This window comes from Sphingobacterium detergens, from assembly GCF_003610355.1.
Lineage (GTDB): Bacteria > Bacteroidota > Bacteroidia > Sphingobacteriales > Sphingobacteriaceae > Sphingobacterium > Sphingobacterium detergens.
Genome location: NZ_RAPY01000003.1, coordinates 1 through 461,373, shown reverse-complemented (window position 1 = coordinate 461,373; position 461,373 = coordinate 1). Strand labels below are relative to the sequence as shown.

Below are 461,373 nucleotides of genomic sequence, written 5' to 3'. Positions count from 1 at the left end.
GTTAATTCTGTCGCATTTTTAGCGAGCTCATCTGTTGTTCAAGATGTAAATGTGTTGACATTGAGCCATATAATGATTCAAAAATACATTGCTTTATCCTATTCGCCTGAAATGTTCAATGATGTACGACGTTTGGATTATTGTACGGATGCATCCGGTGCCTATAACGAAACTCAAGGTATTTATAAAGGCTTTATTCGTCCTGGTTTTGCGTATACAGTTGCGTTTCCTACTCAAGATTTATGGCCAAGACGATTTAATGTGCCCACATATGGGATTCAATATAATTACGCTCAAGTGATTGCTGCAGATCCAGATGTGCAGAATGTAACCTATACGGCTAAACCAGTGTTTTGGGATAAGAAATAATATTGAATTTGTCTTTTTAAAGGCTTGAAGTTTTCCTTCAAGCCTTTTTACTGCTGTCGTGTTTATTGGTCTAAATGTTAAAATTGTTAGATTTGTATGATGAGATCTTTTTTGTTATTTGTTCACTGTCTGTTTGTGACAGTTTTATTTGCTCAATCACCCAAGATTGTTCAAAAGCCTATCACCTGGAATCAAGAGCGCATACAGCTGTCTCTGGATTATCTGAAAAATAGACATGGGCTAAGTCAAGCTACACCAACGATACAGCCTAAGATGGTTGTTGTGCATTGGACGGCTAACAACAGTGTAAAAGCAACATTCAACACCTTCAATCCTGTGAAACTGCCGGGCAGACCTGAACTGACAAAGGCGAGTCCCTTGAATGTATCTTCTCAATTTGTAATCGACCGTGATGGAACAATCTATCAATTTCTGCCCGATACTATCTTTGCCCGACATACTATTGGTCTCAATTATTGTGCAATTGGTATCGAAAATATAGGCAGCCGCCAGAATCCTTTGACGGATGCGCAGTTGAAAGCAAATGAAGAACTGATCCGCTACCTTCGTAAAAAATACCCTATTGAATATGTGATCGGGCACCATGAATATCAACGCTTTAAAAAAACTTCCTGGTGGAAGGAAACTGATCCTAAATATATCACTGGTAAAGATGATCCAGGAGATAAATTTATGCATGCGCTGAGGGGACGTTTAGTTGATCTGCAATTAAATAAAATGCCGTAGGTTATTTTTTTACGTTATTAAGCCGAATAAATCCTGTTTATTCGGCTTTTTTCGTTATTGCGCGTTTTAAAACTATTTTTTGTTTTAATATATGCGTTTTTATGCTATATTTGATTAAAGAAATATATAAACCAATATTTTGCCTGAGATTCATTTTGTAAATAATTGAGGATTTGAGAAATTTCCCAATCTAAGCTACTTGCTGAGAAGGGGAGTTTTAAAGTTATAAAACCTAGTTAACGAATTAAATTGTTTAAGTATGAAAAGAAGTCTGCTCTTGCTAATGAGCTTACTATGTATGTACTGTACTGCTTTTTCCCAAAAAGTCATTACAGGTAAAGTGACTGATACAAAAGGTGAAGCGTTAAAAGGCGTTACTGTTCAAGAAAAAGGAAAGAACACGCAAACTGCTACCAGTTCTATCGGTGCTTACAAAATTACAGTAAGTGACGGTGCGACATTGATTTTTCGATCTGTAGGCTATACGTCTACCGAAGAGAATATTCAGGGTCGATCGGTAATTAATGTTGTTCTCTCTGATAACAGTGCTGCAATAGACGAGGTCATCGTGACTGCCTATGGTATCAAGAGGGATAGAAAGTCCTTAGGGTATTCAACGCCAATTGTTTCTGGTGAGGATGTCTCAGATACCCAACGGGAATCCTTTTTTCAAGGCCTCCAAGGTCGTGTCCCGGGTTTATCTATTAATAGTACAAGCGGTTTGCCCGGTGCTTCCGCGCAAATTGTACTTAGAGGGTTTGCATCCATATCAGGAGATAATAATGCGCTTATTGTTGTAGATGGGATACCGATCAATAATTCTACCATCAATGAGAATGATCTTGCAAGTAATGGGGCTAACCAGAGTTTGGATTATTCCAATAGAGCTATGGATATCAATCCAGATGATATCGAGACCTATACCGTTTTGAAGGGGCCTGAAGCTACAGCTCAGTTTGGTAGTCAAGGTGCTGGTGGCGCAATTTTAATTACCACAAAAAAAGGAAAAGCTGGCAAGTTTACTGCGAATTATACCTTCTCGGGACGTGTTGAAAGCGTTAATAAATTTCCTGAAAGACAGTATGTGTATGCGCAAGGGTTGAATGGCTCCTATGATGGAACAGCGTCGACTGCACTTGGTCCGCGCTATCCCGAAGGTGTTCATATCTATGAAGATAATGTGAAAAATTTCTTCACCACAGGCTATAACCAAAAACATAGTTTGGCTTTTGAAGGAGGAACCGAAAAAGTAACTTATCGCTGGTCAAATGAATATAATAACAATACTGGTGTAGTACCCAATACCTTGTACAAACGTTTTTCAACGCGGTTAAACAGCACGGCTAAGTTTGGTGATAAATTAGAGTTCAATACCTCATTGAATTATATTTATTCAAAAAATGATAAGGTTAGACGGGGGGCTTCTGGCTATCTGATGACATTAATGAGTTTCAATCCGATTTTTGATGTACGTGATTGGATAGATGATAAAGGCAATCGGGTGCTTCATAATTCCGATATTTTTAATGAAAGAGATAATCCTTTTTGGGATGTTTATCGGAATACAGCGTATGACGTCGTTAATCGTGTGCTTGCGACTTCCAATATCTCCTATCGTGCAAACAGCTGGTTGAGCTTGAATGGGATTATCGGTATCGATTTTTCAAATACACTAGGGCAGAGTGTGTACCATCCACAATCTTTTTCGGGTTCTGGTTCCAGTACGGCTATGAGGAATGGTTCTATTAATGAATACACTGTAAACGGACGTATTCTTTCGGGCTCGTTCATGGCAAATGTAAAAAAGAATTTATCAAAGGATTTTTCTTTTCGTGCAAATCTAGGTGCTGAATTTAAAGACTATGACTTTTTGACAAATTCACAATATGGTGAGGATTTCTATGATCCGGATTTTTATAGTATTAATAATACATTTCCAAGTTCAAGACTCGTAAGGAGTGCTGCAGCAAATTTTCGAACAGTAGGATTTATGGCGCAGACCGGATTTGGATATTTAGACGATATGGTTTACCTGAATTTGACGGGGCGTTTGGATGCGGCCTCGCGTATGATGCCTAATAATCCATATTTTGCCTATCCTTCTGCTTCATTAGCTTTTAATTTTACTGATCTGGATTTTTTCAAGGATAAGGTTTCTTGGATGACCAATGGAAAGTATCGGATTTCAGTAGGTACTACAGGAAAAGCGCCTTATAAGAGTTACTATACACTCTCAAATTTCGAACCAAAGAATACGACAGGGGGCGGGTTTGCTTATGGCGTCAATGGCGGGAATCCTAATCTGAAGGCGGAAAAAACGAGGGATTTTGAAACAGGTTTAGAGCTGGCGTTGTTGGATCGTAGGTTGACCTTTGATTTTAGTTATTTTAATCGGTTAAGTACCGGCCAGATTATTATGCCTAGATTGAGTTATGGTTCCGGATTTGTACTGCGCATGATGAATGGAGGCGAGGTGAAAACTTATGGTACGGAATTGCAGACAACGATTAACCCGATCCGTAGGGATAATCTAAAATGGGATCTAACGTTCAACTTTACACAGTATAAAGGTAAGGTGCTGTCGCTGGCGGAGGACCTTCCGGAGCTTTATGAATCGGATACGCAGGTATTGGGTGGTGTTCGCTCTGGCGTGGTTCCTGGATATAGTATCGGTACTTTGACGGGCACTCGATTCAAAAGAAATGATCGTGGAGATGTTTTGATCAATGCGCAAACAGGCTTGCCAATAGCGGGTACGGATCGTTATTATCCTATTGGAGATCGAATCCCTGATTTTACGCTTGGAATAGTCAATAAATTAACCTATAAAGATTTTTACCTTACATTTTTGTGGGACTGGCGGAAAGGTGGAGATGTATTGAATGGTTTGGATTATAGGTTGTATATCAATGGTATGTCCTCTAAAACGCTGAATAGAGAGGAGCCAAGGGTGATTGCAGGGGTGTTGGAGGATGGTTTGCAGAATAGCGAAAATCCAACAATCAATCGGATTGCTGTGACTCCTTATTCTTCTTCTGGGTATTATACGGTCAATACAGAGCCGCAGATGTTTATAGAAAAGGATATCTATACGGTGCGTTTACGTGATGTTACGTTGAGGTATAACCTGCCGAAGCATCTGACACGAAAAATTGGAGCACAAGCTGGTCTGAGCGTGTTTTTTACAGCTACTGATGTTTTTTTGTTTACAAATTATACAGGATTAGATCCTGAAAGTAATATGAATACCCCTGGCTTAGGTGGTATTGGTGGTTATGGTATCGACTTTGGAAACATGGCGAAACCTAGGGGTTTTAACTTTGGTCTTACTTTAAAATTATAGGAGGAAAAAGAGATGCGTAAACATTTCTATATAATCGTTGTTGCCGTACTCATGCTGATGAGTGGTTGCAGAAAATACCTGGATATAAATGAAAATCCGTCTAATCCTCAGTTGGTGAAAGCTGAGTTGTTATTAGCGCCTATTATAGCGCAAATGGCAAGTGGATATTCGCAGGATCAGCGTCAGATGAATAAATTTAATCAGACAATTCTTGGTGGGAGTAGTGATGTTTCTTCCAAAATTTGGGAAAAACACGGTTTCCCGGAAAGAAGTGATGTTGGGGGTGTCATGTGGCGTATGGTATATTTTGATCTGGGATTGAATCTGGAGCGTATGATAAAAGATGCGCTGGAGAATGAAAAATATGAGTATGCGGCGATTGGTTATGCAATAAAAGCTTGGGGGTACCAATCTCTGACGGACTATCATGGGCCGGTTATCCTAGATGAGGCATTTCGCTCAAACCAACTTTCGTTCAAATACAATGACCAGCCGGAGGTCTATGCAAAAGTAAGGCAATGGTGTGATTCGGCATTGTTATACCTCGATAAAAAGAGTCCGATAGATTATAGTGCTTCATTGAATTCTATAAAAGGAGATAATTTATATCGGGGTAATATGGAGCAGTGGCGGCGTTTTGTGTATGGTTTGAAAGCGATACAATATATTCATTTGGTCAATAAGCAGGATTTTAAAACTAAATATGCCGATTCTGTGGCAAAATTTGTTGACCTGTCCTTTCAATCTATCGCAGACGATGCAGGAGTCAAGTTTACTGGAGATAAGTCTGCGAATGCGAATGTGGTAAGTGCTTTGTTTGGGATCTATACAACTTCCTATTATAACCGTGCAGGGAAGCCTATTGTCAGTTACCTTACGGGAGGACTTCGTGGTACGCCAATTGAGAATCCAAAATCATCTACTGATCCTCGTTTGTCCCGCATGCTGATGATAAATAATGTGAGGGATAGTATTTATATCGGCGGGGAGCCAAATGTTACAAATAGTACCGTGCCAAATATTCTTGGAGAATTTGTCAACAATACCTATCAGGGGAAATTTATCTTTAGAAATACGGTCGATTTTCCCTTAATGACACATGCGCAATTGCAATTGGTGAAAGCCGAAGCGCTGTTTGTTAAAGGAGACAAATCTGGAGCTTATGATGCTTATCAAAAAGGAATTGTGGCACATATGAACTTTGTGAATAAATATATAGATAACAAAGAAGTTGCGATTTCGCTGAATGATATGAAGGCTTATCTGGAAGGAGGGGAAGTTGCAAAATCTGCTGCGGACTTGACTTTGGCTGATATTATGGGACAGAAATATATTGTGCAATGGGGATGGGGAGGCTTAGAGCAATGGTGTGATCTTAGGAAATATCGTTACAGTCCAGATGTCTTTAGACAGTATATTCCATTAAGTGGCAGTCAGCTTACTTATAATGATTATTGTTACAGGGTGCGACCGCGTTATAATTCAGAATATGTCTGGAATGAAAAAGAATTGGATCGTTGGGGTGCATTGGAACCTGAATATATCACTAAACCAACCTGGTTTGTTACTGCTGAGAATTGATGAAAATAGATTGAATATTATGAGATTTTTATATAAAACTATATTTTTTGGGCTAGCGGCATTCGGAATGGTCGCTTGTAAAAAATCTATTCAAGACTTCGGTCAAGTGGAGTTCTTGGGTAGTAGTGATGTTATCGTTAAAATAAATATGGCTTCAATTTATCCTGATGATCGCTATATGTATGTTAAATTTGATGGACAACGGGTTACTTCGCTAATCAGGGGTCGAGAGCCATTTCCGGGTGGTGGTTATAATACAAGAGGGGATTCTCGGCCTGATTTTTTGAAATATAAGGCTGGTAATATTAAGGTTCAGGTGGGGCTTCCTTATCGTATAGATGATGGTCGGGACTCAATAGTTTTGTATGAAACGCAGGTGAATTTCGAAGCAGGGAAAAGGTATACATTACATGTGACCGATACAGCTAATAATACCAAGATGATTTTGAATGAAGAAGATTTGTCCCGGCCAGACTCTACGCAGGCTCGTTATCGATTCACGAATCTGATGCCTAATGTTCCTGCGATAGACTTGTACTATGGAGCGGCGGCAACTACCGCAGAGCCGACCCAAGATTCTTTGGTCGCAAAAAATATCCAATACCTTGAGAGTAGCCCTTATTTTGAATTGAATCGTATTGCGACGAGGACCTGGAAGATCCGGCCTGCCGGTGCTCCAGTTACAAATGCTTCGGTTATTGCATTCTATTCGAATGCGGGTGCTGTTCTTGATAGAAGGTCCTATACTGTGTATGCGTTGGGGTATAATGGATTTACGACGGCGATTATGAAGCCTTATCTTTCATTTTTCTTAGTCCGATAGTTATGAAAAAGAATATATTATATTGCCCAATTAAGATCAGCTTGATGTTTGTCTTGTTTTTGATCTCTTTTGTTTCCTGTAAGAAAAGGGATGATTATCCTAAATTTGATGACAAAAAAGAAGGGCTTGTGCCAGAAGATGTTATTCCTCCAGACGATAAAATCGAAAAAATTACCCAGAAAATTATGGATCAGGCTGATGTGGTTGGGGTTTTTCAGATGGATTCTACAGTTAGTCTGGCTGATGGATTAGAAAGGACTCATATTCGGTTTCTCAATAAATTAAATCAACCGACGAGCATTCAAATCTTAGAAATAGATCTCAAGAAGAAGATTGTTCCTTATGTGATGAGTTCGTTCGATGATCATCTTTATGTCGCGCAGCCGGTTTCGGATATGGCTAAATATAATGAGGTTTCATCTGGCGGCGAGATCCTGGCTGCGATTAATGGGGCTACTACTGCTACTTATTCCTATATAAAAAATGGGCGTAAGATCAATATTTCTACCACTTCAGGAAAGGAAAAGACCAGGCCGTTCTTTGCTGTTCAATCTGACGGGGCTGCGTATATTGGAAATTGTTTTGATACTTTGCAGTTTAATTTTGAGCCTTATGATATAAATAAATTTAAGGGTTTGATTTCTGGGACAGGCTGGCTGCAGTATAGAGGAGGAGTTATTGTGTCTACTTCGGCAGTGGTGCAGGCAAATACAGCTCTTGGCTTATCTTCTGATAGATCTACCTTATATGCTGTTGTTGTAGATGGGGCAAATAGTAGTTTTTCAGTGGGTGTCACTTTTAATGATTTGGCTCGGATAATGAAGGCAATCGGCTCTTATGATGCTTTTGTGGTTAATAGCGGTGCTGCTAGTGTGATGGCTCAGCGGCAGCTTTCTGCAGGTTCGGTCGGGCTGGCGTCGTGGAACGTTGTGAATAAGCCACCTGTGAGTATGATTGGTAGTTTAAATGGAGTTGGTTTTGTGAAAATGAAGTAATATCAATTAAAATAGATTGTGTAAAAAAGTCGGAAGAAAACCTTCCGACTTTTTTATTGGGGTGAGGTTAGGATAAAGGAGTGCGTTATTATGCTTTATTGTGAGTGTTTTTTTATGGCCTGTTTAATGCGTGTGTTTTTTTTAAAAATATATTTGAGGTGTTTTTTGTTTGTGAAAATGTCTTTTTTCTTATTTTTTAGCCTAATATAAGGCTTTTTGATCTTGGAGGCTTGGGTAGAATACTTAGTGAACACTTACTTTATTTTGCGTTTTTTAATTTGTTTCGTTTATAAAACGAAAAAATCTACTTACTTTTATCCTGATTTTCAATTATTCATGCATAAAACTGCATTTTATGCATGGTCTAATGGTCTATTTATGATGAAACATACCTTACTAAGATTAACCTTCGTGGTCTCTCTTCTCTCCCTGGCTTCTTGTGGTTATGCGCGAAGAACCGTTGTCCTGAACGAAACGAATGCTATGGATGATGTGAAAGGGAGTGTCGGTGCTACTATTATTCCTGGGGCGGATCAATTGTCGCTGTATTTGCCGCAACTAAAAGGCAAAAAAGTTGGTATTATGGGGAATCAAACTTCCATTGTAGGGGACGATAAAAAGCATTTAGTGGATGTTTTGCTTGAAAATAAAGTAGATCTGAAGTTTGCTTTCGCTCCGGAACATGGTTTTCGTGGGAATGTTGAGCGTGGAGAGAAATTTGGAAACGATATTGATCAAAAAACTGGATTACCTTTATTTACTCTTTACGGCGGTAATAAAAAACAAGATTCGATTGTCAATTCCATCGATGTGATGATTTTTGACTTACAGGATGTGGGAGCACGCTTCTATACGTACATTACTTCTTTACACCGTGTCATGGAATTATGTGCGAAGCATAATAAAAAACTTATTGTTTTGGATCGCCCTAATCCAAACGGAGATCAGGTAGATGGGCCCGTGCGCCATGATGATAAATTTAAGTCAGATGTTTCCTGGCATAAAATTGCCATGATTCATGGATTGACCATTGGTGAACTCGCGCAGATGATTAATGGCGAGAGATGGCTGGAGAATGGTCGTCAGGCTGATGTGCAGGTTGTAAAAGTGCAGAACTGGGATCATACTAAGATGTATGATCTACCTGTTATTCCATCGCCAAGCTTACCCAATCAGCTTTCGGTACGCTTATATCTCTCCCTCTGTTTGTTTGAGGGTACAGATATTTCGGTAGGTCGCGGTACAGACTGGCCTTTTCAGGTGTTGGGATATACAAATCCTGTTTATGGATCTTTTACGTTTACTCCGGGTGAACGTCATGGTATGTCAAAGCATGTAGAGGGAAAGGGGGCTATGAATTATGGTGTCGACCTACGTAATCTGGATCCTGATAAACAGAAATTTACACTAAAATATTTGCTGGATTTTTATAATAAGACACCGGATAAGACTACTTTTTTTGCTCGACCGGAATTTTTTGATAAGCTAGCCGGGACAGATCAATTGCGCAAACAAATTATAGCAGGAGAGTCCGAGGGGCAGATTCGCGCTTCTTGGGCTGCAGATTTGAAGGTTTACAAGCAAATGCGCAAAAAGTACCTGTTGTATAGCGATTTTGAATAACCTATTGCGAACAATACTAACGAATAAACAATACTAACTAGAATCATTTATTTTTAAAACTCTATAATCAATGAGAAAATTTGTACTATTTTCTGTTGCTCTTGGATTGAGTTTTCCTTCTGAATCCTATTCTTTCGTAAAGAAAGAGGGCGCTTTGAGCAATGCTAACTTGACAAGTGCTCTTCTTCGCTCTTCATCGAAGACTTCGGTTCAAAATACGGTGCAAGGTACTGTAACGGATGGAAAAGGCCCAGTCTCAGAAGTAAGCGTTTCTGTCATTGGCGGGACCGCGTCTACTAAAACCGATGCACAGGGGCATTTCAAGATTACGGCTGCTGTTGGGAGTAAGCTGCGTTTTTCATCCATTGGGTATGTTGCGCAAGATGTTACCGTTACGTCAAATACAGTTAATGTGACGTTGGTGGATGATAATCAATCCTTGGAAGAGGTTGTTGTTGTCGGTTATGGTACACAAAAGAAAGGTAATTTGACAGGTGCGGTTTCGACAATTAATGTCAAAGATAATTTACAGGGGCGTGCGATTGCGGATATCGGTCGTGGTATACAGGGTACTACACCGGGTTTGACTGTCGTGGTACCGAGTGGAGAGGTCGGTTCTGATCCTGTGATGAAAATTAGAGGTCAGATAGGCTCGATCGCTGGACAGTCTAATCCCTTGATTTTATTAGATAACGTGGAGATTCCAAGTATTCAATTGGTTAATCCGGCCGACGTGGAATCCATTACTGTGTTAAAAGATGCGGCAGCAGCCTCTATCTATGGTGCGAAAGCTGCATTTGGTGTGGTACTGATCACATCAAAGAAGGGTGCTAAAGGGGGAGATACCTTCAATATTAGCTACAATAATAACTTTTCTTTTCAAAACTCGGCGGTTGATTATAATATGGGGGACGTGAATGCGCTTAAGTATTCACTTGAGGCGGTGGAAAGAATTGGTGAAACTGAAGCCGGAGCTTTCTATAAAGTCAATAGACAGAGTTATGATTTAGCCGTCAAATGGAAGGAGAAATACGGTGGTACAATAGGCGTTAACGATCCGACTGTTTATGGTCGTGACTGGTATGTTAATCCCGCTGAACCGACAAAAAAATATGGTGTCCGTACGTATAACGTACAGGATTATATGATTCGCAAGGCAGCGCCTACTTCACAGCATGATCTAAGTATCTCTGGTACTTCGGGAAAAACGGATTATAATCTAAGCATGGGTCTGTTGAATCAATCCGGAATGATGAAGCCTACGGATCACGATCAATTCAGACGGACAAATGCTGCTTTACGTTTGTCTACGGAATTGAATAAATACCTGACTGTGCGTGGTGGGGCAATTGTGTCACGCCGCAAAAAGGAGTATCCGTATACGACAAATTCAACAACTGCCGATCCTTGGTTGTACTTATACCGCTGGAGCTCGCTATATCCGATGGGTTACGATGAAAATGGTAAGATGATCCGGAGTCCATGGAGTGAAGTTTCTTCAGCGAATACGGCTAGTTTCCAAAATAATTATCTGAATTTGAATTTGGGGGCTACTGTAAATATCATGAAAAACTGGAAGGTGGATTTTGATTATACTTTCTCCAATCAAGAAGAAATCACAACACAACCAGGTACACGTTTTACCGCTGCAGATTCTTGGATCGCAGGTGTGGCTCGTAAGGATGCGGCCGGAGCTCCGGTTTATGTTAATTCAGATGGTCAGGTCGTGCCTGCTGGTACGCTGGGTGCTTCGGCAGCTTATGATCTGAATTACTATATGTATACAGCGAATGGCGCGAATCCAGATCATTTTCTGCGTGCAGCGGGCAACCGTCGTAACAATACGATCAATGCTGTCACAACGTATAATCTGAATCTTAATGATGATCATGAATTCAAGTTTTTGGCAGGTATCAACCGCGTAACCTTGGATTATGATATGAATTCTTCACAAACTTTCAATTTGCTTGATATTAAAAATCCGCAGTTGGGATTTGGTGTGAATACATCGTCGCAGCAAGCCAAGGGGGATGCTTTGTGGGAAGCCCAGCTGGGTTATTTTGGTCGTGTAAACTATGCGTACAAAAATAAGTACCTATTTGAGGCTAATATCCGTTATGATGGCTCGTCGAAATTTCCAAAAAACCTAAAATGGCAATGGTTTCCGTCCTTCTCTGCAGGCTGGGTAGCATCCGAGGAAAGTTTTATGGAATGGGCAAAACCGACATTGAATCAATTGAAGCTTAGGGGGTCTTGGGGTTCTATCGGTGATCAGACGGTGCTGCCAAGTTTATATACTTCGACGATGATTCCGGGTGATATCAGCTGGTTGGGTGCAGATGGAAGCCGTTATTATAATATTGGGACGCCATCAGCAGTACTAAGTAGTTTGGGCTGGCAGCGAATCGAAACCACAGATATTGGTTTGGATATGCGGATGTTCAAAAATAAATTCGGCGTGGTGTTCGACTGGTACCGTCGTGATACAAAAAATATGATTGTTCCTAGTGGTAATGTCAGTGCGACTTTTGGTGCTCCGCCGCCACAAGGGAACTTTGGTGCATTGCGTACGCAGGGTTGGGAGTTGGCGATGGATTTCAATCACCGTTTTGAGAATGGGCTTGGATTCAATGTTCGTGGAACATTGTCGGATGCCAAATCAACTATCTTGAAGTATACGGATACTAAAGTGATTTCCGATTATTACGTTGGTAAAGATGTTGGTGAAATTTGGGGTTATCGTACAGATAGATTGTATCAGGCGTCTGATTTTGAGTATGATTCCAAAGGTAATTATGTGCCAATTAAAGTGAACGGAAAAGATATGAATAAGCTATCTGACCCAAATGGAGCGTACAATACATTCTCAACGGATAGTAAGTTTAACTTTGGGGCCGGTGATGTGAAATTTGTGGATCTAAATGGTGACGGTAAGATAGACAAAGGTGCTGAGACATTAAGTGACCATGGTGATTTGGAAATTATCGGTAATGAAACTCCACGTTATGAATATGGTTTTCGTCTCGGGCTTGATTATAAAGGTTTTGATTTCTCGGCATTTCTACAAGGTGTGGGTAAACGCCAGCTTTGGGGGAATGGGTTCTTGACTATCCCTGGTTATAACTCTTCGGACGGTGCGATGCCTGCTGCTATTGCGGATAACTTCTGGACAAAAGATCATACAGATGCCTTCTATCCAGCGGCATATAACAATGCTGCGAGCAATGACGCGAATAATATGGTAAAACAATCGCGCTATTTGTTGGATATGTCTTATATGCGTATTAAGAATATTACGCTGGGGTATACTTTGCCTTCGTCTCTGACAAATAAAGCGTATATAAAAACGGCGAGAATATATACTTCTTTGGAGAATTTCTTTACGTTTGATAAACTGAAAGGCTTACCTGTGGATCCTGAAGCAATCAATGGCTTCTCTATATTCAATGACAAGAATTATAACTCGGGTAGAACAGGGGTTGGTACACCAATGTTCAAATCGGTTTCGTTTGGTGTCCAAGTTAACTTCTAAAATTTACAAAAATGAAACTTACAAAGAAAATAGCTTTTTTGGCGCTGGGGGCAACAGTTTTATTGTCTTCCTGTAATAAAGATGTTTTGGATCGTGATCAGTTAACGAGTATCGAAGATCAAAATAGCTGGGGAAACGAGCTGGCTTTGCGTCTTTATGCGAATGGATTCTATCCCAATTTTTTTACAGGGAATAATTCGGGTTATGCAACTGCCTATGCTCCCGTAACAGGTTATAATTTTTCTGACGATTTGACGAAGAGAAATATTCAGGATAATTTTGAAAATACTGTTCCTTCTACCCGCAAGAATGAATATGCAAGTACAATTGCTTTGATGGAGACCCCGCAAATGTTGCGGGAATATTCAGGTCCGACATGGAATTTTGTTTATGTTAGAAAGGCAAATATTTTTGTTGACCGCATTGAGCGTGTGACCAAACCCAATATTAATGATGAGACCTATCGTCATTGGATGGCTGTGGCCCGTTTTTTCAGAGGTTCGGAGTATAGTCGTTTGGTAGAGGTATTTGGTGATGTTCCTTATTATGATAAAGAACTGAAAGATACTGAAACAGATCTTTTGTATAAAGACCGGGATAATCGTAGTGTGGTTATGGATCGTGTGTACGAGGATTTTCAATATGTATTGGATAACATGCGTACAAATGACGGGAAACAATACCTGAATAAATATGTTGCGGCATCTTTTATTTCCCGTTACATGTTGTTCGAAGGATCTTATTTATATTATCATAATATAGATAAAGAAAGAGCGAAGAAATATTTGGAATTGGCACAGAAGGCGGCTGAAGTCGTCATGAATTCTGGAGCTTATAAGTTTACAAGTGATTTTAAGAGCCTTTTTGCATCAGAGGATTTAAGCGCCAATCAGGAAGTGATCATGTATCGTGCTTATGACGCGACTAAAAATGTAACGCACAGTGTTGGTTCATATAGCAATGGTACAGAGCGTCAGGATAATGCATCCAACCTTGTTCTAGTCAAGTCGTTTCTGTGTAATGATGGAAAACCTTGGCAAAACTCATCTGTAGCAAATGCGAGCAGTTTCTCTATTAAAGATTTGGCCGTTACAAGAGATCCTCGTTTTGAGGCTTCATTTTATGAGAAGCCATTAACTTCCTCGTCGACATTGTTCTATGCATTTAAGTTTGCATCAAGGGAGGCTATGACTTATATCGGTGGCAAATATCCGGCAGCCTGGGGTGGTATGACGAATACATCAGACGCGCCGGTTATCCGTTTAGCGGAGGTTGTGCTGAATTTCGTCGAAGCGAAGCAGATTTTGGCTGAAGGATTTGGAGGGGCGGCTGTAACGCAAGGCGATATTGATAAATCTATCAATGCAATACGTAATCGTCCTATAGATGCTGTAGCTGCATCGAAAGGTGTGCAGAAAACAGCGCCATTGCAAATAGGAGCTATCGCAAATGACCCTGCAAGAGATGCTGATGTGTCTCCGTTAACTTGGGAAATCCGCCGCGAACGCCGCATGGAATTTGTTTATGAAGGACTTCGCCTGTTGGATATTAAACGCTGGAAAAAACTGGATTATATGAATTTTGACAAAAATCAGGATTATTACCGTGGTCCTTGGATTGATGTTCAGAAAGATATTCCGGCTTTGCTGGATCCTTCGAAGGTGGGAATTCTTAAAGTGGTGGATGCTACGAATAAAGTCATCACTTATGATGGTAAGAACTCTAGTCAGATGGTTGGCTTCTATCTTGTCGAAACCGTACGAAACCGTGAGTCTTTCTCAGATCGCTCCTATATGGCTCCCGTTGGTCTTGAGCAGATAAATGAATATGCTTCGAAAGGTTATAAACTGACCCAAACAAAGGGCTGGTAATTCGATTCTTAATACTATTAAGCCTTGTCTAGGAATTAGACAAGGCTTTTTTGTAAATCTATTGGAAAAGAAATAGGTAATATGTTTGTTGTATCAAAAATATCATGCATAAAAACGCATTTATATTTTATGTTTACGCATAAAAACGCTATTTTTAAGAAAACTTTATCCATGAAACCGAAGCTTATAGCCTTTATTAGTGCATTATTGTGCATTATCAATATTTCCTTTGCGCAGTCATTTAAGTTTGCCCATGTCACGGATACACACGTTGGTGGTGCAACAGGGGAGGAAGATCTGCGACGTACAGTAAAGGATCTTAATACATTGAAAGACATCGATTTTGTTATTCTCTCAGGAGATATCACTGAATTTGGGGCTGATCAGGAACTGAAATTGGCAAAGCGGATTTTGGATAGCCTGCAGCTGCCCTGGTATGTCATTCCTGGTAACCACGATGGGAATTGGTCTGAAAATGGAGCCAATACCTTTCGTACTGTTTTTGGTGGGGAGACTTTTTTCTTTAAACATAAGGGTTATGAATTTATCGGAACAAACTCTGGGCCGAATATGCGCATGAGTCCCGGACAGATACCACGTGAAAATCTGGTGTGGATGGATTCCATCTTTGCTGCGAATCCTGACAGGCAAACACCGCTAATTTATATTAACCATTATCCACAAGACTCCTCCCTGAACAATTGGTTTGATGCATTGAAGCGCGTTAAAACACGTAATGTGCAATTGGCCTTCTGCGGACATGGACATGCGAACAAGGCCTACGACTGGGAGGGAATTCCGGGTGTGATGGGCCGATCCAATCTACGTGCAAATAAACCTGTCGGTGGCTATAATATTGTAACCATCGCCGATGGAAAAGCGACTTATCAAGAGCGTAATCCAGGAATTGGTACACAAGAAAAACCTTGGTTAGAAGTGCCTTTGTTTGATCATCACTATGACCGCGAAACTGCGACTTATCCACGGCCGAGTTATGCGGTCAATGAAAAGTATGCAAGTGCTGTTCATGTGAATTGGACTTTTGAAGATGCTAGCGATATTGGTGCAGGACTGACAATCTATAAAAACAAGGTTGTTACCTCCAATACTGCGGGGGATATCTTTGCGCTGGATCTTAAATCCGGTAAAAAACTTTGGGCTTATAGGACGGGAGGGAAAGTGTACTCCACGCCAGCGGTTTGGAAGGGTATCGTTGTAGCCGGTTCTTCGGATCACTTTATATATGCTGTCAATGCGGAAAATGGAAAACTTCTCTGGAAGGTGCAGACAGATAAGGCAGTATTGGGTTCGCCACTGCTGCATGATGGTGTCGCTTTTATTGGTGGTTCGGATGGTAAATTTAGGGCCTTGGATATAAAGACTGGTAAATTAAGATGGAGTTTTGATCAGGTCAAAGGGTTTGTGTCTACTTTGCCAACGTATTATTTGGGTAATATCATCTTCGGTTCTTGGGGAAATGGATTTTATGCATTGGATGCCAAAACTGGAAAACTATCCTGGCAATGGAACAATGGTCATGCCAACCGGATGTTTTCGGCTGCTGCCTGCAATCCCGTTGGGATAAATAATCGCGTATTTGTTGTTGCGCCGGATCGATTTATGACGGCATTGGATGCAAAGAATGGGGCTGTGGTCTGGCGAGAAAAGAAAGACAGCATACGTGTGCGGGAGTCTATGGGACTGGCTGTAAATAAAAAACAGGTTTACGTGAAGACAATGGATGGCGATTTGCTGGGGATTTCTTCTTCAGGTGAGAAAATGGATGTAATTTGGAAAGCAAAACTAAAATTGCCTTATGAATTGACTCCATCAGCGATAAAAACAAATCGCAAATTGGTGTTTGTGCCGAGTCATTCGGGTTTGCTTTCGGCTGTTGATGCAAAAACAGGCGATATAATGTGGCAATATAAAATTTCCAATGGAATGCTCAATCCTGTTGCTGTAAACGGTAGTAATGAGGTTGTTGCAAGCACGATGGACGGTAAAATAGTTTCTTTGAGGTTTTAAACAACCGTTTGAGTTGATTTTATTAAAAATAAATGCCTTATTATGATAAAAGAATGTCTAAACTTCTTAAATTTACGTCAAGCTTTTTTGCTTGTTTTTGCATGTTTTGTTTGTAACTTTGCGGAAGCACAGCAAAATGCTTGGATTCGAATAAACCAATTAGGCTATACTCCGGCAGGTAAAAAGGTCGCGGTATGGGGCGGGAAATCAATCAGGCAGCTTCGTTCTTTTGAGATTAAAGATGCAAAGACAGGTAAGACAGTGTATGCTCATCCCGTAGGGAAGGATTATGGTGATTACGGCCCTTTTGTGCAGAGTTTTCGATTCGATTTCTCGGCTTTACAGGATACGGGAAGGTTTTTTATCCAGGTGGGAGAAATCAAATCTCCTCATTTTAGGATAGCCCGCGATGTCTATAAGGGTGCCGCGGACTTTGTATTGCGGTATATGCGTCAACAACGGACATTGTTCAATCCTTTTTTAAAGGACAGTTGTCATACACATGATGGCTTTACATTGTATGCAGGTAAAGTGGGTGTAGCGGATAGCTCGCATATTGATGCTGGCGGAGGTTGGCATGATGCTTCTGATTATTTGCAATACGCGACGACTTCGGCAAATGCAACATTTCATCTGCTGGCGGCTTATCGGGACTTTCCCAAGGTGTTTGCAGATCAAAAGCAGGCAAATGGTCTGGATGGGAAGAACGGCCGTGCTGATATATTGGATGAAGCTAAATGGGGACTGGACTGGTTGTTGAAGATGCATCCCAAAGCAAATCAGATGTATAATCAGATTGCGGACGACCGAGATCATGCAAGTATGCGCATGCCCAAGGAGGATCCTTATTATGGTCGTGGATTTGAACGCCCAGTGTATTTCATAGATGGCGAGCCGCAACAAAGGGGAAAGTTTATGAATAACACCACCGGAACAAGTTCTACAGCGGGGAAATTTAGCAGTGCTTTCCGTTTGGGATCTGTGCTTTTTGGAAAAGAGGATAAAAAATATGCAAAATTGCTGTCACAGAAAGCGGAGACAGCCTATGCGTATGCAAATATAAAGCCCGGGGTGACACAGACGGTTTCGGTCAAATCGCCTTATATCTATGCCGAAGACAATTGGGTGGATGATATGCAGCTGGCAGCGGCAATGGGACTTTCGGTAACAAAGAAAAACAAGTTTGCCGAAGAAGCTATGCAGTATGCCAGACAAGAAAAAGTAACACCCTGGATGATAACAGATACTGCTGCACATTATCAGTGGTATCCTTTTATCAACTTGGGACATTATGAATTGGCAAAAAAATTGAAAGGACAGGATCGCGAGGAGATTGTTTCATATTATAGACAAGGTATTGAAGAGGTCAATAAACGTGCGGAGCAAAATGCATTTTTAAGAGGAGTTCCTTTTATCTGGTGCAGTAACAATCTAACGGCTTCTTTCGCAATGCAATGCCTTTGGTATAAAGAGCTGACAGGGGATAATCGGTTTGACGAACTGGAGCAAGCAAATTTCGATTGGCTCTTTGGTGCCAATCCATGGGGAACAAGTATGGTCTATGGTCTCCCATCTTGGGGCGATACACCAGTTGATCCACATTCTGCTTTTACCTATTTGGGTAAACATCCGATTGATGGTGGCTTGGTAGATGGTCCAATAATGGCCTCTACCTACCGTAATTTGATCGGTATTAAACTAAACAACCCTGATAGCTATGCGGACTTTCAGAGTGATCTGGCTGTCTACCATGATGATTATGGCGACTACAGTACCAATGAACCCACCATGGATGGAACAGCTTCATTGATCTACTTGCTAGCGGCTAAAGAAGGAAAGGCATTGGAGGAGCCTGTTGGAAAAAAGTAATCAGGGATGTCTTTGGTGCTGTTGTCCGTGGCGATTCGACAACAAAAAAAATGGCCTTGCTTTTTACAGGGCATGATTTGTCAGAAGGAACAGCGGTGGTTTTGAAAAGTTTGACGCATCATCATGTGAAGGGGAATTTTTTCTTAACAGGAGATTATCTGCGGAATGCAAGTTTCAAGCCTTATATCCGGCAGATGTTGAAAGACGGACATTTGGTATCAGGACATTCAGATAAGCATCTCCTGATCAGTGACTGGGGGAGCCGGGATAATTTGCTGATCAGCCGGGATTCGTTCCTGCGGGATTTGAAGGCTAATCGGATTGAATTGGCGCTTTCGGGGGTGGATACAAGCAAGCTACACTATTATATTCCTTCTTATGAATGGTATAATAGCCAGACGGTAGCGTGGGCAGAAGAAGTAGGGTTGTCTTCAATCAATTATACACCCGGAATACGGACCGCTGCAGATTACACGTATCCCGAAATGGGGAAACGTTATCTGTCTTCTGCCGCAATTTTGGAAGGCCTTTGGTCTTATGAAGCGAAATCTGGCCTGAATGGTTTTATGGTACTAATCCATATGGGGACGGATGACAGACGGAAAGATAAATTATATCGTTATTTGGACGATATAATTAAGATATTAAAAAAGAAGGGTTATCAAATCGTGGATATCCCTAGTTTATTGAATTAAGAAATACAATATATATTAAGAATGGTTAATACAACGGAGAAAGATTCGAATTATCAGGATTTGGACAAGATGTCTGTACATGAGTTATTGACTAATATCAATAACGAGGATAAATCTGTGCCACTAGCTGTTGAAAGGTCTATTCCTCAGATCGAAGCATTGGTTAAGGTTACGGTAGAGAAAATGAAGGCTGGTGGTCGGACATTTTATATCGGAGCTGGTACAAGTGGTCGACTGGGGGTTTTAGATGCATCTGAATTGCCTCCGACTTATGGTGTGCCATTTGAGTGGATCATTGGGTTAATTGCTGGTGGGGATACCGCGATCCGTAAGGCTGTGGAATTTGCTGAGGATGATCTGGAGCAGGCCTGGAAGGATATGGAAGCTTATGATATTGATGAGAATGATGTCGTGATCGGTATTGCCGCTTCGGGTACTACGCCTTACGTCATTGGTGGCTTGAAGACTGCAAATGAAAAAGGGCTGATAACAGGTTGTATCGTTTGTAATGGCGGTTCTCCGATTGCTGAAATTGCACAATATCCTGTTGAGGTCATTGTAGGGCCAGAATTTGTGACCGGGTCTACTCGTATGAAGTCTGGTACAGCACAAAAGCTTGTATTAAATATGTTCAGTACCGCAGTAATGATTCAGCTGGGCCGAGTTAAGGGGAATAAAATGGTTGACATGCAATTGTCAAATCATAAATTGGTCGGCCGGGGTGTGCGCATTATTATGGATCAGACTGGGGCAACTGAAGAGGATGCAGCAGCTTTGTTGGAACAATTTGGCAATGTAAGGCAAGCGATCGAAGCCTACCAGGCGACACATTAAAACTATCAGCATCACAATCACCTATTAAAAACAAACTATGTCACCAGTTATATTATTATCCTTTATTGTGATCTATTTTGCGGTCTTACTCGCAGTAGCGCACTTCACTTCAAAAGGATCTTCCGACAACTCTACCTTCTTTGTCGCTAACCGAAATTCGAAATGGTATATGGTCGCTTTCGGGATGATCGGTACAGCGCTTTCCGGTGTAACTTTTATTTCTGTTCCCGGTGCTGTTGGCGCTTCGGAATTTAGCTATTTTCAATTTGTGCTAGGGAATGCTGTTGGCTTCATTATCATCGCTTATGTATTGCTTCCGCTTTACTACCGGATGAACCTGACCTCCATCTACACCTATCTGGAAGAACGTTTTGGGCACACAACCTATAAAACCGGTGCCGCTATTTTTCTGATTTCCCGTACCATTGGTTCAGCCTTTCGTTTATACCTGGTTGCAATTGTCCTGCAGCATTTTATTTTTGATGCCTGGAATGTGCCTTTCGCGATCACGGTAGTGATCTGTCTGGTGCTTATCTGGCTATATACGAATAAAGGAGGATTAAAAACCATCATTGTAACAGATACCCTACAGACTACCTTTTTAGTAACAGCCGTTATCCTTTCGATCTATTTTATGGCTAAGGGCTTGGATTTTGGAATAGTAGATACCTTTGAGGCAGTCAAAGAAAGCAGCTATTCCAAAATCTTCTTTTGGGATGACTTTGTTGGCAGTAAAGCAAATTTTTGGAAACAATTCTTGGGTGGAATTTTTGTGACTATTGCCATGACGGGACTTGATCAGGACCTGATGCAAAAGAACCTGTCAATGGGAACGATCAAAGAAGCGCAAAAAAATATGATTACATTCACAAGTGTATTTGTGGTGATCAATATTTTCTTTTTGGCAGTGGGCGCCCTGTTATATATCTATGCAGCCAAAAACGGTATTGACGTGTCACAACTGGCGACACGCGACTACCTCTACCCAGAGATTGCATTGAATCACCTGGCTATCGTTCCGGCAATCATCTTTATGATGGGGCTGACAGCGGCTACATTTGCAACAACCGATAGTGCACTTACAGCATTGACAACTTCGTTCTGTGTGGATTTCCTGAACTTCAATAAAAAGGAAAATCCAAATGATCCCGCTCTTGTCAAAAAACGTAATTATGTACACTTCGGTTTTTCGATTGTGATGCTATTGGTGATACTCGTATTTAAGTTGATCAATGATGACTCGGTAGTGAATGCGATATTTACGGCAGCGAGTTACACCTATGGTCCATTGCTGGGATTGTTTGTTTTTGGAATCTTCACAAAATCTGCTGTTCGGGACAAAGCGGTGCCTTATATCTGTGTGCTTTCACCAACTATATTGTATTTACTGAAAACTTATGTGATTGAGGTTTATACGCCATATGTGATCGGGCTGGACCTGATTATCATCAATGGTTTTATCACTTTCTTGATGCTTTTGGTCAGTTCTCCTGGCAAGGCGAGTGAAAAGGCGCTTTCGCATAACTAAGCTGCGATATTTGATTTGTACGTACAAAAAAATTAAGTTAAGTTTGAGATACTTAGTTTTTTTGTACGTATGTATCATAGCATAAATGAGACTACGGAATTTATCCGTAGAAAAATTGGAGATTTTACTCCAGAATTCGGTATCATCCTAGGTACTGGCTTAGGTAAATTGGTTGATGAGATAGAGATCGAATATCAGCTGATGTATTCCAATATTCCTAATTTCCCCATCTCTACTGTAGAATTCCATTCCGGTAAATTGATTTTTGGAAAGTTAAATGGTAAGAATGTGGTTGCCATGCAGGGACGGCTTCATTATTATGAGGGTTATGATATGCAGCAGATTACTTTTCCTATTCGGATCATGAAAGTACTGGGCGTCAAAAAGCTCTTTGTATCAAATGCAGCGGGATCGCTGAATCCTGAGGTCAGGAATGGAGATCTAGGTATTATTGAAGATCATATCAATCTCTTGCCTGACAATCCCTTGCGTGGGCAAAACCTGACTGAATTTGGGCCTCGTTTTCCAGATATGAGTGAACCGTATAATCGGGTAATGATTGAACAAGCTCTTGAAATTGCCACAAAGCATGGAATTACAGCACGAAAAGTTGTATATGTCTCCTCGCAGGGACCAAACCTGGAAACAAAAGCTGAATACCGCTTTATGCGAATTATTGGTGGGGATGTAGTCGGCATGAGTACAGTACCAGAGGTGATTGTTGCCAATCATATGGCTCTTCCCGTGTTCGCGATCTCTGTTGTTACGGATGAGGGCTTTCACGATGTGTTAAAACCTGTGTCTTTGCAGGAAATCGTCGCTGTCGCTGAGAAAGCGGAACCTAAGATGACATTAATTTTGAAAGAATTGATAGCTTTGCAGTAAATTTAGACTATATACAATTTTAGATGAAGTTGATCGTACGCGTATTAGCCGCACTGTGTGTCTTACTTGTTTGTTCCATGGATGTTATTGCGCAAAGCAAAGAAGAGTGGAGCAGCGCATTGGATTCGGCGAGAGCCAAAGAAGATGGGAAAAAAGATTCGGTTATCCTTTCTGCGAAGTATATCCGTTATGCGACATTGGATATGCTTAAAAAGGGAACTTACACAAGGCAAATAGATACATCACATCGTAATTATCAATATTACAATCCCCAAAATCTACCCTGGAATCCCAGTGTGAATCTAGGGTCATATGGTCTTGCTACACGTGACTTGTTATTCCAACCCAAAAAGACAATTGGATTTCAGTCTGGATTCACTGCCTTAGAACGTTATTTGTTAAATCCTGACTCTGTTCAATATTTTAGGGCTCGGGCGCGTTATTCCGAACTGTCAGCGGTGGGGTTCTTTTTCAATGATCAAGTTTTTAGGGCCCGGGTAGCGCAGAACATCAATTCGCAATGGAACATGAATGTTGACTTCCATTCGACGAAAACAGATGGATTTTATCTTAATCAGAATTATTCGGATCTGAAGGCATCCATTGCATCGTGGTACGAGTCTAAAAATAATCGTTATAATTTATTGATCAACGCCGTTTTTAACCGCTTAGATGCAATGGAAAATGGCTCTACTATTGAAGATCGTCCATTTGCTCCCGAAAACAAACAGTCTCCGGATCGGTTTCCTGTCAAATTTCAGGATGCTAGTAATGCTACTGTGCCAAGATCAAAATGGTGGGACAACTCGCTGTTTCTGCGTCAGTCACTCTATGTAGGTCGGATTGATACCGTAGATAAGGGTAAGCCGACCATGCAGATCTATCCGACAAACAGTATGGCTCATAACACCCGGGTAAGAAGGCAGACTTATAACTTCTTCAAGAACATGAACGACCGGGCTGCTGCAATGCCTTACAATAATAAAGCACTTGCGCTGAATAATGATAAAACAGCGATCACTAATGTTTCCAATGAGTTTGAGTATAATTTCTTTCTGCGCGGTAAATCAATCTTTAAAAATGAAGCTAAGCTGAACCTCGCTTTTCAACATGATATGAACTGGGTGGAGCAGAGTCAGGTAGACTCAATGCGTTACTATAGTAATCAGACCGCGTATCCTGAACCGCTTAAGAAATTGCCAGATAGTACAACTTTTGATCGTTTCTATCAAAATGGAATTGTCAAGGGAGAGTTGGGTTACAAATTTTCAGATCGGTTAGATTTTAGCTTAAAAGCCAATCAGATTGTTTTTGGTCATAATATAGGGGATTTCCTCTATGAAGCAAAGGCGGATATCTCCATGGGGGATAAAATCGGAAAGGTGACTCTTTCGGCCTATTCGCAGAACAAATCTCCTGAAATGATTTTTGAGAACCTGAACTATACTTATGGCAACTGGAATGATCTGGGCTTGAAAAAGACCAAAATTCAAAATGTCGCTTTTCAATACCGTAACCCTACATTGGGTTTCAACGGAAAAGTTGAGTATTTTCTGATGAATAACTATACTTATTTTGAAGAGCTGCCGAATCCGCAAAACGACCGTAGGAAGGATAAATGGATTAATCCAGCGCAACTGGATAATGCCAATTTATTGAAAGTGAGTGTGGGCCAGAAATTTAAACTCAATCATTTTACACTTGATAACTTGGTGGTTTATCAAAAAACTGATCAACAGAGCGTTTTGGCTATTCCTGAGGTTTATACTTGGCATAGTCTCTATTATAGCAATCTCTTTTATAAAGTCATTGATTATAGTATAGGTATTGATGCTAAATTTAATACACCTTATGCCAATCCAAATTATTCGATAGGAACAGGACAGTTTTATAACGCTTATCAGCAGATAGAATTTTCTACTTATCCGATTATGGATTTATGGATCACCGCCAATATACAGCGGGTCAATATGTTTTTAAGTTATAATTTCCTAAATCAGAATTTCTACCCGAATGGTTATTATACTGTGCGACGTTATCCAATGAATACGGCCAACTTTAGATTTGGTATTTCATGGAAGTTCTACGATTAATAGCTATGAAAATTATGTGGGTGTTTTTTAGCTTGTTGCGGTTTTAAATGTAGAAAATCTTTGAAAATAATTTTGAGAATAGAATTTTTAAGCTATATTTGCACACGCAATTAGGGAACGGCGTTCTTTAAAAAAGTATGGAGGCTTAGCTCAGCTGGTTCAGAGCATCTGCCTTACAAGCAGAGGGTCACAGGTTCGAATCCTGTAGCCTCCACCATACAAAGTCGGAGAATTAGCTCAGCTGGTTCAGAGCATCTGCCTTACAAGCAGAGGGTCACTGGTTCGAATCCAGTATTCTCCACCAATCCAAAACGGAGGCTTAGCTCAGCTGGTTCAGAGCATCTGCCTTACAAGCAGAGGGTCACAGGTTCGAATCCTGTAGCCTCCACAAAAGCATCAATAAATGGTGCTTTTTTTTCGTTAGGGGGTTTAGCTCAGCTGGTTTAGAGCACTACCTCGACAAGGTAGGGGTCACTGGTTCGAACCCAGTAATCCCCACAATAAAAAAGCGTTCTTATGAACGCTTTTTTTATGCTGTTAAAATGGCTTTCTATAGTACCAATGTATTTGTCTCTGTTATCGGATCCGTAGAGCACATGTATTAATTGCTGGTTGGAGTCCCCCGTTTTTTACCTAACTTAAAGCCATAGCCTGTTGTCCATTCGATAAAGTCTGCTTTACCACCATGTGCTTTAATAGAAACTCCAGCAAAGAAATCTTTATACACTTTATAGCGTACACCTGCTCTTAGGTATACGGGTGTACTTTCTCCATTGAATTTATTACGGTGTAAGTATACGCCAACATTTCCATTGATATACAGCCTGGAATTTAACACATGGTCAATATAGAAAGCGGGGCCATAAGAAAATAATGCGGAGAATTTACCGGCTTTATCCCCAGCGACTTTTTCGTCGTTACCACTTGCTGAATAGAATGCATCCATTCCAGCGCCAAGACGCCATTTGTACCCAAAATGCTTGCTATAATAGGCCCCCAGGGTTGATTTGAAATATTGACCATCATGCTCGCGATCGATCTGTTTAAATCCAAAAGCATAATTAAAATGTAGTTCTTCCGTTTCTTCCATTTTTGGAACCGTGCGTTTTCTGAAATCAAACGGTTTGCTTGATGGTGTGTAAGAAACGGATAAGCTCAATGGTAGCAGATTTATTCCTGTGTTTGGCAAAGCTAATGCTCCGTTGCTAAAGTGGTGGAACGCCACACCGGCACCAATCTGGAATTTCTGGCTTAACCGGTAATTGGCCTGAAGCCCAAAGTCGATAAATACATTGTTTTTACTTCCGATGAGGAGGTTGAAGGGGTTTTCTTGCTCATTGTAAGGGTTGAACCTGCCGGAAAGTCCCAATGCAATCCGGTAGTTGAAGTTCCATCGGCTGTTGACTTTCGGTTTTATAGGAATCGCAACAAAGCCATAGAAAGCAAAAGGTTGGCCCAGGTGTTCCTGGCCAAAAGTGCTGCTATAGATGCCGACACCATAAATGGGATAGTTGTATATTTCGTTGTAAATGCTTTTTAATGAATCCTGAAATTGTGTTTGGAAACCAACGCGAAAATTAAGGCCACTGTAATAGGAGTCTTCCAGGGTTTGCTTCGAACGTTCGTTAAATTTGAGCTCGCCTCCACTTTCATGCTCAAGTTGAAATATTAACCTTGTTTTTGCTGGAGTACGGTTGTTTGATGTGTCTTTCTGATTTTCTATTCTGGGAGTGACCTGCGCATGTGTATGAAAGGAAAGAAGCGCGAAGATCACAAAAACAAGTATGCTTGATCTCATGAAATAAAACGTTTGCGTTTTTTAAAATTTTTGCAAAAATAAGAATGATAAACCATTGTAACAATATTCATTAAGCATATGGGAAATACAGATGACAAATTGCCGTACTTCAGCTACAAAGAAGAAAGTGCAACAGCGACCGGCCGCAATAAATTGTTTTTATATCTACGTAATTATATTGCATATCCACAGCAATTTATCTAAGTTTGAGCTGAAAAGAAAAAGGAAATATGATTAAAAATCTATTTAAAATTACTGCTGTTACGTTTGCTCTAACAACAGCGGGGGGTACTTTGTTTGCCCAGAACGCCAAATTTGACTGGAAAGAATCTTCTGAAGGCGGGTATACCTACAAGTATGTGACTAATGACCCTACCCATTCGAGGTTTTACAAACTCAAAAATGGTCTAACCGTTATCCTAAGTCCAACCAAAAAAGAACCGCGTATCCAAACTTACATCGCGACAAAAGCCGGAAGTAAAACCGATCCAAAAGATCATACAGGTTTGGCACACTATCTGGAACATATGCTCTTCAAGGGGACAGATAAATTTGGATCCAAAGATTGGGCCAAGGAAAAGCCTTTGCTGGATCAGATTGATGCACTTTATGAAAAGTACAACGGCACGACCGATGAAGTACAACGGAAAGCGATATACAAGGAAATTGACCGTGTTTCTGGCGAAGCCGCTAAGTATGCTATCGCCAATGAATACGATAAACTGATGGCATCCATGGGTGCTGAGGGTACAAATGCATTTACGTCGTTTGAACAAACGGTTTACCAAGAGCAGATTCCGAGCAATGTAATGGATAAGTATCTTGCTGTACAAGCGGAGCGTTTTAGAAATCCGATACTCCGTCTGTTCCATACAGAACTGGAAGCCGTCTATGAGGAGAAAAATATCGGATTGGATAAAGATAGCCGCAGGGCTATTGAAGCCATGTTTGAAGCGGCTTTCCCAAATAATAACTATGGCAAGCAGACCACTATCGGTACAGTAGAACATCTAAAAAATCCATCGTTAAAAGCGATCCGAGAATATTTTAATACCTATTATGTGCCTAACAATATGGGTGTGATCATGTCCGGTGATTTTGATCCTACAGAAGTTGTGAAGAAGGTGGATAAGAGTTTTGCTTTTATGCAGCCCAAAGAGATACCGCCATATACTTTTGATCCAGAGAAGCCTATTTTAAGTCCAATTGTTCGGGAGGTAAAAGGGCCGGATGCGGAATTTATGTTTATGGGGTTCCGTTTTCCGGGTGCTGCAACCAAGGATGCGCAGCTGTTAAATCTGATGAGTCAGATTTTGACGAACGGTTCCGCAGGTCTGATTGATCTTGATTTGGTGAAGAACCAGAAGCTATTGGGTGCCGGAGCCTTCCCGTATGTGTTGAAAGATTATTCGCTATTGATTCTACAAGGAAATCCGGGACAGGGACAGAGCTTGGAGGAGGTACAACAGTTGCTGTTAAAAGAACTGGATAAACTGCGCAAAGGTGAATTTTCTGATGATTTGATCGGTGCAATTGTCAATAACGCGAAAAAAGATGAGATCAAACAGAATGAAAGTTATGGCGACCGTGCAGAAGCATTAATGGATGCTTTTACATCGGGGCAGGACTGGTCGTCGGTGGTCAGTTATTCGGATGGTTTGAATAAGATTACAAAACAGGATATTGTCAATTTTGCCAATAAATATCTGAACGATAATAACTACGTCGTGGTTTATAAGCGAAAAGGGGTAGACAATAATGTTGTCAAGGTAGTGAAACCGGAAATTACACCTGTCACTGTAAACCGTGACGATCAATCTGATTTCTTGAAAAAAGTAGAGGCAATGCCAGAGGATAAGATCCTGCCGGTGTGGGTAGACTACAATAAAGATGTTCAGAAAGCTACCGCAAATGGTTTGCCAGTGCTTGCTGTGAAGAATAGTGATAATGAGTTATTCTCCCTGTCTTATCGTTTTGATGTGGGGAAATGGAGCAATAAATTGTTATCGTTGGCGGCTGGTTATCTGGAGTTTTTGGGCACAAAAGATAAATCCAGTGAGCAATTCAGCAAAGACTTTTATCAATTGGCATCTGATTTTTCGGTCTCGGCAGGAAATGAAGAAACATTGGTTTCAATTTCAGGTTTGAATTCGAATTTTATCTCCACGCAATCTTTAATTCAGGATCTATTGCGCAATTGCGTGACTGACCAAGAGGCATTCAAAATGTATATTGCACGCCTTAAGAAGTCCAGAGCGAATGCAAAGGAAAACAAAGGTGCAATTATGGAGGGATTGAAATCTTATGCAAAATACGGTGCTAAGAACCCATTCAATAATGTTTTTACAGATGCAGAACTGGATGCACTGAAAGCGGAAGATCTTGTAAGAGCATTACATGATCTGGCCAATATGAAACATACGTTGCTTTATTTTGGACCATTGAGCGCGAGTGAATTTGTTGCGAAGGCAAAACCATTAAAACAAGGTTCGGGGGACTATGTACAAGGTACAAAAAGCTTGGTATTTGCGGAGCAGCCAACTAATAAAAATCAAGTGTTGTTTGCTAATTTTGATATGAAACAAGCGGAAGTATTCTGGTACAGAACATCAGACGCTTACTCCAATCCACTTACACCAACAGTGTCATTGTTCAATAATTATTTTGGTGGTGGTATGGGAAGTATTGTGTTCCAGACTATTCGTGAGTCGAAAGCACTGGCTTATTCTACTTATGCATTCTACGGTCAGCCTTATAAAAAAGAAAATCATTATACAGTGGGTGCTTATGTCGGTACACAAGCTGATAAATTCAATGAGGCTATCAAAGGTATGAATGAGTTGTTGGATGTGCTACCTGAAAGTTCGAAAGGTTTGGATATTGCAAAAGTGAGTTTGCAGAAATCTATTGCGAGTGAACGTGTACTAAATGCTTCTATTTTAGGCAGCTATTTAAGTGCACAACGTTTGGGGAATACAACTGATATTCGTAAAGTTGTTTATGAGCAGGCTCCTAAGCTGACTTATGCTGACTTGAATATGTTCCATAAGAAAGAGATGAGCCAGAAGCCTTATGTATACTGTATCGTAGCGAAGGAAGATAGTCTCAAACCAGAAGATCTTGCCAAATTGGGCGAGGTGAAAAAACTGGACTTAAAAGAGATATTTGGCTATTAGATTTTTAGATATTAGATCTAGATATGGTATTTGAGACAATAGTTTTTTAGGCCTTTGGCTGATAAATTATTGTTCTCGTTTCTGATCTTACTTTAACATAAAACGGGACTGTCTAATATGACAGCCCCGTTTTTATTTTCTACCCCTGATAATCTTTTTTTAGCTATGTAATGCTTCGCGGGTGTTTTATTTTTGGGGAGGGTTTTCCCGTTGTTTGTCTAATTGTTGTCTGTATTCTTATCCTATCGATAAGCTAGCCTTGTGCTTATCAAAAGTATGTGATAAACTTTTGCAAAATGGAAGGGGTGATCTACTGAATTATGGTTGATCTTCGTCATGAGGGCTTAAAATCGGATGATCTCCTCAATCTGTTCGTTGATAAACTGTAACGTATCCTCTTTAAATAATTCACCATTTTCGTTCAATTCCTGTTGTACATTGGGAAGAAATATCTTGAGGGGGAGGACATGCATTCTGAGGTAGTGGCATATTCCGGTGAGATGATCTATCCCGCGAAGGTTGCCATATCTTCCGGAAGACAATCCGACCAATGCAACTTTTTTGTGGTAAAAACTAATCGGAAAGGTGCAGCAGTCAATAAAAAGTTTGAGCGCGCCAGGGATGCTTCCATTGTATTCGGGCGCTACGAAAATAAACATATCGGCCTGACTAACCTTTTGCTGAATCGGTTCAAAAGCGGAGCTTCTTTTTCCGTAAAGATCTGTTTCTAAAATATTTGGAGGGAGATCTGATAACGAAAAGATCTCACTCTCAATGGATTTACGATTAAGAAGCTGTTGGTAGCATTTTGCTATTTTTAACGTCTTACTATTGGGACGGTTTGTTCCGGATATTATTAAAATCATTGTGTTGTTGATACTTATAAAAAGCACTATTTCAAAGTGGATACATATCTTGATTTTTTGTATCTTAGCATCCTGAGGATATGTGCCTTTGATCAATCAAAAGTACGAAATATGCTGAATTTGTTAGGCTAATTTAAATTTAGCGTAAATATTTGGACAAATTGATCTTCGGGAAAGTGAAATGTAGTGTAAAATGACATTTTAATTAAGAAAGGTTTTCATTCAAGATGGGAAAAATAATCGCAATCGCAAACCAAAAGGGTGGGGTAGGAAAAACCACAACGTCAATTAACTTGGCGGCTAGTTTGGCGGTTTTAGAATATAAAACATTGTTGGTGGATGCAGATCCACAAGCAAACTCTACTTCTGGGATTGGTTTTGACCCTCGTACGATCAATGAAAGTATATACGAATGTTTGGTCAATGATTTAAACCCGAGAGACGCGATTCAGTCAACTGAAACGCCAAATCTTGATCTTTTACCTGCTCATATCGACCTGGTGGGTGCGGAGATTGAGATGATCAATATGCACGAAAGGGAGTACAAGATGAAAAAGATCTTGGATCAGGTCAAAGATGATTATGATTTTATTATCATTGACTGTTCTCCTTCCTTGGGTTTGATCACCATTAATGCCCTGTCTGCATCTGATTCGGTTATCATACCCGTTCAGTGTGAATATTTTGCATTGGAAGGACTTGGTAAATTACTGAACACAATTAAAATCGTTCAAAACCGTTTAAATACTAGCTTGGAGATTGAGGGTATTTTATTGACGATGTATGATGTTCGTTTAAGACTCTCCAATCAGGTTGTAGAAGAGGTGAAAACGCATTTTACGGATTTAGTTTTTGACACCATCATTCAACGTAATACCCGTTTAAGTGAAGCTCCTAGCTTTGGTATTTCTGTTATCATGCACGACGCTTCCTGTAAGGGAGCGATCAACTATTTGAATTTGGCGCGTGAGATATTGCAGAAAAACGGGCATCTTAATGAAATGAATACAACAGTAACCGCATAATATGGCAGCACATCAGCGTAAAACAGGATTGGGAAGAGGTTTAGGTGCGCTATTAAACGATAGTGTAGAAGCTCCTGCTAAAAGTAATCAGCAAGTTGAAGAGGCACCGCTTGTGACTTCTTCTACAGTACATACAAACAAAGAAAATGGTAGCATCAGCCATGTTCGGGTAGAAGAAATAGCAGTGAATCCATTTCAACCCCGTACAGAATTTGATCCGGTTGCCTTACAGGAATTGTCTGAATCCATTATTTTACAGGGTTTAATCCAGCCGATTACGGTACGTAAGATTTCGGATGGCAACTATCAATTGATTTCAGGGGAGCGACGTCTCCGTGCTTCAAGATTGGCAGGGATCACTGAAATTCCAGCCTATATCCGTACTGCCAATGATCAGCAAATGCTGGAAATGGCATTGATCGAAAATATACAACGTGAAAACTTAAATGCCATTGAGGTTGCTTTGAGTTTTCAGCGCATGATCGAAGAATGTAATTTAAAGCAAGAGGAGCTGGGTGAACGTGTTAGTAAAAACCGTTCTACAGTGACAAACTATCTCCGCCTACTAAAACTTCCTCCTGTGATTCAGGCGGCGATACGTGATGGCGCATTGACCATGGGGCACGCTCGTGCACTGATCAATATTCCAGAAGTTGATAAGCAGTTGTATATTTTTAAATTGATCATCGATCAAGGTTTGTCTGTTAGAAAAGCCGAGGAGCTTGTTCGCGAACTTCAAAAAGGCGGAAAGAAAAAAGCTGGCAAGGATAAAACTGCGATGTCATTTCAGCTGCAAAAAATTGAGGATGATCTTGCTTCGAAGTTTTCATCAAGAGTCAAATTGAATTTGAAGAGTACCAAAGGTAAGGGGGCAATTGAGATTCCTTTTGAATCTGAGGATGATCTGAGCCGTATTCTTGAACTTTTAGATTGGTAATATGACCAAATTAATAAGTCTGCTTTTTGCCGTATTTGCTGTACTGATGGTACACGCCCAGACTGTCGATACAATTCCCAAAAAACAGGTTCAAACTGTTAAAGCAGAAAGTTTGAAACCTAAATCAGCACAGGACACTGTTAAAAAGGAATCCCGAAAGGAGCGTAAAAAGCGCGAAAAGGAGGAGGCCAAAGCGAAGGAGAAAGTTGTTTTTAAGGATTCAACACGCTTGGCTATTGAAGCAAAGAATAAACAGGCCTGGAAGCGTTCTTTGGTACTCCCAGGCTGGGGTCAGTATACCAACGGTGGTGTATGGTGGATTAAAGTGCCTGTGATCTATGGTGGATTGGCAACCACAGTACTCGTTTTTGATTTCAATAATAAATATTATAAGGAACTTTTGGGTGTATTACAAGATCGAGCTGAAGGTCGACCAGTAGATCCTTTTTATGAAAGAATCCCCGATCAGTCAATTATACGGGCAAAGGACAATGCAAGGCGAAACCGGGATCTGATGGTACTGCTAACGCTCGGGGTCTATGGATTGAACGTTGCCGAAGCATATATTGATTCTATGCTAAAATATCGCTGGAGTATCGGTGATGACAAACCCAAAAAGACAGCTTTTTCTATCGGACCTACATTAATGGATGCAAGTCTCGCATCTGGATCGTTTACTTTTAAACCTACAGTCGGATTAAAGTTGTCCATGAAATTCAATTAAAAACCTCACGCTGAAGCCTACAGCAAGCGCAAAGGCCGACGAGGTAAGGTTCTTATTGATCTTTGAATACGGACGCTTGTAATAAAAAATCGTTGTTAATCACGGTTTTGTGTCTGTTTTTCAATGGAATTTTTTAATTTTAAAAATAAACTATACTTTATTTTCTAGATATATGAACATCATTCTCTTGGGATATGGCAAAATGGGGCAGATTATCGAAAGGTATGCACTGAAAAGAGGCCATCAGATTTTTTTAATTGTGGATGAAAATAATCGTCCCGGTCTGACAGTTGATGATATCAAGGGAGCTGATGTAGCTATTGATTTTAGTGTACCATCTGCTGCTTTGGATAATATGAACCTTTGTTTGGAAGCAGGTGTGCCAATTGTAGTGGGGACAACGGGCTGGTATGATCAATTGGAAAGTGTCAGAGAAAAATGTCTGGACTCAGATGGAACTATTTTATATGGTTCAAATTATTCGATCGGAGTGAACGTGTTTTTCCATATCAACCGTATGTTGGCGCAAGCCTTACAACCTTATAAACAATATGATGTTCAGGTGGAAGAAATCCACCATATCCACAAATTGGATGCGCCTAGCGGTACAGCGATTACCATTGCAGAGGGTATCTTGGATCACAGCGATGTGAAAACAAACTGGGTCAATACTGTTGTGGGTGAGCAAGACGAAATTATTCCTAAGCCACAAGAACTTCTCATTGAGAGCCATCGGATTGAGGAAGTTCCGGGTACACATACCGTGTTGTACAGTTCTGAAGTGGATCAGATAGAATTTAAACATACTGCGCATAGTCGTGATGGCTTTGCGTTGGGCGCTGTCGTAGCCGCCGAATGGTTGAATGGTAAGAAAGGATTCTATCAAGTAACTGAAATTTTCGATTTTAATAAATAGTACTAATAAATAGATTATGTGGTTAATTATCTTTGCGGTTTTAACAGCAATAGCGGGATATGGATTGTGGCAATTGTTTGTTAAAGCTGGCAGAAAAGGCTGGGAAGCAATCGTACCTTTTTATAGTCAATATATACAGGCTAAATTAACAGGAAGACCAACATGGTGGGTGATCTTATTGTTGATTCCTATTGTCAATATTTTTGTTTTCTATAACCTTTACCTCGACTTTATCCATTGTTTTGGCAAGCGCCGTTTTTGGGAAAATGCTGCGGCTGTTTTGGTGCCATTTATTGTGTTACCCATGTGGGCAAAAGATTCCAATGTGCGTTTCTTGAATGGTTTGTATGCTAAAAACCTGAAGACTGCTGCACAGGAAGGTGTGGAATTGACCGAAGAGAAGCTTGCGGAAATTGAACAAGCTTCCTACAAAGAGTATAAAATCAAATATCCGTACAAGAAATCTATGGTGCGTGAATGGGCTGATGCAATCGTATTTGCAACTGTTGCGGCCTCGCTTATTCGCGGATTTTTAATTGAAGCGTATATGATTCCGACAGGATCAATGGAACGTACCTTATTGATTGGGGATTTCTTATTTGTGAGTAAATTGAATTATGGCCCTCGTGTGCCTAATACGCCGATTGCGTTTCCTTTTGCACATCATACGATGCCAATAACAGGTGGAAAAGCTTACTCTGAGTTGATTGAGTTGCCTTACAAACGATTGCCAGGATTTCAAAAGATAGAGCGCAATGATGTTGTTGTCTTTAACTTCCCTGCAGGTGATACAGTAGCCTTGGAAAACCAGAATGCGAGTTATTATGACCTTGTCAGAGCCTACGGCTGGCAGACCGTTAATTCACAGTTTACCATTCAGGCCCGACCAATAGACAAACGTGAAAATTATATCAAGCGTTGTGTAGGATTACCGGGGGATAAGATTTCAATGAAGGATGCCAAGCTTTTTATCAATGATCAACCGGGATTTGATCCGCCTGAAAGTCAGTTGAATTATTATGTGTTGACAGATGGTACACCATTGGATATGGAACGTCTACGTGAACTACGTATTGAAGGTGGTGGATCTGATCAGCAACCTGGTGTATATGAATTGTATATGACCGATGATGAGGTCGCGCTTGTGAAATCGTGGTCAAATGTAAAGGAAATCAGAAGAAGTCCGGCTGGTGAAGGTGCTTATCCGTACGATCCTCAGTATAAATGGGATTTTGATAACTTTGGACCAATCTTGATTCCTAAAAAGGGCTGGACTGTTGCTTTGAATGCACAGACCTTACCAATCTATGAGCGTGCTATTCGTGTTTATGAAAATAACAAATTGGAGAAACGTGCTGATGGTATCTACATCAATGATGTTAAAGCGGATAACTATACCTTTAAAATGGACTATTTCTGGATGATGGGAGATAACCGCCACAATTCCTTGGATTCAAGAGGGTGGGGATTTGTGCCTGAAGACCATATCGTGGGTAAGGCATTATTTACCTGGATGAGTTGGGACGAAATCGGTACAGGTCTTTCTAAAATCCGTTGGAACCGTATATTTAAGGGAATTCATTAATAGTAGCTATTAGGAAGAATCCATTTTCTTTTGATAGTGGACTTGAATCAAAATAGAAAAGGCTTTCCTACAGGAAAGCCTTTTCTATTTGTAGTAACTATTGTTTAAGGCATCCAGCCTTCATCGTATCATTTATTTTAGACAGGTCAGGTAACGTTTGATTGTTTCCTCCAGTCCAAGGTATAAGGCATCTGAAATCAAGGCATGTCCAATGCTTACTTCCAGTAATTCGGGTATATGTTGATTGAAATACTGGAGATTGTTTAAATCTAGGTCATGGCCTGCATTTAAACCTAAGCCAACCTCGCGCGCTTTTAATGCGGCTTTGAAGTAGGGTTTGATAGCAGCTTCTTTATCAAAACCATATTCACTGGCAAAACCTTCGGTATATAACTCTATGCGGTCTGTGCCTGTCTCTGCTGCCGCTTCGACCATCTCTTCTACAGGATCTACAAAGATTGATACACGGATGCCTGCGTCTTTGAACAATTGGCACATATCCTTTAGATAGGCTTTGTTTTTGATCGTATCCCAGCCGTGATTGGAAGTCAGCTGGCCTTCGGCATCAGGAACCAAGGTTACCTGAGCGGGTTTGTTGGCGAGGACAAGATCGATAAATTTCTGTTCCTGGCAATTACCCTCGATATTGAGTTCGGTCTGAATTTCGGCTTTTAAGTCAAATACATCCTGATAGCGGATATGCCTTTCGTCCGGTCTTGGGTGGACAGTGATGCCTTGTGCACCAAAACGTTCACAGGCTAATGCAGCAGCTACGAGATTAGGATTATTACCTCCTCTGGAATTTCTGAGCGTTGCAATTTTATTGATATTTACTGAAAGTCTAGTCATTTTCCTGTATGTTATACGGTAAAAATACAAATAATATCTATTTTTTTTTAACTTGCATATATGGATGGAATCGATTATAGCTTGTTTAGTGGCTTTCGCCTATTGGATGTTATCGATATTATATTGGTGGCGATTATTATCTACTATATCTATAGTCTGATCCGGGGTACCATTGCCGTGAATATCTTGATCGGGGTTGCCCTGTTTTATGGGGTCTATATTGTTGTCAAACAGATGCACATGCGTCTATTGACCGAAATATTTGGTGGATTTATATCTGTGGGCTCCATTGCGCTTATTGTGGTATTCCAGCAGGAAATCAGACGCTTTTTGCTTCATGTGGGCAAGAATATATCGATGAAGCGAAAAAAGGTTTTCTGGTCCTTTTTAGGAAATAAGAAAGCGATACAGAAGGACCTGACGGAGGATTTAAGGCCGATTGTGGAAGCTTGCAGAAGTATGTCGCGTACACGAACCGGAGCACTCCTGGTTTTTTCAAAATATTTTGATGAGGAATATTATCAGAGCAGTGGTGAGTATATCGATGCACATATTTCAAAACGTCTAATTGAGAGTATATTTCATAAAAATAGCCCATTGCATGATGGGGCACTCGTGATTGTCGATTTTAAGATTATGACGGCCTCTTGTGTACTGCCATTGTCAGATAGTGAGGATTTACCGCTACAATTTGGTTTGCGGCATCGAGCGGCAATTGGGGTGACGGAGATCTCCGATGCCATAGCGGTCATTGTCTCTGAGGAAACTGGGGAAATCTCTTTCGCAAAGGACGGTAATGTGAATATGAATGTTTCGCCCGAAGAACTGGAACAATTGCTGAAAGATGAGTTATAAAATGAAGTCGGTCAAAAGTATCAGGAGCCGCTGTGCATTGAATATTCAATAGGAGCGGGGAGAGGCATACGAAAGAACTGAACAAAAAATGGGGGTACCGACTTTCTCGGATACCCCCATTTTCGCTATACAGTTTCCAATGCGTTATTTTTTTGCCGCATTGATTATTTGTGTATTCAACTTGATGTATTCGCTATTCTTACCTTCAGTAGCGACTTCAACTCCTTTGGTAGCGGTTTCTATAGCGCCTTTTTTATCGCCGGCTTTTAATTGTGCTTTTGCTTTCCAGTATAGTACGTGGGCAGCTTTAGGCTGTGCTTTGGCGGCTTCGTCAAACCAGGCTAGCGCTTTTTTCTCGTCCAGATTGTTGTTGAAATAATACTGGGCAGCAGCGAAATAAGGTTTTTTCTCACCTTTCATGGCTTCATCAATGGAAGCGATAATTTTTGCCTGTTGATTGACTTTAAGGTCAACTTTTATTGCTGTTTTCTCCCAAGCAAGAGTTAGTACTGCATCCGTCGGTGTAACATTGTCAAAAGAGATCGTAAATGTTTCGACCGGAGCGCTCAAGTTTTGTGGTTTTACATTGAAGCGAAATGCATCTTCAGATTGATTGTAAGTGTAGGCACCCCATTGCTTGGTATTCTTGCTAATAATAACAGTCCATTCGTTCTTATTAGGAATGGTAAATAATGCATAAGTTCCCGCAGTGAGTTTGTGTCCATTTAGGCTAACATCACCTTCAAATGTTAAGGTTGTGTTGGTATTGGCACCGGTACGCCATACTTCATTGTAAGGCACGAGTTCACCAAAAATCTTACGGCCGTTCATGCTTGGACGACTATAGTTTAGCGTTACATTTTCAATCCCTAATCCCTGTGTGATTGTTTGAGCACTACTTGCTGCAGGGAGTTTTAACTGAGCAAAGGATTCATTTGCAGTAAACATCAGGGCTGCTGCAAAAGCAATGGCAAAGAATTTCTTTTTCATTTGTTCGATAATTACATTGTGAGCTTGTTTGCTCGATTATTTATGAATATAGAATTTTGCGAATTAATGGTTGAGGCTCATTTATTTCGGATGAGGCACTCTACATCATGGCATGTGGAATGATCTCTGTTGCAATCGAACGAAGATTCATCACTTAAAAATAGGAAGAATTTCACAAAAAAGGGCATCTATTTTTAGATGCCCTTTCGTTATACCAATATTTTGTTTTGATATTAATTTTCTTTTCCGATTTTGTGCCCTTTTGTAGCAAAAAACAAGATATATAAGTATGCTGGAACCATTGCAAAGAGAAATGCATGTTGAAAATCAACATGTAAAGTGTCTTTCAGATAACCATAAATCAAAGGCCAGATTGCTCCTCCGGCAATACCCATAATCATAATGCCAGATCCTGTTTTTGTAAATCGTCCCAGTCCTTTGATCCCAAGTGGGAAAATAGCTGGCCACATCAATGCATTTGCGATACCTAATAGGGCAACAAAGATATAGGACGTCAGACCTGTAGAAAATGCAGAAATTGCAGTGAAGGTAATTCCGACAATTGTACAGATACGTAAAGCTGTCTGTTGCGATACAAATTTTGGAATGGAAATAATACCAATAAAATAACCAACAAGCATGCAGACTAGCGTGAAAGTTGTACCATATTTAACAAAAAACGGGGGTAGAGACAATAATCTTCCATAAGTTCCGATGATATCGCCTGCCATCACTTCCACTGCTACACAGAAGAAAATAGCGAGAAATCCTAAAAATAGATGTGGAAATTGGAATATACTTGTCTTTTTTGTGCTTGTTACAGCAGCTTCATCTGTTGTTTCTTCTTCTTTATTAACATCAACTTCTGGCATTTTTACGGCGAATACAACAATAGCTAGAATCGCAACACCAATGGCTACGCCAATATAAGGACCGTGAAGTCTTTCCGATAATTCAGCTAGTAAAGCATCATGCTCTGCACCAGCTTTCAGTTCTTTGATTTTGCTGGAAATACTGTCGTAATCTTTTAATAAAATGCTTCCTAAAACCACGGGTACGATCATACCGGCTGTTTTATTGAAAATCCCTACAATAGAGATCCGTTGGGCAGCACTTTCTATTGGCCCGATGATACTGAGGTATGGATTGATAGCGGTCTGCAATAGCGCCATACCTGAAGCTTGGACAAAGATCGCAACAAGGAAGAGCTGATAGCTTAGGTTTGATGCGGCTGGAATAATGATAAGTGCACCAATAATAATTAAGACCAAACTAGCAACAAGGCCATTTTTAAAACCTATTTTACCTAAAATCCATGAACTCGGCAATGCCAGGAAAAAATAGGCGATATACGATGCAAAAAGGATTAAAAACGCTTGCGTATCTGTCTCCAAATTAAATGCCAATCGTACAAATGGGATCAAGGCCCCATTGGCCCAGGTGATATACCCCAGAATAAAAAATAATGCACAGCAAATAAGCATAGGAACTATCGCTGTTTTACCCGAATTAGGATTAGTGGTCATTTTTTTAATTATATTTAGTTAAGTTATCGTTCACGGATTGGAAATCAGTCAAAAAAACAGCTTTAGACAAACGATTGCATGCTATTTTTGTTGATTTTTAAAATATCCATCTTACAAGACTACTTAATTTTCTTGAATATCGGAAATAAATAAAGGGGTATTTTGATAATTATTTGGCAAAAAAAAGAAGAATAAATTGTGAAAATTATCCTTCTTTAGTTGCAAATATTGTTGATTTCGAATTACATGGGATTGATAAATCGAGTTAGCAGACTTCAGCTTACTTTGGTACAATAGCTACTGTAAGTCTTGAGATACAATTCAATTTATCGAATCGATCGTACATTTTTATCTCCCAGATATGGGTTGACCGACCAATATGTATTGGGCTACATTTTGCTGTGATAATTCCACTACTTACTGGACGGATATGATTTGCGTTCACTTCGAGTCCTACCCCCCGGTATTTTTCGGGGTCAACCACCAAATTAGAAGCAATACTCCCTAAAGATTCTGCAAGCACTACTGAGGCGCCACCATGCAGAATGCCATGGGGTTGTTTCACCTTATCTGTGACCGGCATGGTTGCTGTAATACTGTTATCATCTATTTCGGTTGCCTTGATTTCCAATAGTCCCGAGAGGTATTTATTGAAAAAGACATTTATTTCCTCAATGTTGTAAGGCTGAAACCAAATTTTTGACATCGTCTGAATTTAAATAACGTTCTTGAATGATAATACGGTGATGATTGAGGTGTCCAGCAATCACATACAATAATGCTTTGACACTCGTGAGGCGCTCTGAGGCCATGCCCTTGCGTTCTAATTCAGCATCGTTAAAGCTGTTGAACAACATGAGGTTAGCTTTGCGTAGGTAAGTGAATTCCTTACTTAGACTTTCCAACGTACGGTCATTGTAACGGGAATATTGAATAAGGTAGTCCTGGTCATACCCTGCGAGTTCTTTCAGATCGTTGCGCGAAAAACGTAATGCACGGTAGGCCATGATACGCTCATTGTCGATGACATGTCCGACGACCTCTTTGATTGTCCATTTATCTTCGGCATATTTGAAATTGCCTCTTTCTTCTGGAATAGCATCCAGAAATGCAGGAAAGGAGAGCGTCTGTTCTTCCAATGCATCTAATACGTTATCGACTACAGTCTCAATATAGGGAGCGTAGACTGCCGGATATTCGTCAGATTTGAGTGGCTTCATATTTTAAGTTGCTTTTTAAGATTATTCGAAATGTTGTTCCTTTACCTATTTCAGATTCTTTAACAAAGATTTGTCCTTGATGATATCGTACCATTCGTTTGGTTAAGCTAAGGCCAAGTCCCCAACCTCTTTTGCGTGTTGTAAAACCTGGCTGGAAGACAGATTCAAAATTTAACCTTGGAATTCCTTTGCCCGTATCACTAATGTCTATAAAAATTTCTTCTTTCGCAATATTTTCTGAAATATTAACAGTTATCTTTCCCTCTGTACCAATAGCATTTACCCCGTTTTTCAATAAATTTTCAATGATCCAATCGAAGAGAGGAATATTGAGTTTGGCCTCCACATGTGTGTCTCCATGTAATTCGAATGTAATCTTGTTACTGGTCCGTATTCGGAAATAATCCATGTAATTTTTGATGACCTTATAGAGGTTGTGATTGGTCAGCACAGGTGTTGAGCCTATTTTTGAAAAACGATCGGCCACGATTTCTAATCTTTTAATATCGTTTTCCATTTCATTGAGCGTATCGTCTTCTTCGGCGTCAAATTTGATCCGGATAAGCTCCAGCCAGCCCATTAATGAAGATATTGGAGTACCCAGCTGATGGGCGGCTTCTTTTGTCAGTCCCACCCAGACTAGATTCTGCTCAGATTTTCGAATGGAATTGAAAACAGTATAGGCAATAATAAGGAAGAGAGCAATCAGCGATAGTTGAACATAAGGGAATACCCGCAATTGTTGCAAAAACCAGGAATCTTTGTAGTAAACATGCCATTTTTGACCATTTTCCAATTCTAAGGTAATGGGGGGATGGCTCTTCTTCATAAAGGCAAGCTGTTTCTGGAAATAAACGGGATCATAATCCAGGTCATTTGTAACACTGTCGCCATGGATCGGCTTGATATTAGTCTTGGTGGAATCGAGATTGCGCCAGAAAATAATATCATTTTTATCGTCTGTGATAATTGCCGGCAAATTTAGGCTATCCCTGACAGCGTAGATGAATGTAATGAATTCATCATCGACATCGGGCATGGTCATAATATTTTTGGTGCTCATGGCCCATACTTCGGCTTTTGAACGTTCGGCGTGGGCAAGATTCCGGACAAGGTAATTGGTGTAAACCAATGATGCTATGGCAATGATTGCTGCAAAGATGAGCAAAATAAATTTCCAGCGTTGTTGGCTTATCTGAGAGGGTTTCATGATTCCTTATTAGTGTACTTCTATTGCAAATTAATGAATAAATGTCTGTTTTCTGCACTTTTATTTCACCTTAGAAGTCATCCTGTTATCCAAATCAAAAATTTTGTGGTAATTTTGCGGCATGAGTTCAGAAAGAAGAGTAAGAGTGCGATTTGCACCGAGTCCTACTGGTGGTCTGCACCTTGGAGGTGTACGTACAGCTTTGTTTAATTTTCTCTATGCACGTCAGCATCAGGGAGATTTTATTTTACGTGTCGAAGATACGGATCAAACTCGTTTTGTCCCAGGAGCCGAGGAGTACATCAATGAATGTTTAGCTTGGTGTGGCCTGACTCCGGATGAAAGTCCGTTGAAAGGTGGTCAATATGGTCCTTACCGTCAAAGTGAACGAAAACCATCTTACCGCAAATATGCTGAACAGCTAATTGAGAATGGATATGCTTATTACGCATTCGATACAGCTGAGGAGTTGGAAGAGCAGCGTAAGCTACAATCTAACTTCCGCTATAGCCATGAAAATAGGTTGCAATTGCGTAATTCTTTGAGCCTGAGTGAGACCGAAACTCAACAATTATTAGCGGCGGGAACACCGCATACAATCCGAATAAAGATTCCAACGGATGAAACGTTGTCTTTCACAGATATGATCCGTGGGAAAGTTGCTTTTGATACCAACCTTGTCGATGATAAGGTTTTGCTTAAAGCAGATGGAATGCCAACATATCACTTAGCCGTGGTCGTGGATGATAAGGCGATGGAGATCTCACATGTTTTCCGTGGTGAAGAATGGTTGCCTTCTGCGCCGATTCATATCCTATTGTGGGAATACCTAGGATGGAGGGACAGCATGCCACAATGGGCACATCTTCCGTTAATCCTTAAGCCTGATGGTAATGGAAAATTAAGCAAACGTGATGGAGACCGTTTAGGATTTCCTGTGTATGCTATGAACTGGACAGATGCCAAATCGGGTGATACAACCAAAGGATTCCGTGAAATGGGATTCTTGCCAGAAGCTTTTGTCAATATGCTTGGTGTATTGGGCTGGAATGATGGTACAGAACAAGAACTATTCTCTTTGGAGGAGTTAATCCAAAAATTCAGTGTTGATCGCATCAGCAAAGCCGGAGCAAAATTTGATTTTGAGAAGGCGAAATGGTTCAATCACGAATGGATTAAACGTTCCTCAAGCGATTCTTTATTGCCGCAGATCAAGGAAGTATTGGCTCACCATCAGGTAGCTGCTGAAGAAGGTTATGTAAACCGTGTACTTGCAGCCGTCAAAGAGCGTTTAACCTTTGTTGAGGATTTCTGGACCCAAGCTTCTTTCTTTTTTGTACGACCCGTTGAATATGATCTAAATGCGGTAAAACCAAAATGGTCTGCTGAGAAGACAGTATTCTTTGAAAATATGATGACATCATTTGAAGGATTTACGGAATGGAAAGCGACGGAGCTCGAGTCTTTCTTTAAAGAAGCAATTCAAAACTCGGGAATGAAGATGGGGGAATTGATGATGCCATTCCGGATTATGCTGGTAGGCGGTAAATTTGGCCCTGATGTTTTCCAAATCGTTGAGTTACTTGGCCAAGGCGAAGTCATTAAACGTATCAAGAAAGCACTTCAAGAATTTGACGCTTAGACATTAAAATATATATGTAGAAAAAAAAGCTGTTGCGACTTATTGCAACAGCTTTTTTTATAGGTATGGAATCCGCAACCGCATGAACATTGCTTTAGCTGGGGTAAATAGAAAAATGATCAGCGTGATAAATGCTCCCAATATCCCGAGATAAGTAAATATCTCCATATTACTGATCAGAGATGCCTGTTGACTTAGTGTTGCCTGTAGACTTTTGCTGGCGAGATTAGTTGCCAATTGATCGCTGTATGTTCCCAGGTATTTTTCGACCAAAGCGCTCCAATAGGTGACCGTGATCGGGTTGCTCATATTTAAGTGTTGTTCGATCTGGATGAAATGTTTTTGATTTAAGGTGTAACTGATGTTCTGAATCAGCGCAAAACCAATATTGGTACTCCAAAATCTAACGGTCGTACCCATTAAACCTGCATTGCCTGCATGATGTGGAGCAACCCCTGTTATAATATAGATCACAAGTGGTGTAAAGAGCCAGCCCTGTCCGATTCCCTGAATAAATAGTGGCAATCCTATAACCCAAACTGTAGTATCGGGGTAGAACGTGGGAACAAACAAAAAGCAGGATGTGGTCAACAGCAGAAACCCCAGACCGAAAATGTATTTCGGTGATACATCACGCAGTAAGAGTATGCCTGAGCTACCTACTCCCACTATGGTCCCCAGTACATTAATGTATTGGATATCGACGATGTAATGCCAGGGCCATTTCCATACATTGGCCATGACGGTGTAGACATTGTTGAGACTGCTTCGGATTAAATAAAATAAGAAAAATAAGATAACACCAAAAATAATGTTCTTATAGCTCAAAATTTCAAAATGAAATAGGGGTCGTTTTACGAGATGTTGTTTGATGATAAAAAGTGCACCAAAAATAAGGAAAAGTGCGAGGTTAATCGAGATTGTCTCATTTTCGAACCAATAATATTTTCGGCCATAAATTAATACATATGCACCACAACTTAACGAAAGTAACAGAAAGAGACAGCTGACCAGATCCAATTGATGAAGTGGGAATTTTCGGCTTAATCTGTTGTTATTCAAGAGTAGTAAAGCAATGGCGATGACCATCAAATGCCAATAGAGTACAACATGGATCATATCTTCCCAGCCATAATCCATAATACTTTCTTTTAGAAGGGAGGTTGTTATGGTGCCACCTGTCAGCATAAAAGTGTACAAGAAGAAATAGGCAATGGTTCGACTTTTGGAATGCCTGATTTGCATCATCAGCAAGGGAAGAAAACAGGCCCCTTCAAGTACACAGAAAATGCCTTCAAGCACTCTGAGCACAGCAATGACAAATGGATCTCTGGTCAGGGAGATGGCTAATAGTATGAGGATGGATACCGTGCAGGTCAAAAGTATATATGTCCTTACCCGAAAGAATGCAAATAGTCGGTGAAATATCAATAGTGCTACAACAATAGCACCATACATCAATGAAAGAAAATACTGTATATCCTCCATTTCGATCGCTAATGTGGAAGCTGTAAAAGCTGTATTGGAATGAAAAAGGGACATTAACATGAGATGTGGAAACATGGCCAAAATCATCATGGGAAGTTTAATCCATTCGGGTACCCACTTATAATATAAAGATGTATTTGAACTCATGAATGATTAAGATTGGTGAGCGGAATGAACTACGACGTTCATTCCAGCACGTAGTTTTGTCAGGTCCTGTTTTGGTGAAAAGATAATTTTGATCGGTATGCGCTGTTCAATTTTAACGAAGTTTCCGGTTGCGTTATCCTGAGGTATGACCGAAAATCTAGACCCCGAGGCTGGAGAAAAAGAGTGAATGATTCCTTTGAGATGTAAATTTGGAAAGGCATCTACTTGTATATTCACCTCGGTACCCTCGGTGAGATTCGCTAGTTGGGTCTCTCTAAAGTTCGCATTTATCCATTTTTCTTCACTGACAACATTGACTAAAGTTTGTCCTTCTTTAACAAATTGTCCGGGTTGGATTGTTCTTCTCCCAACAAAACCATTGTAAGGTGCAGTCACTATGGTATAGGAAAGGAAGACCTCCGCATTGTTTTTTGCAGCTTTTTTAATATCGATATTTGCTCTGGCAGGTAGCTCGTTGGCTTTTTCTTTGCTTGTATTTAATTGTGCAGCGTTGTATTCTTCCTGTATGGCATTGAGTTGCGCCAAAGAAATTTCATATGCTGCCTTGGCATTATCGTATTGTTGTTTGGCCACAGCATCTGCTTCAAACAAATTTTTAAATCGTCTATAATCTTGTTCCGTTTGCCATACACTCACTTTGGCAGCCTCTAATTTTGCTTTTTGGACAGAAATGCTATTGGCGGTAACATTTGTGCTTTTGACAATCACTTCGGCATTCCGCTGACTACTTCGAAGTTCGGCATTCGCCATATCTACTTTGGTCTGATACTCGCTGGCATCGATGAGTAATAAGGTGTCGCCACGATGTACATATTGATTTTCTTCAAATCTGACTTCTTTCACAAAGCCCGCTATTCGACTTGCAACTGGTGTAACGTACTGATCTATCTGAGCATCGTTTGTCGTTACGTGCTGACTAGTAAATAGCAGATGTCTACCCAAAATGCCGATCCCTACGAGCAGTAAGGTCACGGCAAATACAACTAAAACTTTATTAAATCCCTTTGTCTTATCTTTATTCTCTTCTTTACCCATTATTGTTTTTATGAATATTTAAATGCTTTTTCATCCACTCTCCTGGTAAGGTATGGGTGATTTGTATCCCATGTTTCAACCAGCAATTTCCAAAATAGGATGACAAATTGTTCATGAATCGAGATTGCTTGGATGCGCTGTATAGGATACAACTGTAAGCAAGGAGTGAAACTGTGTACAAAGATACTGCTGTCGATTGGAGTTTAGTTTTGTATAGTCGGACGGATATTTGTTCATTTGCGCCACATGACAAAAAAATGTAATTTTAAATCATGGAACAGGAACAATTAGGGGTTATTGATGACAATGAATACGACTTTTATGTGTGTCATACACATGTAGATCGGATTGATTCCCGTGAATATATACATCAGAAAGCACGATTACTTTATGCGGACGGTGGTATTATACATGTTTTTACTGCCACGAAACATTGGTATTTGCCGGGGCGGTTTTACATGTGGATTCCCGCCAATACTGCTTATCATCTGGAAAGTTCCAGTTCTCATATTCACTTGTATAGCTTTTACTTTAAAGAACAGGAGGGAGTTCATCCGGTTCTTTTAGATCCCAATATATTTTTAAGCAACGACCTGATGCGAGAGATGTTCTTGTTTGCGAGAGATTGGGAAGGGGGAATCAGTAGAAAGACCAGCTATTCAAGGTATTGTTTACTACGGGCGATGATGGCTATTATTCCTGAGATGAGTCCGCCGATAGATGCATTTCCTATGCAACATCCTTATCCTAAAAGCGAAAAGCTTCGGCGTATTGCCCGATATTTAAACATGTATATTGATCAAGCCTTTACTATCGAACAAGTGGCGGCGCAGTTTGGAATGAGTAGTAGATCCCTTTCCCGACTTTTTAAGGAAGACATGGGCATCAGCTATATCAGGTTTTTAAGGGCTATACGCATTGCAAAAGCCTTGGAGCTGATGGCTGAAAATACCTATTCTATTCTGGAAATCGCTATGCGGATTGGCTACAGCGAATTATCATCTTTCAGTAACATCTTTACGCGTGTAACGGGTATTCGTCCTTCGGTTTATATGTCGAAAATTAATGAATACAAGAATTGATCGCTTTAGATTATGCCAAAAGCTCGTGTAAATCTTCCTGAGAAAGTGATTTTATAAAACTCTCTTCTGTCGTAATGAGGCTTTGTGCAATGGATTTCTTACGGTTCTGTAGCGCTAATATTTTCTCTTCTACGGTATCCTTACTGATAAATTTATAGATGAATACATTTCGTGTCTGTCCAATACGATGTGAACGGTCTACGGCTTGTTGTTCTACCGCAGGATTCCACCATGGATCTAGTATAAAAACATAATCCGCTTCAATCAGGTTGAGTCCTACACCACCAGCTTTGATCGATATTAAGAACAATTTGGTGTTGTTATTTTTGCGGAACTGGCTCACCGCTTCATCGCGGTTTTTGGTACCTCCATCCAGATAGGCATAATTTGTCCCTTTCTTATCAAAATATTGCCTAAAGATATTGAGCTGTTTGACGAATTGGGAGAAAATAAGGACCTTATTCCCGCGTTGCATCACCATTTCGAGAGTTTCGATGACGGCGTCAAATTTTCCCGAATCACCCAAGAAGTCCTCGTCGACCATTCTAGGGTGATTGGCGAGCTGACGAAGTTTGGTCAGTCCCTGTAATAGTGCAATCTGTGTTGATTTTGGTTTGTTGTCCAATTGTCCATCAAGAATGGCATTGCGATACTCAGATTTGACCTTCTCATAAAGTTCCGATTGTTTATCGGTCATTTCACAATAGAGCACTTGTTCTGTTTTGGGCGGTAGTTCCTTTGCGACCTGATCTTTTGTACGTCTTAGAATGAAAGGTTTGACAATCGCCTGAAGGCGTTGTGCTTTTTCTTCATCCTTTTTCTTTTCAATTGGCTGCACAAACTCCTTTTGAAAATAGGTGTAACTTCCCAATAAACCGGGATTGGTAAAGTGCATCTGTGCCCAAAGATCAGAAACAGAGTTTTCAACAGGTGTTCCACTTAAAGCCAGTTTATTTTTGCTCTTCAGACTTTTTATGGCCTTAAAAGATTTTGATGTCGGATTTTTAATATTCTGGCTTTCATCCAAGATGATATAATTAAAATAGAAGCTACTCAATATATCTTCATCAATACGTGCAATGCCGTAGGTTGTGATAATTAGATCGTATTTGGAGAACAATGAGGCATCTTTAATGCGATTGTTTCCTGTATGCAAATGGATTTTGAGCTGGGGAGCAAATTGATGAGCTTCTTTCTGCCAGTTGTAAACAAGTGAGGTCGGTAGTACCAGGAGTGATGTATGTATTTCCTGCTGATCGACAATCTGTTCTTTCTGTTGTTGCAATAAGGCTAAGGTTTGTATGGTTTTACCCAATCCCATGTCATCTGCGAGACAGCCCCCAAATTTATATTGTTTCAGAAAGTTGAACCAGTTATATCCTGCTTTCTGATAAGGCCGGAGATTACCTTTGAAGTGTTTTGGCTCGGGAATATCCACAATTTCTTCGAAAGTAGCGAGATTTTGCAATTTACGATTGAAAACCAATTTGGTATGTTCGCTGATTTCAAAGAGCAGTCCGATATGGACTTTGTTTAATTTAAGCTCATGTCTGTCGGCAGAAAACTGAAAGAGATGGTTGTATTGTGCAAACCATTCTTCGGGAATCATAGCGATTTCACCATTTGGCAGAGTGAATTCTTTAATATTGTTTAGAATATGATTTCTTAACTGAATAAAGGGGATTTCGTAGGGGCCGAATTTAGCGATAGCACTGATATCAAACCAGTCATTATCCTCATCAATAGCGATGTCCAATGAGGTATGTCCTATGAAAAAGCGTTTTTGTTCACTGTTTTGTATAATTTGAAATCCCAGGGCCTTTATTTGTTCCTGATGATTATTTATCCAATCAAATATTGAAATGCGTTTTCCGGATTGGATAGATGGTGCAAGCAATCCAAGTTGGCGGTCAAGGTCCTCTAAGCCCAAGGATTTAAGATTCTCCTGCTGTTGTTCCTCCCATTGTAAAGATCGTTTGACCCGATGAAAGATATACTGGTCTTTCTCCTCGTTATACTCCATTCGGACGGTCACCTTATTTTCAGCTCCTGCGGTAAAGGTATGGGGGCCATATTTGAATTGCAATTGTAATTGTGAAGCACCTTCCTCCACATAGATTAAATGCAGTAGAGGGATAGCCTGATGCTGATGTGTCTGTATTTCAAAACCCTCTGCATAAACATGGTAACGCTCGATCAATCCACAGACAAAAGTTTCAAAATATTTTTTTTCGGTACTTCTTCCGACAGAAATGTATCGTTTATTGAGAAAGGGACTCAATTTTTTTCCTTCCAGGGCCTGATCAAAATAGTATAATGTATTGTTTAAAATTAGCCATGCCTGTGCATTGGTTAATACAATAGCATTTTTAAACATAAACTCCAAACGCTGGTTTTCGTACTTTATGGTTGGGAAGTAACGTGTTTCTTCTTCGGTTCGGCGAAAGTGAAATAAGATAGAGGCCGCGGATGTTGCGCGTTTAATTTCCTGATCTGCTGGATAACCATCTTTACTCATCATGAAAAGAGGCTTATCTCCGATAGACTCAAAGAATTGAATCATCTTTTCATCAATCTTTGGGCGCAACAGGTCATAGAGTTTTTTATCAAAAACTTTAGAGAAGAAGTCTACGGGTCTGATTGCTTTTTTATAGTACTTTTTGATGAGGTTTGTCTGTTCGATATCGTCGAGCAGTCGGATGAGCTTGTAGTCTACCTCATCCAATTCTGCAGCATAGGCATCTACAGTATTGCTAAATATACGTTGATATCGTAGTGAGTAAGTCCCATTGGGATTTAGTTTGACCATGTGTGGCTCAATGAGATAGCCAAGATAGGGATGCTCACAGATAGAATAAACGATTTTATATACTGGAAATGACTTTGACTGTTGCATTAAAAATAGCGGACCTTGTAAATAAAGGTATCTAATATACAATAAAATATACCATTAATCACAATTTGCCGAACGAAAATTAAAAAATATAGCTAGCGGAAGATGTGGATAAAAGCTCAAGCAAATATATAGATAGCCTATTCATATGCTTGAATGTATCAATGGGTAATATTTCTATCTAACGACTAAAAAATACCTTCAAAAACAAATTGGGCTGGGCCTTTGAGGAAAACCTCTGTAAAATGGTGTCCGTCTTTATGGAAGGAGACATACAGTTGGCCGCCCAATACACGAATTGGGATATTGATATCACCCTGAAGATCTGCTTGTAGCGCTACCGCCATTGCTGCTGCAGTAGCACCGGTGCCACAGGCATAAGTTTCGTCTTCTACACCGCGCTCAAATGTACGGAGGAAATAACCATCTTCTTCTTTTTCTATAAAGTTGACGTTAATACCTTCTTTGGCATAGGTCGTGTTGTTGCGGATCGAAAAACCGTCTTGAAAAACATTTTTCTCTTTCAGGTTTGTAACGAAGGAAACATAGTGGGGTGAGCCGGTCTGCAAGATGTAGGCATCGCCGTCGCGACCAAATTCGCTAACATCAATCATTTGTAGGTTGACAAGATCGGATGATAAGGAAGCATGATGTATGCCGTCTACTGCCAAAAAGGCAGTATTGTCAGTAATAATGCCTAGGTCATGTGCAAACGCTACAATACAACGCCCACCATTACCGCACATGCTGCCTTCACGTCCATCTGCATTATAATAGATCATCTCAAAGTCGTAATTTTCTTTGTTTTGGAGCAGCATAAGACCATCTGCACCAATGCCAAATCTGCGGTCACAAAGGTTTTTGACCAGTGCTTCATCTGCACGGTTAAAGGAATTGTTGCGATTGTCCACTAAAATGAAATCATTTCCCGCTCCTTGATATTTTGAAAATCTTACTTTCGATGCCATTATGTTGATTTGTAGTAACAAAAATACGTTTTTTTGTTACAAAAAATCGGTGGAAAGTTAAGATTTGTTAAAATTATTGCATTTGTCTAGCAATTAACATTTTTTAACGTGTCGGATTTTCCGAAGGCCTTGAAATGGTATTACATTTGAACATATCCGAATAAAATCGGTAATTTTAAGAGCAAAAATTATCAGCTTATATTAAGACAATTTAAAATATAGATAAGTTTATGAATAAGGTCGGTTTAACGCTATTAACAGCTGTTTTCGGTGGAGCAGTAGCATTAGGTGGTTACAAGCTTATTGAGAATAAAAAACTCGATGGTATGTCTTTCGAAGACAAACAGAAAGTTTATTTTGCCAATAACCCTACAGGTACAGGTGTGATGTCTTCTACAGGTAATCCTGATTTTACACAAGCTTCGGCTGCAGTAGCTCCAGGTGTGGTACATATTAAGACAACATATAGTAGAAAAGGTTCCCAACAATCACAGGGCTCTCCTTTTGATATGTTTGAAGAATTTTTTGGTATGCCACAGGGCGGTGGACGCCGCCAGATGCAGGCACAGCCAGTACAGGCCTCGGGGTCAGGTGTTATTATTTCGGATGACGGTTATATCGTTACCAATAATCACGTGGTAGAGGATGCGGATAAGATCGAGGTGGTACTGACAGACAAACGTACATTTGAAGCAAAATTGATCGGACGTGATCCCAATACTGATATTGCACTATTGAAAGTTGCAGGCAAAGGTCTTCCTGTTGTAAAAATGGGTAATTCGGATAATGTGAATGTGGGTGAATGGGTATTGGCTTTTGGTTATCCGCTTGGTTTACAGTCTACGGTGACTGCGGGTATCGTCAGTGCTACAGGCCGCGATATCGGTATATTAAGAGAGGGACAACAGCAACGCGGTAACCCTTTTGGGGGTGGTTCAGAGCAGCCACTTGCAAGCTCGGCTATTGAATCTTTTATACAGACAGATGCCGTTATCAACAAAGGGAATAGTGGTGGTGCATTAACGAATGCATCTGGTGAATTAATAGGTATTAACTCAGCGATTGCGTCACCAACAGGAGTATATGCTGGTTACGGATTTGCGATTCCGGTTAATTTGGTGAAAAAAATTGCGGATGATTTTGTTGAATTTGGTAATGTAAAACGTGGTTATATTGGTGTTAGTTATGTGCCTATAACCTCGGAATTGGCCAAAGAAAAAGGTATTACAGAGATTAATGGATTATATGTGGATGAGGCAGTCGCTGGTGGAGCTGCTGAAGCTGCTGGTATTAAAAAGGGAGACATCTTAACGAAGGTCAATGGTAAGTTGATTACAGGTTCCCCTGTATTAAGTGAAACTATCGGCCGCTTACGTCCGGGTGATAAAGTGAATATTACCTACAAACGTGAGGGTAAGGAAAAACAGGTTTCTTTGACATTGAAAGGTGAGGAGTCGCTGAAATCAGCTTCTGGCGCGAGCGGAAAAGCTTCGAAAAGCGCAACTGAAATCTACAACAAATTAGGTGCAAGCTTTATTCCTGCTTCTGCAGCGAAGAAGAAAGAATTGGGTGTAAACTCCGGTGTTGTGGTGACACAAGTAAACCGTGGTGGTATATTTGATTACTTCGGTGTCGAAAGAGGCTTGGTCATTACTGAGATCAATGGAAAAGCTGTCAATAGTGTTGATGATGTAGAATCTGCATTGGGTGCCACTCAGCGTAATATTGTACGCTTAAAAGGTGTATCTCCGCAAGGTGGAGCAGTTCAACTCAGCTTCCCAGTGGAATATTAAAAAATGAATTAAGAATTGGTTGATTAATATAGTTTAGGTGGTTCTAACCGTAAGGTTAGGCCACCTTTTTTATTCAAGGGTGTCGTTTTTGTCCTTGGAGCCAGCAAAATCTTTACGGATTTTGGCGCATTTATTACGGAAAAAATACCCCTTACTAGCATCTGGTGATGAAGATTGTGGTACATAATATCATCCCCTATTGTGCGCACTGTCATAAACTTTTGTGTGAATGGTTGAATGCATGAAAATTTAATTGAAAATGTGTGGATATTAGGGGCATCCGGATGTTCCAATTGTAACCGGAAAGTACGATTTCATCAGGCTTGTTTCTTTAATAGTTTAAGTTTAGTTATTTTGTGCAATAATGTTGAGAGAAACTGGTCCCGTTTGGAAAAATGAGCTGGAACAAGTTTAGGGGTTATTGTTGTATAATTATATCCATGGAAGTTTAGAGGGCTATTAGGAAGTCAATAACAAACGATCTGTCCGAATGTTGATAGCAATGGAGATAGTCGACTTATCGTATTGCTCTTTAGGTTGCATGGTTTAAAAAAAGTATTTCGATGAAAATTTTAATGGTCTGTTTGGGAAATATCTGTCGTTCGCCATTGGCACATGGGATATTGAAGCAAAAAGTAAAAGATAAACAATTAAACTGGATTGTGGAATCTGCAGGTACAGGTGACTGGCATATTGGTGAGGCGCCCGACCGAAGGGCAATTGCAATTGCAAAAAAATATGGGGTCGATATCTCTGGACAACGAGCAAGACATTTCCAACCTGCATTTTTTAATGAATATGATCTTATTTTTGTCATGGATCGTCAGAATTTTGCGGATGTCTGTGCACAGGCGGAAAACAAAGATGATTTGGAGAAGGTGCAATTGTTTTTAGATGATGATATCGTTCCTGATCCGTATTTTGATGATAATTTGTTTGACCCCGTTTTTCAAATGATTGACAAGCGTTGTACGGAGGTGATCGCGGAGGTATCCCCTTCCTCGTAAATGACATTGATATTATCTGAATATCGTGAATTAATTCCTAATTTTCGATGGTCAAAAATTCCAAGGAGCGGAAAACTTTTGGAGAGGGCAGCGAATAATGTTTTATAAAGGGTAATATGACAAGCCTATACAAGTGAATTTGTCTTTTTTGTTTAAAGAAAAAAATGAAAGCAGCAGAAGTAAACAAGAAGTGGAGCACCTTGCAGGGTGAAATCGCTTCTTTATTTGATATGGAAAAGCCTGACATCAAGGTATGCTTATTCCTTATTGGTGTGCAGGAATTGGGAAAAGGTCCACAGACTTTCTCAAAGCGACAAAAAGAGGAGTTGATGCATATCGCAACCTGTCGTTTGTTCAGCGCAATGGGGTTCTATACCCTAAAGGGACTGGATGAAGAAGGATGGCCACACTGGGAGCTGGTGAAACCTATTCCTAACTACACCTTATTGGAGCAGGAACTTATTATGAAGTCCCTGATTATTGATTATTTTGAAGAGTTAAACGTCATCTAGGGTATGAGATTTTTGAAAGTTTGTTTAGTAACAGTATTTTGTTTTTTGCAAATCATGGCATTTGCAGCTAAACCGGAGTATAAATATGTGCAGATCGTTACGGATAAAGGAACCTGTGTCTTGCGTTTGTATAACGCAACACCAAAACATCGGGACAACTTTGTGAAATTAGCAAAAAGCAAATATTATGATGGTACTTTGTTCCATCGGGTTATTCAGAATTTTATGATACAGGGTGGTGACCCAGATTCAAGAAATGCGGTCGGTGGAGCTCAGCTAGGCAATGGAGGTCCCGGTTATACCATTCCGTCGGAAATCCAGGATGGACTATTCCACAAGAAAGGAACAATAGGTGCCGCCCGAGACAATAATCCCGCGAAAGCATCTTCTGGTTCTCAATTCTACCTTGTTCAGGGCAAAGTATTCACCCCTGAAGATCTCAACCGCTTAGAGCAGACCCGGATGAACGGAAAGAAATTTTCTGAAGCACAACGTCAAGCGTATACAACCGTAGGTGGAGCTCCACATCTGGACTGGAACTATACGGTATTTGGTGAATTGGTTAAAGGGATAGAAATGATCGACCAGATTGCAGCTGTGAAGACCGACAAACATGATCGACCGGAGGTAGACCAGAAAATGAGCATGCATGTGTTGACCAGACGTGAAGCGCTTAATCTGGAACGCGAACTGAAAGGTCTGAAGCCTCAAACAGGTTTCTTTACCAAGATAGGTGATCTATTCTCATCTAAAGATTATTAAAAAGTATAAAGTTTCAAATCTAATATCTCAATACTCATATCTAAACAAATGAAAATAGTAACCTACAATGTGAACGGTTTGCGGGCCGCTTTAAAGAAAGATTGGTTAGGCTGGTTGAAAAATGTGGATGCAGATGTCATATGTCTTCAAGAGATTAAAGCCACTCCTGATCAAATTCCGGAAGTTGCTTTGCTGGAAGAAATGGGTTATGAGCATTACTGGTATCCGGCGCAGAAAAAGGGGTATAGTGGCGTGGCCATCTTCAGCAAAATTACTCCTACACATGTCGAATATGGTTGTGGTCATGAAGACTATGATTTTGAAGGGCGTATCATTCGTGCTGATTTTGATAAAGTGTCAGTGATGAGTACTTATTTTCCTTCTGGAACAACAGGAGATGTTCGACAGGATTTTAAATATCGTTTTTTGGATGATTTCCAGTTATATAGCAATAAGTTGTTGGTTGAAAAGCCTAATTTGGTTGTATGTGGAGACTATAATATCTGTCATCGTGCTATTGATATCCATAATCCTAAATCGAATGCAAACTCTTCGGGTTTTTTGCCTGAAGAACGTGAATGGATGGAAAACTTTATCAATTCGGGATATATTGACTCGTTCCGTCATTTGAATCCAGAACCGCATAACTACACTTGGTGGAGTTATCGTGCAGGTGCACGTGCACGAAATCTGGGCTGGCGCATCGATTATAATATGGTGTCAAAGCCGCTAGGGGCACAGATCAAATCTTCGCAGATTTTAGCAAACGCAGTTCATTCCGATCACTGTCCGGTTTTGCTGGAACTGGATGTGTAGATAAGAGTGATCCTAATAAAAAATATGCGGTCTAAAAAGTAACAGAGAAACTCCTAAGCATTGAATATTTGGAAAGTTGCTGTGGAGATACAAATAAAATTAAAGAAAAACAGGGTTATCCGAACTTTTTTGGATAACCCTGTTTTTTATAAAAGTGGCATGTTGATCAATCCATTAGATGGAGTTCGACTGCTTTGTTAAGCCTATGCCTCAATAGCTGTTATATTTAAACCTGACTATGGATGATGGAGAGTTGTTGAGCAACCTTCTCCGCAATCGTCAGGAATGATTTTGTTACAGGATCTTCTTGATCTATTGCGACAGGGAAACCGTTGTCTCCGGCATCAGAAATTCCTTTAAGCAAAGGTATTTCACCAAGGAATGGTACTTTATATTCTTCGGCTAAACGTTTTCCACCGTCTTTACCAAAGATATAGTATTTGTTATCTGGCAGTTCTGCCGGTGTAAAATAAGCCATATTTTCAACAACTCCCAAGAGTGGGATATTGATACTGTCCATTAAAAACATGCCGATTCCTTTGACAGCATCGGCTAGCGCTACCTGCTGCGGTGTGGTGACAATAACTGCTCCAGCGATTGGGAAAGTCTGTGATACCGTGATATGGATGTCACCGGTTCCCGGTGGCATATCGACAACTAGATAATCCAGTTCACCCCAATTGGCATCGTTGAAAAGTTGTTTGATCGCCGAAGTGGTCATGGGACCACGCCATGGAATAGGTTGATTGGGATCCGTAAAGAAACCGATTGAAAGTAGTTTTATACCAAATTTTTCAAGTGGTTCAATTTTAACCTGGCCGCCAGGCATCTCCACAGATCCGGGTTTGGCTCCTTCCAATCCGAACATCATCGGTAGTGATGGACCATAGATATCGGCATCCAATAGACCTGTTTTTGCACCCTTTGCATGAAGTGCAAGGGCCAAATTGGCAGCGACCGTTGATTTTCCAACACCGCCCTTACCTGATGAAACCAGAATGATGTTTTTAATCCCTGAAACCTGAGCTCCCTGTTTACCGACCACATTGGAAGTCATGTTGATCTGGACTTCAAGATTTTTATCAATAAAATGTGCTATGGCGTTGCGGCAAGCATGCTCTATATGATCTTTTAATGGGCAGGCGGGAGTAGTCAATATAACATCGAAGGCAATTTTTTGGTCTTCGATCTGAATATTTTGAATCATATTCAATGTTACAAGATCCTTTTTTAGATCAGGCTCTTCAACATAGGATAATGCATTTAATATTTGTTCTTTGGTAACCATCTATTATTCATTTGAAATCATGGAATACAAAACTACTCATTGCCGACCAATTTCATGTCATTTGTTTGTTTTTAATGGAATTAAGATCCATATATCTATGCATTATTGATGACTTAAGGTTTTTCTACAACCGCAGAGAAAATTAATAGGGAGCCTACTTCGCTGTATTGCGTGTTTCTAATTCGGTCATGGGAGGAGTGGTATTTTTTGCGGATTCGGGAATTAGATAGGCCATATTATATACCTTTTAAATGCTGTTGTGAAAGAGTTGTACTTTGTCTGGTTTCCGTGTAATTATAATTGTATATGAAGGCAAATTTATCTAAGTTTGACTATTGATATGCATGGATTTGCATGAAATTGTAATTATGTCCAATCGATTTATAACATCTCTGAAGTCCCGCAAGTGGCGATGGCTTTACATTACTTTGGCTGTTTTCTTGATTTTAGTAATCGCGGTAGGCACTTATGCTTACCAAAAGAGAGACGGGATGCTCATGGGGGCCATCACTAAAGCAAAAGCTAAGCTGCTGGAAAAGTATGATATGGATTTGAAAATTCAATATTATGCTTTTAAGGGAATTAATGCGGTGCAGTTTAAAAATATACAGTTGTTACCTAAAAATAGGGAGCCGCTGGCACAGATTAATGATCTGACGGTATCCGTTAAACTATGGCCCCTTTTATTTGGTGATGTAAAGCTAGGGGAAGTTATTCTGGACAATGCAACGGTGTCTTTGGTCAAGAAAGATACCATTAGCAACTATGATTTCCTGTTTAAGAAACAAAAAAAGGACACAGCCGAGAATGATAATCCAAAACAGAATTTGGCAGCATTGGCGGACCGTCTACTAAAGAACGTATTCTTTAAAATCCCGAATGATCTAGATCTTAAAAATCTTGAGCTTTCTTATAAGGATGACAGTACTTCACAACGTATTGTTATACCTTCTGCTGTCATTGATGGCGGTGATATGGAATCTAAGTTTTTGCTAAATGATCATGAGGCTGCCTGGAACCTAACAGGAACAATAGATTCGGATAATCAGGAATGTGATCTACGGCTTTTTTCAGATAAGAAGGAGGTGAATCTTCCACTATTGCAGCGCAAGTTTGGTCTGGCCGTTAGTTTTGATGAGATATCCTTTCGATTGGACAAGGCCAATCGACGTAATAAGGAGTTGCTGGAATTACATGGGCAATGGGGCTTTAAAAACCTGAAGGTAAATCATTGGCGGATCTCCAGCAAAGACGTTATTTTTCCTGAAGCGACCATGCAGGGGGCGCTCAATATTGGCGCTTCTTCTATTGAAGTCAGCAAGGAGAGTACGGTACAAGTCAAAGATTTTGTTTTTTCTCCTTATTTAAAATATGTACATAAGCCAGAGAGGGAAGTTTTTTTGGCTATTCACACAGATAAAATCAAGGCACAGGACTTTTTTGATGCAATGCCGGTTGGGTTGTTTCCGGGGTTGGATGGAATACAGGTTGAGGGGCATATTCAATACGATTTAAATTTTGCTTTGGAATTAAAAAGACCTGACAAACTTCTGTTTTCGTCCAAAATGGATGATAAAGATCTGCAAGTCGTGAAATGGGGCGAGGCTAATATTGGGATGCTAAATACGCCTTTTACCTATACGGCCTATGAGGATGGTAAACCGATGCGTGAGATTGTGGTCGGACCGCAAAATCCGAATTTTACACCTTTGGATCAGATCTCCCGTTATATGCAGATTAGTCTGATCAATACCGAAGATCCCTTTTTCTTTAAGCATAAGGGCTTTGAAGAAAAGGCTTTTAAACTCTCTATTGTCACAAATATCAAAGAAAAAGGCTTTAAGCGAGGGGCAAGTACGATATCAATGCAATTGGTGAAGAATGTATTTCTGAACCGTAACAAGACCGTCGTTCGGAAACTCGAGGAGATCCTATTGGTTTGGCTGATGGAGCGTTCGCAGCAGGTCAGTAAAAAACGGATGTATGAGGTTTATCTCAATGTTATCGAGTGGGGTAATAATGTCTATGGAATCACCGAAGCGGCCCGCTATTATTTTGGAAAAACTCCAGCGCAACTCGGACTTGGAGAAAGTATCTTTTTGTCTAGTATTGTACCACGTCCGAAGAAAGGACTTAACTTTTTTGATTGGACGGGGCATCTTAAGGGAAATATGCTGCGCTATTTTAATATCTATGGCCATATCATGACTAAAACGGGACAGATAGGTGTTGATTCGACCACATCAGCCTATGGTTTCTATGAGGTCCTATTGCAACCGCATCTGCGTGCTGCCAGACCTGCAGTTGTAGATTCTATAGACACATTGGATATGGGGGATGATCCATTGTTATTCGATGATCTGGGGAACGGAGGTGCCGCTGATAATCTGGAAGGTGTTTCTCTTCCTAAAACCATAAAAAAGATGTCTCATCCTGAAAAACAAGACGAGGAAACGGCCGAACCGGAAAAACATAAGCGATCTATTTTCGATAAGATCCTAGGTCGGAACAAGGAAGATAAGGGAAAAACGGAGGACGAGACAACTAAGAACCCGAAAAAGGAACAGAAATAATCTGATAAAATAGGTTCATGGTTGATTGCTTTCATATTGAGAAAGCTTTTGATTTGTTATCATCGGATGTAGAATCAAAAAAATAGCTTGTTCAATACCTTGGAAAATCTGTCTGGAGAAAAGAAATGATACCGATAAAAATAATATAGTGGAATGAAAAAAATAGAAATTGACGGATTGCTTTTTGAACCCCTTTTTGAAGAAGAGCAGATTCAGAAAAGAGTTCGTTTGATGGGGATAGACATTAGTCTGCGATATGAGCATAAGCAACCTGTTTTTATAGGAGTTTTGAATGGTTGTTTTATGTTTATGGCGGATTTGCTTAAACAAATAGAAGTTCCATGTGAGATGTCTTTTATTAAATTGGCCTCCTATATCGGTACCGGTCAATCTGAATTGAATGAGCTTTTGGGTTTAGGTATTGATCTAGAGGGACGTGATGTGATTATCGTGGAAGATATTGTAGATTCCGGACATTCGCTGAAACATACATTGGATGCCGTGAAACGATTAAATCCAGCCAGCGTCATTGCATGTGCACTTTTGGTTAAGCCTGAAGCACTGCAATATCATTTTGAAGAGTTGACCTATGTTGGTTTTGAGATTAGCAAGGAGTTTGTCGTGGGTTACGGGATGGATTTTAACGGCCTGTGCCGCAACTTGCCAGATATTTATAAGAATGTTCCTATTTAGATTTTAATATTGAAATTTTGGTCTCGTAAGATCTGTTTTGCTATTAGAAATAGATCAAGGAACAAGGGGTAAAACATCCTTTAGCGAGGTGCCCGTTTTTTATCTTTGTTCCTTGATCCTATAACAATGGAGCTTAGTATTTAAAAGAACAAGTTTCAATATGATCATTGACCATACCCACTGCTTGCATGTAAGCATAACAAATCGTGGAACCAAAAAACTTGAAACCTCTTTTCTTCATGTCTTTTGCTATTTTATCGGAAATTTCGGTCGTTGCAGGTACATGTTGCAAACTCGGCCAATGGTTGGTCAACGGTTGCTGTTCTGGTAAAAATGAATACAGGTAATTGTAAAAGCTGCCATATTCCAGTTGGATTTTTTTAAATAGCCGTGCATTTGTAATGGTCGATTCGATCTTATTTCGATGTTTGATAATACCGGAATCTTTCAGGAGTGCTTCGACATGATCTGCTGTATAAATGGCGACTTTACTGACATCAAAATTGGCAAATGCTTCCTGATAAGCCGATCTTCGGCGGAGGATCGTAATCCAGCTCAAACCAGCCTGAGCTGACTCCAACACTAAAAATTCAAATAAGGTTTTATCATCCTTGACTTGTCGTCCCCATTCTTTATCGTGATAGTTGACATACTGTTCATCAGATCCGCACCATTGGCAGCGTATAATTTCTTTTGGCATGTTCTATAAAGATTTTTTGAATGCAATATAACTTTTTATCCTAACTTTACGACCATAAAAAAGTTTCGAATTTAAACGGTCTGTGATTTCTTCATCGCCGATAAGGAGCAGTTTATTTCAATGAGAGTTAACATCTTTAAATATTTTATTGTCTTTGTAATCCTCTTTGTGTTTTCGGCTGTACAGTTGAGTGCACAACGACGGACATTGCGACATGTTGCCCAAGATAGCGTATCCATACCCGATAGTACACGTATTTTAAGAGATTCTATTCTATCGCCTAATCAGGAGGTGCTGGCATCCTTAAATCCGGCCCTGCAAAAGCAATATCGGATTGTCACTGTAGAAGCGGAGGGGCTGGTTGTTCACAATATCTATGACTATGATGTGAAAAAGTATTTTAAAGGTGAACCGCGTAATAATGCTTTGGCACGACAATATGGAACTCCTAAGCCACATCGGGAGAACTGGATATTATTTACTGTGCTCTTTTTGATATTTGGAGTTGGGTTAATTCGCATATTTTTTCCTTCCGATATAAAATTGGTCTTTCAGGGTTATTTCGATGACCGGGTGTTGTTGTCGGTTAGTAAAGAAGATACGATCCTCACCTCTTGGCCGTTCATTTTCCTGTTTGTATTATTTTCGGGGGCAATGGCGCTATTTGTTAGTTTGTTTTATGCTTATGAATTGAACCGCTTTGATTTTATTACCTTTCCCAATTATATTAAAACAGTAGGTATGGTCGGAGGGCTATTTGCCTTAAAAATTGGCTTTATCCGATTTTTATCCTTTGTTTTTGAAATAAGGAAGCTAGTAAAAGAATATGTGACAGTGTTGTATCTGATTTATTTTAACACGCTCTTTTTGATGCTTCCTGTGTTATTAATATTGAGTCTTGTCCCTTTAAGCGCTGTTGGTGTCGTTTTACATTTGGCTATTATTGGAGCAATCCTGTTATTCTTATATAGATTTCTTAAGACAGCGGCGCATATTATGTCGATGTATAAATTTTCAATTTCCTATTTAATTTTGTACCTTTGTTGCCTAGAAATAGCACCAATATTAATACTGTTAAGATTATTGAGCTAAAACTGGTTAATATGCAAACTTCAGACGTAGAAAGAGCAAAGAAGGTAAAAAGTGTACTGGTGACTTTACCAAAACCTGAAAACGATAAGTCCCCTTATTATGATTTAGCAAAGAAATACGGGTTAAAATTAGACTTTAGAGGTTTTATACACGTAGAAGGGGTTCCTGCCAAAGATGTGCGTAGGGATAAAGTTAATTTAGCAGATCACACTGCGGTAATATTTACAAGTAGAAATGCTGTAGATCATTATTTTAGGATATGTGAAGAGATGCGGTTTGAAGTTTCGGCAGAAATGAAATATTTCTGCATTTCAGAGACGATCGCCCTTTATCTTCAAAAATATATTCAATATAGAAAGCGCAAAATTTTCTTTGGTAAACAAACGGCTAAAGATCTGGAAGAGGTTTTGAAAAAACATAAGGCTGAAAACTTCCTGTTTCCTTGCTCGGATGTTGCTAATGAAGAAACAAGCAATTGGTTACAACAAAATGGCTATAAGTTTACCCCGGCAGTTCTTTTTAGAACTGTGGTAAGTGACCTAAGCGATCTTAAAGATGTATTTTATGATGTAATTGTATTCTTTAGTCCTTCTAGTGTTCAGTCGCTATATGACAACTTCCCGGACTTTAAGCAAAACAATACCCGTATCGCTGCATTTGGAGCTTCGACGCAACAGGCTCTTTTAGAACATGGATTGATATTGGATATTCCTGCTCCTACACCAAAAGCACCTAGTATGACGATGGCTGTAGAAGAATACATTAAAAAAGTAAATAAATAATAACCTATCTTAGGTTGATGATATAAAGGGTTTTTTTAAACCCTTTTTTTGTTGGATTTGGTTATTCTTTGAGATTCAAAGTATTATGATTGCATTGAGTTTGCCTATGTAATACAATCACAATAAAAATAGTCGCTTAGTTTTCATGCGGTTGATAAAGAAACCTGCTATGAACTTGATCGAGGCATACAGTTTGTAGATAATTGAGTTGCTATAACAGGTGATTCATTTGGTTTGTTAAAATAAGGTTCTATAAAGTAGATCCGGATTGTTGTAGGATGAAATGTAATAAAAGTGACAGATGTCATTGAGATTTTAATTATATTTCTATTAAATTGTAATGGGGTTATTTATTCCAATTAAAAATAAGGTGTAGACGTTATTTTTAAAATTTGGTAGAGATATTTTTTTTATGTTTGTAATTAAGCAAAATTAGTCAGTCGTGAAGTTAAAGCAAGTTGATAAAATTTCGGGCATTCGATCAGAAGACTTTTTAAAAAACTATCTGAAACCAGGGTTTCCGGTGGTCATCACAGATTTTATTAGTGCTGATAGTCCAGCATTGAAGAAATGGAGTTATGATTACTTTAAGGAAATAGCCGGGGATATTAAGATTGATGTCTATGGAAAAGAAGAAGATTCAATGGACCGTGCTGCCAGTGCTCCTGTGGGGCAAATGACATTTGCGGAATATTTGGATCTGATTACCAAGGAACCTACCGAGTTGCGATTATTTCTGTTCAATCTACTCAAAATACGTCCTGAATTAAAGCAGGATGTTATTTATAATGATGTGACCGGAGGAAAAGTGTTGCAGTGGCTACCATTTATGTTTTTCGGAGGAGAGGGGTCTAGCACCCGAAATCACTTTGATATTGATATGTCCCATGTGTTCATTTCACAATTTCAGGGACTAAAACGGATCTGGCTTTTTCCGAATGATCAATCGGATCTGATGTATAAGTTACCGTACAACTTTCATAGTATTGCTAATCCGAAGTATAGTAATGTGGAGGAATTTCCGGGAATAGAATATCTGGACGGATATGAAGCTGTGATCCATCCGGGAGAAACATTGTACATGCCTGCAGGATGGTGGCACTATATACAATATGAGACCGAAGGGTATTCGATTTCAGTAAGGGCGCTGGCTAATTCGATCAGCGAGAAATTGCAAGGGGCACGAAATCTTTTTATAACAAGACATTTTGATAATACGATGCGGAAGATCTTTAAGGATCATTGGTTTCATTACAAAATAAATACAGCCAAGCGCCGTGCAAATAATGCCATTAAGAGAAATAAACGATAAAAATAAAGAGGGTATCAATTGATATCCCCTTTATTTTTATCATCTACAGCTGTTTGATCTACAGGATAACGATCTTTCCTAGACCGATTCTTCATTTTCTACCCATTTACTCGCTTCTCTATAGAAAAGTGTATAAGGATCGCTGGGGTAGATGGTCACATCCGGATTATGTCTAAATGGAATTTCAGGATTAAAAATCTCACTGAGTATATTGCTTAGAAATCCGACAAAGTTCTCTTTCTGAAAGGCGAGAAAGTCGGCGGTTAATACACCTTCTTTGCCATTAAACAGAGTTCCTTCCTCACGCATTTTTCGGGCAACATATAGATGTGGCTCCAGTTGCTTCCGACCTGTCTTTTGCTCAAATACATAGGCATAGAAAAGTGTTTGTATCAGCGCTTTATTTTCGGTATTAGGTGCAAACACTTGATCGATCTCTCTAAATATAACTGAATCACCTCCTGTTTTGTAATCGACAATCCGACTGATGATCCGATCATCATGGGTGACGACTTCATCGACACGGTCGATGATACCGTATAAAGTAACCTGTTCTTCTTTACCATTTACAGAAATAGGGAATGGAAGTGTGTAATCTGTGTCGTTCTCGAGTTCTATAATGCGGAAGGCCTTATAATTGGCGATATCATATTCGAGATACATTTTGATATATTCACAAGCGATCTTTAACATGATGCGTTGTAGGCTATTTAAATCGCTTGTGGAATTTAATTCAACCTGATATTGAAAGCCTATTTCCCGAACAACAAAAGATTCGATCTGATTAAAGTGCTGTTGCAGGATATTCGTAGGTGTAAAGTCTTTTTCATCTTTGAACGGCAGAAATATTTTCTCCATGACATTGTGGATAACAGTTCCCAACTTGTTCATCTCAAATTCCTGTGAAATGGAAGGCGGCTCTTTGATATTCGCGATATGTTTGAGGAAAAATTGCAATGGCGATTGTAGATAGGTTGTGAGTGCCGTTGCTGATATTCTCTTCTGGTCGACAATAAAGTCTTGATACATCTTTCCCCATACTTCGCCCTGTTTTTCGATGATAATCTCTGTTGTTTTGTCGGCGAACTGGATCGTTTGTTGTTGAATTTTTCGTTCAAAATTAAACTTGCTCTCGAACTCAAGCTGTTTAATAAACCTACTTTCCTCTCCTGTTGAACTTTCGTCTACAAGTCCATTGTAAAAAATATGGATCCCCTCGCTATATTGAAAGTGTCTATAAAACAAATAGGCTGACAGTGCATCTTGATTTTCCAATATTGGTAACCCATAGGCTCTTCGCAGGCTGTTGGGGATAAAGGTTGGGGAATTGGATGTTTTGGGTAGGATACCCTCATTTGCACCTAAAATATATACATTGTCAAAATTTAAACAACGGCTTTCCAGAAGTCCCATAATCTGGATACCCTCCAGTGGATTTCCTTCTATCGCAGAATTTATAGGCGATATGGCTTTCTTGATTAGGCCAATCTGGAAGCTGATACTTAAAGGTGCCACTGTCTCAAATCCCAAAAGTAATTGGTTGAGTGTCTTTTTGGTTTCTATCAGCAGGTTGTTGTCAATCTGACGGATGCGTTCATGTGCGGAAATACTATACAGCAGATCGTCAACAATTGTAATGAGCGAAGGAATCAATTGCGCCGCATGTACAATCGGAACGAAAAACTGAGGTAATGCGCTTTTGAAATGGAGTTCTTCCAATGCGATTTCAAATAATTGCTTATCGGCGATTTCTTTCTGAATTTGCAGCTTATCTTCCAAAGAAACCTGTGTCAAGGGATGATTGATGAATGTCTCAATGGTTTGATAAGAGATCTTGTTCTTCTTTAACTGCGAAATTTCTAAATGCACTTCCATCCATAAATCCAAAATACCATAAATAGGTGATTGGGTTAAGGGATAACCGGTAGTAATATTGGGATTAACATCAGGAAGACTTTGCAATAAAGGAACCAATAGGTTTTCATCGGCTAATAGAATGGCCGAGGTTTGCTCTTTGTTATTTTGTTTTTCAAGAATGTCATAGAGTAGTTTTGTCTGACTTATTTTTCCTGTGCTTGCATACAAGTTTACCGTTGAGGTTCTGTTGCCTATTATATTGGGGCTACTGCCAAGCGCGTTGACAAGTCCGGTCTGAAAGATATTTCGACGAATGAACAAACCTGCTTCTTGCATATTGTCGTCCAGGTAATAGGAGTCTGCATCGAAGTAAAATAGTGCCTTTCCTTCTTCTTGCCATTGACGGAATAATTTAGCTTCGGCCCTATTCAGTGCATTGAATCCAACGAAAAGAATCTGTTTAAAGGATGATGTAAAGTCCTGAAGGGTAGCTTTGCTCTCGACTAGATCACGATAAATCGTCGGATAATTAGTTTGACCGGCTGCTTTAAGCGTTTCTTTAAACCTTGTGTATAATATTGGCAGTCTTTTCCATAATTGTAGAAACCGCTCTTGTACACCGCTATGACCAGCAATGGAAAAGGATTGCCAAAACTGACGGATAAACCCTTGCTGTTCTTGTGTAAGGTGTTGAAAGGCAATATCAATTTTGGTGTTATCATAAAGCTCCATATAGATCTGATCGATGGGAACCAGATCATAATCCAGTTGTCCAAAGTCACTCAATATAATCTCTGCAATAGGATAAAATTCTTCTAATGTTTCCGGTTCTTTACCCTCAGCGGCCAAAAGTTCGTTATGGATTTTAAACAGCTGAAAGAACTGTCCCAAGGGGCTAGCCTCGGCATCATTGGTCGATAATTTGAAGAATTCCTGTATAGTAAAAAACTGTGGAGACCAGATGGCCTGTCCATAGACATCGGCAAGATGTTTTTTGAGATATGTAATCGGACGTTTATTGTTAAACACGATGGCAATCTCACTCAAATCGTTTCCAAAACGTTGTTGAATATCCGCTGCTACTAATTTTAAAAAGGCTGTTTGCATCGAGATCGTTTATTTTACTTCAATTAATTGATTTGATTTAGCATAGTAGAGGTAGGCTTTGACATTGTTGTAGCCTAGGTTCTCCAAGTTTTTCTTATAGTTGTCAACCTGATATTTATGTCCGATGTAATCCGTTTGTGTAAATTTAAAGTCGAGGACAATTGTCTCTTCCTCTGATGTGAAGACTTTATCAGGGCGGATGGTTTCTCCTTTAGCGGTAATGATACTGGCTTCATTCCAGATTTTATATTTTCCGGTAAGCCACTGATTGATGATGGGATGGTTCCAGATCCGGTTGATTTCTTGCATCAGGTAGGACTCTTCCTCTTTTGAGAGTATACCTTCCTGAATCAGCTGACGGACTAATCTGGAAATATCTTTTTCTTTAGCAATCTGAGACATGATTTCATGGGCCAGTATCCCATATTGTGCTGCTTTTTCCAGCATCATAATATCGTTGATTGTACGTGTGCTGGATTTCTCTAGGGCCATCTCCAGTTCTTTGGAAATAGGGTAGCGGCTGAGTGCAATGATATTGTCTTCTTGACTTTTAGGGGCGACTCGTTCGATGGTCTGATCGACCTTTATATGGGCATCTTCTAAAGTAAATGGAGCAATAGAGGAATCCAATACTTGATAGAGGATATCGCTGATATATTCATCTTTGATATCATATCCTGTAATTTCGCCGGTCTTTTTGTCCACGGACTCTTTAAATGATGGAGCAGTAATATAGAGGTGTTCAACGGCACGTGTTGTAGCTACATAGAACGTATTTAGCGCATCCATATAATTGAATAGCATTTCCTCAAAATATTGTTTGAAGAACACAGACTTTCCAACTGTCGTGGTGTATTTTATGGGAATTTTTCCTAACTGGGCAAATGGCGTATCGTAAGTGTCGATCCAGAAATCTCCATTGATCATCCCGTCCAGATCCCAGGAACAGAAAGGGAGCATGACAACATCATAGGCAAGTCCTTTTGATTTATGGATTGTTGTTACTTCAATAGCGTTTATATCACCATTAGAAGGTAGTACTGCACGATTGCCATCTTCTTCCCAGAATTCTAGAAACTGAATAATTCCACGCTCACCATTGGTCGAGAAAGCTGAAATCATATCCTTGAATGCCAATAGGTAGGGAAGGTGAATGTTCTGTTCTGTCGTGAAGCCATAGATTTCGATGAGTTTTTCTATTAAATGAACCAAAGGCTGTTTTTGCCAAATTTCCCAGGAGTCAATCAATGCGTGGGGAAGAAAATCTTTCAGCGCACGGATGTCGTTTGAAGCGAAGGTTAGCCAAGCGGTTTGATTGACCGTATTTTTCTGGATGGTCTGATAGAGATAGACGATTTTTGCTTTATGTATACTATGTTTGTCCGAATTGTATACGAGCGCTTTTAATGTTTCAATCAGGAGGAGTACAGCGTCGTTGCTGGCCAAGGATAGCGCATCTCCGGAGATGACCTCAAAGCTAAGATTCTCCTCTTTTTTGAAATCCATCAATTTCTGGATAACTAATTTCGCTTGTGCATTACTACGTACAAGGATCCCTATTTGTTTGGCTTGATATCGGCCAGTATGAAACCATTCACCTATTTTCTTACATAAAAGATGAAGAGACTCCTCGATGACCTGATTTCTCCTGTAGCGACCGTCAGACACAGGGATATACGAAATCTCGATGGACCCCAACTTGTCGAGATTCCCTTTTTTGTGTGCGGGGATTTCCTGTTGACTATTTTCATAAGCTTTAACCAGCATATTATCATTGCCTGAGGCTGCCCACCAATGTTTCCCCTCTTCGTCTAAGTTTTCGTCTACCTTTTCATTGAGAACACGCTGCAGATGCTGAGGGATACTGTTAAAAAGATAGTTGTTTAGCTGGATGATATTTGGGAGACTTCTAAAATTGGTGTCAAGACTACCATTTTCAATAAAGCTGGTTTTGGCGCTCTCATCCAAGTGGAATGCATGACCAATTTGCTGTTCGACCTGTTGAAGCAATATGCGCCAATCTCCGTTCCGCCAACGGTATATACTCTGTTTGACGTCGCCAACAATGAGATGCTCGCTTAGTGTGCCATTGGCATCTGCAAGTGCATTGATCAATAGGGGACTGTAGTTTTTCCATTGAATACGTGAGGTGTCCTGAAATTCGTCGAATAAAAAATAATTGAAGCGATTGCCGATCTTTTCCCAGATGAATGTTGGATCGCTGTTCTCATCGATCCCAAGTTTATTTAACAGGATCTGTGAGTCGGAGATTAATTGAGCGCCGTTTTCCTTACGCCATTGGGTCAATAAGTCGCTCATTTCTTTGAGCAAACGTAGGTAATACAGATTGTTTTGTACGGCCTGATAAGCAATGTAAGCTGCTAGATTCTCCTGTAGTGCCTGAAAAGACTGTAAGATGGGAGCAAGCGCTGATTGGAGGTCGTAGCGTATATTTTTGTCGCTATCTGTAAATGCGTCCTCATTACCTATCAATTGTACATATTTGTCCAATATTTTGGCAATTTCGGAAGAACTTAACTTGTCTGTCTTTTTACTGGTCTTGCTAGCTGAGATAATCTTATTGCGTGATTTTCCCTTGAGTTCATTTTCACTGATGTTGAATCTTTTGAACGTATCACTGAAAGTTTCGATGGTCAGCGAAAGTGCTTCGGTAAAGGCATTTATTTTTTGTTCGATTTCTTGATTCAGGAGGTTGAAAACTTCTCTTGGGTTTGCTGAATTAATATAGCGGTCAAATTCCTGGAAATTTTCAGAGAAAATAAGGTTGGCTAGGCCCATCAATTGTTGTCGATAGTTCCAGTTTTCATTTTTGGCTATTTTTTTCTCCGCATAGGCGATGATCCAATCGAGGAGATCGGGGCGTTCATCCAACAACTGATTGAGCATGACTGTCAATTCATTTTTGACTTTATTGACATTCATTTCTATCTTGTAGGCCGCATCGAGGTTGAGTTCGTATGTGAAAGCACGGATAACTTTTTGAGAAAAACCATCAATTGTACTGATGGTAAAATGACTGTAGTCGTGTAAGATCCGACGGTAGACACGGTAGGATTTCTCCTGGATCAAATAGCGTGTCCAATCGGGTTGTTGCTGCAGCAATAATTTTCTGAAATCTTCGATTTTGGGACTGAGATCGCCAATAGCTAGACCGTGGAGCACAGAGAGTATGCGCTCCTTCATTTCTGCGGTGGCCTTGTTGGTAAACGTTACCGCCAATATCTCCTTATAGCTGTTTTCATTGGACAGCAATAATGTTAGATAATGTAGTGTCAGACTAAAGGTTTTTCCGGAACCGGCCGAAGCTTTAAGTATTTTTAATGGCGCAACAGATTTCATGGAATGAAGGTAGAAAGTAAAATGTGAATTGGCAAAAATGCCGAAGATTATTTTAACTGAGAAAAATATACTTAATTTGCTTCTACTTTATTGACCAAATTATTGTTTTATGAAATATACGGTGGGTATCCTTGTATTATTATGTATTGCCTTTAATTATTCGTGTAAAAAAGATGGATCTGAAAAGGATAATAGTAGGCTTATCGAATTTAAAAATACAACCTTATCAGCTTCAAATGCCGCCGAAACTAGTTATCTACTTGAATATGATGCCCAAGGGCGAGTAACAAAAGTAAATGAACAGCAGTTCCATTATGGGGCAAATGGGCGAGTGGATTATTCGCGTATTGCGCTTCAGGATAAAACGGGCGGAATTGAACGGAAGAAGATCGTGCGTTTAAGCTATCATTGGGACGAACGGAATCGTCTGAAGAGTGTATTTGTTGATAGTTTATATAATAAGAGCGCACCGATTAAAGATGGAATAAACACTGTAGGCGCTGAATCGCTCATTAAAGATAAATTATTAACAAGCTATTCTTATACTTCGAACATGTCTGTACCCTCCAAAATTGTCTATCGGAAACTGGAGAAATTCTATGAACAAATTGGAGATGAGCAGGAGTTGACTTTTGCCTATAATGGCGATAATATCCAAAAACTGAAAAACTTTCTATATTTCTCACCGCTTTTCAATAATCCCGGAGACCCTAAACTTGAATTCACGTTATTCTCTTTTTTTCAATATTCTACGACGATAAACCCTCTTTATCCTATTTATAAGCAAATGGGGTTTAATCCGATTAATATTAATCAGGTGGTGTCCAAAAATTTAGAAAACGCTTTTTTCTCTGCCCTAATTCAGGGAAGGACCAATCAGGAAATGCAGCCGGATTGGACAAAGAAAACCGCTGTAAAAATTACCTTGGACGCTAGTGGCAAACCTACGGCAGTGAATTATGTTGTTAAAGGGGATTTTGAAGGAGTTAAAGATGTCATTTTCAGCGAAGTTTTATTAAATTATGTCTATGAATGAAAAAAAATAACTATCTTTGCATCCCCTCTAGTATGAAGCTCGGGGGATATGTTGAATACATAAAATAAAATTAAGAAATGGCAACTAAAATCAGATTGCAAAGACATGGTAAAAAAGGACGTCCTTTTTACCACGTAGTCGTAGCGGATTCTCGCGCTCCACGTGATGGTAAATTCATCGAACGTATCGGTTCTTACAACCCAAACACAAATCCTGCAACTATCGTTTTGGATTTTGAAAAAGCTTTGGATTGGATGAATAAAGGTGCTCAACCTACTGACACAGCTCGTGCTATCCTTTCTTACAAAGGTGTTCTTTACAAAAAACACTTACAAGGTGGTGTGAAAAAAGGTGCTTTTGATGAAACTGCTGCTGAAGCTAAATTCACTGCTTGGACTGAAGCTAACGAAGCTAGAATCTCTGGTAAAAAAGATGGTTTAGCTCAATCTAAAGCTGATGCTAAGAAAGCTGCTTTAGCTGCTGAAGCGAAGAAAAAAGAAGAAAAAGCTGCTGCTGTAGCTGCTAAAAATGCTCCTGTAGCAGAAGAACCTGCTGCTGAAGAGACTGAAGCTCCTGCATCAGAAGAAACTGAAGGTTAATTCTTTCATAAAGTATTCGAGAAAGCCGACTCAATCTTGAGCCGGCTTTTTTAATAAAATAGTTTATGTGTTAAAATGTGATGCTGATTGCTCTAATTTAGAATAGAAGGCAGAGCATATTAGCATATCGCTATACAAAAAAGTGAAAATAAAACAGATGCTGAATATATAGTGGAAGCCGAAAGGAAAAGCATCTCAATACTAATATCCTAATACGCAATATTACAAAATGACTATCGATCAAAGTTTTTATATAGGCTATATCAGCAAAACGCGAGGTCTAAAAGGCGAGATGCAACTGTTTTTCGAATTTGAAGACTATGAGAGTTTGGATATAGATGTCGTTTTTTTGGAGGTCAACAAAAAACTTGTACCTTATTTTATCGATGCTATAAAACTGCAGAAAAATAGTACCGCCTACGTGACATTTGAAGATGTTGATCATATCGACAAGGCACAGGTGCTTGTTCACAAAAAGGTTTATCTACCCAATGATAAAATGCCAGAACGGGATCCCGATGATTTTAGATATACGGATTTAATCGGATTTTTGGTGATCGATGAAACCCATGGGGAACTGGGGGAAATTACGGATGTACAGGAATTTCCACAGCAATTCGTCGCGACAGTTGATATGAATGGTAAAGAATTGATGTTCCCCCTATCCGATGATTTAATTGTTGGCATAGATGGTGAGGAGGAGATTATTGAAGTAGAATTGCCTGAAGGGCTAGTCGATCTTTATAAAGAATAAAAGTGGACGGGCCTCTCGTAAATTACCCTTGATTACAAATCGGAATTTACTTTAGAGCATCGTTCTTAATTCCCATAAATTTGAATGAAAAAGGTCTAAGTTCGTAGAGGAATTTAGACCTTTTTCGATTCAATAAGTTGAGGTTTTAAATCATATTTCGCTTCATCTGACAAAATTTTTGTTTTGGGACAGTCAGGGATCTCTTACTCTGATGGATTTTGTTTAAATTGGTACTGAATAATCAATATATTGACCACTATAAACGATCTGTCTTGAAACTATTACTGCTAATTATTTCAACGATATTCTTATCCTCTTGTGCTTTCTTTGGGAAGAACAAAGAATTTCCGATCGGAAATTATCAAGTTATTTGCGGTTATACCAATGACGGCTACCTAGAGGCTAAAGCTAAGGATCCGCTAAATATTGAACCTGATGCATATTGTGATCACCCGCTTCATTATCGTTCCTTTTTCTCCCTTCAGGATAAGGGACAATTTGTCCTTGCGATAGGTGATATCTTGCTCTATGGCAAATATAGATTTGAAGGGAATAAAATTGAATTGGTGGATGATAAAAAGGGAACCATCTCTTTGGATATAATTCAAGTAAAAAAGAATTTCATACAATTGAAAGGTGATTTCTCCCAATTCAATTCAGCCCATTTGCCAAATACGGAACGGTTGTTTCTCAATTTCGAATTAGACAAAACACCACTTCGCGAGCAGCCTAGTAAATTTGATAGTGTAGTCAATCTTTGGCGTAATATTCCGACAAGTGCTGAAAATGATCAAGAGGTAAAGGCCCGGGCATTAAACTTTTTAGATTATTCTATAGCATACTTTCAGCACATCTCAAATTCAGGCGTCCATAGTGATTATAAGATAGATGGGATTGAATCTCCAATTACTTATGCGCAAAATGGCATTGTATTAAAACAATGGAAAGATGTTCCTGTCTCATGGAAAGAGCTGTTTTACAATGAGGAGAATGCATTGGTTGCCTATAAATATTTAATGGATGGGTTTAAATACGGACAGAAGGAGAAGTATAGTGTCTCTGGGCTGCTGCTAATCACATTCTATTTAAAGAATCTACGTAATTCTCTTTCAACTTTGAAATAATTTGTATGGGAAGATCTGGAAAAAAGACAGCTTTGTTACTATAATTTATAGCTTTTCGAAAAAATGTTTTTGTTGTTTGATTTTTTAAGACGATATTAGCAACGCTTATAGAGAAAGGCCGAGGGACTAGACCCAGTGAAGCCTTAGCAACCTGTATTGTTCAAGGTGCTAAATTCTACCCTGCTCCATGTGGGAAAGATAAGTTACATGCAGATAGACATATCCTCGACTTGTGCGTTTCGATGTAAGCCAACCCAAACTTAAAACAGTTTTTTAATGAAGATTATCGACCATATCCAGAATGCTAAAGGAAAAACATTGTTTTCTTTTGAGCTATTGCCTCCTGCAAAGGGACAGGGCATCCAAAGTATTTTTAAAACAATGGATGAACTGATGGAATTTAAACCGCCTTTTATTGATGTAACCTATCATCGGGAAGATTATATCTATAAGGAACATGCAAGCGGGCTGTTGGAACGTGTATCTTATCGTAAGCGACCAGGAACAGTGGCGATCTGTGCTGCTATCATGAATAAGTATAAAGTGGACGCAGTGCCCCATCTGATATGTGGTGGCTTTACCAAAGAGGAAACTGAAAATGCCTTGATCGACTTAAATTTCTTGGGTATCGATAACGTATTGGTATTACGAGGTGATGCACGCAAAGGAGATGCTGATTTTATTCCAAGTGAAGGCGGACATGCTTTTGCAACGGATCTATTGGAACAGGTAACGGATATGAATAAAGGAAAGTATCTCCACGAAGATATTATCACATCTGAAAAAACCGATTTTTGTATCGGTGTCGCAGGATATCCGGAGAAGCATTTTGAATCTCCTAATTTCAATACTGATTTTAAATATCTGAAGCAAAAAGTGGATATGGGTGCTGAGTTTATTGTAACTCAGATGTTCTTTAACGTGGAGAAATATAAGGAATTTGTGACCAAATGCCGGGACAATGGAATTCATGTGCCTATCATTCCGGGCCTCAAACCATTGACGACCAAAAAGCAACTGGTTACTTTGCCAAGAATTTTCCACCTGGATATTCCTGAGGAATTGAGTGATGCTGTCGCAGCATGTAAAACCAATGCTGATGTAAGACAAGTAGGTGAAGAATGGCTTGTGCAACAATGTCAGGAGCTGATTAAATTTGGTGCTCCAGTATTGCACTTTTATACCATGAGTAATCCTGGGCCAACGAAAAAGATTGTCGAGAAGTTAGCCTAAAAAATACAAGAGGAGCGAGGGAAAACCCCTCGCTTTTTTATTACTTCTATAGACGGTATACTGTTTTGTACTTGTGAGATGAATCTCCATTTACCCCATGGCCATATGCAGCTTTTGGGATGAAGTTTGCCATTACCCCTGCTTTCAAAACCAGCATTTCTCTTTTCACTATAGAAGTGCTCTCTTTCAAAAAATATTTTTTGTTAAACAGTAGTGTTAAATAGTGTTAATTAACATTTTTAAATCGAGATAACTATTTAATTTGAGGTACTAAAAGGAACTAAGATATAGACCAATTGTCCTTATGACGTATAATAAATTAAACTCGCTATTTGGTTTGGCCTGTGGCCTCATTGCTACTGTTGTCTACATTGCTACTGTTGAAAAGACCGTGAGCTGGTGGGATTGTGGTGAATTTATCGCCTGTGCGTACAAACTTGAGGTGGCACATCAACCTGGCGCCCCACTATTTCTACTTATTCAGAATGTTTTTTCCAATCTGGCTTTCGGTAATACAGGGCAAGTCGCTTACTGGATGAATATTGGTTCGGCAGTCTGTAGCGGTCTGACGGTGACATTTTTATTTTGGACAATTACAGCGATTGCCCGGAAGATTTTAAAGAAGCCACAGCAATCTGCTTTTTCTTACTATTTACAGATCTTTGGAGCGGGTGCAGTGGGGGCTATGGCCTTTAGTTTCAGTGATACCTTCTGGTATTCGGCCGTAGAATCCGAAGTGTATGCGATGTCCTCACTTTGTACTGCGGTGGTTTTCTGGGCGATTTTTAAATGGGAGGCGCGTGCGGATCAGGACGGAAGTGACCGCTGGCTGATTTTTATCGCTTTCGTCATGGGGCTTTCGATCGGAGTCCACTTATTAAATCTTTTGGCTATTCCGGCTATAGCCATGGTGGTGTATTTTAAAAGGACTTCAGAAATTAATTATAAAGGCATTATAAAGGCATTTCTATTAGGGATATTAGTTCTTGCAGCAATCCTTTGGGGTGTTATTCAGTGGCTGATCAGTTTTGCTTCCAAAATAGATCTATTGTTTGTGAATTCTTTTGGACTGGGATTTGGTACAGGAATTCTTTTCCTATGCCTGCTTTTTGGTGTCACAATTGTATATGGTCTTTTTTATTCCCATAGAAAACGCAAGTATACATTAAATACAGCTTTATTGGTGTTTTGCTTTATTCTGTTTGGTTATAGTTCCTATACCATGGTGCTGATCCGTGGAAAGGCAAATCCATCCTTAAATAACAATGCACCAGATAATGTCTTTTCGTTTTTAGGTTACTTAGGGCGAGAACAGTATACGCGGGAACCTCTGGTTAAGGGACCATACTATGATTCAAAGGCTGTGGATGTCCAAAGCAAAACCAGTTATCGGAAAGATGAATCCAATTATACAGCATTTACACAGGTTGATAAGTATGCATTTGATCGTGAAACATTTTTTCCACGTATCTATAGCCAGGATGAAAATCATCAAGCCTACTATAGAAGTTATCTCAAGTTAAAAGAGGGTGAAAGACCACAGTTCTCCGATAACTTTAAGTTTTTCTTTAATTTTCAATTGGGGGAAATGTATGCACGTTACTTCTTATGGAATTTTGTTGGCAGGCAGAATGACAAGCAAGGCTATGGATCCTATACGGAGGGGAATTGGCTCTCTGGAGTGAAAACGCTGGATAATTGGCGTCTTGGCGGGCAACATCATCTTTCGGCGTCACAGCAACATGATCCAAGCCGAAACACGTATTTTTTCTTGCCTTTGTTATTGGGGATAGCTGGAGCGATCTGGTTGTACAAAAACAATAAACCCTATACTTTGGTATTGACCTTGCTGTTTGTTTTTACGGGTATAGCGATTGTTGTATATCTCAATCAGACACCACTGCAACCCCGTGAACGTGATTATGCTTATGCCGGATCTTTTTATGCTTTTGCGATCTGGATCGGACTGGGTACAATTGCACTCATGCGCTTTTTTAAACGGTTTCTCAGTAATCGCTATGCGATGGCTACTGGATTATCTTTTGCGCTGTTGGGTGGACCAATTATTCTGGCGCATCAGAATTGGGATGATCATAATCGTTCTGAGAAATCCTTGGCTCGGGATGTGGCCCGTAATTACCTAGAAACCTGTGCACCAAATGCAATCTTGTTTACCTATGGTGATCACGATACTTTTCCATTATGGTATCTGCAGGAAGTAGAAGGAGTTCGTCCAGATGTACGGATTGTTGTGCTAAGTTATTTAACGGGAGATTGGTATATGCAGCAGGCCAAGAAAGCAACTTATAGAGCTGCAGGACTTCCGATTGCGATTCCCGCGGAAAAAACAAAAAAGGGTATTCGCGATTATATCCCTTTTGTGGATAGACAGTTGAATGAAGCCGTGGATATCCAGCAGTTATTGCAGTTTGTTACTTCTGATGATCCTGATTATAAAGTACAGTTGAATTCGGGAAATCTGGAGAATTATTTTCCGACTAAGAGGGTCAAATTGGCCATTAACAAAGCCGAGATTTTGAAAAAAAATGCCGTGCCCGCTTATTTCCAGGATGCGGTCGTTTCAACAATGGAATGGGAAATCCCCGCTGACCACTTATCCCGATCGGATCTGACTTTGTTGTCCCTCCTTGAAAATAATCATTGGGATCGACCGATCTATTTTTCGAATATGCTCCCTAGTGATATTAAGTTGGGCTTGGACAAATACCTTGTCAACGAGGGCTTCGCTTCAAGGTTGATGCCCGTTGCTGCGACCAGTGAACAGCAGGCGTCTGCTGGCGAGATGGCAGCTTTGGTCAATGTGGAAGCCTTATATGATAATATCATGCATAAATACAATTGGGGGAATACCAAGAATGCAAAATATTTAGATACCGACTCCTTTCGCTTCTCAAGTATGTATGCACGAGATATTTTTGGAAAGACAGCACGGTTGCTATTGGAAAAAGGACAGGTTAAACAAGCTGGAGAAGTGGCCAAGAAAGCATACGACCAATTGCCTGATCGTGTATATGCGATGTCGGATGCGATTAATTATGTAGATATCATTGATAGCCTATATCGTTCCGGACAGGGACAGCTGGCTGGAAATGTAGTCGATCGAAATTTGGACTATGTTTCACAAAATATGGAATATCTACATCAGCTGGTATTGGATAAGAAAAATTTAGGTTTTGAATGGAACGATATGCAGCTAGCACTTGACTCGGTCGATCGTTATCGAGATATCCTATTGGAGGCAAATGATACTAAGCGGTTGGCACGTGTCGAGGGACTTAGAAAACAGTATCAACAATGGTATGGTATAGAATAAAAAACAAAAGGTCGGAATTGTTTCCGACCTTTTGTTTTTTATGTAATCGTTTACTTATCCATTTTTCTTCACTTCTTTTCCCCAAGAATCTTTCAACGTAACTGTACGGTTAAAGACCAGGTGTTCTGGAGTAGAATGTGTGTCTAATGTAAAATAGCCTAAACGGATGAATTGATACCCTTTTCCAGGAGTAGCAGTAGCCAGATCGGGCTCGATATAGGCACGTTCAATCACATGCAAACTTTCAGGATTGATAGAATCTTTAAAGTTTTCAGCTGCGGCAGGGTTTTCATCATTGAACAACCTGTCGTATAATCTTACTTCAGCTTCCTTAGCATGAGGAACAGAAATCCAATGGATTGTTCCTTTTACTTTTAATCCGGAAGTATCTTCACCTGATTTGGAATTAGGCACGTAGGTACAATGTACTTCTGTTACCTTTCCATTTTCATCTTTGACGAAATCGTTGCAGGTAACGATATAAGCGTGTTTTAGACGAACGGAAAGTCCTGGGCCGAGACGGAAGAATTTTTTGGGAGCATCTTCCATAAAATCTTCACGTTCTATCCAAAGTTCTTTGGAAAAAGGTATGATCCGAGCACCTTCACCACCTTCAACTTCAGGGTTATTCTCACCGACTAAATCTTCCACTTGACCATCCGGATAGTTTGTGATCACTAATTTGATCGGATCAAGGACAGCCATTCTACGCCAGGCAGTTTTGTTGAGATCCTCCCGGATGCAAAACTCCAGTAGACTGACGTCGATCATATTTTCGCGTTTTTGAACTCCGATTTTTTCACAGAAGTTGCGAATACTTGCCGGTGTATATCCTCTTCTTCTCAAGCCGGAGATCGTTGGCATACGAGGGTCATCCCAGCTTTCAACAAATTTATCATTGACCAATTGCAATAATTTACGCTTGCTCATGACCGTATATGTCATGTTTAAGCGTGCAAATTCATATTGCTTGGATGGGAAAATTTCCAGCTTATCGATACACCAGTCATAAAGAGGACGGTGTGGGATAAATTCAAGGGTACAGATCGAATGGGTGATTTTCTCAATTGAATCCGATTGCCCATGTGCAAAATCATACATTGGGTAGATGCACCATTGATTGCCTGTCCGGTGATGGTGGGCATGCTTGATGCGGTATAACAAAGGATCACGCAGGTGCATATTTGGACTAGCCAAATCTATTTTTGCACGGAGCACTTTCTCGCCATCCTTATATTTCCCAGCTCGCATATCTGCGAATAGGGTCAGATTTTCGTCTATAGATCGGGCGCGGTAAGGTGTCGGAACACCTGGTTCTGTAGGCGTACCTTTTGCTGCTGCAATTTCTTCCGCTGTACTATCGTCCACGTATGCTAAACCCTTTTTTATGAGCTCAACAGCGTAGCTGTAAAGTGTTTCAAAATAATCCGAAGTATATAGTTCTTCCGCCCACTGGAATCCTAGCCATTGAATATCTTTCTTGATACTTTCAACATACTCGGTATCCTCAGTGACAGGGTTAGTGTCATCAAAACGTAGATTAGTCTTGCCGTTATACTGCTGTGCTAATCCAAAATTTAAGCAGATGGATTTGGCGTGACCAATGTGGAGGTAACCATTTGGTTCAGGAGGAAAACGTGTCAATACACGTCCGCCATGTTTTCCTGTACGAAGATCTTCTTCGACAATTTCCTCGATAAAATTTAATGATTTTTCTTCACTCATAATACAAAGTTAATTATTAGAAGCGAGATATTAGCTAGGAGATGATAGATATTCAGCTTAGTTTGAGCAGGTAATCAACCGAAAAACACCTACTATAGTTGAGACTGTTGGCACAGCGATTACTTGAAATAAAAAAGGGACGAAGATCCGTCCCTTTTTACCGATTTGTTACTATTTGAAAGCGAACACCTTTCCAAGGGATTCATTGCTTGTAAATGTACAGCTTTGATCAATCAATTGACCTGTTCCGATATTGATTACCATACCATGCACAGCCAGTGCCTGGCCATTTTTCCATGCATTTTGAATGATGGAAGTAGAACAAAGATTAAAAACCTGTTCTTTGACATTGAGTTCAACTAAGCGGTCTACTTTCTTTTCGTTATCTTCTATGCCATCAATCTCTTCGCTATGCAAACGGTATACATCTTTGATGTGACCCAGCCAGTTATCAATAATACCATATTGATTGCGACTTAAAGATGCAGCAACCCCACCGCAACCATAGTGTCCAGCAACGATGACCTGTTGCACTTTTAATACATTGACGGCATAATCTAGAACACTTAATAAACTCATGTCTGAGTGGATAACCATGTTGGCGATATTACGGTGTACGAAAACCTCACCTGGCTTTGTACCGGTCAACTCGTTGGCTGGTACACGACTGTCTGCACAGCCGATCCAAAGAATTTCAGGATTTTGACCTTTTGCAAGTTGTTGGAAACGTCCTGTGGTATCATTTTTTACAAAATCCATCCATTCTTGATTTCCCTTAATAATATTGTCAAATCCTGTTTTTAAATCTTTATTTTCCATATTCCTTTTTTAATATCACTTTGCTCTAGAGCTCTTTTTCGATAAAATAATACAAATTTCTTAGTTTATTGTTTACTTGAAACAACTTTATTTTTTATAAACGACCTGTAAAAGTTCGATCTCCTTGCCTTTACTTTTTGCGTTCTGTTCAAAGTCTTTAATGACTTCGATAACATCCTTGTCGATAAATTTACTGAATGTCCCATCGATACGGATCTTACTGACTGATTTTGGTAAACTATATAGTTTCTGCTGGATAGGAACTTTGTTCAAAAATGAAACTTCCTCTGCTAATGTGATGACAGCCTTATCCTCTTCGTTATCCTTTTCGATATTATATTTAAAAGCATTTTTCATATTTGCTCTTAGAATATAGAATGTTGCCACAACGATTCCAATTCCAACACCCATTAATAGGTCGGTAAATACGATAGCAACAATAGTTACGAAAAATGGAATGAATTGATCTAGACCTTTTCGATACATTGAGGTAAATAAGCTTGGTTTAGCCAATTTATACCCTGTATGTAATAGTATTGCGGCAAGACATGCTAGCGGAATCATATTTAACATCGTCGGAATAGCCAACATGGCAACGAGCAGCCAGATACCGTGCAGGATTGCAGACTGTCTAGTCTTTCCACCAGCATTGACATTGGCTGATGATCGTACAATAACAGAGGTTAATGGCAGCCCGCCCAAGAGTCCACTTGTCATATTACCGATCCCTTGAGCGACTAATTCGCGGTTGGTCGGTGTATTGCGTTTATAAGGATCAATCTTGTCTACTGCTTCAATACTCAATAGGGTTTCCAAGCTAGCAATAATGGCAATGGTAAATGCCGCTATCCAAACATCTTTATTGACGATTTGGGTGAAGTCAGGTAATGTGAATAAACCTGTAAACTCTGCAAATGACCCTACAATTGGCACGAGTACAAATTGTTTATCGTGTAATTGAAAAAAGGAACCATTAAAAAGGTAAGCCAGAGCGACACCGACAATAACGACTACCAACGGAGCGGGCACTTTATTCAATTTAGGGATTGCTGGCCAAAAGATCAGAATGGCTAATGATAGAGCACAGATAATCAATGCACCAAAATTGATGGCTGAGGCAACGGTGTCAAAATATGCACCTATACCGTGCCCATTGTCCAGTTCAAAAGCGTGTGTTTCGATCAATCCCAAAGCCAAAGGGATTTGTTTCATGATAATGGTAATACCGATCGCAGCCAACATGCCGACGATAACTGCGGATGGGAAATAATTCCCGATCATACCCGCTTTTAGAATCCCGAGAACCACTTGTACAACACCTGCGATGACAACCGCAAGGAGAAAGGTTTCATAAGCGCCTAGACTCTGGATAGCCCCTAGAACAATAACTGTGAGGCCAGCAGCTGGCCCACTGACACTGAGTGGTGATTTACTGATTGAAGCAACAACGATTCCACCAATTACACCAGTCAATAATCCTGCAAACAATGGCGCACCTGAGGCCATTGCAATTCCCAAACATAATGGAAGTGCCACCAAAAACACCACAACACTAGCAGGGAAATCATATTTTAAGTCTCTTTTCGAAAGTTTCAGAAAAGCCGACGTACGAGTTCCAAACATAAAATTTGTGTTTATCTGTATAATAAATCTTCCTGATGCGACCTGCCACCATAGCAATAGATACCAATTGAAAGGTCTTTGATGCCAATGGGCGCTGTGCTTTCAGAAAAAATCAATAAGAAGCCTCATACTGGGATTCAGCATGGGACAATTTGAAAACATCCCATAGGGATGCCTTTATTAACAGTTAGGAGGCGGCGTTGGAACCGTAGGATGGAAAGCTAAAATGCTTTTCTCGTTTTTAAGGTAATTCTTTTGTTTTCCTTGGTTCTCAACAATGATGGTCTCGAATACAATGGGTTCGTCTGTTTTTGTATTGAAAAATTTTGAGGCAGTTTCAAGCGTATCAGTGCTTGCGCCATTATTGTTCTCGATTTCTATTTGTAAAACAATTTGTAAAATGGTATTCTGGTCTAAGCTATTGGAAAAAATAGGCGATATAGAGATGGCCATCTTTGTGAAAAAGATGATCGCACATAAGAATGCTGCCACAAATCTAAATCTCTTATTTAACATTTTTTAGTACCTTTAATGGTGTTGTTTTACATGGTAAAAATAGCAATTCTATGTTAATTTCAAATTAAAAGTGCATGAAAAATGAATTTTGGCACGAAATTGTGACGAAAAGATTATTTTTTGTAGAGTTTTCAATAGCATTTATGAACTATAAATATTAAGCCTTTTCTATGGCAAATAAAGAACAATTTATCGAGAAGGTTCAAGCTTCTTATAACCCCAAGGGGGCTTTTATATATTTGGGAGCAGGTATTTTGAATGGTGAGATTTTAGCGGATGCAAAGGTCAATCTGGCACTGAAAATGATGAATCGCCACGGGCTGATTGCCGGTGCGACAGGGACAGGTAAAACTAGGACGCTACAATTGATAGCTGAGCAATTATCAGATGCATCTGTACCGGTATTTATGCTGGATGTAAAAGGAGATCTATCTGGTCTTGCTGTACCGGGGGTGACCAATCAAGCGCTGTTAGATCGTGGAAATGCGGTAGGAGTGCCCTTCGAACCAGCCAGCTTTCCTGTAGAGCTCTATTCCCTGTCAGGAAACAAAGGAATTCCGATGCGCATTACGATCGATGATTTTGGGCCTGTCTTGTTGGGGAGGATACTGGAATTGAATGAAACACAGACCGGGGTTTTGGCAGCAATGTTTAAATATGCGCAGGATCATCAGATGCCATTAATAGACTTTACAGATACCAAAAAGCTGTTAACTTATCTTTCTGACGGCCCAGGGAGCGAGGAAATCAAAAATGACTATGGTAAGATCAGTTCCGCAAGTTCAGGAACGATTTTGCGTAAGATCGTCGCCTTAGAGCAACAGGGGCTAGCACATATCTTTGGAGAGAAGGAATTTGACATCAATGACTTATTTCAGAAAGTTGACGGGAAGGGTATAATCAGTTTACTGAACATTTCCGATGTACAGGATCAGCCGGTACTCTATTCTACATTTTTGTTGAGCCTGCTCGCTCAACTGTTTAAGAATATGCCTGAAGTAGGGGATTTGGATCAGCCAAAATTGGTATTTTTCTTTGACGAGGCACATCTTCTTTTTAACGGAGCTTCCAAAGCCTTTTTAACTCAGGTGGATCAGATTATCCGTCTTATCCGCTCCAAAGGAATCGGTGTGTTTTTCTGTACACAATCTCCGACAGATGTTCCGGAATCGGTATTGGCCCAATTGGGAAATAGGGTGCAACACGCTTTGCGGGCCTTTACACCTAACGATGCCGAAAACCTAAAAAAAACAGTGAAAACCTACCCCAAATCGGATTTCTATGAGATTGATCAGATTTTGACCTCCTTGGGTACAGGTCAGGCCTTAATTACAGTGTTGAATGATAAAGGTATTCCTACGGAAGTCGTGGCAACTCATCTAGTACCAGCCCGTGCTGTAATGGGTCCTGCAGACGATGCGACAATCAATCAGATTATTAATCAGTCGGACTTAAAGACAAAATATCAGGAAAGACAGGAAAATCGTTCTGCGGCTGAGATGATCGATGAGAAAATGCAGGTGGTACAGCAGGAAGAACAGCGTGCAGCTGCAGAAAAAGAGGCAGCCAAAGCTGATCGACCGACATCAAGAAGGCAGACGCCATTAGAAGCTGCGCAGCGTACTGCGACAACGACACTCGCAAGAGAAGGAGTCAAGCTTTTAGGGAAATTAGCAACCGGTCTATTGAATGCATTCTTAAAAAAGAAATAACACAAATTTATTGATAATTTTCGTCCCGATACACTATTTTTAGACAGTGATCAGCACTTAGCTAAATTTGCTTTTAAGGGCAAATTTAGCTAAGTTTGCGGACGAAACGAAAGTTCTATTAACGCAATTTAAATATGAGTAAACCAACCCTTTTGATTTTGGCAGCAGGAATGGCTAGCCGGTATGGTTCTTTAAAACAAGTAGATGGTTTTGGCCCACACGGCGAGACAATTATTGACTATTCAATCTATGATGCCATTCGTGCAGGATTTGGAAAAGTTGTATTCATTATTCGGGAAGAATTCCTGGAGAAAATGAAAGAAGTTTTTGATAAAAAATTGGAAGGTAAAATAGAAGTTGATTACGCTTTTCAAGATTTTGATTTAACGAAATTTGGCGTGAATCACGTCATTGAAAGAACGAAACCTTGGGGTACAGCACATGCTGTCATGAGCGCTAAGGATAAAGTAAATGAACCATTTTGTGTAATCAATGCAGACGATTTCTATGGTTCAGATTCTTTTGACAAAATGGCGAAGTTTTTAACCACCGAAGTCTCAGATCAACAAATGTCGTTGATGGGCTTTCAGGTCGGTAATACAATGTCTGATTACGGCTATGTATCACGTGGTGTCTGTGAAGTTAGTCCAACAGGACAAATGGACAGCGTCACAGAGCGTACAAACATCTATTACAAAGGTGAGGGTGACGATCGTAAAATCGTTTATGAGGAAAACGGCGTTGAAAACGATTTAGATCCGGAAACACGTGTATCGATGAATTTTTGGGGCTTTACGCCAAAAATCTTTGAAGTAGCACAAGCGATGTTTCCAGCTTTTGTTGAAGAAAACAAAGAGAACTTGAAAGCGGAATTCTTTATCCCTTCAGTTCCAGATTATATGGTGAAACATAAACTGGCGGATTTCAAAGTAATCCCGACATCATCGAAATGGTTTGGTGTAACCTATAAAGAAGATAAACCTATCGTTCAAGAATCAATTTCAAAATTGGTTGCCGATGGTGTATATCCTGAAAAGTTATTTTAAGAGCTAAGAGAAATAGCTTATATTGAACCTGTATTGTCAAACAATACAGGTTTTTTTGTGCTTAACAGTGCAGGTGCTGTGGATGAAGGCGCGTTGTTTCAGGAGACGGAGGTATTGGGGGCAGCTAAGATTAAACCGATACATTAGATTATGATAGAAAAGCGAATTATTTTAAATGAAAAAAATACTTAAGGTGTTAGGGTATATTATTTTAGGAATTATTGGGTTTTGTGTTTTATATATTGTTGCTGAGTACTGTCTGTCACGACTCTCGGCATCATCCAAAGAGGCCTCGAAGGATCAGACGATTCAGGTATTTGTCAAATCCAACGGTGTTCATACTGATATTGTTTTGCCAGTCATCGTGAAAGAGATGGATTGGTCTAACGTATTTCCTTATGCCAACACGGTGGGAAAAAAAGCCGGTTATCAATATATGGGTATAGGCTGGGGGGACAAAGGATTTTATTTGGATACACCGGAATGGAAAGATCTCAAGGCATCAACGGCTTTTGTGGCGGCCTTTGGATTGGGGCAGTCTGCAATACATGTGACCTACTATAATTCCATTCGGGAGAATGAGCTATGTTTTGGGTATAAAATAAATGCGGAACAGTATCGCGCACTGGTAAAGTATATCTATGATTCTTTGGATTTGCATGAAGGTAAACCTATATTGGTCGAGACGGATGCACAATACGATGATGCAGATGCATTTTATGAAGCCAAAGGAGCATATAGCATGTTCTATTCCTGTAATACCTGGACAAACAATGCTTTGAAGAAGGCAGATATGCCAGCCGGAGTTTGGGCGACATTGGATAAAGGAATATTGAGCCATTATCGGAAATAGCTGGGCTTATTAGATTCCTCTGGGCAATTGCCATAGCTAAGCAGCTCTTTTGCGTTCCTAGAGGGGATGTTTCTTATAAACAAAAAAGCTCCGGTTAGATAACCCGGAGCTTTTTATTTATCAGCAGGAGTGATTATTTCACTTCTTCGTAATCTACGTCAGTTACGTCATCACCACCTTGGTTTCCACCTTGTGCTTGACCGGCATCTCCTTGAGGTTGTTGTGCACCACCTTGAGAAGCAGCGTACATTTCTTCAGAAGCAGCATTCCACGCATTTTGTAATTCTTCAGAAGCAGAATCAATATCTGCGAAGTTTTTCGCTTCGTATGCAGCTTTTAATTTCGTTAAGCCAGCTTCAATAGGAGCTTTCTTATCTGCGGAAATTTTGTCGCCATATTCTTTCAATTGTTTTTCAGTTGAGAAGATTAAGGCATCAGCTGCATTAACTTTGTCAGCTTCTTCTTTCATTTTTTTATCAGCATCAGCATTTGCTTCAGCTTCTTCTTTCATACGTTTGATTTCGTCATCAGATAAACCTGAAGATGCTTCAATACGGATGTTTTGCTCTTTACCAGTTGCTTTATCTTTTGCAGATACTTTGATAATACCATTGGCATCAATATCAAAAGTAACTTCAATTTGAGGCACACCACGAGGTGCTGGTGGAATATCGTTCAAATGGAAGCGGCCGATTGTACGGTTTTGGCTTGCCATTGGACGCTCTCCTTGTAAGATGTGGATTTCCACAGATGGCTGATTGTCCGAAGCTGTTGAGAATGTTTCCGATTTTTTAGTCGGGATAGTTGTATTTGCTTCAATCAATTTAGTCATTACACCACCCATTGTTTCGATACCCAATGAAAGTGGAGTTACATCCAATAATAAAACGTCTTTTACTTCACCAGTTAATACACCACCTTGGATTGCAGCACCTAAAGCAACAACTTCGTCAGGGTTTACACCTTTAGAAGGCTCTTTTCCGAAGAAAGCTTTTACGGCATCAACGATTGCAGGGATACGTGTAGAACCACCTACTAAGATAATTTCGTCGATATCTGATTTGCTGAAACCAGCGTTTTTCAATGCAGATTCACAAGGAGCAATTGTTCTTTTGATCAAGTCAGCTGCCAAAGCTTCAAATTTAGCACGTGATAATGAACGAACTAAGTGTTTTGGACCAGTAGCATCTGCTGTGATATATGGTAAGTTGATTTCAGTAGAAGTCGCACTTGATAATTCAATTTTAGCTTTTTCAGCAGCTTCTTTCAAACGTTGCAATGCCATTGGATCTTTTTTCAGATCAAAACCATTGTTTTCATTTTTAAATTCTTCATTCAACCAGTTGATGATTACGTTATCGAAGTCATCACCACCTAAGTGAGTATCACCATCAGTAGATTTTACTTCAAATACACCATCACCTAATTCCAATACGGAAACGTCATGTGTACCACCACCACAGTCAAACACAACGATTTTCATATCTTTGTGCGCTTTGTCCAAACCGTAAGCTAAAGCAGCAGCAGTAGGTTCGTTGATGATACGTTTAACAGATAAACCAGCGATTTCACCAGCTTCTTTTGTTGCTTGACGTTGTGCGTCGTTGAAGTATGCAGGTACTGTAATAACAGCTTCAGTTACTTCTTGACCTAAGAAGTCTTCAGCAGTTTTCTTCATTTTTTGAAGAATCATTGCAGAGATTTCTTGTGGAGTATATTTACGGTCGTCGATTTCTACGCGTGGTGTATTGTTATCACCTTTAACGATGTTATAAGGTACGTGTTCAGCTTCTTTTATTGCCTCATCATATGAAAGTCCCATAAAACGTTTAATAGAATAAATAGTTTTATGTGGATTAGTAATTGCTTGACGTTTAGCTGGGTCACCCACTTTACGCTCACCACCTTCTACGAAAGCTACAATGGAAGGAGTAGTACGTTTACCTTCGTTGTTCGTAATTACTACAGGCTCGTTACCTTCCATTACGGCAACACATGAGTTTGTAGTACCTAAGTCAATTCCTATAATTTTAGACATATCTTGTATTTTAATTTTTTTACTTAAATAAATTCTATCACTCTATTATCAACCCTTATGCCAATCCGAAAGTTTTGTAAAAAAATCACTATTTGTCATCAATTTGTCGTTAGGTACTGCCAAACTGACATTTTCAATAGACAAGTTGCTCCAAGATTCGTTTTTTTGCTGACTCATTTTGACGATTGCGTGGCATATATCTGCCAAAGAGCGCAGTAAATTCTTCCAATTTCATCTGTTTTGATTTTTTGTCCCGCCAATCTGTGGGGACGAGATTATTGGTATAGGCGATATTTGTTGCCCAGTATTGGATATGCATCTCGGGTATGACCAGCCCCAATATCATGCCCGGCAGACCATGGCTCAGAGCCGGTCCTGCTGACACGGGTATTTCTTCGGCATAATAAGCAATCAGATAGAGAGAGTCCTTGGTCGCTCCATTCACCCTTCGACAGTTGATACCGGCGATATTGCGAAATTCCTCCGTAAAGCGCCAAGTGATACTATCCAAGGTTTCAGAAAGCAAATATTTCTCATCGATATCGAGCTGGATATCGGCCTTTCCTGCTTTTAAATCCTGGTAGAGCACTTTTCCATTTTTGCTGGCTCCACCTCTGAGCATCACACGCTGGTTTCCTCCACCTCGCGAACCACCCTGATTTCTACTACCGCGCCCACTTGCAGTGATACTTGGCGCACGCATTTTGCCTTCTCCATTCGGCTTTTCGGTACTTGTGCTTTCTTCAGGCATAAGAACGGTTGCGTTCTCATCAAAGTAGAAGTTCAGTCGATCGGTATGCGAGTCCGGCATTTTATCTAGGTGCTCCATGAAGTCTATTCCCCGACCCATCATTTTTGAGTTCATGTCATTGGACATTTGTCGCATGCGGGCTTTTGTATACGTCACCTTGTCAAAACTAATGGTACCCCTATTGCCAAAATAGGCGTATTGTGCCTGCAGAGATAATCCGCTTAGACAAAATATAATAATGGTTAAATATGTTCTAATCATTGCTTTTTCCTAAATATTTATTGAAATCCCATTTGACCCCAACTAAAAAATACTGCGTCAATACCTGTTGGGTGGATTCTGAATAATTGGTATCACTGCCATTCCGACGTGTATTATTAAATGTGTTAAAGAGGTCAAAAGCCTTAAGGCTGACTGTCAGACTTTCATCTTTCAATACCTTTTTTTCCAGCTCCAAATTGGTGTAAAATTGATTAATTGATTTCTTGTAGAGCTTGGTAGGTCCGGTGTAACTGTAGTAAACATTGGTCATGATGTTGAATTTCTTCGGTAGAAAATATTTGATATATCCCGAAGCCCCACCTTCAAAGTTTGTTGCGTTATATTGTGTGTTGATCGAATTTTGCTGTGCATTAAGGCCGGCATTCAAAGATATGTCAAAATCAAATCCTTCTGAATCTTGTTCATTTAAACTTGAGCCTAAGCCGAAGGAGGTGTTTTTTGAATTGTTCAAGAGAAACTCACCTTGAGATTGACCACTTTCAAACTTTGTGTAGCTGTAACTGTTGTTGTACCGGATATTTGCACTTTTATTGAAGTTAATGCGACGATTGGCCAGGGGTTGCATATGATTGATGTTTAGTCCACCATTCCAGTTTGATTTACCCGATAAATTTTCATAGCTACTAATCTGGGCCGAATTCTCCATGACTGTTGTCTTATTGACAATTGGGTTATTGACAAAAGAGAAATTTCCGTTAATATTAATATTGGTTCCCTTCAGCAAACTGAACGCATTATAATTTGCCGAAATGTTGTTGTTGACAGCTCGTTTGAGGTCTGGATTACCGATCTGTTGAAACAATGGATTCGTTTGAGGTTGTAGTGGCTGTAACTGATCAAAGGAAGGAATGATATTCGAGCTTTGGTAGGCCAATCGGATATTTTTACTGTTTGAAATCCGGTAATTGGCATCAAAGTTTAGATTGTTGTCCCAAAAATTCCTTGAAAGGTTTATATCCCGGTCACTATCGCTTAACTTTTGATTTTTGTAGAATGTTCGGTTGGAGAGATTGACCTCAAATTTATCCTTCCGATAAGATAAATGGACATTGACTCCCTGGTTGGTATTATTGTCGATCTGATTTTTGGAGTATAATGGATCTTTCACATTCGTGAGGCTGTCAGTTGATATCTGTTTATTCCTGTTGTTTGACTGATTGAAACTGTAGCCTAATGCTAAATTCATAGCATCATTGAGCCTATTATTGAAATTCAATGAAGTAGAAAAGTTATTGCCTTTGTTCTTGCCCCATCTATTTTGGTTAATACGCGTGGTGTCATTGCTCTGATGGATAATTGTTTCTGAATTAACCTTACTGTCCGAAGTTGATTCATTATAGTTGTTGCCAACCATTAAATTTAATGAACTGCCGGCTTTGAGTCTTTTTCTATAATTCAGGCGAAAATTATTGCTTTGGCTCGAAGTATTTGATTCATTTTTCTCATTAAAGGAGCTAACAGCAGCACCGGCGCCATCATTGGTGGCACTTTCCGACTGACTTAAACTGAAATTATTGGACCAATTTCCGTTGGTCTGTAGTTCTATATTTTGGGTTGAATCCAGTCGCATGGAGAGATTGGATCTGACACCATTGCTTCTTGTACTATTTTCGTTGTAATTTTTGCTATTTCGTTCTAAGATCGAGTTATCGGGGAGGATGTTTTTGTTGTAATTTTCCGACTGATTTTTGTTGCTGCTGTTATTGTAATTATAATTGGCATTTACCTTTAATGCCTTTTTGAGAAACTGGTTTTCGTAGTTAGCGCCGAGAGATGTGTTTAGTGGTTGTCCCGTAATCTGGTTGTTCATCCGCAAAGAGCCTTCACGACTATTAGAGCTCCCCATATTATTGTGATTGGCGGTGATGCCAATTCGTTCCGTCTGATTGAATTTGGCTGCAAACAAATTTCCAGCGTAGAGCTCCTTGGTACCGCCTAATAGTTCTGCGTTTCCGAAGACACCCTTTCTGGCCTTTTCTTTTAACACCACATTGACGGTCTGAATGCGTACACCGTCATCTATACCCGAAAGTTCGGCCTCTTCTGATTTTTTCTCATACAATTGTACTTTGTCTACTGCATCAGCCCGTACATTGCGTATGGCAATTTTAGGGTCATAACCAAAAAATTCTTCGCCATCAATAAAGACTTTCTGTACTGCTTTACCCTGAGCGGTGATATTTCCATCTCCAGACACTGTAAAACCTGGCAATCGTCGAAAAAGATCTTCAAGCTTTGCGTTTTTCTCGGTTGCGAAACTTGCCGCATCATATTCTATCGTGTCTCCCTTGAGTGTGATGGGCAGTCTACGTGTAATGATAACTTCTTCAAGGACATTTTTTTGCGAATTGATCTTAATGTCGCTGAGGTCAATTTCCTTATCCTTGATGTCGATGGTATCGCTATAAAGTTCAAACTTTGGGTAGGTGGCTAAAAGTATATAGCTTCCGGGTTTGATATTTTTGATCAGAAATTTCCCTTCTTCATTGGCTCTGTTAAAATAACGCAGTACAGAGTCCTTGTTCAAGAGGATGATTGATGCATTGGTCAATGGCTTATTGTCAGCCTTATCTAAAATTTTCCCCTTTATGCTTGTCTGGGAATAAGCTGTGCTGATAACAAAAAATAATAGGAATAATTGAATTAATCTTTTCATTTACTGGTTGTATGTGCCAAAGATAATTTAGTTAATTGTTAATAAATGTGAAATTATTGTCAAGGAGTGTAAAATCTTTGGTATAGAGATTTTTGACAAAGTAGGATCTAAAAATTACCTTTGCACAAAATTGATGTTATGACGTTTGAAAATTATTTGCAACAATTCGAAGATATATTGAATCATCCTGAAAATCACCCCACCTACCAGGATGACGAATACTATCAATACACTAAAATGAACTGGACAAGGATGGGCCGTTGGTTAAAACGTTTTGAACCAAATGAGGCTTTTCAACAGTTTATTGGCACGATTTCGGAACCACAACAATGGATCATTATTACGGAGCCTTGGTGTGGCGATGCGGCACACGCTGTCCCAATGCTTGCTAAGATGGCGGCCCAAAACCCCAATATTACTGTCGATATCCAATTGCGTGATAGCGCTCCCTTTTTAATAGATTCGTATTTAACAAATGGCGGGAAATCAATCCCGATTCTAGTAATCCGAAATCAGGATGGTGCAGATTTAGCTGTCTGGGGGCCACGACCAAAGGGCTGTCAAGACCTATTCTTAAGCTTGAAAGAACAAGGGAAAGATTTCTCTGATATTAAAGAAGAGATTCAAAAATGGTATAACACGGATAAGGGAACGGAGATCCAAAAAGAGATTCAGGCACTTTTGCATAAATAGAAGAAAGGTAATAAAAAGGAAGAACTAGATTCACTCGATTTGGTTCTTCCTTTTTGCTACCTTTTCTATGGAGGTTTATTTTCGAAAATCCAGCTATTGCTTTATACTGCTCTTTGCCTCTAGTAGTGTTACAATTTTATTAAACCCTTTTTTTCTCGCGTGCTGAAGCGGTGTTACACCTTCGTTGTCGGCGATATTTTTATCGCTGTTGGCGTCCAGTAGTATCTGGACAATATCCACATATTTTTGAGTGCCATCTCCAAGTATAATTGCCTCTAATAGCGCGGTCCAGCCCAGTCTATTGATATGGTCAATAGGGAACCCTTTTGTATTAGCCAATAGTCTTACAGTCTCCACATGACCACGTTCGCAGGCCGGAATAAGAGCTGTCCCATTGTACCGATTGAAAATCTTGAAATCCGCACCGTGATCGAGGTAAAGTTTAACCAGTTCAGTATAGCCCAAAGCACCAGCATATAAAAAGGGGCTATCTAAGATATTGTCCTGCTGATTCACATTCGCACCATATTGAATAAGTAATTTCGCCATAGCGAGGTCTTTCTTTTCTGTAGCGATCAACAACAGCGGTTTTGAATCTTTACCTTTTTGGTTTGCATTCGCTCCTTTGTCCAATAGTGTTTTTACGGTGCTGATCTGGCCCTTGGAAACGGCTTCAATGATGTCGTCCGGGGCGATATTGTCTTGATTTGTTGTGTCCATACTTTTGCACTGTACTGAAAGTGTTGATATGATAACAAGCAACACTATCTTAATGTATAAATTTTTCATTTTGAGGAATGAGTTAATAATCTTTATTATTCATTTTAGTTTCTTTGTATTCGCTTTTTGATATACTACAAATTTAGGCACAAACTACGCTGTTGTTTTGTTAGATTTATATTGAATATTGTCAAATTTATATATAAATCTAATTGTTAGTGGTTGAAAATGAGTGAACTTAAATTAAGAAGATATGAATATTGAAGATCTAAGGGATTATTGTTTGTCCATTGGGCCAGTTACAGAAGAGACACCTTTCGGGCCAGATACGCTGGTGTTTAAGGTTGGGGGTAAGATATTTTTATTGGTCGGGTTAGATCAGGTCGATATGCTGCGATTTAATGTAAAATGCGATCCCGAGAAAGCGGTGGAACTCAGGGAAAGATATGATCAGACTGTATTTCCGGGGTATCATATGAACAAAAAGCACTGGAATACCGTCGTTGCGAATCGGGAACTGAACGATCGGGCACTGGAAGAACTTGTTTTGCACAGCTATAGTCTGATTGTTGATAGTTTGCCAACTAAGGTTAAACAGGAAATTCAGGCGGGTTAGTAGCCTTCTGGAGTGTAAAGAATTAGTTGCTTTGAAGGAAAAGGTGATAGAAATGACTTTTCTTGGGGGCTATAATAGTAGCTTTGCGGTCATTTCAATGCGTAATCGAACGCATTGGGAATATATTTATACTAATACTATTTTTTATGAAACAAAGACGAATTTACCTTTGGGTAATTTGTTTTATGCTACTTTTTAGTCTGGGGAGTTGCATAAAAGAAGAAGCATTAAATATGGAGGCTGATATAGTCGGGATTCAAGCAGAGGAAGATATTTTTCTTCTGAACCCAGTGATTACGAATAATCAGGTCACCGTTTATCTTCAACCGAGTATCCATGATTTGAAAAAGTTGAATATGAAGTTTGATTTAACTCCAGGTGCTTCTATTGAACTGTTACAAGATTCTTTGAAAATGCCGGCTGGTGAACAGGATGTTAATAAAGTCATAATAGATCAATTATTGAAGAACGGAGTATATTACAAAGTTGTTTCACAAGATAAGCAGTTTGCAAAGAATTACCTCATTAAGTTAGTTAAAACAGATGGCGGTTTTGTCCCTACAGAATATGGATTTGAAGATATTTCAATTGATAAAGATGAGAAATATACTATTTTCTTTAACAAAATAGATGGCGAGGATTTTTACAACTGGGGCTCGGGAAACCCAAGTTTTTCACTTACTTTGAGTTTCGGTGGAGGCGTAAAGGAGCCAGAATCCTATCCAACGAAAACCACAACAGATGCTCATTCTGGAACTAAGGCAGCTTTGTTGGAGACAAAACTCACGGGATCTTTTGGGGCAATGTTTAAAAAACCTATTGCAGCAGGTAATCTATTTATAGGATCATTTGATACCGGTCCCGTATTGACGGATCCTTTGTCTGCAACGCAATTTGGTCTTCCCTTTAATCAGATTCCTTTGGCTTTAGAGGGGTATTATAAGTATACTGCAGGAGCAAATGTAACGGATGAAAATTTAAAGCCTGTTAATATGAAGGATTCATGTGATATATATGCTGTATTCTACAATCGGAAAAAGTTGATGGCTTCGGAGCCTAAACCTGAAAATAGGGTGTCATATTTAACAGGGCATAATATTTTGACAGATCCGAGTATTGTTGCTATTGCCCGGCTAGAAAATGGCGGAGCCACAGCTGGTAATAACTTTGTAAAGTTTGTTTTACCATTTAAATATTCGGCGAAGGTGACGGAATCTGATGTCACTAATTTAGATTACAGCATCGCTATTGTCATGTCTTCAAGTAAATACGGTGATAATTTTATCGGAGCTGTTGGTAGTAAGTTGATCGTAGATGATCTCAAAATTGTAACCCAGAAATAATGAAAATTAGTATATATATAGTTTTATTAGCCGTAATGGCTTCTATTTCAACGCTTGTAAACGCCCAGGAAATAGATAGTAAGGATGATAGATTAGATGTTCAGGTCATGTTGGGGACCAAGATAGGGGGAGCGGCTCCATTGTCTTTGCCGAGAGAAATTCGGAAGATTAAAAGTTACAGCCCGAATGTGCCTTTTTTTGTGGGCGCAAAAGCGAATTATCACATTGATTCCAAATGGGGGCTGTCTTTGGGGCTTACCTTTGAAGGTAAGGGGATGGATACCAAAGCAACAGTAAAAGGATATAAAACAACGTTTAACGCTGTCAATGATTCAAAAGATGAGCTAAGAGGATACTATACAGGAGATATTACTACAAAAGTACATAATCTTTATCTTTCTGTGCCCATTCAGGCGACCTACCAACTCTCCAACCATTGGAATGTTCAAGCTGGTCCATATATTTCTTTTGCAGTAAAAAAAGAGTTTTATGGAGAAGCTTATAACGGATATCTACGGCATGAGCAGCCTACCGGTGACAAGATTATTGTAGATAATGCAGATTATGATTTTAAAGAAAGTGTACGGAATATTGATGTTGGACTAAGTCTGGGTACTCAATATGCGGTCAATCGTAAATTTTTTGCATTGGCTCAACTTGACTATGGTTTCAATAATATTATGAAGAATGGTTTTGAAAGTATCAGTTTCGGGCTGCATAATATCTTTATGAATGTTGGAGTTGGTTACAAACTGAAATAATTTAGAATGTTATCATAAAAAAAGCCGATCATCCGATCGGCTTTTTTTATGATAACATTCAGTAAAGATGAATTTTGTTTTACATTTTTAAACCGATCTCTCTCAATCTTTCATCCAGATATTCACCTGCGGTATAGTCTTCATAGGCCTTTGGATGAGCTGCGTCAATGCAAGAGTCCAACGAAGCTAAGCTCATAGAAGATTTTGGATGTAAAAAGAAAGGAATCGAAAAGCGGGAAGTACCCATTTTTTCACGCGGAGGATTGACTACACGGTGAGTTGTTGACTTCAGTTTGTTGTTGGTCAAACGCTGCAACATATCTCCCACGTTGATGACAATATCTTCGCCCTTCGCTTTGATCGGGAACCATTCACCATCTTTTGTTAAGACTTCTAGTCCATCGGCGCTAGCACCAATTAATAGTGTAATCAAATTGATGTCTTCATGAGCACCTGCACGTACTGCATCAGGAGCTAATGCGTCTGGATCTGCAATTGGAAAATAATGGATTGCACGCAAAATTGAGTTACCATTGATCACAAATTTCTCAAAATAACTTTCTTCAAGATCTAAGTAAGTGGCAATAGCTTTTAGCAGTTCGCGACCTGTGTCTTCTAGTTTTTTATAAACTTCAGCCGTTACGCCATTAAAGCGCGGTATTTCTTCCACTTGAGGATTGTCTGGAAAGTCAGCTTTTGAATATTCTTCACCAACGATAGTTTGACCACGTTGCCAAAATTCTTTTAGATCTGGTGTTTTAGCATCTTTCGCTTTTTCTCTTCCCTTAGCAGTATATCCACGTTGACCCGCAAGTTCAGGAAATTCATACTTTTCTTTTGTTTCAGTAGGCAAACCAAAGAATTCTGGAACGACCTGATATAATTCCTCAATTAATTCTTTTGATAAACCATGGTTTGCAATCGTTACAAAGCCTGTCTCATTAAAAGCCTTGCCAATATCCTGAATGAATTGATTTCGTTGTTCTTGGGTTCCTTGTGTGTAATGCAACAAGTCCAAGCGAGGTATGTTTACTAAAGCCATACGAAGTTGATGTTTGTTTAGGACAAATTTAACGCAATTAATTTTGAATATTACACATCGATTGTTAATAAAAGTTTTATGTTTTACTTTATTTATCTGTGTTTCAGTTGTTAAAAGTTTTCCACAATGGGGTTTTGGTCATAAAAATGCAAGAAATACACTTCTTGGAAGGTACTGGACTATAATTCATAAAAATTACATTTTCTAGCTTGTTATTCTAATTCTTAACTATTATATTTGTTATGCAAGCATAATAATAAATCGCTTGTGATTACGCTATGGACCAAAATCAGACAATCGACTATTTTTTAAAAACAGGTTGGCAAACGATTGCCAATAAATATAATCAAATTGCTTCGCAATATGGCTTTACCCAGGCTGCTGGTTATATTTTAATCAATATCCATAAAGAGGGTACTCCTGTTTCTCAGATTGCGAATTTGACGGGGGTCAAAACAACGAGTCTGTCCCGGGTGTTAAATAACTTAGAATCCTTAGGGTTCATTTACAGGGAGACCAGCGAAACGGATAAACGCTCTGTAAAGGTGTATCTGACAGATTTGGGTCGGGAGAAAAGAAGGATAGCCAAGGATGTCGTACGCAACTTTAATCAGTACCTCGCTGATAATTTTTCGGAAAATGAACGTGATCAATTGATTGCTTCTTTGGCTAAGCTCAATGAGCTGGCGACCAGTTATAAGGAAGAAGTAATCGTATAGAAGTTAAACCAAATGTACAGATGTGCATGATAAATATGTTATGATGAACAGAAATATTAGAAAAGTGGCAGTTCTCGGTTCGGGTGTTATGGGCTCGCGAATTGCTTGTCATTTTGCTAACATTGGTGTCGAGGTTTTGCTGTTGGATATTGTTCCCCGCGAACTGTTGCCAGCAGAACAAGCTAAGGGTCTAACGTTAGAGAGTAAGGCCGTTCGGGATCGGATTGTCAACAGTTCGTTAGAGACTGCCTTAAAGACAAATCCTTCACCAATTTACAGCAAATCATTTGTAAAACGTATCAAAACAGGAAATTTTGATGATAACCTCCAAGATATCGCACAAGTGGACTGGATCATTGAAGTGGTTGTGGAGCGCTTGGATATTAAAAAATCTGTTTTTGACCGAGTAGAACAGTTCCGTAAACCAGGTACATTGATTACTTCCAATACTTCTGGTATTCCTATTCATCTCATGACAGAGGGACGTAGTGAAGATTTTAAAGATCATTTTTGTGGAACACACTTCTTCAACCCGCCGCGTTATCTGCCTTTATTGGAGGTAATTCCGACGCCGCATACCAAGCGAGAGGTTGTCGATTTCGTTCTTCATTTTGGCGATAAGATGTTAGGGAAGACAGTAGTTCTATGTAAAGATACCCCAGCATTTATCGGTAACCGGATTGGCGTTTATTCGATGTTGGCAGTGACTCATCTGGTCGAACCTTTGGGTTTGACAGTGGAGGAAGTGGATAAATATACAGGCCCCGCGATGGGACATCCTAAATCAGCAACTTTCCGTACTGCGGATGTTGTAGGTCTTGATACCTTGGTGAATGTAGCCAATGGGCTGGCACAGAATGCGCCTGAAGACGAAGCCAAAGGTGTCTTCCAGCTTCCTGCCTTTATCAGTAAGATGGTTGAAAATAAGTGGTTGGGTGAAAAAACAAAAAAAGGATTTTACGAAAAGGTAAAAGCCGCTGATGGTAATTCTGAAATTCTTTCCCTAAATCTTAAAACATTAACATTTGGCTCACAACAAAAAGTTAAGTCAACAACTTTAGAGGCTACTAAGCCAGTTGAAGATATTCGTAAGCGGATGAAAGTCTATGAACAAGGGACAGACAAGGCTGCGGAACTTTTCCGTGCCATGCACTATCCATTGTTTGAATACGTTTCACGCCGTGTTCCTGAGATTACAGATGATTTCTTCCGTATTGACGATGCAATGCGTGCTGGCTTTGGCTGGGAACTCGGGCCATTTGAAGTATGGGATGCTTTAGGTGTGCGTGAGACCTTGGCTAAGATTAAGGCTGAAGAGAAACGGTTGCCGGGCCAGGATGGTGAGGTAGCATCCTGGGTGCATGAAATGTTGGATGCGGGACATGAATCTTTCTATAAGATAGAAAATGGCGTTCGCCATTATTATGATATTGCATCCAAATCCTATAAAGCTATTCCTGGAACAGAGGATTTGATTGTATTAGATCATATACGTGAAAGCAAAACAATCTGGAAAAATACTGGTGTTTCAATTATTGATCTCGGTGATGGAATTATCAATTGTGAGTTCCATACCAAAATGAACACGATCGGTGGCGATGTGATTCAGGGATTGAATAAGGCAATAGATCTTGCGGAAAAGGAATATCGTGGACTTGTGGTTTCCAATGACGGGAAAAATTTCTCTGCTGGAGCCAATATCGGAATGATTTTCATGATGGCTGTGGAGCAGGATTTTGATGAGTTAAATATGGCTGTTCGAGCCTTTCAAAATACTTCAATGCGCTTGCGTTATTCATCCATTCCGGTTGTCGTAGCACCATTTCAGATGACCTTGGGTGGTGGATGTGAATTTTCGATGCATGCCGATTTTGTGCAGGCTCACGCCGAAACCTATATGGGCTTAGTGGAACTGGGGGTAGGTGTTATCCCTGGTGGCGGCGGAACTAAGGAATTTGCATTGCGTGCTTCCGAAGAATTTAAAGATGACCAAATCGTTCAAAATACCTTAAAGGACAAATTCCTGACCATTGGCCAGGCGAAAGTTTCGACTTCTGCTTACGAGGCCTACGAACTGGGGTATCTACAAAAAGATAAGTTTGCGATCACGATGAACCGTGCGCGCCTACTTGCCGATGCAAAGGCAAAGGCATTGGAGTTGGCGGATGACGGTTACGTTCAGCCTGCACCACGAAACGATATCAAAGTGTTGGGTAATCAAGGTTTAGGGATTGTATATGTAGGTGCATCATCCATGCGTGAAGGAAATTATATCTCTGACTATGATCGCAAAATATCGGAAAAACTAGGTTGGGTGATGTGTGGTGGCAATCTGTCATCGCCAACAGAAGTCTCCGAGCAGTACTTGTTGGATCTTGAACGCAAAACCTTCCTCGAACTTTGTGCTGAGCGTAAAACACTTGAAAGGATCCAGTACATGTTGACGAAAGGAAAGCCTTTACGTAATTAGATTGTAGATGTGAGCTATTAGATTTGAGATAAGAGATTATGCATGCATTGAAAGAATTGAAAGTTTGGCAAAGAGCAATAGAATTATCCACAGCGGTATATAAAGCTGTGATAGATTTTCCAATGGATGAAAAATATGGGCTTACATCTCAAATTAAGCGTTCGGTTGTGTCTATTGCATCTAATATTGCTGAAGGAGCAGGAAGAAATTCGAAAAATGAATTTGTTCATTTTCTCGGTATTGCAAATGGATCTTCTTTCGAGTTGCAGACTCAGCTAATTATAGCTCATAACCTGGGTTTAATAAGTAAGGAGAAAGTAGAACAATTGTGTTCTCATATAGATGAGATTCAAAAGATGATTTTTGGATTTCTTAAAAATTTAAAAACTAATATGTGACATTGGAATATCTCAAATCTCATATCTCCAATCTCACATCTTAATACTCAAATAATGGAAGCATACATAGTAGCAGGATTTCGTACAGCAGTAGGTAAAGCGCCTCGAGGAGGATTTCGCTTTATGCGGGCTGATGATTTAGCATCAGATGTGATTAAACATCTTGTGTCCACTGTGCCGAATTTAAATAAAGAAGATATAGATGATGTCATTGTGGGCAATGCAATGCCTGAGGCAGAACAGGGGTTGAACATGGCACGTTTTATTTCCCTGATGGGGTTAGATACAGATAAGGTGCCTGGCGTCACTGTCAATCGGTATTGTGCCTCTGGATTGGAGACCATCGCTACCGCGGTTGCAAAGATTAAAACGGGGATGGCTGATGTCATTATCGCAGGAGGTGTTGAAGTGATGTCCGGAATGCCTTTCGGAGGTTGGAAGATTGTTCCCAATCCTGAGGTGGCCAAAGAGCATCCCGATTGGTATTGGGGTATGGGGCTGACTGCGGAGGCTGTAGCGAAAGACTACAATGTTTCCCGTGAAGATCAAGATGCCTTTGCACTTAAATCCAATCAAAAAGCAATAGCAGCTATTCAAAATGGTCATCTTAAAGATGGTATTGTGCCGATCACAGTCAAAGAGAACTATCTGAAAGACGGGAAGATCACGACACGAGAATATGTTGTAGATACCGATGAAGGGCCTCGTGCAGACACATCCTTGGAAGCTCTGGGTAAGTTGAGACCTGTCTTCGCAGCCAATGGTTCAGTGACAGCAGGAAACTCCTCCCAGACCTCGGATGGTGCGGCATTTGTATTGGTCATGTCAGAGGCAAAAGTGAAAGAGTTGGGGGTTAAACCCATTGCCAAGTTGGTCAGTTTTGCTGTTGCAGGGGTGCCGCCACGGATCATGGGAATTGGACCAATCTATGCGATACCAAAAGCTTTGGAGCGGGCTGGGCTTAAAAAAGAAGATATTGATTTATTTGAATTAAATGAAGCTTTCGCTTCTCAGTCTTTGGCTGTTATTCGTGAGTTGGGACTTGATGAGGAAAAAGTCAATGTCAATGGCGGGGCGATAGCCTTGGGGCATCCCCTAGGCTGTACAGGAGCGAAGTTGACCGTGCAGGTTTTGCATGAATTGAAACGTCGTGGCAAAAAATATGGTATGGTGACCATGTGTGTGGGAACTGGTCAAGGAGCGGCCGGTATCTTTGAACTATTGGACTAAGTTCGAACACTAAAAATAACAGTATAAACCATTTTATTTGCTAGTCTCATAGCGAGTAAAAATATTCAAAATATTGTGTAAACCTGGGTGGCCAAAAGCCAACTCAGGGCTTGCACCTCAAATCTAAAAAACAATGAGCGAAAATAAAGCAATCAAAGGCGGTGAGTTCGTTATTAGAGAGACTCCCTATACAGCTATTTTTATCCCAGAGGAGTTTGATGAAGAAGCTAAAATGATTCGTCAGACCTGTTTGGATTTCTTAGATACAGAAGTGCTAAATAAGCTTGATCGTATTGACGCACAGGAAGAGGGCTTGATGCCTAGCTTGATGGATAAAGCGGGTGAACTGGGAATGCTTGGGGTGTCGATTCCAGAAGAGTATGGTGGGTTTGGCAAGAACTTCAACACCTCGATGCTCGTAGCGGAGGCCGTGGGTGGAGGTTTTTCTTTTGCCGTCGCCTTGTCTGCACATACGGGTATTGGTACTTTGCCTATCCTTTATTATGGTAATGCGGAGCAGAAAGCGAAATATATTCCCAAGCTCGCGACAGGCGAATGGAAGGCTTCCTATTGTCTGACAGAACCAAATGCGGGATCGGATGCCAATTCTGGCCGCACTTCCGCAAAACTAAATGCTGAAGGAACCCATTATCTGATCAACGGCCAAAAAATGTGGATTACCAATGGTGGATTTGCAGATATCTTTATTGTATTTGCAAAAATCGATGATGACAAGAACTTGACAGCATTTATTGTCGAAAAAGATTTTGGTGGGATCACGATGAACCCCGAAGAACATAAATTGGGCATCAAGGGATCCTCTACACGCCAAATTTTCTTTAATGATTGCGCTGTTCCGGTTGAAAACATGCTATCCGAGCGGGAAAATGGATTTAAGATTGCCGTAAATATCTTGAATATTGGACGGATCAAGTTGGGGGCTGCGACAAATGGTTCAGCTCGTATGGTGATCAATCATGCGGTTCAATATGCCAATGAACGTGTGCAGTTTAACCTGCCGATTTCTAAGTTTGGTGCTATTCGATACAAACTGGCTGAAATGGCGACACGTTTATTTGCTGTGGAATCAGCATCCTATCGTGCGGGTCAAAATATTGATGATGCCTATGATGCATTGATTGCGGGTGGTATGGATGAAGCAAAAGCCAAATTGAAATCCGTTGAACAATTTGCGATCGAGTGCGCCATTATCAAAGTATGGTGTTCAGAGATGTTAGATTATGTGGTGGATGAAGGTGTGCAGATCTATGGTGGAATGGGTTATTCAGCCGATGCACCGATGGAGCGTGCTTATCGCGATTCACGTATCAACCGGATCTTCGAGGGTACCAATGAGGTGAATAGACTGCTTGTTGTAGATATGTTGTTAAAACGTGCAATGAAAGGTGAGCTGGATCTGATGGGGCCAGCGCAGGCAGTAGCAAGTGAACTGTTGGCTATTCCTGACTTCGGAGAAGAAGATGATGCGCCATTCGCAGCAGAGAAGAAAATTGTCGCTAACCTCAAAAAAGCAGGCTTACTCATTGCTGGAGCCGCCGTTCAAAAGCTGATGATGTCGCTTTCAAAAGAAGAAGAGATCCTGATGAATATCGCAGATATTATCGGTTACGTATACATCGCGGAATCTGTACTGTTACGTGCGGAAAAGCTTGTCCATACTGGTTCTGGAAAGGCCGAGTACGCGACAGATATGGCGAAGATCTATCTCTATGGTGCGATCGATAAAATAAACGCTGCGGGTAAAGAAGCCCTGTATTCCTTTGGTGAAGGCGATGAATTGAATATGATGCTCGTTGGATTACGTAGGTTCACCAAAGCGCAGCCATTTAATATCAAAGATGCACGTCAGCGGATTGCCAAAAAATTAATAGAAGAAAATAAATATTGTTTTTGATTGATAATGATTATTGGTTTTGGTTGTGTGGCCGGAGAGAAATCTTCGGCCATTTTTGTGTTACAATAACGAAAAGTAGCAGCAATTATATTAAATTTAGCTTTTTAATACTAACCGTTATATGGCATCGTCAAGATCATTTGCACTTACAGAAGACTGGGTAGTCGTCGTTTTGGGACTCGCTACCATTTTTTTAGCACTTTCGGGTATTTTTGCACCTGTACCTAATTTTTCCTGGAGTAACTCTTCCGAATTGACCTCCACAATTTTTGATTCGGCCAACCTCAACAAGATTTTCCAGCAGTTTATCTTTGTCTTTGTGACAGGTATTTTGGGGGCATTTTTGCTCGGTAAATCTGTTAAATATCTACTGGTCGTATTTCCTGTAGTGTTTATTTTGACTGTATTCGCGCTCATATTAGCGGGTAATTCGACAGTGAAAGAATATAATCTCGAGGCTGTTATTTTTAGTTTGATTATAGGTTTGGTCATTAGCAATTGTTTTAAGCTGCCTGCTTGGTTTAAAGAAGCCTTGAGTACTGAATTGTATGTCAAGATCGGATTAATCCTATTGGGTACCACCGTTATCTTTGGGGATATCCTTAAGGCGGGCTCTTTAGGGCTTATCCAAGCTTTGGCAGTTGTGTTGTCAGTATGGTATTTCGCTTTTTGGCTCTGTAAAAAATTGAAAATAGACAAGGAGATGTCCCTGATGTTGTCCAGTGCAGTTTCTATTTGTGGTGTTTCAGCGGCTATCGCTACTTCCGGAGCCATTAAAGGTGATAGTAAAAAACTCTCTTATGTGATTTCTTTGGTGTTGATCACTGCAATTCCAATGATGATTTTTATGCCCTATATGGCTGAATGGATGGGCTTGTCGCAAGAAGTGACCGGCGCATGGCTAGGAGGTAGTATCGATACAACAGGAGCTGTTGTTGCTTCAGGGTCCCTTGTTGGAGAGGAAGCTTTAAAGATCAGTACAATTGTCAAATTCTCGCAAAACGTATTGTTGGGACTAGCAGCATTTGCGATCAGTATTTATTGGACCTATGCAAAATCTGTGGATGACGAAACAAAGCGGGATAAACCGACGTTAAAGATTATCTGGGAACGCTTTCCTAAATTTGTGCTTGGGTTTGTATTTGCATCGCTATTATTTTCCTTTGTAATTTCTCCTGAAAAAATAGATGTCGTCAAAGGTAGTCTGAAAAACCTGCAGGGACTCTGGTTTACCTTGGCATTTACTTCGATCGGTCTGGAAACAAATTTCAAAGACCTTTTTGTACAAGATAATAAGAAACCCCTTTATGCATTTTTGATTGCGCAGACCTTTAACGTCGTAGTGACTTTGTTGATCGCATTGGTGCTGTTCCGATAGCTTATAGATAAATATATGGGCCGAATACTTTCGGAGCTAAATAACATTTAAAAAAAAGTCTGCCATCCTTGGCGGACTTTTTTGTTCTACCCTTTTTCATTTTCTGAATCTAGGAATAGCCCAGCCAAATGACCTCCAAGAAAATAGAAGATGTAATTTTTTCTTACTAAAGTGTTTAGGTTATCGGGTAAGACAATGTTGGTCGCACATGAAAAAGCAAAGCTAAACCTAAGGGGAAATCTCATGAATGGGAATAGATCTGAATGGTTTATACAAAAAATATAATGTATAAAATCTCCTTTTTATGATGTAAGTATCTGTTAGTTAGTGTTTAATTGTGTTTTTAGAAAAAATATTTATAAAATCTATCAAATTAGTAGTCTTTTAAAAAATATTTCTATATTTGTACTGTCGTCCTGATTTACAGTGAGTCATGAGGACTGGCAAAAAATGAGCATACTTAATTATGGAAAGAATGAAAAAAGATTACTTTTTGAAAACAAGCTTACAGATTACTTCATTAGAAGTGGTTTTTACTACCCTAAGAAATAGTGAAAAACGAATGTGTTGTTAAAATTTCTCTCTTACACTCTCTTATATTAGAAAAGGGAAGCCGAGGCTTCCCTTTTTAAACAAAGTTTTAACAATGAAACAAGTTCTATTGGCGTTGGCACTTGTTTATTTTCACTATTAAACTGAATAAATTTATGAAAAAAAATGCTATTTTTCGAATTAGCGTCATTTTTAGCTTGCTTTTGGCTGGTTCTTATCAGACTTATGCGCAGGTAGAAAATCCTAAACCCATTATAAATGCTTCATTAACAGGTACTGTGGTTGATGCGGTTACAAAAGAGCCTCTGCAAGGTGTAACTGTTCAAATTGAAGCCGTTACTCACCAGGTGAAGACCGATAGTAAAGGCGTATTTCAATTTGTTACCGGACAAAAACTACCTTTTTCACTTATTGTATCCATTGTAGGGTATCAAACACGACGGATTGTCGTGGACCAATCGCCTACTGTGATCGAACTGACACCCCGATTGGAAGCCTTAGACCAAGTAGTTGTGACTGCCCGTAGACGAAAGGAGCAATTGCAGGATGTACCGATTCCCGTTTCTATTATCCGTGGAGCGGCATTGGAAGATGCTGGGGCCTTTAACGTCAACCGGCTGAAAGAACTTGTCCCGACGGTACAACTGTATTCTTCAAATGCACGTAACACGACATTGAATATCCGTGGACTTGGTTCAACTTACGGCCTTACCAATGACGGTATCGACCCAGGTGTCGGATTCTATCTGGACGGTGTTTACATCGCGAGGCCAGCAGCAACTTGGTTGGATTTTATTGATATTGATCAGATCGAAGTATTACGGGGGCCACAGGGTACACTCTTTGGTAAAAACACCACCGCTGGCGCCTTTAATATTACTTCACGGCTGCCCCAATTTACACCTGAGGCTAATGTTGAAGTTAGTTATGGCAATCAGGGATTTATTCAGGCAAAGACATCCATTTCCGGACCGCTGGCTAAGAATCTAGCTGCTCGGGCTTCCTTTTCGGGTACACAACGGGATGGTAATCTGTTTAACGTCCATACCAATCGAAAAATCAATGATATCAATAACCTCGGATTTAGAGGACAATTGCTGTTTACACCAACTGAGAATATCAAATTGGTACTCTCAGGAGATGTCTCTTCCCAAAAGCCCGATGGATATGGTTGGGCAGTCGCAGGTGTGGTCAAAACCCAACGTGCGGATTACCGACAATTTGATGCTATTATCAAAGATCTAGGTTATGAGTTACCTTATAAAAGTGCATTTGAACGTAAGATTGATCTCGATACACAATCCAAAGCTGATAATAAATTGGGCGGTGTAGCGCTGAATGCGGACATCAAAATTGGAGAAGGAACATTGACGTCTACTTCCGCTTGGCGAAAATGGACTTGGGTGCCACTCAATGACCGGGATTATCTAGGCCTTCCTGTCTATACGGTTTCCGCAGGCAATTCAGTGCATAATCAATGGTCGCAAGAATTTAGGTATTCGGGCAAAATCAGTGAGAAAGTAAGTGGTGTAGTAGGCTTATTTGGCCTTTGGCAGGATCTTGGTACCGATCCTGTGCATACAGAGGAGACGGGATCCGCATTCTGGCGTTTTCAGAAAAGTTCAACGAGCGCCTTATGGGAGACTCCGGGGTTATTTGACAACTTCGGGATTAAGACTGTCTATGGAATCAAAAGCACAAGTTTAGCCGCTTATACACAGATTGATTGGGAGGTGACCTCCAAACTTCATATCTTACCAGGGCTGCGCTATAACTACGACAAAAAGAAAGCAAACTATGATAGACAGACCTATGGTGGGCTACAGACATCCGATCCGGCGCTGTTGGCACTCAAAAATGGGGTCTATACCAACCAAACTTTTGATATAAATGCGGATGCGGATAATTTCTCGGGACAACTTTCTGCGAAATATCGTTTCAATCCGAAGATCAATGCTTATGCTACTTATTCCATCAGCTATAAGCCAATTGGAATCAATGTTGGCGGATTGCCAACAGCAAATGGTGCTGTGCTGCTAGATCTAGCTGAAGTAAAGCCAGAAGCGGTTCGCCACAAAGAGTTGGGTGTGAAAACAAATCCAACACGCAACTCGATCCTTAACTTATCCGTTTACCAGACTGATATCAAAGATTATCAAACCCAGGTACAAACGCCTGAACCCGGAGTAAATCGGGGTTACTTGGCCAATGCTGAGAAAGTACGTGTCAAAGGGGTGGAGCTCGACGGTAATATTAATATTGGTCACTTTCTGCGGCTGAATGGTGCCCTGGCCTATACAGATGCAAAATACGTGAAATTTACAAATGCACCAGTTCCGCTGGAAGAAGTTGGTGGGCCGCAGGCTTTCAAAGATATTTCGGGTGGAGTGCTTCCAGGTGTATCCAAATGGTCTTGGTCTTTGGGTGGAGAAGTTAATCAGAGCGGCAAACTGATCGGTATCAATGGCTCCTACTTCTTGGGAGCAGATCTTTTCCATCGCTCCAAATTTTCTTCAAGCTCATCTCCATCACAGTATTTGAATATAGATGCTTATACTTTGCTGAATGCACGTTTGGGCTTTAGGGGGTCGAATGGCGTTTCAGTTTTTGTATGGAGCAGAAATTTGACAAATAAAGATTACTATGAGCAATTGCTCGCAGCTCCGGGCAGTTATGGCCAATACGCTGGAGTCGTAGCTGATCCGAGAACCTACGGCGTAACGCTCCGGTACAATTGGAAACAGGGAAATTAGGACCGTAATTCATAACATATTTTCATTAGCTGTCTCTGATTTATTTAGAGACGGTTTTTTTGTGTCCGAAAAGAGAGATTGTGTTGATAGAAATTTTATCGATGATAATTTGCAAGCTCTACTTGCTTTATTTATGGAAAACCGTATCTTAATTCATCATTAAGGTGAAAGATTTGCGCATGAACGAAAAAGAGCTATTACAACATTATAAAACAACAGGAGACCTGTCTGCGCTGGGGAAATTATATTCGCCTTATATGTCCTTGCTTTATGGTGTGTGCTTCAAGTATTTGCAAGATCCCGATCGTAGCCAGGATGCCGTTATGCAGATCTTTGAAGAACTGATTCCGAAACTGCGTCATTACGAGGTTGATAATTTTAAAAGCTGGTTGCACGTATATAGTAAGAACTATTGTTTAATGCAATTACGCAAAGATAAACGGACGACACAGGTGGATATTGAAGATAATTTGTTTGAAAGCGAACAAAAACTCAATACCAGTGAAGAGGCAAAATGGGAAGAGCGGGATTTTGAAAAATTAGAAGGTTGTATGCAGGCTTTAAATGAAGAGCAAAAAGAATGTGTACGTTTGTTTTATTTGGAACAAAAGTGCTATAAAGATATCGCAGATTTAACAGGGTATGATTTGAATAAAGTCAAGAGTGCCATCCAGAATGGAAAACGCAATCTGAAAATCTGTATGGAAAGGAAAGAAAATGGAAAATAATTATCAATTATCGCGAATTCATAATTACATCCATGGCCTAATGAGCAGGGAGGAAATGTTTCAACTGGAAAAAGAAGCATTGGAAGATCCCTTTTTACAGGATGCCATAGATGGATATCGATTGCAGAATGGCGTTGATGCAAAGCAATTAAGTTTGCTGCAGCAGCGACTTAGCCGTCGGATTGAAAATACCATAGCGACAAGACATGCACAATATTTTACTTGGCAACGTTTAGCCATTGGCGCAGCGGCTGGGGTTTTGTTTGTCGTTTTATTAGCGCTTCTATATTTTAAACATTTCAATGGTAAGGCCGAGCGGACGACAGATGTCACGCTGAGTGAACCAGAGAACCTTGTGGCGATCGAGCCTCTGTTGGATGGTGGTGATGCTGCTCCGGTCGGTGGATGGAAAGCCTTTGAACAATATTTAAACAATCAGGTGAGGGATGGTGGAAAAGGAGGGGAGATTATTGTTAATTTCACAATCGGAAAGGATGGATTGCCTGACCAGATCCACGCGGAAGGAACACCCGAGCAAGCGCTTGTCGACGAAGCTATACGGCTTCTTCAGTCGGGGGGGAAATGGCAGGGAACGAAAGGCCGCTTGAAAATCACTTTTCCGCTGAAAGAGATGAAGAATTCTGCCCAGTCGAATATCATCAAACCACCACATTGTTTTGGGATAGAAAAGAAATAACTAGTAAGGGCCCGAATTATTCGAGCCCTTGTTAGTTTTATCGTATGTTGCAGTACCTTATTCTTCCCAGCGAATTTTTTCTTCGATAGGTGTGCGTACAGGCTCGCGCGCATCTGATTCATGATGTCCTAGGTAAAATAGGCCGATACATTTTTGGTTCTCTTCTAGATTAAGGAAACCGCCCAAATGATTGATTAAACCCGGTGTTGCCCAGTAACCACCAATATTCAACGAATGTGCAGCGAGCCACATATTTTCTACAGCAGCAGCAGTACAGGCTAATTCTTCCCATTCAGGAACTTCACCCGTATAATTGACGATAAGTGCAATGGCAACATTTGATTGTGTTGCTTTCTTGCCCATAGTGATCTCTGTCGCTTCCGTATATTTCTCTGCCGGTGTAACCGATTTATAGATACGCGATAATTCAGTACCCAAGCGTTGAAGTCCTTCTTTACGGAAGATCACAAAACGCCAAGGCTGTGTCCGTTTATGTGTTGGAGCAGCATTAGCTGCTTCTAAGATGCTAAGGATATCCTCTTTGCTTACTTCTTCTTCGGTAAAAGAAGCTTGAAATACCGATCTTCTGTAGTGTATTGCTTTTAAAACGTCGTTTTTCATTAAAAATATGTTGATTTTAGAATGTACTTATGCTTTTTCTTCCCATAAAGATACAACATGCAAAATTGTTTTGACCGCTTTTTCCATATCTTGTGCTGACACCCATTCCTGCTTTCCATGAAATGCATGTCCACCCGCAAAAATATTAGGACATGGAAGCCCCATAAATGATAGGCGTGATCCATCGGTACCACCACGGATACTTCTTCTTTCTGCGACCATACCTGCTCTTGTAATAGCTTCCATTCCAATTTCCATAATTTCTGGATACTGATCAAGGACCTCTTTCATGTTGCGGTATTGCTCTTTTACAGTGAATGTATAGGTACAATTTGGATAGCGCTCAACAACAGATTTTGCTATTGCTTCCAGTTCATCTTCGTGTTTTTTTAGATTAGCTGTTGCATGATCACGGATGATAAATTGAATCTCAGCTTTTTCAACCGACCCACTGATATTCACGGGGTGCACAAAACCGTCTTTTTTATTAGTGCTTTCTGGGGAAAGTCTGTCTTTCGGTAATGCATCAATGACGGCACTTGCGATTTTAATTGCACTTTGCATTTTTCCTTTTGCAAAACCAGGGTGTACAGAGACGCCATGGATTGTTAAAGTTGCTCCATCTGCCGAGAATGTCTCATCCTCGATTGTGCCGGCTTTTTCACCATCCATGGTGTAGGCAAAGTCTGCTGCCAGACGCTTTAAGTCTGCTTTATCAACCCCTCGACCGATTTCTTCGTCTGGTGTGAATAAAATCTTAATATCCCCATGTTTAATCTCTGGGTGCTTCATCAATAGGCGTGCAGCATCCATTATTTCAGCGATACCAGCCTTATCGTCTGCTCCTAAGAGTGTTGTTCCGCTGGCCGTGATTACATCGTTGCCGATTTGATTGGCTAAATCGGGATGTTCTGCATATTTGATCACAATGCTATTATCATCCGGAAGTACCAAATCTTGTCCTTGGTAATTACGGTGTACCAATGGCTTTACATCTTTGCCCGAAGAATCCGGAGAAGTGTCCATATGCGAGCAGAAACAGATAACTGGAACATTCTTGGACGTATTGGAAGGGATGGTCGCATAGATGTAACCATTTTCATCCATAGCGGCATCCGAAATACCCAATGATAAGAGTTCTTCTACCAATAATTTACCCAGATTTTTCTGTTTTTCGGTAGACGGACATGTCGGTGAATTTACATCAGATTGTGTGTCAATCTGTACGTAGCGTTGAAATCTTTCCGAAACTGAAAAGTCACTTATGTTATTAATCTCAAATGTACTCATTTTAATAGCCTTAATGTGATAAGGGTGACCAAATTTACAAATTCTAACGGGCTTCGGCCAAAAACAAACAAGACTTGTCAATAAACTGACAAGTCTTGTTTACTAGAGGTAATATTTCGCTAACCTCTTTTATCTTTTTTTGGGGCTAACCCTAGGTTTAGCTTATTTTTTGTCGTCGGCGTAGCCAAATACTTTCTGCAAGATATTTGTATTTCTGCTTCCGCCGATATTGTTTCTGATTTTCGATTCCTGATCAGCTACTTTGATAAACAAGCCATCTATGGCCTTTTGCGTAACATAGGCAGTCAGATTTGTTTCCACCTTATTGCCTAGTGGCAGGTTATTATAGGCGCTGGTCAGCTGTGTCCAATATTGGTCAACATTATTTACACCCATAGCAGATTGAATGACCGGACTAAACTTGTTCGTTAATTCGGCTGATGTATTTGTTTTGAAAAATGTTGTTGCGGCATCTTGCTTGCTACCCAACAGAATATTGGTCGCATCAGTGATGGTCATTTTAGACAATGCATTTACGAATACCGGAGCGGCTTCTTTTACTGCACCCTCAGCGGCTCTGTTCATGCTTTGAATAAATTGATCACAAAGCTTGCCCATGCCGACTGCACGAAGTGTTTTTTCTACTTTTTGGGCCTCCGCAGGCATTAAAATCTTTACCGCTGCATCACCTAAGAAGCCATCTTTCTTTGCTAAAGACTCAATACTCAGGTTAAGACCATTGCTTAGAGCTTGTTTGATGCCCAATGAAGCATCTTTATTTGATAATGAAGTCAAGGGGTTCGACGACTTGTTCGAACCAGTTGTTGAAGAGCTCGCAGTTGACGAATTCGTCTTTTTGGTGCTGTCAGTTTGACTCTGATTTGCTTTATTCAACGCATCGTTGATCTTTTTAAAGATTTGCGCTTCACTGTTGTTGGAGAACAAAAGCCCCGAAACAAATAGGGTACAATATAGTAATGGAAATTTCATCATGATATGTTTTGCTGTCAAAATTAAGGATATCGACCGTTAATTTTTGTAAAAGTTTAAATTGTCGGCTATTCTTTCCATTAGATTGTCCGTATCCGTAGCAGATAAGCCACAACCTTAATGTAGCGAAAGTTGCGCATTGTCACAGCAGTCTTTGTCGGAAGGGAAAAGGTCTAACAATAAAACGCCCCAAAAAGGGGCGGTTTATCTGTTATATAATAAAATTGCTTTTTTTATCTTATACGAGCTATTTCCACGAAAGTGTTGTTACAACAGGGAAGTGGTCAGAAGGAAACTTACTCAGGTAAGTGTCTGTCAAAATACCATATTTCTTCACCTGAAAAGGTTTGGTGATAAAGATATGGTCGATACGGCCAGAAGCTCTTAGGCTTTTTCCCCAACCATTGAAAGAAGAGTTGGGTTCATATTTAAGCGGAGATACTTCATGTACATCTGTGACTACATTGCTTTTGGCAAGTGTAAAATAGGCTTCATCTTTTTCGTCTACATTGAAATCACCCGTTAAGATCAGCGGAAGATCCTTCGCAAATTCTTTTGCTTTGGCCAGGATCAATTTTGCACTTTCCGTGCGGGCTGTACGTCCGATATGGTCAAAATGGGTATTCATAAAGATAAAACGCTTTTTATTGGCTTTGTCTTCAAAAATTCCCCAGGTACAGATACGTGGTAAGGCCGCGTCCCAACCTTTGTTCGGATGTTCGGTATCTGTTGCAGAAAGCCAAAATGTGCCGCTTTTTATGGCTTTGAACCGATTGGTGTTGTAATAAATTGCCGAGTGCTCACCTTCCTGTGCACCGTCATCACGTCCCACACCGACATAATCGAATCCCGGAAGTAGCGTTTTTAGATCCTGAACCTGATCATGAAAAGCTTCCTGAACACCGAATATATCAAAACCATGATATTTAATCAGGTTGGTCAAAGGCACTTTGCGGTCAACCCACATATTACCGGTGTCTACCGTATTTCTTTGTCTAATATTGTATGTAGCTGCAATAAAGTCTTGTGCATAGGAGATATACGATAAGCATAATGCTGCTGCAAGAATAAAGTATTTTTTCATCTGTATTAATTTGTTCTTCAGTTGTAGTATTTTGTTGATCTTCAGTTTGTTTTGTTGATGTTGATTTCGGGGATAACCTTTATTTTTTCAATACCTGAAGCAACAATTCTGGTTCATCTGTTGTGATGAAGTCGATCTTTTGTCCAATTAGATTGCTCATTTCTTCTTCCGTATTGACTGTCCAGGCATTCACTTTCATACCCAATTGATGGGCTTCCTGCAGCCAGTTTGCATTCTTTTTGAAGACCGAAAAATGGTAGTCTAGGCCATTAATTCCTGCGGCATTCACATCAGCAGGCGATTTATCCCCATTTAGGTATTGGATATTCGCTTTTGGAGCAAGCTCATGAATCTTTTGACAAGCCTCAAAACTGAATGCAATATAATCTGTTATTTTCTCTGCTTTCAGATTTTTTACCATTTCAACAGACTTTGTTGCTGCCTCTAGCGTCCGTTCTACACCCAATTTGCTGGTTTTTAACTCCAGGATCAGACGTAAGCCCTTTAACTTTTTCCCTGCTTTGATATACTCTTCCAATGTTGGGATAGATTCCCCATTCGGATGTTTTTTTGCTAAGAGTTCTGTGTATGTTGCTGTTGCGATATCAATCCCATAGAAATCATTGTCGTGGTTGACGACAAGAATGTTGTCTTTGGTGAGGTGTACATCAAACTCAGATCCAAAGAGTTTAAGGTCATGTGCGGCTTTTAAAGAGGCAATGGAATTTTGAGGGAGGTGACTGTTTTTCCATACGCCACGATGTGCAATTGCTTTGGTCTGTGCAAATAGTGTTGCCGATGAAATGACCATAGCCAACGTCAGACAGCTAAAAATGTGTTTTTTCATATGTGTTAGTTTGAAAGCTGATTTTTACAGCATAAAAAAAGTGGTACTTTTTATCCTGATTCACAAGATCTAAAGTACCACTTTTATATGTAGTTATTGTTAACTGTAATTTATTTTTTACCATTCCATTCTGCCATGAACTCATCCAAGAATCCAAGCATATATTGGTGACGGTGTGCCGCAATTCTTTTTGCGGCCTGTGTATTCATTTTATCTTTCAACAAAAGCAGCTTCTCATAGAAGTGATTGATTGTCGGAGCTTCAGAATGTTTGTAAGCTTCTTTGTCTTTATACTCCTGTACCGGAATGTTGGGGTTGTACATTTCCCGGCCTTTATTCCCCCCGAAACTAAATGCACGCGCAATACCTATTGCACCGATGGCGTCCAAACGATCGGCATCCTGTACAATTTCCATCTCTTTGGAATGAAAAGAAACTTCACCCAAACTTGCTTTGAAAGACATGTTAAAGATGATTTTTTTGACATGGTCAATGATTTCAGGAGAAATTTCTAGACTTGCCAAAAACTCTCCAGCAACGCGAGGGCCAATTGTTTCGTCACCGTCATGGAATTTGCTGTCCGCAATGTCATGCAGGAGCGCTGCTAATTCGCAGACCATGACATCAGCTTCTTCATCTTCTAAAATTAACTTCGTATTGTTCCATACGCGTTGAATATGCGACCAATCATGGCCTGCTTCTGCAAATTTCAAACGATCTTGCACAAATGCGACTGTGCGTTCAATAATGTTATTCATACAATACTTTTGTTTTTTCGCGAGTACCCTCGTATAATTCGTATTCTAATAATCTACAATCTAATTTACCGTTATAAAATTCTATACGTCTGGACGCACGGAGTCCAATTTTCTTTGCGAGATCCGGATTACCGGTAAATATATAGCCTCTATAACCTTTGCACTCCTGTTTCATAAAATCACCCATACGTTTGTAGGTAATCTCCAACTTGGTATGCGTACCTAAACGTTCACCATATTCTGGATTGAATAAGATGACACCTCCTTCTTTAGGAACGTGCGTTTCCGCAAAATCGCATACTTCAAATGAAATTAATTGTTCTACCCCTGCGGTGCGGGCGTTCATCTTGGAAACGTTGATCGCTTCTTCGGAGATATCCGTAGCAATAATTTGAGGAGCTGCTTTTTTATTAATCTGATCTTTTAACAGCCGGCGTTCCTGAAAGAAAACTGTTTCATCATAACCGATGAAATGCATGAATGAATAATTCATACGCAGTAGTCCCGGTTTTCTATTGGTTGCAATCAATGCCGCTTCGATGGCCAATGTTCCCGATCCGCACATCGGATTGACAAAAGCGGATTCGCCATCCCATTTTGAAGCAATAATTGTTGAGGCTGCTAAGGCTTCCAGCATGGGTGCCTTGCCCGGAATCTTACGGTAACCATGCTTGGCCAGCGTTTCTCCAGAGGTATCAATGAAAATTTCAGCACGGTCATCCTTCCAGTAGAGGTGAACGACAGCTTTGTTGTTTTCCGGACCAGAATTCGGACGCATACCTTTTTTATCTTTAATACGATCTACAATCGCATCTTTCACTTTGACATTCGCAAATAAAGGCGTACTAATTGTTTCATTGTCCACATTGGAACTCACAGAGAAATAACCATCGAATTGAATAAGCTCTTCCCAAGCAATCGTGCTCAGCTCTTCGTAGAGCTCAGTAGGATTGTTCGCTGAAAATTCCTTTAACGAATATAGAATCTGCGAGGCAGTACGCAAGTTCAGATTGAGCTTGATCGTATCATTTACGCTGACTTTCAATTCGACTCCAGTAGGAAATGCTCTGACGATGTCAAAACCTAACTCTTTAACTTCCTGTTGCAAATACGGCGATAAGCGTTTATTGCACGTAATGATAACTTTATTGGGGGTGTTGAAAACTTCCATCATATTTTGTACAAAGTTAATTAAACTCTTCCTCAAAAATTGCTTAATTTTACGCTTTAATATTTATTTTTTTGATTATGGAAATTAGAGGAAAAGTACACGAGATAGGAGCGACACAACAAGTGACAGAATCATTCAAAAAACGTGATATGATTGTAGCTTATGCCGAAAACCCACAATTTGTTGAATATATCCGTTTTGAATCAACACAAGACAGAACTTCAATTTTTGATAACCTAGCTATTGGCGAAGAGGTAGAGGTATCTTTTAATCTTCGTGGTCGTCCTTGGACAAATAAAGATGGCGTAACGACATATTTCAATTCATTGGTTGCATGGCGTGTAACAAAACTTGGAAATGCTGCTCCAGCACCATCTACTCCAGGTTATGCGGATATGCCTGCTCCTGTAGATTTGTCTGGTTCATCAGATGATGATGATTTACCATTCTAGTCTGAAATAAGACATTCAAATCCTGTCAGCATTGCCGATACATGCATTGTATGTATCGTATTTTGCCTTGCAGTATATCATATAGATTGGACTGCCCAGTTTGGACAGTCCTTTTTATTTTGTACACATTCCACCTTGGTTCCTAACCCTTATTCGAAACTCAGCTGCTTCGCTGTACGCTTTTGTTACCACTCGTTATTTTATGGCGTGCAATTTTTTGAATCACATAAATTATTTTCTTGGCGCCGAAATTGCTTGATATGGGGTATATTTAAATCAAAACAGCACATTATGAAATCATCAGTATTATTTATTTGCCTGGCAGCACTTTCTTTAAGTGCATGTAATCAAACAAAAAAGGAAAATCAACAAGTGGTAGCAGCAGATTCGTCCGATCATACAACGATGACAGCAGATACCGTCCATACATCTCAAAATTCGTTGGACTGGCCCGGTAAATATGAAGCAACCATTCCCTGTGCGGATTGTGAAGGTATCAAAACAAATATTACCTTAAAAAATGACAATACTTTTTCTATTGTAAGTGAATATATCAATAAGAACACCAAAGTTGAAGATTCAGGTAAAGTCATGTGGCATGACAATGGTTCCGTCGTGCATCTGACGGGCAAAGAAACCAATATGAAATTAAAGGTCGGTGAAAATAGACTGATCGGGCTGGATCAGGAAGGTAAAGAGATCGGTGGACCTAATGCGGATCGCTATATTTACAATAAGGTCGAAGGTGAAAAATAATAGCTGGATCAAATCGAATTAACCACTCACATATTTCCCAAATGGGATCTTTCGCAGGCAATACGTCAGCAAAGCACTGGCGAGTAAAGTGAGAATCGCTGCTGTCGGTATTTTCCACAGTGTCGTTAATGGTAGCAGTGGATGAATATAGTTCAAAAACAAGATATGGCTTAAATAGATGCCAAAACTATGGATGTCGATGAATTCCCAGAATGCACTCAACCGTTCTGGGAGTTTTAGACATTGAATAAATACAAACAATAAGCCGGCACTTAATGCAATATTGGGTGAAAGATAATTATACAATGTAGGGTCAAATTCGCCTTTTTCCACACTGAGATAATAAGTTCCCCAACCCGTAATCAGACAACAACCTATAAAGAAGGGGAGGCTAGACCATCTTAACTGGGGGAGTGGATGATTGTAGAGATAGTAACCCAAGACGAGATAACCCATGTAGCCCGTAAAGAAAGTTAGGTCAAAGTTCGGAAGATATGCATTAAACCATTTGTTGCTGAAAAACAGTGAAGCAAACCATAGGCATAAGAAAATCTCAATTTCTCTTTTTGAACAGTTCCGGATCATTTTTCGCAAAAAAGGGATTGCTAGATAGAGTCCGATAAGCATGTAGAGGTACCATAAGTGTGCGTTGCTTCCTGACTTTAAGCGAATTAACACAATGTTAATAACTTGTGGAAAACCAACATACTCAAAATCAATATAACGGATAAAATAATAGATCAGGTAAACAATGGTCCAGAAGACAAATGGCGGAATAATTTTAAACAGCCGTTTTTTGTAGAATGTGCCTGTATCTTCATCTCTTTGCAAAAGCAATGCACCGGAGATGATGACAAAAAGGGGGACTGCAAAGCGAGAAAAGCTGTTGATCCAATTGGCATAATCCCAATCAAAAGAATCAAAGTCGTTACTATTTAAATAGCCCGAAGAAGAGTGGATTAGAATAATCAAAAAGATTGCTATAATACGCAATACACTGATATAACTACTTCGGGCCATTAGGATCGTTTTTTTATGTGTTAACTTCTACTTCTATTGTCATAAACCTTGAGATACAACAAGGTCAACAAAGCGCCGATGCTTGCCATACCTACACCTACTAAGGAGGGAGTATTGTATGCTAATCCCATGGTGATGGGAATGCCACCTAGAAATGCACCGAGTGTATTGCCAAGATTAAATGCTGCCTGTCCGCCTGCTGCGGCTAATGTTGCGGAATCTTTCGAAGCCCGAATTAACATAAGTTGTGTTGGCGAGCCGATGGTAAAAGAAACCAAGCCAGTAATAAAAGCCAAGGGATACGCTGTCCAGCCCAGAGGCGAAACAAAATAGACCATGACCAAACAGAGCGCCATAGCCGAAAAACTCGCGATAGCTGCTTTTGTGGGTGAAATGCTGTCTGCCAATTTCCCGCCGATTAGATTTCCGAAAAACATACCAACACCTATCAAGATCATAATCAGTGGTACCCGGTCAGCTGGAACGCCAGAAACTTTAGTTGCCAAGGGAGCAATATAACTGATCCAGGCAAATAACCCACCTGTGCCGATAGCAATAATCGCCATTAATAACCAAGCAATCTTTTTGTTGAAAAAACTAAGCTGATTGAATATATTATTTCCTTTAGAAGCCTCAATTTTCGGCATCCAGGCATATATTGCAGCAAAGGTAACCAGTCCCAGTATACTGATAATACCATAAGTCAGACGCCAGGAATAATGATGACCGAGATAGGTTCCTAACGGAACTCCGGCAAGGTTGGCTATAGTCATGCCCGTAAACATGATGGAGATGGCCTGAGCCTCTTTCCCTTTCGGTGCAAGCTTAGCTGCAACAACAGATCCTACGCCAAAGAATGCTCCGTGTGGAAGTCCAGCCATAAAACGCGAAAGACTGATCAGAAACTGTCCCGGCGCAATACTGAATAAACCGTTGAAAATAAAAAATAGTAACATCAAAAAGAGCAAAACCTTTTTTGGAGGATATTTACCCGTGAATAAGACTAATGTAGGAGCACCTACAACTACACCGAGCGCATACAGGGCAATAAGGTGAGCCGCAGTAGGGATTTCGATATGCAGATCCTTCGCAATATCAGGTAGAATACCCATCATCGTAAATTCAGTCATCCCGATGGCAAGTCCCCCAAAAGCTAAGGCAATAATTCCTTTGTTCATATGGATGGTTGGAAGTTGATAGTCAAAAGTAAAAATAAAAAACGGGTTATTACATGTTGATTTATGCATCGATGTAATAATCCCTTTGGACGAGCCAATCGATCAAGATCAGGTTGAAGTAGACCACCAAAGGCTTGCATAGAGAACAAAGATTAAGGACCAAGGATTAAAGACAGTGCTCGTAAGCCGCTGGCTTGGACAAGTAAAGTCTAAATACTAATATCTTAATACTAATATCTCTTCTGCGGTACGCAGGTAATATCTTTGGTCTTTCTAAGGACAATAGGGCGCTGATCAAATCGACTTTCCAGTACGACGGAGTCCGCAGAATGATAGACAACTTTAAAGCGTGGAATATATTGCCCCGAAAGATAACAACCTGAGATCTTCTGCTTGCCATTCTCTTTGGTGTATATTCCGTCTACGATAACCGAATCACCACGTAGCACATAAATACCTTTGGCATGTTCTGTCCAGGAACCGTTTTTATAACAACTATCGGGGATAGTCTGTACTTTGTTGTTCACATGCATTGTTGCATAAACCGAATCACAGGTAAACTTAAATTTAGCCAAGGTATACTGCATCATCTGCTGCTGTCCCGGAATACTGTCCTGTACCCACTCGCCCTGTAAAAACGAAGCTCCTTCACCCTGCATATCTGAATTAAATTTGCAGGCGGTAAAAAAGAAAAACATACCTATGGCAAGAGCCAGTAGGTATGTTTTTGATGATATATTTTTTATTGAAATTATTGCCACAGCTTATTTTAAACTTCCAACCATTTCTTCAGGTTTTACCCAAGCATCAAAATCTTCCGGAGTCACATAACCCAAACGTACTGCTTCTTCTTTAAGTGTAGTACCGTTTTTATGTGCCGTTTGAGCAATTTCAGCAGCTTTGTAATAACCAATTTTCGTGTTTAGCGCAGTGACCAACATCAATGAGTTGTCAACCAATTCTTTGATGCGTTTGTAGTTAGGCTCGATACCGGCAGCACAGTGCTCTTCAAAAGAAATACAAGCGTCACCCAATAAACGTGCAGACTGCAAGAAGTTCGCTGCCATCAATGGTTTGAATACATTCAACTCATAATGTCCTTGTGTACCACCAATGGTGATCGCAACATCGTTCCCCATAACTTGGGCAGCGACCATTGTCAATGCTTCACATTGTGTAGGATTCACTTTACCTGGCATAATAGATGATCCCGGTTCGTTTTCTGGAATAAGGATTTCACCGATACCTGAACGAGGACCAGAAGCCAACATACGGATGTCGTTGGCAATTTTATTCAATGCTACAGCCAATTGTTTCAAAGCGCCATGCGTCTCTACGATGGCATCGTGTGCTGCCAAAGCTTCAAATTTATTCTCCGCAGTAACAAATGGAAGACCTGTAAATTCAGCGATGTATTTTGCAACAACAACATCATAACCAGTAGGTGTATTTAAACCAGTTCCTACAGCCGTACCGCCTAATGCTACCTCAGATAGATGTGAAAGTGTATTTCTTAGCGCTTTTAGGCCATGGTTTAATTGTGCCACATAGCCAGAAATCTCTTGACCTAATGTCAAAGGTGTCGCATCCATTAAGTGTGTACGACCGATTTTAACAACATTCTTGAACTCTTCAGCTTTTTTAGCCAACGTATCACGTAGTTTTTCAACACCAGGGATAGTTACTTCGGCAACAGCTTTATAAGCCGCAATATGCATTCCAGTAGGGAAAGTATCATTTGATGACTGTGATTTGTTTACATCATCATTCGCTTTTAATACAGGTTCTCCTTCGCCAATCTTATGTCCAGCCAATACTTGGGCACGGTTTGCCACAACTTCATTCACATTCATGTTGGATTGTGTTCCCGAACCAGTTTGCCAGATCACCAATGGAAACTGATCGTCTAGTTTACCTGCTAGGATCTCATCACATACAGCTGCAATGGCATCACGTTTTTCAACAGGTAAAACACCCAATTCGTGGTTTGCATAGGCTGCTGCTTTTTTCAAGTAAGCAAAACCTGCAACGATCTCATGTGGCATAGAAGCTGCCGGTCCGATTTTGAAGTTGTTGCGTGAACGTTCTGTTTGTGCACCCCAGTATTTATCTGCAGGTACTTGAACTTCACCCATCGTATCTTTTTCAATTCTGAATGACATATTGTTTTGTATAAATAAAACGTAAAAATTATCTGTATTCGTGCAAAGGACAGAACACATCGATCACAAAGTTAACGGATAATACAGTAAAAAGTAAAAATTAAAAGGTAAAAATCAAAAATTGAAACAATTAGTAAGCCATCGACTTGTAGAACCAAGTTTTTGCTTCTCACAGCTGAGAAATAAAAATTAAAAGCTAATCATCAAAAACTGGAAACAGTTAGTAAGCCATAAGCTTGTATAACCAAAATCTATATACCCATTACTCAATACTCATTACTCAATACTCACAAACCAAGACGCTTGGTCAGGAATTCATTCACATGATGAAATACCTGCTTTGGTTTTAAGGCACGCCAAGATAGTTCATTGAGTGCACCGCCAAAATTGATGTAATAATCAATATTTTGTTGTTGAAACTCTTCGATTACATGGTCACGGAAGCCTACGCCTGCAATCCAGCCATCGTCGATATCCTGAAACCATTCCTCATAATAGGAGTCATCCGAAGCATGGAAATTCAATACATTCTCACCAATGAGGATGAAATATTTTATACCCTGACTGATCATGACATCTATAAGCTCTCTTTTCAGTAACATGATATCATTGTATATGGCATCATTCCATTCGCCGATCAACTCGATAATACAGTATTGTTTTTCATAGTCGACAAATAATACCTTTAGATACAGCGTGAGCGAACCGAATTCATCCCATTGTGGATGCAGCAAAAAGTTATAGATCTGTTTGTCGAAATCGAATTCGCTGTAGACCGTACCATAAAATGGTGATTGTTCGTCTTCGGCAGCGATATAATAGTCGCGCCAATTGTAATAAGGTTCGATTTCGTGCATATATTAAATTCCTTTCCAAGTTCAAACTAAGATAAATTTGCGCTTATTTGCAAGTTTCATTGCTGCTATTTCGTGTTTTCTGTCAAAGTGAGTGTGCGGAGCTTCTAGACGTAAACAGTCAGCGACAATTTTTTGTTTTTAATGTAAAATTATACGGCTGTTTACAGATTAAACCGAATAAACTTGTTACTTTTGAGACGTAATTTCATGAGCGCACAGGCTCGATTTATCTTTTTATAAACACTGGGTTTTTCCAATGCAAAAGAGTATTAAGCGAAATATTTTTGTAGCCGCTACATATGCTGCAGTATTGCTTCTTGGCTTGCTGTTGGGACAGAATTATGCTGAAGAACAGGGGAGTAACCAGAAAACAACCTTTTCCAGTTTAGGCTCCAATGGAAATTCGGACAAATTGCAATACCTGGTCCAGCTGATCTCTGAAAATTACGTTGACAATATTAGTGTCGACACTGTGCAAGATGAAGCCATTGAACACGTTGTTTCTCGCCTTGATCCTTTCTCCACATTTTTACGACCTAATCAGGTGCTCGCGAAGCAGGAAACGCTGGAAGGTTCCTTCGATGGAATAGGGGTAGAATATTTTCGTTTGAAGGATACACTGCTTGTTGTAGGAATGGTATCCGCTGGTCCAGCGGAGAAAAGTGGTATGCGGATCGGTGATCGTATTCTAAAAATCGGAAACAAAGATCTTGCGGGGAAAAAGGTGCCCGAGGCAGAAATTGAAAAATTGATCCGTGGAAAGAAAGGAACAGCGGTACTTATTTCGATCCAACGGAATGGACAAACGCTCGTTAATCCGTTGAAAGTCATTCGTGACCAGGTAAACGTAACCAGCTTGGATGCCTCCTATATGATCGCTCCCAAGACGGCTTACGTCAAGATACGCCGCTTTGGACATAAGACTGCGGATGAATTTAAACAGTCACTGATTGATCTGCGGAAAAGTGGTGCACAGGATCTTATCTTGGATCTACGTAATAATGGTGGTGGATTTGTGCATACCGCGATAGATCTGGCAGGACAGTTTTTTAAAGAAAAGAGACTGTTGATGTATACCGAAGGAGCTAATGAACAACGTCAGGATTATTATTCGGAGAAACCGGGCGAGTTTGGGGATGGTCGTGTGGTCATATTGATCAACGAAAGTACGGCATCAGCGAGTGAGATTCTGAGTGGTGCCTTACAGGATTTAGATCGGGCTACTGTCGTAGGAAGACGCTCGTATGGAAAAGGACTGGTTCAGGAGCAATTTGACTTCTCGGATGGATCTGCCGTGAATTTGACTGTTGCACGTTATTATACTCCACTTGGAAGATGTATTCAACGCAAATATAGCCGAGCAAATTTTGATGCTGCAAAATATATGACAGGTTTTGATCTCTGGACGCTCGATACCGAATTCCGTCAAAAAGAGATGTTTACAACAAGCAAGGGAAAATTGGTGTTTGGTGGTGGTGGAATTTTGCCGGATGTGAATATCCCAATTGATACCAACGAAACAAGCGCGAAGTATCGGGAGATCTACCATTCCAATTCAATCGAAGAATTTGTGTACGACCGGTTCACCAAACATCTACCAGCATATTCCATTGAAAACTTTATCAGTGGTTATCATTTACCCGCAGCAGAGTTTGATCTTTTTATTTCATTTTTGAATACACAAAAGCGGATTCCTGTGAATGTAAATGAAGCAAAAAATCTGCATGATCTAATTCAGTCAGATATTGAAGCTTTGGTCGGAAGATACTATTTTGGCCGTGAAGCTTATTACAAAATAAAAAATAGAAGGGATAAATTTATCGAAATAGGTCTCAAATCTTTAGGCTATCAGATGCCTAAGGTTTAAGTCGTAGATCTGACCACACTGGATAGTGGTCGGACAGCTTTTGTTTGACAACCTGATAATTCAAAACCTGAAATTTTGGACTGGCAAAGATATAGTCAATCTGAAAAATTGGCAAAAGTGCATGGTGGGTCACACCCCATCCATTTCCTTTTTCCTTAAAGGCATTATACATGCCATCTCCAATGAGATTCACCGAGTAACTCATGGGTGTATCGTTAAAATCACCAACGGCAATATAAGGGTATTGACAGTCATTCATGTGTTTTTTTAGCGAATGCGCCTGTTCACTGCGGAGTTCAAATGCATTTTTTAGCTTTCGGCTCAACCGGCGAGTAGCCGTATTGTCAGTTTCAGTCTTGTTGGACAGATTCTGAATAAACTCCTTGTCTTCATTCTGTAGGGCGAAGGATCGCAGGTGGATATTATAGATGCGCACCAAGGTGTCCTGCTTTTTGATGTCCACATAACATATTCTGTTGATGCCGTAGTCGTTGTCACGAATAGTGCCCGAATCGTAGATAGGGAAACGGGATAAAACAGCCATGCCATAGGCTTCATAGTCATTTTTGGAGCTCGGTTCAAAGAAGAAATAATCGTAACCCAATTTATCCTTAAACTCTTCGGAGAAGACATGTTTCCCTTTGATTTTACTGATATATTCCTGAAAGCAGATGACATCAGGTGAGATACTATCAATGATACGGACAACGTCAGCTTTAAAGTTCTTTTTTTCTTCATTAACCTTTTTGAACAAATGGGCATTGAAAGTCATGATACGTAATGTACGTGTTTCAGATGGTACAGGCGGGTTTTCTTTGCGGATATTCCAATGTTTGGTTAAAAAGGGCCAACCCAATAAGATTGCTGCCAGGGAGTAGAGGGCAACCTTTCGTTTACGCAATAACCAGTAACAGATAAAACCAATATTGACGATCAGAATAGGGAGATAGCCCAGTCCCATAAATGCAATGGGCCAAAAAGATTTGGGGTTGATGAATGTTGCAGCGTAACTCATGAGCAATGCAATGATCGCAAGCATATTTGCCAGGAACATTGTTTTGCTTATAAATCCCAGTTTTCTTCTTAAAAATGTCCTTCTATCCATCAACCTTGTCGCCACTATTGCTTGCCCTAAAGAGCGTTTCTTTTTCATGGTGTGTCAGACTTTCATAACCAGATACTGAAATCTTGTCTAGGATAGTATCAATTTCATCCTGATTAGGTAAGTCATAACGATGTTTCCGATTTGTCGGTATATGATTGCCTACTACAACTTTCATTTTTGCAGGCTTTTTTTGTTTTTTCTGAAAAAGTGTTGACCAGTCCATGCCAGATCTTAGGGCATAAGTAAAAGCCATTCCAAAGAGAACGACAGCAAAATAAGAGACTGCGGCAGGTCTGTTGCCAATAGCGAAAAATAGAAATTCCAATGCAAAATAGACGATGGCTACTATTTTTAATTTAACAGTACCAAAAAGTAATAGTCGCAATTCATAGTTCGGAATTAAAGTGACAATTGCTGCGAGTACCGCTGCCAATGGATGAGCTCCCCCCATTAAATGCAGATCTGTCGGTGGAGGAATAAGTGTGCCAAAACCCACATAGAGCGTACTACTTAGGAGCCATGAGGCAATGTAGACAAAGAAAAACTGCCTCTTGTTTAGGAATGTGAAGAATATCTGGCCTACCCAATACAGCCATAGGCTGTCAAAAATTAAATTTAAAAGCTGAACATAGACAAAATTGGACGAAATCAGTGACCAAGGTTGTGCTAAGAAAACCGAAAAATTGCTTGGTAAGCTCAAATGCTTAACGATAGGCTGTAGGAAACTTTGAGAGATGAATTTCAGCTCAAAGAGCAGGTCCAAAAAATAAATGAGAACAAATAAACATACCTGAATACTGATCACAACCGGAATCGGCGAACCTGTTTTATATGTTTGTCTCCAAAAGTCTTTTAAACCAATGCTATTCATGACGCGCGCTATTAATAAATTCCCTTTCTAATCCTCCAAAATTTGAGCAGCAAGTAGCCAAACAGTGCGCCACCAACGTGCGCTAGATGGGCTACAGAATCTCCTGGCCTAGATAAGCTCATATAGATCTCGATCAAAATAAAGCCTCCGATCATATATTTGGCTTTGACTGGTACAGGAATAAACAAAAATTGAAGCGGTATGTTTGGGAAAAGGTAAGCAAAAGCCAATAGAACACCATAAATTGCCCCCGAAGCACCTAACATACGTGAAGTATAGATCTCTTGTACCAAACCTGGATTAGCTGTGTTTAGCGTAGATATGTCCAAACCTTGGTGCAATGGGAAGAAGCTCCCGGTTGCATTAAATATTTCAAAACCCTGAACACCCATTTGTAATAGCCATGCGCCGATACCCGAAATCAGGTAGAAATTTAAAAAACGTTTCGAACCAAGCACCTGTTCAATCATTGGGCCAAACATGACAAGCGAAAACATATTAAAAAATATATGTGAGATGCTCAAGCTGTCATGCATAAACATATGCGTGATTACCTGCCAGATTTTAAAATGAGGCGAATCCGGATAGAAAACCGGAAGATAATTATAGGCAATGGGCACGAATTGTGATCCAAGGTAAAATACAATATTTACGATCAGCAAATTCTTGATAACGGGTGTCAATTGTTGAAACATATAGTTTTATCTTCTAGTTTTTACCAAATTTTTCTGCTAATTCCTGCAATGTAAATGTTACGATAACAGGGTTGCCATAGATGGAGATATTCGGTGATTGACAGGCAAAAAGCTTGTCGACCAATTCTGCCATAGCGGTGTTGTCAAGCTGTGTGCCTGGTTTGATCGCAGCATTACGAGCAAGGCTTTTTGCGAGATTCTCGCGTTTAGCTAGCTTGTATTCGGATTGATTATTTTTATAATCTTCCAATATTTTTTCAATCATTTTGATCTCATCAAAGCCTGTTCCCAAGTCTGCCGGAATTCCGTCAATAATATAGGAATTTTTTCCAAATTCACGAATCTGAAAACCTAGACCGTTGATGTCATCCAATAAGTCTTTCATCAACTCATTATCCGCAGGGTTGAGATCTATGGTCTGCGGGAATAAGCTTTGTTGGCTTAAGCCTTTATGCTGATCGAGCTGCTCTAGAAACTGTTCAAATAAAATACGTTCGTGGGCAGCTTGTTGGTCAATAAGAATAAAGCCAGAATGAATCTGTGAAACAATATACTTGTTGTGCAGCTGAAAAAATAACTTAGAGGAAGTTTTATCTTCCACTTGGATGGATTGTGGGCGATCCGTCTCCAATTCTGAACCTGTATGCAAAGGAAGCTGTACAGACTCCTCCTTTTCGACGATTTCGTACAATGAATCCCAATTGCTTGGTATTCCCCCTGTTTTTTTGGCAAAGCCTTCCGCATAACTATCCGATCTGGAATAGGATGATTTGGACTTGTCTGTGTCAAAAGGGTTAAAGTCTGGATTGAAGGTGACTGTCGGTGCAATAATTTCATCCAATGATTTCTTTGTGATCAGATTGGTGAAGCTTGTCTCCTGTTCAAAATCCAAAGAAGGCATGATATTATAGCGTCCCAATGACCTTTTCACCGCTGAACGGATGATAGCATAAATTGCCTTGTCATCCTCATATTTGATTTCGGTCTTTGTTGGGTGTACATTGATATCGATACGAGCAGGATCTATGTCGATAAATAGGACATAAAACGGAAAAGTTTCCGCTTGCATAATATCCTCGTACGCATTCATAACAGCATGGTGCAGATAAGGGTCACGGACAAATCGCCTGTTGACAAAGAAAAACTGTTCGCCACGTGTTTTCTTTGCAAATTCAGGCTTTCCGACAAAACCTTCCACTTTAATAATGGATGTGTCCTCTTCCACAGGGACCAGTCGTTGGTTGTAGTTGTTTCCGAAGATATGGACAATCCGTTGTTTCAGTGTCTCAGCAGGGAGATGGTATATTTCATTTCCATCACTATGTAGTGAAAGGAAAATCTGTGGATTGGACAAGGCAATACGCTGAAATTCGTCAATGATATGGCGCATTTCAACAGAATTGCTCTTTAAGAAGTTCCTGCGGGCAGGGATATTGTAAAAAAGATTTTTGACTAAAATATTTGTTCCAGCAGCTACAGCTTCTGGATATTGATTGACAACTTTTGATCCTTCTATTTCGACCACAGTACCAAGTTCATCTTCGATACGGCGTGTTTTTAGTTCTACTTGTGCTATCGCAGCGATGGACGCCATCGCTTCTCCACGGAAACCCATGGTGCGAATAGCAAATAAATCTTCAGCTTTCCGGATCTTTGACGTCGCATGACGTTCAAAGCAAAGGCGAGCATCTGTTACGCTCATGCCACAGCCATTGTCAATGACTTGGATCAACGATTTGCCCGCGTCTTTAACAATAAGTTTTATTTTGTCAGCTCCAGCATCAATGGCATTCTCAATCAATTCTTTAATGGCAGACGCTGGTCGCTGCACCACTTCTCCCGCCGCAATCTGATTAGCAACATTATCTGGAAGTAATTGAATAATATCCGACATATAATACAAAGTTACGAAATATCCATATTTAGAAAGCACAAACACAAATGAAAATCAACTGGATATTCCAGATGGCCTCTAAAACCGTCTATGACGATAGACATGCTTTTAAACATAATGTGATGAACAAACAAATAGTAAGTATAAGCCAATGTTTCCAACCGGAACCGGTCAAACATCAGGCATACCCCATAATAGTCTGATCTGGTTACATCTCCAGTTTTAGGAAACGTGCGGTTTCGCTTTTCTTGTTTTTAATTAAATTTTCTGGGGTTCCTTCAAATAATACTTGACCACCCTCTTTCCCGCCTTCAGGACCGATATCAACCACCCAGTCCGCGGATTTGACAACATCAAGGTTGTGTTCGATAATCAAGACCGTATTTCCACGGTCTACAAGTCGGTTGATTACACCCATGAGCACATTGACGTCTTCAAAATGAAGTCCTGTTGTCGGTTCGTCGAGGATGTAAAATGTGTTTCCGGTATCTTTCTTGGAAAGTTCTGTGGCAAGTTTCACCCGCTGCGCCTCTCCTCCAGATAAGGTCGTAGACGATTGACCCAAGGTAATATAACCTAAACCTACATCCTGTAAGGTCTTGATTTTTCTGTAAATGCTTGGTACATTTTCAAAGAAATCGACAGCATCATTGATGCTCATGTCAAGTACATCTGAAATAGATTTACCCTTGTAGCGGACTTCCAAAGTTTCTCGGTTATAACGCTTTCCGTGACATGTTTCACAGGGAACCTGTACATCAGGAAGGAAATTCATTTCAATCACTTTCAAGCCTGCACCCTGACAAGTTTCACAGCGCCCGCCTTTGACATTGAATGAAAAACGACCGGGTTTATACCCTCTGATTTTTGCTTCGGGAAGCTGAACAAAGAGCGTGCGTATATCGGAGAATACGCCTGTATAGGTTGAAGGATTGGAGCGTGGCGTACGGCCAATAGGACTTTGATCGATTTCAATGACTTTATCAATATGCTCCAAGCCCTCAATCTTTTTGAATGGAAGTGGAGTCGCTTTTGCCCGGAAGAAATGTTTATTTAAGATCGGGTACAATGTACCAGTAATTAAACTCGATTTACCAGAGCCCGAAACACCCGATACGACGATCAATTTACCGAGCGGAAAGGTTACGGTCAGGTTTTTGAGATTATGCCCTGTAGCGCCATGAATGGTCAGCGTTTTGCTATTGCCTTCACGACGTTTTTCTGGGATCTTAACCGCTTTTTTCCCATTAAGATAAGCCGCGGTCAAGGAATCAGATTTTAAGATCTCATCGGGTTGTCCTTCAGCAACGACTGTACCACCATGGACACCCGCCGCCGGGCCCATATCAATCACATAATCAGCGTGTAAGATCATGTCCTTGTCATGTTCAACAACCAAGACCGAATTGCCAATATCACGTAAGTTTTTGAGCGCCTTAATGAGACGTTCGTTGTCGCGTTGATGTAATCCAATGCTTGGTTCATCCAGAATATAAAGGACGTTGACCAATTGTGAACCAATCTGGGTGGCTAAACGGATCCGTTGCGCTTCCCCTCCAGATAAGGTTTTTGCCGTACGATCCAATGTCAGGTAATTCAAGCCTACATCCAGTAGAAAGCCCAAACGGGCCCTTATTTCTTTAAGTATTTCTGTAGCAATGACCAATTGGCGTTCATCCAGTTTGCCCTCTACCTGATCGAACCATTCTTTTAACGCAGAAATATCTAATGTCGATAGTTCATGGATATTCTTGTCTGCGATCATAAAGTGCAGCGATTCTTTCTTCAACCGTGCTCCTTCGCAAGTAGGACAGGTAACTTTGGTTCTGAAATCATCCAGTGAAGGTGCTTCATCAGAAGATTTTCCGGAAAATTCCTCAAGCATTTTGAAGATCCCTTCAAATTCCACACGATATTCACGGGTGCCATAACTTCCATAGGATACGGTGACGACGATAGGTTCTTCTTTATTGCCAAACAAAAGCTGATCAATCTGCTCATCGCTCAATTTTTCCAATGGTGTTGTTACCGCAAAATCCAATTTTTTGGCGACGGCTTTAAGCACCTCAAAAGTCCAGTTCTCCCGGGTTGGCCCCAATGGTGCCAGCCCTCCTTTTTGAATACTGAGTTTCTTGTCAGGAATGACGGCATTTTTATCAATCTCAAAGATATAACCTAATCCATCACATGTCGGACAGGCACCATAAGGTGAGTTGAATGAGAAGGTATTGGGTTGGGGTTCATCATAAGAGATGCCGGATTCAGCATCCATCAGATAGCGGCTATAAAATTGTTCCTGATTATCCTTGGTAGACACTTTAATAATGCCTTTTGCCGTTTTCATGGCTTGCATAACCGAAGTCTGTAGCCGCTTTTTGTCATCACGTTCTATTTTCAAACGGTCAACGACAATCTCAATATCGTGAATCTTATAGCGGTCTACTTGCATTTTTGGAACAAGGTCCAGTATTTCACCGTCTACACGCACTTTGACATAACCCTGTTTACGAATTTGTTCAAAAAGCTCCCGATAATGTCCTTTACGTCCTTTTACAACAGGAGCGAGGATATTTAACGCTTGCCCTTCAAACTCATCCAAAATACGGTCGATCACCTGATCGTCAGACATGCGTTCCATTTTTTTGCCAGTGACATAGGAGAATGCTTCACCTGCGCGGGCAAACAAAAGACGCATAAAATCATATACTTCAGTGATGGTTCCTACGGTTGACCTTGGATTTTTGCTCGTTGTTTTCTGTTCAATGGAAATCACAGGGCTCAAACCCGATATCTTGTCCACATCCGGACGCTCCATACCCCCCAAAAACTGACGGCTATAGGCACTAAAAGTTTCCATGTACCGGCGCTGTCCCTCTGCATAAATGGTATCAAAAGCCAAGGAAGACTTTCCACTGCCACTTAAACCGGTGATGACGACCAATTCATTTCTCGGAAAAGATACATCTATATTTTTTAGATTGTGCGCACGCGCACCAAATACTTGAACTTCACTCTGTTCGCCCAAATCTGGGCTTCTTTTTACTGCCATGAAAACTCCTTAAAACCCTTGAAAAGGGATAAAATGCAAAACATGCAAAATTACAGATTTTAAAGGAATTATGCGAGCCTATCTGACTTTTGGAATAAAATGTGATATACAGGTGATGCGGAGCTCTTGTGATGCTGTAATGATTTAGGAAAGTTACGAAGGTTATTGTTATCTTGTGATCGATTTAGATCGTTATGACAACCTTGTAAGCTGTAAGTTTATATAGGAAGTGTCTCGAAAATAAAACGTTAAAATTAAAAAACCAATTCAATGAGTTTGTAAACCAAAGGTATGTTTCAACTAAGGTCTCCATGCTCTATACTCAATACAACAATAATGCGAAAATACGACGTCAGCAAACAGGAGAAACAATCCATCGAAGATATTGTCCAATTTTGGAAAAAGGAGAATCTATTGGATGAACAAAAGGCCAGTGAACTGATGGATAGCCTCGATGTTAAAAGTTTTGACTGGGGACAACTGGCACGTTATGCTTTCTGGATCGCCTTGGCCTCTTTGGTATTCGCTGTTTTTTCACTATTTACAGACGCTTCTTTCCTAGCTTTTGTGGATACCCTATATGAAGCACCCAATATTTTATTCTGCTTCTTTTTTGCTGCGGTCGCTGTGCTGTTCTATACCTTGGGTTTTCGTTATAAAAAGCGTTATCCCTATAAGAATCTTTCCACAGAGACGATGATGTTGATCGGAGTTTTCGGAACGGCAGCCTGCATTGGATTTATGGGCAAGGTATTGGATAAGGATACCATGCATTATTCACTTTTATTTTTATTGTCCGTTGCGATCTATGGTATTCTAGCAGTAAAGCTCGATAGCAAGCTGATCTGGACTTTTATGCTTTTGGCCCTTGGGGTTTGGTTCGCTACCGAAACAGCTTATCATAGCAATTGGGGATTTAAATTCTGGGGAATGAATTATCCGTTGCGCTTTACTATTTTCGGTGCAATCATCACGGCAGCAGCGGTTTGGTTGCAACCGCGTTTCGAACGCTTGCAGATCTTTCAGCCGATCAGTTATATCATCGGATTGATTTACCTCATGGTCTCTTTATGGACACTATCCATTTTTGGTAACTATTCGGATTTTTACGAATGGACCACTGTCCGTCAATACCATATGTTTTATTGGGGTATTTTATCTACCGCCGTGTCCGCTTTTCTCGTTATTTATGGGCTAAAAGCAAAAGATAATGTCACCCGTGAGGTGGGGTTTGTATTTTTGGTACTGAATATCTATACACGCTACGTCGAGTACCTATGGGATAATATCAATAGAGCTGTATTTTTCTTGATCCTGGCAGTTTCCTTTTGGTTTGTCGGACGCTGGGCAGAGAAATTATGGAATAGACGAAAAGAGGAGCTTGGAAGCTAATAATGATTCAACCCTAAAATTTAAATCTATATAGCAACCCGAATGCAGGATAAACAACCTCTGGTGTAAGTTTCAGAAATGAACGGTAAACCCTACACCACGATTTGAACTAATGCTAAGAGTGGGGTCATGGCTCAGGTATTTTCGAATACGTGTGATAAAGACGTCCATGCTTCTACCCGTAAAAAAATCAGCAGTTCCCCATACTTTTTCGAGGATATCTTCCCGCGTTACGAGTTGACCATTGTGTTGACACAGAAATAACAGCAACTGTGCTTCGCGTTCTGTGAGTTTATATTGTTCGTGGGCATGGCTTAACAGCAGCTGGTCCGGTGAAAATAGATATGAACCAATTGGAATGGACCCTGATGAAACATGTTTTTGATTACGCTTTAATATATTCTGTATACGAAGTAACAACTCTTCGGGATCACAGGGTTTGGTGATGTAATCATCAGCACCGATTTTCAAGCCCGTTAGTTTATCGATCTTTTGCTCCTTGGCCGTTAAAAAAATAAATGGAAGTAAAGGAAAAAGTGTATTGATCTCTTTTGCTAAAGTGAAACCGCTCACTTGTGGAAGCATAACATCCAAAATAACTAAATCATAATCGGTCAGCCTTTGAAAATCGGCCGTAAGATCCTTCGGTTGTGCAATCCAATCCACCTTAAAATCCGAAAGCTCCAGGTATTGCTTCAACATAAATCCAAAATCCGGATCGTCCTCTACCAGTAATAGTTGATTCTTCATTTCTTTGTTTTGTCTAACGGATGTTTGGGCTCTTTGTTTCTCATCCTTATTATGATCTCCTTGTCTCTGCCCCATCCAAATTTAATACCCTTTATCCCCAATGTTTAGGATGAACTTCATAACCCGATAAATTAGCGTGGCAAGAGCACTGTAAAAGTTGTTCCTTGTTGCAATTTACTGATGACCTTGATCTCTCCACCATATTTCTTGATGATATTCTTAACAAGGAATAGTCCAAGTCCCAATCCTTTTGTGTCATGGATATTGTCTTTTTGGATACGATAAAACTTTTCAAAAATATAGGGCAATTCGCTTTCAGCCATACCTTGGCCATTGTCCCTGAACTGAATGGATAGATAGTTTTTCTGTTCTTCAAAACGAATGCCCAACGCTGTGGCACCGTATTTAACCGCATTATTCATCAAGTTGTAAAATAATGTCGTAGCATCAGTGGGGTTAAGGCAAATTTGCAGGTTAGAGCCTAGTTCCACAATAAGCTTGACCGTTGGATTGCATAACTGAAAATCGCTAAAAATGGCCTGTAGCTCATCCGCTGTTATTGGGGATAGGCTTGTTGCACTTTGATGCTCGCTTAATGGATCTAACGTCTGCTCTAAACGGCTTACCTGGCGTTCGATAACCGTGATGATGTTGTCATCGGGAGATTTTCTGAGTGTTTTAGCTGCAATTTTTAGGGTCGCAACCGGTGTCTTTAGCTCATGCGAAATATTGTCTACGACATCATGTAATACCGTAATCTGTTTGTCTTGTTTTCGGAGATTCGTGATGGTTCGGTAAAACAGCCAGATAAACGCTGCCAAAATCAATAAAGTGCTCAACAGGAGGGAAGTCAGCTCCTTAAATAAAATCCAGCCCAAATTGACCACTTCAAAGGAAGTCTTTCGCGGAACTGAAAAAACATATAATATTTCTTTGCTCTCGATACGATCCTCTATCTTATTTGTTTCTGTTTTTTCCGTAACCCATTTGCTTGTGGATAATTCCGTTGGATTGTGAAAGGTACCACTTGTTGTATAGACGGTGATCGGTCCGTTGACCAATGGTTTTACAGCATCTTTATAATAAATACCTAGTATTTCTTGTTTAAGGATGACATGCATACCCAAGGGCTGGAATATACTGTCGACATATTTGGTCAGCTCCTTGGAAGTTTTCTGCGCGTAGGTTTGATACAGTTTTTTTAGGCCTTCTTCCGTGATTTCCTTCTTGACCAGTTTGATGTAGTAATCTCTGGCGATATCCTTACTTAATATGTTGTGGTCAAAAATAAGATTTGATTCATCTAAGTTGTCAAGATTCTTTTTGACCATCGCGAGCATCTCACGTTGTTTGAGTTGGTAGGTGTTGTACAATTGATAACCTTGGATGCCGATAAGGACGGCAAAAAATAGGATGAAAAGGATAATATAATTTTTAGGTTTCAATTCCATATACAAATATAATTGCTTGCAAGCAACATCAGACACCTTAACACAGCATTAACTCTTCATTAACCATATTTAGCCGAGGTAATGGACAATTTTGGAGCATTAAATACCGAAATATGAAAGGATTATTATTTTTGCTCTTAGCTCCTTTGCTTTCTACAGCACAGACTAGGCAAGTAGGGGGACAGATTCAAAATGGAAATAGCGAAGGACTGGCTGATGCATCTATTGTGTTGTTGGATAGTACGTATCAACAGATTCGCGAAATGAAGACTGATCTTTCCGGGAAGTTTGAATTAGCATTGACCCAGCATACGAAATACTATCTCAAAGCGTCACATTTGAATTTTGGTGCCAAGGAATTGTTTTTTTACAGCGATACCATAAAAAGCCCGTTGATCGTGACACTTCTTCCTAAGGTGAATGAGCTTGAGGAAGTGAATGTTGTAGGCCGGCAACCCCGATTGATCCGCAAGTTGGATCGCCTGGAATTTAACGTGCAAAATAGTAACCTCTCTGCGCTCAATACCTGGGACATCCTTAAACGTACACCTTTGGTGATGGCGAGTGGCTCGGACTTAATGGTCCGCGGAAGTAAAAAGATTATGGTGCTGATCAATGACCGCAAGATTCTGCTCAGTGGTGAGGAACTGAAAACCTATCTGGAGAATACCGCGGGCAACGATGTCCAGTCCATCGAGGTGATTACCAATCCCCCTGCAAAATATGAAGCGGAGGGAAGTACGATCATCAATATTAAGCTTTCTAAATCTACCTTATATGGCTATCGGGGTACGTTGGTAGGGCTGGCGGAGAAAAGCACGACCTGGAAACAGTTGTTTGGACTGACACAGTATTACAAGAATGAAAAATTCAATCTACGGGCGACATACAATTTTGGGCGCGGTACCTATGCCCGTTATGAAACAAACTACGTGTATTACCCGAAGGAACAGACTTCATGGGAAGGCACGATGGATCGTTTCGATACCAATAATAGCCAAAATAGTTATGTGCTTTCGATGGAATATACACCAGACACAACATGGTCAATCAATATGGGCTTAACAGGTTATTATGGGCCGAGGTCCTACGGCATCTATGAGGTACCTACAGTAATCTATAACAAAGACCATGTGCAGGAATCCAGCTATTTTACAACAAATGATCATGAACGGTCCAATAAAAACAACAATCTTTACCTTCAGGTAAGCAAGAAACTCAGCTCCAAATGGAGTATCAATTGGTCTTCTTATTTCACGTCCAGCAATGCGACCAACGATCAAGATGTTTTGACAGCATTGAATTTTAAGGGGGAAAAACCATCAAGTACGCGTTTTATCAGTAATAACGATAGTGAAAACCGACTTTTTTCCACGCAGATGGATATTACGGGAAAGATTAAAGGGCTAGAGGTTGAGTTCGGTGGAAAGTTTAGCGCTGTAAAAACAACAAGTGACTTAATATTTTCGGACGATGAATCAGGTACCCTTCAATACCGGCCCGACAAGAGCAGCCTGTTTGATTATAAGGAGCGCAATGCCGCCTTATACGCATCATTTAATTATAGCTGGAAGAAATGGAGCTGGAAAGCGGGGGTAAGAGGGGAGTATACCGATCTAGAAGGGTTGGTTTCAGAACCTGAGGACATGAATAAAAAGGATTATTTTGTGTTATTCCCCACTTTCTATATGCAATATGCGCTCTCGGACCAACAGCAACTCGGATTTTCCTATGGTAAACGTATCAGCCGTCCCGCTTATTCATGGCTTAATCCAGCGAAATCCTATTATAACCTGTTTTCATATTTCCAGGGAGATCCCCGCTTGAGGGCTACGATTGTGCATAATCTCAACCTGACCTGGACAAAGGATAATTGGAATGTGGATCTATTTTATCGTTTTGAAAAATGGCCTAATATGGAAATTGCTTTGCAGGATAATGTCAACCACCAGCTGATCTTTCAATATACCAATATTAAGAAAGGGCAAGGGGCAGGGATAGATTTGGGGAAGAGCTTTCAATTGACCTCCCGTTGGGGATTAAATCTGCAGCTGGAAGGAATGTACAATGAGAATTATTTTATGGGGGCCGATGCGGTGTTGCATAAGAACGATGTTTATATCGGTAATGGTAACATAAGTTCAAACTATGTCCTGGACAAAAATGCGGGTTGGAATCTGGAACTCGGCAATACGTTTACCTCACCTACTATTCAGGGACCATTTCGGATTACAGGCTACTCCAGTACCTATGTGATGACCAATCGAAAGTTTTTTAATAAACGATTAGAGGTCAACCTTGCGTTTATGGATATTTTTAGGACAGAGAAAATGAGAATATCGTCAAAATACGCTGATCAAAACAATTATTTTGATGATTATCGGGATACAAGAAAGGTAAATGTGACATTGCGGTATCACTTTGGGAACCAAAAGGTCAAGAGCGGCAACCAACCGAATAAGACCGAAGAGCAAACAAGACTTTAGCCCAGCATTATTATTTATATAGCTGTCTATCGTTCATATTTCATATTGCAAACAAATCTGAACAATAGACAGCCTAAAATCTTAGTTTATTTTTAGCGAATACGTGATGTTGATACCACCCGCCGCAAGCATATCATGTACTGAACAATATTTTTTCACAGCTAGCTCGGCTGCTTTCGCCGCCTTCACTTCATCAATTTCCCCTTTGAGGAAAAAGTTGATATGAATATCCGTAAACACTTGGGGCACTTCTTCACGGCGCTTTCCTTCTACTTCCACTTGGACATCATCAATTTGCTGACGCTGTTTTACCAGGATACTATGTAGGTCAAAAACACTGCAAGAACCCAATGCCATCAATACCAACTCCATGGGGCGAACACCTTTTCCTTCACCACCAATGGCTTCGGAACCATCGATGTTGACTTTGACGGAAGATAATTCACTGCTGGCTTCGAAATGCACAGCTTGGTTGACACGGTTTAATTTGATTTTCATAAGAATAATTATTTACTACGCGTATTGTATTTATCTGTTAACACATCCACGCGGTCACTATGATGACTTCCACTGTACCATTCTTATCCTATGCAGATTTGTTAGGTGTAGCTTTTGAAGCGGATGAATGTTAAACAAAAATAAGCATTGTTTAACAAAAAAAGGTCATCTGAATGTTCAATTCAAATGACCTTTTTTTGTTATCCTTTTGGCTAATTTATAGCACTAAGGTAAGGCAACTCCACCATACTGGCTGACATTTACTTTCCCTAATTTGGTGCTATATTTTGCATTGATCGCATCAACAAAAACATTGGCCATAATGGCATAGCCCATAGGTGTTAAGTGAACTCCATCCAATGAAAAGATGTTTCCAGTGATATATTTATTACTGATGGCGATACCGTTAATCTGATAGCCCGATTTTACTTTGTTCAAGAAGCTGTAGATATCCGCTACTGCAAGTTTTTTGCTGTCCGCAATCTGTTTGATCGTTGTGTTTAGTGCGACGATACGATCTTGGACCATTTTTGCCTCAGCCTCATCCAATACAAAATTGTCACCAACAGGGTTTGCCGGATGTAGACCGTAAGGAGCCGGATTGACAATGCCAGTTACAGGATCTTTGAGATCTCGTCTGCCCAATAAGCCAGCCGAAGAAAATGGCAGAATAAACATGTCTTTATCCGTTGCTGGACGAAAAGGGACTGTCTTTGTTTTAATGTAGATATCCGTGAGTGGTGCGGCATTGGGATCTTGCGCTTTTAATGCCGCATTCGCTGCAGCCAATAATGCCTGACGTGTTACTGTTGTGAAATAAGGAACGGCCGTCACATCAGGAATGGTCGCAACAACTCCTTTTTGTTCTTTGCTGGTCAATTTGGTGATAAAGCCGGTATAAAACCTCGCAAAGTCCTGTTCAGAAATCAAGGTGTTTGTGGCATCAGTAGTCACGGCACCATTTGTTGCATAGCCCAATACATCATTATTTCCTAATGAGAAGGAAAAGAAGGTATGGTCTTTGGTCGTTGCATAATCTACATAAGTTGTGGTAACTGGCGCATTGTCTGGTAGCAATCGCTCAAAATAAGGATTCCCTTTTGTGGTACCTATTCCTGGCGCAAATGCCATATCCAAACGCATTCCCGGTACGCCCAGATTATTGATGGGACCAGTGTACTTGATGTAAAGCGGCTTTTTGTCTTCCGTTTGTCCACGGATGGCCAGGTGGTCAGTAACTGTACCCAATTGTGGTTGACCGTTCACCAGTGCTTTTAAATATAAGAACCCGCTACCATTATAGTTTTCCGCAGGAAAATATGGTTGCAAAAACTCTCCTCCGCCTACTTTTTTCATTTCTTGAGCAAGCATATTCGGGAAAGATTGTTCCTGACCCTTGAGACTGAGCCCACTATTGGCGTAGCCAGAAGTTAGTGAGTTACCAACAGCTATATATTTGCTGAAATCTACATTTTCGGGATTTCCACCTTTGGTGTCAAGGTCGATAGACGGTTTACAGGACGCAGCCAATGCTATCGCCGCAAAACCAATATAAAGCTTAATATTTTTTTGAAATCTTTTCATAATCTATTACCATTTATAGGTGAATGAAATTGAAGGAGCATGAATGTTAGTTTTGTAAGCACCCTCAATTTGTGTAGCTGGGCTTACGACAGTACGCTCTTTCAATTTTTGTAAAACATAAGCTGCGTGCAGGCTGAATTTGTCGTTAATTGCATAAGACAATCCTAGTGCACCCATGATACGGTCGTTGTCCGGAGTCTCCGCATAAACATGGTCTTTGTCAACCGGTGTTTTTACATAACCTACTCCGGCACGTACAGCCAAATGCTCGCTGGCTTTATAATTCACCCCAATTTTCCCTGAAAATGCATTCTTATAATTTTTTATCTGCTCAGTATCTTGTAGCAGCGGTGTATTGTCTGCATAATCAAATACTAACTTTTTATAAATATTATATTGGATAAAAGTTCCATCGGCAACAACATCCACTTTGTCACTAACCGGGACCGAAATGCCTAGGTTGAGTGATGCCGGTAAAGGAAGCTCTGCACTGAATTTGGTATCAGGAAACGAGGCTGCAACAGCATCAGGTACCGTAAAATCAGCATCCCCTTTTTTCAGTTTGGTAACGACTTTCGATCGGTAAGATAGGGAGATCGCGACGTTGTTGTCAAAATTGTAATGTGCACCAACGTTATAACCTATACCAGTACCCGTGCCGGTTAATTTAGCGCTTGCAGAAGATCCGTCAGGTAAAAACAAAGGTAATGACCGCGCTAGATCGACCATACCGATGTTGTACACAAATCCGGCACCTACACTTAAGTTATCGGTAAGTTTATAACTAATGGTTGGCTGTATGTAAATCGCGCGCAACTTGAGGTGGTTGAGCTCGTATTTTCCAGGCCAACTGTCTCCCCAATCCACTGCTCCACCGTAAGGTGTGTAAACACCTAGACCAGCTTTCCAACGTGCATTGTCAGGGCCAAATGTAGCAAAGACAGAAAATGGTGGGGTAACTTGCGAACGTGTGTTGTAGACTTGATTGCTTCCTGATTCTTTGAAGGCTGATCGATACATTACCGTAGATATCCCTGCAGATACCGCATTGTGGTCCATTTTTGCTAAACCTCCCGGATTGTAGAATATACTTGTTTCGTCTGTGAATAGTGCAGATCCAGCACCAGCCATACCTAATGCTCGTACGCCCTGCGTGTTCACTTGAGACCCTTGTGCAAAGAGCAGTGATGGTGATGCACAAAGTATTGAGAATAATAATTTCTTCATACTAGTGTTTATTGTTGGTTAACATTCCTCTTTAAAATACAATGCTAACATAATAAATGTTTGGCTAATATTAATAAATGTTGTGTAATATTTTTTTTGCTCGTACCTTTAAGAGCAAGGAAACTAAAAATTAAACGATCATATTTTATGGCTACAATCACTTTTAAGGGCAATCCAGTGAACACAAAAGGCAATTTACCACAAGTTGGTGAGCAAGCGCCTGATTTTAAATTAACTGCAGGCGATCTTTCAGATAAGTCACTCGCAGACTTCAAAGGGAAAAAAATTGTGTTAAATATTTTTCCTAGTGTGGATACTGGAACTTGTGCGGCATCTGTACGTGCGTTTAACAAAGAAGCATCTCAATTGGACAATACGGTTGTATTATGTATATCAAAAGATTTGCCATTTGCACAAGGTCGTTTTTGCGCAGCCGAAGGCTTGAGCAATGTGGTGACATTATCAGAATATAAAGATGCGAATTTCTCTGATGCTTATCAATTGGCAATCGCCGATGGACCATTAGCAGGTCTATTGAGCCGTGTCGTGATTACCTTGGATGAGAATGGTAAAGTCTTGTACGAAGAGCAAGTTGCCGAAATCGCTGACGAACCAAACTATGCAGCAGCGATTGCTTCGTTGAACTAGGAAATCATGCGTAGTAAGAGGATAAAGAAGGCAGAACTATTAGCCGAAAGGCTTATTCAACCAGCATCTCATATCTCAATAATAAATACTAAAAAAAGCGTGCTTAGCACGCTTTTTTAGTATTTATTTCGTCTTCTCTAGGGCTTGTAAGATATCGTTGATAATATCTTCCTGATCTTCTAATCCAACCGACAATCGAATGCTGCCCGGTTGTATACCTAAGTTCAGTCGTTCGTCTTCAGACAGCTTGGAGTGTGTAGTGGATGCCGGATGCGTAGCAATTGATCTGGAGTCACCTAAGTTGGAGGTATATAAAATCATTTCCAATTGGTCAACAAAAGCTTTTGCACGTTCAAAACCACCCTTGACAACCAGTGTAACAATACCACCGCCCGCTTTCATCTGCTTCTTAGCAAGTTCATATTGTGGATGGCTTGGTAGAAAAGGATATTTTACGTCTTCAATCTCCGGATGATTTTCTAATGCTTGTGCCAGTGCGAGTGCATTGGAACAATGGCGATCCATACGGATACCTAGGGTGTCTAGACTTTTGGAAATAATCCAAGCATTGAATGGTGACAATGCGGGGCCTGTGTGACGAATGAAGAACATCAATTTGTCTATCAATTCCTGTTTTCCAACAACAATACCACCCAAAACACGTCCCTGTCCATCCATGTATTTAGTCGCCGAATGGATGACCAAGTCAAATCCATATTGAATTGGTTTCTGAAGATATGGTGTCGCAAAACAGTTGTCGATCGAAAGAATAATATTTGGATATTTTTCTTTGAATTTGCCCAACCACTCTAAATCAACCAATTCCAATCCGGGATTGGACGGAGATTCCAAGAATATAATTTTCGTATTTGGCTGTATAGCCTTTTCCCATTCCTCGGGATTAGCAGCGTCTACATAAGTTGTGGTAACACCCCAACGCGGAAAAAGTTCTGTAAATAACTGATGGGTAGAACCAAATATCGCGCGTGAAGAAACAATATGGTCTCCACTTTCGATAATTGCAGCAAAGGATGCAAATACTGCAGCCATACCCGATGCAAAAGATAAGCCCGATTCAGCACCTTCCATAATACAGACCTTGTTGATAAACTCGGAAGTATTCGGGTTTGCATAGCGAGAATAAATCATTGCATCCTCTTCTCCAGCAAAGACCGCCCGACCCTGTTCAGCGCTGTCGAAGATAAAACTTGATGTGAGGTATAAAGGAGTCGAATGTTCGCGAAGTGCTGAACGATCGACCTGTTCACGTATGATTTTAGATTGATCTTTTTTCATGATGTGTAAAGTTACGAGATGAAATTTTTATATTCGTATAATTACCAATGAAATGACCCATTTTATGAAAAAAATCTGGCTATTTTTTTTCCATGGAATTTTATTCCTTTGTTTTTCCTGTTCAAAAGATAAAGAATTACTCTCTGATCAGGGCCTCAAAGAAATACCTGTGTTCTTGTTGAGCCCCGATTTTCTATCTAACTATAATTTTTATCCGTTTGATAATAAGCTAAAACTGGCGTACAAAGACCGCCAACTTTCTCGAATTACTGGAGGCTTTTTGCCGATTCCCACAGCAACCGGATTGAGCTATCATTTTACCGATATTATCTATTGGGATATCAACGTTATTGGGGATCGGGTTAAATTGGAAAAAAAGAGCTCCGATAAGGGAGTCTCATTTGATGAAAGGCATGAGTTACGCTATCACAATAAACTGATCACCGAAAGAAGAATAAACCGAGGAGATCAATCCATTAGCATATATAAATATGAATATGAGAACAACCTCTTGAAAAAAGAATATTGCTATTTAGGTGATCGATTGCCCCTTGAGAAGACGTTCTATTTTAATGCGAGCAAAAATTTAGATAGTATTGTGTATGAATACCCATATAGTGCTTCTAAAATAATTGAGATATTTACTAATTATGATCAGAAACCAAATAAATTAAGAGGCCTTTTGGTGTTAGAAGAGTTTCTGCCAAGAGCGCTCTCGGTAAACAATTATATGGAAATGAATAGATTGTATGTTGATGAGGCAGGGAATCGAAGCCCATCTGGGGAAAGAAGATGGGATGCTAAGCTTTTCAATTAATGACGAACTTAAATAAAAGAGGCCGATAAATATATCGGCCCCTTTTATTTAAATTGAGTATTTCCTTATTTTTTTACAAATTGCATCACGACGATATCGCCAGAAATAAATGTTAACTCGTTATCTCTAACATCGAAGTTTGTTGTAGATTTTAAGCCATTCATAAATTCATTGTAAGCTGCATTTTCACAGTGCATCATCGTAGATACCAGTTTATCACCGATTTTAATGGAATTGCCTTTTTCACTTTCGTAAGTGCCGCCAATACCATTACAACCGTTGTTACCCTCTACTTTGTGGTCCTTGCTTGTGAAAGTTAATGTTGGGATTTTGTCCTTATACAATTCCTTCAGTGCTTTTCCTGCTGTCTCTGGTGTGGTAATAGACTTAAGCTCCCATGTTCCTTCCAAAGACGCGTTATCCACTACACTTGGTTTTTGGACTGTAGTTGCGGTATCGCCAGCTCCTGTTGCTTCAGATTTTTTCCCTGTTGTGTTGCATGCGACAGTTGAAAATGCCAATGCAACTGCTAAAATCATTAAATTTACTTTCATAATAATTTCTAATAATATATAAACATTCCTTTTTCTGCACTACAACTTATAATTATCATGCCAATCTTGTCCCAATAGCATCCAATCACCTGTTATAGTACAGCTAACTTCTTTATCCTCTATTAATAACAAATCTGTGTTTTTTGTTTGCACTCCAATAGGTAAATAAGTTCATTTTGGTCGAATCATACTAAAAAAAGAACAGCGGCAAAGCTCCAAGAAACTATTTTACTTTTTCAGCGAGATGTTTTAGATCAATCGATTGATTTGATTGAATAAGGCTAATTATCGACGACTAGATTACCTTTTTAGATTTTTCCACCCTATTTCCGTACGCAAATGTTACATAGATAATTTTATAAAACTTCTTATATTAGGGCTTTACAACCTAATTTTCTAGTACTTATAATAAAGAATATGTTCACAATCTTGTTATCTTCCATCTTACTTTCCAGCGGTACGGTAGCCAAACCGGATACGTTAAAACCTTATGGAGCCTTGCCAACCGAACGCCAATTAAAATGGCAGGAGATGGAAACCTACTGCTTGATCCATTATACGCCCACAACTTTTCAGAATAAAGAATGGGGTTATGGTGATGCACAGCCTGCTTTGTTTAATCCTTCGGCATTTAATGCAAATCAGATTGCCAAAGCAGCAGCGGATGGAGGTTTCAGAGGCCTGATCAGTGTTGCCAAACATCATGATGGATTTTGTTTATGGCCAACCAAAACAACCTCTTACAGTATTGCCTCCTCTCCATGGAAAAATGGAAAAGGCGATATGGTGAAGGAATTTATGGAAGCGACACACCGTAATGGAATGAAGTTCGGTGTATATCTATCAGCATGGGACCGTCACGATGAACATTATGGTACACCAGCTTATGCCAATGCCTACAGACAGCAACTGACCGAATTGATGAGCAATTATGGTCCCTTGTTTACTTCTTGGCATGACGGTGCAAACGGTGGTGATGGTTACTACGGTGGACACGAGGGGAAACGGATTATTGACCGGACAACCTATTATGAGTGGCATGAGAAAACTTGGCCAATTGTGCGTAAACTTCAACCTAATGCGGTGATTTTCTCGGATATTGGACCAGATATGCGCTGGGTAGGTAATGAACATGGTTTTGCTGCCGAAACCTCTTGGGCGACATTTACACCAATAGGGCTCAATGGAAAAGTAGCCGTACCCGGAGCGACCGAATCGCATAATGCCGAATCAGGTGACCGGAATGGAAAATATTGGATTCCTGCAGAATGTGATGTTCCCCAACGTCCAGGATGGTTTTATCATGAGGAGCAGAATAGCCGGGTGAAAACACCCAATCAACTGTTTGAAATCTATCTTAAATCGGTTGGTCGAGGTGCCAGTATGAATCTTGGTCTAGCACCAATGCCTTCAGGTACACTCCATGAAAATGACGTGAAATCCCTAAAAGCTTTTGGTAAAAAGATCAAAGAGACTTTCCGTACCAATCTGGCAAAAGGTGCAACCATAACGGCCTCAAATACACGTAATGCTGATACCAAAACTTATGCGACATCGCTGATTACGGATAATGACCGTTATAGCTATTGGGCGACCGATGATACAAAAACTTCGGCTACACTTGAAATTAAGCTAAAGTCAGCAGCGACATTCGATCTTATTCAATTGCGCGAAAACATCAAATTGGGACAACGGATTGACAGCGTTGTTGTGGAACAATGGGCTGACAACACCTGGAAGCCATTGGCCAGAGCAACCAGTATTGGTGCGAATCGCTTGATAAAGCTTGAACAACCAACGACAACGACACGCTTACGGTTACATATTTATGCGCCGGTAGCAATTACTTTAAGTGATTTTGGTCTATTCAAGGAGTATAATGAATCTTTTGCCTTCGATACAAAAGAGCTTAAAAAACAAACGGGCTTTAAATTACAGACAACTGGTACGACCGACAAGGCTTATATAACAGATGGTAATCCAAATACCTTTGCAACTGTGGACGATCAGGGAGTCTTGGTCATTGAAACAAATGGCGCAACCTCAGGGATTGGTTTCTTACCACGTCAGGATAAAAAGACAAGCGGTATCCCGACGAAATACAGGATCTCAACCAGTGTAGACGGTAAAAAATGGACAAGCGTCAAAGAAGGAGAATTCTCCAATATCAAAGCAAATCCAATTTTGCAGCAAGTATTTTTTGAAACAAGCAATAATACCAAGTTTATCAAATTTGAACCAACGCAATTTATTGAAGGGAATGAGCTGACAATTGCCGAGCTTGAACTTTATGGGAAATAGAATTTTAATACTTTTCGTGGTCTGCATCTGTCAGACCACGCTTTTGTTTGCACAACAAAATCCACTTCGTCTTTGGTATAATAAGCCTGCCAAAATCTGGGAAGAAACCCTGCCGTTGGGTAATGGGCTAATTGGTATGATGCCTGATGGAAATCCAACGCAGGAAAAAATTGTACTGAATGAGATCAGTATGTGGTCCGGAAGCCCTGAGGATCCCAATAACTATGACGCGCACAAAAATGTCAACGCCATACAGGCTTTGTTGAAGGCGGGTAAAAATGACGAAGCCGAGAAATTGGTCAATGAAACTTTTGTCACCAGTGGCAAAGGTTCCGGCTTTGGAAATGGCGCTAATGTTCCTTTTGGCTGTTATCAGTTGCTCGGAGATCTACTTTTGCACTATCAACTGCCATCTTCGCCTATTGAAGACTATACAAGATCACTGGATCTGGCCACAGCGACAGCACAGACTTCTTTTCGTGCCGGAAGCACAAAAATTCAGCGTACCTACTATACCTCCTTTGACAAGAATATCGGTGTTATTCAATTGAATCAAAATAACAATGCCAGACAGACGGTTGGTATTTCTTTCGAACGGAAGGAGAATATAGACCGTTACTCCCTGTTGGACGATGGTATTTTAGTCGAAGGGTCGTTACCGGACGGTAAAGGCGGCAAAAACCTAAAATTTGTTGCTTTATTAAAAGTTCAAGGTAAAAATATTCAGGTCAGCAAAAAGGATCAGGTGCTGGAAGTTTCAGCGGCAGGAAACCTCTCAATCTATCTCACGGCAAGTACATCTTATTATGGACAAGATCCATTGGCTACCGCAAAGGCGACTATTGCTGCGGTACAGCCGTCCAATGCAGCTAAAATATACCGTAGCCATCTGGAAGCCTATCAGCGGACTTTTAATCGGGTCGAACTAAACCTATTTGGGAATAAAGTAAATACGAATATTCCGACCAATGAACGGATTGCTAATTTTTATAAAGATCCCACACAGGATCCAGATTTGGCGACCATTTATTATCAGTATGGTCGTTATTTGAATATTTCAAGTTCAGCTCCGAAAAATACAAATGCACTTCCGCCAAACTTACAGGGTTTATGGGCCAATCAGATCCAGACACCTTGGAATGGTGATTACCATCTAAATATCAATGCGCAGATGAATCATTGGGGGGTAGAGGTAAACAACCTAAGTGAATATCATAAACCTTTTATCGAGCTGATAAAACGGATCGCAAAGACAGGTGAACAAACAGCAAAAGCTTATTATAACGCACCTGGGTGGGTTGTTTATATGATGACTAATATCTGGGGCTATTCAGCGCCAGGTGAACAGGCTTCTTGGGGAGCAAGTACAGCCTCCGGTTGGCTATGTAACCACCTGTGGGAGCATTATCTTTTTACGGGAGACCAAGGGTATCTGAAAGAAATCTATCCGATACTAAAAGGTGCCGCGGAATTTTACGATCATACATTGGTGCAAGATCCCAAAACGGGCTGGTGGGTAACTTCACCATCGGTATCACCGGAAAATGCGTTTCGGATGGCCAATGGAAAGGTCGCAGCAGTGGTGATGGGTCCCACAATCGACAATCAGATTGTACGCGAGCTGTATCAGGCCGTTATTCAGGCAGATTCTATTTTGGCTGTCAAGGATAGTTTTGTAGCTAGCCTGAAAGGGAAATTAAAAGAGATTCCACCCGCGGTAGTGGTTAGTAAATCTGGACGTGTGATGGAATGGCTCGAAGATTATCAGGAGGTTGAACCCAAACACCGTCATGTATCCCATCTTTATGGTCTGTATCCTGCCGCATTTATTTCTCCCCAAACGACTCCGACTTGGGCCGAAGCTGCCCGAAAAACGCTTGCTGTCAGGGGAGATGAAGGGACAGGCTGGTCAAGAGCCTGGAAAATATTGTTTTGGGCAAGATTGCAGGATGGCGATCATGCCTTGGAAATCCTTCGTCAGTTGCTGAAACCTGCTTTTGCCAGTGAAACAACCTATCAGGGTGTGGGCGCCGGCACCTATCCCAACTTATTCTGTGCCCATCCACCGTTTCAGATTGATGGCAACTTTGGCGGCGCTGCAGGTATCGCAGAGATGTTGATTCAAAGCCACAATGGATATATCCATCTGTTACCAGCGCTGCCTAAAGCCTGGTCTAAGGGGCAGATCAAAGGGCTAAAAGCCAGAGGAAATTACACCGTGGATATGAGCTGGGAAAATGGGAAAATTGTCAAGCTTAACATAAAGGGAAAAAAAGGAAATGTTCGCATATTTGAAAATGGAACCTATAAGGACTATAAAGTCCTTTAGCTATTTTTGCTTTCTATTTATTTTTCTGGGAACAACTGCTTGTTCCCAGAAAACAGACAAAGCTAAAAAAGAAGAGCTTTTGAAAACGTTCGCTTATAAAATTACCGGGCAGACAAGTGCTAAGGAGGGGAGCTCAGTGACCCTCATCGATCCGGAAAACAAAATGCAACAGTTTACAAAAACAAGTGTAACGAACGGGCAATTTGTCTTGGAAGGTGAATTGGCAATGGCTGGTTTTTATGCAATTCAGATTAGTGGCGGAGAGCCTTACATCCTGTTTTTGGAAGGGGGAAGTGACTATGAACTGAAAGAAAATAAAGGTGGCTTTACCCTGACTACAACCTCCAGTAATGCAACGGATTTTGTTCAGTTTACGGAACGATATCAACAGCGAGAAAAAGAGGAAAAATTGAAGGAAGAAAATAAGATCGCCAGAATCGGTGGATTAAATGGGCAGCTCTCAGCGATGGCCCTACGCAACGATGGATCTTACGAGAAAACTATTGACGAAATACAACGATTGTCGGCTGGTAAACCTTATAATCTTCGCAATTTATATGCTGATTTTATTCTTGATAGCACACATCAATCGTCTTTAGTTCTCCCTTATTTTTTCAAATATGTCTCCATCGATGCGGATAACTTCAAAAAATTTGATACCGCACTACAGCGGTTCGATGCAACCCTGCAAAAACATCCTTATTATAAATTTGCGCGTGAGAAAGTAGACCGGGTGAAAGATTTTTATGAAAATATGCCTGTCTTTCCACCCATCACGCCAATGAATGTCCAACGGGACTCGCTAAAAATCGGTGAATTTTCAAATGCCAAAATGTTGATCGCGGCGTTCTGGAAAGCCGCCAGTAAATACAGTGTTTCTGATGTTACTGAACTACGCAAAAAAGAGGCGCAGTTAAAGGCAATGGGAGTGCGGGTTATTTACTTTTCTTTAGATGCTGACCAAGATGCCTGGATTAAAACCAGCAAGTCCCTCGCTCTGGGGCCTCATAGCTATTATTTGAATACAAATGATCGGGCAACAATGGAAAATGACTTTGGTATAGACCGTTCGCCAAGTTATTTATGGATCAATCCACAGACCTTCAAAATCTTGTCACTCACTGGTGAAGATCCGACTTTACCGAAGTTCATTGGTAAGGTTAAGGAGTTTTTGGTTAAAAATTAACGATTATTGTCTTAAATAATGGTATATTTGAATTAACGGTTTAATATTTGTTATTTCAATAGACGATGAAAGTTGTTCAATTTACGGTTCCGGTGGTTTATCAAGGATCTATTTGCGTGCAAGAGGATATCTTGCCCTCCTTCTATAGTAATTACCATCGGCATAAAGAGATCCAATTGACCTATATCTTAAAAGGACGGGGGACCTTTATGATTGGCAACTTTACCCATAGTTTTGAAGAGGATGAAATCTATATCGTTGATGCAGATGAACCACATATGTTTAAAACAGGAGAGGACATCAAGGACGGCATTCATGCGATTCATATTTTCTTCGACTACGAGCATTTTAAATCTTTTCTGGATTTCCCTGAATTTGACGATGTCAAATATTTTTTGGAACACATCAATGTCAGTAAGAAACTGGATGCCGAACATGCTATTGCCCTCAAAGATAAATTTGTACAGATCAATACAAGCGCCGGAATAGATCGCTTATTATCCTTTGTAAAACTGATCAATTTTTTGAGTAAAAAGGTCGATCAATGGACCTCCCTATATACGGGAATTCCCCAGAAGAAATTTTCGGACGCGGAAGGCTTGCGTATCAACGAAATATTTCAATATACCTTTCAGCATTTTGGTGATAAAATCTCGCTTGAAGATATAGCAGCAGTAGCTCACATGACTCCGCACGCATTTTGTAAGTATTTTAAAAAGCACACCCGCAAGACTTATGTGACCTTCCTGAATGAAATCAGAATTGAACGGGCCTGCAAGATGTTGATTGACGAGTCCTCAGAAAGCGTTTCCAATATTGCATTTAAAACAGGGTTTAACAATGTGGTCAATTTTAATAGGGTATTTAAGAAGATCACAAAGCATTCCCCAAGTGAATATGTGCAGGAACATCGGATGCGGGATTAAGCCATCGTTGGTACACCGAAAATATTATTCGAAAAGAGGTGCGTAGTATGAACTTACAGATCCCGTCAGTGGACAATATCGGAGAAGCACTCGGCAATAAAATGTAACGATTAGGGATGCGAAAACCTTAAATTTGGAGTCTAACGATTGTTACTCCGATGAATAAAAATTTAATTTTTGTCCTGTTTGCGTTATTGGGCTATCTGATGCCTGCAACAGCGCAATCTCAAAATTTTAAGATTGACACCTTGCAATACCAAGGGACAGCCAACAATATAGTGAACCTGGTCATTTTGGGCGATGGTTATACAAAAGATCAACTAGATGATTACGCAGAAGATTCCAAGCAGTTCACAAATTATTTTTTTTCAATAGAACCTTTTAAACAATACAGCAGTTTCTTTAATGTATTTGCGATTCGGACGATATCTGAAGAATCCGGTGCTACGCATGATTGCAAAGCAAGCGATTGTGTACACGGTGACACCGATCTCAGCAAATATCCAAGCCGTTACAATAAATTCACTAGAGATCATGCTGTGCCAGTCACGCATCCCAATACTATTTTTGGAAGCAGCTTTGACAATGGTGGACTACACCGCCTTGTAGTGCCTCAAAAAAATGAGCGTATTGAAGAAGTGTTAAAAACACATATCCCCAACTATACACAAGTGGTGGTATTGGTCAATTCTCCATTTTATGGTGGATCAGGTGGAAAGTGGGCCACCTCGACGGTCAACTTTAAAAGCAATGACATCGCTGTCCATGAGATCGGGCATTCCTTTGCTCAGCTGGCGGATGAATATTGGGCAGGAAATCAATATGCTATTGAATCTGTCAACCGCTCTCAAACGGCTGATGCAAATACTGTTCCCTGGAAACATTGGATTGGAAAAGATGGCGTAGGGATCTATTCTTATGGCGGAAAGGGATCTCCTTCGAATTGGTTCCGGCCACATGAGTATTGTAAAATGCAATATCTTGTTGCTCCTTTTTGCCCCGTCTGCCAAGAGCAATTTGTGGCTTCAATCAAGCAAAAATCTAGCCCTTTTATTGCGGTAAAACCGGTATTGAATAATGTATTGACCTTAGATAGCGTTCAGAAATTTACATTAAAGCTAGCAAAACCGTCGCCGAATACATTTAAGCTGGTATGGTCCTTAAATAATGAAGCTATCGCCCATGATATCGATTCGATCTATTTGGATCCGGGAATGCTGCGCATTGGTGCGAACGAATTGAAAGTGATTATTCAAGATACAACAGATCTGCTCCGCGATCCGAAGTATGTAAACCATAGGGATTCCATTGTATGGAAATTTAACCAGCTTAAATCCTATGAGCTTGCGAAACCTATCAATACCTGGGGAGATACACTCGAAACCTGTTTTGGTGGAGATCAGGTGATTACGGTTAAAAAGCCTATCGCTGGACTTGTCTACCGTTGGTTTGAGACCCTAACTGCTGTACCTGTCGGAGCAGGAAACAATGTGGTGATCCAAAAGGTCTCCGCCTCCAAAAAATATCATGTCGTTGCACATTGGAAAGACAAGTATTCAGTGCAATCGGAAGTCTTATTGAAAACACTGCCCAAAGTGGAGAAACCCAAAGATATCCGTGTCAAGATTAACAAAAAGAAAAATAAGGTACAGTTGATCATACAAGATAAAGCGGATGCACGTTACAATTACATCTGGTCAGATGCCGCTGGTAAACCAATCTATGAATGGGACGAATTCAATGGAGAATATGTACGTCCGACGGGTGCAAATAATATACTCGTCTTGGAACGTACTGCTACTGGCCGAAAAGTTTACGTCCAAAAAGTAGACAAAGAAACAACCTGTAAAAGTGATCGCACGGAGGTAATTTTTTAGTTACACTATTGATGCCTAGTGATTTATAAGTTAATTTTAATCTGCCGGTTAGTTAACTTATAAATCATTCATAATTATGAAAACGAAAACCCAGTCTACTTGGGGAATTTTTTCGTGCCTATTCATCGTGATTTTAGCCGTAACACCATCCTGTAAGAAAAATGCAAAACTTCCTGATGAAAGCAATGAAAAAACACATGCAGTAACCTTCAAAATCAAGGATTTTGAAACGATTGTCACACCCTTGAGAGCACAATCGTCCAGGTTTAAAAGTGCTTCGACCACCGGAAGTACCACCGAAAATCAACTCCTCTACCATTGGAATTTTGATAATGGTAACGCGGACCCGACCCTGGCGCTTGAGGATGCGGCTATCATTGACTACAACAATGGTAAGACCGACTATAGCTATGTGGGCGGTTGGCCAACGTCCGGAAAAGGTATTAGTTTCAAAGGGGCCAAAGAGGTTCTGATCAAGATACCTGGTTCGGGTATCGCTACGTTAGCAAGTCTTTCTTTTGATGCCAATAGCTCCGGAACTGGACCTCGTGCTTTACTGTTGAGTTATTCAATAGATCAAGGGGCGACATTCAAAAACCTCACGGATACGCTACATTATCCGCCAAATCTCACTACCTCCGCCAAATTTGCCGTGGAACAGTCGCTTCGGTCGATTAATCTGGTCGCAGCTCAGGCGTGTTGGTTAAAAATCGCCTTATTCTCGGGCAATAGGGAAGGCGGAAGTAACTACAACGAGAGTACAGGAACGTTTAAAATGGACAATGTCAAGATTATGGGGACGACAGATCAATCGGTTCTGCCCGATAAATTGTATTACCATATCTTCGATGCCAATAGCAAGCTGCTGGTGAAGGCGGGTACACTCAATGCAAAAGAAAAGTTTAATATCGCTTTGCCGATGGGAACCTACTACCTGAGCCTACTATCCAAAAATTCGGCTCTGCCCTTATTGATTCCAGCATCGGTGACGGATCTTAGGAGTCTATCAGTATCTAATGCCTTCAGTGAGCAGTCTGCGGCGATATTTGCGGTACGCGATACTTTTGATGTGAAAGAATCCACGGAAAGAGTGTTGACGATGAGCCGTATCTATAGCGAAGTTAAATTTGAATGTACGGATGTCGAGGGGCTGGATCTTGTCGACAGCATTCAGATCAAACAGCTGCATAAAGCCTTCCAATATTATCCTTTTGCAACGGGGGCCGATGAACAAGTGGACAAGACTATCTTACGTATTATTCCCAATTTCAGCAGCAGCTCGAAAAGTTTTGTTTTTAATCAGTTTATGGGTGATCTCCCAGAAAATAAGATAGTCAAATACGAGTTGCACATTTTCAGAAAGGGGGAACTGATGCGCACATTTGATCTGGGCAGTGAAATTCGAAATAATGTACAGCTTCTATTTAAGGGAAAACTGCTCGATGGAGCAAATGGAAGTCAAGGTTTTCAGGTGATGAAAAATGAAAAATGGCGCGATAATGTAGTCATAGAATACTGATTAAAAAAGTCAATCCAACGCGCCAATTTGAATTAAATAAAATAGGGTTATCCAGTTCGGACAACCCTATTTTATTTAATTTTATTCGTATCCCCTTAGCGTCTTTTTGATAGGCTATTCGCAGCAGGGGTGTTTTTGCTTTTATATTATAGCAATTTTTTTAGCAAAGTATTCCAACCCGCTAAATCATTTAAGATTCGTTCAAGATCAGCGATCGCTACGCGCTCTTGTTCCATGGTATCACGGTGACGGATTGTTACGGTATTATCTTCCAAAGAATCGTAGTCAACAGTAATACAGATTGGCGTACCGATTGCATCCTGACGACGGTAACGTTTTCCGATTGCATCTTTTTCATCATATTGGACATTGTAATCCAATTTTAACGTATTCAGGATCTCACGCGCTTTTTCTGGTAAACCGTCTTTCTTAGTCAAAGGCAAAATAGCAGCTTTCACTGGTGCCAATGCTGCTGGGAATTTCAATACAACACGTGAATCTTGTTTTTCTGCTGTAGAAAGATCTTCTGTTACCAATGAATTACATAGAACAGTTAAGAACAAACGATCCAATCCGATGGAAGTCTCGATGACATAAGGAATGTAATTTTGATTGATCTCCGGATCAAAATATTGCATTTTCTTTTTCGAAAATTCCTGATGCTGTTTCAAGTCAAAATCCGTACGGGAGTGGATACCTTCCACTTCTTTAAATCCGAATGGGAAGTTAAACTCGATATCCACAGCTGCATTGGCATAATGCGCCAATTTATCGTGGTCGTGGTAACGGTAGTTAGCCGGATCAAATCCTAGCGCTAAATGCCATTTTAAACGTGTTTCTTTCCATTTGTTGTACCACTCCAGTTCAGTGCCCGGACGGCAGAAGAATTGCATTTCCATTTGTTCAAACTCACGCATACGCATGATAAACTGGCGTGCAATGACTTCGTTACGGAAAGCTTTTCCGATCTGAGCAATACCAAAAGGAATTTTCATACGACCTGTCTTCTGAACGTTCAGGAAGTTAACAAAAATACCTTGGGCAGTTTCCGGACGAAGATAAACCTGATCTGCCCCATCTGCCATGGCGCCCATCTGTGTGGCAAACATCAAATTGAATTGACGTACTTCAGTCCAATTTTTGGTGCCTGAAACCGGACAAACGATATTATGCTCTTCAATGATTGATTTTAAACCAGCCAGATCGTCCGCGTTCAATGCCGTGTTTAACGCTTCTAAAAGCGCTGCTGCTTCTGTCGCCTTTCCGTCTGCTTCATAACGTGCAATTTTGTCTTCGATCAATTGGTCGGCACGGTAACGCTTTTTGGAATCTTTATTATCAATCATTGGATCATTGAACCCATCCACGTGACCAGATGCTTTCCATGTGGTTGGATGCATGAAAATTGCCGCGTCGATACCGACAATATTTTCGTGCAATTGCACCATGGATTTCCACCAATAAGTCTTTAGGTTGTTTTTAAGTTCAGAACCTAATTGACCGTAATCGTAAACGGCACTTAATCCGTCATATATTTCGCTCGATTGGAATACAAAACCGTATTCCTTCGCGTGTGATACTACACTTTTGAAAAAATCGTCTGTCTGTTTGCTCATAAGTGGCAAATATAGATATTAGTATTTAGATTTTAGTATTGCGTATTGAGTATTTAGATTTTCTCCCTATTCTTTATTCAAGCCTGAGACTTATTTAGTTATCCCTAAATCACGTATCTGTTGGGATGCATTCTTGTTGTCCACTTTTTTGATGATGTGCTGAATGATGCCCTGCTCATCGATCACAAAGGTAGTGCGTGCTGTACCCATATATTTTTTTCCGTACATGTTCTTCTCAACCCATACACCATAGGCCTCTACAAGGCTTTTGTCTTCATCCACAAGAAGTTGAAAAGGTAGCTCGTGTTTGTTGATAAACTTTTGATGTGAAGCCTCGTTGTCGACGCTAACACCGATAATTTCAAAGCCATCTTTTTTCAGTGATTGATAGTTGTCTCTAAAATTGCAGGCTTCGGTCGTGCAGCCCGGAGTATTGTCTTTCGGATAAAAGTAGAGAATCACTTTTTTTCCTTTGAAATCTGAAAGATGGACCGTTTCACCATTTTGATTTTTTGCACTGAAATCCGGTGCCTGTTGTCCTATTTCTAGTGTTGCCATATGTAGTTCTATTTAGTCTATTAAGATACAATATTATTCGATGAAAATCCAGCATGTGCATTAGACTTGTTTCTAAAAATGATCCAAGAATAAAAGCACATGAAGGATGTACCACGCACAGCAGATAAACTATCTGCTGAAAGAGGCTTCGTATGTTTTTAAATTTCCTTTATTGTCTTTAACCTCTAATTTGAAACTGTGGGTGCCGCTGCTCAGATTGGATTCAAAGTCGTGCCACAGGTGTCTTGTTTTGGGATCATATTTCATCAAGGCCCATTTGCCATCTATATAGGCATCGAAGGTATCTATTCCTGAAAGATTATCACTGATGGTAAAATCTATGGAGTGTTGATTGGATACATTCTTGCCATCGGTCAGGTTACGTGCACTGATGGTTGGGGCAATGGTATCAACAGCCACATAAAAGCCGCCAAATTCGCGCACATTGGCAACAACCCAGCCATTTTCGTATTTCCCACCCTGCGCTCCACCATCCGTGGAGACGATCAGCGCCTTGCTATACAAGCTCTCTGGTAAGCTATAGTCTGGTTTGATCATCAGTTTGTAATAGCCGAATACAGGTGTATAGGAGTTGTGGATGTAATGCGCCGCTGAGTAGCCTTTCGCTGGTTTAGCGCCTTGGGAATAATTGAAATAAAGGTCGTTATAGAGGATGTTTTTACCCATATAAACGCGAGCGTTTTCAGCCTCGTATTTGTTTTCATCAGCATAATGAAACATTTTGAGCCCTTCGGCTGATTTACGGCTGATCGCTAGAGAAGGATTGTTCTGTACCTTAAAATTAAGTTCGCTTTTATTGCCCTGCACATCCTTGACGACATATTTTACATCATGAACCTCATTGTCCTTTAATTCGATCATACCCAGGTTGTCCAGTTGTTTGTAGATATTGATCGGATTATTAGGGTCTTTAAAACTCTTTTGTACACGGACGCCAGATTTCTTTAGATAAGGGTAGTCTATATACGATTGAATCGCACGGGTCTGGTCAAAGGGGATGGATTCAAAGAGTACGGTGCTGATATTTTTATTGTCAAGGAATAGTTCGATCGAATAAACACCATAGGTAAAGGAAATACCACCACGTCTGTCTACAGTATTGATACCAAGACCAAAGTTGCCATTGACCGGAATAGGGGCACCTGATGCCAAACTATAATTGCCATCGCCGATGGATCTGATTGTCTGATGCCTGCGTGGCGTGTTCTCATCAAAGGTTTCACGGCCAAGGTCATAAACCGTTATACCTCTGATCAATGGTTTTACACCATCCGGAAATAAAAGCCCAAATAATTGGGGATTTAATGGCAGTTGTGCTTTGGTATCGCGGATCTCGAAATGCAGGTGTGGTCCCGCTGAACCACCTGTATTTCCTGAGTTGGCAATAAACTCACCTTTTTTGACGGGTACCTGATTTGGTTTGAGAAAGACATCAACATCAAAACGTTTTTGTTTGTACTGTTCGTCTTTTATAATTTTTGCCAGATCAGCATTGAAGCTCTCCAAGTGCATATACACCGAAGTATATCCATTCGGATGGTCTATATACACGTAATTCCCGCCGCCACCGATCTGGACACGTACGCGGGATACAAAGCCTTCCGCCGCCGCGTGTACAGGAATATTAATGCGCTGTTGGGTGCGATAATCGTCGCCACCATGGAAATGTGTTGCCCGCAACTCACCAAATGAGCCCGATGCCTGGGGAGCGATATCCATTGGCCGTACAAAATAATTCTGCGGATAATTGCGACTTTTGATAATATCCTGTGCTTGGGCGAGGCTAAAGGCCAAGGTCAGTACACCAAGTAAAATTGCTGTTTTTTTTATCATCTCCCCTCCCTATTTGATTTTACAGCTAAACATCTTTTGTTCCCCAATAAATCCTTCCAAGAGATCACCGATTGCTACGGATCCAACACCAACCGGGGTGCCTGTATAGATCAGGTCACCTTTGCGTAAGGTAATAAATTTGGACGTATAGACAATTAGGTCTTCAAAGGAGAAAATCATATCCTTAGTACTGCCCTGTTGGACAGTTTGTCCATTTTGTTGCAGAGAGAAATCAATGGCATCGACAGCACCGATTTCTTCTTTCGGGATTAAATTGCTGATCACAGCGGAATGGTCGAAGGCTTTTGCCAGTTCCCAGGGAAGACTTTTCGCTTTAAGTTCCTGCTGTAGATCTCTTGCAGTGAAGTCGATACCCAGTCCGATCGCATCATAATAGGTCGAGGCGAACTTGGGTGTTACATGTTTTCCTTCCTTACAAACCCGTAGCACAACCTCGGTCTCAAACTGAATGTTTTTGGAAAATTCTGGATAATAGAAATCTTTATTGTCCTTTAAAACCGCGGTATCGGGTTTTAAAAATATGATGGGATTTTCGGGTACTGGATTATTGAGCTCTTTCGCGTGGTCGATGTAATTGCGACCTATAGCAATTATTTTCATGGATATAAATATATAATGACTGTGTCGAATCTCAAGGGCTGAACGGCGAAGTAGCATGTTTCGGATACCATTCTGTTTACCCTTTGAATCAACAAACTTAGCAAATGTACCATGTTTATCCAAAAAGTAAGGCAATGTCCTTCTGTTTTCTTAACTTCTGGTTAATATCATCATTGGAAATAATAAGGGAATAACAGGGGGTTAACAGGGGTGTAATAAGGGTATAACAGGGGTAAATCACTGTTAACCCTAAGTAAATACCCTGTAAAAATGTAGTTACAACAGTTTTAGCTAAAACCTTGTTGCGATGGAGGTGTTTCTGTGTTAGAACGAATTGTTGAATACAATAAATGTAATTATATGGCAATCTTACATCATGGGCCAAATGGTCCAATCACAGGTAAATTTGGATCAGTCAATGCATATATGCTAAATGGCCAAAATGTTGCGCGGGGACCGCGTAAGAGACGTACTTCTCCACCGACAGAAAAAGAATTGTTGAACCGCAGGAAACAAAAAGTCGCTGGCGAATTTGCTAAATATAATCGTCCTATATTGGATTTTGGCTATCAATACCAAGTCAAAAAAGGTGATCGGATTGGAGCTTTCCAGCTTGCACAACGGCATGTTTTTACCGAAACACTGGAACTCGACGTGGAGAATAAGCCTTTTGTCAACCCGGAAAAACTCCTTGTGTTTGCAGGTAACTTGCCACCGTTAGCCGATTGTCAGATTGAGAAAGAGGACGATATGCTTCATCTGAAATGGACAGTTGACCCGATCTATGACGATCATCTATTTAAGGTCAATCTGGCGCTGATCAATCTCGATGCACCCGGTGATATGAAAACTGCCATAGCCGAGGTAAATAAGGGGTCTAGTTCACTCAGGATCCCTGGCTTGAGCCTGAAAAAATTTGATTATCACGTGTATGTTTGTGTATGGGATACCTTATTAGGCGAGTTTTCAAATTCTACCTATTGTGGCCTTGTGTAATAGGATTTTTCAGGGGACTTGTGTATCTTTAACACTATGAATAAACTACAAGCCGTATTGTTTGATTTGGATGGTACCTTAATTGATTCAGAATATTTCTATTTTAAAAATTGGGCACCTATCTTAAAACAAGAATTTGATCTAGAAATAAATTATGAAGATTGGATTCGGGATTTTGCCGGGCATACTTTAGCTCATAATGTAAAACGTTTGGTTGAAGATTATGGGTACGATACGACCGAAGAGCAGATGTGGAAAAGGACGCGTGCAGCCTATGCTGATTCTAATATGAGCGATATCGAATTGATGCCTTTTGCCAACGATATCTTAGTCTACCTCAAGGAAAATAACATCCGGATTGGACTGGTGACCTCGAGTTACCGCAGTACAGTGGATACAGTTTTGGGAAAACATGGATTGTTGGATTACTTTGAATTTTTTGTGACAAGGGAATGTGTGGAGCTTCCGAAGCCTAATCCGGAGCCTTATCGTTTGGCACTGTCGAAATTGGATTTACCGGGAGCGTCCTGTGTCGCAATTGAAGATACGATAACAGGAAGTAAATCTGCTTTGGACGCTGGTTTGCAGTTGATTGCTGTCACAAAACAGGAGGTGGAGCGTGCTAGACTAACAGCTGTGGATAACATTGTGGAAAACTTGCAGCAGGCAAAACAGCTATTATCCGACTGGATTTAAGGGTAACCGTATAATTTAATCGTTTTAGCATTTGTAATTTTATTCGGATATATGTAATATTACCGAATTGTAAAGGGAACTCTGATTATGAACCGTAGAACCGCAATAAAGCAATTTTTCATTATCGCAGGCGGACTGACTATTTTGTCATCCTGCCTGAATGATGGTGGTGCATCTATTGTATTAAATAAGCTGAAATTATCAGCAGAAGATGAGCAGTTTTTAGCTGATCTTGTGGATGTCCTTATCCCGAAAACGGATACTCCGGGAGGGAAGGATCTAAACCTGCACCTGTTTGTGATCAAGATGGTGGATGATTGTGAGTCGCCGGAAAACCAGGAGAAATTTGTCTCTGGTTTTAACAAACTCAGAAAACAGCTGAATTTGGCCAATGGCAAAGAGACAGAGAATAAATTAGCCAACCTGAGCGATAAAACGGATGAAAAGACTTTTTTTGAAATCTTTAAATCACGTGCGATCCAGGGCTATATGAATTCAGAATATGTGATGAAGAATAAGGTGATCTATAAGCTTATTCCGGGACCGTACAATGGTGCGGTGAAAATTAATGGATAAATCCAATATGGCAAATCTAAATATTGACAGTGAAAAAAATAGGACCTATGATGCTATCGTGATAGGTTCGGGAATTAGTGGTGGCTGGTCTGCAAAGGAATTATGTGAGAAAGGACTAAAGACCCTGGTATTGGAACGTGGCCGTGATGTGCAGCATATTAAGGATTATCCAACCACGAATATGATGCCTTGGGAGTTTGAACATCGAAATGAGATGCCTTATAAGGTGAAAGAGGAGAATCCGATTGTCAGCAAATGTTATGCTTTTCATGAAGATGCCGCACATTTCTTTGTGAAAGATAAGGAGCACCCCTATATACAGGAAAAACCTTTTGATTGGATCAGAGGATATCAGGTTGGCGGAAAATCTTTGCTATGGGCGAGACAGACGCAACGTTGGTCAGACTTTGACTTTGAAGGTCCCGCGCGTGATGGTTTTGCCGTAGATTGGCCTATACGTTATGCTGATTTAGCGCCTTGGTATGCCTATGCAGAGAAGTTTGCCGGTATCGCTGGGGATCATGATGGACTGCCAGAGCTGCCAGATGGTGAATTTTTGCCCGGTTATCCGTTAAATATTGTAGAGAAGTATTTTAAAGAGAAAGTTCAGAAAAAATTCCCGGAACGTAAGGTGATCTCCGCGCGTTGTGCACACCTTTCTAAGCCCAACCAGATTCACATCGATCAAGGCCGTGTACAATGCCAAAATCGTGTACTCTGTCAGAGAGGATGTCCTTTTGGAGGGTATTTCAGTTCCAATGCAACGACAATTCCTTGGGCTGCTAAAACCGGAAATATGACTCTTCGTCCACATTCGGTGGTTCATTCTATCCTATACGATGAACAGAAAGGAAAAGCTGTAGGTGTTCGGGTCATTGATACAGATTCCAAAGAGGAGATTGATTTCTATGCAAAATTGATTTTTGTCAATGCAGCTGCCATCAATACCAATCTGATCTTGTTGAATTCCAAATCTAACCGCTTTCCAAATGGTTTAGGAAATGACAGTGGAGTATTGGGTAAATATGTCGCTTTCCACAACTATAGTGCACGTATTTATGCCGAATACGAAGGACTATTGGATTACACCGCAGAGGGGAGAAATCCTGCCGGTGGTGGATATATCCCTCGCTTCCGCAACTTACATAAACAGGAAACAGATTTCTTACGCGGCTATGCGGCAGGTTTTGGCGCATCGCGTAGTAAAGAATCAGACCGCTCTGGCCTAGGATTAGGACTTAAAGAGAATTTGTTAAACCCGAAATTGGGGATTTGGCAGGTTGGTTCACATATGATGGGTGAGACCATACCAAAAGAATCAGGCATGGTGTCTCTAGATGCTAGTAAAACAGATGATTGGGGAATTCCATTGTTGAAGATTGCTGTCGATTATGATGACAATGACGAAAAAATGAAAAAAGATTATATTTCGGTCATGACCGAAATGTTTACCGATGCCGGTTTCACGAATATTCGACCGGATACACATTGGCAAGCTCCGGGGCTGGACATCCATGAGATGGGCGGCGCACGCATGGGGCGCGATCCGAAAACATCTGTATTGAACAAATGGAACCAGATGCATGCGGTAAAAAATGTTTTCGTTACGGATGGTGCCTGTATGACTTCAACATCAACGCAAAATCCTTCATTGACCTACATGGCGTTCTCAGCACGTTCCGTGGATTATGCCATCAGCGAAATGAAGAAGGGAAATATATAGCTTCAACTGGGAAAGATTTTAGAAATAAATCTTTCCCAGTTGAAATTAAAACACTAAATTACAGCCTTAATTAAGATATTAACACCAGAAAAACATAACCAAATAAGAAAAGAAAAACAGAAACTAAACAGTATAAACCAAACGAACAAACCAAATTTTTTTACAAAAAAAGCAAAAGCGATTTAGCATTTTTTCTGTACTTATAGCGATCAATTAAACTGAGATAAAATTGATGCTTTGAGGGAAGGGATATTAAATCGAAAAAATTATAATGGAAGGGATTATGAGCTAAAACCTTTTATTATAATCGATTATAAGGGAAAACTAAATTAAACTAAACGTTTCTAGTATTATTTTGCTAAAACGTTTTTATAAACCAAATCACTATTAATATGAGCACAGTTGACGTAAAATCATTTGTGCAGCTTGGGAAAAAATCAAAGTTATTTTTCTCATTAGCTGTCATTGCTGGTACATTTCAACAAGTCAATGCCGCTGTAGCAACTTCAGCAAATTACGAAGGTAAATCCTTCGTAAAAGAAGTTCGTAATCTGCAGCAACAATTGAAGGGAAAAGTACTGGATGCTACCGGAAAACCTCTTGTAGGAGCCACTGTAGCAGTTAAGGGAACCTCTAATGGTACCCAATCAGACGCACAGGGGAATTTCTCTGTGGAAGCAAAATCTGGTGATGTGCTGGTTGTTACTTCCGTCGGTTATAAATCGAAAGAGGTGACAGTGGCCGGTACTACCATCACCGTACAATTGGAAGAGGATCAGGGCCAATTGGATGAAGTCGTTGTTGTTGGTTACGGTACAATGCGCAAATCGGATGTAACCGGTTCCATTGCGATGGTCAAAGGTGCTGACATGATTAAAGATCAAAGTTTTAGCCCTTTAGATGCCTTGAGAGGTAAAGCATCAGGGGTAAACATTTTTTCCAATTCGAGCCAGCCTGGCGCTTATGCGAATAGGGTTGTGATTCGTGGTGTTGCGACAATCAACTCCTCTTCAAACCCACTATATGTAGTGGATGGTGTTGTGATGGAAGATTTCCATTTGCTGAATCCGAATGATATTGAAAACATCGAAGTCTTAAAAGATGCCTCTTCAGCAGCCATCTACGGTGCGCGTGGAGCGAACGGTGTTATCTTAGTAACAACAAAACGTGGGAGTAAAGACGGAACACGTACAATCAGTTATCAAGGATCGGCTGGTGTAAGTTCTGTACAGCGCTATATGGATGTATTGAATGCACAGGAATGGGTTGATGCCTTCATGATCGGTCTGGAAAATGAAAATAAATATGCTGCACAATTTTTAAAAGATAGAGATAAAAACTGGACGCCTTGGTCATTAAATAAAAAAGACTGGTTCAATGATCCGAACTACTTTGATGGCAATGGAAATCCATTATATGATACAGATTGGCAGCGGGAAGCAACAAGAACGGCCATTTCACATAATCACCAGTTAAATGTACAGCAAGGTGATGAGAAGTCATCGGTAGGCGCTTTCTTAAACTATACGGATCAACAAGGTGTAGTAAACAATACCTGGAACAAACGTGTGAATGGAAAGCTATCTTATGATGCCAAGCCTACCTCTTGGTTGTCTACGGCTATTAATATGACGGTTAATCATACTTGGGGACGTTATACCCCTGAAGATGGAGGTGGTCAGGAAGCGCGTCGGACGATGATCGAAATGTTGCCATGGTATCCTGTATTTGATAAGAATGGTCAATATACCAATTCATCTTCCTCTACAGTCTCTGAGAAATTAGGGTTTGAAGGAATGGCAAATCCGGTGTCAATCTTGGATCTGCAAAAGAGAATGCGTTACAATACCCAGATTTTTGGAAATGCCGCGTTGACCTTTCACCTGGCGGACGGTTTGGACTTAAAGACCCAATTGGGTATTGATAGCCACCGAAAAATCTATAAGGGCTACTCTTCCATATCCTTAAACAATATCTCCAGACCGAATGGTTGGGCTGAGATCAATAATACCAATACGCTTTATTGGCAAGAAGAAACTTATTTGACGTATAATAAACAGTTCGACAAACATCGGATCAATGCAATGGCTGGTTTGTCTTGGCAAGCGAGAACTTATGATAACGACCGTTCGCGGACAACAGGTTTCTTTGATGATTTTTACGAATATAATAACTTAGGCATTGGTATTACACCTGATCCACCAACATCAGCCTGGAACAGATGGGCGATGAACTCCTATTTCCTGCGTGCGGCCTATTCATACGATGACCGTTATTCAGCAACCGTTACAGGCCGTTACGATGGTTCGTCTAAATTTGGTAAAAACAACAAATATGCCTTTTTCCCATCCGTAGGTTTAGCATGGAATGTCTCCAATGAAGACTTCTTGAAAGGAAGCGAATCTGTCAGCAATATGAAATTGCATACCAGTTTTGGTATGACAGGTAACTCTGAGATCGATCCGTACAAATCACTGGCTATTGTGGATGCTGGAACCATCTTGTTAGATAATAATCGGGCACCATACTCTTTTGTCAATACCATTGCCAATCCTGATCTAAAATGGGAGAAAACCGCGCAATTTGATGTTGGTGTGGAATTGGGGTTATGGCAGAACCGGTTGAATTTTGATGTTTCTTATTATCGTAAAAAAACCACAGATCTATTGTTGGATGCACCATTACCAACGGCTTCTGGATTTAGTACTGTCATGAAAAATATCGGTTCTGTCCAAAACCAGGGTCTGGATATTATGGTTAACGGAACGATTATAGACAACGAAGACTTCAATTGGAAAGCGTCCGTGAATGCCAACTACAATAAAAATAAAGTATTGACATTGGGTGAGAATAATGCGGACATCCTGATGAATAGCTGGGTAGGCGGTGCGAATAGTATTATTCGCGTTGGTGAAAACTTAAATAGCTTTTATGGTTATAGAAGGTTAGGTGTTTATACACAGGCTGACGTGGATGCCGGAGAAGCGAAACTGGAAGATATTGGCCGAGCGAAACGCACCAAAGAGAAGGAAATTATTGGTAAAGGATTACCAGATTGGACGGGAAGCTTCGTGAATAATTTAAGATACAAGAATTTTGACTTTACACTCGATCTTCAATTTGTGAAAGGTGTAGAGATTATGCAGCAATTCTTCCACTCCACTTATGACCGTTTTGGTATTACCAACGGCTTGAAAGAGATCTTGACAGACGCTTATAATGGTTCAAATCCGAATACAAAGGAGCAAGCGATTTATCTAACCAATGGCGGACACCGTGGACAGGACTCTAATGTGGACGATGCTTGGATTGCAGATGGATCTTACCTGCGTGTCAATTTAATTCAGCTTGGGTACACCTTTAAACCTGATGCGCTGAAACGTATTGGTCTACAGCGATTAAGAATCTATGCAAATGCGAACAATCCGTTCTTATTTACTTCGAACGATTTCAAAGGTTATGATCCAGAGAGTACTTCGCAAGGGGAAGGTAAATTTGGACAAAATATGACCTTTTTCGCATATCCAAGAGCGAAAACTTTCTCGTTGGGGGTAAATGTTACATTTTAATCTAGAACTTATCAAAAATGAAAAATAAATTATTTCTGTTGTTGCTAGCCGGCATGGCTTTGACAACATCTTGCAATAAATTTTTGGAAGAGGAGCCAAGGTCCAATTTATCCTTGGAACAGTATTATGCAAATGACGGCCAAGCAATGGCAACGGTGAATTCGCTTTACCGCCGTGGGGCTCCATCTCGCTACTCTGTTGCCGCAAGTGCTTATGTGGGACCTACAGCTTCAATTAACACGATGCTCACCGGTTACTTTATCAATACCTATGAAGGTCAGGAGCAAATCTGTTTGTTTGCGAGACAGCTGACAAGACAACAAAATACCAGTGTGGTATCGAGCACGATGAATACGATTTGGGATGAAAGCTATAAAGCGATCAATATCGCCAATGCGGGTGTCAAATATATACCTGGGATCAATATGGATGAATCCCGGAAAAAGACCTTATTGGCCGAAACAAAGTTCTTCAGAGCGTACAATTATTTTTATCTGGTTAAAACATTTGGTGCAATTCCGCTATCAGTGAAACCAAATGAGACGCTGGCAGACGAGCTTTATTTAGATAGAACAGATGTTGCTAAAGTTTATGAGCTGATTGAAACGGATCTGAAAGATGCTGTCGCTGATTTGCCTGCGGCTACCTTTGCTGCAAGGGGACACCGTATTGGGAAGTATGTCGCGGCAATGACCCTGGCGAGTGTTTATTTGCAACAAGGTAAATATGCTGATGCGGCAGCTGCGGCTAAGATCGTCATCAATTCACCACATAAGATGACAGCCAATGTGGATCTGCAATTCAATAGCGCGTACAATAAGTTGCGGACTACCGATGATCTTGAAGAAGTAATTTACGCACAAGAGTATGATGCGACAATCAACAATAGTGGTTGGTGGACAACTTATGCTTTTAGCTCTTCGGCTACTTCTGTTTTTGACAAATATTCAATTTTTGAACGAATTTATGGCCCGACTAATCAGTTCTTGAATGCCTATAATACGAAAGATTTACGTATTCAACCGAATCAGTTTTTCCATTATAAATACACCAATCCGGTAAATGGTAAAACTTGGACTTCGGATGTACCGGGCATTTGGTATTACTTTGACGAGCAAGCGGCAACCGTAACGGGTCGCGGAACCAAAGACTGGAATTTCTACCGTTTTCCTGAAGCCTTGTTGATCGCAGCAGAAGGTATTGCCAAATCAACTGGCGTTAGTGCAGAAGCAGCTGGTTATCTAGCTCAGGTAAAGGCTCGTGCAAATACCGAAGGAAAAACAGTTGCCACATGGACAACAGAATTACAGGCCTTATCCGCAGATGATTTTGTCAAAGAATGTTGGAGAGAACGGTTGCGGGAGTTCCCATTGGAATTCAAGATGTGGGATGATATCCTACGGACGAAGATGTTCCCTGTAATTTCTACGACAGAAGCTGGTAAAATAGATTTCGTTCCTTTAGTGGGCGCGAAAAACGCCTCTGGAGCAACTTTTAAAGAATCTGATTTATTGTGGCCTATCTCGCCTGATGAGATCCAACGTAACAATAAATTGACCCAGAATCCAGGGTATCAATAGAAAAAAGTAAGCGTTAGCTTTCTTAGCGAATAGAATTGGGTTCATTGATTAGAGGTTTACCTCTTCTCGATGAATCCATTTTTATTTAGCTCAACTATGAAGTATTTTCCTTTGGATCAATTCGAAATAGGTATAATATTTATTTTAAAATGCCTTTTTGATTTAAGTTTAAAAATACCTACCTTAACATCATAATCAGACACTTAAACTAAAAAATAAACCAAAGGAGAAAAATCAACAAGACACCTAATGAACTTTTCGTTTTTTTTATTTAGGTAGCAAAACCGTTTTTGCTACACTTAAAACGGTGGTGTATCGGTTGTCTATATTCAAGGTAAATTTTTATGATTTTTTGAAAAATAATTGCCGCTCGAAATGTAAGCTATGCCGCAAGGTGTGTAATTAGCAACATTCGATCCAATAATTATGAATGAAACACTAATTGATAAAACGTTTTATTACTAAAGCTAAATCGTTTTATAAACCCAAATCACTAATTTATATGAGCAAAATTGAATTAAAAACAGTTGCGCGACTAGGAAAACAGACAAAATTATTTTTCTCTTTAGTCGTTATCGCAGGAACAATTCATCAGGCTGCTGCTGTTACTTATTCGGACAGTAGAATTTCGATGAAAAGAACTTCCAAGACGCTGAACAAACTTCAGCAAGAAATCAAAGGCCGAATAGTAGACGAATCAACAGGAAAACCTGTTTCAGGTGTCTCCATCCGTGTCAAAGGGACAACGCTGGCGACTCAAACTAACGCGCAGGGAGATTTCAACATTGATGCTAAAGTTGGCGCGATACTTAACATTTCTTCGATTGGATATAAGCCGATGGAAGTACCAATAACCACTGTGTCGGGTTTGGTTGTGAAAATTTCAGCTGAATCAGATCAACTGGAAGAAGTTGTTGTGGTGGGTTATGGAACATTAAAATCCAAAGAAGTCACCTCAGCAGTCGCGCATGTTGACTCTACGCAATTTAATCAAGGTGGAGCTAGAAATCCTTTGGATTTAATTGCAGGAAAAGTCGCCGGTCTGCAGGTTACCAGGACGGGTGGGGCTAATCCTAATTCAAGTCCGGCGGTTCAACTGCGGGGAGTAGTATCAGTAACAGGATCGCAATCTCCACTGTATGTTATAGATGGAATTCCGGGCGGTAATATGGATCTGCTCCAACAAGATGATATTGAATCCATCGACGTCCTTAAAGATGGTTCAGGGGCGGCAATTTACGGATCTAGTGCCAATGCGGGTGTGATTTTAATTACTACAAAAAAAGGAAAACGTGGTGTCTCGCAATTCTCTTACAATAGTTATGTTCGGAAGGAATTTTTGGCAAGAAAACCTGATGTAATGACTCCGCAGGAATTTAGAGATAAAATTAACGGTGGTGAAATTAACCAAACTGATTTTGGATCGAGTACTGATTTTTTTGGAGATTTAATTAACGATGATAATATTTCGAACTACCAAAATTTTTCGATGATGGGAGGTGGTGAAAATAGTAGCTATCGAGCGAGTGCATTTTATCGTAATCTTCAGGGGATTGCTTTGGAGAATGGGCGAAAAGAATATGGTGGACGGATAAACGTTAATCAAAGGGGACTCAATAACCGGCTAAACATACAATTGAATTTGGCGACCAATATCAATAATGCAAATTTACTCGGTGGAGGTGGTTGGGAAAGCGAAGCCTACAAAAACCCGACTTTATCAAATTTCAATCCGGATGGAACATATCGTTTCGATTTAACAAGTACGAACGAATATGCTCGATTACAACAGGAAACCTCTAAAAGGAAACAGCAAACTTCTTCAGGAGATATAAAAGCTGATATTGATATTATTTCGGGCTTACGGGGAAGTATTTTCGGCTCTTTCCAGCGAAATTCATATAATGATAGCCAATATGCAAGCCAATTGAGTGAGAATTCGGTGGAAAATACAGATTTTCCTGAAGGAGGCTGGGCGGCTAAGAGTGATTTTTTATCTCAATCCTATGCTTTCGAACCGACTTTACAATATAATAAACTGATCAATACCAATCATAATATCACAGCAATCGCTGGTTACAGTTACCGTTATTATATCGAAGAGGGAATGGGAGGTGAAAATAGAGGATTCATCAACGATATCTTCCATGAGGATAATCTGGGGGAAGGAACTGCCTTGATAACAGGTAAATCGGGATTGTCAAGTTTTAAGAATGATAATAAAACCATTGCCTTTTTTGGCCGGTTAAATTATAGTTTTGCAAATAAATACTTGTTGCAGTTTATTTTACGAAGAGAAGGGTCTTCCAGGTTTGGAGATAATAATAAATGGGGTAGTTTCCCCGCGGTATCCGCAGGTTGGAATATTTCCAACGAAGATTTTATGAAAGATCTGACTTTTATTAATTTCTTAAAGCTCAGGGTAGGTTATGGTGTGACAGGAAATTCAGGTTTTGCAAACAATGCTTCGCGGGTGACGCTTGGCGGCGGAGGAAGGTATTTATATCCGGATGGCCAGTATCGGGAAACCTATGGACCAACGCGAAATCCAAATCCAAACTTGAGATGGGAAACAAAGCGTGAAACAAATATTGGATTGGATTTTACTTTATTCAACAATAAATTGACGGGTGCGTTGGATTTGTACAACCGGACTACAAAAGATTTGTTGGATACCTATACCACGCCACAGCCACCTTATATCCAAAGCACAATCTATGCGAATGTTGGCCAGATAACATCCAAAGGTATCGAGCTGGCATTTAATTACAAGGCAATAACTGGACCTGATTTTAGATGGAACTTTGATATTGCCGCTAGTACCAATAAAAATACACTGGATTCCTACTCCAATGATATTTATAAGGTAAAATATAAGACATTTGGTGGCATTGGTGGTGCCGGTGACCTCGGTGATGCTTATACGACCTATGAAGGACATAAAATAGGTGAGTTTTTTGGAAAGAAATTCGCCGGATTTAATGATGATGGTAAATGGCTGTTTTATGATCGGGATGGTAACAAGGTCTTAAATGCCGATATCAATGTGTCGCGAAATGATTTGTCGCAGTCAGATTATCAAGTATTGGGTAATGCCGTTCCAAAGTATTATTTAAGTTTCACCAATAATTTCCAGTATAAAGCCTTTGATCTACGTGTTTTTATGAGGGGTAAATTTGATTATAAGATTTTAAATACTGCGGCATTGACTTATGGAAATAAAACCTGGAGCGGTAACCTTTTAAAAGACACCTTTACAAAATATGCAGGTATTAATGATACATATATGTATTCAGATTATTATTTGGAAAATGGCAGTCATTGGAAAATTGATGAAATTACTTTGGGGTATAATTTCCGATTTGCAAACAAAGCAATCAGAAATCTACGTGTTTATTTTACGGGCCAAAATCTGATTACCATTACGAAGTATTCAGGCAGTGATCCTGATTTTATATCTGATACAGGTATGGGGAATACCGATGCAAATGGCAGAGCCTTGGGAATTGACAATAGGGGAGCTTATCCGAGTACAAGATCATTCTTATTGGGCTTAAACTTAAATTTTTAAACATTAAGGAATAAAAAAATGAAAATAAAATTTCTAAAATATACTAAGCTGATATTCGCTTTAGGGGCTATTTCTTTGTATGGTTGTACTGATCTCAAAGAGAAAGCATATGATGAAATGTTGACAGATGATTTTTATAATAATAAAAATGAAGTACTTTCCGCTGTATTAAGACCTTATACGCATGCGAATGCTTGGGTTACGCCTTCTGGCCAAGATGGTTGGTGGCGGGCCGCCGAGCTCTCAGGTGATCAATTGGCTTGGCCAACAAAAGGCCGTCATGGCGAAGACGGCGGGAAGTGGAAACGATTCCATTATCATACCTGGACTGTTGATGAAGGGGGACTGAACAACGCATGGTCTCTGATGTATTGGGGAATGGGACTGTGCACCGATCCAATCGAGAATATTGAAAAGCGGGAAGCCTCGAAAATGGGAATTTCAGAAACGGAGAAAGCATCGTTTATCGCGGAATTGAGACTTCTAAGAGCATTTCATTATCTTAAATTGATGGACTTGTTTGGCAATATACCTGTGGTGACAAAGGTTGGTGAGCCTTTACAGCCCGAAACATTGTCCAGAACTGAAGTGTTCAATTTTATTGAGAAAGAAATTTTGGATAATATCAATAACGCACCCAAGCTATCGAAGGCGATGATGGGACGGATGTCGCAGGCCGGAGCGTATGCAATGCTCGTGGAATTGTATTTAAATTCCGAAGTATGGACAGGAAAAGCGCGTTGGGATGACTGTATTAATGCAGCAAACAAACTTATCAATGGTGAGGGGGGCGCACAAAATGGAACAATGGCATTAGATAAAAATATTAGCGATCAATTTATAACAACAAATGATCTCTCTAAAGAAGTTATCTTTTCAATAGCCTATGATTACACAACAGCTAAATTTGAACCCTCTTGGACAGGTGAATTTTATCATTTCAAGCAGCGTGAAATTTATGGCGGTGGACGTAATGGTAATGACGGAATCGTATTGATTCCGGGGGTATTCAGCAAATATGAGGGCGCTGATTTGCGTAAAAAACAATGGTTTTGGGAAGGTCCAATGGTTAATTTCGAAACAAATGCGCCAGTTACCGGATCCGAAGAATACGCAGGAAAACAATTGGTCTTTGTCGACAATATTCAGCGTAATTCTAAAGGCTCTACTGTTTCAAATATGAGCGAGGGCGAAGAAAATAGTGGCGTGCGATTCAATAAATATAAACTTGGAAACCAAGTAAAAGGATTTGATGGCACAGCGGTAGATCCCAATTACAATAATACAGATTGGAATATCTATCGGTTAACCTGGATTTATTTTGCCAAGGCAGAAGCGCTGATCCGTAAGAATGGCGGGACAGCTCCACAGGAAGCCGTTGATTTAATTAACAGCTGTAAAAAGAGAGCCTTTTCTGAAGCCGATTGGCCTTTATTCAGCTATACAACAGGGACACTGACCCTAACGGAGCTTTTGGCTGAAAGGGGAAGGGAATTTATATTTGAAGGGTTTAGAAGAGATGATCTGATTCGGTTTGGCAAGTTCTATTCGGAATCATGGTGGGATCATAAGCCTTCAAATGAAAGTAAAGTGTTGTATCCGATCCCGCAAAGGCAATTGGATTTAAACCCCAACTTAAAGCAAAATCCGGGTTATTAGTATTCAAATAGAATAATAAACTGCGGAAAGCAGCCTATTATGGTTACAATGTATTTGAGAAAGCCGCTAGGATTTTTTTCTAGCGGTTTTTTTATGCCCGGGAATCCTCTGTAACATGTTGGTTAGGTATATTAAATAATGTTTACTTAACATAATAGATAGAATAAAGTTTTTATTTTTGAATTATTAAGTCTTTGAAAGCTCAACAATTATGAAAATTAGAAATTTATTATTGCCATTCCTTTTGATAGGTCTATCTACCTCTGGTGTGATGGCACAAAGTAAAAAAATCAAACATGTCGTTTTAGTGGGATTCGATGGATTCGGTGCTTATGCGTTGCCTAAAGCTGAAATGCCAAATCTTAAAAAGATGATGCAAGACGGAACCTATAGTACACATGTGCGTACCGTTTTACCTTCGTCAAGTGCGGTGAATTGGGCTTCCATGTTGATGGGGGCTGGGCCGACAACACATGGTTATACCGAATGGGATAGTAAGACGCCTGAAATCCCTTCAACTGTGAAAACTGAAAATGGAATGTTTCCTTCTTTGTTTAATGCTGTAGCCCAGAAAAATTCTAAAGCTCAATTTGCTGTGGTACATAGCTGGCCTGGGATAGGATATTTGATTGACAATAAAGTCGTTCAAAAAATCATTAATACCAAGGATGATGATGAAGCAGCATTGAATACCACTGTCGATATCATCAAAAAAGAGAAACCGACGATTACTTTTGTACATTTCGACCAACCCGATGGCGTTGGTCATAATATAGGGCATGATACGCCAGAATATTACGCTGAACTAAAAAATGTTGATCGACGGATCGGAACTTTACAACAAGCCGTCAAGGATGCAGGTATTGCTGATGAAACCATCTTTGTTGTCGCTGCAGACCATGGTGGAACGGGTAAGGGCCATGGCGGTAAATCATTGGCAGAAGTTGAGATTCCTTGGGTTATGACTGGGCCGGGAGTACCCAAAGGTAAAGAAATCAAAGGGACAGTCATGATTTATGATATCGCGCCTACATTGACCTGGTTGCTTGGCGCACCGCTTGATGCTGCTTGGCGTGGTCAGGCAATTAAAGCTTTTCAGCAATAGCATACATTTGCCCAATAAAAAAACCTTCAGTTTTCACAAGCCTCAACAGCTATAAAAGTCAACTGAAGGTTCTTTCTCCGAATAAACTGAACGTAGCAAGCTCATTGATACCTTGGTAAAAAAATACGTATCAATAAAAAGCAGACAATGCAGAAATAAAAATCCCCAGAAGTTTTCGCTCCTGGGGATTTTTTATTGGATCTATTGACAATCGTTATATATCAACAACTACATCCATTTTGAAGTCATCATCTTTTAGGTGGACGATTTCTGTCGCTTTTTCGTAGTTTGTCGATTTCTTAGAGAAGAAATCGTGTTGTGTCGTTTCTGTATTCAAACCATTCAATACAATTGGGTTGACTTGTTTTACTTCAAAGATCGGATCAAAACCTAAGTTCATCAATGCTTTGTTTGCATTGTAACGAACATATTCTTTCACCTCAGCAGTCAAGCCTACCTCAGTGTAGATCTCTTCTGTGTACTTCAATTCGTTTTCATACAAGTTATAAAGTAAAGCCAAGAAACGTGCTTTTACCTGATCTTGATTCTTTAATTTTTTGAATTGATCTTGTGCCATCAATCCTACGAATACACCGTGAATAGATTCATCAGCGATGATTTTCTTGATGATATCTGCAGAAGCAACCATTTCACCTTGACCACATAACCACAAGGGTAGGAAAAATCCAGAATAGAACAAGAAAGATTCCAACAATACGGAAGCAGCCATAGCCATGTAGATCTCCTCATCGGAAGCATCTTCTTTATCGATAGCACGGTAATAACCGTCGATCATCTGTGCTTTGTATTGCAGGTATTTATTTTGTTGAACCCACTCGAAGATATCATTGATTTCAGCTGTCGTTGAAACCGTTGTGAAAATAGTTGAATATGATTTCGCGTGAATGGCCTCCATCATACACATATAGGACAATACAGCTTTATTCTGTAAAGTATCTATGTGGTCGATGATTTTTGGCATACCTGTATGACTCTGCAAGGTATCTAACAGGGTCAAACCACCTAATGCTTTTTTATAGGCATCTTTCATTTCTGGGCTGATACGTTTCCAACTATCGATATCTTTTGATGGAATGTATTCGGTGTCAATCCAGAATTGACGAATGTTTTGTTCCCAGAACATCAATACATAATCGTTCTCGGGAGTATTCCAATTGACAGCTTTATATGTTTTACTCATTTTTATTTTAAAGTATTAGGCATTTATTATCATGTATTTGAATTTCTGATCTGTTGATTAAGCCAAAAGTTGCCGATAATTTGGCAACTTTTGACCTATTCACATTATATATCCAAATACTAAAATCTCAAGATTAGGCTGAACAAGAGACACATTCGTCGATGGTCGATTTTCTTGTCCGTGTGTAATAAAGGGATTTTAATCCCAATTTATGTGCATAGATATAATATCTAGACAAATCTCTTGTGGAGTCTTTCGAATTGGTATGCAAAATTGTAGATACCCCTTGGTCGATATGACGTTGGATGACCGAAATCAATTTCAATACTTTGAACTGATCCATATCATAAGCCGATTTGAAGTAGAAATAGTTATCGTTTGTCAAATATGGCATTGGGTAGTAAGTTGTACTATCACCATATTCACGTACTTCAATAATATCCACAATTGGCATTACCGACGCTGTCGCATTCATGATATAGGAAGTTGATTGATTTGGAGCAATCGCCAAACGGTATGCATGGTAGATACCATGTTCTTTGATTTTTGCTTTTAATTCTAACCAATCTTCAACAGTTGGAATGTGTATACCCTCAAACAATTCAGTTACCTTAGCTGTTTTTGGAATATAATCACGGTTCACGTAATTATTGAAATAAGTGCCATCTGCATAGGCTGATTTCTCAAATCCAACAAATGTTTTACCACGTTCTTTGGCAATTTCCATAGATGCTTCCAATGAATAGTAGTTCATCATCATGAAGAACGTATTGGCAAAATCCAAGGCTTCATTAGATTCGTACATGATAAAGCTTTTCGCAAGATAACCGTGTAGGTTCATCGCACCAAGTCCTACAGAGTGCAATTCACGGTTTGCTTTTGCAATCGAAGGTACCATATCGATGTTGGTTACATCAGTGACCACTGTTAGCGCACGCATCGCTGTTTTCACTGTTTCTTTGATGCGTTTGTTGTCCATCACCGTAGCGATATTCAACGAACCAAGGTTACAGGAGATACCATAACGGATCGTATCTTGTTTACCATAGATCTCGATATCGGATACTTGTGATACCTGCATGATCTCGGTACATAGATTGGAGAATTTCACCTGACCAATTTCATTTAAAGCATGTACACGGTTGGTGTTTTCTTTGAAGAAGATATAAGGGTAACCTGACTCTTTTTGTGTCTGTGCGATTTTAACCAACAGATGACGTGCGTTGATTTTTTTCTTTTTGACATTTGGATTGGTGATCAACTCATCGTACATCTTGTCCATATCCATTTCATCCAAGAATTGTCCATACTCTTGTACGACTGTATGTGGGTAGATCAAATAACAAGGTTCATCTTTCTCCGCTAGTTCCATGAACTTGTCCGGAACGATAATACCGATTGAAAGTGATTTGATACGTACTTTTTCGTCCACATTGATTTTTTTACAATCAAGGAACTCTTCAATATCAGAGTGGAAGATATTTAAGTATACTGCTCCAGCACCAGGACGTTGTCCTAATTGATTTGCATAAGAGAAGGTATCTTCCATGATTTTCATGATCGGAAGTACACCACCTGCACGGCCTTCAACACCTTTGATCGCTTCGCCACGTGCACGGATTTTGGAGATATTGAATGAAACCCCACCACCGATAGAGGATAATTTCATTGCTGAATCAACCGCATAACCGATACCGTTCAGGTTGTCACCAATTTCATCCAAGAAGCAGGATACCAATTCCCCAGAGCGTTTTTTACCTGCATTCAAGAATGTTGGTGTAGCAGGCTGATACTCTTGGTTGATCATAATTTCGGCGTATTCTATCGCTTTTTTTACACCTTCTTCTCGTGCTAAGAATAGGGATACAGCAACAACGCGGTCTTCATAGCGTTCCAAGAATTTTTCACCAGAGTCGTCGCGTAGCGCATAGCTCTGGAAAAATTTAAAGGCTGCCATAAAGGATTCGAAACGGAATTTTTTAGCATACACATAATTGAATACCTCTTCCATTTCTTCAAATGTAAACCATTGGTAAAAATCAATATAGTAGTTGTTTTCTATCAAATAGTCTATTTTTTCTTTCAATGTATAAAAGAACACAGTGTTCTTATTTACATATTCCAGGAAATATGCGCGAACAGCTTCCTTATCTTTATGTAAGCTGAACTCGTCATCATGCTTAATCATGATTTCATTATTAAGCAATATCCAGTTTTTTGCTACTTCGTTTGCTACCATCGCAAAAGTTCTTTAAGATGTCAATAAATTGGTTTATGTCTTCCATTGTTCCGGACAGTTCAAATTTGAACGCCAGTGGAATGTCAAAATCCTGTGAAATACGATCAGCTGCCAAACCGAAATTTGGTCCCCAGTTGCGGTTGCCACTGGAAGTTACGGAATAGATATTTTTAGCTTCTCGTTTCATGAATTCTTTTGTGTTTTCGGGCACCTGTCCAAAATTCGTGGTAAATGTGACCAAATGGCCCGGCTGATTTACCTCAAGGTCAGCGCTGATTTTATGGATCTGCCAGCCAGTGATCTGTGCGACTTTGTCCATAAAACGCTGTACGTTACCCGTTCTGGAATCGTAATAAATGTGTATCATACTGCTGTCTTTAATTTAATGATACCCTCGATTTATTAAAGTGCAATGGCAGCCAATTCTTCTGGTTTAAAGCCAATGATACGGTGTTGAATTTCTTCATCTTCCAATACGATAACTGTTGGTACTGTACGGATTTTGAATTTTGCGGCCAAGTCAGGTTCATCAAAAGGATTAACCGTTTCATATTGGATACCTTTTTGATCCAAATAAGCCGATACTTGTGCACAAGGAGCACAATCGTTTTTCTCAAATTTGATAATTCTTGCCATGTTTGTATGTTTATTTTTTTTATCCAATCTTCGTAGAAAAAGAAAGGTTGTTACTTCGTTGAATTGCCAATTCTTTCATTAGCTTAACAAATATCATATATTTTCTTGCGAAGCGGTAGTTTGACTTTTCCACATTTTGGGTAAAAGTTTGTCATAGGATGCGTTTACTGCTTGCTGGATGTGTTAAGTGTCTGTTATAGTGATGAATATGAATGTGGATAACTTTAAATCAAGAAATTTTACCTGTTTTTTACGAAACAATCTAAGTTTAATTTTACTGTCATAAAACGGCTACAATACTTGTTTTTTTTTCATAAATTTATTACATTTTATTGCCCTAATTTGCAAAATAAATTTATGAAGAAGCTATGCTATGCTCTCTTGTTGTTACTGTCGTTGAAGACGCAGGCACAGGAGAATATCACGTTCCAAAAACCGACTTCCGAAATTTTGGCTTTGGCCGATTTTATTCGACCGCCCCAAATAAAAATGTCAAGTGACAACAAGTGGATGTTATTCACGTACCGTTCGACCTATAAGAGCTTGGAGGAACTGGGACAGGAAGAAATGAAATTGGCCGGATTGCGCATCAATCCGCGTACAAATATGGAAAGTTCAACGATCTTTTACAATAAGATTGGTTTGAAGAAAATTGGACAACAGTCGGAAGAAACGGCCTTTGTTGGAATGCCAGAGAAACCCTCTTTGTCAAATTTTGCATTCTCCCCAGACAATAACCGTTTGGCATTTACAAATACAAATGAATCAGGAACCGCACTGTTTGTATTGGATTTAGCAGCACGGACAGTGAAACAATTGACAGCTTATAATCTGAATGCAACATTGGATGCGCCCTTTCAGTGGTTGGGCAATTCAACACGATTAATTATTACAGCCTTACCAAAGGAAAAAAACGCCTTATTGGATCCTGCCAAGGATCTGCCGACAGGACCTGTCGTATCAACAAGCGAGGGTAAAGTATCTCAACTCAGAACATATCAAGATTTATTGAAGAATCCACAGGACGAACAGAATTTTGAAACATTGGTACAATCTAATCTACAGTTCGTGGATTTGGAAGGTACAATTTCCAAATTTAAAGATAAAGATATTTATACCGGGGTTGCCTTTTCGCCGAATGGTGCTTATGTCATGGTAACAACAATCACAAAGCCTTATTCTTATGTGGTACCAGCCTCACGTTTTCCGCAGCAGACGCGGATCTATGATCTATCTGGAAAAGAGATTGCACTGGTTAACGAAGTGCCGCTAACGGAGGTCATCCCTAAAGGATTCTCCTCTACACGTCCAGGCAGGCGTTCTTTGCAGTGGCGGGACGATCAGCCGGCAACCTTAGCTTATGTTGAAGCGCTAGATGGTGGTGATGCTAACAAACCGTCAGAATTTCGCGATGCACTTTATACATTGGACTTCCCTTATACAGGTGCGGGAAAGCTGATTTTCAAAACTAAAGATCGCTATGCGGGGGTTGTTTGGGGCAACGATAAATATGCATTGATTCATTCACAATGGTATGATACACGTAATGCGAAAACCTTTGTTGTCAATCCTTCTACTGGGGAATCCAAATTGTTGTATGATCGCAACAGCCAAGATGTCTATAATGATCCAGGTACAGTATATCAGCAAAAAAATGCCCTTGGAACATACAGCATGTATCTGGACAAGGACAAAGTCTTATTTGTAGGCAAGGGCTTTACCAAAGAAGGTGAATTTCCTTTTGTGGAAGAGTTGGATTTGCAAACGTTAAAGAAAAAACGCTTATATACGGCAGCGGCCTCGGAGCTACAGGAACGGATCGGAGAGATTGTCAATCCAAAAACGGGTGACTTGTTGATCTCGCTTCAGTCGGCATCGGTCTACCCAAATTATTACCTGAAAAACATGAAATCAGGCAAACAGGTTGCATTGACAACATTGGAAAATCCATTTAAATCACTTGAAAAAGTTCATAAAGAAATCTTAAACTATAAACGTAAGGATGGGGTAGCGCTTTCGGGTACATTATATCTGCCGGCTGGCTATGATCTGAATAAAAAGGAGAAATTACCCTTATTGATGTGGGCTTATCCAAGGGAATATAAAGACAAAAATACAGCTGGTCAAAGCACGGCGAACCCAAAGGAATTTACTTTTCCAAGCTATGGATCATTTATTTATTGGGTATCAAAAGGCTATGCGGTCTTGGATAATGCCGCATTTCCGATTGTAGGAGAAGGAAAAAAAGAACCGAATGATAGCTTTATTGAGCAATTGGTTGCTAATGCAGAAGCGGCAATCAATGCTGTGGATAAACTGGGTTATATTGATCGAAAAAAGGTTGCTGTGGGTGGGCATTCGTATGGAGCCTTTATGACTGCACACTTATTGTCTAATTCAAAATTATTTGCAGCTGGGATAGCGCGTTCGGGAGCTTATAATCGGACATTAACACCATTTGGTTTCCAAAGTGAGCAACGTAACTTTTGGGATGACCCAGCGCTGTACATGACGATGTCTCCATTTGTCAGTGCTGATCGGATGAAGACGCCATTGCTGCTCATTCATGGTGGAGCGGACAATAATCCAGGAACATTTACCCTACAAACAGAACGTTATTTTCAGGCTTTAAAGAATTTGGGTGCTCCTGTACGCATGGTGATTTTGCCGCGTGAGGCCCATGGTTATGTAGCGAAGGAGAATATCTTTCATCTCTTATGGGAGCAGGATCAATTCCTTGAAAAATACCTAAAGAACTAGTCGTTGTATTTGAATGATAAAACCTGCATGCTTTGGCGAGTACCAGCCATTATGAAAATTGACTGAAGGTTCTTTCTGGTCAATAAACCGGCTATAGGGAGCTCGTTGATGCCTTAATGGAAAAATAGAATCAATAAAAAAAACGACAATTCAAAAAAAATAGGCTGCCTTGAGACAGCCTATTTTTTTTGACTATCCTATAAGGAGAATAAAGTCTCATCAGGTACTTTCTGACTGTATAAAATGTAGGCTAGTGCGTTTGTGCTGTGTTGTAAGTTGATGGTCAATACCTGAATTCCTGGGAGACAATAGCGGAAATCGGCGTATTGTTGCTGAGTTGAAATGTTTCTTGACAGGAAGAAAGCATTGATTATGCATATAATTTTAGTTAAGTTTGGGTAATTTACCAAAGGGAAAAAGAACTAATTATGAGACCTGATATATTTCGAGAAAAATCGCCATTGTCCTCTGATGATTGCTTTGTGGTCTTTGACAGACGAAAATCTTCTTTCACTTTTCCGGTACATATCCATCCTGAATATGAGCTCAACTATGTGGAAGGGGCTTCGGGTGCACAGCGTATCATTGGTAATTCTGTAGAAACGATCGGTGAGCAAGATCTGGTATTGATTGCGAGTCCAGAGCTTGAACATGCCTGGAAAGATGGTGAATGTCAGTCGAATGATATCCACGAAATTACGATACAGTTTCACCCCTCACTTATTGATCAATATCTAGACAAAAAGCAATTTGCAAGTATACAGCAGCTTTTGTCAAAAGCCTCGCGCGGTGTTGTATTCGGTAAAGATACGGTTGACCGGGTGCTTCCTTTGCTTCGCATATTGACCTTGGAGCGTGATGGGTTTTATTCAGTCATGAAGTTGCTTGTCCTGCTTTATGAATTATCAAAAGGTGAGGACATCCGTGTATTATCGACAGCGACAAATTCTGTCTTGAGCAATAGTGAGTTGCTTATGGGACGCTTACAGGAATATGTTGTTGCGAATATCAACAAGGAATTGAGTCTGCCTATGGTGGCCGCGATTATGAACATGAGCAAATCGACCTTCTCTCGCTTCCTGAAATCAGCTACAACATTGAATTTTACAGACTACTTACTTGACTTCCGGATCAATATGGCCGTTCGGCTGTTAAAAGAGGAGACTCCAATTGCTGATATTGTCGAGCAATGTGGTTTTAATAGTGTTTCTTATTTCTACCGTGTATTCAAGAAGAAGAAAGGAATAACGCCCATTGAATACAGAAATAGCCTGCGGAAGCAGCAGATGATTATCTAGCGATCTGGCCGCAACCTACTCCTATACTCAGATTATGAGTACATTTTTTTAAACATAATGATGGTAATGGGCAAGCAAAGGCAATTTGTCTGACAATGACCATATTGCCTGATAAACGATTGCATAGTGTTGTTCAATACTGTGGAATAATTCAATAGAAATGACTTCAGAGTTCAATGAATTATTGTTGTATTGTTTTTAACATGTTGTTTTTCAGTGTGTTGTATTTTTTGCTGAGCCAGTGCATATTTTCCTAAATCGCCTTTCCTTTTAGGAGCGCGCAATCGTTTGCGTTCGTTTTTGTTAAAGTCCATTTACCTGAAATATGAAGTAAAAGTGCAATACAAATGACCTGATCTTGCTATTCCTGACTTTTCCTTTTCTCTAATTTCGTTCTATAGACCAATAATAGTATACCCAATTAAGTATAGACATATTATATACAATCTATCTATTTATTGTAAACCTTAAATACACAAATATGAGAAAAACAGCTCTACTGCTTTTACTTTCGGCTTATGGCACATTGGCTTGGGCACAACAATCCCAAAAAGTAAGGGGGAAAGTCCTTGATGCAGATAATAAGCCCGTGGCGGGGGCCACGGTAAACATCAAAGGTAGCACCGGGGGGACAAAAACTGATGCTGATGGTTCGTTTGCGCTTGATGTTCAGAAAGGGAAAACCTTAAAAATTACCTATGTGGGGATGAAGGAACAGGAGATTCTTGTCAATGATGCATCAACTTATAGTATTGTGCTTCAATCAGGAACCGATTTGGATGAAGTTGTTGTTATTGGATATGGTACAGTGAAAAAAAGTGATCTGACGGGCGCTGTGGCATCTGTTACAGGTAAAGATCTACAGGCAAACTTAGCCAAAAGCGCGGCAGGTGCTTTGCAGGGAAGAGTTGCAGGGGTGACGGTATCTAGCGCTAGCGGAACGCCAGGTGCAGGTATGAGTATTAATGTCCGTGGCCTAAGTTCTATGGGGAATAATGCACCTCTTTACGTCATTGATGGGGTATTTGGCGATATCAATATGGTGGATCCCAATGATATTTCTTCACTGGAAGTGTTGAAAGATGCTTCAGCTGCGGCGATCTATGGATCTCGGGCGGCCAATGGTGTTGTTATCATTACGACAAAAGGCGGTAGAAAAGCAACTCCAGCGACTTTAAGCGTAAATGCATACACGGGTATTCAAAGCCTTCCTAAAAAAATGGATTTGATGGATGGCCCACAATGGAAACAGTTTCAACAGGATAACGGATACCTACCAACGGAAGCGCAAAATCTGAATACGAATACAAATTGGCAAGACGAGGTATTTCATACAGCCCCAGTTAATAAGGTCAACCTAGATATTTCGGGTGGAGGAGAACAGTCTACTTATAGTGTGTCCGGAGGTTATTTAAATCAACAAGGTATTTTGAAAACTACTGGTTATAAAGCATTCAATCTACGTACAAAAAATACCTTCAGTTTTTTTAACAACCACTTACGGGTAGGAAATACCTTTTTGATAAAATCAGGTGACCGAAAATTTTCAGACCTGACCATTACAGATATCTTACGACAAAACGCGCTGGTACCTATTTATGATGCCAATTTAGTTGGAGGATATGCTACTTATGCTCCGTGGATGAAGAACTTGGACAATCCAGTAGGGGTTTTGAACTTATTTAACCGACATGTCTATCAGACAGATCTTATGCTCAATGGATATGCTGAAGTAGATTTGTTTGTTAAAGGACTGAAATATAAATTAAATGTTGGGGTCAACAAGACAACTGGCCGGAATTATAATAAAGGGGATGCCTATACGTATGGTACCGATGTGCGTAAATCTTTTCTCAATGAAAGCGCATTTTTTAACAATCAATGGTTAGTAGAAAATACATTACATTACGATAACACGTTTGACAAACACACCATTTCAGCTTTAGCGGGTTATTCCGCACAGGAAAATACGAATCGAGGTTTTGGTGTGGGAAGAAATAATCTCCCATTGGGGACTGATGCTATTGATGCCGCTTCTCCAACAGAACAAACGACTTCTGGAAGCCTAAATGAGGCTGCATTGATCTCTCAGTTTGGACGGGTAATGTATAGTTATGATAGCCGTTACCTACTTACAGCTACAATACGTCGCGATGGTTCTTCCAAATTCGCGGATGGAGCACGATATGGGGTATTCCCGTCTATCGCTTTGGGCTGGAATGTGATGAATGAGAAATTCTTCGAAACAGCAAAAGGTACAGTTAATGAATTTAAACTACGTGCTAGTTATGGTCGACTAGGTAATCAGGAAATTGCAAATTACACCACACAACGGATAACTACTTACGGTATCAATTACTTACAAGGTGGTACCTGGTGGCAGGGAGCAAGTACAGGTATCAACTGGGTTTCGCCCCGAAATCTGACTTGGGAAGAAACTGCGACAAGCAATATTGGATTGGATTTAGCATTTATGCAGAAGAAATTGAACATCAGTGCTGATTATTACGTACGTGAGACCAAGAATATTCTTTTAGGCATCAATCAACCTCCTTCCGCTGGACTTAAAGGAACACCAGTAATGAATGCGGGAACAATTAGCAATAAAGGTTTTGAGTTATTAGCGACATACAAGAATTCTGTTGGAGAATTGAACTATAACATTGGCGTGAATGCTTCTACGGTGAAAAATAAAGTGAAAGCAGTTACAGTAGGTAATGTTCAGGAATTTGGTGGCTATAATCCACAAGGTGAGGGAACAATTACTTGGGCAAAAGTTGGTTATCCAATTGGCGGTTTCTGGGTGATTCAAACCGATGGACTTTTCCAGTCAGATGCAGAAGCACAAGCCTATAAATCAGCAGATGGCAAAGTAATTCAACCAAATGCTGCTGCCGGGGATATCAAATTTGTAGATTATAACAAAGATGGTCGTATCGACAATAATGACCGTCAGTATGTTGGTAGCCCTTTTCCAAGTCTTGCCTATGGTATTCGAGGAGGTCTAGATTATAAAGGATTCGATATGGCTGTCTTTTTTGATGGTATGTACGGTAATAAGATTTATAATTATACCCGAGCTCGCATGGAACAAACCAACGAAGTGAACAATCATTCCGCTCGTTTATTAGAGTCTTGGACCCCCAGCAATACGAATACCGACATTCCTCGTTACACTAGACAGGATCCAAATGACAATAAGCGCCGGGTCAGTGACCGTTGGATTGAGAGCGGGGCTTTCTTCCGTTTAAAAACTATTGAAGTAGGATATACATTGCCAGCACAATGGCTAAGTAAGGCTACTTTGAAAAATGCACGCGTATTTCTGGCTGGGGACAATTTGTTTACAGTGACAAAATATAAAGGCTATACACCAGATTTAGGTCAAAGTAATGGTGATAATGGAACACCATCGGGTGTATTAACAGCTGGTACGGATCATGGCCGTTTTCCATTGGCTCGAACCATTATGTTTGGTGTCCAAGCTAATTTTTAACGGATAATCGATCTGTTATATAAATAAATTTTATGTTTTAAATACGATATAGATGAACTTTTCAATAAAAAAATATACGGTTATAGCAGCGTCCTTGTTGTTCTTAGGAGGTTGTAAGTCAGATTTTTTGGATCGAACCAATCCTAATTTACCTATTGAGGAAACCTATTGGAGAATTGAATCCGATGCTCAATCTGCCATGGCTACTATTTATTCGCCAATTCGCTCACAAATGTCAGGCTATTACGGAGCATATGGTGGTTATCAAACGATGAATAGGGCGGATGATATGTGGTTTCTCAGCGGTGAAGAAGCATTTACCTGGGAATATATCAATTTTCTCAATTCGGCAGGTACACCAGAGAGCGATTTCGGTAGCTTATATAATGGGATAAACAGAGCGAATGTATTTTTGAAAAATATTCCACGTGTTTCGATGGATGAAAACAGGAAGAAGGAATTGATCGGGGAAGCGAGCTTTTTAAGAGGAATGTATTATTTCCTGCTGGCTGCAAATTATGGTGATGTGCCTTTGAGATTGTTGCCAACAGATGATGATCCAGATGGTGCGAGCAAGCCTTCCGCTGCAGAAGCCGAAGTATGGAAACAGGTAGTTGCAGATTTTAAAATAGCGAAGAACAATCTACCGCTAACACGATCTGCCGCCGAAGCTGGGCGAATTACAAAGGGGGCAGCGGTTGCCTATCTAGGTAAGGCACTTGTATACAGTAAGCAGTATGCTGAGGCCGAAGCAGAACTGAAAACCTTATTGACAGCACCCTATACTTACGATTTGACGGCTAATTTTGAAGATAATTTCAAGGAAACAACCAAGCTTAATAAAGAGTCAGTTTGGGAAATAGTCTACGATAGCAAATTTGGAGGAGATGGAAATTGGGGTGTAGATTGTGCTTCTTGCGCAATGGGGTTTGTTCTACCTAATTTTGCTGGACCAGATGGTACAGGTGCTTGGTTTAAATTAATGCCGGGGGCAGCTGTCGTTCGTGACTTTATTTCCGAAGAGCGTCCTGTGGGCTCTGATACGCGCTTTGATAAAAGGATGTATACAAGTTTCTTTTGGAAATACTCTGATTATGAAACAGGGCTTACTGATGGTGCCTGGTTTGGTAATCAATCTTTCGACCTTATGTGGAGCAATGCTGGACCTAAACGTCAACGCGGCGAGCCTACTTTTCCCGCAATTGATGGTAAAACTGGTCGTTTCCTGATTAAGAAATATACTAACTTTTATAGAAATATCTCCGGAGCGAATAGCATGTATGACGCCGCTAACCGGAATAATAACCTTCGCGTATTCCGTTTTGCTGAGGTTTTGTTATTGCATGCCGAAGCCTGTGCAAAAAATGGAAATACAGCGGGAGCTGCATCTAGTTTGAAGCGTGTTCGTGATCGTGCGGGTTTAGCAAATAAAACCTGGGCCAATGCCGATGAGCTGATGAAGGAGGTGATCAAACAAAATGAGCTGGAATTTTTCTTTGAAGGACATCGCTTTTTCGATCTAAAACGCTGGTATACACCAGTACAAATGAAACAGATCTTTGTCGATAATAAAAAGCAGGGCGCTAATAATTTCCAGCCTAAGCATTACTATTTACCGATTCCAGAAGCTGAAATTAATACAAATTCAAAAATTCAGCAGCATCCATTGTGGCGATAGGTGTGAGATAGCCTATGGCTTCGGTCGACACTGAACATGGTAAGTTATCTAATTAAAAATGTCCCCCAAAAAGCAGTAATTGATAGTACAATACTGCATACATAAACCTAAATTTTTCTCCAGCAGCAGTATTCCTGCTGCTGGAATATTAGAAAAGCTCGAATTTAACGACATAAACGTATGATAGCAATGAGAAAAATAGGTAGTACTTTTGCAGATTTGTTCTTATATGGAGCAACCTTACTGTTGCTGTTTGTTTCTTGTAAGAAAGATCGGGAGACAGCAGTAGAATCAACAGCTAAGCTTTCCCTAGATCTAAAGGTTAAGGATGGCGAATTGCTACTGGACATCACGAAGAAAGTGGATGAGTATATCTTCAATTTTGAAAAAGGAAGTATAAACATTCCATTGACGGATATTTCAAGAATAGAACCTGAACTGACCCGCTGGCGGACTGATCTGACGTTTAGTGACGGTTCCAAATTGGTCGTCCCGACGAAAGGCACATCACTCGATTATATTATTGAAAAGATCAAGCTCAATCCCTCCGGGTATAATCCGTTGGCGGCGATGGTCGATGTGTGGTTACCTACTTATGGTCGTGTGAAAGTGACCGTGAAAGGAAAAAATGGAGCTGCGGGTGCAATTACACATTTGTGCCATACCGATATTCCGCGACAAAGTGTGCCTGTACTGGGCTTATATCCTGATCACGATAATGTTGTCGATCTGATTTTTACCGATCGGGAAGGCAATGAAAGAGGGAAAACGACGATACATATCCAGACTGCGGCATTAAGTCTGCAGGACTTCCCAAGGTGGAAGATTGTAAAAGCTCAAGCCGGTAAAATGGAGCCAGGCGTCAATCTGGTTCATTATCCAGGTCAGAGCGAAGCTGATGTTTCACTTCCTTATATGATCGATCAGGAAGGGGAATTGCGCTGGCTTCTGCAGCTCAAATCATCTCCCGAACTAAATCGACTCTCTTATTCCATTGGCCTCAAACGTACTAAAAGTGGAACTTTTATTGCGGGTGACCAGGCGCAGCAAAGGGTAGTGGAAATTGATATGTTCGGTAATCTGAAGCGAGAATGGGATCTTGCTAAACTAGGATTTGGATTTCATCATGAAATTACAGAGGCTGCCAACGGAAATTTTTTAATAACTGTCACAAAAACAGCCGCACGTTTGGTTAATGGTGAACCCCGTATCAATGACTTTATCGTTGAATTGAATCCCCAAACAGGGAGTTTAGTCAATGAATGGGATCTGGCCAAGCAGCTGGATACTACCCGTTATATAAAACCCGATGGTATTACTCCACCGGCATTTTCACAGACGGCAAATAACTGGGCACACAACAACTCCATTGCCGAAATAGGAAATGACTTGCTGGCGACCTTACGTTATCAAGGTATTGTGCGTTTTAACCACGCAGGACAGACTCAATGGATGATTTCACCACATAAATTTTGGGGTGCCAATTATCAATCGTTGTTGCTGAAACCTATTGCCGAAGATGGTACAGTTATTACCGATCCTGCTGTCATCAATGGTGATGCAAGCATTGTGGGATTTGACTGGCCCTGGGGCCCTCATACACCAGTGGCACTTTCCGAAGATCGTATTTTAGTCTTTGATAATGGCTATAACCGAAGCTGGATCCCCAATTTTGGAACCGGTGTAAACAATTATAGCCGAGTGGTCGAATATAAAATTGATGCGGCTAAGAAAACAGTGCAACAACTTTGGTCCTATGGTAAAGAAAGAGGTGCAAATGCATTTTCTCAAGCTTTATCGGGGGTACAATACCTGCCGCAGACCGGTAATATCTTGTTTTTCCCAGGTATGGGGGTAAAAACAAGCATAGGAACCGGAGGCCGTGTGATGGAAATCGATCCGAAGACAAAGGAAGTTTTGTTTGAACTTGAAATAGCTACCGGCAGCGGAACAGCATTTCACCGGGTAACACGTATACCACTCTATCCAACGAATTTATAAATAATTATTTTTTTTGAACTTACGTAGTTTTATGTCCGAATCCTTTGAGCGTCAGCAAGCTTATATTATCGAAACACAACGTTTATTATTAGAAAAAGCAAACGTTGGATTATCCAGTCCTGGAAAAATTGTCACGCGTTATTTTAATCCTGTTGTCACCAAAGAACATATTCCGCTTACCTGGCGTTACGATTTCAATCCATTGACAAATCCTCATTTTTTGGAACGAATTGCCTTCAACTCAACCATGAATGCTGGAGCAATCTATTGGAAAGGAAAGTACCTGCTATTCGTTCGTGTGGAGGGAGTAGACCGAAAGTCTTTCTTTGCAATTGCCGAAAGTGACAATGGAATAGATCAATTTCGCTTCTGGGATCATCCAGTCTCACTTCCGGATTTGGAATCTGATGAAACCAATGTCTATGATCTTCGGCTTACGGCACATGACGACGGCTGGGTCTATGGAATTTTCTGCAGTGAACGCCGTGCGTCTGATGCTGCTCCAGGCGATCTTTCTAGTGCCGTCGCTTCTGCAGGGATTATTCGGTCAAAAGATCTGATACATTGGGAACGTCTCCCTAATTTAAAGGCGGACAGTCAGCAACGCAATGTGGTGCTGCACCCTGAGTTTGTACAAGGAAAATACGCGTTTTATACACGCCCCCAGGATGATTTTATTCTGGCAAAAAGTGGTGGTGGCATTGGATGGGCCTTGGTGGAGGATATCACCAAAGCTGTTATCCAGAAGGAAAAGATTATTAATAAACGTTTTTATCATACGATCAAGGAACTTAAAAATGGGGAAGGACCGACACCGCTAAAGACGGAGAAAGGCTGGTTGCATCTCGCACACGGAGTCAGGGGTACTGCAGCGGGCTTACGTTATGTATTATACCTCTATCTCACGAGCCTAGAGGATCCAAGTGAATTAATTGCGGAACCTGCGGGCTATCTCATGGCTCCCGAAGGTGAGGAAAGGGTGGGGGATGTTTCCAATGTGCTTTTTTCTAACGGTTGGATTATGGATGCAGATGGTACCGTGTATATTTATTACGCCTCCAGCGATACGCGGACACATGTTGCAGTTTCTTCTGTGACGAAATTGCTGGATTATTGCCTGAATACACCAGCAGACGGGCTCCGCTCAGCGGAATCATTGCGTAAGGTGATTAATCTGATTGATCATAATATGCACTATATAAACAATAAGAGTCGGGGAGAGGTTGGTCATCTTTCACAATAGTACTCGATCTAGAAGAAATACAACGTGTACCCGAGTTACAGTAAATGATCGTAAATTGTATACCTAAAATAATGTGCTTAACACACGTTATGCAAAGGCGCGATGAAAGATATGATAACAAAATGTGCAATGAAAAAAAACAATACTATGTTAAAGAATGTTTGTGTTAAAATTCTCGCTTTGATCAGTCTTTTCAGTTTGGCGTTTTCTGTGCGGGCTCAAGAATCGGGTACCTTAAAAATTATCTCCTATAATATTTGGAATGGTTTTGAGAAGCAGCAAGATCGAAAGGATAAATTTAGTGATTGGATGCGAAAAGAGCAGCCTGATATTGTGGCATTGCAGGAGCTGGTCGATTTTAAGCAAGCAGATCTCGCACAATTGGCTAAAACATATGGACATACTTACACAGTTTTGTTAAAAGAGCAAGGTTACCCTGTCGGTATTTCCTCACGTTATCCGATCAGACTTGTAAAAGCACAAGTAGATCAGTTTTGGCATGGGATGTTGCATGTGAAGATCAAAAATTTAGATCTTATCGTAACACATCTAAGCCCTTTTTCCTGGAAATATCGGCTTGGAGAGGCAAGACAAATTGTGGAATACGTAAAGAATAATCGCTTGGACAGCTGTATTATTATGGGAGATCTAAATGCCTACTCCCCACTAGATGCCATTTGGTTGGAAACGCAGTCTGTATTGAAGACAAATTTGGCGAAATGGGATCAGGAACATCCACAGTATGGCAATATGAACGGAAGTAGATTTGATTATCGTGTATTATCAACTTTCCTGGCCGCCGGTTTTGACGATTGTATCGGGCGGTATGTATTTCCTGAAATCAAACGTGCCAGCTACCCCGCAGCGACGCTTTACAATTGGAAATGGGGAGACTCCCGGTTGGCTGGTGTTTCTGAACGTCTTGATTATATTTTGTTGTCTGACCCTTTAGCATCTCATGTGAAGCAGGTGGAAGTGCATAATGGTCCTGCACTGGAGGGCATATCCGATCACTACCCAGTTTCGGTCGTGATTGATCAATTGGAGAAATAGAAATATAATTGTAGATTGCGGATGACCACGAAAAGAATATTCATGGAAATTTCCGTAATAGATATAGTTATCATCGTCAGTTATTTGCTTGCGATGATTGTAATCGGTTTGATCCTTAAAAAGCGAGCCGCCAAGAATCTTGATTCCTATTTTTTAGGCGGAAAAACGCTTCCCTATTACATGCTCGGTATTTCTGATGCATCGGGCATGTTTGACATTTCAGGAACCATGTGGATGGTTTACCTTGCTTTTGTATATGGCTTAAAAAGCATGTGGATCCCTTGGTTATGGCCTGTTTTTAATCAGATTTTTTTGATGGTCTATTTGTCGGTCTGGTTGCGGCGATCCAATGTCCTCACCGGAGCAGAATGGATCCGTACACGTTTTGGTCATGGTCGGGGAGCTGATGGCGCCTATACCATCGTCATTCTATATGCCATTGTTGCGGTAATGGGTTTTTTGTGTTACGGCTTTATCGGTATAGGGAAATTCATGGAAGTTTTTTTTCCATGGGAACAAGTATCTCGCTTTATTCCATTGACGATTGATCCAGCGATGGCTCCTCAACTGTATGGTATTTTCTTTACAGCGATTACGACTTTTTACGTCATGCTTGGTGGGATGCACAGTATTGTGTGGGCGGATATGGTCAAGTTTGCTATTATGATTATTTCGGGGATTGCTATTGCTGTCATTGCTATGCAGCAGGTTAGCCCTGAACTATTGGCGGCAAACACACCGGAAGGCTGGGACTCTCCTTTCTTCGGTTGGCACCTGGATTTGGACTGGAGTACTTTACTTCCCTCCATCATGGATCGGATCGCCGATGATCAATATAATCTTTTTACGGTATTTGTCATGATGATGCTATTTAAAGGGTTATTTATGAGCATGGCAGGACCGGCTGCCAACTATGACATGCAGAAGATATTGGCCTGTAGATCCCCTAAGGAAGCGGCCTTAATGAGCGGTTCGGTGTCGGTCATTCTACTTATCCCACGGTATCTGATGATTATGGGGTTCACAGTATTAGCGCTAGTATTTTTTCGGGATGAATTTGCACATATGGGCAATCAGATGGATTTTGAAATTATTCTGCCTAAAGCTATCAGCCGCTTCGGCAAGGTTGGGTTGACTGGGCTATTGCTAGCTGGGCTATTGGCGGCATTCATGTCTTCATTTGCTTCAACGGTAAATGCTGCTCAGGCTTATCTTGTAAATGACGTGTTGTTGAAGTTTATGTACCGGTCTGCTTCACCCAAAAAGCAGATCCGTCTGAGTTATGCTGTATCAATCGCTGTGGTCGTCTGTAGCACTATTATTGGCTTATATGTGCAGAATATAAATTCCGTTTTACAATGGATTGTTTCCGCGTTATATGGCGGTTATATTGCCGCAAACGTATTGAAATGGCATTGGTGGCGTTTTAATGGTGCCGGATTTTTTTGGGGAATGCTAGCGGGCATATTCGGAGCGATTATTTTACCGCAGGTTTTTCCGGATACACTGCCATTGTATTTCTTTCCTTTTTTGTTTGTCCTATCTTTATTGGGTTGTTTTGTAGGAACATGGTTATCCCGACCCACCGAAGAGGAAGTGTTGGTAGACTTTTATGTGCGTGTGCGTCCTTGGGGATTTTGGGCCCCGATTCATCAAAAAGCCCTAGCGAAATATCCGGATCTCAAGAAGAATGATCATTTTAAACGGGATATGGTCAATGTGGTCGTTGGCATTGTATGGCAATGTTGTCTGACCTTGGTGCCCATGTATATTGTGATCAAACAGGGACAAGGGTTACTCGCAACAATCTTGATATTGGGTATTACTACACTTATACTGAAAAAGAACTGGTATGATAAGATGAATCGTGATGAGGAGGAGTATAATGCCTTTATGGTAAAGTACGGGTTGAATAAAACAGACAAGACGGTCACTGAAAAGACGATTATTGACTAAGCATACGAACTGCTTTTTGACCATATTAAAGCTGTTCGATCCTATAAAAATAGGCTACCCGTCGTACTTTGACCGGTAGCCTATTTTTATAAAACGGACTTATGGGATCAGCTAGTTACTTGCTTTGACCTTAAAAGGAATGACGTATTCTCCCCATTCCAGTGAAATATTACCTTCGGGAGTCGCATTTATTTTGAACTGTTCCTGACTGTTATCTGACTTACCATTACTGACTGAAACGCGTAGCGCATCATCTTTAGCGTCATATTTTGTACCCCATTGATTCCACACTTTGCTGAACATAAGGGTTGTTTCGTGTTCTCCAGGGATACTATAAAGACCATATTTCCCTGCGGCTAGTTTTTTTCCTTCAACCAATACATCTTTATTGAATTCGATCGTAGTGGCTTCATTGGCGCCTGTACGCCAGACTACACCGGCAGGAACAATATCAACTCCGAGCTTGCGACCTTTGAGTGAAGGACGGCTGTAATTGATGTCGATGGTAACACCATCGGTTGTGGTTACCTTGGTGTTGTCTGGAGGACTTGGACGTTTGCTTTTGTCTGTCTGGGCGAAGCTAAGTTGACCGATTAGGGTCAAAATCGTTAAAATTAGTACTCTCATCTGTGCTTATTTTTGATTAAACACTTAAATATAAGATTTTTATGTGATGAAAATAGCATTAATTTTAACAGATATAAACGACTTGGCAAATTGTTCAAACCGGTTTTTAATCTTGTCGGAAATATAAATACAGTTCCCGTTTCCTATTATTACTCAAGCTAGTCCATTGAAAAAAGGACGAGTTTATCTTCAAATGTCTGTTCGCTCATAATAATACAGCCCAAAAGTTTTTTTGTCTAACTTTTGGGCTGTGGTCCATTCTCTAATTTTGAATGTGTTTATTTTTTTACTGCATTTAAATCGCAGCTTTTTATTTTTTACACCAGATATTCGAATAATGTTTGATCTTTATTGATTTCAATGACATCGAATTTGTATTCTTTCATTCGTTCGATCAATGTTTCGTAATCTTCAGGCTTGTTGAGCTCAATGCCGACTAGGGCTGGACCCCTTTCGCGTTCTGTTTTTTTGATAAACTCAAACCGGGTGATATCGTCTTTAGGACCGAGAACCTCGGAAACGAAAAGTTTTAATGCACCTGGGCGCTGTGGAAAGCGAACGATAAAATAGTGCTTGTATCCTTCATAAAGTAGAGACAGTTCTTTGATCTCACTCATGCGGTCAATATCATTGTTGCCACCTGAAATAATACAGACTACTTTCTTCCCTTTAATTTCATCTTTGTGGAACTCCAATGCGGCAACAGAAAGTGCTCCTGCAGGTTCAACGACGATTGCATCTTTATTGTATAACTCCAAAATACAGGTACAGATTTTACCTTCAGGAATAGAGCGTGTATCATCAAGCAGTTGCTTAGCAATGGCGAAGGTTGTAGCCCCTATTTTTTTTACAGCAGCTCCATCCACAAACTTGTTGATGTGCTCTAATTCAAAGGGTGCGTCGTTTTCAAGTGCAGCTTGCATCGATGGTGCACCTTCAGGCTCTACACCGTAACACTTGATCGCTTTGTTTTTGCTTTTCAGGTAATAGCTTGCTCCGGCAGCTAGTCCACCACCACCGATCGGAATAAATATGGCGTCCATATCCGGAAGATCCTGCAATGCTTCAACGGCTACAGTACCTTGTCCTTCCACCACTTTGAGATCATCAAATGGCGGAATGAAAGTCATACCATGTTCTTCCGTGTATGCCAGAGCAGCTTTTTGACAGTCATCAAATGTATCGCCAGTCAATACAATTTCAACATTGCCATTACCCCACATTTCGGTCTGTGAGATTTTTTGACGAGGGGTCGGTCCAGGCATAAATATAACACCTTTAATGTCTAATTTGTTACATGAAAAGGCCACACCCTGGGCATGATTACCTGCACTTGCACAGACTACGCCACGTTGCCTTTCTTCATCTGTCAACGAAATAATCTTATTGTAGGCACCACGTAATTTATAAGAACGTACGACTTGCAAATCTTCTCTTTTGAGATAGACTTCTGCGTCATATTTTTCGGATAAATGCCGATTATATTGTAGGGGGGTACGATTGACCACAGATTTGATGCGCTCAAGTGTAGCTTCGGAATCGATGTTTAGGGTTGATAGATCCATAGTTAGATGATATGTCTAATGAAGGTAGTAAAGAAAGCGGGGATATCCACCGCTATGCTGGAGATGCTACCTATACTGTGTTTAAAAGTTGATTTAAATTTAGTTGATTTTTATGAGAAAGACCACGAGCGAATAGAACAAAAAAGTTTATACATGTGATTGTGAAATCCTCTTAAAAAATATGTTCTTGATAAAAAAAGGCTGCATCAGCAGCCTTCCCTTTTTTATATCTTTTCTTGGATGAGGCTTTTTAGGTCATCATCACAAATATTTTTCTTTTCGTCGGCCAAAACCAAAAAGCGTTGATAGCAATCTGCAAGATCATCTTTTTCAAGATGGAAACCTAAGCGCTCTAAATGGTGTTTAAGTGCATGTCTTCCTGAACGGGCAGTTAAGATGATATCTGCTTCATCAAGACCCACATCTTCGGGTCTGATAATTTCATAATTTTCGCGGTGTTTCAAGAAGCCATCTTGGTGTATACCTGAACTATGGGCAAAGGCATTCCGGCCAACAATCGCTTTATTGGGTTGCACAGGCATGTTCATCATTTCACTCACTTTACGTGATAGATAGGTAAACATACGGCTATCAATATTTGAAGTTAAGCTACCGAAAGCTTGGTTGTGTACTTTAAGGATCATCGCAACTTCTTCCAAGGAGGTATTACCCGCACGTTCACCGATACCATTGATGGTACATTCTACCTGACGGGCACCGTTTTGTATTGCAGCAATGGAATTGGCTGTAGCTAGTCCTAAATCATTATGACAATGTGCAGAGATGATTGCTTGATCAATATTCCGTACATTCTCCTTGAGATACTTGATTTTAGCACCATATTGGTCTGGTAAGCAATAGCCGTTGGTGTCTGGAATATTCACCACTGTCGCGCCAGCAGCAATCACTGATTCAATCATTTTAGCTAAAAATTCCAGATCGGCACGTCCCGCATCCTCCGCATAAAACTCGACATCTTCCACATAGGATTTCGCATGTTTTACAGCCGCTACCGCACGCTCTAAAATTTCTTCACGCGTACTATTGAATTTATATTTGATATGCATATCTGAAGAACCAATGCCGGTATGGATACGTGGGCGCTTGGCATATTTCAATGCCTCGGCAGCGACGTCAATATCGTTTTGATTAGCACGGGTTAATGCACATATAATAACATCATTCACCGCCTTGGATAACGCTACGACAGATTGAAAATCTCCGGGGCTGGAAACAGGAAAACCGGCTTCGATAATATCGACACCTAGTTTTTCTAAATCCTTCGCGATCTCAATTTTCTCTGGAGTAGTTAATTGGCATCCTGGTACCTGTTCGCCATCACGTAATGTGGTGTCGAAGATGTAAAGATGATTAGGATCGTGTAACATAATTTCTTAATTCAAAAGATTTATAAAAAAACGTAAGAAGTAAAACTCCCTACCCATATCTCATTACTATTTAATAAACGCTAATACTTTTTCACCCATTTCTTGCGTACCTAGGACTTTAGATGCCTCAGTATGGGCATTGGCGATATCTCCCGTTCTCCAACCTGCTTTTAGTGTTTCAGCAACAGCATTGGTCACTGCTTTTGCTTCTTCCTGAAGACCAAAGCTAATGTCAAGCATTAATGCCGCCGATAGAATTGAGGCAAGTGGATTCGCTTTATTTTGGCCCGCGATATCATGTGCCGAACCATGGATAGGCTCGAAGAAACCTGTTCCATCACCGACTGAAGCTGAGGCCAACATCCCCATTGATCCCGCGATCTGCGATGCTTCATCTGTCAAGATATCACCAAAAAGATTCGCTGTTAATACGACATCAAATTTCTTCGGATTCTTAACCAATTGCATTGCTGCATTGTCGATAAACATGTGTTCTGTTTCAACATCAGGGTATTCTTTTGCAATTTCTTGGACAACTTCTCTCCATAACCGGGAAGTTTCCAATACATTGGCTTTATCAACTGAGCATAATCTCTTGTTACGGGTACGGGCAGCATCATAAGCTTTACGTGCGATACGCTCTACTTCATAACGGTGGTAGTTCATCAAATCTGAAGCAAAGGTATTGTCCTCATTGCGGTTTTTCTCCCCAAAATAAACGTCACCCGTCAACTCACGGAAGAAAAGAATATCTGTTCCTTGTAGGATTTCAGGCTTTAAACTCGACGCATCCAATAATTCATCAAATAAAAGGATAGGACGAAGATTGGCATATAAACCCAATTCTTTACGGATCTTCAATAAGCCTTGCTCGGGTCTTACTTTAGCAGATGGATCGTTGTCGTATTTGATATGTCCGATCGCGCCGAAAAGGATCGCATCTGACGCTTTTGCTTTCGCTAGCGTTTCATCCGGAAGCGGATTTCCTGTAGCCTCAATCGCAGTGTGTCCCATGATCGCTTCATCGAAACTGAATTCATGACCATAATTTTCACCAATCTTTTCTAAAACTTTTTTACCCCATGTTGTTACTTCTTGGCCAATGCCATCTCCGGGGATGATTAATATGTTTTTTTTCATTGCTTTCTTAGTATTGCGTATTGAGATATGAGTATTGAGATGCTATTTTTATAAATTTTGAATATCCATCCACTCATGTCTATTGTCTAATATCTATTGTTAATTATCGTTTTCCACAATTTCTATGTTGATAAAGCTTCTTTTTTGTGGATAACTCGTTCTACGGATTTAATTTCACCCTTTTCCAGTACCATCTTGTTATCTATACAGGTCGGTAATTGGCTTTGGAAATGACCAACATAAATAAGGGTTTGGCCATTCTTGCTCAGGTCATCGATCACATCATTGAAATATTGTGATTGTTCCTTGTCTAATCCCTGACAAGGTTCATCTAATATAAGCAATTCGGGATGCTTTACAATGGTGCGGGCTAGTAAGGCTAACCGCTGTTGACCTAAGGGTAAAGATCCTAATGTTTTATGCTTCACTTCTTTGAGATCGAAAAAATGAAGTACCTGTTCCAGTTTCTGCTGTTGCTCGTACCCTAATTTCTGATAGAGACTCATTGAGTCGAAGAACCCCGAAGCGATTGTTTGTCCCACATTGGCATTCATATCGTAGTACCAATGTAATTCGGGAGAAATGATACCAAGGTGTTCTTTAATTTCCCAGATACTTTCTCCTGATCCTCTTTTTTTACCGAAAAGGTGGATATCATTAGCATAGGCCTGCGGATGATCTCCATTGATCAGACTTAATAAGGTCGATTTTCCGGAGCCATTATGTCCTTGCAACAACCATTTTTCACCTGCTTTAACTTCCCAATCAATATTTTTTAAGACCTGCTTCTCGCCATAGGAAATATGAATCTGCTTCATCTTTACCATGATGGGAGCGGAGACTTTAGGCGATTGTTGCAAGAAATAAGGTAATTCCTTTCGCTTTCGTGGTATTCCTTTTGAAATTTCACCACTGTTTTGACGAATGACTATTTTCCCATCTTGGATTTCAGCAAAACGATTGATGCAATCAGGCTGCTCGTCATCGTTACTGATCAGCAGCAGTGATACACCTTTTTCTGCAAGCTGATCAAAGACCTGATTCAGATCTTTTCTGGATTGTACATCCAGTCCGGTATAAGGCTGGTCGATAATCAATAGCTGAGGTTGAAGCCACAGTGCTTTGACCAACTGTAGCCTTTTATGTTCGCCACTGGAAAGTTCGATCAACTGTTGATCTTTGAAGTTTTCAAATCCAAAGATAGCGAGGTAAGGTGCTACATCTTCAAAGGCAAGCTGTTGTTGCTTTGCAAAATGTTTTAATTCAGCAAAAACCGTTAGTGTATCGTTTTTTGCAAATTTATTGTAGCGTTGTTGGTAATAGAAATTGCGATCACCCTCCAGATTGGTAAATTGAAACCAATTGGAGACGTAATGCACAAGAGCTGGTAAGGGACTGTCCATATCCAAATGAAAGGATAGGCTGCCCTGATATTTTAGTTGTCCCGCAATTGCTTTTGCTAGCGTTGTTTTTCCTGTGCCACTCGGACCTCCTAAGATCCATTGTTCCCCAGGAAAAATTTGCCAATTTAAATCTTGCAGCACGGTATCCTTACCATGCTGAATAGTTAAATTGGCAATATGGACGACTGGGTCTACCATTTTCTTGTTGTTTCAAATGATTCAATTAAATCTTTTTGATTAAGGATGAAATCGATATCATCGTATCCATTAATCAAGCATGATTTTTTGTATGGATTGATTTCAAATTCAAATTGATCGCCAGTCTCTGTCAACATAACCGTTTGTTTTTCGAGATCAACGATAATTTCTGTGTTTGGGTTTTGGTGTACCAATTCGAAGATTTTAGCTAAAAATTCTTCCGAAACCTGTATCGGCAATACGCCATTATTAAGGGCGTTACCTTTAAAGATATCTGCAAAAAACGAACTGATGACCACATCAAAACCATAGTCTTGAATCGCCCATGCAGCATGCTCACGGCTAGAGCCGCAACCAAAGTTTTTGCCAGCAACCAATATCTTTCCCGAATAGGTTGGGTTATTCAATACGAAATCTGCTTTAGGCTGATTCTCGCTATCAAAACGCCAGTCACGGAACAGATTGTTTCCAAAGCCCTCACGTGTGGTCGCTTTTAAGAAACGTGCCGGTATGATCTGATCGGTATCAATATTTTCAATTGGTAGTGGAACTACCGGTGAAGTTAAAGTTTCAAATTTTTTCATTTTTTTCAAAGTCAAAATAAAAAACCAAAAGCTTTAAATACTAGCTTTCTGTTTTTTTATCCGTTTTATTTTCAGTCGAACTGTAGTTGTTCAAAACCTTTTCCCGTTGTTGTTCGTACTCCTCTTTGGTTATGAGCTTGTCATCGTACATCTTTTTTAGCTCCTGTAATTTTGTTGCTATTGATGTATCTGTTGTCGCTTCTTTTTTAGCTCCTGCACCTAAAGGTATTAGTTCATATGTATGTTGGTCTTTATACTTCATTGTCCATAGAAATGGAACCAAAACAAAAATGCCACCTATAATAGCGCCAACATCAGCTTTTTCATTTCGTGAGAAACTTGTCGAAAAAGGTTCATACCCCTCTTTCTCAATTTTCAGGTCAGTGGTACTACCGACGATTTTAGTGTCTTTATAAGAATATGGTGTTGTACCAGCATATTCTCCTTGAATATAAACTTTTGCACCAATTGGGTTTGACTGAATTAATGTTGTGCTTGCACAACTGGTAAAAAGTGTCGCCCCGGCTAAGATGATAGATGTGATCTTAATATTACTATTACTTTTCATTTTTAGATTAATATACGATATGCTTTATTTTCTTAGATCAACTCTCTAACATCTGTTACTTTTCCTGTTACTGCTGCCGCTGCTGCTGTCAGTGGTGATACCAACATGGTGCGCGCGTTAGGCCCTTGACGCCCCTCGAAGTTTCTGTTGGAGGTCGAAACACAATATTTACCCGCAGGAATTTTGTCTTCGTTCATACCTAAACATGCCGAACATCCAGGTTCACGTAACTGGAATCCAGCCGCTTCAAATATTTTATCCAAGCCCTCTTCTTTGGCTTGTTTTTCTACCTGCTTGGAGCCTGGCACAATCCATACTTCGACATCCTGTGCTTTTTGTTTTCCTTTAACGAATGAAGCTACTTCGCGTAAATCTTCGATACGGGAGTTGGTACAGCTTCCAATGAATACATAATCAACACGGTTACCCAAGACCGTAGAGTCGTCTTTAAAGCCCATGTAGTCTAAGGCTTTTTGATACGATGGTCTTTCTGATTCGGGTTGTGCACTTGTTGCTGGGATATGTTCGGCAATCCCCATACCCATGCCTGGATTTGTACCATAGGTAATCATTGGGGCGATATCTGCTGCATCAAAGGTCAATACTTTATCAAAGATGGCATCTTCGTCTGAATACAATGTTTTCCAGTAGGCTAAGGCGCTGTCCCATTCTTCTCCTTTTGGTGCGAATTCACGACCTTCCACATAATCAAATGTGATTTGATCTGGTGCAATAAGTCCACCGCGTGCACCCATTTCGATACTCATGTTACAGATGGTCATACGTGCTTCCATGCTCAAAGAGCGGATTGCTGAACCGGCATATTCGATAAAATAGCCTGTACCACCTGCTGCAGAAATCTTGGCGATAATATAGAGGATAATATCTTTTGCGCCAACTCCTTTTTGTAGGGTACCATTGACTTCAATTTTCATTGTTTTAGGCTTGGACTGCAATAAACATTGCGTCGCAAAGACCTGCTCAACCTGAGAAGTTCCAATACCAAAAGCGATAGCTCCAAAGGCACCATGTGTTGAGGTATGGCTATCTCCACAGACCATGGTTTTACCGGGGAGTGTGATACCCAACTCTGGACCGATCACGTGTACAATCCCTTGATAAGGATGTCCCAAACCATATAATTCAATACCAAATTCAGCACAATTTTTGGTCAGCATATCAACTTGATAGCGCGATAGCTCTTCTTTGATCGGTAGATGTTGGTTGAGGGTCGGTACGTTATGGTCAGCAGTAGCTACCGTTTGCTTTGGACGAAAGACTGGAATTCCTCTTTTGCGTAAGCCATCAAAAGCTTGAGGTGAAGTAACCTCGTGAATCAAGTGGGTATCGATATATATAATATCAGGAAACCCCTCTTCACGCTTGACGACGTGAGCATCCCAAATCTTTTCTACTAATGTTTTTGACATTTTTATTCTCTCTTATGTTATTTTTATATTAACCAAGGTGATATTGTAAATGTCTCAATATCACCTTGGTTTTAATATACTAAATTACGAAATTTTCATGATTTCAGCGCACATATGTCTATTGAATTCACTTGGATATTCCATACGGCCGTTAAAAAATAGATAATTCGTATGGATTTTTAAACAGTTTTGATCGCTTTCATTGCGGTCATTGCTTTACGCAATTTACGGCCAACGATTTCTACTGGATGATCACGTAAAATTTCGTTGATAACAACTAATTGTGCATTATCAACTGCTGCATCTTTGTTTTCGTTAAAGTTTTTACCTACTAAATCTGTATCAACAGTTTTCATGAAATCAGCCAATAAAGGTTTACAAGCTTGATCAAATAGGTAACAACCGTATTCTGCTGTGTCAGAAATAACACGGTTCATTTCAAACAATTTCTTACGTGCGATCGTATTTGCGATCAATGGTGTTTCGTGCAATGATTCGTAATAAGCAGACTCTGGTTTGATACCAGCTTCAACCATTGTTTCAAATGCCAATTCTACCCCAGCACGAATGAAAGCAACCATCAAGGTATAATTGTCGAAGTATTCTTGCTCGTTGATTTTAACATCACCAGCCGCTGTTTTTTCGAATGCAGTTTCACCTGTTTCAGCTCTCCATTTCAATAAGTTGGCATCGCCATTTGCCCAATCTTCCATCATCGTCTTGCTGAAGTGACCTGACATGATATCGTCTTGGTGTTTTTGGAACAATGGACGCATGATATCTTTCAATTCTTCAGAGATCTCGAAAGCTTTCACTTTTGCAGGGTTGCTCAAACGGTCCATCATACCGCTTACACCACCATGTTTCAAGGCTTCAGTAATCACCTCAACACCATATTGTACCAATTTGGATGCGTATCCAGCTTCAATTCCTTTTTCGATCATTTTGTCGAAAGATAAAATAGAGCCTGTTTGCAACAAACCACAAAGAATAGTTTGCTCACCCATTAGATCTGATTTTACTTCCGCTACGAATGAAGATTTCAATACACCGGCTTTGTGGCCACCTGTTCCTACGCAGTATGCTTTAGCTTCAGCCCAGCCTTTTCCTTGAGGATCATTCTCCGGGTGAACAGCGATCAAAGTAGGGACACCAAATCCACGAAGGTATTCAGCACGTACTTCAGATCCTGGACATTTTGGAGCAACCATGATGACCGTGATGTCTTTACGGATTTGCATGCCTTCCTCAACAATGTTGAAACCGTGTGAATAAGATAGGGTTGCGCCTTCTTTCATCAACGGCATAACTGCAGTGATAACCGAAGTATGTTGTTTATCTGGAGTCAAGTTAATGACCAAATCTGCTGTTGGAATCAACTCTTCATAAGTTCCTACATTGAAGTTGTTGTCCGTCGCGTTTTTCCAAGAATCTCTTTTTTGTTCAATAGCTTCTTTACGTAAAGCATAAGATACGTCCAATCCGCTATCTCTTAAGTTTAAACCTTGGTTCAAGCCTTGAGCACCACATCCTACGATTACGATTTTTTTACCTTTTAAAGCATTTACACCATCGGTGAATTCAGTATTATCCATGAATTCAGCGTGACTTAATTGTTCTAACTGCTCTCTAAGCGGTAAAGTGTTGAAATAATTTGCCATTGTTTTGATTTAGTATTGAGTAATGAGATATGAGAATTGAGATTTTGGTTTTTCTAGCTTATGGCTTACCAGCTTTCTTTCTTCTCTTTTTATTTTTTAATTTCTATTTTTTTAATTTATAAACATCTGCGTTGTGCCAAAGCATAGCCATAATGAACATTATCATGTCCAGAGGTCAAAGCGATAACATCTTCAACTGTATTCATTGGATAACCATAGGTCGCGGTTGAAAAAGAGGTAATCTCTCCGAAAATACCATTTTCGTAGTCTTTGGCGATCTGTTCGATACTTTGGATAGCGATTGCTTTTAATTCATCAATTTCAGCCTGCTCCACAAAACGTGTGGGTTTAGTATCTTTTCTGTAATCTTCGTTGTATTTCACCCAAGAAGTGTCTGCTTTGACACCTGTACGAACATAGACTAAAGTCTGTGTACTCACGACGATATGTCCGAAATTCCAGATAATATTATTATTAAATCCAGTAGGGATTTTGTTGAGTTGCTCTATGGAAAGGCTATCCACCAATTCAATGAATTTTTGGCGTGCCTGTAAGATAAATTTAAATGTTTCTTGCATATTACTATTAAAGCTTACATCGTAAATACATCATCCCGTTTGTCGAGATATTCATTTTCAACAATTTCTATCGAGGGTTCCTTTGCTTCAAACTGGACCAATTTGGAGTGGAAACCGGCGCTATCTTTAATGATAGCGATACGTGCTCCCCGTACAAATTCGATCAAACCATACTTGGTTAATTCTTCTGTCAACTTATCGATTTCCTCGCGGTGACCTGCAGTTTCGAAAACGATATAATCGTTACGGATCACAACCACATTAGCACCATATTGACGTAGTAAACGTTCAACATATACCTTCTCATTGACAACGTCTGCAGGGACTTTATATAAAGCTTGTTCTTGCCAGATCACCTCGTCATTGGTGTTATAGTAGGCTTTAAGAATATCAATCTGTTTTTCCAACTGGCGACAAAGCTTGCGCAGAACATCTTCAGCCTCTGTAATGACAATGGTAAACCGATGTATGCCTTCTACTTCAGAAGGGGAGGTATTCAAGCTTTCGATATTGATTTTTCTTCTTGAAAAAATCGTTGAGATCCTGCCGATAAGACCGATAGAATTCTCTGTATATAGGGTAATGGTATATTCTTGTTTTTCCATTTTAAACTTTACTTTAAGCGGATCTCTGATACGGATGTTCCTTGTGCAACCATCGGAAATACATTGTTTTCCTTTCCTACCATAACTTCCAATAGGTAAGCACCATCGTGTTCAAGCATGGTCTGAAGGGCATTGCGAAGATCTTTGCGTTCTGAAATTTTCTGTCCATCGATATAATATCCTTTGGCAACTGCAACAAAGTCAGGACTGGTGATATTCACGAATGAATAGCGCTTGTCATGAAACAGTTGTTGCCATTGACGTACCATACCTAAGAACTCGTTGTTCAAGATCATGATTTTCACCTTCGCGCCAAACTGCATGATAGTTCCCAATTCCTGAATGGTCATTTGGATACCACCGTCACCGATGATAGCAACAACAGTTTTCTCTGGTGCACCGTACCAGGCGCCGATCGCAGCCGGAAGACCAAAGCCCATGGTTCCCAATCCACCTGATGTTACATTGGATTTGCTGTTGTTAAACTTAGCATAACGACAGGACACCATCTGATGCTGACCTACATCTGTTGTGATAATGGCATCACCACCAGTCAATTCATTCAATACATTAATTACCTCACCCATGGTCATGATATCCGTTTGCGGATGAAGTTCATTTTGGATGACTTCTTTGATTTCTTCCTGTTCAAGCTGACGGAATTGTGCTAACCATGCAGAATGATCCACAGCATTTACCAATTCGGTAAGCATTGGAAGTGATTCTTTACAATCACCCCATACCGGTACTGTAGTTTGTACGTTTTTGTCGATCTCAGCAGGGTCAATATCCAAATGGATCACTTTCGCCTGTTTGGCATATTTGTCCAATCGGCCTGTGACACGGTCATCGAAGCGCATACCGATTGCGATTAAAACATCACACTCATTGGTCATGACATTTGGTGCATAATTGCCATGCATACCCAGCATACCAACATGAAGTTTGTGGTCCGTTGGAAGGGCGCTCAATCCCATGACAGTTGCTGCGGAAGGAATGCCCGTCTTTTCGATAAAAGCTTTGAATTCCGCCTCGGCTTTACCTAAAATAATTCCCTGACCGAAAAGTATAAATGGTTTTTTTGCATTGTTGATTAATTCAGCAGCTTGCTCCACATACTCTTTGCGGACCTGCGGTGCAGGTCTATAACTGCGTACGTGATTGCATTTTTCGTAACCGAAGTAATCGAACAATTGTATTTGCGCATTTTTGGTGATATCGATCAGTACCGGGCCTGGACGACCGGTGCTGGCGATATAAAATGCTTTTGCGAGTGCAGCTGGAATTTCAGTAGCGTCGGTGACTTGGTAGTTCCATTTCGTGACCGGTGCGGTAATATTGATGACATCTGTTTCCTGAAAAGCATCTGTCCCCAATAGTGAAGCAAAGACCTGGCCTGTAATACAGACGATCGGGTTACTGTCGATCATGGCATCAGCCAGTCCTGTAACTAGGTTTGTTGCTCCAGGACCACTTGTCGCGAAGACGACACCTGTACGACCTGAAGTTCTTGCATAACCTTGCGCCGCGTGGATTCCACCTTGTTCATGGCGCACTAAAATATGCTTCAGACGATCCGTATAATCATAAAGGGCATCATAGATTGGCATAATTGCGCCTCCAGGATAACCAAATACGGTATCAACTCCTTCGCTCAATAAGGCTTCCAAAACAGCTTTTGATCCCGAAATCTGTGTCGGAGTTTGCTGCTCTTTAGCGGCCTTATTTTCTGTTATTTCCAGTGTACTCATATTGATTAGTATTGAAATATTAGTATTGAGTATTAAGATTCTTCTTGTGCAAGCCAAATGCTTGACAGTCTTTCCATTTTTTAATTTGAACTGTTTACTTTTCTATAAGTCTGTCACACATCCTTCTGAAGCGTCAGCCACGGTTTTAGCATATTTGTATAACACACCTTTGCTCACTTTTAATGCAGGTTGTACCCAAGCCGCACGACGTTGTGCAATCTCCTCATCAGAAAGTTTCACATTGATTGTATTATTAACAGCGTCAATCTCGATGATATCGTCATCATGCACCAAGCCGATTAATCCACCCTTGTAGGATTCAGGTGTAATGTGACCTACGACGAAACCATGCGTTCCACCAGAGAAACGACCATCTGTGATCAATGCCACGGATTTACCTAAACCAGCACCGATAATTAATGAAGTTGGTTTAAGCATCTCAGGCATACCTGGAGCGCCTATTGGGCCTTCGTTTTTAATAACGACCACATCTCCCTGTTTAATTCTACCCGAGGCAATACCAGCGACTAAGTCATGTTCGCCATCGAATACACGTGCAGGGCCGGTGAATTTTTCTCCTTCTTTACCCGATATTTTTGCTACCGAACCTTTTTCAGCTAGGTTTCCGTAAAGAATCTGTAAATGTCCTGTTGCTTTGATTGGGTCGCTCAACGGTTTGATAATAGGCTGATCATACGCCATAATGGATTTTACATCAGCTAAATTTTCAGCAACCGTTTTGCCAGTTACAGTGATACAATCGCCATGCAGTAAACCTTCATCCAGAAGATATCTCATTACGGCAGGAGTTCCACCATATTGTTGAAGATCCTGCATTAGGTATTTACCGGAAGGTTTAAAATCTGCCAGTACCGGTGTTTCATCACTCATACGTTGGAAATCATCCTGAGAAATGTCAACGCCTACCGCTTTGCCGATTGCAATAAAGTGAAGTACCGCATTGGTGCTTCCACCTAAGATAACGATCGCACGTAATGCATTCTCGAATGCTTTACGCGTCATGATATCGGAAGGTTTAATATCTTTTTCCAGTAAGGTACGGATGTATTTACCCGCATCTAAACATTCATTTTTCTTTGCTTCAGAGATTGCCGGATTAGAAGAAGAGTAAGGCAAGCTCATTCCCAATGCCTCAATTGCGGAAGCCATTGTATTTGCAGTATACATACCACCACAAGCACCGGCACCGGGACAAGTATGTTTGATAATACCCTCGTAATCTTCATCGGAGAGATTACCGCAGATGCGTTGTCCTAAGGCTTCAAAGGCAGAGACAATGTTTAATTCCTCACCTTTATAATGTCCAGGTGCAATTGTACCACCATAGACCATTAAAGACGGGCGGTCCAAACGGGCCATTGCGATAATAGCACCGGGCATGTTTTTATCACATCCAGGAATAGAGATCAGACCATCGTAATATTGACCGCCACAGATCGTTTCGATACTATCAGCGATTACATCACGACTGACCAATGAGTAACGCATACCATCTGTACCATTGCTCATACCGTCACTGACACCGATAGTGCCAAAGGTCAAACCCACTAAGTCATTGTTCCAAACACCTTTTTTGACGATTTGTGCCAAATCATTGAGGTGCATATTACACGTATTACCATCATATCCCATGCTGGCAATACCGACCTGCGCCTTGTCCATATCGGCATCTGTCAAACCGATACCATAAAGCATCGCTTTAGCAGCAGGTTGCGTTTCGTCTTGTGTAAATGTACGGCTGTATTTGTTCATTGCATTTTCGCCGTTAGATAATGACTTCATAATTTTCGTTCTCTAATACTAAATTTTTATATCTTCTTTGTATCGACGCACCTATACTGTGTTCCCACTCTTCTTGATAGATCACATCGTCGACTTGTTTGATTCCGATAATTTCTGCTGCAGTACCACAGAGGAATGCGCTATCTGCAGTATAGATATCTTCTACTGTCAATTGTTTTTCAATGACTTCGAAATTCAGCTTTTTACAGATGTTTTTAACGGTCTGCCTTGTGATGCCGGGGAATATATTCTTTGCCGGTGGAGTATAGATTTTGAAATCTTTCTCAATAAAAATATTCTCACTGGAAGCTTGCGCGACGAAACCTTCATGGTCAAGCATAAGTGCTTCGTCGAAACCTCTGTTAATAGCTTCTGTTGTTGCCAAAATAGAGTTTACGTACTGCCCTGATATCTTCGAGTCAGTTTTAAAAGATTTTGGATTAGGTCTTTTGATATCAGAGATGCATACACGGAGCAGGTTCTGACCAAGATAAGGTCCCCATTCCCAGGCGGCAATCATTAGATTAGCTTCTGTAGAGGAGGTCAGGTGCATATTGGATCCTGTGAGCACTAGTGGGCGGATATAAGCCTCCCGTAAATTGTTTACGGCCAAAAGCTCATAGCATTTGTCAATTAGCTCACGGTTGCTCCATTGATAAGGAATTCCAACCGCTTCACAAGATTTCTTTAATCGGTCAAAATGCTTGTCCGCCTTAAAGATACGCGGGCCATTGTGGGTATTGTACGCGCGTAGACCATCGAATACAGCATAGCCATAATGAAGCGATTGTGCAAAAGGATTCAATGCAGCCTCAGAAGCTTTTACAAAAGCTCCGTCTAAATAAATCAATGTGTTCTTGTCGTAATATTTCATAACCCAAAATTTACCTTATTTAAATAATTCCCTCTTTGGTTTTTTTGCTGGTAAATCATGCTATCTCAGGCCTTGGTAAAAACCTTCGATTTTCATTTCCTCAAGGTAGCAGGAATTACAATAATTGGCAATAGCTAAAGTGCTAATTTTCTATTTAGAATAAAATTTTAAATTTTTATGTTTTAAAAAATTTTAAACTGTTATTCTTTGGTTTGTTCGGTTTTAAATTTTGTTAGTCGTATACCGTATTTAAAATTGGTCTACATGGTCAAAAAATTATTTTTTGTTACAAAGGGCAAATTTCTTCCTAAAATGAAGAAATTGTCAAAAAAACTTTAAAAAAAAAGCTTCCGATATTTCTACCGGAAGCTTTTCAATATTTTAAAATCAATTGATTTAATCTCCGATAATTCCTTCAGCAAGCACGGTAATGACATTGTCTTTTGCTTCCACGACGCCACCTTTAATGAACACTTCTTGTCCACCTTTACCTTGTTGAATAATTACTTTTCCATCTTCCAAAGTAGAAACAATTGCCGCGTGGTCTTTCAAAATTTGAAAAGAACCAGCAGAACCAGGGACGGTAACAGATGTTACTTCGCCTTCGTATACCAATTTGTCGGGAGTGATAATTGTTAATTTCATTATTCTTAGATATAAGATTTGAGATATGAGATTTGAGAACTTTAGGTTTTCAAATAGATATGAGATAATCGAAAGTCTATTATCTCATATCTATGGTCTAATATCTAAATTAAACTGCTTCTGCTAATAATTTCTTACCTTTTTCGATAGCATCATCAATGTTACCTACTAAGTTGAAGGCAGCCTCTGGATATTCATCGACTTCACCTTCAATAATCATATTGAAGCCTTTGATGGTATCTTTAATGTCTACCAATACACCTTTTAAGCCTGTAAATTGCTCTGCTACGTGGAAAGGTTGTGATAAGAAACGTTGTACACGACGAGCGCGGTGAACAGTTAATTTATCTTCTTCAGATAACTCGTCCATACCTAAGATGGCGATGATATCTTGTAGTTCTTTATAACGTTGAAGAATTTCTTTTACACGTTGTGCAGTATCATAATGTTCAGCACCTAAAACAGCAGGAGAAAGGATACGAGATGTAGAATCCAAAGGATCCACAGCAGGGTAGATACCTAACTCAGCAATTTTACGAGACAATACTGTTGTTGCATCCAAGTGAGCAAATGTTGTCGCTGGAGCAGGGTCAGTTAAGTCATCGGCAGGTACATATACCGCTTGTACTGAAGTGATCGATCCGTTTTTAGTTGAAGTGATACGCTCTTGCATCAAACCCATCTCTGTTGCTAAGGTTGGTTGGTAACCTACTGCTGAAGGCATACGGCCTAAAAGTGCGGATACTTCAGAACCTGCTTGAGTAAAACGGAAGATGTTATCGATAAAGAATAGAACGTCACGACCTTGACCTTCGCCATCACCATCACGGAAATACTCCGCAACAGTCAAACCTGACAAAGCAACACGTGCACGTGCACCTGGAGGCTCATTCATTTGACCGAATACGAAAGTACATTTAGAGTCTTTCATTAATTCGTGGTCAACAGTGTCCAAAGGCCATTCGCCTTTTTCCATGCCTTCCATAAAATGCTCACCATATTTGATGATACCTGATTCCAACATCTCACGCAATAAGTCATTACCCTCACGTGTACGTTCACCTACACCAGCAAATACAGAAAGACCACCGTGACCTTTAGCGATGTTGTTGATTAACTCTTGGATTAATACAGTTTTACCTACACCGGCACCACCGAATAAACCAATTTTACCACCTTTAGCATATGGTTCTAAAAGGTCAATAACTTTGATACCAGTAAAAAGTACTTCTGATTCAGTAGATAGATCTTCGAATTTAGGAGGGACGTTGTGGATAGGACGACCATTCTCTTTACTCAAATTTTGGATACCATCTATGGCATCACCAACTACATTGAATACACGACCTTTGATTTCTTCACCAACAGGCATTTTGATAGGAGCACCAGTATCAACAACTTCCATTCCGCGAACCAAACCTTCAGTTGCGTCCATGGCAATTGTACGTACACGATCCTGACCTAAGTGTTGTTGAACTTCCAATACAACACGTTGTCCATTTTCTTTTTGAATGTACAATGCATCGTAAATTTTAGGTAGATTTTCACTGTCGGCGAAGTTGACGTCAACAACTGGGCCGATAATCTGCGCTATTTTACCAATCTTGGGCATATTATAGGGACTAAATATTTATTAATCAATTTTATATAAGAGACATAAAAGGCCTCTTTTTTGGTCAGCAAAAATAAGGTTATTCGTTTTTAAAAACAAATAGAATTTGCAATTAAATTACAATTTTATTAATGGAGGTCAAAATGTTATCTCTTGTAATTCTGTTAGTTTCGATTCTTGAAGCCACAAATATACTTTTTCCGACATATTGGTCATCTATTTTTTAACATCAGCCCTTCCTTTTTCGAATGGACATACAATTAGATTCGCATGGTATCTAAATGTGATCGACCTGAAGCGAGGTTACGATTAAGCGCCGCTTCAGGTCGATAAGAATAGCCGAGTATAGTCTTTTGGAGACTATATTATATCTTTTTATTTAATTCATCTTGCAATTGACGTTTCAGCAATTGCTCTTTTTCCATCGCCTTTTTACGGAATGTCGCAAATTCTTCTTGCGATTGTTCCGCTGTTTTTTGAAATTCTACGGTGTCAACCTTGGCTTTCCGATAAGAGAATAGGAAGATAAAGGTAGCGACAGCTAAGACTCCAATGATGGTCCAGACCACTGTACTATAAAAACCTTTGGATGTATTGATGCCCAAGAACGAAAAACTATCTGTTTTTTGCTGTTCCTGCGCAAGCTGATCTTTTAGTATCTGAATAGAATCCTGTAAGTTTTTGGTATTGGAGGTATAGTTGCTGGATGAAGATTTTAAGGTATTGATTTCCTTGCGTAACTTGGCTACAGTATCAACAACGTTCTTTTTTACAATATCAAGGTTGGTTTTGCGGACCATCTTGAAATCATAATTGTTTTTTGATATATAATTTAAGTGATCAAACTGATTTGCCAAACTCCCTTTTCTTAATCCATCTGGGCTGTATTTGTAAGCGTCGTTGGCCTGCTGAGTGGCAGTAACTGGCGCTGCTGCAGGAGTTTGAGCCTGTAATAAAGTGTACGATGAAATAAATAAAATCGTAAAGAATACAAATGCTAATCTCAATTTGCTCATGTTGTTTATCGTTATTATAATAAGTTTAATCCGGATATTCCAGCTACAAAGCTAGCATATGCCTGTGATAAATATAAGGAATTATTGAAAAAACGAAAATTGAAAGTGAAATATATTTCATTAAACCATTAAAGGACAATAAAACTAAAATAGATTCAATGTGCGACTTGCCCCCTGATTGTTCTGCTATTATCCGAAAATATTATTTGTAAACTTCAACTTGATGCCCAATTGGAAATTGCCTATTGTTTTAAATATTTCCTTTAATGTAGCTTTCTCAATTTTTGTTAGGTTTTCTATCGCAATATAGTTATCTGGATTCAACTTCGCAATCCGAATCTGATTCGTTTGGTTTTTCAGCCGAATGGACATCAGGTAATAATAGGATTGATGAAGCTCATCATATTGTTCTTGAGTAAATATTCCAAGATTTAACAATGCTTTCAACCTACCGCCGGTGTTCTCTTCATAAATTTGATTTTTCAGCGCATAGACACGCACGAGGTCGACGATGGGTGTCATTGCTTTCTTAATATTAAATACTTCTGTTGACCCTATGGTTTGCGTTTTTATTGTTTTGAAAAAAGTCAGCGGTGGTTCGTATTGCAACGCATTTTTCGCGATGAACGCAAAGAATCGTTCGTTGGGTTTCCGCAATTCGACTGTCAGAAAGTCTTTCAGTTGGTCAATGATGTGCTGATCACCATATAACCTCCGACAATCGAAAAAGGTGGAGAACTTAATCGCATTCTCCGGAATGCTTTCTTCAATCCACATCTTATAATTGTTTTTCCAATGGGAAAGGGAATGTGTCCACTCGGGATTGCTAGCCATATACCCACCTGTACAATAGCTGAAACCAATGGTATTCAGCTGGTCAGAAACCTCACGCGCAAATTTTAGAAAATAATCTCTTACATATTCTCGCTGTTCGTTGGCCCTGTCTTCATATATGATAGCGTTGTCCTGGTCAGTCATTAGTGTCTGCTCTTTGCGTCCTTCACTTCCTGTGACCATAAATACAAACTTGGCCGGTGGTTCGCCCATTGCTTTGATAACTTTCTCGATCACCTTTAAGGCGATGCTGTCTGCAACGGTGGTGATGACTTGATTGGCAATTTCGGCATTAACCCCTCTAGCCAATAATTGATGGATGATTTCGGGGACATTGTTCCATTTATCACGTAGCTCTTCGCCTGTTTCAGCAAGCTTTACCGATTGGATAAAAACCAGCGGAGATTGTCCCTGTTCGCTTAGGAGCCGATTGCGACTTAGAAAGCCGACGTATTTACCTTCTTTTTCAACGAGCAGATACCTGGACTTAGTATGAAACATTTTGAGTACAGCTTCATACAGGTAGGCCTGATTGGAAATGCTGACTATGGGGTTGTCCATGACCGAAACGATAGCTACTGTGGCAGTTACCTGTTGTGCTATAACACGGTCTCTCAAGGTCATGTCGGTGACATAGCCAATGATATGGTCCTCATCTTTGATGAACGCACAGCTTACTTTATGCTGAGCCATGGTTCGTGCAACCTCATGAATTGGGGTATCGGAAGTACAAGCAACAATATCCTTATATACAATATGTTCGATTTTGCGGGAATAGAGCTGATCGGCTGCAAAATAGCTTTCCTCGAAGCTGGCTGGTGATTTAACAAAATGGGCGAACTCTTCATCTAACATCCGTTTTCCAAAGGAATTGGTAAAGAATTGAAAGAATTCTTCATTGGCATTGCAGAGTTCAATAAAATTCTTCCGTGGCAACCGATAAATGACCGTTCCTTTTTTCGCAATAACAGATTTGAGTGCTTTTGTTCTATTCAATAATACGGAGATTCCACCAAAACAGTAGGGGGTATGATGGATTTCAATCAGCCTTTTGTTGTCCGAACTATCTAAGAAAAAAGTTTTATATTCACCTTTCTGTATAAGGTCGACGCCTTCCATGTCGGTAATATTCTGCCGATAGACCAAAGTGTCTTTTGTGAAACGGTAGGGATACATCAGTTCAATCAGACTGATCTGAACAGTTTCGGGTAGCACTTGAAAGGGGTGGGTTGACTTTAGCAAGGCGAGGATGTCTTCCGCATTTTTCATAGTAGATATCATGATAAGATGTTATTGAATTCTCCTTGCTGCTTGCTGATATCCTCTTCACTGAGCTCCGCCCGCTGCACCATTTCAAAATAGCATTTTGCTGTAATCGCAGCATCTTTTTCGGCATTGTGTATTGCTGTAGGGGCTTCGGAGAACAGTGCTCCGTGTAGTAAGGCCAATGGAAGGTGTACCATGTTGGGGTTGCGCACATATTTTTTGCTGTGTAACAAGGTGCAAAAGTAATTCAACCCATAAAACGGAATCGGTAAGTTCACCCGATGGTATTCCGCACAGAGCACCTGGAGGTCGAAAGAAAGAAAATGGCCAATCAGCTGAGGCTGGTATTTTTTGATATCGTGAGCGAGCTTGCGGAGTACATCCTTCTTCTTTTCACCATGTTTCATCAAAAAAGAGGGTGTAAGACCATGGATCTGTTCAGAAGCCGGACTGATCGGAATCAATGGCTCATAGATATATTTATTGCTACGTTTGACCTCTTGCTGTTCTTCATCAAAAATAATCCAGGCCAATTGGAGTACATGCGGCCAGTTTTCACTATCCGTATATTTTCGATCCCATTTTTTTGGCAAGCCAGAGGTTTCGGTATCCAGGAATAAAAGATATTTCTTCAAAAATTTCAGTGTATTAATTCTAGCTAAACTTAGTTAAAATCCTTTTTATATGCAATGACAAGAAAGGTATTCTCAAAAGCCCATAACAGTTCATAACAGTTGAGCCGATGGAATGGTATATTTTAGTTTTCGTAATACCTAAACGATTATTATGAATGCTGTTTTTGGAGTTTTATTTCATTTTATAGGCGGTTTTGCCTCAGGAAGTTTTTATGTACCCTATAAGAAGGTTAAAGGGTGGTCCTGGGAAACCATGTGGATTCTTGGCGGTCTTTTTTCTTGGATCATCATTCCTCCTGTAGCGGCGATGCTGACCATACCCAATTTTATGGACATTATAAAGGGAAGCAGTAACAGCATTCTTGGCTATACATTTCTTTTTGGTCTCCTCTGGGGGATAGGAGGGTTGACCTATGGACTGGGTGTACGCTATCTAGGTGTCTCATTGGGAAGCAGCATTATTTTGGGTCTAAGCATGGTTTTCGGCTCATTAATGCCAAGCATTTATTATTTCATTTATCCAACAACGGGTAAGCACGGAATAGACTACTTTTTCACCAGTAATGCTGGGTTATGTATTCTCTTTGGGCTCGCCTTATGTGTGCTGGGTGTTTATCTCTGCGGAAAGGCAGGGGTATCGAAAGAAAGACATCTTGCTTCGTTTTCGAAAACAGGGAGCTCCGATTACAATTTCGGCTTGGGTATTACCGTGGCGATTATATCGGGCATTCTGAGCGCCTGTTTTAATTTTGGCATTGAGGCGGGAAAGCCGATGGCTGACGTGGCCAATGTGCTATGGAAAGCTAACCATCCGGAACAAGGAGAATTTTTATATCAAAATAACGTAACCTATATCGTCATCCTTTGGGGCGGTTTTACAACCAACTTTCTCTGGTGCCTTTACCTCTTACTTAAAAATAAAACCTTTTCGGAGTATACAAAAGAGGAAGTTCCCAAAATGCGGAATCTCCTGCTTTGCGCCTTGGCTGGTACAACCTGGTATCTGCAGTTCTTTTTCTATGGAATGGGGGAAAGCCGCCTTGGAAATGGCGCAAGCTCGTGGATTTTACATATGGCCTTTATTATTCTCATTTCAAATGCCTGGGGTATTTTATTGAAAGAGTGGAAAGGGGTCGACCGGGTTACCCACCGATCTATTATAGCTGGTATAATCACCATCATCCTGTCCATCTGTGTCGTGGGCTTTGCAAAAACATTGGAAAATTAGTGTAAAAATATAAATATGGAAGAAGTGAAAACATACAAATACGTAAACAATTTATGGGATGAACAAAAAGCAAAATCGCTTGGCGAGGATGAGATCGCATTGCTGTTGTATCGTTCCAATATTTTGGGCGCAGACCTTCGCATCACCAACTATGGTGGTGGAAATACTTCCTGTAAAGTCAATATGGTGGATCCACTGACTGGTGAAGATGTCGAGGTGATGTGGATAAAAGGTTCCGGCGGTGATATTGGGACCCTGAAAAAATCGGGACTTGCTGCTTTGTATCTGGAGCGCCTGCATAATCTTGAAAGAGTATATAAGGGGATACAGCAGGAAGATGAAATGGTCGAGCTGTTCAATCATTGTATTTTCGACCTCGCTTCCAAGGCGCCTTCAATAGATACGCCTTTACACGCTTTTTTGCCGTTCAAACATATTGATCATTTGCATCCGGACGCTGCGATTGCGATTGCCGCAGCCAAAGATGGGAAGGAAATCACCCAGCAGTTATTTGAAGGGACCATCGGCTGGGTCGACTGGCAACGGCCCGGCTTCGATCTAGGGCTGCAATTACGGGCCTGTCTCGAAGAAAACCCAGGGATACGGGGCATCATGCTTGGATCGCACGGTTTGTTCACCTGGGGTGATACAGCCTATGCCTGTTATGTGAATTCGTTGGATGTGATCGAACGTTGCGCCGCTTACCTCGAACAAAATTATGGAAAGAAAGGTCCCGTGTTTGGTGGTCAAAAGAATGACAGTCTGGATCAGGCCGGACGGGAATCTCAAGCGGTGAAATTGATGCCAGTATTGCGTGGATTCTGTTCTAGCGAACGTCATATGATCGGTCATTTTACAGATGATGTACGCGTTTTGGAGTTTATCAATTCAAATGATTTGGAACGATTGGCACCTTTGGGGACAAGCTGTCCGGACCATTTCTTACGAACCAAAATTCAACCGCTGGTATTAAATCTGGATAGATCCGAGAATCTGGACGATAGCGCAGCACTCACCGCGAAACTTGAACCACTGTTTACCGCTTATCGCGCCATGTATACGGCCTATTATGAGCAGTGTAAACACGCCGATAGTCCTGCCATCAGAGATCAAAATCCGGTGATTGTACTGTATCCCGGTGTTGGTTTGTTTTCCTTTGCCAAAGACAAGCAGACAGCCAGGGTCGCTGCCGAATTCTATATGAATGCCATAAACGTGATGAAAGGAGCCGAGGCCATAAGCGCGTATACGGCCTTGCCGAGACAGGAAGCGTTTGACATCGAGTATTGGCTATTGGAAGAAGCAAAACTACAGCGCATGCCTAAACCCAAGGCGCTTTCGGGTAAAATTGCCTTCGTGACCGGTAGCGGCGGCGGGATAGGTAAAGCCATCGCGCGAAAAATGGTGCAAGAAGGGGCAGTCATTGTCCTGACAGATGTCAATACGGAGCGGCTTGCAGGCTGTGAGCTGGAGTTTGTAAGCGAATTTGGAAGAGATTCGGTTATCTCGGTAGCGATGGACGTGAAAGATGAACAGCAGATTCTGCAGGCACTACAACGTACATTACTGGCTTTTGGCGGAATTGATATTGTCGTCAATAATGCCGGGCTGTCCATTTCAAAATCTATAGAAGAGCATAGTCAGGCGGATTGGGATCTCCTATTTGATGTATTGGTTAAAGGGCAGTTTTTGGTGACACAGGCCACGGTTCCTATTCTGAAACAACAGGGTGTCGGTGGTGATATTATTAATATTGTTAGTAAAAATGCATTGGTCAGTGGGCCCAACAATGCCGGCTACGGGAGTGCTAAGGGAGCACAATTGCACTTGAGCAGGCTCTGTGCAGCAGAGTTAGGACCTTTTAAGATTCGTGTGAATGTCGTGAATCCAGATGCGGTCATCTCGGATAGTAATATTTGGGCCGGGGGATGGGCAGAAGGTCGAGCCAAAGCCTATGGGATTCGTGTAGAGGAACTACCGGCCTATTATGCCAAGCGGACATTGTTGAATGAAGTTATTTTACCGGAGGATATAGCAAATGCTTGCTTCTCTTTTGTAGGCGGTCTACTATCAAAATCCACGGGGAATGTTCTCAATGTGGATGGTGGTGTTGCCATGGCATTTGTCCGCTAATTTAGCTATCTTCGGTACTGAGTTTCTGTACTAAAGGAAACTCAGTACCCTATTTTAAATAAACCGAAAACGCAATTATTATGATTTTAGACCCATGTGCTATTGAAGTACATAATGACCGGCTCCGGGGGAAACATCGGCGTGCCTTTGACTTTGTTTCTCATGAAATTTCACACATTGAAGACATCTTAGAAAAGCTACAAAAATTTCAGATCGCGATTCCCAGTTGGGCACTAGGTACTGGAGGTACACGTTTTGGACGTTTCTCTGGCGCTGGTGAGCCCGCCACATTAGAACAAAAAATTGAAGACGTGGGCTTGCTCCATGCATTGAATAGGTCGAGTGATGCAATTTCTTTGCACATCCCCTGGGATATCCCCAAGGATGCAAATAGATTAAAACAATTCGCGAGTGGTTTGGGTATCCACTTTGACGCGATGAATTCAAATACTTTTCAAGATCAACAGGGGCAGCAACACAGCTATAAGTTTGGATCATTGCACCATGTTGACCCAGCTGTTCGCCAGCAGGCTATTGACCATAATATCGAAGTGATACGTTATGGTGAAGAGCTTGGATCCAAATGTTTATCGGTATGGCTAGCTGATGGTTCATCATTTCCCGGACAGTTGAATTTTCGTCAGGCATTTCAGCATACACTTTCCAGCCTGCAGGAAATATATCGTCATCTGCCAGCGGATTGGAAGTTATTTGTTGAATACAAGGCTTTCGAACCTTACTTTTATTCGACAACCATCGGCGACTGGGGACAATCCCTCTTGTTGGCAAATAAGCTCGGCCCCAAAGCATTCACCTTGGTTGATCTGGGACACCATCTTCCCAATGCAAATATTGAACAGATTGTCTCCCTCTTGTTGATGGAAGGTAAATTGGGTGGTTTTCATTTCAATGATAGCAAGTATGGCGATGATGACCTCACGGCAGGATGTATGAAACCTTACCAGCTGTTTTTGATTTTCAGCGAACTGATTGATGGCATGGATGAAAAAGGAATAGCCCACGATTCGGGATTAGGATGGATGATTGATGCCTCGCATAACCTGAAGGATCCTTTGGTGGATTTATTACAATCTGTGGAAGCCATTAAAATCGCCTATGCACAGGCCTTATTGATCGATCGGAAGTCCCTTCGGGAGGCTCAAAACCAAAATGATGTTGTTGCCGCCCAGGAGATTTTACAACAGGCTTTTCGTACAGATGTGAGGCCGCTGCTAGCCGAAGCCCGCTTGCGCACTGGTGCTGCACTCGATCCGATAAGTTTATTTAGAACGTTGGGTATACGGGAAAAACTGGTAGAAGAAAGAGGACGTAATAGTGTAGCGACAGGCCTTTAAATGACAACCGACATGGAAAATAAACCTATACCTGTCGTTGCCGTATTTGATGTTGGAAAAACAAATAAAAAACTGCTCTTATTTGATCAAAATTATCAAGTAGTCTGGGAGCGTTCTGCTCGATTTATGGAAACTGTAGACGAAGATGGGGATCCCTGCGAAAATTTGGAGAGCCTGCGTCTATCTATATTTGATGCCCTACATGAGGTGCTGCGTAAGCATGAATTTGATATCCGTGCAATTAATTTTGCGTCGTATGGCGCCAGCCTGGTGTATGTTGATGTCGATGGGAAACCTTTAACTCCACTGTATAATTACCTTAAGGAATTTCCATTTGCTATTCAACAACAACTCTACAATACCTATGGCGGAGAGACCGTTTTTGCCTTAGAGACTGCGTCCCCGCCATTAGGAAGTCTTAATTCCGGTTTACAGCTTTTGCGCCTTAAGCACGAGCGACCTGATTTGTTTCGGCATATTGCCCATGCGATGCACCTGCCTCAGTATTTAAGCTTCTTGGTTTCGGGCCAACTTTGTGCGGACTTGACCAGCATAGGTTGTCATACTGCACTTTGGGATTTCAATAAAAATAGCTACCACCAATGGGTGGTGGATGAAGGACTGGTCAATGTCTTTCCGAAGATATTTCCTGGCGATACGGCATTTGAAAGTACGTTCTTAGGGAAATCTTATCTGGTAGGTGTGGGCTTACATGACAGCTCTGCAGCATTGATCCCTTATCTTCTGTTCTTTCAGGAACCATTTGTCTTAATCTCTACTGGGACCTGGTGTATTTCTCTGAATCCCTTTAATGAAACCAGATTGACGATGAGCGAACTTCAACAGGACTGCTTATTCTATTTGTCTTATTTGGGTAAGCCGGTAAAGGCATCGCGCTTATTTGCCGGATATGAACATGAAATACAATCAAAACGTATTGCGGATTTCTATCAGGTAACAACAGCCAAATTCAGATTAATGGAAATTGACTGGGGCATTATTGCCTGTTTGGAAGCTGAAGATCATACCACTGAATTAAAGTCTTTTGAAAAAATAGACTTACAGCGTTATGACAATTATGAAATAGCCTATCATAGCCTGTTATTTCATTTGGTGAAAGCACAAGTTGCAGCGACCAGATTAGTATTGCAGGGCACAGCTGTATCACGGATATTCGTTGATGGTGGATTTAGTAAAAACCCCATATACATGAGCCTAATGGCCCGCGAGTTTCTGGATATTGAGGTGTTTGCGGCAGCGATGCCCCAAGCGACAGCCTTGGGTGCCGCACTACTTATGCATCAACATTGGAATACATCTACCATACCAGCCAATTTATTGGAATTGAAATTATTTACGTCGCACAATATTTCGTAAATCATTTTAGAACAGGATAGTACGGTACGGCTATTCAGTTTGTTTTCTATTACTTCGATATAGAATTACGAACAAATTAAACCAAAATTAATTAAACCTCTAATCAGAATGGAAAGTAAATTAAAACATTACTCATTAGTTCTTTGCGTGACAATGCTGATGGGGATGCCGTTCACGTTAGTTGCCCAGATCGCGAAAACTATTCAAGGTCATGTGGTCAATAGCAAGAATGGCCAGCCCATTGCCGGTGTCTCGGTTAAAGAAGTCGGCGGTAAAAATGCCAGTTCAACCAATGAAAATGGTGATTTTACCCTGTCCGTAAGTAACAACAAGGTTGTTCTTTCAGTCCAATATGTGGGGTACATGACCAAAAGTGTTGAAGGTATTGTCGGTACCCCGCTTCGTGTCGAACTACAGGAGGATAATACGATACTGGATGAAGTTGTGGTGGTAGCTTATGGGGAAGCTAAAAAGAAAGACCTGACGGGATCTGTATCGACGATCGATAATAGGGCATTAAACATGCAATCCAATTCTACCGTCAGCCGGGCGCTGGAAGGGGCCGCTCCGGGTATACAGGTTTCAGCGGTAGATGGTCAACCGGGGATAGACATGGGGATTCGGGTGCGTGGTATCGGTTCTGCTAGTCAGAATACGTCAAATGCACTCGTTGTGATCGATGGTGTGCCCGCGCAAAATGATAATCCACTAGCAACACTAAATCCAAAGGATATCCAAAGTATATCTGTCTTGAAAGATGCTGCATCCACAGCACTATATGGTGCACGGGGAGCAAACGGTGTGGTTTTGGTGACAACAAAGAAAGGGATGTCCGGCAAAACACGGATTTCATTTGAAGGCAAATTAGGCGTCAATCAGGTAGGTCCCTACCAGTTTGACAAAATCTCTGATCCAAAAGATATTTATGAATTTGCCTGGCTTTCGATTTATAATTCAGCACGCTACGGAGTGGATGGAACGGGAATCTCAAAAAGATATACCACCAATGTGCAGAATCCCAATATGTCACATGAACAGGCCGCCGAATTTGCGAGTGCCCACTTGTTTGATTATATCGGTTCAACTACTAAATTTCAGCGGAACAGCTTAGGAAACTGGATGTTATATGATGTTCCCGGTGCCGTTTATACGCCATCTGGTACGGGTGCCGATGCGAGTTCAACCATGAGTGGTTCTTATCTCGTGAATACGGATGGTAAATTAAATCCCAATGCGCGTCTGCTTTTTAGCGATCGTTATGACGATTACTTGCTGGAGAATAGACTGCGGCAGGATTATGATCTGTCGGCTTCTGGTGGTAATGAGAAAGTAAGTTACTTTCTTTCTGGCGGATACCTTGAGGATCCTTCCTACATCCGCGGCTCTTCTTTTAAGCGCTATAACGGTCGTGCCAATTTTGATGCGCAGGTTAATACCTGGTTGAAACTGGGCGCTAACATTGGTTATTCCAATCGGACCACCCAATCGCCAGCGACACGCTTTGGACGGAATCCAGGTAGCTCAACAGCAAATGTATTTCGTTTTATAAACGGGCAAAACCCCTTGGTTCAGCTGTATGCACGTGATCAGAATGGGGCATTGATTAATGAAAATGGAGAAAATAAAGTGCATGTGCTTGCGGGAGATACCTATTCTCCACTTGGTCTGACCTCAGCAGCGCTTTCATCGACGAATGTGTTGACAGTATTAGACAATGATCTGGATCGACGCGTATCTGATGACTGGACAACACGGGTTTATGGGCAGGCTAAATTTCTCAATGATTTTACATTTACAGCGAATGTTTCGATGGACAAGTTCAACGAAATGCGCACCCGTTATTGGAATAGCGAATCAGGGCAGGCTGCCGGTATAGGTGCTTTTGGTAAAACAGCATCCAATACAACGATCCTAAATCTTCAACAATTGCTTAACTATTCGAAAACAATTGGCTTGCATAATTTTGAGGGACTGTTGGGACATGAGTATGATTCGTTCAAAAACGAGCAACTCAATTATCGCTCATCTTATTCCTTGATCGATGAATTTCCATCGTATATCAATTTTGTAGGACGTTATGATGGTGGTACCTTCCCTAATCCCGGAGGCGGCGAGGAAAAACGGACGATGGAAAGTTATTTTTCTAGAATCAACTATAACTACAATGACAGGTACTTTTTCCAGGGATCTGTACGTCGGGATGGATCGTCGAAGTTCAAACTGAAAGACAAACGTTGGGGCACTTTCTGGTCCGTTGGTGGAGGTTGGCGTATCGATAGCGAGTCATTTATGCAAAATGCCAAAAACTGGATTGATCTCCTGAAAATACGGGGGAGCTATGGGGTGATCGGAAACCAAAATGGTATCTCCAATTATTCGGGGTATCAAACCTGGAGTTATTCAGCCACCTACACCCAGACCACAAATGGAACTGGCATACCTGCTAATATTACACTAAATCAAAATGCCTATGTTAATGATCAATTGACTTGGGAAAATATCCATACGATGGATGCGGGTATTGATTTTAGTTTCCTTGGACGGGTACGTGGATCGCTTGATTATTATAACCGTGTTACGGTGAATGCCATCTGGAACCAGCCAATAGCCATTTCAAAAGGACAGTCTTCGATCGCAACGAATTCAGCAAAAATAGGTAACAAGGGATTTGAAATTGATCTCTCTGTTGATATCATTAAGAAGCCGGATTTCAATTGGACAGTATCCACCAACGGAACACATTATACAACAAAATTAAAAGCAGTACCCAATGGTGTAGGGTCAGATGCGTTGGGTGGGAATTGGACTGCAGGTACAGATGCCTGGGCAGCTGCGGGAACCAGTGCTGTGACCAATATTACTTACTTACGTGGGGTAAATAAAGATTTCTTTAACCTCTATATGTTAAAATACGGTGGCGTAGATCAGGCTACAGGCTTACCGCTATTTTACCATCAGGTCACCAAAGCCGATGTCGATGCGGGTACTTATCCCGGATATAAAGAGGGGGAGAGTCTGACGACTACAGACTATTCAAAAGCAAGCCGATATGAAATGGGAAGTGCGCTTCCTAAATGGATTGGCGGATTTAGCACTTCTTTACGTTATAAGAACTTTGACCTATATCTTGCTTTGGCTTATCAGCTGGGAGGAAAGTTTTTTAGCACAGAATATGGAAACAACCTGTATGTCAGTGAGGATCCCGGTAAAGCGCTCTCTTCAGAACTTATTGGTAACACATGGACACCAAATAATACAGGTGCAAAATTTCCGATGGTGATGTATGGTAATACTTATGGTAATGGTGCTACCACGGGGAGCTGGTTGTACAGTGATCTAGGGCTGTTTAGTGCTTCGTACCTTAATTTTAAGAATATCACTATTGGGTACACCTTGCCGGAAAATGTACTGGCAAAAATGAAGATCAAGAAACTCAGAATATTCGCTTCAGGGGATAATCTTTTTATGAAAACGGCCCATTCGGGAATCGATCCACGTCAATCACTGGTGGGGGGATTTGAAGTGGCGGCCTATTCCTATCCTACTATGCGGACATTCTCGGGTGGTGTCAGTCTGGAATTTTAATGTTAAAATGAAATCGATTATGAAACCGCAGAAGGCAGCATAAATGCCTTAAGGGGAAAATTGACTACTGAATAAAAAATTATACAGATGAAAAAGATATTTTTATGTGCATTGGCAGTGACATTATTGTTTTCTTGTAGCAAGGATCTGGATATTGCTCCGCCAAATAGTATTACGGATGAACAGATCCGGAAGCTGCTGGAAAGTGGCGACGAAAAGAAAATCCAGGCGGTGCTTGGTGGTATGGCCAACAATATGCCTAAATTGATCAATTTTGGGGCACTGTCCTCCGAATCACGTTATGGCAGTAACCAGGGATTTGATGTGATGCGTAATCTGGAAGGGAATGATATTGTCCTAGGGAATAGGTTGTTAAATATTTTTGGTTCGGATGAATACAATCTGCTGGATTTTATTTCTGATGCCTCCGACAAAAATACACCCTATTGGAACTATGCCTGGAACATGGTTAATACAGCCAACAAAATGCTGAATTATCTTAATCCGACAACAGTTGGTACCAATAAAAAACTGCAGGAATACAAAGGTCGTGGTTTGATCTTACGTGCCTATGCCTATAACTATCTGATGGAAAACTATCAGAATGCCTATCAACAGGGCGGAAAGGGCAAGTTGGGCATGCCGCTCTATGATACTTATTCTCCCGTTCAGGAAAGTAAGGCCCGATCCACAGCGGACGAAACGTACGCCTTCATTAAAAATGACATCAATGAGGCTATTCGGCTGTTTAAAGAGGCGGGGATTGGTTTTACAGCAGATCCCTCTGACTTTGATCTTGGTGTAGCCAATTTTATGTTGGCTAAGGTATCGCTATGGACTGGCGATTGGAATACTACCATCAGTGCCAGCAATGAAATTCTGAGCAAGTACCCAACCTTGATGAGCCAACCCATGTACGGTGCGACCAATAAGGGAACACAGGCTGCTCCAGAAATGAGGCCGGAGCAAAATGGTTTCCTCAACATCAGCATCAATCCCGAAGTGCTTTTTGGTTTTGCTCTGGGCGAGGCAGTAACAGTGCATAATTGGTGGATGAACTGTTTTGCTGAAGGCAATGGTGGGATTGGTCAAGGGTTCCAACGTATAGACAACCGTTTATATGCCCAAATAGATAATCGTGACTACCGTGTAAATTGTTTTATGGCTTCAGACTGGGGGGACTATACTTATCCAACAAATGGCGATAAAAGGACAATACCCTTGTATACGAATCTCAAATTTGCCGCTACCCACGGTCTGGGCAGTGATGACAAAAAGAATGTCGGCCGTGTGAGTTGTTACTATATGCGCAGTTCGGAAATCCTGCTGATGAAAGCGGAGGCCCAAGCGCAGAATAAGGATGATCAGGGTGCGAAACAAACACTCAATACATTGTTGGCTGCACGTACAAAATCTGGGACAACGCCATTGACCTGCGACAACTATACTTCCATGCAAGGTCTTTCGGCCTTGGAGATGGTACAGTTTCAAACAAGGTTAGAACTCTGGGGCGAAGGGGGACGCGAATTTTATAACAACAAACGCTGGAATATCGCTATCAACCGTGCTGCATCACCTACGCACGTGGATAAATCTAGCTATCCTGTTAATAAAATGACCTTACAGATTCCATTGGATGAAATGTTGTATAACAATAAAATGGTGCAAAACTAACTAAATCAAAATGGGACAATGATGCTTACATAATCAGACACTTGCATGATCTTATCATTTGGGGCATGCAAGCTGTGCTGATTATTTGCAGGATAGTTCAGGATACAATTTCGTTCGATCTTGCGTATTTTCAAGTAGCTGAATATAACTCCATAAAACCTAAAATTTAATGATATGAAGAACCAATTGACCGAAGAACAGATTGCATTTTACCAAGAGAATGGTTACATCGTTATAGCAGATTTTCTGGACGCGGAAGAGTTAGCAACATGGCAAAGAATTGTTTTCGATGCGGTGGAGCAACGTGCCGGAAAGAAGATGCCCGGAAAGGAGGCAAAAGTAGGGGAAGATGATGGTATTAATAAAGATGCCGACTATTTCGGAAAAGTATTTGACCAGTTATTGAATCTCTGGCAGACGAGCGATCAGGTAAAGGAACTGATGGTGGATAAGCGTATCGGTGAGATGGCGGCGAAACTTGCTGGCGTTGATGGTATCCGCATCTGGCACGATCAAGCGCTCTTTAAGCGCCCCTTTGCGAATCCCACGGCTTGGCACCTCGATACACCTTTTTGGTCCTTTTCCGACCGTAAAGCGCTCTCGATATGGATTGCTCTGGACGATTCCACACTAGAAAATGGATGTATGTATTTCGTTCCCCAGTCGTATAAACATACGGGATTTGAAAATCTGGGTATCGGAAAAAATATGGGGACAATTTTTGAACATTACCCGCAAATGGCAAAGGTAAATCCTGTGGCAACACCGCTTAAAGCGGGCAGTTGTACCTTTCACAATGGATTGACAATCCATGGTGCTGGCCCTAATATGACCAATGGATTTAGACGGGCAATGACCTGTGCATATATGCCTGATGGCAATGTCTACAATGGACAGGCAAACATCTTACCGGATGATTATCGGGGGACATTACAGGTGGGTGACTTATTGAACAATGATGAACAAAATCCGCTAATCTACCATACAGCATGGTAAAACTGGATTTCTTTTATCCAAGATGGGGAAGTGAACATATTCCTTGGGCAGATTTCCTCGAACGTGTTCAGGCGGCGGGGTATGCTGGTATAGAGTGGTTTCCTTTTGGAGAAAACATAGACCCAATATCGGTGCTGCAGTTGCTAAGCAAGTATAAATTAAAATATAGCATCGTCACTTGTGTGCTGCAAGGCTTTGACACAACGGAGGCTTATTTTAAACTATTGGAGGAACAACTTGCCTATTATGGGAAGTTGGCGAAAGCATATGCTGCACCTGAATTTATTTCGGTACAGATGGGACGGGAATACTTTTCTCCTGTCGATGTCCTACAAGGTTTGCGCCTATGTGAAAGAATCGAAAAGCAGTATGGAATCGAAATCTTTCAGGAAACCCACCGTAATAAGTGGAGTTATGGCTTGCATACCGTGATACCAATGTTGGAAAGCTATCCGGATCTGAAGCTTACCTTGGATATTTCCCATTGGTTTTGTGTTTCGGAAAGTTTGCTGGAAGATCGGCAGGAGGAACTAGCCCGCATCTTGCCGCAGGTGAGACATATACATGCACGGGTCGGTTATACACAGGGACCACAGGTCCCCGATGTCAGAAAGAAGATGTACCGCGATATTGTTGCTGTCCACCTGACCCTTTGGCAACAATGGATAAACCTGAATAAAAGCAAATCCTGCTTGACCATAACGACCGAATTCGGTCCGCCGCCTTATCTTATTTCGTCTGGAAACCGCGAAAGGGACAATGAACGGCAATGGCAGCAAAACCTTTGGATGAAGAGATACTTATCGAGGCATCTCATCACCTAAATTCTATATTATGAAGCGAAGACTATTTTTACAGCAGAGCAGTCTACTTGGAGCCTCCTTTTTTCTTGCCAAGAATTTAAAGGCCTTCGGTAGCAATAGCCATGCGGATACAGACCCTTATTTTAATTTGTTTCAGGCTCCCACAGCGGGTAATAGGCCTTTTGTACGCTGGTGGTGGAATGGAAATAAGGTCAACAAGAATGAACTGCGTCGTGAACTGATGTTACTCAAAGAGGCGGGGATAGGTGGGGTGGAGATCAATCCCATTTCTTTTCCCAAGCGAACAGATGATCTAGGGATTCCCTCGCTGAAATGGCTGAGTCCAGAATGGATTGATATGGTGCAGTATGCAGCTACGGAGAGCAAGAAAATCGGACTGACTGCCGACCTTATTGTCGGATCCGGTTGGCCTTTTGGTTCCGAAGACCTGAAAGAAGAAGAGACCGCCCAAGTTGTACTGGTTCATTGTGAATCCATTGAAGGGCCCACACGTTATGGGGTCAGACCCTACCATATTTTCAATATGATCGATCCCGCGGTCACGGATAAGAATCCCTTGCGAAACCCAGAGATCCTGTCGGTCAAACTGGTCAAAGATCCCATGGAGTCGATGGCCGAAGTGATCGATTATACGGACAGGATCAGTGCGGATAAAATTGAGATTGATGTTCCTCCAGGTAATTACGTGCTGTATGTACTGGTGAAATTTAAAGCATTTGCATCAGTTATCAATGGCGCACCTGGGGCAGCCGGATCCATCCTAAACCATATGGATAAGCAGACTGTAACCCGTTATTTGGATCGAATGTCTACCCGTATGCAGGAGCAGATCGGCCCACTAAAAGATTATGTGCGGGCGCTGTTTACTGACAGTATGGAGCTGGAGGGATGTAATTGGTGTGATGATTTTGCTGTCGAATTTGAACGCCGGCGAGGGTATGATCTGATGCCTTATTTACCCTTTATCTTATTTAAAGTAGGAAGGTTGGGTGCTGTTGTGGATGAAAATTATGGTGCCAAGAAAAGTAAGGAGCTCAGCGAGCTCTTGAGTCGTGTACGCTTTGATTATGAATTTACCAAAGCATGCTTATTAAAAGAACGTTTTACCGATACCTATGTCAATTGGTGTCGTTCACTTGGGGTTAAGTCAAGGGCGCAAGCCTATGGGCGGGGATTTTTTCCACTGGAGAGCAGCCTGGAGTATGATATTCCAGAAGGAGAATCATGGACGACAAACTACTTGCGGCACAAGCTGGGGGAGGAGATGTCTGACGAGGATTACCGTCGGGGGCGTGGCTATACCATGATCGATAAGTATGTTTCTTCGGCAGCACATCTCAAAGGAAAGCGGCTTGTCAGCTGTGAGGAAATGACCAATACCTACCTTGTTTTTAATACACAACTAGAGCTACTCAAGTTGGGCTCCGATCAGAGTGCTTTGTCGGGTATTACACATTCCGTCTGGCATGGATTTAATTATTCGCCACTGGAAGCGCCTTTTCCAGGCTGGATTCAATATGGCTCCTTTTACAACGAACGCAATAATTGGTGGCCTTATTTTAAATATTTGAATGATTATAAAGCCCGTCTTTCTTCGCAGCTTCAGCAGGGAGATTATTATGCCGACATGGCGATTTTACCAGCAAACTATGACCTGTGGACGGAAAACGGTGTACAGACCGATCCTTTCCCTGAGAAACTGAACGTTCCTTATACCTCCTTGCTTTGGGAGGCCATCAGTAAAAATGGGGGGAATGCGGACTATATCACCGAAATCATTTTACAAGACTGCACAGTAGAAAAAGGAAAACTTTGTTATGGTAAAAGACGATACAGCGTGCTGTTTCTACCGGGGATCAAGCGGATGTCACCTGCTGCGATGTCGCGGTTGGTCGAGTTTGTAATAGCTGGTGGACGTGTTATCACGATAGAAACGCTCCCGCAGCAGAGTTTAGGCCTACAAGATCACATAAAAAAGGATGAAGAAGTACGCCAACTATTAAAGCGGTTACAATCTTATCCGGATCGTTTTATAGCGGTCAAAAAGCCGCAGGAAAATAATTTTATGGACTGGTACCGTCTCCTCATGCGGAAGTATCAGCTTCCGCATTATTTAAGGATGGATCAGCCAGACCGTTACGTCATGCAGATGCGTTATATGCGCGATGATGGAAGTGAATGTTATTTTATCCAGAATGCGCATCGACTGAACAGTACCACTATAAATATTTCGTTTGCGGCACCGGAAATTCGAAAGCAGAATTGCTGGTTATGGGATTTAGATAGTGGTAAACGCTTTCGCGTAGAACTAGACAAGGACAATAGCTTGTTGTTAGATCTCGGCCCAACAGATGCCTATCTTTTTGTATTTGATCAGCACCGTGGGGGCGATACTTGGCAACCGCTGTCCACTACGGGAAACAATACCCTGGATTTGAGTAGCCAGTGGAATGTTGAGCTGCTGCATAAACAGGAGGGCGGTTCAAAACAAATTCTCCTATCTCGTCTAGTTGATTTTAAAGACGATGAGCGTTTGATGTGGTTTTCGGGAACGGCCAATTATCGGCGTTCGTTTTCCTGGTCAGCGGGGGACAATGTTCTGTTGAATTTAGGTCGTGTAGCGGGTGTCTCTGAAGTTTTTGTCAATGGAAAATCACTTGGGGTAAAATGGTATGGAAGACGGATCTATAATCTCATAGGGAGCCTCAAGCAGGGCGATAATCAAATCGAAATCCGCATTACCACAACCATGGGGAATTATATGAAAACACTCAAGGACAATGAAAATGCCCAGTATTGGGTCAACCGCAAGGGGAGAGAACAAGAAATGCAATCGATGGGCTTGATCGGTCCAGTTACTTTATATACAAGCTAACTTATGAAGATATTACCTATTTTTTTGATTATCATCCAGGCGCTGACGTTTCGATTGGCGGTTGCCCAGGATTATAAAGCCATGGATTTTGGTATCAATGGCGACGGCCAGGCGCTTAATACACGTTCTATTCAGGCGGCTATTGACTATATTACGAACAAAGGAGGGGGAACATTGCGCTTTACCCCCGGCAATTATGTTACAGGATCGTTTTATTTAAAATCCAATGTGACTTTGCATCTCGAGCAGGGCGCAAACCTACTGGGGTCAAACAATCCCTTCGATTATCATAAAGATACAGTGGTCAACTGGCAATCGATGATCTATGCCATCCGGCAACACAATATTGGCATCGTAGGGAAGGGGACGATCAATGGTCGTGGATTTCAAACGGCAATGAATGCGCTTCAGAACGTGCATAAAGGAATTGTACAGGATGAACTGAAACTCGATCGCCTGCGCGAGTGGAACCGCCCGGAAAATATTTACTTCCGCGAGTGTAAGCATGTTGTGATAAAGGATATTACGCTACGGGATCCAGGAAGCTGGAACCAGACTTATGATCAATGTGAAGATCTTCATGTCGAAGGCATTTACGTAGATAGTAAGTCGTATTGGAACAATGATGGTATCGATGTGGTGGACTGTAAGAACGTGGTCATCAGGAACTGCTTTTTTGATGCGGCAGATGACGCCATCTGTTTTAAATCCCATGATGCGAATGCCGTCTGTGAAAATGTACTTGTCGAAAACTGCACCGCTCGCTCAAGTGCCAGTGCTTTAAAATTTGGGACAGTGTCCCGTGGGGGCTTTCGAAATTTTGTTGTCAAAAATCTGGTGGTTTATGATACCTATCGATCCGCCATTACCTTTGCTGCGGTGGATGGCGGTTTTGTTGAAAACATTCTGGTGGATGGCGTACGCAGCATCAATACTGGAAATGTTATTTTCCTGCGTATCGGTGACCGCTGGAGCAAAGGCAAGAAGCCTTTTATGAAGAATATCACCATCCGGAATGTATATGCTGAGGTTCCAGCAAATAAACCTGACCTGGGCTATAGCTATGAAGGTCCTGTCGAAGATATGCCACGGAACATTTCGCCGGCAAGCATTATAGGGCTGCCCGATCATAAGATTGAAAACGTTACCCTTGAAAATATTGAAATGGTCTATCCCGGAGGTGGAAATGCCCTTTACGCTTATCGTGGTACGGATGCGAAATCCTTGGATGGGATCCCGGAAATGGCAAATGCCTATCCTGAGTTTTCACAATTCAAGGAACTGCCGGCCTGGGGACTATATATACGCCATGCAAAACAGATCAATCTGAAAAACGTTTCCTTTCGCATAAAGAATACCGACTATCGTCCGACCATTGTCGCCGATGATCTGGAGGGGGGAGTTTGGGATTTTAAATCCTATCTAAATGGACAAGTATTGAAGGATAGTTTCCATTTACATCAGTCAAAAGAAATCAAAACCAATTAGATCGCGCATCATGAAAAAGTATCTATTTTTAATTTTTTTATGGGCGAGCTGTTTTAGGTTATTCGCCCAGGATTACAATGCATCTCTTTTTGGATGTAAGTCCGATGGAATAACCAATAACACGGGCTCCATTCAATATGCCATAGACTATATCGCCAAAAAAGGCGGCGGAACATTACATTTTTATGTAGGGCGTTACCTAACTGGCTCTTTTAGCTTAAAATCCAACGTTTCCATTGAATTGCATGAAGGCGCTGTATTGTTGGGGAGCAGCAATGTTTTCGACTACAGTAGCCTGAATGGAAAAAGAGCGCTGATCACCGCTATTGGCCAATCCAATATTCAGATCAAAGGAAAAGGCGTTATTGACGGGCAGCAACAATTGTTGCAAACCCACTTAACAGCATTGCGTCAAAAAGGATACATCACATTATCAGATCAACCTGAAGATATCAGTCTGATTTATTTGCAGGACTCCAAACAGATTCAGGTAAAAGGTATCATGGAGCTGAATCTGCCGGGGGCAGCGCAGTTTGTCGATCGATGTGAAGATGTGACATTCCAGGGTCTGGATATTAATTGTCCGGGCGGTATTGGCGTATACGTTAGAAATTCCAATAAAGTAATCCTGTCCAATATCTTTTTTAGGGCCATCGAGAGAGCGTTGGTCGAAAGCGAAGGAAACCAGGGGCTGACGAAAGAAAACAGTCGCCTAGCTAATGGAAAATCTATCTAAAATGGGAAAGAATATGAAAATCAATATCATCATGGTCATGATCTTCCTATGTGGGGGGATGGTGACCTTAAATGCCAAAGAATATAATGCCTCTCTGTTTGGTATCAAATCGAATGGAACAACACTCAATACAACGTCCATTCAACGGGCGATCGATTTTATTCACGAGCAAGGTGGTGGAACCTTACGGTTTTATGTGGGACGCTATCTTACCGGTACACTTGTCATGAAAGAAAATGTACATATCCAATTGGAAGAAGGGGCTATATTGGTGGGCTCAACCAATATTTACGATTATAATATTGATGTGCCTAATTGTGCATTGATCTATGCCAATGGAGCGAATAATGTGACGATAAAAGGTAAGGGTGTCATCGATGGGCAAGGTAGGGAGGTCGCCTATAATCTGTTGGCACAGATTCAGAGTGGTGTGCTGAAAGACCCGCTGGATTATGATCGTCCACGGAATAGAAGACCAAAAGCAATTTATATGCGGTCTTGTGAAAATGTGCGTATTCATGGTATCACGATTCGAAATTCAGCCGATTGGGTGCAGGTTTATGATCAATGTGTCAATACGGTTGTTGACAGCATTACAGTTGATAGCAAGGCCTTTTGGAATAATGACGGTATCGATATCGTAGACTGCCGTAATTTTAAGTTGTTGAATTCATTTATCGATGCATCGGATGATGCCATCTGCCTAAAATCCCACGATGCTGCCAAGATCTGTGAAGACGTAGAAATCCGAAACTGCACAGCACGCTCTAGTGCTAATGGAATCAAATTTGGAACTGTATCCGCTGGGGGTTATAAGAATATCAGGATCATTAATAACAAGGTATATGACACCTTTCGTTCGGCATTGACAATTGCCACGCCCGATGGAGGACTTGTGGAAGATATTGTTGTCGACAGCTTATCTGCATTTAATACCGGAAATCCCTTTTATCTGCGTATTGGCGCTCGTTGGAATAAGGGAAGAACAGGGTCTATCAATAATATTCTGATTCAGAATGTAAAGGTGGAAGTCGCAAAAGATAAACCGGATAGCGGTTACTCTTATGAGGGGCCTATTGAGGATAATCCGAGAAATACCTCCCCATCAAGTATTGTCGGGCTAAAAGATGCACCCATTCGCAATGTGACATTCCGTAATATAGAAATCACTTATCCCGGGGGAGCAAATCCAAATTATGCCTATCGGGGGACGAGTAAAGCTGAACTGGACAGTATTCCTGAGATGGAGGCGGCTTATCCTGAGTTTTCGCAATTTAAAGAACTTCCAGCATGGGGATTCTATATACGGCATGCGGAAAATATACATTTTGACCGGGTCGTGTTGAAATTAAAAGAGAAGGAGTATAGACCTATGCTGGTCTTTGATGATGTAAATGGTTATTCACTGTCACAGGTGAAGCAGTCAGGGGCAAAGGGTAAGAAGGAGCTCGTTGCGGTGGATTCCAAAAAGATAAAACCCCGAGCTGATTCTATAATCCGCTAAAAAGAAATATGATGCGATGCTATTGGGTACTGATTTTTTTATTGTCAATGACAAGAGTCTCCGCGCAGAATACGGCGCAAGATTCAGTATATGTCTATGCACATTATACCAAAAAGGAGGTCTACATCCCAATGCGGGACGGGGTCAAGCTCTATGCGGCCATTTATATGCCAAAGGATACCTCGATAAGCTATCCGATTTTGATGACACGTACGCCGTATAGCATCGCGCCCTATGGTGAGCAGTCCTTTCGCATTCCAATTGGTCCCAGTATGGAGTTTGCAAAAGAAAAATTCATCTTTGTATACCAAGATGTGCGGGGTAAATATAAATCTGAGGGAGATTTTGTTGCCAATAGGCCCTATACCGTCAAAGGTAGTCCAGCACAGACCAATGAATCCACGGATACGTACGATAGCATCGACTGGCTCGTCAGACAGTTGAAATCCAATGGGAAAGTGGGTGTTTGGGGCATTTCTTCTCCAGGAATGTATGCTTCCATGTCATTGATTGATTCGCATCCCGCGTTGGCGGCCGTTTCTCCGCAAGCGCCCGTGACAGATTGGTTTCTTGGAGATGATCGGCATCACAATGGTGCTTTTATGTTGATGGGGAGTTTTTCCTTCCTTTCCTCTTTTGGAAAAAAACGAGATTCCATTGGGATCAGAGGACCAGCAGGTTTTTCGGACTATGGAACAGACAATGCCTATTCGTTTTTTCTCAAAGCTGGAGCGCTCAAAAATCTGAATACGCGTTTTTTGAAGGGGGAGAGCATACTGTGGAACGACATGATGACCAATGCCGATTACAACGACTATTGGCAAGACCGGGCTTATTTGTCCCATATCCGTGAAATAAAACCACAGGTACTTGTGGTCGGAGGTTGGTTTGATCAAGAGGATTTATACGGTCCGCTGAAAACATATGCGGCTTTGCGGAAAATAGCACCTGATCGTGTCAAACTGGTGATGGGCCCCTGGTATCACGGCTCCTGGACCAAGGGTACGGGTCGGAATTTGGATAGCCTGGACTTTGGCCAAAATACGGCTGTTTATTACCGCAGGGAAATCGAACTACCCTTTTTTGTCAACCATCTTAAAGCAAAAGGGAAAGATACGCTCGCTGCAGCTACCATATTTGTAACTGGTGAGAACAAATGGTCCATGCACGAGACTTGGCCTACTGTCAGTACCAAGTTACAACCGCTATTTTTTACATCGGAGATGAAATTGAGTTTTCAGCAAGCTGCGAAGACACCCTCGTCTTATGTATCCTATTATTCAGATCCCAATAAACCTGTTCCCTACACACGGGAGAAAACGGTTTTAAGAGGGTATAAGTATATGTATGAAGATCAATATTTCGCTGGACAGCGACCGGATGTACTGGTTTTCGAAACCGATGTTTTGGCCGAAGATCTCAAATTAATGGGTAATATACAGGCAAACTTGTTTGTCAGTAGCAGCGGTACGGATGCTGATTTTGTTGTTAAATTAATTGATGTGCATCCGCATGCAAAAGGCGATAAGCTTTCCGATTGTCAATGTCTGATTCGTGCCGAGGTGATGCGAGCCAAGTATAGAAAAAGTTTTTCCCATCCGGAGCCGATGAAACCCAACCGGATTCACGAAATTCGCTTTGATATGCAGGATGCAGCACATGTGTTCAAAAAAGGGCACAAGATTATGGTGCAGGTGCAGAGCTCCTGGTTTCCGTTGGTGGATCGAAATCCACAGCAGTTTATGAATATTTATGAGGCGTCGGATGCCGACTTCAAAAAGCAGGAACAACGGATTTATTGTCAGGGTAAATATGCATCCTTTATTTTATTACCGATTGTTAATTCTCATGAAAACTAAGATTTTTTATTTGTTTATTCTTTTGCTCAGTGGCATCCTCTCGCTCCGGGCACAGGTCGACTATGCGCGGTCCGTGGTAAAGGTTTTAGCCTCCAAGGCTTATGCAGGAAGGGGTTATGTATTTGACGGTGACCGAAAGGCAGCAGCTTTTATTGCTGCTGAGTATGAAAAAAATGGACTTTTACCTTTGGGTACTAGCTATTATCAGCCTTTTTCCATGCCCGCAAATGTTTTTCCCAAAGACGTAAAAATAGTGGTGGATGGCCGAAAACTCAAGTTGGGCGAGCAGGCACTGATTGAGGCCGCAAGTCCTTCCGTCAATGGTAAATTTATGCTGACCGAAATTACGGTTCCTACAGATCCTGTCGCTTTGGATCAGTTGATTCAAAACCCGCTATTCAAGGATAAATTTCTGGTCGTAGATGAGCGTGCCGCCTTAGCGACGATGAAGGCCGATCAGTTTCGAATGACCTTGCTGCGCCTTGCATCCGGGGGGTACTATAAAGGAATTTTGGTGCAGACCGATCAAAAATTGCTGTGGCGCGGAGCGACAAACCAACTTAATCGACCAATTGTCTATGTGAAAAATAATAGTGTTATTCCACTGGAGGGAAAGGTTATGCAGCTCAAGGTGCACGCGGTTTTTCAGGAAAATTATCTAACCAATAATGTCTGTGGGATGATAAAGGGCACGAGCGAATCTGATTCTCTGATTGTGATCACAGCACATTATGATCATGTTGGTGCCATCGGTAAACGAGTGGTATTTACAGGTGCAAATGATAATGCCAGTGGTACCGCCCTACTTTTATATCTGACGACCTACTATCGACAGCATCCACCAAAATATAATACCGTATTCTTGGCTTTTTCAGGGGAAGAAAGTGGTTTGCTTGGTTCCACTTTTTTTGCGGATAATCCGCTCATCGATCTGCGGAAAATTAAGTTTTTACTCAATTTTGATATGGCCGGAACAGGGGATGATGGGATTCAGGTCGTCAATGGTACGATCTTTAAAGACCAATTTGAACGATTGGTGGCCATTAATAAGGAGAAAAAATATCTACCTGAAGTCAAAGTGCGTGGCCCGATGAACCGAAGTGACCATTATCCTTTTTATGCGAAAGGAGTTCCGTCATTTTTTATCTATACGCTAGGGGGCATCGCTGCCTATCACGATATTTATGATCGCTATGAAACATTACCTTTTACGCGATTTGATGAGTATGTGCGGTTGATGATTGACTTTCTCAAAACCATATAGTCGCTTATGGACCACAATGATCCTTTTGCCCGGTAACTAAATGACCTGTTATGACACAATACCCTAATTATTTGAGATTCATCCGTATCGCATTTGTCTATTGTTTGCTGAGTTTGATTACCGTGGCTGCCTATGCGCAACTGGAAGTGTTTGTCGCCGTAAACGGTGATGATCAATCCACAGGCAGTATGGATCGTCCGGTAGCAAGCTTGGAGCGCGCAATTGCGTTGCTTCGGGAGCGGAGAACTACGGATCATGAGGGGATGGCAATTATACAGGTACGGGAAGGAACGTACGCTTTTGTACAGGGAATTTCACTGGACAGCAAGGATAATAACACCCTGATTCAGGCCTATGGTAAAGAGTCTGTCACTTTTAAAGGTTCAGTGGATTTGGCTCCGACAGCTTTGAATAAGCTACGTGAAAGCGGCGGTATCAGTTATTACGAGATAAATCTGCTACAACATGGAGTAAGGGATCTGGGTAAATTGCGTAACGTTGGTTTCTCCCGTGCAAGTGGCAATGCCGCAGGTGAGTTGTTTGTCGATGAAACAGCCTTCCATCTTGCGCGTTGGCCCAATCATGGGATGGTTGCCATGGGTAAGGTTATCGATGCAGGTTCTATTCCACGAAATAAAGATCTGAGTCATCGGGGTGGAGTTTTTCGGTATAAGGACTCGCGCATTGATCGGTGGGCACAAGAGGATGATCCTTGGGTTGCCGGTTATTTCAAATGGGGATATGCTGACGATATGGTTCGTGTGAAGAGCATCGACCAGGAGAAACGGACCATTACAACGCTTGAACCGACCTTATATGGCTTTGATTACAAGAAAAAATATAGACAATGGTATGGTGTCAACCTATTGGTTGAACTGGATACTGTGGGTGAGTTTTATGTAGATAGAAAGCTAGGGACACTCTCATTCGCGCAGAATAAGCCAATTACAAAATTGAGCTATTCGGTGTTGGAAGAACCTTTTTTTAGCCTGATCGGAACTGAATTTGTAAAAATCAAAGGTATTCAATTTGAAGAATCCAGGGGAATGGGGATTTATATGCGCGATACGAAACAGGTGCTCATCGAAGACTGTACATTCCGTAATTTAGGCAGTTTGGGTATTGCCGTCGGATTTGGAATCAAGCCCTTTGAGCAGATGCAACATGAAGGTTCAGGTGAACCACAAGATAACAGTATTGGAGACCTTCATCAACATATCTATAGTCATCCCACATTTGATCATCAGGGTGGAGAGTCCAACGTGATCCGTCGGTGTCATTTTTATCGCTTGGGCGCCGGTGGTGTTTCCTTATCAGGGGGAAATCGTTTGGAACTCAGCAAAGGTAATAATTGCATTGAACATTGCGTTTTCTCGGATTTGAATCGTCTGGAAAAATCCTACCGCCCAGCAATTGCACTCTATGGGGTAGGGAATGTGGTCAAAAATTGTGAGATCGCCGATCTGCCAAGTATGGCCATTCTTATCCACGGCAATGCACACACAATTGAATACAATTACATCCATCATGTGGCACAGGAAGTTGACGATCAAGGCGCGATTTATATTGGACGGGATCCTTCGGAGCGAAATAATCTCATCCAGTATAATTTGCTGGCAAACATCCCGAAAAAACTAAGAACTTCAGGGATATACCACGACGATGCTTCCAGTGGAACGACAGTCGTTGGGAATATTTTTGTGAATGCGGGCGAACGATCCGCATTTATCGGGGGCGGATCAGATAACAGGTATGTCAATAACTTATTTGTTGCTGCGGGAAGGTGGGCTGTCCGTGTGGACAATCGTTTGGAAAACTGGTTGAAGAAGCTCAATGTATATGGATCGGGCAATCTGTTTTATGATCGCCTGGTCGGTGTACGTTATCTGATGGATCCCTATCGTAGTGCCTATCCAGAACTGGCATTACAATTCGATCGTGGCGGGAGACCAAGTGGAAATGTTTTTCAGGATAACCGCTTTTATAATTGCAAACGGACCTTAAAGGGAAAAAGGAAATGGTTGGCCTGGGATCAAAGTAATGCGGCGAAATATCTGCCTAGTCTCGTGCAAGATTACCAGAGGATGAATTTAAAAGATTTAAGGAAAACCTTACAAAGCCAAGCGACACAGCAGCATATTCCCATTGAGCATATTGGGCCACAATAGCGATAGCGTGCTAACTGTTTGTGAAATAAACGAATTCCTTATCAGGACAGTTGGGATTGCACTTGGCCGTCAAGAGGAATAGATCTTGCCGGAGAGGCTTAAGAATTGCGCAAGATGAGTGTATTTCTAGCGGTAAAAACGGATGTGTTAAAGGACAAATGGGATTGAAACCAATGTATTGATACTTAGAAAAAAATAAAAAAGAATTATCGATATCTGCTGGGGGGTACTTTAAGGAAAAACGGAATCTAATGATACTAGATTCCGTTTTTTGTTATTATTTCATTTTTTCGGTTTGCTTTCTTATCCAGTCGAACCATTCATTTTTTTGATCGGGATGCGTCCAATGTCCGGTTTCCTTATAGATACGTAATACTTTTGGTGCACTGATCCCATTGTAGCTGGCATACATGGAAGTTGGCGGACATACGACATCATTGAATCCCCAGGAATAGAAGCCCGGTACACGGATGCCTTTGGCGAAGTTGACCACATCGTAATAGGAGAGTGTATTTTCAAGACCATTGATCTTCTTCAAAACGCTGTAGTTGTTGGGAGCAAAATAATGGGGCCATCCACCCGCACGATGATGCAGATAACCTGTGACATCTGATAGTGCAGGATAAAGTGCAGCTACCGCTGTAACACGTTTATCCAATGCGGTGGTTACGATGCTTAGGGCACCGCCTTGGCTTCCCCCCATGACGATCAGGTTTTTTCCATCCCATTCTGGCAGGGAGGATAGATAGTCATTGGCCCGTATACAACCTAAATAAACCCGTTTATAGTAAAATTGATCTTTATCCTGGAGGTTATTGTTATAATATGCACGCAGGGCCCCGGCAGCGAGATCTTTGTAAACTACGGAATCTAAATCTACGGGAATGCCATGTATTCCGATGCTCAATACAATCATCCCTTTGGAGGCCAGTTCAATCTCCGGACCATAGGGACGGACCCCAGCTCCAGGTACACGTAAGACGGCGGGATATTTGCCCGGATCGGAAGGGACACTAAGTATTCCATAGATTTTACTGTTTCCGATGTTGTTGAAAGAAACTCGGAAGACATCAACTTCCACTGTGCTTTTGTCTGGCAATAAGGTCTTCGTTGCCAGCATGGGAACAGATTTGAGTTCCGAAATAGCCTTATCCCAAAAAGAATCAAAGTCATTAGGTGTATGCTGTGTTGCCACAATCTTTTCGGGTGAGAAACCGATGGTGCAGAGTTTTTTTGTCTGCTTTCCATTTTGGGTTACGACGACTGTACAGCGTAAAAATCCCGGCTTTTTTAAGGTAAAAGCGTCACTTTTAAAATGTCCTGAAAAATCTGGAATCTGTTCTTTGACAAAGGGATTTACCATTTCGGGGCCAATCTCATAGGAAACACTATCACCTTTGAAGGGTTGCCCGTTAGCTAGGATACTGATATCAAAAATGACTTTATCTCCTGGTTTCGCAAGCCAGTCAGCATAGGTAGTCTTAATTTCAATAGCTAGTTTTTCGGACTGGCCTCTGCTACTGAAGACACAAAGCAAGAATAGTATTGAGAGGAAAAATTTGTTGATCTGTTGCATGATAAGCGATTCTAAAGAGATTATTTACCCGCTTCAATAAGAAGCAGAAGTCCGATAATAAATAAGATAAACATGAGCGTTAGTAATAAAACGACCTGCCTGGAGGCACCTTTAAATTCCCGCCAGATAAATACACCCCAGAGTGCAGCGACCAATGTTGCACCCTGTCCCAGTCCATAGGAAATGGCTGGCCCAGCTTTACCAGCCGCAATAAGGTTGAGCGAGTTGCCAATCCCCCAGATGATACCCCCTAGGAGACCAACAGTATGTACGCTAAAATTTCCGTTGAAATATTCTTTATAGCTCAAAGGAGGACCATTTAATGGTTTTTTCATCAGCAAAGTGTTAAAAATAAAATTGCTCAATAAAATACCCGCCGAAAAGATAAATACGGCGGTATATGGGGTCATCTTTCCGCTTGCGGGTGCCTCAAAATTATCAAGGTCCATGGCAGAAGCAATAAAGCGATAAAAAAGCGACATCAGAAGACCAGCCAGGAGGCTTAATAATAGCCCTTTGGAAGAGCGGTTGTTCTGTGTTTTTGTTACTTTTTTGTATGCAATGGCATTGATGATAATGGCAATAGCGATACAGATGACCCCTATGAATAGGAGAGTAGGGTTTCCTTTGGTTGCAGCAATATAGTTGATCAGTACACCTAAAATCAATGCAGTCCCTATACCGACGGGGAATGCCACAGCCATCCCCGCTAGCGCGATGGCCGAAGAAAGAAGGATATTGGCGGCATTAAAAATAATTCCCCCCAATAGGGCATTGAAAATATGCTGGGATTCCGCCTGTTTCAAATCCGCGACAAAAGGCCTACCGAGCTCACCATGGCTACCCAATGTAAAGGCAAAGATCAGCGAAAGCAGAAAAATACCTAGTACGTAATCCCAATAGAAAAGTTCGTAGCGCCAGTTTTTGTTCGCTAATTTTTGAGTATTTGCCCAGGAACCCCAGCAAAGCATTGTGATGATGCAGAAAAAAATGGCCTGTGCATAGCTGCTTACAATAAACATAGGGTGATATTTGATCCGTTAATTTATTAAGTTATCGCTTATTATCGTCCTGTTGTTGGTATCCATACCTTAGAAAAACCACCGGTTTGACTTGCGTCCGCATAGGGTACCAGGAGAATAGATTGTTTCTTATTGTCACTCGTACTGATGTCGGTTGAATAAGCCAAAGTGCCCACCCAATTTTTAGGCAATTTATCCTGCGCTTCGGTGAGCTTGATCGCCGCCTTTTCGGGGTAAACCAATTTGGCGGTTTCGAAATCTACTTGTGGGTTTAATGACTGATCTAGGGCAAAGATCTGTGGTCCTCTTTTTAAGGTAAAGCTTCCGGGATAGGTCTTTCCACCGTTGACGATTTCTGTTCGAATATCAAAAGATATGCTGATTTTATCATTGTTCTTCCATTGACGTACTATTTTTAGCAGCTGGTTGGGTTCAGATTTGTAGGTTTTTCCATTTACTGTTGCGGTATAGTTTGTCGCCCATTCCGGAACCCGTAATTGTAGTGGGAACTGTGCTGATTGTGGGAGGTTTACCTGCAAAGTTGCGGTGCCTTTTCTCGGAAACTCAGTCGTCAGGGTCAACTCCAACGGAATTGTTTGTTGTGATGAAGTTTTAATCTTTTCCTTGATCTGTGCCGGCTCGTAGAGCAATATGGTTGGAATATGGTTTAATTGACCAAAATTCAGGTAAGGAATAAGTGCGATCCCCCGAGGGACACTGCTCAGACAACAGGTGATATTACAGCGGTAAGGTTTTTCGCCAATCAGTGGCGTATAATAGCTCACACAACCTGTTTGCGGGTTTTCGGCACCCAGTAGATGGTTGTAAATTGTCTTCTCGATTTCATTGTAATATTTTAAATCGCCTGTAATGGAGAATAGTTGTGTATTGAACTGTAACCAGGTTGTGGTGACGCAGCCTTCACCCATGTGTGCTGAAGTATCTGCCAGTAAATAATGATCATCCTGAAAACGTTCGTGGTCGCTTGACGTACCGGTTACAAACAAACGGTTGGCACTGATATCATCGAAAGTGTAATTGATTACATTCAAAAGATCTTTATCGCCGGTTAAACGATACATTTTTACCAATCCCACGATATTGGAAAGCATCTCGTAGGCTTTGGCATTGGCGACTTTGTCCACGCGTTTATGTTTTAAAATGGAGGTGACGATGGCTGGGCCACCTTCGAAGTCGTAAGCACGGATGATATAGCGACAAAAATCAAGGTATTTTTTGTCTCCAGTCCATCGGTATAAATCCAACATGGGATCAATGACAGAGGTGGCTGCCATACCCACGTGTGATCCAGATTTGAGGATATTTTTTTTGCCGGGGGTATCGCCGAAGGTGTTGTAGAGCAAATCTCCGATTTGTGTTGCGGCTTTTAGTGCTTTTGGATCACCTACAGCACCATAGTAAGCAAGCAACCCGAAGAGGTCGTATTTGTGCACCCAAACATCCCATGACGTCCAGCGGTTTTCGGGTAGATAGGTGCCGAGATAGCCATCTTCACCTTGTGTTTCAAGCAAGCGATGAAACATCCGGTCCATCTGTTGTTTCAGCCGGCTATCTTTGGTGACAAGCCAGGTATTGGCCGCTGCTTCGAGGTATTTGCCAATATGTTCACCGATCCAGCGTTGCTTTCCTGGTCGGCTGTGAAAACCTTCCAATAAGCCCTCTTCATCGACTTGGAGGAGCCTCTTTTCCAGGTTGAGCTGGTAACGATTACCTAGGTAACCGCTCAGTATATCCGTTTGAGGAATCGCGAGATCATATTGAGAAGGCACAACGTAATCTACTTTCGGTATCGCCGCTGTTGTGATCAGCTGTGCTAGACTCAGTTGGATGGTCGTCAGAAGCAAGACGGTTGTTGATAAAAAAATACGAATAGACATGTTGATTTAAATAGGATGAATAATTGATTATAAAAGGTTTTAATTGGATGCTGTACTGTATTCCCGCCAGTAGGGAATAGAGGTCTGTGCTCCTAGGCGTGTAACGGAGATTGCAGCAGCATTTGAAGCCAGTCTAACGGCATCTAGGACAGGCATATTCCTAGCGATGGCACTGGCCAAAACGCCACAGAAGGTATCGCCGGCGGCTGTACTGTCAACTGCATTGACTTTTTCGGCGGGGACTTGGAAATAGTTGTTTTCTTCCTTGATGAGTGACCCTTTTGCGCCCATAGTAATGATAATAGTGCCCGGACATTTCTGACTGATCGCATCGGCAGCCAGACGAGCTGTCTCCCAATTTTCAACCATGACTTCGGTGTAATATTGGGCTTCCGACGTGTTTAATATCAGTATATCAATTCGGTTTAAAATGCTGTCTGGAAGTGGTTGTGCAGGAGCGGTATTTAAGATAATTTTGGTATCGTGCTGCGTTGCAATCGTACTGGCTTCTTCTATTGTAGCTATAGGGATTTCCAGCTGTATGAGTAGTACTGCAGCTTCGCAGATGACGTTCTGAACAGCCAACACTTCTTGTGGTAGCAGCGCCGCATTTGATCCGGGTGCAACGAGAATACAGTTTTCGCCTTGGGCATCTACAGATATAAGTGCGATACCGGAGGGATTTGTCGGATCCTGAAAGATTGTATCTACCTGAATGCCTTCCTGGTGGTAGTGGGTGATGGCTTGTTGACCAAAGATGTCGTTCCCAACTTTGGCAATAAAAGATACCTGTGCACCAGCTCTGGCTGCGGCGACAGCCTGATTGGCTCCTTTTCCACCAGGGACCATGAAAAACTGCCCACCTAGCACTGTTTCCCCTGGTACAGGAAGATGAGAGGCTTTGATAACCATATCCGTATTGGAACTGCCTAGCACGACAATATTTGTTCTGCTCATAAAATATCAGGTTTACTCGTTATTACTTGATTACTAGTCAAAAGTACAGAATTCATGTCTTGGTTAATTATTATTACCATTTTTTTCGTTCAGGTAAGGGCAGGATAGTTGAGGGAAGATATTTCCTATTTTTTTGATGTATATAAGGTATCTTAGTGTATTCTTCTGACTGAGGAGACGAGAGGCTCCTTTGTGTGTAATTTCAATCGGAGGATATACCAATTGAAACCTAAAAGTTTCTTATCGTGCTTATAATGTAGATATCCAAGCCATGAATATGACCAATGCAATAGCTCAGTTTTTAAAAACACTGGAAATTAGTGATTTTTCGGCCACCCCCAAATACTTACAATTAGCGAATACGATTGTCGATGCTGTTAAAAATGAAATCTTGTCGAAAGATGATATGTTGCCATCGATCAATGAACTTAGCACCTATCTGGACATATCCCGGGATACGGTGGAGAAAGCCTATCGCTATCTTAAACATCAGGAGATTATTGCCTCCAATCCTGGAAAGGGATATTACATCAATAAAATTGATGTGCAGTCTAAACTCAAAATTGCCCTTTTTTTAAATAAGCTCAGCACACATAAAAAGATTGTTTATGACTCCTTTGCACGCGAGCTGGGGGATTATGCCAATTTGGATCTCTTTGTCTACAACTCCGACCTGTCCTATTTGAATACCTTGTTGGGAAGTCTGACCAAAACATATGATCATTATGTGTTATTCCCACATTTTAAAGAAGGACGGGATAAAGCGCCAGATGTTATCCGTAAGATCCCGACGGAGAAATTGATGTTGTTGGGTAAGTTTATTGAAGATGTTCCGGGGGAGTTTCCTGCGGTCTATGAAAATTATGAACAGGATATCTATAATGCGTTAGAGGAAGCAAATGAATCCTTGAGTAAATACCAAATGCTTAAGCTTGTCTTCCCAGATCATAGTGATTTTCCAAAAGCCATTATCAAGGGCTTTTATAAGTTTTGTCAGCAATACGCCTTTGAGCATGAATTGGTTGCCGATCTGCATCGGGAGAAGGTGATCAAAGAGACCTGCTACATTAATATCATTGAAGACGATCTTGTCAAGTTATTGAACAAGATTATCCAAAAGAAATTAGTCATAGGTACTGATGTCGGCGTGATCTCTTATAATGAAACGCCATTAAAGAAGTTTATCCTTAACGGTATTACCACAATATCGACCGATTTTGAGATGATGGGGCGATTGGCTGCGGAATTGATCAAAAATAAATCAAAGGACCGTGTCGAAGTTCCATTTTATTTGAAACTTCGACCATCGATCTAGTGAATAAAAGCAAAAGCCTGGTTTCATCAGAAACCAGGCTTTTGCTTTTATTGCCAGCTAACATCCATTTTGCTGGCGTGCTGTTTTATTTTTTTAATGTTTTTACGGGGAACAAATCAATCACACCTTTCGCTACTTTACTGATGTTGTTGATGGCCTTTTCAGGATTATCCACATCACCTGAACCGCGTGCTTGCCAGATCACCGCATTTGTTTTGCGGTCGATAGCCTCGATGATCAAGTGACCATAACGATAACGTTCTTTTGCAACAGGGTAATATCCACCACCATAAAAGTAAGGTGAGAACCATGGTCTGTACCAGCCCCAAGGACCACCCCAGCCATAATATCCGCCACCGCCATAGACCAAACGGCTTTTGTTGTTGACGATGGTAATATAACGGAATAATAAATCTGGATTATCTTTTGAATATTGGAGTCCCTTTGCCTCTAAAGCCGTATTTGCAGCATCCAAAATATTAGTTTTGGCAATATCATTGTCAAAATAAGATTTCGAAAGTGAGTCTACCGGCGGTAGCCAGGCATACGTTTTGAAAGGAGTGAAATCCATCTTTTCTACCCGAGTGGTATTATATTGATAAGACGAACATGATGCAAGCGCGATGCAGAGCACCAAAAATAATAGAATCTTTTTCATCGTAGTAATTTGTTTATTAACTGTGATGAATCTACCATGAATATACTGTTTTGCTTTTAAGCATTATACTCATGATGGTTTCATGGCCTATATGGAACTTTTATATTTATTTAACTTGTTTTAATTTCTAATCTATCTGCTTTTACTGCCTTTCTATGACTCAAAGCATTATGGCAATTTGTTGTCTGTGCTGTATGCACTGGAATTATTCTCTAATGTTAGACAAAAAACTATAAATATGGTTTAATCCTAATTGTAAAATTAATATGGATATTTTGCCACCAATGGAATCTGTCTTCCTGAGCCAAAAGCTTTTGGGCTGATCCGGAGGATTGGCGGTGCCTGAAAGCGTTTAAATTCAGCATTATTAACCAATTTACTTACTCTCTCTACTAACGCTTTTTCGAATCCCATTGCTACAACTTCGGAACCGCTCTTTTCATTTTCAATCAACTCAAATAAGATCTTGTCCAGCAGGTCGTACTCTGGTAGTGAATCCGAGTCTTTCTGATCAGGCCGTAATTCAGCAGAAGGCGCTTTTTCGATGGTATTGATGGGGATAATCTCACGCTCGCGGTTGATATAACGTGCCAGGTCGTACGCTTTGGATTTATAGACATCACCAATAACCGAAATGGAACCGGCCATGTCGCCATATAAGGTGCCATAGCCAACGGCAGCTTCGCTTTTATTTGAAGTATTTAATAGGATATGACCAAACTTGTTGGATATGGACATCAAGATAACCGCACGCGCACGAGCTTGTATGTTTTCCTCTGTGGTATCAGGCTTTAAGCCCTCAAAAATAGGGGCAAGTGTGTTCTCGTAAGCCGAAGCGATATCTTTTATGGGGACAATATGGTGTTTGCAACCCGTATTGTTCACCAGATCTAGGGCATCTTTGATCGAATGGTCTGAGGAGTACACGGAAGGCATTAAAATGGAGAGCACATTGTCAGCGCCGAGGGCTTCACAGGCCAGAGCCGCTACTAAGGCAGAGTCCAATCCACCAGATAAACCGAGGATCGCTCTTTTGAAACCTGATTTTCGGAAATAATCACGCAAGCCTAGGATCAACGCATCATGGATCAATGCAATTTCAGCTACCGGATCTTTGATGGATGCCGTGGTTGAGGTAATATTTTTTTGATGATAGGTGACATATTGCAGATCACTATCAAATCGTTTTAATTCGGCAACCTTTGTTCCCTCACGACTAAGTGCTAGTGATCTGCCATCAAAGATAATATCCATATGTGCCCCCACCTGGTTCACATAGATTAGTGGACGGTTGGATTTTTTGACCTGCCGGGAGAGTACTTTGACACGTTCATCAAAGTGCGTGTAGGAAAATGGTGAGGCGGCAATATTGATCAAAAGATCCGGGTCCTCTTTTCGGAGTTCGTCCATGGGATCACCCACGTAGGAGTTGCCACCCTCATCGTCGTCCCAGAGATCCTCGCAAACTGTCAGGGCAATTTTTACACCATTCAATATGATGCAGTCGAAACGCTTGTTGGGTTCAAAGTAGCGGTATTCATCAAATACATCATAATCGGGGAGCAGGCCTTTTTTTACGATATTTCGAACAGCACCCTGTTCGATAAATACTGCGGTATTGTAAAGTTCCTTTCCTTTGGGATCACTGTTTGTGACCGGAGCTCCAATAATACAGGCGATTTCCTTACAATGAGCGGCAATCTGGTGAATAGCCTCGTTGCACTGTTGCTTAAATACATTACTTCGCAATAAGTCTTTGGCGGGATAGCCGCCAATAGCAAGCTCCGAAAAGATGATAAGGTCCGCCGATGCTTCTTTGGCTTGGTTGATTGCTTGAATTATTTCCGCTGTATTTGCTTCAAAATTACCGATATGGTAATTCAATTGTGCTAAAGCTATTTTCATCCGTATTTATTTTTTCTTTTTATTAGATCCGCAAGGTTGTTTGAAAAAACAGGATGGTTTCCGGTTCTCATTATCGGGATAGTAGATCCTAATACATTGCAGTGTCTATCTACAAATTTATTCCTTTTTATTGAAAGTGTTTCTTTTATTGATCACTGTTTTTTAAAGAATCCATGCATGCCATTAGTGTGTTTATTTATCTCTTTTGCACCTGATCGGTACGGATAATGTTGATCTATCAATTCCCTTGCATAATGATTAAAAATATTGCAGATGAAAAAGGATCTGTTTGTTTGTAATAAAGTGCTAAATTGTTTTAACATAATTTTAACAACGTTAAATGCTGTTAAATTTCTTGACATGAACGGAAATGTGTCTTACCTTTGATATATCAAAACAGAAAGATATATACAAAATAATATATAAAGAACTTTTCATAATTTAGGTTAATAATTGGTTAGGTAAAGCTCGGAGTTCCCCACTTCGAGCTTTTGTTATTTAAAAACCTTTCTCATTCGCTCATTTCAATCGTCATTTAGGTTTATCACGGGTTAGAACTAGTGTTATAGGATTGCCGTCCTATCATCACATAGATACCATAGTGATACTTTATGAATACTTAATCCATACTGTACGTATACTGAAACCTGCTTTTACTTGTACATTGTGGTTAGTGCTGCTTCTTTTCTGAAAATGTTTTATAATGTGTTGACTGTTTGATTGTTAGGTGTTTTTCTTATGTTACATTTCAAGTGGACATTTAGGGACATTTAGGGACATTTGACCCCATTTAGGGACATTTGGGACATTGCTTATGGGATCTTGTCTGATATTTATGCTATGGCAAGACAAATTGGAATAATTAAAATAAAAGGAAGTTTCGGAGATCTTAGCTTTTATGAAAGTGCAGGAGTACAGTTGGTACGTAAAAAGACTGGCGCAACAAAAAAACAGATTGAGACGGATTCCCGTTTTCAGCGGACGAAAGAAAATGCGCAAGAATTTGGACGAACGATGAAGAGTTGCAAACTGTTAAAGCAGCGATTACAGGATATTCTGTTTCAATGTACAGATAAAAGTTTTTTTAATAGGCTTGTGAGCCGTATGTCTATGGTTTTGAAATCAGATCCAGTACATCGGAGAGGAGAGCGTATTGTCACTGGGCGGGGGCTAGAATTATTGGGCGGATTGGAAACCAATCGGAATTTCAAGTTTAAGGACCAGGTTTTGACCGATATTCATGTATCATTTGATGTCACAAAAGGAGCAGGTATCGTTGCGGTACCGGCATTTATTCCCGCTCAACGAATTCGACGTTATGAAACGAGTACACATGCACAAATGGTTTTTGCTGTGATAGAGTTTGGTGCGACCATTCCAGCGCAGATAGAGCCAATTGTCTGGCGATCCGATCATCATGCCTTATCCAATGTTCGGCCTATTCCGGGTATAAAGTTTTCGTTCGGCTGGATTCCTAAGTTGGGGAATGCACTTATTGTTTTAGTTGGAGTGTGTTATTTTGAGCAGATTGCAGGCTCCTATTTTCCAGTAGTGAAGGGGAAGTATAATGCAGTGGTATTCGATAAGATATATTGTTAAATAACAGAAATAAATAGAAAACGCCTAAAGTTAGTATTTGCTTTAGGCGTTTTTTTGCTTGTATTTTATAAATATTGCTGGCTCCTTGTATTGGATGACACTATTTAATGTCTACAACTTCGATAACAAAATCTAAAGGAGAATTAGCTGGAATTTTTCCCATTGCACGGTTTGCATACCCCCATTTCGAAGGAACCATAATATGAATCTTGGAACCCTTTTGAAGTCCTTTTTCGGTCAGTCCCCCTAGTTTCAAGTCGCCAATTTTCTTTGGTGCAAAGGCAAATGTCCAAGCAGGTATAATCGTGCTCTCAAAAGGATAATAATAACCGGTATTGGTGAGGATCTCAAAGCTCGCTGTTTTATCGGTTTCGGTTTGGTCGAAAATACTACCATTTAATAGTCTACCAGTATATTTTACAGTTGGCTGAACTTTAAAGAGTTTAGCATTTAAGGTGTCCACGATTTTATATTGGTAATTTCCTGTGCCTTCGGCTAAAATTTCATACCAAATTCCCTTTTCTGAATCGTATTGTGCATTAGGATATTTGCTGTCAACATAATTTTTAAGCAATGTAGAATCCGTCTTAAATTGCCCCTCTGCGTCATAAACAGGAGCATCTTCGCTTTTACTACAACTAACAGTAAATAAAGCAAGAGCTGCAATTCCCAAGAATAATGGCGATAATAATTTTTTCATAGTGTTATTGATGGTTTTAAAAAAAACATTTTGATTTTAAAAATGGTCTCTAGCAAATGTATATTATTTTTTGTTTTCGTGTACTGTTACTTCAATAATTAACATTTTGATACAGTAATTAACGTTCGTTAGCAGATCGAAATATTAGACAAAATTGTGCTGTGATGATTATCCAGTACTTAAACTAAATTTTTGATAGCAACAGCATTTGTACTATAGCATCGAGGTGTTCAAAAAAAAACCATTCTCATATTGAGAATGGTTTTCATAAATTATCTATTTTATTAATTAGAAGTTGCAGCCCCAATTGCAGTAATTTCTATTGTATACGCAACAGGTGTATCTTTTGAAACTGTAACTTTTTCACTACCATCTTTATATTCAGTCTGGTCAAAACCTAAATAAGACGGTGCCACAAAGCGAATTTTAGATCCCTTAACTAGTCCTGTTGTCGTTAAACCATTGAATTTTAATTCACGACCATCTTGACTAATTACTTTTGGAATAAAAGCATAATACCATGAACCACCATACTTTTTAATTGCAGGACTTAAATTACTATAATTAGTAGGAGTGCCTTCTTTGCTTTGATCGAATACAGTTCCATTCAACAATTGTCCTTTGAAGTTGATAGTTACTGATGGAGATGTGATTACATAGGTTCCATTTCCAACCTGAGCTTTATAAGTGTAAGATGTTTTATCGCCAGGGTTTAAAATCTGATAGACAATCTTAGTTGAGTCATCTACAACATAATTAGGCTGCCCAGCATCGTTCTTGAAATTCTGTTTCGCATATTCTAATAACAACGGACCTTGAATTTTATATAAAGAATCTTGTCTCGCCTTCTCTCTTTTGATAGCTTCTTCTTGTTGTCTGTAGTATGCATCCCAGTCAAAATTATCTTTGTTACAAGATGTGAAGATCATTCCCAGGCACAAAAATGCCATTAAAAATTTCGTGATATTTTTCATAATTTCTTAAAGTGTGTATTAATTATAAAACTCAAAACGCACTATCGCTTGGTTTCGCTACACAAATATGTTAAATTATTCTAAAAAATCATTTAACTCTTTTGAGTTCAGGTATTTTTGTTGTATATTTTTTAAGTGGAATTCGTTGTCAAATCGAAGAATACTCGGGAAAATCATTCGTTTTCCACTTAATAACTGCAAGGCTAGCGCATGATACTGTCCAGTTCTTTTTTTGCCGGATTTTGCTTTCCAGATGCTCTGATCAAAGGTAATTTCCTGCACAGATTCTGCATCCAGTTGGACCGCATAGTAACTTTTATTGATCACTGTAACAAGATCCGGCTTTGTAAATATTTCCCGTTCCATTTTTCGGCAATAGCTGCACCAATCGGTATGGATAAAAATTAGGGTCTCCCGTGGTGCTACAGCCAGCAGGGAGTCGAGCTGTTCAAAGCTGACCCAATTTATCCGCTCTTGCCCAAAATGGAAGAGCGGATAAAGTAAGCTGATCATCAGGATGCTTATTTTCCTAAAATATTTCATTGTTCTCCTTTTGTTTATGGGAAATTTATCCCAGTACGCATGTCCTAATGAAAATGTCCTACCCGAAGACCGAAGGTATATGTTCGTGGACGTGTAGGACCATAGATATAGTCTGAATCCCGTAATGCACCTTTGTCAAAATCCTTTTGAAAGGCGTTGAACATATTCTGTACGCCACCAAAAAATTCGATACTAAAATCCTTGTGCACAGGTACTGTATAGCCCAGACGAAGATTCAATTCAACAAAATCACGGGCGTTTTTGAGCGTCATGATATCTTGCTGGATATGTGGTACAATCATTTTGCCTGTATATACTCCTGTGAGGTCGACAGCGAACCGCTTCGTCGCTTTCAGATTTGTATTCATATAGCCGTAAACATTGGGAGTACGCACATATTGCTTTGTCCAGATATCGTGCGAATCGTCTTTACCCTCATAGATCAGCTGGTCTTTTTTATAACGCGAGCGCTGGATTGTTCCACCAGCTTGAAACGATAACCACGATGAAGGGGCGACATTGATTTCAATGTTGGAACCATATACACGAGCACCTTCGCCATTTTGCATCTCCTGAATGATAAGGCCATCTTTTTCTGAGGCCATGACATTGACAAACTGATTATTGAGGTCGGTGTAGAAACCTTCAACTAGAAAACTCGTTTGTACATTTCCAAAGTTCTTATTGTAACTAAACGACCCGGTATAGGCATTGGAATATTCTGTTTTCAAGTTTTCACCGATCAGAACAAATACCTGGTTGCCACCAATGGAAGTCACGTGCATGTCTTCGTTAAATGCCTGTGGGGCCCTGAAACCACGTGCGTAACCACCTCTAAACTGTAGATCTTTTGTCAGATCATATAGGATCGTTAACCGTGGGCTGAATGTTCCGAAACGTTGATCCGAACTACGGTTTATCCCAGCCAAGCTGTATTTGCCATCGACATAGGTATAATCGTATCGGGCACCGATCAGAGTTTTAAATGTCTCAAAGGGCTTCCATTCGTATTGAGCATAGGTTCCCAATCCTTTATTCTGCTGATCAATTGTCCGCTTATAGCCGGGGATTTCATCCTGGGTATCATTGTAGGAGAACTCCACACCTGCAGTAAACACATCTTTTTCAAAATTGTAGGTATACTGACTTCCTACAACCAGTGCAATATCGTTTGTCTTTCCATACGAATTGGATGCTAGCGTACTGTCTGCTAGTGTTGTCCCGCCACCAAGTCCGCCATAATAACTATCACGAACGGTTTTCTGGACGGAACCATAAACCGAAATCTTGTGTTTAAAGTCTTCGGAATAACGGTCATAAGTAATTCCACCAACGATAGAACTGGTTTGCAGTTGTTCGGTAATCTGGGTCAGATGCGGGGCCTTATCGAGTTGGTCTCCGCCACGACGAAATTCATTGACTGTGCTAAAATCTACCGTAATTTTGTCGAGGTCGCTTGGTTTGTAAAATAATTTGGTGCCAAAGGTGGTGTTTCGAAGCTTGGTGATCTCCGAAAACCCATCCCCATTAGCATCATAGGATTCTCTATTGCGGTGCATACCATAAAATGTTGCACCGGTATTTAGGTCCTCAGCAACAAGGGATGTATTGAAATCTACGGTATTATCCCAGCTTTTGCCACCAATCAGTGAATTGGTGGACTTTACCTGCCAATCACTTTCGACGGGATCTTTTGTAATGATATTGATGGTTCCGGCAATGGCATTGGCGCCAAATAGTGCTGAGCCGCCACTACGTACGACCTCGATCCTGTCGATCATACTGGTGGGGATCTGATCCAATCCGTAGACACTGTTTAACGCCGAAAATACGGCTCTGCTGTTAATCAATATCTGTGAATATGGGCCTTCCAGACCATTGAGCCTAACTTGTGAAAAACCACAGTTTTGACAATTGTTTTCCACACGGACGCCGGGCTGGTAATTCAGTGTTTCAGACATCGCTACAGACTGTGTAGCATTAAATAGTTTGGGGCCGATGACATTGACTACAACAGGTGCATCCTTGCGTTTTACACCATAACGGGTTGCGGAGACCACTACCTCATCGAGATTAAGGTTGTCTTCTTCGAGCTGGATCTGTAATGGTGATTTTAAGGTATCCAAAGCGACTACCTTCGTCAGCGAACGATAGCCCACGGCGGAGATATTTAACGTTACTTTTGGGGTAACAACGGTATTGAATTTAAAGTGTCCATCAGCATCCGATGTGGTGGCTGATTTGCTGTTTTTTATCGTCAATGTCCCCGAAGCAATGGCTTCCCGGTTTTTATTGAATAAATATCCTTCTAGTGGTGACTGTGCATATATTGAGGATGTTCCGGCCAATAGTGTAGCCAGTAACGTGTATTGCTTTAGCATTTTTATCGTATTGAGTATTTCGTATTGAGATCTTGGCTACACAAGCTTATAGCTCCCATAGGGTATACTTTTTTGCCTTAGGTTTGATACTCGTCTTTCGTATCTCGTCCATTGGGTTTATTGTATAGCTAGGGCATACCTTCGTCTTGAAACGTGCTAAGATGCTATGATATAAGTATATGAGCGGAATTTGTCCACTTTCTTTTTTAAAATGAAGACATCGGTTTTTGTACTTATGGTCTATTGAAACCAAAGACTTTAATTCTGTTCCAGCGAGCCTGAAAATAAATACAACGACAAGTGCTAAAAGCGTTGTCTTAACCTATTTTACTGGATGTACGTCAGAATAAAAAAGAATTGTGTTATGCTAAGCTAGGGGGCCCCCGGAGGTAATAGGGACTGCTTGTGGTGTTGGTAACTTCTGGGCAGATCGAACAATAATTCGTTAGCTGAATTTCCTTTGGTACAGGAAGCTCGAGAATAATGAAATCGGTCTGTACGTAATTGTTTTGATAAATGACATTCAGATAATCGATCTGATCGTCGGTCTCTTGAGGTTTTTCTTTCTTTGTAAAATCATAAGGGTGCGTGTGCATCACGATTTCCCCATCCGATTTTACCTCTTTGTGCATAAAAATAACACCCGAAAGAATAATCAGCGACATCAAAGCCAATTGGAATGATGCGATAAGCTGACGCAGATTTCTTGTTATTTTCGATTGCATAAAAAAGCGCTACTTGTTAGAGTAACGCTTCAAAAATACGATTTTTATTTAGCAGTATATAAGTATTCCTGATAAAATTATTATTAAGTATTGCGCATGTGGCTCAATACTATCTGATCAAATGATTGTTGTCATCCGGGAATACTAAAGACGGTTTAAACTGCTTCGCTTCCTCAAAATCCATTGTAGCATATGAAATAATAATAACAATATCGCCAACCTGCACTAGACGAGCCGCAGCTCCGTTTAGACAGATCGTACCCGATCCGCGTTGTCCTGGAATGACATAGGTTTCCAGACGGGCCCCATTGTTATTATTTACGATTTGAACTTTCTCATTAGCGATGATATTTGCAGCGTCCATCAAATCTTCATCTATCGTGATACTACCCACGTAATTCAATTCCGCCTGTGTGACTTTCACGCGGTGAATCTTGGATTTCATTACTTCTATTACCATGGCGCAAAGGTAGAGTTTTTTTTATTAAGCTAATATCATATTATCAATAAGACGGACACCTTCTACCCATGCTGTGACAAGCGCAACATGTTGCTTGCTTGGATCAATCTGTTGGACTTCTTGTAAGGAGCTGCTTTCGCAGATTGCAAAATATTCGACAGTTACTCCTGCTGTATCTGTTAAAATCGCTAACGCATTATTCTTAATTTCTTGTAATCCGGCATTGTCCGAAATATGATCTTTTACATATTGTAATGAACGGGAAAGTGCTAGGGCTTTTGTTTTTCCATCTTCGCTCAAGCGCATATTCCTTGAACTTAGCGCTAAGCCATGTTGATCCCTGATGATGGGACAGATTGCCAATTGGATTGGAAGATCTTTGATCTCGATCATGCGTTTGATGACCATCACTTGCTGAAAGTCTTTCTGTCCAAAACAGGCGATATCGGGCTGTACTAAGGTGAACAATTTATAGACCACCTGTGTTACACCCTGAAAATGACCCGGACGTTTTTCACCTTCCCAGATTTGATCCAATTCACCAAGATCAATATGCCAACTTTCATCTTGGTCGGGATACATTTCTTCTACACTTGGCATAAATAAAATGTCACAATCGACGGATTCCAATAGCTTGATGTCATTTTCAATTGGACGCGGATATTTTTCTAGGTCTTTGGGGTCATTAAACTGTGTAGGGTTAACAAAAATGCTACAAACACGAATATCACTAATGGGTTTCGCATAATCTAATAACGATAAATGTCCTTCATGAAGTGCTCCCATGGTGGGGATTAAGGCTATCTTTTTACCTGCCGAGCGTGCTTTTTGGAGATGTGCTTGGAGGGATGCTTTCGTTTTGAAAATTTCCACTTTGCTGAATAGTTTTTTGTTCGCAAAGTTGCATATTATTTTGGGAATATAAAACGATGATTGATAGTAAATTGCATGGTAAGTATTTTTTTTGTACCTTTGTAGACCGATTTTACTGTTCGAAAATAATAAATAAAAATAACTGGAGATGGCAAAAACGAAGATATTGTTTATTACTCACGAGATGTCGCCTTTCCTCGAATTAACCAAAATTTCTGAAATTACACGTCAACTGCCTCAAGCGATGCAAGAGAAGGGTTTTGAAATCCGTATCTTGATGCCTCGTTTTGGGAATATCAATGAGCGTAGAAATAGATTGCATGAGGTGATTCGTCTTTCAGGCTTGAACATTGTTGTGGATAATAATGATAATCCGCTAATTATTAAAGTAGCTTCACTGCCTGCAGCTCGGATGCAGGTGTATTTCTTGGATAACGAGGACTACTTTCAGCGTAAAAAAGTTTTTAGTGATGAGCATGGCGAATTCTTTGCAGACAATAATGAGCGTTCGGTGTTCTTCTGTAAAGGAGCGTTGGAAACTGTTAAGAAATTAGGCTGGTCGCCCGATGTAGTACACTGTCATGGCTGGTTCTCTGCTTTGGTACCTGCTTACGTGAAAACAACGTATAAAGATGATCCTACATTTAAGGATGCAAAAGTGATGTATTCTTTGTTTAACGAAGAATTTAAAGGCACATTGGGTTCAAAGTATGCTGAAATGGCGCCAGAAGGTGCTTTTAAAGCTGCAGATGCGCAAGTGTATGGCGATGGTAGTTATGAAGCAATCTATAAAGGTGCATTGCACTTTACGGATATGGTTGTCGTAGCTGATGAAAATGTCAATACGGAGATTGTTGATTTCGCGAGATCCAAAGATATTCAGGTTTTTGAGCCTAACGGTGATCAGGACTATGATGCTTTCGGAGAGGTGTATGATCAGTTCGCGCCTGAAGAAGTGGAAGCATAGACCCTTTTCTTGAGGATCTGCGTAAAACAAACAGACAATAAATTATTAAAAGGGCTATTTCATCGGAAATAGCCCTTTTGCTTTTTCTGAATTTTTTGTTTTTATTGATTCTTCCATAAGCTTACTTCGATCGGTTTATTGGCCAAAAAGAACCATTAATCGATTTTCATGACTGTTAGCGTTTGTGAAAGCATGAAGATTTTGTTTGTCGATACATTTATTACTACATCGTATTTTTACATGGACACAATGCCTGATAAAAAAACTCCATTTCAAAATATCGGCACTAAAATGGTATCTTCGTAGCAATGAACCGTCATGAGCGTAAAATAGTCCTGAGGTAATAATAGCTTATAATAAGGTGTATGGTTGTTACAGGAAAAACGGCTTAGAACGAGCTTATTTATTACGTTGAAAAGCGTATTCTCATAATAAAATTATAATAATGAAGATTAAGGTAGGATTTGGGTTTGATGTTCATCAGATAAAAGAAGGATACCCATTTATTGTTGGTGGTGTGCAGTTGGAACATCATGCTGGAGCTTTTGGTCATTCAGATGCCGATGTTTTGGTGCATGCAGTCTGTGACGCTATTTTGGGCGCAGCAAACTTAGAGGATATCGGGTACCATTTTCCCAATACAGATATGCGTTGGAAAGGGATTAGTAGCTTGCTGTTGTTGAAAGAGTGTATGGGGTTGATTCAGGCCAAAGGATATCAACTCGGTAATATTGATGCCATGCTTTGCCTTGAAGCACCCAAGATCAAACCTTATATTCCTCAAATGAAGATCAAATTAGCGGAAGTGACCGGTCTAGATATAGATGATATCTCCATTAAGGCAACGACCAACGAGACAATGGGTTTCATTGGTCGGCAAGAGGGGGTTGTCGCCTACGCTGTCTGTTTAATTGAACGGGTTTAATATCGGATAGGCAAACATTTTCATGGTTTAATGCACACTTTTGAATGAATTAGTAATACCTTTGCCATGAAGCATTCTTTGGCACACTATCTGATAGAGTGGACATTAAAATCATATTGAGGTCTATGTAAGAGGGAATAGCGAAATATCCAATTAAAAAAGGTACATACGGATCAAAAGATTGGATATTCCATGTAGCCTTTAAAAACAAAATGCAGCACATTCATAAATGCCAATGAAAACAAGCATAGGTGAATAATATTTGCACATGAAATTTAGTAAATAGATGAAACGAGTATCAAAAAAAAATCAACTTACTGAAGGCGATATTAAACGATATACGTTCAATTTTTGGAAGATCATCATTGGCATTGTAGCCCTTGGATTCCTATTTATATTGAGTATACGTCTTGGGTTATTCGGAAAATTACCTTCGTTTAGCGATTTGGAAAATCCAAAAAGCAATTTAGCGTCTGAAGTCATTACGGATGATCATAAAGTATTAGGGACTTATTATGTACAGAACCGGTCGAATGTTAAATACAGTGAATTATCGCCGTATCTGGTTAAAGCACTCGTATCTACAGAGGATAAACGGTTTTATGATCATTCAGGGATAGATTATTCCCGTACGTTTACGGTTATCTTCCATACGCTGACAGGCAATAAGCAAGGAGGAAGTACGATAACACAACAGTTGGCACTTAATCTTTTTTCTGATGGCCGTCAGAAAAACTTTCTAAAACGTATCATTCAGAAATTTCAAGAGTGGGTGACAGCGGTTCGCCTGGAAAGAAATTATACCAAGGACGAAATCGTTACGATGTACTTTAATACAGTGGATTTTGGTGCATACAATACGTTTGGGATAAAATCTGCTGCGCGGACCTATTTCAATACCACGCCAGATAAGCTGACCGCTGACCAGGCTGCACTCTTGGTCGGAATGCTGAAAGGTCCTGGTGCCTATTCGCCGGTGAGATTCCCTGAGAAATCCAAAATACGTCGTAATACGGTATTAAATAATATGGTGGCCGCCAATTTTATTTCGGCGGAAGAAGCATCTAATGCGAAGGAGAAACCACTCGGACTAGAACTCAAGATCGCAAACTATGGTGAGGGATTAGGCCCTTATTTCAGGGCGGTATTAAAAGACCAGATTAAGAAAGAATTTGCTAATCTTAAGATCGTCAGAGCTGACGGTACACCTTATGACTTAGATCGTGATGGATTAAAGATTTATACGACCATCAATATGTCGATGCAACAGTATGCTGAGGATGCCCAAAAGGAATGGATGAAGCAGCTACAGTCGAAGTTTTCGGCGCAGTGGAAAAATAGAGATCCGTTCAAAGGTGATAAAGCGAAGTTGTTGATCAGTGGAATGAAACGTTCTGATCGTTACCGCATTTTGCGCGAGGAGGGATTGAACGATGATGAGATCAAAAAAGCCTTTAATGTGAAGGTTCCGATGAATATCTTTACCTGGAAAGGCAGTAAGGATACCATGATGACCCCAATGGATTCCATTAAATACAACAAGTTGATGTTAAGGAATGCAATGATGTCCATGGAACCAAAAACAGGACATATTAAAGCTTGGGTTGGTGGTATTGATTTTGACCATTTCAAATATGATCAGGTTAAAATGGGAACACGACAAGTCGGATCTACAGCGAAGCCGTTTACTTATGCGGTCGCTATCGATAACGGCTATTCACCTTGTTATAGTATTCCGAATTACCAACAAACATACAATGGTTGGACACCAAGAGGAAATGCACAAGGAGGAAATCCAATTACTTTAGCGAAGGCATTAGCTTATTCACAAAATTTTGCAACAGCTTACCTGGTACATGAAGTAGGAGCGGCAGAGGTTGCTGCATTGACTAAACGTATGGGTATAACGAGTGACGTGCCGAATTATCCTTCCATCTCTTTGGGGGCGTACGAAGCGTCTGTTTTTGATATGGTTGGTGCTTATTCTGCTTTCGTTAACCAGGGAACCTGGATCGAACCAACAGCGATTTTACGTATTGAAGATAAAAATGGCACACCTATCTATGATAAGGCGCCGAAAGTAGTGAAAGCCTTGAATAGCGAATCTGCTTATATTATTGTGGATATGCTGAAAAAAGTGGTGTCTCAGGGTACGGCTCGACGTATTCAATGGAAATATAACCTCACTAATCCGATCGGTGGTAAAACGGGTACAACCAATGATAACTCCGATGCCTGGTTTATTGGTATCACACCAGAACTGGTCACCGGTGTCTGGACAGGGGCAGAAGACCGAGGAATCAGTTTTGACCGGATGGAATATGGGCAGGGGGCGGCCGCAGCGATGCCGGTGTTTGCTTTCTTTATGCAAAAAGTCTATAAAGATTCAAATTTAAAATATACAAAAGGTGATTTCGAACAACCTCAGGGTGGACTGACCCGTGTCATTGACTGTAACCAGTATTGGGGCGGTGGTGGCTCTGATGTCGAAGATGGATCTACAGACTCAAGTAGCAAGGAGGAGCCGAAACTCAAGGATGATCGTTTGGGATTTTAATTTTAGTATTGAGATATTAGAATTGAGTATTGAGATTTTGGTCGGACAATCTGAGGCTTACAAGCTGTCTTCACTTTCTTGTTTTGACTTTTCAGATCTGAGTATGGAGACTTTGGTTATACAAGCTTGTTTTTCAAAGATTAAAGCATAAGGGCTCTAGTTCGATAAGCCTATGGCTTATAGGCTGTGTTCGTTTTTTACTTTTAATTTTAAAGTTTTGACATTTGACTATAGAGAAGAATTAAAGAAGATACCTCATCGACCGGGAGTCTATCAATATTTTGATAAACATGATGAATTGATCTATATCGGTAAGGCGAAAGACCTTCGTAACCGAGTAGGGTCATATTTTGTCAATGAAAATCAGTTGAATGGTAAGACCCGTGTTTTGGTTCGTAAGATCAATCGTATTTCTTTTACTATAGTAGATACCGAAATTGATGCTTGGTTGCTTGAGAATTCACTAATCAAGAAACATAAGCCAAAATATAATGTTATGCTCAAAGATGACAAGACCTATCCATGGATTGTCATCAAGAACGAACCCTTTCCTCGTGTTTTTTGGACCAGGCAATACATTAAGGACGGCTCCCGTTATTATGGGCCGTATCCTTCTGTAAGTATGATGCATATCGTACTGGATCTGATCCGTGAGTTATTTCCACTTCGGACATGTAACCTTGCGCTTACGCAGGAGAATATCCGAAAAGGAAAATTTAAGATTTGTCTTGAATATCAGATTGGGAATTGTAAAGGGCCTTGTGAAGGCTATCAGTCGGAGGAAGATTATGATCAAAATTTGAGCGATATTAAGGATATTTTAAATGGTAAGATTTCTGTCGTCACCAATAGGTTAAAGGAAGGTATCGCAGCAGCAGCAGCTTCACTGGATTTTGAACGAGCACAATTGATTAAAGCGAAACTCGATAAACTGGATAATTATCAGAGTAAATCGACCGTAGTTAATTCTTCGATTACCAATGTGGATGTATTTAGTATCGCCTCGGATGAGGGATATGCCTTTGTGAATTATCTGAAGGTAATGAATGGTGTTATTATTCAGACACAGACGCTGGAAATGAAGCGCCGTTTGGACGAGAGCGAGCAGGAATTGCTGTCACTGGCGATACCTGAAATACGGGAACGGTTCAAAAGTCTGTCGCGGGAGATTATTGTTCCGTTTGAACTGGATATTGAGGAAAACGAGCGGATACGTTTTACGATTCCCAAACTGGGCGAGAAGAAAAAGTTGTTGGAACTGTCTCAGAAAAATGTGGCTTTTTTCAGAAAAGAGCGCCTGTTGCAATATGAAAAGCTGAATCCGGATATTCGTACGGAACGTATTTTAAAACAAATGCAGAAAGATCTCCGTATGAATGTGTTGCCACAACATATCGAGTGTTTTGATAACTCTAATATCCAGGGAAATTATCCCGTCTCGGCGATTGTGGTGTTTAAAGATGCAAAACCTTCCAAAAAAGATTATAGACATTTTAATGTGAAAACTGTGGAGGGGCCAAATGATTTTGCGACCATGGAGGAGGCTGTTTTTAGACGTTACAGGAGATTATTGGACGAAGATCAGCCGTTACCACAATTGATTATTATCGACGGTGGTAAGGGGCAATTAGGCGCAGCATTGAAGAGTTTGCGTTTATTGGGGATAGAACGTAAGGTAACTGTGATCGGTATCGCCAAGCGACTGGAAGAACTTTTCTATCCCGGAGATCAATATCCGCTGTATTTAGATAAGAAATCGGAAACCTTAAAAATAATCCAGCATCTGCGTGACGAGGCTCACCGCTTTGGCATCACTTTTCACCGTAATCAGCGTAGCAGGAAGACCTTTGTCTCTGAGTTGGAAAATATTCCGGGAATTGGAAAGACAACCGTGGAAAAAGTATTGACCGAATTTAAATCGGTAAAAAGGGTGAAAGAAGCTTCAGATGAGGACCTAAAAAAAGTGCTTAATCTGAAACAGATTAAAGCACTTCGTGTATATTTTAGTGAAACGAGCTTATCGAGCTAAGACTTGCACAACCAGAATCTCAATACTCAATACGATCTACTCAGTACTAATTAATCGTCGTAGCCAAAACGTTTAAGGTAGTTCTTTTTGCTTCTCCAATCAGGGATTACCTTAACGAAGAGTTCCAAGAAAACCTTTCCGTTGATAAATTCTTCGATATCCTGGCGGGCATAGGTGCCTACTTTCTTAATCATAGCACCAGCTTTGCCTATAATAATGTTTTTTTGTGAATCACGTTCGACAATAATTTCTGCAGCAATGCGGGTGATATTTGCTTCCTCTTTGTAGGATGTAACAATGACTTCGGTACTGTAAGGAATTTCTTTATCATATAATTTGAATACTTTCTCGCGGATCATCTCAGAAACAAAGAAGCGCATGGACTTGTCTGTCAGTTCATCTTTTTCGTAGTAAGCTTCATGGATCGGCAACTTATCTTTGATGTACTGCATGACAGCGGCTACATTATGATCCAATTTGGCTGAAATAGCAAAGATTGTATCTGGATTTAGTTTCTCTTGCCAGAATTCGATTTTGGCTTTTACTTCTTCTTCAGAAGATTTATCTATTTTGTTGATCAGAACAGCTACTGGAGAGTTCGTCTTACGCAGTTTTTCCAATACGTCATTCTCATCGTATTTCTCGTGGATATCAGTCACAAATAAAATAATGTCCGCATCAATAAGCGATCCCTGGACAAAATTCATCATTGATTCCTGTAGAGAATAGTTTGGTTTGATGACGCCCGGTGTGTCGGAAAACACAATTTGATGGTCTTCATCGTTTACAATACCGATAATGCGGTGTCTTGTCGTTTGCGCTTTAGGTGTGATGATAGACATCTTTTCACCTACTAAAGCGTTCATTAGGGTGGACTTACCAGCATTTGGCTTTCCGATGATACTTACGAATCCTGCTTTATGTGACATTTTTCTAAATTTTATTAGGATTACAAAGAAACAAAATATATCTTTGTACTCCAATTCGGAAGGATCATAATCTTGTTTTTTCAAAAGAAAAAAGCAATTTTGTTCAAAAATATATTGCGGGGTGGAGCAGTTGGTAGCTCGTCGGGCTCATAACCCGAAGGTCACTAGTTCGAGTCTGGTCCCCGCTACTAAAGGAGAGAGCCGGTTTGCAATGACCGGTTCTTTTTAAAGAAATTAAAAATACATTGCGGGGTGGAGCAGTTGGTAGCTCGTCGGGCTCATAACCCGAAGGTCACTAGTTCGAGTCTGGTCCCCGCTACTAAAGGAGAGAGCCGGTTGCAATGACCGGTTCTTTTTAAAGAAATCAAAAATACATTGCGGGGTGGAGCAGTTGGTAGCTCGTCGGGCTCATAACCCGAAGGTCACTAGTTCGAGTCTGGTCCCCGCTACTAAAAGAAAAAGCCGAGGTGAAAACCTTGGCTTTTCTCATTTTATTCCTCGCTCACATGCTGATGCAGCTATTATTTTCTTTATCTCATCCCGTTGAATAAGCCATGGCTCGCATTGTCCTATTTTTGAAGATGATCTCAAATAAGGATATTAGATCAATTTGTTGCAATTGGATGCTTATGCAATCGTTTGTCCAATTAGCGCAATCGATTTCGTTTCCTAAGAATTATGAGATCTTCCTATCTTCTTTATAGCTTTAGCATTCATGTACCTAAATCTGATTAGAAAACTAATCAATTTAAAAACTAACTATTAGATATTATGATCTCAAAGATTCTTGGTAATCAAAAGCTAAGTCTGTTATCTTTAACGCTCTTATTTGCAGGTGTGAATGCCTCGAATGCGGGAGAGTTAAGCTACTCCCACAGTCTAGTTTTGAATAATACCATCTACCAACAAAAAGTAACCGGGAAAGTGCAAGGAACTGAAGGTCCGTTAGCAGGGGTTACCATTACAGTGAAAGGGAGCTCACGTTCCACATCAACGGATTCGAACGGTCAGTTTAGCATTGAAGCTAAAACGGGTGATGTATTACTTGTAAAGAGCATCGGTTATAAACCGCAGGAAATTACTGTTTCAGGTTCTGTTGTAACGATTGATCTGGTCTCAGAGAATGAGGCATTGGAAGAAGTTGTTGTTGTTGCCTATGGAACGCAAAAGAAAGCGAATTTGACCGGATCTGTGGCGACGATTACACCAAAACAGCTTGCTGATCGACCTGTGACTTCCCTGCAGAACGCATTGCAAGGTATTTCTCCGGGGATAACCGTATTGAATCGACCTGGGGAAGTTAGAAAAGGTAGCACTGGTTCTTCATCAAATGCGGGGTCCATTACGGTAAGGGGGCGTACGAATCTGAGTTCACCATCACCCATGTTTATTATCGACGGGATTCCCGCGACAAGTGCCGAATTTTCAGCATTGAGCCCTAACGACATATCAAGCATGTCTGTTTTGAAAGATGCGGCCTCAGCTTCACTCTACGGTTCTAGAGCGGCGAATGGTGTTATCTTGATCACGACCAAACGCGGTGGTGGTGAAAGGGCAGTTATCGGCTTTAATGCCAATTATGGATTTCAACGGGCGAGTTTCCTACCGAAGTTTGCCGATGCTGTTACCTATGCCGAGTTGTATAACCGAGCAATGGTTAATGTCGGGAAAACGCCCACTTTCAAACCAGAGGTGATTGAGAAATTCAAAAACCAATCTGAGCCAGATTATTATCCCAATAATGACTGGTACGATCAGGTGTTAAGGCATACGGCCCCACAACGTGATTTTGGCTTAAATGTTAGTGCACCAGGTAAAATAACAAATTATTATTTGGGTCTAAATTACTTCGATCAACAGTCGTTAACACCGGGAAGTAAGCAGGATCGTATCAATATGAAACTCAATACCAATACGACAGTTGTCAAAGATCTTCTAACATTTAATACCAATATCTCTTTTTTAAAACAGGATTATGATCGGGTCGGAAGCCCAATTAGTTGGACGGAAATGGGTAGAGCTTTACCATTTACGGTAATCAAGCATTCCGATGGTTCTTGGGGTTCGATCTCCAATGGTGCCGCAAATGCGACCATTGCAAAAAACAATCAATTGCGAGCACTTACTGAAGGAGGACGGGGCAATAATAGAGATAATTACTTGCAATTAGCGGCTAATGCGTCATTGACTCCACTCGAAGGGCTTTCTATCGATGGGGCAATGTCGTTAAAGTATACCAATACAAATTCTTTCGATTTTATTAACCGTACTGACCCTGTTATTAATTTTGTTAGCAAACAGCCGATGAATTCAACAGCCAATCCGATCAATGAGCTGAAAGAGTATTGGGGTAAACGCCAGGAGTTGCTTTTGCAAGGAACGGTTAACTATGAACGTAGATTTGATGATCACTTCGGAAAAGTTACTGTCGGCGCGTCACAGGAGTCAAATGTGTATCGAGAAGCGTTTTTAGGCAGACAAAATTTTGTCAGTAATGATGCATCAACAATTATTAACGGTAGTTCAGGCCAAATCAGTAAGGATGATACCGGTTTAGCTAACCGTACAACACAAGATGAATGGGCATTACGTTCTGTATTTGGCCGTTTCAATTACGCCTATAAAGATAAGTACCTTTTGGAAGCAAATCTACGGATGGATTATTCTTCCCGATTTGCACCAGAAATCCGAAGGGCAACATTTCCTTCCTTTTCTGCCGGCTGGAATATCAATAAGGAGTCGTTTATGGAGAATGTCAAATGGGTTGACCTTTTGAAATTGCGTGGATCCTATGGTTCGTTAGGGAATCAAGATGCAGTTGCTATTGGCAATTATTTTAATCTTCTTGATCGTCTTTCAGCCTATAACTTTAACGGAAATGCAGTCGATGGCCTTGAACAGTTATACGGTTCGAATCGTTTGGCACTGTGGGAGAAAGTAACAATGAGCAATGTTGGGATTGATGCAACATTCTTAGGCGGGAAGTTTAATTTAGTAGCCGATTATTTTGTTAAAAAATCGGACGATATTTTGCTACAACCTGCAAGCTTATCAACATACGGATTTGAGAAAAAATATACCCCTTATTATAACCAGGGAGTTACCCAAAATAAGGGGATAGAGATTTCATTGACCTATAACGGTAAAATTGGCGATGAGTTTACCTACTCGGTATCGGGAAATGTCTCAAAAATCAAAAATGAGATTCTTTCCTTAGGTGATGTCAATGAAATTGTGGACAGTTATTATATCAATCGTGTAGGCGGATCAGTTGGTGATTATTACGGTTATAAATCAGCGGGTCTGTTTACGAGTGAGGCTGAAATTAAAGCGCACGCAGATCAAAAAGATCTTGGCAGTCCGACCAAGATTGGTGATGTCAAATATGTCGATATTAACGGTGACAAAATAATCGATGCGAAAGACCGTACCATTCTTGGTAATGATGTACCTTGGTTCAACTACGGTTTCAATGTGCGTGCCGCCTATAAGAATTTTGACCTTGATGTCCTGACTTATGGTGTTGGGGGGGTAAAAACTTACCTGGATAATGAAGCATCTTTTCCATTCTTCAATGGAGCCAATATTAAGAGAAACTGGGTAGACGGTTGGTCTGAGGAGAATAATAAAGCAGACGCTCCTTTTCCACGGGTCACCTTAACAGGGGATGCACAACAAAATTACAGGACATCTGATTTCTGGCTGTTCAGCGGGAATTATTTTAGAATTCGTGCCATTACTGTCGGATATACCTTTCCGAAAGAGTTGCTGACTTCTATGAAAATGTCCCAATTGCGCCTTTTTGCGTCTTCTACCAATCCATTTACTTTTATGGCAGACAAACGTTTGGGTGATTATGATCCTGAAACAGGTTCGGGAAGAGCGAGTTATCCTGGGGTAAAAACATTCTCAGTAGGTTTGACGGCTAAGTTTTAATTTTTTAATACAAAAGAAATGAAAAGAAATTTAATATACCCATTAATGGCAGCAACGCTTTTATTTGGTGCATGCTCGAAGGATTTTTTAGATCGTATTCCAGTAAATAAAACAGCTGAAGAGGATTTTTGGCGAACTGAAAATGATGTGAAATTGGCTGTCAATGCAGTGTATGGTAAGTTGTCGGATGGTATGTATAGTGATGGTGCTTCTGATCTGGTACACGCGCAATATCCTTGGGAGAGTCCTTCAACGGATATTTCATCCGGATCGGTAACAACGGCACTAAATGCAGGCTGGGATTATATTCCAATCCGTACTTGTAATTATTTTTTGGATAATGTCGATAAGGCAACCATGGATGCCGCATTGAAAGAACGTTATAAAGCAGAGGTACGCTTTATCCGAGCTTATTTATACATCCCTATGGTGGAGAGATTTGGTGATATTCCTTTGGTAACGAAAGTTTTGACCAGAGAAGAATCCAATGTGCCACGTAATGCAAAAAGTGAGGTGCTGGAATTCTTATACAGCGAGTTGCAGGATATTTCTACAAAATTACCTGCTTCGTACAGTTCTGATGATAAGGGACGGATAACAAAGGGGGCTGCATTGGCACTAAAAGCACGCCTTTATTTATTTGAAAATAACTGGGAAAAGGCTGCAGCTACAGCAAAAGAAGTTATGGGATTAGGGTACTCTTTGTTCAAAGCAGGGACTGAATCAGAGTTGGATAAAAAAGATAACTATAGTACATTTGTTGATTTTGATAATGTCGCGGATGAAAGTAAATTTAGATTGGGTTTAAGAAGCTACGAGGGAGTATTTGAATCAGAGAACGAAGGAAATTCTGAAGTGATTCTGGATCGTCAATATATTGAGATCACACAAAGCCAGCTTAATAATACGTTTTTAATGGAAGGCTCGGTGGGTGGCTGGAGCTCCCTGACACCGACACAAAACCTGGTAAATTTATATCCGAGCTATAAGACAGGGCAGCCTGTGGGAACGATCACACCAGCTGTTCGGGCGGCAAATTATGCAAAAGCTGATAAAGCGGATTTCGTAAAGGAATTCAAAAATCGGGACCCACGTTTCTACGCATCCATTTTGTTCGAAACCGCACCTTGGAACGCTTTGACACCTGAAGGTGGTTATAAATTTGCTTGGCAGAGCGGGAAATCGAATATGTCCCAGACGGGGTATAATTTCCGCAAATTGGTTGATCCAGCCTCAAATAGACGCCAGCTGGATTCTTATGCCAATATTATTTTGCTGCGCTATGCAGAGATACTATTGACCTATGCGGAAGCACAGAATGAGGTATCTGGACCAGATGCGACTGTTTACGATGCCCTGGATCAAATCCGTGTCAGAGCAGGAATGGCTAAGGTGGATCGTACGATCTATGCCACAAAAGCTAAATTAAGAGAATTGATCCGCAATGAAAGAGCCATTGAATTGGTGCTTGAAGGTTCACGTTATTACGATATACGCCGTTGGAAGACAGCACCAGATGTGATGAAAAATATCTACAGTATCAGTAACGGCCTAGCTCAGGAGCGTGCTTGGACTGAGCGGTTGTATTTAATGCCAGTACCTCAAAGTGAGATGGATTTATCTTATGGTGTATTGACTCAAAATAAAGGTTATTAATCTCCGACAAATGATTTAATCGTAGGGCCCTTTCTTTACTGGAAGGGCCCTATTGTTTTTAATATCCTTTTTTTGATTTTCCCAGTCGTTGTTCAGAACTTTGTGCGATAGAGTTTTCTGGATCACCCTTGATTTTTGTATATACGCTCAGGTATTAGGAGTTTTCTCGTTCGCGTTACATGCTCGTATTATTTATTGTATTTCATGATGTTAAATGTACCATGGATTTATATAGTTTGTAAATCCAGTTTTGAAGGTCAAGTATACTGGAGAAATAGTGATGCTACAACTGTATGTTTATGCAATCGTTTGTTTGAAATAGCGCAATCGATTTCGTTGTTGTTTAATTTTGATATCCCCATATCTTATTCTAGTTTTAGCATTCATGTACCTAAATTTTGATTAGCAAGCTAATCAATTTTTAAACTCTAACTATTAAAATATTATGATTTCAAAGATTCTCGACAATCACAAGTTGAGTCTGTTATCATTAGCTTTACTCATAACAAGTACACATAACCAAGCTAATGCTAATGGTCTTAAATTTCCAGACCGTAATATTCTGTTGAAAAATGCTGTTTTTCAGCAGAAAGTAAACGGAAAAGTGCAGTCTACAGACGGTCCGCTGGCGGGCGCAACAATTCGTGTTAAAGGTACATCACGTTCTACTTCGGCTGGAGCAGATGGTAGTTTCAATATCGAAGCAAAGAACGGGGATGTTTTAGTGATCAATAGCATCGGTTACAAGACACAGGAAGTGACTGTAACAGGTGCGGTGGTCAATATCAACATGGAGTCCAATAACGAGGCGCTAGAAGAAGTTGTTATTGTTGGTTATGGAACACAACAAAAAAAGGAGAGTTTGACTGGGGCATTGCAAACTGTGCAAGGCAACAAGTTGCGAGATGTAACTACGCCTTCGGTTGAGAATATGTTGAATGGTAAAGCTGCTGGCGTATATGTTGCACCGGGAACGGGACGACCAGGGACTAGAGGAGGTGTGGTCATTCGTGGGCAAGCATCCTTAAGCGGGACAACAAGTCCATTATGGGTGATTAACGGTGTTATTGTAGGATCAGCTCCTGGAGATCTAAATCCGGATGATATCGCTTCAATGACTGTGTTGAAAGATGCAGCATCAACGTCGATTTATGGTTCTCAAGGGGCAAACGGTGTTATTATTGTCACAACTAAAAATCCGACTGCGCAACCTTTAGCAATCAATGTTTCTACAAAAATGGGTTTTACTGAGTTGACTAATGGAAATATGCAGATGATGGACGGGGCTGAGCTCTATGATTATTATGCTTCGTTCGCTAATCCAAGTGCCATTAGTTTTCCAAGATGGAATCCTGAATTGCGCAACAGTAATTTCGATTGGTGGAAAGTTGCTACCAAAAAAGGCTTTATCCAAAACCACAATATATCTTTACAGGGAGGAAGTGAAAAAATACAATCTTATCTGTCTTTAGGTTACTATAATGAACTTGGTGCTGTGAAGGGCTATGAATATGATCGTTATAATTTTCGATTTAATACAAATTATAAACCTACCGATTGGTTAACAATAAAGCCTTCTGTGGTTGGAGCAAAGCGTTCAGTTGATGACCGCCAGTACTCGACAGGAGCAATGTATGTTAATCTTCCTTGGGATAGCCCTTATGATGCCAATGGAAATTTGGTGCCACATCGATATAGTGGTTGGGTGAATGGTTCACAAACGAATTATTTGTACGATTTGCAATGGAACAAATCGGCTAATACCAATTACGAGTTTATGGGGAATTTGGACTTTGATGTGAAGATTACAGATTGGTTAACTTTTTCTTCAATCAACAACTATAGGTATAATAGTTACTCTTCAAGCGAGTATACTGATCCAAGGTCAAATGGTGGTCTAAATGTTCAGGGAAGGATTGGTGACTATAGGTCTGAATATGCTCGGAGATATACGAATCAAGTCTTACGTTTTAACAAGACCTGGGGTAAACATGCTTTAAACGGTATTGCTGCTTATGAATTTAATGACTATTGGAGTAAAACCTTGGATGTCTATGGTAAGGGGATTGTGCCTGGAATTGAGGTGCTTAATGCCGCGGCAGTTCCCGAAAAAACAAAAGGTGGAATTTCAGAATGGGCAACTCAATCCTACTTGACTAATGCTAATTATGCCTACGACAATAAGTACATGGCGCAAGTGTCTTTTAGAAGAGATGGTGCTTCAAATTTTGGGACAAACGCTAAATACGCAAATTTTTTCTCTGTCTCTGGAGGCTGGAATATCAATCGTGAGGATTGGTTCAAGGCAGATTGGGTAGATAATTTAAAATTACGTGCAGCTTATGGCTCTGTCGGAAATAGACCGACATCTTTGTATCCACAGTTTAATTTATATTCAGTCTCTAGCAATGCGTCATATAATGGTGTACCGGGTGTATTAATTGATCAAATTGGGAACAAGGATCTAACTTGGGAGCAAACCTATACTTTAGGAGGAGGATTGGATGCTGCTTTTTTTAAGAATAGGCTTCGTTTGAACGTGGATGTTTACAATAAGAAAACGGATAATATTCTTTACCTCGTCCCAATTAGTGGTTTGACGGGAGTTACTCGTGTATGGAAAAACGTTGGTAAAATGACAAATAAAGGGATTGAATTAACTATCGGTGGCGACATTATTCGTTCAAATGATTTGACATGGAGTCTTGATGTTAATCTTGGTCATAATACAAATAGATTAACTAATTTATTCCCTTCTCGTGATGAGGCAGGTAACTTAGTTGCTAAACCACTCTTTGTTAGCGATGGTATAAACATCGCAGGATCAGCCGAGAAAATTTTGGAAATTGGTACTCCAATCGATACTTATTTTATGCGTGAATGGGCGGGCGTAAATGTTGATGATGGGAAACCGATGTGGTATAAGACTGTGAAAGATGCGGATGGTAATGATACCAGGACAACGACATCAAATTATGGAGAAGCAGGTCTTTATAAAGTTGGTCGATCTAATCCTAAACTTTTTGGAGGATTTAATACAACTGTGACTTATAAACAGTTTGACCTAAGTGCTGTTTTTGGATATTCACTTGGAGGCCGGACGTACAATTATGCCCGTCAAGAATATGATTCAGATGGTGCTTACAATGATAGAAATCAAATGAAATTGATTGATGGTTGGAATCGTTGGGAAAAACCAGGTGATGTTGCTACACATCCAGTTGCTAGATTTGGTAATACAGATAATGGGAACAAGGTTTCATCTCGATATTTGGAAAAGAACGATTTCTTAAGAATGCGTTCTTTAACACTGGGTTATAACTTCAAACTTGAAAAATATAAAGTCAAAAACTTAAGAGTCTATTTTGCTGGTGAAAACTTATTTACTTGGACAAAATACTCGGGTGTTGATCCAGAAACGACCATTAACGATGACGGTGTTGTGATGGGAACTGCTGGGCCATCAATTTATCCGGCGACTAAGAAATTTATGTTCGGAGCTAATTTGACTTTTTAAACATTGATGTGGATATAATAATGAAAAGAATAATATTTTCAATACTGATTGCGAGTGCTGTGGCATCTTGTAATATTGATAGGAATCCGTATGGTTCTATGGATTCTGATTTAGTAACCCAGAATCCAGAGGGAAATTTAGGGGCATTGATGAATGGTACATATGGACAGTTGAAAGCATGGTCTGACCCTATGCATCGTCTCGGAGAGTATGCTGGTGATAACATGATGATTAGGGGGGCTTCAACAGATGCTTTTTTCGAGTTTATTTCTTATGAGCGGACTCCGAACAATGGTCGTTTACAGACTTTTTGGGATGCTGGGTATAAAGCCGTTGCACAGGCCTCTAATATTATTAAATTGGTGAAAGAGGGGCAAAGTGTAGAAATTGATAATCAATTGGGTGAATGTTATTACATCCGTGGGATGATGTATTTTTATCTTTGTCGTGCTTTTGGTAAGCCATATTACCAGAATCCAGAAACTAATTTGGGAGTGCCTATTGTGAATGGCACACCGGATGACGTAATTAACGATCTTAATCTGCCGGACCGTTCTACGGTAAAACAAACCTATGAACAAGCGATAAGTGACTTGAAAAAGGCTGAGTCTCTGATGACAATGGATAAAAAGGCCGTTTTTGCTTCAAAAGAGGCTGCTCAAGCAATGCTTTCCCGAGTGTATTTGTATATGAGCGGTACTTATAAAAAGCCTAATGCGGAGTATGCGCGCCTTTCAGTTGAATATGCAGATAAGGTTATTAATTCAGGTAAATATATCTTGTTATCTCGAGACCAATTTATGAAATATAATACGTTTAGACCTGAAGATAATAAGGAAACTATTTTCGCAATTAAACGTGTCGCTTCAGAATTTTCAGGTTCAGATCATTACTATGGTATTGGTGGTATGTATTCGAATATTGGTGGCATGGGCTGGGGTGAAATGTACGCGAGTGCTAAGTACATTAGCCTTTTGAATGAGACTGGCCGAAATGATTGGCGTCCGGGGCATTTGAACATTGTTGATGCCAGAGCTGCTTTTATCGAACCGACATATTCGAAAGATCAAAATAGTGGAAACTACACAGAGGTCTTTAGATTTATTAAGTATGAGGAGACTAGGGATAAACAAGGTAACTTAGTGAGAGCTAATAAATATGTCCAAGCTCCAATTACAAGGACTGGGAATATTATTACGTGTAAAGATGGTATTGAGACTTATACTTTAACTCCAAAAAATGCGCAGGAGGGAAGTTATACAATCAGTTATAAAGATGGTAAAACTTACGATGGTTATATTGATTATTTCATTACGTTAAATGGTGGTCATCCACAATTCTATATCGTAAAATGCTCACGTGAGGGGGAAGACTCGCAGTTGCATTCTCCCGTAATAAGTCGTTTAGGAGAAGTGTATTTAAATCGAGCAGAAGCCAATGCCAAATTAGGTAATTACGGGGCTGCTTTAACTGATTTGAATTTAATTCGTACACGATCTATAGTAAATGGCGCATACCAAAATCTAGATGCATCTAATGCTAATAAATTGATCGACCGAGAACGTCAATTAGAGTTGGCTTATCAGGCGGAAAGAAGTTATGATGTCTTTAGAAATGGGGAGGAGCTCGTGAGAGAATATCCTGGTCCTCATAACCAGTACCGTAACATTCCTGCAACGGATTATCGGGTGACATATTTTATTCCTCAGACAGCAATCAATTCGTATCCTGGGGTATTGACTCAGAATCCAACGTCTAACTAGACGAATATTCATAATTTAAACCCTATAAATGGCTTTACTTCACGGTAAAGCCATTTTTGTTTTTCTGTCTCCATAATCCCTTTTGAATCCGTATCTTTGTACCCTTAACGTGTAATTTAGCATAAAAGTGCCATCTGCTGTGATAGTGGATGGATCAAATAAAATAAATATGGCAAATATTGTTGCAATTGTTGGTCGTCCAAATGTGGGTAAATCTACCTTATTCAATCGTCTTACCGAAAGTAGAAAAGCGATTGTTGATGACTTTAGCGGAGTGACGCGCGACCGTCATTATGAGACGGCAGAGTGGATCGGAAAGAAATTTACAGTAATCGATACAGGTGGTTTTGTACATGGTTCGGATGATGTCTTTGAAGAAGCAATCCGGGATCAGGTTTATATCGCTATTGAAGAAGCGTCAGTCGTTATATTCATGGTAGATGTTACTACTGGTATTACTGACCTAGATGATGAAATCGCTGATATCCTCAGAAGAAGTTCCAAACCTGTATATGTGGTTGCCAACAAAGTGGACCATGCTAAATTGCATCATGAATCAGCCGAATTCTATGCTTTCGGTTTAGGTGAAGTATTTAATATTTCTTCTGCTACTGGTTCTGGTACCGGAGAATTATTGGATGCTGTAGTTTCTCACTTTGAAGAGGAACAAGAGGAAGATGAAGCTTTACCTAAATATACGATCGTAGGCCGCCCAAATGTGGGTAAATCTTCACTTACAAATGCCTTGATCGGTAAAGACCGTAATATTGTAACACCAATGGCGGGTACAACGCGTGATTCTATCCGTATTCATTACAACCAATATGGACATAATTTCCTTTTGATTGATACCGCTGGTCTTCGTCGTAAGTCAAAAGTAAACGAAGATATCGAGTTCTATTCAGTCATGCGTACTATCAAAGCCCTAGAGGATTCTGATGTGACGATTTTGATGCTGGATGCGCAGGATGGCCTAGAGGCTCAAGATGTGAATATCTTCAATCTAGCTGAAAAGAACCGCAAAGGTATTGTGATTGTTGTCAATAAATGGGATTTGATCGAAAAAGACAACAAGACCATGAAAGCTTTTGAAGATCGTATCCGGGAGAAAATTGCGCCATTTACTGATGTGCCTATTGTCTTTACTTCCGTAACTGAAAAACAACGTGTTCTAAAAGTATTGGAAGTAGCTGATAAGGTCTATGCCAACAAAACAAAAAAGATCCCAACATCGAAGTTGAATGAAGTGATGTTGGATATTATCGAGAATTATCCTCCACCATCCCTAAAAGGAAAATATATCAAAATTAAATATGTGACACAATTGCCGGGAAGAACGCCAATGTTTGCCTTCTTCTGTAATTTGCCACAATACATCAAAGATCCATATAAACGCTTTGTTGAAAATAAATTGCGTGAGCACTTTGATTTTACAGGCGTGCCTATTCAAATATATTTCAGACAAAAATAGATTTCCAAGCAGATAACAAACATGGACCATAATCTCTTTTTATACAATACGCTTTCGCGAACAAAAGAAAAATTCGAACCAATTCACCCCAACCTTGTTGGAATGTATGTCTGTGGACCTACCGTCTACAGCGATGTACACTTAGGTAACTGCCGTACTTTTGTTTCTTTTGATTTGATTTTTAGATATCTACGTCATTTGGGGTATAAAGTACGTTATGTACGGAATATTACAGATGCAGGGCATTTAGAGGGCGATCGTGATGAAGGAGATGACAAGTTTGCGAAAAAGGCTAAATTGGAACAGCTCGAACCAATGGAAATTGTACAGAAATATACCATTGGTTTTCATGATGTTTTGCGTCTGTTTAATACATTGCCTCCTAGCATTGAACCCACTGCGACAGGACATATTTCGGAGCAGATCGAAATGATTGAACAGATCATCAATAACGGCTATGCTTACGAGACAAATGGTACTGTCTATTTCGATGTCGAGAAATATGTACAACAGTATGATTATACCGTATTGACCAATCGTAAATTGGAAGATATGTTGAACAATACACGTGAGCTGAGTGGTCAGGATGAAAAAAAAGGACGCTTGGATTTTGCGCTCTGGATCAAAGCTAAGCCGGAAACGATTATGCGCTGGCCAGCTCCTTGGAGTGTTGGATTTCCAGGATGGCACATCGAATGTTCGGCGATGAGCAGGAAGTATTTAGGAGATCAGTTTGATATCCACGGTGGTGGTATGGATCTGGCTGCTACACACCATACCAACGAAATCGCGCAGTCCGAAGCCTGTAATCATACTGCACCTGCCAAATACTGGATGCATACCAATATGTTGACAGTCAATGGTGCACGGATGTCCAAATCTGCAGGAAATGGATTCTTACCAGGTGAATTGTTCACGGGTAACCACCCTTTGTTAAATAGAGGATATTCGCCGATGGCCGTTCGCTTCTTTATGTTACAGGCTCACTATAGAAGTACATTAGATTTTTCCAATGAAGCACTTGATGCAGCAGATAAGGGTTATAAGCGCTTGATGAGTGCTATTGGACTATTGGATAAACTAAAAGTTTCAAAGGGAGCTGATTCATTCAATCTGTCTGAGATCCGGAATAAATGTTATGCGGCAATGGATGATGATTTCAATAGTCCGGTTTTGATTGCCGAACTGTTTGAGCTTGTGCGGATCATCAATTCCATCTATGATGGCAAAGCAAAGGTATCTGAAGAGGGATTGGAAAAACTAAAAGTTTTCTTGAAAGAGTTTGTGGAGGATATCCTTGGGCTGAGAAATGACCAAGCTTCTGGAACAGATGATATTGATGATGTGATGAATCTGGTGATCAGATTACGCAACGAAGCGAAGGCAAATAAAGATTTTGTCACTTCGGATCGTATCCGTGATGAACTTAATGCAATTGGTATCCAACTGAAAGATAGTAAAGAAGGAACACTTTGGAATAAGATTTGATAGATAAAAGATCGAATTAAAAAAAGAGGGAATCGAAGGGAATATTTATTGTTAGAAAGTCTAGATACTTTTGAAACCAAAAAATATTTCCTGTTGCCTTTAAAATAAAACCCGAGTGTAATGAGTTCATTTAAAATAATTAGGATGAACCCTGATAAATAATCATTTGCATATGAATTTTTGGAATAGGTTATCCATTGTTGCGTTAATGAGTACAGTGGGGACAACATTGTACGCACAGATACCCGAAAAAGTAGGAAGCTTACTGCAGGCAGATAAAGATGCTGCCGCATTAGCGAAAGCTTCTACACCGCATCAAGCGTTTTTATCTATTATCGACAAGGAGTCCACATTTTATGTTCCTTCGGCGGTAAATGCATACAATTATCTTAATAATAGACCGAATATTCCAGATGTATTAAATTGGCAGCCTACTTTTGCGCTTGTTGCGAAGAGCTTGGAGTTTGGCGTGACATCTGGTTCTCTGGATTTTCAGAAAGTGGGAGCGAGGCTGCGTCACGGTGAGTACTTGACAGTTTGGAAACGTAACAAGAAAGGCAAGTGGTTAGTCGATATTCGTGCCGAAGTAGAAAATAACGGTAAGGATGGTGAATTTGACCTGGAATATATTGAACCAACTGATTCTTGGTACCTAAAGCATCGCTCTAAAGTACGCCTGAACCAACGGGAGGATATTGTACTGGAAACAGATAAGTTGATGTCTACTGTCCTTAAGGCAGACAACCCTACTGCATATAAAGAGTTTTTGAGTGAGGATGTCCGCTTTTTGTTTCCTTGGACCAGTCCAATGGAAGGGAAGGACAAAATGATGGCTTATTTGAAGAAACAGCGTATGACGATAGAAACAGTGCCGGAGGAGGTCAAACGTTCTTATAGCGGAGATTTTGCCTATACAAAGGGGACTGCAACTGTACGACAAAAAGATAAGGTCGTCAAGTATAATTATATTCGGGTATGGCAGTTAAGCGAATTAGCGAAGGATGATGTGAAGAAAGCCAACTGGAATATTCTAATAGAAATGATGTTTGAGAAATAAATCATGCGCGCGTGATTACCAAATAAATAAGGCCTGAATATAAATATTCAGGCCTTATTTATTTATGGTAGAAAAAAGTCTTTTATTTCTTTCTCCATTTTGCGAGTTCATCACAGGTGTCAAAGTCATCACTGATATCAATGAATGTGTTCTTCGCCTTGTCGTCAAACCATTTGCTCAGGTTACGACGTACTTTATCTTCTTTCGCGGCATCTTTGATCTTTGTGAAGTCCTGATCCAAATTTGCTTTATGTGGTGCGATACGGGTTTTCAAATAGTTGAAACGGTAACCCACATCTCCAGTTTTGTCTGTGAATTGCTCTGGTTTAGAATATTCCCCTGGTTTTAATGGGTCAATGGTTGTAAATACGGCTTTTTCCAATCCATCCATAGGAATTAAAGTTGTACGGCTAGATCCTTGTGGATTTAAGACCATACCACCATTAAATTTGCTTTCTTCAGCATCAGAATTGTTGGTCGCAGCATGGTAAAAATCTAATTTCTTATCCACCACCAATTTGTAGATACTGTCCAGTTTATTTTTGGTTCGTTCCAGTGCAGCAGCACCCGGATTCATTTTCATCAAGATATGACGGGTATGCACCTCTTCTCCACGTCTTTCCAATACCTGGATGATGTGAAATCCGTATTTTGACTCTACAATAGGTGATAGTTCTCCTGGTTTTAATTTAAACGCCATTGCGGAGAACTCTTTTACATAGTTATCACGTGTACCGAAGCCTAGGTCACCACCATAAGGCGCAGAACCTGGATCTTGCGAGTACAGACGCGCCATTGTTCCGAAATCCGAACCATCGACAATCTGTTTGCGAATACCTTCGATTTTCTCCCGTTGTTCCTTTTTCTCTTCGTCGGTCAATTTCGGCATCATAACAATTTCACCAATTTCAACTTCTGTATTGAAATAGGGAAGACTATCTTTATTCAATCCCTCAAAATAACGTTTTACTTCCAATGGTGTTACATCCACTTTCTGCACGATATTTTGTTGCATTTTATTTGCCTTCAGCTGTTCAAAAACACTTGCACGCATTTCTTCCTTGTATTGTAACAAAGAACGGTTCAAGAATTTCTCTAAGCGTTCTTGGCCACCAGCTTGCTGGGACATATGGCGCAAACGGGAATTTAAGTTGTCATCCACCTCTGTTTCCGTGACGTCAATCGAGTCAATTACCGCCTGTTGGGAAAGTAATTTCTGAATGATCAATTGCTCAAGAACACCACATTTAAACTTCTCATCGGGTTTATTCCCTTGGGCAAGCCATTGTGAGTATTGCATGTCCAGATCGGACTGCAGAATAATTCCTGAACCAACTGTTGCCACTACACGGTCAACAATCTGACGTTGTGCAAGGCTGGCCTGAATTGATACAAACAGCAACAAAAACAATATATATATGTTTTTTTTCATCTAAATAATATGTTTCTAAACGTTGATGAAGCAACTATGAACCGTTTTAAATCACGTACCAATTGTACAGATTGATGTCACAGCGGATTCATCTAAATCACTAATAATCTCTTAATTCTATCGTTCAATATAGACTATTTTGAACAACAGCACAAAATTATCAGATTATATGAATTATTCGTATTTTTATTTAACAATATTTTTATAATCCCAATATTTCAAAAGGAGATTTTAGACTTGTTAAAATTGATTCGCTAAAAATACGGATTTGCCTATTAGAAAGGGCGGTTTTAACCTAATTTAACAAGTTTATCTACCATAGTAATGACTTAGGAAGGTATCTTTATTTTTTGTGCTACATAGCGAGCAACGAGGGAAATTCGAACAATTATTTTTAATAAATTGTATACACATGAAAAAAGCTTTTATTTATCTGATGACATTCCTGCCTTTGGCGAGTTTTGCACAACAGATCCCAATGTTTGTTGGGACCTATACAAACAAAACAGAAAGCAAAGGTATCTATATCTATAATTTCGATACAAAAACAGGTGAAGCCACCTTGGTCAGCACCCAAGAAAGTAAGGACCCTTCTTTTCTGGCTCGAAATAATAATTTTATCTATGCGGTCAATGAACTTCCAAATCAGGAAGGTACAGTGTCTGCCTTTTCTTTTAAGGAAGGACAGCTGACTTTTCTGAACTCACTTCCTACGGGCGGGGAATCACCCTGTTTCGTTGAAGTGCATCCTAAAGGTAATCTATTGGCAGTAGCAAATTACACCGGCGGATCGGCGGCACTATTTGATCTCGAAACAAATGGTGTTTTGAGTAAAAGAAATCGACTGATTCAACATGAAGGTAAAGGTGTCGATCCAGTCCGTCAGGAGAAACCACATGTGCATTCAACTTTTTTTTCCAGTAAGGGTGATCGTTTATATGTACAGGATCTAGGGTTAGATCAAATTTCTGTATTTCCTGTTAATAAATCTGGAACTGCATATAGTCTAGCTGAAGAATCTGAAGATTTCTTTACACCCGCAGGTGGAGGACCTCGTCATATCGCTTTTGATAAAAAGGAAAAATTTCTTTACGTCGTATTGGAAATGACAGGACAGGTTGCTAGTTATAAAAAGGAGGGTAATGACTGGATGTATCAGAGTACTTACGAAATCAACCCTGAGGGCTTCAAGGGACAAAATGGTGGGGCAGACATAAAAATTTCTGATGACGGCAAATTTTTATATGCGACTAACCGCGGTGAGGCAAATACAATAGCGACTTTCTCGGTGGAAAAAGACGGCGGGTTAAATAAGCTGTCCAATACATCCGTAAAGGGTAAAGGGCCGCGGAATTTTAATCTTTCTCCCGATGGAAAATACTTGCTTGTGGCCAATCAGTATACCAATAATATCGTACTGTTTAGTCGAGATACAAAGACTGGGTTGTTGACAGATGCGGGCAAAGAAATCAAAGTTCCGGCTCCGGTCTGTATCATATTTTAGTATTCCGAGTCAAAGAAGAGAGGCTCGCCCATTAAAAGGGTCTTAAACAATTAAGGCATCAAAACCCGGTTTTGATGCCTTAATTGTTTGTGAAGAACTCTTGCTGATGGTAATATTTTTACGAATATCTGCGGAAGAGTCTAAAAATCTTCTTTCCGACAATCCAGTTGCCCTTCTTTTTCCAAATCGTTTAAGGTTGTCCCTTTCCAGGTCTTTACACGCTGTATGTAAGCGGCTCGTCCAATCATGTGGGCGGCAACAGGTGCGGTCAAGATTAAAAAGAAACCAATCGCTATTGCTTTGGTCGTCACGGAGACATCTGGAAATGTCATTGCGGCGCAGATCAATAAGAGGCCGACTCCTAAGGTTGCTGCTTTTACAGTCACTGAAAGCCGCAAATAGAAATCAGGCATCCGTAATATGCCAATTGAAGCAAACAATATGGCCAGTGCGCCGATGGTGCTTAAAATTGCTAACGTAATATCAGTCATCATTGCTTTGTTTTTCTAAATAAAATGAAAAGGCTATAGTTCCTAGGAATGCGATCAGTGCCAAAATCATGGCAATATCTAAAAATACTTCTTGTGAAGTACGTATACTATAGACTGTAATAATTCCAATTCCAATTGTGATAATGAGATCCAGGGCAATCACGCGATCAAAGATCTGCGGACCTTTGTATAAGCGGATAAAAGCCAGAATAACCGATAAGGTTAATATCGGGAGGATAACATAATCGAAGTAAGTAGTTAAAGTCATCGTAAGAGTTCTAAAAGTCTTCGTTCAACATTGTTTTTTAGGGTCGAGACAAATTGTTCTTTGCTCTTCATGTACATAACATGGATAAAAAGAGTTTTCTTATCCTCACTCACATCCAAAATAAGCGTACCGGGTGTTAGTGATATAAAAGTTGAAAGCAAATTGATCTCCAAATCTGTCTTGGCATCCATCGGATACTTGACGATCGCTGGTTTAATAAAAAACTTAGGGGTGATCACATCATAAGCAACTTGCACATTAGCGACAATCATTTCCCATAAGAAAAATAGAATAAAACTCACTGTTTTGGGAACACGATAGAAATAACGTTGATCGGCTTCGTTTTTGTTCATGATCCAAAGAATCGCGAAACCAAGTAAAAAACCGAACATGAAATTCGTATAATACATTGATCCTGTCAGTGCTACCCAAATAAAAGATAGCATGAGGTTCATTAGAAACTGTTTTATCATATCAATTCTGCCCTCCTAATACAGCATTTATATAAGGTGAAGTATCCAGTAATTGTGTGGCTATCTTATCTGCGACATGTATAATTGCTTCTGCATTAAATCCGATATAAAGGGATGCTGATGCCAATATTATGACGGGTAAGAGTAGCATTGTTCTTTTATAGCCTATCATTCCAGCAAATTTATCTTCGATGATCTCAGGCTCAGGAGCATCCTTCCAAAATACCTGGGCCCACATTTTGGCAATGACATAGAGCGTAATAAAACTACCGATAATCAATGCTCCTGCGAAAGCATATTTTTCCAATTGAAAGGCATCTCTAAAAAGATAGACTTTGGGCCAGAAACCTGATAAGGGTGGAATGCCGACCAAGGAGAAAAGTACGATTGCAAAAAGTAAAGAAATCTTGGGGTATTGTGCATATAGTCCCCCCAGCTTATTCATATCCATAGTACCGCGAAGCTGCCGAATAACACCTGCCATTAAGAATAAGTTGGTTTTTACCATAATATCGTGAATAAGATAAAAAATAGCACCCAACAGCGCCCATTTGCTGTATAAACCTAGACCACCAATCATAAAACCAATATGGCAGACAATCAAGTAGGAAAACAACCTGCGGATATTGGTTTTAATCAATGCACCAAAGGCGCCTGTCAAAATAGTGAGTATTGCCAATATGACCAACAGTTCTTTGGTGAATTGGTTTGGAATAAACAATAGTGAAAATACCCTGAATAAGGCATAAATCCCAACTTTGGTCAATAGACCTCCAAAAGTTGCGGCAACAGCCGAAGGCGGTGTATGATAGGAGGAGGGAAGCCAAAAATACAGCGGAAATACAGCCGATTTGATTCCAAAGCCGATAAGGAAAAAAGTAGCTGTAATTTCTACGAGTGCCTGATTTTGTATCTTGGGGATACGTAGCGCTAGGTCAGCCATATTGAGGGAGCCCGAGATGCCATAAAGAATACCAATTCCTGTCAAGAAAAAAGTGGAGGCCAATATATTCATGGCCATATATTTTACGGCACCTTCCAATTGCGATTTACGACCGCCGAGCGTCATCAGCACAAAGGAAGAAATAATGATCACCTCAAACCAGACATAAAGATTAAAAATATCTCCGGTCAAAAATGCCCCATTTAATCCCATCATCAAGAAATGAAAAATAGGGAAATAGCCATATAAAATACGTTGTCTTCCAACGCCGACACAAGAGAAAATCGAAACTGCAAGTCCAGCAATTGAAGTGAGGACGACCAGGGTACTACTAAAAAGATCAGCGACAAAGACGATTCCAAATGGAGCTTTCCAATTGGCGGCATTCATGGTCAAGATTTCCCCATCATAAACTTTGAAAAATAGCTTAAATGCAAGAATAAGGGCCAGGAGACTCCCACCGACGCTCAGAAAACGTTGCGCAGTAGATTTTCGCCAGAGTATTAGCTGGACAATTGCAATAAAAAGGTGCACGATAACCGTGGCAATAATCTGGTTGTCTATCATATATCTTCTTCCTCAGGCGTGTTCAAATTATCCAAATCATCTGTGCCCAATAAGGCGTAAACGCGTTTAAGTAGTACAATAGCAAACGAAGTCAGTCCAAAACTGATAACGATTGCGGTTAAAATAAGGGCTTGTGGTATGGGATCGGCATAAATATCCGTAAATACCTTTAAGTCAGGGCCGATTATTGGCGGCTTGCCTTTGACAATATTCCCCAATAAAAAGATCAATATATTGGTCCCATTTCCCAATAACATAATTCCTAATAACAGTTTCACCATGCTGCGACGCAAGATGAGGTATATCCCAGCGGCATATAGAATACCGATCAATAAAACGAGAATCAGTTCCATTATTCCTCCTCTGTATTTAAAGCAATTGTGAATAAAATAGTTAATACAACCTCGATGACAACAAAGTATACACCGAGATCGAAGAATAAAGCTGTGCCAATCATGCCAATGACGGGAATCTTTTCTTCCAGCCAAAGCCCAGTCATGACTGGGTAACCAAAAAAGGTAGGTAGAAACATGCTCACAGAAGCAATTCCCAATCCAATGGGAATAAGGGATAAGGGTTTGTATTGAATGAGCTTCATGGTGTTTTGAGGACCAAAAGCAAAACTATGCAACACAAAGGCTATGGATGCAACCAAACCACCTACAAATCCTCCTCCGGGATAATAATGCCCCCGAAGCAAGAGAAATACCGAAAACAATAAAAGTATCGGTAAGAGATACCGCGTTGCGGTTTGTAATATGGTACTATTCATTTAGTATTGAGTAGTTAGATTTGAGTATTGAGATTTTGGTTGTGCAAGCCTGTGGCATTCCAACTGATTCTCTTTTTTTACTTAATTTTTAACCTTTTATTTTTATTCTTTATCAGATGATTTTAGACGTAATTTCAATAAACTGTACACTCCAAGTGCAGCGATGCTCAATACCACAATTTCAAACATGGTATCAAAACCTCTAAAGTCAACAAGCAGTACATTGACAACATTCTTTCCTTTCGCCAGTACGTATGCATAATCACCATAGAATTTACTGATATTGGTAGTGGTTGGTTCATGTAATACACGTAAAGCGACCATAGACAGCATACTGCCAAATATAATAGCTACTATTGCATCTCGAATGATGGTACGCCGGTTTGCCAAGTTTAGAAAAGAAGGCAATTTAAACAAGACCAATACAAACAGAACAACTGTTAGGGTGTCGATCGTAAATTGAGTCATTGCTAAATCTGGGGCGCTATAAAAAACAAAGATGAGACATATTGCATAGCCAACGACACTAGTTGCTACGACTGCGGTTAACCTTGATGAAGTTCGGATCGTTAATACAATAGCGCCAATCAGAATACATACTGTTGTCACTTCATAAAAGCTGACGGGGGACAAGGTTTCCCATTTGATATGAAGTGGTCCACCCAGGTATAGCTGATAGCCAATTAATAATTCAGCAAATAAGATGATTTTCAAAAGATATGAACGTAGGTAACCGTTGTGCATCTTGTTTGTGAAAAAAGCGGAGAATAGGACAATCTCCTGTGCACAGACCTTAATAATATTCTCTGGGGAAATTTTATCAAAAGTAGCAATCCATGCCAATTTCTTCGTACTTGGTTGGTTTGAAATAAATACAAGTGTTCCGACCACAATGGTTATGGCGCTCAGTAAAAGTATCAGATTAAAACCATGCCATATCTTTAGGTGAAAAACTTCCTGTTGAGCTAAGATACTATTTGCGGTTGGTCCAGCGATCCAGTCGCCAATAAGGCCCGGAATACAGCCGAATATGATCCCCAATACAGCAAGCAATAATGGGGGTATCCACATGGATTTATAGGGCAGGTGCACATGGTCAAACTGTTCTGGTAATTTGCCTGCAAAGGGTTTTATTCCGGCCATAAATCCAGCAGATACCAGGAGGATGTTCGTCAGAACTGCGGCAGCCGTCAAATAAAAGAATAGTTGTGAATCACTTTGTAAAGTGGCGTCGTAAATCAGATCTTTTCCGATAAATCCAAAGGTCAAGGGTACTCCCGCACTTGACAATGCAGCTAGAAACCCTGCAATAGCGACAGGAGCTAAGACCTTGCGTAATCCGCGCAAGACAGTCAAGTCACGTGTGCCGGTTTCATGGTCGATAATACCCGTAATTAGGAACAGCGCTGCTTTGTATAAAGCATGCACAAGGATAAAGACACTGGCGGCGATCACTGCTTCCTTGGATCCAAGACCGAGTAAGAAAACCAAGATCCCCAATGCGGATATTGTAGAATAGGCGAGTACCCCCTTGAGATCCGTTCTGAAAAGTGAGTGAAATGCAGCGTAGAGCATGGTAATACCACCGATGATCATAAGTGAATATGTCCAGATTGGGTTTCCGCCCAAGATCAGTGAAAAGCGAGCCAGCAGGTATATTCCTGCTTTCACCATGGTGGCTGAGTGCAAGTATGCAGATACCGGAGTGGGTGCCTTCATCGCCCCAGGCAACCAAAAATGAAATGGGAACTGTGCCGATTTTGTGATTGCACCAAGCGCTACCAATCCAAAAATAAGCGGAAAGAGTGGATGTTGTTGAATCAATGCAACCTTGCCCACAAGTTCGGTGATATTATAGGTGCCGGCGATATTGCCCATTAATATAAAACCAGCAAGTAAAAAGAAACCGCCTAGACCTGTAATGGATAGCGCGGTCATTGCACTTTTTCTGGAATCAGCATTATCGTTGTTGAATCCGATTAGAAAAAAGGAACTGATAGATGTTAATTCCCAAAATATAAAGAGCAATAGCATGTTATCCGAAAGCACAAGACCCAACATGGCTGACATAAACAAGCAGAGGTAGCCGAAAAAACGGTCGATGTATTTATGTCCCTTAAGATAGGTATTTGCATAAAAAAAGATGCAAGCTCCAATTCCGGTAATCATTAATGTAAAGAGAAGTGACAGACCATCTAATTTGAAATCCAGATTAATGCCTAGTGAGGGCACCCATGCTGTCGATTGTACAAAATAGGATCCCTGACTAATGGGGACCACAAGTTTTATATAATACAGAAATAAAAGTACCGGTAAAAATGCGAGAATAAAACCCCATTTGGTTTTTAGGAATCTACCAAATGGAACAATAAGGCTCGATGTTATTAATCCTGATAGAACAGTAAATAGCATTTAGTCTTTGTTTTAAATTTTTTGAAAGTCTACAATATAGTAAAAAAACTCGAAAAAATGAAGTTTTTAGGTAACATGATCTTGTGTAAATACTTGAAAAGATAATTTTTTGTTGAGTATTAGAAACTAGAAAAGACTAATAAAAGAAGGTGTTACATAGAATTTACAGCTTAATATTCCATTGATTCAATGTAATTTGTGTCGTAATTCTTTTTAAGTCAGTATATTGAGAGTATAGATGGCTTAATCTGATTTATTCGAAATAAGTTAATTTTTGCTTGAATAAACTTAAAAACCTATATTTATGCTTAACTAGTTGCTCGACAACCATTAATCGACTACTAATCAATTGTGAGTTATACCCGTTTTTTACTATGGGACCAGAAGAGAAGTTATTTAGATTGTATTATAAAAGCCTGTGTCACTTCGCCTGGAAATTTGTGGGGGAAGCATCTGTTGCTGAAGATTTGGTGCAGGAAGCCTTTATTACCTTCTTTAAGGAAAGTCATCGAATGGATGAATCTGAAAATTTCATTAGAAACTATCTTTATACTGCCGTTCGGTTTTCTTGTTTAAAATACATCCGACATGAGAAAGTTAAAGAAAAGTATTGGTCTCAGGTTGGTTTCAAGGAAGAGGATGACCATTCAGTGGAATTATCCATGATTCATACAGAAATAATAAATGAAGTGTATCGAGTTATTGCACAAATGCCTACATCATGTCAACAGATTTTTAAAATGGGGTATCTGGAAGGCTTGTCAAATTTAGAGATTACCGAACGACTTAAAATTAGTGTAAATACTGTAAAAACACAGAAACAACGCGGTATGAAAATGTTGCTGGAAAAGCTTCACCCTGAATTTTTGCCCTTTATTATTTTTTTGTTAAAATAATTTTAATTTTTTTGTCACCCCGTCTCGGTCTATAGGGTTTCTAATCTATAGATATGAAAGCTAACACCAATTACATAGCCAAACTAATCCATAAACTGTTTCGAGGACAAGCGAACGAAGAAGAGCGTTCATCTATTGAACATTGGAAAAAGTCTGACCAAAAAAACGAAGATCTTATTGATAGCTTTCGTGACTCAAAAAATATTGAGCGGGACCTAATCTTCTTCGCAGAGCTAGATGAGGACGAAGCGTGGCGCAAAGTAGGCAGAGCTCCAAAGATAAAAAAAATTGACTTTCGATCTTTTGGTCGTGTTGCCGCAGCATCAATTGTGTTATTTGGGTTGGTATTATTTTACCTTCGTGATAAGAAAGTAATCGATTCGGATAAAACAGCGATCAACAAAGTTATAAAAAAAGATATTTTGCCCGCACAATCAGGAGCTTTATTGCTTTTGGCAGATGGCTCTGTGGTTCCTTTGGAAAGTTCAGTTAAGACATTACATCCAGAAGTTGTTGTCGGAGAGACTAAAGAAGCAATTGAAGCTGCAGTTCAATCTGAAGAGAGCCAGACGGAATATAATACCTTAGTTGTTCCCAAAGGGCATTTCTATAAATTAAACCTGGAAGACGGTACGCAAGTTTGGGTCAATGCAAATTCGCAGCTTAAATTTCCTACAAAGTTTGATAAAAGCGAACGTCGTGTTGTTTTAGAAGGAGAGGCATATTTTGAGGTTTCACACGATATCAAACGCCCTTTTTATGTTGAGTCTAGAGGTAATGAGGTTAAGGTATTGGGGACGCATTTTAATATTAATGCCTATAGCACAAATGTGCGTACAACCCTTTCTTCTGGTCGTGTGCAGGTAAGTAATTCAGGAGAATTGCTGTTTTTAGAACCTGGAGAATATACAAAGTTTGCTGGAGGAAAATTGAGTAAAGGAAAGGCAGATTTAGAACACGATTTGTCTTGGCATAATAATCAGTTTTATTTCAAAAAAGAAACCATTGTTGAAATATCTTCTACACTTTCTAAATGGTACGACATCAATGTCAAATTTAAAAAGGACGTTGCATTGGATAAGGTTTATACAGGCAATTTCAAACGGGATGTTAAATTATCTGAAGTGTTGGAAATGTTGACTTATGTCTGTAACCTAACATTTGAGCTTAATGGAAAAGAATTAACAATAGAAAACAAATAAAACTAATGCCTATGTGAACGGAAAAATACCTAACCTATGGCCTTCTTAAACATGAGAACAGGAATGTTGCAGCATCCCTGTTCATAGATGATCAAATAGGCTAAAAATTTAAAAAGTGAATTAAGTAAACCCAATTAACCACTAAGAGTAAATGTATGAATAACTTACCATTTGGCAAAACTTGGCGTCTGATACCCCAGGATCCACGGTTTTGTAAACCTTTACGTATTATGAAAATTAGTACCTGTCTTCTTTTCGCCTTTGTAACCGGAGTTCAAGCCAATGGCATTGCGCAGAAAGTTACTTTGAAGATGAAAAATGCACGGATTGAAGAAGCGCTCAATGCGATATCCAAGCAATCCAATTTGCAACTATTTTATGGAAATAATGTTGATTCTAAATCTAGAATTAATGTGGATTTAAAAAATGCATCAATAGAGGAAGCATTAAACTCTATTTTAAAGCGTAATAATATTGATTATAAGATTATTGCAAATACGATTTCGATCAATGGAGGGTCTGCGACAAATACGAACAACAGTTCCATTCAGCAATCCGTTACGGGTAGAGTTATCGATCAAAATGGAAAAGGGCTAAGCGGCGCTACTGTCACTGTAAAAGGATCTTCCGTTTCGACACAGACAGATGAATCAGGCAACTTTAAGATTAATGCGAGTCCTAATGCAATTTTGGTTGTGCGGTACGTAGGCTTTGGAACTAGGGAGATTTCAGTTGGTGGCAAATCGACATTAACTGTGGCATTGACCGCTGATGACCTTAAGTTGGATGAAGTAAATGTGGTTGCCACAGGTTATCAAAATTTGGATCGCAAATTATTCACTGGAGCCTCTTCAAAGATTGATGCTAGGGAAGCTGAAAGAGCCGGTGTGCCAGATATTTCCAGGATGCTGGAGGGACAGGCAGCCGGTGTTTCCGTTCAAAATGTGTCGGGTACATTTGGTGCAGCGCCTAAAATTCGGGTTCGCGGTGCAACTTCGTTAACAGGTGATAATAAACCCTTATGGGTAATTGATGGTGTGATCTTGGATGAAGCTGTCAACATCTCAAACGAAGCATTATCAACTGGAGATGCAAATACCTTGTTAGGTTCTTCAGTTGCTGGTTTAAATCCCGATGATATTGAATCAATTACAGTATTAAAGGACGCCGCTGCCACTGCGATGTATGGTGCTGCAGCGATGAATGGTGTTGTCGTGGTAAATACCAAGCGAGGACGCAATACGGAAGGGGCTGTTAATTTTAATTATTCCGGGAATTTTACGACCTATATTAAACCTAATTACAATCAATTTGATATTATGAACTCTGCTGAGCAGATGCAGTTGATTATTGATATGGAAAATAAGGGGTATTTGAATCATTCCCAGGTTTCTCGGGCACCAACGGGCGGTGTATTCAATAAGATGTATAATCTAATGTATGATTACGATCCCATTAAAGATTCCTATGCTTTACGCAATGATGCCCCTTCTCGCTATCAGTTTTTGCAACGTTATACTAATGCGAATACTGATTGGTTTGATTTACTTTTTAGACAGTCCCTTGTACATGATCATTCCTTGAGTATGGCTACCGGGACGAGCAAGAGTCAGACGTATGCTTCCACGAGCTTTATGAATGATTCTGGTTTCACATTAGGCAATTCAGCAAAACGTTTTACCGCAAATGTTCGAAACAACTATAAAATTAATGATAAACTGAGCACCGAGTTTATCTTTCAAAGTAATATTCGCGATCAGCGAACACCAGGGACGTTAAATCGGAATTCTGATGCAGTCTATGGTAGCTATTCTCGGGATTTTGATATTAATCCTTACTCTTATTCATTGAATACCAGTCGCATTATAACTGCATTTGATGAAAATGGTGATCGAGAGTATTTTAACAGAGACTATGCCCCATTCAATATCTTAAATGAACTTGATAATAATTATATCAAACTCAAATTGATGGACATAAAGGTACAGGCAGGTGTAACTTACAAAATTTTACCCTCTTTGACCTATTCTGCTAATGGTATGTATCGTTATTACAACTCTGAACGACAACATATTATAACGGAGAATGCAAATTTGTCAAGGTCTTATCGAGCAAATGCTGATCAAACTGTTAATAGCGGTAATCGGTTCTTGTATGCTGATCCTGATTTTCCAAATACCGATAAGTATGTCATTTTACCAAATGGAGGTTTCTTCAATTTAGCCAATAATAATATGATTAGCTATTACATGCGTCATAATTTGGAATATAATCAAAAATGGAACGATCATACTTTAAATCTATTTGGTACCTATGAACTTCAATACGCCGATAAACAAAACCATGATTTTACAGGGCCAGGGATAGAGTACGAAACGGGCAATTTGGTGATGCCTACTTATAGATTTTATAAAAAAGCTATTGAAGGTGGCGATGCACCATTCGGTATGATGTATTATTATGATCGAAAACTAGCATACGCGCTCCGAGGAGCCTATAATTATCGGGATAAATACTCCTTTAACTTTACGACACGGTATGATGGTTCAAATAAGATGGGAAGTTCGAGGGTGGCCCGTTGGTTGCCAACTTGGAATGTGTCTGGTGCTTGGGATATTAATCAAGAGAACTTTTTTAATAAAGACAATAAAATTCTTTCGGCAGCCCGACTGCGTGCAACATATGGGCTAACAGCTAACATGGGGAATGCATCAAATTCATCGGCTCTTTTTTATAATGCTGTAACTTATCGTCCCTTCGAGCCCGAAAAAGAAGGTAAAATTAATCTTGACGGCTTGGAAAATTCTGAGCTAACATGGGAAAAGATGTATGAATTAAATATTGGTGCGGACCTAAGTTTCTTAAATAATCGTGTAGATCTAAATGTGGATTATTATAGCCGAAAGAACTTTGATCTCATTGGTCCAATTCGTACCTCTGGTATAGGAGGTCAATTCGAGAAATTAGCTAATTATGCTGATATGAAGGGGCATGGTGTTGATATTCAGTTAGGCGGTTATCCATTCAAAGACCCACAAGGCTTTACATGGCGAACACAATTCACTTTAGGCTTTAATAAAACAGAAATTACAAAACTGGATGTAACACGTAATATTTGGAACTTAATATCTGCAGAAGGTGGAGCTCGGTTAGGTGGCCCACATCGAGGTTTATATTCCATTAATTTTGAAAAGCTAGAAGAAAAAGGAGGGTATCCAACATTCACTGGTACAGATGGAACTCCTAATACAACGTACTTTTGGTTTCAGGATACAAATACAGATTTCTTAAAATACGAGGGACCTGTAGATCCTACAGTAGCAGGCGGGTATTATAATAGATTTGAGTATAAAAATTTTAATTTTTCATTTCTATTAAAATTTGCGCTAGGCAATAAAGTTAGACTACAACCGAGTTACGCGACCTCTTATTTAGATATGTACAATGTATCTAAAGATTTAATTAATCGCTTTATCTACCGTGGAGATGAATACCTAACAGTAATCCCTTCTTCACTGGATGGATTATCTGCAGAATTTGATGTAAAGAATGGGTTCGGTGATAGAAATGCCGCAAATTACACTTATAATGCCTACAATTATTCTTCTGAAAGAGTTGCGAAAGGTGATTATCTACGTTTATCGCAAATCTCTATTGGCTATAATGTACCTAAAGAACTGGTTTCCCGTATTAAGTTTAGAACAGCTCAATTTAATCTCGTTGGAAATAATCTTTGGTTGTTGTATTCTGACAAAAAATTAAATGGAGTAGATCCTGAATTTTTTAGTAATGGAGGGGTAGCCTTGCCTGTTCCTAAACAAGTAACTCTTTCCGTTAAATTAGGCTTCTAAACAATTAAATTATGAAATTAAGAAACTTTAAATATTTGATACTGTCTTCTACAATTCTGTTTACAAGTTGTAGTAAATATCTCGATCAAGAACCAGATATGCGGGCGGAAATTAATACTGTGGATAAAGTAAAACGATTGGTTACTTCAGCATATCCGTCCAATAATTATTTAGCAATGACCGAAACTTATTCGGACAATGTGGAAGATAAAGGAGTAGGTGAATTGTATGAACCTGTTCCACATCTTTATAATTGGAAAGACGTTATTGATAGTGATAAAGATACGCCAACAGCGTATTGGAATGCCTGCTATGCTGCCATTGCAGCAGCTAATCATGCATTGAAAGCGATTGAGAAAAATAATTTTGGAGATGAAGTATTACCCTATAAGGGTGAAGCTTTGGTCGCTCGTGCCTATAATCATTTTATGTTAGTTACTTTTTTTTCAAAAGTATACGACCGCTCATCAAATGCGAACAACGATTCTCCAGGAATTCCGTATGTGACAGATCCAGAGACTATAACCCTTAAAAATTACGAACGTGGTACTGTCAAGTCTGTGTATGACAATATCCGAAAAGATTTGGAAGAAGGACTATCACTACTTGCCGGTAGTGATGGCGCATGGAATGTGCCAAAATATCATTTTACACCGGCTGCGGCACATGCTTTTGCAGCAAGATTCTACTTATTTACCGGTGAATGGCAAAAAGTTGTGGATAATGCTAATAAGATTTTTCCCAGTGGTAATTTCTCAGGAAAATTAACACCATTTAATTCAACATTCAAATCACAAGATGTCGCAACAGTACGTACCAATTTCACAAAGGCTGATCAGGTTTATAACCTATTGATAACTGAAACCAATAGTGGTTATGAAAGGTGGTGGAACAGCAGATATGCAATGGGTGTCAGAGTCACTCAGGATATCTACAATGGCAAGACCGCTGCTGGGGCACAACTTTATAATTTGGGGTTGAATTATGGCGCGCCACACTATACAACTTACCTCTGGAAGGAATTCTTTTATATTAGCGACGCTACAGCAGGTACTGGTTATGCAATGCTTATGGTGCCGATATTTGTGACAGATGAAGCCTTACTTAATAGAGCAGAGGCCTATCTTGAATTAGGAAATATAAATGCTGCATTGGCAGATTTAAATCTCTTTGCAAGTAACCGGATTAATAATTATAATCCGAGTACACATGCTGTCACAGTAGCCAAGTCTAAAGAGTTTTTTAATTTATCTGATGATAAGGAAGCACTGATCCAGACTGCTTTACAATTTAAACAAATAGGGTTTATGTCAATGGGGCTGCGCTGGTTTGATATTATCCGTAAGGGTATTACAGTAAAACATAATGTGATTGGAAATGATGAACGTGAGACATTTATAGAATTAAAGCCAGAAGACCCAAGGAGAATATTTCAGATTCCACAGGAAGCTAAATTGGCAGGTGTAGAACAAAACCCAAGATAAAACTAAAGTATGAAAACGATAACTAAGATAGTTACAGGAATCAGTTTAGTCGGACTACTGTTTGCCTGCAATAAAGAGGATAAGTTAAATTATAAGTTACAGAACTATGATACGTTTACGCCTGGTGCGATTGACGATTGGATAACAAAAAATTTAACAGACCCTTATAATATAGAGGTTGTATATCGGTATCAGCGTAACATGCATGATATCAATAAAAATATTGCACCTGCAGATGAATCCAAAGTGATTCCCCAGATGGATATTGTAAAAAAAGGCTTTTTGGAGATTTATGGTAAAGTAGGCGGCGTGCCTTTTATTAAAACATATACGCCTAAACAGTTTGCTCTTTTTGGTTCAGGAGATTATGATCCGGACGGGTCTGTGAAAGGTGGTACCGCTGATGGCGGAAGACGTATTACTCTATATGGCTTAAATGGACTTAATGAAACTAATCCAGGGTCAGTCCTTGGAAATCTTCAAGTGATTCACCATGAATTTACGCATATTATTAACCAAAATCGTTTCATTCCACCTGAATTTGAAAAAGTATGTGTTGGCGACTATTATGCTAACTGGACATCTTTTGAAAATACACCAGCGGTGGCACGTGCATTAGGTTTTGTTACACCCTATTCTAGAAAATCAGTGGGTGAGGATTTTGCTGAAGTTTTGTCTCATCTGGTTGTAAGAGGACAGTTATTTTACGATAGTTATGCTTATGGCTCCGGTGCTACCGCTTACCCAAAATTTAAGCAAAAAGAAGTAATTGTACGCGATTATATGACAAAGTATTTTAATATTGATGTGACTCAATTGCAAATGGAGTTTCAACGGGTGATGGAGGAAAATTACAAAAGTACGGAGTTTAAGCTACCAACATTAATGTCAAATAACTACGTTGGATGGTTAGATTGGGATTATCGAAATAGTTGGGGACTTAGCAAACAGATCTCTGCTAAGCAAAAAGAAGTGTTAAACCCGATCCTCGATGAATTGGGGGGCTGGACAACGAAGTCATTGCAGTTTAGGATAGTTTCATCTGCTAAAGCTACATTAAATATTACGTTTGGAGACAACTCAAACACTTATTCCGCGGCTATTGATTTCAATATTACAAAACAGGTAGATAATACCTTTAAATTTGTCAAATCTACGACGCAAGGTACTGGAGGTGCTTATGATAACGCAAAAATAGATTGGGTCGTTAAAGATGTCACACCTTTAATTAATTATTTGGGAAATACAAACTTTGTTTTGGACTGGCATACCCCTCTTAAAGATGTCTCCCCACAAGAATATTTGAAATTTATGGATTTTAAAGATAGTAAGGATCCAAATGCCATCATTTTGGGACAAATAATCGAAAGAAAATTTTAATATGAGAAAGATATTTTATTTTATGTGCTTGGTCATGCTCGCTATGAGCTGTAGCAAGCCTAAAGAAGTTGAACTAGAGCTGGGGGGAGATCCTGACTCACGGATCTCAGATACCCTTGCATATGTTAAAAAAACACTGGTTGACGCGCCATATGGCTGGAAAGCTTCGTTGACTACAGAGTATTCAGGAGGGTATGGTTTTTACATGCAGTTTGGTGCAAATGATCGAGTTAAGATGATCGCCGATCTGGACAATCAAACCTCCTTAGAAGTGAAAGAGTCCACGTATCGGGTCCGCCAGATTATGGCGGCAACATTATCATTTGATACGTATACCTACTTGACGATGTTACAAGATCCAGATCCGAGTGTATTCGGAGGACAAGCAGGAAAAGGAATGGGTAGCGACATTGAATATGATTATGTTAAAACTCACGGCGATACTTTATTTTTTGACGGGAGAAAATTTCATAAACCATTAATTTTAGTGAAAGCGAAAGAAGATGAGCAGAAAGCCTATTTAGAAAATGGATTTGGTGTGAACAGAAACTCCTTTCTCGATTTCTTGAATTCAAATTCCTACCTAAATATAAGTGTTCCGTCGATTGAAGGTAAAATAGAAGTTGTTTTTAGCGACGAAAACAAAACATTCTCCTTTACCTATATTTCTGGAGGAGAAATCTCGGCTTTGGAGGGTAAGTTCAATTATGATTTGGGTGGACTTAATTTCGCAGAACCGATTAAATTAAATGGGAATAGCTTTTTGAAAGCTAAGTTGAGCAATGGGAAGCTTGTTCTGATTGATTCTTTCAATAAGGAATATGAGGTGCAGCAGAGTCCTGTTCCAGTATTGCCAATTACAGCCTTTTTTGGATACAGAGATACTTATAATGCTATTCAGGTAGAGGGACCAGTAATGCCGGGGGGAATAAATTCAGAATTTAACGCCCTGTGGAATAACCAAATTGCTAACTATGGTCTAAATAATGCATCAATGATTTCTATGACATTTAGGTTAATGAATTCGCAAAAAGCAAAATTGGAAGTTTGGTTTAAGATAGGCACATCCAGCTATCTTGCGGATGCCTCTTTTGATTATGTGATGGCAGGAAATGAGATTAAATTATCAAACTATATTCCTTCTGTATCAAATACGAATTGGAATAATGGGTGGGTTATTACTGCAATTAAGAATTATTTTATTAATGCAGAATTTAAGCTCGATTATATTTCCAGTAGTAATGCTAATGTAAAAGGAGTTGGAGGATTAATAAAAGCTGACAATCCCAATTCATTCTTCTATGGTAAATTAGTTAAGTTAAGTAACTAACTATACGAGCAGATTATTTTTTCGAGCAATACTGGATGCTGCTACGCATGATCCAGTATTGCTTAAAGTATTAGTTTTGATTATATGAAGTACAGCTTTTTCTTTTTCTTGCTTTTGTGTGTCTTAACAAGATGCCAAACGTCGGATGGGGGTGTTTTAAGCGGAACGCTCGCTATAAAACAATCTTTGTATATAGATCTATACAATTTAAATACAGGCCGTAAAGTTCTCTCAGATACATTAAAAAACGGTAATTTTAATGTGGGATTAGAAAATTTTGAAAGTGGAGTTTATCAGGCCGTTTTTTCTTGGGATAGAGATGTTGTTAAGCCACAAGAGGTTGAACGATTTGCTCGCCAGCCTGAGCTCGGTGTTCCGAAATATTATATTTCCACTACATTTTGGGTGGATAGAAGAGAATCTAAACAATACAATTTATCTGTTGACAGTATATATAAGCAAATTGAATTGGAAGATATATTGTTAAATGATGGAGGTAGCGAATCAATCCATATGCTGATAAAATCAGATGGTGCTAATAATAAACTCTATAATGAGTATTTAAAATTGATCAATCATTACAGAGAAAAAAATCAACAGCACAAAGATAATCTTGAGTTATTAGTGGAACACTATCGGAGTTTAAAATTATATGAGCAAGCTGAGAAAGCGAATAGTCGATTAAATAACACTTGGCTGGATAATGTTAAGGAGGAATTGATTAATGAGGAGATCGTGTTTATGAAAAAACATATTGAAAGTGATGTTATTCCTCATATTTATCGGTTTCAAGTGAATACCAAAGAAGATTTTAAACGATATATTGAAGTTTATAAATTATTTCCAAAACAGACAAGAGAAAAGCTAGCTGCTCATGTAACGCGTCTTTTGTAAAAATGGAATAAGATCTAATTTTTATAGAACAGCACTTCAAATTTTAATGCTACTATATACTAAAAATAATGTAGATAAAAATCATAATGTTGATAATACTGAATCTGCGATTTTTTTAAGTTGTTCTTCATTTCAGGGCTATATACTTTTACTCAAAATTGTGACAATTGATTCCAGGTAAATGAAGATTTTTCTTTGAATCAATTGTCACTTTTTTTTAAAAGATATTTCGTTTTTAAGGTTTTTAGTAATGTTTTTGAATCTCTATTAACTGCGGATCTGGTGTTCTATTCCTTAAAAATATGATCGCTAATATTTTTTATTTTGTGAATAATAAAAAAATATTACCCATTTTTATGGCACAATTATTAAGCATCTTTATGAGATGTACATATATGTCCTAAAATTCTCATCTACGGAACACGGTAGAGCAGTGGGAACCGAGTATTCTAAAATATGCAGAAGGAAGAAGTATTATTCAAAACACATTACAACGGTCTATGTCACTTTGCGTGGAAGATACTAGGCGACCTGCCAGTTGCAGAAGATCTCGTGCAAGACTCTTTTATTGCCTATTTTAAAAACTCTGATCAAGTAAGTGATAATGAGACCGCTGTCAAAAACTATCTCTATAGTTCTGTGCGTTTCGCCTGTTATAATCATATTCGTCATGAGAAAGTACGTCAAAAGTATTGGAATGTAGTCGGGTTTACAGAAGAGGATAATACTGCGCTTGAAATGAATATGATTCATAGTGAGGTTATACAGGAAATCTATAAAATTATTGAGCAAATGCCTGCCTCCTGTCAACAAGTCTTTCGTTTGGGATATCTAGAAGGCTTGTCTAATCTTGAGATCACCAAAGAACTTCAAATTAGCATTAATACTGTAAAAACACAAAAGCAACGGGGTATGAAAATGTTATTAAATCGGCTGAACCCTGAATTTATTCCCCTTATTATATTTTTGTTAAAAAATATTTAAATTTTTGTCACCCTTTTTTTCGTCTTGCGTTTCTTTAGTGTAATATATGAAGGAAAATGCAGGACATATTGCTAACCTAATCCATAAATTTCTTTGCGATCAGTTGACCGAAGAGGAAAAGCTACGGTTTGATGAATGGCTCCGAGCAAGTGCTCAGAACAAACAGCTTTTAGCGTCATTTCAAAAAGCACAGAATATAGAGGAAGATTTGGTCATTTTAAGACAGTTGGATGCTAATAAAGCTTGGAATCAACTGAACAATAAAAGCGGAAATACAAAATCAAACGGAAAATGGTTAATTGGAATCGCTGCATCACTATTATTAGTGATGGGACTTGTTTATATATGGTATAATAATTTGCTGATAAAGGATACAAGTGAACAAAAACAAACCATAGCTGTTGGACGAGATATTGCACCAGCAAAAAGTGGTGCAATTTTGAGAATGGCAAATGGTGATGAATTTTTGTTGAATAATACAACTGCTAAGGCGCTGGACAATAATAAAACATTAATGGCCAGTGATCTGGAATTGATTGTTAAGAATAGTGGTTCCTATGCCGAAGATCATTTGAATTCCCTTGTTGTTCCCCGCGCTAGTTTTTATAAACTGACGTTAAGTGACGGTACTAAAGTTTGGATAAATGCACAGTCTAATTTAACATTTCCAGCGCAATTTCCTGATAATGAGAGACGAGTGGCGCTTGAAGGGGAAGCTTATTTTGAAGTGGCGCACGATGCGAAAAGACCGTTTTTTGTGGCTTCTAAAGCGGGCGAAATCAAAGTGTTAGGAACGCATTTTAATGTATTTGCTTATCATGACAATATCCGTACGACATTAGTAGAAGGTAAAGTAGAAGTAAGACAAAAGGAAAATAAACTTGAATTAATACCCGGGGAGTTTGCATCACTTTCAAAAAATAATCTTGTCAAGGGTAAAGCAGATATTCAGCAAGACCTAGCATGGCACAACAATGAATTTTATTTTAAAAAGGAGACCATTGTTAATATTGCACATCAGCTTTCGAGATGGTATGATTTGGAGGTAAAGTTTAGAGGGGATGTGCAGCTAACCAAGGAATACAGTGGAAGTATTCAACGTGATGTGCAGCTCTCCCAAGTTTTGGAAATGCTATCGTATGTCAGTGATCTCCGTTTTGAAATTCACGGTAAAGAACTGATTATTGAGAATAAAAACTAAATCATCTTAAATCGTAAATGCTTATGATATAATTTTACTATCCAAAACTTAAAGTAGCCTATAAAGGAGAACAGGAATGTTGGCGCATCCCTGTTCAGAAATGTGATCAAAGGGCTCATAACTTAAAAGTGAACTATTAATTACCTAATTAACCACAAAATGTAAATGTATGAATAACTTACCATTTGGCAAAGCCTGGTCCTTGATACCTCAAGATCACAGGTTTTGCAAACCCTTACGTATTATGAAAATTAGTACATGCCTTTTATTTGCATTTGTAACCGGAGTCCATGCAAAAGGAACCGCTCAAAAGGTTACATTGAAGATGAGGAATGCACGGATTGAAGAAGCACTTTCGGCAATTTCTAAGCAGTCCAATCTCCGCATATTATACAGTGAAAATCTGAACTCAAAATCTCGTATTACAGTCAATCTTAAGGATGCATCTGTCAAAGAGGCATTAAATTCTATTCTGAAGAATAAAAATATTGAGTACAAGATTATTGCCAACACAATTTCTATAAACAGCAATGGGAAGAACGAAATAGTTACTGAGGATTTACAGCAAATCGTTTCTGGAACTATCAAAGATAATAACGGAAATCCATTGGCTGGCGCTACAATTACTGTTAAAGGTAGTTCGATCTCTACCCAGACTGATGGAAATGGCCACTTTAAAATCAATGCTGATGGAAGTGCGACGTTAGTTATCCGCTACGTGGGGTACAATAATACCGAAATTGCTATTAACAATAGAAATGTAATTTCGATTATTTTAGACTCTAATGAAAAACAAATTGAAGAGGTCGTCGTAACAGGATTAGGAGCTAAAATTGATAAAAGAACTTTTACAGGAGCAACTGCTAAAGTTGATATGAAAGATATAGAGCTTGGTGGCCTTCCCGATCCATCAAGAGCTTTAGAGGGGCGTGTAGCGGGCGTGTCAGTTCAAAATACAACCGGAACTTTTGGTTCTGCTCCAAAGATTCGTGTTCGTGGTGCAACGTCAATTTATGGTAGTTCAAAACCCCTTTGGGTAATTGATGGAATTATTATAGAAGATGTTGCGAATGTTTCTTCGGACGATCTTTCTTCAGGGGATGCATTGACATTGATCAGTTCAGCTGTTGCAGGATTAAATGCAAACGATATCGAATCTTTCACAGTACTTAAGGATGGTTCAGCGACCTCGATATATGGAGCCCGCGCTATGGGTGGTGTCATTGTTATTACAACCAAGAAAGGAATTGCAGGAAGAAATTCTGCAAATTATGTTGGAGAGTTTACTTCTAGGGCTATACCATCTTATAATAATTTCAATATTATGAATTCCCAGGAACAGATGGCCTTTTATCAGACTCTTGAACAAAGAGGATGGTTGACAATGGCTGATGTTGCAAGTAGATCCGAATCAGGAGTCTATGGGAAAATGTACGAGTTGATCAAAGCGGGGCAGTTAGAAAATACGCAGGAGGCAAGAAACGCCTACTTAAGACAGGCGGAATACCGAAACACCGATTGGTTTAAACAATTGTTTAGCAAAACAATCATGCAGAATCACTCGGTCAGTCTTTCTTCAGGTACAGAGAGAGCACAGTACTATACATCTATCAGTGGAGTTTTTGATAATGGCTGGGCACGTAAATCTGACGTAAAGCGCTACACAGGTATGTTCAATGCATCCTATAATTTGTACGATAATCTAAAATTGGACCTGCGAACAAATGGATCCTACCGGGATCAAAGGGCACCTGGTACGATAGGGTCATCTGTGGATCGAGTCTCCATGGAAATTAAACGAGATTTTGATATTAATCCATATACCTATGCGTTAAGGAACTCACGTACACTTGATGCTAATGAATTTTATACTCGAAATTATGCACCTTTTAACATCTTACATGAATTGGATAATAATTATATGGATATTAATGCTGCAGATATTAAATTTCAAGGTGAACTTAAATGGAAACCAATTAAGTCGCTAGAGTTAGGCATTTTAGCAGCTACACGATATCAACAAACATCACAGCAACATTATATCAAAGATCAGTCAAATCAAGCATTAGCTTATCGTTGGATGCCAACGACATTTATTCGTGACGCAAACCCTTTCTTATATACAGACCCAAGTGATCCTTATGCTGTTCCTGTTTCTATTTTACCTTATGGAGGTATTTATAACCGTACAGATAACAAGATGTTGACGAAAGACTTTCGGTTTACTGCTGCATACGATAAAACATTTAATGAGATCCATAAGCTTTATGCATTTGGAGGAGCGGAAACGAATTCGGTTGACCGAAATCAAAATTGGTTTAGAGGCTGGGGCTTACAATATGATTTAGGGGAGCTTCCATTTATTGACTATAAATTATTTAAGAAAAGTCAAGAGGAAAATGCAGATTACTATTCCATTGATCGCAGAAAAAATGGCGATGTAGCACCAGCGCGGAATAGACAAGTCGCATTTTATGGTACCGCCAATTATACATTTGATAATCGTTATACCATTAATGGTACCTTAAGGTATGAGGGGACTAACCGTTTGGGGAGATCAACTTCAGCACGATGGATGCCAACATGGAATGTCTCTGGAATGTGGAATGTAATGGAGGAAGATTTCTTTAAAAAGTTGAATACACCTTTTTCAAGTCTAAGTTTCAAAGGATCCTATAGCTTGACTGCAGATAGAGGCCCTGATTTCGTTACCAATTCCAAGATCATTATACAGAGTTACAACCCGTGGCGACCAAGTACTGCAGACAAAGAAACTGGTCTTTCTATTTCAGATTTAGAAAATTCTGAGCTGACTTACGAGAAAAAACACGAACTGAATATTGGTACTTCTATTGGTTTGTTCCAAAATAGAATTGCTTTAGATGTAGATTATTATAAACGCAAGAATTTTGACCTAATAGGTATTGTTAATACGCAGGGACTTGGTGGAGAGATTTCAAAATATGGTAACGTTGCCAATATGGAATCCAATGGATTGGAGTTTAGTCTATCTGCGACAATTGTGAAAAAGGAGGATTTCTCATGGACATCTAGTTTCATTTATACAAAAGCGAAGAATAAAATAACTGCTTTGGAAAATAATAGCAGAATCTCTGATCTAATTGCCGCTGGTGGTTATGGAGTTGTGGGCTATCCCGTAAGACCGTTGTTTTCTATTCCTTTTAATAGACTTCTTCCTAACGGATTGCCTGTATATAATTACATAGATGGAGCAGAGACAACGACAGGTGTTTATTTTCAAGAACGTAAAAGGATTGATTTCTTAAAATATGAGGGACCTACTGAACCGACTGATATGGGAAGTTTTGGCAATGTGTTTTCTTACAAGAATTTTAAGCTAAATGTATTTATTACGTACTCATTTGGAAATGTAGTTCGATTGGATCCAGCATATAGAACAGGTTATACTGATCTTGATGCGACACCAAGGGAGTTTTCTGATGCGTGGACAGTTCCGGGCGATGAAGCATTTACGAATATTCCAGTTATTTTGGATTCTCGCTTTATTCGCAATAACAGTCAATTTGGTTATGCCTACAATGCTTATAATTACTCTACTGAAACTGTTGCTAAAGGTGATTTTATTCGTTTGAAAGATATTTCCTTATCATATGAATTACCAAAACATTTTGTGAAATCTATCAAAATGAACAATCTGGGACTTAGATTTAACGTCATCAACCCTTGGTTGATCTATGCAGATAAACGTCTTAATGGACAGGATCCAGAATTCGTAAACTCAGGCGGTGTGGCGTTGCCAATTGCAAAACAATATACTTTAACCTTAAAAATGGGATTCTAGCATATGAAAAATAGATTATTATATATATTAATTTCGGCGGGGATATTAACAATAAGCTTTTCTTCCTGTAAGAAATACCTGGATGAATTGCCCGATAATAGGGCTGAATTAAATACTACCGACAAAATAGCCAAAATGCTAGTAGGTGCTTATCCGAGCAGTTCATATGTGGTCGTATCAGAACTGTCTTCTGATAACGTTGACGATGTTGGACCTGTCTATTTAAATTATCCTCGATTTATAGAGGAAATTTATAAATGGCAAGATATAACAGAAACCAATAATGATGGGATTGAGCGTGTTTGGGCAGCATGTTATAGTGCTATAGCTAGTGCTAATGCGGCGTTACAAGCAATTGAAGAACAAGGTAATCCGATTAGCCTAAATGCACAACGTGGAGAGGCTTTGCTGGCGCGTGCTTATAATCACTGGATTCTTGTCAATATGTTTGCTCAAAATTACTCAAAAAAGTATTCGGCAACAGATTTAGGTATTACCTATATGACAAAGGGAGAGACTACCTTGAACCCCAAATACCAGCGTAACACAGTGGCTGAAGTCTATAACAATATTAAAAAGGATGTTGAAGAAGGCTTACCATTAATTAATGATGCTTCCTATGCAAACTCTAGTGTTGCAAAATATCATTTTAATCGTGCCGCAGCGTATACATTTGCATCTCGTGTTGCTCTGTTTATGGAGGATTGGGTAAAAGTTGTTGAATATGCTACATTGGCTTTGGGTGAGAATCCAAGTACAACTTTAAGAGATTATAAAACAATTGCCTCCTTTGCGGCTGCTTATGCAAATATAAGCAGAGAGTATAATGCTAGTTCAATAAAAGCAAATTTCCTCATCGCAACGGCTTCCTCTTCGATGGGACAGACTTTTGGTAACTATTCAACCAACAATAGGCTGGCCCACGGAGGGAGTATCGGTATGACTGAAACAGTATATGCAAGGCAGCCATTCGGTCGGGCAACTTCTTCTACCGACTACAGAATAAGAGCTTTTGTGTACTCTAGTACAACAACGAATAAAATTCTTTTTCCTCATTTAGCACGTATGTTTGAATATACTGATCAAGTTGCTGGAATAGGATTTACTAAAGGTGTATACGCGCCGATCACCTCAGAAGAAGCACTATTGAATAGAGCGGAGGCATATATACACTTAAAAAATTATGGTGCAGCAATTACTGATATGCAAATTCATATTGACAATAACACAATAAATAACCCCGCGACGATAAGTGAAGCTTCAATTAATACTTGGGCAAATTCATTTGCTTATTTTACGCCAACTTCGCCTACGCCAAAGAAGAAATTAAATCCAGACTTCCAAATTGAAGCAGGAACACAAGAGAATATGATTCAGGCGATACTATCGCTTAAGCGCCTGCAATTTATTCAAACAGGTATGCGTTGGTTTGATGTAAAACGTTATGGTATTGAAATCACAAGAAGAGAAGCTCCGGCTGTCTTTAATGGTACGATGACATATACAGTTACTGACAATACACTTACAGTAAGAGATAACCGACGGGCTATTCAACTACCACAAGATGTAATAAATGCTGGCTTAACTCCTAATCCTAGATAATATGAAAGTTATTAATAAACTAATACCAATATTAATTTCATGTGGAGTTTTATTTTCCGCATGTAATAAAGAAGATAAACTGGATTCAAAAAGTGTTTTTGTAGATTCAGAAATTCCTAAAAATGCATTGGATAACTATTTGTACAATAATTATACAAAGCCATATAACGTAGAGATATTATATAAATATGTGGATAAGGAATCAAATATGACTTATAGATTGGTTCCTGCACCCTATGAATCGTCTATTCGTTTGTCAAAACTGATGTTATTTTTGGTAATGGAACCGTATAGCGAAGTTGTTGGCAGCAAACAATTTTTAAGAGATAACTTTCCTAAAGTCATTACATATACAGGGTCAGTACCTGTGCAAACAAATGGAGTAATTATACTCGGAACAGCAGAAACAGGTACTAAAGTTTCCTTGTATAATCTATTGGAGTTGAATGAAGCAAATGGTAAAAATCCTGAGTTCCTAACGAATGGTTTTTTTAAAACGGTTCACCATGAGTTTCAGCATATTTTAAATCAAAATAAGCCTTATCCTAGCAATTTCAAAGAAATAACTGGCTTAGGTTATGTAGACGATGAGTGGAATACGACATATACTTCGGTTGGAGCAGCAGTTGCAGCGGGTTTTGTTTCTCCTTATGCCTCAAAGGCTGACACAGAGGATTTTGCGGAATTGTATTCTTTTTACGTAACAAGAGGCCAAGCTGAATTTGATGCTATTCTTAATTCTTCAGGGTCGACCGCAGCTGGGAGAACGTTGATCCTGTCGAAACTGGCAATCGTAAAATCCTATATGAAATCTGAATGGGGAATTGATATGGATATGTTGCGTGCAAATATTATCGCTCGTTATCCGCAGCTCAATACTTTCGATCAAACAACTATAAATTAAGAAAAATGAAAATAAAACTATTTATATTAGCAATATCCATTTTGTCTTTGAGCGTAAGTTGTGAGAAGAAAATGGATAAGATCTTTGATGAGAACCCTACAGATCGTCTAAATGCAAGTGTTGCCGATGTATATTCTACACTGCAATCAAATAAAGATGGTTGGGTGGTTAAATATTTCCCAAGTAGTGCTCTGGAGTTTGGTGGCTACACATTATTTGCTAAATTTAATAATTTAGCGGATGTTACTTTTGAGGGTGATTTGACGACCCTTGCACCACAGACAAGTACATACATCGTAGTGCCAGGAGCCGGTCCAATTTTAACCTTCGATACCTATAATCGGATCTTTCATTATTTTGCACTACCGGGATATTTTAATAGAAATGCGGCTTATCAACTTCCAGGTTTTTTAACAGCCCAAATTGGAGCTGTTAACGAAGGAATGAAGGGGGAGAATGATTTCTTGGTAACAAAGGCGTCTGGAGATTCTATTGTTATGGAAGGAAGAAAGTCCTATAACAAGGTTGTTTTTTTACCAATTAAATCGAACGAAGCTTCAACGATCATAGCATCATATCGTGCTGCGGTAGCGAAATTCCACGCCTTTTCAAATTACAGGTTTGAAGCGGGAACCGAATCTTTCCCTGCAACATTTGCGACGGCTGCAACGAAGAGAGCATTGCTTATTGCTGGAAATGCTAAACCATATGCTTATCGCTATACGCCTACTGGGCTTGACTTTTACACAGAGTACGATGTAAATGGAGTGAAATTTAGAGAATTGAAGTATGTAGAACCAACGGGTGCATACTCCAAAGGATATTTTACCAATGATGCTGAAACCATTAAGTTAGTTCCAGGGACCTAATCTATTATATTCTATCTGTCCTAAGAGAGATTGTTTCATATATTTATTTGGATTGCCCTTCTAGAGTTTTCTGGAGGGGCTTTTTTAAGGTACTCCTGTCATCTAATAGATCTGCCGCTACAATAGTGATTTTTGAGTAAATAGGTTTAAATCACAAATTTTTAAATTTCATGTGGTACTTTGTTCTCCTAATTATCTACATGGCTTGAGGTCTATTTGCTCAGAAAAAGACAGTATCAATAAGATATCTAAAATTTGAAACAATTTGTGTTTTTATTCGTCGGCGCATCGATCATGACATTTACTGAGTTGAAAACAAAAAACATATGAAAGGATACGGTGTGAGTGTTTAAATTGAACCATATCCAAACCTTTATTGTATCTTCTCTGCATTATATTTTTTTAAGATGTTGGAACACTGCTTTATGATTATCTCAAAGTATGATCAATGGCGCCTGCCTAACGAATTTCATTACCCCAGTTTTTTATTATATTCAACTGACGATTTTGTAGAGTGGTTTTTAACGAGAGTCTAATGCATCGTATTCTGAGTTTTCCACATTGTGTTAATAACGATGTGGAAAACTTGTTTTTAAGATGGTTTGGATGACTACGGCGTGAAAATGCTTCAAATTGCACTATGGCGGTGTCATTTTGCGGAACAAGATGTTGATACGCCCCTGTTTCTAGATTGTTTCGACCTAGGTTGGTGATACTTTGTCACGGGGAACTTTCATTTCGCCATCCGGCGGAATCGTTTTCTCTTCTGTTTGATTCATTTCGACGCCTATCTAAGCGAACAAGTCTCCAGTCAGTGTCATACAAACAGGAGACTTGTTCATTCTGACGGGCAACTAACTCATTCTGACCTGTGAAAATGTGAAATTCCCATCCGTCGGATTGGTTTCGCTACAGGACTACGTCGTTCAGATACTCGGGGAAATGTCAAAGTTGGAGCGCGAAATCGAGCATTCGGAGTGTAATCTTACACTTTACCTCGCTATTCGTTATGGATGCCATGCTGTCGAAATGATTTCCTCAGAAATGACAGTCATCTTGATCGTCAAGGTATTAAAGTCGCTTAACAAGAAATTCACCTCAATTAAATGTAATGCAATTTTTCTACGGCCATTATCTTTTACCGCCCTATCCCCCTCATTCACCGACTTTTTCTGAATGTTAGTCTAAATGTAATAAAATCGTAGGCTACGTTGTCTTAATTTTGAATCAGAAAGTTGAAGGAAATGTTGCAACAAAATCAACATCCCTACGACTACTAGGAAAGAGACAATAAAAAACTAACAATATAAAGTAGAAACGATTATGAAAACTTTAGTAAAGACATGTGCAGCAGCAGCTTTGATCGCAGTATCAACATTTACGATGGCTGCAGTTAATCCTGGTAAAACATTGAACCTATCCACTGCAGACTTAGCTATTGATAGTTATGTATCTGTCATGACAGAAGGTATATCGGGTGGTGTTGAGCAACTATTCGCTTCCGATTTCAGCCAAAAGATTCAAGGCGAAACTAGACGTACCAATACACGTTCAGAGGTAATTTCTTTCTTGAAAAAACAAAAAGGTGAAAAACTGAACTGTAGTACCAAAACCGAGATCCTAGAGGAGTCCGAAAATTATATGGTGGCGCGGATTACTATGAAATTCGAAACATTTACGAAAACCGATCTGGTTACCTTGGTAAATGAAGCCGGTAGCTGGAAGGTCGCGAGTTCGGTAAACTCATACAAATAGCAACTGTTTAATTAAATTCATATGTTTATTTTTGGCCACGTCGTGATGATGTGGCTATTTTTTTGTTAACTGATATAAAGACTTCAATAAGCCTAAAGCTTAAATCGACCTACCACGTTATTGGAGATAGTTAAGTTCGAGGAAAAGATTGGGTTGTCATGTTTTTGGGTTTTAAACATAGTTATTAACATTGTGTGGAAAACATAGCTTCTTTAATTGTAGTTATGTTGAACATAGGTAATGATTATTTAACCTGTCAATTTCTAATTTACTTAAGAGATTTATTAAATTGCGCGGATATTAAGAACTATTATGAAATATTATCTGCATTTGTCAGTCAAACTTATTTGTTTTCTTCTATTCACTTTATGTATATCGAATCTTTACGCCCAAGTCGCTTTTACGAGTTATCATAAGAGAAATGGCGCTGAAACAAAACAGCGTGATTCCGCCTATTTTATAAGAACAATCCATGTGGATGCTGAAGGTAAGGATAAAGTTTATCGTATTGAAGAATTTTATTTGCGGAATGACTCCATTAAACTTAGTGGTATTAGTAGGAATCCTCTTTATCCGTTTAAATTCCAAGGCCGAAAGTATGAATTTTATGAACATGGAACTTTAAAAAGCTTAGAAAACTTTAGCGATGAAAGCGCGCTTATAGATTCGGCATTTTACCTATACCCCAATAATAAACTAGAAAAAATTGTGTTCTACCCAAGTAGCCCCGATAAAAAAGGAAAATTGAAAATAGAAAACCCCAGGTATGTCGTATACTATGACTCTTTAAATAACAAACGGTTGGAAAATGGGACTGGTTTTATTCGGTTGGATTATGGCTGGAGTTATGAAGAAGGGGCAATGGAAAATAACCTACGGGAGGGCCAGTGGAAAGGGAAGATGGGAAAGGATAGTTTCGTCGAAACTTACAATCATGATCAATTAGTGTCGGGGATTAAAACAAAGGAAAACGGTGAGGTTTTTAGTTATGATACCACCAACTTTATGAGTCCTCCGGATTATCCTGGTGGGATTTCGCGACTGATGGGTTTTATCGGAAGCAACTATACCTACTCACGTGAGGCAATTAGCAATAACGTATCGGGTATTGTAATGATTGAATTTATCGTAGACAAAGACGGTAATATTAAGGACCCAGTTGTAAAAAAGGATTTAGGCTTTGGGACAGGAGAGGAAGGAGTCCGTGTTATAAAAAGAGCAGGAAAATGGAAACCGGGAATACAGCGCGGAGAACGGTTGAATGTGAGATATTCAATTCCTATTCGACTTAACTCATCGCGATAAGGAAATCCAAATAATAAGAAAAGCCTCCCAATGGGAGGCTTCCTTTGTTAAAGGTTCTTGTGGAACTATTTTTTCAGGCCTTCAGCACCTTGTATGATACCTTCGACTACTGTCGGATCCTGCAAAGTAGATGTGTCACCTAAATTACTGATATCTCCCTCCGCAATCTTGCGTAGAATACGGCGCATGATCTTTCCGGAACGTGTCTTTGGAAGGTCATTGACAAACTGGATAATATCTGGTTTGGCAATAGGACCGATAATGCGCGAAACAGTCTCCATGATATCTTTTTTGGTTGCTTCTGCATCCGTGTGGTGATTAGCAATAACGTAAGCATAGATACCCTGGCCTTTTACCGGATGTGGATAACCGACAATAGCGGATTCCACAACGTCAGCATGCATATTGATGGCATTCTCTACCTCCGCAGTACCGATGCGGTGACCAGATACATTCAAGACATCATCCACGCGACCTGTGATTTTGTAATACCCTTCTGGGCTACGGTAACAGCCATCGCCCGTAAAATACATGTCTTTGTAAGTGGAGAAGTACGTTTGTCTACAACGGTCATGGTCGCCCCAGGTCGTACGTAGCATACCTGGCCAAGGGAATTTGATACATAGATTTCCGGTGACATCATTGCCCTCGATTTCTTTGCCATTTTCGTCCATCAACGCCGGTTGTACACCAGGCATTGGGAACATCGCATAACTTGCTTTTTCTGGTGTAACACCAGCTAAAGAAGTGATCAGGTGACCACCATTCTCCGTTTGCCAATAAGTATCAACGACAGGACAATTCTTTTTACCGACCTTTTCATTAAACCAGTTCCATGCTTCTTCGTTGATAGGTTCACCTACTGAACCTAGTACACGTAGTGAGGAAAGGTCGTTTTTATCTACAAATTGATCGCCAAAAGCCATTAATGAACGTAGCGCTGTAGGGGACGTGTAAATGATATTGACTTGAAATTTGTCAACAATATCCCAATAACGGCTGGCATCTGGGAATGTTGGGATACCTTCAAACATCAATGAAGTGGCACCTTGGGATAGTGGCCCGTAAACAATATAGCTATGGCCAGTAATCCAACCGATGTCAGCTGTACAGAAAAATACATCATTTGGTTGATACTGGAAGGTATTCATAAAGGTGTATCCCGTGTAGACCATATAGCCACCACAGGTATGTACAACTCCTTTAGGTTTACCTGTAGATCCAGACGTGTAAAGGATAAACAGGGTATCCTCAGCATCCATTTCTTCTGCTGGGCAGGCTGGATTTCCTTGGGTTTCCACTTTCTTGATCTCATCTTCCCACCATACATCACGGCCTTTGATCATGGATACCGGTGTACGCGTACGTGTTAATACAATGACTTTCTCTACAGTATCACATTGCATCAAAGCATCATCAACAATATTTTTAAGTCCAATGGTTTTATTACCACGGTAGCTACCATCGGAAGTAACGATCAATTTGCATTCCGCATCCACGATACGATCGGCGATGGAACGTGCCGAGAATCCACCAAAGACAACCGAATGGATAGCGCCTATACGGGCACAGGCCAATACTGCAATCACCAATTCAGGAACCATCGGTAAATAAATGCAGACACGATCACCCTTTTTGATATTGTTATTCTTTAATACATTAGCAAATTGTTCAACCTTCTGCAACAATTGTTTATAGGAAAGGATACGATGTGCTTCATTTGGGTCATTTGGCTCCCAGATAATCGCTGGTTTATCGCCATTCGCATAAATATGACGGTCCAGGCAGTTTTCGGTAATATTTAATTTTGCACCATCAAACCATTTGATATTAGGTTCCTCAAAGTTCCAGTTTAGCACTTTATTCCATTTTCTCTTCCAGAAAAAATGATCCGCTATGCTCGCCCAAAACTCCTCAGGTTGTTCTACACTTCGCTTATATTCACTTTGATATTCTTCAAATGATTTTATTTGTAGGCTCATTGTTATAGGATTATTATGAATTATTTTAATTTATAAAGTTATCGTTGCGAAATTGTTTTTAATAGCTCAATTTCGGTGTACAATTTAGCGGTTTTTGCCCATTTTATCAACAATTTGATGTTTAATATAATGTTAAACTACTTTTATCTATCAAGATTGTTATATTGCAGCAAGATTAAACACAGATGTTGTTTCTAAGAAAGATATTCTATATCAGCATTTATACGAATATTTTGATTGCATTGGCCGCCATGGCTCAATGTGCACTGACCTATATCATATTTGAACGTCCGATCAATTGGTCTATTGTCTTGGTTGAGGGGACAGCAACATTATTGCTCTACAACTTTAGCTTATGGTGGTCTAAACCCCAAAACCCAAAAGAATCAAAATTTGCCCGCACGCGCTGGATATTTAATCACGAGTGGGTGATGTGGCTAAATAATGTCATCACATTAATTATTCTTGGTTACTGTTTGTTGCACATCCATATTTATTCGTTCTTATTCCTAGGTTTTATTGGAATCTTGAGCTTGTTGTATGGGATGCCGCTGTTTACTTTTCACGATCGCAAAGTTGGGCTTCGGCAAGTTCCTGGGGCAAAAATCTTCCATATCGCCTTGGTTTGGGTATGCAGTAGTGTCGTGCTTCCTTATGTCGAATTGCTCAATATCGGGGACAGGATAGACTCTTGGGTACTTGTTGCACTTTGTGTGCTAAAATTTATATTTTTGATTATTTGCACACTACCTTTTGATATACGCGATATTCAACAGGATTCCTACTATCATTTGAGGACATTGCCCAATATGTTAGGGGAGCAAAAGGCAAAAAGACTTACCTATACTTTATTGCTGTTACATAGTCTCTTAATCCTTATCGCTCCTTATCTGTTATGGATCAAATTGGGGCTGATCTTAACCAATATACTGATTTATGCACTCCTAAAGCTGGCTGTCTTCAAAACGAAAGATCACTACCACTATGCCTACTTATTGGATGGTAGTCTGGTGCTCCAATTTTTGATCGTAGTCTTATTTAGTATTTACTAGGTAATATTGCTTTCATCATCCGATGATGGATTAAAGTTTTTATTTTTTAATATTTGCCCTGTTGCTTTAAAAATGCGATAATCTTATCTGCAGCAACTTCTGATAATTTGTAATAGCTTTCAAAAGTCCAGCCCGCTACATGGGGCGATAAAATGACGTTATCCCTACTGATAAGGTCGGGATACCAGGTCTGTTCCCCAAGTTTGGGGAATTTTTCAACAGGGAGTACATCAAAAGCTGCTCCCAGGATACGGCCCTTATCAAGACCGTTTAGTACGGCCGGAACTTGTACAATCTCACCTCTGGCACCCAACAGGAAAAAGATAGGTTTGTTAAACTTCGATAAATACGCATCATCGATCATTCCCTTTGTCTCGGCAGTCAATGGGATATGGAAACTAATAATATCGGCTTGTTCGTAAATATTTTCCATGCTTGCTTCTTCTGCATACTCGTCAGTATAATTCGTCCGGTATTTGTCGTAAGCCAGTACCTTCACGTCAAAACCAGAAAGCTTTTTGGCCATCGCCATACCATTATGGCCATAACCGATCAAACCAACAGTACGACCTTTAAGCTCATAACCTCGGTTGGCTTCACGCAACCATTGACCAGCTCTCACTTGTTGATCACTGCGGTTGAGATTGTTCATCAGACTCAATAACATTCCGATCATATGTTCGCCCACAGCATCTCTGTTTCCCTCATTGGCGGGAATCAAGGTAACCTGTTTTTGAATGGCAATTTCATCGTCGATATTGTCCATTCCTGCTCCAGCACGTGCGATAAAACGGAGGTTGGATGCAAAGTCAAAAAGCGGCTTATCTACCTGAAATTTCGAACGAATGACCATTCCGGAGTAGTTAGCAATGATCTTTTCGGTTTCTGCACGGTCGATATCGGGGCGGTAATCATAAGCGATACCCGCCTGCGCAAATTTCTCCAACATAATTTCGTGGATGTCATCGACAATCAAAATATTAGTCTTCATGATTACGGTTAATTTGCATAAAATCTACTGACAATAGTTTGTTTAATTGTTGCTGTTTGAGCCCGTTGGGCATTATTTTCATAAAAAAATTGCGCATGCCAATCAAAAGGGGATTTTCCCATTGGGCGATTTTGCCAATCTGCCAGGAAGTATTACTGATATAGTTGACGCGATCCAATCGACGCGTTTCAAATCGCGAGAAGGCTTGTTGAATGGATGCGGCTGTTTTCAGCTCATCCAGCAACACCGCAACATCTTCTATTGCTTGACAGGCGCCCTGTCCTAAATTGGGGGTAGTGGCGTGACCAGCATCTCCGAGCAAAAGGATATTGTCAAAAGCAAGCTGTTGTAATGGCGCGATATCTATAATGTCGTTCCAGATCAGTTCGGTATCCTTGGTCTCGGACAGAATCGTTGGAATAGGATCGTGGTATTCCTTGAAGTTGTTCAATAATTCTGCTGTGGTCCAGTTTTTTAGCGTCGGATTTTGCTGTATGCTGTTGATGCAGGCATACCAATATACACGATTGCCAACAAGGGGTGTCATTCCAAATCTACCTTTTGAACCCCAGGTTTCAGTGCTTTTTTTGAGTTGGATACTGCTGTTATCTATTGTTGCCCGCCAGCAGGTATAACCTGAATAACGGGGGCTTGAGGCCGGTATCAATTGTTGACGTAATAGTGAATGTACACCATCGGCAATAAGTAATGCAGCTCCTACAGCTTGGCTTCCGTCGGTAAAATGAACACAGACTTGTTCCCCTAACCGTTCAAAGGAAGTCGCACGTTTGCCAAGGTGAACCTGACTATCGGGAATTTTTGATAAAAGAAAGTGGTGCAGGTCCGCCCGATGTATGGCAAAATTGTCCTGATTGTATTTTTTGCTGATGGATTTGGTATTCGGTTCGACCAGAATATTTCCTTTTTGATCCAACACATTATAGGAACCCAGATAATGTCCAATTTGACTGATTTCATCTTTTAATCCCAGATGATCTAGGGCCTGCATGGCATTGGCAGCGAGTCCAAAACCTGCACCTATACCTTTAAGTTCAGCTACACTTTCATAAACATGGGCTTTAAGACCCAATTTTTGAAGGCCTATCGCGGCACATAATCCAGCGATCCCACCGCCAACAATAATAAAAGTGTTATCTGCAAAATTCATATCAAAGGCAATTCGCGATCTCGTTAGTCAAGCTGACAAAATCGTCTACAGTTAACCGTTCTGCCCGCAACTCATAAAGCGGATTATCTGACATTTTATCTTTCGGGACAACCCCTGAGAGGGAATTGCGTAAAGTTTTGCGACGTTGATTGAACCCTGCTTTGACGACACGCCAAAACAACTTCTCATCACAGGCCAGTTGTTCGCGGTCATTGCGGGTCATACGGATGACACCCGACAGTACCTTAGGCGGCGGATTAAAAGCGCCAGCCTTTACGGTAAAGAGGTATTCTACTTTATAGTAAGCTTGTAAAAACACACTCAGAATTCCATATTCTTTACTGCCTGCTTTCGCTGTACAGCGCTCAGCGACTTCTTTTTGAAACATCCCTGTCATTTGAACAACACGTTGACGTTCGTCCAGAATTTTGAAGAGAATCTGAGAGGAAATATTATAAGGAAAGTTGCCGATGACAGCCATCTTTTCGCCAAAATATTGCGAAAAATCAAGGTTTAGAAAATCGCCATGGATTAATCTTTTCCCCAATTGTGGGTATTTATCATCCAAATAGGCAATCGATTCCTCATCAACATCGATCAGATAGGTCTCATATTCTTCTTTCTGTAATAGAAAGTCAGAGAGGACACCCATTCCCGGACCAACTTCGAGTACTTGGCTGAAACCCAATTTAGGATCCAATGCCTCTACAATACGTTGTGCGGCATTCTTATCGTTTAAGAAATGCTGTCCTAGATGTTTTTTTGCTCTAACTGTACTCATTATGCAAAATTAGAAATTAAAAAGCTTTATAAAGTAAAAAGTCAAAATTAAAAAGTAAAGACAGTTTGCAAGTCATAGGCTTCTCTGGCCAAAATCTCAATACGCATATCTAACTACGCAATACTAAAAAAAAATCCCTATTTTTGATTCAAAGCATTTAAAAAGGATGAGTGATAAACTAAAAATCGGAATTACCGTAGGGGATATTAATGGTATTGGACTTGAAGTAATTATCAAGTCACTGGTAGATCAACGTATGTGCGATTTTTTTACACCAATTGTTTATGGAAATACAAAAGTCGCCTCTTTTCATCGGAAAGCGGTAGGAATAAACGATTTTAGTTTTAATGTAATCAATGATGCTGAACAGGCCCATGCTAAAAGGGCGAATATGATCAATTGCTGGCAGGAAGATGTCAAGATCTCTTTGGGAGAGGAAAACGAAATTGGCGGAAAATATGCTTTTTTGTCTTTGGAAAGAGCGATTGAGGATTTGAAAGCCGGTAAAATAGATGCTTTAGTGACTGCGCCGATCAATAAGCATAATATTCAACAGGAGGGATTCCAATTTCCTGGTCATACCGAATATTTACAGGCTAAAGTTGAAGCTGATGATGTGTTGATGTTTATGGTCTGTGATGAACTACGCATTGGTGTAGTGACAGGACATATTCCACTACATGATGTGGCTGCGAATATCACAGAAGAAGCGATACTGAAAAAGTTGATCCTCATGAATGAGTCTTTGAAAAAGGATTTCTGGGTAGAAAAGCCCAAAATAGCTGTTTTAGGACTTAACCCACATGCTGGAGATCACGGGATTATCGGTACGGAGGATGACCAGATTATTCGACCAACCGTAGAAAAAGCAAATGAACAAGGGATCTTTTGTTTTGGCCCTTATCCGGCGGATGGTTTTTTTGCAAAAGGAGCTTATGAAAAGTTTGATGCGGTTTTGGCTATGTACCACGATCAAGGGTTAATTCCATTTAAGCATATCGCGAAAGGTGCTGGTGTCAATTACACTGCAGGACTATCTATAGTACGTACTTCACCGGATCATGGTACAGGTTACGATATTGCTGGAAAAAACCTGGCTTCACCAAGCTCATTTGTGGAAGCAATTTTCACTGCAGTCCATATTGTAAAACGCAGAAGGGAACAGGCAGAATTGCTGAAAAATCCATTGGCATTCCGCAAATTGTCCAAAGATCGAGATTAGGGTTGTAATAGTTGATGATTTTTTGATCTATAAAGTTATATAAATCAAGTTAGGCAGATGACGAGAATCCTATCCTTCATTAAGGATCATAATGATTCTCCAGTGATAAGATAAAACAGAAATCGTATCGGCTTACAGCTTGTAAGATCAAAATCTCAATTCTTATATCTCCATACTTAATACTAAAAAAAAGTATTACTTTTGCAAACTGTTTGGTTTTTTACCTGCTGTTCTAACTATGTGCGATAATTTACAACATCCAATATTTTCTATCATCAAAGAGCTCGCCGAGCAGACAAATACGGAGTGTTATGTCATTGGGGGGTATGTGCGCGATTACATTATGAAGCGTCCATTCAAGAACGATGTGGATATTGTTGTAGTGGGAAGTGGTATTGAATTTGCAACGTTACTAGGTGAAAGGCTTCATACGAAAGTGGCGGTCTATAAGAATTTTGGAACTGCAATGCTCGTTTTTGAGGGTTTGAATGTAGAGTTTGTGGGTGCGCGCAGGGAATCTTACCGAGCGAACTCCCGGAAACCGATCGTAGAGGATGGCACATTGACCGATGATCAAAACCGTCGTGATTTTACCATCAATGCCATGGCCTTTTCGTTGAATAAAGCCGATTACGGTACTTTGGTAGACCCCTTCGATGGTGTAAAGGATCTCGAACACCGTATTATCCGGACACCCCTCGATCCAATTGAAACTTTCTCGGATGATCCCTTACGTATGATGCGTGCGATCCGTTTTGCAACCCAGCTAAATTTCAAGATTGACATTGACGCCATTACAGCAATTACTGATACAAAAGAACGTATTAAGATTATTTCAAAGGAACGGATTATCGATGAGATCAATAAGATCATTCTTTCACCTAAACCTTCAGTGGGTTTTAAATACCTTTTTGATACAGGTCTATTAGAATTGATTTTTCCGGCCATGTACAACCTGCATGGAGTTGATATTATTGATGGAAAAGGACATAAAGATAATTTCTACCACACATTGGAAGTATTGGATAATGTGTGTGAACTATCAGATGATCTCTGGTTGCGCTGGGCTGCTATTATGCACGATATCGCCAAACCTGCGACAAAACGTTTTGATAAAAAATTAGGCTGGACATTTCATGGGCATGAAGACCGCGGTGCACGTATGGTACCGAAGCTTTTTGCTGAACTAAAATTGCCGTTACACGAAAAGATGAAATTTGTACAGAAACTTGTACAATTGCATCTTCGTCCGATTGTCCTTGCTCAGGATATTGTGACAGATTCTGCTGTCAGACGTTTATTATTTGAAGCAGGTGATGACATTGATGCACTAATGATGCTGTGCCACGCCGATGTGACAACGAAGAATGAGTTTAAAAAGAAAAAGTATCGCCAAAATTTTGAACTTGTCAAGCAGAAACTAAAGGATGTAGAGGAACGTGACAAGATCCGAAATTGGCAACCGCCGATCAGTGGTGAAGATATTATGATACTTTTCGGATTAACACCCGGACGTACTGTTGGACAGTTAAAAAACTTGATTCGCGAGGCTATTTTGGAAGGCGAGATTCCAAATTCCCGAATTGAAGCTTATCAATATTTAGTGAAAAAAGCAGTAGGCATGGGCTTGGAGGTCAAACAAGAAATCCAGTTGGAAATTTCCAATTCTTAAAATATAGTATTAATTTTAAACTGCTAAAAAGAAGAATACATAGAAGATGGCAATTTATAGATTTAGAGTTACTTTTGAAGATTATGAAGATGTATATCGTGAAATTGATATGCCTTCGAAAAGTACATTTTTAGACATGCACGAGGAAATCCACAAAACGACAGGTTATGCGACGGATACTTCTTCCTCTTTTTACGTGAGCAATGATCAATGGAAAAAAGGGACGGAAATTGCGTTTAAACCGACCCAGCGAAAAAAAGATGCTGAAGTTTTGTTGATGGAGAATATTCGCCTGAGCAAGTTTATTGATGATCCTCACCAAAAGTTTTATTACGTCTATAATTTTGACCGCCCGTATGATTTTCAAGTGGAGCTGATCAAGATTTTGAAAGAGGAAGCGGGTAAAGACTATCCGGCCTTATTCAAGTCTGTAGGTCAAGTACCTAAAACAATGACTGCTGCTAACTTCCCGGTATCCGATGCTGTTGAGGAGGATGAATATGTTGAGGAGGATGATACACAATATGGTGTAGATGACGAGGATGAACTAGATGGCTTCGATAGCGAAGATGAAGACGAAGAGGGTGAAGGCGAGGAAGAGCGCGAGGGATCTAGCGGCTACGAAGACGAATATTAATTGAACATGCTTTCAATGCATATTTGAGCATTTGAAGCAAATATTATGGCAAAAAAGAAAACACTGATAGCCATTGTAGGTCCGACTGCTGTTGGAAAAACTGCAATGGCTATTTCATTAGCTCAATATTTTAAGACCGAAATTATTTCTGCCGATTCCCGACAGTTCTATCGCGAGATGACCATTGGAACAGCAAAGCCGGATTCAGAAGAACTGGCTAGTGCCCCGCACCATTTTATAAATTCACATTCCATTACCCAAGATTATTCCGCGGGCGATTTTGAACGGGAAGCCTTAGACAAGTTGGATGAACTATTCTGGCAACATGATGTGGCTGTTATGGTCGGAGGGTCTGGGCTATTTGTCCGTGCGCTCTGCGAAGGCTTGGATGATCTACCTAAAGCAGGAGATGAAGTACGCGAGAGACTCAACAATGAAATGGCACAATTGGGGCTTGAACAGATGAAGGAGCGATTAAAAACAATTGATCCAGCCTATTATCAAATCGCAGATATCGATAATCCACAGCGTGTTGTTCGTGCCTTGGAAGTATTTGAGGCAACAGGTAAACCCATGTCCTTTTATCACAAAAAAGACCTAAGTAAAAGACCATTTGATATCCTGACGATCGGATTGAATATGGAACGCTCGCGGTTGTACGAACGGATTAATCTTCGGGTGGAACGGATGATGGAAATGGGATTGTTGGAAGAAGTAAAGTCATTGGTTCCCTTTAGAAGCAAACCAGCCTTGTTGACAGTAGGCTACGCGGAATTGTTTGATTACCTCGATGGAAATATCTCTTTGGAAGAAGCTGTGGAAAGAATCCAGCAAAATTCAAGACGCTACGCAAAGCGGCAGATTACTTGGTTTAAAAAATATGGCAATACTTCGTGGTTTCAGCCTGATGAAACAGGGACGATTATTGATTTCATAAACGCGAAGCTACTTGACGGGGACGCAATGAGTTAAGCAGCATCTGATGCAATAAAAGCTTCATGCTCTCACGAGGACCTACAGCTATAAAAATTAACTGAAGATTCTTTGTGATCAATACAAATAAAAAAAGCAGTTGGCGATTACCAACTGCTTTTTCTATTGCAATTACCCGTTTATTTTACCAAGTAATTCCATCCAAATGGATCTGCTACTTTACCATAACGCAATTCATTCAGATAATGTAAAACTCTATTGGAGAACTCACGGCCCTCAACTGGAGGTAAATTGTAGTCTTGACCTTCAAAACCGATCCGGCTAATGTCGGTGATCGTTGCAGCTGTTCCTGCAGCAAATGCCTCAGTAACTGTACCTGCTTTAATACCATCGATAAGTTCCTGTACGGATACTTTCCGTTGTTCAGTTTTATACCCCCATTTCTCTGCCAATTCCATAATTGTACGACGGGTTACACCATGTAAGATCGTATCGCCATGTGGCGTGATAATGGTGTCACCAATACGGAAAATTAGGTTTGCAGTGCCTGCTTCTTCGATATATTTGTGTTCTGAAGCATCAGTCCACATAATTTGATCGTAGCCTTCATCGTTAGCCAATTGGGTCGGATAAAGCGACAACGCATAATTACCGGCATTTTTCGAGAATCCAACACCACCTTCAGCAGCACGTGTATAGTACGTTTCAACTTTTAAGCTAATCGGTTTACTATAGTAAGCACCAACTGGGCCTGTGATAATGATAAACTTGTATGATTTGGATGGATGTACGCCCAATGCGGCTTCAGTAGCGAACATAAATGGACGTATATACAAAGAAGAACCTTCTTTAGCAGGAACCCAATTGCGGTCAATATCCAATAGTTTGTTCAGACCATCCATAAAAATTTCCTCAGGAACCTCAGGCATCTGAAGGCGTGCTGCAGATTTGTTGAATCTTTCCCAGTTTCTGTCTGGACGAAAGATACTCACTGTACCATCTGCGAATTTATAGGCTTTAATACCTTCAAAGATTGCTTGACCATAATGTAAAGCTGACATAGAAGGACTGATACTGATATCTCCGTAAGGGACGATGCTGACATCTTTCCATTCACCATCATCATAGTCTGCGACCAGCATGTGGTCGGATAATATCTTTCCGAATTTTAGATTGTCGAAATCTACTTGCGAGAGTCTTGAATTTTGAGTTGGCTCTACGCGAATTGAATAGTTCTCTGTCGCGTTCATCTTATTTTTTATATTACTTAGGCTAAGTTAGGAAAAATTGAAATATAAATTGCACTTTGCTATGATAATTTCCCGTTCGGAAAAATGCCTTTTATTTCGGACAGTCATTCTCCGATTTACTACACTATACCTATGAAAATGAAAAATAAACCGACAAAATTTATAGGGGTAACCTGTTTTTAATTAATTGTATTAATTTTGTGTTAATTAATACGGTTCCTGTATTTGTGGCATAAAGTTTGGAAATAAAGACTGCGACCATAGATGGGCATTGGGTCGCTTTACGCTATAAAATCACTTATCATAAAATAAACTTAGTATGGAATTGACTCACCGTCTTAACAAAAGCAATGAAGTAACATCGGGTGAAACTCGCGAATTGTTACAGCGTGATGTTGAAATTCAAAAGAAAGGTATTTCTGTGAATTTTATCCTTGGTTTTTTTGTGTTTTTGTATAAAACTGCAATTAAACCCTAAAAAAACAGGATTAGCCAAGATTGTATCATAAAATCTTGGCTAATCTCCACAAGAATAGACGTACGGTCAATCTTGCAAAATCTTTAAAAGCGGGTCAAGATATTCTCTATTATTGCTCAATCGAGGGACTTTATTCTGTCCACCCAATTTACCTCTCGATTTCATCCACTTATAAAAAGTATCTGATGGTGCATTATGAACAATTGGCGGTCGAAGTGCCATGTTCTTGAATCGTTTTGCGTCGTAATCTGAATTGATTTCTCTCAACTTGGCATCCAATATTTCACAAAAACGTTTAAAATCGTTGGGTTGCTGGTCAAATTCAATGACCCATTCGTGTGCTCCCGCTTCGGCATCCCTAAAATATACGGGTCCTGCGGTATAATCTTTTATACGCGCATTTGTCAGCTTGCTTGCTTCAGCAAGTGCTTGCTCGGCATTGTCAACGATCACTTCTTCACCAAATGTATTGATATATTGTTTTGTACGTCCCGATATCTGAAAACGGTAGGGAGACAAAGACGTAAACTTGATTGTATCGCCTATTTTATAACGCCATAATCCGGCATTGGTGGAAATGATCAGCGCATAGTTCTTGCCGATTTCTACCTGATCCAAACGTAGCGTTGTCGGGTTTTCCTCATGCATACGTTCTGTGGGAAGGAATTCGTAATATATCCCATAATCCAGCATGAGCAAAAGATCTTCAGAGTCCGATTCATCCTGTAACCCAAAATACCCTTCTGAGGCATTGTAGTTTTCTAGATAGTACATCTTATCTGATGGAATCAGTTTGTGGAACTGCTCGCGGTAGGGCTTGAAGCTCACACCTCCATGACCATAAAATTCAAGGTTTGGCCATACTTCCAATAGGTTGTTTTTGCCTGTGATTTCCAATACACGTTTGGCCATCACAATATTCCAGGTTGGTACACCAGCCAGACTAGTGACATTTTCTTTGATGGTAATTTGCGCGATCTGCTCAATTTTCTCTTCAAAATTGGGGTTTAAAGTCACCTCCATGTTTGGGGTTCGTTTGAATTCCGCCCAAAATGGAAGATTGCGGATCAGGATGGAAGATAGATCTCCATAATAGGAATCTGGGCTGAAGTTGTTGATCTGGGATGAGCCACCGATGACAACAGACTTTCCGGTAAAAACACGGTTTTCAGGTCTATTGTGACAGTATATCGTCAACATGTCCTTTCCTCCCTGGAAGTGACATTCTTCTAAGGCCTCTTCGCTCACCGGTATAAATTTGCTGCGATCAGAGGTTGTTCCAGATGATTTTGCAAACCATTTGATATCCGAAGGCCACAGAATATTCTGCTCACCTTTGATCATCCGATCTACATAACCTTTGATATCGTCATAATCCTGTATAGGTACACGCTCTTTGAAGATTTCTGGGGTGAGTATGCTCGTGTAGTCGTATTTTTTTCCCCATTCCGTCGCTTCGGCAGTAGAAATTAAACTTTGGAACCATTCCTCTTGTACATCGTGGGGATATTTCATGAAAAGCTCGATTTGGTGAATCCTTTTTTTCATGAACCAAGTAAAAATGGAGTTTAATAAGGCCATAGAGGGTATTCGTTATGCTTTAAAATTTTTTCCTTCTTAATTCAAAATGGCGACCAAGATAGAATTTCCGTGCCAGTTCATTATCCGCGATTTCTTCAGGTGTACCTGTAAGCATAATCTTTCCCTCGGTCAAAAGGTAGGCCCTATCCGTAATGGATAAAGTTTCCTGTACGTTGTGGTCGGTGATTAAGATACCAATATTACGTGTTTTGAGTTTAGCAACAATTGTTTGGATTTCCTCTACGGCAATAGGGTCAACCCCTGCAAATGGCTCATCCAATAGGATAAACGATGGATTTGCTGCCAATGCTCGAGCGATTTCCGTACGTCGGCGCTCACCTCCCGACAAAAGATCACCTCTGTTTTTACGGACACGATGCAGACTGAATTCGGATAGCAATTCTTCCAACTTTGCCATACGTTCTTCTTTATTGGGGTAGTGGATCTCTAATACAGCGAGAATATTGTTTTCTACGGATAACTTGCGGAAAACAGAAGCTTCCTGTGCCAAATAACCTATTCCACGCTGCGCGCGTTGGTACATCGCATCTTGCGTGATCTCTTGATCATCTAAAAATACCTTTCCGTCATTGGGTTTGATCAGACCTACAATCATATAAAAAGAGGTCGTTTTACCAGCACCATTTGGCCCCAATAATCCGACAATCTCTCCTTGTTCAACATGAAAGGATACGTTGTTGACAACAGTACGTTGTTTATATTTTTTTATGAGATGTTCTGCCTTTAAAATCATCTTCTTGATTTATCTTGTCACTATAAGTTTCTGCTCTACTTATTCCGCAAAATGCCAAATAATGTTGAATTTACCGTTGGAGCATTTGAATGCAAATCTATGGTAAATATATTTAATATCTTCTTAGTATTAAGTATTTAGACGCTAAAACGCTAATATCGAATTCCCTTGATGTTAAGTTGTAAGTTTCTCTTATTGCGCCACACATTCTCTTCAATGCTATAACAGATATCAAAACTCTGCCCCGAATTGATATGATCAATATGTTCTGCTAATCCGAAACCGATGCAATCAAAAGATGGCGAGTCTTCCTGGACAACTGTCATTTTTAAATGATTTGTACCTACAGGGAAAGCCGGCCCTACTGAACTCACTTTCTTACTCAAAAAAATTGGTGACTCATTTTGTGGGCCAAAAGGTTCAAACTGTTGGAGTATGCGGAAAAATTTAGCGTCTATATCCTTCAGATGGAGCTTGGCATCGATCTGAATTTCTTGTGTCAGCATTTCGGGACTGATCCTACGAGCCACGACTTCTTCAAATCGATCTTGGAACAAGCTTACATTGTCCAGTGACATGGTCAGTCCAGCAGCATATTTGTGCCCACCAAACTGCTCGAGCAGATCAGCACATTCGCTCAGTGCTTCATATAAATCAAAGCCGATTACCGATCGACAGGAGCCCGCAATATGGCCATTCGTTTCCGTCAATATAATAGTGGGGCGGTAATATTTCTCGGTCAATCGTGAAGCCACAATTCCGATTACACCTTTATGCCAGTCTGATTTGTATAATACCGTAGATTTTCGGCTCTTGAGAACAACATTTTCTTCAATGAGTGCCAGAGCCTCCTCTGTTATTTTGAGGTCAAAATCCTTGCGGACATTGTTTTGATCGTCAATGCTCGAACTAAAGTCTTTTGCTTCCTGTAAGGATTTTGAAATTAATAATTTGACAGCATCCTTAGCGTGGTCAATGCGGCCGGCTGCATTGATGCGCGGGCCGATCTGGAATACAATGTCATTGACCGTAAAAATCTTTGTTCTATTGTTGGATAGGTCAATCAATGCCTTTAATCCCACACAGGGATTGGTGTTGAGCTTGATCAACCCAAAATGGCTTAAAATTCTATTCTCACCAGTGATTGGGACGATATCTGATGCTATACTCACTGCAACCAGATCTAAAAATTGATAACAGGCATTGATATCCATTCCGTTGGTCAGTATGAACGCCTGAATGATTTTGAAGCCGATACCGCAACCAGAAAGTTCCTTGTAGGGATAATCACAATCTACACGTTTGGGATCTAAGACAGCGAAAGCCTTTGGCAGTTCTTCACCTGGGAGATGGTGGTCGCCAATGATAAAGTCTATCCCCTTCGTGTTGGCATAGTCAATTTTATCAATGGCCTTTATTCCACAGTCTAATGCAATAATTAAAGAAAAGCCATTGGCGGCAGCATAATCAATGCCCTGCGTAGATATGCCATAACCTTCCGCATAACGATCCGGAATATAAAACTCCAGTTGACTATGAAATTCTCTGAAGAAACTGTAGACTACAGCAACTGCTGTGGTGCCATCGACATCGTAATCACCATAGATCAGGATCTTTTCTTTGTTGCCGATAGCCTGGATGATTCTAGATATGGCTTTTCCCATATCCTTCATCAAAAAAGGATCGTGCAAATCCGACAATTGTGGCCTAAAAAACTGTTTCGCTTCGTCAAAACTTCCAATTCCCCTGTTGACGAGCAATTCCGCTAACACAGCGTTGATATTTAATTCCTCGCGCAGTTTGTTGGTTATTTTGACATCAGTTTTAGATTTTAGTACCCACCTTTTTTGCATATCTTTGCACAATATTTTAAGTGTAAATATACGTTTTAAGGCTGGACTTACCTAATTCCTAAACCTGGTATTGACCGCCTGTCGCTTAACGTGCATATTCCCAATGTTTTAAATATGGTGCAGGCTTATTCTCTATATGAAGGTTCTTTTTCTGTCGATAAAAGTAGAAAATTCGTTCCCTTTGATCCATCCGTGGATGACCCGAAAGACCGTCCGGGATCCATGTTTATCCATGTCCATCCTTTTTTGATCAAAACAGAATCAGGTCTTGTGATCTGTGATACAGGTTTGGGGCATACTGATGACCGCGGTGTGCTGAAGTTGCACAACAATATCCGCAAATTAGGTTATGAGCCAGATGATGTGAAATACGTGTTAATGTCGCACCTGCATAAGGATCATGCCGGTGGTATGGTAAGTATGGAAGGTGGTTCCCCTCGCATTGCATTTCCCGAAGCTGAATATATTGTGCAAAGGGGAGAATGGGAGGATGCTTATTCTGGGATTTCGAGCTCTTACCGTACAGAAATTTTTGATGTTGTCCAACGAAGTGGGAACTTGGTATTGGTAGAAGGAGCGGGGCAGGTAAATACTGAAATCAGTTATGCTCTTAATGGTGGACATACGCCACATCACCAAGCGTTTCACATCCATACTGGAGGAGAACATTATTTTTTCGGGGGCGATGTACTACCTGAGCCTGAGGAAATTTTTCATAATTATGTGGCTAAATATGATTATGATGGTCGACGCTCGAAGGAGCTAAGGCAAGCTTATTGGGGAGAAGGAGCTCCAGAAGGTTGGACCTTTTTATTCTATCACTCCAAAAATATAACCATTGGCCGTAGCCAATTGCGGCCCGATGGAAGTTATAAACTGGTCGAAGCACAGTAGTGCGGGCGGAAATGGATGATATGCCAACAAAAAAGCCTCATAGACTTTCGGATCTATGAGGCTTTGATGTAAGAGTTAATATCCGGCATTCTGCGGGAAAGCAGCGCCAGTATTGCTGTCGATGACTTCCTGTGGAATAGGCCAAAGAATAAATTCTTTCTTGACCACGTCTTTAGATTGTGGGTTAAGCGCTTGTACACGGCGTAGGAAAACATCGGCTCCGAAACGAGATAATGTCATTCTCCGCATTTCTTCGCCCATAAGCTCTCTTGCACGTTCATCCAATATAAAATCTTCGTTGATTGCCGAGGTATTTATTGGAGAAGCTTTGGCACGGACACGCACAGCATTGATGGCATCTTTTGCAAGGTCCGGTTTATTCGCTCGCATGTATGCTTCAGCCAGTAAAAGATAGGTTTCTGCCAATCGTATTTTGACCCGATCTTTCATATTACCTTCAAATGCAGGGTTTGCAGCCGTTTTTCCATAGAAAAATTTGGTAATGGTTGGAAATACATTGCCCGAAGCGATGATTGCATCGGTTAGCTCAATCTTCTTACCGTAAAGTTCAGGAACGGAAGGGTCATTATAATACCAGTCTCGTTTGATATTGTAAGGAGAATTTCTAACATCTTGTTTTTCATAACTATCCAACCACCATTGGTAAGGACGTACGTGACCAAGACCCCTTCCGCCAAGTGAGTCGGCAAGAACAAAACCTTTTTGTTGGGAATAAAAAGGAACCCAAGCGCGTTTGCTCCAGTCCGTATAATTGTCTCCACCTCCTTGCGTATTGTATTCCAATTGGATTGCCCAAATGGTTTCTTGATTGCCGGATGAGCGATTTTGATTGTTTTCGATAAACATGTCGTGAAAATAGTCGCCGGCTTTATCTTTCTCAGCTCCAAAGCGTTGATCGTTCAACTTAAAATAACCACTTTGAATCACTTTGTTAGCTGCTTCAGCGGCCAGATCTGGCTTCCCTGCTTCAATATAGGCCTCTGCAAGGTAATGTAATGCGGCCCATTTTGTCAATTTCCCTTCCTGTACAGTTCCTGGGTTGTCCGGGAGGTTGTCTCCAGCATATTTGAGGTCATCAATCATATGTGCCAATATCTCAGCTTTGGGTGCTCGGGTAAAATCGCGACGCGGCGTTGCCGAAACCTTATCTACCCAAGGCACATCTCCATAGAGGTTGACCAAATAACGATAGCTATAGGCACGGAAGAAACGGGCTGTAGCTTCTACACGTTTTGGATCATTCTCTTTATCTGTCCATTGGATTGTGTTTTTAGTTAATGCTTCCAGGATAATATTGGTATTTCCGATAAAACCATAGGCATACTTCCAATAATTGCGCACATACGACGAAGCCGGATTTAGACTGTAATTGCTAAAAGGTGCTAAAGTTGCATCGGTTCCGGTGGTTTTGATCGCAACAATGTCTGTACCGACTTGTAAAGCCTCCTGTGGAGTAGCCCCCTGAGAGAATATACTTCCGTTCCAGGTCCAGAATTCCATCCGTGCATAAGAGTAAAGGCCATTCAACCCAGTTTCGAAACCTTTTGTATTGATGTAGGTATTGTCTGGCGATTGAAAACTGCTGGTGTCTTCGTTTAAAAAGTTTTTGCTGCAACCGATAAAGATTAAGCTTATACCGGCAAGGAATGCATATAAAGTTGTATTTCTTTTCTTCATGATGTAGAGATGTTTAAAATTGAACATTTAATCCCAATGAGACTGTTCGGGCAACAGGATAAGGGTAGGCGATATTTGTTGTCGTTGGATTTCCTGTTGTTGAACTGACACCCAATGCCTCCACATTGTATCCTTTTATTTTGGAGAATGTGTAGATATTGCGGGCGTTGATAAATGCTCTGACAGAGGAAAGATTTAATCGCTTTAGAAAATCGCCTTCAAATGTATAGCCCAGACTCAAATCACGAATCCGCCAATAGGCTGAATTGATGTAATAAGTATGGTTGTTGACAGGCGTGTAACCTGGAGAAGGGATGTCTGTACTTGGATTCTGTGGTGTCCAGTAAGGCATATCTGTGAGATAGTTAGCGCCGTTATTTGGTAAAAAACGTTCTATATTTTTAAAATCATCCACTTTTGTGCCGCCAAAGGCACCGTTCATAAAAATGGAAAGGGAGAAGTTTTTGTAGGTAAAATCATTACCGATGCCAAGGGTGTAAGGTGAAATCTTGTTGCCCATGACCGTGCGGTCATTCGCATCTATTTTACCATCATTATTTAAATCTGCTAATTTTGCATCACCCGCTTTCGCTTTTGGCTGATAAGAGTTTGCAATATCGTCACCTTCCTGCCATACCCCGATTACTTTGTAATCATAAAAGATACGTATTGGTTTGCCAATAAGCCAGGCATTAGTCAAATCATCCTTTCCATCTGCACGCAATTTGGTTATCTTATTGTTGTTGTACGCAAAATTAGCCGTTGTATTCCATTGGAAATTGTCGTTTTTGATGGGAACAGCATTCAATGTGACCTCAAATCCCTTATTGGAAGTTTCACCAATATTATTCAAAATTGTATTGTAACCATTCATCACTGGGACCTGTTCGCTCAGTAAGAGATCTGTTGTCTTGGAGGTATAATAATCAATTGTTCCAGAAAGACGATTTTTAAGAATGCCAAAATCTAAACCGACATTTAAGGAAGAGGTCGTTTCCCATGTCAAATTGCTCCCTCGTCCATTGAAATTCATCACGAGTCCTTTGACAGGATCTAATCCATATATGTAGTCTACGTTGGTCAAGCGATCATACGTCTGATAGGGAGATACGGCTTGGTTCCCATTTTTACCATACGAAGCTCGTAGTTTTAACAAATCAAAGTAATCTTGTACATTACCTTCTTTGGAAATTACCCATGCTCCAGCGACAGAAGGGAAAAAGGCATACCTATTATCAACAGAAAAAGCGCTATAACCATCCGAGCGGCCTGTTAAAGTTAATAAATAGCGATCTTTGAATGAATAGTTGATCCGTCCCATATAAGAGATCATCGCAGTGTTCTCCAGCTTGGATTCCATTTTCAGATTTTTAGAAGCAGAAGCCATGTTGTTGTAGCCGGCGTCTGAAACAAAATCATCTCCAGTCATTTTAGATGTCTTGAGGTTGGTCTTTTGAGAGGAATAAAGCCCGACTACATTAATTTTATGATCACCAAAAGTGCGGTCGTAAGTCAGGAGATTCTCCCATGTCCAATCCCAGAAATGATCATTTTTTATCTCTCCCCGTCCATTCACCCCGCGACCTGTCAAGGTATTTGAACCATAATAAGAGTTTTCATTGATATTTCTGTAGTTCGTACCAAATGTAGACTTAAAGCTTAGCCCTTCAATCGGAAGTTTGACATCTAACCAAGAGTTTGCAAAGACAGTCCGTCTAGTTTCATCCCATTGACCATTTTCGTCGGCGAAAGGGTGACCCCATAGTGTTTGTGCATACATTGGATAGGTGACAGCTGTACCGTTTTCATCCCGATTTTTGCTATAAGGAGCTAGTTTTACCACGCTTTCCAAGTTGGGTTGTATACCATCACGGTTGCCCTGTGAAGCTTGCATAGTCATACCCAGTTTGAGCCATGAATTTAGGCTTTGATTGAGATTTAGATTGACATTATAGCGTTCGTAGGGTGTGTTTTTAACCACACCATCCTGATTGAGGTAACTTACCGATGCATAATAATCGGATTTATCAGTACCGCCCGAAAAACTGAGCTGATGTTCGTGAATGGGAGCTGCACTGTTAAAGGCTTCATTTTGCCAATTGACTTCTTCACCTTTCTTATATTGTTCCAGTACATTCGCAAAAAGGTAGTTTTCGGGATTAAGCTGATCACCTGTTTTGCCTTTAGAGGCTTGATAGTCACGCATAAATTGAATGTATTGTGGACCATTCATCAATTTCAAACGACGTTCTACACTCTGCAATCCAAAATAACCATTGTAATTGATGCGTGCTTTTCCGGCAGCACCCTTTTTGGAGGTGATTAGGATGACGCCATTTGCCGCACGTGATCCATAGATTGCGGTAGAAGAAGCATCTTTTAATACGGAAATGCTAGCAATAGTATTGGAGGAGATGTCACCCAATGATCCGCTGAAAGGGATTCCATCCAAAATTATCAATGGACTGTTGGAAGCGGAAATTGAATTTTCACCACGTATATTGATCGCTGCGGTTTCTCCTGGTTTAGCATTTCCAGAATTGATGGCTAAGCCAGAAACCTTGCCCTGTAGCTTGTCCACGATATTCGGAGAATTGATCCGATCTAAGGACTTGGCTTCCACAGTAGCAACACTACCAGTAAGGTCGCTTTTCTTCTGTTTACCATAACCAACAACGACAACCTCTTCCAGCATGTCTTCGGATTTTTTCAGGGTTACTTCAGCGACTTGAGAAGCTGGTAATTCCTGTGCAATAAATCCGATGGAATTAAAGACCAATGTGGCATTTTGTGATGTGACTGCCAGTGTAAATCTACCATCTTGTCCAGTCGTGGTGGCTGCTGTTTTGCCTTTCTCTGATACTGTAACTCCGCTGATAGGTTTTCCAGTTTCGTCCACTACTTTTCCCGAAATGGATTGTTGAGGGACAGCTTGGGCAATGGCAGTCTTAGGATTATTGGGACGCGCTGCTACATAAAAAGGCGCTGCTACTGAAAGAATTGTTAGGGGTGTCAGTAGAATGAGGTGACTCTTTTTGACCATAGTGTGTAATTTAGATTCGCTAGTTTTATTGGCGGCAAGTATAAAGAAATTAAGCGGAGCCGTTTCTTTGCATCTTTGAACAAACGATTGCACTAACTACGAAAACGTTATAGAAATTCATCTTTGTAATAAAAAAGAGAATAATGAATTTTTTTGATCTTAACTAGGAGATTTGAGACTGAAAATTGCTTGCGGTAGAAGGATAGTTGAGTTTTCAGGTTCTTGTAAAGTATTGCAGATTCGAGGCAAGCCTGCTGTCGCGTAAAAATCTTGGTATGCAGATGACCTTATTCATTTGAATTGAAATAGAACCTATAAAAACTCGTTTTTCTGGTCTTTTTTTAGTATTTTGGGGTAATCTGCATGTTCACATCCCCTACCGTCGCGCGACGAGGATTCGTTTAAGATTGAATTTTTGGTTAAATTTGTTTTTGGTAAAATGGCATTGCGCTGTTATTATTGGTATTTATTTAAATAGAAGATTATGTCTATTGTAAGAGAGTCCGATCTGATAGGAATTGGAAAGAAATTTCAAATTGAAACCGATGCGGGTGACAATATGGTTGTTGTGATCCACGATGATGGTCGACGGGAACTGTATCGTTATGATGACGAAGAACATGAATCGCGTTGTGTGATGACACTCAATGATGATGAATCACGTCAGATAGCGGGTATTATAGGTGGTCTATCCTATAAGCCCAAGGCATTGGAAACAATTGAAGTGGCTTTGGATGACTTGCGTATCGAATGGTACAAGCTAGAGGGCAAATGGGAAGGAGCAGGAAAAACAATTGGTGAACTGGAGGTACGACAACGTACTGGAGCTTCCATTATTGCTGGAATCAGAGACGACGAAACGGTCATCAACCCCGGACCATCTTATCTGATTACTCCAGGAACGACCTTGGTTATTGCTGGAAAGAAAAACAATATCAAACTTTTAAAGGAAATTTTACTGTAATCTATGCTATCACACACCTTAATATTGGAAATTGGAATCGCTGTCGGACTTGTTGCTATTGTTGGATTGATTGCCAACAAGCTTAAGTTTTCCGTTATTCCTTTTTTCATTATTATAGGAATGGTTTTGGGTCAACACGCACCGCAGATTGGGTTGGTGGATCTGACATTTACCGAAAGCAAACCCTTTATAGATTTTATGGGCAGGCTAGGGGTATTATTTCTTCTGTTTTATTTGGGCCTGGAATTTTCAGTCAATCGGCTTATTAAATCTGGTAAAGCCATCGTAACTGGAGGAACAATCTATGTCCTGCTTAACTTTACCTCGGGATTGTTGATTGGCTGGTTGATGGATATGCCTTTTAAGGAGATGATGGTCCTTTGTGGGATCATGACGAGCTCTTCGACAGCAATAGTGGCGAAGGTCCTCACTGATCTTAAACGGACGGCAAATCCGGAGACAGAGGTTATTATGGGAATGATCATGTTTGATGATCTCTTTATTGCCATGCATATTTCCTTTCTTTCGGGATTGATATTAACAGGTAGTAGCTCATTTTGGACGGTTGCAGGGACTTCCCTATTGGCATTGGGCTTTATCTTAGCCTTTTTGGTTTTGGGACGCAAGTTGATACCTGCAATAGACCGTTTGTTAAAGGAAAAAACTTCTGAACTATTTATACTGGTCATCTTTGCATTGCTTTTTATCGTTGCCGGATTTTCGGAGACCATACATGTTGCCGAGGCTATTGGTGCATTAATGGCGGGATTGGTACTGGCGGATTCGCAGTATATCAAAAAAATTGAAGCCATGGTGCTACCTTATAAAGACTTCTTTGGGGCGATGTTTTTCTTTAGCTTCGGACTATCCATAGATATTATGTCGCTGGGAGGAGCCGTATTTTGGGCATCAATAGCAGCCTTAGTAACTGTGATGGGTAATCTCGCTTCGGGTTATTTTGCTGCGAAATTTTCTGGGATGAAACCGAAAACATCTTTTGACATTGGTTTTACCCTGTCTGCACGGGGAGAATTTTCGATTATCATGGCCAATATCGGGAAAGCGGGGGCTTTGCTCCCTGTTATCCAATCATTTGTTGTGGTTTACGTTTTGATCCTTTCCATCGTATCGCCACTCTTGACCAAAGAATCCCGCAATCTATGGAAATTACTCTTTGGAAGTGATGCCAATACAGCCAAACCGCTGAAGAAATTGAGCGATCTGGAAAATAATAGTACAGGATAATTCTAACGTTATTTTTTTCGCACTGATCTCTAGTAAGCACGATATATCTAAAATAGCATCATCATAAAAATGCCTCCTAAATAGTCTTTTGGAGGCATTTCATATTTTCTAAAACAATGTCTACAGGAATCCAAGTTCAAGCTTTGCTTCTTCAGACATCATATCTTTGGTCCAAGGTGGATCAAAAGTTAATTCCACCAAGGCTTCTTTAATACCTTCTATTCCAGCAACTTTTTCCTGCACTTCATTCATGATTTCTCCTGCAACTGGACAGCCCGGAGCCGTTAGTGTCATGACAATTTTTGCTATGCCATCTTCCTTGGTAATAATTTCATAGACAAGTCCCAGATCGACAATATTTGCTGGTTTTAATTCAGGATCATAGATCGTTTCCAGTGTCGCTTGGATTTGAGGTGCCAAACCCAGTTTATCCATTACAATAATACTCATTTGTTTATGTTTTTATCTTCAATAGCGTTTTTATAGATCGCTAATAATTTACTCTCATTTATATCAGGAGTAAAATTACTAAAATAATAGGCCATACAGGTCTTTCTTATCTCATCTTTTTCATCGGTTGGTTTGGCATTCCATTGCGTTAGGCAAGCTACAATTTCGTTTCTATTGTGTGGATCAAATGTCTGCCCGGTTTTATTCGGGATAATCATTTCAGGTAAAGGCCCAAGGTTTGAGCAGAGTACCGGAGTTCCCACAGAGTAGGCCTCGAGGATTGTGATTGGCATTCCCTCGAAACAGATGGAGGGGACGATTAAGGCTTGTGCTACGGCAACGAGTGGTAAAATCTCGGAACGGGGTTTAAATCCGAGGTAGTTGATGTTGGAATGATCTGCTATCCTTTTTTTGACCTCCTCCTCAAGAGGCCCTCCGCCAATAACGTGGAGCGCTAGATTCGTTCCTTTTACGGACTCAATCAGATTTAATATGCCTTTTTCGTCCGACAGTCTGCCAACATAAATAAAATATGGTTGCGGGTTTTCTGCCGATAAAGTTGAAGGGAAAACAAAATTGGCTTTTACTTCAAACTTTTCTGCAGGTACTCTTAACGTCGAGTCAACAAATATCGACTTTGCAAAGCTGCTTAGGTTAATATAACGATTGACCTTTTGCCATGTAACTATTTTGCGGTGAAACCAGTAGTTAAAGGCAAGTAGGAATGTTTTAATAACAGAATCATTAAATGCTTTTTCCTTAACTGCCGTCCAGGGAAATTCTTCTTTTAGCGAATCCAGAAACAGATGATTGTGATGATAGAGTGTTGCTGAAGGGCAAAGTAACCTAAAATTGTGCAGGGTCATCACTTGCGGAATACCTTGTTTGGCGATCGTACGTATTAGAATTGGTCCAGCGGCATAATGTGTATTGTGGAGATGGACGACATCAGGTCTGAATTCCCGGATTGTTTTTTTTAATCTATTTGCAGCGAAAATATTCCAGATGGAACCTAAGGTCTGTAAGGCACCTCGCCAGCCTTTTTTATTTTGAAAGGTCAAGGTGTGTACCTGGTGATCTTGCGAGAGGAGTGACAATTCCTGTTGAAAAACAGTGTCTTCTCCACCTGCTGTTTGATAATATGTATGGATAATTAGGATGCGCATAACAAAAGACTTATACAAATGTACGATTTTGCCACGAATGCTTTGGCGGTACAAAATTGCCATTTCTATATGATTATTGCTATATTCGCATGATTCGATCGTAAAGATATATGCAACACTTACAACAGCTCGTGATAGAGGCGATAGAGACAAGTCAATTTCCTGAAACTCCAACAAATTTATATGATCCCATACGGTATATATTGACTTTGGGCGGCAAGAGGGTTAGGCCAGTGCTAACATTGATGGCGGCCGAGTTATTCGGTATGCAAGAGATGGACGAAATTATTCCGGCAGCAAAGGCTGTAGAGTTTTTTCATAACTTTTCCTTAATACATGATGACCTGATGGATAAAGCTCCTTTACGAAGAGGAAAAACTACTGTCCATGAAAAATGGGATGCTAATATTGCCATTCTCTCTGGAGATGGATTATTGGTGAAGGCTTATGAGGAAATCTCCAAATGTAATCCGGTTTATCTGCCCGCAACTTTGCGGATTTTAAGTAAAGTAGCCATGGAGGTCTGTGAGGGCCAACAATTGGATATGGACTATGAAAGTCGTGCATCATTGTCTATGCCCGAATATCTGGAAATGATTCGTTTGAAAACATCGGTACTATTGGGCGGAGCATTGCAATTGGGCGCCATTCTTTCCGGAGCGAACGAGCAACAACAACAATTGATCTACGATTTTGGGGAAAATGTTGGTTTGGCCTTCCAATTGCAAGATGATATATTGGATGCCTATGGTGATCCGGATACTTTCGGGAAAATCGTCGGCGGTGATATTATGATCAATAAGAAAACCTTTCTATTGGTTAAACTGATGGAAGTTATTGCTGAGGAGGATGTTCCTACGATGCAATACTTATTACATTCAACTGTGGAGTCCGTTCCGACAAAAGTTGAAGATATGCTGACCTTATATGATAAGTATCAGGTCCGGGAAGCAGCGGATGAATTAAAAGATATATACACGCAGCGCGCATTTGAAAAAATGGATGCGCTAGATGTACCAAATGAACGTAAAGAAGCGTTATTACTGTTAGCAAACAATCTTTTGGTAAGACAACAGTAGATAGAAATTCTATTAAAATTCGTATTTTGCCAATAAATGGCTATTTTGTACTAAATAATTAAATAAATTTTAGATAACGTTCATGGATCCTTTAAAAATCACGGTATTTCAAGCATATTTATTCTGGGAAAATATTGAAAAAAATCTGAATAATCTGGCGTTGCGACTTTCATCTTTACGTGAGAAAACAGATTTGATTATCTTACCGGAGATGTTTAATACGGGATTCACGAATAACGTTGAAAAATGTGCTGAACCTGCCAATGGTCCTACCACAAGATGGTTGTTTGAAATGGCAAGTTCATTAAACTGTGTTGTTGCAGGATCATTAATCATTGAAGAGGAGGGCAAATACTACAACCGTTTTTTATGGATGTTTCCTGATGGAAAATATGTAAAATACGATAAGCGCCATCTTTTTGGCATGTCTAAGGAAAGCGAATATTTTGAACCAGGCAATGAACGTATTTTAGTGGATATCAAGGGTTGGAAAATTTGCCCTATGATCTGTTACGACCTCCGATTCCCGGTTTGGTCCAAGAATCAAAATGCGGCTTACGATATCTTGGTTTATACAGCAAGCTGGCCAGATAAGCGTTCAGCGCATTGGAGAGCACTAATCCCGGCACGTGCCATTGAAAACCAATCTTATGTCGTCGGTGTGAACCGCGTGGGACACGATGGTAACGATATCTATTACTCTGGAGGATCAATGTGTATATCACCATTAGGCGATGTCGTCTATTATAAGCCCGAAGATGAAGATCTATATACCTTTACATTAAATCCGAATGACCTCTTGGAAGCTCGGGAAAAATTTCCATTCTTAAGAGATTCAGATTCATTTACAATCGGATAACTCTTTCTTAAAATCGGATTAATCTTTCTTATAATTTAGGTATAAAGACAAGCAATTTATTTTGTTTGTCTCCTTTTTTATTCCTAAATTCAGTCTACTGTAAATCGTTTATGATGATTTATTAACATCTATTTATTGCATGTTGATAAAATTTGTTTGACACAACTGTAGAAAAACGTAATTTAGGCTAAATATTAGCCAAAATAAGTTTAGTTTTCTTTGTTTTGATTTGAGCATGATATTTATTAGCAACATAAGTTGTGTAAACAACCATAACCATTATTTATATGTTAGACCAAGATTTAGTATCGCAAGAGTATTTTTATAATTTCCTGACGGGAAAGTACTCAATAGCAGTGATGCGGAGGTTACAGCGTAATCTCAAGGAAGCGGGATTAAGTATTACTTCGGAGCAATGGAGCATTATGTACAATCTGTGGATAGAGGAGGGACTGACCCAGCAGGAATTAGCTATCCGGACATTCCGGGATAAACCGAGTGTAACGCGCCTGATCAATAATCTGGAAAGACTTAATCTGGTGATCCGTGTCAATGACAAAAATGATAGACGATCTAATTTGATCTATTTAACCAAAATTGGCCGGAAGATGAAAGACGAAGGGATGAAGCAAGCTACCAATACGATTGAACAGGCTTTAGGTGGATTGACCGACGATCAGATTGCTCTATCTCATACGGCCTTACATCGTGTATTATTCAATCTGAAATAGTATTGAGTAAATTACTGATCACATTGATTATGAAATTATCTAGGTCGAAAGACCAATAGGGGAAAAAGAAATAGGAAGCCCTCAGCGTTGACAACGACTGAGGGCTCTCTGTATTAGGATATGTATCGAATGATTAGTCTTCGAAAAGCTTGCTTTCGAAATCTGTATGACTATTGACCAGTTTTCCTTCGGTACCAAAATAGATTTCTTGGAAGCTTAATGTCCGTATCGCATCTACTTTGCGGTAGAATTTATCTGCGGATACTTCGGATAAGGTTTTGAAACCACAGGCCTCCATAATCTCAACAGTAGCGCGCAATGTATTGCGATGGAATTGGGCTACACGTACATACTTGTCATTAACATCTAGTCCTTTGTACAGGTGTGGTTGTTGCGTTGCAACACCTACTGGACAAACGTCTTCATTACATTTTAAGGCCTGAATACAACCTAAAGCGAACATCATTCCACGTGCACTATAGCATGCATCAGCACCTAATGCAATCACTTTTAGGATATCAAAACCTGTAACAATACGGCTTGATACAATCACTTTGATGTGTTTTTTCAAACCAAATGCGATCAACGTTTTGGTTACAAAAGCTAACGCATCATAAAGCGGCATCCCCAGGTTGTCCGTAAATTCCAAGGGAGCAGCACCTGTACCACCTTCAGAACCATCAACCGAGATAAAATCTGGGAAGATCTGCGTATTCTGCATGGCATGACAGATGTCCATAAACTCGTGTTTGTCACCAATACATATTTTAAATCCGATTGGTTTTCCTCCAGATAATTCCCGCATGTGCTGGATGAAATGCATCATTTCTGTTGGTGAAGAGAATGCACTGTGTGCTGGAGGAGACATGACGTCCGTACCAGGGATAACGTGGCGTATTGCCGCAACCTCAGGTGTATTTTTTGCGGCTGGTAAGATACCTCCGTGACCAGGTTTCGCACCCTGTGAGAGCTTGAGCTCAATCATTTTGACATTTTCACGGTTTGATTTCTCCCGAAATAGCTCAGCATCAAACTTACCCTCTGAATTACGACAGCCGAAATAACCTGTACCAACCTGCCAGATCAGATCACCACCGTTATTGTGATAGTCACTGATACCACCTTCTCCGGTGTTGTGTGCGAAATTTTGTAAGGCGGCACCTTTGTTTAATGCAGTAATGGCCGTTTTACTCAAAGCACCATAACTCATCGCTGAGATATTGAAAACGCTTAAGCTATAAGGTTTTTTACAGGATTCATTTCCAACAGTCGTACGTAAATCGTGATTTTCGATATGACAAGGGAAAACGGAATGTGCAGCCCATTCGTTACCGACTGCCTGTGGATCAGTCTGCATACCAAATGCGACGGTCTCACGTTGATTTTTTGCCCGTTGATAGACAATGGAACGCTGTCTTCTGTTGAATGGACGACCATCCATATCCGACTCCCAAAAGTACTGTCTCAATTCAGGGCGGATCGATTCGAAGATATAACGAAAGTATCCAACAAGAGGGTAGTTTCGCAAAATCGCATGTTTGGTTTGGAAACTATGGTATAAGGCGATCAATAATAATGGGAATGGAAAGATCAACAACCAAAACCAGCTTGATGTAAATATAAAGCCAAATGATACAATGATTAAATTAATCACAACCATTATTGAAATAATGAGTTTTCTAACTTCCATAGAAAATACGATTGTTTAGTTTTAATTCGCTATTTTAATGTTTAGTCCAATTGAATATATTACTGCTCAATTAGCATTCCAAAATGCGCTTTTGGACACAGCAAATGTACTAAAGTTCCCCAAGTAAATGGATATAATTACTATGCTAGAATAAGTTTTGATAAGTTTATAACTGTTTCTAACAAACTATTTTCTTTTAGTAATCTGTTGCGTTAAAAGTTGATAGATTTGCTGTAAATCCGGTTTATTACTAATAAATTTCAAATGTTTTTGCTGTGTCGCTTCATCACCACGGATCGCTGGACCTGTCTGAACTGTTATTGGAACATGATTTTGAACTTTTTCTGCCGTTTCTAAAATGATCGGTCTGACCAGGTCAAAGGAAATATTATGCTCTTCCAATAGCTCATAGGCAAACTGATAAAGGATATTCGAGAAGTTATTGACCATGACCGAAGACAGATGGATTGCTAGCCGTTGCTTTGAATCGCAATAGATACTACGAGTTGAAAAGGTACGTGCAAGCTGGAGTAAAATCTCCGTATTGCCTTCATTATTGCCTTCAACACAAAATGGAATCGCCGAAAAATCAATAGTTTTATTTTTGGATAGCGATTGTGGTGGATAGATAACACCAGCATTCTTAAATCGCTCCAGGATATTTAGATCAGTTGCTCCCGAACAATGTACTACAATCCCGTTGATGTCTTGTGGCATCGTTTCTGCAAGGGCAGGAATAGCCTGGTCTGACACAGCGATAAGATAAAGATCTGCATCGCGCTGCAGTTGGCTGAGCTGATCTGTGCTGGGACAATGAAGCGCAAAGGCCAATGCATCCGCATTGGCCTTTGTTTTACTATAGATCTGAACGATCCTGTGTCCTAGCGCTTGAAACGCTTGTCCAAAATGTGTTGCGGCATTTCCGCTCCCTAAAATGGCAATGTTCATTATTTCGCTAATTTTCGTTTCTCTTCTTTATTTCTTCTGACAATGGACATGATAAAACCGATGGTCATGATAATCGTTCCACACCAAAAGAAGTTGATGTATGGAAATTTGATTGCCTTGAAGACTACCCATTTTTTCTCAGGTAACGGCTTTTGATAGACCATGATTTCCAACTTATCTTTGTCCGGTTTGATACCTGTAAACCTAAATTTAAGGCCTTGATCAGTGACATCTTTATTAAAATCATAGATTCCACCATCCTTAATCAAGTAAATGGGCTGTACTTCGTATTGTTTGTTATCCGCCGCAACCACTTTTATTTTTAATCCGACCATGACGTCGTTAGGACCTTTTGGGATTTTCTCCAATTGAGCCTCTTTATTGAGCCCTTCAATCACATAGTACCCATTGCGGTAACGTAAGGTGTCACCGATATTGACTTGATAGGTTGCAGGTTCTTCGTAATCCTCAAAGCCTGTTTTCTCTTCGTTCGCTGTTTTCGAGTGTTGTGCCTGACTCTCCGCTGCCGCAGCTGTAATCAACGTATAAACGTCATGGGTAATGTAATGTTTGGTTGCTGGAGTACCGATCAAACCACCCATTTTGGCATTGTTTTGTGCGAAAGGTTGTAGTACAAATTGTTCTTTTACTTTACCTGTTTCCTCATCAACGCGTTCGTATTTGATTTTGTAATAGGTATTTGGCGCAGCAATGCTATCACCGATATAGGTGATTTTATATTCGCCCATTTGTACAGGTTCTCCTTCGGTTAGGAATAGGTTCTCTCCCGGCTTTTCGACTTTGTCAAAGCCAGATACAGCGATATAGCCCGTATTGTTGACAGAGATAACCTCGTTTGTTGCTGCGGCAACCATAGCTCCGATAAGTAACAGTCCAAAACCAATATGAGCGACCGAAGAACCCGCTAATTTCCATTTACCTTTGACTGCATCACCCAATACCCGGATATTCGCCAGAATACAGAAGATACTGGCAAAGGTGATCAGGATATAGATCAGGTTGGTATATGTTTTAGTGAAATACGAAATAATTGCTGTTAGAATAATGGCTACAGCAAGAGATGCTACGGTAGAAGCCAAAAATTTACGACTATCGCTGCGTTTGTATTTTAAAAACTGGGTAAACCCGGTCATGATCATGACAATAACGGCGAATCCGGATTGCCATTTATTATAATGTTGAATTGGTTCTAAAGGTGGTGCCACCTTGGTGCCAAATATCTTGTTAAATACCGGAATAGAAGTGGAGGCGATGATCTGAGCACAGGCAACAGTCAGGACCAAAGCACCAATAAACATCCAGAACTCTCTCGAATAAATCTCTTCGTCTTTTTCGGTAATCGGCATCTCTTTCTTCTTAATGACAAGAAAGACGACCATAATTACTAAAAATGCTACATTGAACAAAATCAACTGCCCACTCATACCTAAATCGGTGAACGAGTGCACCGAAGTCTCGCCTAGGACGCCACTACGTGTTAGGTAGGAGGCATAGATCACCAGTACAAAGCTGATCATAGCCAGAAATGTCGCGGTGAAATAAGAATGTCCCGAGTTTTTATAGGCGATCATCACGTGAACTGCGGCGATCAAGGTAAACCAAGGAATAATAGACGCATTTTCCACCGGATCCCAGGCCCAGAAGCCTCCAAAGTTAAGTGCTTCATATGCCCAAAATGAACCCATAATAATCCCAGCTCCAAGAATCATAACAGCAAATAACGCCCACGGAAGTGCGGCACTGATCCATTCCTTGTAGCGTTTAGTCCAAAGCGCTCCAGTCGCATAAGCAAAAGGAACAATCATGGAAGCAAAACCAAGGAATAGGGTCGGTGGGTGAATCACCATCCAATAATTTTGTAAAAGTGGATTTAAGCCGTTACCGTCTTTAATTAGGGACAAATAGTTTGCTTGCTTTAGTATAGGGAAATCCATCGCATCACGTAAGAGGATGAATGGGGAGCTTCCAATACGTAATCCAAGTAATTCAACGCCTATGATCATCGAGGCTAAAAAAGCTTGACAGAGCATCACAAAAGTCATGACGGAAGTTTCCCAGCTCTTGGCTTTAAAGAGCAATATGGCCCCTAATACGGTCTGCCAGAACATCCAGAGCCAGAAACTACCCTCTTGTCCTTCCCAAAAACTGGAAATGATATAATAGGTAGGTAAGTCTCTCGAGGAGTGTGCAAACGCGTAATTATATTCAAAAAAGTGGTTGTAAATAATATAAAATAAAGTTGCGCCGACTGCTACGACGGAGACTGCATTCACCCAGAATCCAATGCGGGCGATCTTTTTCCATGAAGTCTCTTCAGGGTTTTTAGTCGCGAAAAAATAAGCGATACAAGATAAAAGTGCGGCACCAAAGGAAAGAACAATAAAGAATTGTCCGATCTGCCCAGGTAGCAGGTGCTCACCAACGTAATTAACGTCCATTGAAAAATTGATTTTACAAATTAATTATTGAAAGCTGTGGCATTGATTTCCGTCACGACCGATTTATCGTTGTATTTCGATGGACATTTCATCAATATTTTACTCGCTCTAAACACATTCCCGTCCATTTTGCCCGTCAATACAATTTGTTCTGAACGCTCAATGTCCTGAGGTTTTGCGCCTCTGAATACAACTTCACATTCTGTACCTTCATTGTCGTACATGAAAAAGCTGAATTTGTTGGCATCTGTTTTCGGGTCATAATGAAGTACCTTGTCTTTGTTGAGCTGGCCGACCACATATAGTTCTGTTTTCTTTTCTTTTGCCTCAGTAAATGTCGAGTAGGTACTTGAATCTGTATAGATGACAAGTATCATGGCGATAGCCACTGCAATAATAGCGATTAGAATGATGGAACTTTTTTTCATCCGTTTAATTTGTTTTTTGTTTGCGATGAAGCTATCAGATTTACTCATTCCACGATGTGATTGAATAAATCATGATGGTTTCATTAGTATTATTTGTTTTTATCGGTAATGAAGCGATCATGAGCAGTTGTTCGAACGCTGATTTGAACTAACTAAAACTGATGACGGTTTCATTCATATGATTTGTTTATGCTATTGTGCCAACCTTCGGAGATTTTCATGTTCCCAGTAAAAGCTTGTGTATCGATCGCAATGAATCCCTTATAATCATTGATTCTGACAAAAGCTGACACTTAATCGAATGCAAAATTACAAATAGATTTGCGAAGAAAGGAATAATGCAACTTTTCGACATTATTTATATTTGTTCTAAATAGATTGTTGTCCCTGAAAAAATGAGGTATATTTGGATGCTTTTGAATAATTTAAGTTGAGATTTAATATTTTGTTGCAGTTTATATCGCATGAATTTTACAATTGCCTGTTAATATGAGTGTTGCTTTGCGGTCTTTACTGCTCTTATATGGAGTTATATTTCCATTTTTTTTGGTTTTTGGGCAGGTGAGGTTGCGCAATCAAGAGGTTTCTCTTCAAAATGACAATGATGTCTATCTATTGATTGGCCAGGACCGATATTATACCAACGGTATCAATGTCAATTACCGTATTGCACTACCACCAAGAGGGGCTTCAGAGATTTCGAATACCGTATTGGACTTCGAAGTCGGACAGCGCATCTACAATGGTATTAGTATTATAGATTATCGTAGACAGAACAAGAAATATGACAGACCCTTTGCAGGATACCTTTATTTGAGCGCCTCAGGGACTCGTTTTTTGAAAGCCGATCAAGTGATTGAACTTAAAGTCGAATTGGGACAGATCGGCTCCCGATCTTATGGCGAAGGTGCACAAAAGTTTATCCACCATCTTTTTGGAATGTATGAAGCTACGGGCTGGGATACAGCATTGCGCAATGCCTTTGGTGTAGATCTGCAGGCGAAATATTTGAAAGGAATTTATCGGGATCAAGCAGGAGCATTTGATCTCGGGATAATGGGTAGAGGTGCTCTGGGGATGAACAATACAAATATGGAGGTCGGAATTCCAATCCGTGCAGGTAAACTTAAATCGTACCATGCATCGACCTTTACACATGGGCATTTGACAGAGGCTAGAAGTAATGACGACAAAGAATGGTACTTTGTTTATCAACCTAGTTTGGCCCGGATCTTTTATAATTCAACGATACAAGGGGGGCTGGGGCAAGATGATCCTATAGGCGAATTATACCAGATTGAACCTTGGATGCTAAGTCACCGAATAGGGTTCAGTTGGTCCAATCACAAGGTCAATTATGGTATTAATTATATTTTCAATTCCAAGGAACTAAAGTCGGTGTTTCACCGGCATCAATACGGACAGTTATTCTTTGCATATCGGTTTTAACCACTGCTAACCGTTTTTTTCGCGATCGGGTCTGAGAGCTTCTGTCCGATTAGCCTGGTGGTCAACATGGCTGCAACGGTATCGCCAGTGGCATTGAGCATGGTGGCTAGTGGATCTACCAATGTCGCAATAATCATGATGGAGGGAATGACTTCTGTGGGCATCTGATAAACTGATATGATCAGCATTTCGCCGATATATCCCCCATTAGGAATTCCGCCGGCCACGATGCTGACCAATAAGGTGATCCCTACAGCCATGACCAAGTTGGTTGGATCAAAAAAATCCTTTCCACTCAACAGTAAAGCGATATAAATTTTAAAAATACAAGCAATGGCTGAGCCATGTTTATGCAGCGTTGTGCCCAAAGGGATGACCACGCTTGCAACAGTATCGGGTATGCCGATTTGTTTTGCAGCCAGTAAGTTGGCCGGCATGGTGGCCAGGCTGCTGCAGCTACTCAGTGCTGTCAGTGAGGGGAGAATATTGTTTTGCCAGTAGCGTTTGACTCCTTTGATACCAAAAGCAATAAATGCGAATAAACTAAATACTGTAAAGAAATAGAATAGGCCAAAGATATAATATAGACCAATGGGTTTGGCGTAGAAGCCGAAGAGCTGTGGGCCAAGTGTTCCAACCTGATAGGCAAAATAGGCACCCAGTCCGATGGGGGCCAGCTTCATGACCATGACCAATAAATTGCCCATGACAGCATTGCCGGAGTTGATAAATTTTCGGAACATATCCGCTGCGTATCCAGATTTACGTGTCGCAATCCCCACTAAAAATGAAAATATAACAAAGGCCAGCATATTTTGCCGGGACAATAGACTGGAAAATTCACTAACAGTTAGGAACCGGACCATCTTTTCACCCCAAGAGTCCTGTGTGGCGGTGTCAATGATTTCGTTCGCTTGTTCGATAGGGAGGTCGGAACTGACAGGAAATAGGTAGAGGAAAATAACACTTGTTACACCTGCAACCACAATGCCAATTACAAATACGAGTGACATCATGCCGATAATACGGCCCAATACGCTGTCCCCTTCGATATTGGCTACAGATGAAGCTATGGCAAAAAAGACCAGCGGTATGACGCTGACAAAGAGCAGATTTAGGAAGATATCCCCAATTGGCTCCAGGTTATTCACAAAATGTGGAAAAAAGACCCCAATTAAACTTCCAATACCGATGCCAAGAAGCAGGAGCAGGATGCTGCCGTAGTTCTGTATAAAAGTTTTTGCAGAGTATTCCATTAGGTTCTGTGATTGTTTAGCGTTTATGACGCTAAAATAATCTTTTTATCTATTATTTTTATCCATTTAAATTAATTATAAGTGTTGGTCGTGTTGGCATAAATGAACTCGTTTACTCATACAATGGGTATTTTAAGGTATCTGTGAACTCAATCGTTCGGTTCCCTCGGTTTGAGTTAAATCGTGATGGTTTCACTCCATAACATATGGATAAAGATTATTTGGGATTTATTTGAGTCAGCTTTTTATCTTTGGGCGGATATACCTACAGAGGACCATCACTATTGCTGGGGGAACCTGGAAATGTGAACACGGCCTGCTTTACGGGCTTACACTGTTGTTGTGGTGGTCTGCTGCACCGGTTGTTAGATCGGGTGATGTGTAAGGGATATTTACTTTATCAAAAATATAATGACAAAAATGGATTTTGTAACAACCGCAGATGGTTCCAAAACATTGTACAATGCGGAGATAGGTGAATGTTACCATTCCAAGCATGGTGCCGTTCAAGAAAGTAAACATGTATTTATCAAAACCGGTTTGGATCATTTCGTACAACAAACGGGAGCTTCGGATGTTGCTATTTTGGAAGTGGGATTTGGTACCGGACTGAACTTTCTGCAAACAGCTGAACACATTGGGGACAAGTCGTATCAGGTAGACTATGTCGGAATCGAAGGTTTTCCATTACCACTGGCGACCATCGCTGAGACAGGGTATAATGAGAGCGTAGATATTACTGTCTGGTCGGCTTATTTGGATAACTATGAAGCCGCGTTGCAGCAGCAGGTGCAAATTCACGAACGGTTACAACTCAGCATTGCTCATACTTTATTGATGGATTTCCAATCCGAAAAAAGATTTGATGTGGTGTATTTTGATGCTTTTGCAGCCATACATCAGCCCGAAATGTGGAGCGATGTGGCATTGGCGCATGTCGCGCAATTCGTTAAACCAGGTGGTGTTTTTGTTACTTATGCCATTACAGGTAATCTCAAACGCAGTATGAAATCTTTGGGCTTTTCCATTGAGAAGGCTCCGGGTGCACCTGGAAAAAGAGAAATGTTGCGGGCTACAAAACTTTAAACGGCCTATTGTTCTATTTTAAATTATTGTTAACTGTTTGATAATCTAAAAAGTGTTTTCTAATTTAGCCTTGATATTAAGGCTAACCTAATAGTTCACTTTCCACTACCTCATGACAGATTCACAGTTGATAGACAGTTTGAAGGAAGACAACCAGACAGGGTTTGTGGCTATTTATCATAAGTATTATAAACAGCTACTTTTCTTTGTTTTGCGTTACCTGAAAGAGGTCGATGTCGCTGAAGAGATCGTAGCGGATGTTTTTGTCAAGGTATGGTCCCGCCGATCCGATTTTCATTCCATGGAAAGTCTGAGGGCTTTTATTTATATTACGGCAAAACACGCCAGTCTCAACGCTATTCGGGACAAACGCACAAAGGGTATTCAGGAACCTTTATCCAATTATGAGGATCTACTTACGGATGACCGCGATGCTTTTTCAAAGATGATTCATGCAGAGCTGGTACATGCCATCTTTAATGAAGTTGAAAAATTGCCTGAAAAGCAAAAAGAAGTCTTTAACCTAACTTATCTGGAGGACAAGACTGTAGAAGAAATTGCAGACCAGCTGCAGATGAGTCCAGCCGCTGTATACACGAACCGCTCCCGCGCAGTGAGTACTATTAGAGGGCTTTTGGGGGCAAAGGATGCTTTAACACTTATTGCATTCCTATCCTTTGTCAGTAAGTAACAGACAGCAAGTAGAAACCCGGAAATCAAAGTTTAACAGAATCTATTGCTTATGCAATATAGGGTTTAATGTCTTTTTTTTTTTTTTTTGAAAATATTTATCTGATACACAGTGTTTTAATTCTTTTTATGTTTTTTTCTGTAAGATAATCTTATGCTTCGTGTTTCTATCGTCAACAAGGAAATGAAAAGAACATCATGTATACGATAGATCATATTATTCAATTACTTCAAGCTTACCTAAAAGGGGAGATTCTCCCTAATGAGCATGCCGAATTAAGCATGCTGTTTGAAAAATATCCGGAATTACAGGACTTGGCTAAGAAATTGGAAGATCCAGCAAATTTGCGCGAGGAATTACAGGCTTATGAAGAGTTTTCGACGTCAGATCCGGCGCAAGAACAAAGGATTCTGTCGAATATTATGGATAAAATCGAGGCCCAGGTAGATCAACAGCCCAAACGCCGATGGATGCAGTATGGTTGGTACGCTGCCGCGGCTTGTTTTATTGCTGTTGTTGGCCTGGGAATATGGCAAATAAATAAACGAGATGGGATAGATACGTCGGATCCAGCTACTCCTGTTGATGCGGTTAAATTAGCGGAAAATCTTCTTCCCGGTGGAAATAGAGCCACCCTTCAGCTTGCGGATGGTGCCAGTATCGGACTTGATCAACAGCAGGTGGGGATTGTGATGGGCGATGAGATTACCTATACAGATGGTTCAGTTGCCCTGGCGACTGCAAAAGATGAAAAACGCATGATGATCTTGTCAACTCCCCGTGGTGGACAATATCAGATCGCCCTTGCAGATGGGACCAAGGTTTGGCTAAATGCTGATACACGCCTGCGCTACCCCAATAAATTTACGGATAAACAACGTGTGGTCGAACTGGATGGCGAAGCTTATTTTGAAGTAGCGAAGGTGGCGGGAAAGCCATTCATCGTTGTTACAGCAAAGGAAAAAGTGGAAGTGTTGGGAACTCATTTCAATGTCTATTCTTTTCCAAAAGAGAAGGAGTCTAAAGTTTCTCTGCTGGAGGGTAAAGTAAAAGTCTCCGTTCCTGCAGGAAAGACAAGGCTACTTCAGCCAGGGGAACAAGCTTCGGTACAAGGGGAAGAGCTCTCTGTACAACAGGTACCTGTGGATGAAAGTATTGCCTGGAAGAATGACGAATTTATGTTCAACAACGAGCCTTTGGGAACAGCACTGGCTCAGGTAGCACGCTGGTACGATATTGATATTGAGATTGACCCAAGTGTAGCCAAGATGAAACTATGGGGATCGGTTTCACGACTTGATAATTTTGATAAAGTGTTAAAAATCATAAAGATGACTGATGATAAAATTAAGGTTCAAATCGAAGGAAGGAGGGTCAGATTGATGAAATAAGAACCAAAAATTACCTATATCCTATTTCGTCTATCAAAAAGCTGAGGAAGGTGGTACTTCCCCAGCACATTTTGGTCCGAAATTTTATGAAACGCGCTTAACTGTTTATTAAACTAACAAACCAATCAAATGTAATGAAAAAGTATAAATACCTCATTATTATGAAAATGATTATTATGCTTCTTTTATTTACTCTGGGACAGCTCCATGCCGGAAGTTTTGCCCAGACAGTAAATATTAAAAAGAAGAATAGTTCGATCGTCAACGTATTTCGTGAAATCAAAAAACAGACCGGATATACTGTTCTGTGCAAATCAGAAATCGTAAATAATACACCTGTTATTACGGTTGATTTCAATAACGTTCCTTTGGACCGTGCTTTGACAGAGCTTCTTACTCCACATGGTTTAACCTATTTTAAGGAGGGGAAATCAATCGTTGTTAAGGCTGGAAAGACTGACTTGGCGATTGATCGCTCGCATAGCACGACGAAAGACAACATGCTCGAACTGCAAAAGAACATTCATGGTCAGGTCACCGATCAGCAGGGTAAGGCCCTTTCAGGTGTAAGTGTTACCGTAAAGGGTACAAAAGCGACTGTCGGTACAGATCAAAACGGAAATTATTCGATTGCTGCCAACCGCGGGGCGACGCTAGTTTTCAGTTTTTTAGGCTACGATCGCAAGGAGGTTGAAGTGAGTGGGGAAACGCTCAACGTGAGCCTGCAGTTTAGCCAATCCAATCTGGAGGAAGTAGTAGTCACGGGCTATGGAACTTTTAAGAAGGCAGATTATACGGGATCGGCTTCGACGATTCGGACCGACCGCATGGCGGATGTTCCGGCAGTAAACTTCTCAACCATGTTACAGGGCAATGCACCCGGTGTTCAGGTGAACTCCTTATCGGGACAACCCGGAGGAGCGACCGATATCCGTATTCGTGGTATGGGATCCATTAACGCCTCAAACAAACCTTTGTTTGTCATTGATGGCGTACCCGTAATGTCCGAAAATATTGCTTCAAGTGAGTCGAATAATGCTGGATTGGATGTCATGTCGACCATAAATAGCTCCGATATCGAACAAATTACTGTCATTAAAGATGCTGCGGCAGCATCCCTTTACGGTTCACGTGCTGCAGGTGGTGTGATCTTAATTACCACCAAGTCTGGTAAAGCAGGTAAACCTGTGTTTTCAGTGAAGGGCGATTATGGATTATCAAGCCAGGCAACAGATTTTCGCGAAGTGATGGATGGGCCACAACGACGTGAGATGCTTTTGGAAGGCCTACGCAATAGAGCTCGCTATTTAGATAAGCTAACGGATGAGACCCAGATTGAAGATTATGCGCTGGCGAATATTGATAAATATGCACCTATTCCGACAAGCGGCTGGGCAGATTGGAAAAAAGAACTGTTTCGTCGCAACTCACCTTTCAGAAATGCAGATATATCTGCTTCGGGTGGAGATAGCAAGCTTTCCTATTATACATCCATGGGGTATACCAATCAGACGGGATTATCCTATCAGTCGGGCTTCGAACGTCTCACTGGAAGACTGAACGTCAAGTACAAAATGAGTGAAAAGATGGAGTTGGGGGCCAATATTTTGTATTCCAATATTACACAGGATGTCAATTCCGAAGGGGGAGGTTATACCTCACCAATCTATTCTTCGCGTCATAAGATTACAGCATCAGAGCCGGTTTATAACGAAGATGGATCTTTCTTCCTGGATTTCTTTTCAAATGGCCCACGTAATCCCAAGGCTTCTTCCTTGTACAATTTCCGACGGGAAAAAGGTGACCGCTCATTCAATACGGTTTTTGCCAACTATAAATTTATTGATGGGCTAGTTTTTAATACAACTTTTAGCTTGGATCATACGACGACGCGTTACAACTCTTGGTCGGATCCTCGTACCTCGGATGGCGAAAAGACGAATGGTTCATTGACCACAAGTTTTTCAGACTATAAACAAATGGTATGGCGCAATAGTCTAACCTACACCAAAACAATTGCGGAGAAGCATCATTTGGATATTTTGGGTGGCTACGAAGTGAATACTTATCGTAAAGAAGGATTGAGCGGTGCCAAGGACAATTTTCCAACCGTGGATAAAACGGTGTTGTCCAACGGTTCGGTTTTGACAAATGCGTCAGGATCTAATATGGAGTGGCGTTTGCTGTCTTACCTTTCACGTGCGAATTATAATTATGATGACAAGTACTTTTTAGGAGGTAGTATCCGTATGGATGGTAGCTCACGTATCCATCGCAGCAACCGCTGGGGAACATTCTGGTCATTGTCGGGAGCTTGGAAGTTTACAAAAGAAGACTTTATGGCATCTTTAAATGATGTGATCAGTGACGGTAAAATCCGTGTTTCTTATGGTACCAATGGAACTTTGCCATCCGAATTTTATACCTATATGGATTTGACAGGCTTTGGTTTTCCGTACAGGAACAATCCTGGTATGCGGGAAATCCAGATTGGAAATCCGGGTCTGAAATGGGAAAAACAGAATAACCTCAATATAGGATTGGATTTACGTTTGTTTGAAAGACTGGGGCTTACCTTTGAATGGTACCAACGTCAGTCATCGGATTTGTTGAACGATGTTCCTACATCTTATACAACGGGATTCTCATCCTATCTGAGCAATATTGGAACGATTCGCAATTCGGGTATTGAGCTCGACCTGAATGCAGATATTCTGCGAAATGGGGCATTTAAATGGACGTCGAGTTTAAACTTTGGAATGAACCGTAATAAAACGATTGCCTTATCTGATGGTAGTTCGGAACTGCGGGATGGAACACAGATTCACCGCATTGGACAACCATGGTATAGCTATTATTTAATCGAATTTGCAGGGATCAATAAGGAAACAGGTGTGCCACAGTATTACATCAATGATCCTGCTCAACCAGGCTCTAGAGAAACCACCGAAGATTATACTGCTGCAACGCGGATATTGTATAAGAGTGCGGATCCCAAGCTTGTGGGTGGTTTTACGAATACATTCCGTTATAAATTTTTGGATCTGAATTTCACTTGGACTTATTCACTGGGGGGAAATTCCTATGACAGTGGTGCGCAGAAAACGGAGTTGGGTGGTAAAACGGGTTATGACAATATTCCAAAATATTACGAGCGGAGATGGCAAAAACCGGGGGACGAAACCGATATAGAGATGTTTATGGTCGGAAATAAATATGACATGAGCAGCGTGGCCAATACACGTCGTGTGCATTCTACTGACCATATCCGTTTGAAAAACCTGACTTTTGGGGTTTCTATTCCGCAGCATATCTCCCGTAGACTAAAAGTGAGTAATATCCGGGCTTTCTGTTCCGGTATGAACTTACTGACCTTTGCGGCTTATAAAAACTACGACCCCGAGGTACCTGTAAATGGAGTGGTATATTTCGAATCCCCTAAATTGAAGACGGTAACCTTCGGTTTGGATGTTAAATTTTAAGGAATAAGCACTGATTCGTTCATGATTATAATTTCATTTTTCAGATGAAAGGAATTTTAAAATATGATCATGGTAATCACCCCATCGGTATGATGGGAAAAAATAAAATAGAGATGAAAAATATAGTATCAATAGCGTTATTGTCCTGTGCATTGCTGACAGGCTGTGGCAACAAATGGCTGGAGACAGCACAGCCAAGCACCTCAACCGAAAGTTCGGAGGCCATTAAATCGGCAAATGAGGCGAGTTACGCATTAAATGGTGTTTACGATATTATGCGTGGCTATGAATATTATGGTGCGCGCATGACTTATTATGGGGATGTCACTGGTGAGGATATGCTCGCCAATGGCGATACAAAGCGTGCTGCAGGTTATTATCTTTTTGACTTTAATAAGGACAATACACCATCCTCACTTTGGTATCAACCTTACCGTGTGATCCGTAATGCCAATGGAGTATTGGCCTATGTAAGTACTGTCCCAGCTGATCAAATGACGGATGTGCTCAAGGACATCAAAGGACAGGCATTAACCATGCGTGCGATGGCTCATTTTGACTTGGTTAAAGTATTTGGAGCACCATACCTGGTAAATCAAGGCGCTTCTTTAGGGGTTCCTATTGAGACGGAGAAGCATGTGTCTACAAGCAAACCTGCACGCAATACGGTTAAAGAGGTTTATGCCCAGATTATCACCGATCTTGAAGGTGCTGACAGCTTGTTGAGTACGGCAAGAAATGATGGTAAGTTGAATAGATTTGCTGCAGAGCAAGTATTAGCACGGGCTTACCTGTATACTGGAGAAAATGCAAAGGCCTTTTCAATGGCGGCTGCATTGATCAAAAATGCTGAAGCTGCCGCAAGTTCAAAAAAAGGGCAATATCAGCTATGGAAAAATGAGGAATATGCAACAGTCTGGGCCAAAGACTTTACTAGTGAGATATTGTTTCAGTTGTCTAATACCAAAGTGGAGGCCAGTGACTCAAAAGAGGGGATTGGAAACCTGTTGTGGCGTCTGGGCTATAATGACATTATTCTTTCAGACGATTATTTGAATTTGCTGAAAGATGATCCGAATGATGTGCGTCAGAAAGTGATTACCAAATATACCAGTAAGCAGGTCGATTATTACTATTTGAATAAATATCCGGGCAACACGGCGGAGAATGAAAATCCTGAATTTGCTGATATTCCGGTTCTTCGGCTATCGGAAGCATATCTGATTGCGGCTGAGGCAGCGGTGAAATTGGGTGATAATAGCAATGCGCTTAATTATTTAAATGCCATTGTCAAGCGCGCCAATCCGGCCAAGTCGGTAAGTGGAACGGTGGACCTGAACCGTGTGATGGAAGAACGTCGTCGTGAGCTCGTTGGTGAAGGTCATCGTTTATTTGATGCAATGCGTAATAACCTACGGATAGAACGTAAAGGTAAGGCGCACGTTTCGCCCTTATTGCGACCTGAGACAAAGTCATTTGACCGAACATACTTCAAAACGCAGATGGCTATTCCGAGAAGGGAAATCGACGTAAATCCAAATATTGTTCAAAATACCGGCTATTAAAAGACGTCACAATGCAAAACAATCGGAAATATAATCTTAAACAACTATGTACTGATCCAGTTTGGATCAGTACACGGTACTTTTTACTTTTTATATTGTTTAGTTTTCAGCAGTTGCATGCACAGACTCAACAGCAGTTGGGGCAACATGATGGCCCTTATTTCTTCTACGAAGCGGGGAATACCAAATCTGTACGCGTAGTTGATGGAAAGATACAAGTCGATAATTCACTTAAAGAACCTTTCTCGGTGTCCACCGAAGATGGTCAGTATCACTTTGAGGTTTCGCGCCATCCTATAACAGTTCCCAAAGAGGTTTATCGTCCTAGCGACAAGATCATGGTACTTTCCGATCCGCATGGTGACTTTGCCTCTTTTTATGCTATTTTAAAGGCGCAAAAGGTGGTTAATGCGAACTATGAGTGGACTTTTGGAAATAATCAGCTAGTCGTTATAGGAGATGTGTTTGATCGGGGAAAAGATGTCCTGCCTATTTTTTGGCTGATCTATAAATTGGAACATGAAGCTGTTAAGGCTGGTGGACAGGTTCATTTTTTGCTGGGCAATCATGAGGAAATGTTGATGCGTGGAAATTATAAATATACACAGGATAAATATAAGGTGTTAGCGGATTCCATCGGCAAGAGCTACCGTGATTTTTGGTCATCGGAGACGGAATTGGGGCGATGGCTGCAGAGCAAGAATACGATGGAGAAAATAGGCGATTATCTTTTTGTCCATGCGGGGCTGAGTACAGCAATGCTGGATCCAAAATGGACTATTCCTGCGGTCAATGATTCTGTTCGCCGTTATCTGTTCCATACGAAAGAAGAGCGGCAGCAGTCGGAGGCGGCATCATTTCTTTTTGGTAGCGAAGGTCCATTATGGTACCGTGGTATGGTGGTAAAGGAGGAAAAGTACCATCCGTTGGGTGAAGAGGATTTGAATAACATGATGAAAATATATGCTGCTAAGCAGATTTTTGTCGGGCATACCATTTTCCCTGAAGTAAGTAGTTTTTATGAAGGAAAAGTGTATGGTGTGAATGTCAGTAACGAATCCAACCGGCTGAAAGGACGTAGTCGGGGGCTGCTAATCGAGGGCGGCAAAATTAAGGTAATCTACGATGATATTACCAAGAATAAAGTAATAAATTAGATCGCTTAGGCATCGCAGTAATGATAAAAGGCCAGAATTTAATAATTCTGGCCTTTTTCGGGTTATTAGTTATGTGCATCTGCGTTCTTTGCCATGAATAATTAAAGAAATTCGAAAACTGTTGATGTTTATTATATTCCCCATCAGGTAGTCTTTTTCTGTCTAAGTCCGTGGTGCCAGCAAGTATATGATAAGATTATCGCAGCCTGATCCGGATGACTTTTAATCAAATAGACCAAGCGCCCACAATTGCGGCTGGGTGGAAACTTTTATTATTTAGTAATAGATGTTTTTGACGATGGAATCCATAATATTCTTTTGTTTAGATTTTAAATACACGATAGTTTGATGTGTTTTACTAGTCTCGTTAGCGTAGTGTATAGTATTGTTTGCAATTCATCTTATTAACATCATTGATGTTGGTTTTAAGTTAATTAACATGATTTTCCACATTTTACAAGCCGCTTAATAGTCGGATATAATTGTCAATGTATAATTGTTTATCTTTTGATTTATATTGTTGGATATAACGTGGATGATCCAAAATGGTCATTTTTCCGAATAGTTTCTCTTTCTGATTGATTTTTGCCAAAAAGGTGGCATTCTTTTTTCCTAGAACAAATACTTCCTCCGTTTTGAGTCCCATGTTGATATGTTGTTTTAGGGATTCGACCATAAATGGTCTGACCATTTCGAAGAGCTGTTTGTCATCGTAGTAGTTTGCATTAATCCAATTGTCAGATTTTGTGTTTCTGACGATAGCCAGGGGGAAAGGGGAGTTGATATAAAATTGGTTATAAAAGGTTTCAGGGCCGCCATAAGCTTCAATCATATCATACATAAAGACCGAGGAGATTTCATGTGTATGGGCAGATTGCATTTTTATGCCACATGCACTGTACAATCGTTTGGTGTCGGTAAAAGGAACACCTGTTACGCCCGCACCATGTCTGCTGGGGTTGATCCCGATGATAAATTTACGTTTGAGATTGTCATTATAATACCTATTGTAAAATTGCTGCATGACAATCAGTGTCTCGGGGTTGTCGAGGTAGGGGTTGATGACATTAAAATCGGTAGGAAGGTTCCCGTGATAGCAAAGCTGCTTGTTGAATGTAATTACTTTTTCCGCAAATGTGACCATAATGGATGCTTTAGCAGAAAGATACGATTAATTTAAGAGATGCTGTAATAAACAGATGAATGTCATACGTTTTTGAATTTACTGCTAAGTTGATAGTTTTAAGATCTTTTGAAATCAATGTTGTCGGATTTGAGGTAAATAATCTGATTAGCGAATCTTGGCTCTCTATCTTAATTGGATAAAATATCTTCATTGTTGGATTGTTTTATGCTTTTTATATCTTTCTAGATATATGTATTTTATATTTTATTTATTTTTAATTGGTTTATCATTGTAGTGTTTTTGGAATTATTTTTTCATTTAAAGAATATTGCTGTTTTATTGTAGTTTTAGATTATGTATGTTTGCATAAATTTTAAATATATCGTATTATTTTATGAGAACGAAAATTATTGTATTTTGTGTTTTTTCTTGCGTGTTATTTGGTTGTAAGAAAAGTGATTCAGTATCGAACGAGGAAAATTCTAAAACTGAAATTTCAAAAGAAGAGGAAGATAAGGTGTTTGAGTTGAGAAAATTCTTGTCGGAAACTTGGGAAAGACCTGTTGAAAATGTCATCTACAATGGAAAGGATAGCATATTTACATTGAGAGACTCCGAGATCGTTGAAAAAAGGTCTCATGTGGAACATTTTTATAATTTACTAAAAAAATAACATGAACATGAAAAGAATGTTTTTTTTAGTGACATTTTTCTTTATGGTTCACTTAGGTTTTGCACAGAATTTTAGTCCAATGGTAAATTTTGTAAATTTCATTGCAAAAGATACTTATCAAAATAAAGTTATTTTAGATTTTACAAATTCCAGCAATAAGCTGCCCTTTGAGTTTTCGTTGAGTAGGGGGCTTGATTCTAGAACTAATCAATATGAATCTGTTAATATTAGGGTAGAAATTGTATATAGCACACCATGGGGACAATCGATAATTGCTTCACAAGATATAACATCTTCGTCGTTTAATGGAACTGGTTTCTACGAAAATAAGCATATAGAGGGGAATTTATCGTTAGGTAATAGATCAGAGATAATATCTTACGGGAAAATTTCGATAAGATGGATTGATAAGAATAATGTAAGCTATGTTAAATATAGCACGAGAGAATATACGTTTATTGATCGTCTAGATGTCCCTCAGTTATTGGATAAATATATGCCATATGCTTGGGGAAAATTATCATCGGGAAAAGGCATTGTTGACCATTTGAATGATGTGCCTAGTTCTTTTAGACATTACTCTAATTCTGCAGAGCCTTTATTGTCATCAGTAGGAAAAAACTCTATTAGTTCTTCTAGTGATAGTTATGGTTTGGTTTTACAGTCGGATGGAAATTTAGTTATCTACAAAAATGGTACAAATACAGTAATGTGGGCGTCTAATGTTTATGTGAAAAATCCTTCTGCCAATGATAGGTTTAAACTGTTTTTTCAAAACGATGGCAATTTGGTTATTTATAAACAAGATTCAGCAGGTCAATACAGTATAGTTTTTTGGGCAACTAATAATACGTTTGTCCCTAACAATGATGGTAATTTATCGAACGTGAAATATGGTTTTTGGGTAATGCAAAACGATGGAAATTTTGTGCTTTATTATCCTTCAACTAAATTTTATGGAGCATATAATATTATAGCGGCAACAAATTCAAATAACTCTCCGTCGAAAAATTTCGGAAAAATTTTATAAAAGATCTTTTAGTATGAAAAATAGTATATTAGGAATAGTGAGACTGTTTCTATTGATGATAATAATATTTATTTGTTCTGCCGTTTATGGGCAAGCGCCCGGAATGAAAACAGTAAGGGTCAATCAAGTACAAGTTAATCCAAATTATCAGGGAAACGCAATTATTGATTTTTCAAAGGGAATCAATACCTTAAGTTTTGATATAGTGCTACATAGAATTCCTCTTTACGAGAGTAATAAATATGAAAGCCCTAGCTTGAAATTTTCATTGGTATATCAGGATGGTTATAAAGAAATCGTGTTAAATTCGACTGGAATATTTGAATCTAGTTTTATTGGACCCTGGGCAACATTGAATAAATTTGTTGCTAACATAAATACAAATGAAATTGATCTAGCCAAAGGTTCTATTCAAGCGGTACTTACGGGATATTATGATAACACTAGTTCATTGTCGAAACCTACCAATATTGGTTTTGTTAATAAAGATGAGGTGTCACTTCCATTTCCTTTTCCTATGCCAAACGTTTGGAAAAATAACTATCAGAAAAACGGTTCCGTCGTTGGAGATATAGGTAATGTTGCTAACCAATATAAAAAATATTCGAATGCACAGGTTCCATTACTAACTTCTAGTGGTAATTCATCGATTAGCTCCCCAACAGGAAATTATGTACTAGTTTTACAATCAGACGGAAATTTAGTGATCTATAGAAGCGGTACGAATACCGTAATGTGGGCATCAAATGTTTATGTGAAAAATCCTTCTTCAAACGATAAATTTGCTCTTTATATCCAAAATGACGGGAATTTAGTTGTCTATAAGCAAAATGCAGCTGGTCAGTATAGTGATGTCTTTTGGGGGGCAAATACGATTTTTGTGCCTAATAGTGATCCATATTTTGGTAATGTAAAGTACGGATATTACCTTTTACAAGACGACGGCAACTTCGTGCTTTATTACCCAGAAAAAACCAATAGCGGTTTGGTTTTTCCTATAGCTTCTACAAATTCTGGGAGTCATACTATATCTAAATCATTTGGTAAATTTAAATAGTATAATATTATTATTCTACTTAGTCGAATTTTAAACAAGAAAAGGGCGTCAATTGACGCCCTTTTCTTGTTTATTTTTTTATCCCAGATTAGTGACCTTGCGTGCCATCTACACCATGAGAATGTCCGTGAGACAATTCTTCCTCAGTAGCGGGGCGTACAGTTAAGATTTCGATATCGAAATTCAACGTTTTACCAGCCATTGGGTGATTTAAGTCTGCAATAACAATTTCTGGAGTTACTTCTGCAACTACAGCACGGAATTGGTTTCCTTGGTTATCTTGCAAAGGCAATACTTCACCTACTGGAGGTAAACCTGTTTCTTTGAACATATCTACTGGCAATTGCGCGAATGCTCTTTCGTCTTTTTCACCGTAAGCATCTTCTGGTGCCAATTCGAAAGAAATTTTGTCACCCACGTTTAAGTCAGCGATGTTTTCTTCAAATTTAGGCAACATCATACCTACACCATATAAGAAGTCTAGAGGTTGTTCTGCAGTTGTTTCTTCAACGAAAACTTTTTCACCGTTTTCTACTGTGTGAAGTCTGTACGTCAATGCTACGACGTCGTTTGCTTTTATAGCCATCTGATTTTGATTTTTGGGAGCCTAAGGCTACCGTTTATTAAATATAATTTATTAACGCTGTTATGGAATCTTGCGGAAGACTACATGTCTTATTTTTGCAAAGATATGCTTTTGTTTCCTTTCCGATTCTGTTCTCTAATAATGGAAGATTTTCTTCCATGCCGCCGAGCACAATTTTGTTGGGGATATAATGTTGATCCAGTTCCATGCGAAAAGCTAGTGCATCCTCGCCCGTCAACGCGATCTCATTGATCCCATATATCTCTTCTAGCAATAATATTGCCCAATTTGAATAGGCGGAACCATAAGTCTTGATTTGCGGAAATACATTGGCTAGTAATTGATCAGCTATTGCGGTATAATTTTCATTATCAAAAAGCAAACCTAAGCGTTTCAACTGACGCACCATTGTTGAGGAAGAGGAAGGGATCACATTGTCCATGATCTCACTTTTTCGGGCGATCAGTTCTTCCGCTTCAGCCGAAGTATAGTAAAATGTTTTTTGCTTCACATCATAAAATAATGCAATCGCTCTATCTGCCAATTGTCGGGCAATGGTCAACCATTTTAGGTCAAATGTAGCTTCATAGAGGGCTATAAAGGCCTCTACTGTAAATGCATAGTCATCCAAAAAACCTGCTATTGCACGATTTTCATCCTGAGGTTGATGCAATAAATAATTGCCATCCCGAATGAGTTCCGCACAAATAAACGCGGCATTATTTAGCGCGAGATCCAATAGATGCTTCGTGCCAAGGCTGCGGTAAGCGTCTATTAGTCCTTTCAATAAGAGGGCATTCCAGGTCGTCAATTGTTTATGATCGAGTCCCGGTCGAACACGTTGCTTCCGGTAATCAAAAAGTTTTTGCTTCGTAATTTTTAAAAAATCTGCCCATTCGTCAGCTGACATATTGACCTTTGTCGCCAACTGGTCTGCATTAATGGCGCAAATGGGGACATTTGTACGCTCTTCTTCCCAATTGCCACTTTTGGTGATATTAAAATATTGAATGAACAACGCCGCGTCTTCACCCAGAATTTCGTCGAATTCAGCTTTTGAAAAAGAGTAGTATTTCCCTTCGATTCCTTCACTATCGGCGTCCAATGCACTGTAAAAACCATGATTGGGTGCAAGCATTTCACGCTCAATCCAGACAGCCGTTTCTTCGATTATTCTTTTATAGAATGGATCCTTATTTTGTTGATAAGCTTCGGCATAAAGCGAAAGTAGCTGGCCGTTGTCATACAGCATTTTTTCAAAATGAGGGATATGCCAGTAGTGGTCAACGGAATAGCGAGCAAAACCACCACCAATCTGATCATAGATTCCACCGGAACCAATTTTTTTCAGCGTAAAATGTACATGATCCAATGTAGCTTGATCGCCAGTGAGTACAGCGTATTTTAAAAAGAAAGACCAGTTGTTGGGAAGTGGAAATTTAGGAGCTCTTGTATAACCGCCTTCTTTCTTATCGAAGGTTTCGCTCCAAGGGCCGATGATTTCTTCGAGATCTTTGGTTGTGTATTGTTCGGGAATGGGGTTGATGGGAAGTTTCTCTGCTCGTTGGATGCCACTGGTTAACTTATTGGCATAATCCAAAGCGACTTCAGGTTTCTCTTCCCACATTTGAGCAATTTGTAACAGGATATTCTGCCAATCGTGCGGTTTGAAATAGGTGCCGCCATAAATCGGACGGCCATCAGGTAGACATATACAGTTCAAAGGCCACCCACCGGCATTGGTCATCAGTTGGACGGCGAGCATATAGACTTGATCAATATCTGGGCGTTCTTCTCGGTCGATTTTGATGGACACGAAAAATTTGTTCATGGTCTGAGCAATAGCCGAATTTTCAAAACTTTCTCGTTCCATCACATGACACCAATGGCAGGCCGAATAACCTATGCTAACAATGATAAGTTTATTTTCGTCTTTCGCCTTTTTTAAGGCTTCGGCTCCCCATGGCATCCAATCCACTGGATTGTGTGCATGCTGCTTAAGATAAGGGGAGTTTTCAAACTGCAGTTGATTCGCCATAAGATGAAGGTAGTGAAGAAAGGGAGGGGTTTTACTTTTCCTCCCGTAAATTTGGTTCTAATATCTTGTATTAATCATTAAATCTAAACCGACTTACCAATCTTAAATAGCCATTTTTTAGACGGAATTTATTATTGTTCTGATCATATGTATTTAATTCAAATTCAGCCTCGAGGAGGTAGAACCCACCTTCTAATTTCTCAAATTTTAAAACATTAAACTGTGCGTCATCTTGAATGTGATTGTCTAATGGTGAAGGTTTCGCTATCGACCCCATCGGAATAAATGTGGATAGAGATTTTTCTGGGATAGAGGTTTTTAAAAATACACCAGATGTTTTGTTTTCACGACCATAATCGGTCATGAATTTTTGAAGTCCCAGTTGTAATTTAAATTCATTTTTGGGTTCCCAGGCACGCGTGGTTTCCCGAAGTTCCAAAACACTGTATTTATTTAAGAATCCAATGTCGATAACCGTGTTTCCTGAAAACCCAAAATTATACTCGACTAATAGAGAGTCTCTCTCTCCGTACCACCAGTTGCCTCCTGTTTCATAAGCGTGGTTTCTATTAGGGATTTTTGTTGCAAAGGGTTTGATGTTTATTTGTCTATTTCTTGCCCCAAAAGAAAAACGATCATTTGCTGCATATTTTACACCATCGATAGTAAAAGATATACTGTCATTTAAGGTCATGTCCTGTCTTGTTTTATCCTCAGGAACGATTTGCGCTTGATCTTTTTGACAAGAAATAAATAGAAGACCAATTACGGTCATTAGAAAAATTGATTTCATTAGTGTTAAATTGAATATGAGTTACTGATTCTTACAGCGAAGTCACCTTTAAAAGTTAAAATATTTTTTAGAGGGTGAATTTGTATCTTTTGTTTAATTCAGAATGGATTATCAAGCAGCTTTGACTCGTCACTGAAAGAAGGAGACTTAAGCATATTTTTTAATATTTGGGTTCTGCGACAATTATGTAACTTTCAATAACATCCTTTGGAGACTCTACTAAGGCAATCGAAGAAGTGTTGTTTTCCCAAAGAGCTACTGGAGTGTAATTCAACTTATTTTTGAAAAGCTTATTATATTTCTCATCAAGTTCCATTTGTTTATTTACTACAGAAGTAAGAGTGGGAGTGCCAAAAGTCGCTTGTGCCACTTCCATTAAATACTCTTTTTCTTTTTGCGGAGTTTGCTTTGGAAATTGATCACCATAATAGAGTCTTACATGACTATATGGATATTGTCCTTTCACATAAGTTTGGTCTATGCGATAGCCTTTTTTGTAGGAATAAGACTGTCCTACAATGTTACTGGCGGGTGGATTTTCCCAATTGACATTAAAAAAATCTTTGCCTGGAACGGCTCTGATGGTTAGTCCCGCTTGTTTGACCACTTTATTGTTTTTGTAAAGCAACAAATCGAATTTGTAATCGCCCGGTTTGTTGAAAGTAACCCCTGTCATAGAAAGAAAAGGATTCACTCCAGAACTGTAATGTAAAACGTCATCTATATGCCAAACAATTGAATCAACAACCTCTTTATCCCATAAGAAAAATGTGAAATGATCTTTATGTTCTTCTTTATCGTATACACGAATTTGACCTTCCTCAAATACATTAATCACACGGTTGTCAATCCATACATCAATATTTTTGGTTAATCTAGTTGTAAGAGATTCTTCTTCTTTTTCTTCTGGTGTAATTACCTCTGGTGTTTCAGGATGATTGTCTTTGGCACAAGAAAATAAAACAAAAGCAATGCAACTTGCAAAGAAATATTTTTTTAGCATAAACTTGATTTTCTGTAAAAATAAAAAAATATAATTGAAACTTACTTATTATGTGGCGTTTTGTGTTTTTTTACGTTAAACTATTGATTGGACTTCATTCATTGTAAATTAGATAGTTTGGATGAAATCTCCAGGGAATTTCATTACTTTTACATGCGATTATTATTAGCTTTACCGAAGTCCTATGTCAAACGACGTTGACCTGCTCAAAAAGATAGTTCATAAAGATAGAGATGCTTTTGAAACTATTTATAAAGCCTATTTCCGTAAATTATATACATTGTCTTTTCGGTACGTGAGAGATGAAGCGATCGCCGAAGAGCTGACAAACGATGTGTTTATGATGTTATGGGAAAATGCGGGCAAGCTAGCTATTAATCAATCATTGGGAGCTTATCTATCACGCAGTGTCATCAATCTCTCCCTTACTCACCTCAAAAAGAATCAGCGCCTGCTGGATCGAAATAATGATTATATCAAGGATCTGGATTTGACAGACGATGAAGATCAAGCTGATCTTGCGGCACTATATGAATCTAAACTACTGATGATCGAAAGTATACTGGAGAGTCTTCCTCCTCAGTGTCGAAAAATTGTTCTGATGAGTAAGTATGATAAGATGAAGCAGCAGGAAATTGCCGATCAATTGGGGATTTCCATCAAAACCGTTAAAAATCATTTGACCATTGCCTATGATAAAATTCGGGTCGCATTGGCCAAACAAAGAACATACCTGTTGCTCTTAATTGGCTTTTTATTTTTTTCATTAGGACTTTTTGTTCAGTTTATTATCTTATAGATATGGAAGAAAACAATACTTCAAGATTTATTCCTTATGACCTGATCCAGAAAGAATTGGATGGGGTTATTTCCGCAGAGGAAAGGCTGTTGCTTGAACGTTGGCTTTCTGAGGATCTGGAGAATCGTAAGCTATACGATGAAGTCAGCATGATATCCAGTGACCTTATAGTGTTGGAGCAGTATAAAAAAGTGGATGCCAATAATCAATGGGAAAGATTTAAACAGCAGTTGGATAAAAAGACCATAGATAAAGAGGAACAGAAACTTACTCCTATAAAAACGATCTGGAAACCCTGGATGAAACTCGTTGCAGCGGCAGTGTTGTTATTGATTGGGTTTGCTAGCTACCTGAACTTCGACCGCTGGATGGGCTATGAGGTCAGATTATATGGGTCAGCCGCAGAGGAGCGTATTATATTGCCCGATAGTTCGGTCATGATACTACATGCTGGTGCTGAAGCTGTATTCAATAAGCGTACGTTCGACCAGAAACGTTTTGTAGAACTAAAAAAAGGAAAAGCATCTTTTGATGTGAAGCATGGGAGGACATCTCCTTTTGTAGTCGACCTGGCCAATAATTATGTACGCGATATAGGGACTGCCTTTGAAATCAATTTGATCGCTGAAGATGTAGAAGTCCTGGTGAAAGAGGGGGTTGTGGCCTTGAGTGGCGGAAAAGGACCTGCAGCAAAAGAACTGATTCTGCAAAAGAATGAAAAGGGATTTTTTAAACGTGAGACAGCATCTCTGTCAAAAATTGACCTTGGCCCTCTGGGCAATGATCATAAAGTAGCGCAAAAACTCAGCTATTCCAATGAACGCTTAGATAATATCTGTTTGGATCTTGAAAAGCGCTTTCAATCGAATATCATTGTGGTCGGTGAGGAGCTGAAAGCACGGAAGCTGAGTATGTATTTCGATGGGCAATCGCTTAATGAAATTGTGCAGATTCTTTCCAAGACTTTAAATGTGAAATGGAAAGCGAGTAAAAAAGGGTATAGTATCTACGAATAGCGGCCGGGGATTATTGATATGAAGGGTATTTTTCTGTATCGTTTTCTCCTTTTTTTCGGGCTGCTTATTTTGACCAGTTCGAAATCACTGGGTCAAAACAATCTAGCTGATATCCAGGTCTCCATTGACACCCAAAATAAAGAGATTATTCAGATTTTGACAGAGATTCATCGAAACTATGGTCTGTCAATGTCGTACGATGAGCAGATTTTCAATAAAAATATCATCTATGGCAGAAATTTCAATAAGTCCAGCCTGGAGGAAGTACTACATTATTTGCTGATGGATTCGAAAATCGGTTTTACAATGATCAATCGGGCATTGATTTTCTATAAGGAAGATAAGGATTTTACCATCAAAGGACGCGTTGTTGATAGTTTAAGTGGCGAGAGTTTGATCGGTGCTACCTTAATGATCCCTGAGAAGAATAAAAGCAGCTTGAGCAATAAATATGGATTTTATTCACTTACGCTTCCGCAAGGAGATTACAGTTGTTTTGTTAGCTATTTGGGGTATAAGACCCGTGCAGTTCGATTGAACTCCCAACTGGAGGATGGCTACGTACTTATTAAGCTTGCACCTGCGGGTTTGAGCCTAAATGAAGTTGTGGTGGATATAGATTCTTCGTTGATGGTCCAATATACCGGCCATTTTACTGATAAAATCAACTGGCCTCGAGCGCGCAGAAATGCATTTTATAAAGGTGAGGCCGATATTATGAAGGTTTTACAAATGCAAAATGGTATCAACGGATTGACGGAAGGAGGAAGTAATTTATTTGTTCGCGGGAGTGGTAAGGATCAGAATTTGATTCTTCTTGATGAGGCGGTGGTCTATAATCCTTCGCATTTATTTGGTTTAACCTCTGTTTTTAATTCAGATATCTTAAAAAATACGCAAGTGTATAAAGATGCACTTCCTGCAAATTTAGGTGGACGTCTTTCCTCCATTATGGATATGAGCACGAGGGATGGTGATGCCAATAATTTCCATGTTTTTGGTGGAGCCAGTTTGCTTGTTACACGACTGGGAGCAGAGGGACCCTTTATTAAAAAAGGTAAAGGTGCCTTTATTGCTACTGCACGGACCAGTCTATCCAATGTGTTGAATACGGATTACCGCTTGTTCAATGTAAAAGGTAACTATAGCGACTATAATATCAAATTGAACTATACACTTGACAATAGAAATCGTATCTATTTATCTGGGTATTATGGCCAGGACAAAGTTACCTCATCGAATAAAAATACAAATCGCTGGGGCAATTGGACCTCAACCTTACGTTGGAACCATGTGCATAGTTCGCGATTGTTTCTAAACCTCTCCGCGATATTCAGCGATTACCATAATAAATTGGATATCAGTAAACCGGAATCTCCGGATAATCAAATCTGGTTGACACGAATACGTGATCTCAGTCTGAAATCGGATTTCACCTATTTTATGGGTTTAGATCGTACCTTGGATTTTGGACTTCAGGGGACACTGCATCGTTTTAAACCAGGGGAGATATCTCCTATAAATAGCAATAACGAAGATAATATCTTTAGGGCACAGGCCTATGATTATGCAGGTTATATTTCTTTCAATTGGAAAGTAGATTCTGCATTTCGGGTTATCATTGGGACCAGGGTAAATGCTTTCTTTAATACGTCTTTTGGACGTTATTATCTTCTTGGTACTGGGCAATCAAAACCATTGGCAAATGATGCTGAAAAAAAGAAATCGTATTATGGTTTGGAGCCTCGCCTCTCGCTACAATATAAATTGGGCACAGATTATGCATTACGATTGGGTTATAGTCGGAGCTATCAATACTTGCAACTCTTGCAAAATGATGAGCTCGCATTTTCCTCTTTGGAGGCATGGGTACCCGCGGGTCCAAATATAAAACCGCAGTATGCGGATGTATTTTCTTTTCGTGTCAATAGATTAATGTATAAAGGCAATATTGGGCTGGAGGGCTATTGGAAGAAAATGGGAAATCAGGTTGAATTGATTGACCATGCGCAACTCATTCTTAATCCTTTTATCGAAACGCAGTTGCGACAGGGAAATGGGCGGGCTTATGGACTGGAATTGTCCATCAACCAGCGCTTTGGAGATTTGTCGGCTAGCGTACTCTATAGTTGGTCTAGGTCTTTTCGAAAGATAAATGGGATCAACAAAGGGAAGGAATATGTAGCTAACTTTGATATCCCTCACGTGCTTAAGAGTAATTTGTCTTATGACTTGGGACGCAGTGTTCATTTTAGTGCTTTCTATACAATTCATACAGGAAGACCTTTAACTTATCCAATTGGATTTATGGAATACGAGGGGATCTACGTACCAGTTTATTCCAGCCGTAATTCTCAGCGTATGCCCACTTTTAGTCGATTGGATCTGAATTGCTCAGTAGATCTGGAAACTAGTCAACAGCGGCAACGGGGTACACGGCATACATTGAATTTTGGCTTATACAATGTTTTTAATCAGCGGAATCCGCTTTATTATAGTTTTTCGGAAGATAGTAATGGAAACTTAGCTATCAAAAAAAACTCGTTCTCTGGACGGGTACCATCAATCAGTTACGCAATGAGGTTTTAATATGAGAGTGTTTTTGATTTTTATCGCTTGTTGCCTGCTACTTTCTTGCAAGAAGTCAGAGGTCGATACAGGACAGTCCTATGATATGATCGTCGAAGGTGGGATCAATACGATGTATAAAGAGCAGTATATCCAATTGAAAAAATTGGATGGATTGCATTCAAATGGGATGGCTGTCGGGGTTACTGGAGCTACTGTGCAGATCGTTAACGGACCAAATACAATCGAATTCAAAGAATTGGGAGAAGGGCTCTATATGGGTGAGCTATTTAACTTGAAGGATACTGTCGGAAATATCTTCCAGTTACGGATAACATTGAACGGTAAGGTGTATGAAGCACAGGACCAATTGGTGCCAACTGTCCCTATTGAAAAGGCGTTTTTGCCAGTTGAAAAGAGAGGCATAAATAACAGTTGGGAAGTTAAAGTCAGCAAACATCTATTTGGTATGAAAACTTCCAATAAATGGTTGATTATACCCCAGAAGGATTTTTCAAATGAAGATATCTCTACCTTCCGGTTACCGTTTAGTTATAGCTATCGCTTAGGAGCCCCTAATGTACTCAATACATTGCTTGGACGTACCTATAATTACGAGATGTCAAAAAAGGATAGTCTGATGGTGTTTAAGCTTTCTGTGTCACCACGCTATGCACGATTCCTTTACAACCTCTTTCAGGAGACGGAATGGAAGGGCCTATTGTCTGCGGTTCCTGCAAATGTGGAAGGAAATGTTTCGGGTAATACGCTTGGCTTTTTCTATGTTATGGACGGAGTTTATAAGACGATCCCGATAAAAGATATTAGAAACAGCAAATAATTTTATATATACCCAATTTATCATTTTACAACAATGAAAACTGAACAATTTAGAGCGGTCAGGCTACTTATGCTTTTGTTTTTCTGCTTATGTTTGAGTGGATTTATCCAGGCAGGCAATCTTCCAAACTACGTAATACCACTTAAGGATAACACGAATAAACAGAAAACCATGCTGGTATTTATCACAGGAGATGGTGGCTATAATGATTTTAGCAAGAGTTTACTTGCTTATTTTACACAGGAGGGATATCCCCGGCTGGTGATTGATGCTAAAAAATATTTTTGGAAGAAGAAAGATCCACAGGAAGCTGGGCGGGATTTTGAACGGTATATTGATCATTTCAAAAAGGAATGGAATTGCGATCAGATCTACATTATCGGTCATTCATTTTCAGCGGGTGTGTTACCTTTTGTCCTCAGTAATTTTTCAGATCCTTTAAAAAAAACGATCAGACATGTGACTTTTTTATCACCGGATCAGTATGCGAGTTTTGAGGTAACAATTTCGACCATGCTCAACTGGAAGCAGAAAGCAAATGGCTATGATGTGCTCGCTGAAATTATGAAACTAAAGCAATTTCCGGCTACTTATGTATTTTGCCGTGAGGGAGAGGAAGATCTTGTGAAAATGTATCGAAACGCGGGACTAAAAGTCGATGTATTGGCCGGACCACATAACTACAATCGCGATTTTAAAACAATATACAATACGATTCGATTAAGATAAGATTCTTATTAGGACTTTTTTAGATAAACCTTGTCATCTTACTGAATTTAGATGCAAGGTTTTTTTATGCGATATCGTTTTTTATTGATTTTATTGTTCTTTACTTCTCGAATATTTGGACAAGGAGCTTCACTGACAGGTATTGTCCTGGACGCTACAACCGAAAAACCAATCCAAGGTGTAACAGTAAAGCTTTCCAATACCACAAAATCTGTTGGTACAAACAAAGAGGGGCAGTTTTCATTGCCTTCTATGCCTGATAACTGGACGTTGATATTCAGTGCTGTCGGTTACAAAAAGCAGCTATTCCCGATGAGCGTTGCACAAGGAAAAAAAGTACTTATCATCCGATTGGAAGATGAACAACAAAGCTTGGATGAGGTAGTTGTACTTGCCCCCAAGAGAAAAAAATATTCAAATAAACATAATCCAACGGTGGATTTGATCCGTAAAGTGATCGAAAGGCGCGATGAAAATAATGCCTTGAATGCAGCTGTTGGCAACTACCGAGAATACGAGAAGCTTTCCATGTCGCTCGCTATTCAGAATCAAAAAGTAGATAAATCCCGTTTATTGAAACGTTTTGGATTTTTAAAACAGGGTATGGATACTTTGAAATATCCCGGTAGATCATTGGTGCCAATATTTATGGACGAAAAAATCGGACAGCGCCAATTGGATAAGGCCAAGGGAAATACGTTTGCATTATTGGGGGAGAACCAATCACGTGTAGACCAATATCTGGATGAAGATGGTATTGATGAATATCTGGATAAGATCTACGGCGAAACAAATATCTATGATACGGATGTGTCGATAGGAAATAGACGCTTTTTAAGCCCCATCGCCACACTGGGGCCGTCCTTTTATAAATATTATCTAGTAGATACTTTAAAAGAGAAAAAGCCATGGCACGTTAAAATTAGGGTGGAGCCACGGAATAAGGAAGATGCATTGTTTTCGGGATATATCTATATTCGATTGGACGGTACCTATGCCTTGGACCAGGCTGAACTGTCGATCAATGAAGCAACGAACATCAATTGGGTGCGGGGCCTGAATATTGAGTTAAATTATTCTGAAGATAAAGCGCACCGTTTTTTTCTCAGTAGAGGTGTGCTTCGGATAGATCTGGGGATTTTCAAGGATGGTATGGGATTGTTTGGTGAGAAAGTAACCACTCGCTCTGTGCTGGATTCTCTACAACTAGCATTGAATGTAAAGGGTGTAACCGGTCGGGGGGCGGAGAACCCCAATGCGATCAATTGGGAACAGACAAGACCTGAAAAGCTAAGTAAACTGGAACAGCAGGCTTTTACGAATATTGACAGTTTAAAACAATCAAGGTCTTTTAAAAACCTGATGGCTTTAGGATGTTTTATCATATCAGGCTACTATGGTCGTGGTGTGATTGAGATTGGATCTGTTCCTTCATTTTACAGTTTTAATCCAATAGAGGGTAGCCGGTTTAAGTTTGGGGGCAATACAACTGATGCATTTAGTAAAACCTTGCTATTGGAAGGGTATGCAGCATACGGTACCAGAGATAGGCAATGGAAATATAATCTGGGAGCAACCTATTCTTTTAATAAGCAATCCGTATATAAGTTTCCGGTCAAACTGCTCAGTGTAAAAGTGAATAAAGAAGTTCAGGTACCGGGACAGGATCTTACTTTTATTGACAATGATAATTTTCTGCTTTCTTTTAGACGGGGCGAAAATGATAAGATGTTTTATCTGCAACGGAGACACGTGGAATACTCTCAGGAATTTGAAAACCATCTTTCGTTTAAACTGGGTTTCTTCAATCAGATTTTAAGTCCTGCAGGGATTCTCGAATTTGACCATAGGGCGTTCAGAACAAGTCGTGACAACGAGTTGTGGACCTCAGCTTTTACGGGGGAGCTGCGTTGGGCTCCTGCGGAAAAACTCTATCAGGGAAAACGCTATAGACGTATTATTAATACAGGAAAACCTGTTTTTACATTGGCAGCACAGATCGGGGTGAAGGGCGTTTTGGGCGGAGATTATAATTATCAGCGTTTCATCTTTAACGCGAATAAGCGATTCTATGCATCACAATTTGGTTTTACAGATGCTGTGTTCGAGTCTGGGGTGCAGTTTGGCAAGGTTCCCTATCCGCTCATGATTATCCATCGTGCAAACCAGACCTATTCCTATCAGTTGAATTCGTATAATTTGATGAATTCGATGGAATTTATGAGTGATAAATATACATCGCTGTTGTTACAGCATTCTTTCAACGGTTTTTTTCTGAATAAGATTCCACTCCTTAAGAAGTTGGACCTTCGTGAAATCGCTTCAGTAAAAGTGCTTTATGGCAGAGTGGATGCATCCAATCGCTATACCAAAAACTTTGATACAACTCCAAAGCATCCCAGCGAACCGCAGTTATTTTCGCTCAATCGTGGGGCTTATGTGGAAGGTAGCGTGGGGCTGAGTAATATCTTCAAGATCCTGCGTGTAGATCTGGTTCGTCGTTTTACCTATCTGGACAATCCGGGAGTATCACCCTGGGGTGTACGGGCGAAAATTGGTGTCGATTTTTAAATAGAAAAAAATGTATTGGGACTATTTACAAGAAATGGTGTCATTACATAAATAGCAGTAAGAAACAACAGTAGCGCAGTAGCATGATGAAGAACAAAATGTTGATCTGGAAATCCTTTCTGGGACTAATAATGATCTTTGGAGCCTTATACTTTTTTGCCAATCAACGGCAGGAACTTGCCTCTTCTTTACAGCTTATCCAATCGAGTTCCCTATTTTGGATCGCAGTAGGTATTGTGATTTCTTTGGCCTATATCGCTATGCAGGGGTTGGTTTACGTCTATAGTTTCAAATCTTTGCGACAAAAACTTTCACTTGGTGGAGCTACTCGCTTGTTTCTGAAAAGAAACTTCATTAGTGTATTCTTGCCTGCAGGTGGATTTACTTCCTTAGCATTTTTTAAGAAGGAGGTCAATCAAGAAGGGATCTCTGATTCGAGTTCCAATCTCGCCTCAGTAATTTATGCAGTTATTAGCTTGGTTTCTTTATTTATACTTTGCCTCGTAGTTTTTCTTTTTATAGGAATCGCTGGGCTCGACCTGCAATTGGTTGGGATAATGCTCGCTTTTACGGCCTTGTTGATTGCCTTTGGATGGTATTGCCGCTCATTTTATCAGCAGGGGCAAGTATATCATTTAACGGTGCGCTATTTTCCTTCGGTAGCGACAATCTGGGAAGAACTCAAGGGAAATGGGATAGACTTTAAAGCTGTGTTTCAAAGTTTACTCTGGGCAACAGCGATTGAATTTGTGGGTATCTTGCATATATATATTGCCATGCTTGCGCTTGGTTTTGACACTTCCTTGTTGGCTTGTACCGTGACCTATGCTGTAGGAACATTGGTTTATTGTTTTTCTCCACTGATGAAGGGTGTAGGGCTAATTGAAGTTTCCATGGTCGTAGTTTTGTGCAGCTTTGGCTACACCGAAGAGCAGGCTATTTCAATCTCATTGTTATACCGTTTATTTGAGTTTTGGGGACCATTGGCACTGGGTGGAATGAGCTTCTTCGTTAATAAAAACAATATTTTCGTACGGATACTTCCTTCGGTTTTTATCTTCGCGATGGGTATCATCAATATTATTTCGGTGTTGACACCCGCAATTCATAGCCGGATTGCTGTGCTCAAACAGTTTATATCCTATGATGCGCTCAACTTTTCCAATGCTGCAGTGCTATTTTTTGGCATTTTGCTGGTTATGTGTTCCGGATTTTTACTGAAAGGTCTACGTACGGCCCGGTACGCTGCGGTTGCATTGTGTTCACTTTCCATTGTTGCTAATCTATCCAAAGGACTTGATTTTGAAGAAGCCTGGTTTGCCTTTCTGGTATTGCTGATGTTGCTTTATTCATCGCGACATTATTTTGTACAGAGCAATCGTAAGCTGACGATGCCGAATCTAGGCTTGGTTTTATGGCCTATTGGCGTTGTGCTGCTCTATGGAATTATCGGATTTTACTTCCTTAACGCCAGGCATTTCAATATGGATTTTACGATCGTAAATGCCGTAGGGAGTACATTACACAGTTTCGTGCTGTTGAATGGAGATGTAGCCGAACCGCAGACTGCTATCGGGCAATATTTTTTGTATTCCATTAACTTTTTCAGTGTGGTTAGTCTTTCCGCATTATTTTATTGGCTGGTCAATCCCTGTCAGGCAGCTGTAGTGGAGATGGAAGGAAAAATAGAACTTGCTCAAAAGTTGCTTGAACGTTATGGTAAATCTCCCGTAGACTATTTTAAAACCTATGGCGACAAAGAAATTTTTCTGAATGATGAAGAAACTGGGTTTATAGCCTACAAAAAATGTTATGGTTTTGCTATTGTCCTGGAGGGACCAGTCTGTGAGGATAGAGAGTCTGTGATAAAAGAACTGATTAATTCCTTTGAGTGGTACTGTCGTCGATCGAGCTTAAAAACTGCTTATTATCGTGTTGATGGGAAATACTTAGGAATTTTCAAACAGCTAGGGAAGAAATCATTTTTAATCGGCGAGGAAGCTATTGTAAATGTAGACAGCTTTTCATTGGAAGGCAAGAAACGAAAGTCATTGCGGAATGCGGTAAATAGTATTGAAAAGAAGGGATTTGTATCCAATTTATATCGCGCTCCTTTGTCAAATGGCTTGCTTCAGAAATTGCAGGTTGTTTCAGACCATTGGCTGAGGGATATGAAACGTTCGGAGCGAGTTTTCTCACAGGGGATGTTTGATCTGGGAAAGATTAAAAATAGCCACGTAATTACATTGGAAGACAACGAAGGTCGGATTTTGGCATTCCTGAATATCATTCCCAACTATGCTCCAGATGAAGCGACTTATGATCTGATACGCAAATTGCAGGATGCCCCCGGAGGGAATATGGATGTGTTAATTATCCGTTTTTTGGAGTATTGTAAAGAAGAAGGCTATTCCTATTTGAATATGGGATTGGCTCCTTTCTCGGGATTCGACAAGAAGAAAGGGCTTGTAGAACGTCTTATCAACTTCCTCTATGAGAATAATACATACTTCCGTCAACCCAAAGGCCTGAAGGAATTTAAGGAAAAATTCGATCCCTGTTGGGTGGAGAAGTTTGTGGTTTATTCACATGATCTGGATTTGATCACAGTGCCTTTAGTGATTGATAAGGCTATGAAATCAACTGCCGCGAAGTGATAAGACGATCAATTGTCAGTAGACAAATTTGTTCTTTGAATAGAATTTTAATCAATAATCTGTACAAGATCTGCGCAATTGCCACTGAGCATTTGAAAGGTAAAACCAGTATCGAGTTTAATCTCCGCAAATGATGAAGTACGGAGGTAGGCTGACTTTCTGGTTAGAAATTCAACCAGGTCGGTCAATGTTGGATTGTGGCCAAAGAGTAAGACATGATCAATATGATCTGGGATGGTATTGATGACCGAAAGTAAGTGTTTGTAGGTGCATTCATAAATAGACTCTTCAATTTGAATATCAAAAGAAGGAGATCCCATTACATCCAAAAAAACACGAGCGGTCTGTAAGGCTCTATTGGCAGGAGAACTGATAACGACACTATTTTCATTGAGTGTCAGTTTAGCTGCTAGCTTCTCTGCGACCTGTTTTGCATGTTGTATGCCTTCGGATGTCAATGCACGATCAAAGTCATTTATCCCGGGAATAGTTTCGGCTTTGGCGTGTCGGATGATATAAAGTTTTTTACTGTTGTCCATGATTAAAATTTTTGATTCTATACTATTAACGCAATGCAGAAGTATTTCATTGTAAAAAGAATGAAGATTCCACTATATAATAACAAAATAGTATGAGATGAGTTCTCTGGTTGCCAAAAAATAATAAGTTAAATGATAAAAAAGCTCTTTTTAAAAAATAAGAAAAAACGAGAAAAAAGCGTGCCGGAATATGGCTGGTTTGGGAGCTATATAGGCTGGGATGAGGTCAAACGATTGACAGATGGCTACGACAAGAATTTGATTTTAGATAAAACTCGTCAGTCGATGCTAGCGATTCGAGATGGGCGTGCTGTTTATGAAAGAGATTCGGTACTTTTTGAGAAAAAAGAATACCCTTTTGCTATAATTTCAAGCCTACTCTATATCGCTCTGAAGAACGATATGAAATTGAAAGTAGTTGATTTTGGAGGTTCTTTGGGTACAACCTATTACCAAGTACGTGAGTTTCTGACACCTTTACGGTCCCTAGAATGGCATATCGTGGAGCAAGAATCATATGTTGTAATTGGGAAAGAAGAATTTGAGAACGACCAATTAAAATTCTATAAAACTATCGAAAGCAGTTTGGAAGATGGAGTTGCTCATGTAGTCCTTTTGTCTAGTGTTGTTCAATATCTGGAAAAACCACATGAGTTTTTGTCCTATCTCACTGGATTATCAGTTGAGTATATCCTTTTTGATCGAACAGCATTCGTGGTTGAGGGACCGGACAGATTGACCTTACAACGTGTTCCACCTTTTATATATGATGCGTCCTATCCAGCTTGGTTTTTTAACGAAACTAATTTTTTGAGCCATTTTGAAGATTACGAAATTCAGACTGAATTTACTTCCTATGTAATTGGTGAGCAGGATATGCTGATCGATGGAAAAGTGGAAGGATATGATAAAGGATTTTTTTTAAAAAAAATAATACGATGAATAACTTCTGCACCTTATTTAATTCAAAATATTTAACGCGTGGTTTGGCGATGTATAGATCGTTAGAGAAGCAGACGCGAGATTTTCATCTCTACATATTCGCATTTGATGACAACTGTTTTTCGGTGCTGAAAAGCCTTAATTTGGAGAGAGCCACTATTATACCTCTTGTTCAATTTGAGGATGCGGAATTGTTGGCCGTAAAACCTACTCGTAAGGAAAATGAGTATTGTTGGACCTGCACACCTTCCATTATACGCTATGCAATTAGAACTTATGGTTTGAAATCTTGTACATATATCGATGCAGACCTATTGTTTTTTGGTAATCCTCAGGTTCTATTCGAAGAGATGGGAGATAAATCGGTATTAATTACACCACATCACTATACTGAAAGATATGATCAATCTGCGACCAGTGGTATCTATTGTGTACAATTTGTTTGCTTTAAAAACACCGTAGAGGGAATGGCTGTATTGGAATGGTGGCGGGATGCATGTTTGGAATGGTGTTATTGCCGTATGGAAGATGGTAAGTTCGGTGACCAGAAATATCTTGATGACTGGACCACGCGCTTTGACTGTGTACATGCACTGGAGCACCGAGGAGGCGGAGTAGCTCCTTGGAATATGCAACAATATAACTTTGGATATAGAGATGGGGCTGTATGGGCACAAAAGGCGGTTTGTCGATTCGCTTTTCCGGTTATTTTTTATCACTATCATGCTTTTAGAATTGCTGAAGCCAACAGTTTTATCCCATTGCCTGATGGTCTTTATGATTTGAACGAAAATGCACTCACTTTTATGTATAGACCTTATATGCAGGCATTGGTTGAAGCGAACAATGAACTAAAGAAGAAAGGTGTCAGAACTTTGGCTCACGAAAATATAACCATTCCTAGGATTCGAAAATCCATTCGACGAATGGTCAAACTGTATTTCACAGGGAAGTTTAGGGAATTTTATCACATCAATTATTTTAAAAGACAATGGCTTACCAAATTGATCTAAAAACATTCACCGATAATCGGGGGCATCTAACGGTGATCGAAAAAGTAATACCTTTCGATGTGAAGCGGATATTTTATATCTATGGCGTAGATGGATCTACCCGTGGCGGACATCGACATCATCAAACAATACAAGCGGCAATTTGCTTGAAAGGAAGTTGTGCGATCTATAACCAGGACGGAATTAATGAGCGCGTTTTTGAATTGAATTCACCAGATCAATGCCTGATTTTGGAACCCAAAGACTGGCATCAGATGTTTGATTTTTCCGAGGATGCAATCCTTATGGTTCTTGCTTCCGAATATTTTGATTTAACAGATTATATTTACGAACCTTATATTATACATGATCGCTTACGAGAGCTTGCAGCAAGTCAATAAGGAATTTATGGATGAGTATACCAATGCTTTCCAGAGTGTATTGCATGGCGGCTGGTATATTTTGGGAAAAGAGGTTGCGCAGTTCGAACAATCATTTGCGAGCTATTGCGGTGTTGAACACTGTATTGGAGTAGCATCGGGGTTGGACGCGCTGGTTTTGTCGTTACGTTATTTTGGTTTTAAGCCGGGAGACGAAGTGATTGTTCCGGCAAATACCTATATCGCATCGATACTCGCGATTATGCAGGTTGGCCTAAAACCAGTTTTGGTAGAACCCGATGTAACGACTTACAATATTGATCCAGAAAAAATTGAATCTGCTATTACAGTACGTACGAGAGCGATTCTTGTCGTACATCTTTATGGAAAGATGTGTGACATGGATCCCATTTTACTGGTTGCGGAACAATATGATTTAAAAGTTGTTGAGGATTGTGCGCAAGCGCATGGGGCTATTTACAAAGGACAAAAGGCCGGCTCATGTGGCGATTTTGGTGCATTCAGCTTTTATCCAACAAAGAATTTAGGGGCCTTGGGGGATGCGGGAGCTATCACCTGTAAAGATCATGAACTAAATAAATCTATTCGTACATTACGGAATTATGGTTCTTCAGCTAAATATGTATTTGATGAAGTGGGCTACAACTCTCGGCTTGATGAGCTTCAAGCAGCTTTCTTATCTGTAAAATTGAAGTATTTGGATAAGATTACAGCACATAAACAGAAATTAGCCGCAATTTATCGACGAGAACTAAAATCTGATTTTATTCTTCCAGGCGTACAAGCTGGTTTTGAGGATGTTTACCATATTTTCGCTATACGCCATGCTGAGCGAGATCGGCTAAAAAAGTATTTACTAAATAACAACATTGGAACAGAAATTCATTATCCAATAGCTCCACACCAACAGAAAGCTATGAACGGGATTTTATCCGGAGCAAGTTATCCAGTCTCTGAAGAAATTCATCGAACAATACTTAGTCTTCCTATTTCCTATGGCCATACAGAAGAGGATATTAATAGGGTGGTTGAGGTAATGAATAAGTTTTCCTAAAGTTTTTTATGATTAATTTATTCAGGGATCTCATCAATGGAATTTTTTCCAAGAAAAAAAATAAGGCGACACGTCTTTTGTTGGCTTTAATCTGTTTAGGATTAATATCTTGCCATATTTCGAATGTCGCATAATGTAAACCTAAGACCTCTAAAAAATCGAGGTCTTTTGTATTTGGTAGAGTGCCCAAAATCATGCTGCCATTTCTAGTTGTATTTAATAATTCCGACGGAGAGTTTCGTAAGCGAAAATCGTCGGGGTAGGTTGAATTAAGAAAATTACCGTAAGTTTCATATTCCGAGAATCCCGAAAGTGCCAAATCTTTTGTGGCTATATTTTCAAGGATATAATACGGCCATGCCTGATCTCCTGCTTTTTTGCTGATCTCAAGTAACATGTTTTGCATCAGCTTTGTTTGGACCATAAAATGTTCAGATATAAATGAGTAGTTGACCGTTTTTTTCAGACCAAGTATATGTTCCAATGTTTCAAAATATGGCTGGTGATTTTCTTCACTCTTGTGGATAAGTACCTTATCTTCTTTATTAAAGAAATCGATTGGTTTTAATGGGATGGTATCTGCGTCCCATATCAGATAATAGTCACTTTGAATAATTTTGGAAATTTCCAATTTTAAGAATTGCTGGAAGTACCAGCCGGCTCGATCTCCATTATTTATTTTTTGTTTTAGGAAGTTGGTGACAGACCGAAAATTGAACTGGTCAAATAGTTCATTTTCGTTAATGAGAACTAAGTTGGTTAGATTGAGTGATTGAAATTTTTCGAAATGAGAAGAGTTTGTTATGACATAAATTTGTTGTGTCTGAAAAAATCGCTTAGCCTGATTGATCACAATTTTTGCAATTTCGATGTGCTGTGGACCAACACATATGGCAAGATCATAGCATTTTTTTTCTTTTTTTAAATCCATGTGTACAAAGATAAGTCTTAATGTAGTGAAATGCTATAGGTAGGTTAATTAAAAATTAATTCGAACTTATTTTTCTGTATATGACATATGTGTTCTTAAAACTGTTAATTTTACTTATATTTGAGTGTTTTTAATAATTATAAAAAAATGAAAAGTATTTTTAAGATAAACTTATTTATGTTTGCTTTATTTGCTATAGCGACAGTTATTTCATGTGGCAAAGAAAAGGCAGAAATTGGACAAGAATCGGAGATAGAGGCATCCGTAAAAAAAAATGAGGGTCATGATGTTACAGCTTTAAAAGCATTTTATAGAAACTCCCAAAATTTACAGACCTCTTCTAATTCAAAAGGATGTTATCCCTTATTTGAACCTCAGATGCCGGGCTATTGTGGTTATCCATCAAAATGGTTTTATGACTTTGTGGTAAAGAAAAATCAGCCCTACGAAATTATTGATCTTCAACACTATAAAAATTCAATTTTAAGGTTACACGCCTCGATTTCATTTCCATTTGTTATCTCAAGCCCTAACGGAAGGTTTTCTCTAGTGGGACAAAACGATGGAAATCTTTATATTAAAGATAACAATAATAACAAGGTTCTATGGGATGCTGGATCATATAAAAAATATGGAGCGGGAGCAACATATAAAATGTCTTTCCACGGCGACGGCAATCTAGTAATTTATGCAAAACGTATAAATATGGCGGATGATACTGTTTTTACAACTCCTAATTTGTACGTGCCTCCTACGGATCAATATAGCGGAGGAACATATAGAGCATTCTATGTGTTGCAAGATGATGGAAATTTTGTGTTGTATTATAGTTTAGATGATTGGGGGATGCCACCTTTGACTTCTGTTGGTGCACAACCAATCGCAGAAACAAGAACTTGGGGCGGAAGAATTTCGAATCAGTGGAATCAGATCAAATAATTTTTTGATGTATCCTATAATAGATTTAAAATATCTATTATAGGATATTCTTAAAATTTGATGAATGCTGGTAGAATAAGTCCTGAAGTGTCTAATTTATTGTCGTTAATCCATTTTTGTGGCGATACTACGACCTTGTTTGGATTTTCGTTTAACCAAGCGCCCCACCAACTGAAACTACTATTGGCAATAATGTGATGTTTGCACTGCGACATTAATTGCATATCTTTAAAACTATTGCTTTCAGTATTGTGCTCAACAAAAATTGCATTTAGATCATTAAACTGCGCCTTACACCAGCTAATATCATTGGAAAATACAATAAATAGCGGTGATTCTTGTGTTTCAAGCATATATTGTATGCTTCTTTGATAATATTCTTCAGTGCAGATATCTTTAAATAACGGTTCTCGTAAATAATCTCCTCGGCGAACATGTACTGACACTGCGTTCTGCTGTTGAATTAAATGTTGTATATGTATGTTTTTAGCGTCTTCGAAAGGGGGAAATTGGAGCCGTTCGCGAAGAATTGGAGCTACTTGATTAATGTAATCAATATGTTGCCAATATCCCCAATAGTAATGACTTCTATTATCCTCAAAAATTTTCGCTGAGTAGGTAAATTGCGGTGATTCTTCAAGATAAGCATTTTTAGTATTGTATACTCTTCTTAGTTTACGCCAGAGCCAGCTTCCATTATATCGTGTATAAATATTTCGTTCAAATGAACTTATCTCTGGGAGTTTAATGTTAAATATTGTCTCCAGTTCGAAACCATTATGTAATTTATAATCTTCGAAATCAACTAAATCAGCTTTTACATGTTTGAATTTTTGCTCTAAAGCTAAAAAGAAGGCATATTGAAATAGCTGATTACCAAGGCCTCCCAAAAATTTGACTATTTTCATTTTTTTATTTAAAAAGATTTTTGACTGTATTCTTCAATGCCCGTCGCAATTGTTTAGCTGTAATATATTTCCATCCAAAGAAAGGTGAAGTGAAAAAAAGTACAAATGTTTGTTTTCCAGCCTTTTTTATAATGACTTCATACCATTTTTCAAATATAAACTTCTGAACTTCAAGTGTTGGTTTTTCTGCTGCTCCAATATGATTAAATAAAGTTGTGTAGAACTCTTTATAATCTTTTATATCAATATTGTTCCATATAAACGGCGGGGTTAATATTTTTTGATATTTTTTGTCTGAAGGTAGATTTAGATGGAAAAGAATATGTTCTTTAATAAGTATTAACTGATTGTCCAATTCAACCGCAAATTTTTTTGAAATGCCCATAGGGTGTTCACGATATAACAATAGAGCTTCATCTAGATTTAATACAGGATATTTTGTTGAAATTCTAAGAAAAAGGTCATAGTCTTCCGCAAGAGGAAGCCGATATCCGCCAAATTCTCTAAAGACGCTTGTTCGTATCATAACAGAAGAATGAGCAAAGCTATTTCCAAAAAATAGGCGATATCGAAGCAGCTGTGGATCGGTTTCTACTTTAATCTGCTGCCCCGTGAGATGACCATTGGAATCAATAATAGATGCATGTGAGCCAATAAGCGCTAATTGAGGCTGTTTGTTGAACTTATTCAATAAGATCTCAAGACGGTTAGGTGTAGCGATATCATCACTGTCCATAATGGCAATAAATTCGCCTATGGCCTCCTCTATCGCACGATTCCTAGTGTATACAACGCCTTGATTGTTCTCATTTTGAAGTAACTTGATTCTATTATCATCGAAGGTGTTTATTTGTTCTATAGTACCATCTGTTGATCCATCATCAATTATTAAGAGCTCAAAATTAGCATATGTCTGATTGAGTATACTCTTAATTGCCTGTGAAATATAACGCTCGGAATTATAGGCTGCCATGAGCACAGTGACTGTTGGAATTTTTGTATTCATCGACAAGGAAATAATCAAGTTCTTGTTTAAATGTTTTATATTTACAGAATAAAGTAAGTGTAGTTACTTATTAAAAATATTGAAGTACGATTCTGTAATTCCCATAAAAGTATAAAAAAAATCAATGAGTCATTTAGTAAGTATTATAATACCATGTTATAATAATGCAGATACAATTCAAGAAACTTTAGATTCAGTTTATAATCAGACCTATAAGGAATTCGAGGTAATTGTTGTGAATGATGGCTCTCAGGATCAGTCGGTAGAAAAAATAAAAGAATATCAGGCCCGGTATCCAAGTTTAGTTTTTCTAAATCAAGAAAATAGTGGCCCATCGGCTGCAAGAAATTATGGATTTTCAATTGCAAAAGGATATTTTGTAGTTTTTTTGGATGGTGATGATAAGCTTCATGAAGAATATTTAAGTAGTTGTATAGCGGTATTTCAAGCTGAAGCAAAAATGGACTTAGTGTATACCGAATCCGAGTTGTTTGATAATGAGTGCGGTATATATAATCTTTCGCCATACGATCCAATTACTATACTGACCGAAAACTGCTTTCCAATTGTTGCTATGATCCGAGCTAGTTCCTTTAAAGATATTGGTTTATTTGACGAAAAATTAAGAATCGCGGAAGACTGGGAGATGTGGATAAGATATACCCGAAGATATCAACATGTAAAAAAGATACCACGTGAATTGTTTTTTTATAGAAAAAGGAAAAATAAGTCTTCTATTTCTGATTTGAATAAAGAGAATAATATTATTGATGACGCACACTTATATATCTATACTAAGCACTATACATTATATAAAGAACAGGGATGGCATATTCTTGATCTCATAAAGACTAGAAGAGCCTACTTGAAATTTAGAGATAAATATTATAATGAATGGTTCAGAAAGTTTTTTTATAAACTAACTGGCAAAAAAGCAAAAAACTAAAAATGACTGTGGCACTTTCTGCCAATAACTCGTATTAATCCTAAATAGAAGCATTTATTGCGCTATTGTTTTATATCTAATCGAGATAAATGCAAGCATTAAGAAAAAAGAGAATATTATATTTCATGCCAGAGAACCCGAACAGTTCTAAGGCTGGTAACTTGACTAGATGTAAGCAGTTATTAAACTATTTCAATTCCATTACTACAAATTTTGAGATTGACTTTGTTTCCTCAATTAATTGGACTCCCGAAGGAGAATTGGCTTTTAAGTCTGAGTTTCCAAATATCAATCTTATTATTTTACCTTTTAAATCCTCGAAAAAAAATAGAATAAGCTATTTTTTTCGTGATAAATTACAGAAGGAAATTAAAAGTTTGTTTGCTTCAACACTAGTAGACCGGGTATCTCCTTCATTTCAGAGAAGGTTTGAAAAGGTTTTAAAGGAAAGGATGTATGACTATGTGATCATTAGTTATGTTGAATTTGCTAGTTTGGTAAAGAATTTGATAGGATCCTATACAATTTTGGATTCACATGATTTTTTAACACTCCAAAATAAGACCAAGGAAAAAGGTGATTTTTCTAACCAGCAGCTGGGAAAAATGTTTGGACAGGAATTATCCAGTATGGCTCTTTTTAATGAAATATGGACTTTTTCAATTGAAGAGAAATACATCTATGAGCAATTTACAGGAAAATTCGTTAGATTAATACCTGTGTCTATGCCGCTTCACGTGGTAGAATATAGACAGAAGAAGATTGACTTAATTTATGTTGCAAGTGATAATCCGCACAATGTGGTGAGTATAAAATGGTTTTTGGAAAAAGTTTTTCCACTTCTTAGCAATGTCAATCTGCATGTTATTGGCAAGATTTGTGCGCATGTTCCAGTCATGGATAATGTTGTAAAACTTGGATTAGTAGATGATCTACAGCAATATTATGAACAAGCTAAAGTTTGTATTTGCCCCATGTTGTCGGGAACAGGGATTAAAATAAAGGTGCTGGAAGCCTTGTCTTTTGGTATTCCTGTTGTAACAAATCAACGCGGTGTAGATGGTTTGTTTAATAAATCTGATAATGGGTGTTTGGTCTCTTTGGATGAACACTCTTTTGCATCAAATATCATTCAATTGCTTGAAAAAGATGACTTCTATAAAGAGCAATCACGTCAGGCCTCTGTGTATATGAAAAATAATCATACGATAGAGAAAGAATATGAGGTGTTGAATGCTATTTTTAATAATTTATGAATAAATGAAAATCTCTTTATTAATTTCTACTTTTAATCGCCCTGATGCATTAGCCCTATGTTTGGAAAGTGTTTTAAACCAACGAGACTTGCCAGATGAAGTGCTTATTGCCGACGATGGGTCTGATAAAGAGACTACCGAGATTATAGATTCCTATAGAAGTCGATTGGATATCCCTGTCATACATGTATGGCATGAAGACAAAGGGTTCCGATTGGCAAAAATTAGAAACAAAGCTATTGCACAAGCTTCGTCCGATTATATCGTTCAAATTGACGGAGATTTGATTTTACACCGTTATTTTCTTCAGGATCATAAGAGATTTGCTAAGAAAGGATCCGTTGTAAGGGCTAGCCGTATCTACCTAGATCAAGAACTTTCGGAGCAGAAAATCAGTAAACTTGATACAAGAATAAATAGGTTCAATAAAGGGGTCTCGAATTTGTTTAGTGCTTTTAGGTTTCCATTTTTATGGAAATACTTTGAATTAAATTACAAAAACCAGGGTGATGAACGCTGGGAAATTCATGGAGCAAATATGGCCTACTGGAAAGAGGATGCCATTCGTGTCAATGGATATAATGAGGATTTCAAAGGGTGGGGGCCTGAAGATAAGGAGTTTGTAGCGAGGCTTTTAAATAATAATATTAAAAAACGCTTCCTTAAGTTTGGCGGTATAGTATTTCATCTTTGGCATAAAGTAAACGCAAAAGAGAACTTAGGTAACAACAATTGTTTGTTTGCAAAGACAAAAGAGTTAAATTTGACCTATTGTGATAACGGAATTAACAAATACCTGAAATCATCTGAATAGTATTTTACGATTTAACGCGCTTTTTTGAAAACTTCAATTATTATTACAACATATAATAGACCTGATGCGCTGGAATTGGTGTTATTATCTGCATTAAATCAGAGCATACAACCAAACCAGATCATTGTTGCAGATGATGGTTCGAATGATGAGACGAAACAGTTGGTGGATCGTTATGCAGAAGTATCAGCAATTCCTATCTTACATATTTGGCAGGATGATGAAGGTTTTAGAGTTGCACAGATAAGAAATAAAGCACTGGCTAAAGTGATTTCGCCATATGTGATATTAGTCGATGGTGATATTTTGATGAATCCTAATTTTGTTGAGGATCATCTTAAATTAGCGAAACCTGGCTATTTTATCCAAGGTGGACGAGTACTATTAAATCAAAGGCTAACCTCCAAATTGTCGGTAAATTCAAGCAAATTAAGTTATCCGAACCTCTTTGATTCCGGATTTGAAGAAAATAGATTCGAAAAGCGGATAACTAGTTTTCGCAATCTATTTTTGGCGAGATTAACCTTAAAAAATTTGAAGGATAATAGAAGTAAAGTGAGATCTTGCAATATGTCATTCTATATGAAAGATATTCGTGCTGTTAACGGTTTTGATAATCGTTTTGAGGGGTGGGGAAGAGAAGATAGTGAGTTTGTCGAACGTCTGTTTAATGCTGGCATACAAGGGCATTTAATCAAGTTTGCCGCCATTGGTTATCATCTTTATCATAAAGAAGAATCAAGAAAGTCGCTACCACAAAATGACCTTTTATTGAAAGTCACTACATCAGAAAAGCTAATATTTTGCGATGACGGTCTTTCTCGTTTCTTATAATTAAAAAACAATGGGAATACCAAAAAATATATTTCAAACCTTTAAGGACAATAGGATTCCTTGGCTTACTAAACTGTATATTAGATCCTTTTTAAAGAAAAATAGAGACTATACCTATGAGTTTTATGATGATCAACGTGTAAGTGCTTTTTTTTTGGAACATTTTGATGAACGGACCAACAGAGCCTACCATCGGTTGCAAATTGGAGCGGCCAAAGCTGACTTCTTTCGATATGCTGTACTATATATATATGGTGGTATCTATTTGGATCTCGACAGTGATTTATTGGTGTCTCTAGATAAATATTTAATTGCTGATGATGTTGCGGTCATTACACATGAGAATAACCGAAGCTTGTATGCGCAATGGGCATTGATCTATGATAAGAACCACCCTTTTTTAAAAAGGACCTTAGAGTTGATTGTGGATAATATCGAACAGAACAGATTTCCACATGATGTCCATGCGATGACGGGTCCGACAGTTTATACCCTAGCAATTAATGAAATTTTAAAAGAAAATCCTGAAGTTAAATACCGTTGTATTGCAGATGATTACAGGGGGATTATGAAATTTAAATATAAGCTTGGTAAAATTATGATTTATAAAGATAGATCCAATCACTGGAAGAAGTTGCAACTTCGTATCCCGGTTGTCAAACCTGGTTCCGATATTTAAAGGGCATTTAATTCAGCAAATTCCCTTGTTTTTGCGTACTTTAGGCCTTAAGTATTTGTTATCCATGAATTTCAAAAGAATTTTTTTGAGGAATAGAAATAATAAGATCTATTATTATATCAAAGCCATTGTAAGGGAAATCACTCCAAGCCGATTTGCACAACTAAAACTGAAAAGGCTATTAACTAATGCTTATTACATTAAACATGCAACTTATGTTAGCGACAGGGTTGATTATTATAACAAGTTAACTCATAACAGCGTATTAGGGAAGGGAACAATAACAATTGAGGAATATCATATTCCGGAACGAATTCGAGTTTATTATTTTGATAGTAAAGAGTATCTGAGATTTTTTAATCCTAAACTTAAATTTAGTATTCTGCCAGGTGATATTATCCATATTCCAGAATTTCCTTCAATTGTTAAAAGTAGACCAATTGCTGGGGAGAACGGCAATTCAGTCATTTTAAAACTTGATAAATCAAGGCACTTTAATTTTATTCATGATGATGTTCTGTTTGAGGACAAAATCAATATGTTGGTAGGAAGGAGTGGTTTTTCGCAGCCACATCGTGAACGTTTCTACTCATTGTATAACAATCACCCACTGTGTAATATTAAGAAGGCAAATAAATCTTCCGATATTAATTACTTATCTATTACAGGACATTTAGATTATAAATTTATACTGGCCCTGGAGGGAAATGATGTTGCTACAAATTTAAAATGGATCATGTCCTCCAATTCTATCGCAGTAATGCCAATGCCTACTTATGAAACCTGGTTTATGGAGGGGCGATTAATTCCAGATTATCATTTTATTTGCATCAAAGAGGACTACTCTGATTTGGAGGATAAACTGAATTATTATATTGAAAATAAGGAACAGGCAAAACGTATAGTGAACAATGCAAATGAATATACTGCTCAATTCAAAGATAAACGACTTGAGGATTTAATCGCATTGAAGGTGTTGGAAAAATACTTTGAGCATACCGATCAGAAAGGTGAATAGAATTACAAAAGAAATTTATAACAGTCGATCAGATCAGATGCAATTTTTTCATCGTTGAATTTCTGCGCATAACGAAGTCCTTGTTGAATCATCAGGGTCTTAAGCTGTGTATCGGTAAGAATTGTTTTGATTGCAGCATTAATTTCTTCTACATCTGACGGATCGATATAATAAGAGGAAGGTCCTCCAGCTTCCGGAAATACCCCTGAATTGGTTGTGATAATGGGAGTTCCTGAATATAGGGCCTCAATAATGGGTATACCGAATCCTTCAAAAATAGAAGGGTAAATAAAAATAGAAGCCATTGCGTAAATAGTTGATAATTCTTCCACAGTAAATCCCTGCTTAATAATGATCTTATCTTCCAATTTATGTGCAGCGATAAAAGTTTTTATTTCATTTAGATAGGGGGTTTCTTTTCCAATAATTAATAATGGAATATCAATATCGTGCATTGCCTTGACAATTTGTAAGACGTTTTTTCTTTTTTCGATTGACCCAACACTCAGCAGAAATTCATCCGGTAAATTATATTGTTGTCTCAGCACATCTTTTTGAGCTTGGCTCTTTGGCTCCTTAAAGCATGGATGACAACCTTGGTAGATTACTTCAATTTTATTCTCAGGGATGTTGTAATAATTGATAATATCTGATTTAGTTTGTTCGCTAATTGCAATTATCCTATCTGAATTAGTGACTGCGAAACGAAATTTTTTATTATATATCCAGCGATCTATTGGTTTGTAAAGGTCGGGATAACGTAAGAAAATTAAATCATGTATGGTCACTACGGATTTAATTTCTCTTGTATTTAAACCGTGTGGTATCTCTCCCGTCAATCCATGGAAAAGATCTACATGATCATTTTTTAGATCTGAGACAATACCGCAGCTTCGCCATAATGCCGGAAAGAATTTATCTAATTTAGTTTGAGGCAAACGTATTGTTTCATCATTTTCCTTTTCAAAAAGAACAGAAGAATTCAATTTTGGAGTGTATTTTAAATAATTGTTTTCTGGATAATACAACTCCAAAACTCGGATAAGGTCCCTACTGTAATTGCCTAAGCCTGTTCGATTGAAAAAAAATCGTTTTGCATCAAATCCGACTGTTATCATGCTTGACCTGGTTTAGCTTTCTTTAAAAATTTCTTCAAATTTACTTAATACCAAATCCCAATTATAATGTTTGTGTACATATTCTTGAGCTTTTATTTTTAGGGTATCGAAATTAGTTTTTGGATCTTGTAAATAATCGATAATGGCTGCAAATGACTCGAAAGAATTATAGCAAAAGACTGAGCCACTTTTAAGTTCGTGTTCTACCATAACAGCACATTTGCGGTTACCAATAACTGGCTTACCCAAATGAAGAGCTTCTAATGTAAGTAAAGATAAACTTTCAGCTAGAGAAGGATTAATAATTGCCAAACTTTTTTGCATTAGTAATTTTTTATCTTCTTCACTTACAAAACCCGTATAAATAATGTCGGAATGATTTTCAACTATAGCCGGACGCTCACCTGTCAATACAAACTGCAGGTCAGTTTTTCTTTCCTTTTTCAATTTGAGGAAATACTGCATGAAATTATTGATTTTTACAGCAGTAATTCGACCAGAATAGAGTAAATAGGGGGCGTGAATGTTGAATTTTTCGTTTAAATCGATGTTATTTAGTGTATTTTCGATTTGATTGACTCCAATACCAACGATTGAGTTGTTTGCTAGGGAGCCTCTAAATAAATCCTGGCACATCTTTTTCTCACTTTCGGTATTGAATGCAATATGATTGACCTGTGAGAAAACTAATGTATTGATGCTTCTAAATAGCATACTTTCCATATGTGCTGTTGGGATCAAAATAGATTTTTGCGGTATAATTAGCGATCCAAATACGGTAAGTGGATTTTCATAAGTGAAAAAGATAAACTTATCGAATTGACCTTGGAACTCCTTTATGTAGCTCAGTAAAGTCGAAGAATAAAAGGGATGGTTTTCTAAATGCTTCGATTCGGATTCTACTTTGTATTTCCAAATAGGGAATTGTGAAAAAATCAATCTCGATAGCCCGAGCCGATGAATCAGCCTACGGATTTTTCGTGAAATTTTACTTTCTTTTTCAGTAAGTGCCAACGAATGTTCTTGGGATTGATCAGTAACAAATCTGAGTACTGGAATACCGTTGACAGGCTCTAATCCCTCACTGAAATTCATTTCGGGTTTGTCTAGAAACTTGATATTCGTAGTTAATACTGTTACTTCATGTTTTTTTGACAATTGCTCAGCCAACATTCTACAATGGAATTCAGCCCCACCGGTGATGTCTAATCCATATCGAATTACCACTAATCCTATCCTCATCGTATCGCTGTTATTTTTTCGATCAGCATTTCTGCTGTAATTAAATCAATCGCCTCTGTACCATCGCAATCGCAAGGTTTGTTGCCGTATACAGCACTCGGACGGTTGGGATGTTCTACTTGGATACAGTCATCATATTGCTGTCCATAGCCGGTAAATCCCGCGTATGGGTGAGTTGCGCCCCATAGTGATAGACATCGTATTCCCATCAAAGAAGCCATGTGCAATCCAGAGGAATCCATGCTGATCATCAGATCCAGATTTGATATGATATCCAGTTCCTCTCTCAACGTAAATTTTCCAATGGTATTGTAGGTGTTTGGAAAACTTTCAGTCCAGTTTTGCGCGATTTGAAACTCTTCCTTACCTCCTCCAAAGAGCAATACGTCATACCCATGATGTGTCAGATGGTCTATGATCTGTCCCATCGTTACGAGTGAAAGGATTTTATATCGGTGTTGCGCAAAAGCCGCGATACCAATTTTTTTTCGTTCGAAATTGCCAAACATGCTAAATGCTGCTTTGGGGACATCCTGCAAATTAGAAGCCAATTTGTGACTCAGTTCGAAGTGAAAACCTAAAGCACGGAATACATCTGCATAGCGCTCTACAGTTAGCTTCAATTGATGCTTAACCTTATTTTCTTTGCGCGTCAAGGCTTTCTTTTCTGCGCGACCTTTGTCCAGTTGTTTGACCTTTATTCCAGAAAGAGAAAATAATACATCTAATATACGCGAACGTAAATTAAAATGTAGGTCAGCTACAGCTTCCGCACGATATTGAGCCAGCTCATTTTTTAATCTGATTAATCCCAAAAGGCCTTTATGGGTTGTCTTGGGTTCAATTGCATGAAATTTGATATTCTTTATGCCATCAAAGAATGGTGCAAAGAAAGGACGGCTCACCATGATAATCTCTACCGTGGGGTATTGTTGACAAAATTCTTTCAATACAGAAGCCACCATGGCGACATCGCCCATGGCCGAAAACCGGGTTACTATGATTCGCTGCGGCAAAGACATGTCTTTATTTTCCGGATGTATAAAGTACAGGGTTCAGTTCAGGATCGTTATACATTTTCATCTGTTTATAGACCTTCATGTATTTTTCACCTGATTCAATCGCTGTCAACAATTCGTCGATACTTTGTGAAAGATCTGTACGTTGTTCCAGCAAGATGTTCAATTTTTGCTGACAAGCAGAAATATGTGCTTCAGAAGCATCTGAACGAAGTGTCTCCTGCTCCATATGATAAATCTTTAGCGCCAGAATGGACAGTCTGTCAATGGCCCAGGCTGGACTTTCAGTGTTGATTTTCGCCGAAGGTAGTGTTTCGATAGTTTGATATTTCTGTAAAAAGTAGCTGTCGATATATTCTACCGTGTCCGTGCGGTACTGATTAGACTCATCGATGCGTCGCTTCCAGTATAAACCGTCCTTGGGATCAATGGCAGGATTACGTACAACATCCTCCATGTGCCATTGTACGGTATCAATCCAGCACTTTAGGTACAGTAGATGTTCTAGGGATTGTTTGTCATACGGATTCTGGATTGGATGATCAATCTGATCGTATACGTGGTAATCCTGGATAGCACGTTGAAAAATGGGATTTGCTATTGCACTAATCATGTTACAAATATAAAATATATTATGGAGTTATCCTTAACTTCAGGTGTTGTATAAAAACAGTAAAATGAATTGGAAAAACCAGCTATTAAGAAAAGAATTAAAATGTTTTTTTAAAATAGAGACAGTAAGATGTCTGGGAATAACCCAAGTAAGATCACTGCAATCGTACAAAATAGACCAATACCGAGGAGTAAAGGATTGGACTTGACCGAATAATGGTCTACATTGTCTCTTAAGAAGGCATTCAACGGAATCTTAAAATAATAGAACAGTGAAATCACGGATGTTAGTGCCCCTACAATTAATAAGGCAAGTAAACCAAAGGATTGGAAGTTTTGATACTGCTCGAATACTTTTGAAAATATGAGTAGCTTTCCGACAAATCCCGCAGTAGGGGGCAAGCCTATCAATGCGATTAAGACGATCGAAAATGAGGTGAACAATAGAGGCGATTGTTTGCCCAATCCTTTATAAGAGTCTATTGAAGTATTGCCTAGACTGACCTCCAAGCTGTCTATAAATATAAAAACAGCGATATTCATCAATGCATAAATTGATAAATAGAACAGCAAAACGTTTGACTCATTGTTTTGATAAACCAGTACCGCCATCAACAATATGCCCGTGTGGCCAATAGAAGAATAGGCCATCATGCGCTTGGCATCCTGTTGACGCAGGGCCGCCAGATTACCAATCAACATCGTCGCAATGGCTATAATGATGATCACATAAGCCAAGAAATCGCTGAAATAAAAGGATACTGCAAGCCAGGCAGCAAGCAACTTAGATAGCAGAACGACTACGGCAATTTTAGGTACGGTCGCTAAGTACGTGGTAATCACGGTCGGGGCTCCCTGATAAACGTCAGGACTCCAAACATGAAACGGAAAAAAACTCAATTTAAAACCAATACCGGTCAATAAGAAAAGGAGGGCAATACTGATCATTAGTCTAGGGGCCTCCATCAGACCTGCAATATGACTTGGCGCATCAAAATTTAAGTTTCCCGTGAAACCGTAAAGCAGCGATAGGCCATAGAGCATAACGGCAGCACATATGGATCCGAAGAGGACGTATTTCATCGCGGCTTCGGACTGTACTTTATTGGACGAAAAATAACCGACCATAATGTAAGAGCTGATCGATACTGTCTCTACTGCGATGAAGATCATCAGCCAGTTGCTCGACATGGTCAAGAGGTTCAATCCCAAAGTGGCGGTCAGTACAACAGCATACAAATCGCCCAAAGGACGATCATGCTGATAACGTTGTTGAATAAAGATCGTAATCAGTAGGGTCGACAGCAGGATGATCACGCGTGCCGATGTTGCGAATGTATCAATGTGGATCATGTCGAAGAATCCAACCATCTCCACATGGCTTAATCCTTGTCCCAATAGATAACAACCACTCAACAATAATCCAGCTATTGTAATCGTAAAAGATGCTTTGTCCCAGTATTTATCAACGAAAAGACTCGCGATAATAGTGCCTATAAAAGTAATGATCAGCGTTAATTCCGGTTTGAAATAGGGAATACTAACGATAATTTGATCAATAAATGAACTGATATATGGACTGAATGCGAGCATGCTGAATTAAATAAATTGTTGGATAAAGCTGACGAGATTCAATACACTTGCATTTAGATTGCTAAATACCAAGGATGGCATAATACCCAGTAAAAGGGCAAGAGCCAAGGTAGGAAATAGAATCAGTTGTTCACGGCTGTTGACATCGGTCAATTTATTGGCCCAAGATTCGCCACCTTTGAGTCTGATCTCTCCAAAAAACATCCGTTGCAGTGTCCATAGCAAATAGACAGCACTCAAGAGGATACCGATTGAACCTGCTAAGGCCATCCAGCGAGGGAGCCCCGTACCGACGCTCGCCGCATTGAACGAACCTATGATAACAAATGCTTCACCGATAAATGCGGAGAACCCGGGGAGTCCCAATGAAGCAAAGAAAGCAACGGCAACATAACCGGTATACTTGGGCATGAGCTGTGCTAAACCTCTGAAGCTATAGATGTTTCGATCATGCACACGGTCATAAACCACACCAACAAGAAAGAATAGTGCCGCTGATAGAAAACCATGGGAAATCATCTGGAACATCGCACCAGAAACCCCTTCGGCTGTCAATGAGGCTATACCAAGCAATACAAAACCCATATGAGAGACCGATGAATAGGCTATCATCCGTTTTAAATCTTTTTGAGTCAGGGCATTTAATGCTCCATAGATAATGGAGATGACGCCGATCAGTCCAAGCCACCAATTGGATAGTGCAGCCATGTCCGGGAAGATGCTATAGCAGATACGGATAATACCATAGCCACCGATTTTCAACAGGATACCTGCTAAAATAATGGATACTGGTGTTGGTGCCTCTACGTGTGCGTCAGGTAGCCAGGTGTGCAATGGTACAATCGGTACTTTGATCGCAAAAGCAAAAAAGAGCACCACAAAACCAATCAATCTGGCCGAAATACCCAATATTTCCTGATAACCATCCCAAGCAAAGATTGAATCCCCTAAATAGTTCTGTGGATTCATCATGTAGATCATATTGAAGGTATGTGCCCCAGTTATTGGGTTGATAACCGAAAAATATAAGCCTACAATGATCAATAGCATAAATACCGAACCAAAGAGCGTATAGAGAAAGAATTTTATGGCTGCATATTCACGTCGTGCCCCACCCCAGATACCAATCAGGAAGTAGAGTGGTAAGAGCATGACCTCATAGAATAAATAAAACAGGAAGAAATCCAACGCACAGAAAATACCCATTACAGCCATGTTGAGGACCATAAGTAAGGCGAAATATCCTTTGGGACTTTTTTGTATATTCCAAGAAGCACCGATCGCCATCAGCATGACAAAAGCGCTCAATAGTAATAATGGCATGGAAATACCGTCTATTCCGATGAGATAATCTATCTCTAATTTTCCGATAGCGCCCAGATCCAGACGAATCCAGGGAAGTTGTTCAACGAACTGGTATCCTGCCAAGTCCTGGATGCCTGTTTGGCTCGCGTCAAATTTTGCATAGCATATGCCCGCAAGTACAAATTGCACTGCTGTAAATGCTAAGGCAATATATTTGTAACTCGATTTATATCGTGTCGGTAGGGCGAGGATAAACGCCGTCGCCAGAAGCGGTAAAAATATCAGTAAGGATAAAATAGGCATTTCCTAAAAAAATATAAGATAAATTAAACCAAGTAAAACGAATAGAAAAACGGAATACAATGTCGTCTGTAGCTTGCCGTTCTGTACCAAGCGAACTTGGTTACCAGTCCAGTAGGCTACAGAAGCAACAGCATTGACAAAACCGTCTACAATATATTTGTCTATCCAAACACTCAACTGGGAGAGGGATAAGACGATAAACTGAACAAAAGCAACTAGGGCATCTACAACAAAGCGATCAAACCAATAACAGAACTGAGCCAGTTTTAGTGTGCCATTAACAAATATCCATTGGTATAGCTCATTGATATAACCTTGATTGAGCGATGCTTTCAGTGCAAAATTATTTGCGTTGAGTGGATATTTATGTTGTACATACCATTTCCAGCCGATTGTCCAACTGATGACCGAACCGATCAATAAGATCAATGGAATAATTAGGTGAGCGCTATGGCTTGGAGCAAACGTATATTCATCCAATAATAGACCATCCATCAACCAGGAGTCATGATAGGATACTGGATTGAGAGAAAATAGCGGGAATAGACAGCAGATACCCAATATAAACATAGGGATCAACATGGTTTTTGGTGCTTCATGCAGGACGGTTCCATGCAATTTATCCTTGACTTGCTCCAGCATTCGAAAATCGCCGAAAAATGCCTTAAAGATTAAGCGACCAATATAAAACGCGGTTAGAATACTGACTGTAATAAGACTTAATGGTATAATGAGATACAAGTCGCCTTTTGACAAAGCCCATTCAAAGGAAGATATGATAATACTATCTTTGGAAAGGTAACCTGATGTTAGTGGAAACCCAGCTAGTGCCAATGAGGCAATACTCATCAGTATAAAAGTTTTCGGCATGTATTTCTTCAGTCCGCCCATGTTCCTCAGGTCTTGTGGATCGAAGTCAAGGTGGCTGTGTGCTTTGAGATGTGCCATTTCATGAATAATAGCTCCCGCGGACAGGAACAAGAGACATTTAAAGAAGGCGTGTGTGACCAAATGGAATAATGCAGCATCCCAGGTTCCTATCCCAATTCCGACCATCATAAAACCCAATTGTGAAATAGTTGAAAAGGCTAGGATACGTTTAATATCGTATTGACCTAATGCAAAATAAGCAGCGGAGGCCGCTGTAATCGTACCTATAATCGCAATAAACAACAACGCGCTTTCGTTGAATAATGGAAATACGGTGGCGAGTAAAAACACACCCGCCGCGACCATGGTGGCAGCATGGATGAGTGAAGATACTGATGTTGGCCCTTCCATGGCATCAGGTAGCCATACATGTAAAGGAAATTGAGCTGACTTGGCCATAGCGGCAAGGAAAAATGCCAGTCCGGCTATCGTTAACCAAATCTGGTCCATGCTGTTGACCGGAGAAACCCATAGTCCGCCAGTGATGCTAGATTGATAAATAAGACCTCCTTCACCAAAAAGATCAACCAGATTGAGGGTTTTAAATTGTGTAAATATAATGGCTAGGCCGATCAGAAAACCGAGGTCTCCGATGCGGTTTACGATAAATGCTTTCTTGTTGGCCTGTACAGCCGTTTCGCGTGTGAACCAGAAACCAATAAGGAGGTAAGAGGCGAAACCTACCAATTCCCAAAAGATATACATGAGCAATAGGCTATCCATAACGACCAATCCCAACATAGCAAAACAGAAGAGGCTAAGATACATCCAATAGCGATGGATTCCCGAATCCCCTTTCATATACGCTCTCGAATAGATGTGTACCGGAAGGGCAACTGTTGGGACCAGAAACAGCATGAGTACATTCAGGTTGTTCAATAGGATGCCGACTTTAAAAGTAGATGCACCAATAGTAAACCAGTTTATTTGGGCAGACACGATCGGATTATTCCAGATTGCTAGCCAGGTAAGTCCGCCAAATATAAAACTAAAGATAATGCCGATCAGGGAGATAACACCTGACTGATCGCGCTTACCTGCCATTGCCTGATATAGAAATGCAATAAATGGCGCAACGACTGTAAACAGTGCTGTGTATAGAGGTGATATGTGAGCAAGTTGATCCAATTCTTACTTATCTTTTAATTCATTGATTTCATCCGGATTGATAGTCTTATAATGCCTATAGACATTTAACACCAATGCTAAGCCAACCGCAACCGCAGCAGCAGCAAGAACAATAGCAAATAGGGCGAAAATCTGTCCGCCATAACTGACTTTATCGTATTTACCAAAAGCTACAAAGTTTAAAATAGCCGCATTAATCATCAATTCGATGCCTACCAAAATCATAATGGCATTTTTCTTGGAAAGAACGGTATAAAGTCCGATGCAGAAGATGCAAGCACTGACAACCAAAAAATGCGTTAATGTAATCATTTGTTGCGCTCCTTTCTGGATAAATGTGATGCTCCAATCAGCGCCATCATTAAGAAGACCGATATGACTTCAAAGGGTAGTACATAAAAGGTCATAAACCGTAATCCAATTTGTTGGATATTATTATCTGTTGGAATAATCTCAGTATTATTTTCTTTGGCTTGTTGGATCCAGGTAGGAATGGACTGATGCCATTCTGCAATACCAAAGATCATGAGTATTAGAAAACCTATTGCCAATACAACTGCTTGCCACCTGGGCATGCTCAAAAATGAGCCACTGCTGTCTTGAAGATCTTTCAATAGTTCTTTGTTGGAAAGCATAAAGGCAAATAGCATAAGGATCAGCACACCGCCTACATAGACCATGATCTGTGTGATAGCAACAAAATCTGCCAGTGCAAATAGGTATAGGCCAGCCATGGCAAAGAGTACAATGAAAAATAGAAATAAGGCGCGGGCTATATTTTTAAGATTTACCAGTAAAAGGGCCGATCCGATTGCCAGTGTGGCAAAGGCATAAAATAAAATAGTTTCCATGCTTTTATTTTTGCTTTGCCGCCTCCTTTTCAGCTTGAAATTGTGTCCATTCTGCTTTTCGTTGTGCAACTTGTTCGTCGGTCATGTCTGAAAAGCCATAGATCAGATCAGTTAACTTTTGCGAGCTACGATCATATTCATTGGTCATGACAATGCATTCTGTAGGGCAGACAACCGTACATAGTCCACAATACATACATTTGGCCATATCAATATTGAACTTGGCTGGATATAACCGCTTGACGCTACCGTCTGAAGTCTTTCCGATCGCTTCTGGTGATTTGATCGCTTCAATTTCAATACAATCTACGGGACATGCTTTGGCACAAAGGTCACAGACGATGCAATCATCAATATCTACTTGCAATTGATAGCGAGCGACTTCGGGGATAGGCATTTTTTCGGCAGGATATTGTACTGTGACAATGCCCTCCTGACGGTCGAAGTAGTTGTCGTTTTTGATATTTAATTCCTGACGCGAACGTCGAGCGCCAAACAAGTGCTTGACAGTCAAAGATAATCCTTTGATTGCTGTACGAAATGCGTGGGAAGCCGTCTTAAATATCATATCTTATGCTATAATTAAAATTCTCCAAATGGCCGAAATTGCCATGCAAATAAAAGCTAAGGGTGTCAATACCTTCCAGCATAAGCTCATCAATTGATCGGCACGCAACCGGGGTAAAGTCCACCGAATCCACATTTGTACCCCTACAATGAATAATGACTTGGTCAAGGTCCAAAAGATTCCCCAGGCTAGGCCTGTTGTCCAATCTGCCAACCGTATCGCGCCAATATTTGGGAGTGGTGTATTCCAGCCACCTAGGAACAGAACTACACCCAACATCGATACCAAAAACATCATGGCATACTCGGCGAGGAAAATAAAGGCAAATTGAATCCCGCCATATTCCGTGTGAAAACCACCAACCAATTCGGATTCCGCTTCCGGAATATCAAAGGGAGCCCGGTTACATTCAGCAAGTGTTGCGATAAAGAATATGATGTAGGTTACAATTAAATGTGGGGCTTGAAAAATATTCCAAGCGAAGAAACCACCAATCTCATTGACTTCCCAAAAGCCTAAAAACTTGATGCTTCCGTTAGTCAGAATGCCTTGACCAATAGCAATTTCATTGAGGTTTAGGGTCTGTGTTAGCATCACTACGGTGATCAATGAGAGCCCAACCGGTATTTCATAGGATACCATTTGGGCAATTGCACGCATAGATCCAAGCAGCGAATATTTGTTGTTGGATCCCCAACCAGCCATTAGAATCCCTAAGGCATCAATGGAGATAATAGCCATGATAAAGAATAATCCCGTGTGTGTATTGGCTGGAATAAAATCTTTGGCCCATGGAATCACAGCAAATCCAGTAAAGACTGCTACGAAAATAATAATTGGGGCAATTCTAAAGAGAATTTTATCGGCTAAAGAAGGGGTGATTAATTCTTTTTGAAGCAATTTAAGGATATCGGCTATGGTCTGGAGACTGCCATATTTCCCGGTTTCCATTGGTCCGAGACGATCTTGGACAAATCCCGCAATCTTACGTTCGGCATATACTGCAAATAAGGTAAATGCTGCTATAAAGGTGAAAATAGCAATGGGAACCAAGATATGTAGTATTGTATCTAACAAGTCTTATTTATAATGATTTTTAATAAGCGTCCAATGAATACGCAAACTTAACGAAAAACAGGGAATTTCGATAGGGAAAAATTAAAATATACTTAACAAGTAGATTATCGTGACATAATAGAGGTATTTGCTAGATAGGAGTATTTAGTAATGCGTAGTGAGATTTTGGTTATATATGCCTTCGGCTTATGGTTTTGTCATAGGGAGTACAGATTCTTTGTCTTTATCATATCTTAAAAGGACAGCAGGTTTTTAAATGAAAACTGTATATGATCAGCATAAAAAAAGCATCCCGAGGGATGCTTTTTTTATGCTGATAAATCGAATTAACGATTTGAGAACTCAACGTAATTACGTTCGGTATGTCCAACATATACTTGTCTTGGACGGCCGATAGGCTCTTTGTTTTCACGCATTTCTTTCCATTGTGCGATCCATCCTGGAAGACGACCCAAAGCAAATAATACGGTAAACATATCTGCTTTAAATCCTAACGCACGATAGATGATACCTGAATAGAAATCGACGTTTGGATAAAGTTTTCTATCGATAAAGTATTGATCATTCAATGCTGCTTCTTCTAGTTTCTTAGCAATATCCAATACTGGGTCTTGAACACCTAATTTTTCTAAAATATCGTCACATGCTTTTTTGATAATTTTAGCACGTGGATCGAAGTTTTTGTATACACGGTGACCGAATCCCATTAAACGGAATGGATCGTTTTTATCTTTGGCTTTTGCAAGATATTTTTCTGCATCACCACCATCATTTTTGATCGCTTCCAACATTTCGATTACCGCTTGATTGGCACCACCATGTAAAGGACCCCATAATGCATTGATACCTGAGGCAACAGAAGCATAAAGGTTCGCATTGGATGAGCCTACGATACGAACTGTTGATGTCGAACAGTTTTGTTCGTGGTCAGCATGTAAAATAAGCAATTTGTGCATAGCATCGATGACAACAGGATCGAATGTTTTTTCGTCGTTAACTTCGCCGAATAGCATATTCAAGAAGTTGTCAATATAACCCAAATTGTTTTTAGGGTAAACTACTGGATGACCTAAAGATTTCTTTTGAATCCACGAAACGATAGTAGGCATTTTAGCCAAAAGATTGATAATCGTTTGATCTTCTTCTTCGTCAGTTAAGTTTGGATTTAAAGATTCAGGGTAAAATGCAGATAATGCGCCCACTAAACAAGAAAGTTGGCCCATTGGGTGGGATTTGGATGGGAATCCAGCGAAGAAATTCTTCATATCTTCGTGGATCATCATTTGCTTTTTGATGTCAGCTCTGAATTTTTCCAATACCTCTTTTTTCGGAAGTTCTCCGTAGATCAATAAATAAGCAACTTCCAAGAACGTAGACTTCTCTGCCAATTGCTCAATTGGATATCCTCTATATCTCAATATACCTGTTTCACCGTCAAGGAAAGTAATCGCACTTTTTGTTGCACCCGTGTTTTTGTATCCTGGGTCTAACGTAATAAATCCGCTTAGATCTCTTAATTTTGAAATATCAACTGCTTTTTCATTTTCAGTACCGACAATGACCGGAAGGTCATAAGAAGTGCCGTCTAAATTTATAGATGCTTTATCTGACATGTTTATATGTTATCTTATATCTGATTTTGTATGCTAATCTCACAAATTTAACTATTTGATATTTAAAACTGAAAGTTCTTTTGGAATTTAAATGACATCATTGCGTCATTTTGGATAATATTGAATAACTATTTACTCAAATAAGCAAATAGTTTATTCAAATTTAACACTATCTTATTATACCTACAACGTTAATCTATTTTTCGCTGGGCGACTTTTCCTTTATCCTCATATTTTCCGTTTTTGCCCGAACCAAAAAAAGGCAAGATAACGAAGCAGACCAAAATAATAGATGTAAGGGTAAGGATACCTGTTGTCCATAGGATCTTGCTGAAATTTTCAGCATCCAGGAAATGGATACCCCAGAGCCCTAATAGAAAATAGGTGGCTACAAATAGGATAACCAAGGTGAATAATATACCAAAGATGTATTTCATGATGGGTTATATTTTGTTGAGAATCTGTTTTTTGAGTGTGTCGAATTCGTCCTGTGTGATGATGTTTTCACGTAGCAGTAATTGTAGTTTTTGCAGTTTTTCGACAAAATCACCTTCTTCTTGTATATTGTCTTTGATCTCTTCTTTTTGAAGATCAAATTGCTTCCCCAGCTCCATGCCAACACCCAGTTGTGCGCCAATGCCGGCCAGACCACCTTCATTTTTTGCGGCATCCCGGAGCGCGCGCAATTTTTCCAATTCCACATAGCTCAAGCCTGCCTGCTGCGCGGCCTGATTTTGCGTCGTCAAATCAGCAATTTCACCAATTCTACGTTGTGTGTTCGCGTCAAACTGAGTTCCTAGGATCTTAAAATCTGTAATTTCTAATCCGAGATCTTTAAAATCCTGTTCGACAGCCGCTTTTATGTCAATGGACAAAACGGGGAGTTGGCTATCGATTTCATTATAACCCAATTTTTTTTGGGCAATCTGTGCGACAATCTGTTGCGGAATTCGATTGTTGATAACATCCTGAATCGCCGCTGTGCTGACTGTGTTTTGATTGGCAACGATGTTTTTATAGAAATGAACGGGTTCTTTGATAATGTAAGAAAAAGTACCGTTCAAGCCTATTTCCACTGGAAGATTATATTGTGGGTCAATGTATTTTATTGGATTTCCTGTGCCCCAAGACTGATTGACAATAGCTGCAGTACGAAAGAAGTAAATATACAGCTTGTGTTCAGACTCAAAATTTTGTCTCAACCTGGCCAAGGTTGTAAAGAAAGGGTGGTTATCCGTTTTTAAATTATAGGTGCCGGCCTCTGTGAGCAAGCTTTCACCTTTCCCTTCATAAACAAGGATACAGCCCTGTCCTGGGGCAAGAATAAGCTTACTGGAATTTTTAATTTCATTTCTTTCGGAAGGAAATTTATACCATAATACATGGGGGTCTTGATTTTTCCACTCAATGACCTCTGATAGTTGGTTGTTAAAAAGATTGAATAGTCCCATAATATTTAATTTAATGAGTCGAATTTGGGATTATACCCTTCGAATTTATTGATTTGTTTTCCGCTATTATCAAAATAGTAATAGTCGCTTGAACCTTTGACAATAAAACCATCTTTGAGTAGACAGCCGTTTCCATAAATGGATTTAAGTTCTGTGCTGATTGTTTTCTGTATAGCACCAGTAGAAATATCCAATAGTTGTATTTGTAGAGGATCATCTTCCGCTGGTGTTGGTTTGTATGCAATCAAAAGTGTTTTGTCATTCTGAGCAAGCACGACAGGCTGAAAATAGAGCCTTCCAGGTGTGAAATCTTTAAAGCTAATCAGACGGGCTCCTTTAAATTGCCAAGGATTGATCAGTACCTTTTTGTAAGGATCGCGGTCGGTAAAAATACCTGATCCGCCATAATCTTTATCCCAGGAAAAGCGCGGACTATCTTTAGGAAATCCATATTGATATTGGTAACTGTATTGGATTAACTGAATTTTTTCCTCGGGGTAATAACTGGATTTACTTGAAAAAGTGAACTCAGTTTTTGTTGTCGGATTGGGAAGTTTCTTCCTTCTTTCATCGTAAAGTTGCTTATCCGGTATAGATTTATTGATTAAAGGGTAATAGGCAAGATTTTGCCCTTCATTGTTTATAATTTGATAGGAAGATCCATAATCTTCGTATTTAAATTCAACTTTGGCAATGCCGGTGCTGAGTGACGGTGCATCTTTGACATAATTTTCAAGGACACTTTTGTAGGTTAGGCTATTTCTGTCCAATTGATAGATATACTTGGATTTGACGATGATGTACAGGTTTTGGTCTTCAAAGACCTGTAATTTAACGTCGCTACTCGATAATTCGACGGGAGTATCCATCAATTGTTTTATCCATTCCTTTTTACCAGTTTTAGGGTCAAATAATCCGATATAGACTTTATTGTCTTTCCCTTCGTCAAATCTTGCTTTTGAATTCCGGACATTGCCCACCACGACAATATGGGGAATATTGTTTTTATCCAAAAATAATTCGTTTGAGGCATAATTCCATTCCAGGGTAATAGCTTCTTCTTTTTTGTCGGCAGTGTTGGACGAACTATAGGTCGAATAATTCGGTTCAGGTTTTTTGGAAAAAATGGCACTTAAGGCTCCGATTAAAAACATGAGGGCAATAAAGCCTACAACAGCAAATAATACGATACGTATTGGTTTATACTGATCCGGGTTGTTGCGCGGATAGTTGTAATTGTGATTGATATTGATATCATCGCTATCTAAGAAAAACTCCGTTCCACAACTGTCACATTTGTAATAGTCGGGGCGTATTGTGCTGACTTTTATGCTGCCACAATGGGGACATTTGATCGCTTTGATGCTTTTGGCCATTTATCTTGTTGTATTTGTTTTGAATTACCGCTGTTTAAAATTTCATTTCTACCAAGATGGAATTTGTGTACTGGAAGAATATGATCTACAGATGAAAGTTATAAATAAAAAATAAGGAATAGCAAATTTTCGGCCAGTCAACTTATATTCGATGGGACTGATTTTAAATACGTCGAGAAATGATACCGATTGTAATGTTACAAAGAATATTTGGCCTATGACCCGCTTAGATGGGTTACATGATAAATAAAAATATATTTTTGGTATTTACGAATTATTCGTAGATTAGTGAAAGAATAGTAAAGAAAGATTAAGACATGGAAAAGTTAACAGCACAAGAAGAGCAGGCAATGCAATCTATCTGGAGCCTAAATGGAGGTTTTATTAAAGAGATCTTAGATAATGTCAAGGGCGAGAAAATGCCTTATACGACACTTGCCTCGACAGTAAAGAATTTGGAGCGTAAGGACTTTGTGAAAGCTGTGCGTTATGCTAATGCAAAACGTTATGAGCCTATGGTCAGTGAGCAGGATTATAAAGCCAAGTTTATGAATTCTTTTGTGGGTGATTATTTCAAGAATTCTTACAAAGAGATGGTTTCTTTTTTCGTGAAAGAGGAAAAGCTGACTGAGGGCGAACTTAAGGAGATCATGGATATGATCAAAAACAACAAATCATAATACAATGGAAAATCTACTGACCTATATCATACAAGTCAATCTGTTGTTGAGCATAATCTACTTAGGTTATGTGGGACTATTGAAAGGCCTAACATTCTATTCATTAAATAGAGGCTATTTTTTAATAGGCGGATTATTTGCTTTTATTTACCCTTTTTTGGATTTAAAATCATTGTTTGTACAGCGTGGGTTAGACATGGGCTTGGTCGGTGAGCAGATTTCATTTTATATAGGGGAACAGGAGGTTCAAGAAAAGCTTACATTGGCGGGATTGGTGGAGATGGTGTTTATTTTGGGGGCAGTGTTGTTATTGTTAAAGTTCCTATTTCAATTATTGAGTTTATTGAGGATTCATTTTCATTCCACTGCGGATCAATGGAAAACATATTTTTTTCGGAATGTGTTTATTCCTATTGTTCCATTTTCGTTTTTAAATAAAATCTATGTCAATAAAGGGCAGCATATGGATGCCGAACTGAAAGATATTTTTAAGCATGAGGATATTCATGTGAAAGGCCTTCACAGCTTGGATATTTTATTGTTTGAAATGATATTGGTGTGTTGTTGGTACAATCCTTTCGTCTGGTTCATGCGCAGGGCCATTCGCCAAAATTTGGAGTTTCTGACTGATCAACAGGTGCTCAATAAAGGAATTGACAAACAGACGTACCAATATAGCCTGTTGAATGTGTCCAAAAAGGGCACTTCAATAGGGTTGAGCAATCAATTTAATTTTAAACTATTAAAACGTCGCATTATGATGATGAATAAGAAAAGGTCATCCAAGATAGAACTGAGTAAATATGCCTTTCTTTTGCCAGTATTCTTACTGACAGGTGCAGCATTTACTGTAAGCAAAGCGGAGGGCAGCATAGAAGGGGTTGTTGAAAAGGCTAATGAAACTACGCTTCTTAAATTGGACGATCAACAGCGGGATTCCACGTTGTCAGTGAAGATGGTTGGCGAAGCGGGAAAGTTATTGAAAGAAGCTTTTGGATCGAATGAGATTAAGATTGATACCCTTCATAGCGTAAAAGCTAACCAAGCCAGCGATTTTAAAAAAATCAGCAGATCGGATATCGATTTTTCTAAAGATCTAAAGTACTTTATTGACAATAAGCTCGTTTCTAAAGCGGACTTTTTGGCTTATCCTGAAAGAAAACTAGCAAAATATTGGTTTTCTAATGATAATGCCCTAATTAAATATAAAACCAAACTAGCGATCGATATCTCTGGAGGCGCAATTCTAGCCAGTTCAGTTGAGATGCAACAAAAACAAGATATCGCGCTGACAAAAATGCGGTATTATGTAGGCGGTGTTCTTCAAAATCCAGGCTTTAATTTAGATGACATTGATCCAAACGCTATTGCATCAATGACGGTGTTGGAAGGGCCAGCTGCTGTGAATAAATATGGTGATGTTGGGAAAGACGGTGTGGTTTTGGTGAAATTAAAAGAAGGGGCTAATGTTGGTAAAAGAGTGACTGAACTGAGAGGTAATACGATTGGGATTACAGTTGGAGGTAATAAGCCAAGCGATGTTTTGTATGTGATTGATGGGGTAAAGGCTAGTTCGGAAGATATGAAGGGTGTTGACCCGAATAATATTGAAAGTATTAATGTTATAAAGGATGCCCAAGCTATGGTAAAATATGGACGTGAAGGGAAAGATGGTGTTATTGAAGTGACCACAAAAAAATGGGCAAGGGAAAATCCGGATAAGGTCAGTAAAGTTGCTAAGGAACTTAAGTCTGAAAATAAAGTAGGAGAGACTCTGCCACTTGCTGTCTTTTATAAAGCGAATGAAGACAAGCAGGATGCTAAGGCCATAACATTTGAGGGGAAATCCAAAACAGATGGGAAAGAACCAGAGCTCAGGGGCAGAGCACAGGGAATTGTTACCAATATGAGGGGACTAGCGAGTGGTGGGCCAGGGAAGTATGGTGCCTTTAGTAATGGGATCAAAGGAGATCCGCTAATTGTTTTGGATGGAGAAGTTATGGGCAAGACTTTTGGGCTAAATAAAATAAATTCAAATGATATTGAATCTATTACAATCTTAAAGGATCAAAGTGCCTCTGCGCTATATGGTGATCAGGGAAAGGATGGTGTTATCATTATTACTACCAAAGCACATGCAAAAGAACATCCCGAGGCAGTGCCTGCCAATATAGAGGATCGCCTGTCAGGAAAAGTTAAAAAAGTAATTAAGGCCGAGATGGAGAAGGAAAAAGGTGAAGCTGCCAAAGAAAAATAGGTGAAATAACTCGATTGTAGATTAGAGGTCGACTTCTTCTTGCTGCAAAGATGAAAAACACATTCAACACAAGCTCGGCACAAGAAGCACACAAGCTTAGCATAACGATTACCCTGCCCTAAGTACTTCCTTAAGACAAGGTTAGTGCAGGGATAACACAATAAAAGAACAAACTTTATACTTGAAAAAGCCGATTTATTCGGCTTTTTCTATTTTGAAAGACATTAATAATGGATTTATTCCTATCGCATATAGAAGTAATTATTTTGTATTCAGATTTGTCATGGTCAGCTCAATGCCGATATTGACAAAACTTTGGATCATTTTGACAGAATGATCTATTAGCGCAGGCAGTTCAGCTTGCTCATCTTTGTCAAATGGGCCAAGGACATAGTCAACCTGTCTGCCTTTGGGGTAATTATCTCCGATACCAAAGCGTAGACGCGGGTATACCTGTCCTCCGCAAAGCTGTTCGATGGATTTAAGCCCATTGTGGCCAGCACTGCTGCCTTTGGGTTTCATACGTAGAGAACCAAATGGAATCGCAAGGTCATCAACAATCACCATTACATTTTGAATAGGCACTTTACATTGCTGCATATAATAATTAACCGCTTTGCCACTAAGGTTCATATAGGTGGTCGGTTTGATGACGGTTACATTGTGCCCTCTCTGTTTAAATTCACTGTAGTATGCCAATTTCAATAAAGAAAAGCTTGCACCGGCCTGTTTGACCAATTCGTCTGCAACCATAAAGCCAATGTTATGTCGTGTGTCGGCGTATTCACTGCCGATATTGCCCAATCCAACGATAAGATAATTCATGTTGCAAAAATAAAAATTTAATAAACAAAAAAGCACCGAATTTCGGTGCTTTCTGTAGTATGAAAATCTTGTTCAGATTATTTTTTACCACCTTTAGCTGCTTTCGCTGCTTCTTGTTCAGCTTGACGCAATGCACGAGACATGATAACTGAAACGATTGTATCGTCAGAGTTGTTCAATACTTTTGCATTTTCCAATTGAACTTGAGCCACACGGTATGATTTACCAACTTCTAATGATTCCATTGGTACTTCAATTTCTTGTGGTAAGTTAGCAGGTACTGCTTTTACGCGTAAATTACGTAATTTTTGAACTAATTTACCCCCCATTTTAACACCTGGAGATGTTCCTGTTAATTTGATAGGAATATTTAATGATACTTCTTTATCATCAAATAATTCTAAAAAGTCAACGTGAGTAACTAGGTCAGTTAATGGGTGGAATTGTGCGTCTTGAACGATAGCTCTTTTTGTTTGACCGTCAACGTTTAATTCTACGATTACAACGTCAGCAGTGTAAAGAACTGGTTTCAAATCAGCTGCGGATACAGCAAGAGCAGTTTGTTCTTTACCTCCGTAAAGTACTGCTGGTACTAAACCTTGGTAACGTAGCTCTTTCGCATCTCTTTTCCCTACGTTCTGTCTTACAGAACCGCTAATAGCAATTGATTTCATCTTTTAATTTTTTATAAATTTTGAGGTGCAAAGATAGTTTAATTTTTGGTATTATCAAAAAATAGCTACTGATATTGAGGGACTAAGATCCCTCATGCTATTTTGTAAGTTGCTGACTTGAGGAGGGACTGTTGAATTGTAACCTTGGTTGTCCTTAGATGCTTGTTTTGAGGGGGCATTGTGCGGAACAAGAATAAAAAACAAACTGTCTAGCCGTAGGCTTACGATACTAGAGTCTAAATACTCATATCTCAATACTCAATACTAAGAAAAAGACTCCAGTATTTCAGCCGAAGGCTTACCATACCAGAGTCTAAATACTAATATCTTAATACGCTATACTAAAAAAGACTATTCAACGTCAAATAAATCTGAGATAGATGTATGTTGGTTGACGCTAGTGATTGCTTTTGCGAACAAATCAGCCGTAGACAACACTTTGATTTTTGTTGATTGTTTTGCTTTTTCCGGATCCAATTGAATGGTGTCTGTCACAATCATTTCTGACAATACCGAATTTTCAATTGTTTCATAGGCCTTACCCGATAACACCGCGTGTGTACAAACTGCTCTTACAGATCTTGCACCATTCTCCATGATCAAAGCAGCGGCTTTCGAAAGTGTACCTGCAGTATCGCAGATATCGTCGATCAATACAACATCTTGACCCGTTACATCCCCAATGATAGACATCGACTCGATTTCATTAGCACGTTTACGACGTTTGTCACAGATGATAACTTCAGCATTGAAGAATTTAGCAAAAGTACGCGCTCTGTACGATCCACCCATGTCAGGTGACGCAATTGTCAAGTTTGGAAGTTTTAAGGATTTGATGTAAGGAACAAAAATAATGGAGCCATCTAGGTGATCAACAGGGATATCGAAAAATCCTTGGATCTGTGCAGCGTGTAAATCCATGGTCATGATACGGTGAATTCCGGCTGCAGTCAAAAGATTGGCAATCATTTTGGCGCCAATAGCAACTCTTGGTTTGTCTTTTCGATCTTGTCTTGCGAAGCCGAAATAAGGGACAACTGCAGTGATGTAGTGCGCTGAGGCTCTCTTTGCAGCATCAGTCATCAACAACAACTCAAAAAGATTGTCGGTAGGTTGGTTGGTAGATTGGATGATAAATACATCGGCTCCACGAACAGATTCATTGTAGAATGGTTGAATCTCACCGTCGCTAAAACGCGATAATGTTTTGTCTCCTAGAGGTTTCCCGTAAGATTGTGCGATTTTTTCGGCTAGTTCTGTAGTGCCAGAACCTGCAAATAATTTAACCGTGTTGAATTGCAAAGGCATGGTTTTGTATATTTATGTTGGGTTATTGTATTGTCGTTTATTCAATATTTTTATTCCCTAATATTTTTTAAAGTTAAACATTAAAAAAAATGGATTGTTTGCACAATCCATATACTCTTAACTTTAAAAGTTGTCCGACCTGGATTCGAACCAAGACAAACAGAACCAAAAACTGTTGTACTACCCTTATACTATCGGACAATGTCTTTCAGAAATCAACGTTTCCGTTTTTTTCTTTTTGACGACGCAAAGATAGAGATTTGTTTTAAAAATCAAAATTCAAATTAAAAAAAATCTAAACCTTTTTATAAAAAATAAGCCTTGCATATAACGCAGAAAAGGCTTGCGATTGCAAGCCTTTTCTATTGTTTGTTGTCCGACCTGGATTCGAACCAAGACAAACAGAACCAAAAACTGTTGTACTACCCTTATACTATCGGACAAACAATTCAAAGTGTTCGTTATCGTGATGATGTCGTTCACATTTGATGATGCAAATATACGGACTATTCTTATTTCTGCAAATAAAAATGTACTGTAAAGTGCATTGGGCTTGATTTTCAAATAAATAATTTTTGTTTTGCCCTAAAATTTACTCCATGCTTGCGGCTTTTTTGTACAGGTATTGGTCTAGTCAAGCTCATGAATGCCTTTGTGCTGCTTTCTTTACAGCCAATATTGCATCGCATAATGAAATTTTTTCAATCAATATGTGTTAAAAAATCAGAATAAAGTTCATTTCTTATTAACTTATCCTTATTTTCGAGCCGTATTATAATACTTTTACAGTTATCATTTTATGAACTATACTAAAATCAACAATCTTTTAGGATGGATATGTGCGCTCATTGCAACAGTAGCATATGTCATGACTGCCGAACGATCGACGAGTTGGTGGGACTGCGGTGAGTTTATCGCCTCAGCCTTTAAACTTCAAATTGTGCACCAGCCAGGGGCACCTTTATTCTTAATGATTCAAAACATCTTCTCGAATCTTGCTGGAGGTGATGTAACACGGATCGCTTTTTGGATGAATGTGGGATCTGCTGTATGTAGTGGTCTGACAATCTTATTTTTGTTCTGGACGATCACAGCGCTAGCAAAGAAGGTCGTTGCAAAAGGAGTCGGCGAGTCCTATACTTCAGCTGACTTGATCAAAATATTTGGTTCAGGGGCTGTCGGCGCATTGGCTTATGCATTTACGGATACATTTTGGTTTTCCGCCGTTGAATCTGAGGTGTATGCGATGTCTTCGCTTTGTACAGCTGTTGTATTTTGGGGGATATTAAAATGGGAAAACCATGCAGATGAGGCTGGTTCTGATCGTTGGTTGATCTTTATAGCCTATGTGATGGGATTATCAATTGGGGTTCACTTATTGAACTTACTTGTGATCCCTGCTATAGCCTTGGTAATTTATTTTAAACGCTCGAAAACAGTAACTTCTTCAGGGGCAACCAAAGCATTCTTGATCGGTGTGGTTGTGCTGGCCCTGATTTTATGGGGTATCATCCAATATACAGTCAAAGCTGCCGCATATTTTGACTTATTCTTTGTGAATAGTCTAGGCATGGGTTTTGGAACCGGATTTAATCTGTTTTTTATAGTGGTTATTGCTCTTTTTGTTTATGGTGTTTGGTACTCGATCAAAAAAGTAAAACCGATGTTGAACCTGATCTTGATCAGTACAGCATTTATTATCTTCGGTTATAGCTCCTTTGCAATGATCATGGTACGTGCCAAAGCAAATCCTACATTAAATAACAGTGATCCGGATAATGCTTTTTCTTTCGTGAGCTATCTGGGCCGTGAACAATATGCGAGTGAACCACTTTTAAACGGACCTACATTTGATGGACAGGTAGTGGATGCTACACCGACTTATACCTACAGAAAAGACAAGGATAAATACACGAAAGTAGAGAACGGTATGGATTATAAATACGATAAGACGATGTTCTTCCCTCGTGTTTATAGCTCAAGGGACCAAGGTCATATTGATTATTATCGTGATTACCTAAAGATCCCAGAAGGTCAGTCTCCTACATTTGGGGATAACTTAAAGTTCTTCTTTAGCTATCAGATCGGACATATGTACGGTCGTTATTTTCTTTGGAACTTTGCCGGTCGTCAAAATGACCAACAAGGACAGGGTTCCTTCACGGAGGGGAACTGGATCTCAGGGGCTAAACCTGTAGACCAGATGCATGTGGGTGGACAAAATGCTATTCCTGACTCATTGAAAACTGATCCTTCAAATAATAAATACTATTTCTTGCCTTTGATCATCGGTCTGATCGGTGCATTCTGGCATTTTGGTAAAAGACAACGTGATGCCGGAATTGTGGGCTTATTATTTTTCTTTACCGGTCTAGCGATTGTATTGTACTTGAATCAAAGTCCACTTCAACCACGTGAACGTGATTATGCCTATGCAGGCTCATTCTACGCTTTTGCGATATGGATCGGTTTGGGGGTATTCGCTATTGCGGATTATCTAAGCAAAAAGGTTGATGGTAAGATGGCAGCAGGTATAGCTACTGGAGCCTGTTTATTAGGTGCTCCTGTATTACTGGGTTTTCAAAACTGGGATGATCATGATCGTTCCGAGAAAACAACAGCACGTGATTTGGCGAAAAACTACTTGGCTTCCTGTGCACCAAATGCGATCTTGTTTACCTACGGTGATAACGATACTTATCCGCTGTGGTATGTACAAGAAGTTGAAAATTATCGTCCAGATGTACGGGTGGTGAACCTGAGCCTTTTGAGTTCTGATTGGTATATGCGTCAGATGAAACAAAAGGTAAATCAGGCAGATGGTCTACCAATTAATATTGATGATGAAAAATTCAAAAAAGGTGTTCGTGAGGTCCTGTATTATCAAGATATGAAAGTACCAGGTCACGTAGATCTTGATTTAGTGATGCAGATTTTATTGTCTGATGACCAAAAAAATAAATTGGAATTGCGTGGTGGTAAATTTGAGAACTTTTTGCCGACCAAAAACTTTAGCCTTCCAATAAATAAAGAGGCTGTGTTGCAAAATAATGTGGTTCCAAAAGCATGGCAGGAATCTATTGTGGACACGATGAGCTGGACTTACAACAGAAATTATGTATCCAGAGCGGAGTTATCAATCCTAAACGTTTTGTTGAACAATAACTGGAAACGTCCGATTTATTTTGCTGCGACTGTTCCAAATGACAACTATCTTGGATTGGATAAATATTTGGTACAAGAAGGTTTTGCCTTACGTTTGATGCCTATTGCAACTCCTGCAGGAGCAGAGGGAACCTTGGTGGATACACAATCTGCATTCAAAGATATTACTACGAAATATCAATGGGGTAACATGGCGAATGCTTCTTATTTAGACCCTGAATCCTATCGCATGATCACCATGATCACCAATACAGTGATGGGTGGAACGGCAACACAGCTAATGATGGAAGGTCATAAAGATGAAGCGCGTAAAATAGCTGTTGAGACATATGAGAAAATGCCAAAACGTGTGTACTTGATGCGTGATATTTTGGGCTATATTCCAATCATTAACGTATTGTATGAAACCGGTGAAAATAAACGTGCAAATGAGATTGTCAATCGCAATCTGAAATTTATGACACAAAATATGCGTTGGTATCAGGATATTGCACAAACGAAAGCGGAACTGGAATATTCAAATATCGGAACAGCACTACGTGCTTTGGGTGCATATAAGAGCATTCTGGCATCGACTTCGGAGAAGCAGCTGCTACAACAAGTGACGGAGCTGGAGAAATCGTATAAACAACAATATGGTGTAGAATAATCGTTCAAGCCCTATTTTATAAGGAGCTGTCCTTTTTGTATGTTGCTCAAAATTTAATTTTGAAAAGCATATAAAAAGGACAGCTCTTTTTTTGATTATTTTTTCTTAGCTTAACGGCATAAAACCAACCTGATATTATGATGAAACGTCAACTGAAATTGTGGGATGCGATTATGCTGGTCATGGGCTCGATGATCGGAAGTGGGATCTTTATTGTGTCGAGTGATATGATGCGGCAACTGGGCTCAGGATACTGGTTGGCAATCGTATGGTTGTTGACGGCGGTTGCTACGGTGGCGGCCGCGATTTGCTATGGTGAGCTCTCTTCGATGTATCCCAAAGCAGGTGGACAGTATACATATCTCACGGAAGTTTTCGGGAAACCGATAGGTTTTTTATATGGTTGGAGTTTATTTACTGTTATACAGACTGGCACAATCGCAGCGGTTGCCGTTGCCTTTGGGAAGTTTACGGCTTACTTAATCCCCCAATTGAATGATGCTGCACCAATATTTCAACGTGGAGAGTTTAAGATTACCTGGATACAGGTGTTGGCTATGGGCGTGATTCTCTTGTTGACGTATATCAATACCCGCGGAATAAAAAGTGGTAAGTCGGTACAGTCTTTCTTTACATCAGCAAAGATTATTGCATTGGTTTTATTGATCATAGGAGGCTTGTTTCTCATTAAGGAGAATCATTTTTCGGAAAATATGGCTTATAGCTGGGATGCTTTTCAAAATTTGAAAGGTGAGGGCTGGATGGGGATTTCCGGTGGTGCTTTAATGGGGGCCTTGGCCGCAGCTATGGTCGGTTCTGTATTTAGTAGTGTCGCTTGGGAGAACGTGACTTTTGTGTCTGGCGAGATTGTGAATCCGCAGCGCAATGTGGTTCGTGCGCTTGTCATTGGAACCAGTCTTGTTATGATTTTGTATATCTGTTGTAATTACATTTATCTTTCTGCATTGAGCCGCGAAGAGATCGCTTTTGCGACGAATGACCGCGTGGCTATTGCAGCAGCTGAAAAGATGCTGGGGCATACCGGTACGATTGCAATGGCCATCTTGGTGATGATATCAACGTTTGGCTGTGTCAATGGTCTTGCGCTGTCAGGAGCGCGGGTTTTTCAGACGATGGCCAAAGATGGCTTATTCCTAAAACAGGCTATTCCCAATAACAAATTTGATGTGCCAGCTCGATCGCTATGGTTGCAGGGAATATGGGCTTCCTTACTTTGTTTAAGCGGTCAATATGGTAATCTGTTGGATATGATCTCTTTCGTTATTGTGATATTCTATATGATTACAGTATTAGGAGTTATTATTCAACGTGTTCGAAAGCCTGAAATCGAACGTTCGTATAAGACATTTTTATTCCCCTTTACACCGATTATCTATCTCCTGATTGGTACCGTATTTTGTGTACTACTCATTATCTATAAACCACAGTATACCTGGCCAGGTTTTATATTGGTATTGATTGGATTGCCTGTATATTATTTTGCACGAGGCAATAAAAAGAATGATTAAAAGAGGGTGCTATTAATAGGGCCTATATGCTAGTGACGCCTGAGAGGACATTCTTTTTTTTCTTAGGGTAGTTAAAGAAAATCAATAAATAAGTCTATAGCGGAAAGAGGCGGGATTGTTCTGGAAGGGATGTCTGTAGAGTCGCTCAATCGTGCTAATGGCATGTTGCTTTAGTGCTTATTAATTCTCCTGTGGAGAATTGAAATATTGAAATTAATTGGCGTATAAGCCATGTTTTTTATCAAAAAAAGTGTAGCTTTGCTCAAACATTCCCATAATGAAACAGTCGATTTTATTAGACGGACCAAAATTTCAAATCACCATTCAAAGACTATGTCGTCAATTGATTGAGAATCACGGTGATTTTTCAAATGCTGTCGTCATAGGTATTCAACCAAGAGGAACTTTCTTAGCTAAACGTATTGTCAAAGAACTTGAACGCATGATCGAAAAACCGATCTTGGTCGGTGACCTGGATATTACATTTTATCGCGATGATTTCCGTACAAAAGGTAATGCTGGTCCGTTGTTAGCAAATAGCACAAATATCAATTTTATTGTAGAAGGTAAAGATGTCATTTTTATTGATGATGTCTTGTGGACAGGACGTACCATTCGGGCGGCAATGGATGCTGTACAGGCATTTGGAAGGGCAAGAAGAATTGAGCTGCTTGTTTTGGTGGATCGTCGATTCTCTAGACAGATTCCGATTCAACCCGATTATATTGGAATACAAGTTGATTCTATAGATTCACAGAAAGTGATTGTGAATTGGAAGGAATCTGACGATCAGGATAGCATTATCTTGGTCACGGAGAAAAAAACTTCGGGTAATGATTAGGAGCAAGTTCAGTAAAAATAGCTGAAGGTTCTAATTGACCTTTGGGAACGAACCGTCCGATTAAAAATGATTAGTAAATACTTGAATATACTATAAAATGTCATCTGCAGTAGAACAATTAAGTACTCGCCATTTATTGGGAATCAAAGATCTAAATGAGAAAGATATCCAATTGATTCTGGATACCGCGAGTAATTTCAAAGAAGTATTAAATAGACCAATCAAAAAGGTACCTTCTTTACGCGATATCACCATTGCCAATGTGTTTTTTGAAAATTCAACACGTACACGGCTTTCTTTCGAACTTGCTGAAAAAAGACTATCTGCAGATATCGTTAATTTTGCAGCTTCATCTTCATCTGTGAGTAAAGGCGAGACATTGATCGATACAGTCAATAATATCCTCGCTATGAAGGTTGATATGATCGTGATGCGACATCCTTATGCTGGGGCTGGTGTGTTTTTAAGTAAACATGTCGATGCTCAAATTGTGAATGCCGGCGATGGAGCACATGAGCACCCTACGCAAGCTTTGTTGGACTCTTTTTCCATCCGCGAGCGTTTTGGTGATGTTGCTGGACGTAAAGTTGCTATTATCGGTGATATTACGCATTCAAGGGTTGCGCTATCCAATATTCTGTGTCTTCAAAAACAGGGCGCAGAAGTCATGGTCTGTGGACCGACCACCCTTATTCCAAAGCATATCACTTCGTTAGGTGTAAAGGTTGAGCACGATTTGAGAAAAGCATTGAATTGGTGCGATGTTGCAAATATGCTGCGTATCCAATTGGAACGACAAGATATTGCTTATTTTCCCTCACTAAGAGAATATTCCATGCTATATGGCTTAAATAAGGAAATTTTGGATTCCTTGGAGAAACCCATTACAATTATGCACCCCGGACCAATCAACCGTGGGGTTGAAATCACTTCGGATGTAGCCGATAGTGAGCATTCCATTATCTTAGATCAGGTTGAAAATGGAGTTGCTGTCCGCATGGCAGTATTGTACCTATTGGCTGGACAACGCGGTTAATTGGTATTTCAATAGCGGAGCTGATAAGGCAGAGTCATCGATGCGGGATAACCAAATCGAATGATTCTTCAATCAACAATATTATGCCTGACTTTATTTTTGGTCGGGCATATTTTTTGTGCAAAATTTCCGTTATAATACTGGATTATTCACAGATGTTAATAACTTTTGTGTAAAATAGCTCAATTAAAGTATAATTTAGTAAAATGAATAAAACTATCTCCCAGGATTGCAGAGATTTGAACTGATTTTCAATAAATTTTGACTGATCTTAAAGCTTTAAATGGCGGCGGAGTAGGCGATAAATTTATATTTCAGGGCAAATTTATCAGGGTTTGAAAGGAGATTCATTTACATTTGCAGATAAATAACATATTAAGGTTTCACATATTATGTATAAGAAGATTTACCAGGTGGGAGTTGCACTAACCGTTATGGCGACGCCAGCATTAGCGCAACAGACAGAATGGCAACAAATCAACAAGGCTTACAAAACAGGAATGGAATTGTATGAACGTGGGAAATTTGGTTCTGCGTCAGCGCAATTTGATCGTGTAGAGGCCTTACGGACGAAATCCAATCTACAATTGGATGAGACAGAGGAGCTATCTTTATTAAAGGAAAATGTACGGTATTATCAAGCTGTTTGCGCCCTGGAATTGGGCGAGTCAAATGCTGAAAATCGTTTCCTAAAATATATTCAAGATTTCCCTGTTAGCGCCAATTCTAAAGCTGCTTATTTTCAGATCGGTAAATCATATTATGCCAAAAAAGATTATGTGAAAGCGATTGAATGGTTTACAAAGATCGATAGTAAAAACCTTGCTGGTAAAGAGAATGTAGAATATCGCTTTAAATTAGGTTATGCTTCTTTTATGACAAAAGATTATAAGACAGCAAAACCTTTATTTGAGGGGTTGAAAGATCAGAAAACTGAATTTCAGGAGGCATCAATCTACTACTTTGCTTATTTATGTTATTTAGATGCAGAGTACAAAACTGCTTTAAATGAATTTGAGCGTTTGAATGGTTCCAAACAATTCGAAAACAGTTATCCTTACTACATTACGGCACTATATTTCTTAGATAAACGCTATGATGATGTATTGGACTATGCATTGCCGATCTTATCGCGCACCAAGCAGGAAAATGAGACTGAGATGTTTCGCATTATCGCCGCAACCTACTTTATTAAAGGTGATCTAAAAACATCAAAAGATTATTACGATAAATTCCAGGCACAAGATCAAGGCAAGACTCAGAATAACCAAGATAGTTATCAGATCGGTTATATCGCTTATAAATTAAAGGATTACGATAAGGCAATTACGGAACTGGAAAAAATGACCGAGCCTGATGCTTATTACCAATCGGCTATGATTACCTTGGGGGATAGCTTCTTGAAAAAAGGGAACAAACAGTCTGCACGTAATGCCTTCTTTAGAGCATCAAAACTGGACTTTGATCCAGCCATGAAAGAAGAGGGTTTGTTCAACTACGCAAAGCTTTCTTACGAATTGGAGTTCCACCAAGTTGCTCTGGCTTCTACACAGGAATATCTGAAAACTTATCCAAAATCGAAACGTCAAGAGGAAGCAAAAACCTTATTGGCAGAAGTCTTGTTAAGTACGAAAAATTACCGTGAGGCGGTCGATATCTTGGAGTCTATTCCAAAACGCGGTAAAGAAGCAAATGCTGCTTACCAAAAAGTAACGTACTACAGAGGTTTGGAGTTTTATAACGAGCGTGCTTTTGAAAATGCAATTTCTTTGTTCATGCGTTCTGAACAGCACCGTTATGATGAAGAAATCTATGCTCTAGCAACCTATTGGAAAGCTGAAGCGATGTATGAGGTGCGTAAATATGGTGAAGCAGTAACAAACTTCAATAAGTTCTTACGTTTACCGGGTGCAAATAAAACAGATGTATACGGCTACGCAAATTATGCTTTAGCCTATGCCGCTTTCCGTAATGGAAACTACAATACAGCGGCGAATTATTTTGAACGTTTCTTGGCCACAGGTGGTTCAAAAGGTTTAGAGATCAATACCCGTAATGATGCGATCGCACGTTTGGGTGACTCTTATTTCTCTTCAAAAAACTATGGTAGAGCCTTGACGGAATATAATAAGCTGATTTCTTCAAAAGCACCAAGCCAAGATTATGCCTTGTTCCAACGTGGCGTTATCCAAGGATTACAAGGAGATAATAATGGTAAGATCTCAACCTTGAATGCTGTCATAGCACAATTCCCGAGCTCGAATTATGCGGATGATATTGCTTTTGAAATTCCTTATACTCGTTTCTTAATGGGTGAAAGCGATCAGGCAATCTCTGGACTTCAATCGATGGTGGAAAAATACCCGCGAAGCAGTTATGTGCCACGTGCTTTGGTAACAATTGGTTTGGTTCAATATAACCAGGATAATAATGATGCTGCGCTAGCAACATTCCAACGTGTCGTTGACCAATATGCATCTACAGACGAAGCAAGACAGGCCATGCGCTCGATCGAGAATATCTATCTGGATAAAGGGGATGCGACTGGATATATCAAATATGCAACAGGAACAAATTTAGGGGACGTTTCGAAGTCTGAGCAAGATTCACGTTCGTTCTCGACAGCAACAACCCTATTCTCCCGTGGAAATTACCAAGGCGCTGTAGAAGCTGTAAATGCTTATTTCGATAAATTCCCGAAACCAAACCAAGAAAAATATGCGCGTTTTGTGCGTGCAGAAAGTAATGCAGCATTGGGAAATACAGAAGATGCCTTACACGATTACAATATTATCTTGAATGACTGGACTTCTCCTTATACAGAACGTACATTGATTTCGGTTTCAAATTTATATTTGAAACAAAAGAAATATAATGAAGCAACTCAGTTGTTGAAAAAACTTGAGCTGACTTCTGAATATAAATCTAATTACGGTTTTGCAATCAATAACCTGATGGTTTCTTATTATGAAATCGGTGATTATAAAGAAGCATTAAACTATACCAACGCAGTGAAAAACTATGAAAAATCTTCCGAAGAGGAGATCGCGAATGCGTTTTTATATGCTGGTAAATGTTATGTCAAGCAGAACAAAAAAGCCGAGGCTATGAAAGAGTTTAGTTTGGCTGCTTTGAAGAGCCGTACCGTATTTGGTGCTGAAGCGAAATACAATGTTGCTGTCATTCAATTAGAGAACAAACAATACGATGCCTGTATCAAAACAGCAATGGACTTGTCTGACAATTTCTCTTCTTATGAATATTGGGTAGCAAAAAGCTTTATCACAATGGCAGATGCTTATGCTGGTAAAGGCGATGCATTCCAGGCGAAGGCAACACTTGAATCAATTGTGGATAATTACGATGCGAAAGATGATATTTTGCCTGCTGCAAAAGAACGTCTAAATAAATTGAACAACAAAAAGAAATAGGATACAATGAAGAAGTTGCAAAATAGAAATGTGAAGAAATATACCTTAGCAGCGCTTTTGATGGGCGTGGGATTGAATTCTTTTGCACAGGAAACAGGCAAGAAGAACGATCCTGAAAAACCGGTCACTATTGATTCTTTTGATGTTGTTCGTGATTACAAACCGATTCTTGCAGATGCTGTAAAAATCCGTCGTAGTCCTGATATGACCAACAAACGGGAATATCAACCAAAATTAAACTATGGTAATATTATTGATAAGAAATTAGATATCAATACAGGTCTGAAACAATTGAATGTGCAGGAGATTCCATTTGCACAACCTTTTGAACACAGCAGTAACTATGTCAAATTTGGTGTGGGTAACTATAATACCATTTTAGGCGAAGCGTATTTAGCTTCCGAGCAGTTTGAAAATACACGTTTTGGATTATTTGCGAAACACTTAAGCCAAAAGGGGAATATCGATGGTCAGAAATTTAGCACGCAGGACATTGGTATTTTTGGACGTCGTGTATTGGATGCCGTGACCGTAAAAGGTACAATCGGTTACAATCGATATGGTACGAATTTCTACGGTCAAACTTTCGACCAACCTGGGACCACATTATTGAATACATCACCAGACAAACAAACATTTACTGATATTTATTTAAATGGTGAGCTGGCAAGTAATGTTGATCCGAAGAATGAGCAATCTGTGAGCTACTCTGCTAAAGTAGATGGTTACCTATTCAAGGATGCTTATAAAGCGAAGGAAAATTCCTTTGCCCTATCGGGATATTTGAATAAACGCATGAGTGCTTTCAATGTTGGAGCCAACGTGAGCGTGACCATGAACGATGTCAAAAACGAAAATGACACAGCGAATGTGAAAAATAATTTGTTTTTGATCAATCCTTACATTCGATTCAAAGGAGATAACTATAACGTAACTTTGGGTGCCAACCTGACTTCGGAATTTGGTGACGAATCCCGTTTCAATGTTTTTCCATCGGTGGAAGCCGATTTTTCTTTGGCTCCGGAATATATTTCTTTATTTGCCGGTGTTAACGGGAATGTGAGACAAGGTTCATTCCGTAACTTTGCGAAGGAAAACCCTTATTTGGCACCAAACGTTAGAATTGCCAACTCCATCGAAAAATTGAATGTATATGGTGGTTTAAAAGGGAATGCTGGTGCGACATTTGGTTATAAAGTAAAGGTATTTTACAAGCAGATCGAGGGACTGCCTTTGTTTAAGAATAGTGCGTTTGGCGATAATCAAGGCGGATATATTCCTTGGGCTTTTGATGTGGTCTATGATGGTCAGATCAATAAAGCTAAACATATGGGATTGGAAGGGGAGATTAATGTCCGCTTATCACAATTGGTTAATCTAGGTGGTAAAGTATTTATTGATGACTATAATCTGAGTGATGAAGAAGAGGCATGGGGCTTACCTAAATTTAGGTTGCAAGCCAATGCGCGTTTCAATATCTCGGATAAATTCTTTGTGGACGCAGAGCTTTCTAGCCAAGGTAATACTTATGCGTATGTTTACGATTATAATACCGATGGCAGCCGTGTTACGGATAATAGTGGAACTCCTGTTGGAAGAAAAGTCACGATTGCTTCCTTTGCGGATTTAAATGCTGGTGCGGAATACCGAATTAAAAAACAATTTGGTGTTTTCGTGAAAGCAAATAATATCTTTGGGAAGGAATATCAGCGTTACATGTATTACCCAAGATTGGGATTCAATGTAATTGGTGGTCTTAATTATTCGTTTTAACGAATTAAGATTATAAATTTGCATTTTAAATCATAGAACAATGAATCTAGGCAAAAACATCAATAGTTTATTAAGACGCTATGCGGAAGTATACGTGCCCGGAATAGGTGTGTTCAAAAGAATTCATTCTCCGGCTCAATTTGATAAACAGAATAATGTGTTTTTGCCACCTATATCCTATGTCGAACTGGACTATTCTGCACAACATGGATTCAATATCGTGCATTATATTCAACAACAGGAAAACTTAAGTTTGGGGCAGGCGCAGCAAATTCTGGACGATACTGTGGGCAGCTTAAGAAATGACTTAGGGCAATTTGGTCAGGTAAAGCTGGATGATCTTGGTCTATTGATTAGCTACGGTTCAAGTTTGGTATTTAAGCCTTTAGATTTATCTGGCTTTAATTTTCAGCCTGTTGTCAATCTTGTTGGTCCTGAAATTGAAACGGTTATTCCGGTACGGGAGGATGAACATGGACTTGCTGAGTCAGATGAAGCCCTAGTGTCAGAACCTGCTGAAGAATTGGTTAACGAGGCAAATGCTGTTGTTGGGAATGACGTTGAAACGGAAGCGGACACTGCAAACGAACAGCGCGAGCCACTGGATTTAGAAAATGATGACAATTTTACACCGACTGAATCCGTAACCGAATTGGTCGAACCTATCGCTCCGATCGTGGAGGAACATACCCCAGCGGAAAATACCGTGGAGGAGGATGCTAAGGTTGAAGCTGAACTTTTAGCTACTGTAGCTGCTTCAACAGCGATTGACCAGAACGATAGCCAGGAAGTTGCCGAAGATGAGAAAATCGCGGAGAAGGAAGTTGGTGCTATTGCTGCTGCAAATTCTGCTTATGCTCCCAATATTTATGAGGAGGAACCGCGCAATTCGAATGCAATCTGGTATTGGATAACAGCGGCCATTGTATTGGTCATGATTGCAACGGGTGTTTTATATACAAATCCGGGATTGAAAAATTCGCTGTTTGGTGGGACACAACCGGCCTTAAAACCTGCTGGTGATACAATTGTTCAGAAAAATAATTTACCAATCAATGATACCACATCCAACACATTAGTGGCGGACAGTTTAAAGAAGGTAGATTCTCTGGCAAAAACGGCTCCTGATTCATTAAAAGGTACTGCCGTAACTGCTGGAAAGAAAACAACTGAAAAAACTCCGGTTTTGCAGGCAGATCCTGTTATCAAAGAATCTATTCCTGTTGCACAGCCAAAGTATCAGCTCGTTATCGGTTCTGCACGTACAATGGCACAGGCAGAGGAGGAGGCAAAACGTCTTCGGGCGCTAGGTTATAAAACTGCGCGCGCAATAGAAGGTAAGTTTAAAAAGAATAGAAAGAAAATCATCTTGAATACCTACATGACAAAAGCGGAGGCTGACCTCGCTCGAAAATCTGTAGAGAAAAAAATTGAAGGTGCTTGGGTAGAAACATTATAGAAACTATATAAAACTATTAATAATTATGTCATTAGTGCAAGATACAGCAAGGGCTGCTGTAGATACGTTTAATCAAGCTGCGCAACAACCGTTACCTGCTGCTGCTAGTACAGAAAACATGAGTTTGATCGATATGATGATCAAAGGGGGATGGATAATGGTTCCAATCCTATTACTGTTCTTTATTGGATTGGTTATCTTTTTTGAACGCTATCTGACTATTCGCAGAGCGGCCAAATACGATAATAGTTTGATGTCTCAAGTGAAAGCAAATGTATTGTCTGGAAATTTAGACTCAGCGTTGGCTGTATGTCGTTCCAGCAACTCGGCTTTAGGACGTATGTTGCAGAAGGGCCTATTACGTGTAGGTAGACCAATCAAAGATATTGAAGGCGCGATTGAAAACGTTGGTAAATTAGAAGTTGCCAAGTTGGAGAAAAACATCAATATCCTTGGTATTATTGCGGGTATTGCGCCAATGCTTGGTTTCGTTGGTACCATCTTTGGGGTAATCAGGATTTTCCATGAGGTAGAATTGGCGGGTGGTATAGACATCGCATCCGTATCCGGTGGTCTATATGTGAAAATGGTGTCTTCAGCTTCGGGTCTTGCTGTCGGTATCTTGGCTTATTTAGGCTATCATATCTTAAATATGATGGTTGAACGATTGATTTTACGTATGGAAACTGATGCAGTAGAATTTATTGATTTATTGGATGAACCAGGAAGATAATGAACTTACGAAGTAGAAAAAATAAACCATCTGCCGAAGTCCATACTTCAGCGTTAAACGACATCATGTTTTTCCTGATGTTGTTTTTCCTGTTGGCATCGGCGGTTTCGAATCCGCAAGTGGTCAAGCTATTGTTGCCAAAGTCGAGTGCAGGTGAACAATCTGTTGCGAAAAAGACGCTTACGGTATCCATCACAAAGGAATTGGGCTATTTCATTGATAAAAATCCGGTCCCTGTAGAGGGGTTGGAAGCGGCTATCCAGTCGCAAATGGCTGGTGGAGAAGAATTGACGATTATGCTTTACGTCGATAATACTGTTCCTATCCAAAATGTCATTTCGGTTATGGATGTAGCCAATCGTCTGAAAGTGAAGGTGGTCTTGGCAACGGAACCAAAAAAAGATAAGTAGGAACAATTAAACTTTTTCGAAGTTTATTGTTCATATGTTAATATAGGAGATTTATACAATGAGATATCATCTTCAACATGAAGAAAATAATTTCCCCAAGGCCTTGGGGATATCTACATTGGTCATGGCATCGCTGCTGTTGATTGGCTTCTTTGTGGTCTTTAAAGCACAAGCACCGGATGAGTATGGTATGGGCGGTATGATCGTCAACTATGGTACCTCTCCTGAAGGAATGGGGGATGATTACATGAGTGTGGAAGAACCTTCTGTAGATCCTAACGCAAATAATGAGCGCCCAGATCGTATAGACCCCGTGGAAACCCCGACGCCAACACCGACACAACAAGTTGCTGAAAAGGCAGTTGTCACACAGGATCTAGAAGAGGCACCTGCTGTAACAAAAACCGAAAAGAAGGTGGTGTCAAAGGCGCCTGAAACGACCAAAGAAACGAAAGCAGTGGCGCCTCAAGCAAATGCAAAAGCGCTTTTCAAAGGAAATAAAAATAACGGTAAGGGTGCTGGTGACGGTACAGGTACAACTCCCGGAAATCAAGGTTCTAAATTAGGAGATCCTTTGGCTAGCAATTATGGCGAAGGAGGATCAGGCAATGGCAACATGATGTTGTCCATTGAAAACCGTAGTTTTACACAACGACCAAGTATTGATGATAATGGTCAACAGGCTGGAAAGGTTGCGGTGGAATTCAGAGTGAATAAGCAAGGTGTTATTACGTATGCCCGTGCTGGTGTAAAAGGTACAACGATCACAGATCCTTCTTTGTTGGAGAAATGTGAACGTGCCGTCAGAGGGGCACGACTAAATCAATTGCCTAATGCCCCTGATACCCAAACAGGGCGGATTGTATTCAATTTTAGATTAAGATAAAAATCATTCAGATGAATGCTTATAAGGAGGTAATCGAGTATCTATATACTCGATTACCTATGTTTACAAGGGATGGCGCCTCGGCCTTCAAAAAAGACCTTGACAATACCATCAAACTTTGCAACGCGCTGGACAACCCGCAGCAAAAATTTAAAACCTTGCACATTGCCGGTACTAATGGAAAGGGATCTACATCCCATATGCTTGCGGCTATATTGAGCGAAGCAGGTTATAAGACCGGGCTCTATACTTCACCACATTTACTGGATTTCAGAGAACGTATCCGTGTCAATGGTGTGATGTGTGAACAGGATTTTGTTACGGATTTTGTTCAAACCCACAAGGCTTTGATAGAAGAGGTAAATCCTTCTTTTTTTGAAATTACTGTAGCAATGGCTTTTGATTATTTTGAGAAAAGTAAAGTCGATATTGCTGTTATTGAAGTAGGACTCGGTGGACGATTGGACAGCACGAATATTATCCAGCCATTACTGTCTGTAATCACCAACATCGGGTTTGACCACATGAATATGCTTGGAAATACATTAGCTGAGATTGCTAGTGAGAAAGCAGGTATTATAAAAAGAAACACGCCGGTGGTGATTTCTGAATATGCTGCTGAAACAGCATCTGTATTCTTGGATAAAGCCCAGTTAGAACATGCACCTATCCAATTTGCTTCCCAGGTGTATCAAACAAAGATGCTGAGTGTCGACCAGGATTACCTGCGTATTGAAGTTATTGATGAAAATGGTGCCAAAGAAATTTATCAACTTGACCTCAAAGGTTCCTATCAGGTGAAGAACCTTGCTGGTGTTCTTTTGGCGGTCGACGAATTGCGTAAGCAAGGATTTCAAATCAGTCACCTTCATGTGCATGAAGCCTTGAAAAAGGTACAATCTGCCACAGGTATTCAGGGACGTTGGCAACAGTTATCCAAAGATCCTTTTATTATCTGTGATACGGGACACAATGAAGATGGAATTCATGAGGTTATAAAAAATCTGAACAGCACCAGCTATAACAAATTACACTTTGTCATTGGTGCTATGCGGGATAAAGATCTATCGCACATGTTACCGTATCTACCGAAAGACGCTGTTTATTATTTCTCAGCGCCGGATATGCCAAGAGCAATGCCTTCAGATTTGCTCCGTGAGGAGGCTGCGGTATTTGATTTGTATGGGAGAGACTACTCCTCAGTACAGGAAGCTTTTATGGCTGCTAAAGCTGCTTATGAAGATGGCGACCTGATTTTTGTTGGTGGTAGTAATTTTGTGGTGGCTGAAGTCTTGGTCGCAGTAGATAAGGGATTATAATGTAAAGAATAAGGATCAGAGATACTGGGTTTGTCAGCTTAAGCTAATCTATACAGTCTATGATCCTTTTCCTTAATTTTTATACAGTATTTTCTTTCTGAATTATCTGTTTTTATTGATTCGTATTTTTTCTTTATGGTATCAATGAACCCGCTACCTTCGGCTTATTGTCCAGAAAGAGCCTTCCATCAATTTTCATGGCAGTTGATGCTTGTGAAAGGATGAAGGTTTTGTTACTTTTTTCTAATCATTAACAGTCAATTCTCCACGAATATCTTTTTCGGCCCAGTACGCAACTTCTTTTTGATCTTCGAGTTCGCCTTGAAGATACATCAATTTGGTGACTGCAGCTTCAAATGTAAGGTCATATCCATTGAGTACACCAATAGCTTTCAGGCCTTGTGAGGTTTCATATCTCCCCAATTCAACTGAGCCAACCTTACATTGTGAAATATTAAGGATATTTTTTCCCTGTTCTATAGCTCCTTTTAGTAAATCCAGAAACCAGCTGTCTGTAGTCGTATTACCCGATCCAAAAGTTTCCATCACAATAGATCTTACATCCGAATCAAGAACAGATTTGATTGTCTGTGCGGATATTCCCGGAAAAAGTTTCAATACAGCAACTCGGTTGTCTAACTTGGTATGTAGGATAAATTCTTTATCAATGTTATTCAATAATGCATCCGTATTGTATTTAAGGTGGATGCCAGCCTCCACGAGCACGGGGTAATTGGGCGATCTGAATGCTTCAAATTTAGCTGAGTTATATTTGAAAGAGCGATTTCCACGGAATAACTTATTGTCAAAAAGGATACATACCTCCTGGATAATGGAAACACCATCTTGTTTTGCGGAAGCAATTTCCAGTGCCGTCATCATATTCTCGCGCGCATCGGTACGGATTTCTCCAATAGGCAATTGCGAACCCGAAAGGATTACTGGTTTTTGAAGCCCCTCTAACATAAAACTCAATACAGAAGCTGTGAATGCCATTGTATCCGAACCATGTAAAATAACAAAGCCATCATAATTGGCATAATTATCCTTGATGATCTGGGCCATTTCTATCCAGATCTCTGGCTTCATGTTGGAAGAATCGATGATCGGTTCGAAAGAGTGTACGGTCAATTTATAATCCAGACGGCTTAAATCAGGGAGATTACGCTTGATCAGTTCAAAATCGAAGGGTACAAAAGTGCCTGTTTCGTCTTTGACCATTCCAATGGTTCCGCCAGTGTAGATAATAAAGATATTGTGCATGGGATTCTATAGATTATATACCAAAAATACGTTTTGAATTTGTTGTTGTAATTTCTGCCACCTCTTCAATGGACATCGCATGTAAATCGGCAACTTTTTGGGCAACATAAACTAGATAGCTGCTTTCGTTTTCTTTGCCACGGTAGGGGACAGGGGCGAGGTAAGGTGCGTCTGTTTCCAATACGATATGTTTTAAATCGATCTCTTTGACGACGTTGTCTAATCCTGCCTTTTTAAAGGTGACAACACCACCTATGCCAAGCGCAAAACCTAAGTCAATTGCATGCTGGGCTTGCTCCAATGTTCCGGTGAAGCAGTGTAGTATACCAAACAACTTTTCGTCATGAAGTTCTTCTAGCAATTCAAATAATTCTGTGAAGGCTTCTCGGCAATGAATGTCGATGGGTAAATTAAGGTCTTTAGCCCATTGCACTTGTGTTCGAAAAGCATCTTTTTGAATTTCCAATGTGCTTTTATCCCAATAAAGATCTAATCCAATTTCACCTATGGCATGGACTTTGTTATTCTCCAAGCTCTTTTGGATGTTGTTTAATTCGTCTATATAGTTTTCCTTAACATCACAGGGATGTAGTCCCAACATAGGAAAACAGTGTTCAGGGTAAGCTGCAACCGTATCGAATACAGGTTTGATGGAAGCACTATTTACGTTTGGTAAAAATAGTCTTTCTATATGGTTGTCTAAACAACGTTGTAAATGTTCTTGCAGTTTATTGGTACCGGCGTGGTAGTAAATGTGTGTATGTGTATCAGTAAGCAACATAGTTTTCTGCGTGGAGGCAAAAGCGGATTAGGGTAAAAACTTCTTTTTATTATTATCGAATAAAGAGGTAGGCTTCATTACCAAAATTTCAATTCGTTCTCCAAAGATAACTTATTAATTAACAAAATGAAAATTAATAACGGATTCTCTTATTGCCGGATAATTGAGCTGGAAAAATCGAAAAGGAGAATTTGAGTCATATATGGGCTATACTTTTTTTCTTATCTTGGAAAAAATAGCATGTGGTAAAACATACTTTATTATTTGCTGTTAAACAGAAGAACGGTTGTTGCCCTATTTTTTAAAGAATAAATGAATCATATGATGAATAAGAAACTATGCATAGGGTTGTTTGCCTTTGTATCGGTTGTGTGTTTAAATAAGCTGCATGCGCAGTCGCTGGTCGACCCATCGGTAAAAGATATTATTCAAAAGGCCTTCCAAACTAATAAGGAACTAAAACTAAAGGCATATGAAGTTGACAAAGCACGGTTGGAGGCAGAGGGTGTAAAAGCGAACAGACTACCACATGTATCGGCCTTAGGACTATACGGATATGTGCATAGCAACGGTAGTGTGGATATTCCTACCGTGAATGTTCCGCTCTTGAATTTAGGGCTTTTTGAGGGGGCGACAGGATTTAGCATGCATGGACAGGCGGCATATGCGGGTGTTTCGGTGAAACAAATTATCTTTTCAGGATTACAAATACCTAATGGAATAAAGGCCTTAAAAGAGAAGGCCGTTGCACAGCAATATTTAGAATCTGCAAGCCGTGAGACGCTGTCAAAAGATATTATCGCTTCTTTTGATCAGTTAATGCTTCTAGACGAAGTCGATAAACTTATTGTAGATTCGGAGAAAAGATTAAAAAAAGAACAAGAAAAGGTCAATAAAGCAATTCAACATGGATTGGCTATTCCTTATGATCGTGATAAACTCAAACTGGCTCTGCTTGAACTAGAGGAGAAGAAAGTTGAGGTAGCTGGAAACCGGGATCTCCTTTGTCAAAAAATTCAACAGGAAGCTGGTGTTCCTTTTCAGGAAGTCAGTGGAATTCATTATGGATTAAAACCGATATTTTTATCGGAGATCCCGAATGATGTCGAACAACGATCAGAACTTAAAGCCTTGGAGGCTTCATCAAAGGCCTATGAATACCTATACAAAAAGGAAAAAGGAGGTGCCCTTCCAGCAGTTTTTGCCTTTGGATCGGCAAATTACTTAAATGTATTCAATTCAAAATTGAGTGTAAAAGACCAGCCGTTATTGGGAACAGTCAATCTTCCACTAAATTCGATTAAGGGGAGCCCAAATCTCTTGGTTGGACTCGGAGTAAAATGGGATCTTTATACAGGTGGTGAGCATCATAACAAGATCAAACAGGTCAAACTTGATCAAGCAATTAATGCTACAAAAAAGGAAGATACGGAAGAGAAACTAAATCTGTTATTGCGTAAAAATAAAGTTGGCTATGGTACTGGAAATCAGAAAGTGAAAGTAGGTGAACAACAGCTGAAGGTTGCTGAAAACAACTTATCTATGGCAGCAAAGCAATATCAAGCGGGGTTGATTGATGTTACGGAATTGTTGGCTGCGGAGAATGACTGGTATAAAGTCAATTTGGGCTATTTTAATAACGTTTTGCAACAAAGAAATGCTGCAGTTGAATTATTACACACATCTGGAAAATTATTACAAACTATACATGAGTAACATGAAAAATTTATATGGGATATTAGCCTTGTCTATTTTTGTTTCCTGTACGAATCAACTGAAAGAAAAACCTATTGAGGGTAAAGTGGAGCGTGAACAGGTGACTGTAGTCACAAAAGTACCCGGTAAAATTGCGAAAATCTTTGTTGCAGAGGGGGATTTTGTGCACGCTGGTGACACTTTGGCTATTTTAAGCATTCCTGAAGTGGACGCAAAGGAGGAGCAGGCAAAAGGGGCACTACAATCTGCTGATGCACAATATAATATGGCTGTTAAAGGTGCTACCAAAGGGCAGCTGATCCAATTACAGGCAAAAGTCGATGGTTTGAAAGAACAATACGAGTTTGCGAAGAAGTCAATCGGAAGACTTGAGGCGCTATTGCAGGATAGTCTGATCCCTCAGCAAAAGTATGATGAGACTTATGCAAAGTATCAAGGAGCTAAAAACCAATATCTTGCTGCACAGGCAGAAATGGCCGAAGCTAGAACTGGTGCCCGACAAGAACAGCAGGTGATGGCATTGGGGCAAAAAGAAAGAGCACTTGGAGCTGTATCTGAGGTTAATGTTGCTGCACAGGAGAAATACGTGATTGCACCGCAGGATATGAGCGTCGAGACAATCAATCTAAAAGTTGGTGAACTGGCGATGGCTGGCTATCCAATTGTTAATGGATACCTTGATCGTTCTACTTATTTTAGATTTACATTGCCTGAAAATCAGATCGGAAAATTACAAAAAGGTGCTACAGTAACGGTTGAAGTACCTTATTTGAACCATAAAAAGGTGCCTGCCAAGATCGTTAGTGTCAAAGCATTGAATTCCTATGCCAATATCGCTTCAGCGTATCCTGATTTTGACCCGCAGCAGGCTGTATTTGAATTAAAGATCGTACCTGAGGATATGGCTGGAACGAAAGATTTGTTAACAAAAACGCTCGTGGTTCTCCAAGCGAATTAAAGTGAATGGATGTGAAAAGATTTCTAGAATTAATTCAACGGGAGTTTAAGCTCTTTTTTAATAATAAGGTTCTGCTGATGCTCTTTTTAGGAGCACCGGTACTGTATGGTGTCTTGGTTGGGCATGTTTATCAACAGGGCAAGGTGACCGAAATGCCTGTAATCGTAGTGGATGAAGATAACAGCTCTTTAAGCAGTTCATTTATAGATATGCTTTCGGACAATGAGAGTATTCAGGTTGCAAAGGTATTGCCTTCCTTGTTTGATTCTAAGGATGTCGCTATTCAATATGATGCAACGACAATTGTTCATATCCCCAAAGGATTTGCTTCAGGTGTGCAGCAGAGCCGTTTGCCAGAGGTGACCGTGTTTGTTGATGGGGCGAATACATTAACCTCAAATACAGCTTTAATGGCTGTCAATGTCTGTGCGATGACGCTTAAGGCAGGTATACAGATTCAATCGCAAATGAAGCGTGGGGTACCGGCAAAGGTGGCCGCCCAACAGTATGAACCTTTTAAGACAACAATAGTTAAACAAAATATTCGAAGCGGGAATTATCTCTATTTTATGCTACCAGGGGTACTTATCACCGTATTGCAACAAGTATTGTTATTGGGTTTGGCCCTATCTTTTTCCTCAGAATTTGAAGGAAACACGTTCGCTGAGCTTGTCAAGAAAGTTTCTAATCCAATTGGACTTATTCTCGTTAAGATATTGCCTTATGTTTTAATGTCTATCGGGATATTGCTGTTATATTGGGCTTTTGGTAAGTACTATCGAATGCCACTCCAAGCAGACTTTGGCCGTTTTGTGCTTTGTACCTTCGTCTTTCTGTTGGCTGTATGTTTTATAGGCGTGCTTGTGAGTATGGTTTTACCGTCCCAACTGAAATCAACGGAAGTGTTAATGGTGGTCGCAACACCAGCTTTTATTCTGAGTGGTTTTACTTGGCCTTCGAGTCTAATGCCAGGCTGGGTGCAGGCTATTGCTAATGTTATCCCTTCTACACATTATCTTCGGATTTTTAGATTGCTATTTATCCAGCATGCTGAAAACTATCATACCAATAAACCCTTAATCGCATTGACTATTATTATGATTATTAGTTTTGTACTGGCGGTTGCTGTACTTTGGTGGAAGATAAGAAAATTAAAACAGGCTGATAAACAGCAACAGGTGAAGGTCTAAAAGAATAACAAAGCAAAAGAGCCGTTCCATGTTTTGGAACGGCTCTTTTGTTTCTTAGCCGAATTTATCTGCCAAATTATTTTTTTGCTGCTGGAGCTTTTGCCGTAGGGGCAGTAGCAGTTGGAGCAACTACACCTGGCATTGTTGCCGCTGGTGTTGGAGCTGGAACTTTTCCTGGTTTGATATCCAATACCTCAACTTCAAATACCAATGGTGCATATGGAGGGATTTTACCTTGAGGACGATCGCCATAAGCCAATGATGAAGGGATTACTAAAGTTGCTTTAGTACCTTTATTGAACAATTGGAATGCTTCAGTCCATCCTGGGATAACACCGTCAACACCCAATTGGAATTTCAATGCTTCGTAAGGACGTTGTGGCATGAAAATATTCTCTTTCTTTGCGATATCCGGAAGGTTCGTGTCAAATACTTTTCCAGTAGTCAATGAACCTACATAGTTAACATGGATAGAATCACCTACTTTAGCATTTGCTCCTGTTCCAGGTTTAGTGATTACATATTGAAGTCCTGAAGCTGTTTTTGTTGTTTTTAAGCTTTTATCTTTGATGTATTTATCCAATTTTGCAGGCTCAGCAGCTTTGTGCTTGTTCAATTCTTCTTCAAAATATTTTTGAACTTGTTCGCCTAATTGTTGATCTGTTAATTTTCCTTTTTTGAAGTGTTTTTTGACTTTAATTGAGAAAACTAAAAACTTGTCAGCAAATTCTGGTTTTGGTTGATGTGTTTTTGCTGCCATAGAATCCAAATTAATTTTGAATATCAAGCTATCACCTTCACCAACATATTTGAATAGACCTGTAGGATCTCCAGGATTTTTTGCAATAATACTATCTGGATATAATTGAACGATCTGAGGAATACCCATTTCGTAAGTGCTGCTCATTACAGAGTCTCTATCTGTCGATTGTACAATATCAATTGCTAATAAATCGCCTGACACTGCTTTCTCTTTTGCATTATCATCCACGATTTTATACTCAAGACCACCTTCAGCCTTTTTGAATTTTTGGCATGACGTCATCAAAAGACCGGCAGCCGCGAAAAATAGAATTGCTTTCTTCATTTTCTAATGTATGTTACGATATCTTATTTTGTTAATATTTCTTTATAATTTGGTAAAATCGATTTGAATTTTGCGATCACAACAGCTAGGCTGTCTTTCGAATTTCCGCCTGAAGCATTGAGGTGACCTCCCCCATTGAAATACAATTTACAGATTTCATTACAAGGAACTTCTCCAATCGATCGCAAAGATAGTTTAATTTGTTCATTTCTGTCAATAATTAACGCAGCTAATCTAATTCCTTTAATGGAAAGTGCGTAATTGACCAAACCTTCTGTATCTCCAGTGATGACCTGAAATTGATTGAGGTCTTCTTTGGTGACATGAATGACTGCCGTATTATATTCATGAATAACTTCAAGACGGTTGAGCAGGCAAAATCCAAGGAACTTGAGACGACTTTCCGAAGAGCTATTGTATATTTCTTCGTGGATCGCCCAATTTTGTGCGCCACAATCAATCAGAGTTGCGATGATACGGTGAATTTCTGAAGTGGTAGAACGAAAACGAAAAGATCCTGTATCGGTCATAATCCCGGTATATAAACAAGTAGCCATATCAGCGCTAATGTTGTCTGCATCTTGCATCTCATTCACCAAAAAGCGATAGATCAATTGTGCAGTCGCAGCAGCAGATGGATCCCAAAATGCATAATCTTCAAACCCTTCCGGATCCAAATGATGATCAATCATGCATTTGATCCCTTTTGCTTGACGAATAGGATCACCCATCTCATGAATGCGAGCGAGCCCATTGAAGTCTAAACAGAATAATAAATCTGCAGCTTCAATCTGTTGATTATGTAGGTTGATATTTTGCGCATAAATCTGTACATTTTCCAAACCAGGTAACCAGTCTAAGAAAGCAGGAAAATCTGATGGTACGATTAGATTGACATGATGTCCTTTTGCGGTTAACCAAAAATATAATCCCAACGATGAACCCAATGCATCGCCGTCAGGTTTGTAATGCGTGGTGATTACAATGTGCTTTGGTTCAGCCAATATTTCTTTTAATTCTTCCGATTTTAGCATAGTCATATTAAGTCTGCAAACCTACTATAAAAAATTTAGATTAGACAAATTTTTTATAAACATCTTTCGCGTCTTATTGTGTTTTGTTTTGGGGTTAAAAAAATGATTTTCAGTTGCTTAGAATTTGTAGGCGTAAACCTTAAAATCCTTTTTCATACAAATCAAATAATTAGCATTGTCGCCATAGTTAATTGGCCCATAATAGAATTTCGAAAACCCTTCGATAGGGAATCCATCCTGTACTAAACCATCTGAGCCGAAAAGATAAATCATCCGATTGTCTGTGCCGACTCCCAAGACGTCGGATTTTCCAATCCGCTTAAAGAATAAAGGTCTGTTGCTCGCATCTTCGATAAATTTATATTCGAAATAGGAAGAGGAGTCTCTGCTGCTGTAAGCATTCAATTTATTGTTGGCCAAAATGATAAAGTCTCTGTCTGCACCACCACTGATATCTTCAAAATTAAAGAAAGCATCTTTGCCCCAGCTGCCTAATTTAATTTTTTTTGACTCTCCTTCAAAAGGAACTTTGAAAATACTGCCTTTATTATCGGCGACATAGACAAATGAATTTTTTTCATCTGAGGCAGCTACTAAACCAATCGGATTCCGAACGCTTTCGCCGTCTGTATCTAAGCTTTGTTTGCGAATGATCTTACCATTTTCATTGAAAAAATAAACAGAAGCTGTGCTTGTACCCGCTATAATGTAATTGGTTTGCCCCAGTGTGGTTATTTTTAGATCAAAAAGTATACGGCTGTCTACAGTATTATTTTCAAATCCCTCTATTCTTTTGCCATCTAATGAATAGGCTAAGATGCGATCTGTGGCAGGAATATAGATCCGTTGTTCTTTATTGAAGTTAGATATTGTGGCCCCATAGCTAGCCGTAGAAGGTAATTCGACAGAAAAACCATTCATATTTTTTCCGTCAGGTCTGATCCGATATAGTCTGATTTTGGTGACAATAATGATGCTAAGATCTTGCAATTGAATTGGTTCACCTAAAATCTCGCCTTGGAAAAGGTTTTGCCAAAGTTCCTTTCCGTCTGGCGAAAACGCATGTACGGTATGATCCTGCTCCTGGATCATTATAAATTTGTTTTTGCCATCTTGATCCAAAACCCAAGGTTTGTTGATGATGCGGCTTTCAAGCTGTACAGTCCATTCAGGTTTTCCTCCAAGTCGTGTATCACTTTTGTAAAGAGCGTATAAGCTGGACGAGAATGTCCCTTGATTACCACTTAATTGATAGGACCATGAGTAGAAATTTTGAAAACCAAATTGCTCTTCATCTTTAAAATTTTTGGCATAATCAGATTTTAAATTATCTAAAATATTGCTTTTGCCAGCTTTGGGCTCTAAATAGAAGGTTACATTGCTACGGCTATTTTGTAAAGCCGCGTGATTTTTGAAAATTGCTGTTCCCGATAGAAATTGCTTTTCACGGAAAGATTCACGATAATCTCTTAGGATGCCTGTTCGATTTGCGACAACCATGATACCATCAACGATGGTAAAGTATGGTCTTGTAAAACTTTTGAACGGCTCTCCGAAAGAGGCATATAATAGCTGGGAATATTTAAATTGATAGATCGAATCACCGACAGATGAACTGAATTTTTTAAAGTTATTTGCGAATAAGCTCGAATCAGATATGCTAATTAGCCCCAGTACATCTTGATTGTCTAATTCAGCCAGCGCAAATTCATCATTAAAAAGAGGGGCGATGACACTGTCAAATGATACCTTTGTATCGTCCTCAAGATTTTTAATGCTTTTGCTTACGCGATCGTACTCTTTTTGCTGAATCAATAGTTCTTTGAGTCCCGAACGGAAGCTATGTTCATCGGAAATACTGAAATCAATATAGGATGCTGTATTTTTTGGTAGGTAGTTTCCTAATGCCTGTACTTGAGCGGTTTGATTGGCAAACAATTGTAGATAGCTGTTTTTACTGCCTGTTAGATCAGTTACACCCTTAAAGATAAACGCATCCTGTTTGAAATTCATATTCCAGGAAGTTTGTCCCTTGAGAGAATCAATTAAATTAAGGTAATTGCCAAATTTGGATTTCATCAATATGCGGGCGACCTGCGCTAACTGTTCATTGAAAAAATATAAACTGAGTGGTGTATTCTTATTGTTGTGATTGACAAAGAATTCAATTTGCTTTGTGTTTATTTTTTTTACATTCTTATCGAAAATTTGCGCAAGCACCTGTTTTGAATAACTGGCAAAGATAATTTCATGGGAATAAGCGCAATAGAGCGTACTGTCTTTTATTCCTTTATTGAGTCCAAAGAACCGTTGGCCCAGCGTATCAAAGGGTTGAACTTTATAATTTTTTCCGATTTGCCCGATAAGGGTTGCCAGCGTGTTATTGTCAAGGCTCTGCCCAACTTGTACACTATAAAGAGGTGTTATCTGATCTTTTTCTTGATGAAAAGATAGTAATATCTGTTGCCCAGCAACGAAAGGTGTCAATTGTTCACTTTGCAATAACTCTGTTTTTAATCGCTCGAGATTACTAAAATTTCCCTGTCCTATAATGGCTTTAAATAATTCGTAATCCTTAAATATCGTGTCTACGGTCTCGTTATTGGCAAAGGATGTTATGGCCAGCGTATTTTCAGGGAGGTATTGTAAGGCCTTGGAATCCTGTTTATTATTTTTATTGAAATCTCCGAAAAGATAAATCGTTGCTGCAATGACAGCTATGAACAATAGAATAGTGATGATTATTGTTTTTTTCATCAGAATATATATTTATGAGCGCTCATCTTCAATGGTATAGATGGACACGTTTCAGTCAATTTGTTTTTTATAGTAATGAAGCGATCAACTTGAATAAACTTATGATAGTTTCATCTGTAAAACAAACCTAACAAAAATATGCGGGAAGCGCTAGAAAATCATCTCAATAATGGGGCTTTGTAATATAAATTTAACAAAATATTCCTTATTTTGTTCGGTTTTTAATACATTTATCGGAGAAACACGTTTTCAGCATTCACTTTATAATAATGAATAAGAGAATCATTTTAGCCGCTTCGTTATTGGGAGCATTAGCTGTAATATTAGGTGCCTTTGGTGCCCACGGTCTAGAAGGAAAGGTAAGTGCATATCATATCGAAACTTGGAAAACTGCAAATCAGTATCATTTCTATCATACCTTTGCATTGTTATTTTTATCGACTTTTTCGCGGGCGAAAACCTATTCAATCAAGGTGTCCTTTATTGCTTTTATTGTTGGTATTTTGTTTTTTTCAGGATCCTTATATATACTTAGTATCAGAGAAATAACTGGTTTCGGAAATCCGGCTATCTTAGGTCCCATAACACCTTTAGGTGGCTTGTCATTGATTATCGGTTGGATAGCCTTATTTGTAGCGGCATTAAAAAATAAATCATAATCCTACTGTTTAAATAGAATAGAGCTTGCTAGCTTTTTAGATAAAGAGCCTTCCAACGATTAAAAATCCAGGAGGGCTTTTATTTTGAGGGAGGTCACTCACGTATTCTTTCTGTCACTTTTTTTGTATTTTTATCCCATAATAAAAAAATATGTCCAATCCGCAATCTTCGATTTTTAGTGAAAGAGATACCTTGTTTATTGATGTGGTTCTACCGTTAGCTCTAGCACGAACATATACTTATCGTATTCCGGCTGACTGGAATGATCGGGTACAGATTGGGGTACGGGTCATTGTGCAATTTGGACGAAACAAGATTTATTCGGCTGTCGTGAAATCGATCAGCAAAGAAGCTCCACTGAAATACGAAGCAAAGTATATTTTAGATATCATTGATGACAAACCTATCGTCAACCTTGCCCAATTTAAATTGTGGGATTGGTTGGCAGATTACTATATGTGCAGTTTGGGTGAAGTCATGCAGGCTGCACTTCCAGCGGCATTAAAACTGGCAAGTGAAACCAAAGTGATCTCTTCTATAACAGAAGAATTTGATCGTTCGACACTTTCGGATAAAGAATACCTCATTATTGAGGCCCTGGAGGTAGCAGGAGAACTTAAAGTCAATGATATCGTGAAGTTATTGGGACAGAAAACCGTATTTCCGATATTGAAGCAATTGTTTGACAAGGGGATCGTACTTATCTCCGAGGAAATAACAGAAAGATATAAACCCAAAACAAAAGTATTCTTACGTTTTGCCCCTGACTTTAGAAATGAGGATGCCAAACGAGAATTATTGGATAGTCTCAATCGTGCACCCAAACAGCAAGATGCAGTTTTGGCATTTATGCAGCTTGTCAAAAAGACTGAAGAGATTACACGTCCGATGCTGGCGGAAGCTTCAGGTTGCGGTAATGGAGCCATCACGGCGTTGATCGACAAAGGTGTATTCGAAGTGAAGGAGAAGGTCGTGTCGAGATTTCAGGGAGAAGATATAGAACTAGATGCTAATTTTCAGTTCAATGAAAATCAACAGCGTGCCTATGATGAGATCCAACAATCTTTTGAGGAAAAAGAGGTAACACTATTGCATGGGGTAACAGCTTCAGGGAAAACTCAGCTCTATATACGACTTATCGAACAGGCAATAGCTGAAGGAAAATCAGCTTTGTATCTTCTACCTGAGATCGCATTGACAGCACAGATTACTGCGCGATTAAAACTGCACTTTGGTGATAAGCTTGGTGTTTATCATTCGAAATTCAATGATAATGAACGTGCTGAGGTATGGCAGAAGGTGATGAAAAATGAGTTTCAAGTTGTTATCGGAGCCCGTTCTTCTGTATTCCTTCCGTTTCAGGATCTGGGAATTATTATTGTTGATGAGGAACATGAAAGCTCATACAAACAATTTGATCCAGCACCACGCTACCATGCGCGTGATACAGCCATTTATCTCGGCTTTTTACATCAGACGAAGGTGCTTTTGGGATCCGCAACACCATCGTTGGAAAGTTACTACAATGCTAAAGCAAAGAAGTATGGCTTTGTGCAGTTATTGGAGCGTTATGGCAATGCGCAGTTGCCGAGTGTAGAGCTCGTCAATATTCCCGAAGAAGGGCGAAAGGAAAATATGTTCTCCTATTTCTCCGGAACATTGTTAAAAGCTATTGAAGAAGCTGTTAAGAATAAGGAACAGGTTATTCTGTTTCAGAATAGACGCGGACACACCACCATGATCCAGTGTAATACCTGCGGTTTTGTTGCCAAATGTGTGAATTGTGATGTCAGTTTGACCTACCATAAAAGTTCCAATATGATGCATTGTCATTACTGTGGGCATGTTGAGCCACCACTTCGGGTCTGCCCAGCTTGTGGAATGCCACATATTGAAAGTAAGGGCTTTGGGACAGAGCGGGTGGAAGAAGAACTTGAATTGCTGATGCCCGAGATCCGGATAGGCCGATTGGATCTGGATTCAACAAAAGGAAAGTATGGCTTTGATAAGATTATTACGGCTTTCGATGAGCATGAATTTGATGTGCTGATTGGGACACAGATGGTGGCCAAAGGGTTGGATTTTGGGCGTGTTAGTTTAATCGGTGTTGTGAATGCAGATACCATTATTAATTTTCCTGATTTTCGTGCCTATGAGCGTTCCTTTTCGCTATTTTCCCAAGTTGCAGGCCGAGCCGGTCGTCGGGAAGCAGGTGGACGGGTGATTATTCAAAGTTATACGACAAATCATAGGGTCTTGGAGCAAGTCGTTAACAATGATTATGAAGGGATGTTTATGACGGAAATTACTGAACGTAAGAATTACCTTTACCCACCTTTTTATCGACTTATTCGCATTGATATAAAACATACGGATTTTCAAAAATGCTATGATGCTGCGAATCGTTTTGCCGCTGCTTTACGACCACAGCTTGGAGCTAGGGTATTGGGGCCTGAACCACCACTGGTCTCCCGTGTGCGAAATAATTTTATTCAGACAATTACGTTGAAGATTGAACGCACAAATATTAGTATTGCTAAGGTAAAGGAGTTGATTCGTTCGGTTTTATTGGATTTTGAGATTGATAAGACCAATAGTGGCGTTCGTGTTCAGGTCGATGTCGACCCTTATTAACGACATGTTTTTATGTCCTCGTAGCGTTGGATCATGTGCTAAGTGATTTGAATTTTTCGTAATGAAATTTATGTAACTTTTTGATAATGTTTTAGATATAATGTTTTTATTTGGTTGTGATTTGTTGTGTGGTCTACGTTCAGTATTGTATATTGCTTTGATATTAAGTGATTTGTGAATAGTTCGGCTAAATATGCCTTTTTAAAGGTAAATTTGAAACATCATGGCGTATAAGTTTATTGATAATTATCGGGAAAGAGGTGCACGCAAGAAATTGGTTGAGCATCTAAAAGGAAGAGGTATTGAAGACCAAAAAGTATTGGAAGCCATTGGGAAGGTACCACGTCATTTCTTTTTTGATGAAACCTTTTGGAATCAGGCTTATCGCGATATTGCTTTTCCAATCGGTGACGGACAAACAATCTCCCAACCATACACTGTCGCTTATCAATCCGAATTGCTCCACGTGAAAAAAGGGGATAAGGTACTGGAAATTGGAACAGGATCAGGGTATCAAACTTGTATTTTGCTTGAACTTGGTGCCGATGTATATACGATAGAACGCCAAGAGAACCTTTATCAACGAACAATTCAGGTATTACCCTACATGGGGTATAAGGCAAATTTCTTTTTGGGTGATGGCTCCAAAGGTATTGAAAAACATGCCCCCTACGATAAGATTATTGTAACTGCCGGGGCGCCATTCGTGCCTGAAATCATGTTGAAGCAGCTAAAAATAGGTGGAATTTTTGTGATTCCGGTCGGGGATGAGAAGTCTCAGAAAATGATGACAATAATTCGCGTAGGTGAAAATGATTTTGATCGTATTGAATTGGACACTTTTCGTTTTGTGCCCTTGGTGGGTGATCAGGCCTGGTAATTCACATTGTCTCTAAAAAATTAAGGGTGCTTCGAGTCATTATTCGCTGTTTTTGCAAGATAGGTAAATGAAAATATATTGTTTTCTATTTACTCTTGTGAATCCGCTCAATTTAAAAGTTGTAGTTTGTTACAAATATGATTTTGGATAGGATGGATTTCGTCCAACTGATGGAATAAAAAATTATTTAAAAATGAATCCAATCACGACATTATACGATCAAAAGCATCAAGAAATTGCCACCACGGTCTTAAAATTAAATAAGCAGGTGAATACCCTGAGTTTAACCCGACTCTTTGTAATTCTTGGTGGGGGAGCCTTGCTATTTTATACTTTTCAGCTGGAAAGTCTTCCATTGGTTTTCTTTTGTTTCTTTGCCTTATTGTTCCTATTTGCGTATTTGGTACGCCGACAAAGCCAGTTGGAACTTCAGAAAAACTATTTTGAAGCCTATCTGAAGGTGCTATCCAATGAGCAAAATATCCTTGATGGAAAAGCAAACATGTATGCTCATGGAGAAAACTTCGAGGATGGTAATCATCCTTATAGTTCAGATATGGACGTATTCGGCGCATATTCGTTATTTGCCCAATTGAATCGGTCAACAACAAAACAGGGGATTGATTTGCTGGCATCTTGGCTAAATGCACCTCTGGATAAAGAGCAAATCCAACGGAATCAGGAAGCGTCAAAGGAGTTGGAGAGTGAATCGGAATGGATATGGGATTTTCAGGCTAAACTACTAGCAAATCTTAATCATAAACTCGATATTAAGACTTTTTTGTCCAATTATTTTCAAGACGGAAATTTTAGTTTTGGAAATGCTTTCATGCGTATGTATGTCAAAGTGGGCCCAGTTTTATTTGTGCTAGCGCTTGTTGGAAGCTTTTTTATTTCCAAATTTGCAGCGGTTGCAACGATATTAGGTTTGTTTCATATTCTTTGGGCTTTCGCCAAAGCAGGTAGTGTTGGTTTATTTTCATCAAGGATAGACAAGATTGGTGGAATACTGGCTTCCTATGCCGATGCAATACAAGCTATAGAAAACCACGCATGGAAATCCGCCTCCTTACAAGAAATGGCTAATGAATTAAAGGAGGGGGGACATGCTGAACCTATTTCAAAAGCATTTAAAAAATTAGCAGTTCTTATCAATAATCTGGATGCACGAAATAATGTGTTTGTTGGGATATTTCTGAATCTTTTTTTGCTGTGGGATTTTAGACAGGTACTGGCGATTATCGATTGGAAAAATAAGTATGAACAAGAAATCCTGAATTCGTTTGATACCTTGGCAAAAGTTGAAGCTGTGAATAGCCTCGCAATTTGGAAAAGAAATCATCCGACTTATGTTTATCCGGTCATCTTAGTCAATCCAGAGGAGGATAAAATTGAAGCACAAGGTATTTATCATCCGCTTATTCCGAATGAATTAGTGGTAGCCAACGATTATACCAGTAACGATCATCGGGTCGCATTGGTAACAGGATCCAATATGGCTGGAAAAAGTACATTCTTACGTACTATTGGTGTCAATGCAATTTTAGCTTATGCTGGAGCGAGTGTTGCCGCCTCATCATTTCAACTACCGATCTATAAACTTATATCCTATATGCGTATCAGAGACAATCTGAACGAAAGTACTTCCACTTTCAAGGCAGAACTCAATCGGATGAAATTTATACTGGATACTGTAGCTTCACATACGGATAGTTTTTTTCTGATTGATGAAATGTTACGGGGTACAAACTCAGTTGATAAATATTTAGGCTCACGAGCGATTATTAAGCAGTTGGTTCGCTTGGATGGTAAAGGTATGGTGGCAACACACGATCTGCAGCTGTCAAGTTTGGAACAGGAGTTTCCAAAAGATATCAAAAATTATCATTTCGATATCCAGGTTGATGAAGGGCAGATGCTGTTTGACTATAAACTGAAGATAGGGGAGTGTAAGATCTTCAATGCTTCTTTGTTGTTAAGGGGTATAGGAGTCGATATCGAGGAAAATATTGGATAAAAATGACTCAACTGTTTTTGGATAGCCTTACATTTGTGCTCTCTTGAATCCATTAAAAATAACAATAAATGACTTTACAAGAACGTATTGATTTATCAGAAACGCATGTATGTACAACAGTATTCCCGTTTTTGACAAATCATCACGATACCTTATTCGGCGGTAAGGCGATGTCTATTATGGACGAAGTGTCTTTTATGGCCGCAACAAGATTCTGTCGCAAAACGTTGGTGACAGTATCAACAGATCGTATTGATTTTAATAAAGCAATTCCTTCCGGGAGTATTATAGAGGCAGTTGCGCGTGTCCAAAATGTCGGGCGTACGAGTCTAAAAGTGAAAGTAGAAATATTCCTGGAGCATATGTATAAAGAAGGACGGGAACTTGCGATCGAAGGAGTCTTTACTTTTGTCGCTTTGGATGAAAAGAAACAACCAATTCCTGTTTTAGAAGGTTTGGATATAGAATAATCAGCCTAATTCGACTGAGGAGAGCTGGCAAAAACTTAGAAAAACGGGTGGATTATTCCACCCATTTTTGTGTTTATTCACTACGTTTGATCGGGCTAAGTTCTTTTAATTCTTTGTCTGTAAAGAGCCGGTAATGTACCTTAAAGGTTTTTCCAAGTGGTGTTTCCAACGAAAAACCACCCGGGCCAAAGCCCTCCAGTACATCAAGTGTGAAATGGGCATGCTTCCAATACTCAAACAGATCCCGGTCGACCCAAAACTCGTATCCTTCAACCAATCCGATCATGGCGTCATTCATGCGGGGAAAATACCCGCCTTTTTCAAAACATTGGGGCTGAGTCCCTTCACAGCAGCCTCCAGCCTGGTAAAACATCAATGCACCATGTTGTGCTTCAAGGGTATGAATGAGATCTCTGGCTTTGTCTGTACTATCTATTCTGTTGACCATTGCTGAAAAGATTGATAAATGAAGAATAATGCATTTCTTCATTACGCTTTTAATTCACTGCGCGTTAAAAGAACCCTAGTTTTTCCTTGCTGTATGATATTAACATATTTTTTGCCTGACGATAATGGGCAAGCATCATCTTGTGATTTTCTCTACCAATTCCAGATTGTTTGTATCCTCCGAATGGAGCGCCAGCTGGATAAGAGTGATATTGATTAACCCAAACACGGCCTGCATGGATGGCGCGTGGAACTTGATAAAGTTGATGCGCATCTCTGGTCCATACACCGGCGCCGAGACCATACATAGTGTCATTGGCAATAGTGATCGCTTCTTGTTCGTCTTTGAAAGTTGTTACAGCCAAGACCGGCCCGAAAATCTCTTCTTGAAAGATCCGCATCTTATTATTTCCTTTGAATAGCGTTGGTTTGATGTAGTAACCTTCTTCAAAACCTGCGCCGACATTATTTTCGTCTCCGCCAGTCAGCACTTCGGCTCCTTCTTGTTTGCCTAGTGTGATATAAGACATAATTTTGTCTTTTTGAATTTTGGAAGCTTGGGCCCCCATCATTGTTGTCGGATCCAACGGGTCCCCAACTTTGATCTGATTGACCCGATCAATGACTCTGGCAATAAACTTATCATAGATATCTTCCTGCACTAATAACCGCGAAGGACAAGTGCATATTTCTCCTTGATTGAGGGCAAATAAAACGGCACCTTCGATTGCTTTGTCCAAGAATGCATCGTCAGCATCCATGACAGAACTGAAGAATATGTTGGGGGATTTTCCTCCCAATTCCAGTGTTACCGGTATAATATTTTCTGTAGCATATTGCATGACTAATCGCCCTGTTGCGGTTGATCCTGTAAAGGCTGCCTTCGCAACTTTAGGATTGGTTACCAAGGCCCGGCCTAGTTCTGAGCCAAACCCATTCACAATATTTATCACACCTGCCGGTATCAGATCGCCAATAATTTCCATCAAGACGAGAATTGACGCGGGTGTGCTTTCTGCTGGTTTTAAAACAACGGTATTTCCGGCAGCAAGCGCTGGAGCAAGTTTCCAGACCGCCATTAAAATTGGGAAATTCCACGGAATGATCTGTGCAATAACGCCGATCGGTTCGTGTACAATCAACGAAACGGTATTGCTGTCTAATTCAGTTATTGATCCTTCTTCGGCGCGGATTACTCCGGCAAAGTATCTAAAATGATCTATAGCCAGCGGGATATCTGCATTTAGCGTTTCGCGTACTGCTTTTCCGTTATCTATGGTTTCTACTGCAGCAATATATTCCAGATTAGCCTCGATGCGGTCTGCAATTTTATTGAGGATAATGCTGCGTTCGGTTGCGGATGTTTTCCCCCAGGTCTCAAAGGCTTTGGACGCGGTATCAACTGCCAGATCGAGATCTTCTTTCGTTGAATGTGCTACCTGGGTATATACTTTACCATCTACGGGCGAGATATTGTCAAAATATTTTCCTTGGATCGGGGCTACAAATTTACCGCCGATGTAATTGTCGTATCGTTCTTTGAACGATGGTCTTTTAATTGCGCTCATATGATTTATTATTACTTATTTTTAATCCCTTCTTATCAAAGTTAGCCAGCAATTATTCAATACCGTAGCATTATTGAGGCAAAGGGTAGCATCATTGTTGCAGTATAGTGTAGGGATATTATTCTGGGATAGCCCAAAACAAATGCTTGGATTTTTTTTGTTATATTTGATTGATTTCCAATTATATTTAGTTGATGCGATATGAGAGATAGGACACTTATTCATACGTTACCATTTTCTCAGGGAAGGGAACTCAGTACGCTGGTGGAAAACCGACGCGCGTTTACATTGGATAGCCTAGAACTGAATATATATGAGACATACCGTGTGTCGGAATATGTACCCCTGCGGTTTGATGACCTGGTGATGATCAATATGATCCAGGGGAAGAAAATAATGCACTTGGATCATATGAAAGCTTTTGATTATCTGCCCGGACAGATGATCGTATTACCGGCCATGGTCGGTATGCATATTGACTTTCCGGAAGCTACACTGGAGCAACCTACGCAATGTTCGGCCCTCACCATCCGGAAGGAGAAAATAGAAGCTGTATTGGATTATTTAAATGAATTTTATCCAAAGGAACAGTTGGACCGTTGGCATATTGATCCTGAGCTTTTTCATCTTTACAATTCCAACGAACTGGCCGAACTTGTTAATAAATTGTTTCAGATTATTATAAGCGAGAATCCGCTTAAAGATGTTTTGGCAGATCTGACATTTAAGGAGCTCACAATTCGATTACTGCAGTCGCAGTCTCTTATGGCATTGAAGGTGGGGAAATCGCCCAACAAAGTACTTGTTCATTTACAGGAGTTTATCCGTAGGAATATTACCGAGAAAATATCCATAGACTTATTGGAGAAGGCCGCTCATATGAGCAAGGCAAGTTTGACTCGAATGTTCAATCGAGAACTCGGGCTGAGCCCAATGGAATATGTGATTCAGCAACGTATTGGTAAAGCAAAGCAGCTTTTGCTCTTGACCCGAAATGTAAAGGAATCCTGTTTTGGGGCAGGCTTCAACGATGTTAATTATTTCGTTCGGCTGTTTAAAAATAGGGTGGGCATCACGCCAGGAGCATTCGTCCTGGCGCAATGATGGAGTTAGAATTTCATGACGCGATCAAGCTCACGTTTGACATCTCTTTCCTTTATATTTTCCCGTTTATCAAAATCTTTTTTACCTTGTGCTAAAGCAATTTCAACTTTTGCAAATCCGCGTGAACTGATAAATATGCGCAATGGAACAATTGTAAAACCACGTTCCTCGCCTTTTTCTTTTAATTTTTTCAATTCTCTTTTTGTCAACAAAAGCTGACGGTCGCGTTTTGCTTCGTGGTTATAAAATGAGCCCATGGAATATTCGGCAATATGCATATTACGAATGTAAAGGCCGTCATTAAAGAAACTGCAGAAACTATCGTTGATATTTGCTTTTCCCTCACGTATTGATTTTATTTCTGTGCCTAGTAGTCGAATTCCAGCGATGTATTTGTCCAGTAAATGATACTCAAAAGAAGCTTTTTTATTTTTTATATTGATATCTGAAGATAAAGCCATATATTGTTGTATATTAGTAAGTCTATACCATTGCTAGTGCAATGAACCTAAATGTAACTAATTATAGGATAATTTATAGTTCGCAAATATAATTATTAAAATTGTCTTATTTTATAGTAGAATTGTGTGGGGAGATGTTAGCGGAGTATTAAAATAAAATTAACTGTTTTGGGCGATGTGTTAAAAATATGACTAAATTTAAGTGAAAGTCAGATTATGTTTTCGTATGTTTGCAACGTTTTTTGGAATTATTGTGAATATATACAACGTAGAATTTTAACTTACATTGTGGGTAGAGCAGATTTTTATTCGAAGACAGAGTTTTTTATATAAAAGTCCAATTCGAGAATTTTGTTTGTTACAATAACATCTAAAAGTTAGAAATAGTTTTAGAAATACCTTTTTATCGCATGAGTAAAGGAAAGTTAGGCGAAAAAATATCGCAATTTAAGATTGTAGAGGAGTTAAAAGCTAAAGGCTTATATGCCTATTTTAGACCTATTCAATCAAAGCAAGATACCGAGGTAAAAATCGATGGTAGACGTGTATTGATGTTCGGTTCTAACTCTTATTTAGGGTTAACGACTGATATACGTATTATAAAAGCAGCGCAAGATGCTTTGGAAAAATATGGTACTGGATGTGCTGGATCGCGTTTCTTAAACGGTACGTTGGATATTCACGTAGAACTGGAAGAAAAACTATCTGCTTATGTGGGTAAAGAGGCCGCGATTCTATTTAGTACAGGTTTCCAATCGAATCTTGGACCATTGTCTTGTCTGATGGGACGTAATGATTATATTTTGCTTGATGAACGTGATCATGCATCAATTATTGATGGTAGCCGTTTGTCATTTGCGAAAGTGATCAAATACGGTCACAATAATATGGACGATTTACGTGCTAAATTATCTAGATTACCTGAAGAAAGCGCAAAATTAATTTGTACTGACGGTATCTTTAGTATGGAAGGTGATATTGTTAACTTACCGGAACTTACTACAATAGCTAATGAGTTTGATGCTGCTGTTATGGTAGATGATGCACATAGCTTAGGTGTTATTGGGCACAAAGGGGCTGGTACAGCCTCACATTTTGGGCTTAATGACGATGTAGATTTGATCATGGGTACTTTTAGTAAATCATTAGCTTCTTTAGGTGGATTCGTAGCGGGTGATGCTGATGTGATTGATTTCTTGAAACACAACGCACGTTCGGTAATGTTTAGTGCGTCAATGACGCCAGCATCTGTTGCTTCTACACTGAAGGCGTTAGAGATTATTCAAAATGAACCTGAACACATCGAAAAATTGTGGAAAAATACAGATTATGCCAAAGCACAATTATTAGATCATGGCTTTGATCTAGGTGCTACGGAAAGTCCTATTTTGCCAATATTTATTCGTAGCAATGAAAAAACGTTCTGGGTGACTAAAATGCTCCAAGATGATGGTGTATTTGTTAATCCAGTTGTTTCTCCAGCAGTTCCTGCGGAGGAGTCTTTGATTCGTTTTTCATTGATGGCGACACATACTTATGACCAAATTGATGAAGCAATTGAGAAGATGGTTAAAGTATTCAAACAAGCTGAAGTTGAAACATTAATATAAAATCTAATCGTATATGATTCAGATTGTACCCGTTGAAACAAAGAAACAAAGACGGTTGTTTATAGATTTCCCTCATAGTCTCTATGAGGGAAATCCTAATTATGTACCTGCCTTATTTCTCGAACAAGAAGACCTGCTTTCTCCTGATAAGCATCCTTTCTATAAACATTCCCAAGCACAACCCTTTCTAGCTTATCGTGACGATAAGATCGTTGGTCGAATCTGTGCGATTTGGAATAATAATCACAATGCCTTTAATCATGTCAATGAAGGGCAATGGGGATTTTTTGATTGTATAGATGACCAGGAGGCTGCCAATGCATTGTTTGAAACTGCAGAGAAATGGGTGAAATCCAAGGGCGGAGATACCATTGTAGGACCCATCAATTTGTCGACCAATGACACATTGGGGCTTTTGGTCGATGGCTTTGATAAGCCCCCTGTGGCGATGATGCCTTATAATTCGCCATATTACCTAGACCTGGTTACCAATGCCGGGTATGGACATAAGGTGGATCTAAGAGCCTATCTGGTCATGGAAAAGTCTGCGGATAAACGTTCTGTATTGCTTTTAGATAGGCTGGAAGAACGCTTAAAAAGGTCAGGGATTACGCTTCGCCAATTTAATGTAAAGGATTTTAAAAATGAAGCTGCAAAGGTTCGTGATATCTATAATAGAGCTTGGGACAAAAATTCAGGATTCGTACCGATGACGGAAGATGAATTTAACTATACAGCTAAAGATCTGAAAATGATCCTTGATCCACGTTTTGCCATTGTCGCTGAAAAAGATGGCGAACTCGTTGGTTTTGGTCTTGGTATTCCGGATATTAATCAAATCCTTATCAAGGTAAAGAAAGGCCGTTTGCTTCCTACAGGTATTTTCAAACTGCTATTCGGGAAGAAAAAGATCAATTTGCTTCGGGTGTTGATGTTGGGCGTATTAGAAGATTATCGCAAACTTGGTATTGAAGCCTGTTTGTATGGTCGAATTATTAAAGAATCAAAAGATTCTAATATAAAAGGGGCCGAATGTTCATGGATGTTGGAGCATAATTATATGATGAACCATGCTATTGAACAAATGAACGGAGAATTGTACAAACGTTATCGTTTGTATCAAAAATCATTATGATAGAAAAAATATTAATCACTGGAGCGAGTGGTTTTGTGGGCTATCATTTGACAAGGGCGGCAAAGGAAGCAGGGATGGAAGTTCATGCTGCCGTAAGAAAGTCGAGTGATGTTTCAGAAATTCGTTCTGTTGTGGATAAGTTTGTTTATCCTGATTTCGCTGATGAAGCTTCCATCAAAGCTTTGCTAGAATCGGAAAACTATACCTATGTTGTACATGCTGCAGCAATGACGCGTGCCAAACGCGAAGAAGATTTAGAAAAGGTCAATGTTGGTTATACCAAAAACCTGGCGTCGGCTTGTTTTTCATTGGAAAACCCAATCCGCAGATTTGTATTTGTAAGTAGTCTTGCAGCGATAGGACCTGTTCCTTATGCATCCAATTTAATTGATGAACGCAATCCCTACTGTCCAGTTACAGCTTATGGTCGAAGCAAAAGGAAGGCGGAACTCGCATTGAGTGAGTTTGAGGATCAACCGGTGACAATTTTACGGCCTACAGCAGTATATGGTCCCAGAGAGAAAGATATTTTTATTCTTTTCAAGACAATGAACGGTGGAATGGATGCTTATGTTGGGAGATCTCCTCAAAAACTAAGCTTTATTTATGTGACGGATCTAGTTCAAGCGATTTTAAACGCCTGTCGTTTCGATCAAGGAGGGAAAAGAGTATACAATCTGAGTGATGGTCAGGTCTATGACAGATATGAAATGGCAAAATTTTTCAAAGAGTTCACGCAAAAGAAAATGATCCGAATGCATATTCCCTTAGGGGTCGTAAAAGCGGTAGCAGTAATCTTTGAACGTGTATATAAAAATTCAAAAACAATACCTGTACTATATCCAGAGCGATTGAACGAACTTACAGCAGAAAATTGGGGCTGTGATATTTCATTGGCTCAAAGTCAAATACAATACCAACCTAAATATAATTTGAAAGCGGGCTTAATGGAGGCACTAGCTTGGTATAAAGAAAATAAATGGTTATAATCACAGATAATGAGTGAGTTTAAAATAAATAAAAAGCTTTTTCAAGATCGGAAAAGAACAAATATCCTGAGTGAACCCGAACAAAAGTTGATTACATACCTTGTACCTAGGGTTCCTAATTGGATTACTTCGGATGGCCTTACAGCGATCGGTTTTTTTGGCTCGTTAATGGTTTTAGGGAGCTTTATACTTGCAGAATACGTGGATATTCGCTATTTACTTTTGGGTATACCCGGTTTTTTCGTTCAATGGTTTGGTGATTCATTAGATGGGCGTATAGCTTTTTATCGGAATAAATCGCGCCGTTGGTATGGATTTGCGTTGGATATCGTAATGGATTGGATTAGTACAGTCTTTATCGGATTAGGGTATGTGCTTTATACGACTGGTGACTATAAGTATCTGGGCTTTACTTTGGTCTCGTTATATGGATGGGCAATGATTATATCACAACTTAGGTATAGGATTACAGATAAATATACGATAGATGCCGGGATACTCGGTCCAACAGAAATACGTGTCATTATAGCTTTAGTGATGTTATTAGAGGTTTTCGTGCCTGGTTCTATTAATTGGTGTGTATTCGTCATTTGCATTTTACTTTTTATTATTAATGCAAATGATACGCGTCTTTTGTTGAAATTGGGCGATGCAAAGGATAAGGAAGACAAATTAAAAAAGCAGCAAGAGGAGGTGGGATAAATATGTCTTCAAAGGTGATTACTTTTTTAAAAGCACAACTTTCCGCCTTTTTAGGCGGATTGTTTGATTTTGGGGTATATTCTGCCTGTTATAAATTGCTGCATATTAGCGCTCCTTTTTCTAATGCAATCAGTGGCAGTCTAGGTGCTGTCGTAAATTTCTTGATCAATCGGTATTGGTCTTTTGGTAGCACGCAAAATTCTGTAGGTAGTCAGTTATGGAAATTTGTGATTGTTGTCTGTGGTAGTATTCTGCTTAAATCTACTGGCATTCACTTCCTGGTGGATGTATATCATTTCAATTTTTTGTTTTCGAAGTTACTTGTCGAGTTGCTTGTTTCTCTAGGCTTTAATTATACGCTCCAGCGTTTTTGGGTCTTTAAAGCTGGCAAAAAATAAATCTTTCCTGCCTATTCTCCCTGTTGTAAAGAACACTATCTTATTGTTGATTGTCATGCTTTTCTTTTCTGAAAAAAAGGATTCCTGCTTAATTTTGACTTTGTTGCTTTATGTTTTGGTGTTTTTTTGGCATTAACTTCGGTCTTTGTAATGCTATTTATATTCTTTTCTTATTGTCTTTCAGTTCTAGCGTTATTCCTGACCATGCCACAAGCTTATTATAAGTCGGTTTGAAATGGAACCGTAATTCAGTCTTCCCAATACGCTGCTTCAGATCTTCGTTAGGACTGCATCATATCTTGTTTGTATCTAAGAAAGTTATAGATAAGTCTTAACTACGATATTACATGGGATTAACAGGGGTTTACCCCTGTTATACCCCTGTTAACCCCCTGTAAACTCCCAGTTATCTCCCTATTATTTTCTAAGCAATTCGAAAGCAATCTACCGGTTGTCTCGCTGTTGCAGTATGGACTTCCTCCGGTTGCCATGAGATCCGCTGTTAAGTTCTATTGTTGCTGTTTCTTCCTGATTGTGCCCTGAACAGGTCATTTTATAACGATCTGCCCCTGTTCCATTATAGCTACAGGGTGCTGCTATAATGGAGCTGGGACCTTTGCTGCTATTCCTACTGCGGAGCGGCAGCAGGGAACCTGCCTAGCGACGATCATTATAATTACACCACCCCGTTTCCGGAGCCATTCTGTGCATCACTTGCCTTTTGTTAACCCGAGCTTAGCCGGAGCCCCTTTTCCCATGAGGTCTCTGTTTCTATCCGCGTTGCATTCTCCGACCTTTCCACTGTGTATCTGCTGCGGTTCCACCATCCCCTTGCTGCCCCCTTTCCACTGCGTTTCCACAGTCTCGGCGCTGTTTCCCTGCGTCCGATCTGGCCATAACCGTCGTTTTTTGTCCCCCGGAGCCCCTGGGGATGCTGTTTTACAAAAAGAATCGGCCAAGTTCACAGCGAGTTAGCGGCAAAATGAAATAAATAAGAACAAAAGGCTTGGAAGTTTGTTAGTAAACTCCCTATCTTTGCACCACTCCGCAAGGGAGGAACGGTTACTTCGAAAGAAGAGGCCATGAAAAAAAGAAGGGTTTAACGGAAGTTGAGCGCTGAAATCGGGAAAAAGAAAAAGAAAAAAAACTTCAAAAGTTTTTTGGAATTTCAAAAAAGATTTCTACCTTTGCAGTCCCAACGGAAACGGAGGGAAACAAAAGAAAGATAAAGAGGAGCGCAATGCTCATCGGAATATAGCGGATACGGAAGTTGAAGCGAGATAAGTTCTTTAAGAAAACACAATCATGTAAGCGTG

General features: G+C 39.9%; 351 protein-coding genes, 7 tRNA genes and 1 riboswitch (1 of these 359 only partly in view). Of the genes, 207 read left to right on the top strand and 151 right to left on the bottom strand.

Annotated features, from left to right (window positions below; genetic code table 11):
- From DFQ12_RS17530 to DFQ12_RS17440, 20 genes are all read left to right on the top strand, one after another.
- On the top strand, positions 1-369 hold the end of the coding sequence (locus tag DFQ12_RS17530; protein ID WP_120260340.1) for a SusD/RagB family nutrient-binding outer membrane lipoprotein. It extends 1,191 nt beyond the left edge of the window; only the last 369 of its 1,560 coding nucleotides appear in the window; its start codon lies beyond the left edge, outside the window; the stop codon is at positions 367-369.
- Positions 370-465: 96 nt separating this feature from the next.
- Positions 466-1,116, top strand: a complete 651-nt coding sequence (locus DFQ12_RS17525) for an N-acetylmuramoyl-L-alanine amidase (protein ID WP_208642579.1) — start codon at positions 466-468, stop codon at positions 1,114-1,116.
- Between the two features lie 259 nt (positions 1,117-1,375).
- Positions 1,376-4,459: a SusC/RagA family TonB-linked outer membrane protein gene (locus DFQ12_RS17520; RefSeq protein WP_120260338.1), complete on the top strand. Its 3,084-nt coding sequence runs from the start codon at positions 1,376-1,378 to the stop codon at positions 4,457-4,459.
- Positions 4,460-4,471: 12 nt separating this feature from the next.
- Positions 4,472-6,040, top strand: coding sequence for a SusD/RagB family nutrient-binding outer membrane lipoprotein (locus DFQ12_RS17515; protein ID WP_120260337.1), 1,569 nt, complete (start codon positions 4,472-4,474; stop codon positions 6,038-6,040).
- A gap of 19 nt (positions 6,041-6,059) precedes the next feature.
- Entirely contained in the window at positions 6,060-6,863 is an 804-nt protein-coding gene (locus tag DFQ12_RS17510) for a DUF4397 domain-containing protein (protein WP_120260336.1), read from the top strand.
- Positions 6,864-6,865: 2 nt separating this feature from the next.
- Positions 6,866-7,858 (top strand): phosphodiester glycosidase family protein, encoded by a 993-nt coding sequence (locus DFQ12_RS17505; protein WP_120260335.1) that lies wholly within the window; start codon positions 6,866-6,868, stop codon positions 7,856-7,858.
- A 378-nt stretch (positions 7,859-8,236) separates the two neighbouring features.
- Positions 8,237-9,481, top strand: a complete 1,245-nt coding sequence (locus tag DFQ12_RS17500; RefSeq protein ID WP_244211778.1) for an exo-beta-N-acetylmuramidase NamZ family protein — start codon at positions 8,237-8,239, stop codon at positions 9,479-9,481.
- A 70-nt stretch (positions 9,482-9,551) separates the two neighbouring features.
- Positions 9,552-13,013: a SusC/RagA family TonB-linked outer membrane protein gene (locus DFQ12_RS17495; RefSeq protein ID WP_120260334.1), complete on the top strand. Its 3,462-nt coding sequence runs from the start codon at positions 9,552-9,554 to the stop codon at positions 13,011-13,013.
- Between the two features lie 11 nt (positions 13,014-13,024).
- Positions 13,025-14,884, top strand: coding sequence for a RagB/SusD family nutrient uptake outer membrane protein (locus DFQ12_RS17490; protein ID WP_120260333.1), 1,860 nt, complete (start codon positions 13,025-13,027; stop codon positions 14,882-14,884).
- Positions 14,885-15,055: 171 nt separating this feature from the next.
- Positions 15,056-16,912 carry an outer membrane protein assembly factor BamB family protein gene (locus DFQ12_RS17485; protein ID WP_120260550.1) on the top strand — a complete coding sequence of 619 codons (1,857 nt, stop codon included), beginning with the start codon at positions 15,056-15,058 and terminating at the stop codon, positions 16,910-16,912.
- A 42-nt stretch (positions 16,913-16,954) separates the two neighbouring features.
- Positions 16,955-18,781 carry a glycoside hydrolase family 9 protein gene (locus DFQ12_RS17480; protein ID WP_244211777.1) on the top strand — a complete coding sequence of 609 codons (1,827 nt, stop codon included), beginning with the start codon at positions 16,955-16,957 and terminating at the stop codon, positions 18,779-18,781.
- A 50-nt stretch (positions 18,782-18,831) separates the two neighbouring features.
- The gene (locus tag DFQ12_RS28400) at positions 18,832-19,476 is read left to right on the top strand and encodes a polysaccharide deacetylase family protein (RefSeq protein ID WP_244211776.1); all 645 of its coding nucleotides are present in this window, start codon (positions 18,832-18,834) and stop codon (positions 19,474-19,476) included.
- 21 nt (positions 19,477-19,497) lie between these two features.
- Positions 19,498-20,310: an N-acetylmuramic acid 6-phosphate etherase gene (gene murQ, locus DFQ12_RS17475; protein ID WP_120260332.1), complete on the top strand. Its 813-nt coding sequence runs from the start codon at positions 19,498-19,500 to the stop codon at positions 20,308-20,310.
- A gap of 37 nt (positions 20,311-20,347) precedes the next feature.
- Positions 20,348-21,838, top strand: a complete 1,491-nt coding sequence (locus tag DFQ12_RS17470; RefSeq protein WP_120260331.1) for a sodium:solute symporter — start codon at positions 20,348-20,350, stop codon at positions 21,836-21,838.
- Between the two features lie 69 nt (positions 21,839-21,907).
- On the top strand, positions 21,908-22,723 hold the full coding sequence (locus DFQ12_RS17465) for a purine-nucleoside phosphorylase (protein ID WP_120260330.1): 816 nt from the start codon (positions 21,908-21,910) through the stop codon (positions 22,721-22,723).
- Between the two features lie 23 nt (positions 22,724-22,746).
- Complete coding sequence (locus DFQ12_RS17460) at positions 22,747-24,816, top strand: putative porin (RefSeq protein WP_120260329.1); 2,070 nt, start codon at positions 22,747-22,749, stop codon at positions 24,814-24,816.
- Positions 24,817-24,955: 139 nt separating this feature from the next.
- Positions 24,956-25,033 (top strand) — tRNA-Val (locus DFQ12_RS17455).
- Positions 25,034-25,042: 9 nt separating this feature from the next.
- Positions 25,043-25,120, top strand: a tRNA-Val gene (locus DFQ12_RS17450).
- A 9-nt stretch (positions 25,121-25,129) separates the two neighbouring features.
- Positions 25,130-25,204, top strand: a tRNA-Val gene (locus DFQ12_RS17445).
- A gap of 35 nt (positions 25,205-25,239) precedes the next feature.
- Positions 25,240-25,314, top strand: a tRNA-Val gene (locus DFQ12_RS17440).
- A gap of 103 nt (positions 25,315-25,417) precedes the next feature.
- Here the strand turns inward: DFQ12_RS17440 and DFQ12_RS17435 are convergent.
- Positions 25,418-26,614: an acyloxyacyl hydrolase gene (locus DFQ12_RS17435; RefSeq protein WP_120260328.1), complete on the bottom strand. Its 1,197-nt coding sequence runs from the start codon at positions 26,612-26,614 to the stop codon at positions 25,418-25,420.
- Between the two features lie 78 nt (positions 26,615-26,692).
- On the opposite strand from DFQ12_RS17435, the gene DFQ12_RS28510 reads away from it, so the two are divergent.
- Positions 26,693-26,818, top strand: coding sequence for a hypothetical protein (locus DFQ12_RS28510; protein WP_279634413.1), 126 nt, complete (start codon positions 26,693-26,695; stop codon positions 26,816-26,818).
- Between the two features lie 26 nt (positions 26,819-26,844).
- Positions 26,845-29,790: a M16 family metallopeptidase gene (locus DFQ12_RS17430; RefSeq protein WP_120260327.1), complete on the top strand. Its 2,946-nt coding sequence runs from the start codon at positions 26,845-26,847 to the stop codon at positions 29,788-29,790.
- 344 nt (positions 29,791-30,134) lie between these two features.
- Here DFQ12_RS17430 and DFQ12_RS17425 read toward each other — a convergent pair whose 3' ends face one another.
- Positions 30,135-30,656, bottom strand: coding sequence for an NADPH-dependent FMN reductase (locus DFQ12_RS17425; protein ID WP_120260326.1), 522 nt, complete (start codon positions 30,654-30,656; stop codon positions 30,135-30,137).
- Positions 30,657-30,883: 227 nt separating this feature from the next.
- Here DFQ12_RS17425 and DFQ12_RS17420 point away from each other — a divergent pair, with 227 nt between their 5' ends.
- From DFQ12_RS17420 to lepB, 5 genes are all read left to right on the top strand, one after another.
- Positions 30,884-31,681, top strand: coding sequence for a ParA family protein (locus tag DFQ12_RS17420; RefSeq protein WP_120260325.1), 798 nt, complete (start codon positions 30,884-30,886; stop codon positions 31,679-31,681).
- A gap of 1 nt (position 31,682) precedes the next feature.
- Positions 31,683-32,618 (top strand): ParB/RepB/Spo0J family partition protein, encoded by a 936-nt coding sequence (locus DFQ12_RS17415; protein ID WP_120260324.1) that lies wholly within the window; start codon positions 31,683-31,685, stop codon positions 32,616-32,618.
- Position 32,619: 1 nt separating this feature from the next.
- On the top strand, positions 32,620-33,342 hold the full coding sequence (locus DFQ12_RS17410) for a DUF5683 domain-containing protein (protein ID WP_120260323.1): 723 nt from the start codon (positions 32,620-32,622) through the stop codon (positions 33,340-33,342).
- Between the two features lie 172 nt (positions 33,343-33,514).
- Positions 33,515-34,258 (top strand): 4-hydroxy-tetrahydrodipicolinate reductase, encoded by a 744-nt coding sequence (dapB, locus tag DFQ12_RS17405; RefSeq protein WP_120260322.1) that lies wholly within the window; start codon positions 33,515-33,517, stop codon positions 34,256-34,258.
- Between the two features lie 16 nt (positions 34,259-34,274).
- Entirely contained in the window at positions 34,275-35,843 is a 1,569-nt protein-coding gene (lepB, locus tag DFQ12_RS17400; protein ID WP_120260321.1) for a signal peptidase I, read from the top strand.
- A 132-nt stretch (positions 35,844-35,975) separates the two neighbouring features.
- Here lepB and DFQ12_RS17395 read toward each other — a convergent pair whose 3' ends face one another.
- Entirely contained in the window at positions 35,976-36,692 is a 717-nt protein-coding gene (locus tag DFQ12_RS17395; protein ID WP_120260320.1) for a pyridoxine 5'-phosphate synthase, read from the bottom strand.
- 60 nt (positions 36,693-36,752) lie between these two features.
- Between DFQ12_RS17395 and cdaA the strand changes: the two genes are divergently transcribed.
- The gene (gene cdaA, locus DFQ12_RS17390) at positions 36,753-37,547 is read left to right on the top strand and encodes a diadenylate cyclase CdaA (protein WP_208642578.1); all 795 of its coding nucleotides are present in this window, start codon (positions 36,753-36,755) and stop codon (positions 37,545-37,547) included.
- A 144-nt stretch (positions 37,548-37,691) separates the two neighbouring features.
- Here cdaA and DFQ12_RS17385 read toward each other — a convergent pair whose 3' ends face one another.
- From DFQ12_RS17385 to DFQ12_RS17365, 5 genes are all read right to left on the bottom strand, one after another.
- Entirely contained in the window at positions 37,692-38,537 is an 846-nt protein-coding gene (locus DFQ12_RS17385; RefSeq protein WP_120260319.1) for a DUF2911 domain-containing protein, read from the bottom strand.
- A 233-nt stretch (positions 38,538-38,770) separates the two neighbouring features.
- Positions 38,771-40,063: a glucose/galactose MFS transporter gene (gene gluP, locus DFQ12_RS17380; protein WP_244211775.1), complete on the bottom strand. Its 1,293-nt coding sequence runs from the start codon at positions 40,061-40,063 to the stop codon at positions 38,771-38,773.
- 280 nt (positions 40,064-40,343) lie between these two features.
- Complete coding sequence (locus tag DFQ12_RS17375; RefSeq protein WP_120260318.1) at positions 40,344-40,769, bottom strand: hotdog fold thioesterase; 426 nt, start codon at positions 40,767-40,769, stop codon at positions 40,344-40,346.
- Positions 40,735-41,283 (bottom strand): DinB family protein, encoded by a 549-nt coding sequence (locus DFQ12_RS17370; RefSeq protein ID WP_120260317.1) that lies wholly within the window; start codon positions 41,281-41,283, stop codon positions 40,735-40,737. The genes DFQ12_RS17375 and DFQ12_RS17370 overlap by 35 nt, the downstream gene beginning before the upstream one ends.
- Positions 41,264-42,493, bottom strand: coding sequence for a sensor histidine kinase (locus DFQ12_RS17365; RefSeq protein ID WP_120260316.1), 1,230 nt, complete (start codon positions 42,491-42,493; stop codon positions 41,264-41,266). Before DFQ12_RS17365 ends, DFQ12_RS17370 begins: the two co-directional genes overlap by 20 nt.
- A 121-nt stretch (positions 42,494-42,614) precedes the next feature.
- Here DFQ12_RS17365 and gltX point away from each other — a divergent pair, with 121 nt between their 5' ends.
- Positions 42,615-44,135 carry a glutamate--tRNA ligase gene (gene gltX, locus DFQ12_RS17360; protein WP_120260315.1) on the top strand — a complete coding sequence of 507 codons (1,521 nt, stop codon included), beginning with the start codon at positions 42,615-42,617 and terminating at the stop codon, positions 44,133-44,135.
- Positions 44,136-44,192: 57 nt separating this feature from the next.
- Here gltX and DFQ12_RS17355 read toward each other — a convergent pair whose 3' ends face one another.
- Complete coding sequence (locus tag DFQ12_RS17355; RefSeq protein WP_120260314.1) at positions 44,193-45,770, bottom strand: MFS transporter; 1,578 nt, start codon at positions 45,768-45,770, stop codon at positions 44,193-44,195.
- A 6-nt stretch (positions 45,771-45,776) separates the two neighbouring features.
- Entirely contained in the window at positions 45,777-46,826 is a 1,050-nt protein-coding gene (locus tag DFQ12_RS17350; RefSeq protein WP_120260313.1) for an HlyD family secretion protein, read from the bottom strand.
- A gap of 272 nt (positions 46,827-47,098) precedes the next feature.
- On the opposite strand from DFQ12_RS17350, the gene DFQ12_RS17345 reads away from it, so the two are divergent.
- The gene (locus DFQ12_RS17345; RefSeq protein ID WP_120260312.1) at positions 47,099-47,908 is read left to right on the top strand and encodes a helix-turn-helix transcriptional regulator; all 810 of its coding nucleotides are present in this window, start codon (positions 47,099-47,101) and stop codon (positions 47,906-47,908) included.
- 10 nt (positions 47,909-47,918) lie between these two features.
- Here the strand turns inward: DFQ12_RS17345 and DFQ12_RS17340 are convergent, their stop codons facing one another.
- Both DFQ12_RS17340 and dapF read right to left on the bottom strand, forming a co-directional pair.
- Entirely contained in the window at positions 47,919-50,804 is a 2,886-nt protein-coding gene (locus DFQ12_RS17340) for a DEAD/DEAH box helicase (RefSeq protein ID WP_120260311.1), read from the bottom strand.
- A 185-nt stretch (positions 50,805-50,989) separates the two neighbouring features.
- Entirely contained in the window at positions 50,990-51,769 is a 780-nt protein-coding gene (dapF, locus tag DFQ12_RS17335; protein WP_120260310.1) for a diaminopimelate epimerase, read from the bottom strand.
- Positions 51,770-51,999: 230 nt separating this feature from the next.
- Between dapF and DFQ12_RS17330 the strand changes: the two genes are divergently transcribed.
- The 5 genes from DFQ12_RS17330 (at position 52,000) to DFQ12_RS17310 (ending at position 56,659) form a co-directional block, all read left to right on the top strand.
- Positions 52,000-53,562: a Do family serine endopeptidase gene (locus DFQ12_RS17330; protein ID WP_208642577.1), complete on the top strand. Its 1,563-nt coding sequence runs from the start codon at positions 52,000-52,002 to the stop codon at positions 53,560-53,562.
- A 563-nt stretch (positions 53,563-54,125) separates the two neighbouring features.
- Positions 54,126-54,569, top strand: coding sequence for a low molecular weight protein-tyrosine-phosphatase (locus DFQ12_RS17325; protein WP_120260308.1), 444 nt, complete (start codon positions 54,126-54,128; stop codon positions 54,567-54,569).
- 164 nt (positions 54,570-54,733) lie between these two features.
- Entirely contained in the window at positions 54,734-55,081 is a 348-nt protein-coding gene (locus tag DFQ12_RS17320) for a hypothetical protein (RefSeq protein WP_120260307.1), read from the top strand.
- 54 nt (positions 55,082-55,135) lie between these two features.
- Positions 55,136-55,843, top strand: coding sequence for a peptidylprolyl isomerase (locus DFQ12_RS17315; RefSeq protein ID WP_244211774.1), 708 nt, complete (start codon positions 55,136-55,138; stop codon positions 55,841-55,843).
- Positions 55,844-55,891: 48 nt separating this feature from the next.
- Positions 55,892-56,659, top strand: coding sequence for an exodeoxyribonuclease III (locus DFQ12_RS17310; protein WP_120260305.1), 768 nt, complete (start codon positions 55,892-55,894; stop codon positions 56,657-56,659).
- 226 nt (positions 56,660-56,885) lie between these two features.
- Here DFQ12_RS17310 and DFQ12_RS17305 read toward each other — a convergent pair whose 3' ends face one another.
- Complete coding sequence (locus DFQ12_RS17305) at positions 56,886-57,947, bottom strand: Mrp/NBP35 family ATP-binding protein (protein ID WP_120260304.1); 1,062 nt, start codon at positions 57,945-57,947, stop codon at positions 56,886-56,888.
- A 368-nt stretch (positions 57,948-58,315) separates the two neighbouring features.
- Here DFQ12_RS17305 and DFQ12_RS17300 point away from each other — a divergent pair, with 368 nt between their 5' ends.
- Both DFQ12_RS17300 and DFQ12_RS17295 read left to right on the top strand, forming a co-directional pair.
- Positions 58,316-60,520 carry a transglycosylase domain-containing protein gene (locus DFQ12_RS17300; protein ID WP_120260547.1) on the top strand — a complete coding sequence of 735 codons (2,205 nt, stop codon included), beginning with the start codon at positions 58,316-58,318 and terminating at the stop codon, positions 60,518-60,520.
- A 153-nt stretch (positions 60,521-60,673) separates the two neighbouring features.
- Entirely contained in the window at positions 60,674-61,213 is a 540-nt protein-coding gene (locus DFQ12_RS17295) for a phosphoribosyltransferase (RefSeq protein WP_077437143.1), read from the top strand.
- A 133-nt stretch (positions 61,214-61,346) separates the two neighbouring features.
- On the opposite strand, the gene DFQ12_RS17290 is transcribed toward DFQ12_RS17295, so the two are convergent.
- Positions 61,347-61,913, bottom strand: coding sequence for a DNA-3-methyladenine glycosylase I (locus DFQ12_RS17290; RefSeq protein ID WP_120260303.1), 567 nt, complete (start codon positions 61,911-61,913; stop codon positions 61,347-61,349).
- Positions 61,914-62,033: 120 nt separating this feature from the next.
- On the opposite strand from DFQ12_RS17290, the gene DFQ12_RS17285 reads away from it, so the two are divergent.
- The 3 genes from DFQ12_RS17285 (at position 62,034) to DFQ12_RS17275 (ending at position 65,099) form a co-directional block, all read left to right on the top strand.
- Complete coding sequence (locus DFQ12_RS17285; protein WP_120260302.1) at positions 62,034-63,005, top strand: DUF4271 domain-containing protein; 972 nt, start codon at positions 62,034-62,036, stop codon at positions 63,003-63,005.
- Positions 63,006-63,016: 11 nt separating this feature from the next.
- The gene (locus DFQ12_RS17280; RefSeq protein WP_077437140.1) at positions 63,017-63,787 is read left to right on the top strand and encodes a uroporphyrinogen-III synthase; all 771 of its coding nucleotides are present in this window, start codon (positions 63,017-63,019) and stop codon (positions 63,785-63,787) included.
- Positions 63,788-64,229: 442 nt separating this feature from the next.
- On the top strand, positions 64,230-65,099 hold the full coding sequence (locus tag DFQ12_RS17275) for a cupin-like domain-containing protein (protein WP_120260301.1): 870 nt from the start codon (positions 64,230-64,232) through the stop codon (positions 65,097-65,099).
- A gap of 78 nt (positions 65,100-65,177) precedes the next feature.
- On the opposite strand, the gene DFQ12_RS17270 is transcribed toward DFQ12_RS17275, so the two are convergent.
- The gene (locus tag DFQ12_RS17270) at positions 65,178-68,063 is read right to left on the bottom strand and encodes a PD-(D/E)XK nuclease family protein (RefSeq protein ID WP_120260300.1); all 2,886 of its coding nucleotides are present in this window, start codon (positions 68,061-68,063) and stop codon (positions 65,178-65,180) included.
- Between the two features lie 9 nt (positions 68,064-68,072).
- Complete coding sequence (locus DFQ12_RS17265; RefSeq protein WP_120260299.1) at positions 68,073-71,423, bottom strand: UvrD-helicase domain-containing protein; 3,351 nt, start codon at positions 71,421-71,423, stop codon at positions 68,073-68,075.
- A gap of 109 nt (positions 71,424-71,532) precedes the next feature.
- On the opposite strand from DFQ12_RS17265, the gene DFQ12_RS17260 reads away from it, so the two are divergent.
- The 6 genes from DFQ12_RS17260 (at position 71,533) to DFQ12_RS17235 (ending at position 79,503) form a co-directional block, all read left to right on the top strand.
- Positions 71,533-72,459, top strand: coding sequence for a hypothetical protein (locus DFQ12_RS17260; protein WP_120260298.1), 927 nt, complete (start codon positions 71,533-71,535; stop codon positions 72,457-72,459).
- A gap of 77 nt (positions 72,460-72,536) precedes the next feature.
- The gene (locus DFQ12_RS17255) at positions 72,537-73,058 is read left to right on the top strand and encodes a 30S ribosomal protein S16 (RefSeq protein ID WP_108634790.1); all 522 of its coding nucleotides are present in this window, start codon (positions 72,537-72,539) and stop codon (positions 73,056-73,058) included.
- 229 nt (positions 73,059-73,287) lie between these two features.
- A complete protein-coding gene (gene rimM, locus DFQ12_RS17250) occupies positions 73,288-73,812 on the top strand; it encodes a ribosome maturation factor RimM (protein ID WP_120260297.1) in 525 nt (174 codons plus the stop codon).
- Positions 73,813-74,084: 272 nt separating this feature from the next.
- The gene (locus DFQ12_RS17245) at positions 74,085-74,936 is read left to right on the top strand and encodes a hypothetical protein (protein ID WP_147420438.1); all 852 of its coding nucleotides are present in this window, start codon (positions 74,085-74,087) and stop codon (positions 74,934-74,936) included.
- Positions 74,937-75,038: 102 nt separating this feature from the next.
- A riboswitch (SAM riboswitch) is annotated at positions 75,039-75,141 on the top strand.
- A gap of 71 nt (positions 75,142-75,212) precedes the next feature.
- Positions 75,213-76,169, top strand: coding sequence for a methylenetetrahydrofolate reductase (locus DFQ12_RS17240; protein WP_120260295.1), 957 nt, complete (start codon positions 75,213-75,215; stop codon positions 76,167-76,169).
- Between the two features lie 304 nt (positions 76,170-76,473).
- A complete protein-coding gene (locus DFQ12_RS17235) occupies positions 76,474-79,503 on the top strand; it encodes a DUF2723 domain-containing protein (protein ID WP_120260294.1) in 3,030 nt (1,009 codons plus the stop codon).
- A gap of 54 nt (positions 79,504-79,557) precedes the next feature.
- Here the strand turns inward: DFQ12_RS17235 and DFQ12_RS17230 are convergent, their stop codons facing one another.
- From DFQ12_RS17230 to DFQ12_RS17215, 4 genes are all read right to left on the bottom strand, one after another.
- Positions 79,558-81,228, bottom strand: a complete 1,671-nt coding sequence (locus DFQ12_RS17230) for a glutamine--tRNA ligase/YqeY domain fusion protein (RefSeq protein WP_208642576.1) — start codon at positions 81,226-81,228, stop codon at positions 79,558-79,560.
- 171 nt (positions 81,229-81,399) lie between these two features.
- Entirely contained in the window at positions 81,400-82,047 is a 648-nt protein-coding gene (locus DFQ12_RS17225) for a carbonic anhydrase (RefSeq protein WP_120260292.1), read from the bottom strand.
- 87 nt (positions 82,048-82,134) lie between these two features.
- Positions 82,135-83,670, bottom strand: a complete 1,536-nt coding sequence (locus DFQ12_RS17220; RefSeq protein ID WP_120260291.1) for a SulP family inorganic anion transporter — start codon at positions 83,668-83,670, stop codon at positions 82,135-82,137.
- 180 nt (positions 83,671-83,850) lie between these two features.
- Positions 83,851-84,186 (bottom strand): hypothetical protein, encoded by a 336-nt coding sequence (locus DFQ12_RS17215; protein ID WP_223581658.1) that lies wholly within the window; start codon positions 84,184-84,186, stop codon positions 83,851-83,853.
- Between the two features lie 170 nt (positions 84,187-84,356).
- Here DFQ12_RS17215 and DFQ12_RS17210 point away from each other — a divergent pair, with 170 nt between their 5' ends.
- The 3 genes from DFQ12_RS17210 to DFQ12_RS17200 all read left to right on the top strand — a co-directional run bounded on the left by DFQ12_RS17210 (position 84,357) and on the right by DFQ12_RS17200 (position 87,797).
- A complete protein-coding gene (locus DFQ12_RS17210) occupies positions 84,357-85,898 on the top strand; it encodes a helicase HerA-like domain-containing protein (protein ID WP_120260290.1) in 1,542 nt (513 codons plus the stop codon).
- A gap of 134 nt (positions 85,899-86,032) precedes the next feature.
- Positions 86,033-86,944 (top strand): sugar phosphate nucleotidyltransferase, encoded by a 912-nt coding sequence (locus tag DFQ12_RS17205; protein ID WP_120260289.1) that lies wholly within the window; start codon positions 86,033-86,035, stop codon positions 86,942-86,944.
- Positions 86,945-87,119: 175 nt separating this feature from the next.
- Positions 87,120-87,797, top strand: a complete 678-nt coding sequence (locus DFQ12_RS17200) for a TIGR02117 family protein (protein WP_120260288.1) — start codon at positions 87,120-87,122, stop codon at positions 87,795-87,797.
- A 133-nt stretch (positions 87,798-87,930) separates the two neighbouring features.
- Here DFQ12_RS17200 and dnaK read toward each other — a convergent pair whose 3' ends face one another.
- From dnaK to DFQ12_RS17185, 3 genes are all read right to left on the bottom strand, one after another.
- On the bottom strand, positions 87,931-89,835 hold the full coding sequence (gene dnaK, locus DFQ12_RS17195; protein ID WP_120260287.1) for a molecular chaperone DnaK: 1,905 nt from the start codon (positions 89,833-89,835) through the stop codon (positions 87,931-87,933).
- 133 nt (positions 89,836-89,968) lie between these two features.
- Positions 89,969-90,847 carry a GLPGLI family protein gene (locus DFQ12_RS17190; protein ID WP_120260286.1) on the bottom strand — a complete coding sequence of 293 codons (879 nt, stop codon included), beginning with the start codon at positions 90,845-90,847 and terminating at the stop codon, positions 89,969-89,971.
- The gene (locus tag DFQ12_RS17185; protein ID WP_120260285.1) at positions 90,840-93,524 is read right to left on the bottom strand and encodes an outer membrane beta-barrel protein; all 2,685 of its coding nucleotides are present in this window, start codon (positions 93,522-93,524) and stop codon (positions 90,840-90,842) included. The genes DFQ12_RS17190 and DFQ12_RS17185 overlap by 8 nt, the downstream gene beginning before the upstream one ends.
- 138 nt (positions 93,525-93,662) lie before the next feature.
- Between DFQ12_RS17185 and DFQ12_RS17180 the strand changes: the two genes are divergently transcribed.
- A complete protein-coding gene (locus tag DFQ12_RS17180; RefSeq protein WP_120260284.1) occupies positions 93,663-94,217 on the top strand; it encodes a thioredoxin family protein in 555 nt (184 codons plus the stop codon).
- Between the two features lie 93 nt (positions 94,218-94,310).
- On the opposite strand, the gene DFQ12_RS17175 is transcribed toward DFQ12_RS17180, so the two are convergent.
- The gene (locus tag DFQ12_RS17175) at positions 94,311-94,937 is read right to left on the bottom strand and encodes an ankyrin repeat domain-containing protein (RefSeq protein ID WP_208642575.1); all 627 of its coding nucleotides are present in this window, start codon (positions 94,935-94,937) and stop codon (positions 94,311-94,313) included.
- 253 nt (positions 94,938-95,190) lie between these two features.
- Here DFQ12_RS17175 and DFQ12_RS17170 point away from each other — a divergent pair, with 253 nt between their 5' ends.
- From DFQ12_RS17170 to DFQ12_RS17160, 3 genes are all read left to right on the top strand, one after another.
- Positions 95,191-95,553 carry an MmcQ/YjbR family DNA-binding protein gene (locus tag DFQ12_RS17170; protein ID WP_120260282.1) on the top strand — a complete coding sequence of 121 codons (363 nt, stop codon included), beginning with the start codon at positions 95,191-95,193 and terminating at the stop codon, positions 95,551-95,553.
- A gap of 146 nt (positions 95,554-95,699) precedes the next feature.
- Positions 95,700-96,896 (top strand): PCMD domain-containing protein, encoded by a 1,197-nt coding sequence (locus DFQ12_RS17165; RefSeq protein ID WP_244211773.1) that lies wholly within the window; start codon positions 95,700-95,702, stop codon positions 96,894-96,896.
- The gene (locus DFQ12_RS17160) at positions 96,896-97,657 is read left to right on the top strand and encodes a porin family protein (protein WP_120260280.1); all 762 of its coding nucleotides are present in this window, start codon (positions 96,896-96,898) and stop codon (positions 97,655-97,657) included. The genes DFQ12_RS17165 and DFQ12_RS17160 overlap by 1 nt, the downstream gene beginning before the upstream one ends.
- Before the next feature lie 79 nt (positions 97,658-97,736).
- On the opposite strand, the gene DFQ12_RS17155 is transcribed toward DFQ12_RS17160, so the two are convergent.
- On the bottom strand, positions 97,737-98,699 hold the full coding sequence (locus DFQ12_RS17155) for an isopenicillin N synthase family dioxygenase (protein ID WP_120260279.1): 963 nt from the start codon (positions 98,697-98,699) through the stop codon (positions 97,737-97,739).
- Between the two features lie 278 nt (positions 98,700-98,977).
- On the opposite strand from DFQ12_RS17155, the gene DFQ12_RS17150 reads away from it, so the two are divergent.
- From DFQ12_RS17150 to DFQ12_RS17110, 9 genes are all read left to right on the top strand, one after another.
- A complete protein-coding gene (locus DFQ12_RS17150; RefSeq protein WP_120260278.1) occupies positions 98,978-99,418 on the top strand; it encodes a MarR family winged helix-turn-helix transcriptional regulator in 441 nt (146 codons plus the stop codon).
- 40 nt (positions 99,419-99,458) lie between these two features.
- The gene (locus DFQ12_RS17145) at positions 99,459-101,888 is read left to right on the top strand and encodes a 3-hydroxyacyl-CoA dehydrogenase/enoyl-CoA hydratase family protein (RefSeq protein WP_120260277.1); all 2,430 of its coding nucleotides are present in this window, start codon (positions 99,459-99,461) and stop codon (positions 101,886-101,888) included.
- A gap of 38 nt (positions 101,889-101,926) precedes the next feature.
- Complete coding sequence (locus tag DFQ12_RS17140) at positions 101,927-102,286, top strand: four helix bundle protein (protein ID WP_120260276.1); 360 nt, start codon at positions 101,927-101,929, stop codon at positions 102,284-102,286.
- A gap of 54 nt (positions 102,287-102,340) precedes the next feature.
- Positions 102,341-103,516, top strand: coding sequence for an acetyl-CoA C-acyltransferase (locus DFQ12_RS17135; protein ID WP_120260275.1), 1,176 nt, complete (start codon positions 102,341-102,343; stop codon positions 103,514-103,516).
- A 133-nt stretch (positions 103,517-103,649) separates the two neighbouring features.
- A complete protein-coding gene (locus tag DFQ12_RS17130; protein WP_120260274.1) occupies positions 103,650-105,431 on the top strand; it encodes an acyl-CoA dehydrogenase family protein in 1,782 nt (593 codons plus the stop codon).
- A 121-nt stretch (positions 105,432-105,552) separates the two neighbouring features.
- A complete protein-coding gene (locus tag DFQ12_RS17125; protein WP_120260273.1) occupies positions 105,553-106,809 on the top strand; it encodes a YeiH family protein in 1,257 nt (418 codons plus the stop codon).
- Positions 106,810-107,516: 707 nt separating this feature from the next.
- Positions 107,517-110,114: a TonB-dependent receptor gene (locus tag DFQ12_RS17120; RefSeq protein WP_120260272.1), complete on the top strand. Its 2,598-nt coding sequence runs from the start codon at positions 107,517-107,519 to the stop codon at positions 110,112-110,114.
- A 179-nt stretch (positions 110,115-110,293) separates the two neighbouring features.
- On the top strand, positions 110,294-110,842 hold the full coding sequence (locus DFQ12_RS17115; RefSeq protein ID WP_120260271.1) for an RNA polymerase sigma factor: 549 nt from the start codon (positions 110,294-110,296) through the stop codon (positions 110,840-110,842).
- Positions 110,832-111,539: an energy transducer TonB gene (locus tag DFQ12_RS17110; protein WP_147420437.1), complete on the top strand. Its 708-nt coding sequence runs from the start codon at positions 110,832-110,834 to the stop codon at positions 111,537-111,539. The genes DFQ12_RS17115 and DFQ12_RS17110 overlap by 11 nt, the downstream gene beginning before the upstream one ends.
- Before the next feature lie 57 nt (positions 111,540-111,596).
- Here the strand turns inward: DFQ12_RS17110 and DFQ12_RS17105 are convergent, their stop codons facing one another.
- The 7 genes from DFQ12_RS17105 to DFQ12_RS17075 form a co-directional block, all read right to left on the bottom strand.
- Entirely contained in the window at positions 111,597-112,160 is a 564-nt protein-coding gene (locus DFQ12_RS17105) for a nitroreductase family protein (protein ID WP_120260269.1), read from the bottom strand.
- A gap of 27 nt (positions 112,161-112,187) precedes the next feature.
- On the bottom strand, positions 112,188-113,450 hold the full coding sequence (gene pepT, locus DFQ12_RS17100) for a peptidase T (protein WP_120260268.1): 1,263 nt from the start codon (positions 113,448-113,450) through the stop codon (positions 112,188-112,190).
- 162 nt (positions 113,451-113,612) lie between these two features.
- Positions 113,613-114,443: a DUF4197 domain-containing protein gene (locus tag DFQ12_RS17095; protein ID WP_120260267.1), complete on the bottom strand. Its 831-nt coding sequence runs from the start codon at positions 114,441-114,443 to the stop codon at positions 113,613-113,615.
- A 244-nt stretch (positions 114,444-114,687) separates the two neighbouring features.
- Positions 114,688-115,524: an endonuclease/exonuclease/phosphatase family protein gene (locus DFQ12_RS17090; RefSeq protein WP_120260266.1), complete on the bottom strand. Its 837-nt coding sequence runs from the start codon at positions 115,522-115,524 to the stop codon at positions 114,688-114,690.
- 79 nt (positions 115,525-115,603) lie between these two features.
- Positions 115,604-116,371, bottom strand: a complete 768-nt coding sequence (locus DFQ12_RS17085; RefSeq protein ID WP_244211772.1) for a glycerophosphodiester phosphodiesterase — start codon at positions 116,369-116,371, stop codon at positions 115,604-115,606.
- A gap of 110 nt (positions 116,372-116,481) precedes the next feature.
- The gene (locus tag DFQ12_RS17080; protein WP_120260265.1) at positions 116,482-117,129 is read right to left on the bottom strand and encodes an HD domain-containing protein; all 648 of its coding nucleotides are present in this window, start codon (positions 117,127-117,129) and stop codon (positions 116,482-116,484) included.
- The gene (locus tag DFQ12_RS17075) at positions 117,122-118,300 is read right to left on the bottom strand and encodes a THUMP domain-containing class I SAM-dependent RNA methyltransferase (protein ID WP_120260544.1); all 1,179 of its coding nucleotides are present in this window, start codon (positions 118,298-118,300) and stop codon (positions 117,122-117,124) included. The genes DFQ12_RS17080 and DFQ12_RS17075 overlap by 8 nt, the downstream gene beginning before the upstream one ends.
- 77 nt (positions 118,301-118,377) lie before the next feature.
- On the opposite strand from DFQ12_RS17075, the gene DFQ12_RS17070 reads away from it, so the two are divergent.
- Together DFQ12_RS17070 and DFQ12_RS17065 are read left to right on the top strand one after the other, a co-directional pair.
- Positions 118,378-118,752, top strand: coding sequence for a DUF3127 domain-containing protein (locus DFQ12_RS17070; RefSeq protein ID WP_120260264.1), 375 nt, complete (start codon positions 118,378-118,380; stop codon positions 118,750-118,752).
- Between the two features lie 291 nt (positions 118,753-119,043).
- On the top strand, positions 119,044-119,508 hold the full coding sequence (locus DFQ12_RS17065; protein WP_120260263.1) for a copper resistance protein NlpE: 465 nt from the start codon (positions 119,044-119,046) through the stop codon (positions 119,506-119,508).
- A gap of 18 nt (positions 119,509-119,526) precedes the next feature.
- On the opposite strand, the gene DFQ12_RS17060 is transcribed toward DFQ12_RS17065, so the two are convergent.
- From DFQ12_RS17060 to DFQ12_RS17040, 5 genes are all read right to left on the bottom strand, one after another.
- Positions 119,527-120,528 carry an acyltransferase gene (locus tag DFQ12_RS17060; RefSeq protein WP_120260262.1) on the bottom strand — a complete coding sequence of 334 codons (1,002 nt, stop codon included), beginning with the start codon at positions 120,526-120,528 and terminating at the stop codon, positions 119,527-119,529.
- Between the two features lie 20 nt (positions 120,529-120,548).
- Positions 120,549-121,706, bottom strand: a complete 1,158-nt coding sequence (locus DFQ12_RS17055; protein ID WP_120260261.1) for an MFS transporter — start codon at positions 121,704-121,706, stop codon at positions 120,549-120,551.
- A gap of 230 nt (positions 121,707-121,936) precedes the next feature.
- Entirely contained in the window at positions 121,937-122,467 is a 531-nt protein-coding gene (locus DFQ12_RS17050; RefSeq protein ID WP_244211771.1) for a fumarate hydratase, read from the bottom strand.
- 3 nt (positions 122,468-122,470) lie between these two features.
- On the bottom strand, positions 122,471-123,868 hold the full coding sequence (gene fumC, locus DFQ12_RS17045) for a class II fumarate hydratase (protein WP_120260260.1): 1,398 nt from the start codon (positions 123,866-123,868) through the stop codon (positions 122,471-122,473).
- Between the two features lie 287 nt (positions 123,869-124,155).
- Positions 124,156-124,725 carry a hypothetical protein gene (locus DFQ12_RS17040; RefSeq protein WP_120260259.1) on the bottom strand — a complete coding sequence of 190 codons (570 nt, stop codon included), beginning with the start codon at positions 124,723-124,725 and terminating at the stop codon, positions 124,156-124,158.
- Positions 124,726-124,981: 256 nt separating this feature from the next.
- On the opposite strand from DFQ12_RS17040, the gene DFQ12_RS17035 reads away from it, so the two are divergent.
- The gene (locus DFQ12_RS17035) at positions 124,982-126,592 is read left to right on the top strand and encodes a S41 family peptidase (RefSeq protein WP_120260258.1); all 1,611 of its coding nucleotides are present in this window, start codon (positions 124,982-124,984) and stop codon (positions 126,590-126,592) included.
- On the opposite strand, the gene DFQ12_RS17030 is transcribed toward DFQ12_RS17035, so the two are convergent.
- The 5 genes from DFQ12_RS17030 to uvrA form a co-directional block, all read right to left on the bottom strand.
- Positions 126,582-127,745: an endonuclease/exonuclease/phosphatase family protein gene (locus DFQ12_RS17030; protein ID WP_244211770.1), complete on the bottom strand. Its 1,164-nt coding sequence runs from the start codon at positions 127,743-127,745 to the stop codon at positions 126,582-126,584. The genes DFQ12_RS17035 and DFQ12_RS17030 overlap by 11 nt on opposite strands.
- A complete protein-coding gene (locus DFQ12_RS17025; RefSeq protein ID WP_120260256.1) occupies positions 127,690-128,568 on the bottom strand; it encodes a rhomboid family intramembrane serine protease in 879 nt (292 codons plus the stop codon). Before DFQ12_RS17025 ends, DFQ12_RS17030 begins: the two co-directional genes overlap by 56 nt.
- An 11-nt stretch (positions 128,569-128,579) precedes the next feature.
- The gene (locus DFQ12_RS17020) at positions 128,580-129,263 is read right to left on the bottom strand and encodes a rhomboid family intramembrane serine protease (protein WP_120260255.1); all 684 of its coding nucleotides are present in this window, start codon (positions 129,261-129,263) and stop codon (positions 128,580-128,582) included.
- Between the two features lie 13 nt (positions 129,264-129,276).
- Complete coding sequence (gene mutL, locus DFQ12_RS17015; RefSeq protein WP_120260254.1) at positions 129,277-131,157, bottom strand: DNA mismatch repair endonuclease MutL; 1,881 nt, start codon at positions 131,155-131,157, stop codon at positions 129,277-129,279.
- Positions 131,158-131,365: 208 nt separating this feature from the next.
- Positions 131,366-134,206 (bottom strand): excinuclease ABC subunit UvrA, encoded by a 2,841-nt coding sequence (gene uvrA / locus DFQ12_RS17010; RefSeq protein WP_120260253.1) that lies wholly within the window; start codon positions 134,204-134,206, stop codon positions 131,366-131,368.
- Between the two features lie 336 nt (positions 134,207-134,542).
- Here uvrA and DFQ12_RS17005 point away from each other — a divergent pair, with 336 nt between their 5' ends.
- Positions 134,543-135,598, top strand: coding sequence for a DUF2157 domain-containing protein (locus DFQ12_RS17005; RefSeq protein WP_120260252.1), 1,056 nt, complete (start codon positions 134,543-134,545; stop codon positions 135,596-135,598).
- A gap of 72 nt (positions 135,599-135,670) precedes the next feature.
- Here the strand turns inward: DFQ12_RS17005 and DFQ12_RS17000 are convergent, their stop codons facing one another.
- Positions 135,671-136,348, bottom strand: a complete 678-nt coding sequence (locus DFQ12_RS17000; protein ID WP_120260542.1) for a response regulator transcription factor — start codon at positions 136,346-136,348, stop codon at positions 135,671-135,673.
- Positions 136,349-136,479: 131 nt separating this feature from the next.
- On the bottom strand, positions 136,480-137,799 hold the full coding sequence (locus tag DFQ12_RS16995; RefSeq protein WP_120260251.1) for a sensor histidine kinase: 1,320 nt from the start codon (positions 137,797-137,799) through the stop codon (positions 136,480-136,482).
- Between the two features lie 113 nt (positions 137,800-137,912).
- On the opposite strand from DFQ12_RS16995, the gene DFQ12_RS16990 reads away from it, so the two are divergent.
- A complete protein-coding gene (locus DFQ12_RS16990; protein ID WP_120260250.1) occupies positions 137,913-140,285 on the top strand; it encodes an outer membrane beta-barrel family protein in 2,373 nt (790 codons plus the stop codon).
- A gap of 81 nt (positions 140,286-140,366) precedes the next feature.
- Here DFQ12_RS16990 and DFQ12_RS16985 read toward each other — a convergent pair whose 3' ends face one another.
- From DFQ12_RS16985 to DFQ12_RS16975, 3 genes are all read right to left on the bottom strand, one after another.
- Complete coding sequence (locus tag DFQ12_RS16985; protein WP_120260249.1) at positions 140,367-140,783, bottom strand: OsmC family protein; 417 nt, start codon at positions 140,781-140,783, stop codon at positions 140,367-140,369.
- Between the two features lie 225 nt (positions 140,784-141,008).
- Positions 141,009-142,367 carry an SGNH/GDSL hydrolase family protein gene (locus tag DFQ12_RS16980; protein WP_120260248.1) on the bottom strand — a complete coding sequence of 453 codons (1,359 nt, stop codon included), beginning with the start codon at positions 142,365-142,367 and terminating at the stop codon, positions 141,009-141,011.
- Positions 142,368-142,373: 6 nt separating this feature from the next.
- Positions 142,374-143,594 (bottom strand): OmpP1/FadL family transporter, encoded by a 1,221-nt coding sequence (locus tag DFQ12_RS16975; RefSeq protein WP_120260247.1) that lies wholly within the window; start codon positions 143,592-143,594, stop codon positions 142,374-142,376.
- 147 nt (positions 143,595-143,741) lie between these two features.
- Here DFQ12_RS16975 and tpx point away from each other — a divergent pair, with 147 nt between their 5' ends.
- Positions 143,742-144,242, top strand: coding sequence for a thiol peroxidase (gene tpx, locus DFQ12_RS16970; RefSeq protein WP_120260246.1), 501 nt, complete (start codon positions 143,742-143,744; stop codon positions 144,240-144,242).
- A gap of 123 nt (positions 144,243-144,365) precedes the next feature.
- Here the strand turns inward: tpx and DFQ12_RS16965 are convergent, their stop codons facing one another.
- Positions 144,366-145,538 carry a trans-sulfuration enzyme family protein gene (locus DFQ12_RS16965; RefSeq protein ID WP_120260245.1) on the bottom strand — a complete coding sequence of 391 codons (1,173 nt, stop codon included), beginning with the start codon at positions 145,536-145,538 and terminating at the stop codon, positions 144,366-144,368.
- Between the two features lie 64 nt (positions 145,539-145,602).
- Here DFQ12_RS16965 and DFQ12_RS16960 point away from each other — a divergent pair, with 64 nt between their 5' ends.
- Positions 145,603-146,355, top strand: a complete 753-nt coding sequence (locus DFQ12_RS16960) for a hypothetical protein (RefSeq protein WP_120260244.1) — start codon at positions 145,603-145,605, stop codon at positions 146,353-146,355.
- Positions 146,356-146,420: 65 nt separating this feature from the next.
- On the opposite strand, the gene DFQ12_RS16955 is transcribed toward DFQ12_RS16960, so the two are convergent.
- Positions 146,421-146,909 (bottom strand): META domain-containing protein, encoded by a 489-nt coding sequence (locus tag DFQ12_RS16955; RefSeq protein ID WP_120260243.1) that lies wholly within the window; start codon positions 146,907-146,909, stop codon positions 146,421-146,423.
- 417 nt (positions 146,910-147,326) lie between these two features.
- On the opposite strand from DFQ12_RS16955, the gene DFQ12_RS16950 reads away from it, so the two are divergent.
- The 6 genes from DFQ12_RS16950 (at position 147,327) to DFQ12_RS16925 (ending at position 157,047) form a co-directional block, all read left to right on the top strand.
- Complete coding sequence (locus DFQ12_RS16950) at positions 147,327-149,210, top strand: alpha-L-fucosidase (protein ID WP_120260242.1); 1,884 nt, start codon at positions 147,327-147,329, stop codon at positions 149,208-149,210.
- Positions 149,200-151,539: a glycoside hydrolase family 95 protein gene (locus tag DFQ12_RS16945; RefSeq protein ID WP_120260241.1), complete on the top strand. Its 2,340-nt coding sequence runs from the start codon at positions 149,200-149,202 to the stop codon at positions 151,537-151,539. Before DFQ12_RS16950 ends, DFQ12_RS16945 begins: the two co-directional genes overlap by 11 nt.
- 79 nt (positions 151,540-151,618) lie before the next feature.
- On the top strand, positions 151,619-152,725 hold the full coding sequence (locus tag DFQ12_RS16940) for a thioredoxin domain-containing protein (protein ID WP_167457301.1): 1,107 nt from the start codon (positions 151,619-151,621) through the stop codon (positions 152,723-152,725).
- Positions 152,726-152,790: 65 nt separating this feature from the next.
- Positions 152,791-153,651: a helix-turn-helix domain-containing protein gene (locus DFQ12_RS16935; RefSeq protein WP_120260239.1), complete on the top strand. Its 861-nt coding sequence runs from the start codon at positions 152,791-152,793 to the stop codon at positions 153,649-153,651.
- Between the two features lie 158 nt (positions 153,652-153,809).
- A complete protein-coding gene (locus DFQ12_RS16930; protein WP_120260238.1) occupies positions 153,810-155,528 on the top strand; it encodes a M64 family metallopeptidase in 1,719 nt (572 codons plus the stop codon).
- 76 nt (positions 155,529-155,604) lie between these two features.
- Positions 155,605-157,047 (top strand): hypothetical protein, encoded by a 1,443-nt coding sequence (locus tag DFQ12_RS16925; RefSeq protein ID WP_147420436.1) that lies wholly within the window; start codon positions 155,605-155,607, stop codon positions 157,045-157,047.
- A 146-nt stretch (positions 157,048-157,193) separates the two neighbouring features.
- On the opposite strand, the gene DFQ12_RS16920 is transcribed toward DFQ12_RS16925, so the two are convergent.
- The 4 genes from DFQ12_RS16920 to DFQ12_RS16905 form a co-directional block, all read right to left on the bottom strand.
- Positions 157,194-158,663: a glycine--tRNA ligase gene (locus DFQ12_RS16920; protein WP_120260236.1), complete on the bottom strand. Its 1,470-nt coding sequence runs from the start codon at positions 158,661-158,663 to the stop codon at positions 157,194-157,196.
- A gap of 90 nt (positions 158,664-158,753) precedes the next feature.
- Positions 158,754-159,221 (bottom strand): thioredoxin-dependent thiol peroxidase, encoded by a 468-nt coding sequence (gene bcp, locus DFQ12_RS16915; RefSeq protein WP_120260235.1) that lies wholly within the window; start codon positions 159,219-159,221, stop codon positions 158,754-158,756.
- Positions 159,222-159,350: 129 nt separating this feature from the next.
- Positions 159,351-161,075: a M23 family metallopeptidase gene (locus DFQ12_RS16910; RefSeq protein WP_244211769.1), complete on the bottom strand. Its 1,725-nt coding sequence runs from the start codon at positions 161,073-161,075 to the stop codon at positions 159,351-159,353.
- A gap of 9 nt (positions 161,076-161,084) precedes the next feature.
- The gene (locus DFQ12_RS16905) at positions 161,085-161,696 is read right to left on the bottom strand and encodes a fumarylacetoacetate hydrolase family protein (protein WP_120260234.1); all 612 of its coding nucleotides are present in this window, start codon (positions 161,694-161,696) and stop codon (positions 161,085-161,087) included.
- A 360-nt stretch (positions 161,697-162,056) separates the two neighbouring features.
- Between DFQ12_RS16905 and DFQ12_RS16900 the strand changes: the two genes are divergently transcribed.
- The 9 genes from DFQ12_RS16900 (at position 162,057) to DFQ12_RS16860 (ending at position 177,171) form a co-directional block, all read left to right on the top strand.
- The gene (locus DFQ12_RS16900) at positions 162,057-162,692 is read left to right on the top strand and encodes a hypothetical protein (protein WP_120260233.1); all 636 of its coding nucleotides are present in this window, start codon (positions 162,057-162,059) and stop codon (positions 162,690-162,692) included.
- A 36-nt stretch (positions 162,693-162,728) separates the two neighbouring features.
- The gene (locus DFQ12_RS16895) at positions 162,729-163,388 is read left to right on the top strand and encodes an HAD family hydrolase (protein ID WP_120260232.1); all 660 of its coding nucleotides are present in this window, start codon (positions 162,729-162,731) and stop codon (positions 163,386-163,388) included.
- A gap of 87 nt (positions 163,389-163,475) precedes the next feature.
- The gene (locus DFQ12_RS16890; protein WP_120260231.1) at positions 163,476-163,964 is read left to right on the top strand and encodes a gluconate 2-dehydrogenase subunit 3 family protein; all 489 of its coding nucleotides are present in this window, start codon (positions 163,476-163,478) and stop codon (positions 163,962-163,964) included.
- A 7-nt stretch (positions 163,965-163,971) separates the two neighbouring features.
- Positions 163,972-165,687, top strand: coding sequence for a GMC oxidoreductase (locus DFQ12_RS16885; protein ID WP_120260540.1), 1,716 nt, complete (start codon positions 163,972-163,974; stop codon positions 165,685-165,687).
- Between the two features lie 392 nt (positions 165,688-166,079).
- A complete protein-coding gene (locus DFQ12_RS16880) occupies positions 166,080-169,256 on the top strand; it encodes a SusC/RagA family TonB-linked outer membrane protein (protein ID WP_120260230.1) in 3,177 nt (1,058 codons plus the stop codon).
- Positions 169,257-169,273: 17 nt separating this feature from the next.
- Positions 169,274-170,836 (top strand): RagB/SusD family nutrient uptake outer membrane protein, encoded by a 1,563-nt coding sequence (locus DFQ12_RS16875; protein ID WP_120260229.1) that lies wholly within the window; start codon positions 169,274-169,276, stop codon positions 170,834-170,836.
- Between the two features lie 502 nt (positions 170,837-171,338).
- The gene (locus DFQ12_RS16870; protein ID WP_244211768.1) at positions 171,339-174,407 is read left to right on the top strand and encodes a SusC/RagA family TonB-linked outer membrane protein; all 3,069 of its coding nucleotides are present in this window, start codon (positions 171,339-171,341) and stop codon (positions 174,405-174,407) included.
- Positions 174,408-174,425: 18 nt separating this feature from the next.
- On the top strand, positions 174,426-176,066 hold the full coding sequence (locus tag DFQ12_RS16865; protein WP_120260228.1) for a RagB/SusD family nutrient uptake outer membrane protein: 1,641 nt from the start codon (positions 174,426-174,428) through the stop codon (positions 176,064-176,066).
- A gap of 211 nt (positions 176,067-176,277) precedes the next feature.
- Entirely contained in the window at positions 176,278-177,171 is an 894-nt protein-coding gene (locus DFQ12_RS16860) for an alkaline phosphatase family protein (protein WP_120260227.1), read from the top strand.
- 214 nt (positions 177,172-177,385) lie between these two features.
- Here DFQ12_RS16860 and nrdF read toward each other — a convergent pair whose 3' ends face one another.
- From nrdF to DFQ12_RS16840, 4 genes are all read right to left on the bottom strand, one after another.
- The gene (gene nrdF, locus DFQ12_RS16855; protein WP_104383770.1) at positions 177,386-178,372 is read right to left on the bottom strand and encodes a class 1b ribonucleoside-diphosphate reductase subunit beta; all 987 of its coding nucleotides are present in this window, start codon (positions 178,370-178,372) and stop codon (positions 177,386-177,388) included.
- 133 nt (positions 178,373-178,505) lie between these two features.
- Complete coding sequence (nrdE, locus tag DFQ12_RS16850) at positions 178,506-180,611, bottom strand: class 1b ribonucleoside-diphosphate reductase subunit alpha (protein WP_120260226.1); 2,106 nt, start codon at positions 180,609-180,611, stop codon at positions 178,506-178,508.
- On the bottom strand, positions 180,571-180,978 hold the full coding sequence (gene nrdI / locus DFQ12_RS16845) for a class Ib ribonucleoside-diphosphate reductase assembly flavoprotein NrdI (protein WP_120260225.1): 408 nt from the start codon (positions 180,976-180,978) through the stop codon (positions 180,571-180,573). The genes nrdE and nrdI overlap by 41 nt, the downstream gene beginning before the upstream one ends.
- 35 nt (positions 180,979-181,013) lie before the next feature.
- Positions 181,014-181,247 carry a thioredoxin family protein gene (locus DFQ12_RS16840; RefSeq protein WP_077437059.1) on the bottom strand — a complete coding sequence of 78 codons (234 nt, stop codon included), beginning with the start codon at positions 181,245-181,247 and terminating at the stop codon, positions 181,014-181,016.
- 357 nt (positions 181,248-181,604) lie between these two features.
- On the opposite strand from DFQ12_RS16840, the gene DFQ12_RS16835 reads away from it, so the two are divergent.
- From DFQ12_RS16835 to DFQ12_RS16800, 8 genes are all read left to right on the top strand, one after another.
- The gene (locus DFQ12_RS16835) at positions 181,605-184,007 is read left to right on the top strand and encodes a S9 family peptidase (protein WP_120260224.1); all 2,403 of its coding nucleotides are present in this window, start codon (positions 181,605-181,607) and stop codon (positions 184,005-184,007) included.
- Between the two features lie 428 nt (positions 184,008-184,435).
- Positions 184,436-185,305 (top strand): AraC family transcriptional regulator, encoded by an 870-nt coding sequence (locus DFQ12_RS16830; RefSeq protein ID WP_120260223.1) that lies wholly within the window; start codon positions 184,436-184,438, stop codon positions 185,303-185,305.
- Between the two features lie 481 nt (positions 185,306-185,786).
- Entirely contained in the window at positions 185,787-188,801 is a 3,015-nt protein-coding gene (locus DFQ12_RS16825; RefSeq protein ID WP_120260222.1) for a SusC/RagA family TonB-linked outer membrane protein, read from the top strand.
- Positions 188,802-188,853: 52 nt separating this feature from the next.
- On the top strand, positions 188,854-190,479 hold the full coding sequence (locus DFQ12_RS16820; protein ID WP_120260221.1) for a RagB/SusD family nutrient uptake outer membrane protein: 1,626 nt from the start codon (positions 188,854-188,856) through the stop codon (positions 190,477-190,479).
- Between the two features lie 189 nt (positions 190,480-190,668).
- Positions 190,669-192,480, top strand: a complete 1,812-nt coding sequence (locus DFQ12_RS16815) for an aryl-sulfate sulfotransferase (RefSeq protein WP_120260220.1) — start codon at positions 190,669-190,671, stop codon at positions 192,478-192,480.
- A gap of 31 nt (positions 192,481-192,511) precedes the next feature.
- Positions 192,512-193,723: a glycoside hydrolase family 130 protein gene (locus DFQ12_RS16810; RefSeq protein WP_120260219.1), complete on the top strand. Its 1,212-nt coding sequence runs from the start codon at positions 192,512-192,514 to the stop codon at positions 193,721-193,723.
- A 147-nt stretch (positions 193,724-193,870) separates the two neighbouring features.
- On the top strand, positions 193,871-194,776 hold the full coding sequence (locus tag DFQ12_RS16805; protein WP_167457300.1) for an endonuclease/exonuclease/phosphatase family protein: 906 nt from the start codon (positions 193,871-193,873) through the stop codon (positions 194,774-194,776).
- A 42-nt stretch (positions 194,777-194,818) separates the two neighbouring features.
- A complete protein-coding gene (locus DFQ12_RS16800; protein ID WP_120260217.1) occupies positions 194,819-196,732 on the top strand; it encodes a sodium:solute symporter family protein in 1,914 nt (637 codons plus the stop codon).
- A gap of 111 nt (positions 196,733-196,843) precedes the next feature.
- Here the strand turns inward: DFQ12_RS16800 and DFQ12_RS16795 are convergent, their stop codons facing one another.
- The 19 genes from DFQ12_RS16795 to DFQ12_RS16705 all read right to left on the bottom strand — a co-directional run bounded on the left by DFQ12_RS16795 (position 196,844) and on the right by DFQ12_RS16705 (position 218,915).
- Positions 196,844-197,359 carry a DUF2911 domain-containing protein gene (locus tag DFQ12_RS16795; RefSeq protein WP_120260216.1) on the bottom strand — a complete coding sequence of 172 codons (516 nt, stop codon included), beginning with the start codon at positions 197,357-197,359 and terminating at the stop codon, positions 196,844-196,846.
- Between the two features lie 317 nt (positions 197,360-197,676).
- Positions 197,677-198,924: a threonine ammonia-lyase IlvA gene (gene ilvA / locus DFQ12_RS16790; protein ID WP_120260215.1), complete on the bottom strand. Its 1,248-nt coding sequence runs from the start codon at positions 198,922-198,924 to the stop codon at positions 197,677-197,679.
- 224 nt (positions 198,925-199,148) lie between these two features.
- Positions 199,149-200,312, bottom strand: a complete 1,164-nt coding sequence (locus DFQ12_RS16785) for a 2-isopropylmalate synthase (protein ID WP_120260214.1) — start codon at positions 200,310-200,312, stop codon at positions 199,149-199,151.
- Positions 200,313-200,378: 66 nt separating this feature from the next.
- Positions 200,379-201,452: a 3-isopropylmalate dehydrogenase gene (gene leuB / locus DFQ12_RS16780; RefSeq protein ID WP_120260213.1), complete on the bottom strand. Its 1,074-nt coding sequence runs from the start codon at positions 201,450-201,452 to the stop codon at positions 200,379-200,381.
- Between the two features lie 122 nt (positions 201,453-201,574).
- The gene (locus DFQ12_RS16775; protein WP_120260212.1) at positions 201,575-203,053 is read right to left on the bottom strand and encodes an ATP-binding cassette domain-containing protein; all 1,479 of its coding nucleotides are present in this window, start codon (positions 203,051-203,053) and stop codon (positions 201,575-201,577) included.
- Entirely contained in the window at positions 203,047-203,637 is a 591-nt protein-coding gene (leuD, locus tag DFQ12_RS16770) for a 3-isopropylmalate dehydratase small subunit (protein WP_120260211.1), read from the bottom strand. Before leuD ends, DFQ12_RS16775 begins: the two co-directional genes overlap by 7 nt.
- Positions 203,638-203,677: 40 nt before the next feature.
- Positions 203,678-204,205 (bottom strand): PEGA domain-containing protein, encoded by a 528-nt coding sequence (locus tag DFQ12_RS16765; protein ID WP_120260210.1) that lies wholly within the window; start codon positions 204,203-204,205, stop codon positions 203,678-203,680.
- 32 nt (positions 204,206-204,237) lie between these two features.
- Positions 204,238-205,635 (bottom strand): 3-isopropylmalate dehydratase large subunit, encoded by a 1,398-nt coding sequence (gene leuC / locus DFQ12_RS16760; RefSeq protein ID WP_120260209.1) that lies wholly within the window; start codon positions 205,633-205,635, stop codon positions 204,238-204,240.
- 179 nt (positions 205,636-205,814) lie between these two features.
- A complete protein-coding gene (gene ilvC / locus DFQ12_RS16755) occupies positions 205,815-207,296 on the bottom strand; it encodes a ketol-acid reductoisomerase (protein ID WP_120260208.1) in 1,482 nt (493 codons plus the stop codon).
- Between the two features lie 116 nt (positions 207,297-207,412).
- Positions 207,413-207,874: a DinB family protein gene (locus DFQ12_RS16750; protein WP_120260207.1), complete on the bottom strand. Its 462-nt coding sequence runs from the start codon at positions 207,872-207,874 to the stop codon at positions 207,413-207,415.
- A 14-nt stretch (positions 207,875-207,888) separates the two neighbouring features.
- Complete coding sequence (gene ilvN, locus DFQ12_RS16745; protein ID WP_070570155.1) at positions 207,889-208,479, bottom strand: acetolactate synthase small subunit; 591 nt, start codon at positions 208,477-208,479, stop codon at positions 207,889-207,891.
- Between the two features lie 8 nt (positions 208,480-208,487).
- Positions 208,488-210,230, bottom strand: coding sequence for a biosynthetic-type acetolactate synthase large subunit (gene ilvB, locus DFQ12_RS16740; protein WP_120260206.1), 1,743 nt, complete (start codon positions 210,228-210,230; stop codon positions 208,488-208,490).
- Between the two features lie 102 nt (positions 210,231-210,332).
- On the bottom strand, positions 210,333-212,033 hold the full coding sequence (ilvD, locus tag DFQ12_RS16735; protein ID WP_120260205.1) for a dihydroxy-acid dehydratase: 1,701 nt from the start codon (positions 212,031-212,033) through the stop codon (positions 210,333-210,335).
- Complete coding sequence (locus DFQ12_RS16730; RefSeq protein ID WP_120260204.1) at positions 212,017-212,907, bottom strand: branched-chain amino acid transaminase; 891 nt, start codon at positions 212,905-212,907, stop codon at positions 212,017-212,019. The genes ilvD and DFQ12_RS16730 overlap by 17 nt, the downstream gene beginning before the upstream one ends.
- 396 nt (positions 212,908-213,303) lie before the next feature.
- Complete coding sequence (atpC, locus tag DFQ12_RS16725) at positions 213,304-213,552, bottom strand: ATP synthase F1 subunit epsilon (RefSeq protein ID WP_028071934.1); 249 nt, start codon at positions 213,550-213,552, stop codon at positions 213,304-213,306.
- 109 nt (positions 213,553-213,661) lie between these two features.
- Entirely contained in the window at positions 213,662-215,164 is a 1,503-nt protein-coding gene (gene atpD / locus DFQ12_RS16720; RefSeq protein ID WP_120260203.1) for a F0F1 ATP synthase subunit beta, read from the bottom strand.
- Between the two features lie 365 nt (positions 215,165-215,529).
- Positions 215,530-216,180 carry a hypothetical protein gene (locus DFQ12_RS28395; protein ID WP_244211767.1) on the bottom strand — a complete coding sequence of 217 codons (651 nt, stop codon included), beginning with the start codon at positions 216,178-216,180 and terminating at the stop codon, positions 215,530-215,532.
- Between the two features lie 189 nt (positions 216,181-216,369).
- On the bottom strand, positions 216,370-218,295 hold the full coding sequence (locus DFQ12_RS16710) for a DUF294 nucleotidyltransferase-like domain-containing protein (RefSeq protein ID WP_244211766.1): 1,926 nt from the start codon (positions 218,293-218,295) through the stop codon (positions 216,370-216,372).
- Entirely contained in the window at positions 218,292-218,915 is a 624-nt protein-coding gene (locus DFQ12_RS16705) for a 3'-5' exonuclease (protein ID WP_167457299.1), read from the bottom strand. Before DFQ12_RS16705 ends, DFQ12_RS16710 begins: the two co-directional genes overlap by 4 nt.
- A 151-nt stretch (positions 218,916-219,066) precedes the next feature.
- On the opposite strand from DFQ12_RS16705, the gene rhaT reads away from it, so the two are divergent.
- From rhaT to DFQ12_RS16630, 15 genes are all read left to right on the top strand, one after another.
- Positions 219,067-220,143, top strand: coding sequence for an L-rhamnose/proton symporter RhaT (gene rhaT, locus DFQ12_RS16700; protein ID WP_120260200.1), 1,077 nt, complete (start codon positions 219,067-219,069; stop codon positions 220,141-220,143).
- Positions 220,144-220,158: 15 nt separating this feature from the next.
- Positions 220,159-222,276: a bifunctional aldolase/short-chain dehydrogenase gene (locus DFQ12_RS16695; protein WP_208642574.1), complete on the top strand. Its 2,118-nt coding sequence runs from the start codon at positions 220,159-220,161 to the stop codon at positions 222,274-222,276.
- A gap of 80 nt (positions 222,277-222,356) precedes the next feature.
- Positions 222,357-223,631: a sugar isomerase gene (locus tag DFQ12_RS16690; protein WP_120260199.1), complete on the top strand. Its 1,275-nt coding sequence runs from the start codon at positions 222,357-222,359 to the stop codon at positions 223,629-223,631.
- Positions 223,632-223,643: 12 nt separating this feature from the next.
- The gene (locus DFQ12_RS16685; RefSeq protein WP_120260536.1) at positions 223,644-225,008 is read left to right on the top strand and encodes an FGGY-family carbohydrate kinase; all 1,365 of its coding nucleotides are present in this window, start codon (positions 223,644-223,646) and stop codon (positions 225,006-225,008) included.
- Positions 225,009-225,116: 108 nt separating this feature from the next.
- On the top strand, positions 225,117-228,593 hold the full coding sequence (locus DFQ12_RS16680) for a SusC/RagA family TonB-linked outer membrane protein (RefSeq protein WP_120260198.1): 3,477 nt from the start codon (positions 225,117-225,119) through the stop codon (positions 228,591-228,593).
- An 87-nt stretch (positions 228,594-228,680) separates the two neighbouring features.
- The gene (locus DFQ12_RS16675; protein WP_120260197.1) at positions 228,681-230,267 is read left to right on the top strand and encodes a RagB/SusD family nutrient uptake outer membrane protein; all 1,587 of its coding nucleotides are present in this window, start codon (positions 228,681-228,683) and stop codon (positions 230,265-230,267) included.
- Between the two features lie 174 nt (positions 230,268-230,441).
- The gene (locus tag DFQ12_RS16670) at positions 230,442-231,263 is read left to right on the top strand and encodes a phytanoyl-CoA dioxygenase family protein (protein WP_120260196.1); all 822 of its coding nucleotides are present in this window, start codon (positions 230,442-230,444) and stop codon (positions 231,261-231,263) included.
- Entirely contained in the window at positions 231,257-232,087 is an 831-nt protein-coding gene (locus tag DFQ12_RS16665) for a sugar phosphate isomerase/epimerase family protein (protein WP_120260195.1), read from the top strand. Before DFQ12_RS16670 ends, DFQ12_RS16665 begins: the two co-directional genes overlap by 7 nt.
- A gap of 10 nt (positions 232,088-232,097) precedes the next feature.
- Positions 232,098-234,962 carry a glycosyl hydrolase gene (locus DFQ12_RS16660; RefSeq protein ID WP_120260194.1) on the top strand — a complete coding sequence of 955 codons (2,865 nt, stop codon included), beginning with the start codon at positions 232,098-232,100 and terminating at the stop codon, positions 234,960-234,962.
- A 3-nt stretch (positions 234,963-234,965) separates the two neighbouring features.
- Positions 234,966-236,450, top strand: a complete 1,485-nt coding sequence (locus DFQ12_RS16655) for a glycoside hydrolase family 28 protein (protein WP_120260193.1) — start codon at positions 234,966-234,968, stop codon at positions 236,448-236,450.
- A 10-nt stretch (positions 236,451-236,460) separates the two neighbouring features.
- A complete protein-coding gene (locus DFQ12_RS16650) occupies positions 236,461-237,186 on the top strand; it encodes a glycosyl hydrolase family 28 protein (protein WP_120260192.1) in 726 nt (241 codons plus the stop codon).
- A 13-nt stretch (positions 237,187-237,199) separates the two neighbouring features.
- Positions 237,200-238,690, top strand: coding sequence for a glycoside hydrolase family 28 protein (locus DFQ12_RS16645; protein ID WP_208642573.1), 1,491 nt, complete (start codon positions 237,200-237,202; stop codon positions 238,688-238,690).
- A gap of 47 nt (positions 238,691-238,737) precedes the next feature.
- On the top strand, positions 238,738-240,549 hold the full coding sequence (locus tag DFQ12_RS16640; RefSeq protein ID WP_244211765.1) for a CocE/NonD family hydrolase: 1,812 nt from the start codon (positions 238,738-238,740) through the stop codon (positions 240,547-240,549).
- Positions 240,539-241,813, top strand: coding sequence for a M28 family metallopeptidase (locus DFQ12_RS16635; protein ID WP_167457298.1), 1,275 nt, complete (start codon positions 240,539-240,541; stop codon positions 241,811-241,813). Before DFQ12_RS16640 ends, DFQ12_RS16635 begins: the two co-directional genes overlap by 11 nt.
- 50 nt (positions 241,814-241,863) lie before the next feature.
- A complete protein-coding gene (locus DFQ12_RS16630) occupies positions 241,864-243,981 on the top strand; it encodes a right-handed parallel beta-helix repeat-containing protein (RefSeq protein ID WP_120260189.1) in 2,118 nt (705 codons plus the stop codon).
- 277 nt (positions 243,982-244,258) lie between these two features.
- Here DFQ12_RS16630 and DFQ12_RS16625 read toward each other — a convergent pair whose 3' ends face one another.
- Genes DFQ12_RS16625 through rbsK form a run of 4 tightly spaced genes read right to left on the bottom strand, consistent with a single transcriptional unit; the run spans position 244,259 to position 249,434 of the window.
- A complete protein-coding gene (locus DFQ12_RS16625; RefSeq protein WP_120260188.1) occupies positions 244,259-245,557 on the bottom strand; it encodes an acetylxylan esterase in 1,299 nt (432 codons plus the stop codon).
- Between the two features lie 20 nt (positions 245,558-245,577).
- Positions 245,578-246,579 (bottom strand): GRP family sugar transporter, encoded by a 1,002-nt coding sequence (locus DFQ12_RS16620; RefSeq protein WP_120260187.1) that lies wholly within the window; start codon positions 246,577-246,579, stop codon positions 245,578-245,580.
- A gap of 41 nt (positions 246,580-246,620) precedes the next feature.
- Positions 246,621-248,477: a beta-L-arabinofuranosidase domain-containing protein gene (locus DFQ12_RS16615; RefSeq protein WP_120260186.1), complete on the bottom strand. Its 1,857-nt coding sequence runs from the start codon at positions 248,475-248,477 to the stop codon at positions 246,621-246,623.
- A gap of 39 nt (positions 248,478-248,516) precedes the next feature.
- Positions 248,517-249,434, bottom strand: coding sequence for a ribokinase (gene rbsK, locus DFQ12_RS16610; RefSeq protein WP_120260185.1), 918 nt, complete (start codon positions 249,432-249,434; stop codon positions 248,517-248,519).
- Between the two features lie 271 nt (positions 249,435-249,705).
- On the opposite strand from rbsK, the gene DFQ12_RS16605 reads away from it, so the two are divergent.
- Positions 249,706-250,749: a GntR family transcriptional regulator gene (locus DFQ12_RS16605; protein ID WP_310446392.1), complete on the top strand. Its 1,044-nt coding sequence runs from the start codon at positions 249,706-249,708 to the stop codon at positions 250,747-250,749.
- Between the two features lie 85 nt (positions 250,750-250,834).
- On the opposite strand, the gene DFQ12_RS16600 is transcribed toward DFQ12_RS16605, so the two are convergent.
- Positions 250,835-251,407, bottom strand: a complete 573-nt coding sequence (locus tag DFQ12_RS16600) for a DUF4136 domain-containing protein (protein WP_120260184.1) — start codon at positions 251,405-251,407, stop codon at positions 250,835-250,837.
- A 261-nt stretch (positions 251,408-251,668) separates the two neighbouring features.
- Positions 251,669-253,312 carry an NAD+ synthase gene (locus tag DFQ12_RS16595; protein WP_120260183.1) on the bottom strand — a complete coding sequence of 548 codons (1,644 nt, stop codon included), beginning with the start codon at positions 253,310-253,312 and terminating at the stop codon, positions 251,669-251,671.
- 840 nt (positions 253,313-254,152) lie between these two features.
- Here DFQ12_RS16595 and DFQ12_RS16590 point away from each other — a divergent pair.
- The gene (locus tag DFQ12_RS16590; RefSeq protein WP_120260182.1) at positions 254,153-254,911 is read left to right on the top strand and encodes a hypothetical protein; all 759 of its coding nucleotides are present in this window, start codon (positions 254,153-254,155) and stop codon (positions 254,909-254,911) included.
- Positions 254,912-255,011: 100 nt separating this feature from the next.
- Here the strand turns inward: DFQ12_RS16590 and DFQ12_RS16585 are convergent, their stop codons facing one another.
- The 7 genes from DFQ12_RS16585 to panC form a co-directional block, all read right to left on the bottom strand.
- A complete protein-coding gene (locus tag DFQ12_RS16585; protein ID WP_120260181.1) occupies positions 255,012-255,611 on the bottom strand; it encodes an FKBP-type peptidyl-prolyl cis-trans isomerase in 600 nt (199 codons plus the stop codon).
- 284 nt (positions 255,612-255,895) lie between these two features.
- Complete coding sequence (locus DFQ12_RS16580) at positions 255,896-256,585, bottom strand: FKBP-type peptidyl-prolyl cis-trans isomerase (RefSeq protein WP_120260180.1); 690 nt, start codon at positions 256,583-256,585, stop codon at positions 255,896-255,898.
- 75 nt (positions 256,586-256,660) lie between these two features.
- Complete coding sequence (locus DFQ12_RS16575; RefSeq protein ID WP_120260179.1) at positions 256,661-257,128, bottom strand: thioredoxin family protein; 468 nt, start codon at positions 257,126-257,128, stop codon at positions 256,661-256,663.
- Positions 257,129-257,172: 44 nt separating this feature from the next.
- Entirely contained in the window at positions 257,173-259,509 is a 2,337-nt protein-coding gene (locus tag DFQ12_RS16570) for a TonB-dependent receptor plug domain-containing protein (protein WP_120260178.1), read from the bottom strand.
- A 362-nt stretch (positions 259,510-259,871) separates the two neighbouring features.
- Positions 259,872-260,234, bottom strand: coding sequence for a hypothetical protein (locus DFQ12_RS16565; protein ID WP_120260177.1), 363 nt, complete (start codon positions 260,232-260,234; stop codon positions 259,872-259,874).
- Between the two features lie 109 nt (positions 260,235-260,343).
- On the bottom strand, positions 260,344-260,694 hold the full coding sequence (gene panD / locus DFQ12_RS16560; protein ID WP_104383850.1) for an aspartate 1-decarboxylase: 351 nt from the start codon (positions 260,692-260,694) through the stop codon (positions 260,344-260,346).
- 24 nt (positions 260,695-260,718) lie between these two features.
- Positions 260,719-261,567 carry a pantoate--beta-alanine ligase gene (panC, locus tag DFQ12_RS16555; protein ID WP_120260176.1) on the bottom strand — a complete coding sequence of 283 codons (849 nt, stop codon included), beginning with the start codon at positions 261,565-261,567 and terminating at the stop codon, positions 260,719-260,721.
- Positions 261,568-261,715: 148 nt separating this feature from the next.
- Here panC and DFQ12_RS16550 point away from each other — a divergent pair, with 148 nt between their 5' ends.
- The 4 genes from DFQ12_RS16550 to uvrC all read left to right on the top strand — a co-directional run bounded on the left by DFQ12_RS16550 (position 261,716) and on the right by uvrC (position 268,045).
- Positions 261,716-262,534: a glycogen/starch synthase gene (locus tag DFQ12_RS16550; protein ID WP_120260175.1), complete on the top strand. Its 819-nt coding sequence runs from the start codon at positions 261,716-261,718 to the stop codon at positions 262,532-262,534.
- Between the two features lie 445 nt (positions 262,535-262,979).
- Positions 262,980-263,459 carry a 2-C-methyl-D-erythritol 2,4-cyclodiphosphate synthase gene (gene ispF / locus DFQ12_RS16545; RefSeq protein WP_120260174.1) on the top strand — a complete coding sequence of 160 codons (480 nt, stop codon included), beginning with the start codon at positions 262,980-262,982 and terminating at the stop codon, positions 263,457-263,459.
- A 286-nt stretch (positions 263,460-263,745) separates the two neighbouring features.
- Complete coding sequence (locus DFQ12_RS16540; protein ID WP_120260173.1) at positions 263,746-266,016, top strand: transglycosylase domain-containing protein; 2,271 nt, start codon at positions 263,746-263,748, stop codon at positions 266,014-266,016.
- Positions 266,017-266,188: 172 nt separating this feature from the next.
- Complete coding sequence (gene uvrC, locus DFQ12_RS16535; protein ID WP_120260172.1) at positions 266,189-268,045, top strand: excinuclease ABC subunit UvrC; 1,857 nt, start codon at positions 266,189-266,191, stop codon at positions 268,043-268,045.
- A gap of 50 nt (positions 268,046-268,095) precedes the next feature.
- On the opposite strand, the gene era is transcribed toward uvrC, so the two are convergent.
- The gene (gene era, locus DFQ12_RS16530) at positions 268,096-268,974 is read right to left on the bottom strand and encodes a GTPase Era (protein ID WP_120260533.1); all 879 of its coding nucleotides are present in this window, start codon (positions 268,972-268,974) and stop codon (positions 268,096-268,098) included.
- Between the two features lie 115 nt (positions 268,975-269,089).
- Between era and DFQ12_RS16525 the strand changes: the two genes are divergently transcribed.
- The 10 genes from DFQ12_RS16525 (at position 269,090) to DFQ12_RS16480 (ending at position 283,862) form a co-directional block, all read left to right on the top strand.
- Positions 269,090-269,162, top strand: a tRNA-Met gene (locus tag DFQ12_RS16525).
- A gap of 58 nt (positions 269,163-269,220) precedes the next feature.
- Positions 269,221-269,293, top strand: a tRNA-Met gene (locus tag DFQ12_RS16520).
- A 57-nt stretch (positions 269,294-269,350) separates the two neighbouring features.
- A tRNA-Met gene (locus DFQ12_RS16515) sits at positions 269,351-269,423 on the top strand.
- Between the two features lie 322 nt (positions 269,424-269,745).
- Positions 269,746-272,910: a SusC/RagA family TonB-linked outer membrane protein gene (locus tag DFQ12_RS16510; protein WP_120260171.1), complete on the top strand. Its 3,165-nt coding sequence runs from the start codon at positions 269,746-269,748 to the stop codon at positions 272,908-272,910.
- Positions 272,911-272,928: 18 nt separating this feature from the next.
- Entirely contained in the window at positions 272,929-274,566 is a 1,638-nt protein-coding gene (locus tag DFQ12_RS16505; RefSeq protein ID WP_120260170.1) for a RagB/SusD family nutrient uptake outer membrane protein, read from the top strand.
- Between the two features lie 445 nt (positions 274,567-275,011).
- A complete protein-coding gene (locus DFQ12_RS16500; RefSeq protein ID WP_120260169.1) occupies positions 275,012-278,083 on the top strand; it encodes a SusC/RagA family TonB-linked outer membrane protein in 3,072 nt (1,023 codons plus the stop codon).
- Positions 278,084-278,103: 20 nt separating this feature from the next.
- Entirely contained in the window at positions 278,104-279,846 is a 1,743-nt protein-coding gene (locus DFQ12_RS16495) for a RagB/SusD family nutrient uptake outer membrane protein (RefSeq protein ID WP_120260168.1), read from the top strand.
- Positions 279,847-280,015: 169 nt separating this feature from the next.
- Entirely contained in the window at positions 280,016-281,317 is a 1,302-nt protein-coding gene (gene der, locus DFQ12_RS16490) for a ribosome biogenesis GTPase Der (protein ID WP_120260532.1), read from the top strand.
- Positions 281,318-281,338: 21 nt separating this feature from the next.
- Positions 281,339-282,805 carry a cysteine--tRNA ligase gene (gene cysS, locus DFQ12_RS16485; RefSeq protein WP_120260167.1) on the top strand — a complete coding sequence of 489 codons (1,467 nt, stop codon included), beginning with the start codon at positions 281,339-281,341 and terminating at the stop codon, positions 282,803-282,805.
- Positions 282,806-282,977: 172 nt separating this feature from the next.
- Positions 282,978-283,862, top strand: coding sequence for a DUF4440 domain-containing protein (locus DFQ12_RS16480; RefSeq protein ID WP_120260166.1), 885 nt, complete (start codon positions 282,978-282,980; stop codon positions 283,860-283,862).
- 82 nt (positions 283,863-283,944) lie between these two features.
- Here the strand turns inward: DFQ12_RS16480 and DFQ12_RS16475 are convergent, their stop codons facing one another.
- Positions 283,945-285,294, bottom strand: coding sequence for a peptidylprolyl isomerase (locus tag DFQ12_RS16475; RefSeq protein WP_120260165.1), 1,350 nt, complete (start codon positions 285,292-285,294; stop codon positions 283,945-283,947).
- 412 nt (positions 285,295-285,706) lie between these two features.
- Here DFQ12_RS16475 and DFQ12_RS16470 point away from each other — a divergent pair, with 412 nt between their 5' ends.
- A complete protein-coding gene (locus DFQ12_RS16470; RefSeq protein WP_120260164.1) occupies positions 285,707-286,798 on the top strand; it encodes a lactonase family protein in 1,092 nt (363 codons plus the stop codon).
- A 140-nt stretch (positions 286,799-286,938) separates the two neighbouring features.
- Here the strand turns inward: DFQ12_RS16470 and mnhG are convergent, their stop codons facing one another.
- The 7 genes from mnhG to DFQ12_RS16435 all read right to left on the bottom strand — a co-directional run bounded on the left by mnhG (position 286,939) and on the right by DFQ12_RS16435 (position 292,724).
- Positions 286,939-287,292, bottom strand: coding sequence for a monovalent cation/H(+) antiporter subunit G (mnhG, locus tag DFQ12_RS16465; protein ID WP_223581928.1), 354 nt, complete (start codon positions 287,290-287,292; stop codon positions 286,939-286,941).
- A complete protein-coding gene (locus DFQ12_RS16460; RefSeq protein WP_120260163.1) occupies positions 287,282-287,557 on the bottom strand; it encodes a monovalent cation/H+ antiporter complex subunit F in 276 nt (91 codons plus the stop codon). Before DFQ12_RS16460 ends, mnhG begins: the two co-directional genes overlap by 11 nt.
- On the bottom strand, positions 287,554-288,012 hold the full coding sequence (locus DFQ12_RS16455; RefSeq protein WP_223581930.1) for a Na+/H+ antiporter subunit E: 459 nt from the start codon (positions 288,010-288,012) through the stop codon (positions 287,554-287,556). The genes DFQ12_RS16460 and DFQ12_RS16455 overlap by 4 nt, the downstream gene beginning before the upstream one ends.
- A 19-nt stretch (positions 288,013-288,031) precedes the next feature.
- Positions 288,032-289,540 carry a proton-conducting transporter transmembrane domain-containing protein gene (locus tag DFQ12_RS16450; protein ID WP_120260161.1) on the bottom strand — a complete coding sequence of 503 codons (1,509 nt, stop codon included), beginning with the start codon at positions 289,538-289,540 and terminating at the stop codon, positions 288,032-288,034.
- A complete protein-coding gene (locus DFQ12_RS16445; protein WP_077438800.1) occupies positions 289,537-289,893 on the bottom strand; it encodes a Na+/H+ antiporter subunit C in 357 nt (118 codons plus the stop codon). Before DFQ12_RS16445 ends, DFQ12_RS16450 begins: the two co-directional genes overlap by 4 nt.
- Positions 289,893-290,312 (bottom strand): Na+/H+ antiporter subunit B, encoded by a 420-nt coding sequence (locus DFQ12_RS16440; protein WP_120260160.1) that lies wholly within the window; start codon positions 290,310-290,312, stop codon positions 289,893-289,895. Before DFQ12_RS16440 ends, DFQ12_RS16445 begins: the two co-directional genes overlap by 1 nt.
- A 102-nt stretch (positions 290,313-290,414) precedes the next feature.
- A complete protein-coding gene (locus tag DFQ12_RS16435; protein ID WP_120260159.1) occupies positions 290,415-292,724 on the bottom strand; it encodes a putative monovalent cation/H+ antiporter subunit A in 2,310 nt (769 codons plus the stop codon).
- A 374-nt stretch (positions 292,725-293,098) separates the two neighbouring features.
- Here DFQ12_RS16435 and DFQ12_RS16430 point away from each other — a divergent pair, with 374 nt between their 5' ends.
- The 16 genes from DFQ12_RS16430 to DFQ12_RS16360 all read left to right on the top strand — a co-directional run bounded on the left by DFQ12_RS16430 (position 293,099) and on the right by DFQ12_RS16360 (position 316,204).
- Positions 293,099-293,620: an RNA polymerase sigma-70 factor gene (locus DFQ12_RS16430; protein ID WP_120260158.1), complete on the top strand. Its 522-nt coding sequence runs from the start codon at positions 293,099-293,101 to the stop codon at positions 293,618-293,620.
- Positions 293,621-293,673: 53 nt separating this feature from the next.
- Positions 293,674-294,822, top strand: coding sequence for a FecR family protein (locus DFQ12_RS16425; RefSeq protein WP_120260157.1), 1,149 nt, complete (start codon positions 293,674-293,676; stop codon positions 294,820-294,822).
- A gap of 230 nt (positions 294,823-295,052) precedes the next feature.
- Entirely contained in the window at positions 295,053-298,673 is a 3,621-nt protein-coding gene (locus DFQ12_RS16420; protein WP_167457297.1) for a SusC/RagA family TonB-linked outer membrane protein, read from the top strand.
- 11 nt (positions 298,674-298,684) lie between these two features.
- Positions 298,685-300,157: a RagB/SusD family nutrient uptake outer membrane protein gene (locus DFQ12_RS16415; protein WP_120260155.1), complete on the top strand. Its 1,473-nt coding sequence runs from the start codon at positions 298,685-298,687 to the stop codon at positions 300,155-300,157.
- Positions 300,158-300,166: 9 nt separating this feature from the next.
- On the top strand, positions 300,167-301,537 hold the full coding sequence (locus tag DFQ12_RS16410) for a substrate import-associated zinc metallohydrolase lipoprotein (RefSeq protein ID WP_120260154.1): 1,371 nt from the start codon (positions 300,167-300,169) through the stop codon (positions 301,535-301,537).
- Position 301,538: 1 nt separating this feature from the next.
- Positions 301,539-302,867: a DUF4302 domain-containing protein gene (locus DFQ12_RS16405; RefSeq protein ID WP_120260153.1), complete on the top strand. Its 1,329-nt coding sequence runs from the start codon at positions 301,539-301,541 to the stop codon at positions 302,865-302,867.
- 84 nt (positions 302,868-302,951) lie between these two features.
- Positions 302,952-303,761 (top strand): hypothetical protein, encoded by an 810-nt coding sequence (locus DFQ12_RS16400; RefSeq protein ID WP_120260152.1) that lies wholly within the window; start codon positions 302,952-302,954, stop codon positions 303,759-303,761.
- 456 nt (positions 303,762-304,217) lie between these two features.
- Positions 304,218-304,745, top strand: coding sequence for an RNA polymerase sigma-70 factor (locus DFQ12_RS16395; RefSeq protein WP_120260151.1), 528 nt, complete (start codon positions 304,218-304,220; stop codon positions 304,743-304,745).
- Positions 304,746-304,791: 46 nt separating this feature from the next.
- Complete coding sequence (locus tag DFQ12_RS16390) at positions 304,792-305,946, top strand: FecR family protein (RefSeq protein ID WP_120260150.1); 1,155 nt, start codon at positions 304,792-304,794, stop codon at positions 305,944-305,946.
- 244 nt (positions 305,947-306,190) lie between these two features.
- Positions 306,191-309,769 carry a SusC/RagA family TonB-linked outer membrane protein gene (locus tag DFQ12_RS16385; RefSeq protein ID WP_244211764.1) on the top strand — a complete coding sequence of 1,193 codons (3,579 nt, stop codon included), beginning with the start codon at positions 306,191-306,193 and terminating at the stop codon, positions 309,767-309,769.
- Between the two features lie 3 nt (positions 309,770-309,772).
- Entirely contained in the window at positions 309,773-311,371 is a 1,599-nt protein-coding gene (locus tag DFQ12_RS16380) for a RagB/SusD family nutrient uptake outer membrane protein (RefSeq protein WP_120260148.1), read from the top strand.
- A 1-nt stretch (position 311,372) separates the two neighbouring features.
- Positions 311,373-312,275, top strand: a complete 903-nt coding sequence (locus DFQ12_RS16375) for a zinc-binding metallopeptidase (RefSeq protein WP_120260147.1) — start codon at positions 311,373-311,375, stop codon at positions 312,273-312,275.
- A 5-nt stretch (positions 312,276-312,280) separates the two neighbouring features.
- Positions 312,281-313,144 carry a DUF4302 domain-containing protein gene (locus tag DFQ12_RS16370; RefSeq protein ID WP_120260146.1) on the top strand — a complete coding sequence of 288 codons (864 nt, stop codon included), beginning with the start codon at positions 312,281-312,283 and terminating at the stop codon, positions 313,142-313,144.
- An 879-nt stretch (positions 313,145-314,023) separates the two neighbouring features.
- Positions 314,024-314,320, top strand: a complete 297-nt coding sequence (locus tag DFQ12_RS27965) for a hypothetical protein (protein ID WP_147420435.1) — start codon at positions 314,024-314,026, stop codon at positions 314,318-314,320.
- 147 nt (positions 314,321-314,467) lie between these two features.
- Complete coding sequence (locus tag DFQ12_RS16365; RefSeq protein WP_120260145.1) at positions 314,468-314,899, top strand: nuclear transport factor 2 family protein; 432 nt, start codon at positions 314,468-314,470, stop codon at positions 314,897-314,899.
- A gap of 312 nt (positions 314,900-315,211) precedes the next feature.
- Complete coding sequence (locus tag DFQ12_RS16360; protein WP_120260144.1) at positions 315,212-316,204, top strand: energy transducer TonB; 993 nt, start codon at positions 315,212-315,214, stop codon at positions 316,202-316,204.
- A gap of 65 nt (positions 316,205-316,269) precedes the next feature.
- Here DFQ12_RS16360 and acs read toward each other — a convergent pair whose 3' ends face one another.
- Positions 316,270-318,186: an acetate--CoA ligase gene (gene acs, locus DFQ12_RS16355; protein ID WP_120260143.1), complete on the bottom strand. Its 1,917-nt coding sequence runs from the start codon at positions 318,184-318,186 to the stop codon at positions 316,270-316,272.
- 185 nt (positions 318,187-318,371) lie between these two features.
- Between acs and DFQ12_RS16350 the strand changes: the two genes are divergently transcribed.
- A complete protein-coding gene (locus DFQ12_RS16350) occupies positions 318,372-319,238 on the top strand; it encodes a UbiA prenyltransferase family protein (RefSeq protein WP_120260142.1) in 867 nt (288 codons plus the stop codon).
- Between the two features lie 46 nt (positions 319,239-319,284).
- Here the strand turns inward: DFQ12_RS16350 and DFQ12_RS16345 are convergent, their stop codons facing one another.
- From DFQ12_RS16345 to rsmA, 3 genes are read right to left on the bottom strand one after another with little or no spacing between them, the layout of a single operon-like run.
- Positions 319,285-320,229 carry an NAD(P)-dependent oxidoreductase gene (locus DFQ12_RS16345; RefSeq protein WP_120260141.1) on the bottom strand — a complete coding sequence of 315 codons (945 nt, stop codon included), beginning with the start codon at positions 320,227-320,229 and terminating at the stop codon, positions 319,285-319,287.
- Positions 320,219-321,397, bottom strand: a complete 1,179-nt coding sequence (locus tag DFQ12_RS16340; protein WP_120260140.1) for an FAD-dependent monooxygenase — start codon at positions 321,395-321,397, stop codon at positions 320,219-320,221. Before DFQ12_RS16340 ends, DFQ12_RS16345 begins: the two co-directional genes overlap by 11 nt.
- Position 321,398: 1 nt before the next feature.
- A complete protein-coding gene (gene rsmA / locus DFQ12_RS16335; protein ID WP_120260139.1) occupies positions 321,399-322,178 on the bottom strand; it encodes a 16S rRNA (adenine(1518)-N(6)/adenine(1519)-N(6))-dimethyltransferase RsmA in 780 nt (259 codons plus the stop codon).
- Positions 322,179-322,344: 166 nt separating this feature from the next.
- Here rsmA and pdxA point away from each other — a divergent pair, with 166 nt between their 5' ends.
- The 4 genes from pdxA (at position 322,345) to miaA (ending at position 326,681) form a co-directional block, all read left to right on the top strand.
- Positions 322,345-323,400 carry a 4-hydroxythreonine-4-phosphate dehydrogenase PdxA gene (gene pdxA / locus DFQ12_RS16330; RefSeq protein ID WP_120260138.1) on the top strand — a complete coding sequence of 352 codons (1,056 nt, stop codon included), beginning with the start codon at positions 322,345-322,347 and terminating at the stop codon, positions 323,398-323,400.
- A 238-nt stretch (positions 323,401-323,638) separates the two neighbouring features.
- Positions 323,639-325,072: a CCA tRNA nucleotidyltransferase gene (locus tag DFQ12_RS16325; RefSeq protein ID WP_120260137.1), complete on the top strand. Its 1,434-nt coding sequence runs from the start codon at positions 323,639-323,641 to the stop codon at positions 325,070-325,072.
- A 46-nt stretch (positions 325,073-325,118) separates the two neighbouring features.
- Complete coding sequence (locus DFQ12_RS16320; RefSeq protein ID WP_120260136.1) at positions 325,119-325,709, top strand: IS1096 element passenger TnpR family protein; 591 nt, start codon at positions 325,119-325,121, stop codon at positions 325,707-325,709.
- A gap of 45 nt (positions 325,710-325,754) precedes the next feature.
- The gene (gene miaA, locus DFQ12_RS16315; RefSeq protein WP_120260135.1) at positions 325,755-326,681 is read left to right on the top strand and encodes a tRNA (adenosine(37)-N6)-dimethylallyltransferase MiaA; all 927 of its coding nucleotides are present in this window, start codon (positions 325,755-325,757) and stop codon (positions 326,679-326,681) included.
- A gap of 140 nt (positions 326,682-326,821) precedes the next feature.
- Here miaA and DFQ12_RS16310 read toward each other — a convergent pair whose 3' ends face one another.
- Positions 326,822-327,892 carry a branched-chain amino acid aminotransferase gene (locus DFQ12_RS16310; RefSeq protein WP_120260134.1) on the bottom strand — a complete coding sequence of 357 codons (1,071 nt, stop codon included), beginning with the start codon at positions 327,890-327,892 and terminating at the stop codon, positions 326,822-326,824.
- Between the two features lie 319 nt (positions 327,893-328,211).
- Between DFQ12_RS16310 and DFQ12_RS28180 the strand changes: the two genes are divergently transcribed.
- Positions 328,212-328,370 carry a hypothetical protein gene (locus DFQ12_RS28180; RefSeq protein WP_167457296.1) on the top strand — a complete coding sequence of 53 codons (159 nt, stop codon included), beginning with the start codon at positions 328,212-328,214 and terminating at the stop codon, positions 328,368-328,370.
- A 66-nt stretch (positions 328,371-328,436) separates the two neighbouring features.
- On the opposite strand, the gene DFQ12_RS16305 is transcribed toward DFQ12_RS28180, so the two are convergent.
- The 3 genes from DFQ12_RS16305 to recJ all read right to left on the bottom strand — a co-directional run bounded on the left by DFQ12_RS16305 (position 328,437) and on the right by recJ (position 332,558).
- Complete coding sequence (locus DFQ12_RS16305) at positions 328,437-329,951, bottom strand: GH3 auxin-responsive promoter family protein (RefSeq protein WP_120260133.1); 1,515 nt, start codon at positions 329,949-329,951, stop codon at positions 328,437-328,439.
- A 19-nt stretch (positions 329,952-329,970) separates the two neighbouring features.
- A complete protein-coding gene (gene lptB, locus DFQ12_RS16300; protein WP_120260132.1) occupies positions 329,971-330,705 on the bottom strand; it encodes an LPS export ABC transporter ATP-binding protein in 735 nt (244 codons plus the stop codon).
- A 152-nt stretch (positions 330,706-330,857) separates the two neighbouring features.
- Entirely contained in the window at positions 330,858-332,558 is a 1,701-nt protein-coding gene (recJ, locus tag DFQ12_RS16295) for a single-stranded-DNA-specific exonuclease RecJ (RefSeq protein ID WP_120260131.1), read from the bottom strand.
- A gap of 114 nt (positions 332,559-332,672) precedes the next feature.
- On the opposite strand from recJ, the gene DFQ12_RS16290 reads away from it, so the two are divergent.
- A complete protein-coding gene (locus DFQ12_RS16290; protein ID WP_120260130.1) occupies positions 332,673-333,452 on the top strand; it encodes an MBL fold metallo-hydrolase in 780 nt (259 codons plus the stop codon).
- 75 nt (positions 333,453-333,527) lie between these two features.
- Here the strand turns inward: DFQ12_RS16290 and DFQ12_RS16285 are convergent, their stop codons facing one another.
- Together DFQ12_RS16285 and DFQ12_RS16280 are read right to left on the bottom strand one after the other, a co-directional pair.
- A complete protein-coding gene (locus tag DFQ12_RS16285; RefSeq protein WP_120260531.1) occupies positions 333,528-335,150 on the bottom strand; it encodes a RagB/SusD family nutrient uptake outer membrane protein in 1,623 nt (540 codons plus the stop codon).
- Positions 335,151-335,163: 13 nt separating this feature from the next.
- Positions 335,164-338,193, bottom strand: coding sequence for a SusC/RagA family TonB-linked outer membrane protein (locus tag DFQ12_RS16280; protein WP_120260129.1), 3,030 nt, complete (start codon positions 338,191-338,193; stop codon positions 335,164-335,166).
- A 484-nt stretch (positions 338,194-338,677) separates the two neighbouring features.
- On the opposite strand from DFQ12_RS16280, the gene DFQ12_RS16275 reads away from it, so the two are divergent.
- Together DFQ12_RS16275 and DFQ12_RS16270 are read left to right on the top strand one after the other, a co-directional pair.
- Positions 338,678-339,157: a cation:proton antiporter regulatory subunit gene (locus DFQ12_RS16275; RefSeq protein ID WP_077438826.1), complete on the top strand. Its 480-nt coding sequence runs from the start codon at positions 338,678-338,680 to the stop codon at positions 339,155-339,157.
- A gap of 3 nt (positions 339,158-339,160) precedes the next feature.
- Positions 339,161-340,402, top strand: a complete 1,242-nt coding sequence (locus DFQ12_RS16270) for a cation:proton antiporter (protein WP_120260128.1) — start codon at positions 339,161-339,163, stop codon at positions 340,400-340,402.
- Positions 340,403-340,522: 120 nt separating this feature from the next.
- Here the strand turns inward: DFQ12_RS16270 and DFQ12_RS16265 are convergent, their stop codons facing one another.
- Together DFQ12_RS16265 and DFQ12_RS16260 are read right to left on the bottom strand one after the other, a co-directional pair.
- Complete coding sequence (locus tag DFQ12_RS16265) at positions 340,523-340,852, bottom strand: iron-sulfur cluster assembly protein (RefSeq protein ID WP_120260127.1); 330 nt, start codon at positions 340,850-340,852, stop codon at positions 340,523-340,525.
- Positions 340,849-342,018, bottom strand: coding sequence for a glycosyltransferase family 4 protein (locus tag DFQ12_RS16260; protein ID WP_167457295.1), 1,170 nt, complete (start codon positions 342,016-342,018; stop codon positions 340,849-340,851). Before DFQ12_RS16260 ends, DFQ12_RS16265 begins: the two co-directional genes overlap by 4 nt.
- A gap of 110 nt (positions 342,019-342,128) precedes the next feature.
- Between DFQ12_RS16260 and DFQ12_RS16255 the strand changes: the two genes are divergently transcribed.
- The 3 genes from DFQ12_RS16255 to DFQ12_RS16245 all read left to right on the top strand — a co-directional run bounded on the left by DFQ12_RS16255 (position 342,129) and on the right by DFQ12_RS16245 (position 344,687).
- Positions 342,129-343,097: a polyprenyl synthetase family protein gene (locus tag DFQ12_RS16255; protein ID WP_120260125.1), complete on the top strand. Its 969-nt coding sequence runs from the start codon at positions 342,129-342,131 to the stop codon at positions 343,095-343,097.
- An 82-nt stretch (positions 343,098-343,179) separates the two neighbouring features.
- Entirely contained in the window at positions 343,180-343,956 is a 777-nt protein-coding gene (locus tag DFQ12_RS16250; RefSeq protein WP_120260124.1) for an amidohydrolase, read from the top strand.
- 287 nt (positions 343,957-344,243) lie between these two features.
- Complete coding sequence (locus tag DFQ12_RS16245) at positions 344,244-344,687, top strand: MarR family winged helix-turn-helix transcriptional regulator (RefSeq protein WP_120260123.1); 444 nt, start codon at positions 344,244-344,246, stop codon at positions 344,685-344,687.
- Positions 344,688-344,820: 133 nt separating this feature from the next.
- Here DFQ12_RS16245 and DFQ12_RS16240 read toward each other — a convergent pair whose 3' ends face one another.
- The 4 genes from DFQ12_RS16240 to DFQ12_RS16225 form a co-directional block, all read right to left on the bottom strand.
- Positions 344,821-346,377 (bottom strand): FMN-binding glutamate synthase family protein, encoded by a 1,557-nt coding sequence (locus tag DFQ12_RS16240; protein ID WP_120260122.1) that lies wholly within the window; start codon positions 346,375-346,377, stop codon positions 344,821-344,823.
- Positions 346,378-346,563: 186 nt separating this feature from the next.
- Positions 346,564-347,325 (bottom strand): Rossmann-like and DUF2520 domain-containing protein, encoded by a 762-nt coding sequence (locus DFQ12_RS16235; RefSeq protein WP_120260121.1) that lies wholly within the window; start codon positions 347,323-347,325, stop codon positions 346,564-346,566.
- Positions 347,325-349,784 carry a heme lyase CcmF/NrfE family subunit gene (locus tag DFQ12_RS16230; RefSeq protein ID WP_120260120.1) on the bottom strand — a complete coding sequence of 820 codons (2,460 nt, stop codon included), beginning with the start codon at positions 349,782-349,784 and terminating at the stop codon, positions 347,325-347,327. The genes DFQ12_RS16235 and DFQ12_RS16230 overlap by 1 nt, the downstream gene beginning before the upstream one ends.
- A gap of 20 nt (positions 349,785-349,804) precedes the next feature.
- On the bottom strand, positions 349,805-350,212 hold the full coding sequence (locus DFQ12_RS16225) for a cytochrome c maturation protein CcmE domain-containing protein (protein ID WP_120260530.1): 408 nt from the start codon (positions 350,210-350,212) through the stop codon (positions 349,805-349,807).
- 489 nt (positions 350,213-350,701) lie between these two features.
- Between DFQ12_RS16225 and DFQ12_RS16220 the strand changes: the two genes are divergently transcribed.
- Positions 350,702-351,661 (top strand): lipid A deacylase LpxR family protein, encoded by a 960-nt coding sequence (locus tag DFQ12_RS16220; RefSeq protein WP_120260119.1) that lies wholly within the window; start codon positions 350,702-350,704, stop codon positions 351,659-351,661.
- Here the strand turns inward: DFQ12_RS16220 and DFQ12_RS16215 are convergent.
- Positions 351,658-352,917, bottom strand: coding sequence for a dicarboxylate/amino acid:cation symporter (locus DFQ12_RS16215; RefSeq protein ID WP_120260118.1), 1,260 nt, complete (start codon positions 352,915-352,917; stop codon positions 351,658-351,660). The genes DFQ12_RS16220 and DFQ12_RS16215 overlap by 4 nt on opposite strands.
- Before the next feature lie 420 nt (positions 352,918-353,337).
- On the opposite strand from DFQ12_RS16215, the gene mnmC2 reads away from it, so the two are divergent.
- The 6 genes from mnmC2 (at position 353,338) to DFQ12_RS16185 (ending at position 362,289) form a co-directional block, all read left to right on the top strand.
- Positions 353,338-354,003, top strand: a complete 666-nt coding sequence (mnmC2, locus tag DFQ12_RS16210; RefSeq protein ID WP_120260529.1) for a tRNA (5-methylaminomethyl-2-thiouridine)(34)-methyltransferase MnmC2 — start codon at positions 353,338-353,340, stop codon at positions 354,001-354,003.
- Positions 354,004-354,115: 112 nt separating this feature from the next.
- Positions 354,116-354,694 carry an RNA polymerase sigma factor gene (locus tag DFQ12_RS16205; RefSeq protein ID WP_120260117.1) on the top strand — a complete coding sequence of 193 codons (579 nt, stop codon included), beginning with the start codon at positions 354,116-354,118 and terminating at the stop codon, positions 354,692-354,694.
- Positions 354,695-354,891: 197 nt separating this feature from the next.
- Positions 354,892-356,085, top strand: coding sequence for a FecR domain-containing protein (locus DFQ12_RS16200; protein WP_120260116.1), 1,194 nt, complete (start codon positions 354,892-354,894; stop codon positions 356,083-356,085).
- A 134-nt stretch (positions 356,086-356,219) separates the two neighbouring features.
- Entirely contained in the window at positions 356,220-359,567 is a 3,348-nt protein-coding gene (locus tag DFQ12_RS16195; RefSeq protein WP_120260115.1) for a TonB-dependent receptor, read from the top strand.
- A 44-nt stretch (positions 359,568-359,611) separates the two neighbouring features.
- A complete protein-coding gene (locus tag DFQ12_RS16190) occupies positions 359,612-361,132 on the top strand; it encodes a RagB/SusD family nutrient uptake outer membrane protein (protein ID WP_120260114.1) in 1,521 nt (506 codons plus the stop codon).
- 11 nt (positions 361,133-361,143) lie between these two features.
- Positions 361,144-362,289 (top strand): metallophosphoesterase, encoded by a 1,146-nt coding sequence (locus tag DFQ12_RS16185; protein WP_120260113.1) that lies wholly within the window; start codon positions 361,144-361,146, stop codon positions 362,287-362,289.
- 454 nt (positions 362,290-362,743) lie between these two features.
- Here DFQ12_RS16185 and DFQ12_RS16180 read toward each other — a convergent pair whose 3' ends face one another.
- Complete coding sequence (locus DFQ12_RS16180; protein WP_120260112.1) at positions 362,744-363,433, bottom strand: SMUG2 DNA glycosylase family protein; 690 nt, start codon at positions 363,431-363,433, stop codon at positions 362,744-362,746.
- A 376-nt stretch (positions 363,434-363,809) separates the two neighbouring features.
- On the opposite strand from DFQ12_RS16180, the gene DFQ12_RS16175 reads away from it, so the two are divergent.
- From DFQ12_RS16175 to DFQ12_RS16165, 3 genes are read left to right on the top strand one after another with little or no spacing between them, the layout of a single operon-like run.
- Positions 363,810-364,088 carry a hypothetical protein gene (locus tag DFQ12_RS16175; protein WP_120260111.1) on the top strand — a complete coding sequence of 93 codons (279 nt, stop codon included), beginning with the start codon at positions 363,810-363,812 and terminating at the stop codon, positions 364,086-364,088.
- A 7-nt stretch (positions 364,089-364,095) separates the two neighbouring features.
- A complete protein-coding gene (locus tag DFQ12_RS16170; protein ID WP_167457294.1) occupies positions 364,096-365,118 on the top strand; it encodes a hypothetical protein in 1,023 nt (340 codons plus the stop codon).
- A gap of 13 nt (positions 365,119-365,131) precedes the next feature.
- Positions 365,132-366,175: a hypothetical protein gene (locus DFQ12_RS16165; RefSeq protein WP_120260109.1), complete on the top strand. Its 1,044-nt coding sequence runs from the start codon at positions 365,132-365,134 to the stop codon at positions 366,173-366,175.
- Positions 366,176-366,263: 88 nt separating this feature from the next.
- On the opposite strand, the gene DFQ12_RS16160 is transcribed toward DFQ12_RS16165, so the two are convergent.
- The 4 genes from DFQ12_RS16160 to DFQ12_RS16145 all read right to left on the bottom strand — a co-directional run bounded on the left by DFQ12_RS16160 (position 366,264) and on the right by DFQ12_RS16145 (position 370,595).
- Positions 366,264-366,761, bottom strand: coding sequence for an FKBP-type peptidyl-prolyl cis-trans isomerase (locus DFQ12_RS16160; RefSeq protein WP_077438840.1), 498 nt, complete (start codon positions 366,759-366,761; stop codon positions 366,264-366,266).
- Positions 366,762-366,798: 37 nt separating this feature from the next.
- A complete protein-coding gene (locus tag DFQ12_RS16155; protein WP_120260108.1) occupies positions 366,799-368,799 on the bottom strand; it encodes a thioredoxin domain-containing protein in 2,001 nt (666 codons plus the stop codon).
- A gap of 70 nt (positions 368,800-368,869) precedes the next feature.
- Entirely contained in the window at positions 368,870-369,592 is a 723-nt protein-coding gene (locus DFQ12_RS16150) for a hypothetical protein (RefSeq protein ID WP_147420434.1), read from the bottom strand.
- A gap of 160 nt (positions 369,593-369,752) precedes the next feature.
- Positions 369,753-370,595 (bottom strand): hypothetical protein, encoded by an 843-nt coding sequence (locus tag DFQ12_RS16145; protein ID WP_120260106.1) that lies wholly within the window; start codon positions 370,593-370,595, stop codon positions 369,753-369,755.
- A 184-nt stretch (positions 370,596-370,779) separates the two neighbouring features.
- Between DFQ12_RS16145 and DFQ12_RS16140 the strand changes: the two genes are divergently transcribed.
- The 7 genes from DFQ12_RS16140 (at position 370,780) to DFQ12_RS16110 (ending at position 381,776) form a co-directional block, all read left to right on the top strand.
- Entirely contained in the window at positions 370,780-371,394 is a 615-nt protein-coding gene (locus DFQ12_RS16140) for an RNA polymerase sigma-70 factor (RefSeq protein ID WP_120260105.1), read from the top strand.
- 2 nt (positions 371,395-371,396) lie between these two features.
- Positions 371,397-372,410: a FecR family protein gene (locus DFQ12_RS16135; RefSeq protein ID WP_120260104.1), complete on the top strand. Its 1,014-nt coding sequence runs from the start codon at positions 371,397-371,399 to the stop codon at positions 372,408-372,410.
- An 18-nt stretch (positions 372,411-372,428) separates the two neighbouring features.
- Positions 372,429-374,999 (top strand): TonB-dependent receptor, encoded by a 2,571-nt coding sequence (locus DFQ12_RS16130; RefSeq protein WP_120260103.1) that lies wholly within the window; start codon positions 372,429-372,431, stop codon positions 374,997-374,999.
- Position 375,000: 1 nt separating this feature from the next.
- On the top strand, positions 375,001-375,819 hold the full coding sequence (locus tag DFQ12_RS16125; protein WP_120260102.1) for a DUF4249 family protein: 819 nt from the start codon (positions 375,001-375,003) through the stop codon (positions 375,817-375,819).
- Positions 375,820-375,852: 33 nt separating this feature from the next.
- Positions 375,853-376,548: an AcvB/VirJ family lysyl-phosphatidylglycerol hydrolase gene (locus DFQ12_RS16120; protein WP_120260101.1), complete on the top strand. Its 696-nt coding sequence runs from the start codon at positions 375,853-375,855 to the stop codon at positions 376,546-376,548.
- A 51-nt stretch (positions 376,549-376,599) separates the two neighbouring features.
- Positions 376,600-379,119 carry a DUF5686 and carboxypeptidase-like regulatory domain-containing protein gene (locus DFQ12_RS16115; protein ID WP_120260100.1) on the top strand — a complete coding sequence of 840 codons (2,520 nt, stop codon included), beginning with the start codon at positions 376,600-376,602 and terminating at the stop codon, positions 379,117-379,119.
- Positions 379,120-379,202: 83 nt separating this feature from the next.
- Positions 379,203-381,776 (top strand): phosphatidylglycerol lysyltransferase domain-containing protein, encoded by a 2,574-nt coding sequence (locus tag DFQ12_RS16110; RefSeq protein WP_120260099.1) that lies wholly within the window; start codon positions 379,203-379,205, stop codon positions 381,774-381,776.
- A gap of 47 nt (positions 381,777-381,823) precedes the next feature.
- Here DFQ12_RS16110 and DFQ12_RS16105 read toward each other — a convergent pair whose 3' ends face one another.
- Positions 381,824-382,315, bottom strand: coding sequence for a SixA phosphatase family protein (locus DFQ12_RS16105; RefSeq protein ID WP_120260098.1), 492 nt, complete (start codon positions 382,313-382,315; stop codon positions 381,824-381,826).
- 132 nt (positions 382,316-382,447) lie between these two features.
- Here DFQ12_RS16105 and DFQ12_RS16100 point away from each other — a divergent pair, with 132 nt between their 5' ends.
- Genes DFQ12_RS16100 through DFQ12_RS16085 form a run of 4 tightly spaced genes read left to right on the top strand, consistent with a single transcriptional unit; the run spans position 382,448 to position 385,704 of the window.
- Entirely contained in the window at positions 382,448-383,257 is an 810-nt protein-coding gene (locus DFQ12_RS16100; RefSeq protein WP_120260097.1) for a methyltransferase, TIGR04325 family, read from the top strand.
- Positions 383,254-384,270, top strand: coding sequence for a glycosyl transferase (locus DFQ12_RS16095; RefSeq protein WP_120260096.1), 1,017 nt, complete (start codon positions 383,254-383,256; stop codon positions 384,268-384,270). The genes DFQ12_RS16100 and DFQ12_RS16095 overlap by 4 nt, the downstream gene beginning before the upstream one ends.
- Positions 384,249-384,650 (top strand): sugar 3,4-ketoisomerase, encoded by a 402-nt coding sequence (locus DFQ12_RS16090; RefSeq protein ID WP_120260095.1) that lies wholly within the window; start codon positions 384,249-384,251, stop codon positions 384,648-384,650. Before DFQ12_RS16095 ends, DFQ12_RS16090 begins: the two co-directional genes overlap by 22 nt.
- Positions 384,616-385,704 (top strand): DegT/DnrJ/EryC1/StrS family aminotransferase, encoded by a 1,089-nt coding sequence (locus tag DFQ12_RS16085; protein WP_120260094.1) that lies wholly within the window; start codon positions 384,616-384,618, stop codon positions 385,702-385,704. The genes DFQ12_RS16090 and DFQ12_RS16085 overlap by 35 nt, the downstream gene beginning before the upstream one ends.
- Here the strand turns inward: DFQ12_RS16085 and DFQ12_RS16080 are convergent.
- Positions 385,667-386,635 (bottom strand): DUF6492 family protein, encoded by a 969-nt coding sequence (locus DFQ12_RS16080; protein ID WP_120260093.1) that lies wholly within the window; start codon positions 386,633-386,635, stop codon positions 385,667-385,669. The genes DFQ12_RS16085 and DFQ12_RS16080 overlap by 38 nt on opposite strands.
- 147 nt (positions 386,636-386,782) lie before the next feature.
- Here DFQ12_RS16080 and DFQ12_RS16075 point away from each other — a divergent pair, with 147 nt between their 5' ends.
- Entirely contained in the window at positions 386,783-387,574 is a 792-nt protein-coding gene (locus tag DFQ12_RS16075; RefSeq protein WP_120260092.1) for a hypothetical protein, read from the top strand.
- Positions 387,575-387,624: 50 nt separating this feature from the next.
- On the opposite strand, the gene DFQ12_RS16070 is transcribed toward DFQ12_RS16075, so the two are convergent.
- Together DFQ12_RS16070 and DFQ12_RS16065 are read right to left on the bottom strand one after the other, a co-directional pair.
- Positions 387,625-388,482, bottom strand: coding sequence for an alpha-1,2-fucosyltransferase (locus DFQ12_RS16070; RefSeq protein WP_120260091.1), 858 nt, complete (start codon positions 388,480-388,482; stop codon positions 387,625-387,627).
- Positions 388,483-388,486: 4 nt separating this feature from the next.
- Positions 388,487-389,488 (bottom strand): glycosyltransferase family 2 protein, encoded by a 1,002-nt coding sequence (locus DFQ12_RS16065; RefSeq protein WP_120260090.1) that lies wholly within the window; start codon positions 389,486-389,488, stop codon positions 388,487-388,489.
- Between the two features lie 124 nt (positions 389,489-389,612).
- Between DFQ12_RS16065 and DFQ12_RS16060 the strand changes: the two genes are divergently transcribed.
- The 6 genes from DFQ12_RS16060 to DFQ12_RS16035 all read left to right on the top strand — a co-directional run bounded on the left by DFQ12_RS16060 (position 389,613) and on the right by DFQ12_RS16035 (position 395,035).
- Positions 389,613-390,434 (top strand): glycosyltransferase family 2 protein, encoded by an 822-nt coding sequence (locus DFQ12_RS16060; RefSeq protein WP_120260089.1) that lies wholly within the window; start codon positions 389,613-389,615, stop codon positions 390,432-390,434.
- An 89-nt stretch (positions 390,435-390,523) separates the two neighbouring features.
- Entirely contained in the window at positions 390,524-391,690 is a 1,167-nt protein-coding gene (locus tag DFQ12_RS16055; protein WP_120260088.1) for a glycosyltransferase, read from the top strand.
- Positions 391,691-391,694: 4 nt separating this feature from the next.
- Positions 391,695-392,504, top strand: a complete 810-nt coding sequence (locus DFQ12_RS16050; RefSeq protein WP_120260087.1) for a glycosyltransferase family 2 protein — start codon at positions 391,695-391,697, stop codon at positions 392,502-392,504.
- 24 nt (positions 392,505-392,528) lie between these two features.
- Complete coding sequence (locus DFQ12_RS16045) at positions 392,529-393,338, top strand: glycosyltransferase family 2 protein (protein WP_120260086.1); 810 nt, start codon at positions 392,529-392,531, stop codon at positions 393,336-393,338.
- Positions 393,339-393,348: 10 nt separating this feature from the next.
- A complete protein-coding gene (locus tag DFQ12_RS16040; protein WP_120260085.1) occupies positions 393,349-394,017 on the top strand; it encodes a glycosyltransferase family 32 protein in 669 nt (222 codons plus the stop codon).
- An 85-nt stretch (positions 394,018-394,102) separates the two neighbouring features.
- The gene (locus tag DFQ12_RS16035) at positions 394,103-395,035 is read left to right on the top strand and encodes a glycosyl transferase family 90 (protein WP_244211763.1); all 933 of its coding nucleotides are present in this window, start codon (positions 394,103-394,105) and stop codon (positions 395,033-395,035) included.
- A gap of 2 nt (positions 395,036-395,037) precedes the next feature.
- Here DFQ12_RS16035 and DFQ12_RS16030 read toward each other — a convergent pair whose 3' ends face one another.
- From DFQ12_RS16030 to DFQ12_RS15960, 15 genes are all read right to left on the bottom strand, one after another.
- On the bottom strand, positions 395,038-396,021 hold the full coding sequence (locus DFQ12_RS16030) for a glycosyltransferase family 4 protein (protein ID WP_244211762.1): 984 nt from the start codon (positions 396,019-396,021) through the stop codon (positions 395,038-395,040).
- Between the two features lie 144 nt (positions 396,022-396,165).
- On the bottom strand, positions 396,166-397,395 hold the full coding sequence (locus tag DFQ12_RS16025; RefSeq protein WP_120260083.1) for a glycosyltransferase family 4 protein: 1,230 nt from the start codon (positions 397,393-397,395) through the stop codon (positions 396,166-396,168).
- A complete protein-coding gene (locus tag DFQ12_RS16020; protein WP_120260082.1) occupies positions 397,392-398,417 on the bottom strand; it encodes a glycosyltransferase family 9 protein in 1,026 nt (341 codons plus the stop codon). The genes DFQ12_RS16025 and DFQ12_RS16020 overlap by 4 nt, the downstream gene beginning before the upstream one ends.
- Positions 398,418-398,421: 4 nt before the next feature.
- On the bottom strand, positions 398,422-399,027 hold the full coding sequence (locus tag DFQ12_RS16015; RefSeq protein WP_120260081.1) for a DUF4254 domain-containing protein: 606 nt from the start codon (positions 399,025-399,027) through the stop codon (positions 398,422-398,424).
- Between the two features lie 110 nt (positions 399,028-399,137).
- Positions 399,138-400,619, bottom strand: coding sequence for an NADH-quinone oxidoreductase subunit N (locus tag DFQ12_RS16010; RefSeq protein WP_120260080.1), 1,482 nt, complete (start codon positions 400,617-400,619; stop codon positions 399,138-399,140).
- Between the two features lie 6 nt (positions 400,620-400,625).
- On the bottom strand, positions 400,626-402,227 hold the full coding sequence (locus DFQ12_RS16005) for a complex I subunit 4 family protein (protein ID WP_120260079.1): 1,602 nt from the start codon (positions 402,225-402,227) through the stop codon (positions 400,626-400,628).
- 3 nt (positions 402,228-402,230) lie between these two features.
- Positions 402,231-404,285, bottom strand: a complete 2,055-nt coding sequence (locus tag DFQ12_RS16000) for an NADH-quinone oxidoreductase subunit 5 family protein (protein ID WP_120260078.1) — start codon at positions 404,283-404,285, stop codon at positions 402,231-402,233.
- Between the two features lie 3 nt (positions 404,286-404,288).
- Complete coding sequence (gene nuoK / locus DFQ12_RS15995) at positions 404,289-404,597, bottom strand: NADH-quinone oxidoreductase subunit NuoK (RefSeq protein ID WP_104383957.1); 309 nt, start codon at positions 404,595-404,597, stop codon at positions 404,289-404,291.
- Positions 404,594-405,136, bottom strand: a complete 543-nt coding sequence (locus tag DFQ12_RS15990; protein WP_120260077.1) for an NADH-quinone oxidoreductase subunit J family protein — start codon at positions 405,134-405,136, stop codon at positions 404,594-404,596. The genes nuoK and DFQ12_RS15990 overlap by 4 nt, the downstream gene beginning before the upstream one ends.
- A 4-nt stretch (positions 405,137-405,140) precedes the next feature.
- Positions 405,141-405,704: a NuoI/complex I 23 kDa subunit family protein gene (locus DFQ12_RS15985; protein WP_120260076.1), complete on the bottom strand. Its 564-nt coding sequence runs from the start codon at positions 405,702-405,704 to the stop codon at positions 405,141-405,143.
- Positions 405,705-405,707: 3 nt separating this feature from the next.
- Entirely contained in the window at positions 405,708-406,781 is a 1,074-nt protein-coding gene (nuoH, locus tag DFQ12_RS15980; RefSeq protein WP_120260075.1) for an NADH-quinone oxidoreductase subunit NuoH, read from the bottom strand.
- Positions 406,782-407,107: 326 nt separating this feature from the next.
- Entirely contained in the window at positions 407,108-408,394 is a 1,287-nt protein-coding gene (locus DFQ12_RS15975) for a citrate synthase (RefSeq protein ID WP_108635060.1), read from the bottom strand.
- Between the two features lie 191 nt (positions 408,395-408,585).
- On the bottom strand, positions 408,586-408,831 hold the full coding sequence (locus DFQ12_RS15970) for a hypothetical protein (protein ID WP_104383962.1): 246 nt from the start codon (positions 408,829-408,831) through the stop codon (positions 408,586-408,588).
- A 6-nt stretch (positions 408,832-408,837) separates the two neighbouring features.
- On the bottom strand, positions 408,838-409,845 hold the full coding sequence (locus DFQ12_RS15965; protein WP_120260074.1) for an SPFH domain-containing protein: 1,008 nt from the start codon (positions 409,843-409,845) through the stop codon (positions 408,838-408,840).
- A 5-nt stretch (positions 409,846-409,850) separates the two neighbouring features.
- Positions 409,851-411,221, bottom strand: coding sequence for a hypothetical protein (locus DFQ12_RS15960; protein ID WP_120260073.1), 1,371 nt, complete (start codon positions 411,219-411,221; stop codon positions 409,851-409,853).
- Positions 411,222-411,538: 317 nt separating this feature from the next.
- On the opposite strand from DFQ12_RS15960, the gene DFQ12_RS15955 reads away from it, so the two are divergent.
- Together DFQ12_RS15955 and DFQ12_RS15950 are read left to right on the top strand one after the other, a co-directional pair.
- Positions 411,539-411,901: a BlaI/MecI/CopY family transcriptional regulator gene (locus DFQ12_RS15955; RefSeq protein WP_120260072.1), complete on the top strand. Its 363-nt coding sequence runs from the start codon at positions 411,539-411,541 to the stop codon at positions 411,899-411,901.
- Positions 411,902-411,905: 4 nt separating this feature from the next.
- Positions 411,906-414,158 (top strand): M56 family metallopeptidase, encoded by a 2,253-nt coding sequence (locus tag DFQ12_RS15950; RefSeq protein WP_120260071.1) that lies wholly within the window; start codon positions 411,906-411,908, stop codon positions 414,156-414,158.
- 261 nt (positions 414,159-414,419) lie between these two features.
- Here the strand turns inward: DFQ12_RS15950 and pth are convergent, their stop codons facing one another.
- The 3 genes from pth to DFQ12_RS15935 all read right to left on the bottom strand — a co-directional run bounded on the left by pth (position 414,420) and on the right by DFQ12_RS15935 (position 416,965).
- Positions 414,420-414,983: an aminoacyl-tRNA hydrolase gene (gene pth / locus DFQ12_RS15945; RefSeq protein ID WP_120260070.1), complete on the bottom strand. Its 564-nt coding sequence runs from the start codon at positions 414,981-414,983 to the stop codon at positions 414,420-414,422.
- Positions 414,984-415,060: 77 nt separating this feature from the next.
- The gene (locus DFQ12_RS15940) at positions 415,061-415,657 is read right to left on the bottom strand and encodes a 50S ribosomal protein L25 (RefSeq protein ID WP_120260069.1); all 597 of its coding nucleotides are present in this window, start codon (positions 415,655-415,657) and stop codon (positions 415,061-415,063) included.
- 351 nt (positions 415,658-416,008) lie between these two features.
- Positions 416,009-416,965 (bottom strand): ribose-phosphate pyrophosphokinase, encoded by a 957-nt coding sequence (locus DFQ12_RS15935; protein ID WP_104383969.1) that lies wholly within the window; start codon positions 416,963-416,965, stop codon positions 416,009-416,011.
- A gap of 799 nt (positions 416,966-417,764) precedes the next feature.
- Here DFQ12_RS15935 and DFQ12_RS15915 point away from each other — a divergent pair.
- The 11 genes from DFQ12_RS15915 (at position 417,765) to DFQ12_RS15865 (ending at position 434,196) form a co-directional block, all read left to right on the top strand.
- Positions 417,765-420,779 (top strand): glycosyltransferase family 117 protein, encoded by a 3,015-nt coding sequence (locus tag DFQ12_RS15915; RefSeq protein ID WP_120260068.1) that lies wholly within the window; start codon positions 417,765-417,767, stop codon positions 420,777-420,779.
- 137 nt (positions 420,780-420,916) lie between these two features.
- Positions 420,917-422,308: an APC family permease gene (locus DFQ12_RS15910; RefSeq protein ID WP_244211761.1), complete on the top strand. Its 1,392-nt coding sequence runs from the start codon at positions 420,917-420,919 to the stop codon at positions 422,306-422,308.
- Positions 422,309-422,585: 277 nt separating this feature from the next.
- Positions 422,586-423,149 (top strand): bifunctional pyr operon transcriptional regulator/uracil phosphoribosyltransferase PyrR, encoded by a 564-nt coding sequence (pyrR, locus tag DFQ12_RS15905; protein ID WP_120260067.1) that lies wholly within the window; start codon positions 422,586-422,588, stop codon positions 423,147-423,149.
- Positions 423,150-423,246: 97 nt separating this feature from the next.
- Complete coding sequence (locus DFQ12_RS15900) at positions 423,247-424,185, top strand: aspartate carbamoyltransferase catalytic subunit (RefSeq protein ID WP_120260066.1); 939 nt, start codon at positions 423,247-423,249, stop codon at positions 424,183-424,185.
- A gap of 392 nt (positions 424,186-424,577) precedes the next feature.
- Positions 424,578-427,616: a tetratricopeptide repeat protein gene (locus DFQ12_RS15895; protein WP_120260065.1), complete on the top strand. Its 3,039-nt coding sequence runs from the start codon at positions 424,578-424,580 to the stop codon at positions 427,614-427,616.
- 6 nt (positions 427,617-427,622) lie between these two features.
- Positions 427,623-429,389: a porin family protein gene (locus DFQ12_RS15890; protein WP_120260064.1), complete on the top strand. Its 1,767-nt coding sequence runs from the start codon at positions 427,623-427,625 to the stop codon at positions 429,387-429,389.
- Positions 429,390-429,429: 40 nt separating this feature from the next.
- A complete protein-coding gene (locus DFQ12_RS15885; protein ID WP_120260063.1) occupies positions 429,430-430,848 on the top strand; it encodes an HU domain-containing protein in 1,419 nt (472 codons plus the stop codon).
- 25 nt (positions 430,849-430,873) lie between these two features.
- The gene (locus tag DFQ12_RS15880) at positions 430,874-431,581 is read left to right on the top strand and encodes a MotA/TolQ/ExbB proton channel family protein (RefSeq protein WP_120260062.1); all 708 of its coding nucleotides are present in this window, start codon (positions 430,874-430,876) and stop codon (positions 431,579-431,581) included.
- On the top strand, positions 431,581-431,991 hold the full coding sequence (locus DFQ12_RS15875; RefSeq protein ID WP_120260061.1) for an ExbD/TolR family protein: 411 nt from the start codon (positions 431,581-431,583) through the stop codon (positions 431,989-431,991). Before DFQ12_RS15880 ends, DFQ12_RS15875 begins: the two co-directional genes overlap by 1 nt.
- Positions 431,992-432,049: 58 nt before the next feature.
- Positions 432,050-432,877, top strand: coding sequence for an energy transducer TonB (locus DFQ12_RS15870; protein ID WP_120260060.1), 828 nt, complete (start codon positions 432,050-432,052; stop codon positions 432,875-432,877).
- 11 nt (positions 432,878-432,888) lie between these two features.
- A complete protein-coding gene (locus DFQ12_RS15865; RefSeq protein WP_120260059.1) occupies positions 432,889-434,196 on the top strand; it encodes a bifunctional folylpolyglutamate synthase/dihydrofolate synthase in 1,308 nt (435 codons plus the stop codon).
- Positions 434,197-434,439: 243 nt separating this feature from the next.
- On the opposite strand, the gene DFQ12_RS15860 is transcribed toward DFQ12_RS15865, so the two are convergent.
- On the bottom strand, positions 434,440-435,459 hold the full coding sequence (locus DFQ12_RS15860) for an asparaginase (RefSeq protein ID WP_120260058.1): 1,020 nt from the start codon (positions 435,457-435,459) through the stop codon (positions 434,440-434,442).
- A 13-nt stretch (positions 435,460-435,472) separates the two neighbouring features.
- Positions 435,473-436,240 carry a TatD family hydrolase gene (locus DFQ12_RS15855; RefSeq protein ID WP_120260057.1) on the bottom strand — a complete coding sequence of 256 codons (768 nt, stop codon included), beginning with the start codon at positions 436,238-436,240 and terminating at the stop codon, positions 435,473-435,475.
- A 321-nt stretch (positions 436,241-436,561) separates the two neighbouring features.
- Between DFQ12_RS15855 and DFQ12_RS15850 the strand changes: the two genes are divergently transcribed.
- From DFQ12_RS15850 to DFQ12_RS15840, 3 genes are read left to right on the top strand one after another with little or no spacing between them, the layout of a single operon-like run.
- On the top strand, positions 436,562-437,956 hold the full coding sequence (locus tag DFQ12_RS15850) for a TolC family protein (protein WP_244211760.1): 1,395 nt from the start codon (positions 436,562-436,564) through the stop codon (positions 437,954-437,956).
- Between the two features lies 1 nt (position 437,957).
- Positions 437,958-438,914 (top strand): HlyD family secretion protein, encoded by a 957-nt coding sequence (locus DFQ12_RS15845; protein ID WP_120260525.1) that lies wholly within the window; start codon positions 437,958-437,960, stop codon positions 438,912-438,914.
- Positions 438,915-438,925: 11 nt separating this feature from the next.
- Positions 438,926-440,104, top strand: a complete 1,179-nt coding sequence (locus tag DFQ12_RS15840; protein ID WP_120260524.1) for an ABC transporter permease — start codon at positions 438,926-438,928, stop codon at positions 440,102-440,104.
- Positions 440,105-440,180: 76 nt separating this feature from the next.
- Here DFQ12_RS15840 and DFQ12_RS15835 read toward each other — a convergent pair whose 3' ends face one another.
- From DFQ12_RS15835 to DFQ12_RS15825, 3 genes are all read right to left on the bottom strand, one after another.
- Complete coding sequence (locus DFQ12_RS15835; RefSeq protein ID WP_120260056.1) at positions 440,181-441,191, bottom strand: FKBP-type peptidyl-prolyl cis-trans isomerase; 1,011 nt, start codon at positions 441,189-441,191, stop codon at positions 440,181-440,183.
- Between the two features lie 23 nt (positions 441,192-441,214).
- Positions 441,215-442,225 carry a DHH family phosphoesterase gene (locus DFQ12_RS15830; RefSeq protein WP_120260055.1) on the bottom strand — a complete coding sequence of 337 codons (1,011 nt, stop codon included), beginning with the start codon at positions 442,223-442,225 and terminating at the stop codon, positions 441,215-441,217.
- Between the two features lie 117 nt (positions 442,226-442,342).
- Complete coding sequence (locus DFQ12_RS15825; protein WP_120260054.1) at positions 442,343-444,982, bottom strand: hypothetical protein; 2,640 nt, start codon at positions 444,980-444,982, stop codon at positions 442,343-442,345.
- 269 nt (positions 444,983-445,251) lie between these two features.
- Here DFQ12_RS15825 and DFQ12_RS15820 point away from each other — a divergent pair, with 269 nt between their 5' ends.
- The 5 genes from DFQ12_RS15820 (at position 445,252) to DFQ12_RS15800 (ending at position 451,643) form a co-directional block, all read left to right on the top strand.
- Positions 445,252-445,641 (top strand): DUF423 domain-containing protein, encoded by a 390-nt coding sequence (locus tag DFQ12_RS15820; protein WP_120260053.1) that lies wholly within the window; start codon positions 445,252-445,254, stop codon positions 445,639-445,641.
- Positions 445,642-445,792: 151 nt separating this feature from the next.
- Positions 445,793-448,276, top strand: a complete 2,484-nt coding sequence (priA, locus tag DFQ12_RS15815; protein WP_120260052.1) for a replication restart helicase PriA — start codon at positions 445,793-445,795, stop codon at positions 448,274-448,276.
- A 223-nt stretch (positions 448,277-448,499) separates the two neighbouring features.
- Positions 448,500-449,156 (top strand): protein-L-isoaspartate(D-aspartate) O-methyltransferase, encoded by a 657-nt coding sequence (locus tag DFQ12_RS15810; protein ID WP_120260051.1) that lies wholly within the window; start codon positions 448,500-448,502, stop codon positions 449,154-449,156.
- 193 nt (positions 449,157-449,349) lie between these two features.
- Positions 449,350-451,173, top strand: coding sequence for a MutS-related protein (locus DFQ12_RS15805; RefSeq protein ID WP_120260050.1), 1,824 nt, complete (start codon positions 449,350-449,352; stop codon positions 451,171-451,173).
- Positions 451,174-451,241: 68 nt separating this feature from the next.
- Entirely contained in the window at positions 451,242-451,643 is a 402-nt protein-coding gene (locus tag DFQ12_RS15800; RefSeq protein WP_120260049.1) for an acyl-CoA thioesterase, read from the top strand.
- Positions 451,644-451,716: 73 nt separating this feature from the next.
- Here DFQ12_RS15800 and DFQ12_RS15795 read toward each other — a convergent pair whose 3' ends face one another.
- Together DFQ12_RS15795 and DFQ12_RS15790 are read right to left on the bottom strand one after the other, a co-directional pair.
- A complete protein-coding gene (locus DFQ12_RS15795) occupies positions 451,717-452,091 on the bottom strand; it encodes a DUF779 domain-containing protein (protein WP_120260048.1) in 375 nt (124 codons plus the stop codon).
- A 64-nt stretch (positions 452,092-452,155) separates the two neighbouring features.
- A complete protein-coding gene (locus DFQ12_RS15790) occupies positions 452,156-453,658 on the bottom strand; it encodes an aldehyde dehydrogenase family protein (protein WP_120260047.1) in 1,503 nt (500 codons plus the stop codon).
- Between the two features lie 201 nt (positions 453,659-453,859).
- Here DFQ12_RS15790 and DFQ12_RS15785 point away from each other — a divergent pair, with 201 nt between their 5' ends.
- Positions 453,860-454,762, top strand: a complete 903-nt coding sequence (locus DFQ12_RS15785; RefSeq protein WP_120260046.1) for an AraC family transcriptional regulator — start codon at positions 453,860-453,862, stop codon at positions 454,760-454,762.
- A gap of 5 nt (positions 454,763-454,767) precedes the next feature.
- On the opposite strand, the gene smpB is transcribed toward DFQ12_RS15785, so the two are convergent.
- Entirely contained in the window at positions 454,768-455,223 is a 456-nt protein-coding gene (gene smpB / locus DFQ12_RS15780; RefSeq protein WP_120260045.1) for an SsrA-binding protein SmpB, read from the bottom strand.
- Between the two features lie 410 nt (positions 455,224-455,633).
- Between smpB and spt the strand changes: the two genes are divergently transcribed.
- The 5 genes from spt to DFQ12_RS15755 are packed head-to-tail and all read left to right on the top strand — an operon-like array spanning position 455,634 to position 460,057.
- The gene (spt, locus tag DFQ12_RS15775) at positions 455,634-456,833 is read left to right on the top strand and encodes a serine palmitoyltransferase (protein WP_108635089.1); all 1,200 of its coding nucleotides are present in this window, start codon (positions 455,634-455,636) and stop codon (positions 456,831-456,833) included.
- Between the two features lie 13 nt (positions 456,834-456,846).
- Positions 456,847-457,968: a hypothetical protein gene (locus tag DFQ12_RS15770; RefSeq protein ID WP_120260044.1), complete on the top strand. Its 1,122-nt coding sequence runs from the start codon at positions 456,847-456,849 to the stop codon at positions 457,966-457,968.
- Positions 457,965-458,957, top strand: coding sequence for an NAD-dependent epimerase/dehydratase family protein (locus tag DFQ12_RS15765; protein WP_120260043.1), 993 nt, complete (start codon positions 457,965-457,967; stop codon positions 458,955-458,957). Before DFQ12_RS15770 ends, DFQ12_RS15765 begins: the two co-directional genes overlap by 4 nt.
- 9 nt (positions 458,958-458,966) lie before the next feature.
- Positions 458,967-459,659 (top strand): CDP-alcohol phosphatidyltransferase family protein, encoded by a 693-nt coding sequence (locus DFQ12_RS15760; protein WP_120260042.1) that lies wholly within the window; start codon positions 458,967-458,969, stop codon positions 459,657-459,659.
- A 2-nt stretch (positions 459,660-459,661) separates the two neighbouring features.
- Complete coding sequence (locus tag DFQ12_RS15755; RefSeq protein ID WP_120260041.1) at positions 459,662-460,057, top strand: GtrA family protein; 396 nt, start codon at positions 459,662-459,664, stop codon at positions 460,055-460,057.
- A 771-nt stretch (positions 460,058-460,828) separates the two neighbouring features.
- Here the strand turns inward: DFQ12_RS15755 and DFQ12_RS28505 are convergent.
- Positions 460,829-460,954: a hypothetical protein gene (locus DFQ12_RS28505; RefSeq protein WP_279634412.1), complete on the bottom strand. Its 126-nt coding sequence runs from the start codon at positions 460,952-460,954 to the stop codon at positions 460,829-460,831.
- Positions 460,955-461,373 lie beyond the last annotated feature (419 nt).

Coding starts and splice junctions, on each gene's coding strand:
- DFQ12_RS17525 (WP_208642579.1), top strand. CDS start 466: ATGATGAGATCTTTTTTGTTATTTGTTCACTGTCTGTTTGTGACAGTT.
- DFQ12_RS17520 (WP_120260338.1), top strand. CDS start 1,376: ATGAAAAGAAGTCTGCTCTTGCTAATGAGCTTACTATGTATGTACTGT.
- DFQ12_RS17515 (WP_120260337.1), top strand. CDS start 4,472: ATGCGTAAACATTTCTATATAATCGTTGTTGCCGTACTCATGCTGATG.
- DFQ12_RS17510 (WP_120260336.1), top strand. CDS start 6,060: ATGAGATTTTTATATAAAACTATATTTTTTGGGCTAGCGGCATTCGGA.
- DFQ12_RS17505 (WP_120260335.1), top strand. CDS start 6,866: ATGAAAAAGAATATATTATATTGCCCAATTAAGATCAGCTTGATGTTT.
- DFQ12_RS17500 (WP_244211778.1), top strand. CDS start 8,237: ATGATGAAACATACCTTACTAAGATTAACCTTCGTGGTCTCTCTTCTC.
- DFQ12_RS17495 (WP_120260334.1), top strand. CDS start 9,552: ATGAGAAAATTTGTACTATTTTCTGTTGCTCTTGGATTGAGTTTTCCT.
- DFQ12_RS17490 (WP_120260333.1), top strand. CDS start 13,025: ATGAAACTTACAAAGAAAATAGCTTTTTTGGCGCTGGGGGCAACAGTT.
- DFQ12_RS17485 (WP_120260550.1), top strand. CDS start 15,056: ATGAAACCGAAGCTTATAGCCTTTATTAGTGCATTATTGTGCATTATC.
- DFQ12_RS17480 (WP_244211777.1), top strand. CDS start 16,955: ATGATAAAAGAATGTCTAAACTTCTTAAATTTACGTCAAGCTTTTTTG.
- DFQ12_RS28400 (WP_244211776.1), top strand. CDS start 18,832: ATGGCCTTGCTTTTTACAGGGCATGATTTGTCAGAAGGAACAGCGGTG.
- murQ (WP_120260332.1), top strand. CDS start 19,498: ATGGTTAATACAACGGAGAAAGATTCGAATTATCAGGATTTGGACAAG.
- DFQ12_RS17470 (WP_120260331.1), top strand. CDS start 20,348: ATGTCACCAGTTATATTATTATCCTTTATTGTGATCTATTTTGCGGTC.
- DFQ12_RS17465 (WP_120260330.1), top strand. CDS start 21,908: ATGTATCATAGCATAAATGAGACTACGGAATTTATCCGTAGAAAAATT.
- DFQ12_RS17460 (WP_120260329.1), top strand. CDS start 22,747: ATGAAGTTGATCGTACGCGTATTAGCCGCACTGTGTGTCTTACTTGTT.
- DFQ12_RS17435 (WP_120260328.1), bottom strand. CDS start 26,614: ATGAGATCAAGCATACTTGTTTTTGTGATCTTCGCGCTTCTTTCCTTT.
- DFQ12_RS28510 (WP_279634413.1), top strand. CDS start 26,693: ATGGGAAATACAGATGACAAATTGCCGTACTTCAGCTACAAAGAAGAA.
- DFQ12_RS17430 (WP_120260327.1), top strand. CDS start 26,845: ATGATTAAAAATCTATTTAAAATTACTGCTGTTACGTTTGCTCTAACA.
- DFQ12_RS17425 (WP_120260326.1), bottom strand. CDS start 30,656: ATGATTTTAATAATATCCGGAACAAACCGTCCCAATAGTAAGACGTTA.
- DFQ12_RS17420 (WP_120260325.1), top strand. CDS start 30,884: ATGGGAAAAATAATCGCAATCGCAAACCAAAAGGGTGGGGTAGGAAAA.
- DFQ12_RS17415 (WP_120260324.1), top strand. CDS start 31,683: ATGGCAGCACATCAGCGTAAAACAGGATTGGGAAGAGGTTTAGGTGCG.
- DFQ12_RS17410 (WP_120260323.1), top strand. CDS start 32,620: ATGACCAAATTAATAAGTCTGCTTTTTGCCGTATTTGCTGTACTGATG.
- dapB (WP_120260322.1), top strand. CDS start 33,515: ATGAACATCATTCTCTTGGGATATGGCAAAATGGGGCAGATTATCGAA.
- lepB (WP_120260321.1), top strand. CDS start 34,275: ATGTGGTTAATTATCTTTGCGGTTTTAACAGCAATAGCGGGATATGGA.
- DFQ12_RS17395 (WP_120260320.1), bottom strand. CDS start 36,692: ATGACTAGACTTTCAGTAAATATCAATAAAATTGCAACGCTCAGAAAT.
- cdaA (WP_208642578.1), top strand. CDS start 36,753: ATGGATGGAATCGATTATAGCTTGTTTAGTGGCTTTCGCCTATTGGAT.
- DFQ12_RS17385 (WP_120260319.1), bottom strand. CDS start 38,537: ATGAAAAAGAAATTCTTTGCCATTGCTTTTGCAGCAGCCCTGATGTTT.
- gluP (WP_244211775.1), bottom strand. CDS start 40,063: ATGACCACTAATCCTAATTCGGGTAAAACAGCGATAGTTCCTATGCTT.
- DFQ12_RS17375 (WP_120260318.1), bottom strand. CDS start 40,769: ATGTCAAAAATTTGGTTTCAGCCTTACAACATTGAGGAAATAAATGTC.
- DFQ12_RS17370 (WP_120260317.1), bottom strand. CDS start 41,283: ATGAAGCCACTCAAATCTGACGAATATCCGGCAGTCTACGCTCCCTAT.
- DFQ12_RS17365 (WP_120260316.1), bottom strand. CDS start 42,493: ATGAAACCCTCTCAGATAAGCCAACAACGCTGGAAATTTATTTTGCTC.
- gltX (WP_120260315.1), top strand. CDS start 42,615: ATGAGTTCAGAAAGAAGAGTAAGAGTGCGATTTGCACCGAGTCCTACT.
- DFQ12_RS17355 (WP_120260314.1), bottom strand. CDS start 45,770: ATGAGTTCAAATACATCTTTATATTATAAGTGGGTACCCGAATGGATT.
- DFQ12_RS17350 (WP_120260313.1), bottom strand. CDS start 46,826: ATGGGTAAAGAAGAGAATAAAGATAAGACAAAGGGATTTAATAAAGTT.
- DFQ12_RS17345 (WP_120260312.1), top strand. CDS start 47,099: ATGGAACAGGAACAATTAGGGGTTATTGATGACAATGAATACGACTTT.
- DFQ12_RS17340 (WP_120260311.1), bottom strand. CDS start 50,804: ATGCAACAGTCAAAGTCATTTCCAGTATATAAAATCGTTTATTCTATC.
- dapF (WP_120260310.1), bottom strand. CDS start 51,769: ATGGCATCGAAAGTAAGATTTTCAAAATATCAAGGAGCGGGAAATGAT.
- DFQ12_RS17330 (WP_208642577.1), top strand. CDS start 52,000: ATGAATAAGGTCGGTTTAACGCTATTAACAGCTGTTTTCGGTGGAGCA.
- DFQ12_RS17325 (WP_120260308.1), top strand. CDS start 54,126: ATGAAAATTTTAATGGTCTGTTTGGGAAATATCTGTCGTTCGCCATTG.
- DFQ12_RS17320 (WP_120260307.1), top strand. CDS start 54,734: ATGAAAGCAGCAGAAGTAAACAAGAAGTGGAGCACCTTGCAGGGTGAA.
- DFQ12_RS17315 (WP_244211774.1), top strand. CDS start 55,136: ATGGCATTTGCAGCTAAACCGGAGTATAAATATGTGCAGATCGTTACG.
- DFQ12_RS17310 (WP_120260305.1), top strand. CDS start 55,892: ATGAAAATAGTAACCTACAATGTGAACGGTTTGCGGGCCGCTTTAAAG.
- DFQ12_RS17305 (WP_120260304.1), bottom strand. CDS start 57,947: ATGGTTACCAAAGAACAAATATTAAATGCATTATCCTATGTTGAAGAG.
- DFQ12_RS17300 (WP_120260547.1), top strand. CDS start 58,316: ATGTCCAATCGATTTATAACATCTCTGAAGTCCCGCAAGTGGCGATGG.
- DFQ12_RS17295 (WP_077437143.1), top strand. CDS start 60,674: ATGAAAAAAATAGAAATTGACGGATTGCTTTTTGAACCCCTTTTTGAA.
- DFQ12_RS17290 (WP_120260303.1), bottom strand. CDS start 61,913: ATGCCAAAAGAAATTATACGCTGCCAATGGTGCGGATCTGATGAACAG.
- DFQ12_RS17285 (WP_120260302.1), top strand. CDS start 62,034: ATGAGAGTTAACATCTTTAAATATTTTATTGTCTTTGTAATCCTCTTT.
- DFQ12_RS17280 (WP_077437140.1), top strand. CDS start 63,017: ATGCAAACTTCAGACGTAGAAAGAGCAAAGAAGGTAAAAAGTGTACTG.
- DFQ12_RS17270 (WP_120260300.1), bottom strand. CDS start 68,063: ATGCAAACAGCCTTTTTAAAATTAGTAGCAGCGGATATTCAACAACGT.
- DFQ12_RS17265 (WP_120260299.1), bottom strand. CDS start 71,423: ATGAAATCTGTTGCGCCATTAAAAATACTTAAAGCTTCGGCCGGTTCC.
- DFQ12_RS17260 (WP_120260298.1), top strand. CDS start 71,533: ATGAAATATACGGTGGGTATCCTTGTATTATTATGTATTGCCTTTAAT.
- DFQ12_RS17255 (WP_108634790.1), top strand. CDS start 72,537: ATGGCAACTAAAATCAGATTGCAAAGACATGGTAAAAAAGGACGTCCT.
- rimM (WP_120260297.1), top strand. CDS start 73,288: ATGACTATCGATCAAAGTTTTTATATAGGCTATATCAGCAAAACGCGA.
- DFQ12_RS17240 (WP_120260295.1), top strand. CDS start 75,213: ATGAAGATTATCGACCATATCCAGAATGCTAAAGGAAAAACATTGTTT.
- DFQ12_RS17235 (WP_120260294.1), top strand. CDS start 76,474: ATGACGTATAATAAATTAAACTCGCTATTTGGTTTGGCCTGTGGCCTC.
- DFQ12_RS17230 (WP_208642576.1), bottom strand. CDS start 81,228: ATGAGTGAAGAAAAATCATTAAATTTTATCGAGGAAATTGTCGAAGAA.
- DFQ12_RS17225 (WP_120260292.1), bottom strand. CDS start 82,047: ATGGAAAATAAAGATTTAAAAACAGGATTTGACAATATTATTAAGGGA.
- DFQ12_RS17220 (WP_120260291.1), bottom strand. CDS start 83,670: ATGTTTGGAACTCGTACGTCGGCTTTTCTGAAACTTTCGAAAAGAGAC.
- DFQ12_RS17215 (WP_223581658.1), bottom strand. CDS start 84,186: ATGTTAAATAAGAGATTTAGATTTGTGGCAGCATTCTTATGTGCGATC.
- DFQ12_RS17210 (WP_120260290.1), top strand. CDS start 84,357: ATGGCAAATAAAGAACAATTTATCGAGAAGGTTCAAGCTTCTTATAAC.
- DFQ12_RS17205 (WP_120260289.1), top strand. CDS start 86,033: ATGAGTAAACCAACCCTTTTGATTTTGGCAGCAGGAATGGCTAGCCGG.
- DFQ12_RS17200 (WP_120260288.1), top strand. CDS start 87,120: ATGAAAAAAATACTTAAGGTGTTAGGGTATATTATTTTAGGAATTATT.
- dnaK (WP_120260287.1), bottom strand. CDS start 89,835: ATGTCTAAAATTATAGGAATTGACTTAGGTACTACAAACTCATGTGTT.
- DFQ12_RS17190 (WP_120260286.1), bottom strand. CDS start 90,847: ATGATTAGAACATATTTAACCATTATTATATTTTGTCTAAGCGGATTA.
- DFQ12_RS17185 (WP_120260285.1), bottom strand. CDS start 93,524: ATGAAAAGATTAATTCAATTATTCCTATTATTTTTTGTTATCAGCACA.
- DFQ12_RS17180 (WP_120260284.1), top strand. CDS start 93,663: ATGACGTTTGAAAATTATTTGCAACAATTCGAAGATATATTGAATCAT.
- DFQ12_RS17175 (WP_208642575.1), bottom strand. CDS start 94,937: ATGGACACAACAAATCAAGACAATATCGCCCCGGACGACATCATTGAA.
- DFQ12_RS17170 (WP_120260282.1), top strand. CDS start 95,191: ATGAATATTGAAGATCTAAGGGATTATTGTTTGTCCATTGGGCCAGTT.
- DFQ12_RS17165 (WP_244211773.1), top strand. CDS start 95,700: ATGAAACAAAGACGAATTTACCTTTGGGTAATTTGTTTTATGCTACTT.
- DFQ12_RS17160 (WP_120260280.1), top strand. CDS start 96,896: ATGAAAATTAGTATATATATAGTTTTATTAGCCGTAATGGCTTCTATT.
- DFQ12_RS17155 (WP_120260279.1), bottom strand. CDS start 98,699: ATGGCTTTAGTAAACATACCTCGCTTGGACTTGTTGCATTACACACAA.
- DFQ12_RS17150 (WP_120260278.1), top strand. CDS start 98,978: ATGGACCAAAATCAGACAATCGACTATTTTTTAAAAACAGGTTGGCAA.
- DFQ12_RS17145 (WP_120260277.1), top strand. CDS start 99,459: ATGATGAACAGAAATATTAGAAAAGTGGCAGTTCTCGGTTCGGGTGTT.
- DFQ12_RS17140 (WP_120260276.1), top strand. CDS start 101,927: ATGCATGCATTGAAAGAATTGAAAGTTTGGCAAAGAGCAATAGAATTA.
- DFQ12_RS17135 (WP_120260275.1), top strand. CDS start 102,341: ATGGAAGCATACATAGTAGCAGGATTTCGTACAGCAGTAGGTAAAGCG.
- DFQ12_RS17130 (WP_120260274.1), top strand. CDS start 103,650: ATGAGCGAAAATAAAGCAATCAAAGGCGGTGAGTTCGTTATTAGAGAG.
- DFQ12_RS17125 (WP_120260273.1), top strand. CDS start 105,553: ATGGCATCGTCAAGATCATTTGCACTTACAGAAGACTGGGTAGTCGTC.
- DFQ12_RS17120 (WP_120260272.1), top strand. CDS start 107,517: ATGAAAAAAAATGCTATTTTTCGAATTAGCGTCATTTTTAGCTTGCTT.
- DFQ12_RS17115 (WP_120260271.1), top strand. CDS start 110,294: ATGAACGAAAAAGAGCTATTACAACATTATAAAACAACAGGAGACCTG.
- DFQ12_RS17110 (WP_147420437.1), top strand. CDS start 110,832: ATGGAAAATAATTATCAATTATCGCGAATTCATAATTACATCCATGGC.
- DFQ12_RS17105 (WP_120260269.1), bottom strand. CDS start 112,160: ATGAAAAACGACGTTTTAAAAGCAATACACTACAGAAGATCGGTATTT.
- pepT (WP_120260268.1), bottom strand. CDS start 113,450: ATGAGTACATTTGAGATTAATAACATAAGTGACTTTTCAGTTTCGGAA.
- DFQ12_RS17095 (WP_120260267.1), bottom strand. CDS start 114,443: ATGATGAAATTTCCATTACTATATTGTACCCTATTTGTTTCGGGGCTT.
- DFQ12_RS17090 (WP_120260266.1), bottom strand. CDS start 115,524: ATGAAAAAATACTTTATTCTTGCAGCAGCATTATGCTTATCGTATATC.
- DFQ12_RS17085 (WP_244211772.1), bottom strand. CDS start 116,371: ATGAAAAAACACATTTTTAGCTGTCTGACGTTGGCTATGGTCATTTCA.
- DFQ12_RS17080 (WP_120260265.1), bottom strand. CDS start 117,129: ATGAATAACATTATTGAACGCACAGTCGCATTTGTGCAAGATCGTTTG.
- DFQ12_RS17075 (WP_120260544.1), bottom strand. CDS start 118,300: ATGGAAGTTTTCAACACCCCCAATAAAGTTATCATTACGTGCAATAAA.
- DFQ12_RS17070 (WP_120260264.1), top strand. CDS start 118,378: ATGGAAATTAGAGGAAAAGTACACGAGATAGGAGCGACACAACAAGTG.
- DFQ12_RS17065 (WP_120260263.1), top strand. CDS start 119,044: ATGAAATCATCAGTATTATTTATTTGCCTGGCAGCACTTTCTTTAAGT.
- DFQ12_RS17060 (WP_120260262.1), bottom strand. CDS start 120,528: ATGGCCCGAAGTAGTTATATCAGTGTATTGCGTATTATAGCAATCTTT.
- DFQ12_RS17055 (WP_120260261.1), bottom strand. CDS start 121,706: ATGAACAAAGGAATTATTGCCTTAGCTTTTGGGGGACTTGCCATCGGG.
- fumC (WP_120260260.1), bottom strand. CDS start 123,868: ATGTCATTCAGAATTGAAAAAGATACGATGGGTGAAGTTCAAGTACCT.
- DFQ12_RS17040 (WP_120260259.1), bottom strand. CDS start 124,725: ATGCACGAAATCGAACCTTATTACAATTGGCGCGACTATTATATCGCT.
- DFQ12_RS17035 (WP_120260258.1), top strand. CDS start 124,982: ATGCAAAAGAGTATTAAGCGAAATATTTTTGTAGCCGCTACATATGCT.
- DFQ12_RS17030 (WP_244211770.1), bottom strand. CDS start 127,745: ATGAAAAAGAAACGCTCTTTAGGGCAAGCAATAGTGGCGACAAGGTTG.
- DFQ12_RS17025 (WP_120260256.1), bottom strand. CDS start 128,568: ATGAATAGCATTGGTTTAAAAGACTTTTGGAGACAAACATATAAAACA.
- DFQ12_RS17020 (WP_120260255.1), bottom strand. CDS start 129,263: ATGTTTCAACAATTGACACCCGTTATCAAGAATTTGCTGATCGTAAAT.
- mutL (WP_120260254.1), bottom strand. CDS start 131,157: ATGTCGGATATTATTCAATTACTTCCAGATAATGTTGCTAATCAGATT.
- uvrA (WP_120260253.1), bottom strand. CDS start 134,206: ATGGCAGTAAAAAGAAGCCCAGATTTGGGCGAACAGAGTGAAGTTCAA.
- DFQ12_RS17005 (WP_120260252.1), top strand. CDS start 134,543: ATGCGAAAATACGACGTCAGCAAACAGGAGAAACAATCCATCGAAGAT.
- DFQ12_RS17000 (WP_120260542.1), bottom strand. CDS start 136,348: ATGAAGAATCAACTATTACTGGTAGAGGACGATCCGGATTTTGGATTT.
- DFQ12_RS16995 (WP_120260251.1), bottom strand. CDS start 137,799: ATGGAATTGAAACCTAAAAATTATATTATCCTTTTCATCCTATTTTTT.
- DFQ12_RS16990 (WP_120260250.1), top strand. CDS start 137,913: ATGAAAGGATTATTATTTTTGCTCTTAGCTCCTTTGCTTTCTACAGCA.
- DFQ12_RS16985 (WP_120260249.1), bottom strand. CDS start 140,783: ATGAAAATCAAATTAAACCGTGTCAACCAAGCTGTGCATTTCGAAGCC.
- DFQ12_RS16980 (WP_120260248.1), bottom strand. CDS start 142,367: ATGAAAAGATTTCAAAAAAATATTAAGCTTTATATTGGTTTTGCGGCG.
- DFQ12_RS16975 (WP_120260247.1), bottom strand. CDS start 143,594: ATGAAGAAATTATTATTCTCAATACTTTGTGCATCACCATCACTGCTC.
- tpx (WP_120260246.1), top strand. CDS start 143,742: ATGGCTACAATCACTTTTAAGGGCAATCCAGTGAACACAAAAGGCAAT.
- DFQ12_RS16965 (WP_120260245.1), bottom strand. CDS start 145,538: ATGAAAAAAGATCAATCTAAAATCATACGTGAACAGGTCGATCGTTCA.
- DFQ12_RS16960 (WP_120260244.1), top strand. CDS start 145,603: ATGAAAAAAATCTGGCTATTTTTTTTCCATGGAATTTTATTCCTTTGT.
- DFQ12_RS16955 (WP_120260243.1), bottom strand. CDS start 146,909: ATGAAAGTAAATTTAATGATTTTAGCAGTTGCATTGGCATTTTCAACT.
- DFQ12_RS16950 (WP_120260242.1), top strand. CDS start 147,327: ATGTTCACAATCTTGTTATCTTCCATCTTACTTTCCAGCGGTACGGTA.
- DFQ12_RS16945 (WP_120260241.1), top strand. CDS start 149,200: ATGGGAAATAGAATTTTAATACTTTTCGTGGTCTGCATCTGTCAGACC.
- DFQ12_RS16935 (WP_120260239.1), top strand. CDS start 152,791: ATGAAAGTTGTTCAATTTACGGTTCCGGTGGTTTATCAAGGATCTATT.
- DFQ12_RS16930 (WP_120260238.1), top strand. CDS start 153,810: ATGAATAAAAATTTAATTTTTGTCCTGTTTGCGTTATTGGGCTATCTG.
- DFQ12_RS16925 (WP_147420436.1), top strand. CDS start 155,605: ATGAAAACGAAAACCCAGTCTACTTGGGGAATTTTTTCGTGCCTATTC.
- DFQ12_RS16920 (WP_120260236.1), bottom strand. CDS start 158,663: ATGAGCAAACAGACAGACGATTTTTTCAAAAGTGTAGTATCACACGCG.
- bcp (WP_120260235.1), bottom strand. CDS start 159,221: ATGGCAACACTAGAAATAGGACAACAGGCACCGGATTTCAGTGCAAAA.
- DFQ12_RS16910 (WP_244211769.1), bottom strand. CDS start 161,075: ATGATAAAAAAAACAGCAATTTTACTTGGTGTACTGACCTTGGCCTTT.
- DFQ12_RS16905 (WP_120260234.1), bottom strand. CDS start 161,696: ATGAAAATAATTGCTATAGGTCGCAATTACATCGACCACGCGAAAGAG.
- DFQ12_RS16900 (WP_120260233.1), top strand. CDS start 162,057: ATGGCAATCTTACATCATGGGCCAAATGGTCCAATCACAGGTAAATTT.
- DFQ12_RS16895 (WP_120260232.1), top strand. CDS start 162,729: ATGAATAAACTACAAGCCGTATTGTTTGATTTGGATGGTACCTTAATT.
- DFQ12_RS16890 (WP_120260231.1), top strand. CDS start 163,476: ATGAACCGTAGAACCGCAATAAAGCAATTTTTCATTATCGCAGGCGGA.
- DFQ12_RS16885 (WP_120260540.1), top strand. CDS start 163,972: ATGGCAAATCTAAATATTGACAGTGAAAAAAATAGGACCTATGATGCT.
- DFQ12_RS16880 (WP_120260230.1), top strand. CDS start 166,080: ATGAGCACAGTTGACGTAAAATCATTTGTGCAGCTTGGGAAAAAATCA.
- DFQ12_RS16875 (WP_120260229.1), top strand. CDS start 169,274: ATGAAAAATAAATTATTTCTGTTGTTGCTAGCCGGCATGGCTTTGACA.
- DFQ12_RS16870 (WP_244211768.1), top strand. CDS start 171,339: ATGAGCAAAATTGAATTAAAAACAGTTGCGCGACTAGGAAAACAGACA.
- DFQ12_RS16865 (WP_120260228.1), top strand. CDS start 174,426: ATGAAAATAAAATTTCTAAAATATACTAAGCTGATATTCGCTTTAGGG.
- DFQ12_RS16860 (WP_120260227.1), top strand. CDS start 176,278: ATGAAAATTAGAAATTTATTATTGCCATTCCTTTTGATAGGTCTATCT.
- nrdF (WP_104383770.1), bottom strand. CDS start 178,372: ATGAGTAAAACATATAAAGCTGTCAATTGGAATACTCCCGAGAACGAT.
- nrdE (WP_120260226.1), bottom strand. CDS start 180,611: ATGGTAGCAAACGAAGTAGCAAAAAACTGGATATTGCTTAATAATGAA.
- nrdI (WP_120260225.1), bottom strand. CDS start 180,978: ATGATACACATTTATTACGATTCCAGAACGGGTAACGTACAGCGTTTT.
- DFQ12_RS16840 (WP_077437059.1), bottom strand. CDS start 181,247: ATGGCAAGAATTATCAAATTTGAGAAAAACGATTGTGCTCCTTGTGCA.
- DFQ12_RS16835 (WP_120260224.1), top strand. CDS start 181,605: ATGAAGAAGCTATGCTATGCTCTCTTGTTGTTACTGTCGTTGAAGACG.
- DFQ12_RS16830 (WP_120260223.1), top strand. CDS start 184,436: ATGAGACCTGATATATTTCGAGAAAAATCGCCATTGTCCTCTGATGAT.
- DFQ12_RS16825 (WP_120260222.1), top strand. CDS start 185,787: ATGAGAAAAACAGCTCTACTGCTTTTACTTTCGGCTTATGGCACATTG.
- DFQ12_RS16820 (WP_120260221.1), top strand. CDS start 188,854: ATGAACTTTTCAATAAAAAAATATACGGTTATAGCAGCGTCCTTGTTG.
- DFQ12_RS16815 (WP_120260220.1), top strand. CDS start 190,669: ATGAGAAAAATAGGTAGTACTTTTGCAGATTTGTTCTTATATGGAGCA.
- DFQ12_RS16810 (WP_120260219.1), top strand. CDS start 192,512: ATGTCCGAATCCTTTGAGCGTCAGCAAGCTTATATTATCGAAACACAA.
- DFQ12_RS16805 (WP_167457300.1), top strand. CDS start 193,871: ATGTTAAAGAATGTTTGTGTTAAAATTCTCGCTTTGATCAGTCTTTTC.
- DFQ12_RS16800 (WP_120260217.1), top strand. CDS start 194,819: ATGGAAATTTCCGTAATAGATATAGTTATCATCGTCAGTTATTTGCTT.
- DFQ12_RS16795 (WP_120260216.1), bottom strand. CDS start 197,359: ATGAGAGTACTAATTTTAACGATTTTGACCCTAATCGGTCAACTTAGC.
- ilvA (WP_120260215.1), bottom strand. CDS start 198,924: ATGGATCTATCAACCCTAAACATCGATTCCGAAGCTACACTTGAGCGC.
- DFQ12_RS16785 (WP_120260214.1), bottom strand. CDS start 200,312: ATGTTACACGATCCTAATCATCTTTACATCTTCGACACCACATTACGT.
- leuB (WP_120260213.1), bottom strand. CDS start 201,452: ATGAAAAAAAACATATTAATCATCCCCGGAGATGGCATTGGCCAAGAA.
- DFQ12_RS16775 (WP_120260212.1), bottom strand. CDS start 203,053: ATGGTAGACCCAGTCGTCCATATTGCCAATTTAACTATTCAGCATGGT.
- leuD (WP_120260211.1), bottom strand. CDS start 203,637: ATGAAAAAATTTGAAACTTTAACTTCACCGGTAGTTCCACTACCAATT.
- DFQ12_RS16765 (WP_120260210.1), bottom strand. CDS start 204,205: ATGAAAAGTAATAGTAATATTAAGATCACATCTATCATCTTAGCCGGG.
- leuC (WP_120260209.1), bottom strand. CDS start 205,635: ATGTCAAAAACATTAGTAGAAAAGATTTGGGATGCTCACGTCGTCAAG.
- ilvC (WP_120260208.1), bottom strand. CDS start 207,296: ATGGCAAATTATTTCAACACTTTACCGCTTAGAGAGCAGTTAGAACAA.
- DFQ12_RS16750 (WP_120260207.1), bottom strand. CDS start 207,874: ATGCAAGAAACATTTAAATTTATCTTACAGGCACGCCAAAAATTCATT.
- ilvN (WP_070570155.1), bottom strand. CDS start 208,479: ATGGAAAAACAAGAATATACCATTACCCTATATACAGAGAATTCTATC.
- ilvB (WP_120260206.1), bottom strand. CDS start 210,230: ATGAGTACACTGGAAATAACAGAAAATAAGGCCGCTAAAGAGCAGCAA.
- ilvD (WP_120260205.1), bottom strand. CDS start 212,033: ATGAAGTCATTATCTAACGGCGAAAATGCAATGAACAAATACAGCCGT.
- DFQ12_RS16730 (WP_120260204.1), bottom strand. CDS start 212,907: ATGAAATATTACGACAAGAACACATTGATTTATTTAGACGGAGCTTTT.
- atpC (WP_028071934.1), bottom strand. CDS start 213,552: ATGAAATTAACAATTATCACTCCCGACAAATTGGTATACGAAGGCGAA.
- atpD (WP_120260203.1), bottom strand. CDS start 215,164: ATGCCCAAGATTGGTAAAATAGCGCAGATTATCGGCCCAGTTGTTGAC.
- DFQ12_RS28395 (WP_244211767.1), bottom strand. CDS start 216,180: ATGAGCAAATTGAGATTAGCATTTGTATTCTTTACGATTTTATTTATT.
- DFQ12_RS16710 (WP_244211766.1), bottom strand. CDS start 218,295: ATGATATCTACTATGAAAAATGCGGAAGACATCCTCGCCTTGCTAAAG.
- rhaT (WP_120260200.1), top strand. CDS start 219,067: ATGAATGCTGTTTTTGGAGTTTTATTTCATTTTATAGGCGGTTTTGCC.
- DFQ12_RS16695 (WP_208642574.1), top strand. CDS start 220,159: ATGGAAGAAGTGAAAACATACAAATACGTAAACAATTTATGGGATGAA.
- DFQ12_RS16690 (WP_120260199.1), top strand. CDS start 222,357: ATGATTTTAGACCCATGTGCTATTGAAGTACATAATGACCGGCTCCGG.
- DFQ12_RS16685 (WP_120260536.1), top strand. CDS start 223,644: ATGGAAAATAAACCTATACCTGTCGTTGCCGTATTTGATGTTGGAAAA.
- DFQ12_RS16680 (WP_120260198.1), top strand. CDS start 225,117: ATGGAAAGTAAATTAAAACATTACTCATTAGTTCTTTGCGTGACAATG.
- DFQ12_RS16675 (WP_120260197.1), top strand. CDS start 228,681: ATGAAAAAGATATTTTTATGTGCATTGGCAGTGACATTATTGTTTTCT.
- DFQ12_RS16670 (WP_120260196.1), top strand. CDS start 230,442: ATGAAGAACCAATTGACCGAAGAACAGATTGCATTTTACCAAGAGAAT.
- DFQ12_RS16665 (WP_120260195.1), top strand. CDS start 231,257: ATGGTAAAACTGGATTTCTTTTATCCAAGATGGGGAAGTGAACATATT.
- DFQ12_RS16660 (WP_120260194.1), top strand. CDS start 232,098: ATGAAGCGAAGACTATTTTTACAGCAGAGCAGTCTACTTGGAGCCTCC.
- DFQ12_RS16655 (WP_120260193.1), top strand. CDS start 234,966: ATGAAGATATTACCTATTTTTTTGATTATCATCCAGGCGCTGACGTTT.
- DFQ12_RS16650 (WP_120260192.1), top strand. CDS start 236,461: ATGAAAAAGTATCTATTTTTAATTTTTTTATGGGCGAGCTGTTTTAGG.
- DFQ12_RS16645 (WP_208642573.1), top strand. CDS start 237,200: ATGAAAATCAATATCATCATGGTCATGATCTTCCTATGTGGGGGGATG.
- DFQ12_RS16640 (WP_244211765.1), top strand. CDS start 238,738: ATGACAAGAGTCTCCGCGCAGAATACGGCGCAAGATTCAGTATATGTC.
- DFQ12_RS16635 (WP_167457298.1), top strand. CDS start 240,539: ATGAAAACTAAGATTTTTTATTTGTTTATTCTTTTGCTCAGTGGCATC.
- DFQ12_RS16630 (WP_120260189.1), top strand. CDS start 241,864: ATGACACAATACCCTAATTATTTGAGATTCATCCGTATCGCATTTGTC.
- DFQ12_RS16625 (WP_120260188.1), bottom strand. CDS start 245,557: ATGCAACAGATCAACAAATTTTTCCTCTCAATACTATTCTTGCTTTGT.
- DFQ12_RS16620 (WP_120260187.1), bottom strand. CDS start 246,579: ATGTTTATTGTAAGCAGCTATGCACAGGCCATTTTTTTCTGCATCATC.
- DFQ12_RS16615 (WP_120260186.1), bottom strand. CDS start 248,477: ATGTCTATTCGTATTTTTTTATCAACAACCGTCTTGCTTCTGACGACC.
- rbsK (WP_120260185.1), bottom strand. CDS start 249,434: ATGAGCAGAACAAATATTGTCGTGCTAGGCAGTTCCAATACGGATATG.
- DFQ12_RS16605 (WP_310446392.1), top strand. CDS start 249,706: ATGAATATGACCAATGCAATAGCTCAGTTTTTAAAAACACTGGAAATT.
- DFQ12_RS16600 (WP_120260184.1), bottom strand. CDS start 251,407: ATGAAAAAGATTCTATTATTTTTGGTGCTCTGCATCGCGCTTGCATCA.
- DFQ12_RS16595 (WP_120260183.1), bottom strand. CDS start 253,312: ATGAAAATAGCTTTAGCACAATTGAATTACCATATCGGTAATTTTGAA.
- DFQ12_RS16590 (WP_120260182.1), top strand. CDS start 254,153: ATGGCAAGACAAATTGGAATAATTAAAATAAAAGGAAGTTTCGGAGAT.
- DFQ12_RS16585 (WP_120260181.1), bottom strand. CDS start 255,611: ATGAAAAAATTATTATCGCCATTATTCTTGGGAATTGCAGCTCTTGCT.
- DFQ12_RS16580 (WP_120260180.1), bottom strand. CDS start 256,585: ATGAAAAATATCACGAAATTTTTAATGGCATTTTTGTGCCTGGGAATG.
- DFQ12_RS16575 (WP_120260179.1), bottom strand. CDS start 257,128: ATGAAATATTTTAGGAAAATAAGCATCCTGATGATCAGCTTACTTTAT.
- DFQ12_RS16570 (WP_120260178.1), bottom strand. CDS start 259,509: ATGCTAAAGCAATACACGTTACTGGCTACACTATTGGCCGGAACATCC.
- DFQ12_RS16565 (WP_120260177.1), bottom strand. CDS start 260,234: ATGCAATCGAAAATAACAAGAAATCTGCGTCAGCTTATCGCATCATTC.
- panD (WP_104383850.1), bottom strand. CDS start 260,694: ATGGTAATAGAAGTAATGAAATCCAAGATTCACCGCGTGAAAGTCACA.
- DFQ12_RS16550 (WP_120260175.1), top strand. CDS start 261,716: ATGGCAAAAACGAAGATATTGTTTATTACTCACGAGATGTCGCCTTTC.
- ispF (WP_120260174.1), top strand. CDS start 262,980: ATGAAGATTAAGGTAGGATTTGGGTTTGATGTTCATCAGATAAAAGAA.
- DFQ12_RS16540 (WP_120260173.1), top strand. CDS start 263,746: ATGAAACGAGTATCAAAAAAAAATCAACTTACTGAAGGCGATATTAAA.
- uvrC (WP_120260172.1), top strand. CDS start 266,189: ATGGCTTATAGGCTGTGTTCGTTTTTTACTTTTAATTTTAAAGTTTTG.
- era (WP_120260533.1), bottom strand. CDS start 268,974: ATGTCACATAAAGCAGGATTCGTAAGTATCATCGGAAAGCCAAATGCT.
- DFQ12_RS16510 (WP_120260171.1), top strand. CDS start 269,746: ATGATCTCAAAGATTCTTGGTAATCAAAAGCTAAGTCTGTTATCTTTA.
- DFQ12_RS16505 (WP_120260170.1), top strand. CDS start 272,929: ATGAAAAGAAATTTAATATACCCATTAATGGCAGCAACGCTTTTATTT.
- DFQ12_RS16500 (WP_120260169.1), top strand. CDS start 275,012: ATGATTTCAAAGATTCTCGACAATCACAAGTTGAGTCTGTTATCATTA.
- DFQ12_RS16495 (WP_120260168.1), top strand. CDS start 278,104: ATGAAAAGAATAATATTTTCAATACTGATTGCGAGTGCTGTGGCATCT.
- der (WP_120260532.1), top strand. CDS start 280,016: ATGGCAAATATTGTTGCAATTGTTGGTCGTCCAAATGTGGGTAAATCT.
- cysS (WP_120260167.1), top strand. CDS start 281,339: ATGGACCATAATCTCTTTTTATACAATACGCTTTCGCGAACAAAAGAA.
- DFQ12_RS16480 (WP_120260166.1), top strand. CDS start 282,978: ATGAATTTTTGGAATAGGTTATCCATTGTTGCGTTAATGAGTACAGTG.
- DFQ12_RS16475 (WP_120260165.1), bottom strand. CDS start 285,294: ATGAAAAAAAACATATATATATTGTTTTTGTTGCTGTTTGTATCAATT.
- DFQ12_RS16470 (WP_120260164.1), top strand. CDS start 285,707: ATGAAAAAAGCTTTTATTTATCTGATGACATTCCTGCCTTTGGCGAGT.
- mnhG (WP_223581928.1), bottom strand. CDS start 287,292: ATGATGACTGATATTACGTTAGCAATTTTAAGCACCATCGGCGCACTG.
- DFQ12_RS16460 (WP_120260163.1), bottom strand. CDS start 287,557: ATGACTTTAACTACTTACTTCGATTATGTTATCCTCCCGATATTAACC.
- DFQ12_RS16455 (WP_223581930.1), bottom strand. CDS start 288,012: ATGAACCTCATGCTATCTTTTATTTGGGTAGCACTGACAGGATCAATG.
- DFQ12_RS16450 (WP_120260161.1), bottom strand. CDS start 289,540: ATGATAGACAACCAGATTATTGCCACGGTTATCGTGCACCTTTTTATT.
- DFQ12_RS16445 (WP_077438800.1), bottom strand. CDS start 289,893: ATGGAACTGATTCTCGTTTTATTGATCGGTATTCTATATGCCGCTGGG.
- DFQ12_RS16440 (WP_120260160.1), bottom strand. CDS start 290,312: ATGAATAGTACCATATTACAAACCGCAACGCGGTATCTCTTACCGATA.
- DFQ12_RS16435 (WP_120260159.1), bottom strand. CDS start 292,724: ATGCTATTTACTGTTCTATCAGGATTAATAACATCGAGCCTTATTGTT.
- DFQ12_RS16430 (WP_120260158.1), top strand. CDS start 293,099: ATGGGACCAGAAGAGAAGTTATTTAGATTGTATTATAAAAGCCTGTGT.
- DFQ12_RS16425 (WP_120260157.1), top strand. CDS start 293,674: ATGAAAGCTAACACCAATTACATAGCCAAACTAATCCATAAACTGTTT.
- DFQ12_RS16420 (WP_167457297.1), top strand. CDS start 295,053: ATGAAAATTAGTACCTGTCTTCTTTTCGCCTTTGTAACCGGAGTTCAA.
- DFQ12_RS16415 (WP_120260155.1), top strand. CDS start 298,685: ATGAAATTAAGAAACTTTAAATATTTGATACTGTCTTCTACAATTCTG.
- DFQ12_RS16410 (WP_120260154.1), top strand. CDS start 300,167: ATGAAAACGATAACTAAGATAGTTACAGGAATCAGTTTAGTCGGACTA.
- DFQ12_RS16405 (WP_120260153.1), top strand. CDS start 301,539: ATGAGAAAGATATTTTATTTTATGTGCTTGGTCATGCTCGCTATGAGC.
- DFQ12_RS16400 (WP_120260152.1), top strand. CDS start 302,952: ATGAAGTACAGCTTTTTCTTTTTCTTGCTTTTGTGTGTCTTAACAAGA.
- DFQ12_RS16395 (WP_120260151.1), top strand. CDS start 304,218: ATGCAGAAGGAAGAAGTATTATTCAAAACACATTACAACGGTCTATGT.
- DFQ12_RS16390 (WP_120260150.1), top strand. CDS start 304,792: ATGAAGGAAAATGCAGGACATATTGCTAACCTAATCCATAAATTTCTT.
- DFQ12_RS16385 (WP_244211764.1), top strand. CDS start 306,191: ATGAAAATTAGTACATGCCTTTTATTTGCATTTGTAACCGGAGTCCAT.
- DFQ12_RS16380 (WP_120260148.1), top strand. CDS start 309,773: ATGAAAAATAGATTATTATATATATTAATTTCGGCGGGGATATTAACA.
- DFQ12_RS16375 (WP_120260147.1), top strand. CDS start 311,373: ATGAAAGTTATTAATAAACTAATACCAATATTAATTTCATGTGGAGTT.
- DFQ12_RS16370 (WP_120260146.1), top strand. CDS start 312,281: ATGAAAATAAAACTATTTATATTAGCAATATCCATTTTGTCTTTGAGC.
- DFQ12_RS16365 (WP_120260145.1), top strand. CDS start 314,468: ATGAAAACTTTAGTAAAGACATGTGCAGCAGCAGCTTTGATCGCAGTA.
- DFQ12_RS16360 (WP_120260144.1), top strand. CDS start 315,212: ATGAAATATTATCTGCATTTGTCAGTCAAACTTATTTGTTTTCTTCTA.
- acs (WP_120260143.1), bottom strand. CDS start 318,186: ATGAGCCTACAAATAAAATCATTTGAAGAATATCAAAGTGAATATAAG.
- DFQ12_RS16350 (WP_120260142.1), top strand. CDS start 318,372: ATGTTGTTTCTAAGAAAGATATTCTATATCAGCATTTATACGAATATT.
- DFQ12_RS16345 (WP_120260141.1), bottom strand. CDS start 320,229: ATGAAGACTAATATTTTGATTGTCGATGACATCCACGAAATTATGTTG.
- DFQ12_RS16340 (WP_120260140.1), bottom strand. CDS start 321,397: ATGAATTTTGCAGATAACACTTTTATTATTGTTGGCGGTGGGATCGCT.
- rsmA (WP_120260139.1), bottom strand. CDS start 322,178: ATGAGTACAGTTAGAGCAAAAAAACATCTAGGACAGCATTTCTTAAAC.
- pdxA (WP_120260138.1), top strand. CDS start 322,345: ATGAGTGATAAACTAAAAATCGGAATTACCGTAGGGGATATTAATGGT.
- DFQ12_RS16325 (WP_120260137.1), top strand. CDS start 323,639: ATGTGCGATAATTTACAACATCCAATATTTTCTATCATCAAAGAGCTC.
- DFQ12_RS16320 (WP_120260136.1), top strand. CDS start 325,119: ATGGCAATTTATAGATTTAGAGTTACTTTTGAAGATTATGAAGATGTA.
- miaA (WP_120260135.1), top strand. CDS start 325,755: ATGGCAAAAAAGAAAACACTGATAGCCATTGTAGGTCCGACTGCTGTT.
- DFQ12_RS16310 (WP_120260134.1), bottom strand. CDS start 327,892: ATGAACGCGACAGAGAACTATTCAATTCGCGTAGAGCCAACTCAAAAT.
- DFQ12_RS28180 (WP_167457296.1), top strand. CDS start 328,212: ATGGAATTGACTCACCGTCTTAACAAAAGCAATGAAGTAACATCGGGT.
- DFQ12_RS16305 (WP_120260133.1), bottom strand. CDS start 329,951: ATGGCCTTATTAAACTCCATTTTTACTTGGTTCATGAAAAAAAGGATT.
- lptB (WP_120260132.1), bottom strand. CDS start 330,705: ATGATTTTAAAGGCAGAACATCTCATAAAAAAATATAAACAACGTACT.
- recJ (WP_120260131.1), bottom strand. CDS start 332,558: ATGCAAAAAAGGTGGGTACTAAAATCTAAAACTGATGTCAAAATAACC.
- DFQ12_RS16290 (WP_120260130.1), top strand. CDS start 332,673: ATGGTGCAGGCTTATTCTCTATATGAAGGTTCTTTTTCTGTCGATAAA.
- DFQ12_RS16285 (WP_120260531.1), bottom strand. CDS start 335,150: ATGAAGAAAAGAAATACAACTTTATATGCATTCCTTGCCGGTATAAGC.
- DFQ12_RS16280 (WP_120260129.1), bottom strand. CDS start 338,193: ATGGTCAAAAAGAGTCACCTCATTCTACTGACACCCCTAACAATTCTT.
- DFQ12_RS16275 (WP_077438826.1), top strand. CDS start 338,678: ATGTCTATTGTAAGAGAGTCCGATCTGATAGGAATTGGAAAGAAATTT.
- DFQ12_RS16270 (WP_120260128.1), top strand. CDS start 339,161: ATGCTATCACACACCTTAATATTGGAAATTGGAATCGCTGTCGGACTT.
- DFQ12_RS16265 (WP_120260127.1), bottom strand. CDS start 340,852: ATGAGTATTATTGTAATGGATAAACTGGGTTTGGCACCTCAAATCCAA.
- DFQ12_RS16260 (WP_167457295.1), bottom strand. CDS start 342,018: ATGCGCATCCTAATTATCCATACATATTATCAAACAGCAGGTGGAGAA.
- DFQ12_RS16255 (WP_120260125.1), top strand. CDS start 342,129: ATGCAACACTTACAACAGCTCGTGATAGAGGCGATAGAGACAAGTCAA.
- DFQ12_RS16250 (WP_120260124.1), top strand. CDS start 343,180: ATGGATCCTTTAAAAATCACGGTATTTCAAGCATATTTATTCTGGGAA.
- DFQ12_RS16245 (WP_120260123.1), top strand. CDS start 344,244: ATGTTAGACCAAGATTTAGTATCGCAAGAGTATTTTTATAATTTCCTG.
- DFQ12_RS16240 (WP_120260122.1), bottom strand. CDS start 346,377: ATGGAAGTTAGAAAACTCATTATTTCAATAATGGTTGTGATTAATTTA.
- DFQ12_RS16235 (WP_120260121.1), bottom strand. CDS start 347,325: ATGAACATTGCCATTTTAGGGAGCGGAAATGCCGCAACACATTTTGGA.
- DFQ12_RS16230 (WP_120260120.1), bottom strand. CDS start 349,784: ATGGACGTTAATTACGTTGGTGAGCACCTGCTACCTGGGCAGATCGGA.
- DFQ12_RS16225 (WP_120260530.1), bottom strand. CDS start 350,212: ATGAAAAAAAGTTCCATCATTCTAATCGCTATTATTGCAGTGGCTATC.
- DFQ12_RS16220 (WP_120260119.1), top strand. CDS start 350,702: ATGAGTGTTGCTTTGCGGTCTTTACTGCTCTTATATGGAGTTATATTT.
- DFQ12_RS16215 (WP_120260118.1), bottom strand. CDS start 352,917: ATGGAATACTCTGCAAAAACTTTTATACAGAACTACGGCAGCATCCTG.
- mnmC2 (WP_120260529.1), top strand. CDS start 353,338: ATGGATTTTGTAACAACCGCAGATGGTTCCAAAACATTGTACAATGCG.
- DFQ12_RS16205 (WP_120260117.1), top strand. CDS start 354,116: ATGACAGATTCACAGTTGATAGACAGTTTGAAGGAAGACAACCAGACA.
- DFQ12_RS16200 (WP_120260116.1), top strand. CDS start 354,892: ATGTATACGATAGATCATATTATTCAATTACTTCAAGCTTACCTAAAA.
- DFQ12_RS16195 (WP_120260115.1), top strand. CDS start 356,220: ATGAAAAAGTATAAATACCTCATTATTATGAAAATGATTATTATGCTT.
- DFQ12_RS16190 (WP_120260114.1), top strand. CDS start 359,612: ATGAAAGGAATTTTAAAATATGATCATGGTAATCACCCCATCGGTATG.
- DFQ12_RS16185 (WP_120260113.1), top strand. CDS start 361,144: ATGCAAAACAATCGGAAATATAATCTTAAACAACTATGTACTGATCCA.
- DFQ12_RS16180 (WP_120260112.1), bottom strand. CDS start 363,433: ATGGTCACATTTGCGGAAAAAGTAATTACATTCAACAAGCAGCTTTGC.
- DFQ12_RS16175 (WP_120260111.1), top strand. CDS start 363,810: ATGAGAACGAAAATTATTGTATTTTGTGTTTTTTCTTGCGTGTTATTT.
- DFQ12_RS16170 (WP_167457294.1), top strand. CDS start 364,096: ATGAAAAGAATGTTTTTTTTAGTGACATTTTTCTTTATGGTTCACTTA.
- DFQ12_RS16165 (WP_120260109.1), top strand. CDS start 365,132: ATGAAAAATAGTATATTAGGAATAGTGAGACTGTTTCTATTGATGATA.
- DFQ12_RS16160 (WP_077438840.1), bottom strand. CDS start 366,761: ATGGCTATAAAAGCAAACGACGTCGTAGCATTGACGTACAGACTTCAC.
- DFQ12_RS16155 (WP_120260108.1), bottom strand. CDS start 368,799: ATGGCGAATCAACTGCAGTTTGAAAACTCCCCTTATCTTAAGCAGCAT.
- DFQ12_RS16150 (WP_147420434.1), bottom strand. CDS start 369,592: ATGAAATCAATTTTTCTAATGACCGTAATTGGTCTTCTATTTATTTCT.
- DFQ12_RS16145 (WP_120260106.1), bottom strand. CDS start 370,595: ATGCTAAAAAAATATTTCTTTGCAAGTTGCATTGCTTTTGTTTTATTT.
- DFQ12_RS16140 (WP_120260105.1), top strand. CDS start 370,780: ATGTCAAACGACGTTGACCTGCTCAAAAAGATAGTTCATAAAGATAGA.
- DFQ12_RS16135 (WP_120260104.1), top strand. CDS start 371,397: ATGGAAGAAAACAATACTTCAAGATTTATTCCTTATGACCTGATCCAG.
- DFQ12_RS16130 (WP_120260103.1), top strand. CDS start 372,429: ATGAAGGGTATTTTTCTGTATCGTTTTCTCCTTTTTTTCGGGCTGCTT.
- DFQ12_RS16125 (WP_120260102.1), top strand. CDS start 375,001: ATGAGAGTGTTTTTGATTTTTATCGCTTGTTGCCTGCTACTTTCTTGC.
- DFQ12_RS16120 (WP_120260101.1), top strand. CDS start 375,853: ATGAAAACTGAACAATTTAGAGCGGTCAGGCTACTTATGCTTTTGTTT.
- DFQ12_RS16115 (WP_120260100.1), top strand. CDS start 376,600: ATGCAAGGTTTTTTTATGCGATATCGTTTTTTATTGATTTTATTGTTC.
- DFQ12_RS16110 (WP_120260099.1), top strand. CDS start 379,203: ATGATGAAGAACAAAATGTTGATCTGGAAATCCTTTCTGGGACTAATA.
- DFQ12_RS16105 (WP_120260098.1), bottom strand. CDS start 382,315: ATGGACAACAGTAAAAAACTTTATATCATCCGACACGCCAAAGCCGAA.
- DFQ12_RS16100 (WP_120260097.1), top strand. CDS start 382,448: ATGATAAAAAAGCTCTTTTTAAAAAATAAGAAAAAACGAGAAAAAAGC.
- DFQ12_RS16095 (WP_120260096.1), top strand. CDS start 383,254: ATGAATAACTTCTGCACCTTATTTAATTCAAAATATTTAACGCGTGGT.
- DFQ12_RS16090 (WP_120260095.1), top strand. CDS start 384,249: ATGGCTTACCAAATTGATCTAAAAACATTCACCGATAATCGGGGGCAT.
- DFQ12_RS16085 (WP_120260094.1), top strand. CDS start 384,616: ATGATCGCTTACGAGAGCTTGCAGCAAGTCAATAAGGAATTTATGGAT.
- DFQ12_RS16080 (WP_120260093.1), bottom strand. CDS start 386,635: ATGGATTTAAAAAAAGAAAAAAAATGCTATGATCTTGCCATATGTGTT.
- DFQ12_RS16075 (WP_120260092.1), top strand. CDS start 386,783: ATGAAAAGTATTTTTAAGATAAACTTATTTATGTTTGCTTTATTTGCT.
- DFQ12_RS16070 (WP_120260091.1), bottom strand. CDS start 388,482: ATGAAAATAGTCAAATTTTTGGGAGGCCTTGGTAATCAGCTATTTCAA.
- DFQ12_RS16065 (WP_120260090.1), bottom strand. CDS start 389,488: ATGAATACAAAAATTCCAACAGTCACTGTGCTCATGGCAGCCTATAAT.
- DFQ12_RS16060 (WP_120260089.1), top strand. CDS start 389,613: ATGAGTCATTTAGTAAGTATTATAATACCATGTTATAATAATGCAGAT.
- DFQ12_RS16055 (WP_120260088.1), top strand. CDS start 390,524: ATGCAAGCATTAAGAAAAAAGAGAATATTATATTTCATGCCAGAGAAC.
- DFQ12_RS16050 (WP_120260087.1), top strand. CDS start 391,695: ATGAAAATCTCTTTATTAATTTCTACTTTTAATCGCCCTGATGCATTA.
- DFQ12_RS16040 (WP_120260085.1), top strand. CDS start 393,349: ATGGGAATACCAAAAAATATATTTCAAACCTTTAAGGACAATAGGATT.
- DFQ12_RS16025 (WP_120260083.1), bottom strand. CDS start 397,395: ATGAGGATAGGATTAGTGGTAATTCGATATGGATTAGACATCACCGGT.
- DFQ12_RS16020 (WP_120260082.1), bottom strand. CDS start 398,417: ATGTCTTTGCCGCAGCGAATCATAGTAACCCGGTTTTCGGCCATGGGC.
- DFQ12_RS16015 (WP_120260081.1), bottom strand. CDS start 399,027: ATGATTAGTGCAATAGCAAATCCCATTTTTCAACGTGCTATCCAGGAT.
- DFQ12_RS16010 (WP_120260080.1), bottom strand. CDS start 400,619: ATGCTCGCATTCAGTCCATATATCAGTTCATTTATTGATCAAATTATC.
- DFQ12_RS16005 (WP_120260079.1), bottom strand. CDS start 402,227: ATGCCTATTTTATCCTTACTGATATTTTTACCGCTTCTGGCGACGGCG.
- nuoK (WP_104383957.1), bottom strand. CDS start 404,597: ATGATTACATTAACGCATTTTTTGGTTGTCAGTGCTTGCATCTTCTGC.
- DFQ12_RS15990 (WP_120260077.1), bottom strand. CDS start 405,136: ATGGAAACTATTTTATTTTATGCCTTTGCCACACTGGCAATCGGATCG.
- DFQ12_RS15985 (WP_120260076.1), bottom strand. CDS start 405,704: ATGATATTTAAGACGGCTTCCCACGCATTTCGTACAGCAATCAAAGGA.
- DFQ12_RS15975 (WP_108635060.1), bottom strand. CDS start 408,394: ATGTCAGATAAAGCATCTATAAATTTAGACGGCACTTCTTATGACCTT.
- DFQ12_RS15970 (WP_104383962.1), bottom strand. CDS start 408,831: ATGAAATACATCTTTGGTATATTATTCACCTTGGTTATCCTATTTGTA.
- DFQ12_RS15965 (WP_120260074.1), bottom strand. CDS start 409,845: ATGGGACTATTCAATCTTTTTAACAACCAACTATCAGAGGTCATTGAG.
- DFQ12_RS15960 (WP_120260073.1), bottom strand. CDS start 411,221: ATGGCCAAAAGCATCAAAGCGATCAAATGTCCCCATTGTGGCAGCATA.
- DFQ12_RS15955 (WP_120260072.1), top strand. CDS start 411,539: ATGGAAAAGTTAACAGCACAAGAAGAGCAGGCAATGCAATCTATCTGG.
- DFQ12_RS15950 (WP_120260071.1), top strand. CDS start 411,906: ATGGAAAATCTACTGACCTATATCATACAAGTCAATCTGTTGTTGAGC.
- pth (WP_120260070.1), bottom strand. CDS start 414,983: ATGAATTATCTTATCGTTGGATTGGGCAATATCGGCAGTGAATACGCC.
- DFQ12_RS15940 (WP_120260069.1), bottom strand. CDS start 415,657: ATGAAATCAATTGCTATTAGCGGTTCTGTAAGACAGAACGTAGGGAAA.
- DFQ12_RS15935 (WP_104383969.1), bottom strand. CDS start 416,965: ATGCCTTTGCAATTCAACACGGTTAAATTATTTGCAGGTTCTGGCACT.
- DFQ12_RS15915 (WP_120260068.1), top strand. CDS start 417,765: ATGAACTATACTAAAATCAACAATCTTTTAGGATGGATATGTGCGCTC.
- DFQ12_RS15910 (WP_244211761.1), top strand. CDS start 420,917: ATGATGAAACGTCAACTGAAATTGTGGGATGCGATTATGCTGGTCATG.
- pyrR (WP_120260067.1), top strand. CDS start 422,586: ATGAAACAGTCGATTTTATTAGACGGACCAAAATTTCAAATCACCATT.
- DFQ12_RS15900 (WP_120260066.1), top strand. CDS start 423,247: ATGTCATCTGCAGTAGAACAATTAAGTACTCGCCATTTATTGGGAATC.
- DFQ12_RS15895 (WP_120260065.1), top strand. CDS start 424,578: ATGTATAAGAAGATTTACCAGGTGGGAGTTGCACTAACCGTTATGGCG.
- DFQ12_RS15890 (WP_120260064.1), top strand. CDS start 427,623: ATGAAGAAGTTGCAAAATAGAAATGTGAAGAAATATACCTTAGCAGCG.
- DFQ12_RS15885 (WP_120260063.1), top strand. CDS start 429,430: ATGAATCTAGGCAAAAACATCAATAGTTTATTAAGACGCTATGCGGAA.
- DFQ12_RS15880 (WP_120260062.1), top strand. CDS start 430,874: ATGTCATTAGTGCAAGATACAGCAAGGGCTGCTGTAGATACGTTTAAT.
- DFQ12_RS15875 (WP_120260061.1), top strand. CDS start 431,581: ATGAACTTACGAAGTAGAAAAAATAAACCATCTGCCGAAGTCCATACT.
- DFQ12_RS15870 (WP_120260060.1), top strand. CDS start 432,050: ATGAGATATCATCTTCAACATGAAGAAAATAATTTCCCCAAGGCCTTG.
- DFQ12_RS15865 (WP_120260059.1), top strand. CDS start 432,889: ATGAATGCTTATAAGGAGGTAATCGAGTATCTATATACTCGATTACCT.
- DFQ12_RS15860 (WP_120260058.1), bottom strand. CDS start 435,459: ATGCACAATATCTTTATTATCTACACTGGCGGAACCATTGGAATGGTC.
- DFQ12_RS15855 (WP_120260057.1), bottom strand. CDS start 436,240: ATGTTGCTTACTGATACACATACACACATTTACTACCACGCCGGTACC.
- DFQ12_RS15850 (WP_244211760.1), top strand. CDS start 436,562: ATGATGAATAAGAAACTATGCATAGGGTTGTTTGCCTTTGTATCGGTT.
- DFQ12_RS15845 (WP_120260525.1), top strand. CDS start 437,958: ATGAAAAATTTATATGGGATATTAGCCTTGTCTATTTTTGTTTCCTGT.
- DFQ12_RS15835 (WP_120260056.1), bottom strand. CDS start 441,191: ATGAAGAAAGCAATTCTATTTTTCGCGGCTGCCGGTCTTTTGATGACG.
- DFQ12_RS15830 (WP_120260055.1), bottom strand. CDS start 442,225: ATGCTAAAATCGGAAGAATTAAAAGAAATATTGGCTGAACCAAAGCAC.
- DFQ12_RS15825 (WP_120260054.1), bottom strand. CDS start 444,982: ATGAAAAAAACAATAATCATCACTATTCTATTGTTCATAGCTGTCATT.
- DFQ12_RS15820 (WP_120260053.1), top strand. CDS start 445,252: ATGAATAAGAGAATCATTTTAGCCGCTTCGTTATTGGGAGCATTAGCT.
- priA (WP_120260052.1), top strand. CDS start 445,793: ATGTCCAATCCGCAATCTTCGATTTTTAGTGAAAGAGATACCTTGTTT.
- DFQ12_RS15810 (WP_120260051.1), top strand. CDS start 448,500: ATGGCGTATAAGTTTATTGATAATTATCGGGAAAGAGGTGCACGCAAG.
- DFQ12_RS15805 (WP_120260050.1), top strand. CDS start 449,350: ATGAATCCAATCACGACATTATACGATCAAAAGCATCAAGAAATTGCC.
- DFQ12_RS15800 (WP_120260049.1), top strand. CDS start 451,242: ATGACTTTACAAGAACGTATTGATTTATCAGAAACGCATGTATGTACA.
- DFQ12_RS15795 (WP_120260048.1), bottom strand. CDS start 452,091: ATGGTCAACAGAATAGATAGTACAGACAAAGCCAGAGATCTCATTCAT.
- DFQ12_RS15790 (WP_120260047.1), bottom strand. CDS start 453,658: ATGAGCGCAATTAAAAGACCATCGTTCAAAGAACGATACGACAATTAC.
- DFQ12_RS15785 (WP_120260046.1), top strand. CDS start 453,860: ATGAGAGATAGGACACTTATTCATACGTTACCATTTTCTCAGGGAAGG.
- smpB (WP_120260045.1), bottom strand. CDS start 455,223: ATGGCTTTATCTTCAGATATCAATATAAAAAATAAAAAAGCTTCTTTT.
- spt (WP_108635089.1), top strand. CDS start 455,634: ATGAGTAAAGGAAAGTTAGGCGAAAAAATATCGCAATTTAAGATTGTA.
- DFQ12_RS15770 (WP_120260044.1), top strand. CDS start 456,847: ATGATTCAGATTGTACCCGTTGAAACAAAGAAACAAAGACGGTTGTTT.
- DFQ12_RS15765 (WP_120260043.1), top strand. CDS start 457,965: ATGATAGAAAAAATATTAATCACTGGAGCGAGTGGTTTTGTGGGCTAT.
- DFQ12_RS15760 (WP_120260042.1), top strand. CDS start 458,967: ATGAGTGAGTTTAAAATAAATAAAAAGCTTTTTCAAGATCGGAAAAGA.
- DFQ12_RS15755 (WP_120260041.1), top strand. CDS start 459,662: ATGTCTTCAAAGGTGATTACTTTTTTAAAAGCACAACTTTCCGCCTTT.
- DFQ12_RS28505 (WP_279634412.1), bottom strand. CDS start 460,954: ATGGCCAGATCGGACGCAGGGAAACAGCGCCGAGACTGTGGAAACGCA.